This is a genomic window from Hydrogenophaga sp. SL48 (assembly GCF_021729865.1).
GTDB lineage: Bacteria > Pseudomonadota > Gammaproteobacteria > Burkholderiales > Burkholderiaceae_C > Hydrogenophaga.
Window position 1 is genome coordinate 115,067 of record NZ_CP063400.1, and the last position, 451,389, is coordinate 566,455.

The following is a 451,389-nucleotide window of genomic DNA, read 5'->3' on the forward strand; positions in this document are numbered from 1 at the left end:
GGCAGCGGATTCGGACACTGTTGATCACAACGAATGAATCGGTCATGGTGACGCCCTCAGAACGGGATGGTGGTTTTGATCCAGAACTGCGTGCCCTCGCTGCGCGAGCGCACGCTGAACTCCTTGGCCAGTTTGGCGGTGATGAACCAGCCCTTGCCGCTGTCGTATTTCAGGTTGGGGCCGGCGGAGTAGGCGCGGCCCTTGGAGCCGGGGACCGACTGCCCGTGGCTTTTGTCTTCGGACAGTTGCTGGTAGATGTTCCCGCCGACACCGAGCACCCAACCGTTGCCCAGCCCCCAGCCCAGGGCGTAGTCGATGTTCAGCTCGTTGCCCGAACGGTAGCCCGTGTCCTTGTTGGTGCGGTTCAGGTTCAGGCCGATCTTGGCGTCGGCATTCAGCCCGTTCGGATCGATCCACGAGACCAGGTAAGCGGGCTGGATCGACGCGTAGTTGCGCCCCACGTTGACGGGGCGTGCGGCGTGGTAGCGGCCCACCGGCAACACGATGTCCAGCGCCGCCACGCTGTGCAGCTGGGGCGAGTGGTGCCAGGCCACGCCAGCGCCCAGGCTCACGTCGCCCAGACCCGAGCTCGACGATGACTGCCCGGCGGCGCTGACCTTGACCTTGACCAGCGGCAGGATGGCGTGGGCCACCAGCTGCCCGCCCATCACCGGGGTGTTGGTCACCCATGCAATGCGGGTGGCTGCGGCAACGGCGTTGACCTTGAAACCCGGGATGGGCACGGCCTGTCCCTGGCCATCGTTCACGCGATCGGCGCTGTAGACATTGACGTACTCCAGCACATAGACGCCGGGTGGCGGCGCGGCGCCCGCCAGGTGGTTCTCGGCCCCGACGGGGTAGGTCGAGCCGCCCCCTTCGGTGGCGAACGACGCCGAGGCGGCGGTGAGCAGGGCGGCGCCCAGAAAAAGCTTGGTGTGTTTCATGAAGTCTCCTCGTGTGGTTGAACAATTGATGTGTCAGCGCGTCTCTGGGGTCAGTGGCGGCGCCTGTATCCAGACAGGCGCCGCGATCTTCCAAAGCCCGTTGCGCCAGGTGACGGGCAAGCTGGAACGGTTGGGGGCATGGGCCTGCGCCTGCCCGACATGAAAGGGCATGCCCAGAAACGAGAGTTCGGTCGCCGGCATGTCGCGCAAGGCCTGGGCGAAGGTCGCGCGGGTGATGGGCCCCTGGATCTGGCGGGCCACGCGCACGAACACCTGCGCCGAGACGTAGCCGCCTTGCGACAGGGCGCTCAGCGGCAGGCCGCCCTCGCGCATGACGCGCTTCCAGTCCAGCATCGCCAGCGAGGCGCTTTGCCAGGGCTCGAACTCCGCCATCGCGTGCACGCGTGCCTGTGGTGTGCGGATGGCTTTGGCCACCTGGTCGGTGTAGGCCGGTGTGAGAAAGACCCAGTCGATGTTCCCCATGCCCTGTTTCTGCGCCGCGTCGAGCCAGCGCAGCACGGTGGGCTCGTGGCCGGTGAAGATCACGGCGCCGCAGCCCCGGGCCAGGTGGCCACGGATGGCGGCGGCAAAGTCCGCGTCCGGCTGGATGAAGGCCACATCGGCCAGCGCCGACTTCAAGGGCGCCTTGAGGCGGTCCAGCGAACGCCGGTAGCCGGTCGCCATGCCGGGCAGATCAAGAACGGTCAGGCAGACCTGCCGGTGCCTGAGCTGCTCGACCGCAAACGCGACGGCGTTTTCCAGGCCCAGGTAAGGCCCGTTGTTCATGGGCACGATGTGCGACGAGGCGAAGCACTCGGGCGCCACCGAGGCCCCTTGCAGCGAGATCAGACCGGCTGCGGCGTAGGTGGCGGCGTTGACCGCGCAATCAAACAACCCCGAGCCGCCCACCAGCGCGACCACCTCCGGGTCGCCCACCAGTGTTCTGGCGGCGCTGGCTGCGGTCTGCGGGTTGGGGCCTTCGTCCAGCGACACGTAGTCGATGCGGCGCCCTTTCACGCCACCGGCGGCGTTGACGGCATCGAAGTAGCGCCGTGCGGCCCGTGACGATTCCGGGAAACCGGCCTGCATGCCGAGTGCGCTGACCGCGCCCACCCGGATGGCGCGCTCGCTTTGGGCGAGGGCGGTCGCGGCGCACGCAGCGGCCAGCACCGCGCCGGCCACCGCTCGCCATGGGAAACATCCGGGTTGACGCGACAGCATGCCGGTCTCCGCTCAGATGTAGGTCGAGGCCAGCCCGCCGTCCACCGGCAGGTTGATGCCGCTGACCCAGCGCGACGCGTCACTGCACAGGAAAGCGATCACTGGGGCCACCTCGTCGCTGAAGGCCGGGCGCTTCATGCGGTGCGCGTCTTTTTCCACGCGCTCGTTGCCCAGCATCTGCACGAAGTCGCCCAGGATGGGCGTGAACACCGGGCCGGGCGCCACGCAGTTCATGCGCACGCCGCGCTCCAGAAACTGCTTCTGCGACTGGGTGTAGGTCCAGACGATCAGCGCTTCCTTGAAGTACTGGTAGCAGGTCTCCTGCGGCACCGGGTGTTTCGCGAGCCAGGCGGCGCCGGCCTCGAAGCTGGTGGTGGCGCCCAGTTCGCGGTGCAGTTCCAGCCGGGCCGGCCATTCGGCGCCGAGGATGGACGCGATGTTGATCACCGAGCCGCCTTCGCCCATGCGCTCCATAACGCGCTGCGTGAAGTGGCGCAGGCCCAGGTAATTGACCTGGCCCACCAGCTCGGCGGGCGCCGTGCCGGGCACGCCGGCGATGTTGGCCAGTGCGTCGATGTGCGCGGGCAGCTGGGCCATGGCGGCGTCGATGGCGGCGGGGTTGCCCAGGTCGATCTTGACGAAGCCGTCCAGCGTGAGCATGGGGTCGTTGCGGTCCACGCCGATCACGCGCGCGCCCTGCAGTCGGGCGAGTTTGGCGAAGTCCGAACCGATGCCCGAGCCGCAGCCCGTGACGACGATGGTTTTTCCTTGGAGGTTCATGGAGCAGTCCTTTCTTGGGGGGTGGAAACAGAAGAAGAAACGTGGGGCTGGGTCAAGGGCCGCGACAGGTGGGGGCTCAGCGCGCCCCACAGCCCTTGCGGCAGGAACAGCGCGCAGCCGGCGGCGGCCGCGCCCAGGCCGGCGAGGTACCAGGCGCCGAAGTCGCCCATGACTTCTTGCAGCGCAAACAGCAGCAGCGCGCCGATGTAGGGGCCAGGCCCGCTGCGCAGGCCGCCCACCAGCACCATGAACAGCATCAGCACCGACCACTGCACGCCGAAGTTGGTGCGCGGCAGGAAGGTGATGGCGCTGGCCAGCCAGGCCACACCGGCCAGGGCCGCGCCGAAGGCGGCCAGCACGTAGATCGCCTGGCGGGTGCGCAGCACGCGCACGCCCAGCGAGGCGGCGGCCTCGTCGTCGTCACCAATCGCCTTGGCCGCGGTGCCCACGTGGCTGCGCAGCAGCACCGCCATGGCCAGCGCCATGCCGGCCAGCGCGGCCAGCGCGAACCAGTAGCCGATGCTGCGGCGCAGCTCGGGCGCCACCGCATTGAGCGCGATCAACGAGGTGCCGGTCTCGCCCTGGATCAGCGGGTCCAGCATCACGAGGATGCGGATCACCTCGGCCACCACCCAGGTGCCGATGGCGAACTCGCCGTCTTTCAGGCGCAGCACGTAGAACGACATCACCCAGGCCAGCAGCGCCGCGCCCAGCGCACCGACCAGCAGCGCGGGGTAGGCCGGCAGGCCGCCGTCCACCAGGCGCAATGCGAAGTAGCCGCCCAGGCCGAAGAAGGCCTGCTGGCCCACCGACACCAGGCCCGCGTAACCGGCCATCAGGTTCCAGGTGGTGGCCAGCAGCATGTAGATGAAGAGCGTGGTGAGCTTGTCCACCACCGAGGCGCCCGCGAAGGCCGGCACACAGGCCAGCAGCAGCACGGCGGCGACAGCCAGTCCGAAGTGTTTTGAGGTGTTCATGCGCTGGCCACCTTTCGTGCGCGCAGACCGCGCCAGCCGGGTAGCGCGGGGCGGCCCAGCTGGTGGCGGTGGTTGCGCCACAGGCGCGCGCCCAGCACCGCCAGGAACAGCAGGTGCCCGGCGAGCTGGAAGCCCTGCGGCGCCCACAGCGCGCCCAGGCTCTGCGCCACGCCCAGCAGCACACCGCCCAGCAGCGTGCCCCACAGCGAACCGATGCCACCGATGACCACCGCCTCGAAGGCCTGGATCAGCAAGGTCGGCCCGCCATAGGGTTCCACCGTGGCCTGCATGGCCAGCGCCGCGCCGGCCAGGCCGGCCAGCGCCACCGCAATGGCGGCGGCCGCCCGGTGCACACGCCGCGCGTCCACGCCGCACAGGGTCGCGGCCTCGGGGTCGCTGGCGGCGGCGCGGATGGCGCGGCCCAGGGCCGTGTGGCTGAGCAGCAGCTGCAGCGCGCCCAGCACCGCCACCGCGATCACGAAGGTGATCACCGGCAACTGGCCGACGACGATGCCGCCCGGCAGCTCCCAGCTGGCCCAGGCCAGGTCGCCCAGTGCGCTGCCCAGCGAACGGGCCTCGGACCCCATCACGCCATACAGCGCGTTCTGCAGCACCGCGCCCAGGCCGAAGGTGACCAGCAGCGGCAGCAGGATGCCGGCGCGCAGCGTGCGCGCGAACAGCCAGCGCTGCAGCCCGATGCCGATCAGCGCCATCACCGGCAGCACCAGCGCCAGCGCGAGCCAGGGCGAGATGCCGAAACGTTCGGTGAGCGCGATCACGCCGAAGGCGCCGACGATGGCCAGGTCGCCGTGCGCGAGGTTGATGATGCGCATGACGCCGAACATCAGGGACAGGCCGGCCGCGAGGATGGCGTAGAAGCCCCCCAGCAGCAGACCCTGGATCAAGGCTTCGGTCATGGCTGTGTCTCCGTGGGGCGCTCGGCTTCGACGCCGAAGTAGGCCGCCGTGACGGCTTCGCGGGTGAGGGACTCTGCGGGGCCCTGCAGCACGATGCGGCCTTCGCGCAGGCACAGCACGCGGTCGGCGAAGGCCATGGCGCGCGACAGGTCCTGCTCCACCAGCAGCAGGCTGATGCGACCGGCTTCGCGCAGGTGGGCGAGGTTGCGGTAGACCTCTTCCACCGCCAGCGGCGACAGGCCCAGCGAGACTTCGTCGAGCAGCAGCACGTCGGGGTTGGTCATGAGCGCGCGGCCGATAGCTGCGGCCTGGCGTTGTCCGCCGGAGAGTGCGCCGGCCGGCCGGTCGATGATGGGCGGCAGCGCGGGCAGCGCCTCCAGCACCCGGGGCAATGTCCACTCGCCGGGGCGGCCGTGGTCGCCCGCCACGCGCAGGTTTTCGCGCACGCTCATGTCGTCAAACAGGCGCCGGCCCTCGGGCACCATGGCCAGGCCGCGCCGCACGCGCTGGTGGGCCAGCAGCGCGGTGATGTCTTTGCCATCCAGCAACACACGCCCCGCCGCCGTGGGGTGCACGCCCGCCAGGCAGCGCAGCAGCGTGGTCTTGCCCGCGCCGTTGGCGCCGATCAGGGCCACCACCTCGCCGCGTGCGATGGAAAAATTCAGGTCGCGCACGGCGACCAGCTGGCCGTGCGCCGCGCGCAGGCCTTGGACTTGCAGCAGGTCTGCGCTCATGCAGCGACACCCCCAAGGTAGGCGCTCATCACCAGCGGGTTGGCCATCACCTCGTTGGGTGTGCCTTCGGCCAGCACGGCCCCGGCGTCCATGCAGACCAGGCGGTCGATCACGCGCAGCAGCGCGTGCAGCACGTGTTCGATCCAGACGATGGTCAGGCCGTCGTCGCGCAGCGTGCCGATGAGGTTCACGAGCTGGTGCAGCTCCCCTTCGGTGAGCCCGCCGCCGATCTCGTCGAGCAGCAACACGGTGGGCTGCGTGGCCAGGGTGCGGGCGAGCTCCAGGCGCTTGCGATCGAGCAGGCCCAGCGTGGCGGTGGGTCGCGCCGCCAGCGCGCCCAGACCCACGCGGTCCAGCGCGTCTTGCGCCTGCTTCAGCGCCGCCGCACCGCGCAAGGCCGCGCCATGTTGTGCGGCCACCAGCGTGTTCTCGAGCACCGACATGCCCAGGAAGGGGCGCGGCACCTGGTGGGTGCGCGCAATGCCGTGGCGGCAGCGTGTCGCCGCAGGCCAGGCGGTGATGTCCTGCCCTTCAAAAAACACCTGGCCCTCGCTGGCCGGCAGCGTGCCCGCCAGCACACCAAACAGCGTGGTCTTGCCCGCCCCATTGGGCCCCACCACGCCCAGCGCCTCACCGCGCCGGATGCTGATGTCCACCCCGTGCAACACGGCCAGGCTGCCGAAGCGCTTGACGATGCCTTTACCGCTCAAGAGATCCATTTCAGGCCTTGCCCATCGCGTAGGCACTCATCTTTGCCGTCACCGCCACGCGCGGGTGGTCCGCGTTGGACACGATCTCGATGTCGAACTTGGCCTTGGAGCCCGGCTTGGCGCGCACCCACTGCACGCCCACCAGACCGGTGGGGGTGCAGTTGGGCACCGGGCCGGCGCTGAAGTCCACCAGGCCCACGGCGGTCTCGGTTTTCAGCGTGGACAGCGACTTCGCCATCGCAGCGCGGTCCTTGGGGTTGGGGCAGGCGCGCACGGCGGCCAGCGCGGCGTCGAACAGCGAGGCGGTGGCGCCGAGCTGCTGGTTCCAGGCCTTGCCGCTGGCCTTCTCATAGCTGTCGGCGAGCTGCGCGCACGACAGGCCGGTGGCCGACGACTGGAACGGGAAGCTGCGGTGCCAGTAGGCGCCGGCGTGCAGGCCGTGGCCCAGCGTGCCCAGCGCGTCCAGCTCGGCCGCGAACAGACCGGCCTTGGCCATCTGCACGATCTTCACCTGCTGCGCCAGGCCGCGCTGCGCCGCCTGGCGCCAGAACACCGCGAAGTCGGGCGGGAAAGGGAAGGTGTTGAAGATCTCCACGCCTTCCTTCTTGAACAGCGCGATCTGCGCCGAGAAGTCGGCCACGCCGTTCTGGTACGGGCCGGCGTCGACCACCGTGAAGCCGGCCTTCTGCAGCGCCGGGATCAGCAGGCCGCGGATCGCGTTGCCGTCGGCGTCGGCCGGCAGCAGCATGCCCACCTTCTTGTTGGTGGCGACCTGGCTCCACTGGTCGGTGTAGAGCTTGGCGAAGTTGCCCACGCCGAAGGAGAAGTGGTAGGTCCACTTGAACGGCGAAGGCTCGCCGGGCTTGGCGCCGCGACCGAAGTAGAACGCCTCCCACGGCGAGGTGGTGGACAGCGCCGGAATGCCCGCGGCCTCGCAGGCGTCGGCCACCGGGTTCACGGTCTCGGGCGTGGAGGTCGAGAGCACCAGGTCGACCTTGTCGCTGTTGATCAACTCCTTGGCCACCTGCGCGGCGCGCACCGGGTTGGACTGCGTGTCCTTGTGGATGAACTCCACCTTGAGGCGATTGCCGCCGGCGTCGATGCCGCCCGCCACGTTCTTGCGCACCAGCTCCAGCACATGGCCGTCGCCCTCACCAAAAATGCCCAGCGGGCCCGAGGTGGGGCTGACCACGCCGATGCGCAGCGTGTCGCTCTGGGCGCGTGCCAGCATGGGCAGCGCCGCGCCAGCAGCGGTGGCCACACCCGCGCGCAACACCTCGCGGCGGTCGAAGGTCGTTTGTGTTTTGTTCATGTTTGTCTCCTCGTTGTTGGCAAAGATGCGAATCAGGACGACGCCGGAGCGCAGTGCCTGGCCCAGGAACCCGGCGGAACCGGCTTTGCCGGGCCGCAGCGGGTTGCCCCCTGGGGGGTAGCGCGAAGCGCTGCGGGGGGTTTAAAAAGGAAACGGTGGTGGCGCGTCCTTGACGGTGATCCACTGCCACTGCGTGTACTCGTCGATGTCGGCCGGGCCGCCCACGCTGCCGCCGTTGCCACCGATGCCGGGGCCGCCGAAGGGGTTGGTGCACTCGTCGCAAACGGTCTGGTCGTTGATGTGGACCATGCCGGCGCGCAGGCGCTGGCCGATGGCCAGGGCGCGGCCGATCGAGGGGCTGATCACCGCAGCGGCCAGGCCACCCTGGCTGGTGTTGGCCAGTTGCACGGCCTCGTCGTCGGTGCTGAAGGTGACCAGGTTGACCACCGGGCCGAAGGGCTCTTCGTCGAACGAGCGGATGCCGGGCTTCACGCCCGAGAGCACGGTGGGCTTGTAGCAAAGGCCCTCGTAGGTGCCGCCGGCTTCAAGCACGGCACCTTGCTTGATGCTGTCCTGAATCACGTCATCGAAATGCTTCAGTTGCTTGGCGTCGATCATTGGGCCCAGGGCCACCTGACCGCTGGCGCCGTCGCCCACCGGCAGGTGCGTGGCCTTGCCGACCATGCGCGCCTTGAAGCCTTCGGCGATGGACTCGTGCACCAGGATGCGGTTGGCCGCCATGCAGATCTGGCCCTGGTGGAACCAGGCGCCGAACGCGGCGGCACTGGCGGCGGCGTCGAGGTCGGCGTCTTCCAGCACGATCAGGTTGTTGGCACCGCCCAGCTCCAGCGACACCTTCTTCAGGTGTTCACCGGCCAGTGCGCCGATGCGCCGGCCCACGGCGGGCGAGCCGGTGAAGGCGATCATGGGCACGCGTGGGTCGACCACCAGCGCCTCGCCGGCTTCGGCGTCGCCGGGCAGCACCTGCAGCACACCGGCGGGCAGGCCGGCCTCCTCGAACACGCGGGCGATGATGAAACCGCCGCTCACGGGGGTGCGCGTGTCGGGCTTGAGCACCACCGCGTTGCCCAGCGCCAGCGCCGGGGCCACCGCGCGCAGGCTCAGGATCAGCGGGAAGTTGAACGGCGAGATCACACCCACCACGCCGTGCGGCACGCGCCGTGCAAACGACAAGCGGCCGGCCGCGGCGGGCAACACCTGGCCCTGGGCCTGCATGGGCAGGGCTGCGGCGAGGTGGCACAAGGTGATGGACTCGTTCACCTCGTGTTGTCCCTTGGGCAGGATGCCGCCGGTTTCGCGGGCGATGGTCAGTGCCAGCTCCGCGAAGTGCTGCTGAAAGATCGCGGCGGCGCGGTGGAACACGGCCGAGCGTTCGCGCGGACCCATGGCGGCCCAGGCGGGTTGGGCCGCATGCGCACGGCCGATGGCGGCGCGCATGTCGGCCGCGCTGGCGATGCCCACTTGCGAGAGCACCTGGCCCGTGGCCGGTTCCTTCACATCGCGCACGCTGGCGAGTGCGGTGGACCATGTGCCGTCGAAGGCTTTGCCCGACGTGAGGCGGCTGTCGAGCCAGACCGGATTTTCGGAAACACCCATTGTTTTGCTCCTGAGGTTGTTGCTGCACACCAGGCGGTGGCTGCGCTCAGAGTTCGCAACGGCTGTACCAGGCACCGCTGCACGAGGCCGCCGACATCGCAAAAAGGGCGGGTGCTTCAGAGGGAAAGATCCGGACTTTCCCTAGGGCGTAAAACGGCCGCATCACCTAGCCTGAGGTGGGGCATTTATTTATGATGAGTAACTAAATTTGATGTGCCTGTTTTCACCAGACATCAAAAAATTCACCTGAGCGCCATGCCCAAACAACGGATCTCCCTGGCCGATCTGGCCCGCCTCGCGAGCGCCCATCCGGCGGCGTCCGGGCGGCCCCGCGAGCCGTTGCCGCTGGCGGGTTTTGACGCCAGCGCCATCAGCCAGCAGGCCCACCCGACGGTGGCCGACCTGAGCGAGTGCCTGTTCTTCTCGCCGGGCGACGGCCGCATCTGGCTGCAGGACCAACGCATGGTGCTGCTGCATTCCGAGGCGGTGGGCTCGCTGCGGCGGGAATTGATCGAGAGCATTGGCCTGGACAAGGCGCGCGGGCTGCTCACACGGGCGGGCTACGTGAGCGGCGCGCGCGATGCGCAGCTGGTGCGCAAACAGTGGCCCGACGCCGACCCGAGCGCCGCCGCCATGGCCGGCACGCGCCTGCACGCGCTGGAGGGCGTGGTCAAGGTGGAGCTGGTGCACGCCAGCTACGACGCGGCTGCGGGCGCGTACGAGGGCGAGTTTCTCTGGCACAACTCCAGCGAAGACGACGAGCACATCGCCGCCTACGGCGTGGGCGGGTCGCCGGCCTGCTGGATGCAGGTGGGCTACGCCACCGGCTACGTCAGCACCCTGTTCGGCCGCCTGGTCGTGTTTCGCGAGGTGAACTGCCGCTCTTCCGGCGACGCCCACTGCCGCGTGATCGGCAAGTCCGCCGACCTCTGGGACGACGTGCAGCAAGACCTGCGTTACCTGAACGCGCAGTCCTTCGTCGGCGGCACCGCCGCGCCCGAGGACGGCGTGGTGCCGGTGGCCGATCTGGAGGCCTACGCGGCCGCCAACCCCGGCCCGGACCAGACCATGGTCGGCGCCTCGTCCGCGTTCAACGCGGCTTGCCACATGCTCCAGCGCGTGGCGCCCACCACGGCCACGGTGCTGTTCACCGGCGAGTCGGGCGTGGGCAAGGAGATGTTTGCCAGCACCCTGCACCGCATCAGCGCGCGCGCCGCCCAGCCCTTCGTCGCGATCAACTGCGCGGCCATCCCCGAGACCCTGATGGAGTCGGAGCTGTTTGGCGTGGAGCGCGGCGCCTACACCGGCGCGGGCGCTTCACGCGCCGGGCGTTTTGAGCGGGCCCACGGCGGCACGCTGTTTCTTGACGAGGTCGGCACCCTGAGTTTTGTGGCACAGGGCAAGCTGCTGCGAGCGCTGCAGGAAGGGGAGGTGGAGCGCGTGGGCGGCAGCAAGACCATCGGCGTGGACGTGCGCGTGATCGCGGCGACCAACGTGGACCTGCGCCAGGCGGTGCGTGAGGGGCACTTTCGCGAAGACCTCTTTTTCCGACTGAACGTGTTCCCCATTCACCTGCCCCCGCTGCGCGACCGGCGCGACGACATCCCGCTGCTGATGGGCCACTTCCTCGCGCACTACAACAAGCGGCACCGCCGCAGCGTGGCCGGCTTCAGCCAGGCCGCCGTGAAGGCCATGTACAACTACCGCTTCCCGGGCAACATCCGCGAGCTGCAGAACCTGGTGGAGCGCGGCGTGATCCTCGTGGGCGACGGCGAGGCGATCGAGGTGCACCACCTATTCAGCAGCGGCGAGTCGCTGGCGCAGGACGTGTTGTCGCTGGCCTGGCGCGACGGTGGGCCGGCCACGCTGAGCCTGCTGGGCGCCCGCCCGGCTACGCCCGAACCAGACGCGGCGTCGGGCGCGGCACCAGGCGCTTCGCAAGGCGGTCCGCTGGAGCAGGCCGAACTGGCCCTGCTGCGCCAGGCCATCCGGCGCTGCGGCGGCAACTTGTCGGCCGCAGCACGCGAACTCGGGGTCAGCCGCGCGACGGTGGCCTACCGGGCGAAGAAGTTCGGTCTGGCGATTTGACGCGTTCCCCCAGCGGGGGAATGAGAAAGGCACGCTCGCTGGAGGGGTAGTCCGATCCCGTTCCCGCCATTGCCGTGTGGCCGGGCTGAGCAGCGCAGCGGCGTGGGGATCAGAAATTCGCATGTCCGAAGGCCGCGCAGCGGACAAGTTTGCGAATTTCCCCCACGACGCGAGCAGCGCAAGGAACCGCGCAGCGGCCCGGACTTCGGCTCGCCTTTCTTTTGCCTTCTTTTCTTTGGCGAAGCAAAGAAAAGAAGGTCGCCCGCCGGGGCGAGACCCGGCCAAATCAAGCTCCTGGAGATGAAGGAAATTGGCGCGCGTGGCCCCTCACCCCAGCCCTCTCCCCAGAGGGGCGAGGGAGTGAAGCGCCGCCTTCACGATGCTCGCGGCATCGACCTGAAAATACGCCCGCAGCGCCGCCCGTGTATCACTGCGCCCAAAACCGTCGGTCCCCAGCGTGTGAAAGCGCCGGCCCTCAGGCATGAAGGCGCGCACGCTCTCGGGTACGGCGCGCACGTAATCGGTGGCGGCCACGATAGGGCCGGCGCTGCTGACCAGTAGTTGCGTCAGGTAGGCACCGGCCTCCCTCCCCTCCTGCGCCACACCGTCGCGCGCCAGCTCGCTCCAGCTGGTGATGCTGAACACGTCCACACCCACACCCTGTTCGGCCAGTTGCCGCGCGGCTTTGACCACCTCGGTGAAGATGGCGCCCGAGCCGAGCAGGGTGACACGTTGTTCGGCATCCACCGGCCCGTAGTGGCCGAAGCGGTAGCAGCCCTTGAGCACCCCCTCGGCCGCACCCTCGGGCAGATCGGGGTTGGCGTAGTTCTCGTTCATGAGCGTGACGTAATAAAACACGTCCTTCTGCTCCACCAGCATCTCGCGCATGCCGGCGTCCACGATCACGGCCAGCTCGCCCGCAAACGCCGGGTCGTAGGCCTTGCAGTTGGGGATGGTGGCGGCCACCAGGTGGCTGCTGCCGTCCTGGTGCTGCAGGCCTTCGCCGCCGAGCGTGGTGCGGCCCGAGGTGGCGCCGAGCAGGAAGCCGCGCGAGCGCTGGTCGGCCGCGGCCCAGATCGCGTCGCCCACGCGCTGGAAGCCGAACATGGAGTAGTAGATGTAGAAGGGCAGCATGGCCAGGCCGTGCACGCTGTAGCTGGTGGCGGCGGCCGTCCAACTCGCCAGCGCGCCGGCCTCGCTGATGCCTTCTTCCAGGATCTGGCCTTCCAGCGCCTCGCGGTAGCTGAGCACCGAGCCGATGTCTTCCGGCGCGTAGCGCTGGCCCACGCTGCTGTAAATGCCCACCTGCTTGAACAGGTTGGCCATGCCGAAGGTGCGCGCCTCGTCGGCCACGATGGGCACGATGCGCGGCCCAAGCGCCGGGTCTTTCAGCAGGGTGCCGAGCATGCGCACGAAGGCCATGGTGGTGCTCATCTCCTTGCCATCGGCCTTCAGGGCGAACTGCGCGTAGGCGTCGATGGCGGGCACCGGCACCACGGCGCACGCGGTCTCGCGCCGCGGCATCGAGCCGCCCAGCGCCGCGCGGTGCTCGCGCAGGTAGCGCATCTCGGGGCTGTGTTCGGCGGGGTTGAAGAAGGCCAGGCCCTTGGCCTGTTCGTCGGTCAGCGGCAGGTTGAAGCGGTTGCGGAATTGAATCAGGTCGGTCTCGTCGAACTTCTTCTGGCTGTGCGTGGTCATCTTGCCCTGGCCGGCCGCGCCCATGCCGTAGCCTTTCTTGGTCTGCGCCAGGATCACGGTGGGTTGGCCGGTGTGCGCGGCGGCGGCTGCGTAGGCGGCGTGGATCTTCACCAGGTCGTGGCCGCCGCGCTTGAGGCGGTCGATCTGCTCGTCGGTCATGCCCTGGGCCAGCGCCGCCAGCTCGGGGTTCTGGCCGAAAAAGTTGTCGCGGTTGAAGCGGCCGTCTTTCGCGGCGAAGGTCTGCATCTGGCCGTCCACCGTGTTGGCAAAAGCGCGCACCAGGGCGCCGCTGGTGTCGCGCGCGAACAGGCCGTCCCAGTCGCTGCCCCACACCAGCTTGATCACGTTCCAGCCCGCGCCGGCGAAGAGCTTTTCCAGCTCGTCGATGATGCGGCCGTTGCCGCGAACCGGGCCGTCCAGCCGCTGCAGGTTGCAGTTGACCACCCACACCAGGTTGTCCAGCTTCTCGCGCGCGGCCAGCGTGAGCGCGCTCATGCTCTCGGGTTCGTCCATCTCGCCATCGCCGAACACGCCCCACACACGTCGCTTGTCGACGTGTACGCCGTTCTCGTTGCGGCCTTCGCAGTTCAGCAACTGCCGGTGCGTGAGGTAGCGCATGAAGCGCGCGTGGTAGATCGAGCTGATCGGGCCAATGCCCATGGAGCCGGTGGGGAACTGCCAGAAGTCGGGCATCAGCCAGGGGTGCGGGTAGCTGGAGAGCCCGCGCGCGCCGCTGGCCGGCGCGGTGATCTCCTGGCGGTAGTGCATCAGGTCGGCCTCGCTCAGGCGGCCTTCGAGGAAAGCCCGCGCGTACACACCCGGCGCGCTGTGCGGCTGGAAGAACACGAGGTCGCCGCCATGACTTTCACTGCGCGCGTGGAAGAAATGGTTGAACCCGGTCTCAAACAGATCGGCCGCGCTCGCGTAACTGGCAATGTGCCCGCCCAGTTCGCCATACGCCTGGTTGGCCCGCACCACCATGGCCAGCGCGTTCCAGCGCATCAGCGAGGCCAGGCGTTCTTCCACCGCGAGGTCGCCGGGGAAGGCGGGCTGGTCTTCCACCGCGATGGTGTTGATGTAGGGCGTGTTCAGCTCGGGTTGCCAGCCGATGCGCTGGCTGCGCGCCACGCGGGCCAGCTCGTCCAGGATATGGCGCACGCGCGCCGGGCCTTCGCTGGCCGCCAGCGAAAGCAGGGCGTCGCGCCACTCCTGAGTTTCGTCGGGGTTGGTGTCGGCGTTGGCGGTCAGATGCCAGGCGGGGTTCATGTTGTTCATGGCGAAAGTCTCCTGATGGCAGAGGCTGAGAGTCTTTCGTTCATGCCCGCTCACCACGCCAAAACGCACCCACTCGGCGTTGCAAATGCGCGCCATAGCACAAGCTATGGCTGTGCTTTGCGCCTTGATTGGGCACGTTTTGGCGCGTTGCTCGGACACGCCCGAAAAGCTCTCAGCCTCTGTGACTGTAGGCACAAGCGGCGCGCAGTTGGTGTGGATGTGTGGGGTTCCTGGGCCGATGTGGCCCATAAAATGCCGCACACATGAGCATTCAAAGCACAAACCACCTCGATGCGACCGATCTGAGGATTCTGGAAGAGCTCCAGACCGACGCGAGCCTGTCCAACGTGGAGCTCGCCCGGCGCGTGCACCTGTCGCCCTCGCCCTGCCTGGCGCGGGTGCGTGCGCTGGAGGCGCGGGGGCTGATCCGACAGTACGTGGCGCTGCTCGACGCGAAGCAACTGGGCCTGCACCTCAACGTGTTCATCTCCATCAGCCTCAAGCAGCAGAGCCGCGAAACGCTGCAAGCCTTTGAAGAGCGCATCGTCCTGCGCGACGAGGTGATGGAGTGTTACCTCATGACCGGCGACGCCGACTACCTGCTGCGCGTGGCCGTACCCGACATGCCGGCGCTGGAGCGCTTCATCCTGGAACAGATTTCACCGATTGCCCAGGTGGAGAAGATACGGTCCAGTTTTGCGCTGAAGCAGGTTCGGTACAAGACCGCGTTGCCGTTGCATGCGGCGTGAGCCACGCCACGCCCCCCTACCGTTCTGCGGGGGCTGGGGTGGGGCCTGCAACCATCAAAGGTCTGCTTCATGGCGCTGCCTTGTACTCACGCTGCCGGCCAAGAGCAGTCAACGGTCAATTGGTGAAGCGGTCGTACTGATACCCAGCGACCAATTTGGCAGACTTCACGAGCATGCAACGCCTTCGCGCAATGCTTGACCGTTGGATAGATTCGACGTTGATTTGATCTCCCAAAAATCCGCCGAATCGATTGGCGAGATGGCTCCGCACGGAAAATCTGCCTTGGCTCGAGAGCCCACGTGAGCATTTCGAGACGGTGGCGTTAGAGTACTTTTATGGCAAAACGCAGATCAAACGTGCCCACCAACGTCGTAGAGTCTCTCTTGAAAGAGTCTGGTGGAAAGTGCGCGAATCCTGGATGTTCAAATACTCGAACGCAGCTTCATCATATTCAGGAGTGGCATGTATACGAGACGCACGATGCTGCCCACATGATTGCCCTCTGCGCAGCTTGTCACGACCAAGTTCACCGCGGGCGCCTCGCGATCTCCGACGAGACCCTTTATCGCTGGAAGAGGCTAGATCATCCACGAGATCGCCATTGGGCAGCGATCAACGCGGAACCAAAGGTGCAACCAATCCCGCTTAGGTTAGGCCCGTTCAGCATCAACTCAGATGTGGAGGCTGCCGGGCTAATTCAACTCGGCGGCGCAAATTGGCTGACTCTAAGGGTGCTGGAAGGTGGAATCGTACTGGTAGATTCGAAGCTGCTGAACGCTGCAGGAGAAGAGATTCTGCGTGTCACCCGAAGCCAGGTGGTGATGCGGAAGAACCCAGCGGTCAAGTTTGAATCCGCCCCGGGGCGTGTACTGATCACCGTGCCTGTCGAATCGGACTTCATACCACCATGGGTAATGATCAACTTTGCGCGCGTACAAGATTCTTTCGTACGGCACGACGGGAGGGTTGCCGCACTTGATATTGAGGTCATGGAGCCAGGCATTGTCCGTGTAGAGGGCTACTGGCTTTCCCGTTATCACGCTGCTGCTATCACTCCCAAGGCAATTAGCATTGCAAGCTATTCGACTCATGGGCCAATTACTCTCCAGCAGATAGGAGAAGGGGCCCCGCCCATACTCGGAGGGAAATCGCTCCGCGAAGACAAGGGATTTATTTCCCTCGGTGCAAGTTTGGGCCAAGGCTTCGGCAGGTCTATTCGTGAGGCGAATGTTGCAGACAACGCTATCTGCACTCTGGTATTTGAAGACCTTAGCAAGGCGACATTGAGCTACAAGGGGAGGCTACGAGTTGCTGTTTCGCCACCCCTAACTTTCAGTTTTTTCTTCGTTGGTACCCGACGCCACGCATCTACTCTCGCTGATCGGTTCAGAGAAACCGTGGTGAGTGCCACCAAAACACCTGATGGTTGGACGCTGACCTTCCAAGACACTTCTGTGCTGAACTTCCAACGGTAGTGAGCAACGCAACAACAGTAGAAAGCTCTCGGCCCGCGGTGTCGACGGGGTTTTCCACAGACATTGCAGATCAGACAACGAATTTCATTCCTGAACATCGAGTTGCTTGATCAGGTTCATATCTATTGCAGCTTGAATGACCGAAATGTAGTCACCACCGACATATCCGCTCAGGGTCGGCTCGCGATGGTCATGGTCCTCGACCGGTGCATGACCAAGGACTGCTGCCGGGCTTGACCTGGAACTGGCAGTCCCGGCCAAGACCGGCTGTTGGTCAAACGGGGAAGCAGTCGCTCAACGTCGACCATCATGCGCGTGCGTCTTCGCACGTCGCGTGTATGGCCTTGTTGATCTATCCTTACTCGTTATGCATTTACTGGATTGGAGCAAGAACTTCATCGAGATGCTCCTTTAGGTAACGAATTTTCGATGCGTTTTCGATGGCGCCTACATCGAGAACCAAAGTTGGTTTCAGATAGCCTACGCGATCAAGGCGCAACTCCTCGCCGAGAATGGCCTCCACTACAAGCTCACAGAACATTTGCTCGTGCGCGGCTAGAGGCGACGTTGATGAGTCATAGAAAATCTCGATGTCGACAAACTCGCCACTGTTGTATGAAGTAAGACGGTACCGCCACTCATCGGCGCAGACCGAAGAGCCTTCCGCTTCAAAGAATAGAGACAGAAGCTCTTTTGCAGGTTTGGCCGGTTCAAAGAACCAACCAGGAATATCAGGTGCCTGAGCAACTGCAGCCCGAGACGCCGGAAGATTTTCGCGAACTGTTGGCGACAGGACGAACGTATTGTCGGGATGGTGATATGGACCGAATTCCCAGTTCATATCTTCCGCAATTGCCTTCACAAGCGGCGAAAGCTTTCCGTCCAGCCAATCATAATTTTCCGCGTCATATGCAGCCTTAATTTCCTTGGCATTGCTGGAAAAGAAATTCCACAATTCAAAAACCGAATCATTCTTGGTCATTGGTTGCCTAATGCATAACATTGGAGGCAACCAGACCACAACAAATGCGGCGAAGCCGCGACCCGCTGTTGTGGGTCTGTGTTGGCCGACGGGTTAAGGCGCATTGCAATAGGTATCAACATCAATTGTTGCTCCAACCTTTTGTAGAAATGAGATCACTTCATGATCAAAGCCAATCGCAGGCGTAGACTTTGATTCATCGGTGGAAATCCACAAGACAACTTCCAAAACCGCTTCCAGTCCGAGCGCTTGTCTTGTACTTGCGATCTTCTCCGCAAATGGCGCGAGCTGCGCAACAAGGGCAGAAGACATCTCGTATATGTCGATGATGTCACCCTCGATCCGATCGGGCGAAATCTGCCAGAACAAATGCTTTCGCGTTTTCGGTTCGCCCTTCCGCTTGATAGAGGTCGGTTCAATGCCGATGCGGCGCGTGGCTTCTTCGAGGTCGAATTCACTTCCGTAGAGTGCAAAGTAAACCTCTGCTTCGTTCGTCATTGCAGGTTTCGTGCGATTTAACGTGCAAGCTCCAGCGGACGGCGAAGCCGTCCGCTGGAGCGAAGGGTTGGGCGGCATTTTCACGTGAGCCAGCCATCCGTATTTCGATGCTGCCCCAGACCTATGGCATCGAATTCGTCCGCAGCGCCGCCCTTGTCAACGCCGATATAGCGGAGAGCTTCGTTAATGGCTGAGTCAGACACAACCACCGGACCGACCGCTTTGCCTTCCGAATAGAGAGCACGCGCTTGCGTGCCAGCTCCACCGAAGAACTCGGCTTCCACGTAGGCCACTTGGCCCTGAACGCTTAGCCTCTCGCATAGCTCCGCAAGCGTGCTGGGAAGGTCCTGCTGCCCTTCGTCGGTCAGAGGCAGAAAGGGCAGTGCGTATGCCTTCAGCGCGTCCCGGCTAAGCGGGATCAGATCGACTCCACCGAGTAGAGGAACGAGTTTCAACTGGTCGAGCTGTGGCTCCGAAAGGGCTCCGGATCGCGCGAGGATTGCTTGCAACGTGTACGCCATGCCCTATGCAGCCCAACGTAGAAGTGAGCGGCCTGCGCGGCTTTTCGCGCAGGTCCACTCGACTGCCGAGTTGGGCCTAATTGCAGAACGGCGCATAGATTGGTTTTTCAGCACAAATGAGCTTTCTTGCTTCGAGTGGCGTAATTGCGTAGCTACGCTCAATAAGGCGGTTCGCATCCTCCTCGTTACGAGCTAGCAGAGCCTCACGTAGTAGCGGTATGTCTTCGACTACTACGAGATTCATATCCAAGCGATCGAGATGACTCAATACCTCATTGACAGCGTCGTTCTCTGGTTCCCAACTGTGTGTGGCAAAACGAGCCTCGGCCCAGCTGTGAACTTCACTGGCACTCAACTCGTTCGAGCCCCAACGCACTAGAAGAGCATCCATTTCGCGAGCGGTCACCAATTTCGGCATGCGCAGCGTTTCCTTAAGCCCAACGATTAAGGCCAGCGGAGGCCGTAGGCCGTCCGTGCTGGGCCGATTTATTGAACGTCATGCTTCGTCCTCCAAAACCAGAAATGCCGAGACTTCATCGTCCGTTGGCTGCCAGTTTCTGCCGCGAAGTTCGAATAGCTTGAGCAACCCCAACAACGCGAGTGGATCGTCTGCGACTAATCGACAGTTCAGACCTTCAGCTACATAGGCACCGCCGCAATCAGTGCCACGGCTCACCTTATAGCCCAATGCTCGGACTTCGGCCAAGGATGGAGCCATGGTGTTGCCTGCAGCGACGATCGTGGTGATAGCTGGCATGAGGTTTAACGAGGTTGTGCAAAAACCCCAAGTCCAGCCGCAGACTGGCGCAAGGGTTCGGTTTTCTGGATCGCCATTGGTTGAGCCCTCCTGAAGTCGTTTTCGGTTTGATCGACCCATCTGATAAGGCCTCTGGCGCTCATTCTGACACCGAACAAGACCCGTATCCCTCTCGCTATTTCTTCAGCTCGCAGCCAGCCAGTTTCTCGATGTTGTGCACCAGGCAATACAGCCTCCACTGCGTGCCCACCTTCTTGCTCCCGCGCAGCGTGAACCGGTTCAGCCGCTTGTTGTGCCGGATGTTGCCAAACACCGGCTCCACCGTGCCGATGCGCTGGCTGTAGCGCCTTCTGCCCTCGGGACTGTCGATGCGTTGCTTCATCGCCTGGAGCACGTCGTTGGGGCTGCTCTGGCTCTTCTTGAAGATCGCCACCTGCCGCACCGCCGTGCGCTCAGGGTGGCGCAAGCACAGGTGCCTGTGATCGCACGGGCTGCAGCTGCTGTGGCTGCCGGTGTACTTGTGACACTGACGCCCGTTGATCGTGCAGGCGTTGCCGTTGCTGTAGAGCTTGCGGCCAGCCGGGCAGATGCAGTGGCTTTGGTCCTCGCTCACCCGGAAGTCCTCGGGCCGGTAAAGCCCGATCTTCTGCGCTGATCCCGTGGGCTTCTTCTCGTACAGCGGATCACCCTTAGCCTTGTGTTTGCCTTGGTCCTCGAATCGCTCGTCGCGCTGCCTCATCTGGTTGTCTGCAATCAGCGCATCGATGTGCTGCTCGGCCAGCGCCTGCAGGTTCTCGGTGCTGTGGTAGCCCGCATCGGCGGTGATCAAGGTGTCTGGGGTTCTCACGGCTTCACTGGCCTTGACCATGGGCAGCAGCATGGCCTGCTCCGAGCCTGAGCCGGTGACATCGGCCGCCACAATGATCTGGTTTTGACTGTCCACTGCGGCTTGCGCCGCGTAGCCCTGGATCACGCCTTTGCCGGTGGCCATCTTGGCGCTCTCGGGGTCGGTGACGTTGGTCTTGAGTTCCTGGCCTTTGCGGTTGCGCCGCGGAGCGTTGCGGGCGATGAAGTCGCGCGTGGCCTGGGCCTCTTTGTGCAGGGCCTGGATGCGGGCCTGACGCTGTTCGTCTGCGTCCGGCGCAACACCGCTGGCGTCTTGCCGCTGGTGGGCCTCGATGATCTTGCGCGCGGCCTTGTCCAGGCGCTCTGCCCGGTGTGCCAGCTCGGCATGGGTGCCGCTGCGCTCTTTGCTGGCGTTGGCCGGCAGCTTCACGCCGTCGATGGCAAACATCTGCCGCCCGATCAGGCCGAGGCGGTCGCAGGTGAGCAGCACCTGGGTGAACAAGGCCTGGATGTCGTCGCCGAGCTCGCGCACGAACTTGGCAATGAGGGTGTAGCTCGGTTGACTGTCGCCGCTGATGGCGATGAATTGCACGTTGTGCAGGCAGGCCGCTTCGATGCGCCGGCTGCTGATCAGGCCCCGGCTGTACGCCAGCAGAACGATCTTGAGCATGACACGGGGGTCGTAGGCGCTGGCGCCGGTCTCATCGTTGCGAAAGCGCGCGTCCAGGGCGCTGAGATCGAGTTCGTTGTCGATCAGGTGATCGAGCGCAAATTCAAAGCTGCCGGGTTGAATCTGATCGCTCAGCACCACGGGCAAGAGCCGGGGATTGCGGTCGATCGGTTTGTATCTCGCCATGTCCTGCTCTCCTGCTTTGAGCGTTTGGACATGGACTCCTGCGTAGACTATTCGTTCCGACTCGGTGGGGGTTTTTGCACAGCCTCAACGTTTGACATGAGGGGCGGCCGAGGGCGATAGCCCTTGGACGTCCCTCTCGATGGAGGGAGGCGTCACTTGGCCGCGCACTTCACACCAATGACGTTGTTGTAGCGACCTGCAGGCCAGGCGCTCGCTCGCCACCGATATGTGCCGGGGCCAATGAATCGCATTTCCCACTCGCGGTATTCATCCGGGAAGTCTTTTAGCTCCTGGCCGTACTTGATGACAAGAACATTCGGAGCATGGCTGATGATTGTTGCTGAGTACCTTTCGATCTCCTGCCCGTTGTCCATACGCCATTTCCGGTCGTTCTTGAGAACCAGCGTCTTGCGGTCAGCTGAAACCTCGAACTGCTGGTGAACGTTGTCTGGGCGGCACCCATACTTGTTTTCTGAGCTTTCTGCCCACTTGCCTTCTAAAAGCGACCAATCAAAAGTGGTTTGAGCCCGAGCGACCGTTGAACACAGAGCGATTGTGACGGCGACACAGAGGGAGAGTTTCTTTGTAATTCGTGACTCCGCGAAATGAGAAATTGGGTTGTGACGCCTACATGCTGGATATATGTCCCGCTATAAAAATCCTGCGAAACCCCGCACCCCTGTGCTGCAGTCCTTGCGGATTTAGGACCAGTTGAGTAAGCGCATACGGTACATGCACTATAGCTTCAACAATGAGCAGTTGTACGGTTGAAGGACGGTTTTGGGGAGACTGGGGGAATGACCGCAACGGGTCGAGGCTGTGTGAAAACCCTCTCCCTGCCCAAAACCGAACTCGGTAGAGTTCACAGACATATTGAACACAGAGGTCAATATGTCGAGATACATCGAGGGTCAGGACAGGCAGCAAGTCACGTTGCTGCCGGAGTGCCTGGATGACTTCGTAGCTGAGGACAACCCGATACGGGTGGTTGATGCCTTTGTCGGAGAGTTGAACCTGGCAGCGCTGGGGTTCGAAGGCGCAACGCCTGCCGTAACCGGTCGACCTTCGTACAACCCTGCGGTGCTGCTGAAGATCTACATCTACGGCTACCTCAACCGGATCCAGTCCAGTCGGCGTTTGGAGCGCGAGTGCCAACGCAATGTCGAGTTGATGTGGCTAACCGGTCGCCTGTCGCCAGACTTCAAGACGATCGCTGACTTCCGGCGTGACAACGGAGCAGGCATCCGCAACGTATGTCGACGCTTTGTAGTGCTGTGCCGAGAACTCAAGCTGTTCAGCCAGGCGCTGGTGGCCATTGATGGCAGCAAGTTCAAGGCGGTCAACACGCGGGACCGCAACTTCACCACCGGCAAGATCGACAAGCGCCAGCAGCAGATCGAGGAGAGCATTCATCGTTACTTGACTGCGCTGGAGACAGCCGACCGCACCCAGCCAGCAGAGCTGGAAGCAAAGACATCCCGCCTGCAGGACAAGATCGCTCACCTGCGCCAGCAGATGCGTGGGCTCCAAGAGGTCAAGGAGCAGTTGAAGAACGATCCCGAGGGCCAAATCTCGTTGACCGACCCAGATGCGCGCTCCATGGCCACCAGTGGAAAGGGCTCCGGCATGGTCGCCTACAACGTGCAGGTGGCGGTGGACGCCAAGCACCACCTGATCGTTGCCCATGAGGTCACCAACGCCGGCAGCGACAGAGCGCAGCTCAGTCCGATGGCCATCGCCGCGCGTGAAGCCATGGGCAAGAAGAAGCTGCGCGCGATTGCTGACCGTGGGTACTTCAGCGGCCCACAGATCAAGGCCTGTGCGGACGCGGGCATCTCTGCCGTACTGCCCAAGCCAACGACATCCGGCGCGAAGGCCGCAGGACGATTCGACCGGGCCGACTTCATCTACATAAAGGAAGACGACGAATACCAATGCCCGGCAGGGCAGCGCGCCATCTACCGGTTCTCTGGCGAGGAGAAAGGCATGGTGATTCGTCGCTACTGGAGCAGTGCCTGCACGCAGTGTTCGATGAAGTCGCAGTGCACGCCCAGCAAGTACCGACGCATCTCACGTTGGGAACATGACGACGTGCTGGAATCGGTACAGCGCCGCCTGGATCGCTCGCCCAATTCGATGACGATCCGGCGCAGAACGGTAGAGCATGTGTTCGGCACCTTCAAGAGCTGGATGGGGTACACCCACTTCCTCTCCAAAAGGTTGGCCAACGTAGGGACGGAGATGAGCCTGCACGTGCTGGCCTACAACCTGCGGCGTGTACTCGCCATCTTGGGGTTCGAAGGGACCATCAAGGCAATGAGGTTGGCGGGGGCGTGAGCCCACTTCGAGGCTAAATCCGGCCTCCAGGATGCCTCAGGCATGTCATGGGACCATCCACGCGCCTCAAGAATGACATGAAGCCGAGCTACGCGGATTGATCAGCTGGCAGGAGCGCCGTCTCCGATGTTCGGATGCGTTTCCACACAGCCTCGGTCGAGAACACCAGTTCGCAATCGGGGGCAGCGGACGTTCAAGATGAAGTGCCGTCCGGGCAGGCGTGGCCCCTCACCCCAGCCCTCTCCCCAGAGGGGCGAGGGAGTGAGGGCACGGCCCGCGCCTTGAGGTCATGTTGTGCGCGGTCGAGGCTTTCAGTCATTCCTGAACAAAAAACTGTACGCATTGAGCGCCGGCACGCCGCCCAGGTGGGCGTAGAGCGCGCGCGAGCCTTCGGGGAATTCGCTGCCGGTGCCCGTAGTGGGTTGATGCACTTCAGAGGTCGAGCACCAGTCGCGCGCTGCTGGCGCGCGAACAGCAGGGCAGGAACTGGTTGTTCGCCGCGCGCTCTTCGGGCGTGAGGTACTGGTCGCGGTGGTCCGGCGTGCCGGCCTTCACGCCGGTCAGGCAGGTGCCGCACACGCCCTGTTCGCACGACATGGGAATGTCCAGCCCGGCGGCCAGCAGGGCGGCCAGCGCGCTCTGGTCGGCACGCACGGGGATCACGCGGCCGCTGCTGGCGATCTCCAGTTCGAAGCTGCCGTCGTTCGCGTGGTCCACCGGCGCGGCCGCGAAGTACTCGCGGTGCAGGCGCTCCTCGGACCAGCCGGCGGCGCGGCCGGCGGCCAGCACGGCGTCCATGAAGCCGGTCGGGCCGCAGACATAGAGGTGCGTGCCTTGCGGCGCACGGGCCAGGGTGCCGGCGAGGTCCAGCCGCTGCCCCGCGTCGCCGTCGTCGTGGTGGTGGTGCACATGGCGCGCGAACGGCGAGGCCGCGATGCGCGAGACAAACGGTGTGCGCTCGCGCGAGCGGGTGCAGTGGTGCAGCTCGAAGCACTCGCCCTGGCTGGTCAGCCGCTCGGCCATCGCCAGCAGCGGCGTGATGCCGATGCCGCCGGCGAGCAGCAGGTGGTGCGACGCCTCGGTGGCGAGCGGGAAGTGGTTTTTCGGCGCGCTGATGCGCAGGGTCGAACCCTCGGTCACGGCGTCGTGCACCGCCTGCGAGCCGCCGCGCGAGGCGGCGTCGCGCAGCACCGCGATCTGGTAGCGGCCGGTCTCGCCGGGCGGGTTGCACAGCGAGTACTGGCGCACCAGGCCGTTGGGCAGGGCGACGTCGATGTGGGCGCCGGCGCTGAAGGCGGGCAGCGTGTGGCCGGGCTCGGCCACCAGGTCCAGGCTGCAGATGTCCAGCGCTTCGGTGTGCTTGCGCGCCACGCGCACCAGCAGGGGGGTTTGGGGGTCGCTCATGGTGGTGGGTCCGGGGCGGTCAGGCGGTGGCGCCCTGTTCGGCCGCGATCACGCGGTCGATCACCCGGCGCGACTGCACGCCGCCGGTGTCGATGTTGAGCTTGAGCAGGGCGCGCTCGGGGAAGGCGCTGAGGTTCTTCTGCTGGCGTTCCAGCATCTCCAGGTCTTCCGAAAAAATCTTGCCCTGGCCTTCGCGGATCTGCGCCGTCAGCGCCTTGTCGCCCGGGTTGAACTTGCGCGCCATGCCCCAGAAATAGTGCATCGAGGTGTTGGTCTCGGGCGTGATGAAGTCGATCACCTGGCTGTAGACCTTGTGTTCGGCCGGTGCGTCGTAGCCGCCGTGGCCGGCGTGGGCCACGCCCACTTCGATGATCACGTGGCTGGGTGGCGTGAAGCGGCAGATCTGCCAGCGGTCCACCGGCACGTCGTCGGCCAGCCCCTTGGCGCGCAGCGCGGCTTTCCAGAACGGCGGCGCGGGGATGTCGCTCATGAAGCGGCTGGTGATCACCTCGTCGCCGTTGACCGTGGTCTTGCACGGCGCCTCGTCGATTTCCTTCTGGCCGATGCTGGTGGAGTGCACGTAGGTCTCGTGCGTGAGGTCCATCAGGTTGTCGACCATCAGGCGGTAGTCGGCCTTCACGTGGTACAGCCCGCCGCCGTAGGCCCACTCGGGGTTGTTGTGCCACTCCATGTGCGGGATCAGCGCCGGGTCGGCCTTGTCTTTCTCGCCCGGCCAGACCCAGACGAAGCCGTAGCGCTCTTCCACCGGAAAACTGCGGATGGCCGGGAAGCCACCGACGCGCTGGCCGGGCATGGCGACCGTCTTGCCGTCGCAGCCCATCTCCAGCCCGTGGTAGCCGCAGACCAGCTTGCCTTCGCAGACGTAGCCCAGCGAGAGCGGCGCGCCACGGTGCGGGCAGAAGTCCTCCACCGCCGCGACCTTGCCGCCCTGGGCACGGTAGAACGCGATGGCCTGGTTGCAGATGGTGCGACCCAGGGGCTTTTCGTCGATCTCGTCGGCCGTGCAGGCCACGTACCAGGTGTTGATGGGGAACATGGGGTGTCTCCTTGGGATGGTCAATCGGCTTCATTCAGCATACTGAATGAAGCCGATTGTACGGAAGGAGCGGTGGGCGCAAAAGGGGTTCAGACCCCGGGTTTACCCGAATCCGGTGGGGTTGGTGTGGCTTCGTTCAGCTGCACGAACTTGCGCAGCAGCCGCAGGAATTCGGCCTGTTCGGCCGCTTCCATGGGGGCGAGCAGGGCGCGGTACATCGGTTCCACGCGCGGCAGCATGTCGGCCAGCACCGCTTCGCCCTCGGCGGTGAGGCGCAGGCTGCGCTGCCGGCGGGGCAGCAGCTCGCGCACGATCCAGCCCTTGGTTTCGAGGCGGGTGGCGATGTCGGCGGTGGTCGAGGTGTCCAGTGCCACCTTCTCGGCCAGGGTCACCTGGTCGATGCCGGGCGAGGCCTGCAGCGCGCGCAGCAGCGCGTACTGCACGGGTGTGATCTGCCGGCCGTGCGTCTCGTGAAAACTCGACACCGCCAGCTGGTGTGCGCGGCGGATCAGGTGGCCGGGTTCGGCCTGCAGGGAGGTGTCGAAGCTGGGTTCGGTGCTCACGGGTGGGCGGGTGGTGTGGGTGGGGCGGGGTGGCCGAGGGCCTTCGGCCTAGCCGGGTGGGTTGCAGACGCCAGGGGCGCCGGGGGCGCGACGGTGGGCCGGTGGGCCCGGGCGCCTGGGCCAGGCAGGGGCCTTGGCATCACGCCGATTGTGGCCGATGCAGGCGGGCCGGACCGAGTTGCGCGGCGTCCAGGCCCTCGGCCGCGATGTGCGCCGGGATCGGCAGGCCGCGCGCCAGCGCCGCGCAGGCCTCGCCCATCGCGGGCGCGGTCTGGATGCCGTAGCCGCCTTGCGCCGCCACCCAGAAGAAGCCCTCGGCCAACGGGTCGAAGCCGCCCACGAGACCGCCGTCTTCCACGAACGAGCGCAGGCCCGCCCAGGTGCGGATCGGGCGGTTGACCTCCAGCGTGGTCATCTCGCCGATGCGGTGGATCGCCATGGCGATGTCGAGTTCTTCGGGCTGCACGTCCTGCGGCGGCACCGGGTCGGCGTTGGCGGGCGAGCCGAGCAGCACGCCCGCGTCGGGCTTGATGTACCAGTCTTCCGCAGCGCCGAACACCAGCGGCCAGTGGGCCACGTGCTGGTCTTTGGGCGCGTGGAACACAAAGGCCGAACGGCGTTTGGGCACCAGCCCGATGGCGCGCGCGCCGGCCATCTGCCCGACCGCGTCGGCCCAGGCGCCCGCGGCGTTGATCACCACCGGCGCCTGCCAGCGGCGGCCCGCCGCGTCCACCTGCCAAAGCCCGTCCACCCGGTGCAGCGATGTCACCGCGGCATCGCAGACGATCTCGCCGCCGTGCCGGCGAACGCCGCGCAGAAAGCCGCCGTGGATCGCGTGCACGTCCATGTCGGCGGCGTCGGGTTCGTACACCGCGCCGGCCACCTGATCCGGGCGCAGGGCGGGCACGCGCTCGCAGGCCTGGGCGCCCGTGAGGCGCACTGCCTGCGGGTTCAGTGGCGCGAGCATGGCCCAGTGGGCTTCGAGTTCGGGCATCTGTTCTTCGGTGGCGACCATCATCGCGCCGCGTGGCGAGAGCAGGGGGTGTTCGCTGAAACCGGCGGGGGGCGCGTCGAAGAAGGCGAGGCTGGCGCGGGTGAGCGCGCGCACCTGCGCCGAACCGTAGCTGGCCATGTAGAGCGCGGCGGAGCGCCCGGTCGAGTGGTAGCCGGGCTGGGGCTCGCGTTCGAGCACGGTCACACGGCCGTGGGGTGCGAGCCAGTGGGCGACCGATGCGCCGGCAATGCCGGCGCCGATCACGATGAAGTCGGTGGTGTCGGTGGAGGAGGTCATGTCGGGCGTTGAAAAGGGGCGTGGCGGCGGGTGTGGCGAGGGGGTGAAAAAGGCTGTGCGTGGTGGTGTGGGCGTGGCATCATGAACCACGAAGGCCGCACTTTGCGTGCGGGCTCATCACATCACCGGAGGCAACCATCATGCTGAACATTCTCATCCCGGTCGACGGTTCTTCCCATGCGCTGCTGGCGGTGCACCACGCGGTGCGGCTGGTGCATGCGGGCTTGAAGGCGCGGTTCGTGCTGGCGAATGTGCAGGAGACGGCCACACTGTACGAGCTGGTGGTGGCGCACGATCCGGAGGTGCTGGAGCGGGTGAACGAGTCGGCGGGGCTGGACCTGATGCGCCCGGCGATGGCGTTGCTGGAGGCCGCGGGCCTGCAGGTGGTGCAGGAGGTGGCCACCGGGGACCCGGCGCACACGCTGATCGACATCGTGGAGCGGCACGGGTGCGACGCGGTGATCATGGCGGCGGGGTCGGGCGAGGGCGAGCTGGGCTCGGTGCCGCAGCACATGGTGGACCATTCGCCGGTGCCGGTGACGGTGGTTCGGGAGCCTGTGTCTTTGTCAGACTCAGACGACTGAATTTCCTTTTTCTCCGGGGGCGCTTTTAACTCCCCCTCTGCGATCCAGCGCCCGGGTGGCCGACTCCGCTCATGTCCCCCGGGGTTTGCTGCGCAAACCCCTCCTCCTTTACTTCGCTGCGTCGGCCACCCGAACGCTGGATCGCGCTCGCGTGCGGGTGTGCCCACGGTGGCGCGCCCGCTTCTGTTCGCACGGCGGTGCATGGCGCTCTGCGCAGCGAAGTCAAGGAGGAGACGGCCGCAGGCCGTCGGGGGACATGAGCGGAGCAGAGCGCCATGCACCGCCGTGCCAGCGAGGTGCCTGAGCGCGTGTGCAGGCACACCGGAAGCGCACTCCGACAGCAGCTCAACCAGCCGAACAAATCAAGTTCGCAGGTTCCATCAAAATTACGTTTAGAGAAACGTATTTACCAATAAGAAATTATCGGCTACAGTCCTGCCCAGACAACGCCGCCGCTTTTCCGGGCGCCGGCGACAACGACGGAGCACCGCAGGCATGGCCACCTACACCTACCCCACCTTCCCCTACACCGGTCCGCAAGACCTCATGGCGTCCGCCCCGCAGCGCCGGCCGCTGGTGGTCATTGGCGCCGGCCCGGTCGGTCTCGCGGCCGCCATCGACGCTCGGTTGCAGGGCCTCGACGTGCTGCTGTTCGATGAAGAGGACAGCGTGTCGATTGGCTCGCGCGCCGTCTGCTACGCCAAGCGTTCGCTCGAAATCCTCGACCGCCTCGGCGTGGGCGACGTGGTGGTGGACAAGGGCGTGAGCTGGAACGTGGGCCGCACCTTCATGAAGGAAGAAGAGGTCTACCGCTTCAACCTCGTGCCCGACGCCGGCCACAAGCGCCCCGGCATGATCAACCTGCAGCAGTACCACCTCGAAGAAGCGCTGGTGCGCCGCGCCGAAGCGCTCGGCGTGGACCTGCGCTGGAAGTACAAGGTGGCCAGCGTGCTGCCGCTGGACGACGGCGCCCGCGTCAGCGTGGAAACGCCGGACGGCCCGTTCGAGATCGACGCCGACTGGCTGATCGTGGCCGACGGCGCGCGCAGCAACGTGCGGCGCCAGCTCGGCCTGGACATCGAAGGCCACGTGTTCAAGGACCGCTTTCTGATCGCCGACGTGATCATGAAGGCCGACTACCCGGCCGAGCGCTGGTTCTGGTTCGACCCGCCGTTCCACCCCAACCAATCGGTCTTGCTGCACAAGCAGAGCGACAACGTCTGGCGCATCGACTTCCAGCTTGGCTGGGACGCCGACCCGGAAGAAGAGAAGAAGCCCGAGAACATCCTGCCGCGCGTGAAAGCCATGCTCGGTGATCAGCGCGAGTTCACGCTCGAATGGGCCAGCATCTACACCTTCCAGTGCCGGCGCATGAAGCACTTCCGCCACGGCCACCTGCTGTTCGTGGGCGATGCGGCGCACCAGGTTTCGCCCTTCGGTGCACGCGGCGCCAACTCCGGTTTCCAGGACACCGACGACCTGCTGTGGAAGCTGGCCCTGGTGATCAAGGGCCAGGCGCCCGAGGCCCTGCTCGACACCTACGACGCCGACCGCACCTACGCCGCCGACGAGAACATCCGCAACTCCACGCGCTCGACCGACTTCATCACGCCCAAGAGCGCGGTCAGCAAGCTGTTCCGCAACGCGGCGCTGGAGCTGGCGCGCACGCAGCCGTTCGCCCGCAAGCTGGTGAACTCCGGCCGCCTGTCGGTGCCGGCCTTCCTGGTGCACTCGGCGCTGAACACGCCGGACGTGGATGCCTTCGAGGGCGACATGGTGCCGGGCGCTCCGCTGGACGACGCACCGGTGCGTGTGGCCGGGCAGGACGCCTGGCTGCTCGATCAGTTGGGCAACCGTTTCCAGTTGCTGGCCTTTGCCGACAGCCTGGAACAGCTCGACCCGGTGGTGCGCGCGCAGGCTGTGGCGCTGGCGGGTGGCGCCATCCCGGTGGAGGTGGTGCTGGTCACGGCGCACGCCGGTGAGGCCGCGGGCCTGACCGTGCTGCACGACCGCGACGGCCTGCTGGCCCAGCGCATGGACGCGCGCCCCGGCACCTGCTACCTGATCCGTCCCGACCAGCACGTGGCCGCGCGCTGGCGCCGTTTCGATGTGGCCGCCGTGCGCGCCGCGCTGGCGCGCGCGACTGCCCAGACCGCCCCCGAAACCGTGGCCGCCTGACGCAAACCCAGGACAAACCAAGGAGACACAAGATGCCCCTGCAACTCCAGCCCAACCTCGCCGAACCCGGCCAGCGCTACTTCCGCGATTTCACGCCGGGCGACGATTTCTACGAAGCCCTGATCGAGACCCACCGCGACCTCAGCGACGAGCAGAGCCAGCTGCTCAACGCCAAGCTGATCCTGCTGCTGGCCAACCAGGTGGGCGACATCGCTGTGCTCAAACAGGCTCTGGCGATCGCACGCCAGGGCGTCTGACCCCATTCACCCGAAGGAGACCGTCATGAACATCCGCAAGATCCACCACGTCGCCTACCGCTGCAAGGACGCCAAAGAAACCGTCGAGTGGTACCAGAAACACCTGGGCATGAACTTCGTGCTCGCCATCGCCGAGGACCAGGTGCCCTCGACCCACGCACCCGACCCCTACATGCACCTGTTCATGGACGCGGGCGGCGGCAACATCCTGGCCTTCTTCGAGCTGCCCAACGCGCCCGAGATGGGCCGCGACCCGAACACGCCCGACTGGGTGCAGCACATCGCGCTGGAAGTGGACACCGTCGAAGAGCTGGACGCCACCAAGGCCCGCCTGGAGGCCGCCGGCATCCCGGTGATCGGCGTGACGGACCACACCATCTTCAAGTCGATCTACTTCTTCGACCCCAACGGCCACCGCCTGGAGCTGGCCGCCAACACCGCCACGCCCGAGATGATGAAGAAGCTCGACGAGGTGAAGTGGGACATGCTCAATGAGTGGGACAAGACCAAACGCGCGCCCAAACACGCGGCCTGGATGCACCAGAAAGAGTTCGCGGCAGCTTGAATGTGAATTGGGGGGTGAAAACCCCTCAAGTCGGCGTTTAAGTGGTCGAAAACCCTTGGGAACAGCGGTACTGTCTGACGCCGCTGATCCCGTCAGGAAGGGGTTTGTCATGTTGAGCATCAGTTCCAGTTCCAGTGCTTCGGTGAGTTGGCCCACCGCGCCGTCCGCTGCCGTGGCGGCGGTGACCGCCGTGCCCGGTGTCACCGCGGTGCAGGCATCGCCCCGCGAGAGCCAGGCCGAGACCGGCCGCCACGGCCAGGGTGCCCAGGGCGGGCCACCCCCCGGCGTGCCCAGGCCCGCCAGCGACGCCGCGTCCGGCGTGCCCAGCGCACAGGCGGCGCCCTTGTTGCCCCGAGAGCGTTCCGAAAGTGCTGGCCCATCGACCGCCCAGGACAACGAGGCGCGTGCCGAGCAGCGCCAGGAAGACGAGCAGAAGGCGCAGGAGCAGGCGGCCCAGAAACTCCAGCTGCAGGAGGTGCTGAGCAACGTCTGGAAGGCCAGCGCCGCGGTGGTGGACGTCGTGCTGGGTCGCGAGGCGGCCTCGGTGGCGGCGGCGCAGGCGGCGGACGCTGCCCTGCCGCCGCTGGCGAGCGCTTCCTCCGCCAACGACCGGGGGCTCACCACCGGAGAGGTCGCCCAGGTGGCCGAGCTGCAGGCGGCCGTGCGGCGCGACGAGGAACCGCTGATGTACACCGAGCAGGGCACCAGCAGCTGGGCGCCCCTGGAGTCCGGCAGCCTGATCAACCAGCGCGTCTGAGAGGGGCGGGCCTGCGGGCCCGGACCCCCCAGAAAAAAGGCAGGTGATTCACCTGCCTTTTTTCTTGGGGTCGTTCACCGACCCTTGGCCCCGGCGAGGGGCCAGGGGTCAGGCCGCCTGTGGCAACTCGAACTGCTGCAGGGCCTTTTGCGTGAGCGCGGTGTCGCGCAGCAGCTGCGTGCCCAGTTCGGCGTTCACCGGGTCGTCGGTCTGGGTGGCGAGGTGCTCGATCTGTGCCGAGGTTCTCACCAGCGCACGGAAGCCCAGCAACATGGCGGTGCCCTTGAGCTTGTGGGCGTTGTAGCCAATGGCCTGGCGGTCCTGGTCGAGCATCGCCTGCAGCAGCACATGCACCGTGCCCTCGGGCGGCTCGAACACGGTCTTGAGCAGCTCGCCCAGGGAGTCGTCCGGCATCATCGAAAGGATCTCGGCATACGACTCGCCGTCGATCACCGCCGAGGTCGAGAGACCCGTGTCGGTCAGGCGCACCGGCATCTCGTAGGACGACACCGGGAACGGGCTGATGCTGCGGGGTCCCAGCGGGGCCAGGGTCGATGAAAACCCGGGCGGGGGGGGCACTTCGTCGAGCAGTCCACAACGCGCCAGTGCCCGTTGCAGGTCTTCGGCCTGCAGCGGTTTGCTGGCAAATTCGTTGACGCCCACCTCCAGTGCGCGCTTGCGCGTGTCGTTCACCACGTCCGCCGTCACCAGGATCACCTTGACGTCGGCGGCCTGGGACTTGAGCGCGCGGATCGCCTCGGTGGTGGCCAGGCCGTCGAGCACCGGCATGTGGTAGTCCAGCAGCACGACATCGAAGGTCTGCTGTGCCAGCAGCTGCAGCGCTTCCTGCCCGTTCTCGCAGAAGGTGGCCTCGTGCCCCATCTTGTTGAGCAGGATGTTCATGTACTTGAGGTTGATCGGGTGGTCTTCGGCCACCAGCACGCGCAGTCGGCGCGTGCTGCCGTCCGTGCCGGCACCGGCCTGGTCTTCCACCGGTGCCCCGGTCTCGGGCAATTGCAGGTGGACCGTGAACACCGTGCCCACGCCTGGCTGGCTCTGAACCTCGATGTCGCCGCCCATCATGCGCGCCAGGTTGCGCGAGATCTCCAGCCCCAGGCCCGTGCCACCGATGCGGCGGCGCAAGGAGTTGTCGGCCTGGTAGAAGCGGGTGAACAGGCGTTGCACCGTCTCCTCGTCCATGCCCACGCCGGTGTCGCGCACGGTGAGCACCACGCCCGTCTGCCCGTCGGGCGCACGCGTGAGTTCGGCGATCACGCCGCCCTCGTGGGTGAACTTGATGGCGTTGTTGATCAGGTTGAACATGATCTGGCGCAGGCGTGTGGCGTCGGCCATCACCCAGTCGGGCAGGTCGGCCGCGGGGTACATGTCCAGCGTCAGGCCCTTGTCGCGTGCCGCGACCTGCATCAGGCCATCGACCTCGCCGAGCACGCCCGGCAGGTGGACCGGTGCCACCGACAGCTTGAGCGTGCCCGACTCCATGGTCGACACGTCGAGGATGTCGTTGAGCACCCCCAGCAGGTGCAGTGCGGAGTCGCGCGCGGTGCCGAGGTAGTCGCGCTGCTGGCTGGAGAGCGAGGCGTCGTCGAGCAGGTTCAGCATGCCCAGCAGGCCCTGGAAGGGCGTGCGGATCTCATGGCTCATGTTGGCGAGAAAAATGCTCTTGCCGTGGTTTGCCGCATCGGCCTGGTTGCGGGCCACCACCAGCGCTTCACTGAGCTGCTGCAGCTCGGCGTACTGCTTCTGCTGGCGCCGGATCTGGCGCACCAGCAGGCCCACGAAGAGCAGCATGGCCACGATCTGCGCGGCGGCCAGGCCGATGACCAGCACGCCTTGCTGCTGGAGCTGGGCATTGCGTTCGTCCAGAAAGCGGGCCACGGCCCGGTTGGCCTCTCGGGTCAGCTCGCCCAGCAGGGGCTTGAGCGGTTCGGTCGCGGCGTCCAGCCGGTTGAGCTTGTCCGGACTGGCGGCGAGGGCCTGAGGGTCCGCAAACAGCGGATCGGCGAGCGACTTGAAGGCCTGGATCTGGTTCAGGGTCGCGGTGTATTCGAACGAGGTTTCAAGCAGGTCGCGCCGGGGGATCTTGGTCAGCAGGTCGATGCGGCTGAGAAAGACCTCGTAGCGCTCCAGCAGCTCGAAACCGTCCACCGGTGTGGACGCCTTCGCTGCCTCCATGAGCGCATGTTCCAGCCGGCCCATCTCGCGTTCGAGCTGGTAGGCCTGCCACATGATCGAATCGACCTGCTGGGTCGACACCTCCTGCAGCATGCGGTATTGCTTCCACTGGACCCAGCCCAGCGGTGCGAGGGTGGCCGCCAGCAGCAGCGAGAGCACCAGGGCCCATTGCCGGCCTTGCCAGCGGGCAGGGTTCGACCAGACGAGGGTCATCGGATGTCCAGTGCCTTGAGCTGCCAGATGGAGCGCTCGTAGTAGGTCGAGGTGCGCAGCTCGGCGGCGCTGTCAAACGGGTAGACCACGAACAGCGGTCCTTTCTCTCGCACCGGCATGGGTTTGTCGTCCATCAGGCGCGCCACGATCACCTTGTACTTGCTGGTGTCGTTCAGCGGGATGCTGATCTTGTAGTCGTTGATCGCGACGGCGCTCACGGTGCTGCCGCTGGCCTTGACGGCGGCGAGCACATCGGCCAGCAGGGGCCCGGTGAACTTGACCGGCTTGTCGAACCAGGGCGTGCTGGTGGTGAAGCTGTGCTGCGGCAGGGCTTCAATCATCTTCATGTCGAAGCGGGCGCTGTCGCCGGCGTTCTTCTCGGCGATCTTGCCGGTGACCTGGAGGATGGGGCGTTCCTGGGGGGCATCGAGCGCCATGCAGGCGCCCGCGAAGGTCAGGGCGCCGATCAGCAGACCGGCCTGGATGAAACGAGGGGCATTCATGGGAACACTCGGAGGAACAGTGAGGGTGGGGTCGGGGGCTCAGATGCGGTGCCGCACCAGGGCCGGGTTGCTGGCCAGGCGGCTGAGCAGGGCCGGGGCAATCTGTGTCAGGGGCAGGATCTCGTGGGCCGCGCCGCACTGGATCGCCATGCGCGGCATGCCGAAGACGACGCAGCTGGCCTCGTCCTGCACGTAGTTGTAGCTGCCGGCGTCCTTCATCTCGCGCATCGCCTGCGCGCCGTCTGCGCCCATGCCCGTGAGCATGATCCCGATCGCGTTGGGGCCGAGCACTCGGGCGGCCGACTTGAACAGCACCTCGACCGAAGGGCGGTGCCGGTTCACCGGCTCGGTGTCTTCGACCACGGCCACGTAGTTCGAGCCGCTGCGGTCGATGCGCAGGTGGTGCCCACCGGGGGCGATGTAGGCGTGGCCGGGCAGGATGCGCTGGTTGTGGCGCGCCTCTTGCACGCGGATGCGGCAGAGCGAATCGAGCCGCGCAGCGAAGCTGGTGGTGAAGCCCGGCGGCATGTGCTGGGTGATGACGATGGCCGGCGAATCGGCCGGCAAGGGCACCAGCACCTCGCGGATGGCCTCGGTGCCGCCGGTGGAGGCGCCGATGCAGATGATCTTTTCGGTGGACAGGCGGGGCAGCGGCGCGCGCGGGGTGTCGGGCGACGCGGGGCTGGCCGACGGGGGCGGCGTGCCTGCCGCGGGCGCCGGCCCCAGCCGTTTGACATGGGCGCTGGCGGCCACCCGGATCTTGTCCACGATGTCGGTGGCCAGCTCGTTCAGCCCGCTGCTGATGCCGATGCGCGGCTTCGCCACGTAGTCGACCGCGCCCATCTCCAGAGCGCGCAGGGTGATGTCGGCGCCCTGTTCGGTCAGCGTGGACACCATCACCACCGGCATGGGCCGCAGGCGCATGAGGCGCGAGAGGAACTCCAGCCCGTCCATGCGCGGCATTTCCACGTCGAGCGTGATCACGTCGGGGTTGAGCTCGCGGATCATCTCGCGCGCCACCAGCGGATCGGCCGCCGCGCCGACACATTGCATGTCGGGCTGGCGGTTGATGATTTCGGTGAGCAGGCTGCGCACCAGCGCCGAATCGTCCACCACCACCACTTTGATTTTTGCCATTTCAATCCTCTTGTTGGCCTTGCTTGCCTGATCCAGAAACACCGCGCAACCGCCCTTCAACAAGCTCAGGACGGGGCGCTGGTGTTGCCCCCTGGGGGGTGACGACGCGCAGCGTCGGCGCGGGGGGTTAAAACAAATCCACCGAGCCGCCGGCGTTGGATGTGGCCACCAACGCCGCGTTGCCCTTGCGCTCCTGCGTCTCGATGGTTTCGGGGTGCGAGTGCGCCAGGCGTTTCACCATGGCTTTCCCGGTGGCCGGGAAGTAGCAGACCTTGCGCGGGTGGATGTCCAGCACGTCCTTGGAGATCACGGCGATGCGTTCGGTCTGCAGGTAGTCGAGAACAAAGGCGGTGTTGCGTTCGCCCACGTTCATGGTCGTGAAGCTGTGCATCACCTGCCCGCCGCCGAACACCTTGGCCTGCATGCTTTCGCGCCGGGCGCCGAGCTTCATCATCTCGTTGATCAGCAGTTCCATCGCGTAGGAGCCGTAGCGACCCGAGGTGTCGGCACCACCGTCGGGCAGCATGAAGTGGTTCATGCCGCCCACGCGCACCTTGGGGTCCCAGATGCAGGCGGCGATGCACGAACCCAGCACCGTCATGACCATCATGTCGTCGGAGGTCACGAAGTACTCGCCGGGCAGCACCTTCACCGTGTCGGTGTTGAAGTGGTGGTCGCGGTAGAAGAACGAGGCCTCGCCCGGTTTGGGCGCGCGTGACTTGAGGAAGTCCACCCGGCTTCCACGCGCGGTGGCCGCCATCGCGGGCGCGACCATGACGCTGGGCGGGGGCATCACGGGGCGGGCCCGGTGACCGGGCTGGACGGCGTCAAACCCGCTCATAGACTGTCTTTCCGCGCAACACAAACAGGCTGCGCGCGTCGCTGAAATTTTCCGCGTGGCCCACGAACAGCAGGCCGCCGGGCTTCATCACGCGGTGGATGCGCTCCAGCACCTGGCGCTGGGTGGCGGCGTCGAAATAGATCATCACGTTGCGGCAGAACACCGCGTCGAAGGGCTCCCGGAACGGCAGGTCATGGATCAGGTTGACGGTCATGAACTCCAGGTGTTTCTGCAGTTCGGGCTTGACGCGCATGAACCCGGCGTTGGCGCCCTTGCCGCGCATGAAGAAGCGCTGCAGCCGCTCGGGGCTCAGGCCCTTCACGCCGTCGGCCTTGTAGACGCCGCGCGCCGCGGTGGCCAGCACCTTGGTGTCGATGTCGCTGTTGACCAGGCTGAAGCTGCCCGAGGTGCCCAGCGCCTCGGTGGCCGTCATCGCGATCGAGTAAGGCTCTTCGCCCGTGGACGCCGCCGAGCACCAGATGCGCCAGGGGTGGCTGCGCTTGGCGGCCAGCAGGTCGTGCAGGATGCCGAAATGGTGCTGCTCGCGGAAAAACGCCGTGAGGTTGGTGGTCAGGGCGTTGATGAACTCCTGCCACTCGGGGCCGTCGGTCTGCTCCAGCGCGTCGAGGTAGCTCTTGAAGCTGGCGTGGCCGGTCTCGCGCAGGCGGCGCGACACACGGCTGTAGACCATGGCGTGTTTGCCGTCGTGCAGGCTGATGCCAGCCTTCTTGTAGATCAGCGCCTTGATGCGGGTGAAGTCGGCGTCGGACCAGACGAACTCTCGGCCCTGGGTCATCGGCCCGTCGTCCATGGCCGGCAGCTCCAGGTGGGGCGCCGCGACACGGGGTGCGCTCGTTCGGGTCTGCTGCAGCATCGGGTGTTCGTCCTTTGACGGCGGAAGGAAGAGGGGACGGGGCTCAGTGGCGCGAACGGCGCACCAGGCCCGAGGTGTCCAGGATCAGCGCGACCTTGCCGTCGCCGAGGATGGTGGCGCCCGACACGTTGGGCACCTTGCGGTAGTTGGACTCCAGGTTCTTGATCACCACCTGCTGCTGGCCCAGCAGCTCGTCGACCATCAGCGCGACGCGCGAGCCGTCCGACTCCACCACCACCATGATCGGGCTGCCTGCGTTGAACTCGAAGCGCGGCACCTGGAACACCCGCTCCAGCTCGATCACCGGCATGTATTCCTCGCGCACCTTCACCAGCTGCGCGCCTTGCGCCACGGTGTTGATGTCGCCCGGTTTGATCTGGAACGACTCGATCACGCTGGACAGCGGCAGGATGTAGACCTCGTCGCTCACGCGCACCGTCATGCCGTCCATGATGGCCAGCGTGAGCGGCAGGCGCACTTTCACGCTCATGCCGTAGCCCTCGGCGGAGTCGATCTCGACCGTGCCGCCCAGCGAGGCGATGTTCTTCTTGACCACGTCCATGCCGACGCCGCGGCCCGACACGTCGGTCACCACCTCGGCGGTGGAGAAGCCGGGCGCCATGATCAGGTTCCACACCTCGTTGTCGCTCATCGAGTCGGGTGCATCCAGACCCTTTTCGCGGGCCTTGGCGAGCAGCTTCTCGCGCGACAGGCCCTTGCCGTCGTCGCGCACTTCAATCAGGATGCTGCCGCCCTGGTGGCTGGCCGAGAGCGTGATGTTGCCGTGCTCGGTCTTGCCTTTGGCGAGCCGTTCATGGGGCAACTCCAGGCCGTGGTCGCAGCTGTTGCGGATCAGGTGGGTCAGCGGGTCGGTGATCTTCTCGATCAGGCCCTTGTCGAGCTCGGTGGCTTCGCCGTGCGTGATCAGGTCGACCTTCTTGCCCAGCTTGGCGGCCAGGTCGCGCAGCATGCGCGGGAAGCGGTTGAACACGATCGACATGGGGATCATGCGGATCGACATCACCGCTTCCTGCAGATCGCGGGTGTTGCGGTCCAGGTCGGCCAGGCCGGCCAGCAGCGGCTGGTTGGCGGCGCTGTCGAGCTCGCGGCTCTTCTGCGCCAGCATGGCCTGGGTGATCACGAGCTCGCCCACGAGGTTGATCAGCTGATCGACCTTGCTCACCGACACGCGCAGCGTGCTCGAATCGGGGCCGGCCGGGGTGGGCGCGCGGACCTCTGCCTTGGGGGCGGCCTTGACCGGTGCCGCCAGCACCGGCGCAGGTTGCGCGCTGGTGCTCGGCTCGGCGGGAGCGGCGGCCGCCGGCACGCCGGGGGCGTCGTCAAAGAAGCCGAAGTCGGTGCCTTCGCCGGGGAGCGCGGCGGCCGGCGCGGGCGCCGGGCTGACCGCCGGGGCGGCCGCCGAGGTGTCGGTGATGCGGATCTGCTCCTTGCTCACGTGGAAGGTGAACAGGTCCATCAGGTCGGTGTCGCTGGAGGTGGTGAACACCCGGAACCAGCGCTGGTCCGCCTGGTCGCAGGGCAGGGCCTCGATGCGGCCGAGCCCGGTGATGTCGCGGAACAGCTCGACGATGCAGTCGGCCTCCGAGGGGTTGTCCAGCGGGCCGACCACGATCTGCAGTTCGCGCTCACCCTGGGCCAGTGTGGGGGCGGGGGCGGCGGCTGGTGCAGCGGGCGCATGGGCCACCGGCGCGGCCTGCGCCGGTGCTGGCGCAGGCGCCTGGGGGGGCGGGGGCGCACCGTGGGCCAGGTGGCTGATGCGGTCCACCAGCTCGCCGGTGGCGGGCGGCTCGACCCCCTGGCCCTGGTGGCGCGCCAGCAGCAGCTTGAGGGCGTCGGACGATTCGAGCAGCACGTCGACCATGGCCGCCGTGGGCTGCAGCTCGTGGCGGCGCAGCTTGTCCAGCAGCGACTCCATCTGGTGCGTCAGCTCGGCCACGTCGGCGAAGCCGAAGGTCGCGGCGCCGCCCTTGATCGAGTGCGCGCAGCGGAAGATGGCGTTGAGTTCTTCGTCGTCGGCCGCTTCCAGGTCCAGCGCGAGCAGCATCTGCTCCATCTGGTCCAGGTTCTCGCCGGCCTCTTCAAAGAAGATCTGATAGAACTGCGTGAGGTCAAAATTGCCGCCGGCGGCGGACTGGTTCTCGGTCATCGATTCACCCATGAGGGACTCCTTGGCGATGGGGGTGCGTGCTGGACATCAGCGGATGACTTTCTGGATGACCTCGATCAGGCGACCCGGATCAAACGGCTTCACCAGCCACCCGGTGGCGCCCGCGCTGCGACCGGCCTGCTTCATCTGGTCGCTCGACTCGGTGGTCAGGATCAGGATCGGCGTGGTCTTGAATTTGGGGTGGTCACGCAGCTTTTTCGTCAGCCCCAGGCCGTCCAGGCGCGGCATGTTCTGGTCGGTCAGCACGAGGTCGATGTGGTGCGTCTGCGCCTTTTCGAAGGCGTCCTGGCCGTCCACCGCCTCCACCACGTGAAAGCCGGCGCCAGTGAGGGTGAAAGACACCATTTTTCGCATGGAGGCCGAGTCGTCAACGGCAAGAATCGATTGCATGGGGTACTCCGAGGTTCAAACCAATATCGGCAAAAAGGGCGGGCGGCTTTAGAACAGGTCGATGGAGCCGGCGTCCATTTCGCTCTGCGTCACGGGGCTGGGCCGGTCGGCCATGGGGTCGGGCGTCATGGGCAGCTCACCTTCTTCGGCCTCCATGGCCTCGTCGGCGAGCTTCCAGGCGCAGCCCTGCAGCACCTTGCCGGTGTGCACGATGAGCTGGGTCGCCATGTCGTGGAACTGCAGCTCGGTCACGGCCTGGTGCAGGCTGTGGCGGATGCTCAGCAGGTCGTCGCTGTCCTTGCTGGTTGCCAGGTTGCCCAGGGCGTGGTTGGCGGTGCTGAAGCGCTCCAGCAGGTTGCCGGTGGCGTGGTCCAGCAGACCCTCCAGGCGTTTGAGGTCGGTCATCGCCATGAGCAGCGAATCCTGGACATCGGCGACCAGGTTCACGGGCAGGCTGACAGACGGCGGGGTCTGCAACATCATCGGATGGTCCATGGGTTTTGGGGCATAAGGGATGGGCTGGAGACCGGTCTGGGGCTGGCAGGGAAGTACAATTTTCCCGGTCTGTGACCATCTGTATCGGCAGATAACGGCCCAAATTCAACGCCATTTCAGCGCCTGTGCCCTGTGGCGCCGAAGCCCGGTTCACCCCACCCATTGCGAGCGGCATGTCAGAACACTCCGTATCCCGACCGCTGCGCATCCTCCACCTGGAAGACTCCCGGGTCGATCACGCCCTGGTGAAGTTCGCCCTGCAGCGCAGCCAGCTGCCGCACGAAATCCTGCTGGTGGACACCATGGACGACTTCCTGCGCGAGCTCGACTCGGGTGTCCACGACTTCGTGCTGGCCGACTACCACCTGCCCGGGTTCACGGGCCTGGACGCCTGGGAGCTGGTGCGCGAGCGGGGCATCGACATCCCCTTCGTGATCCTGTCGGGCGCCATCGGCGAAACCGCGGCGGTGGACGCCATGCACCGTGGCGTGAGCGACTACCTGCTCAAAGACAGCATGAACCGGCTGGCCCACGTGATCCAGCGCGCGGTGGAAGTGAGCCAGACCCGCAAGGCCAAGGCCGTGGCCGACGCCGAGCTCGCCGATTCACGCCGGCGCCTGGCCGAGCTGGCCGAACACCTGCAGACCAGCATCGATCAGGAGCGCGCCGACATCTCGCGCGAAATCCACGACGACATCGGCGGCGCCCTGGCCGCCGTCAAGCTCGACCTGTCCTGGGTCTCGCGCCGCACGCTGGACGCCGACGTGCGCCACCACATGGACGCCGCGCTGGAGATGCTGCAACATGCACTCGATGCGAGCCAGCGGATCATGATGAACCTGCGCCCCCCCATCCTCGACCAGGGGCTGGTGGCGGCTGTGCAGTGGCTGGCCGCCAGCTTCGAGAAGCGCGCCGGGGTGCGCGTGACCGTGCGACGCTCGTCCGAGCAGATCGACGTGCCGCGCGCGGTGCAGCTGGTGGCCTACCGCACGGCGCAGGAAGCCCTGACCAACGTGGCCAAACACGCGAACGCCACGGCCGTGGAGATCGACCTCAGCGACCTCGAGGGCGTGCTGACGCTGGAAGTGACCGACAACGGCCAGGGGCTGAGCAGCGAGGCGTTGAAGAAGGCCAAGTCCTTCGGCCTGCTCGGGCTCAAGGAGCGCGCGGCCAAGGTGGACGGCTGGCTCGACATCAGCTCCACCCGGCGCGGCACCTCGGTCATTCTGTCGGTGCCGCTGGCGACGCCCTCCAGCGCAGAGGGAGGTGAAGGCGATTTCAACCACGGGGACAAGAACAATGATCAAAGTGATTTTGTGTGACGACCACGCGGTGGTGAGGCGCGGCATCCGCGACACCATCTCCGAGGCGGTCGACATCCAGGTCGTCGGCGAAGCCGGCAGCTACCCCGAGCTGAGAGAGCAGATGCGCAAGGTGGAGTGCGACGTGCTCGTGCTCGACCTCAACATGCCCGGGCGCGGCGGGCTGGAGGTGCTCGCGGCCCTGCGCGACGAAGGCTCGCTGGTCAAGACCCTGGTGGTGTCCATGTACCCCGAAGACCAGTACGCCATCCGCTGCCTGCGCGCCGGCGCGCGCGGCTACGTCAACAAGGCCGGCGAGCCGGCCGAACTCGTGGCCGCCATCCGCACCGTGCAGCAGGGCCGCAAATACGTGACGCCCGAAGTGGCCCAGATGCTGGTGGACAACCTCAACGCCCCCGAGAGCCAGGAACTGCACGCCAGCCTCTCCGAGCGCGAGCTGCAGACCCTGCAGAAGATCGCCTCCGGCAAGAAGCTCTCGGAAATCGCCGAAGAGCTGATGCTCAGCCCCAAGACCGTGAGCGTGTACCGCGCGCGGGTGCTGGAGAAGCTGCACCTGGCGAACAACGCGGAGCTGACGGTTTACGCGATTCGGAACAGTTTGGTCTGAGTGTTGGCTTGCCCCTCTTCGAGCAGGAGTGGGTTTGGCAAAAACAACCGTAGCGCGTTCTCCAAGGCTTTCGGCGAAAGCTTGGCGGACCGTGATATCAATTTCCCCTGACGCAGAACGGACGCTGTTGGCGACCGGGAGCCGCGGGTCGCGCGACATGGTGCATGGATGGCGCGGTTACGGTCGGTAAAACAAATCCGATAGTATTTGCCATCACATACAACGCCGCCAAGCCAAGCGGCGACAGATTCAGCGGAGGAAATATGCACAGAAGGCTACACCCACGTCTATACATCATCTCCCTTTGCATTGCGCTGCTGGCACTGCTCAGCTCAGGCGCGGTTTGGGCGCAGTACGAAACCTACTGTATCCCGGACAAAGAAGATACACCCTTTATCTGTAAACCTGCGGAAGTAACTCCTTGGGTATACAGCGGTGGTAGCTATCCATTTCCGAATGCCTCAGTCAGGGGCCTCTCATCACTAGCTGCAGTGTTGGCTTCATGGGAGAGCTATGTAATTCGAGATTTGAATTGCTGCTCCGTGGGAACTTCGATCGACAAAGAGATCTATCGTGGCCCCAATCGATATGACTATTCGATAAGAACTATAGGAACTTCTAGCCAGCCCTCGTGCAACTCTACAATAGACACTACCTACCCATTCGGTGCTCATGCAAATCGAAGTGTCAGTTGCCCTGCCGGTTCAATGGGTCCCTTCTATAAGAAGGATGTCGAACCATGGGAGCCGTATTGTGTATTCACTCGGGTGGAGCCGATTGATCCTCCTTGCCAAACCTGCCCTTGTCCTGCGCAAGACGGGCAAAAGAAGGGAAACCCTGTTTTACCAGCCACTGCCGAAAAATTCGAAATAGATAGCGACCTCGAAACACCGGGCCCGCACCCGGTCAAATTGACCAGAATTTACAGAAGCGGGCGTGTGGGCGGAGGAACCCCATCGGCTTCAAGCATTTCGGTGTCAGCCGGTTCGGGTGGTGGCTCTTCTTCTGGGTCAAGTGCCGGCAGCTACTACAGTGCTCCCACAGAGCCAATCATTGGCAAAGGGTGGTCGATCAACTTGAGTGCGCGGTTGACGCTGGTCCAGAGTTCAATCGTGGGGCCTTCTCCAGGGAATCTTGGCTGGGCAATCATCAGCTTTGGTGACGGAAGGTATCGATCGTTCAAACCCAATGGTTGGGAGACGTGGAAGCCTTTGGCCACCATCAAGGACAAGTTTTGGGCCGTTCATCCCGATGGCGTAAGAACACTGAACAGTGAGTACATTTACCAGGCCATCGATTCAGGTGATCAGTTCATTTTTAAACTTGCCCCCAATCAGCCTTTTGATCCTGGATACTCGTCGACTGCTTTCTTGACCAAAATCAAGCATCAAAACGGGTGGACCACTCAGATTGAATATGAGTTTGGCTCAATACCGGATGACGCTAGAATAGTTTCAATGGTCAATGAATTTGGCCAAAAAATTGAGTTTTCCTACAATGCGAAGCGCCTCATCGAGGGGGCGAGGCTTGTCACGCCTTTAGGGGCTGTTGTATCAAATGTGATCTACGGATACGACGCCAATGACAACTTGGTCCAAGTGCTGTATTCGGACGGTGCGACCCGACAGCTGCATTATGAAGATCAGAACAATGGGTCTTGGTTGACGGGCTACAGTCTCAATGGTCAGCGTGTTGGCACCTACCGATATGACAGTTCTGGTCGCGCTATTGAAACGACAAAGGTTGCTGGGGCCGGGAGATACCTGCTCGACTACGTCAATACGAACGGAAAAATTCATACAACAGTCAATATCACCGACCCGCTGGGAACAACCCGCCTCTACGGCTACAACGCCACGGAGCATCGCCTCAACGTCTACCACGCAAGCTTGCCCTCAGAAAATCCGAATGCTGCGCCCATCAGAAACCGTTCGATCAACTCGTCTGGATTGGTGGTTTCAGAAAACGTCTTTCGAGGTTATCGGCTTACACACAACACCTATGACGAGGTCCGAGAGCTTCCCACTGTTGTTCAAGAGGGAGTCAGCACCCGCACCCAAACCATCACCTGGCACCCCACCTTCCGCCTGCCTACCCAGATCGACGAAACCGGCGGCAAGCGCACGACCTTTGCCTACGACGACAAAGGCAACCTGCTCCAGAAGACGATCACCGCCACCACCGGCACCCCTGTCAATCAAACCTGGGCCTGGACCTACAACGCCCTTGGCCTGATGGCCACCGAGACCGACCCGCGCGGCGCAACCACCACTTACGCCTACAACAGCTGGGGCCAGCTCATCAGCCAGACCAACGCCCTGGGCCACGTCACCACCTACGCCTACAACGCAGCGGGGCAGGTCTCGCAGATCAACGAGCCCACCGGCCTGGTCCGCTACCTCACCTACACCCCACGCAACTGGCTGGCGACCTCCACGCTCTCGGCCGGCGGCGTCAACCTCGCCACCGCCTACACCTACACGGTGGACGGCCAGGTCAAGAGCGTGGCGCTGCCCAACGGCCACACCATCACCTATTTCTACGACGCCGCCCTGCGCAACACCGGCTGGAGCGACAACCGGGGCCAGAGCGCCAGCCACACGCTCGACCCCGCCGGCAACGCCACCGACGAACAGGTGCGCAACAGCGGCGGTGTGCTGGCCCTGCAGATCAGGCGCACGATCAGCGCGCTCAACCGCGTGCAGAGCGAAACCCGGGGCGCGGGCATCGTCGAGACTTACACACAAGACGCCAACGGTCGCCTGGCCAGCGCCACCGACGCCCTGGGCATGACCACCACCTATGGCCGCGACGGCCTGGAGCGCATCAACCGCGTCACCGACGCCACCAGCCGTGCCGCCACCATCACCTACAACGCGCAAGACGCGGTGACCCAGGTGGTGGACTTCCAATACGTCACGACCAACTACACCCGCGACGTGCAAGGCAACGCCCGCTCCGAGGCCACGCCCGACGCCGGCACCACCGCATCGACCTATGACGCGCTGGGCCTGCCCAGTCGCATCGTCGACGCCCTGGGCCGCGCCAGCAACATCACCCGAGACGCGCTGGGCCGCCCCACGCTCATCACCCACAGCCCGGCCTCCGGCACCTCGGCCACCACCCCCGGTGGCAAGACCCTCACCACCCAGCTGCGCTACGACCTTAGCGGCAGCGCCTGCAACGCCAGCGGCCAAGCCAATGCCAGCCAGGGCCGGCTGTGTGAAGTGATCGACATGGTCGATGGCGTGACCCACGCCACCCCCCAATACCAGTGGGACGCATTCGGTCGCCTCACGGCCCAGGCGCAGACCCTCTCCAGCGCGGTGGCCAACCACAGCAATCTGCAGACCACCGCCTTCACCTACCTCGCCAGCGGCGGCGGCCAAGGCGAGCTGTCCACCATCACCTACCCCAGCGGCTCGGTGTTGACCCACCAATACAACGCCACCGGGCGCCTCACGGGCCTGCTCTGGAACGGTCAGCCGCTGATCGAGAACATCACCTACAACGCGCTGGACCAACCCCTGTCCTGGACCTGGGCCTTCGGCGACGCCAACACCGCCACCAGCCTCAACGCCACGCGCCTGTACAACACCGCGGGCCAGCTCACCGCCAGCGAGTTCGCCACCTTCGCCCCCGAGTCCACAGGCCGCATCGGCTCCGTCTCCCAAAAACTCATGAAGCCCAACGGCGCAGGCGGCTGGGTGGAAGAAGAGGTGCCCTTCAACGCCCTGTACAACGCCCTGGGCCAGCTCACCAGCTTCACCGCCGTGGGCACATCGCCCGAGTTCGAGTGGGGCCACACCTACAGCTACGACAACAACGCCAACCGCACCGGCGGAACCATCACCGCCAACGGGGCGTCGATGAGTTTCACCAGCGGGCTCACCAGCAACCGGCTGACCAACGCCGCGGGCATCACGGTAACCACCAACGCGGCGGGCGACATCACCAGCTTGCTGGGCAAGACGATGGCGTATGACAGCGCCGGGCACCTTGCGGAGGCGACAGCCGTGCCGCCTTGCCCTTCGGGCCAGAACTGCGCGGGCCAGCAGACCACGCTGAGCCGCTTCAACGGCTGGGGCCAGCGCTACCTGCGGGACACGCCGAGCACACAGACGGTGTTCACCTACGGGAGTGACGGCTTCAACCTGCTGTCGGAGACCACGCGCAACCTCGGCACCTCGCAGCTCTCGACGACAGAACACATCTACCTGCCCACGGCGAATGGGTCGATGCCGGTGGCGGTGGTCATCGATGGGGTGCACTTCGCGGTGCACAGCGACCACCTGAACACGCCCCGCAAGCTGAGCGATGCAGCCGGACAGACACAGTGGCAATGGCCGTACAGCGGGTTCGGTGAGATCGGGCCGCAGAGCACGCCTGCCTCAGGCCAGGCCCCGGTGAGCTACAGCTTGCGCTACCCCGGGCAGGTTGACGATGGCAACGGGCTGTTCTACAACTGGCACCGGTTCTATGACCCGAGGGTGGGGCGGTACACCTCTGCGGATCCGATTGGGTTGGGGGGTGGGTGGAACCGGTTTGGGTATGTGGATGGCAATCCGTTGGGGTTGGTGGATCCTGAGGGGCTTGCGGCGGAGCACACCAAGAATGCTCGCCCGAGCACGCAGCAAAAGCATCAGGAAGCAGAGTCTCGAAGAGCGAGAGATGCTGGGGGCGAAAAAGGCGACAAAAATCGTCGCCCTCCGAGTAAGAAGCCACCTGGCTACAAAGGTCCTTGGCCGATACGAGGAATTGTTCCACTGGTATGTCCGTTGTGCGAGGTTTTGGAGCCGCAGCCTTTGCCTGGACCTGAGCGCTGTTGAAATGATGGAAATCTCATGATCAAAAAAGGCATCAAGACCCCCGCCAAACACTTGTACGACTTAGCGCTGAAGGCGGCTAGTCGAAAACACCCTGACTTGGCGCGCGCAAGTGCCTTGCTGGAGGAGGCGCACGACCAAGGGGATCGGCGTGCGACCTATGCAATGGCAACTTGGTATCTGTTTGGGAATGAGGTCTATCCCAAGAATTTGCGTAAGGCCGTCCAACTTCTCAAGTTGGCGGCTATGGCTGATATCGCATCTGCGCACTTTGATTTGGCCGTCAGCTATGAGACAGGGCAGGGTATCAAGAAGAATGAGCAAGCTGCCTATAGGCACTTCCTTGCAGCGGCTCTGAATGGGGATAACGAGTCTTTGACCGAGGTCGGCCGCTGCCTCTACTATGGGATTGGAATTGCACGTGATCGCAAGGCTGCTGAGGTGTGGTTTCGTCGAGCAGAAGCGTTGGGTGTAGACGTTCGATGATCACTCGGTACTGCCGGTTGCTGCAAATCGGGCGGATTCAAGTCTGAAATGCAACATCTGCGACCAGCTCACCTTCGCTGATAGATCCGGCCCCCTGATGTTTGAACACCCCTCACCCCAACCCTCTCCCGCAGGCGGGAGAGGGAGTCAAGACAAAACCGGGCCGGATCAATAGTCCACCGGATCGCAGGCCCTGCGTGGCAAGATGCCTCCCTCTTGAAAGGAACTCCCATGGGCATCGCAAAAATTCTCGGCATCGTCCTCATCGCCGCCGGCGCGCTGGGCCTGCTGTTCGGCGACTTCAGCTTCAACAAGGCCAGCCACGAGCTCAAGCTCGGGCCGCTGGAGCTCTCGGTCACCGAAAAACAGACCGTGCCCGTGCCCACCTGGGCCAGCCTGGTAGCCATCGCTGCGGGCGTGGGGTTGCTGGTGTTTGGGGGCAGCAAGAAGGGGTGAAGCCTTCCTTTGTGTCATCGGATGGGGTGGCCCTGTACAGGGCCACCCAGCGAGATGGCACATGACAGCCCAAGGTGCCGAACATGCCCAACCCCCATCGCCTCCTGCTCACCCTGTCGCTGCTGAGCCTGTCCGCAGCAGCCCTCGCCGAACCCCTGCCACCCGCCGCGAAAGCAGAAGTGACGGCGGTACTGAACCGGCTGGAGGCTTCGGGTTGCGAGTTCAACCGCAACGACCGCTGGTACAGCGCGGCGCAGGCGCGCGCGCACCTGCAGCGCAAGCTGGACTATGTTGAAAGCAAGGCGTCGGCCAAGACCGCCGAGGGCTTCATCAACCTGGCCGCCAGCAAGAGCAGCGTCACCGGTGTGGCCTACCAGGTTCGGTGCAGTGGGCAGGCGCCCGAGGCCAGCGCTGCCTGGTTGCTGAAGCAGCTGGCCGAGCTGCGCCGCGCGAAGCCGGGCGCTTGAGCGCTGGAAGACACACCATGTCCTACCTGAACCGACGCTGCTTCCTTTCGCTGAGCCTGCCCTGCGGTTTGCCGTGGCTCACCGCCTGCAGCAAAGACGACCCGCAGGCCGCGCTCGAAGCCGCCGCGCAGCAGCTGCAGGACCACCTCGAAGCCAAGGACTCGGGCGCGGTGTTCGACATGCTGGACCCGCAGTTCCGCGCGAAAGACGAGTTCGACCGCGACTGGGCGCGCAAGACCATGGCGCTGATGTTCCTGCGCTACGCCAATGTGAAGGTGATCGCGGTCACGCGCAGCAGCCGCATCGACCCGCCGGGTTCGCCCATCGGTGTGACCGAGGCGCAGATCGTGGTCACGGGTGCGCAGGGGCTGATTCCCGAGCGGGCCTCGCCCTACACGGTGCAGCTGCGCTGGCAGCGCGATGGTGACGAATGGAAGCTGCGCGACCTGCAGTGGGAATGAGGCCGCAATACAGCCAGCGGTCCAACCGAGGGCACCGCCGGGCCGCCCTTCGACAGGCTCAGGACGGACGGCAGGTGCGCCTTGCAGGCCGCAGCCTCGCCGGAGGCGAGGCTTCTTCGGGCTGTCCAAGCCTGCGCAGGCAGGCTTGGAGCCGCGGCCCTCAGCCCCCTGGGGGGGCGCGCGCAGCGCGGCGGGGGGAGCTTGTCAGCCTCCGGTGAAGATCTCGGTCGCGAGCTTCATGAGGCCGACGATGGGGCCTTCGAGCAGGGGCAGCGTGACCGCGATGCCGAGCAGGCCGGTGGTGAGTGTGAGCGGGAAGCCGATGGCGAAGGCGTTCATCTGCGGCGCGACGCGCGAGACGAAGCCGAGCACGATGTTGACGAAGAGCAGCATGCCGATCATGGGCAGCGCGATCCACAGCCCGTAGCGGAACACGACAGCGCCCAGCTCGTGCAGGCGCATGCGGTTGATCGACTCGAAGGCGCTGGCGCCGATGGGGAAGGTCTCGAAGCTCGACACCACGGCCTGCAGCACCATGAGGTGGCCGTTGAGGATGACGAAGAGCAGCATGGTGGTGTTGCCGAAGTAGCGCCCCACCGCGCTGGTCTGCTGGTTGGTCGAGGGGTCGAAGAAGCCGGCGTAGTTCAGGCCCATCTGCAGGCCGATCACCTCGCCCGCCAGCTCGACCGAGGCGAACACGATGCGCACCGCCAGCCCGATGGCGATGCCGACCACCACCTGCTGCATCACGACCCCGAAGGCCTGCGAATCACCCAGGCCGATCACCGGCTGCTCAGGCAAGCCCGCCTGCGCACAGATCGCCACCAGCATCGCCAGCGCCACCCGGCTGCGCATCGGCACCGTGCGCGCAGAGAAGATCGGCGCACTCGAAAACACCGCCAGGATCCGCAGAAACGGCCAGAACACCGGCGAGATGATCGCCATGATGTCGGCCTCGGTGAACGAGATCATGAGCGAGCGCTACAGAAGAACGAGCGAACGGATGCCACCGAGCGAGGGGAAGTCAGCCCCAGGGCACCGCCGGGCCGGCTTTGCCGGACGGCCAGTGCCGCCCCCTCGGGGGGGTGACGCGAAGCGGCGCAGGGGGGCATCTCTAAATGGCGTGGTTCGGGATCGACAAAATCGTGCTGCGGATGAAATCCACCAGCGTGTTCATCATCCACGGCCCCGCGATGGCAAACACCGCGATGGCCGCGATCAGCTTGGGCACGAAGGAGAGCGTGGCTTCGTGGATCTGCGTGATGGCCTGGAACAGGCTCACCAGCAGGCCCACCGCCAGCACCGAGCCGAGCACCGGGGCCGAGAGCATGAGCACGGTGTAGAGCGCGTTCTGCGCCATCGTGAGTGCGGCTTGGGAGTCCATGTCAGAAGGTCCTTTTTCTAGGTCGCGAAGGACGCTGCCAGGGAACCCAGCAGCAGGTTCCAGCCGTCGGCCAGAACAAACAGCATCAGCTTGAACGGCAGCGCCACCAGCACCGGCGACAGCATCATCATCCCCAGCGACATCAGCACGCTGGCGACCACCATGTCGATCACCAGGAAGGGGATGAAGATCATGAAACCGATCTGGAACGCGGTCTTGAGCTCGCTGGTGACGAAGGCTGGCACGATCACGCGGAACGGCGCGGTCTCGGCGGTCACGTCCTGCGGCAGCTTGGCGAGGCGGGCGAAGAGCTCGAAGTCGCTCTGGCGCGTCTGCTTGAGCATGAAGGCGCGCATGGGGCTCTGGCCGCGCTCCAGCGCCTGCTCGAAGCTGATCTGGTTGGCGGTGTAGGGCGCGTAGGCCTCGGTGTAGACCTTGTCCAGCGTGGGGCCCATCACGAACAGTGTGAGGAACAGCGAGAGGCCGATGATCACCTGGTTGGGCGGGGCCGACTGGGTGCCCAGCGCCTGGCGCAGCAGCGAGAGCACGATGACGATGCGGGTGAAGCCCGTCATGAGCAGCAGCACCGCCGGCAGGAACGAGAGCGCGGTGAAGAACAGCAGGGTCTGGATCGGCACCGAGTAGCTGTTGCCCCCCGCCCCCTGGCCCACCATGATGGGCAGCGACGGGCCGGGAACGGCCTGTTGTGCCCAGGCGCTGCCGCCGAGAAGCATCAGCGCGATCAGCAGCAGGAGCGGGCGAACCGCCGAAGACATGTCACTGCGTCGCATCGGGGGCTTTCCGGAATTGGGCCAGCCTGGCGGCGAAGCCACCGAGGGGCAGGGCGGGCGCGGCGGGTTCATCGGCGGGTGCCGGCATCGGCAGGCTGTGCAACGGGGTCACGCTGCCGGCCGACACGCCCAGCACCAGGCAGACGCTGCCTTCACCCTGGCCCACCTGCACCGTGACCACGCGTTGCTGCGGCCCCAGCGCGAGCGTGCTGAGCACCTGCAGCGACGGACCGGTCTGCCGGGCGGCGCCCGGCAGGTGGCGGCGGTAGCGTTGCAGCGCCCAGGCGATGCACACCATCAAGATGAGCAGCACCAGGGCGGGAGCGGCGTTTTGCAACATAGAGAAGAACTAAAAAACTAAAGAAAAGAATCAAGAAACCGAAAACAAACCCGAAGCCGGCGAAAGTGCCTCCAACCCAGAGACACCGAGGAACCGGCTCCGCCGGGCCTCTGGTGTCGCCCCCCTGAAGGGGGGTGGCGCCGAAGGCGACGCGGGGGGTTAGCTTTTGGACACGCGTCGCATGCGCTCGGACGGTGTGACGATGTCGGTCAGCCGGATGCCGAATTTGTCGTTCACCACCACCACCTCGCCCTGTGCGATCAGGTAGCCGTTGATGAGCACGTCCATCGGCTCGCCGGCCAGTGCGTCGAGCTCGACGATGGAGCCTTGCGCGAGCTGCAGGATGTACTTGATCGGCACCTTGGTGCGGCCCAGTTCCACCGTCAGCTGCACCGGGATGTCCAGCACCATCTGGATGTCCTGCATGGGGTTGCCGCTGGCCGGGGCCGGGGCCGGCGTCGCGCGGCTGTCGTCGAAAGCCGGCGCGCTGTCGTGCGCGCTGCTGCCGGAACTGGCGACGGCCTGCTCTTCCAGGGCCTGCGCCCAGTCGTCGGTGACGGAATCGTTCATGGTGTCGGGGCTCTCAGTGGACATAGGGGTCTCCTTGCCAGGTCTTCTCGGGGTCGGACAGCTTGCGGTCGATGCGCAGCGCGTACTTGCCCTTGTGCGTGCCGTACTGGCACTCGAACAGCGGCACGCCGTCCACGTGGGCCTTGATGGAGGGCTGGCGGTCCAGTTCAATGAAGTCGCCGACCTGCATCGCCAGCAGCTGTTCCACCGTGGCGTCGGTCTGGGCCAGCTCGGCCACCATCGTGACCTCGGCCGCCTGGATCTCGTGGCTGAGCAGCTTGACCCAGCGGCGGTCGACCTCGATCGCATCGCCCTGCACGCTGGAATAGAGCACGTCGCGGATCGGTTCCAGCGTGGCGTAGGGAATGCAGATGTGCAGCGAGCCGGTGATGTCGCCGATCTCCAGCGTGAAGCTGGTGGAGACCACGATCTCGCTGGGGGTGGCGATGGTGGCGAACTGGGGCTGCATTTCCGATCGCTGGTAGGACAGCTCGATCGGGTACACGCCGCGCCAGGCCTTCTTGTATTCCTCGGCCACCACCTCGACCAGCCGGTCGATGACGCGCTGCTCTGTGGGCGAGAAGTCGCGCCCCTCGATGCGGGTGTGGAACTTGCCGTTGCCACCGTAGAGGCTGTCGATCACGCCGAACAGCAGGGAGGGCTCGCACACCACCAGGCCGTTGCCGCGCAGCGGACGCACCGCCATGATGTTGAAGTTGGTGGGCACCACCAGTTCACGCAGGAAGGCGCTGTATTTCTGCACCTGCACCCCGCCGACCGACACCTCCGGGCTGCGCCGGATGAAGTTGAACAGGCCCAGCCGCAGGTTGCGGGAGAAGCGCTCGTTGATGATCTCCATCGTGGGCATGCGCCCACGCACGATGCGCTCCTGGCTGGACAGGTTGTAGGTGCGAACGCCGTCGGTGGGCGTGTCGTCCTTTTCCAGCTTCTGGCTCTCGCCGGTGACCCCCTCCAGCAGGGCATCGACCTCATCCTGGGACAGAAACGAATCAGCCATGGCGTCGGGCCTCTGGAATCACTGCACGATGAAGCTGGAGAACAGCACGGCCTGCACCGGGTTGGGCGGTGCCTTGCGGCGCGGCTTCTTGCCCTGTGCTGCATCGGCCTCCGGCGCGTCGACCGGGTAGCCCATCTGGCGCGAGATCACGGCAATGATGTCCTTCGCCAGCTTTTCCTTGCCCGTGACCTGCAGGATCTCGTCGGCCGTGAGCTGGGAGATCAGCACCAGCAGGCTGCTGCGGATGCTGGGCAGGTAGACCTTCACTTCCTCACTGGTCTTGTCGTCCTGCAACTGCAGGGTGATGCCCAGCTGGACAAAGCGGGCGCCGCCGGGATCGGCGAGGTTCACCACCATGTTGTCCATGGGCAGGTAGGTCGGTGGCGTGCTTTTGGCGTCGCTGTGCTCCTCGACCACTTCGGTGCCGTCCATGTCTTCTTCGGCCTCCGCGGCGTTCTTCTTCAGCAGGAAGAAGGCGCCGCCCGCAGCGGCCAGCGCGAGCACGACCACGCCGATCAGGATGAACAGCAGCTTCTTGCTTTTGGGTTTCGCCGGGGCCTGGGCATCGGCGGTGGCGGTGGCAGCGGGCATGGGATTTCTCCAGAAAATCGCCGGTGAGGAGGGCGGTGCGCACCGCGGATGGCGGTGGGCTCTGGAGGAATTATTGAGCGCCACCCCCGGGCCTGTAGCCCGGAATAGCGCTGGAAAAGCCGCTTATTCGCGCGCCCCGGAGGCGCGCCGCGCGGTTACACAAACATGTCGAGGGGGCGGCTGCCGTCGCTGCGCGGGCGCAGTGAAACGGCCGCCGGGGCCGGCGTGGCGGTGGCGGTGGTGCTGCCGTTGCGCGGGGCGGTGGCCGGTTGGGGGCGGGGTTCGCCGGGGTCGCCGCGCCCCGGGTGCTGGCCCTGCGCGCCCACCGACACGTCGCCGAGCTGGATGCCGCTGCGCTGCAGCAGGTCGGCCAGCGATTCGCCCGCGTTCTCGCGCAGCTCGGCCCGCGCTTCGGCGTTGTCGGTGCGGAAGGCGACGTTCAGTTCCTGGCCGCTCATCGAGAGCTGGATGTCGATGGCCTCTTCGCCGCCGTCGCCCACGCGCAGGCTGGCCTGGCGCAGGGTGGTGGGGGACGACCAGGCGCCCAGGGCCTCCTCGGCGTCCTGGTCGGTCAGCGCCTCGTCGAAACCGTGGCTGTCGGTCGAGGTGTCGCTGTCGCCGGACAGGGCGGTCTGGTGGTCCTGACCCGCGTCGCCCCCGGTGCCGGGCTGTTCGCCGGCGAAGCCGCCAGCGCCCGACGCGCTGCCCTGGCCGTGGGGGATGAAGCCGGCCGACGGCGTGGGGGTGTCACCCACCGCCGCCTGGTTGAACCGGTCGTCGAGCGTGACGGTGCTGCGCAGCGCCACGGGGTTGAACGTCTCCAGGCGGACCTGCAGCCGCTCGCTCAGGCTGTGGCTCAGGTTCTGGCTCGCGTGCTGCTGTTGCACGCTGGTGGTGGTCGCGCTGGAGACCGTGCTGCGCCAGGCGGTGGGACGGGTGGCGGGCGGGGCGACGGGGGATTCGGTGGTCGCCGGGTGGGGCGGCGTGGCGCGTGCCTCGCCCTCGCCGCGGGCGAGCGCGGCCAGGGTCTGTTCGTCGGGCGCGGCGGGCTGTTCCAGCCGCTGCATGCCCTGCAGATCCACCCCGGTGGGGGCGGCCCCCGGGGCCTCGGCGGCCAGGGGGGGTGTCCCGGTCGGGGGGAGTGCGGTGCCGTTCAGGGCCGCGGCGGGCGCGGAGGCGCTGGACGTCAGGGGCCCGGTGCCCGCTGCCCCGGACCAGCCCAGGAGGTGATCGGTGGGCAGGTCGTGGGCGGACAGCGCCTGGGGATCGGTGTCATCGGCCGCCGTGTCGGGCGGGAGGTCTGGTGGGATGTCGGGGGTCGCGCTCAGCAGCGAGAGCATGGCGGCAAACAGGTCGGGGCTGGCTTCCTGGCCGTGGCCACCGGCACCGGGCTTGCGCGGATTGGCGGCCTGCGCGCGCGCGGCCGCGGTCTGGGCGGAGTGGCTCTGGGTGGTGGAGGTGGTGCTGGTCATGGGAATACCTTCGTGCTGCGCACCGCGGTGCGAGCTGGCGTGGAACGGCCCGGCGCTGAAACAATGGGAGTACCTCCACCCTGCGGGCTGCGGTGCGCGCTGGCTTGGGAACGGCCCGGCGCTGCGCTCATGACCGCAACCCCTGTGCGTGGGCCAGGCTCTGGCGCAGGTGGATGGTGAGGGCCATTTCGTCGGTGGCCTTCTGTTCCTGGCGCAGGGTCCGGTGGTCGATGGCCTGCTGCTTGCGGTCGGCGTACTTGCGCAGACCCGCCACGTCGCGCTCGGCGGCATAGACCTGGGCCTGGGCGCGTTCCACCGAGTCTTCGCGGTTGCGCTGCACGGCCAGCTGGAAGTCCACGGCGTGTTCGATCTTCTGCATGAACTGGCGGTGGTGGTGCAGCAGGGCCGCGTCGACACCGCTGGTGCTGCTGCGCGTGGCCCAGCGCTGGTGGGCCTCGTCGGCGTAGGTCTTGAGCTGGGTCAGCTGCTCCTGCGCCATGTGCAGTTCCCGCTTGGCCTGTCCCAGCACGGTCAGCGCGTCATCGCGCCGCCGCGTCGCCAGTTCCACCACCTTGTGCAAGGTCTGCATGTTGCTCATTTTTGTGGCTCCGAAGTGTGAAAGGTCCCAACCGCGAAACACCGCGGAACCGGCTTTGCCGGGCCGCTGGTGTTGCCCCCTTGAGGGGGGATGCGGCTACGCGCAGCGAGCAAGCAACGGGGGTGGGTCATGCCTCATACGGGTTGTGGAGGGGGCGGGTCTGGCGCTGCTTCGGGTCCTTGCCCCCTTTGTCTTCCTGCAGCGCCGTGGCGAGCTGTTTCAGGCTGGCGTCCATCGTGGCGGCCTCGTGCATGTCCTGCATCAGGAAACGCTGCAGACCGGGGTAGAGCACGATGGCGCGGTCGGTCTCGGGGTCGCTGCCGGCGGCGTAGGCGCCGAGCTGGATCAGGTCGCGGCTCTTCATGTAGCGCGAGTAGTTGTTGCGGAACTTGCGAGCCAGCTCCAGGTGCACGGCACCGGCCACGTTGTGCATCACGCGCGAGGCCGAGGCCTCGACGTCGATGGCGGGGTAGTGGCCCGACTCGGCGAGCGCGCGCGAGAGCACGATGTGGCCGTCGAGAATCGCGCGCGCCGCGTCGGCGATCGGGTCCTGCTGGTCGTCGCCCTCGCTGAGCACGGTGTAGAAGGCGGTGATCGAGCCCTTGCCGTTCAGCCCGTTGCCGCTGCGCTCCACCAGCTGCGGCAGCTTGGCGAAACAGCTCGGCGGGTAGCCCTTGGTGGCGGGCGGCTCGCCGATGGCGAGTGCGATCTCGCGCTGCGCCATGGCGTAGCGCGTGAGCGAGTCCATGAGCAGCAGCACGTGCAGCCCGTCGTCGCGGAAGCGCTCGGCGATCGCGGTGGCGTAGGCCGCGCCCTGCATGCGCACCAGCGGCGGCGAGTCGGCCGGCGCGGCCACGACGACCGAGCGCTTGCGGCCCTCGTCGCCGAGGATGTCTTCGATGAACTCTTTCACCTCACGGCCGCGTTCGCCGATCAGGCCGACCACGATCACGTCGGCCTTGGTGTAGCGCGCCATCATGCCCAGCAGCACCGACTTGCCGACGCCGGAGCCGGCGAACAGGCCGATGCGCTGGCCCCGGCCCACGGTGAGCAGGGCGTTGATCGCGCGCACGCCGGTGTCCAGCGGCTCGCGCACCGGGTCGCGGTCCATCGCATTGAGCGGGGCGCGGTCCATGGGCTCGATGTCCACGTTGGTGATCGGCCCCTGGTGGTCCATCGGGTGGCCATGGGAATCGACCACGCGGCCCAGCAGGCCCCGGCCCAGCGGCAGGCGCAGCAGGCCGCGGTCGCCCGGGGAGGGCGGCTTGTTCACCTGGCCCAGGCGCGGCACCGGGCGGTAGGGCGGCAGCGGCGTCACGCTGGCGCCGCTGGCCAGGCCGTGGGTGTCGCCGGCGGGCATGAGGAAGGCGCGGTCGCTGGAGAAGCCCACGACCTCGGCGAGCACCGGCTCCTTGGCGCCGTTGGCGATCAGGCACTGCGAACCCACCGGCACCCTCAGGCCCACGGCTTCGAGCACCAGCCCGGCCAGGCGCGTGAGCGTGCCGCGCACCTCCATCGGGGTGTGGACGTTGGCGTTGGTGCGCAGGTCGTCCATGAAGTGGTCCCAGCGGCCCTCAGTGCCCAGTGTGCTGTCGGTCATGTCAACGACCTCGCGCACAAGGAACCCGCCGTGTCCGGCGAGCGATGTTCCACCCAGAACGCGGCGGAACCGGCTTCGCCGGGCCGCACCGCGTTGCCCCCTTGAGGGGGTCGCGCGCAGCGCGGCGGGGGTGACTTCTGATCAGACATCGGCGTCTTTCGGTTGCCACTCTGCGCTCATGCCCAGGTTGCCGATCGCGCGCGACCAGCGTTTTTCGATCGTGCCGTCCACGGTGGTGCTGGGCGACTGGATCATGCAGCCCCCCGGTGTGATGGACGTGTCGGCCACGAAGTCGGGTGCGTTCTCGCCCAGGGTCTCCAGCAGGGCGCCCTTCATCAGCGAGAGGTCGTCCGGGTGCATGCGCACCGTGGCGGGCAGCCCGTCTTCGACGATGAGCTCCAGCGATTCGCCGATCACCGCGCGCAGGTGCCCCGTGTTGGCCTGCAGTTCCTGGCGGATCACCTGGCGTGCGATGTCGCAGGCCAGTTCGAGCACCTGGCGTGCGATCTTCTGTTCGCTGGCGATGACCTGGTCGGTCATGCTGTGCAGCAGCTGGCCCATGCGCACCGCGGTCTCTTCGGCGCTGCGGTGCACCGTGGCTTCCAGCGCGTCGCGCGTTTCCTGGCTGCCGGCGTCGTGACCGTGGTTGAAGCCTTCGGCGTAGGCCTGCTGGCGGAGTTCTTGCAGCGCCTGCTCCTGCGCCGGGTCGACCTCCGGCTCTGCCTCCATCGGAGCGGCGACCCGGATCTGGTCGCTGCCGTCCATCGAATTGAAGCGCCAGGCGGAGCAACCGTCGATTTCCTCCCGCGGAATGAAACGGGTGTGCGGGTTGGGTTTAGACGAAGCCTTCATCGTCGCCTCCTCCGATCACGATCTGGCCCTCGTCCGACAGGCGCCGGACGATCTTCAGGATCTCCTTCTGCTGGGTTTCCACTTCGGACAGCCGCACCGGCCCGCGCGATTCGAGGTCGTCGCGCAGGTTCTCGGCAGCGCGTGTGGACATGTTGGAAAGGATCAGTTCGCGCAGGTCCGAGGTCGCGCCCTTGAGGGCAATCACGAGCGACTCGGTCGGCACCTCCTTGAGCACCATCTGGATCGACTTGCCGTCGAGCTTGAGCAGATCCTCGAAGGTGAACATCTTGTCCATGATCTTCTGCGCCAGGTCGGCGTCGAAGACCCGGATCGACTCGATCACGGAATTTTCGATCTGCGTGCCCATCATGTTGATGATGTCGGCCGCGGTCTTCACGCCGCCCATCGAGGTCTTGCGGATCTTGTCGCCGCCGGCCAGCACCTTGAAGAGCACCTCGTTGAGGTCCTTCAGCGCGGTGGGCTGGATGCCTTCGAGCGTGGCGATGCGCAGCATCACCTCGTTGCGGGTGCGTTCGGTGAAGTTCTTCAACACGTCGGCGGTCTGGTCCGATTCGAGGTGCACCATGATCGCCGCGACGATCTGCGGGTGCTCGTTGCGCAGCAGTTCCGCGATGGACAGGGGGTCCATCCACTTCAGGCTTTCAATGCCCGAGACATCGCCGCCCTGCAGGATGCGGTCGATCAGCAGCGAGGCCTTGTCGTCGCCGAGGGCGCGCCTGAGCACCGCGCGCACGTAGTTGTCGGTGTCGGACACCAGCAGGCTCTGCGAGGAGGCCACGGAGGTGAATTTCTGGATCACCTGTTCGACCCGTTCGTGGGACACGGCCCGGGTTTTGGCGATGGCCTCGCCCAGCTTCTGCACTTCCTTGGGGCTCAGGTGCTTGAACACCTCGGCCGCTTCCTCTTCACCCAGTGACATGAGAAAGATCGCGGCGTCCTGGATTCCCTGGTCTTCCATGATCGTGTTTCCTTAGCTGGCGCCGTTCGAGCGGGTGGTCATGGTCATGCCGGGGCTTCCCCGTTGACCCAGCTCTTGACGATGTTGGCCACGGCCATCGGGTTTTCCAGGGCCAGGCGTTTCGCGTCGGCCAGGCGCTGGTTCTCGGCAGGCATCGGCAGGCCCGGGCGCTCGGGTGCCTCGTTGAGCACGGCATTGAGCTGGGGCGGTTTGGCGTTGCTCTCGGGTTTCGGCAGCGCCGGTGCCCGCATCATCTTCAGGCCCGGGCGCACCAGACCCATCAGCACCAGCAGCGCCATGCCCAGCATGCCGACCGGCCAGGCCATGCTGCGCGCCAGCTCCATGTTGTCCGGGTTCTTCCACCAGGCCTGTGGCACCTCTTCGACCGGCTTGGCGATGTTGAACACCGCGTTGACCACGTTGACCGAGTCACCCCGTTCCTTGTTGAAGCCGATGGTCTCGCGCACCAGGGCGGTCATCTGCTCCAGCTGCTCGGGCGGGATCGCGCTGGTGATGGCCTTGCCCGTCTTGTCGGTGATGCTGCGGTGGTTCACCACCACGGCGGCGGTCAGGCGTCGCACCGTGCCGCTGGCCTCGCGCACCACCTTGACCGTCTTGTCGATCTCGTAGTTGATGACCGATTCCTTGCGCGTCGTGCCGCTCTTGTCGCCGTTGCCGGCCACGCCCAGCGGGGCGGCGGCGCCGTTGATGGGCGCGGTGCCGGTGGCGGGCGGCTGGTTGGTGGTGGCGCCGGGCACGCCCGCGGGCTGCGCGACGGCGGGTGAGCCGTCTTCGATCAGCTGCTGGCTGCGCACCGTGCCGGGCTCGGCGCCCTGGTTGGGTTTGTGCTGCTCGGAGGTGGACTCCACCAGCGAAAAGTCGACGTCGGCGCTGACCTGGGCCTTCACGTTGCCCACGCCCACGAGCGGCTCGATCATGTCGAGGATGCGGCGGGTGTAGAGCTGCTCCATCTGCTGCACGTACTGCAGCTTCTGCGTGTCGGCGCCCTGGGCCTGGCCCTCGGGCGTGGCCGACAGCAGGTTGCCGGCGTCGTCCACGATGCTCACGGCCTTGGGGTTCATCTCGGGCACGCTGGACGCCACCAGGTGCACGATGCCGGCGACCTGCGCCTTGTCCAGGGTGCGGCCGGGGTGCAGCGTGAGCAGCACCGAGGCGCTGGGTTTCTGCTGTTCGCGGAAGAAGCCGTTCTGGTTGGGCAGCGCGAGGTGGATGCGCGCGGCCTGCACCGACGAGAGCGACTGGATCGAGCGGGTCAGTTCGCCTTCGAGGCCGCGCTGGAAGGTCAGGCGCTCCTGGAACTGGGTCATGCCGAAGCGGTTGGCTTCCATCAGCTCGAAGCCGTTGACCGAGCCCTTGGGCAGGCCCTGGGAGGCCAGGCGCAGGCGCGTGTCGTGCACCTTGTCGCTGGGCACCATGATCGCGCCGCCACCCTCTGTGTACTTGTAGGGCACGTTCATCGTGGTGAGCTGCGCGATGATGGCGCCGCCGTCCTTGTCGTTCAGGTTGGCGTAGAGCACCTTCCAGTCGGGCTGCTGCCCCATGAAAAACAGCGCGATCGCGATCACCAGCAGGCCGAAGGCACCCAGGCCGAGCTTGATCTTCTGGGCTTTCTCCATGCCCGACAGGCCGGCGCTCAGGGCGTTGCGGCTCACGGGCTGCATGTCCAGTTCGGCGACGGTGTTGCTCATGGCGGGAAAGGGCTCGGTGGTGGTTCGGCAAAGGGGGCATCACCCCCGTTGCGACCGATTATTCGGCCCCGGCCCTTCGCGCATAGCGATGAAAAGGCCGGCGTTTGACCCCTTATTCCCGGTGCGCCGCGGCGGGCGCTTCACTAGCATCAAAGCCTGTACTTTTGTGAAGGAAGCCGCCATGGACCTGCGAATCAATGCCCTGCCCAGCCAGGCCCTGACCGGCGTGGGCCAGACCGCGATGAAACGACCCGCCTCGGGCGCGGTGGGGGGCGTGGGCGGTGGTTTTGCCGACAACTTCAAGAGCGCGCTGGACTCGGTCAGCAAGGCCCAGAACGACGCCTCGCGCCTTCAGAACGAGGTCCAGAAAGGCAATCCCAACGTCAGCCTGGAAGAAACCATGCTCGCGATGCAGAAGTCGCAGATCGGTTTCCAGGCCACCTTGCATGTGCGCAACCGCATGGTTCAGGCTTACACGGACATCATGAACATGTCTGTTTGACTCCCCCCGCGCCGCGCCCAAGGGCGCGTCACCCCCCAGGGGGCGATGCGAGCGGCCCGGCGGAGCCGGTTCCGCCGCATCCTGAGATGAAGACATTTCGCGCCGGAGGGGAAGTTGATCCCAGGGCACCGCGGACCCGGCTTTGCCGGGCCGCCAGTGCCGCCCCCTGGGGGTGACGCCGCAGGCGGCGCGGGGGGAGCATGTCAATGGACTGACTTGGCGTCCATCAATTGCTCTAGATCGCTGAGCCAGGGTTCTGCGAGCACGCGGATCTCGGCGTCGGCGCGCAGGATGCGGTGCATGATGCGGGTCTTTTCCTTGCGCTCGTCGGGGGCCAGCGCCACGCTGCGCGACTTGTGGCGCAGCTGGGCGATGAGCACGGCACAGGTGCCTTCGAGGTGGACGATCTGGTCCCAGTTTTCGGTCTGGGCCGCTTCCAGCATTTTCTGGCTCGCGTTCTCGATGGCTTTGTAGTAGTCCAGCAAACTGTGCTCCATGGTCAGGCTCCCTGGCCCAGGACGGGCTGAAGGTGGGCGGGCCGCTGGCCCTTGATCTGCTTCCAGGAGTCGGCCACGGGCTCGATCAGCCGCGCCACCTCTTCCAGTGCTTTTTCGTCGTTGCGCAGGTTGGCCTGCGTCAGGCGCAGCGTGCTGTAGCTGTAGAGCTGGCGCAGGTTGGCGGCGATGTCCCCGCCTTCACGCAGGTTCAGACCCGCCTTGAGACCTTCTTCCAGGATGCGCACGGCCTTGCCGAGGGACGCGCCCTTGGCCACCGTGTCGCCGCGGCTCATGGCGCCGCGGGCTTCGGCGATCGACTGCAGCAGCGCGTCGTAGAGCAAACCCACCAGGGTGTGGGGGTCGGCGCTTTGCACGCTGGTTTCGACGGCAACGCGTTTGTAGGCGGAGGCGGCGCGGGAGTGGACCGAGGTGAACATGGTGTCAATTCCTTGTTGCTGATGCTTTTTTTTATCGGCATCGGCGCCCGGGACTGTAGTACTTGACGTGTTCATTTGCGTCAGCCTTTGTTCCACATCGAAATCTGCTGGCTGACGAAGGCGCTCAGGCTGTTGAGCTTGCCCACGGAGGCGTCCATGGCGTTGTATTGGGCCAGCAGGCGCTTCTCGGAGCGCGCGGCTTTGTCGTTGACGCGCTCCTGATCCAGGGTGTTGCGTTTGATCGAGGCCTGGAGGGCGTCGGTCTTGTTGGTCACCGTGCCATCGGAGTCGATCAGGCCTTCCGCAAAGGTCTTGATCTTCCATCCGAAGCCGACCGCCGTGGGGTCGCTGCCGGTGGTGGTGAACAGGGCCTTGAGGTCGTCGAGGTTGTCCAGTGCCGCGCCCATCTTCGTCGCGTCGATCTCCAGCTTGCCACCGGATTTCAGCTCGATGCCGACGTCGGACAGGCGGCTGTAGGGCGTGCTGCTGGAAACGGATCGCATCATGCCGCGCAGGGCGTTCTGCAGGCCCACCGTGGTGGAGTCGCCTTGCAGCGGGCCGGCGGTCTTGGTGGCCTCGTCGTAGCGGGTGGCCGTGGCCAGCGTGGTGTTGAGCGTGTTGTACGCGTCGACGAAGGCCTTGACGTTGGCGCTGATGGCCGCGGTGTCGTTGCTGACGTCGATCTCCACCGGTCCCGTGGTTTCCTGGCTGAGCTGCAGCGTCATGCCCGGCAGCGTGTCGCTGAGCGTGTTGCTGGCCGAGCTGATGCTCACGTTGTTGATCGTGGCCAGGGCGTTCTCGGCGTTTTGCGAACGCGACATGCCGTTGGCGTTGCCCACGCTGAAGGCCAGGCGCGAGAGACCGCCAGCGTCCGTGTCCTGGCCGTCGTCGTCGGCGACCGTGATGCGAAAGGCATTTTCTTCGCCGGTCTCTTTCGAGCGCATCAGCAGGCGTTCACCCGAGGCGTCCTTGAGCACCGTGGCGCTCACGCCGGCGCCGGACTCGTTGATCTTGGCCGCGATCTTGGCCAGCGTGTCATCGCCCGCGTCGATGTCGATCGTGACCGGCGTGCCGCTGCCGGCCGCAAAGCTGCTGCCGCTCCATTGGCCGAGTTCGATGGTCATGCTGCCCGTGCCCATGGCGGTGCCGGCGGGCACGGCGGCGGAGGAGGTGGACTGGGCTTTGGCCAGGTTCTGCACCTCCATGGTGATCGAGGTGGCGGGCGCGCCGGCCTTGACCGTCACGCCGATGGCCAAGGGGTTGGACGAGGTGGCCTTGACGGCGTCCCAGCCGGTGTTCTTGGACAGCTTGGCCGTCGCATCGCCCAGCGCCGCCACCTGCGACTTGATGGTGCCCATGGTCGAGAGCCTGGTCTGGAAGGACGTGGCCTGCGACTTGAGCTGGGTCAGGGGCGCCTTCTCCAGCGCGACGAGCTGCGAGACGATGCTCTGGATGTCCAGGCCGCTGGCGATGCCTGGTGAAGAGATGCTGGCCATGGGAGCTCCTTGTCATCCACGACGGGATGTACCCATCGCACGCGGGCTGCATGCGATGGGTACATGCCTCGAAAGACAACGCGGCGGGGCACCGGGGTGCCGCCGCCGCCGTCCCGCCACACCCGGGGGTGTGACGGATCGGTGTTGTGAATCAACGCAGCAGGGACAGCACGCCCTGGGGCAGCTGGTTGGCCTGGGCGATCATCGCCGTGCCGGCCTGTTGCAGGATCTGGCCACGCGACAGGTTCGAGGTTTCCACCGCGAAGTCCGCGTCCATGATCCGGCCGCGGGAAGCCGCGAGGTTCTCGGACGACACCTGCAGGTTGGAGATCACCGAGTCGAAGCGGTTCTGCTTGGCACCGAAGGACGCACGGGCGGTCGTCACTTCGTCGATGGCGGCGTCCAGGTCGTCCATGGCGGCCAGCGCGTTGGTGCGGGTGCCCACGCCACCGGCCACGACGGCCGTGATGCCCGAACCGGCGGTCAGGTTGGTCGTGTTGATCGCGATCTGGTCGGTGGTCACGTTGTCGGCGCCGACCTGGAAGGACAGACCGGCGGAGGCGTTCAGCAGGTTGGTGCCGTTGAACTTGGTGCCTTCCAGCACGCGGGTCACTTCCAGTGCCAGTTCCTGGTATTCCTCGTCGAGGTTGGCGCGGTCGGCATCGGAGTTGGAACCGTTGGCCGACTGCACGGCGAGTTCACGCATGCGCTGCAGCGAGTCACCCACCTTGCCCAGTGCACCTTCAGCGGTCTGCGCCAGGGAGATGCCGTCGTTGGCGTTGCGGATCGCCACGTTCATGCCCTTGACCTGCGCGTTCATGCGCTCGGCAATGGCCAGACCGGCGGCGTCGTCCTTGGCGGTGTTCACACGCAGACCCGAAGACAGGCGCTGCATGGAGGTGGACAGGGAACCGGCCGACTGGGCCAAATTGCGTTGTGCATTCAGAGACTGCACGTTGGTGTTGATGGTGCTCATCGTTAACTCCTAAAAAATTGAACAATTAATCCGGCATTGCTGCCAATCTCAACGCCAGCCTGTCGGCTGGCCGCCATGACCGGATGCTGGTGGCGTGCCGGTTGAGCCCTGGGACCCCTGACCGTCTCGCCGCTTTGCTTTGCCGGACGACGAACCTTTTTAGAAGTTCGTTGAGTTCAATTTCGGTGGTCCCGCCATATTCTTTAGCCCTGCAACACATTGAAATGGTTTGAATAACGTGGGAGGCGCGCCCCAGTTCTTGCCTTAGTCGGCGCGGGACACGAAACCTTGAGGACGCATTTCGCGGGTCGTCGGGCGGGGAGCAGGCCCGCACGGGCGGGACCGGAATGCATACCAACGATGTAAGAAGAAGCCTGACAAGGCGCCGGTGCTCGCCTGACAGGCCAAACAGCCATTCGCCGATTCAAGAAATTTTTACGCTCGACACAATTACACACATCGGTCAGCAGATGTAAGCACCCCGCCCGCATCGATGACCCGGAACCGCAAGGAGCACCCCATGGACAGCGAACAACTTTTGGCCGAAATCCGCGAAGCCAATCTGACCTACCTGATGCTGGCCCAGAACCTGATCCGTCGGGACCGCGCCGAAGCCCTGTACCGCCTGGGTCTCACCGAAGAAGCGGCCGACCTGCTGGGCATGTTGTCCACGGCCCAGCTGCTGAAGATCGCGTCGAGCAACATGTTGCTGTGCCGCTTCCGCGTGGACGACGACCTGGTGTGGAACCTGCTGACCAGCCACAACGTGAAGAAGGTGGACAACACCACCACCACGCAGCTGCACGCGTCCATCCTGATGGCCGGGAAGTTTGCGGAATCCATGAGCACGGCTCACTGATTGACACCCCCCGCGCCGCCTGCGGCGTCACCCCCCGGGGGGCGGCGCTGGTGGCCCGGCGAAGCCGGTTCCTCGGCGCCCTGGGTGAAGGCACTTCTCCCGTTGCAGTTTTTCTCTTTCGTATCGGAGTCAGATCATGGCCACGCAGAAAAGCATCTTGAACGAATCGCGTGACATCGAGCGCGCGGTGGCTTTGATCCAGCTGGGTGCGCGCCTGCAGGTGCTGGAGTACGAAACCAGCCTGTCGTACGAGCGCCTGCTGCGCCTGTACAAGGAAGTGGCGGGCAAGAGCCCGTCCAAAGGCCAGTTGCCTTTCTCCACCGACTGGTTCCTGACCTGGCAGCCGAACATCCATGCCTCGCTGTTCCTGAACATCCACGAGTACCTGTCCAAGACCAGCGACCTCGAAGAGATCGACACGGTGATCAAGGCCTTCCGCCTCTACACCGAGCAGATGCAGGCCAGCGTGATCGAGCCCCTGCTGTCGGTGACGCGTGCCTGGCGCCTGGTGAAGTTCGTGGACACCGGCATGCTCACGCTGACCAAGTGCTCCTGCTGCGGCGGCAACTTCGTGACCGAGCCCTACGAGAACGCCAAGAACTTCGTCTGCGGCCTGTGCGAGCCACCGGCACGCGCCGGCAAGGGCAGTGCCAGCGGCGGCTTGAGGTTGCACTGATCCCCCCATCCCCCCGCGCCGCCTGCGGCGTCACCCCCCAGGGGGCAACGCGAGCGGCCCGGCGAAGCCGGTTCCGCCGCGTTCTGGGCTCGGGCACTTCGCGCCGGGGAGCCCTCTCATCACAACTGTTCTCCCTGTTGTCAAGCTTTGAAAAGGACCCCTCCGTGGGTCCTTTTCGCGTTCATGGGGGGCTTCAATCGCCCCTAAAGTTGACCGATAGATAGATCAGTTTCCAGATGCCTTTCCTGTGGTCGGACGCGGTGGCGCCGCTGGCCAGACCCTCGCGGAACCGGCTTTGCCGGGCCGCAGAGGGCGCCCCTTGAGGGGTGACGCCGAAGGCGGCGCAGGGTGGGCTCATACACAGAGGTCAAGAGCATGTTTGTCATTGTGGGTTTCCTGGTGTCGATGGCCTGCATCTTCGGCGTCTACATCGTGCACGGCGGCAACATCGGCGTGATCCTCAAGGCCTTGCCGTTCGAGCTGATCACCATCCTGGGCGCCGCGATGGGCGCGTTCGTGATGAACAACCAGATGAAGGTGGTCAAGGCGTCGTTCGCGGGCCTGGCCGGCTGCTTCAAGGGCAGCAAGTACACCAAGGCGCGTTACATGGAGCTGCTGGCCCTGCAGTTCGACATCCTGCAGAAAGCCCGCAAGGAAGGCCTGATGGCCATCGAGCAGGACGTGGAAAACCCCGACCAGTCGCCGCTGTTCAAGAAGTACCCGACCGTGGGCAGCGATCACCACGTGACCGAGTTCATCACCGACTACCTGCGCATGATGGTCTCGGGCAACCTCAACGCGCACGAGATCGAGTCGCTCATGGACGCCGAGATCGAGACCCATCATCAGGAGGCGCACGCCCCCGTGGCCGCGATCGCCCGTCTCGCGGGCGGTCTGCCCGCTTTCGGCATCGTGGCCGCCGTGCTCGGCGTGGTGAACACCATGGGCTCGGTGGGCCAGCCGCCGGCGGTGCTCGGCGGCATGATCGGCTCGGCCCTGGTCGGCACCTTCCTCGGCATCCTGCTGGCCTATGGCGTGGTCGAACCCATGGGCGGCCTGATGGAACAGAAGATGGAAGAGAGTGGCAAGGAGTTCCTGTGCATCAAGACCACGCTGCTGGCCTCGATGCAAGGCTACGCACCCAGCACCGCCATCGAGTTCGGCCGCAAGGTGCTGTTCTCCGACGTGCGACCCAGTTTCATTGAACTGGAAGACCACGTGAAAGGCAAAAAGTGAGGAGGACGAGCCACCCCCTGCGCCGCTGCGCGGCTCCCCCCTGGAAGGGGGGCGACAGCTTAGACCGGCAAAGCCGGATCTTCGCTGTCCCTGGGTTGCGCCTCGCTCCGGAGCGCGTGACCTGTTCCAGGGCACCGCGGAACCGGCTTTGCCGGGCCGCCAGTGCCGTCCCCTTGGGGGGAAGCCGCGCAGCGGCGCAGGGGGGAGCCAACCGTGGCTGACGGAAAGAAACTCCAGCCCATCATCATCAAGCGCATCAAGAAGGGCGGCCACGTGGCGCACGGGGGGGCCTGGAAGATCGCCTACGCCGACTTCGTGACGGCCATGATGGCTTTCTTCCTGCTGATGTGGTTGCTCGGTTCCACCGCCAAGGGGGATCTCGAAGGCATCGCGAGTTACTTCAATGCGCCGTTCAAGGTGGCGATGATGGGTGGCGAAGGCTCGGGCAACAGCGACAGCATCCTGACCGGCGGCGGGCGCGACCTCAGCAAGGCGGTGGGTCAGGTGGACGGCGGTGACGCCGCGCGCGCCGAAAAGCTCATCGGCACGCAGATGGCCCGGGCCGAACTGGCCCGCCAGGACACGGCGCGCATCGCCGCCCTGCAGAAAAAAATCACCGACCTGATCGCCAGCAACCCCGCGCTGCAGGAGTTCGGCTCGCAGATCCGCATGGAGCAGACCGGCGACGGTCTGCAGATCCAGATCGTCGATGACCAGAACCGGCCCATGTTCGATGTGGGCAGCGCGCTGGTGAAACCCTACATGCGCGACATCCTGCGCGAGCTCGGTGCGGCCATCGGCACGGTGGAGAACCGCATCACGCTGTCGGGCCACACCGACGCCACGCCCTATGGCAGCGGCGACCGGGGCTACAGCAACTGGGAACTGTCGTCCGACCGGGCCAACGCGTCGCGGCGCGAGCTCGTGCTGGGTGGCCTGCCCGACGAGAAGCTCGCGCGGGTCGAGGGCCTGGCGTCGAGCCGCCTGCTCGACCCCCAGGCACCCGCCGCTGCACAGAACCGGCGCATCAGCATCCTGGTGATGACGCGCGAGGCCGAGCAGCGCATGGAGCCCAAAGGCGACGGATCGTCCGTGCCCCGTCCCCCGGACGCCGCCGGCCCCACCCCCGAGACGCCGCTGCCCACGCCCAGCCCCACGCCGGCCGGGCCGACCCCGCTGCCGGCGGGAACCCCGGCCGCTGCGGTCGAGCTCCCGACCGTCCGCATCCGGCCGCTGGGCCTGCCCGACCTTCAGAAACTCGCCGAAGTGCCGAAACCCCGTGAAGAGGTCGGTGTTCCCCCACCCCGTTGACCGCCCCATCGTTTCCTGCCTGGAGACCCACCATGTCCACCCCGATGAAATTCCTGATCGTTGACGACTTCTCCACCATGCGCCGCATCGTGCGCAACCTGCTCAAGGAAATCGGCCACGCCGATGCCGACGAGGCCGAAGACGGCGTGGCCGCGCTGAACAAGCTGAAGAACGGCACCTTCAACTTCGTGGTCAGCGACATCAACATGCCCAACATGAACGGGTTCCAGTTGCTGGCCGAGATCAAGAAGGACGAGGCGCTCAAGCACCTGCCGGTGCTGATGGTCACGGCCGAGGCCCGCAAGGAAGACATCGTGATGGCGGCGCAGAACGGTGCGGCCGGCTACATCGTCAAGCCTTTCACCAAGGCCACGCTGGAAGAGAAGCTCGCCAACATCTTCAAGAAACTGGGCCTTTGAGCCGCATCGGGAGCACCACACATGACACCGAGCGCACCCAACAGCCCAGGCCATCCCGAAATGTTCCAGCAACTGGGCACCATCACGCGCCAGTTGCACGACGCCCTCAAGGAGCTGGGCTACACCGACAAGCTCAAGGGCTCGGTGGACCAGCTGCCTGACGCACAGAGCCGCCTCTCGTACATCGCGCGCCTGACGGGCGAGGCCGCCGAGAAGGTGCTCAACCACGTCGAGCTCGCCAAGAGCGAGCAGTCGCTCATCGCCGAACGTGGGCGCCAGCTGGCCGCCACCATCGGCGGGGTGCCCGGCCTGGCCAGGGCCATGCCCGAGCTGCTGCAATGGTCACGCGACGTGATCGAGCAGAGCGAACGGAGCGACGCCCGGCTGACCGACATCATGATGGCGCAGGACTTCCACGACCTCACCGGCCAGGTGATCGCGCGCGTGGTGCAGCTCGCCGGCACCATCGAAGAACAGCTGCTCGGTTTGCTGCTGCAGTCCGCTCCGACCGGCCAGCCCGGCCAGGACCGCGCCTACGTGGGGACGGCGCTGGAAGGTCCGGTGGTGGCGCCCGAGGGCCGCGCCGACGTGGTGAGCGACCAGGCGGGGGTGGATGATTTGCTGGCGAGCCTGGGCTTCTAGCCCTGGCCCATCGGCTGTGCCCGGCATCAGCACCTGACAACGCCACGAAGCCGCGCAGGATCGATGCCCGATACGGCCAAGCAGAGGGGGGTACTTTGATGGAGCTTTCCACAGACGACCTGTCTGCCTCGCAGGCCCTGGTGATCGACAGCAACCCGACTTCCCGCTCGATTCTGGTCTCCCAGTTGCGTGATTTCGGGATGGGCACGGTGGTGCAGTGCACGCGACTGGTCGATGCCCGCCGTCAGCTGGAGTACCGCTCGTTTGATGTCGTGTTGTGCGAACACCATTTTTCAGGCGAAGCCTCATCGGGGCAGGACCTGCTGGACGATCTGCGGCGCAACCAGCTGCTGCCCTTTTCGACCGTATTCATCATGGTGACCGGGGAAGCCACCTACGCCAAAGTGGCGGAGGCCGCCGAATCCGCGCTGGACGGGTACCTGCTCAAGCCCCACAAGGCCGCTCAACTGGGCGAACGCCTGCGACAGGCTCGCATACGCAAAATCTCCCTGGGCAACATCTTTGCGGCCATCGAGGCGGAAGACTTCGAAGGCGCGGCCAGCCTGTGCCTGCAACGGTTTGAGGCCCGGGGCCTGTTCTGGCTGTATGCGGCACGCGTGGGGGCCGAGCTGCTGCTGCGCATTGGCAAGGCCGTTGAAGCCCAGGTGCTCTATGAAGCCATCGTGGCGGCCAAAACCCTGCCTTGGGCCAGGCTGGGTGTCGCGAGGTCCCTGCTGGACTCAGGCCAGACTGCGATGGCCGTCAACACACTGGAAAACCTGGTCAGCGAAGACCCCAGCTACGCCGATGCCTATGACGTCATGGGTCGGGCCCAATTCGATCTGGGCAAGTTTGACCAGGCCATGCTCACTTACAGAATGGCCAGCGAACTCACCCCGGCGTCCATCAGCCGCCTGCAGAACCTGGGCATGATGACCTATTACACCGGGGACCGCAAAGAGGCAGAAAAGATTCTGGACCGAACCGCGCGGATCGGTCTGGACTCGAAGATGTTCGACTGCCAGGTCTTGCTGCTGCTGGCCTTCGCCCGGCTCGAGAACGATGACCGCAAAGGGCTGCAACGGTGCCGTGACGATTTCGCGCGCCTGCTGGAGAAGCATCCGGGCAGCCTGCGCCACCGGCGCCTGGCCGCGATCGTGGAAGCCCTTTCGCTGATCCAGCAGCACCAGTTTGCACAGGCACTGGATGCCGTGCGCGCGATGATCAAGACGGTCAGGACCCCCGAATTCGATTTCGAATCGGCCGCCAACCTGATGGCCCTGATGGCTCAACTGGCCAACAAGGCGATTCAGCTGGACGAAGTGGAAGCGGTGGTGGACACGGTGGGCATGCGGTTTTGCACCAGCCGTGCCTTGACCGAGTTGCTGGCGGGGTCTGCGGCCGTGCATGAGCCGTATGCCGAGCGCATACGCTCCGCACAGACCCAGATACTGAAGCTGACCGAGCACGCCATGTCGCTGAGCATCGGGGGGGACCCCAAAGCGGCCGTCAAAAACCTCATCTTCCATGGCAATGCCACGCTCAACGGCAAGCTGATCGAAACCGCCTACCTGGTGCTCAACCGCTACACGGCCAAGATTCCGGATGCCCAGAGCCTGATTGACATGGTGCAGGACTTGCGTGGCCGTTTCGCCACCAGCACCAACAAAGTGTCCCTGGGGGAGCCCAAACGCCAGGCAGGCGGTTTGATGTTGCGCACCGGTGGCGCCGTGACCAAAACCTCCACCGTCGCCACCTGACCCACGGCCCCGTCGAGCGCAAATCGCGGGCCTTGGTGCCCTGGGGTTTCTTCATGTCCCCTGGCCACCCGCCCGGCGCCACCGGTTTGGAGGCCACTTTGCGCCATCCGGTGTTTTTGAATAAGGCGGTGGTTCACCGCCTTATCGCGCTTTAGTTTTTCGACCTGAATTCCACAATCTGACTCAATCCTTTTGAGCCAGATCGATGTCCTCTTCCGCACAAGACAAGAACCTGCCGGCGACCGCGCAGCGCCTGAAGAAGACGCGCGAGCAGGGGCAGATCGCGCGCTCGAAGGACCTGGCCAACCTGTCGGTGCTGGGCGGGGGCGCGGTGCTGCTGATGGTGCTGCTGCCCACGGGGTTCGGCCTGATGCTGGACGCGCTGAACGCGCAGCTGCGCTTTGACCACCGCGCGCTGCTGCAACCCCAGCTCATGATGGAACGCCTGACGGGCGGCTTTGGCCACGGCCTGATGGTCTACCTGCCGCTGGGCGTCGCGACGATCGCGCTGGCCCTGGGCGTGTCCTTCGCTTCCGGCAGCTGGGCGCTGAGCACCCACCCCATCGCCCCCGATCTCACACGGCTCAGCCCGCTGGCCGGTCTGGGTCGCCTGTTTTCCAAGCAGCAGCTGGTCGAGACCGTCAAGCTGGTGTTCATGACCGCCATCGTCGGCACGGTGGGGTGGAATTTCCTGTCGTCGCACATCCAGGCGTTTTCTGGCCTGCTGATGTTGCCGCTCGAGGGTTCGCTGGGGCAGCTCGGGGTCTGGATGAAGACGGGCGTGACCCTCCTGCTGGTCGTGATCACGCTGTTTGCGGTCATCGACTTCCCGGTCCAGAAGTTCCTGCACGCCAACCGCCTGAAGATGTCGATGGAAGAGGTCAAGCGCGAGCACAAGGAAAGCGAAGGCGATCCGCAGATGAAGGGCCAGCGCCGCCGCCGCCAGCGCGAGCTGGCCCAGCGCATCAGCGTGGGTGCGGTGCCACGCGCCGACCTGGTGGTGATGAACCCCACCCACTACGCCGTGGCCATCCGCTACGACGACGCCACCATGAACGCGCCGCGCGTGATCGCCAAGGGCGCCGACCTCATCGCGCTCAAGATCCGCGACGTCGCCAAGGAGCACAAGATCCCGGTGCTGCAGTCGCCCATGCTGGCGCGCGCGCTGTATGCCCACGCCGAGATCGACCACGAAATCCCGTCGGCGCTCTACACCGCCGTGGCCCAGGTGCTGGCCTACGTGTACCAGCTCAAGGCCGCGATGGCCGGCCGCGGCGCCATGCCCGGCGATGTGCCCACGCCCGAGGTGCCGCCCGAACTCGACCCGCACTGGAAGCCCGCTCGTGGAGCCATCTAAATGAACGCCCAACTCAAATTTCTCCAGCAGTTCTTCGGCCGCCACGCCGCCTGGGCCCAGGGCCTGGCCGCGCCGCTGCTGGTGATCACGGTGCTGTCCATGATGGTGCTGCCGCTGGCACCCTGGGTGCTCGACACCTTCTTCACGCTCAACATCGCGATCGCGCTGGTGGTGATGATGGTGGCGGCCTACATGCGCCGCCCGCTGGACTTCTCGGTCTTCCCCACGGTGCTGCTGCTGACCACGCTGCTGCGCCTCTCGCTCAACGTCGCCTCGACCCGCGTGGTGCTGATGGAAGGCCACACCGGCCCGGGCGCGGCCGGCGCCGTGATCGAGGCCTTCGGCCACTTCCTGATCGGCGGCAACTTCGCGGTCGGTTTCATCGTGTTCGCGATCCTGGTGGTGATCAACTTCGTGGTGATCACCAAGGGCTCGGAGCGCATCGCCGAGGTCTCGGCCCGCTTCACCCTGGACGCCATGCCCGGCAAGCAGATGGCGATCGACGCCGACCTGGGCGCGGGCCTGATCGACGAGAAGGAGGCCAAGCGCCGCCGCGCCGAGGTGGGCGAGGAGGCCGAGTTCTTCGGTTCCATGGACGGCGCCTCGAAGTTCGTGCGCGGCGACGCCATCGCCGGCATCCTGATCCTGTTCATCAACATCATCGGCGGCTTCATCATCGGCATGGTGCAGCACGGCCTGAGCGCGGGCGCCGCCGCCGACAGCTACATCCTGCTCGCGGTGGGCGACGCGCTGGTGGCGCAGATCCCCGGCCTGCTGATCTCGGTGGCCGCGGCCATGGTGGTCTCGCGCGTGGGCAAGGACGCCGACCTGGGCGGCCAGATCATGGGCCAGATGTTCATGTCCTCCAAGGTCATGGGCATCACCTCGGCCGTGATGTTCCTGCTGGGCATCGTGCCCGGCATGCCGCACACCGTGTTCCTCGCCTTCGCCATCATGACCGGTGCCATCGCCTGGTGGCGCCTGCAGGAAGAGGGCAAGCCCGCACCGCCGCCCGAAGCCCCCGTGGTCAACAACGACGGCGAGGCCAGCTGGGACGACCTGCAGCCGGTCGACCTGCTGGGCCTGGAGCTGGGCTACCGCCTGATCGCCATGGTCGACAAGACCCGCGCGGGCGACCTGCTGACCCGCATCAAGGGCGTGCGCAAGAAATTCGCGCAGGAGGTGGGCTTCCTGCCGCCGGCCGTGCACGTGCGCGACAACCTCGAACTGCGCCCCAGCGCCTACCGCATCACCCTGCGCGGCGTCGTGGTGGGCGAGGGCGAAGTGTTCCCCGGCATGTACCTGGCCATCGACCCGGGTGGCATCAACACCCCCCTGATCGGCACCCCCACGACCGATCCCGCGTTCGGCCTGCCCGCGCACTGGATCGACGACAAGCAAAGGGAAAACGCGCAAATGGCGGGTTTCACGGTGGTTGATTCCGAGACCGTGCTGGCGACGCATCTTTCACACTTGATGCAAGTCCAGGCAGCCAAGTTGCTGAGCCGGACGGAGACCCAGGAACTGGTCGAACACGTGACCCGCCTGGCCCCGAAACTGATCGAAGAAGTCGTGCCCAAGATGATCTCCATCGCCTCGTTCCAGAAAGTGCTGCAGCTGCTGCTGGAAGAGTCGGTGCATGTGCGCGACATCCGCACCATCATCGAGGCGCTGGCCGAACACGCCCCGCACACCACCGACCCGGTCGAGCTGGCCCGCCGCGTGCGCATGGCGCTCTCGCCGGCCATCGTCCAGCAGATCTACGGCTCGGTCAAAGAGCTCGAAGTGATCGCCATCGAACCCGGCCTGGAGCGGCTGCTGATGCAGGCGCTCTCGGGCGCCGCTGCCGGCGCCCTCGACCCCAACGTGGCCGAGATGCTCAGCAAGTCGGCCACCGACATCGCCAACAAGCAGGAAGAACGGGGCGTGCCCGCCTGCCTGCTGGTCCCCGACGCCATCCGCAACGCCATGGCCCGTCTCCTGCGCCGCGCCGCGCCCCGTCTCCAGGTGCTCGCCCACAGCGAGATCCCTGAAACCCACCTCATCCGCATTGGCCCGATTCTTGGGGAGTTAGCAGCATGAACATCCAGCGATTCACCGCCCCGACCGCCCGCGAGGCCATGGCCCGCGCGCGTCAGGCCTTTGGCGACACCGCCGTCATCCTCTCCAGCCGCGCCACCGACGGTGGCTTCGAGGTGATGGCCGCGGCCGAAGAGAGCCTGGCCAACGTGGCCCCCTCGGTGCCCAAGGCGCCCCCGGCCGAGCGCATGCAGCCCATCCGCACCCGCGCCGCGGCCCAGATGCCGGCGACGATGGACGCCTCGGTCGAGAGCGACACCGAGCAGATGTCGATGAGCACGCTGTCGTTCCAGGAGTACGTGCGCGAGCGCATGCTGCGCAAGCGCCGCGCCGCGATGACCGGTGAAGACCTTGCCGCATCGCCGCAAGCCCAGCCCGCGCCGCGTGCCGCCGCACCGCGCCCGGCCCCGATCCAGGTGCCGCCCCGGGCCCAGCACGCCCTGCCCGTGCCCGTGCAGCGCTTCAACGACGCGCCGGAGCCGCCGCCGATCCGCACCCGCGCCCAGCCCGCGCAGCAGGACCCGGTGCCGCAGCGCCTTGCCGACAACGGCGAAGGCCGCATGGCGGTGGAACTCTCGGCGCTCAAGGACATGATCGAGGAGCGCTTCAACACGCTGGCCTGGCTCGGGTCGTCCAAGCAGAGCCCGATCCAGTCCAACCTGATGCTCAAGCTGATCCGCGCCGGCTACTCGCCCACCATGGCGCGTGCCGTGCTCGAACGCGTGCCCACCGACGCCGGCGCCCCCGCGGCCGTGCGCTGGATGATGGACGTGCTCACCCGCAACCTCAAGGTGGCCACGCCCGGCGCCGGCCTGTGCGACGAGGGCGGCGTGATCTCGCTGATCGGCGCCACCGGGGTGGGCAAGACCACCACCGCCGCCAAGCTGGCCGCCCAGTGCGTGCAACAGTTCGGTGCCGGCAGCGTCGGCCTGATCACGCTCGACACCTACCGCGTCTCGGGCTACGAACAGCTGCGCGCCTACGGCCGCATGCTCGGCGTCGTGGCCCACCTGGCGCACGACCGCGCCGCGCTCCACGACCTGCTGAACCTGCTGGCCAACAAGCGCATGGTCATCGTCGACACCGCCGGCCTGGGCCAGCGCGACCAGCGCATCCAGGACATGCTGGAGGTGCTGGACATGCCCAAGGTCAAGAAGTGCCTGGTGCTCAACGCCGGCGCCCACGGCGACACGATCGACGACGTGCTGACCGCGTTCAAGGCCAGCTCCCTGCACGGGGTGGTGCTCTCCAAGGTCGACGAAGCCGTCAAGCTCGGCCCGTCGCTGGACGCGCTGATCCGCCACCAGGTGGTGCTGCGCGGCGTGGCCAACGGCCAGCGCGTGCCCGAAGACTGGCAGAACCCCGACGCGTCCGCGCTGGTGCGCATGTCGCTGGGCACCGACGGCAAGTCGGCCTACGACCCCCTGTCCACCGACATGGGCTTCTATTACTCGCAGGCCGGCTCCCATGGCCTGCCGCTCGGAGGCGCCCATGTTTGAGGTGGGCTTCGACCAGGCGGCCGGCCTTCGGGCCGACCCGGTGCGCGGCGGCCCGGCCATGATGCCGGTGGCCAGCCCGGCGCAACCGGCGCGCGCCTACGAGATGCTGTGCACCCTGGCGGTCCACCTCAAGGCGCTGGGCCGGGTGCCGGTGATCATCGATGGCACCGCCATCGAAAACACCGAGCGCCACCCCGGAGACGGCAGCCCACCCGGCCTGCTGCACGCGCTGCTCGACCCCTCGATCTCCGGCCTGTGCCGCCCCTCCGAAGGCCATGAGTGGCTGGTGATGCCGGGCGCGCTCGGGCTCAAGGCGCTGCAGCAGACCGCGCGGACCGCGGGCGGCACGGTGGCCCTCTCGCGCCTGCTCGCGCCCTTTGCCGCGGGCGGCCTGGTGCTGCTCTTTGCCCCGCCGCAGGAGCTGTCGCCGCTGTTCAGCGGCCTGGCCGCGCGCGTGCTGGTGCCGGTGCTCTCTCAACCGCAGAGCAGCATCGACGCCTACGGCGCCCTCAAGCTGCTCAGCATGGCCGGCGCCACCCCGGTGCTCGCACCGATGGAGAGCGACGACCCCGAGGCGCCGCTGCAGCAGGTGCTGAACACCGTGGCCGACTGCGCGCAGCGCCACCTCAAGCTGGAGGTGGAGACCTGGACCGAGCCGGTCTGGGGCCAGTGCGTGCTCGAGAGCGCGCTGGGCCGTCCGGTGCGCCTGGACACCTTTCATGGCCTGCGAGACCCCCGTTTCGCCGGCCTGGGTCGCACCCGCCCGGGTGCGCTTCCCACACTCTGGAGTTGACGATGTACACCGCCAAAGGCACCCTGAACCGGGACGACCAGTTGCGCAAATACAGCCCGCTGGTGCGCCGCCTGGCCCACCACATGATCGCCAAGCTGCCGCCCAGCGTCGAGGTGGACGACCTGATCCAGGTCGGCATGATCGGCCTGACCGAAGCCATCGCCCGCTTCGAGCCCTCGCAGGGCGTGCAGTTCGAGACCTTTGCCAGCCAGCGCATCCGTGGCGCCATGATCGACGAACTGCGTGAAGGCGACTGGATGTCGCGCGGCTCGCGCAAGAGCCAGAAAGACATCGAACAGGCCGTGCACCGCCTGCAGCAGAAGCTGCACCGCGCGCCGCTGGAATCCGAGATCGCCAAAGAGCTGGGCATGGAACTGGCCGATTACCAGCACCTGCTGGCCAAGGTGCGCGGCACGCAGCTCGTGTACCTCGAAGACATCAGCGGCCGCGACGACGATGACGAGGGCTTTCTGGACCGCCACATGGGCGACGAAGAAGCCGACCCCTCGGCGCTGCTGCAGGACCACCGCATGCGCATGGCCCTGGTGGCCGCGATCAAGGTCCTGCCCGATCGTGAGCAGCAGATCATGAGCATGTACTACGAGCACGACATGAACCTCAAGGAGATCGCGGCCGTGCTGGGCGTGACCGAGTCGCGCATCTGCCAGCTGCACAGCCAGTCCATCGCGCGGCTGCGCACCAAGTTGCGCGAACACTGAGCCAGGCCTTCCCGGAACCGCTCGCCAGAACGACACAGAGGAATTCCCATGCTTGAAGCCGAGTTCACCCGCGTGACCACCATCGACCGCCTGCTGCGGTCGCAGGCCTACGACGCGCTGGAACAGCTGACCCAGGAACAGATGCCGCTGCAACTGCTCGGCGAGGAGGCGCTCAACGCCGCCCGCCTGATGAATCTGCCGGCCACGGTGATCTACCTCGCCTCGCTGGCGGTCGAGAACCGCCGCCACCTGCGCCAGGCACAGGTCTGGCTCGCCATCTACCAGTCGCTGGCGCGCTCGGCGCCCAGCCCCGAATTCATGGCCATCTCGCCCAAGAACCCGCTGCGCCAGGTCGCTTCGGCCTTGCTGCAGGCGGGCGAGCTGGACCCGGCGGCGTTGAAGAAGTGCGCGAACGGCATGGACGACTGGTTCCACGCGGTGGAGCTGGCGATCGACCACAAGGCCTTTGGCCTGGTCGACCAGATCGTGCGCGAGCTGGTGCGGCGCAAGACCGATGTGGCCGACTGGTTGCGGCTGACCAAGCTGCTGTTCAACCGCCAGTCCTTCATCGGCCAGGCGCAGAACATCGAGCCGCTGGGCCAGGCCTACGCCCGCATCCGCGACCACCTGATCAGCCCCCTGCCGGCCGTGCGCAAGGTGCGCAGCCGCCTGGCCCTGTTCGCGAGCCTGTGCCATTTCGTCTCGGGCCACTACCCGGCGGCGGTCCTGGCCGCGAAGGGCGCCACCGCGCCCGACGACCTCATCCACGCCGCCTTCGACACCGCGCGCGCCCACTGCCACGCCGGCCAGCTGCCCGAGAGCATCGCCTCGCTGGACGAGCTGGTGGCGCTGATGTGCGCGGCCGACACGGCGGCCTCGCTCAACGAAGACATCCACGCCACCCAGGACGCCGTGGCCGAGGTCGAACAACAGCAGCGGGTGTTTGATCCGGGCCAGGCCTCGCAGGCCCTGGTCGATCTGCAGGCCGCGCTGTCGGCGGTGGGCAAACGCGCCTTCCTGGTCTCGGGCACGCTGCTGGGCTACGCCCGGGAAGGCCAGATCCTGGCGCACGACAAGGACATCGACGTCGGCATCGTCGGCTGGGAAGACCAGTTCGAGGTGGCCAACGCGCTGCTGCAGAGCGGGCACTTCGGCATCGACGCGCGGCGCCTGCGCGGTCGCAAGGCCTATCACATCCCGGTGGTGCACCTGACCACCCGCGTGGCGATCGACATCTTCATCTACCACCCCGAAAACGGCATGTGGGTCACCGGCGTGGAGTCCTATTTCGGCTACCTGCAGAAGTTCGCGTTCACGCCCTTCGAGCTGAAGGCGGTGAGCTTCCTGGGCATCGATTTCTACGTGCCCGGCGACGTCGAGAAGAAGCTCGCGGAAAACTTCGGCGACTGGCGCGTGTCCGACCCCGAGTACATCTCGCACCTGCAGTCGCCCTCGACGGTCGATGTGGGCGGGCTGGTCTACCAGATCGTCGGGCGCCTGCGCGCGCTGGAGGCGATCCGGGCGCAGAAATACGAGAAGCTGAGCCGGGTGATCCAGCTCATGGAGCGGCACCAGGACCGGCCGGGCGGCATGCGCGCGGACACGCTGGACCTGCTCAAGGGCGTGCTCGACGCCCACCAACCGGCGGAGGTGGCGTGATGTGTGACTTTGCTTTTGTTCTTCTGGCCGGCGGCAGCGGCTCGCGGCTCGACTCGCCCATTCCCAAGCAGTTCATCCGCGTGGCCGGCAAGACCATCGTGGAGCACAGCTTCGCCTGCCTGCACAGCTTCGCGCCCGACGCGCGCATCGTGATCACCGTGCCGGCCGACGCGCTGGAGCATGCGCGCGACCTGTTCAAGGGCACGCGCGCCGAGGTCATCGTCGGCGGTTCCTCGCGCCAGGCCTCGTCCTACGCGGCGCTGCGGCACCTGCGCGCCGACCCGCCGAAGAACGTGATCCTGCACGACTCGGCCCGGCCCTTCCTGAGCCACCAGATCATCCACGACGTGGTGGAAGCGCTCGCCGCGCACGAGGCGGTGGACGTGGCGATCAAGACCAGCGACACCATCATCGTCGAGCGCGACGGCTTCATCCAGAGCATCCCCAAGCGCGACCACATCTACCGCGGCCAGACGCCGCAGGCCTTCCGCTTCGACGCGCTGATCAGCAGCTACGAAGAACTGGGCCAGGACAAGGTGGGCGAGTTCACCGACGACTGCGGCATCTACATGGCCTGCCACCCGATGGGCCAGGTGCGCATCGTCAAGGGCAGCTCGGAGAACATCAAGATCACCGACTCCATCGACCTGGTGCTGGCCGACGAGCTGTTCCGCATCCGCCAGCAGCACCTCGCCCCCAACCTCAGCGGCCTCGACCTGAAAGGCAAGAACTCGGTGGTGTTCGGCGGCAGCATGGGCATCGGCAAGGCCATCGTGCAGATCCTGGAGGAGGCCGGCAGCACGGTGCACAGCGTGTCGCGCCGCAGCGGCTGCGACATCACCGACCACGCGCAGGTGGCCTCGACCATCGACGGCCTGGTGCGGGAGTGGGGCCACATCGACAACGTGATCAACGCCGCCGGCCTGCTGATCAAGAGCCCGCTGGAGCAGCAGTCGCCCGCCGACGTGGCGCAGCAGGTCTCGGTCAACCTGCTCGGCTCGCTCAACGTGGCGCAATGCAGCCACGCGGCACTCAAGGCCTCGCACGGCATGCTGCTGCAGTTTTCGTCGTCGTCGTTCACGCGCGGTCGTGCCGACTACTCGGCGTATTCGGCCTGCAAGGCCGCCATCGTCAACCTCACCCAGGCGCTGTCCGACGAGTGGAAGGACGACGGCATCCGCGTCAACTGCGTGGTGCCCGGCCGCACCGACACCTCGATGCGCCGCGCCAACTTTTCAGGCGAAGACCAGCGCACCCTGCTCAGCCCCTACGAGGTCGCGCTCGCGTCCGCCAAGCTGCTCAGCTCGTCCGACACCGGCGTCATTGCCCGGGTCTGAGCGTCACACCCACTTTCATCAGGAGAACCCCATGAGCCAATGTCCCGTCTGTGGCGGCGAAGAAGACGTCGTGTCCCACACCTGCCGCGTCAAGCCCTACAAGGACAAGACCCAGCGCGGCCACCAGTGCCGCAGCTGCGGCCTGATCCGCTATCCCGACAACGTGGGTCACTTCGCCAAGGTCATTGCCCGACAGTCCACGGAAGCCACCCTGCGCGAGCTGCGCAACGCCACCGACGAACGCCCGGGCCGCGAGTTCTACATGGCCGAGATGGGCATGGAGATTGTGAGCAAACACAACGCGAGCGTCAGCTTCTTCGGCTCGGGCCTCAACACCGACCACCTGTGGCTCAAGCGCAAGTACCCCGAGATTCAGACCAAACTGGTTGATCTGGAGAACATGCAGGAGGCCGAGAACTTCGAGGCCATCCCCGTGGCGACCCCGTCGGACGTGGTGATCGCCTCCGAGGTGATCGAGCACTTCACCGAGCCGGTCGAGCACTTCAAGTCGTTGCTGCGCCTGGTCAAGGACGATGGCATCCTGATCTGCAGCTCCAACATCTACGACGGCACCGACGTCAGCCTGCACCAGTACCCGTTCGTCCCGGGTCACGTGGCCTACTGGACACCGCTGTCGCTGATCAAGCTGGCCAGCGACATGGGCTGTTTCGTCGATTTCCGCACCCCCGAAGTCGGGCTCTCGCGCGGCGGCCCGCGCAAGAAATACATCATCTTCTACAAGAGCACCCAGAACATGTTCCGCACCAGCCTGTACTTCGGCACGCACATGCACGCGCCGTCCGAGGCCTGAGGCGGCTGAGGCCGCTGGGTCGGCCTCCCCGACAGCAACGAACGGCCCTCGCGGGCCGTTCGGCACGTTGGGCGGTCGCCAACGTCGCTCCAGGCCGCTCGATCAAGATCCCGGGCACCAGAAGAAACGCCGGCGAAGGCCGGCGTGATGACAACGGTGAGGGTGCGGCGCGTGGGTCGCGCGCGGGTCAGGCCGAGAGGAAGGCCCGGCCGGCGCCGCCGGTGGACGAGGCCACGCCGGCCATGCGGCCGTAGGTGCCGGGCGCCTGTTGGGGCAGCAGGCTGTGGACCGCGCGCTGGCTCTGGGCGCTCGCGCGCTGCACCGCCTGGCGCAGCTGGCCGAAGCGCTGGGCGGCGTCCTGCATGTCGCTGCGCAGGGTGCTGCCGGGCACGCCGAATTCGGCGGTCCTGGGCGCTCGCTGCAACACGGACTGCACGCCCGCGCTGGCGCGTTCGACCGCCTCGGGGTCGCCTTGCAGCAGCGCCTGCTCCAGCCCGTCGAGCCCGGCTTTGAGCGAGGCGATCCAGGGGTGGGTGGGCTGTGCCATGGCGGTCCTTGGGGGAAGAGGGATCAGGCGCGGGTGGCGCCCACGCTGCTGCTGAGCATTTCAGCGGCGTTGGACAACATCTTGTCGGCGATGGCTTCGGCGTTCACCTGGAAGCTGCCGTCAGCGATCGCGGCCTTCATGGCCTCGACCTTGCTGGCGTTGAACACGTCGTTGCCACTGCCCGCACCCGACATGGCCTGGGTGGCGGTGGACGAGAGCGTGACGGTGACACCGGCCGGCGCGGGCGTCTGGGCCGCCGCGCCTGCGGCTGCAGCGGCTTCGGGACCGGCGCTGGGCTTCTCGGCCGCCCTTTGCGGGCCACCGGCCACGGAGCCAATGTGGGAGTCCGGGGAAGACGATTCGATTTTCATTTCACTCTCCAAACCCCGGTTTCGGGGCGTTGTGAGTGACTATCGGCCCAAAAAGGGGGGCACTTGAGCCCTTTTTTGTGGAGTTCATCACAAAAACGCCAACCAAAGTGTTCAAAAAGCCTTTACAGGCGCACTTCGACCGTCTGGCTGTCGCGCACCGTGCCCGTGACCACCCGTCCGCCGCCCAGGCGAACCCGCACGCTCTGGCCCGGAATGCCGGCCGTCAGGGCCTCGCCGCTGACCACCACCTGGAAGCCTGCGCCGCTGCTGCTGACCCGCACCTGGGCACCCGGCCCGAAGGCGGGCACCGGTCGCACCATGTTCTGGCGCAAGGCCTGGCCGGGCTGCAGCGCCAGCGCCGCCTGCATGCCGACCCAGCGGTCCGGGTTGGCGAGCACCGCGTAAGGCTGTTCGGCCCAGTCCATTTCGGCCAGTTCGGCGTCTTCTTGAGTCAGCACCGAGCCCGCGGCCACGGGGCGCTTGAGCACCCAGCCCGGGCCCCAGGCCTTGACCGTGACGGGCATGAACACGTTCCAGCGCACCGCGCCTTCGAGGCAGCGCAGGCCGACCCGGCTGCGGCCCCACAGGCGCGTGCCCGGCGGCAGGTAGGGCTCGATGCGGGCGCAGGGCGTGAGCTGCAGGCGCGTGTCCAGCGAACCCATGATCACCTCGGGGCGCAGCGGGCCGCCGCCGTCCGGGCCCATGGCCGAGGCGAGCGCGGGCTCCACCCAGTCGCGCGCCATCTGCTCCAGCTGGGTCTTGTCGCCCGCCGGGGCCTGGGCCTGGGCCATGCCCTGCCACGCGAGCAGGCCGGCGGCCAGCAGCCACGCGGCACGGGAAGGTGAGAAGGGGGTGGGGGGTCGGGTGTTCATGTGGTGAGGGGAGGTGCGGACAGGACCTCAGGGCATCAATGTAGGTGGGGTGCGCCGGGCACTAAGCACCGAAATGCGCACCCATTCCCCGCTTTCTCTGCTCATTGCCCGCCCTCAAGTTTTCCCATACTTGTCTTCATCCCGGTGCGGGCATGCCGCCTGTGCCGTTCCCATCCACCTGTCTGGAGAACCCGATGCTTGAACAGATGACCGCCCGGCTCGACGGCTACGGCCAGTCGCTGATGCTGCGCTCGCAACGCCAACAGGTGATCGCCAGCAACATCGCCAACGCCGACACGCCGGGCTACGTGGCGCGCGACTTCGACTTTGCCGCCGCGCTCAAGCAGGCCAGCGGCGAGAGCGCCGTCTCCAGCCAGCAGCTCGCGACCACGGCCGCCGGCCACATGACGCTCTCGGGCCGCGCCCCTGGCGACCCCAAGCTCGCCTACACGGTCCAGACCCAGCCCTCGCAGGACGGCAACTCGGTCGATCTGGACCGCGAACGCGCCAACTTCGTGGACAACAGCATCCGCTACGAGTCCACGCTGCGGTTCATCAATTCGAACGTGAAAACCATGCTGTCCGCCATCACGGGACAGTGAAGGAGATCCTCATGTCCATGTTCACCATCTTCGGCGTCTCCGGCAGTGCGATCAGCTCGCAGGCACAGCGCCTCAACGTGGTCGCCTCCAACCTCGCCAACGCCGACGCGGTGGCCGGCCCGGACGGCCAGAGCTACAAGGCGCGCCAGGTGATGTTCCAGACCGTGCCCATGGGCCAGCCGGGCTCGGCCGGGGTCAAGGTGCAGGACATCCGGGAAAGCGAGGCCCCGGGGCGCCGCGTGCACAACCCGCACCACCCCAGCGCCGACGCCGAGGGGTATGTGACGCATTCCAACGTCAACCCGGTCGAGGAGATGGTCAACATGATGTCGGCCTCGCGCTCCTACCAGAACAACGTCGAAGTCATGAACACGGCGAAATCGCTGCTGCTCAAAACGCTCCAGATGGGGCAGTGAAAGGGACATGAACCATGATGCAGGCCATTGATCTCGGCAACCTTGAAAACACCGTGGGCAGCACCACGGGCACCAAGGGCAACAACTCGACCGACCCCCAGGCATCGCAAGACCGTTTCCTCAAATTGCTGGTCGCACAGATCAACAACCAGGACCCGCTCAACCCGATGGACAACGCGCAGATGACGACCCAGATGGCGCAGATCAACACGGTCAGCGGCATCCAGGAACTCAACGCGACCCTGAAGGGCATGGCCAGCCAGATGGCCTCGTCGCAGGCCATGCAGGGCACCACGCTGATCGGGCGCGAAGCGCTGATCGAAGGTGATGCGCTGGCCTTCGATGGCACCACCGGCAAGGGCGCCTTCTCGCTCGACAGCGCGGCGAGCTCGGTCACGGTGGACATCATCGGCAAGAACGGCGCGGTGCTCGACACCGTGAACCTGGGTGCCAGGGACGCCGGGCAACACGGCTTTGACTGGAACGCCAAAGCCATCGACCCCGCCACCGTCGCCCGCTTCTCGGTGCGCGCCAGCCAGGGCGGCGAGACCAAGCCCGCCACCCCGCTGCAGCGCGCCCTGGTGGCCTCGGTCGGCCTGTCCAACGGCGCCATGACGGTGCAGCTGCAGAACGGCCGCTCCATCACCTACGACCAGATCCGCGGCTTCATGTAAGCCCGCGTTCCTTCACCCCTTTCCCACACCCCGAGGACACCACCATGGCATTCCAGCAAGGACTCTCCGGCCTGAACGCTTCCAGCCGCAACCTGGACGTGATCGGCCACAACATCGCCAACGCCAACACCGTGGGCATGAAAGCCTCTCGCGCCGAGTTCGGCGAGATCTACGCCAGCTCGATCAACTCGTCCGGCAGCGTCAACGCCGGCATCGGCGTGCAGGTGTCCACCGTGTCGCAGCAGTTCACGCAGGGCAACATCACCGTCACCGGCAACTCCCTCGACGTGGCCATCAACGGCAACGGCTTCTACGAACTGACCATGCCGGATGGCTCCCTGTCGTACACGCGCGCCGGCATGTTCAAGCTCAACCGCGACGGCGAAATCGTCACCAACCTCGGTGGCCAGCTCATGGGTTACCCGACCGACGTCAACGGCGTGCGCCTGGGTTTTGAGTCGGCGCCGCTGACCTTGCCCACGGGAGGGCCGATCCCGGCCAGGTTGACCACGGCCATTGCCGCTGAACTGAACCTCGACGCGCGCGCGCCGATCGCGGCCGCCGCCGTGCCCCCGACGCCGTTTGGCACCTACGGCACCTCCGTCATCGCCTACGACGAACAGGGCCTGGAAATCCCGGTCAGCCTGGTGTTCGAGAAGACCGCCAACAACCAGTGGAACGTCTACACCGGCGTCAACGGTGCCGACCCGGCGCTGTCGGTGCCGTTTGCACTGAACTTCATGCCCGACGGCAGCCTGGACCCCGCCACGGTGATTCCGCAGCTGCAGCTGGCTTCGCCCAACGACCCGGCGCAGACCTTCATGGTCGACCTCGATTTCGGCGACACCACCCAGTTCGGCACGGACTTCGCGGTCAACAACCTCACGCAGGATGGCTACAGCCCTGGCGAACTCACCAGCCTGGGCATCAGCGATGACGGCGTGATCATGGCGAAGTACTCCAACGGCCAGTCGCAGGCCGCCGGCCAGATCGCCCTGGTCAACTTCCGCAACGTGCAGGGCCTCTCGCCCAGCAGCGGCGGCAACTGGAGCCAGACCTTCGCCTCGGGCGAGCCGGTGCGCGGCGCCCCCGGCGAGGGCAACATGGGCCTGCTGCGCTCCGGCGCGCTGGAAGACTCCAACGTCGATCTGACCGCCGAGCTGGTCAACATGATGACCGCGCAGCGCGCCTACCAGGCCAACGCGCAGACCATCAAGACGCAGGACCAGGTCCTTTCCACCTTGCTGAACATGCGTTGAACACGCTGAGCTAGAGACGAGACAAGGAGCCCCGCATGGACCGCATGATCTACACCGCCATGACCGGCGCCAGCGCCGCTGCCCACCGGCAGCAGCTGTTGTCGAACAACCTGGCCAATGCGTCCACGCCGGGTTTCCGCGCCGAGCTGGCCACGTTCCGCGCCGTGCCCGTGCGCGGCGACGGCACGGCCTCGCGCGTGTTCGCGCTCGAAGCCAGCGCCGGCCACCTGGACACCGCCGGCCCGATCAACCCCACCGGCCGCAACCTCGACGTGGCCGCGCGCGGCAACACCTGGTTCGCGGTGCAGGGGCTGGACGGCACCGAGGCCTACACGCGCGGCGGCGCCTTTGAGATCAGCCCCGACGGCAGCCTGGTGAACGCGCAGGGCCTGCCCGTGCTGAGCGACGGCGGCGCGCCCATCACCGTGCCGGCCAACGCCCAGCTCGACATCGGCGCCGACGGCACCGTCGGCGCCCGCGTCGGCGACGCGCCCCCGACCCGCGTGGGCAAGCTCAAGCTCGTCACGCCCGACGACGACAACCGCCTCCAGCGCGGCCAGGACGGCCTGTTCCGCCCGGTGCAGGGCGATGCGCTGAACGCCGACGCCAACGCGCGCGTGCAGAGCGGCGCGCTCGAAGGCAGCAACGTCAACCCCATCGAGGCCATGGTCGGAATGATCGCGGTCTCCCGCCAGTTCGAGATGCAGATGCGCATGTTGCAGAACGGCGAAACCAACGACAAGACCGCATCGCAGCTGTTGAACATGAACGGCTGATTCCCCCTTTCCAGGAGCACACCATGATCAATTCCCTGTGGATTTCCAAGACCGGCATGCAGGCCCAGCAGACGCAGCTGGACGTGATCTCGAACAACATGGCCAACGTGTCCACGAACGGCTTCAAGCGCGCCAGCGCCGTGTTCGAAGACCTCATGTACCAGAACCTGCGCCAGGTCGGCGGCGCCGACACCGAGCAGAACAACCTGCCCACCGGCCTGCAGATCGGCCTGGGTGTGCGCACCGTGGCCACCTCGCGTTCGTTCAGCCAGGGCAGCCTGCAGCAGTCGGGCAACCAGCTCGATCTCGCGGTGAACGGCCAGGGCTTCCTGCAGGTCGCGCTGCCCGACGGCACCACCGGCTACACCCGCGACGGCAGCCTGCAGGTCGATGCGCAGGGCCGCCTCGTCACCTCCAGCGGCCTGGCCCTGGCCGGCGACATCACCATCCCGGCTGAAGCGCAGAGCGTCACCGTGGGCAGCGACGGCGTGGTCACGGTGAAGATGCCGGGCAACGCCACGCCGCAGCAGGTGGGCAACATCGAACTCGCCAGCTTCATCAACCCGGCCGGCCTGGAGCCCAAGGGGCAAAACCTCTACACCGAGACCGTGGCCTCGGGCAACCCGGTCAACGGCGCCCCGGGCACCGCCGGCCTGGGCAACCTGATGCAGGGTTACGTGGAAACCTCCAACGTCAACGTGGTGCAGGAACTGGTGACCATGATCCAGACCCAGCGCGCCTACGAGATGAACTCGAAGGCGATCCAGACGTCCGACCAGATGCTGCAGAGGCTGGCGCAGCTGTGAGCATGGTCATGAAGCACCTCCTGCGCCGCTGCGCGCTCCTGCTCTCTCCCGCGCTGCTCACCGCCTGCATGACCAAGCCGGTCGATGTGGTGCCGGTGCGGCCCATCAACTTCGCCCAGACGGCCGCCCCCGCGCAGACCGGCGGCAGCCTGTTCATGGCGGCGCGCTACCGGCCCGCGTTCGAAGACCCGCGCGCCCGCATGCCCGGCGACAGCCTCACGATCCAGATCACCGAGAAGGTCAGCGCGAGCCAGTCGTCCTCGGCCAACATCAACCGCACCGGCAGCGCCTCCGGGTCGATCTCGGCGATCCCGGGCATCGTCGCCAAGGAGCTGACCCGCGACCGCAACTTCAACCTCGGCGGCGAGTCGGGCAACGAGTTCGCGGGCAAGGGCGACAACGCCAACGCCAACGACTTCTCGGGCGTGATCACCGTCACCGTGCAGGAGGTGCTGCCCAACGGCCACCTGCTCGTGGCGGGCGAAAAACAGATCGGCATCAACAGCAACGTGGACGTGATGCGCTTCTCCGGCACGGTCGACCCGCGGCACATCCGCCCGGGCAACACCATCGCCTCGACCCAGGTCGCCAACGCGCGCATCGAGTCGCGAGGACGAGGCGCCGTGGATGAAGCGCTCTCAATAGGCTGGTTGGGACGGTTCTTTTTGAATGTTTTCCCTTTCTGACGCGGCCTAGCATTCACCCCATGAACCCGCAGCACCAACCCATCCCCCTGCAGACCGGTCTTCGCCGCGCGCGCGCCGTGCGCCGTGACCTGCGGACCCGCTGGCTCCAACGCCTGGTGGTCTGGAGCGGCCTGGCCGTGGGTCTCGTGCTGTGGCTGGGTTTCCCGGTGCAGGCCCACGCGATCCGCATCAAGGAAATCGCGGCGGTGCAGGGCGTGCGCAGCAACCAGCTGACCGGGTTCGGCCTGGTCGTGGGGCTGGACGGCACGGGCGACCAGACCACACAGATGCCCTACACCTCGCAGGGCCTGACCAACTACCTGCAGCAGCTGGGCCTCACGCTGCCCGGCGACGCCAAGGTGCAGCTGAAGAACGTGGCGGCCGTGCTGGTCACCGCGCAGCTGCCCGCCTTCGCCCAGCCGGGGCAGATGATCGACGTCACCGTCTCGTCCATGGGCAACGCCAAGTCGCTGCGCGGCGGCACGCTGATCACCACCCCGCTCAAGGGCGTGGACGGCGAAATCTACGCGCTGGCCCAGGGCAACCTGCTGGTCGGCGGCGCGGGCGCCTCGGGCGGCGGCAGCAAGGTGCAGATCAACCACCTGAGCGCGGGCCGCATCCCCAGCGGCGCGCAGGTCGAGCGCGTGGTGCCCACGGCCTTCGCGCTGGGCGACACCATCGACCTCGGCCTCAATGCCGCCGACTTCCAGACCGCGCGCCGTGTCGCGCAGGCGATCAACGGCCGCATGGGCCCCGGCGTGGCCAGCGCGGTGGACGGCCGGGTGGTGCGCCTGCGCGCACCGGCCAACACCGACGAGCGCGTGAGCTTCCTGGCCGAGATCGAAGAGATCCCGATGGAGGCCTCGATCCCCGCCGCGCGCGTGATCATCAACACGCGCACCGGCTCCATCGTGATGAACCAGTCCGTGACCCTCGGCCCCTGTGCGGTCGCGCACGGCAACCTCTCGGTCAGCATCAGCTCGACCCCGGTGGTGAGCCAGCCCAACCCGCTCTCGCAGGGCCAGACCGTGGTCGCCGAAAAGACCGACATCAAGATCAGCCAGGACGGCGGCGCGCTGGTGAAGATGGACGCCGCCCCGCAGCTGGCCGACCTGGTGCGCATGCTCAACGGCCTGGGCGCCACGCCGCAAGACCTGCTGGCGATCCTGCAGGCGATCAAGGCCGCCGGTGCGATGAACGCCGAACTTGAAGTGATCTGACACCATGTCCTCGTTGCAGCCCACCACCCAAGGCCTCGCCGTCGACCCCGGCGCGCTGAACGCGCTGAAGTTCAGCGCGGGCCAGGAGGGCGAGAGCGGCAAGGCGGCGCTCAAGGGCGCGGCCAAACAGTTCGAGTCGCTGTTCATGCGCGAGCTGATCAAGAGCATGCGCGACGCGACCCAGAAATCCGGCCTGCTGGAAGGGCAGGGCAGCGACCTCGGCACCGACCTGCTCGACCAGCAGCTCTCGGTGCAGCTCTCGGGCCTGCCCGGCGGTCTGAGCGAAGCCATCGAGCGCCAGCTCAGCCGCCAGATGAGCCCCAAGGGCACGGCCGAAGGCGCCACCCCGACCGGCGCCGGCACCAGCACCGGTGGCAGCACCGGCACGGGGAATGAGACACCCGTGGAGTTCAAGCCGCTGAACCGTTCGGGTCTGCGGGCCTTGCTCAAATACGCGCCCCATGCCGTGCCGCACACCGCGCCGCAGGTAGGGTCCGTGCCGGGCGAGACCGGCGCCGAGCCGGCGAAGGCGCTGCGCCGCAGCAGCGCACCCACCCAGGCGGCGTCGGGCCCGCGCCACGTGGGCTTCGTGGCGCAGCACGGCCAGGCCGCCGCCGCCGTGGCGCGCGAGTCGGGCATCCCGGCGAGCTACATGCTCGGCCAGGCCGGCCACGAGACCGGCTGGGGCCGCAGCGAGATCCGCCAGAAAGACGGCACGCCCTCGCACAACCTGTTCGGCATCAAGGCCACCTCCTCGTGGAAGGGCAAGGTCGCCGAGGTCACCACCACCGAATACGTCAACGGCGTGCCGCGCAAGACCGTGGCCAAGTTCCGCGCCTACGACTCCTACGCCGACTCCTTCCGCGACTACGCGCGCCTCATCACCAAGAGCCCGCGCTACGACAAGGCGATGGACCAGATCGGCTCGGTGCAGGGTTTCGCCAGCAGCCTGCAACGCGCGGGCTACGCCACCGACCCGCAATACGCCGCCAAGCTCAGCCGCGCCATCAACATGACACTCAGCGTGCAACGCGCACAGAGCTGAGACCTGAAAGCCCACCATGTCGAGCGCCCTCAACATCGGCTCCCAGGCCCTCAACGCCAACCTGTCGGCGCTGCAGGTCATCGGGCACAACATCGCCAACGTCAACACCGCCGGCTATTCGCGGCAGACGGTGGAGATGCGCAGCTCGGGTTACCAGATGCTGGGCGGCAACTACTACGGCCGGGGCGTGGAGGTCGGCACGGTGGCCCGCGCGCACGACGCCTACCTCACCCGAGAGGCCCAGCTCTCCAGCTCGGTGGCGTCCGCCGACGGCGAGCGCCTGGCGCGCCTGCAACAGCTGGAGAACCTGTTTCCCACCGGCGAGACCGGCCTGGGCGCAGCGATGAACGACCTGCTCAATGCGTGGTCCGACATCGCTTCCTCGCCCACCAACCTGGCCGCGCGCTCGGTGGTGCTTGGCCGCGGCGAAGAGATCGCCTCGCGCCTGCGCGACACGGCCGGCCAGATGGACCTGCTGGCGCGCGGCGCCCGCCAGCAGGTGGGTGACACCGTGGACACGATCAACCGGCTGGCCGGCGAGATCGGTCTCATCAACCAGAAGATCATCGAGAACCAGGGCAGCGCGGGTGAGCCCAACGACCTGCTGGACCAGCGCGACAGCCTGATCGGCGAACTCAGCAAGCTGGTGCAGGTGAGCACCGTGGGCGCCGACGACGGCAGCGTGAGCGTGTTTGTCGCGGGCAGCCAGCCGCTGGTGCTGGGGCGCAACGCCGCCCGCCTGGCCGTGGTGCCCGACAGCACCGACCCCACGCAGCCGCGCATCCACTTCCAGCAAGGCAACGCCTCGATGCCACTGTCCGACAGCGCCCTGGGGGGCGAGCTGGGGGGTGTCATGCGGTTCATCGGTGAAGACCTGAAAGAGGTCACGAACCAGCTCGGCCGCATGGCGCTGGCGCTGAACTCGACGATGAACACCCAGCACCAGCTGGGCGTGGACCTGCGCGGCGGCACCGGCAACAGCTTCTTCGTGCCCGCGGCCGACGCGGCCGGCCTGCCCATGGCCACCAACACCGGCACCGGCGCCCTGCACGCCGAGGTCAGTGACCCCACGGCCCTGAAGCCCTCGGACTACCAGGTGAATTTCACCGGCACCGGCGTGGACATCGTGCGCCTCTCCGACGGCCAGATCAGCTCCTTCGCCGGCCTGCCCGCCGAGCTGGACGGCCTGAGTTTCCAGCTCGACAGCGGTGCCGCCGCCAGCGGCGACAGCTTCCTGGTGAAGCCCTTCGCCGATGCGGCAAAGAACATGCAGATGGCCGTGAGCGCGGCCGACCGCCTGGCCGCCGCCAGCCCGGTGATGGTCACGCCCGGCAGCGCCAACACGGGCGGGCTGACCATCGGCGGCCTCTACGCCTCGGAGCCCTCGGCCAACCTCGGTGACCCGGTGACCCTGACCTTCCTCGCCGACGGCAGCTTCACCGCCACGGGCCTGGGCCCGGGCAACCCGCCGCCCGACAACGTGGGCCCGCCCGCGAGCTACAACTACACACCCGGCCAGCCCCTGCAGTTCAACGGCTGGAGCCTCACGCTGCGTGGCGGTCCCGCCGCGGGCGACACCTTCAGCATCACGCCCGCGACGGCCACCAACAACTCGCAGAACGCGGGCAACGCCGTCGGCATGCTCGCGCTGCGCGACCTCGCCACCTTCGACGGCGCGTCGCTCTCCAACGGCTACAGCTCGGTGCTGTCCGACATGGGCACGCGGGTGCAGGGTGCGCAGTTTGCCGCCAGCTACTCCGGCCAGGTGGCCGCCAGCAACGAGTCCGCGCGCGCGGCCGTGTCGGGCGTGAACCTCGACGAAGAGGCCGCGCGCCTGCTGCAATACCAACAGGCCTACCAGGCCTCCGCCAAATACATGCAGGTCGCCCAGGGCATCTTCGACACCCTGTTGCAGACCATGCGCTGAAGGACAGGAGCCCCGCCATGAGAGTCGCCACCGCCCACGCCTACGACACCACCATCGCCCAGCTCACCCAGCGCCAGGCGGAGCTGGTCGCGCAGCAGGAACGCATTTCCAGCGGCAAACGCGTGGCCCGCGCCAGCGACGACCCGGTGGCGGCCACCATGTCGGAAGCGGTGCAGAACCGCCTTGCGCGCGTGCAGTCCGACCAGCGCGCGCTCGACTCGTCGCGCACCAGCATCCAGCAGGCCGAGAGCGCGCTGGGCGAATCGGGCGAGCTGATCCAGAAGGTGCGCGATCTGATCCTCTCGGGAGGCAACCCCACCTACGGACCGATTGAGCGTGAGTCGATCGCCCAGCAGATCTCGGGTCTGCGTGACCAGCTGTTCTCGCTGACCAACCGCCAGGACGGCACCGGGCGCAGCCTCTTTGGCGGGCTCGGCGGTTCCGCCACACCGTTTGTGCAGACCTTCGGCGGCGGCAGCGCCGAGGTGCGCTTCGAGGGCCGGCGCGGCCAGCAGGCCGCTGGCGACAACCAGCTGCCGCAGGCCATGGACGGCGATGCCATCTGGATGCGCATCCCCGCCGGCAACGGCACCTTCGCGCTCGACCTGCCCGCCAGCAACACCGGCAGCATGCGCAGCGACACCGGCCAGGTCACCAACCTCTCGGCGCTCACCGGCCACGACTACCGCATCGACTTCAGCGGCACCGCCGGGTCCATGCAATACAGCGTGACCGACGTGACCACCGGCACGCCCGTGGCCGGGCAGACCGGCGTGGCCTACAGCGCCGGCGCGCAGATCGCGTTCGACGGCATGTCCTTCAAGGTCGTGGGCGAACCGGTCGCCGGCGATCGCCTCGACCTCACCTCGTCCAGCGCACCCACCGACCTGTTCAAGGTGATGCAGGACGCCATGGACGCGCTGCGCCTGGGCACGGGCGAAGGCACCCAGCGCACCCACGACCTCGGCCGCGCGCTGGCCGAGATCGACGCCGGACACGACCGCGTGCTGCTCGCCCGCGCGCAGGCCGGCGAGTGGCTCAACCGCGCCGACTCGATCGAGGGCTTGCTCGGCGACCGCGAGGTCGACCACGCCACCGAACAGTCCCGGCTCGAAGACCTCGACATGGTCAAGGGCATCTCGCAGTTCCAGAGCCAGCAGATCGGCATGGAAGCCGCGCTCAAGTCGTACGCGCAGGTGCAGCGCCTGTCGCTGTTCCAGTATGTGAGCTGACACCAGGCCCCCGGGATGAGCCACACCGTTCTCGACAGCGTCGCCATGGCCTACCAGCCGGTCTGGAACCGGCGGCGCCTGCTCGCCGCGGTGCGCCTCAGCGTGAGCCCGGTCCACCCCGGCGCCGTCGATGCCGCGCACCTGATGCAGCTCCTGGGCGACGACTGGCCGGTGGCCGCGCCGGTGCTCATCCTCACGCTGCGCTCGCCCGAGCTGCTGCACCAGGCGCTCGGCTGCAAGCCCGTGCCCAACACCTGGCTCGAAGTGCCAGCGAGCCTGTTCAACCAGCCCGAGAGCCTGGCCCTGCTGTCGGTGGCCACGCGCCGGGGCCACCAGCTGCTGCGCCACGCCGCGCTGTCCGACCTGCGCGGCGAAGTCATCGCGCCACTGGACGCGCGCAGCCTGCTCAGCCTCGACGCCGAAGAGGCGTTCGAAGCGCTCCAGGCGCGCCCCACCGAAGGCCAGCCCGTGCCGTCCGCGCGCACGCCCATCCTGCCCGGCCACCTGTACCAGAACGTCTGCAGCCGCAGCCTCGCCGACCATTGCCTCGATGAAGCCGGCGCCTGGGGGCTGCTCGGCTGGCCCGACGACGACGTGTTGCACGCCTGGCGCGCGCGGCCCATGGGCTGCGACGCCGTGGTGATCGCCATGATCCGCCAGGCCATCGACAACGACAGCTCGCTCGACCAGCTGGAGCGCTTCGTGCGGCAGGACCCGGTGCTGTGCTACCGCCTGCTCTCGTACCTCAACTCGGCGGCCTTCGGCGGCCGCCACGAAGTGGGCTCGCTGCGCCACGCGCTGATGATGCTCGGCTTCTCAGCGCTCGACAGCTGGCTTGGCCAGCAGCTCGCCGGCAGCGACAGCGACAGCGCGTTGCACCCCGTGCGCTACGCGCAGGTGATGCGCTCGCGCCTCGCGCAGCACCTGCTCGAATCCGGCTCCGAAGAAGCCCTGCGCGCCGAGGTCTACACCACAGCGCTCTTCGCCCAGCTCGACCGCCTGCTGCACCAGCCGCTCGCCGCGCTGCTCGGCCGCCTGCCGCTGTCCGGCCGAGTCGCGGACGCGCTGGTCCGCCACAGCGGCCCCTATTTCCCGCTGCTCGACATCGCGCGCGCCCAGGGCGACGTGGAACACCTGCACCTGCTGCCCGGCATCTGCGAACAACACGAGATGAGCCTGGAGCAGGCCAACCGCGCGCTGCTGCGCATGCTCTCGACCAGCCGCGACCACGGGCTGGTCCCGGCCAAGCAGCCCAGCCAGGGTTGAGCCCCCAAGCGTCACGGCACCCGGGTGCCGCGCCGGGGCTCCGCCGCTGCGCGGGTCGCTGCCCCCCAGTTGCACCGCTACCATCGGGTCATGGTCACCGCCCAACCCCACCACACCAGCGCCCTTGTCCTGTTTTCAGGCGGGCAAGACTCCACCACCTGCCTCGCCCACGCCCTCGCGCGTTACCCGCGCGTCGAGACGCTGGGCTTCGACTACGGCCAGCGCCACAGCGTCGAGCTTCAGGCGCGCACCGTCGTGCTGCAGAAGCTGCGCGAGCAGTTCCCCGCCTGGGGCGAGCGCCTGGGCGAAGACCACCTGCTCGACCTCGCCGTGCTCGGCAAGGTCAGCGAGACCTCGCTCACCCGCGACATGGCCTTCAAGATGGAAGCCAGCGGCCTGCCCAACACCTTCGTGCCCGGCCGCAACCTGCTCTTCCTCACGCTGGCCGCCGCGCTCGCCTACCGCCGCGACATCCAGGTCATCGTCACCGGCGTCTGCGAGACCGACTACAGCGGCTACCCCGACTGCCGCGACGACACCATGAAAGCCCTGCAGGTCGCTCTCAGCCTCGGCATGGACCACCGCTTCCTGATAGACACCCCGCTCATGTGGATCGACAAGGCCGAAACCTGGCGCATGGCCGAAGCACTGGGCGAATCCGCTGGTGTGGCCGGCGGCGGAAAAGCCTTCGTGGACCTGATCGTGGAACACACCCACACCTGCTACCTCGGCGATCGTGAGCACCGGCAGGAGTGGGGTTATGGGTGTGGGCGTTGCCCGGCGTGTGAGTTGCGGGCTCGGGGGTGGGAGCGGTACCGGGGTGTGTGAGAGCATCCCGTTGACACCCTGCTACAGCACGCGTTTTGCACGACCGCGATGCGCTTCGATCACGTACTCAGACCCTCCGCCCATGAGAATTTGCACAATCTTCAAACTGACACTGATTTTGTTCACGGCTGCTTTGCTGGGTGGGTGTGTCAGCCCCCCGGAGATCAAGACCAGCGCCGCCGCACCGTTGTCGGTTCCAACGGGGTTGAAAAGCAGGACGCTGGGCCTTGGCCCTGTCGTGACACGGATCAACCCGGACGAGTCCAGCGTGGGTGTTCGTTACAGCTGGTTTGGCAGGTCGGCCAGTCTCCCGCGCTTGCCGCCGGACGCTGCCCTGGTCACCCGTGGTGACATGGTGCGCGTGTTCGATGGCGTCCTGGCACCGCTCGGGTACCAGCTCCAGAAGAAGTCTTCATCGGTGTTCGAGCCATCGGCTGTGCCGGATCTGGTCCTGGGGGGCAGCATTTCAAAAGTCGTCGCCGACGCATGGCATCTGCACGCCACCGACCCCAGCTATCGCGGAGGGCTGGCCGACATCATCAAAGGTCACGCAACCCTGGACATCACCTGGGAGGTTTTCGATACCTCGACCGGCCACGTCATTTACACATCCAAAGTCGTGGGCCGCTTTGAGGCCGATGGCAGCGTGCCCGGAGGTGTTTCGAGCCTGATCTTGAATGCCTATGTCGATAGCCTCAAAGGACTGGTTGCGGAACCGGCGTTCCGGGACGCCATTCTGAATTCGAAACCTGCGGTCAAGGACAAGGAATCTGCAGCCTAGGCGCTCAGTCGCTGCCCCCAGGGGGTGTGCCTTTCGTCTTGAACAGCAACATAGAGCGGCTTCGCCGCTGAGGGTTGTGGTCCGGTTCTCTTCGCTTTGAGTCGTCAGCAGCATGCCCGCAAACTCATTTGAGGAAATTCGACAGTTCGTCGCAGCGTTCACCGGCGCTTCGGCCGCGCAGATTGACGGCAGAACCACCCTTCTCGGCGATCTTGGAATCAATGGTGATGATGGGGACGAGCTTCTGGCCTCTTTCGGCGAAAGGTTCAACGTGGATATGTCTGCTTTCGAGCCGAGCAAACATTTCGGATCTGAAGGATTCTTCTGGCCATGGGCGCCGCTCCACTGGCTGTTGCTGCGGCTGCGAAATGGCACCCCAGAGCAGAAGTCAGGTCGCATGGCCATTTCGGTCGCTGATCTCGTTCACGCGGCGGAGAAGGGTGTTTGGCCGTCGTGTATCGGGAGACAACGTCCGTGATGCCCGTGGCGCCCCTGTCCCGCCGTGAACTTCTGCTTGCGGGCGCCTGTGCCCCCTTTCTCACCGCCTGCGCGACCGACCTGGCGCGCTACAGCGGCGAGCCGCTCCTTGCGCTCGCTACCCGGCTCGGCGTGTGCGCGGCGAGCCATGTCTCCCTGCACGCCGGCCGGGCCGGCGCTCCGGTGTGGGTGTCGGGCTGCGCGTCGGCCAGTCCCTGGCCGTCCGATCCCGTGTTCCAGGCGGCGTCGCTCACCAAACCCGTGATCGCTTTCGCAGCCCTGAAGCTGGTGCGCGAGGGGCGGCTGGATCTGCGAGCCCCGGTCTCGCGCTACCTGCCTGAGGGCTATGCCCACCGCCAGAAGCCGTTCAACGGACCGGCCGACAACCCCATCGATCGGGTGCCCGCGAGCACCCTGGCGCGCATCCCGGTGGGGACCTTGCTCAACCACAGCGCCGGTCTGCCCAACTGGACGCGGGGCGCGCTGTCGCCCGGGTTCGAGCCGGGCACGCGCTGGCAATACTCGGGCGAAGGGTATGTGCTGCTGCAGGCCGTGATCAGCGCGGTGGCCGGGCAGGACATCGAATCGTTCATGTCCAGGGCCGTGTTTGAACCGCTCGGCATGCGGTCCACGCGGCTGCGTCTGACGGACGACATCCGCGAGCGGGTGGTGGACGGCAGCTCGTCGCGGGGCGGGCGCGTCCGCTTTGACATCACCGAGCCCAACGCCGCGGCTTCGCTGTACACCACCGCCGAGGACTACGCGAAGTTCATGGCCGCGTGGCTGGCCGACGCGCCGCTGCTGTCGTTGGCGCTCGCCCGTCCCATGCCCGTGGACCTCGCGCTGGGTCTGGCCTGGGGCCAGGGCTGGGGCATCGAAACAGCAGAAGGCGGCCCTTACCTCTGGCAGTGGGGCAACAACCCGGGGTTCCGCGCCTTTGCCATGGTCTCGGTGGTGTCCGGCAACGGGTTCGTGCTGTTGACCAACAGCGAGCGTGGCATGCCGCTGGCCGCGCCGCTGGCCCGCGCCACGGTGCCCGTCGAACATGGTGTTTTCCGCTTTCACATGCTGGGCTGAACACAGCCTTTCCACATCGAGGAGTCACCCATGGCCACCATCCGACCCGGCAATCAATCCGCACTGCTCGTCGTCGACGTGCAGGTGGGCGTCGTCGCCAGCGCCTGGGAAATTGACCGGGTGGTCGGCCGCATCGCCCACGCCGTGCAGCGTGCGCGGGCCGCGGGCGTGCCCGTGGTCTGGGTGCAGCACGACGACGAAGATCTGCCCAAGGGCAGCGCTGAATGGCAATGGGTGCCGGCGCTGGTGCCGCAGGCCCAGGATGTGCGCGTCTACAAGCACCACAACTCCTCGTTCGAGCAGACCACGCTGGAGGCAGAGCTGGCAGCGCGGGGCGTGTCGCACATCGTGCTGGCGGGGGCGGTGAGCAACTGGTGCATCCGCGCGACCGCCTACGCCGCGCTGGAGCGTGGTTACGACCTGACCCTGGTCCGCGACGCGCACACGGCAGACGCCATGCGGCTGGACGACGGCACCGTCATCGAGGCCTCGGGCATCGTGCAGGAGCTCAACGCGGTGGTGTCCCGGCTGGCTTACCCGGGGCGCAGGAGCGGCACCGCCAGCGCCGAGCAAGTGGGCTTCTCCCCCTCGGGCGGCGCGCACTTGCGCTGAGGGAGGTGCTTCCTGAGTCGCGAAGGCGGCCATCGGGCCCGACGACGGACAATGCACCCACCATGCTGACCACCTTCCTCACCATCGCTGTCCTGCACTGGGTCGTTCTCGTGACCCCGGGCGTCAACTTCGTGCTGATCGCGCAGCTGGCCGCGGGCAGCGCGCGCAGCGTCTCGCTCGCTGCCGTGGCCGGCATCACCACGGTCACGCTGACCTGGGCGACGCTGGCGATCCTGGGCATGGGCGCGGTCTTCGCCGCCCACCCGGCGCTGCGCCAGGCGTTCCAGGTCGCTGGCGGCGCCTACCTCTGTTATGTGGCGTTCAAGCTCTGGCGCTCGCCCCCGGTGGACGCGAATGCCGAGGTGAAACCGGTCACGACCAGCCGCCGGGCGGCGTTCCGCATGGGCTTCATCACCAACGTGTTCAACCCCAAGACCGCGCTGTTTTTCGGCAGCGTGTTCGCGACCGCGTTGCCGCCGTCACCGAGCGTGTGGGTGCTGCTCGCGGCGGTGCTGCTGGTCTGGTTCAACGCGGTGGTCTGGCACGTGTTCCTCGCGCTGGCCTTTTCGCAGGGGCGCATCCAGTCGGTCTACCAGCGCTGGCGCGTGGCGCTCAACCGGGGCGCGGCCGGGCTGGTGGGCGCGTTCGGCCTGCGGCTGCTGGCGGTGACGCTGCAGGAATTCCGGGCGCGGGGCTGAAGCAGCACGGAAACACCATGAACCCCAACGCCGACGTTTCCTCGCTGATGCTCTCTGTGTTCTTCGGCGCGCTGGGCGCGGGTTATGTGGTGTACGGGCGCAAGCAGCACGCACTGCCGCCGTTCCTGTGCGGGGTGGCGCTGATCGTCTTTCCGTACCTTGTGACCGGCGGCCTCATGACGCTGCTGTTGGGCGCTGCGATCGCCGTGGTGCCTTATTTCTGGCGCAACTGACAGGGGCTGACCATGTTTTCTCACCTCTTCATCGGCGTGGCCGATTTCCCCCGCGCGCTGGCCTTCTACCGCGCGCTGATGCCGGTGCTGGGTGTGCAGGAGCGTTTCTGTGAGCCCGAGCGGCCGTGGGCGGGCTGGCAGTGTTCGCCCGGGCCGCGCCCGCTGCTGCTGATCGGCACGCCGTTCGACGGCCAGCCCCACGCGCCGGGCAACGGGCAGATGACCGCTTTGCTCGCCAGCAGCCGTGCCATGGTCGATGAGGCCCACGCGGTGGCGCTGGCGCACGGCGGCCGCTGCGAAGGGCCGCCCGGGCTGCGCCCCGAATACCATGCCCATTACTACGGCGCCTACTTTCGCGACACCGAGGGCAACAAGCTCTGTGTGGCCTGCCACACGCCGGCGGAGCTTCCCTGAATCGCCGGTGTGTGGGTCAATGAAAACCGTCGCCGTGCGGATCACGGCATTTTTCTAGAACTGTCACATGAAGCTGTCACTTTCACGTTGTCGCTGGCCCCTGGTGGCCTGTCTGTCTTCGGCGCTGCTGCTGGGCTGCGCCGGTCCCCAGGTGGCGAAGGAGGCCACGGCCGAATCGATCAAAGACCGGGGTGTGGTGGTCGTGTCCGTGACGCACGATGCGGAAACGGGTCGCCGGGCCAGTGCGGTGTTCGTCGTCGACCAGCAAGCCAAGACGATGGAGACGCGTGTGTTGCGTTCGGTGGAACAGGTCATGGGGATTCCGAAGGGCAGCGACTTTGAGGAAGAGCGAGGCCGTGTCTATGTGCTGGACGTTGAACCTGGCGTGCATTCGGTGGACTCGTGGCAATCTGCGGGTGAGTCGGTGCGCATTGCTCCGCGCAACGCGCCCGCGCCGCTGCGCTTCGAGGTCAAGGCGGGCGAGGTGGTCTACATCGGCAACCTGAACCTGAACCACACCACCGGTCGCAACCTGTTCGGCATGTCGGTGATCGCCGGGGCGCTGCCCGAGGTGCGGGATCGCCGCGAGCTCGATCTGGCGATCGCCGAGCGCAAGGTGCCGTCGATCCAGGGCAGGGTGCAGGTCAGGCTGCTGCCCCTGGGCCCGTGGAGCGACGGGGCCGTGGAGCGGCAGGTCGAAGCGGTGCCGCCCGCCATGCTGGTGCGGCCGGTGAAGCCGTGAACGGTTGAGGGTGTTCAGTGCGCGCCGGGCGGCCCCGGCCAGGTGCCGGTGGCGATGAAGATGCTGCCCATCCAGGTGGGGTGCGCTTCAAACCCCTGAAGGCGGGCCGCGAGTTCGCTCCAGGGCTGGGCCAGGCCGTCGAGCGAGCTGACGGAATACAGGGCCGCACCCATGACAAAGAGGTTGACCGGCCAGGCCCACGGCGCCGCCCATTGCAGCCCGGTGGCCACCACGCGGGCGCCGGGTTTGAGGTGCGACAGCACGTTGTCGAGTGCGGCCGGCCGGCGCAGGATGTCGTGGGTGAAGTGAAACAGGGCGGCATCGGCCTGGCCCCGCCAGCGGGCGTCTTCCGCGGGCGCCTGCTCCAGCGCAACGTGTTGCCAGGCCGCTGCGGCGACACGCTCGCGGGCCTTGGCCATCATTTCGGGGCACTGCTCGATGCCCACGATGCGGCCGCCGGGGCCCAGCCGCGCCATCAGCGGCGCGAAGCTCAGGCCGGTGCCGCAGCCCACGTCCAGCACCGTCTCGCCGGGCTGCAGACGCAGGCGCTCAATGGCTTCGAGGCGCAGGGGCTCAAAGGGCTCCAGTTCGCTGTCGTACTGGTGGGCCCGCGCCCGGTACTGCTCCAGCGCCACGTGGCGAGCCGGCTGTGTGGGTGGGGCTGTGGGCCCGTGTTTGACCATGGTGGACCTCCGCGACGGTGGCCCCCAGCGTACGGCGCGGGGGCCCGATCCACAAGCGGCAATTCACCCCAGGTGTGACCAGGCGTTGATCTCGGTCAACCCCCGGAACGGGCGCGACAGGGCCCGCCGCGGGCCCTACGGCGTGATCCGCACCGGCCCCTTGCGCCCCGCCGCCGGGTGCTCGCGCGCGTCGGCCAGCGCCCAGGCAAACACGCCCAGCCCGGCCAGCGCCAGCAGCGCGCCCACCCAGCCGGTGGCCGTCCAGCCCAGGCCGGCCGCGATGGCCAGGCCGCCAAGCCATGCGCCCAGCGCGTTGGCGGTGTTGAAGGCCGAGTGGTTGAGCGCGGCGGCGAGCACCTGCGCTTCGCCGGCCACGTCCATCAGCCGCAGCTGCAGCGCCGGGCCGATAGCCACGGTGGTGCCGATCAGGAAGATGTTGATGGAGCCCAGCACCACGCTTTGGGCCGTGAACACATAGGCCAGCAGCACCACGATGGACCACACCAGCATGCCGCCCACGGTGGGCATGAGGGCGCGGTCGGCCAGGCGCGAGCCCAGCACGTTGCCCACCACCATGCCCAGGCCGAACAGGGCCAGCACCACCGGCACGCCGGCCAGCGGCAGCCCGGCCACCTCGATCATGGTCGGCTTCACGTAGCTGAACACCGAGAACAGGCCACCGAAGCCGATGGCGCCGATGCCCAGCGTGAGCCAGACCTGCTTGTTGCGCAACGCGCCCAGCTCGCGCAGCGGGCTGGCGCCGGCGGGCGCGGGCAGGGCGGGCAGGGTGCGCTGGATCAGGCCGGCCGCCAGCAGGGCGATGGCGCCCACCAGCACGAAGGCCGCGCGCCAGCCGAAGTGCTGGCCCAGCCAGGCCGCGAGCGGCACGCCGAGCAGCGTGGCGAGCGTGAGGCCGCTCATCACCAGGCCGATGGCGCGCGCGCGCTGGCCCGGCGCGGCCAGCGCGGCGGCCACCAGCGCGGCCACGCCGAAATAGGTGCCGTGCGGCATGCCGGCCACGAAACGCAGCGCGTTGAGCGAGGCGTAGCCCGGCGCGGCGGCGCTGGCGAAGTTGCCGAGCGCAAAGGCCAGCATCAGCGCCACCAGCAGCGCGCGGCGCCCCCAGGTGGCCGCCGCCACGGCCAGCACCGGCGCACCGATCACCACACCCAGCGCGTAGGCGCTGATCACGTGGCCGGCCTGCGGGATGGTGACGCCAATGTCGGTCGCCACCTCGGGCAGCAGGCCCATGATGACGAATTCGCCCGTGCCGATGGCAAAGGCGCCGATGCCCAGCGCCCACATGGCGCGGCCGGTGTGGGCGACGGGTTCGGGCAGGGCGGGGGTGGACGAGAGGTCGGTGGCGGAGGGGCTGTGCACGGGGAAACAAGAAAGAGAGGGCGGCCGGCATCGTGACACGGCCGCCCGAACGGCGTGCGAAACCTCAGTAGAAACCCTTAAATTCCAGGCCAAACAGCCCCCTCGCGGGCCGTGCGTGGCCCGCGAGGCTGGTTCACCCGGCCGCCGCGCCCGTCGCGCTCAACCCGCCATCAGCCGGTGGCGGGCGCCGCCACCCTCGCCGGGTTGCAGCGTCCATTGGGTCTGGTGGAACGACGCCACCGTCGGGCGGTGCGCGATCGAGATCAGCGCGCCGTTCTGGGATTGCACCAGCGCCTGCAGCCGCTCGTAGACCGTGCGTTCGGCGGTTTCGTCGAGCGCGCTGGTGGCCTCGTCGGCGAACAGCCAGCGCGGTTGCTTGAGCAGGGCGCGGGCGATGGCCAGGCGTTGCTGTTCGCCGCCCGAGAGCTTCTGGCCCCAGGTGTCTTGGTCGTCCAGGCGCCCGGTCAGGTCGGGCAGCAGCGCGTCGCGCAGCGCCTGCTGCAGCTCGGTGTCGCTGTAGCGGTCGGCGGCTTCGGGGTAGGCCAGCGCCTGGCGCAGCGTGCCGACCGGGAAGTAGGGGCGTTGTGGCAGGAACATCACGCGCTGGTCGAAATCGGCCGGGCGCTGCACCTCGCCCCGGGCCCAGGGCCAGATGCCGGCGAGCGCGCGGAACAGGGTGGACTTGCCGCTGCCCGAGGGGCCTTTGACCAGCAGGGTGTCGCCGGGCTTCACGGCCAGGCCCTGCGCCGACATCAGCGCGACACCGCCGGGCAGGGCGAGATCGAGGCGGTCAATCTGCAGCGTGTCGGTGCGGCCGGTGGTGGCCAGCGTCTCGGCGGCCTGCAGCGACCGGAAGCTTTCTTCGAAGCCGGTCAGGCGGTCGGTGGTGGCGCGCCAGGCGGCCAGGCTGTCGTAGTTGTCGACGAACCACGACAGCGAGTCCTGCACCCGGCCGAAGGCCGATGAAATCTGCATCAGCTCGCCGAGCTGGATGGCGCCGCTGAAGAAGCGGGGGGCGGCGACGATGAAGGGGAACACCACGGCGGCCTGGCCGAAACCGTTGGTGAACCAGATCAGCCGCTTCTGTGCCTTGATGAGCTGCAGGTAGTTGCCGAGCACGGCGCCGAAGCGCTGGCCGAGCTGCTGGCGCTCCACCGGTTCGCCGCGGTCGAGCGCGATCGATTCGCTGTATTCGCGCACGCGCATCAGGTGGTTGCGGAAGTCGGCCTCCACGCGTTGTTGCTGGAAGTTGAGCCGGATCTGCGGGCGCCCGATGTAGTGCGCGAGCACGCTGCCCACGACGCAATAGAGCACGGCCATCCAGACCATGAAGCCGGGGATGGTGTGCGAGCCGCCGTTGAAGTCAAAGGCGAAGCTGCCCGAGAGCGTCCAGAGAATGCCCACGAAGCTCACCAGCGTGACCACCGCGTTGAGCAGGCCCATCGAGAGGCCCAGCGTGGCGCTGGTGAAGAGGTTCAGGTCTTCGGCGATGCGCTGGTCGGGGTTGTCGGGCGGCGTGTCGGCGCCCTGGGCGAAGCGGGTGAGTTCGAGGTGGTAGAAGGCCTGGTTGCCGAGCCAGCGGTCGAGGTAGTGCGCCGTCATCCAGGCGCGCCAGCGCATCTCCAGCAACTGCCGCAGGTAGAAGCGGTAGACCGCGATGATGATGAAGCCGAAGGCGAGGTAGGTGAAGCGCCCGAGCTCGCGCCAGAACGTGACCTGGTCCTTGTTCTGCAGCGCGTCGTAGAACACGCGGTTCCACTCGTTGAGCAGGACCAACATGTACACGCCGGCCAGGTTGAGCGCGATGATGGCCGCGAGCAGGCCGCGCGCCTTCCACTTTTCTTCGGAGTTGAAGTAGGGCAGGGCGAGTGCCACCACCTTGCGTGTGAAGCGGCGGAACTGGGCCCATTTGCCGGGTTCGGACATGCGGTTCTCCGGGTGAAGACGGGTGTTGAGCAGGGGTGGATGCTAGTCGGTCTGCGCTTGGGCGGTGGCGGTGTGCCGGCCGAAGGGCGTGAAGGTGGAGCCGCGGCTGGGCGCGGAGTTCAACGACCCGGCGCCTCAAGGCTGGCCGGCGCGCTCGAGGTCCGTCATGTCAAACGACATCAGCGCCAGGGCCAGGGGCCGTGGGTCCCCGTCGCCGGCCGGCTGGGCGGGGGTGTCGGTCAGCAGCTGCACGGTGGTCCTGGGGGCGGTGAGCAAGTGCTCGAACACCAGTGCCTGAGGGCCTCCGGGCACCAGCCGCGCGCTGGCCACGGTCGTGCCGTCGATGACCACCCGAACGCCGCGCGGCACCAGCGTCCGCAGGCCCAGCGCCACGCGCACCCGCTGTGGCAGCGTGGCGGTCTGGCTCAGGGTCAGCTGTGCGTCGCCGCCCGTCCAGGCCCAGCGCGTCCCGTCCCCGTGTTCCCAGCCGTGAAAACCCTTGCCCAGCAGGGGGGGCAGGCGCGGCGGGGGCGTGGTCGGCGCGCCCGTGGCCTGCAGCGCGTAGAAGGCCAGCGAGCCGTCGTCGCTCGCCAGCGTCAGGTGAAGCCCGTGGGCGCGCCATTCGCGCTCCTGCCCCGCGCCGTGGTCGGGCGTCGCGCGCCGGTCCAGCCAGAGGCCGTTGAAACCGCTGGCCGCCGCCAGCTGCAGCAGCTCGGCCGTGGGTTGTTGCGCCAGCGTGCGGTGCCAGAGGTCGCCTTCGCGCCCACGCGCGCCGCCGTGGCTCCAGCGCAGGCGCTGGCTGTGCAGAAAGCCGCGCAGCTGTGAATAGCTGCCTTCCTTGTGCAAGGGGGGCGCTTCCGGAAACGGCACATAAGGCAGCTGCAGGACGCCCGATCCGGGCGGCAGCGCCTGTTCGATGCGCTGGACGAAGGCGCGGTCGCTGGCGTGCTGCGCGCCGATCCGCTCCGATGAGGGCCGCGGATGGGCGGGCACCTGGTCCCACAGGCCGATCAGCAGCAGCAGCGTGGCCACGCTCACCAGCGCGCCGGGCCGAACCCTCGCGGGCACCGTCTGCACCCCTCGCTGCACCAGCAGCAGCAGCGCCGCGATCGAGAAAAAGGCGATCACCACGCTGATCCGGTTGAGCGCGCGGAACTGCGGCTCGACCACGAGCGCGATCAGGGCGCCGCCGCCGCCGGCGATGGCCAGCAGCAGGGCCACCGCGCTGGCGCGGGCGGCCACGCCGAACGACGGCGGGGTGTGCAGGCTCCGGTGCCCCGACAGCAGGGCCAGCAGCAGGCACAACAACCCGGCGCTGCCCAGCAGGCCCAGCGTCGAGGTCTGGTTTTCGTTGACGAACGTGGCGCCGGCTTCGTAGGCGCGGGTCCAGCCCGCCAGGGTGGGCGAGCGGTGCTGGTTCGAGGGCAGGACCAGCTGCAGCGGGCGCAGCGCATACACCTCGACCTCGTGCATCGACCTGGCCGCGACCTCGGTGTTGCGACCCTCGGTGTGCCGGTGCCACAGCGACGGGGCGAGGTTGATCAGCACCAGGCTGCCCACCAGCGCGCAGACCAGAGCACCACTGACCAGGGGTTTCCAGGCGCGGCGGCGCAGGCTTTCGAGCAGACCCGCCGCGAAGACGAGGCACAGCCCGAAGAAGGCGTAGTAGATGCTGGTGGAGGCCAGCACGGCGCAGGCGAGCCAGACCGTCCAGCGCCCGGCGCCCAGGCGCCCCGCTTCGTGGAACGGCGGGCGCTCGCCCGACACCCGCAGCACCAGCCAGGCGGCGATGGGCACCGCGTAGTAGCTGGCGAGGAACAGGTGTTCGAGCCGGATGAAGTGGAACGGCAGGCAGGTGAACAGCAGCGCGCCCGCCACGGCCAGGGGCCACGACAGGCCGAAGCCCCGTCGCAACACGGCCAGCGCGCTCAGCGCCACGAAGTGGAAGCCCAGGCCGAAGAACAGGTTGTGGACCAACGCGATGTTCTGTGTGAAGAGGCCGGCGAACCGGTAGAAGGCCAGGTGCAGCACCTCGGGTTTGGCGAAGTCCAGGAAGTTGGCCCCGAACGGCGCCCCCAGTTGCGGGTGGCTGGCGTACCAGCCCGTCTGCAACACCGTCTTGATGACGAACAGGCTCCACAGGCCGTCGGCGGTGTAGGTCAGGGGCAGGGCCAGCCAGTCGGTCAGCGGCCGGTACAGCCAGGCCAGCACGGCGGTGCAGATGGCCAGCGTGGCCACCACGGCGAAGGTGGTGCGAACCACCGGCGACCGAATAAGGCCTGAGCTGGTCATGGCGCGAGGTTGACCCGGTCCGCCACGGGCGCGTCGGTGAGTGGCGTTGGCAGCTTGTCGTGGGCCAGGGCGCGCCGGCAGGCCCAGGCACAGCGCAGGCTGCGCAACGCGGCCTTCATGCGCCCCATGGCCGAATAGGCCGAGGTGCCGACCGGGCGAGGCTGGCGCCTGACGGGCACGCCACACCAGCCCGGCGAAAACGCCCGCGCCATCACCACGACCTGGGGGTGTTCGAGGCCGGCGCGGACCATGCGCTCCCGGACCGCCTGGGGCATCACCAGGTAGGTGCCCACGTCCGCCGGCATGCGCAGCAGCCAGCCCAGCACGGTCTTGAACAGGCGCGAGGTCAACATCCGCCCGAGGCCCTGGTACACGCCCTGGCGCCGCGCGAACGCCGTGTGGCCCGTGCGCTGGCAGGCCGCGATCAGCTCGGGCAGCAACTCGGGTGGGTCCTGCAGGTCGGCGTCCATGACCGCGACCCACCGCGCATGGACCTGCGCCATGCCCGCGAGCAGGGCGCGGTGCTGTCCCTGGTTGCTGGCGAGCAGGAGCCCCGCGATGCGCGGGTCTTGCCGGGCCAGTGCCTGCACCACCGGCCACGCATCGTCGGGGCTGGCATCGACCACGAACAGCAACCGGTGGCGCCAGCCGGTCGGCCCCAGGGCCTGCGCGACGCGCTGGGCCAGCTCGGGCAGGGTGGGCGCGTTGCGGTAGACCGGCACCACCACGACCACATCGCAGTCGGGCGCCGGTGGCGTGGCCGGGGTCGGGTACTGCATCACACCGCCTCGGGGCGCTGGTCGTCCGGGTCCGACCAGGCGCTGGGGTGCCGCGCGTGCCACGCGGCGGTCTGGCGCAAGCCGTCCGCCAGGCTGTACCGGGGCACCCAGCCGAGCCGGGCTTGCGCCAGCGAGCGGTCGGCGAAACGGTGCTCGGCGTCGGTGGCGCGGGGCGGGAGTTCGCCGGCCGACCGCCGGACGCTGCGGCCCAGCACCGACTCGACGCACGCGACCAGGGCCTCGTTGCTGGTCTCGACGCCGCTGCCGATGTTGAACACGTCGCCGGGCGCCGCCTTGTCCGCGGCCAGCAACAGCGCTTCGCAGACGTCGTGCACGTGGACCCAGTCGCGGCGGATGCCGCCGGCGGTCATGGGCATGGTGTCGCCCGAGAGCGCCGCGCGGATGGCGGTGGGCGCCAGCCGGTGGGCCGACTCCCAGGGGCCGTAGACATGGAAGAGGCGCAGCACCGACACGGGCGCGCCGCCTTCGGCCGCCGCCTGCCGGTACAGCACGGCCGCGGCGGCCTTGGTGGCGCCGTGCCAGGTCAGCGGGGCGATGGGGGCGGTTTCCTTCAGGGCCGTGTCGGACGGCGCGTATTCCAGCGAACTGCCGGCCACCACCAGCCGTTCCACCGCGTGGCGGCGCACGCAGCCCAGCAAGGCCTGGGCGCCCAGCACGTTCACGCGCAGCATCTCGTCGCGCGCCGCCGCGTCGTGGCCACGCGGCACGGCGAGGTGGAACACGAACTCGGGCCGCACCCGGGCGAACACCTGCTCCAGCGCGTCGGCGTTGCCCACGTCGACGTCGTGCCGGGTGAGCGCCTCGCCCAGCCCGGCCAGCCGCCAGGCCTGGCCGCCCGGGCGGACGGTGGCGTCGACCCGGCCACCGGCCGTGAGCAGGGCCCGGATCAGGTTGGCGCCAATGGCCCCGGCCCCGCCGGTGACCAGCAGCCGCCGGCCCCGGAAGCGCGACGCCAGCGCGTGCAGCGGTTCAGCGTCCATCACCGCCACACACCTCGCGCAGCAGCTGCTCCAGCGCACGGCGGTCGCGGGCCACCTCGGCGGCGCTGCGCTGGTGGCACTGCTGCCAGAACGCCTGAACGTCGTCGACCAGCCGCGCCGCGCCCACGCGCTGCACGTCGCGCCGGAACGAGCGGCGCATGAAGGAAAACTGGCAGTCCAGCCGGGCCATTTCTTCGACCAGCCGCGCGCAGGGCACCGGCGTGCCACCGTCGATCGCGGTCACGCCGCCAAACCCGAAGGTCGTGCCGCCGAAGGCCTCGCGGGCGCGCTCGACCGAGCCGTCGAGCACGGCGCGAAAGATCGAACCGCCGCCCCGGCTGATGGAGAAGTCGTTGAGGCCGAAGTACACGCGGTCCAGCGGCAGCTCGGCCAGGCTGTCCACGCAGGCAAGCGCTTTGACGGTTTCGACCAGGATGCCCACCGGGCAACGCCCGTTCACCGCGCGCAGGAAACGCTCCACCTCGTGCGGTGCGGTGACCATGGGCAGAAAGAGTCCCTGAGCCCCCGCGGCCAGCGCGGTGTCCACCTCGTCGGGCATCTCGGGCCGGTCGCGGTTGATGCGGCACCACGCCGTGGCCCCGGGCAGGCGCGCCACCTCGGCCAGCTCGGCCGTTCCCTGCGGCGCGACCTCGGTGTCGAAACCGTTCTGCCGCTCGACCTTGCCCACGTGCTCCCAGTCGACGATGAACCGCCGCACACCGGAGGCCATCACGGCCTTGGCGCTCGGGGCGTTGGTCTCGAAGAGCATCAGCTCCATATCGGCGTGGACGGCGCTCACCGCGGTGCCTCCGCCCGGGCCCAGACGAAGAGCGACGACCCGAACGGCAGGGACAGCCCGCCCAGCCGGTCCACCTCGAAGCGGTTGACCGCGCCCAGCCAGCGGTCCAGCGTGGGCGAGGGCCGGCGCTCGGTCTGTTGCGCCGAGCGCCCCGGCCAGTGGCGGCTGGCGTACACCAGCGGGAACAGCAGGCACTGGAAGTGGGTGTGGCCCACGGTGCGCCAGCCGTTGCGCGCCAGCTCCAGTTGCATCTGGCGCCAGCGGTAGCGGCAGCGGTGACCGGCCCGCACGTCCATCTCGCTCCACAGCGAGGGAAAGGCGGGCGCGGACAGCAGCAGGTCGGCACCGGGCCGGGCCAGGCGGCGGGCTTCGGCGAGGAAGGCGTCGCCGTCCACGTGTTCGATCACGTCGAACGCGGTCAGCAGGTCGTGGCGGCCGGGGCCGAGCCGGGTGTCGGTCACGTCGCCCTGCACGAGCACCGCCTTGCTGGAGGCGGCCTGGGCCTGCTGAAGCAGGCGGCGGTGGCCGTCGACCGCCGTCACCTCGGTCGCCCGCGCTTCGAGCAGCGGCAGGCTGAGCCCCGCGCCACAACCCAGCTCCAGCGCGAGCTGCCAGGGCGATGTCCGGCGCCGGGCCAGGCGTTGCAGCAGGCGCTCCACCAGGCGGTTGCGTTCGCGCACCCAGAAATGGTCCTGCGTGACGAGGTCGGACAGGCGGTCCGCCGCTTCGGTGTCGAAGCCGTCGGGCGCGCTGTCGTCTTCGGCCAGCCACAGGCGCGGCAGCGGGGACGGTCGCAGCCCGCAGGTGGGGCAGGCCACCCGCCCGCCGCCGGTGCTGCACGGCTGAAGGCAGCGGGGGCAGGGTGGCGCGGCGGCGGCGTTCACGCGGGCAGCTGGGCGCTGAAGAGCTGGAAGGCGTTCGGGAACGGCACCCAGGCCTGCCGGTCCAGCCACCGCTCCACGCGGTCGCCCAGCGGGCGGTTTTTCAGGACCGGTGGAAAGTAGCCGTAGCCCTGTGCGCGGGTCCGGGTGAAGCCGGCCCGCTCCAGCGCCGGCAGGATCTTGCCGGGGCGCATGGACGTGAGCGAGGGTTCACCGGCAAAGCGCATGCCGGGGGTGAAGAAGATCTGGGCGTAGTACAGCGGGTTCCAGGCGACCGGTTCGCAGAACGCGACGGTGGCGCCCGGCTTCAGCACCTTGGCCAGCCCGGCGAACACCGCGTCGAAATCCATGAGGTGGTGCAGCACGAAAAAGCCCATGGCGTGGTCGAAGGGCTCGCTGATGTGGTCGCCGACGGTCGCGATGTCGCAGCACAGCGTTTCGATCTGGTGGTCGGACGCGGTCTCCAGCTGCTCCAGCAGCACCGGCGACAGGTCGTTGGCCACGATGTCCCAGCCCCGCCCGGCCATCAGCAACGTGAACTTGCCCGGGCCGGCCCCCACCTCCAGCACCCGTTGGCCGGGCAACACCGGCAGGGCCGACAGCATGCGCTGCACATGGGCGTTGACGTAGGTCGTGGCGCCCAGGGCCAGCCGGGCCCGCACCACGGTGTCGAAGTAGGTGCGCTGGTACTGGTTGTGTGCGATGCGGTCGGGGGTGTCCATGGGGCTGCGCACTCCTGCGTTGGGGGTCTGTAACAACGGGTTCAGTATAGGGTTCGACGGCTTCGCCGCCGCCCTTTTGGGCCGTGCTATCGGTTGGAAATGCCGCTCGCCACATGACCGGCCGGCACGTGCAGCGAGGCCGACTCGATGTGCCCGGTCTGGTCGTCGAAGAAGAAGTCGGGCTCGAACTCGCGCAGGAACTCGCCCTTGGGCAGGCCGCCGAGGAACATGGCCTCGTCCACCTCGATGTTCCAGTCCATCAGCGTGCGGATGGCGCGCTCGTGCGCCGGGGCGCTGCGTGCGGTGACCAGTGCGGTGCGCACGTGTATGGCGCTCGTGCCCTCAGCCTGCAGGCGGTGCAGCGCTTCGAGCAGCGGCTTGAACGGCCCACCGGCCAGGGGCTGGCCGGCGTGGCTGGCTTCGTGGGCCTGGAACGCCGAGAGGCCTTCGCTCTGGTACACGCGCTCGGCCTCGTCGGAGAACAGCACCGCGTCGCCGTCGAAGGCGATGCGCACCTCGTTCGGGTGCGCGTCGCTCGCGTGCACCGACAACGGGTACACCTGCGCGGCGGGCACACCCGCGTCGAGCGCGGCGCGCACGTCGGCCAGGTGGGTCGAGAGGAAGAGGTTGGCGCGCAGCGGGCGCAGGTAACGCCAGGGCGGCTGGCCGCGCGTGAAGCTGCCGCGCTGGATCGGGAGGCCGTAGTGCTGCGCCGAGCGGAACACGCGCATGCCCGAGACCGGGTCGTTGCGCGAGAGGATCACGACCTCCACCCGCTGCGTGGTGGCGTCGTTGAACGCCAGCAGTTTTTTCACCAGCGAAAACGCCACCCCCGGCATCGCCGGCACCTCCAGCCTGTCCAGCTGCAGCTTCATGTAGGCGCGGTCGTCCCCGGTTTCAAACAGGCGGTTCTCTTCTTCAAAGTCGAACAGCGCCCGCGAAGAAATCGCAACAACAAGCTGGCCATCAAGCGTCACAGGCATGGGGAAGAGTCTCCGCGAACAAACAAGAGAAGCGCGAAGCGTAGCCCAATTGCGAGGCAGCGGAAGGGGAGCAGGGGAGTCCGTCCCACCGGGAACGCGGCGGAACCGGCTTTGCCGGGCCGCTCGTGTTGCCCCCTGGGGGGTGACGCGCCCTTAGGCGCGGCGCGGGGGGGTCACTTCACCAGCTGGTTCAGCTGGATGATCGGCATCAGCACCGCCAGCACGATCAGCATCACCACAGCGCCCATGACCACGATCAGCAGCGGCTCCAGGATGGTGGCCAGGTGCATGGCGCGGCGCTGCACTTCGGCACCGAGCTGGTTGGCCGCGCGCTGCAGCATCACGGGCAGCTGGCCGGTCTGCTCGCCCAGCCGGGCGAACATGGCGACCAGTGGCGGGAAACGCTTCTTGCTCGCGAGCGCCGAGGCCAACGGCGCGCCCTCGCGCACGAGCACCAGCGCGTCCAGCGCGTCGGCGCGCATGGCCTGGTTGCTCAGGGTTTCGGCGGCGGTCTGCAGCGCGCGCAGGATGGGCACGCCGGCCGAGGCCAGCATGGCCAGCGTGGCGGCGAAACGCGCCGCGTTGTAGCCGCGCGCCAGCCGCCCCACCAGCGGCAGGCGCAGCCAGGCCGCGTCCATGCGCTGGCGCAGCGCCGGCTGCTTGCGCGCCATCGCCAGCGCGAAGCCCCCGAGCACCAGCAGGCCCAGCATCAACCAGCCGTAGCTGCGCACGAAGTCGCTGATGGCCAGCATGGCCACGGTGAGGAAGGGCAGGGCGCGCTTGCTGCCCGCGAACACGCCCGCGACCTGCGGCACCACGTAGCTCACGAGGAACACCACGATCACGATGGCGACCAGGGTCACGATGGCCGGGTAGAGCGATGCGCCGATCAGCTTGCTCTTGAGCGCCTCGCGCGTCTCCAGATCGTCGGCCAGGCGCTCCAGCACGCTGCCGAGCTGGCCGCTCTGCTCGCCGGCCGCGATCACGCCGGTGTAGATGGCGGAGAACTCGCGCGGGTGCTGGCCGAGCGCGCGTGCGAACGGCGCGCCGGCGTTGACCTCGGCGCGCAGCGAGGCCACGAGACGGCGTTCTTCGTCTTTTTCCGCTTCTTCGGACAGCGCCGAGAGCGCGCGCTCCAGCGGCAGGCCCGCCGCCACCAGGCCGGCGATCTGGCGCGTCCAGACCGCGAGGCCGGTGGCGTTGAACACGCGGCCGCCCCAGAGCGTGGTGTTCAGCCCCTTGCCCTTGCCGTCGGCACCGACGTTCACCGCCGGCTCCACCGACAGTGGCACCAGCGCACGCGCGCGCAGCAGCCCGCGCGCGGCCTTGGCCGTGTCGGCGTCGATCAGGCCCTTTTGCGTGGCGCCCTGGGCGTCGATGGCTTCGAAGGAATAGGCGGGCATAGAGGTGTCTCAGGCGCGAAGTGGCCCCACCCGGGAGCACCGTGGAACCGGCTTCGCCGGGCCACTGGTGCTGCCCCCTGGGGGGTAGCGGCGAAGCCGATGCGGGGGGGGCATCAATCCCTCGTCACGCTCAGAACTTCCGCTTCCGAGGTGATGCCCTCGGCGATCAACCGCTGCCCGTCCGCGCGCATCGAGCGCAGGCCCTGCGCGGTCGCGGCCGCGATCAGCTCGCTCTCGGCCGCGCGGTTGTGCACCAGGGCGCGGATGGCGTCGTCGGTGACCAGCAACTCGTAGATGCCCGTGCGGCCCTTGTAGCCGGTCTGGTTGCAGTGCGCGCAACCCACGGGTTGCCAGCGGCCTTCGCTGTCCTGGCGCTTGCACAAGGGGCAGAGCTTGCGCACCAGGCGCTGCGCGAGCACGCCCAGCAGCGAGCTGGAGAGCAGGAAGGGCTCGACGCCCATGTCGGTCAGGCGGGTCACGGCGCTGGGCGCGTCGTTGGTGTGCAGGGTGGCGAGCACCAGGTGGCCGGTGAGCGAGGCCTGGATCGCGATCTGCGCGGTTTCAAAATCGCGGATCTCGCCGATCATGATCACGTCCGGGTCCTGGCGCAGGATGGCGCGCAAAGCCTTGGCGAAGTCGAGGTCGATCTTGGCGTTGACCTGGGTCTGGCCGACGCCGGGCAGCTCGTACTCGATCGGGTCTTCGACCGTCATGATGTTCTGCTGGCTCGCGTCCAGGCGCTGCAGCGCGGCGTAGAGCGTGGTCGTCTTGCCCGAGCCGGTGGGGCCGGTCACGAGGATGATGCCGTGCGGCTGGTGCACCAGCTTCTCGAAGCGCCCGAGCACATCGCCCTGCATGCCGACGGCCTCCAGCGTCAGGCGGCTCTCGCTCTTGTCCAGCAGGCGCAGCACGGCGCGTTCGCCGTGGGCGCTGGGCAGGGTGGAGACGCGCACATCGACCGCGCGCGTGCCGATGCGCAGGCTGATGCGGCCGTCCTGCGGCAGGCGTTTTTCGGAGATGTCCAGCTCGGCCATGATCTTCAGGCGCGAGATCAGCGCGGCGTGCAGGGCCCGGTTGGGTTGCACCACCTCGCGCAGCGTGCCGTCCACCCGGAAGCGCACGCTCGAATGCCGCTCGTACGGCTCGATGTGGATGTCGCTCGCGCCGTCGCGCGCGGCCTGCGTGAGCAGGGCGTTGAGCATGCGGATGATGGGCGCGTCGTCGGCGGTTTCCAGCAGGTCTTCGATCGCCGGCAGGTCCTGCATCATGCGGCTCAGGTCGGCGTCGCTCTGCACCTCGCTGACCACGGCGGCGGCGCTCGATTCACCCTGTGCGTAGGCCGCGCTGATGCGCTGGGTCAGCACCTCGCCGGGTTCCCACTGCATGTCGCTCACGTCGTGGCAGCGCAGGATTTCGCTCAGGGCCGAGAGGCGGCGGGTCTGAGCGGCCTCGTCGGCCGCGGCCGTGCTGCTGCCGTGCAGGGTCAGGCGCCCGGCGTCGTCTTCCAGCAGCCAGAGGTGCTCGCGCGCGAAGGCATAGGGCAGCGGGTGCTTCATGGGTGTCGGGTCATTGCGACGGTGCCAGGGGCGCCAGCGGCGTGGCCTGAACGCCTGGGGCCGGGATCTCGGGCGCGCGCTCCGGCGGCATCACCGGTCCGTTGTTGACCCTCAGCGCGCCGCTGGGGTCGGGCTGCGCCTCTTTCTGTATCGAACGCATCAGCTCGTAGCGGTCGAGCGAGAAGTTGCTGGTGGCGCGCGCGTCGCGCAGCACCACCGGGCGCAGGAACACCATGAGGTTGGTTTTCTTGCGGTTGCGGCTTTCGCTCTTGAACAGGTTGCCAAACAAGGGAATGTCGCCCAGGCCCGGGACCTTGGACTGGTTGCCCGCGTACTCATCCTGCAGCAGGCCGCCGAGCACGACGACAGCGCCGTCGTCCACCAGCACGGTCGATTCGATGGTGCGCTTGTTGGTGATCAGGCCGGTGGTCGAGTTCAGCGACGAGGCCTGCACGCTGCTGACCTCCTGGAAGATCACCATCTTGATGGTGCCGTTCTCGCTGATCTGAGGCTTCACGCGCAAGGTCAGGCCCACGTCCTTGCGTTCGATGGTCTGGAACGGATTGACCGAGCCGTTGGCCGAAGATCCGGTGCCGGTGTTGGTGAACTGGCCGGTGACGAAGGGCACGTTCTGGCCGATCACGATCTTGGCCTCTTCGTTGTCCAGCGTCAGCAGGTTGGGGGTGGAGAGGATGTTGCCGTCGCCGTTTTCCTGCAGGAAACGCGCGAGGAAGCCCAGCAGGTACACGCCGTTGCGCCGCGACGCCATGCCCAGGTTGAGGCCGGTGCCCGGCGCGGTGATGTCGGACACGCTGCCCTGCGCGATGGGCAGCAGGTTGGTCAGGATGTTGTTGCCGCCGGTGCCAAAGTTGGTGCCCAGCAGGCCCACCGTGTTCTCGCCGAGGTTGCCCAGCGGGCCTTGCCACTGGATGCCGAACTCCGCCGCCTTGTCGGCGTTGACCTCGGCGATCAGGCTTTCCACGTACACCTGCGCGCGACGCGAGTCGAGCTGGTCGATCACGGCGCGCAGCTGGCGGTACTGCGGCTCGGGCGCGGTGATGATGAGGGCGTTGGTCGCCGGGTCGGCCTGGATCTGGCCGCCGGTCGAAGGTGCGGCGCTGCCGCTCACCGGCGCGGTGGCGGGGTTGGACGTGGTCGTGGTGGTGGCGGCCCCACTGGCGCTGCGCACCGTGGTGCTGCCCGACGATCCGGCGCTCGCGCCACCGCCGCCTTCGCCGGCCATGGCCGCGCGCAGCGTGGTGGCGAGCGCGGTGGCGTCGGCGTTCTTCAGGTAGACGACGTGGATGTTGCCCGCCGCGTTGGTGGCGCTGGGGCGGTCCAGCTGGGCCACGAGCGAACGTGCCAGGGCCAGCCGCGCCGGGTTGGCCGCGCGCAGGATCAGGCTGTTGCTGCGCGGCTCGGCCACCAGCGTGGTCTTGTACGACGGATCGCCGGCCTGGCCGGGGGCGGCGCTCGAGCCCGCCGGTTCGATCAGGCGCAGCACCAGTGGCGCGAGATCGACGGCGATGGCGTGTTGCAGCGGAATGATCTCGACGTCGGTGGCGCCCGAGACGTCCAGCGCCGTGATGATGCGGCCGATGCGCTGCAGGTTGTCGGCGTAGTCGGTGATGACCAGCGAGTTGTTGCCGGGGTTGACGTTGATGGTGTTGTTGGGCCCGATCAGGGGGCGCAGCACCGGCACCAGGTTGTTGGCCGACTCGTGGTTGAGCCGGAAGATCTGGGTCACGATCTGGTTGGACGACGCGAGTTGGCTCACCGGGCCGGCGTTCACCGGGTTGCCCTGGAGCTTGGCGTCGGCCTCGGGCACGATCTTGTAGATGCCGCCGGTGTCCACCAGCGTGAAGCCCTGCAGGCGCAGCGCGGCACCGAACTGGTTGAGCGCGACGGCGGGCGGCACCGGTTTGTCGGTCGCGAGGTTCATGGTGCCCTTGACACGTGGATCGACAACCACGTTGCGCCCGGTGATGGTGGCCATGGTGCGGGCCACGGCTTCGATCTCCGCGCCCACGAAATTGAGCACCACCGGCTCGGCGTTGCGCCGCTGCTGGGCCTGCGTCAGGGGCGCGGCCAGCGGGCCGAGCACGAGGCCCATGGCCAGTGCGAGCGCGGCGGGAGAGAAGGTCGGTTTCATGTTTTGATCCTATCGCGAAGTCCGGCGCGCAAACTTATCCGAACGTAAGCAGCGAGCGCACGCCTTCGCGCCGCCCGATGATGCTGAGCAGGTTGGCCAGCGCGGTCTCGTTGCCGGGCGCGGCCTGCGCGTCGCCGCGAAAGCGCAGCCGGCCACCCACCCACTGGCCGTTGCCTTGAAGTTGCAGGCCGCCGCTGAGCGTGGTGAGCGCGAGGGTGGCCTGGTCGCCTTCGGGTCTGGCCCGCAGTTCGACGCGGTAGCTGCCCAGCGGGCGCAGCGTGGACACGCGGGTGGCGAGGTCGCGCGCTTCGATCACGAGCAGCCCTTTCAGTTGAGGGCGCCCGCTGTGCCAGGCCACCGTGAAGCCGGGCGACTGGAACAGCAACTGGCCGTCCAGGCGCAGGGTGTTCCAGGGTGTGCCCAGCCCGACCAGCAACGCGGCGGGCCAGCGGCTGCTGAAGGCGGAGAACACCAGGTCGGCGTTGCCCAGGCCCGGGCGCACCGTGATGCCGATGGGTTGCTCGGTGCAGCAGGGTGAACTCAGTCGGGCCTTCAAGACCGGCCCTTGTTGCCAGCCCGGCATCAGCGTCCAGCGCACGCCTTGCGGCAGCGCGGTCTGGCCCCGGCTGCCCTCGCCGCCGCTGAGCAGCAGGTCGCCCCGACCGTTCCACACCGTGCCTCGGGCATTGACCAGTTGCACCCGGCCGCCGGTGGCGCTGTCCAGCGTCGTGCCCAGCCAGCGCGCGGGCGCAAAGACCAGCAAAGCGATCAGCAGACCCAGGCCAGCGCCCAGCCAGGCCCAGCGGACGGTGTGGGGGTGTGCCATCAGTTGCCGGTTCCCAGACCGGGGCCGGCCAGCACGATCTGGCCCGTCCAGCCGTCGGGGTTGCCGCCGCGCTGCATCTGCGCCTGCACCGGCAGCAGCCGGGCGTTGACGCGCACCTGGTGGAGCCACTGCGCCAGGGCGCGCGGGGGTGTGCTGCGCAGGGTCACCGTGGCACGGTCGCCCTGCAGCGCCATCTGCGCGCTGGCACCGAGCGCGCGGGTCGCGTCTTCGAGTGCGCGCAAAGCCGCGTCGCGGCCGGGCGGCGGGGTGGCGTTCTGCTTGCGCAGCACCTCGGCGCTGGCGGCCAGGTTTTGCATCTGGCTCAGTGCCTGGTCGAGCTGGGCCTGCTTCGCAGGGGCTTGCTGCAAGGTCTTGAGCGCGGGCGCCAGGCCCACCCACCACAAGAGACCCAGCCCCACGACCCAGGCGGCGATGTGCACCGCGCGTTGCTCGCGGGGCGACATGGCCTGCAGCGTGGTGCCGAGGCGCTGACTGAGGCGGGTCAGGGCGGAGGCTTTCTGGGTTGGATCGGGTGCGGCCATCAGGGGGCTTTCGGTCGGATGCGCAGCGAGCCGCCTTCGACGCTGGCCGCCCAGCCGCGTTCGTTGAGCGCTTGCTGCAGAGACTGGAGTTGGGGCTCGGGGACGTTCCAGGCGCCCAGCCGGGCATCACCGGCGGAGAAGTCGAGTGCGGTGGGCGCGGCGTTGGGCGCGGCCGCCGCGATCGCCGCCAGCATGGCCTCCAGATCGCTGGTGGAGAGGGTGCCGCTGGCCTGCTGCAGGCGGGCGAGCCCGCGCCGCATCTGCAGTGGTGCGTCCATCACCAGGTTTTCACCGGGGAAGGTCTCTCGCAGGGCCTGTGTCATGGCGGCTTGCTTGGCGGCCATGGCACTGCGCTCCATCCAGGCCATGGCGTTGAGGCCGCCCATCAGCGACAGCAGCAGTGCCGCGAGCCCCCAGCGCGCGGGACGCCAGGCCGGGGCGCTGCGGAACTGGCGCAGCGACTGGCGCAGGCGCTGGTTGCGGCGTGCGCCGCTGGAGAGGCTGAGATCGAACTGCGCCAGGTTCCAGTCGGACTGGGCGCAGCGCAGCAACCAGGCCGGCGGGGGCATCAGGTCGAAGCGCTGGTTGCACGCCTGTTCGGCCAGCGCGGTGATCGAGGGGTCGGCCAACCAGCGTGTGGTGGCCGGATCGGAGGCGGTCGGCAGGTGACCGTGGGTGTTGCTGGCCGCGGGTCCGAGGTCCCCGAAGGTTGAATCGCCGAAGGTGCTGGATGGGCCGAACGTGCTGGTGCTGCTTTCACGCAGCGGGACGCTGCGCACGCCCAGCGGGTTGGCCGTGGACAGCCAGACGCCGTCGCCTTCGTCGTGGGCCCAGTGCACGGTTTCGCTGCGGTCGCCGCCTGCCGCCGAGGTGGGCCAGAGGGAGGGCACGATGCGCGACACCGGGCGACCCGCTGCCTCAAGCACCTGCAACCAGGACTTCAGCCAGGCCTTGTGACAGGCCGCCACCCAGAGCGTCTGCCCGGGACGGCTGCCCGGCTCCAGCGCAAAGTGCAGGTCGGACGGGTCGTTCAGCAGCCGGTCCTCCAGCACGCCGTCCAGCGCGGCCCTCAGCCGCGCCGCAGCCACTTTGGGCAGCGTCACACGGTGCCAGGACACGGTGCGCGGCGGCAGCACCAGCACCACATCGTCGTCCGCCGGCAACAGGGCGGCGGCGCAACTCCCGTGGTCGCCCTGCTGCTGGCCGTTGGGCGAGCGGACCCAGTCCAGCACCGAGGTCGGGCTGGCGGCGGCGGTGGTGAATTCGGTCGGGGTGAGGATCAGCACGTCGGGAAGCGGCGGCAGCGCGCGGGGCACGCTGGACAGCCTTTCATTCTAGTGAGATACCACCCGGCGGGCGAATCGCGCCGGGTCAAGGTGCTGCCACCCGTTCGCGCCACTGCACCAGGGTGGTCATGCCGTTGCGCTGGATCAGCGAGTGCTCTTCGATCAGGGTGTCGTCCAGGCGCAGCCGCACACGCGCCTCGAAGAACCGGCTGCGCACGTCGTGATGGGCAACGGTCACCGTTTCGGTGGTGGCGCCCGGGATGCGGGCCACGGCGTCTTCCAGCTTCGTGAACGGGTTGCTGGCGCGGCTGGTGAGCACCTGCTGGGCCATCGCCAGGTCCAGACCCGGCACGCTCGCGCTCAGGGCCTCGGCGCTCGCGGTGTTGAGGTTGAGCCGGGTGCTCTCGGGCAGGACCGTGACGTGTTTCTCCAGGGCCGTGAGGCTGGCCTGGCTCAGGCCCAGCCAGCTCAACTGGGCGTAGCGCTTCGGCACCAGGGGGGAGGAGGACGGTTTGGGATCGTCGAGCGCACGTTCGGTGGTGCGCAGCAGGTTGGCGGCCGCAGCGGTCAGCTCGGCGGGTGGCAGGTCGAGCAGCTCGTACAGCCGGGTGAACGTGGCCACATCCGGCGCCGACAACTCCGCCTTGGCCTGCGGTCCGGTGCCGGTGATCCTGATCAGGTTGCGGAAGTTCAGGCGCGACTGCTGGTCGATCATTTCGCCCGACAGAAAGGCCGGCATCAGTTCTTCGGCGCTGTTGTTCTTGTCGGCCGCCAGAAAGCTGGAGAGGCGGGCTTCTTCCAGGGGCGTCGCCCAGGGTTCGCCCAGGTGGTCGGCTGCGCCGGTGTTCTGGTTGCTGCGCGCGTCTTCACGCAGGATCAGGCGCGCCCAGTCCAGCGCACCGACAAGGATCCAGCTCGCCTGCAGGCGCTGCCGTTCGGCCGCTTCCACCTCGGCCGAACGCCATTGCTGCCACAGCGCCGCCGAGGCCAGCGTGGCCACGAGCGCGACGGTGAGCATGGCGAGGAGGAGGGCTGCGCCCTGTTGACGCCCCCCCGCGCCGCTGCGCGTCGCCCCCCCAGGGGGGCGGCACTGGCCGTCCGGCAAAGCCGGCCCGGCGGTGCCCTGGAGGGCCTTCCCCTCGTTCGTGGGGCCTATGCGCTTGGCGCTCTTTTGGGGGCTCATGCCGCAAACCCCTCGGCGTCAATCGATCCGCAGCGCGCGAAGTTACTCAGCCCAAGGGCACCGCCGGGCCGGCTTTGCCGGACGGCCAGTGCCGTCCCCCTTGAGGGGGGTGACGCGAAGCGGCGCGGGGGGTGCTTCATGTCCTCATGTCCTTCCGGCCTGCAGCGTCGGGCGCACCCAGTCGCGCACCAGGATGCCCGAGAGTCCCTGCCCGGGGGTGAGGGTGAGGACCAGGCGCACGCCATTGGGGATGCTGCCCTCCGAGACGGTCAACACGCCCGCGCTTTCATTGCCGACCGAGGACAGCGAATTGCCCCAGGTTTCACCCCGGTGGTAGAAGAGTTGCCACTGGTCGATGCCCGCGAGCGCCACGGCGCTGTCGCGGCCGTCCGCAGCGCCCGACGCGGCCCACTCGGCCGCCCGTTGCCACGCCTCGGCCAGTTCGTTGCGGCGCTGCACCGGGGCCGATTGCCAGCGCATCCATTGCGCGCCGGGCGCGTCGGCGCGGCCCAGACGGCTCCACGCGACCACGCGCACGCCCGCGCTGTTCAGGCCGTTGTCCCCGCTGTCTCTGCGGGTCATGCGCAGCAGCTTGCCGTCGAATTGCAGGGGATTGAGCTCGTCGGTGTTGACCACCGCGTCGAGGTCCGCGTGCCATTGCCCCAGCGCCGCCTGCAGGCGCAGCAGCTCGTCGGCACGCTGCTGGGTCAGGGTCTGGGTGCGGTTCATGCCATCGATGGAGCGCCAGCTGAGGATGGCCAGCATGGACATCACCGCCAGCGCCACCAGCAATTCGATCAGCGTGAACCCCGCCTGGTGGCGGCAGCGTTGCCAGAAGCCGCGTTTCGCCGTCGGGCAGCCCCAAGGCGAAACAGCCCCCTCGGGGGGCAGTGACCCGCGAAGCGGCGGAGCGTGGGGGCCTCGATCTGCCGTCGGGCCGCCCCAAGGCGAAACAGCCCCCTCGGGGGGCAGTGACCCGCGCAGCGGCGGAGCGTGGGGGCCTCGATCTGCCGTAGGGCCGCCCCAAGGCGAAACAGCCCCCTCGGGGGGCAACGACCCGCGCAGCGGCGGAGCGTGGGGGCCCATCAATACCGCCCCATGATGGTGGATAGGCTCAAGAGCCGCACGTCCACCCCCTCGACCCTCGATTCGACCAGCGCGTCCACGCGGCGGAAATTGGGGTTGGGTGTGGGCACCACGGACAGCGTCACCTGCAAGGTGCGCCCGGCCTGCTGGCACTCGCTGGTGCTGTCGCCAACGCCGGGCAGCTGGCGTGTCAGCCGCAGCCGGATCAGCTCGTTTTCGGCGCACAGCTGGGCCAGCCACTGGTCGCTCTGGCGCGCCGCCGCGCGGGTGAGGGCGCCGGTGGCCTGGGAGCCGGCGGCGAGTGCCACGGCCACCACCGCCAGCGCCACCAGGATTTCAATCAGCGTGAAGCCGCGTGAGCCCGGGCGCTGGGTCATGGCGTGAGGGGCGCCGCGACGACCGCAAAGGGCGCGAGGCCATCGGTGGCGAGGGTCAGTCGCCGGTCGCCTTGAATGAGTTCCAGGCGCTGCGCAGCGATCAAGGGTTCGGGTCCGAGCACCAGCCCGTCGGCGCCGGGCGGCTGGGTCACGCGCGCTCGGGTTTCGGTGTTCAGCCAGGTGCGCGGCCGGGCCAGCGAGTCACGCGCCTCGGCGCGGGTGCTGATGCCCTGAAATTCGAAACCCTCATCGTTGGCGAGCCAGCGCACCGGCACACCGCTGCTGCGCGACTGCGCCCGCCCCGACTCCAGCAGCGCGGCCAGGCGAATCGCCTCGCTCTCCAGCTCCTTGGCGCCGGTGTCCCGCAGCGAAAGGCTCACCCCCGCCGTCGCCAGCGCCACGATGGACACGACCACCAGCAGCTCCAGCAAGGTGAAGCCCTGGTCAGCACGCAAGGGATTCATAACCATTCACGATAACCAGACCAGCCGACGGCGCGACGTCAATCAACCCAGCAGATGCCGACGATCCGGCTTTGCCGGTCAAAGGGCATCGTCCCCCTTGGGGGATGCCGCGCAGCGGCGCAGGGGGGCAGCGCGTCCCCGGTCGAAGGGCGCCGTCCCCCCGGGGGGACGCCGCGCAGCGGCGCAGGGGGGAGCCAGTCACTGCCAGCTGCCCACGTCGGCGTCCTTGCCCTCGCCGCCGGGTTGGCCGTCCGCGCCCAGTGACAGCACATCGACTTCGGCGTGCAGACCCGGGTTCAGGTACTGGTAGGGGCGGCTCCAGGGGTCGGCCGGCAGCTTTTCCAGATAGGGCCGCCAGTTCGGCGGCACCGGTGCCGCCGTGGGCTTGGCCACCAGAGCGGTCAGGCCCTGTTCGCCGCTGGGGTAGCGCTGGTTGTCCAGGCGGTACAGCTTGAGCGCCTGCATCAGGTTGTTGACGTCGGTTCTCGCGGCGGTCACGCGCGCGTCATCGGCGCGGTCCAGCACGTTGGGCACGATCAGCGCGGCCAGCACGCCGATGATCACCAGAACGACCATCAGCTCGATCAGCGTGAAGCCGCGCTGGAGGCGCTGGCGCAAACGGACGGTGGAGGAAGGGTTGGATGCCGTGGTGGCAGTGAGGAGGTTCAAATCGGGCTCCCGGAAACACGTTGGACAGGCCAGGGTGGCACTGTGGTCAGACGGACGGAAGACCTGCGACGCAGGGTGAACCGCCAAGACGGTGGATCATAATGCGCCCATGCTGAAGCAGCCCTTTTCCGCGCGACTGAACAACCGCTTTCCATCCCTGGCGGTGCCGGTGCCGGGGCGCGCGTGGCCCGCGCTGGCCGCGGGGGTGCTCTGGCTGGCGGCGGGGGTGTGCACAGGTTCCTGGTTGTTGCAATTGTGGGGTCGCGGGCCGCTGATTCCGGTGGCCGCGATCGCCGGCAACCCCATCCAGGCGGACGCGGCGTCGGTGGCCCGGGCGCTCGGTGCCCCGCCCGAGGCGCAGGCGGCGGCTGCCGTGGCGCCGCCCGCGTCGTCCCGTTTTCGCCTGATCGGTCTGGTGAGCCAGCCGGGGCAACGAGGCGCGGCGCTGATCGCCGTGGACGGGCAGCCACCACGCCCCATCACGATCGGTTCCGTCGTCGAGGGCGAGCTCGTCCTGTTGTCCGTCGGACGGCGCGTGGCCCGGCTCGGGTCGGCAAGCGGGGGTGCCGAGTCGTTGGAACTGAGCCTGCCCGAAGCGCCGGAATGACCTTGCGGCCAAGGGGCCGTCGCACAGAGGTTCTGCCATGACCGTGTCCCGTTTTTCCGCGAACCCGTCGTCACCGGACGCCCCCCTGAAGCCGTCTGGCAGTCTGTTGGGGCAACTGTGTGACGAATTGCAACGTCACCCTCCCTTTGACGAGATGGACCCGCTGCACGTGCGGGCGTTTGTCGAGGCCTCGCGACAGGCGTACTTCGCCCCGGGCGATGCGCTGGTCAAGCCCGAAGACGGCGTGGCCAGCGAGCTGTTCTACATCCGACGCGGCGCGGTGCTGGGCAAACGGGGCCTCTCGGACGTGTCGGGCGGCGCCTTCCAGTACGAGGCGGGCGACCTGTTTCCGATCAGCGCCGTGCTGGCGCAGCGCGCCACGACCACGTCGTACCACGCCACCGAGGACACCTTTGCGCTGCGCCTGCCGGCCGAGCAGATGCAGGCGCTGGCCGAGCGCAGCCCCGTGTTTGCCGACTTCCTGAACCGCCGCATCCTGCGTTTTCTGGACCTCTCGCGCGCTGCGCTGCAATCGGCCTACGCTTCGCGGGTGTTGTCCGAGCAGTCGATGGAGACGCCGCTGGAGCGGCTGTGCCGCCAAGCGCCCGTGACCTGCGGGCCACAGACGCCGTTGCAGGACGCGCTGGAGCAGATGCACCGCCTGCGCATCGGCTCGATGCTGGTGGTGGACGCTGAGGGGCGTCCGATCGGCATCCTCACGCGTTTCGACATCCTCGGCCGCGTCACCCTGGCGCGCCTGCCACTGGACACGCCCATGTCAGAGGTGATGGTGCAGCCGGTGCACAGCCTGGGCGCCGAGCGCACGGCGCAGGAGGCCGCGTTGCTGATGTCGGCCCAGGGCATCCGCCATGTGCCCGTCACGCGCCAGGGACGTGCCGTGGGCATGGTTTCCGAGCGCGACCTGTACGCCTTGCAGCGCCTGAGCCTCAACCAGGTCAGCGACCACATCCGGCACGCCCCGGACGTGACGGCGCTGCGATCGGCCGCCGACGACATCCGCCGTTTTGCGCGCAGCCTGCTCGGGCAGGGCGTGCAGGCCCACCAGCTGACCCAGCTCATCAGCCACCTCAACGACGTGCTGACCGCGCGCCTGGTGGCCATCAAGGCCACCGAACATGGCCTGGACACGCAGCGGTTCTGCTGGATCGCGCTGGGCTCGGAAGGCCGCAGTGAACAGACCATCGCCACCGACCAGGACAACGCGCTGATCGTGGCCGAGCCGGAAGACGGCCATGCACCCGACCCGCAGCGCCTGCTGGCCTTCGCCCTGGACGTCAACCGGGCGCTGGACGCCTGCGGCTATCCCCTGTGCAAGGGCAACATCATGGCCAGCAACCCCGACTGTTGCCTGAGCCTGTCGCAATGGAAGCGGCGGTTCGCGCAATGGATCGACCACGGCTCGCCCCAGGACCTGCTCAACGCCAGCATCTATTTCGACTTCCGCAGCCTCGCCGGCCGATCGGCGCTGGCCGACGAGCTGCGTGCTTTTGTCGTCGAACGCGCGGCCACCAACCCTCGGTTCGCACGCCAGCTCGCGATCAATGGCCTGGCGCAGTCGCCGCCGCTGAACTGGCGCGGGCAGATCGACACCACCGCCGTCCATGGCCACGCCACGCTGGACCTGAAGCTGCAGGGCACCGCCATCCTGGTGGATGTGGCACGCCTGTACGCGCTGGCGCGCGGCGTTCCCGTCACCAGCACCCGGGAGCGTTTCGAGGCTGTGGGGCCTTTGCTGGGCGTGCCGGAGCATGAACACGCTTCGTGGGTCGCGGGCTTCGAGTTCCTGCAGATGCTGCGCTTGCGGGCGCAGCTGGACGGCAGCACCGTGGGCGACAACCCCAATCGCGTCGCGGTGGATGCGCTCAACGACATCGACCGCCGCATCCTGCGCGAGACATTGCGGGTGGTGCGCAGCCTGCAGCAGCGGGTACAGCTCGATTACCAGCGATGAGCGGCGTGCTGGATCAGGTCAGGTCCTGGTGGGGCGGGCATGGCGCCGCCCCCGCCCAGGGCACCCCGGTGGAGCGCTGGGTGGTCGTGGATGTCGAAACCAGTGGTCTCGATGCGTCCAGCGACCACCTGCTGGCCGTCGCGGCGCTGGGGTTGAGCGTGGACTGGCGGCGTCAGTGCCTGGACATCGTGCTCGGGGACAGCTTCGAGGTGGTGCTGCAGCAGCAGGAGGGTCGCAGCGACCACGACAACATCCTGCTGCACGGCATTGGCGAGCAGCAACAGCGTGACGGCATGGCGCCCGGGCCGGCACTGCAAGCCTTTGCCGATTTCATCCAGTCGGCGCCCTTGCTGGCTTTTCACAGTGCCTTCGACGCCTCGATGCTGGGGCGACTCAGTGAGCAACACCTGGGACGGCGCCTGCCCAATGAATGGGTGGACATCGCGGACCTGTGCGCGGTGACGAACGAAGGGGTGCACGCGCGCTCGCTCGACGAGTGGATGGCACATTTCGGCATCCACTGCCTGGCGCGTCACCAGGCCTCGGCCGACGCGCTCGCAGAGGGCGAACTGCTGTTGCAGATCTGGCCACGCATCGCTCCTCAGTGCGCGCGGTGGCGCGACGTCGTGGCGCTCGCGGGCCACCGGCGCTGGCTGGGCGCCTAGCGTTCGAGCAGGCGCTGGGCGGCGAGCAGCAGCGGCCAGGCGAGCAGGGCGCCCGTGCCTTCGCTGGAGCGCAGCTCCATGTCGAGCAGGGGCTGGGCCTGCAGGTGGATCAGCAGCAGGCGATGTCCCGGCTCGGCCGAACGGTGGGCAAACACCAGATAGTCCGCCACCGCAGGCGCCAGCGCGCGCGCCAGCAGAGCCGCGGCGCTGGCGACAAACCCGTCCACGATCACCACACGCCGTTCGCTGGCCGCCTGGATCATCGCGCCGCAGAGCATGCCGATCTCGAACCCGCCCATGGCCGCGAGCACGTCCAACGGCGCGGTGGCCTTGCGGTGGCGGCTGGCGGCGGCGAACAGGCGCTCCAGCTTGCGCTGTGCCTGGACTTCGTCTTGCGCCTGGTCTTTGCCACAGGCGTCGGCCAGCGGCACGCCACACAGGCGCGAGAGCAGCTGCGCGGCACTGGCGTTGCCGGCCACGCCGATGTTGCTCAGTCCCACCACGTTGCCGGGCAGGTGCCGCACCACGTCCATGCCGGCCTGCAGCGCCGAGCGCGCCTGCGCTGCCGACATCGCCTGGGCCAGCACCATGTTGCGCGTGCCGTAGCCGATCTTGCGCACCAGAAGGGGAACCTGCGATTCGGTGTCCGGTGGCATCACGATGTGCGATGCGACGCCGGCGTCCACCACCGTGAGGTCGACCCCGTGCATCGCGGCAAGCGCGTTGACCGGGCTGTTGCCGGCGAGCATGTTCAACACCCGTTGCCGCGTGGCTTCCTGCGGAAATGCGGAGACCCCTTCATCGGCCACGCCGTGATCGGCCGCGAACACCACGAGCTGGGGGGATTCCAGGCGGAGGCCTTGCAGAACGAGGTGTCCGTCATCCTGGATGCGGGCGAGTTGCATCGCCAGCGATGCCATGCGTCCCAGGGCGTGCTCGGCCTCGTGCGGACTGGTCAGTTGGTGCTGCACCAACAGGTCCATCTGGGCGTTGGCCGTGGCCGCAACCGGCGGCCACAGGGACGCCTCGGCCGCTTCGACGCCAGGTTCGTTGACTGGCAGGGACAGAGGCCTGGATTTCATGGCGTCAGGATGTCAACTTTTGAGAAAGAGGCGGTACACCGGATTGTGGGTTTCTTCCACGAACGGATAGCCCAGCGTGTCGAGGAATTTGACGAAAGCCTTGTCGTCCTTGGGCGGCACCTGCAGGCCCACCAGGATGCGGCCGTAGTCCGCGCCCTGATTGCGGTAGTGAAACAGGCTGATGTTCCAGCCGGGCCGCATCAGGCTGAGGAACTTCAACAGTGCACCCGGACGCTCCGGGAAAACAAAGCGCAGCAGGCGTTCCTCCTGCGCCAGCGGCGAGTGCCCGCCCACCATGTGGCGGATGTGTTCCTTGGCAAGGTCGTCGTGCGTGAGGTCCAGCGCGTCAAAACCCTGGCGCTTGAACAAGCCTGCAATCTTCTTCGACTCGCCCGGGCCTTGTGTGGTCAGGCCCACGAACACATGGGCCACCTGTGCATTGCCAATCCGGTAGTTGAACTCGGTGACGTTGCGCGGCCCGCCCGGCAAACCGCCGATGGTCTCCAGGAAACGCTTGAAACTGCCCCGCTCTTCGGGGATGGTCACGGCGAACAACGCCTCGCGCTCTTCGCCCACTTCCGCGCGTTCGGCCACAAAGCGCAAACGGTCGAAGTTCATGTTGGCGCCGCAGAGGATGGCCGCGTAGGTTTCGCCCTTGGTCTTGTGCGTTGCGACGTACTGTTTGATCGCCGCCACCGCCAGCGCACCGGAGGGCTCCACGATGCTGCGCGTGTCGACGAAGATGTCTTTGATCGCAGCGCAGACCGCGTCGGTGTCCACCACCACGAACTCGTCCACCAGCCCGCTGGCGATGCGGAAGGTTTCTTCGCCCACCAGCTTGACCGCCGTACCGTCGGCGAACAGGCCAACGTCGTTCAGGGTCACGCGCTCGCCCGCCTGGACCGACTGCAGCATGGCATCGGAGTCCACGGTTTGCACGCCGATCACCTTGATCTCGGGGCGCACGGCCTTGATGTAGTTCGCCACGCCAGAGACCAGACCGCCGCCACCGATGGCCACGAACACCGCATCCAGGTGGTCCGATCCCAGGCTTTGCAACTGGCGCAGGATCTCCATCGCGATCGTGCCTTGTCCGGCGATCACGTCCGGGTCGTCAAAGGGGTGAACGAAAGTGAGGCCCTGCTTTTTTTGCAGTCCGGCGGCGTGGGTGTAGGCATCGGAATAGCTGTCGCCATGCAGCACCACGTCACCGCCCAGCGCACGCACGGCATCCACCTTCACTTGCGGTGTGGTGGTCGGCATGACGATGACCGCACGCGCACCCAGCTTGCGGGCGCCGAGGGCCACGCCCTGGGCGTGATTGCCAGCCGAGGCGCAGATGACGCCCTTGTTCAGCTGCTCCTGGGTCAGGTGCGCCATCTTGTTGTACGCGCCGCGCAGCTTGAAGCTGAACACCGGTTGCTGGTCTTCGCGTTTGAGCAGCACCTTGTTGTGCAGCCGCCGGCTGAGGTTTTTGGCGGGCTCCAGCGCGGACTCCACCGCGACGTCGTACACGCGTGCGGTCAGGATCTTCTTGAGGTAGTCGGCCGGGCTCAATGGGGTCGTCCGGGGGGCTTCTTGAGCGAGGGGGGCGGTTTTTGGGGGGCGTGATGTCATGGTTTTTCCTGGCCAATGATCATAGCGAGCCCCTGCGAGGCAAAAAAAACCCGGACTGGCAGAACCGGTCCGGGTTTAAATCCACCCGTGGAGGGCAGAGGAGACAACCTTCAATACAATGCCGCCAGTATACCGATGGGATGCTGCAATGCAACATGTGTTGCAGCGTTTTTGCTACTTTTTAGAGAGCTGAGTCTTCAGCTCGTCAAATTCATCACGCCTGGACACCGACATGGAATGCACAGTGACCTGGACCGGCGGTGCCGGCACCCGCTCCCACATGGGTTTTGTCGCCGAGACCGGCAGCGGCCACGTGCTGACCATGGACGGTGCTCCGGACGCCAGCAAACCTGAGAACGGTGGCGCCAACCTCGCGGCTCGGCCCATGGAAACCGTGCTTGCCGGCACCGGCGGGTGCACCGCCTACGACGTGGTGTTGATTCTCAAGCGTGGACGGCACAAGGTGCAGGGATGCAGCGTCAAGCTCACCACCGAGCGAGCGGACACCGACCCCAAGGTCTTCACCAAGATTCACATGCAGTTCACCGTGACAGGCAAAGGCATTCCACCCGCAGCGGTGGAGCGGGCCATCGCCATGAGCCACGACAAGTACTGCTCAGCCAGCATCATGTTGGGAAAAACCGCCGAGATCACGACCGGGTTCGAGGTGATCGAGGCCTGAGCGCACCCCGTGTCGCTCAGATGCGGTGAGCCACCGTGGTCATCACGCGGGCAGCCAGTTTCATCAGTCCTTTGACGGGTGCGGGCAGTTCGGTTGCGCCGGCATGTTGCGCTTCGCGCGCGTGACGTGCTTCATCGGCTTTCATCTGTGAAACGATGGCTCGGGACGCCAGATCGCCTTTGGGCAACCGATCCATGTGGTTGGCCAAATGGGCCTCCACCTGCCGCTCTGTTTCCACCACAAAACCCAAACTCACGGCCGGGCCGAATCGACCTGCCAACAATCCCATGCCGAAAGCACCGGCGTACCAAAGCGGATTCAGCAGTGAAGGGTGCGAGCCCAATTCACCAAGACGCTCTCTGGTCCAGGCCAGGTGGTCGGATTCCTCTCGGCCAGCGGCTTCGAGCTGTTGCGCCAGTGCTTCCCTGCTTCGCAACGATCCAGCGCGGCGTTGACGGGCGGCCAAAGCCTGGGCCGTGTAGAGCGCCTGTGCACAAACTTCACCGACATGATTCACCCGCATGAGCGCGCCAGACAACTTGCGGTCCTCAGCGGACAGTGGCGTTGTGGCGTGTTCAGGCAATGTGGCACAAACGCGGGAAGCGCGTGGCTGAGCGAAAAGGGTGCGCAGAGCCGAATCTGCGGCGTTCAACAGCGTGTCCATATCGTGTAGGTGCCTTCTTCGTTGGGTTTCGATGAGAGACGTGGGATCGGCATGTCATTGTGCGCCATGCTGCTTTTGTGTACTGGTGTACTTCAGTCGTAGGGGATTGCCCTAGGAGGGCGTTGATTTTGTTGCCCGAGTGCGACAAGGACCCTGGAAAGCTTTGCGCGCTCCGCGACCTTCTGTTGCAATCGTTCAACTTCCAGCAACGGAGGTTGGCTCGGAGGCTTAGACCCCCAGCTTATTTATTAACCTTGGAGATACCCTCAATGAAAAAGACCCTGATTGCTCTGGCTGCCGTGGCCGCCACCGGCGCCGCCTTCGCGCAGTCTTCCGTGACCATCTATGGCAAAGTGAACGTCAGCCTGGAAAAGTCCAGCTTGGGTACTAAGAACAACGAAGCTTCCTTGGACGACATTCACGGCAGCCGTCTGGGTTTCCGCGGTGCAGAAGACCTCGGTGGCGGTCTGCAGGCCAAGTTCCACATTGAGCACCGCTTCCGTCCTGACACCGGTGCAGACGCCACGTTCAACCCTGGTGGCACCAACCCGACGACCGGCGTTGTGACCCCGGCCTCGTCCACGATGTGGAACGGGCTGTCGACCGTTGGTCTGGCTGGTTCTTTCGGTGAAGTTCGCCTGGGCCGTTACTACAGCGCCCTGTTCTTGGGTGCCAACAACAAGCCCGATCCGTTCGGCGGCGACGGCGCTGGCGCTCTGCGTGGCATCGGCATGCAAACCACCACCTTGCCGGGGTACATCCGCACTGCCAACGTCATCCATTACAGCGGCAGCTTCAGCGGCGTGAACGTGGCTTTCTCCACCGGCCTGAAAGAAGGTGCAGCCAAGGCTCAAAACAGCGTTGCTGTTGGTTATGCCAACGGTCCTCTGGACGTGGGTGTTGGTTCCGAAAAGGGCGTTCCTGGCACGCTGACCAACGCCTACGCAACCTATGATCTGGGCGTGGCGAAGCTGGCCTTCGGTCTGGGCAATGCAAAGACCGCAGCTGGTGTGAAGACCGAGGGTCTGCTCTTCGGCGCCACGATCCCTGCTGGTCCTGGCAAGGTGCAAGTCGGCTTGGCCCGTGCCAAGAACAAGAATTCGGGCGTGGTGACCAACCAGAAGCTGGGTCTGGGCTACATCTACCCTCTGAGCAAGCGTACCGCCCTGGAAACCACCTACGGTCGTGACAGCAAGGCCGTCAGCGCCGTCACGGGCAAGAAGCAGTCCGGCTTCGACCTGACCGTTCACCACAACTTCTGATCGTTGGCTGACACCTGTCAGTCAACCGAAGAAAAAAAATCCCGCCAAGGAAACTTGGCGGGATTTTTTTGATCTGTTGTCTTCCGGACTTGCGGGCGCTGTTTTTGATGGTCGTGCGTCTGTTTCCAAAAAAAGACAGACGAGCGCCGCAGAACCATTTTTAAGGGTATTCCCGCACTATTTGCGTGACGCCGCGCTAGCATGAAGGGTCAGTTTCTCAATCGGGCCATGTGGCCCAGCTTTTAAGGATGTTCATATGAAAAAATCTCTGATTGCTCTTGCCGTTCTGGCTTCGGTGGCCGGTGTGGCCCAAGCCCAATCCTCTGTCAGCGTGTACGGTGTCGTTGACGCCGTTCTGCACAAAGACAAGGGCGTTCCCGCCAAGCTGACTTCGGGTGGCGTGAGCGGAAGCCGTCTGGGCTTCAAGGGCACGGAAGATCTGGGTGGCGGCCTGAAGGCCAACTTCCTGTTGGAGCATGGCTTCAACGTGGACACGGGCACCCAGCGCACCGCTGGTTCTTCTTTCGACCGTCAAGCCTACGTGGGCCTCGGTGGTGGTTTCGGTGAAGTGAAGCTGGGCAAGATGTGGTCTGCCTACGACGACATTTCTGGCGCCACCAACCCCGTGTTTGACTCGGTGTTGTCGGTTGAGAACAGCATCTGGGCCAGCACCGGCTACGTGAGCAACCCTTCGAACGGCATCTACTACGCATCGCCCTCTTTCGGTGGTGTGAGCGGCGCGTTGAGCACGAACCTGAAAGAAGGCTCGGGCAACCAGTCCAATGCTTTCCACGTCAAGTACGAAGGCGGCCCGGTTTACGCTGGTGTGGCTTACCAAGTCGACAAGACCGCTGGTGGCGACACCAAGTTCACCCGCGTGAACGGTTCCTACGATCTGGGTGTTGCCAAGCTGCTGGCTGGTTACGGTAACGTCAAGGCCGGTAGCGCCAAGACCACCGACCTGTCCTTCGGTGCCGACATTCCTCTGGGCTCCAGCCTGACGCTGTCGACTGGCTATGCCTCCTCGAAGCTTGACGGTGCTGAGCGCGCTTCCGGCCTGAGCCTGGGCGTTGCTTACTCCCTGTCCAAGCGCACCACCGTGTACGGCGGTTTCCTGGACACGAAGAACGCTGGCCCTGACACCCGTTACGGCTTCGGTCTGAAGCACACGTTCTGATGAAGGCGGCCTTGGCCGCTTGAATCCAGAATTGAAAAAGCCACTTGGCAATGCCAAGTGGCTTTTTTTATGGCGGTGCTGTCCGTTACTGTTTGGGTGTCGGTGCTGCGGCGGGTTTGAGGGATTTCTCCATGGGCGCTGCTGCCTTGGTGGAGACCACTGGTTTGAAGGCCTCACCGTTGACCGTCAGTCCCTCGGAAGACAGTTTGGCTGCACGCTTTTCCCCGATGCCTGGCATGCGCTCGATCAGGTCCGACCAGTCCTTGAACTTGCCCGCTTTGCGCACTTCCAGCAACTTGCTGGAAGTGCCGGGACCAATGCCTTTGACGCTATCGAGGTCGGCCGGACTGGCGGTATTGACATCGACGGCAGCGAATGCCCCGGCAGCGAACACAGCCAACAAAGCAGACAGCAATTTTTTGATCATGAAAGTTCCTCCTGAATTGATGAATTCGGTCATTGCCCTTGAGCGACCGTCTGCGGCAAAGACCATCGCTGCCGCGTGAAAATTCTCCCAAAAGACGGGCTTGATGGCTTCCCCCATTGGAGGGGCGTGTGATGGCAAACCCGCTAGACTGCATCGTTCGCAACAATATGTTGCTGAGAGCACTTGCGGCCTGGTGTTCAGGTGGCAGGCTTGATTCAAGGGCGTCTGGAGCATGAATTTGAGAGTGTGGTTGCTGCTGATCTGTGCGGTGGTGTTGGCTTCTTGCGGCGGATTGATGCCTGCAGAGAGCTCCGGGCACCACACTGCTGATGCGGATCCGAGGGAGGGAGGCCCATATGACAATGCAGCTTGGAAGCTTGCGGTGGAGTCGCTTCTCCAAACGCCACCGGGCGGAGACAGCTGGCAGCCGATGTACCTGCCGGGCAAGCGTTTTGCAGGTTTCGAGAGTACCGAGCGGCAGGGACGGCCTTCCTTGTCGGTGAAGTCGGATCGATCGGTCAGCATCCTGCGACAGCGGTTTGCGCCCTCTCTGACCGAGTTCGGACAACTGGCTTTTTCTTGGAAGGTGGATGCCTTGCCCGAAGGTGCCAATCTGGGCGAGGCCGAGCACGCGGACGCTGCGGTGCGGATCCTCCTGGCCTTCGACGGCGATCGCAGCAAGTGGTCGGCTCGCAATCACCGTCTTTCTGAGATGAGCCGCTTGATGACGGGTGAAGAACTGCCCTACGCGACACTGGCGTATGTGTGGAGCAACCAAGGCGAACCCGGCTCGGTGATCGTCAATCCGCGCACCGACCGGATCCGAAAACTGGTGGTGGAGAGTGGCGCAGGTCAGCTCGGACATTGGCGCGATTACCAGCGCGATGTGCGTGCCGACTTCATCATGGCGTTTGGAGAAGAACCGGGTCCTTTGGTGGCGGTGGCGCTCATGACGGACACCGACAACACACGGAGCAGCCTGCGCGCCTGGTATGGCCCGCTGACGCTGGAGCCTCGATGAGGGTCGCCCCGTGCTAAGGTTGCTATATCGCTGCTGTGTCGCCATTCGCAGCCAGGACAGCGCGGCGTCCTGTGGACGTTGACACAGCCACCACCACACGCCCCAACGATGTTTCCCTTCATTCTCAGGCGCCTGGCCCAGGCTGTGCTGGTCATGATCTGTGTGGCCTTGCTGGCCTTCATGCTGTTTCAGCATGTGGGCGATCCGGTGGTGTTCCTGCTGGGACAAGATGCCACGCCCGACCAGATCCGCGCGCTGCGCGCCGATCTGGGCCTGGATCAGCCGTTTGTGGTCCAGTTCTGGCACTTCCTCGTCAACGCCGCGCAAGGCGAGTTTGGCATCAGCCTGCGCCAGGGTGCCAAGGTGTCTCGCCTGATCGCAGAGCGCCTGCCCGCCACGCTGGAGCTGGCCTTTGTGGCGGCGGCGCTGGCGCTGGCATTGGGCATCCCCATGGGGGTGTACGCGGCCCTCAGGCGCGGCAGCGTGATGAGCCAAATGCTCATGATGCTCTCGCTGCTGGGTGTGTCGCTGCCCACTTTCCTGATCGGCATTCTCTTGATCCTGGTCTTCTCGGTGAACCTGGGCTGGTTTCCCAGCTTTGGCCGTGGTGACGTGGTGCAGGTGGGCTGGTGGAGCACCAGTCTGTTGTCGGCGCAGGGCTGGCATCACATCGTCTTGCCTGCGGCGACCCTGGCGATCTTCCAGCTCACGCTGATCATGCGACTCGTGCGCGCCGAAATGCTGGAGGTGCTTCGCACCGACTACATCAAGTTCGCGCGCGCCCGCGGGTTGAGCAACCGCGCGGTGCATTTCGGCCATGCGCTCAAGAACACCCTGGTGCCGGTGATGACGATCACCGGTCTGCAGCTCGGAGGCCTGATCGCCTTCGCCATCATCACGGAAACGGTGTTCCAGTGGCCCGGCATGGGGCTGCTGTTCATCCAGGCCGTGACGTTTGCCGACATACCCGTGATGGCGGCCTACCTGTGCCTGATCGCCCTGATCTTCGTGGTGATCAACCTGGTCGTGGATCTGCTGTATTTCGTGGTCGATCCCCGCTTGCGCATCGATAAAACCGGGGCTCACGTATGACCCTCATGCCCGCTGCCCGCATCAAGGCCCAAGGCCGCGCCTTCGCGCACATCGCGTCCTTCCACCCTGAACTCACGGCACTGAGGCGGGAACTGCACGCCCATCCAGAGATCGGGTTTGAAGAGCACTACACCTCGCGCAGGGTGGTGGAGTCGCTCAAGGTGTGTGGTGTGGACGAGATCCACACCGGCATCGGCAAGACCGGTGTGGTGGCGCTCATCCACGGGCAGCAGCGCCGCAGCGGCAAGATGATCGGGTTGCGCGCCGACATGGACGCCTTGCCCATGACCGAGCTCAACGACTTTGCCTGGCGGTCAAACAAGCCCGGGATGATGCACGGCTGCGGTCACGACGGACACATTGCCATGCTGGTGGGTGCTGCCCGCTACCTGGCTGCGACGCGCCAGTTCGACGGCACGGCAGCGTTGATCTTCCAGCCCGGCGAAGAGGGGTTTGCCGGCGCCAAGGCGATGATCGAAGACGGCCTCTTCGAACGTTTCCCGGTGCAGTCGGTTTTCGCGATGCACAACTGGCCGCAGATGAAGCCCGGCACGGTGGGCATCAACCCTGGTCCCATGATGGCGGCGGCCGATCGCATCACGATCGAGATCACGGGCAAGGGTGGCCACGGGGCCCATCCCTACATGACGGTGGACCCCGTGCTGGTCGCGGCGCACATCATCACCGCGGTGCAGAGCATCGTCTCGCGCAATGTGCGACCGCTCGACAACGCTGTCATCAGCCTCTGCGCGATGCAGGCCGGGGATCTGGGCGCATTCAGTGTGGTGCCGGGCAAGGCCACGCTGGTGGGCACGGTGCGCACTTTCAGCCCCGAGGTGCAGGCACTGGTCGAGCGCCGCCTGCACGACGTGTGCTCGGGCGTGGCGCTGGGCCTCGGGGCGTCGGCGCATGTGCAGTACGAGCGCATCTATCCCGCGACCATCAATTCACCGGATGAAGCGGTCTTCGCGGGCGACGTGGCCGAGCGCCTGCTGGGCGCGGACCACGTCGACCGGACGCTCGACCCCAGCATGGGCGCTGAAGACTTCTCCTTCATGCTGCAGGTCAAGCCCGGGGCCTACATGCGGTTGGGGCAGGGCGGCGAGGGAGGCTGTTTTCTGCACAACAGCCGTTACGATTTCAACGACGAGGTGCTGCCGCTGGGTGCTGCGCTGCATGCCGGCCTGATCGAGCAAGGCATGCCCTTGGATACCAGCACCCTTTGACATTCTCATTTTCAACCTGTCCAGGAGAGACTTCATGAGCTTCAAACCATCGCTGATCACCGCGCTCGTGCTCACCGGCCTGGCCGGCGCCGCTGCGGCACAAACGGTGCGCATCGGCAACCAGGGGGATGCGTTGTCGATGGACCCGCATTCGCTGAACGAGACGCTGCAACTGAGCGTGACCGGCAACGTCTATGAGCCGCTCGTGACCCGGGACAAAGACCTCCGGCTGGTGCCCGCGCTGGCCACCAGCTGGAAGCAGGTGTCGCCCACGGTCTGGCGTTTCGAGCTGCGCAAAGGCGTGAAATTTCACGATGGCAAGCCCTTCACGGCCGACGACGTGGTGTTCAGCCTGGCCCGCGGAGCGGGTGACGGATCGGACATGCGCTCCTACACCAACGATTTCAAGGAAGTCCGGAAAATCAACGACTTCGCGGTCGAGATCGAGACCAAAGCGCCTTTCCCCATCCTGCCCGATCAGCTCTCGTTCTTCTACATCATGAGCAAGCAGTGGTGCGAAGACAACCAGGCCGTCAAGCCGGTGGACCGGCGCAAGGGCATCGAGAACGCCGCGTCCTTCCGCGCCAACGGCACCGGTCCTTTCCGCCTGCGCGAGCGCCAACCCAACGTCAAAACCAGCTTCGTTCGCAACGGCAGCTACTGGGGCAAGATCGAAGGCAATGTGGTCAACGTGGAATACACCCCCATCGGCAACGACTCCACGCGCGTCGCTGCGCTGCTGTCGGGTCAGGTGGATGTGATCGAACCCGTGCCGGTGCAGGACGTGGCGCGCATCAATGCCAGCGGCAAAGTGAAAGTGTTGCAAGGCCCCGAGTTGCGCTGGGTCTTCCTGGGGCTGGACCAGAAACGCGACGAGCTGCTGTATTCGAGCGTCAAGGGCAAGAACCCGTTCAAGGACAAGCGCGTGCGCCAGGCGTTCTATCAGGCCATCGACATCGTCGGTATCCAGAAGACCGTGATGCGGGGTGCCTCCACGCCGGCCGCCCTGCTCATTGGGCCGGGGGTGAATGGCTTTGATCCCAGCCAGAACACCCGCTTGCCCCACGACCCGGAAGCCTCGAAGAAGTTGCTGGCCGAGGCGGGCTATCCGAACGGGTTCGAGGTCGGCATGAACTGCCCCAACGATCGCTATGTCAACGACGGCAACATCTGTCAGGCCGTCGCGGCCAACCTGGCCAAGGTGGGCGTGAAGGTCAACCTGCAGGTGGAAACCAAGGGCACCTACTTCCCGAAGGTCCTCAAGCGCGACACCAGCTTCTACCTGCTGGGTTGGTCGCCCAGCACCTACGATGCCCACAACGTGCTCAATGCGCTGATGCGCTGCGTGGACGACAAGGGTTCGGGCCAGTTCAACCTGGGGGCCTACTGCAACCCGAAGGTGGATGAGCTGACGCTCAAGGTCCAGTCGGAAACCGACAAGCCCAAACGCGACGCGATGATCAAGGAGGCCTTCAAGCTGCATTCGGACGACGTCGGTCACCTGCCGCTGCACCAGCAGGCACTGGCCTGGGGCATCGGCAGCAATGTGCAGCTGACGCAGCGCGCCGACAACCAGATGCCGTTCCGATACATCTCGGTGAAGTAGTGGAACCCCCCTGCGCCGCCTTCGGCGTCTTCCCCCCAGGGGGACGCCAGCAGCGGCCCGGCGAAGCCGGTTCCGCGCTGGCTCTGGATCGACTCCCCTGCAAACCGGCCAACAGGCTGGTTCATCGACATCGAAAGCGCCTTCGTTGATGGCTTTTGTTCGCCGTTGGCTTGACAGCGACGTCGGCCACAGTTTCCGCTCCTCGCCCACCGCCATGGTGGCGGCGTTGATTGCGTTCATCTGTGTGTTCTGCGCGGTGTTTGCGCCCTGGGTCGCGCCGCACAACCCTTTTGATCTGGCGACCCTGGAGCTGTCGAACGCGCGCCTGCCGCCGGCCTGGATGGAGGGCGGCAGCTCGCAGTTCTGGCTGGGCACGGAAGACCAGGGCCGAGACATCCTCTCGGCGCTGATGTACGGCGCGCGCATCTCGCTGGCCGTGGGGATGTCATCCGTGGTGTTGTCGGTGCTGATTGGCGTGTCGCTGGGCTTGCTGGCGGGCTATCTGGGGGGCTGGACGGACACCGTGCTGATGCGGCTGTGCGACGTGATGCTGTCGTTTCCGCCCATCCTCATCGCTTTGCTGATCGCGGGTGTGGGGCGGGCGCTGTTTCCGGGCGCGCAAGATGCCCTGGCGTTCGGCGTGCTGGTGGTGTCCATCACCCTCACGGGCTGGGTGCAGTACGCGCGCACGGTGCGTGGTTCCACGCTGGTGGAGCGCAGCAAGGAATACGTGCAGGCCGCGCGCGTCACGGGCGTGCCGCCGTTGCGCATCATGCGCCGACATGTGCTGCCCAATGTGATGGGGCCGGTGCTGGTGCTCGCCACGATCCAGGTGGCCACCGCCATCATCACCGAGGCCACGCTGTCGTTCCTGGGCGTTGGCGCGCCGGTGACATCCCCCTCGCTGGGCACGCTCATCCGCAACGGCAACGACTACCTGTTCTCCGGCGAGTGGTGGATCACCATCTTCCCTGGTGCCATGCTGGTGCTGATCGCACTGAGCGTGAACCTGCTGGGCGACTGGCTGCGCGATGCGCTCAACCCCAGATTGCGATGAGTCTGCTTCAAGTCAAAAACCTCGTCGTCGAGTTCCCGCACCGTCGCGGTACCTTGCGCGCGCTGGACGACATCTCTTTCGACATCGCCCCCGGCGAAATCCTCGGCGTGGTGGGCGAATCGGGTGCAGGCAAGTCACTCACAGGCGCGTCCATCATCGGCCTGCTGGAGCCACCGGGGCGCGTGGCGTCGGGCGAGATCCTGCTCGACGGCCGCCGCATCGACAACCTGCCGTTCGCCGAACTGCGCAAGGTGCGTGGCCGCCAGATCGGCGCGATCTTCCAGGACCCGCTGACCTCGCTGAACCCGCTGTATTCGGTGGGGCGCCAACTCATCGAGACCATCACCACCCACCTGCCGGTGAACCCGGCCGAGGCGCGGCAGCGCGCCATCCAGTTGCTGCGCGACACCGGCATCCCGGCGCCCGAGCAGCGCATTCACCATTTCCCGCACCAGTTCAGCGGCGGCATGCGCCAGCGCGTGGTGATCGCGCTCGCGCTGGCGGCCGAGCCCAAGCTCATCGTGGCCGACGAGCCGACCACGGCGCTGGACGTGTCGATCCAGGCGCAGATCATCACCCTGCTCAAGACCATCTGCAAAGAACGCGGCGCGGCGGTGGTGTTGATCACGCACGACATGGGCGTGATCGCCGAGACCTGCGACCGCGTGGCCGTGATGTACGCCGGGCGCATCGCCGAGATCGGCCCGGTGCACGAGGTCATCAACCACCCCGCCCACCCGTACACCAGGGGCCTGATGGCCTGCATCCCCGACATGGGTCAGGACCGCGAGCATCTGCACCAGATCGACGGTGCCATGCCGCGCCTGAACGCGATTCCCCCGGGCTGCGCCTACCACCCGCGTTGTGACCGCGTGATGGACCGCTGCCGCACCCAGCGCCCGGACCTGATGCCGGCGGGTGCCACGCGGGCGGCTTGCTGGCTGCCCGGTGAACCCGGCGAGGGGGCTCCATGAACAACGACCGCCCGGACAACCACCCGCTGGTGCGCGCCACGGACCTGGCCAAGACCTTTGACGTGTCGGCGCCCTGGCTCAATCGCGTGCTGGAGCGCCAGCCGCGCCAGCTGCTGCGCGCGGTGGACGGTGTGTCGTTCGACATCCAGCGCGGCCAGACGCTGGCGCTGGTGGGCGAATCGGGCTGTGGCAAGAGCACGGTCGCGCGCCTGCTGGTGGGCCTGTACGAGCCCACGCGCGGCGGCTTTCAGTTCGATGGGCAAGAGGCACACGCCGCGTTCAAGACGCCGCAAGGCCGCCAGCTGCGCCGTCGCATCCAGATGATTTTTCAGGACCCGTACGCGAGCCTGAACCCGCGCTGGCGGGTGCAGGACATCGTGGCCGAGCCGTTGATCGAACACGGCATCGCGTCCGAGCCCGCTGCCCTGCGTGCGAGGGTCGATGAGCTGCTGCATTCGGTGGGCCTGTCGCCGCAGGACGCCTCGAAGTACCCGCACCAGTTCTCGGGCGGGCAGCGTCAGCGCATCTCGATCGCGCGGGCCCTGGCCACGCAGCCTGAGTTTCTGGTGTGCGACGAGCCCACCAGCGCGCTGGACGTGAGCGTGCAGGCGCAGGTGCTGAACATCATGAAAGACCTGCAGCGCGAGCGGGGCCTGACCTACCTGTTCATCAGCCACAACCTGGCGGTGGTTCGGCACGTGAGCGACCAGGTGGGCGTGATGTACCTGGGGCGGCTGGTGGAGCTGGCGCCGAAGTACACGCTGTTCGACAGCCCACGCCATCCCTACACGCGTATGTTGCTGGACGCGATCCCGAAGATGCACGACACCGGGCGGGCGCGCGTGCCCGTGTCGGGCGAAGTGCCGAACCCGCTGAACCCGCCCACGGGTTGTGCGTTCAATCCTCGGTGCCCGCATGCGAACGAGCGGTGTCGCAACGAGCGGCCCGTTTTGTTGGGTGTTGGGGATGCGCGAGTGGCCTGTCACGCGGTGGAAGAAGGGCGCATCTGACGCTCAGACAGATGGGCGTTGGCGCGGACAACGGGCGCTCCCCTCCGCGAATGTCCCCCGGCCTGCGGCCTCCTCCTTTATTTCGCTGCGGGAAGCACCCGTTGTCCTGAGAAAGTGGAGCGAAGTGTCTTCAAGGCCAGGATGCCGTGGCTTCGGCTGCGCCGAGCCGCAGGCATCGTCCCCCTCTGGGGGAAGACGCGAAGCGGCGCAGGGGGACGCTTGACCTGTGCGCAACGCGCACGGTCAAGCGTATCTTTTACTTCTCAGGTTGTTCTTCATCTCCTTCAGCAGCGGTTGCAGCTTGTTGCCGCCGATGCGCAGCGCGAGACAGGTGGCCACCACGTCGATCACCATCAGGTGCATCAGGCGCGAGGTCATGGGGCTGTAGCGGTCGTAGCCCTCGGGGTGGTCGGCTGAAAGGTGGATGTGGCCGGCGGTCGCGAGCGGTGAACCGCTGGCGGTGATCACGATCACCGTGGCGCCGTGCTTGCGCGCGATGTCGGCGGCGTCCATCAGGTCGCGCGTGCGGCCCGAGTTGGAGACGATCACCAGGCAGTCGCCCGGGCCGAGCAGCGAGGCGCTCATCACCTGCATGTGGCCGTCGCTGTAGGCGATGGCGTTGATGCCGAGGCGGAAGAACTTGTGTTGTGCGTCCTGGGCCACGATGCCCGAGTTGCCAGCGCCGTAGAACTCGATGCGGCCCCGGTTCTTGTAGGTGGCGAGCAGCGCATCGACCGCTTTTTCGATGGAGTGCGTGGACGCGTCGTTGCGGTACTTCAGGAACGCAGCCACCGTGTTGTCGATCACCTTCACCAGCACGTCGCCCACCTTGTCGTCCACGTCCACGCTGCGGTGGATGAAAGGCACACCTTCGCTGACCGTGCCGGCCAGCTTGAGCTTGAAATCCGACAGGCCGTCGTAGCCCATGCTGCGGCAGAAACGCACCACGGTGGGCTTGCTCACGTGGGACCGTTCGGCGAGCTCCGACACGGGCAAACTGGCAAAACTGCGCGGGTCGAGCAACACGAGTTTGCCCACGCGCTGTTCGGCGGGCGCGAGCGAGGGCAGGGAGGCTTTGATGCGGTCGAGCATGGCGTTGTCTCTGAGTTACCGAGTTATCATGAAACCTTATTACACCTGATAATCGCGACATGAACCAGCTTGACGCACTCAAACAACTCACCACCGTGGTCGCTGACACCGGCGACTTCAACCAGATCGCGGCCTTTTCCCCGCGCGATGCGACCACCAACCCGTCGTTGATCCTGAAGGCGGTGCAGAAGCCCGAATACGCCCACCTGCTCAAGGATGCGGTGGCGAAACACGGCAGCCAGGGCCCGGACGAGGTGATGAACCGCCTGCTCGTGGCGTTTGGCTGCGAGATCCTGAAACACATCCCCGGTCGCGTCTCCACCGAGGTGGACGCCCGCCTGAGCTTCGACACCGAAGCCACCGTGACGCGCGCGCGCCGCATCATCGACCTGTACCAGGGCGAGGGGGTGCACATCGACCGTGTGCTGATCAAGATCGCTTCCACCTGGGAAGGCATCCAGGCCGCGGCCCGCCTGGAGCGCGATGGCATCCACACCAACCTGACGCTGCTGTTCTCATTCGCCCAGGCCGTGGCCTGCGGTCAGGCCAAGGTGCAGCTGATCTCGCCCTTCGTGGGCCGCATCTACGACTGGTACAAAAAGAGCGCTGGCGCTGCTTGGGACGAAGCCGCGATGGCGGGCGCCAACGACCCGGGCGTGAAATCGGTGCGCGCGATCTACCACTTCTACAAGAAGCACGGCATCGCCACCGAGGTGATGGGCGCGAGCTTTCGCAACGTGGGCCAGATCACGGCACTGGCCGGCTGCGACCTGCTGACCATCAGCCCGGACCTGCTGGCCCAGCTGGCGGCCAGCGAGGCGGCCTTGCCCCGGGCGCTGGACGCCGAGGCCGCGAAGGCGATGGACATTCCGTTCGTGCAGTACGACGAAGCCGGTTTCCGCTTTGCGATGAACGAGGACGCGATGGCGACCGAGAAGCTGGCCGAAGGCATCCGCGCGTTCGTGGCGGACACGATCAAACTGGAAGGCATGATGCGCTGACCCCGGCGCCTCCTGATGGAACAACGGCACCCGAGGGTGCCGTTTTTTTTGACGTGTCAGCGGCCTTGTGCCGTCATCCACCGCGCCCAGTGCGCCTTGAAGGCAGCTCCCGCATGGATCTGCGGATTGGAAAAACCATCGGTCTTTCTGGCGTCGGTTTCGCGCTGGCGGATCACTGGCACCGCCTGGGCAAAGGCGTCTTCCAGCGAGCGGGTGCGCCGCAAGGCCTCGTCGAACACCGCCCTCCCGAAAAAGGTCAGCTCCGACTTGTTGCCGCAGCCGTAGGAGGTGTGGTCGGCGTCGGCGGCGGTCATCACCAGCGTGCCCTCGCCGCGCAGGGGCGCGACCCAGCCGCCCGAGTAACACGCCGAGATCGCGATGGCCCGGTGGCGGATGCCGGCCTCGTCGAGCCACTGGCGCACCTGCGCGGCCGTCAGGTCGTTGACCTCCAGAGGCCAGTGGGACGATGCGATGCGGTGGTCGGCGCCGCCGTGCGAGGTGATGTAGAGCACCAGCACGTCCTGCTCTCGGCGCATTTTCTGGGCGACCGCCTGGATCGCCTTCTGCAGGTTCCTCGGCGTGGCCCAGGGCGTGGCCTGCGTGGCCGAGGCGTGGTTCAGCAGTTGGACCACCCGGTCTTTCGCGTCCAGCCGCTGCTGCATGACATCGCTGACCATGGCGCTCTCGCGCAGGAAGACGTCTTGCGCGTAGGGCGCGTACACCAGGCCAAAGACCTGGATCTCGGCGGCGCTCTCCCCTGGAACGCCCGCCAGTGCCTGGTCCAGCAGCATCTCCTGGGCCTCGAACACCTCCTGGCTGAGCGTCAGAACGGGACGGTCGACTTCGTCAGACGCAGTGGCTACCCACGAAGAACTGTTCAGCGAGAGGGTTTCGACCACCTGCAAGCCCATCAGGGAGATGACCGCAAAAGCCAGCCAGCCCGGGTGGGGCTGCAAGCGCTGCGTGATGCGCCACACACAGACACCCAGCCAGCCGGTCATCACCCCGAACAAGACCCACGAGGTGTGCTGGTTCATCAGCCACACGGGCAGTTGCTCGTGAACCCACAGGCTCGCCCAGAGGATCGAGACCCCGATCAGTGGCAAAGAGGCGAGGGCGTACAGCAGCACCCAGGCCGCCGTGGGCATGGCATGGCGGGTGGACTGCGAGCGCGCGTGCATCGCCAGCCAGCTCAGCAACACGACAAAGGCCCACGGCACCAGGCCATACAGCCAGCCGGGCAGTGAAAACGCGGCCTCGCCAGGGATCAGGAGGCGTTCCCCGGCGAGCGCCAGCAGCTGGTAGGCCAGCACCGCCAGCAGCAGCGCGGCGGGCCTGACCGTGTGTGGCAGGTCGCCGAGTCGCCGGCCGGTGGCGGCGCGCCAGGCCTGCCGGGCCCACAGACCGGCCTGCGCTTCCGGTGACGGCACGGCGGGCGTGGGACGGGTCTCCCTCGGTGTCGGTAAAGCGTCGGTGGTGGTTGGGTGTTCGTCTGACAAGGCGGGGCTCCTCCTGGATGGCCTGACGAGCCTACCAGCGAAGGAGAAGGGCCACGAACCCGCCGTGTGGGAGCAGCTGCGATCAGGGCGCCATGGCCAGGCCGATCACGCGTTCGGCCACACAGCGGCCCTGCGTCTTGCCGCTTTCAATGCCGCTGCGGAAGTGGATGCCCGCGTAGAGGCGCGAGACCGCGGCCTCGTCCGCCGCCGCGCGGAAGCTGGCAAAGCTGCGCGGCCCCCAGCCCCGGTCGTTGTGGGCGTTGTCGGTGAAGCGGGTGCGAGCGCCGAACTCGTGCTCCAGCACCCCCGCCGCCGCAGACGACAGCACCGAGTGGCCGGAGGGGTATTCGGGGAATGGCGGGGTGTTCATCAGCGTCGGCACCCACTGGCTGTCGATCGTCAGTTGCACGGCGGTGACCGGGCGCATCAGGTTGACCGTGTACTTGGTTTTCCAGGTGGCGATGAAGGCGTCGGCCATCGCCAGGTGCAGGCGCGCGTAGACCCGGGCCGCCCGGGCCAGGCTGGCCTTGTGGTCTTTGAGCAGGTCGGTGGCGATGAAAGACCAGTGGCCGGCCGGCGTGGGCGTTTTCAGCGGATCGTCGGCCCAGTACAGGGAGAACTGCCGCTGCTCTTGCGTGGCCGCACGGCTGATGCGGTGGACCTCTTCGGCCTCCTGCTGAAACGCCGAGCCGGCCTGTTCCGAGTAGGCCGGTGGGGGAGGGGCCGGGCAGGCATCGGCGCGCGGCAGTGCAAACGGGCGCACATCGCCCCACCACGGCAGCAGGGCGGGGGCGAAGTTGGGGGGTGTCGGTGTCCACTGACCGGCACCGCTGGGTGGCACATAGGTCGACTGCTGGCGGCGCAGCGGGCCCCAGGCCTCGTGGCCACCGTCGGTGCGCGCCCAGGTCATGATGGCCATCGCCATCAGCTTGCCAAAGGTTTCTGAGCGGGTGCGCACCTCGGCGCCGATCACCTGTGGATCAAAGTCGCGCGCCAGCTTCTGCGGCAGGCTGCGTTCGAGCAGGTCGATGCGCGTGCGGTTCTCGGCGCTCGCGTGGGGAAACATCATGCGCGTCATGCCCGCCATGGCCGAGTGGGCCACGGTGGGCCAATGCAAGACCTCGTCGGGCTGCGCCCAGGGGAGCGACTGCAGCTCGTTGAGCTGGCCCGCCAGACTGCGGTGGCCCGGCATGCCCGCCACCACCGATTCGTACAGCGTCAGGCTCAGGTAGGCGAGCGCGCGCGAGGCCACCGGTGGGCTCATGCCCGGGGTCTGCTGGGTGAGCTGCTGCGCCAGGGCAAACCACTCGGTGGCCACCTCGGCGCTGTAGGTTTCGGCCGGGAGCGAGGGGTTGGGCGGTGTCTGCGCCATGGCGCGCCCGGCGACGCCGATGGCACACAGCGCGAGCAGCCACGCGGCCAGGGTGCGGCGGATCATGGTGCCCTCCAGAAGGTCAGGCCCGCTGGGCTGGCCGTGTAGAAGCGGTCGGCCTCGACGGGTTGCCAGGCGGTCCAGTCGCCGTGGGGCCACTGCACGCGAACTTGCGCGCGGCCCGCCGCGCCGAGGCCGAAGTGCATCCAGCCCAGGTGGCCGCTGGCGTGGCCGCCGCCCACGGTCAGCTCCTGGCGCTGCACGGTGGCGCTGCCGTCCGTGCCCGAGCGCACCTCGACCCAGGCGCCCACGGCGTCGTGGTTGCCACCGTCCTGCCGCAGCCGCAGCTGCAGCCAGTGCGCCTGTTCGGCGGGGCTGCTGGGCAGCTGGCGCCACAGCTGCGCGCGGTCGCCCCGGTTGACCACCACCACGTCCAGCAGACCGTCGCCGTTGAAGTCCACCACCTGGCCACCGCGCCCGCGCAGCACGCTGGCGAGGCCTGCGGTGTGGCCGGCTTCGACAAACTGGCCGTCGGCGGCCTGCAGCAGCAGGTTGTTCGGGTCGAGTGCCGCAAAGTCCGGCATGGAAGAGACATTGCCCTTCACCACAAACAGGTCGGCCCGGCCGTCGTTGTTGAGGTCGGCGAACTGGGCGTGCCAGGCGGTGGAGGGCCGCACGTCACCTCCCACATACGGTCGGTGCGCAGTGGCGCCGCGCTTGAAGGCGGTGTCGGTGTAGCGCGGCTGTGCCGGCCCGGCCTCCAGGGTCTGCAGCTTGTTGTCGGACATGCTGGTGAGGAACAGCTCGGGGTAACCGTCGCCCGTCAGGTCGTGGCTGGCGATGCCCATGCCCCAGATCTGCAGCGGCTTCCAGCCGTCGGCCGGGCCGTAGCGTTCGGGCGCGCCGCCCGCGGGTATGCGCCAGAGCTGTTCTTCGCCACCCTTGTAGTACTCGCGGTCGTTGCTCACGCGCAGCGACGCGGTGCCCGAACGGTTCCAGTCGGAAAACAGCATCGAGAGCGCGCAGTGCCCGGGCATCAGCGGCGTGGCGGGCAGGTAGCCGCCCTCCGCCCGGGGCCGCATCAGCAGGGCCGGGGTGCAGCTGCCCCAGGGAAAGTCGGGTCTGCTGCGGTCGGTGTAGGTGCCGATGGCCAGCGTCGGCCAGCGCTGGCCGCGTTCCCAGGTGGCCGACATCGCGGTGTGCCAGCCGTTGCCGGTGCGCAGGCCCCAGGCCCCGTTGGCCGGCTCGAAGCGGCACTGGCCCAGCCCCCGGAACACCTGCACCTCGCCCACCCGCAGCACCACCAGGTCGGTGTTGCCATCGCCGTCGATGTCCAGCGGGTAGGCACCGATGGCGTTGGTGGTCTCCAGCCCCGAGCGGTGTTCCTGCAGTTTCAGGGCCTGCCCGCGCAGGCTGCGGTTGCGGTAGAAGCGGGCCTTGCCGACGCCCGCCGTCACATACAGATCGGGCAGCCCGTCGCTGTCGCAGTCGAAGGTCGCGACGCCACCACCCACGACGTATTCGTCGTCGCCCTCGAAGCGGCTTTGCAGACCGGCGCTCTCGGTCTCTTCGGCGAAGCGCGGCACCGCTGGCGGTGGCCCGGCGGCGTCGGACAGCGCCGGCGGTCCCAGGGTCAGGCAGACACAGAGACCGGGCAGGAGTGAGCGGATCGGACGCACGCGGGACCTTTTGAACGGGATGGGTTTCGGTGCATCTTATTAAGTTCAATCAACAAACTATGTCGGGTTTGTCCCAATTGGTGTCCGGGCAGCAGCGGTTGAATAATTAGTTCGTCGTCCGCACTAAGTGGCTTGAGCGAGGGGCCAGCGACACGATGCATCCCACAATCCGTTCAAAAACCATGGCCTGGTGCGCAGGCCGTTCACAGGAGACAAGAATGAAACTGAAGACAACTTTGACCGCCCTGGCGCTGGGTCTGGCCAGCGCCGGCGCGTTTGCCCAGGTCGTGGGCGTGAGCTGGTCCAATTTCCAGGAAGAGCGCTGGAAGACCGACGAGAAGGCGATCAAGGACCAACTCACCAAGCTGGGCGCCAGCTACATCAGCGCCGACGCGGGCGGCTCGCCTGAGAAGCAGCTGTCGGACGTGGACTCGCTGATCGCCAAGGGCGCCAAGGTGCTCATCATCCTGGCCATGGACAAGGACGCGATCCTGCCGGCGGTCAACAAGGCCGGCCAGCAGAAGATCCCGGTGGTGGCCTACGACCGCCTGATCGAAGCGCCCGGCGTGTTCTACATCACCTTCGACAACGTCGAGGTGGGCCGCATGCAGGCGCGCGCCGTGCTCGAAGCCAAGCCCAAGGGCAACTACGTGATGATCAAAGGCTCGCCCACCGACCCGAACGCCAACTTCCTGCGCGGCGGACAGCAAGAGGTGCTGGACGCGGCGATCAAGAAGGGTGACATCAAGATCGTTGGCGAGGAATACACCGACGGCTGGAAGCCCGAAGTGGCGCAGAAGAACATGGAGCAGATCATCACCAAGACCGGCGGCAAGATCGACGCCGTGGTGGCCTCCAACGACGGCACGGCCGGCGGCGTCGTGGCGGCACTGAGCGCCAAGGGCATCAAGGGCATTCCGGTTTCGGGCCAGGACGGCGACCACGCGGCGCTCAACCGCGTCGCCATGGGTTCGCAGACCGTGTCGGTCTGGAAAGACGCACGCGACCTCGGCCGCGATGCCGCCTCCGCTGCGGTGTCCCTGGCCAAGGGCCAGAAGGTGGCCTCGGCGCAGACCTGGAACGGCGGCGAAAAGAAGATAGCCCTGCAGGCCCAGTTCCTCAAGCCGGTGCCGGTCACGGCCAAGAACCTGGACCTCGTGGTCAAGGCCGGCTGGATCAAGAAGGACGACCTGTGCAAGGGTGTGGACGGCGCGAAAGGGCCGGCCGCCTGCAAGTGAGTTGTTTGATCTCCTGATGGATGGAGGCCTTCGGACCGCAGGCTGGTTCAGCCTGCGGTCTTTTTTATCGACGGAGTGCGTTTGTGAGCCCTGATTCCAATGTCCTGAGACAGCTGGCCATCGACTGGCGGCTGGTGCTGATGGGGCTCGTCCTGGTGGCGACCGCCACCGTGTTCAACATCCTCTCGGGCGGCCTGTTTCTCTCGCCCGAGAACCTCTACAACATCGCGCAGCAGACGGCGGTGGTCGGCATCGTGGCCACCGTGGTCGTGCTCGTGATCGTGGCGCGCCACATCGACCTCTCGGTGGGCTCGGTGATGGGTTTTGTCGGCGTGCTGATCGCCACGCTGATGTACACCGCCGGCTGGCATTGGGTCGAGGCCTCGCTGGCCGGGCTGGGGGTGGCGATCGCGGTGTCGGTCTACCAGGGCGCGCTGACGGCGATGCTGGGCGTGCCGTCGTTCGTGGTCACGCTGGGCGGCCTGATGTCGTTCCGCGGCGCGGCCTTCCTGGTGGCCGACGGCAAGACGCAGCCGGTCAACGACCTGTTCTTCCAGCGGCTTGGTGGGGGCTTCGACGGCGCCATCGGCGTGCAGGCCAGCTGGGTGCTGGCCGCCGTGCTGGTGGCGGCGCTGTGCCTGCAGACGGTGCTGCGGCGGCGCGCCAAGGCCTCGTACGACGTGCCCAACCCGCCACTGTGGCTGGACGCGCTGGTCGCGGCGGTGCCGGCGCTGATCGTGGTGGGCTTTGTCGCGACCATGAACGCCTACCAGATCGCCACCAAGGACGCGCCGCAGGGCGTGCCGATCCCGGTGCTGATCTGGGGCGGCGTGGCGCTGGTGCTGTCGTTCATCGTGCACCGCACGCGCTTCGGGCGCTACGTGTTCGCCATGGGCGGCAACCCAGAGGCGGCGGCGCTGGTCGGCATCCCGGTGCGCCGGGTGACGCTGATGCTGTTTGCGCTGATGGGTGTGCTCATCACCATCGCGGCGATGGTGTCGATCGCGCGCCTGAACGCCGGCACCAACTCGCTGGGCACCGGCATGGAGCTGTACGTGATCGCGGCGGCGGTCATCGGCGGCACCTCGCTCGCCGGCGGCAGCGGCTCGATCCTGGGCTCGGTGCTGGGCGCGCTGATCATGCAGAGCATCGACAGCGGCCTGCTGCTGCTGGACATCTCCATCGGCCTGCGCTACGTGATCATCGGCCAGGTGCTGATCGTGGCCGTGGTGTTCGACGTGGTGTACCGCCGCATGACGGGAGACACGGCATGACCGCTCCTTTGGTGGAAATGCGCCAGATCGGCAAGTCGTTCGGTGGCGTGCGTGCGGTGGACGGCGTGTCGATCAACCTGCACCCCGGTGAGGTGGTGGCCTTGCTCGGCCACAACGGCGCGGGCAAATCGACGCTGATGAAGATGCTCGCCGGGGCTTACCCCATCGACAGTGGCGAGGTGCTGATCAACGGCGAGAAGGCCCACATCCGCACGCCGGTCGATGCCCAGCGCTGCGGCATCGAGTCGATCTACCAGACGCTGGCGCTGGCCGACAACCTCGACGCGGTGGCCAACCTGTTCCTCGGGCGCGAGCTGCTCACGCGCTGGAACACGCTGGACGACCACCGCATGGACGCCGAGGCGCGCAAGGTGTTCCATCGTCTGAACAAGAACTTCAAGAACGTCAGCACGCCGGTGCGCCGCCTCTCGGGCGGACAGCGGCAGGTGGTGGCGATCTCGCGCGCCATCTACTTCAACGCGCGCATCCTGATCATGGACGAGCCCACCGCCGCGCTGGGGCCGGAAGAGACGGCGATGGTGGGCAACCTCGTGCGCCAGCTGAAGGCCGAGGGCGTGGGCATCTTTCTGATCACCCACGACATGCCAGACGTGTTCGGCCTGAGCGACCGGCTGGCGGTGATGAAAAACGGCCGACTGGTCGGCACCCACCGGACCACCGAGGTCACCGAGGACGAGGTCCTTGGCATGATCATCGCTGGCAAACAACCCGAGGGAAAAGCGCAGGACCACGGCCTCGGCGGCCCGGTGCTTTCCACGACCACCACATGAAAACCACCGGCGACCAGCAATTGGTCAAACGCATCAACCGCAGCGTGCTGCTGCGCCTGCTGAGGCACCACAGCGGCCTCTCGCGGGCGCAGCTCGCGCAGGAAAGCGGGCTGACCAAATCGACCGTGAGCCAGCTCGTGCGTGAGCTGATCGACGAGGGCTGGATCGCCGAAACCGGCCTCGCCGCCGCCAAGGGCCTGGGCCGCCCCTCGACGCCCTTGCGCATCGACGGCAGCCGCCGCGCGATGATCGGCGTCGAAATCGCGGTCGAGGCGCTGCGGGTGGTGGGCGTGTCGCTCACCGGCGAGGTGCTGTGGTCGATCGAGGAAGCGCTGGTCGATCATGCGCCCGGCCCGGTGTGCCAGCAGGTGGCGCGGCTGGTGGTGCTCGCGCACGCAGCGCTCGCCGCGCGCTCGGTGGTGGTCTCGGGCATCGGCATCGGCCTGCCCGGCGCGTTCGACGAAGCCACGGGCACGGTGCGTTTCGCGCCCAACCTGGGCTGGCGCAACGTGGGCTTTCTGCCGCTGATCACCCGCGCGCTGGCCGAGGCGGGCGCGCCGCCGGTGGCGGTGCACGTGCAGAACGAAGCCGACACCGCCGCGCTCAGCGAATACGAGTTCGCGGAGGGCGATGTGGTGGACTCGCTGATCTTTGTGACCTGCGGCGTCGGCGTCGGTGCCGGCATCGTGCTCAACGACCGCCTGTTCACCGGGCTGCAGGGCATGGCCGGTGAAATCGGCCACAGCATCCTGCAGTTCGACGGACCGGCCTGCTCCTGCGGACGCAAGGGCTGCGCCGAAACCTTTTTCGGCGCCAGGGCGCTGGACCGCCTGCCCGACCCGGCGCAAGGCGGCGTGTTCCTCGGCGTCGTGCTGCAGAACCTCTGGACCACCTTCAACCCCGGGGCCCTGGTGGTCGGCGGGCCGTCGTGCGAGCGCCACCCCGGCATCGTGCGCCAGGCCCGCGACACGCTGGAGGCCTACGCGGCCAGCGCCGGCGTGCCCGCGCCGATGGTGCGGCCCGCGCGCTACGGGCTGCTGGCCTCGGCCGTCGGCGCGGCCGCGTTGGTGCTGCACCACGACCTTCGGCCGATGCACGCGCGCGCCGTGACGGCCGCGCCGGGCGAACCCGAACCCCTTCCCGATTTCACGGCGCACCAAGCCCTTCACTGATTTCCTGTTTTATCTATGTACATCGGCATCGACATTGGCACCTCCGAGGTGAAAGCCCTGCTGCTCGGCCCGGACCACCGCGTCATCGGGTCGGCGGGCTCGGCGCTCACGGTGTCGCGACCCCACCCCGGCCACAGCGAGCAGGACCCGGCCGACTGGTGGACGGCGACGCAGGCGGCGCTGGCGGGCCTGCGCGCGGCGCATCCGCGCGAGTACGCGGCAACCGTGGCCATCGGCCTGTCGGGCCAGATGCACGGCGCCGTGCTGCTCGACGCGCAAGACCAGGTGCTGCGGCCGGCGATCCTGTGGAACGACACGCGCTGTGCCACCGAGTGCGCCGAGATGATGGCCGAGCTGCCGACGCTCAGCGACCTGGGTGGCAGCCTGGCGATGCCCGGCTTCACCGCGCCCAAGCTGCGCTGGGTGGCGCGCCACGAACCCGACATCTTCCAGCGCGTGGCCAAGGTGCTGCTGCCCAAGGACCATGTGCGCCTGATGTTGACCGGCGAACACGTCAGCGACTTCTCGGACGCCAGCGGCACGCTCTGGCTCGACGTGCGGCGGCGGGCCTGGTCCGACGAGCTGCTGGCGCTGACCGGGCTCACGCGCGCTCACATGCCCCGCCTGGTCGAGGGCAGCGAAGCCAGCGGGCGGTTGCGCGCCGACGTGGCGCAGGCGCTGGGTCTTCAGCCCGGCACGGTGGTGGCCGGCGGGGCGGGCGACAACGCCGCCAGCGCGGTCGGCATGGGGGCGGTGCAGCCCGGGCAGGGCTTCCTGTCGCTGGGCACCAGCGGTGTGCTGTTCGTCGTCACCCCCGACTACCAGCCCAACGCCGCGAGCGCCACGCACGCCTTCTGCCACGCGGTGCCGGAACGCTGGCACCAGATGAGCGTGATGCTCTCGGCCGCCAGCGCACTGCAATGGGTTTCGGACCTGCTGGGCGCGGGCAATGCTGGCGAGGTGGCGGCCCGTGCCGCGGCGCTGCCGCTGGACGCGCGCGCGGCCTCACCGCTGTTTCTGCCCTACCTCAGCGGCGAACGCACGCCGCACAACGACGCGCGGGTGCGCGGCAGTTTCAACGGCCTCGATTTCGACACCGACGCCGCGCGCCTCGGTTACGCGGTGATGGAGGGTGTGAGCTTCGGCCTTCAGGACGGCCTGGCCGCGCTGAACGCCGCCGGCAGCTCGGTCGCCCGCCTGTCGCTGGTCGGTGGCGGCGCGCGCAGCGGTTTCTGGGCCCAGATGCTGGCCAGCGCGCTGGACGTTCAGATCGTCACCCACGGCGGCTCGGCGGTCGGTGGCGCGCTGGGGGCGGCCCGCCTGGGCGCCCTGGCGGTCGGTGCGCCGCTGAACGAGGTCTGCCAGGCCCCACCCGTCGACACCGTCTACCGCCCCGATCCCGGCGAGCGCGCGCTGCTGGCGCCCCGCCATGCCCTGTTCCGCAGCCTGTACCGCAGGCCCTGATGCAGTCAACCGACAACCCGAAGAGCAACCACCCATGAGCACCTACTTTTCCGACATCTCCCCCATCGCCTACGCCGGCCCAGCGTCCACCGACCCGCTGGCTTTCAAGTGGTACGACAAAGACCGCCTCGTGCTGGGCAAGCGCATGGAAGACCACCTGCGTTTCGCCGTCTGCTATTGGCACAGCTTCTGCTGGAACGGCTTCGACCCCTTCGGCTACGACGGCACGTTCGAGCGGCCCTGGCAGAAGATGGCCGACCCCATGGCGGCGGCCAAGGCCAAGGCCGATGCGGCCTTCGAGTTCTTCGCCAAGCTGGGCGCGCCTTATTACTGCTTCCACGACCGCGACGTCGCCCCCGAAGGCGCCACGCCGCGCGACAGCGTGAACCACCTGCACGAGATGGTCGACGTGCTGCAGGCCAAGCAGGCGCAGACCGGCATGAAGCTGCTCTGGGGCACGGCCAACCTGTTCAGCCACCGCCGCTTCATGTCGGGCGCCTCGACCAACCCCGATCCCGAGATCTTCGCGCTGGCCGCGTTGCAGGTGAAAGAAGCGATGGACGCCACGCTGAAACTCGGCGGCGAAAATTACGTGCTCTGGGGCGGCCGCGAAGGGTATGAGACCCTGCTCAACACCCGCATGGGCCAGGAACTCGACCAGATGGGCCGTTTCCTGAACATGGTGGTGGACTACAAACACAAGATCGGCTTCAAGGGCACGATCCTGATCGAGCCCAAGCCGCGCGAACCGTCCAAGCACCAGTACGACTTCGACACCGCCACGGTCTACGGTTTCCTGTGCCGTTATGGCCTCGACAAAGAGATCAAGGTCAACATCGAAGGCAACCACGCCACGCTCTCGGGCCACAGCTTTGAACACGAGGTGGCCACCGCGCTGGACCTCGGCATCTTCGGCTCCATCGACATGAACCGCGGCGACATGCAGTGCGGCTGGGACACCGACCAGTTCCCCAACAACATCCCCGAGACCGCACTGGTGATGTACCTGATCCTGCAAGGCGGCGGCTTCACCACCGGCGGCCTGAACTTCGACTCCAAAGTGCGCCGCCAGTCCATCGATCCACAAGACATGTTCCACGGCCACATCGGCGGCATGGACGTGTCGGCCCGCGCCCTGCTGATCGCCGAGAAGATGATCCTCGACGGGCGCCTGGACGCGCAGGTCGATGCCCGCTACGCCGGCTGGCGCGCGCCGTTCGGGCAGCAGATTTTGAGTGGGCAGATGGGGCTCGATCAACTCGCTGCGCAGGTGTTGACACGCAATCAGGACACGGCACCCGTGTCGGGTCGCCAGGAGCAGCTTGAGAACCTGCTGAACAGCTACCTCTGACCCCAGGTCACTGTGCCGTGGCCGACCCCCTGACCCGTCTCGATTGGATTGTTTTGTGATTTCACGCCGTCAATGTCTTGTGTCTGCCATGGCGGTCGGGTGGTTGGGCCACACAACGGTGCGTGCCCAAAGCCAGGTCGATGTGGGCCTCGCCATGCCCACGCTCGCGCTGCAGCGCTGGGTGATCGATGGCCTGGCGCTGGTGCGTTCGTTCAATGGCATGCGCCTGGTCTCCGACCTGCAGTTTGCGAACAACGACGTGCCCACCCAGATCGCCCAGATCGACAACATGCTGGGGAAGGGGACGAAGGTGTTGATCGTGGCGCCCATCGATGGGCCTGCCCTGGCGCCCATCCTGAAGAAGGCAGCGGACCTGAAGGTCAGGGTGATTTCCTATGACCGCCTGATCCGCGATTCGCCCCATGTGGACTACTACGCGACCTTCGACAATTTCGCGGTGGGTGTTCTGCAGGGCACCGAGATCGTCCGTCGTCTCAAGTTGCCCGAGGCCAAAGGGCCTTTCAACATCGAGCTGTTCGGTGGGTCGCCCGACGACAACAACGCCTTCTTTTTCTACAACGGCGCCATGTCGGTGCTCAAACCCTATCTCGACAGCGGGCAGCTCACGGTCGGGTCTGGGCAGATGGGCATGGACGCGGTGTCGACACAGGCTTGGAGCGGCGTCACCGCCCGTTTCCGGTTTGAGAAGATGTTGGAGAAGACCTACGCCAAACAGAGACTCCATGCGGTGCTCTCGCCCAACGATGGCATTGCCATCGAGTTGCTGCAAGCGCTGAAGCTCAAGGGCTATGGCACGGGAGGGGGTCATCCCTGGCCGGTGGTGAGTGGGCAGGACGCCGATGTGCAATCGGTGCGCTCGATCATCCGCAACGAGCAGGCCTTCACCATCTTCAAAGACAACCGCGAACTGGCGCTGGCGGCAGCGTCCATGGCGCAGGCCATCCTGACCAACAAGGCGCCCCTGGTCAACGACGAAAAGACCTACAACAACGGCGTGAAGGCGATGTCATCCCTTCTGCTGAAGCCGGTGACGGTGGATGTCAACAACTGGCGCGAAACCTTGGTGACGTCTGGCTACTACAAGGACCACATGTTCCGTTGAGCCGCAGGGCCGCCAAACGAAGAACGTGAACCGATCACTGAATGGTGCCAATGAACATGAAACCGGTGGTGTGGGGGGTGTTGGGCACGGCCAAGATCGGCATCGAGCAGGTGATCCCGGCCATGCTGTCCAGTCCGCTGGTGGAACTGCGTGCCATCGCCTCGCGGTCGCTGCCGACGGCGCAGGCCGCCGCGCGGTCGGCGGGCATTGCGCGGGCCTATGGCAGCTACGAGGAGCTGCTCGCCGACCCAGCCATCGAGGCCGTTTACAACCCGCTGCCCAACCACCTGCACGTGCCGCTGACCCTTCAAGCCGCAGCGGCCGGCAAGCACGTGCTGTGCGAGAAACCGTTCGCCCTCAGCGCGGCCGAGGCCCAGACCGTGCAGATCGCCGCGTCGCGGGTGCACATCGAAGAGGCCTTCATGGTGCGCCACCACCCGCAGTGGCTGCGTGCCCGCGAGCTGGTGCGGGCCGGGCGCATCGGCACGCCGCGCGCGGTGCAGGTGTTCTTCTCGTACTTCAACGACGACGCGGCCAACATCCGCAACCAGGCCGCGATGGGCGGCGGCGCGCTGTACGACATCGGGTGTTACGCCATCCTGGCCGGGCGCTCCCTCTTCGAGGCCGAGCCGCGGCGCGCGGTCTCGCTGGTGGACCGCGACCCGGTGCTGGGGACCGACCGGCTGAGCAGCGCGCTGCTGGATTTCGGCGCCGGGCGGCAGCTGAGCTTCACGGTCTCCACCCAGAGCGTGCCGTTCCAGCGGGTGCAGGTGATCGGCACCACCGGCCGGATCGAGCTGTTCATTCCCTTCAACGCCGCCCGGAACGGGCAGATGCGGCTGGCGCTGGATGAGGGTGGCCCGCTGGACGGCAGCGGCGTCACCATCGAAACCCTGCCAGCGGCCGACCAGTACCGGCTGGAGGTGGAGGCGTTCTCGCGCCGCGTGCGCGAGGGGGCGTCGCCCGATGCGTCCCGGCTGGGTGACGCCGTGGCCCAGGCCCGCGTGATCGACGCCCTGTGGCAATCGGAGCGCAGCGGGCGCTGGGAGCCGGTGACCCGGGACTGACCTTCGACCCGGGGCGCCGGCTCATGGTCGCGTGCTAGCCTCCGGCGCATGCCCGAGCTGCTCGCACACGCCTCCTTCGTCCGCTTCTGGTGCGCCCGGGTGGCAGCGGTCGCCGGCACCCAGATGCTGATGCTGACCATCGGCTGGCACATGTACGAGCTGACCGCCAGCGCCTGGGACCTCGGGCTGGTGGGGCTGTTCCAGTTCGGTCCCGCGCTGGCGATGACGCTGCCCGCCGGCCACGCCGCCGACCGCCACCACCGCGCCCGCATCGTGGCGCTGTGCCTGTCCGCGCAGGCGGCGGTGGCGCTGCTGCTGGTGGCTGGCACGCTGGCGCACGCGGTGTCGCGCGAGTGGCTGCTGGCGCTGTCGGCGCTGCTGGGGGCGATCCGGCCGTTCCAGATGTCGGCCCAGCAGGCGCTGCTGCCGTCCCTGGTGCCGGCGGCGCTGCTGGCCCGCGCCACCGCGGTCACCTCCACCGGCACCCAGGCGGCCGTCATCGGCGGGCCGGCCCTCGGTGGGCTGATCTTTGCGGTGAACCTGAACGCGGTCTACATCGTCTGCACGCTGTTGTTCCTCGGTGCGGCGCTGGCCTGCCTGTGGGTGCGCTACGAGCGCCAGCCGGTGGCGCGCGAGCCGGTCAGCGCGTCGACGCTGCTGGCCGGTGTGCGCTACGTGTGGGGACATCCGGTGCTGCTGGGTGCGGTGTCGCTGGACCTGTTCGCGGTGCTGCTGGGCGGCGCCACCGCATTGCTGCCGATCTTTGCCAAGGAGATCCTGCACGTCGGACCCGAAGGGCTGGGTGTGTTGCGTTCGGCGCCAGCGGTCGGTGCGCTGGCGGCGGGGCTGGTGCTGTCGCACTGGGCGCTGGAGCGGCGCGTCGGGCGCAAGCTGCTGGTGGCGGTGGCCGTGTTCGGGCTGTGCATGGTGGTGTTCGGCCTGTCCACCTCGTTCTGGCTGTCGCTGCTGGCGCTGGCCGTGTCCGGCGCGGCCGACATGGTCAGCGTAGTGATCCGCCAGACCCTGATGCAGCTGGAAACGCCGGACGCCATGCGGGGCCGCGTGGCGGCGGTCAACACGCTCTTCATCGGCGCCAGCAACCAGCTCGGCGAGTTCGAGTCGGGCGTGACCGCCGCGGCGTTCGGGCCGGTGGGCTCGGTGGTGCTGGGCGGGCTGGGCACCATCGGCGTCAGTCTGGCCTGGTGGCGCCTGTTCCGCCCGCTGGCCGAGCGCGACTCGCTCGCGGGTCCTCCCACGCGCCTCTGAACCCCCGTCTGGCGAACCACAGGCCAGAAGACAACCACCCAGAAAAAAACCCCGCGAATCGCTTCGCGGGGCTTTTTCTTGGAGGTTGGTCAGCGTGCAGTGATGCATTCCGACGCAGCATGAGGCGCCAGGCCAAGGCGCAAGGGCGTAGACAGTGGCAGCGCCACGGCAAGCCCTTGCAACGCCGGCATGGCGTCTCAGGCAAGGAGCACTTACATGCCCATGCCGCCCATGTCGCCCATCCCACCCATGCCGCCACCCATGCCGCCGGCAGGTGCGTCATCCTTCGGGGATTCAGCAACCATGCACTCGGTCGTCAGCATCAGGCTGGACACCGAAGCGGCGTTCTGCAGCGCGGTGCGGGTCACCTTCGTCGGGTCCAGAATGCCCATTTCGATCATGTCGCCGTAGGTGTCGTTGGCGGCGTTGAAGCCGTAGTTGCCCTTGCCGGCCAGGATGGCGTTGACCACCACGCTCGGTTCGCCACCGGCGTTGGCCACGATTTCGCGCAGGGGCGCTTCAATCGCTTTCAACACCAGCTTGATGCCGGCGTCCTGGTCGGCGTTGTCACCCTTGATGACACCAGCGGCCTGACGGGCGCGCAGCAGGGCCACGCCACCACCGGCGACGATGCCTTCTTCCACCGCAGCGCGCGTGGCGTGCAGGGCGTCTTCCACGCGGGCCTTCTTTTCCTTCATCTCGACTTCGGTGGCAGCGCCGACCTTGATCACGGCCACACCGCCGGCCAGCTTGGCCACGCGCTCTTGCAGCTTCTCGCGGTCGTAGTCGCTGGTGGCTTCTTCGATCTGCACGCGCACTTGCTTGACGCGGGCTTCGATGTCAGCGGCAGCGCCGGCGCCGTCGATGATGGTGGTGTTTTCCTTGCCCACTTCGATGCGCTTGGCCTGGCCCAGATCGGCCAGGGTCACTTTTTCCAGCGTCATGCCGACTTCTTCGGCGATCACTTTGCCGCCGGTCAGGATGGCGATGTCTTCCAGCATGGCCTTGCGGCGGTCGCCGAAGCCAGGGGCCTTGACAGCCACGACCTTCAGGATGCCGCGGATGGTGTTGACCACCAGCGTCGCCAGGGCTTCGCCTTCGACGTCTTCGGCAATGATCAGCAGCGGACGGCCGGCCTTGGCGACCTGCTCCAGCGTGGGCAGCAGGTCACGGATGTTGGACACCTTCTTGTCGTACAGCAGCACGAAGGGGTTGTCCAGCAAGGCGGCTTGCTTTTCCGGGTTGTTGATGAAGTAGGGCGACAGGTAGCCGCGGTCGAACTGCATGCCTTCGACGACGTCGAGTTCGTTCTGCAGTGACTTGCCGTCTTCCACGGTGATCACGCCTTCTTTGCCCACTTTGTCCATGGCATTGGCGATGATGTCGCCGATGCTGGAGTCGGAGTTGGCGGAGATGGAGCCGACCTGGGCGATTTCCTTGCTGGTCGTGGTGGCCTTGGAGGCCTTCTTCAGCTCGGCGATCAGGGCTTCCACAGCCTTGTCGATGCCGCGCTTGAGGTCCATCGGGTTCATGCCGGCGGCCACGTACTTCATGCCTTCGCGCACGATGGCCTGGGCCAGCACGGTGGCGGTGGTGGTGCCGTCACCGGCGTTGTCGGAGGTCTTGGAAGCGACTTCCTTGACCATCTGGGCGCCCATGTTCTGGAGCTTGTCCTTGAGTTCGATTTCCTTGGCCACGGACACACCGTCCTTGGTCACGGTGGGGGCGCCGAACGAGCGCTCGAGCACCACGTTGCGGCCTTTCGGGCCCAGGGTCACTTTCACGGCGTTGGCGAGAATGTTCACGCCTTCAACCATACGGGCGCGGGCTTCGCCGCCGAAAATCACGTCTTTTGCTGCCATTTTTCAGGTTCCTTCAGTATTGGTTTGGGATGAGGGACGGAAGATTTACTTCTCGACGACCGCGAACAGGTCGTCTTCCTTCATGACCAGCAGTTCATTGCCGTCGACCTTGACGGTCTGGCCGCTGTACTTGCCAAACAGAACGCGGTCACCGACCTTGACGTTCATGGCCGACAGTTCGCCTTTGTCGTTTTTCTTGCCGGGACCGACGGCCAGGATTTCGCCCTGGTCGGGTTTTTCAGCGGCGGCGTCGGGGATGACGATGCCGGAAGCGGTCTTGGTTTCGCTGTCGATACGTTTGACGATCACGCGATCGGCGAGAGGACGAAGGTTCATTGCATCTCCTGAAATTGAACGAGGAAGGGATTGGGTCAGACGGTTTCAGCCATCCCGGGACGGGTGGGGCCGCTGATCGACTTGGCGTCAAGGTGTTAGCACTCAACGTCAGCGAGTGCTAATGATAAGGGCGACCTGTGTCGTTTTCAAGACGCAGGGGCTTCTTTTTCCCCTCCAGTCGGGGACGGATGTGGGTATTGGCCGGTCTATTTCGGGAAAACCCGTCCATGCCTGTGCGGCAAATCGGCTGTACACCGGCGCGCTGTGTGTCGATTTTTGACAAACGGTGACAATCGGTTCGGTCCTTGGGTCGGGCTCCACTGCCCGGTTGCAGGCCGAGAGGTCAGGGGGTTTGTGATCAACATCAATCTGTGAGGTGCCTGTGGCCCTTGTGCGTTCGCGTTCGTTTGTTGTGTGGTCGGCGGGCCTGTTGTCCGTCGCTTACCTGTTGGCCACCGCGTGGCGCGACCCGCCGCTCACGCTGGCGCTGGCCGGTGCCTCTGTGGTCATGTTCTGGGCCTGCGCCTGGTCGGCGCGGGCGCTGCTCGGCTTCCGGTCGGCGAGTGCTTTGGCCCTGCTGGCGCTGGGTCTGGGCTGGTTTGCCGAGCAGATGGGCTCGTCGCGCGGCTGGTTCTTCGGCCGCTATACCTACACCGATGTGCTGGGCATCCGCCTGGGCGACGTGCCCCTGGCGATCCCGCTGATGTGGTTCGCGCTGTGCCTGGTGGGCTATGTCATGGCCTGCCTGATGCTGTGGCGCGCGCCAGTGCACCCCGGCCCCAGCTTTCGCAGCGGGCTGCTCACCGCCTGGCTGGCGGCCATGGTGGTCACCGCCTTCGACCTCGGCGCCGACCCTTATTTCGTGTTCGTGCTCAAGGCCTGGATCATGCAGAAGACCGACGGCGGCTGGTTCGGCGAGACCCTGCAGGGCTTCGCGGGCTGGATGGTGGTCGGGCTGCTGATCATGTCGCTGTTCCAGGCGCTGGCCGCGCCCCGGCGCGCGCCCACGCTGTCGCGCAAGGTGGCGCTCGCGGCGCTGGTGCCCATTGGCATCTACGCCAGCGGGCTGGTGTTCCAGGTGCTGCTGGGTCACCCGATCGAGATCCGTGCCATCGCCTTCTTCGCCATGGGGCTGCCCACGCTGGTGGCGCTCGTGGCCTGGTGGCACTGGTCGCACCCCGAGCGCCACACATCCCCAAGCCGGACCGCCGATGTGCCGCTGGCGCCCTGGACCCTGGAAGCCGATCCGCTGGCGGACCGGGCGGTGGCGTCCCTGGTCGGTCCCTGGGTCGGCGACACGGGGGCCATGGGCCCGGGCGCGGCGCGCCTGGCCTCCGCCACCCGGCTCATGGCGGGCTGGCCCGCCAATGGCGATCTCGCCGGATGGGACGGCAGCGACACCTCGGCGGACCCGGCGGTGGTGGCCACCCTGCGCGCCTACCTGGACGAAGGCCGGCAACTGCCCGAGTGGGCCGACCGCGCCAAGGTGGAGCGGGCCGAGGCGATCTTCATGGCGCAGGGCCCCTTGTCGTGCACGCTGCTGTTTTGTTCCAGCCTGCCCGAGTGTTATGTGTTGCCCCACCTGGCCGAGGTGCTGCACATCGCGGGCCAGCTGGAGCAGCACACCGAGCACCGCATCCGCCAGACCGCGGCCATGGTGTTCCCCGTGATGATGAAGGGAGGCCTGATGGGCGCCGACGGCGCGGGCGTGGCCCAGGTGCTCAAGGTGCGCCTCATCCACGCCACCATCCGCCACCTGATCCTGCGCGGCGATCCGGAGCGGGTGCGGGGCCGGGTCGCGCCGCAGGCTGGCGATGCCGCCCCCACCGGCATGCACGCCGCGCTCATGGCGCACGGCTGGGACGTGGACCGGCAGGGCCTGCCCTGCAACCAGATCGAGCTGGCCTACACCCTGCTGACCTTCGGTTACTGCTTCCTCAAGGGCATGCGCACCCTGGGCCTCCGGCTGTCGCGCGCGGACGAAGAAGCCTGCCTGCACGCCTGGAACGTGATGGGCCATGTGCTGGGCGTGCGGCGCGAACTGATGGTCGACACCATGGACGAGGCCACCGTGCTGTTCGAGCGCATCCAGGCCAGCGCGGGAGCGCCCACCGGGCCCGTCGACCCGCGCCCGGCCCTCGGTCGGGCCCTGATGCAGACCATGGAGCGCACCATCGGCCTGCCGGTGCTGCGCGGTCTGCCGGTGCCGCTCACGCGCTGGCTGGTCGGGCCCGGCACCGCGCGGCTGATCGGTGTGGATGAAAAGGTGTCGTGGCCCACCCGCCTGGTCTTCACGCTGGGCCGCCTGCTGATCGGGCTGATCGACGGGCTGGTGCGGCTGGTGCTCCCTAGGTTTTCGCTGTCCCGGCTGTTCACGCGGGTCGTGGGCTACCACTTCCTGACCCGCTTCCTGATGGACCAGACCCGGCCCCTGACCTTGCCGGAGCGGGTGCTCAACCCGATGGCCGACACCATTGCGGCCTGGAGCGACGACCCCTGCGCACCCGAATGGATCAATGGCCTGGAGGACCGCATGACCACCACCGGCACCTGGCGGCCCGCTCCCCAGCGCGGCGCCTGAGCCACAGAATGCCGCGCCTGGCCCACTTTCACGTCACATTCGTCATGCACGCCCGACCCACCCTTTACGATGCCGGGATGGTTTTTTTACCGTCCCGACCGGCTCACATGCAGCTCCGGGCCCCACCGCGCCGCCTCGGGGCCTGGTTGTGGGCTTTGGCGCTGTGCCTGTGTCTGTCCGGATGGGCGGCGCCGGCCTGGGCGTCGGACGGCGAGGGCGACATCACCCTGTCGAGTCGCTACTGGATCGATGCCTCGGGCGCCCAGAGTGTGGACGAGGTGGCGGCGCAGCCCGCAGAGACCCTGGTCAAGATGGACGGGTTTCGCTCTTTCAGCCTCGGCAGCTCGGCGCTCTGGATGCGTCTGGACCTGCCTCGGCTGGAACCTTCGCAGCGCTGGTTCTTGCTGCTCAGTGCCGCGGCCTTCACCAACGAGGTCGATCTGTACCAGCGGGGTGCGGACGGAGGTTGGACCAGGCAGCGCGCGGGTGACCACCTGCCTGTGGCGCAGTGGGACCACCCGGACCAGACCCCGGTCTTCGCCATCGACGCCCAGGTTCAGGGCCCGGTGTGGCTGAAGGTGATGAATTCGCCGACCCCGACCAGCCCGCGCCTGCAACTGCTGACAGAGAACAGCCTTCAGACCAAGCGCTACTGGACCTTCCTCATGGTCGGGGGCTACCTGGGTTTCGGGCTGCTGGTGCTGTTCCTGGGCTGGGTGCACGCGCGGCTCTATGGCGACCGGGCGTTTGTTGCCTACTGCTTTTATGTCGCCTTCATGCTGGGGTTCCAGGCCGCGTTCACGGGCATCGGGGGGCTGTTTTTCTGGGACCAGTCGGCACGGTGGAACGACATGGCGCCAGCGGTGTTCATGCTGTGGCTCACGGCCTCGGGCATCTGGTTCGTGCGCGAGGTCTGCGCCGTCTCGCGCCACCACCGGGGTGTGGACCGATTTGTCGTTGCCTGGTCGGTGTTCGGCCTGCTGTACCCGCTGTTGTATGTGAACCTTCAGACCCCGGCAACCTTCGCGGTGCTCAACCTCTACGGATTGCTGTCGGTGTTGCTCAGCGTGGCGCTGTGTCTGTGGACCTGGCGCCTGGGGGAGACCTATTCCGGCTGGATGGCACTGGGCTTCCTGCCGGTGCACCTGGGGTATCCGTTTCCGGCCCTGCGCAGCGCGGGTGTGTTGCCTGACAGCTGGGCGATGCAGTACGCGGTGCTGATCGGTTCGGCGATCGAGATCCCGTTGCTGCTTTACATCCTGCACCGTCGCGCCAAGGATTTCAACGAGAACCGGGCGCGCCTGCGCGCTTTGGAGAGCACCGACCCGCTCACCGGACTCACCATCCCGCTGGTCCTCACGCTGCGCCTGCGCGACGCGCTGCGGCGTTCGCGGCGCTACGGTCACCGCTGCGGCATGGTGCTGGTCGAGCTGGCCAACCACGCCGAGATCGTGGAGCGAGAAGGCCGCGAGGCCGGCGACCGTGCGCTGGTGGTGGCCGCGTCCCGGCTGTCGGAGGTGGTGCGCGATGTGGACACCGTGTGCCGGGTGTCCGACACGCGCTTCGCCATGCTGATCGAGGGGCCACAACGACCTGATCAGCTCAAGCTGCTGGCCCAGCACGTGGTGGCCAGGGGGCTGGAGCGGGTGCCGACCTTGCCCGTCGAGCTCACGCTGCGCTTTCGCCTGGTCTCTGCCACGTTGCCTGACGCGGGTGACAGCAGCGACGCCGCGAACGATGATGAGCGCCTGATGGAGCGGCTGCACCGTGCGCTGGACCGACTGGCCGGCGAGCCGCGCAGGGTGGTGCTGCACCTGCCCGTGCGAATGCCCGCTGGGGTCTGATCCCCGCGCGGCGCCGGAGGGTCAAAAAAGTGACGGCGTTCATGCACCGCCGCTGGCGGTCAAGTGAACCCCTGGGTCTGCTGGAACTGGTTCCTCAGATCGCCAGCTCCGCCATGGCGGACTTGGGAAAGTCGAGGTCGGGCTCCTGCACGTCAAATGGCAGGGTGAAATAAAAAGTGCAGCCCTCGCCTGGCGCGGTTTCGGCCCAGATGCGGCCACCGTGGCGCTCGATGATGCGTTGCGACAGGGCCAAGCCAGTGCCCGTGCCTTCGAAGTCCATGGAATGGTGCTGGCGCTGGAACATGACGAACAGGTTGTGCGCCTTCTCCAGGTCGAAGCCCACCCCGTTGTCGTTCACGTAGAAGGTGCGCCCGCCCACGGGGTTGACCTTCCAGCCCACCTGGATGCGGGCGTGCTCCCGGGTGCGGGTGTACTTGACCGAGTTGCCCAGCAGGTTGCCCAGCGCCTGGGCCAGCAGCATGGCGTCGCCACGCACCACCGGCAGGTCGTCTTCGATCACCCACTCGATGGAGCGGCCCAGGTTTTCCTGTTTCAGGTGGGCCACCACGCCGTCGAGCAGGGTCGCCAAGGGCACCGGCTGCGACTCGATGGCCACCCGGCCCAGACGGGCGTATTCGAGCAGGCCCTCGATCATTTGGCTCATGCGTTTGCTGGCCTTGGCGATCGAGTTCAGGTACTGCAGGGCGAGTGTGTCCTTGGACTCGCCCATCTGCTCCTGAAGCAGGCTCACGAAGCTGCCGATGTGGCGCAGCGGCGCTCGCAGGTCGTGCGAGACCATGTGAGAGAACACGTCGAGGTCCTTGTTCGCGGCGACCAGCTGTTGGGTGCGTTCAGCCACGCGCTTTTCCAGCTCGCGGTTGAGGTCGTTCATCACATCTTCCAGGCTCTTGGCCGCGGTCATGTCGCGGGTGATGCACGAGAGGCCCTGCAGATCGCCCGCTTCGGTGCGCAGCGCGGTCAGCACGGTGTGGGCCCAGAAGCGTGATCCGTCGTCGCGCAGGCGCCATCCTCGGGTTTCCCATTGGCCGTGGGCCTTGGCCAGGCGCAATGCCTGGGCCGGATCGACCTCATCCTCACCCGCGTTGTCCACCGCGAGCAGCTGCAGAAAGGGCTGGCCCAGCATCTGCGAGCGGGTGTGGCCGTGCAGGCGCTGCGCGCTTTCCGTCCATTCGGTCACGGCGCCGTCCGCGTCGACGAAGTAGATGCAGTGGTCCTGGATCGCGTCCACCATCAGCCGGTAGCGCTGCTCGCTCTGGAACAACTCGGCGCTGCGTTCGCGTACCCGTTCTTCGAGGTCGCGGTTGGCCTCCAGCACGAACTCTTCGGTGCGTTTGCGCTCGCTGATGTCGTGCAGTTCGATGAAGATGCCTTCCACCTCGCCGTGCTGGAAGTCGGGGATGTAGTGAATCTCGTAGAAGCTACGTGAACCGTCGTCTTCCAGTCGCTCGGCTTCAAAGGTCTGTGACTGGCCACTCAATGCGTCGGCCACGTGCGGCAGGATCTCGGGCAACTGGTCCTCACTCACCACCTGGCTCAGGTGCGTGCCGACCATCTCGCTGGCGTGTTTGCCGTAGCGGCTGGCGTGCGCCGTGTTGGCGAAGCGGCAGATCAGGTCTTTGTCGTAGTAGGCCAGGTGCGAGGGAATGCGGTCGGTGATGCTGCGCAGGAAGCTGTCGTGAGCGGCCACCCGTTGTTCCACTGCCTTGCGCTCGCTGATGTCCACCACGGTGGTGTTGCTGTACAGAAACAGCCCTTGTTCGTCGGTCACGGCGGTGGACGAGAACAGCGCCATGAAGTGGCTGCCGTCACGGCGGCGGACCTCGATCTCCATCGGATCGGTGTGCCCGGTCTCTGCGAGCGCCTGCATGCGGCTTTGCAACACCGGCCGAGCAGAGGGATCGACCACGGCAAACACGTCCATTTTCCCAATCACCTCGTCACCGGGAAGGTCCAGCCAGCCCAGCAGCGTCTGGTTGACGTTCACGACGCGCAGGTCGGCATCAAGGGACAGGTAGCCGCAAGGCGCCTGGTTGTAGAGTGACTGAGCGCGAGCCAATGCCTGCTCAAGCTCCCGGGTGCGCAAGGCGACGAGGCGCTCGAGTTCGGGGTTGGCGGTGTCGGTCCGTTCAGGGCTGACAGGGGTTTCCATGGTTCTTGGCTCCAGGTCATTGCGTGGCACAGACCACCTAGTCTGTACTGGATTATCGGACGCTGCCCGGAAAAATACAGCCCTCCGTAGGGACAACCCGCCATGCCGGGGCAAAAAAAAGCCCCGCCGCACCGGCGAGGCTTTCGCAGTTGGCAAGTGCTTGCTTACAGTCCTGCAGCAGCACGCAGCGCGGGCGCCTTGTCGGTGCGTTCCCAGGTGAACTCGGGTTCTTCGCGGCCGAAGTGGCCGTAAGCAGCGGTCTTTTCGTAGATCGGGCGCAGCAGGTCGAGCATCTGGATGATGCCTTTGGGGCGCAGGTCGAACACCTCGGCCACGATGGCCGAGAGCTTGTCGTCGCTGATCACGCCCGTGCCTTCGGTGTAGACCGTGATGTTCATCGGCTTGGCCACGCCAATGGCATAGGCCACCTGCACCTGGCACTGCTTGGCCAGGCCGGCGGCGACCACGTTCTTGGCGACGTAACGCGCCGCGTATGCGGCAGAACGGTCCACCTTGGACGGGTCCTTGCCCGAGAACGCACCACCGCCGTGAGGGCAGGCACCGCCGTAGGTGTCGACGATGATCTTGCGGCCGGTCAGACCACAGTCGCCCTGCGGGCCGCCGACGACGAAGCGGCCGGTCGGGTTGATCAGGTACTTGGTGTCGGCGGTCAGGAACTCCTTGGGCAGCACCGGCTTGATGATCTCTTCACGCACGGCCTCGTAGAAGGCGTCGGTCATCTTGTGACCCAGGCTGTACTCGGGCGCGTGCTGGCTGGACAGCACCACGGTGTCGATGCTGTGCGGCTTGCCGTCCACGTAGCGCATCGTGACCTGGCTCTTGGCGTCGGGGCGCAGGAAGGGCAGGCGGCCGTCCTTGCGCAGCTGGGCCTGGCGCTCGACGAGGCGGTGCGCGTAGTAGATCGGCGCGGGCATCAGCTCGGGCGTTTCGTCGCAGGCGTAGCCGAACATCAGGCCCTGGTCGCCTGCGCCCGTGTTCAGGTGGTCGTCGGAGGCGTGATCCACGCCCTGGGCGATGTCGTTGGACTGCTTGTCGTAGCAGACCATCACCGCGCAGCCCTTGTAGTCGATGCCGTACTCGGTGTTGTCGTAGCCGATGCGCTTGATGGTGTCGCGCGCGACCTGGATGTAATCGACGTGGGCGTTGGTGGTGATTTCACCGGCCAGCACCACCAGACCGGTGTTGCACAGGGTCTCGGCGGCCACGCGGCTGCGCGGGTCCTGCTTGAAGATCGCGTCGAGGATCGCGTCCGAAATCTGGTCGGCGACCTTGTCGGGGTGGCCTTCGGAGACGGATTCGGAGGTGAAGAGGAAATCGTTCGCCATATAAACTCCAGAGTTGATGAACCGGCGTTGCCGGTTTTCTGGTTCGGCGAACGCTTTAGCGGAATTTGTGAATCGCCCCGCAATTAGTTCAATAACTCGGCGATGGGCGCCATTTTAAGGTACCAGGGCGCGATGCCGGTGACGGCCATCGCGTCATAAGAGTGTTTTGTGACGGCTTTCTTTCAGCTTCTGTTCCGATTTTTGTCCGTGTTGCCGCTGCCGCTGCTGCACGCGTTTGGCTGGGTACTGGGCTGGCTGACGTTCCTGGCGTCGCCTCGGTACCGGCGCAGGCTGTTTGCCCATGCCCGACTCGCCGGGTACCCGCGCTCGGTCGCGCTCGGATCGGTCGCGGAGTCGGGCAAGCTGGTGGCGGAGTTGCCCCGGCTGTGGCTGGGTCGGCCAGTGCACGTTGACTGGGACGGTGTGGCCCATGTCGAAGAAGCCATGGCGCACGGCGATGGCTTGCTGTACCTCACCCCGCACCTGGGCTGTTTCGAGGTCACCGCCCAGTTGGTGGCCCAGCGGTTCGGCGAGCGCATGCCCATCACGGTGCTGTACCGCCCGGCCCGCCAGCCCTGGTTGCGCGAGCTGATGGAAGCCCGCAACCGGCCCGGGCTTCACACCGCGCCCACCACCCTGGCGGGCGTCAAACAACTGATCAAGGCGCTCAAGCAACACCAGGCGGTGGGCCTGCTGCCGGACCAGGTGCCGCCGTCAGGGCAGGGTGTCTGGGCTCCCTTTTTTGGTCGCGACGCGTACACCATGACGCTCTCCGCGCGCCTGGCCCAGACCGGCGGCGCCCGGGTGGTGCTGATCTGGGGTGAACGCCTGTCCTGGGGGCGGGGCTACCGCGCCCGGGTGCGCCCCTTCATGGCAGACGGCGATGGCCAGCTGTCCAGCGATCCACAGCAAGCGGCCAGGCAGATCAACCAGGCGATGGAGTCCCTGGTGAAGGAGTGCCCGACACAGTACCTCTGGTCTTACGACCGGTACAAGGCGCCGGCGGGTTTGAGCCACGCGGCGCGTCTGGATGCCGAGCGTGCGCAGCGCACTTGATCCCCGAGAACTCACCCCTTCATGTCCCATCCGTCCGCACCGGCCGCTCGCCGTCCTTTCATGAAAAGCGCCCTCAGTCTGGGCGGCCTGGCGCTGATGCGCGTGCTCAAGCACGCGCCCCTGTCCTGGCTGCGGGCGCTGGGCTGGCTGATCGGACACCTGTTGTTCGTGCTGGCGTTGCGCCGCCGCCGCATCGCCGAGGTCAATCTGGCGCTGTGTTTTCCCGAGCGGAGCGAGGCGCAGAGGCGCCAACTGGTGCGCCGTCACTTTGTGCTGTTTGTGCAGGCGTGGCTGGACCGCAGCTGGCTGTGGGAAGGTCGCCCTGAGGTCGTGCGTCGTCGGCTGCGTTTGACAGGCGAGGTGCAGGCGCTCCATGAAACGGTGCCCACCTTGTTGTTCGCTCCACATTTCGTGGGCATGGACGCTGGTTGGATGGCGCTCACGGCCCACGTGCAGCGGCGGTTCTGTGGCCTGTATGCACGGCAACGCAATCCGGTGCTGGACCAGTGGATGGCCGACGGCCGGCGCCGGTTCGGCGAGCCCCACATCGTGGCCAAGAGCGCGGGCCTGAAGGCCCTGGTCACGGCGCTGCGCGCTGGTGAGCCGCTGTACCTGCTGCCCGACATGGACTACGGGCCTCGGGACTCGGTGTTCGTGCCGTTTTACGGTGTGTCCGCCGCCACGGTGCCCTCCTTGTCGCGCTTCGCACGCATGGGTGGCGCTCGCGTCCTGCCTATCGTCAGCCGCCTGACCCCGGACGGCTACGAGGTCACGGTGCTCCCGCCATGGAAGGACTTCCCCACCGACAACGTGGTGGCCGATACCGTGCACATGAACCAGCAACTGCAGCACTGGATCGACGCTGTGCCCGAGCAGTACTACTGGGTGCACAAGCGGTTCAAGACCCGCCCCAACGGCGAGCCTTCCTTTTACCGCTGATCGCGCCTCGGGTCGGTCAGCCCAGCGCCGGCGGCTCTTCTTCGTCGGCGTCAGGCGCGGCGGTGTGGGCCACGGCCGCTGGTGGGGCATTGCGGGTTTCGTGGGTCCAGTCCCACAGCAACTGGGCGACTTCGTCCAGCCCCTGCTTCTTGAGCGCGGAGAACAGCCGCACCTCGCCACCGCCGGTTTGCAGGCGCGCGATGGACAGCGCCTTGGCGGCTTCGGAACGAGTGAGCTTGTCGGCCTTGGTGAGCAGCACCAGGAACTTCAAGCCGGCTTCCACCCGGGGGCGGATCACTTCCAGCAGGATCTCGTCGAGCTCGGTGAGGCCCAGGCGTGGGTCAATCAGCAACACGACCGCGCGGAGGTTTTCCCGCGTGATCAGGTAATTGCCCATGACCCTCTGCCAGCGCAGCTTGGCCTCCCTCGGCACGGCCGCGTAGCCGTATCCGGGCAGGTCGGCGAACACGGCGTCGTGAATCCCCTGTTTGCCCAGCGAGAAGAGGTTGATGCTCTGCGTGCGTCCCGGTGTCTTGGATGCAAAAGCCAGGCGCTTTTGCTGCGTGAGCGTGTTGATGGATGTGGATTTGCCGGCGTTGGACCGCCCGACAAAAGCGATCTCGGGCAAATCCAGCGCGGGCAGGTGTTCCAGCTGGGGCGCCGTGGTCAGGAAGCGGGCGGTGTGCAGCCAGCCGTGAGCGATTTTCGGGTCTGGTCTCGATGCCTTGGCGGCGGGTTTTCCAGCGGTAGGGGAAGGGCCGTCTTGGACCCGGGGGTCTGTCGAAGGAGGGTGTGAGGCAGGGGGGGCTGGAGTGTGGTCTTGGGTCATTTGGGGTTTTCCCGGTGGGACATTGTAAAATCGATGGGCTATTCACCCAAATACCGCGAATTTCCTCAACCTGACGCCGTCGCCCTCGACGACAGCCCCCGACATGAAATTGCCAGCATCACTTCTTTGCGCCGCTGCCGCGGCAGTCCTGTCGTTCAGCGCCCAAGCTCAGACTGCCAAACCCGATCTCGCCAAAGGGGCCGCGCTGTACGGTCAGGTTTGTGTGGCCTGCCATGCTGCGGACGGCAACTCGACCACGCCCGCCAACCCGAAGCTGGCACGTCAGCATCCCGAGTACCTCGTCAAGCAGTTGCAGGAATTCAAGTCGGGCAAGCGCGACAACGCCATCATGAAAGGCTTCGCTGCGGCGCTGTCCGACGACGACATGCGCAACATCTCGTTCTGGCTGGCCGATCAGAAGGCCACCACTGGTTTCGCGAAAGAAAAAGACCTGGTGCGACTCGGTGAACGCATCTACCGCGGCGGCATCGCCGACCGCCAGATCGCGGCTTGCGCAGGCTGCCACGGCCCTGCTGGCTCGGGCATCCCATCGCAGTACCCGCGCCTGTCGGGGCAGCATGCCGATTACACGAGCGCCCAGCTCAATGCCTTCCGTTCGGGCACCCGCGTCAACAACGCGCAGATGACCGGTGTGGCCGCCAAGATGAACGACAAGGAAATCAAGGCCGTGTCCGACTACATCGCCGGGTTGCGCTGATCTCAAGGCCCCGGAGCTTCCGGGGATATAAGCCGACGTTAATGTTTGGCGGCACAATGCGCAAGTCTTGCTTTTGCATTGAACCGCCAGCTCCGAAATAGCTCACATCAGGGTGTGTTCTGGCTTTTCCGGAACCACCCTTTTTGTCGTCCCCACCTGACATGACCGCCACCACCCAAGGCCTGCAACTGCGCACCGGTTCCCGCATTCTCGGCAACGTGGTGGAGTTGCTGTCGTCGATGCGTTTCGCCATCTCGCTGCTGACGGTGATCTGCATCGCCTCGGTGATCGGCACCGTGGTCAAGCAGCGCGAGCCGCTGAACAATTACACCAACCAGTTTGGCCCTTTCTGGGCTGACGTGTTCGGCAGCGCCAGCCTTTTCACGGTTTACAGCGCGTGGTGGTTTCTGCTGATCCTGGCATTTCTGGTGCTCAGCACCAGCCTGTGCATCATCCGCAACACGCCCAAGATCTTCTCCGACTACAAGGCGTTCAAGGAAAACATCCGTGAGCAAAGCCTGAAGTCGTTTCCCAACCGCGCCGAGAACGCACTGGCAGAGATGCCCGAAGCCGCCGCCCACCGCATGGGCCAGACGCTTTTGTCTTCCGGCTGGAAGGTGAAGCTTCAGTCACGTTCCACGCCGCAGGGACAGGGCTGGATGGTGGCTGCCAAAAAAGGGGTGGCCAACAAGATCGGTTACCTCGCGGCCCACAGCGCCATCGTGCTCGTCTGCATCGGCGGTCTGCTGGACGGCGATCTGATGGTACGCGCCCAGATGTGGTTCAACGGCAAGACCTCGTACAACGGTGGTGGTCTGATCGCGGACGTGGCCCCCGAACACCGCTTGTCGCCTCAGAACCCCACCTTTCGAGGCAACCTGCTGGTGACCGAGGGCACCAGCTCGGGCACCGCCATCCTGGCCCAGTCCGACGGCGTGCTGCTGCAGGACCTGCCTTTTTCGGTGGAGCTGAAGAAGTTCATCGTGGAGTACTACGACACGGGCATGCCCCGGTTGTTTGCCAGCGACATCGTGATCCATGACCATGAGACGGGCGAGAAGAAAGAGGCCCGCGTCGAGGTGAACCATCCGGCCAGCCACCGTGGCATCAACATCTACCAGTCCAGCTTTGACGACGGGGGGTCAAAGGTCAAGTTGCAGGCCTTCCCCATGGGAGAGACGGTGGCACCGTTCGAGGTTTCGGGCGTGATCGGTGGCACATCGGCGCTCAGCAACGGCAGCAACAAGCTCACGCTGGAGTACACCGGCCTGCGGGTCATCAACGTCGAGAACTTTGCCAACGAGGGTGCTGGGGCAGGCACCGATGTGCGCACGGTCGACCTCCGCTCGTCGATCGAGAGCCGTCTGGGTGCGGGGCACAAGACGGTGACCGAGAAGAAATTGCGCAACGTCGGACCCAGCATCACCTACAAGCTGCGCGACGCGGCCGGCCAGGCGGTGGAGTTTCACAACTACATGCTTCCCGTGGAGCTGGACGGTGCGCGCATGATCCTGCTGGGCACGCGCGAGTCGCCGGCTGAGCCGATGCGCTACCTGCGCATCCCGGTGGACGACCACGATGGCATCGATGGTTTTGTCCGCCTGCGGTCGGCGCTCGCCGATCCGGCGATGCGCGACGAGGCGGTGCGCCGTTACGCGGCGGGTGCGGTCGAACCGGGCAAGCCCGAGCTGACGCAGGCCCTGGTGGCCTCCGCCCAACGTGCGCTGGGTCTTTTCGCGGGTGCTGAGAAGGCGGAGGTCAAGGCCGACAGTGTCACGCCAGCGCCGGAGATCAAGGGCGGCCTGCAAGCGGTGTCGGCCTTCCTGGAGGCGAATGTTCCCGAGGCCGAGCGAGAGCGTGCCAGCGATGTGTTGGTCCGCATTCTCAATGGCACCCTGTTCGAACTGTTGCAGATCAGCCGGGAGCGCGCCGGGCAGAAGCCGCTGGAGCGCGACGACGCGGCGCAGCAGTTCATGTCGCGGGTCGTGCTCAGCCTGAGCGACAGTTTTTACTACCCTGCGCCGGTGACCTTCCAGCTCAAGGACTTCCAGCACGTGCAGGCCAGCGTGTTCCAGGTGGCGCGGGCCCCCGGGCAGACGATCGTCTATCTGGGCTGCCTCTTTCTGATCCTCGGGGTGTTTGCCATGTTGTACGTGCGCGAGCGGCGGGTGTGGGTTTGGTTGTCTCCCCAGGGTGATGGTGCGAGCCTGGCCAGCATGGCGCTGTCATCGAACCGCAAGACGATGGAATCCGATCAGGAGTTTGAATTGTTGAAGACCCAACTGTTGAAGGCGCAATCATGAACACCGCGACACAGACGTTTGAACTGAAGCCGGGGGGGAAGAGCGCGGGACTGGAGGCGGGCTATTTCGCGCGCCGCAATGTGTGGGACTGGTTGTTCGCCGCGCTGCTGATCTCCGGCGCACTCTGGGCTTTCTCGCGGTACAGCGGCAGCATGGACGTGTACGAAAAGGGCATCCTCGTCGGGGCGGTGCCGGTGATCGCCTGGCTGGGCTGGTTCTGGCGCCCCCTGCGTTCGCTGGTGGTGGTGGTGGCGGCGTTGTCGCTGCTGGCGATCTGGCTGTACCAGACGCCTGCGGGTTCTGCGGACCTGGCCCGTGCCGATCAGGTCTTTCTGCTCAAGTACTTCATCTCCAGTCAGTCGGCCATTCTCTGGATGAGCATGCTGTTCTTCATGAGCACGGGGTTCTACTGGGCCGGCATGTTCACCCGCGCCGGCCAGACCTTTGAGCTGCTGGGTTCGCGGCTGGCCTGGGTGGCGGTGACGCTGGCGCTGGTGGGCACGATGGTGCGCTGGTACGAGAGCCACCAGATTGGGGTGGGCATCGGCCACATCCCGGTGAGCAATCTCTACGAGGTGTTCGTGTTGTTCTGCTGGATGACCGCGGCCTTCTACCTGTATTACGAAGACCAGTACCGGACGCGCAGCATGGGTGCGTTCGTGATGCTGGTGGTCAGTGCCGCGGTGGGTTTTCTGCTGTGGTACACGGTGGTCCGCGAGGCGCACGCCATTCAACCTTTGGTGCCCGCCCTGCAGAGCTGGTGGATGAAATTGCACGTGCCGGCCAACTTCATCGGTTATGGCACCTTTGCCATCGCGGCCATGCTGGCCTTTGCGTACCTGATCAAGCAGAGCGCGAGCGAGTCGCGCTGGTACAAGCTCGCTCCGCTGTGGCTGCTCGGCCTGGTGCTGTGCTTTGAGCCCATCGTGTTCCGCCAGTCGGCGGTTGAAAAAGGCGGGAGCTACTGGTTCGTGTACTTCGGTGTCTCGGCGCTGATCGTGGCCACCATCATGTTCGGCCGTCGCCGCATTGCCGAGCGTCTGCCCAGCTTCGAGGTGCTGGACGACGTGATGTACAAGGCGATCGCCGTGGGCTTCGCCTTTTTCACCATCGCCACGGTGTTGGGCGCCTTCTGGGCAGCCGAGGCCTGGGGGGGCTACTGGAGCTGGGACCCGAAGGAAACCTGGGCGCTGATCGTGTGGCTGAACTACGCAGCCTGGTTGCACATGCGCCTGATGAAAGGCCTGCGTGGCACCGTCGCGGCTTGGTGGGCCCTGGTCGGTCTGGCGGTGACCACGTTCGCCTTCTTGGGCGTGAACATGTTCCTTTCCGGCCTGCACAGCTACGGCGAGCTCTGATCGTCATCGACTCGTCCAGACACCCCGCTTCGGCGGGGTGTTTTGTTTGGGCACGCGGGGCGTGGGGAAACTTTGTAAGACACTGCGGACTTCAAACGACAGCTGTGAAACAAGGAGCCTCACATGATCATCCGTTCCGGCGACTCAGGATTCCAGCACCCCATCCCCAGCGAGATCACGCCACGCAGCGCTTACCTGGACCGCCGGGCGTGGATGCAGCGCATGGCGCTGGGTGCGGGGGGCGCCGCCCTGGCGGGTTGGGCTTCGCGTGACGCACTGGCCCAGGCGGCGGTGGCCCGTCCCGGCCGGCTGTTGCCCCTGCCTTCGGTGCGCTCCGGCGTGCCGGGCGCGCAAACGATCGAAAAGATCACCGAATACAAAGACGCCAGCTCGTACAACAACTTCTACGAGTTCGGTACCGACAAGACCGATCCAGCGGCCTACGCCCACACACTCAAACCACGTCCCTGGACGGTGTCGGTGGAAGGGTTGGTGAACAAGCCGCGCACCTACGGCATCGATGACCTCATGAAGCTGGCCACGATGGAGGAGCGCATCTACCGCCTGCGCTGCGTCGAGGGCTGGTCCATGGTGATTCCGTGGGTCGGCTTTTCGCTGGCCGAACTCATTCGGCAGGTCGAGCCGCAGGGCAGCGCCAAGTACGTGGAATTCGTGACGCTGGCCGATCCCAAGACGATGCCCGGGGTGACATCCAACGTGCTGCTCTGGCCCTATGTCGAGGGCTTGCGCATGGACGAAGCGCGCCATCCGCTCACGATGCTCGCCTTTGGCATGTATGGCGAAGTGCTGCCGAACCAGAACGGTGCGCCGGTGAGGTTGGTGGTGCCGTGGAAATACGGTTTCAAGAGCGGCAAGTCGCTGGTCAAGATCCGTTTTGTGGAGAAGGAGCCGAAGACCGCGTGGAACATTGCCGCAGCGCAGGAATACGGCTTCTACTCCAATGTCAATCCCGATGTGCCGCACCCGCGCTGGAGCCAGGCCACCGAGCGCCGCATTGGAGAGGAGGGCGGTTTGCTGGCGAAGCGCCGCAAGACCGAACGCTTCAATGGCTACGAAACCCAGGTGGGCTCCCTGTACGCTGGCATGGACCTCAAGAAATTCTTTTGATGCGCTGGTTGAGCCACCGGGCGGTCAAACCAGCGGTGTTCGTGCTGTGCCTGTTGCCCTTGGCTTGGTTGGTCTGGGCGGTGGTGGCCGACCGGCTTGGCGCCAACCCCGCAGAGGCTTTGATCCGCTCTCTGGGCGACTGGACACTGCGTGCACTCGTGCTGGTGCTGGCCATCACCCCGGTCCGCGTGGTTCTGGGCGTGCCCGCGTTGGCGCGCTTGCGCCGCATGCTCGGACTGTTCGTGTTTTTTTACGCCAGTCTGCACTGGCTGGCCTATGTCTGGTTTGACCAAGGCTTCGATTGGGCGGCGGTTCTGGCCGACGTGCCCAAGCGCCCGTTCATTCTGGTGGGGACGCTGGCCTGGCTGTTGCTGCTGGCATTGACCGCGACCTCGTTCAACCGCGCCATGCGTGCCATGGGTGCCAAGCGCTGGCAGATGTTGCACCGCGCGGTGTACGCCGTTGCGGCGCTGGCCATCCTGCACTTTTTCTGGATGCGCGCGAGCAAGAACAACTTTGGCGAAGTTGCTGTGTATGCCGCGCTGCTGGCCGTGTTGCTGGGTTGGCGCCTATGGCGTCGTTGGCGTCCCTGAGCGAAATGTCACATGGGGGTGATCGATCACGCTTGCCGAGGCATACCGCTCGAGGATCAGCGCGCCGTCCCGCTGTTGGGAGATTGGGTGGGGTCCACTGCGGACGGTGACGCCAAGGGCGGCACAGCCGGAGTTGCCGTTGGCCGTGGTGCCGCAGCTGAGGCAGGGGGTGGCAGGTACAAAGGACCTTTTTGCCCACATCCCGAAGCCATCAGCGCAGCGGCCAGCAGGACAATGCCACTCCCCACTGTGGGTCGGGAGAACAAGCCACCTAGAATGGGTTTCTTCAACATAGTGATGGCATTGTAATGACCGACACCGAGTATTTGGATCGCGCCGAGGCGCTGCTTCGGGCCATTGAACTGTCTTGCGACCGGATCAACGACGATGGCGATGCGGACATCGACAACCAGCGCGTCGGCGGCATGGTGACGCTGACCTTCGCCAACCGCAGCCAGATCATCATCAACCTCCAGAAGCCCCTGCAAGAGGTTTGGATGGCTGCTCGCGCAGGTGGGTTCCATTACCGATATGACGGCACAACCTGGAGCGACACCAAGGGGCAAGGCGAGTTCTTTGCCCACCTGTCCCGCTGCGCGACCGAGCAGGCGGGTCTCCCGTTGACTTTCAGTTCCTGAACAGGTCCAGGATACTGCGCCGGTCCTCGTGATCAGATGCGGGGTCGGTGCTCTCGCCAAGAGCAGGGGCCGCTGTCTCAGCTTCATTGTTTTGGGCGCCTGGCCAGGGGTCGTTCAGTCCGAGGCCACGCACGCCACGTCCGGGCCCGAATTCTTCGTAGTACCACTCGTTCCCCACATGGATGACCCCTGGCGGTGCGGTGAGCTCTGCCACAGGGACACCCTTGAGTGCTTCGGACATGTAGGCGATCCAGATTGGGAGGCTCAAACCACCACCGGTTTCGCGGCTGCCCAGATTGCGTGGCGTGTCGTATCCCACCCAGGCTGCGGCCACCACTGTGGGCTGGAAACCGACAAACCAGGCATCGACCGAATCATTGGTGGTGCCGGTTTTCCCGTAAAGATCGGGCCGTTTCAGCGTGGCTTGCGCCCGCGCAGCCGTACCCGATCGGGTGATTTCCTGCAACAGACTGCTCATCAGGAAGGCGTTTCGAGCGTCGATGGCGCGCTGTGACTCCGGTGGCTCAGCCGCAGAGTCCTCAAACAACACGCGCCCTTTCTGCTCAACCACCCGCGTGATCAGCGATGGCGTCACACGGTATCCGCCATTGGCGAACACCGCATATCCACTGGCCATTTGCAGGGGTGTGACCGCGCCAGCGCCGAGCGCCATGGTGAGGTAAGGTGGGTGTTTGTCGGCATCAAAACCAAAACGGGTGATCCAGTCTTGCGCACTTTGGGTGCCGACCAACTGCAAAACCCGAATGGAAACCATGTTCTTGGACTTGGCCAAGGCGCGCCGTATCGACATAGGGCCTTCGAACTGGCCGTCGTAGTTCTTGGGTTCCCAAGGCTTTCCTCCGGTTTCAGCGGCGGTGTAGAAGAGAGGCGCGTCGTTGACGACTGTGGTGGGCGTCAAGCCCTTTTCCAGCGCAGCGGAGTAAACAAACGGTTTGAAGCTGGAGCCTGGTTGGCGCCATGCCTGAGTGACATGGTTGAACTTGTTTTTCTGGAAATCAAACCCTCCCACAAGCGCCCGCACCGCACCGTTGCGGGGGTCCATTGCCACAAAAGCCGACTCGACCTCGGGCAGCTGGCTGATGCGCCACGCAGCAGGGCCGGTTTTGATCACGCGGATCACGGCACCACGCCTGATCTTGATGTTGGGCCCCGCTTTTTCGCTCAGCCCGGACATGGCAGGACGCAAGCCTTCACCGGTGATTTCCAGGGGATCACCGTCCTGACGAATGGCGATCACCTTGCGGGGACTGGCCTCCAGAACCACGGCAGCGAAGAGATCGTCATTGTCGGGTCGTTCGGCCAACGCTTCATCGATCGCCTCATCACGTGCTGCTCTGTCCGCCGGCAGGGTGATGAACAGCTCGGGACCTCTGTACACCTGTCGGCGTTCGTAGTCGAGGATGCCATGGCGCAGGGCCCGGTAGGCCGCCTCCTGTTCGTTGGCCCTCAGGCTGGTGGTGACGACCAGTCCTCGCGTGTAAGCCTCATCTCCATACTGGGCCACCATGGATTGGCGGACCATCTCTGCCACATATTCCGCATGCACCTGGGTTGGGGTGTGTGCAGGTCGCAGTTTCAGTTCTTCCCGCTTGGCCTCACCGGCCTGATCTGGTGTGATGAACCCGTTGGCCTCCATGCGCTCAATGATGTAGAGCTGACGCGCCCTGGCACGCTTCGGGTTGCTGATGGGGTTGTAGGCGGACGGCGCTTTGGGCAGCCCTGCCAGCATGGCCGCCTCCGCGATCGTGACGTCCTTCAGCTGTTTTCCAAAGTACGTCTGGGCCGCAGTGGAAAAACCGTAGGCGCGCTGACCCAGAAAAATCTGGTTCATGTAGATCTCAAGAATCTGCTCCTTGCTCAGCAAATGCTCCAGCTTGAACGTGAGGAGCACCTCATAGATCTTTCTGGTGTAGCTTTTCTCGGCCGAGAGGTACACATTGCGCGCCACCTGCATCGTGATCGTGGAAGCGCCTTGGCTTTTTGCCTGGCCAAGGTTCGCCAGCGCGGCACGCATCATCCCGCGATAGTCCACACCACTGTGTTCGAAGAACCGTGCATCCTCGATCGCCAGCACAGCGTTCTTCATCACGTCGGGGATTTCCCGAATGGTCAGAAAGTTGCGACGCTCCTCGCCAAACTCCCCGATGAGCTGACCGTCGTGGGTCAGAACCCGCAAGGGAAGTTTGGGTCTGTAGTCGGCCAGGTCAGCCACATCCGGCAGGTTGGGGTAAGCCACCGCCAGCGCCAGCCCAATCCCCATCAGGATCATCGCCAGGCCAGCCAGAAAAAGACCGGCGACCCCAAGCATCACCTTGGCGGTCCACCCAAGAGCACTGCGGGTTTTTAGAGCGATGCTACCGGCGTTTCTGGGAGCGTCGTCGTCATCTTGGGCCATGCGTTCAGTTCGAGCGAAAGTAGGAGATTATAAAAATGGCCCTGTTGCGTGCACGCCCGGGAACGGTGTCCATATTGTGAGTTGTTGTGTGGTTCTTCCGGGCAGGCATGGCGTGCAAGGCGCCGAGACCAGGTTTTTGCGTATGCTTTTGACAACGCTTCCCTTTGTGCCAGATGTATAAATTCTTTGCTGCACAAGGGGCTTGCTGCTAGCATTCAAGTGAATTCTTAAGTCTGGCGCCCTGCGGCGTAACCATATCTGGGGGTCACCTTGATCTCATTGGGGTCGTTTTTTAGCCGGGATACGGCACCGTTGTTGGGCATCGATGTAAGTTCATCCAGCGTGAAGCTGGTTGAACTCAGTCGCAACCGCACTGGAGATTTGGTGCTCGAACGTTGTGCCATCGAACCACTGGAGCGCGGATGGATCACCGACGGCAACATCGAAAAGTTCGACGAGGTCGCGGAGGCGGTCCGACGCGTGGTTCGCAAGAGCGGCAGCAAGACGAGAAACGTGGCGATGGCGCTGCCCGCATCAGCCGTGATCACCAAGAAGATTGTGCTGCCTGGCGGGTTGACGGACAAAGAGCTGGAAGCTCAGGTGGAGTCCGAAGCCAATCAGTACATCCCGTTTTCCCTGGATGAGGTGAGTCTGGACTTCTGCGTCATTGGCCCTAGCGCGAACTCTGTGGGTGACTCCGAAGTGCTGATCGCAGCCTCTCGCAAGGAGAAAGTCTCCGATCGCCAAGGCCTGGCTGAAGCCGCAGGTTTGAAGCCCGTCATCATGGATGTGGAGCCTTATGCCTCGCGCATGGCTGCCGGTCGCGTGATTGAAACGCTTCCCAATCAGGGCGTGGACTCGCTTGTGGCCTTGTTCGAAGTCGGCGCCGTGACCACCAGCATGCAAGTCATGCGCAACGATGATGTGCTTTATGAGCGTGATCAAGCGTTTGGTGGTGCTCAACTGACCCAGCTGATCGTCAGGCAATATGGTTTCTCTGCTGACGAAGCCGAAGCAAAAAAACGTTCAGGTGACCTGCCGGACGATTACCGGGCTTCCGTACTCGAGCCGTTTATTGAAAGCATGGCCCAAGAGGTGGGCAGGGCACTTCAATTCTTCTTTACCAGCACACCGTACAACAAGGTGGATCACATTTTGCTCGCTGGTGGCAGTGCAGCACTTCCTGGGCTGACGGAGGCGGTGACCCATCAGACGTCATTCGCCTGCATGGTTGTGAATCCGTTTGATGGTATGGAGATGGCGGCCAGTGTGCAAGCACGAAAAATTGCTCGTGAAGCGCCGTCTTATCTCACCTCCACCGGGTTGGCCTTGCGGAGGTTCTACCAATGATTTTGATCAACCTTTTGCCTCACCGCGAGGCTTCCCGAAAGAAGCAGAAAGAGCAGTTCTTCACGCAACTTGGCCTCTCGGCGCTGCTGGGCGGCATCATTTGCGGAGCGGTGTTCACCTGGTACCAAGGACAAATCGCTGAGCAGCAAGAGCGAAATGCGTTCCTGAAGAAAGAAACGGCTCGTTTGGATGCGGAAATCAAGGACATTGCAGGCCTCCAGGCAGAAATTGCTTCGCTGCGTGCACGTCAGACTGCGGTTGAAGATCTTCAGGCGGACCGCAACATGCCCGTGCATCTTCTGGAAGAACTGGTGAGCGAGCTGCCAGATGGCATCTACTTGAGAAGCATGAAGCAGGAGAACCAAAGTGTTTTGCTGACGGGCGTGGCTCAGTCGCAGGAGCGCGTGTCTGATTTGCTCAGAAGTTTGTCTACCAAGACCGAGTGGTTGGTGAAGCCCGAGTTGGTGGAAATCGTTGCGGCCAAAGCGTCTGTCTCCAATCGGGAGCAGCGTCGTGTATCTAACTTCACGATCCGTGCGAACTTGAACCGTCCATCCAGCAGTGCCACCAAACCCACAGGTGCACAGCCTGCGGGTCCAGTTGCGCCAACGGCTCCAGGCAAGGTTTGATTGGAGATTCAGATAAACATGGCCAAGTCTCCAAAAATCAACGTTGATTTTAAGTCGCTTCAGGACAAGATCAAATCGCAGTTCTCCGGATTGGATCCGAATGATCCATCCCAGTGGCCATCATTGCCCCGAAATGCACTCTTTTTGGTCGTTTGCATTGCTGTGATAGCAGGACTCTGGTTCGCATGGCTGAAGAGCGTTGATGAAGAACTGCTCGCCGAGCAAGCGCAAGAGCAACAGCTCAGGGAAGACTATAGAAAAAAACTGGTTCAAGCGGTCAATCTTGATGCCTTGAAAAAGCAGTTGGAGCAGGTTCAGCAGTACGTCAGCCAGCTCGAGAAGCAATTGCCAAGCAAAGCTGAAATGGATGCTCTGTTGTCTGATATCAATCAGGCTGGCCTTGGCAGAAGTTTGCAGTTTGAATTGTTCCGGCCCGGTCAGGTGTCCGTAAAGGAGTACTACGCTGAACTTCCGATCACGGTAAAGGTGACTGGCGGGTACCATGACATCGGTCTTTTTGCTGCAGACATTGCCAATCTGTCTCGCATCGTCACGCTGAACAACCTTGCGATTGTTCCGGTGAAGGACAGGGAAGGATTTTTGACATTGGATTGCACGGCGAAAACATTCAGATACCTGGATCAAGAAGAGATTGTTCAGCAGAAAAAGGCCGTTGCTGGCAAAAAAACCGGTGCTGCAAAATCTCCTGCCGGAGCCGCCAAATGAACGCCTTTTCTCGTACTTTTTTCAGTATCACTGTGCTTTCATTTCTCTTCGGCTGCTCCGGCTCTGAACAACAGGAATTGAGCGCGTGGATGCAGAGTGAGCGCAATTCGATACGACCAGATGTGAAGCCCATTCCTGAGCCTTCCAAGTTTCTGCCGCATTCTTATGCTGGCGAGCGATTTCTTGAGCCCTTTAGCAACGAAAAGCTGGTGAGCATACTGAAAAGCGGGCAGTCACTGTCTGCTGAAAAATCCGCCTTGATTGAACCTGAATTGAACAGGCGAAAGCAACCTCTGGAGGCTTTTCCCCTTGATGCGATGTCGATGGTGGGCATTCTCAATCGAAAAGGTCAGCTGGTTGCTCTGGTGAAGGTGGACTCGCTCCTGTATCAGGTTGTGGCGGGCGGGTACCTTGGGCAGAACTATGGGCGAATTGTCAAGATCGATGAGAACCAAATTGTCTTGCGTGAAATTGTGCAGGATGCTACAGGTGAATGGATAGAACGTCCCGCGGCGTTGCAACTACAAGAGGAAACGTCTAAATGAGTAAAACGCTTCAGGTGAAGGTTCTCAATATGAACTCAAGAAACACCCGCAACTTTTCCATATTCGTGGGACTGGCTCTGGCGAGCTGGCTTGCGCAAGCTCAAAATGCCATCCAGTCGTTGACAGGGAGTGTCCAGTCCGGAGTGGATGTGATCCGGATCGAGATGTCTGAACCGCTTCAAGCCGTTCCTGCAGGGTTCACCATTCAAACACCAGCCCGTATCGCTTTGGACTTTCCTGGCGTGGTGAATGGCATTGGTCGCAGTTCTGTCGAGATTGGACAGGGGAATATTCGTTCAGCGAATGTCGTTCAAGCCGGTGATCGGACGAGGGTGGTCATTAACTTGAGTCAACCTTCTGCCTACCAAGCAAAGCTGGAAGGTAAATCGCTTTTGTTGGTGTTGGAGAACGGGGCTGGCGCTGCGGTCGCCACTCCTGCGACCGGAATGCAAGCTTCCACTTTTTCAACCAGTATTGTGAGCGATACCACGGCATTGAAGGATGTGGATTTCCGGCGAGGCGTGGGGAACTCTGGGCGGGTGGTCGTCGACTTGGCCAACAATCAGACCGGCGTGGACATTCGACAGCAAGGCAAGGACCTGGTCGTTGATTTCCTCAAAACGTCCCTGCCTGAAGGCTTGCGCAGGAGGCTGGACGTGTCTGATTTCGGCACACCAGTGCAGACGGTCGTGACCAGTCAGGTGGGAGATCGTGTGCGCATGTTGGTCACTCCGACCGGCAACTGGGAGCATTCTGCGTATCAGAGCGACAATCAGTTTGTGCTGGAAGTTAGAGAGCAAAAAATTGACGCCTCAAAATTGACCCAAGGTCCTGGCTACAACGGTGAAAAGCTTTCCCTCAATTTTCAGAATATTGAGGTTCGATCCCTGCTGCAGGTGATTGCTGATTTCACCAACTTCAACATTGTTACATCCGACTCTGTGACTGGGGCGGTGACCTTGCGACTGAAAGATGTTCCCTGGGATCAGGCGTTGGACATCATTCTGCAGGCCAAAGGTCTTGGTATGCGCAAGAGCGGCAATGTTCTTTGGATTGCCCCCAAGGATGAGATCGCTGCTCGGGAGAAGCAAGAGCTGGAAGCCAAAGCTTCGGTTGAAAGCCTTGAAACCTTGCGTACCCAGGGCTTTCAGATGAATTACGCCAAGGCCAGTGAAATTGCAGCGCAAATCACAAGCGGTGGATCTGGAGGGGCGGCTCAGAGCGGGAGCAGCGCGAGAATATTGTCGCTCAGAGGAAGCGTGATCGCTGAGCCACGCACCAATCAGCTGTTCGTCACCGATATTCCCTCCAAGTTGGAGCAGGTTCAGCAGTTGATCGCCAAACTCGATATCCCCGTTCGACAGGTACTGATCGAAGCGAGAATCGTTGAGGCCAGTGATTCATTTGGCCGCTCTCTCGGCGCCCGTCTGGGCGGATCTGATTTGCGCGGTGTGCGTGGAGGGGAGGCTGGATACCCTGCGGCAGGGGCAAACCGGGTCGCCATTGGTGGCAGCTACAATGCAGTGTCCAGTACGACAACTGAGTCGGTCAATACAATGGACACGACGAACACCAGTTTTGTGAATTTGCCTTCTTCCGGTGTTGGTGGTTTCCTGCCAGCCGCGTTTGCTGTTTCGTTGTTCAGTTCGGCAGCAAATCGGTTCTTGAATCTGGAAATTTCTGCATTGGAGGCCGACGGCCGAGGGAAAATCGTTTCAAGCCCTCGCGTTGTCACTGCTGATCAGGTGAAAGCGCTGATCGAGCAAGGTACCGAGTTCCCCTACCAAACGGCCACTTCGAGTGGTGCAACGGCTGTTGCATTCCGCAAGGCCAACCTCAAGCTGGAAGTGACCCCTCAAATTACGCCGGAAGGCGGAATCATCCTGGATGTGGACATCAACAAAGACAGTCGAGGTGAGACCACTGCTGCGGGTATTGCCATTGACACCAAACACGTGCAGACCCAGGTGTTGGTCGAAAATGGTGGCACGGTGGTGATCGGTGGTATTTTTTCTGAAGAATCCCGCGATACGGTGACCAAAGTTCCTCTTCTGGGTGATATCCCCATCCTGGGGAATTTGTTCAAGAACAAAAACAATTCAACCAACAAGACTGAATTGTTGATCTTCCTGACACCCCGTTCCATCAGCAGTGGTGACGTGGCCCGTCGTTGAATATTTTGAAGTACAGGAGTGCTGGAATGATTTCCATGGTTGGACGTTCGTTGATTGGATTGGTGTCCGTTTTTGCACTGGCCTCTTGCGGAGGTGGCGGTGACATAGCAGGTGATTCAACTGAGTTCACAGTATCTCCCAAAGAGGTAACGTTGACGGTTGTATCTCCGGTGAAGGGGGATTGCTCGGGTGCGGCCTCCAGCGCTGCGACCGTTTTCACGATCATAGGTGGTCAGGCCCCTTTTCGGATTGTCAACGCATTCCCGGATGGCCTGACTGTTGATAAAACTGAAGTATCTGGTAAAGATCCCAAGTTTTCAGCCAGGCCCAGGGGCGGCTGTGGGGACCCTTTTATCGTTACCGTGCTTGACTATCATTCTCGCATTGTTACTGTTGAATACACGGTTGAGAGCGAGCAGCCAGACGCAGAGGAAGAGGAGCCGGCTCTATAAATTGGGTGCGTTCCGGGGGACGATCATGCTTGGTGGTGATTTGTTTTGCCCCCTTTCGATTGGCGCGCGCTGCTTGAATCTCTCAGGCTTATCGGTTTTTGTTTACTGCTCTTCGTTTGTCTAATATTGCTCTGGTGGGTTTGCCGGGTTCCGGGAAATCGACAGTCGGTCGCCAATTGGCGCGCCGACTGTCTTTTTCGTTTCTGGACTCCGATCAGGTGATCGAGCAGCGACTGGGATGTTCCATACGTGAGTTTTTCGAGCGTGAGGGCGAAGAGCGTTTTCGCGACGTCGAGGAATCCGTGATCGATGAGCTGACTCAAGGTTCCGATTCTGTGTTGTCGACCGGTGGTGGCTCGGTGCTCCGGCCTGCGAATCGACATCATCTGCATGGTCGTTGCCGCGTGGTGTATCTGAGGTCTTCGCCAGAGGAGGTGTTCCGGCGATTGCGGCACGACCGAAATCGACCTTTGTTGCAAGTCGCGGATCCTCTGCAACGTCTGAGGGACTTGTACGCAGCGCGCGATCCTCTTTACAAGGAAGCAGCCCACTATGTGATCGAGACGGGCCGACCTTCGGTGGCCACCTTGGTCAACATGATCGTCATGCAGCTGGAGCTGTCGGGGCATTTGCAGTCATAGAGGTTGAGGGGCGATGCGCATGTTTGAGGCGCCGTTTTCCGGCGCCCGATGAGCGAGGCTCTAAACTTGTCGACATGAACGACCTCTCATCATTGCCGCCGCTCCATCAAGTCCCCATTGCGTTGGCTGACCGTAGCTACCTCATTGACATCGGCCACGGCCTTCTGGACATTCCTCCTGACTACGCGCTTCCGCAGGGATCCTCTGCCCTGGTGGTCAGCAACGAGACGGTTGCGCCCCTGTATCTTGAGCGGTTGAAGAAGTCGCTTGCGCCTCACTACCGGCAGGTGTTCAGTGTGTTGCTTCCTGATGGTGAGGCTCACAAGACCTGGGAGTCGCTGAACCTGATCTTTGACGCGCTGCTGTCACTCGGTTGCGACCGGAAGACCGTGCTGTTTGCGTTGGGTGGCGGCGTGGTGGGCGACATGACCGGATTTGCAGCGGCGTCGTTCATGCGGGGCGTGCCCTTCGTTCAGGTGCCGACGACACTGTTGGCACAGGTGGATTCCTCCGTGGGTGGCAAGACCGCGATCAACCATCCGCTTGGAAAAAACATGATCGGCGCGTTTTACCAGCCGCAGCGGGTGATTTGCGATCTGCAGACACTCGATACCTTGCCTGAGCGGGAGTTGAGTGCGGGGCTGGCCGAGGTCATCAAGTACGGACCGATCGCCGACATGGCATTTCTCGACTGGATCGAGCAAAACATGGATGCCCTCAGGGCGCGCGATTCCGGTGCGCTGGCCCACGCGGTGGGTCGCAGCTGCGAGATCAAGGCGCACGTGGTGGGGCAGGACGAACGTGAATCCGGTTTGCGGGCCATCCTCAACTTCGGTCACACCTTTGGTCATGCCATCGAGGCGGGCATGGGGTACGGCGTGTGGCTGCACGGTGAAGCGGTGGGTTGCGGCATGGTCATGGCAACGCGTTTGTCGATGCGCCTGGGCTTGGTGAACAGCGACTTTCTTCAACGGATCACCACCCTCGTGGAGCGTGCGGGTCTTCCAGTTCAAGCACCCGTCCTGGATGCCTCAGACAACGGGGCGCGCTACCTTTCACTGATGCGGATGGACAAAAAATCCGAATCGGGCGAGATCAAGTTTGTGCTGATCGACGGGCATGGGCAAGCGATGGTGCGCGGGGCGCCAGACACCGTGGTGAGCGAGGTGATTGCAGCGAGTTGCGGTCTGTGACGTCGCGTGATGAACCTCCTGCGGGTGAGGCAGCTCCTGCTTCGATGGCTCCCCTGGCTTCATTCGCGAGCTGGCCCGAACACAGTCGGGGTCGGCGTTTTGCCGAAGCGGACGCACCGACCCGATCGGTGTTCCAGCGCGACCGCGACCGCATCATCCACTCCACCGCGTTTCGGCGACTGGTCTATAAAACCCAGGTGTTCCTGAATCACGAGGGCGACCTGTTTCGCACGCGACTGACCCACTCACTGGAGGTGGCGCAACTCGGAAGAAGCATCGCACGCACACTCTGTCTCAACGAAGACCTGGTGGAGGCAATTGCTCTGGCTCACGACCTCGGGCACACCCCGTTTGGGCACGCGGGTCAGGATGCGCTGAACGCTTCCATGAAGTCTGCGCGCCCTGAATTCACGGAGGACGACGGGCAATGGGGGTTCGAGCACAACCTGCAGAGCCTGCGCGTGGTCGATGCGCTGGAGGAGCGCTACCCCGCTTTTGACGGACTCAACCTCACCTTTGAAACGCGGGAGGGGATTCTGAAGCACTGCTCCCGCGCCAACGCCGAGCGGCTCCTGTCGAGCGATCACAGTGCTGTGGCCGCGCGGTTTGTCCACGGTGGTTCGCCTTCCCTGGAGGCGCAGTTGTGCAACCTGGCTGACGAAATCGCCTACAACGCGCACGACATCGACGACGGCGTGCGCTCGGGGCTGCTGAGCCTGGATCAGGTGGCCGAGGTGCCCCTGTTCGCTCGCTACCTGGATCAGGCGTTGGCGGCCTATCCGCAGCTGCAGGGTCGGCGCTTGTTGTTCGAGTCGATCCGCTTGATGCTCAGCGATCAGGTCTACGATGTGATCGACACCACGCGCGAGTGCATCCGTGTGTCGGGTGTGCACGGCCCGGACGATGTCAGGGCTCTGACGGCACCGCTGGTGGCGTTTTCACCCGACATGAAAGCCCAGTCCCAGGTGCTCAAGTCGTTTTTGCTGCGCAACCTGTACCGCCATCCGCAGGTCATGGAAACGACGGAACGGGCGGCGCGGGTGGTCAGTGAGCTGTTCGCGCTCTATCTGGATCAACCACACGAGTTGCCACCGGGCCAGGGTTCTGGACCCGCTCGCGCCCGGGTCGTGGCCGATTACATCGCGGGCATGACCGACCGGTTCGCCATCCGTGAGCACCAGCGGCTCAGCGGCACCGTGCTGTTTCCTTGAGGGATCGATGACCGTCCAAGACCACGAAGTCCCATCGGCCGTCAATCGCTCCGGCGCGGTGGCGGTGGTGGTGCTGGCCGTCGGGGTCAGCTGTGCGCTGCATGTGGGCAAGCTGCCGGTGGCCATTCCGCTCCTTCAGGTGGAGCTCTCGATGAGCCTGTTGCAGGCAGGCTTCCTGTTGTCGCTGGTGCAACTCGCGGGCATGTCGCTGGGATTGTTGGTGGGCTTGCTGGCGGACCGCATGGGGCCCAGGCGCGTCATGCTGACCGGCCTGCTGGTGCTGGCCGCTGGCAGCGGAGCGGGTGCGTGGGCACCCAGTGTGTCGGTGCTGTTGGTCACGCGGGTGATCGAAGGCATGGGTTTTTTGCTGGCGGTGCTGCCTGCACCGGGCATGCTGCGCCTGCATGTGAAGGACCCGGCCACGCTGGCGCGCGCGCTGGGCTGGTGGGGCACGTACATGCCGTTGGGGACCGCATTGGCGCTGTTGCTGGGTGTGCCCGCGATGTCCTGGATGGGCTGGCGCGCGGTCTGGGTGCTTGTGGCGCTGGTGAGTGTCTGCGCGGCCGGCATGCTCGCCTGGCAAGTGCCTCAGGAGCGGCTGGAGTCGGGCGGGGGCGGCGTGGGGCTGTGGCCCAGGCTGCACCGCACCCTGCGCGCGCCGGGGCCTTGGTTGGTGGCGCTGGGATTTTTTCTGTATTCGGGCCAATGGCTGGCGGTCATTGGTTTTCTGCCCACGGTCTACCGCGACGCCGGTCTCGGTGGTGGCGCCATCGCCGGGCTCAGCGCACTGGCCGCTGCCATCAACATGATCGGCAACGTGGCCGGTGGACGCTGGTTGGCGCGCGGCGCCCCCCCGGGGTGGGTGCTTGCCGTGGCGTATGCGGCGATGGCCCTCGGTGCGCTGGTGGCCTTTGGTGCGCAAGGGCATCCGGTCTGGCAGTACGTGGCGATCCTGGCCTTCTCCGGGCTCGGCGGACTGATTCCGGGCACCCTGTTTGGGGTGGCGGTCGTGATGGCGCCCGGCAGTGACACGGTGTCCACCACCGTGGGCTGGATGCAGCAGTTCTCCGCGCTGGGTCAGTTCACGGGACCACCGGCCGTGGCATGGCTGGTCACGCAGGTGGGTGGTTGGCACGGCACGTGGATGCTGACCGGAGCCAGTTCGTTGCTGGGCATCGCACTGGCTGCGCAATTGCAGCGGGTCTGGAACCGACGCCACCGGCCTGCGTCTACCGCCGGCTGAGCGGCACGGATAAACTGCCCGACGTGCTGCATCGGGCGGCAGGGCAGGACATTCAAGATGCGGGGATCGATTCCATGAGCTTTCTTCACCAGCTCAAGCAACAGGCGCGGGCGCTCCAGTCGGAGCAGGGCGGACAGCAGCAGGGCCTGGAGGCCAACATGGCCGCCACCGAAGCGGCGTGCAAGATCGTCTGGAACTACTTCACCGAGTTGCCCCGGCAGCTCAACGTGATCGAGCCCGCTGCGGTGCAACTGGGGCTGGACAGGAAGTCCCTGTGGCCCGCCATGAAGCAGACCGACTTCCGTTTCGATGCGCGGAAGAAGCGGCTGCGGGACCAGGAGGTTTTTGACTACCTGGCCCTGGGCTGGCGACTCGCCCCCCGGGAGGGTGAACCCCTTCGAGGGCAGGTGAGCGTGAACTTTCCGCCCGATCTCGAGCGGGTTCAGCGCCGCTTGCACGCCGGGCATGTGGTTCACGAGCGGCAGGAGCAGCGCCACCCGGAGTCCAACGCGCTGCTGGCGATCGTTTTTGAGTACGAGATGGCGGCGCGGGCCAGCGTCATGGTGACGCCCGACCACGACAACCTGGTACTCAGATTCCGCCTGGGCTGTGTGGGGGGCATGGAGATCGTCAACACCAGCGTGCCGGTGGCCCAGCTGAACGGAGCGCTGCTGGACGAGCTGGCCCGGCTGATCGTCGGAGAGCCCAGCCGTTTTCTGTGACCGGGTCGTTTTCGACCCCGCCGGGCTCCCGATAATCGGGGACGGAATCAACAGAGGGTGCTCATGGCGCGACTGGCTCGACTGACCCTGGCGGGGCAGGTTCATCACGTGATGCTGCGTGGCAACAACCGCCAACCGGTGGTGCGGGACGACGCCGACCGGCAGACCCTGCTGGACATGTTGGCCGAGCAGGCTTTGCGCCATCGGGTGGCCATGCACGCCTACGTGTTGACCGACAACCAGTTCCAGCTGCTGCTCACCCCGGAGTCTGCGGAGGGGGTGCCCAAGATGATGCAGGCCGTGGGGCGCAGCTATGTGCGGTATTTCAACACCCGCCATGGGCGCAGCGGCACCCTGTGGGAAGGGCGCTACCGCTCGACCCTGATCCAGCCCGAGCGCCATCTGCTGGGCTGCATGACCTGCATGGATCTGGAGCCGGTGAGGGAGCGCCTGGTGGATGACCCCGCCTCTTTCACATGGTCCAGCCATCGCCACCACATCGGGCAGCTTCACGACAAACGCATCGCAACGCACCCCCTGTACTGGCGGCTGGGGAACACCCCCTTTGCGCGCGAGGCCGCGTACGCCGAATTGGTGCGTTCGGGCCTGACCGCGCCGCAGATCGAAGCGATGGCCCGGGCGGTGTGGCACGGCTGGCCCCTGGGCGACGCAACATTCGTGGCCTCGCTCCAGCAACAAACCGATCGTCGCCTGACGCCGGCCAAAGCAGGGCGCCCCGCAAAGACCAGCTCATCCACCTCGGCTTCTTGAGAAAGTTGAATGAAAACAAGGTTGATGTGCTCGATATTGATCTGTCCCTTATTAATTTGTCAAAGTATTTTAAGGTAATTAATAAGAATCTGACCCCAATTAATTGTCTTGGCATTTTTGTTGCATTGCACTATCCTTCGCATCCGCCTTTTTGTGCCCACGAACTTTGAAGGAAGCGCCATGACCACGGCAGCCGAACAGCAGCAACTCCAGCAACAGGGTCTGTACGACCCGGCCCACGAGCACGATGCCTGCGGCGTCGGTTTTGTGGCCCACATCAAGGGCGAGAAGCGCCACGACATCGTGACCCAGGCGCTCAAGATCCTGGAAAACATCGATCACCGCGGCGCCGTGGGGGCCGATGCGCTCATGGGCGATGGTGCCGGCATCCTGATCCAGCTGCCCGACGCGCTGTACCGCGAAGAAATGGCCAAGCAGGGCGTGGCCCTGCCGCCCGCCGGTGAGTACGGCGTGGGCATGATCTTCCTGCCCAAGGAGCACGCGTCCCGCCTGGCCTGCGAACAGGAGATGGAGCGTGCCATCAAGGCCGAAGGCCAGGTGCTGCTGGGCTGGCGCGATGTGCCGGTGAACAAGGACATGCCGATGTCCCCCACCGTGCGCGAGAAAGAGCCCATCATGCGGCAGGTCTTCATCGGCCGCGGCACCGACGTGATCGTGCAGGACGCGCTGGAGCGCAAGCTCTACGTGATCCGCAAGACGGCCAGCGCCCACATCCAGGCGCTCAAGCTCAAGCACAGCAAAGAGTATTACGTGCCCAGCATGAGCAGCCGCACCGTGGTCTACAAGGGCCTGCTGCTGGCCGACCAGGTGGGCACTTACTTCCTGGACCTGCAAGACCCGCGCTGCGTGTCCGCCCTGGGCCTGGTGCACCAGCGCTTCTCCACCAACACCTTCCCCGAATGGCCGCTGGCCCACCCGTACCGCTACGTGGCGCACAACGGTGAAATCAACACCGTCAAGGGCAACTACAACTGGATGAAGGCGCGCGAAGGCGTGATGTCCTCGCCGGTGCTGGGCGCCGACCTGCAGAAGCTCTATCCCATCAGCTTCGCTGGCCAGTCCGACACCGCCACGTTCGACAACTGCCTCGAACTGCTCACCATGGCGGGTTACCCGATCAGCCAGGCCGTGATGATGATGATTCCCGAGCCCTGGGAGCAGCACACCATGATGGACCCGCGTCGCCGCGCCTTCTACGAGTACCACGCCGCGATGCTGGAGCCCTGGGACGGCCCGGCCTCCATCGTGTTCACCGACGGCCGCCAGATCGGCGCCACGCTGGACCGCAACGGCCTGCGTCCTTCGCGCTACTGCATCACCGACGACGACCTCGTCATCATGGGTTCGGAGTCGGGTGTGCTGCCGATCCCCGAGAACAAGATCGTGCGCAAGTGGCGCCTGCAGCCGGGCAAGATGTTCCTGATCGACCTGGAGCAGGGCCGCATGATCGATGACGAGGAGCTGAAAGCCAACCTCGCCAACAGCAAGCCTTACAAGCAGTGGATCGAGAACCTGCGCATTCGCCTGGACGACGTCGAGCATCCCGTGGCCGGTGAAGACGCGGTGGAACTGCCGATCGCGAAGACCGAGCCGCAGTCGCAGGGCACCGAGAACGTCTCGCCTGAGCTGCTGGACCAGCAACAGGCCTTCGGTTTCACGCAGGAAGACCTCAAGTTCCTGCTCAGCCCCATGGCCGCCAACGGCGAAGAGGGCATTGGCTCCATGGGCAACGACAGCCCGCTGGCCGTGCTCTCGGGCAAGAACAAGCCGCTGTACAACTACTTCAAGCAGTTGTTTGCCCAGGTGACCAACCCGCCGATCGACCCGATCCGCGAAGCCATCGTGATGTCGCTGGTGTCCTTCGTCGGCCCCAAGCCCAACCTGCTGGACATCAACCAGGTCAATCCGCCGATGCGCCTGGAGGTGAGCCAGCCGGTGCTGGACGCCGCCGACATGGCCAAGCTGCGCAACATTGAATCGGTGACGCAGGGCAAGTTCAAGAGCCAGACGCTGGACATCACCTACCCCGCCGCGTGGGGCAAGGAAGGTGTGGAGGCCAAGCTGGCCTCGCTGTGCGCCGAAGCCGTGGACGCGATCAAGGGTGGCAAGAACATCCTGATCATCAGCGACCGCGGCGTCAGCCGCACCCAGGTGGCGGTGCCCGCGCTGCTGGCGCTGTCGGCCGTGCACCAGCACCTGGTGCGCGAGGGCCTGCGCACGACCGCCGGCCTCGTGGTCGAGACCGGCACCGCGCGCGAAGTGCACCACTTCGCGGTGCTGGCCGGCTACGGCGCCGAAGCCGTGCACCCCTACCTGGCCATGGAAACGATCCAGGCCATCCACCAGGAATTGCCTGGCGACCTGTCGGCCGACAAGGCGATCTACAACTACGTCAAGGCCATCGGCAAGGGACTGTCGAAGATCATGTCCAAGATGGGCGTGAGCACCTACATGTCGTACTGCGGTGCCCAGCTGTTCGAGGCCATCGGCCTGAACACCGAGACCATCGCCAAGTACTTCACTGGCACCGCCAGCCGTGTGGAGGGCATCGGCGTGTTCGAGATCGCCGAAGAGGCCATCCGCATGCACAAGGCCGCCTTCGGTGACGACCCTGTGCTGGCCAGCATGCTGGAGACCGGCGGCGAATACGCCTGGCGTGCCCGTGGCGAAGAGCACATGTGGACGCCCGATGCCATCGCGAAGTTGCAGCACAGCACGCGCGCCAACAACTGGAACACGTACAAGGAATACGCCCAGATCATCAACGACCAGAGCAAGCGCCACATGACGCTGCGTGGCCTGTTCGAGTTCAAGATCGACCCCAGCAAGGCGATCGCCATCGACGAGGTGGAGCCCGCCAAGGAGATCGTCAAGCGCTTTGCCTCCGGTGCCATGTCGCTGGGCTCGATCTCCACCGAAGCCCACGCGACGCTCGCCGTGGCCATGAACCGCCTCGGCGGCAAGAGCAACACCGGTGAAGGCGGTGAAGACGCGCTGCGCTACCGCAACGAGCTCAAGGGCATCCCGATCAAGCAGGGCCAGACCATGTCCGACCTGCTGGGCAACATCTTCGAGGTGGACTACCCGCTCGAAGCCGGCGACTCGATGCGTTCCAAGATCAAGCAGGTGGCCTCGGGCCGCTTCGGTGTGACCGCCGAGTACCTGAACAGCGCCGACCAGATCCAGATCAAGATGGCGCAGGGCGCCAAGCCCGGCGAGGGCGGCCAGCTGCCCGGCGGCAAGGTGTCGGAGTACATCGGCAAGCTGCGCCACAGCGTGCCGGGCGTGGGCCTGATTTCCCCGCCGCCGCACCACGACATCTATTCGATCGAAGACCTGGCCCAGCTGATCCACGACCTGAAAAACGTGGCGCCGCACAGCTCCATCAGCGTGAAGCTGGTGTCCGAGGTGGGCGTGGGCACCATCGCCGCGGGCGTGGCCAAGTGCAAGGCCGACCACGTGGTGATCGCCGGCCACGACGGCGGCACGGGCGCTTCACCCTGGTCGTCGATCAAGCACGCCGGTTCGCCCTGGGAAATCGGCCTGGCCGAAACCCAGCAGACCCTGGTGCTCAACCGCCTGCGCAGCCGCATCCGCGTGCAGGCCGATGGCCAGATGAAGACCGGCCGCGACGTCATCATCGGTGCGCTGCTGGGCGCCGACGAGTTCGGTTTCGCCACGGCGCCGCTGGTGGTCGAGGGCTGCATCATGATGCGCAAGTGCCACCTGAACACCTGCCCGGTGGGCGTGGCCACGCAAGATCCGGAGCTGCGCAAGAAGTTCTCGGGCCGCCCGGAGCACGTCGTCAACTACTTCTTCTTCATCGCCGAAGAAGTGCGCCAGATCATGGCCCAGCTGGGCATCGCCAAGTTCGATGACCTGATCGGCCGCGCCGACCTGCTGGACATGCGCGAGGGCATCGAGCACTGGAAGGCCCGTGGCCTGGACTTCAGCCGCCTGCTGGCGACGCCGAACGTGCCTGCCGACGTGCCGCGCCTGCACACGCAGAACCAGGACCACGGTCTGGAAAAGTCCCTCGACAACGTCTTGATCGCCAAGAGCAAGGCCGCCATCGAAAAAGGGGAGAAGGTCCAGTTCATGGAGCGCGCGCGCAACGTGAACCGCTCCGTGGGTGCCATGCTGTCGGGCGCAGTGACCAAGGTGCACCCCGAGGGGCTGCCCGACGACACCATCCGCATCCAGCTTGAGGGCACGGGCGGCCAGTCCTTCGGTGCCTTCCTCACCAACGGCATCACGCTGTACCTGATCGGTGACGCCAACGACTACACCGGCAAGGGCCTGTCGGGTGGTCGCGTGGTCGTGCGACCCAGCATCGACTTCCGCGGCGAATCCACCCGCAACATCATCGTGGGCAACACCGTCATGTACGGCGCGACCTCCGGCGAAGCCTTCTTCAGTGGCGTGGCTGGCGAGCGTTTCGCCGTGCGCCTCTCGGGTGCCACTGCGGTGGTCGAAGGCACGGGCGACCACGGTTGTGAGTACATGACCGGTGGCACCGTGCTGGTGCTGGGCAAGACCGGCCGCAACTTCGCGGCCGGCATGAGCGGCGGCATCGCCTACGTCTACGACGAAGACGGCCTGTTCGCCCAGCGCTGCAACACCGCCCAGGTTGCCCTGGACAAGGTGCTGCCGGCCGCCGAGCAGGAAGCCTCGACCGACAAGGCCATCTGGCACCGCGACCAGACCGACGAAGCCCAGCTCAGGAAGCTGCTGGAGGACCACAACCGCTGGACGGGCAGCAAGCGCGCCCGCGAGCTGCTGGACAACTGGGCCGAGGCACGCGCGAAATTCGTGAAGGTCTTCCCGACCGAATACAAGCGCGCGCTGGGCGAGATCAACGCCAAGAAGGTCGCCGCATCCGCCACGGGCAAGGCACAGAGCAGCGCCCAGAAGCAACAGGGCCGGCAGGCTGCCCCCGCCAAGTAAAGCAACATACCCACGCAGGATCACATCATGGGAAAAGTCACCGGCTTCATGGAATTTGAGCGTCTGGAAGAGGGCTACAAGCCCGTTGCCGAACGCCTGAAGCATTACAAGGAATTCGTGGTCGGCCTCGACGAGAGCCAGGCCAAGATCCAGAGCGCGCGCTGCATGGACTGCGGCACGCCGTTCTGCAACAGCGGCTGCCCTGTCAACAACATCATTCCGGACTTCAACGACCTCGTGTACTCGGGTGACTGGCAGAACGCGATCACGGTGCTGCACAGCACCAACAACTTTCCCGAATTCACGGGCCGCATCTGCCCCGCGCCTTGCGAGGCCGCCTGCACCATCAACGTCAACGGCGACGCGGTGGGCATCAAGTCCATCGAACACGCAATCATTGACAAGGCCTGGGCGGAGGGCTGGGTGCAGCCGCAGCCAGCCAAACACAAGACCGGCAAAAAGGTCGCTGTGGTCGGTTCCGGTCCGGCCGGCTTGGCCGCGGCGCAGCAGCTGGCACGCGCCGGCCACGACGTGACGGTGTTCGAGAAGAACAGCCGCATCGGTGGGCTGCTGCGTTACGGCATCCCCGACTTCAAGATGGAGAAGAGTCACATCGACCGCCGCGTGGCGCAGATGGAAGCCGAAGGCGTGGTCTTCAAGACCAGCACCCTGATCGGCGCCATGCCGGAGGGCCTCAAGGTCACGAACGACGCGAAGACGGTGATCAGCGCCGACGACCTCCAGGCCCAGTTCGACGCCGTGCTGCTGACCGGTGGCTCCGAGCAGAGTCGCGACCTGCCGGTGCCTGGCCGAGAACTCGATGGCGTGCACTTCGCCATGGAGTTCCTGCCCATGCAGAACAAGGTCAACGCGGGCGACAAGCTCAAGGGCCAGCTGCGCGCAGACGGCAAGCACGTCATCGTCATCGGCGGTGGCGACACCGGTTCCGACTGCGTGGGCACCAGCACCCGCCACGGTGCCGTCAGTGTGACCCAGTTCGAGGTGATGCCCCAGCCGCCCGAGCAGGAGAACAAGCCTTTGGTGTGGCCCTACTGGCCGCTGAAACTGCGCACCAGTTCCAGCCATGACGAGAGCGCCGAGAAGGGCATCCTCCAGCGCGAGTTCGCCATCTCCACCAAAGAGTTCGTCGGCAAGAACGGCAAGCTCACAGGGCTCAAGACCGTGCACATCGAGATGAAAGACGGCAAGCTGGTGGAAGTGGCCGGCACGGAGAAGGAATACAAGGCCGACCTCGTGCTGCTGGCCATGGGGTTCGTGAACCCGGTCGCCACCGTGCTCGACGCCTTTGGCGTGGACAAGGACGCGCGCGGCAACGCCAAGGCCTCGACGGAATTTACCGGCGGTTACATCACCAACGTGCCCAAGGTGTTTGCGGCCGGTGACATGCGCCGTGGCCAGAGCCTGGTGGTCTGGGCCATCCGGGAAGGCCGCCAGGCCGCGCGCTCGGTGGACGAGTTCCTGATGGGCTGCTCCGACCTGCCGCGCTGAATGAAGCCCACCCCCGCCGCGCTGCGCGCGACCCCCTCAGGGGGCGATGCGAGTGGCCAGGCGGTGCCGGTTCCACCGCATCCTGGGTGTCAGGACACCGCTCCCTGGGGTCGATGAGCGGTGGTCCGGAATGGGATTTACCCTCATGCGACAATGCGCAGTCATTTTTTCTGGCCCCATGAGCGACACCCCATTCATCGACATTGATCATGTGACCTTTGGCTACGACAGCCGGAGAACCATTCTCAACGACATCTCCCTGAAGTTCGCTCGTGGCAAAGTCACCGCGGTGCTGGGCGGCTCCGGCTGCGGCAAGACCACCCTGCTGCGCCTGATCGGTGGGGTGCACGCACCCAACAGCGGCCGTGTGGTCTTTGATGGCGAAGTGGTCAACGCGGGCGACAAGACCCAGCTGTTTCGTCTGCGCCGCCGCCTGGGCATGCTGTTCCAGTTTGGCGCGCTGTTCACCGACCTCTCGGTGTTCGACAACGTGGCCTTCCCCCTGAGGGAAATGACCGACCTGCCCGAGACGCTGATTCGCCACATCGTGCTGATGAAGCTCAATGCGGTGGGGCTGCGTGGCGCGGCCAGCTTGCGCATCAGCGAGGTGTCCGGTGGCATGGCCCGCCGCGTGGCCCTGGCCCGCGCGATCGCGCTCGACCCCGAACTCATCATGTACGACGAGCCCTTCGCCGGCCTGGACCTGGTGTCCATGGGCGTGGCGGCCAAGCTCATCCGCACGCTGACCGATGTCACGGGTGCCACCACGTTGCTGATTTCGCACGATGTGCCCCAGTGCATGGCGATCAGCGACTGGGTGGTGCTGCTGGCCACCGGTGGCCGCGTGGTCGCCGAGGGCACGCCCGCCGAGCTCATGGCCAGCGATGAGCCCGAGGTGCGGCAGTTTGTGCGGGGTGAGCCGGACGGGCCGGTGAAGTTCCACTACCCGGCGCGGTCGGTGGCCGAGGATTTTGGCCCGAGGGCACCGGCATGAACTTCCTGCAAACACTGGGCCAATCCGTGCTCAGCCAACTCGGCCGCTGGGGCCATGGCGCCGTGTTCTTTCTTGAGCTGCTCCGGGCGGTGCCGGCATCGCTGCGACGATTCGGTCTCGTGATGGCCCAGATCAACGCGATCGGCAACCGGTCTCTGGTGATCATCATGGCCTCGGGGCTGTCGGTCGGGTTCGTGCTGGCCCTGCAGATGTACTACGCGTTGACCACCTACGGCGCAGCCGAATCGCTGGGGTTGATCGTCAACCTTTCTCTGGTCCGTGAACTCGGTCCTGTGGTCACGGCCTTGCTGTTTGCCGGGCGTGCGGGCACCTCGCTCACCGCCGAGATCGGCCTCATGAAGGCGGGCGAGCAGATCGCCGCCATGGAGCTGATGGCGATCGACCCCAAGGCCCGTGTGCTGGCGCCGCGGTTCCTCGGCGGCATCATTTCCATGCCCCTGCTGGCCGCGCTGTTTTCCACGGTCGGCATCCTGGGCGCCTATGTGGTCGCGGTGGTGCTGATCGGCATCGATGCCGGCAATTTCTGGTCCATTCAACAAAACGGCGTGGACGTCTGGCGCGACGTCGGTAACGGCGTTGTAAAAAGTTTCGTTTTCGGCGTGATCTGCACTGCGGTGGCGCTGTACCAAGGTTTTGAAACCGAAGCCACGCCAGAGGGCGTGGCTTACGCCACGACCCGAACCGTGGTCACGGCATCGTTGAGTGTGCTGGCCATGGACTTCATCCTGACCGCCCTGATGTTCTCGACACCCTGATTCCGCTACCGGAGAACCCATGAACAAGAAAAGCACAGAGATTTTTGTTGGCCTGTTTGTCGTGCTCGGCTTGCTGGCCTTGCTCTTCCTTGCCCTCAAGGCTGCCAACCTCGGCAGTTTTGCGGGTGGTGGCGACACCTACACCCTGGAGGCCCGTTTCGACAACATCGGTGGCCTGAAGTCCCGCGCGCCGGTGCGTTCTGCGGGTGTGAACGTGGGCCGTGTGACCAGCGTCACCCTGGATGCACAGACCTACCAGGGCGTCGTCAAGATGGAGATCAACAAGGGCGTGAATTTTCCCAAGGATTCGTCCGCCAAGATCCAGACCTCGGGGCTGCTGGGCGACCAGTATGTGGGGCTTGAGCCGGGCGGCGATGAAAAGAACCTGGCGGCCGGCGACGTGATCACCCAGACGCAGTCGGCCGTGGTGCTGGAAAACCTGATCGGGCAGTTCCTGTACAACAAGGCGGCCGACGGCGGTGAGCAGAAGGCTCAGTGAACGGCGACGTCAACCCCGTGCTGCACGGAGTGATTCAGGAGAGGAACAAATGCAACACGTGACCCGACCTTTTCCTTGGCACAGTCGCTGGTTGGTCTTGACGTTGGTGGTCACGCTGACCGCTTGTGCCAGCGGCCCCAATGCCAATCCGCGCGACCCGCTGGAGCCGTTCAACCGCGGTATGACGGACGTGAACGACGCGGTGGACGGCGCGGTGCTCAAGCCGGTGGCCACCGTGTACCGCGACATCACTCCCGATCCGGTGCGCACGGGCGTGAACAACTTCTTCCAGAACCTGGGTGATGTGTGGTCGTTCATCAACGCCACGCTGCAACTGCGGCCTCGCGAAGCGGCGGAAAACTTCCTTCGGTTCAACGTCAACACGGTGTTCGGGGTGGCGGGCCTGTTTGATGTGGCCTCCGAGATGGGTCTGGAGCGCACGCGCCTCGATTTCGGTCAGACCCTGGGTCGTTGGGGTGTGCCGTCAGGCCCCTATCTGGTGTTGCCGCTTTTTGGTCCCTCTTCGATCCGCGATGCTGCGGGGTTCAGCATCGAGTCCCGGGGTGACCTGGTGCAGGGTCTTTCCAACATCCCGATGCGCAATTCGCTCTACGTCCTTCGCGCGGTGGAGACGCGCGCCAACCTGCTCCGTGCCACCAACTTGCTGGAAGGCGCGGCGCTGGACAAATACAGCTTCACACGTGATTTGTACCTGCAGCGCCGCGAAAGCCAGATCGATGACCTGAAAGACAAAGGCATCGGTTTGAAAGACGCTGCCGACTGACAACAAAGCGATACGACAGAATTACACCCCCGAAACAAATGCCGGTGACCGGTGACGTACAGTCCCGGTCTCAAGCGGCACACAAGTTTGGCATCACGCTGAACCGCCGCCACGAAAGGAACTGAAATGATGCAACGCCGCCACTGGATGTCCAGCCTGATCACCGCCGCCGCCATGCTCGCCAGCCCGCTGGCGTTTGCAGAGGTCGAGGCGCCAGACGCATTGGTCAAGCGCATTTCCAGCGATGTGCTGACCTCGGTCAAGGCCGACCCGGCGATCCAGAAGGGCGACATCAACCGCATCGTCGCGTTGGTGGACGCCAAGATCATGCCCAACGTCAACTTCTCCCGCATGACCTCCATGGCCGTGGGCCGTTTCTGGCGCCAGGCCACGCCGGAGCAGCAAAAGCAGCTTCAGGACGAGTTCAAGATCTTGCTTGTGCGCACCTACGCGGGCGCTCTGGGTGAAGTCAAGGACCAGACGCTGAGTTTCCGTCCGATGCGGTCCAAGCCCGAAGACACCGAGGTCGTGGTGCGCACGGAGGTGCGCGGCCGTGGTGAGCCCATCCAGCTCGACTACCGGTTGGAAAAGACGCCCGAAGGCTGGAAGATCTATGACCTGAACGTGCTGGGTGCCTGGCTGGTGGAAAACTACCGCAGCCAGTTTGCGCAGGAGATCGGCACCAAAGGCATCGACGGCCTGATCGCCAATCTGGTCCAGCGCAACAAAGCCGCCAAGGCCAGCTGATCCAGCCATGAGCACGTCCAGCCCCGTCGTTTCCGTTCCGATGCCCGAGCAGCTGACGCTGCAGGGATCTGCCCAGACCCTGCTCAGGCTGAAGCCGTTGCTCGCCCAGCAGGCGGGGCCGACGGTGGCGCTGGACGCCGCGCCGATGCGGGTGTTTGACACTTCGGCGGTGGCGGTGTTGTTGGAATTGCGCAACGGGCTGCTGGCCGAGGGCAAGTCGCTGCAGGTCCTGCGCATGCCTGAGCGCCTGCAGGCGCTGGTGGCGCTGTACGGCGTGGCAGAGCTGTTGCCGGCCTGATCCGGTGGCTTCAGCGCCGTCCGGCGCTGCGGCTTAAAATCGAGGGCTCACCCGCGAGCAGATGTCCTGCCCGTGTCTGGTGCTCTGGTTCCCTCCCTCAATGCCCGCAGTTTCCTTTCAGAATGTCTCCAAGACCTATGCCACCGTCCGCGGTGAGCTGCAGGCCCTCAAACAGGTGTCGTTTGACATCCAGCCGGGTGAGTTTTTCGGCCTGCTCGGTCCCAATGGCGCGGGCAAAACCACGCTGATCAGCGTGCTCGCCGGTCTGGCCCGTGCCACCGGTGGCCAGGTGCTGGTGCACGGCCACAACGTCCAGACCGATTACCAGGCCGCGCGTCGCGCGCTCGGCGTGGTCCCGCAGGAGCTGGTGTTTGACCCGTTTTTCAATGTGCGCGAGGCGCTGCGGTTCCAGTCCGGCTATTTCGGCATCCGCCACAACGACGCCTGGATCGACGAGCTGCTCGCCGGCCTGGGCTTGGCCGACAAGGCGGGCGCCAACATGCGCCAGCTGTCCGGTGGCATGAAGCGCCGCGTGCTGGTGGCGCAGGCGCTGGTGCACAAGCCCCCGGTGATCGTGCTCGATGAGCCCACCGCCGGCGTGGACGTGGAGTTGCGGCAGACGCTGTGGCACTTCATCAGCCAGCTCAACAAGCAGGGCAGCACCGTGCTGCTCACCACGCACTACCTGGAAGAGGCCGAAGCCTTGTGTGGCCGCATCGCCATGCTCAACCGCGGCGAGGTGGTGGCGCTGGACCGCACGTCCGAGCTGCTCAAGCGCGCGGCCTCCAACGTGCTGCGTTTCAAGACCGACGACGCCTTGCCCGACGATCTGGCCGCCTTGGCCCGTGTGACCGGCCGCGTGGTCCAGTTGCCCGCCCACGACGCGCTGGCGGTCGAGCGTGTCCTGGCCCGCGCGCGCGAATCGGGTGTGCGGGTGGAGGACGTTGAAATCCGCAAAGCCGATCTGGAGGATGTGTTCCTCGACATCATCGAAGGCAGCAACGTGGCCCGCCGGGCACAGGAAGAGGTGGCTGCGTGACCGGTTGGCAGATGCTGTTTTACAAAGAGGTATTGCGCTTCTGGAAGGTCGGTTTCCAGACCGTCGCCGCACCGGTGATCACCGCCATCCTCTACATGATGATCTTTGGCCATGTGCTCGAAGGCAGGGTGCAGGTCTATGACACGGTGAACTACACCGCCTTCCTGCTGCCCGGGCTGGTGATGATGAGCGTGCTGCAGAACGCGTTCGCCAACAGCAGCTCCTCACTGATTCAGAGCAAAGTCATGGGCAACCTGGTCTTTCTGCTGCTCACGCCGCTGTCGCACCGCGCCTGGTTCTTGGCCTATGTGGGTTCGTCGGTGGTGCGGGGCCTGGCGGTGGGCGCGGGCGTGATGCTGGCCACCTGGTGGTTTGCCCGGCCCGCGTTGGATGCCCCCTTGTGGATACTGGTCTTTGCTTTCATGGGTGCGGCCTTGCTGGGCGCCTTGGGTCTGATCGCGGGTTTGTGGGCGGAGAAATTCGACCAGATGGCCGCGTTCCAGAACTTTGTCATCGTGCCCATGACCTTCCTGTCGGGCGTGTTCTACTCGATCCATTCCCTGCCCGAGTTCTGGCAGCGTGTGAGCCACCTCAACCCGTTCTTCTACATGATCGACGGCTTCCGCTACGGGTTCTTCGGGGTGAGCGATGTGTCGCCCTGGATCAGCCTGGGGCTGGTGAGCGTCGCGCTGGCGGTGGTCAGCGCCATCGCCCTTCACCTGCTGCGCACCGGGTACAAGATCCGCCATTGACCTCCTCAAGCCCATGACTTCAGACCAACTTCAACAACTCATCGCCGCAGGTCTCGCCTGCGAGCACATCGAGGTCACGGGCGACGGCCGCCACTGGGCCGCCGTGATCGTTTCGCCCGAGTTCGAGGGCAAGCGCCTCATCGCACGCCACCAGCGCGTCTATGCCACGCTGGGTGAGCGCATCAAGACCGACGAGGTGCATGCCCTGTCCATGAAAACCTACACCCCCGCCGAATGGGCGGCCCAACCTTGAAGAGTACCGAACCATGGACAAACTGCGCATCACGGGCGGACGCCCTCTCCATGGCGAAGTGACCATCTCGGGCGCCAAGAACGCGGCCCTGCCCGAGTTGTGTGCCACGTTGCTGACCAACGAACAGGTCGACCTGGCCAATGTGCCGCGCCTTCGCGACGTGGCCACCATGCGCCTCCTGTTGGACAACATGGGCGTGAGGACCGAGACCCATGGCGAACGCGGTGGCATGAGCTTTCAGGCGCCCGACACGCTCAACCCCGAAGCGCCTTACGAGCTCGTCAAGACCATGCGGGCGTCGGTGCTGGTGCTGGGGCCGCTGCTGGCGCGCTTTGGTCGCGCGAAGGTGTCGCTGCCCGGCGGCTGTGCGATCGGCTCGCGGCCAGTGGATCAGCACATCAAGGGCCTGCAGGCCATGGGTGCCGAGATCACGGTGGACCACGGCTACATGATCGCCAGCCTGCCCCAGGGGCGCCAGCGGCTGCATGGCGCTCGCATCACCACCGACATGGTCACGGTGACCGGCACCGAGAACTTCCTCATGGCCGCGGCGCTCGCCGAGGGCGAGACGGTGCTGGAGAACGCGGCTCAGGAGCCCGAGATTCCCGACCTGGCCGAGATGCTGATCGCCATGGGCGCGAAGATCGAAGGCCACGGCACGAGCAAGATCCGCATCCAGGGGGTGGACCGCCTGCATGGTGGTCATCACCAGGTGGTGGCCGACCGCATCGAGGCGGGCACCTTCCTGTGTGCCGTCGCCGCCACGGGGGGCGATGTGATCCTGCGCCATGCGCGTGCCGAGCACCTGGACGCGGTGATCGACAAGTTGCGGGAAGCCGGTGCTCAGATCGAGCCGGGCGACGGCTTCATCCGTGTGCGCGCCTCGGGCCGCATGAAGGCGCAAAGCTTCCGGACCACCGAATACCCGGGCTTCCCCACCGACATGCAGGCGCAGTTCATGGCGCTCAACTGCATCGCCCAGGGTGCCAGCAAAGTCACCGAAACCATTTTTGAGAACCGCTTCATGCACGTCAACGAGATGGTGCGCCTGGGCGCACACATCCAGACCGACGGCAAGGTGGCGGTAATCGAGGGTGTCGACAGGCTGCAGGGGGCCACGGTCATGGCGACCGATTTGCGCGCTTCCGCCAGCCTGGTGATCGCCGGCCTGGTGGCCGAAGGCGAGACCATCGTCGACCGCATCTACCACCTGGACCGGGGTTACGACCAGATGGAAGCCAAGCTGCGCGGCATCGGCGCAGACATCGAGCGCATCAAATGAAATACACCCCCGCCGCGCTTCGCGCGACCCCCTCAAGGGGGCACCTGCGGTCTGGCGAAGCCAGTCCCGCGGTGCTCTGGGTTTGCGGGGTCACGTCTGTTGGAGTGAAGTTTTGATCACCTTAGCCCTGTCCAAAGGCCGCATCTTTGACGAAACCCTGCCGCTGCTCGCGGCCGCCGGCATCGAGGTGCTCGAAGATCCGGAGAAGTCGCGCAAGCTGATCCTGCCGACCAACCAACCCGGCGTGCGCGTGGTGCTGGTGCGGGCCACCGACGTGCCCACCTATGTGGAGCACGGTGGCGCCGACATCGGCGTGACCGGCAAGGACACGCTGATCGAACACGGTGGCCAGGGCCTGTACCAGCCGCTGGACCTGCAGATCGCCAAGTGCCGCATGAGCGTGGCGGTGCGCAACGACTTCGACTACGTCTCGGCCGTGCGCCAGGGCTCGCGCCTGAAGGTGGCCACCAAGTACACGGCGATCGCGCGTGAGTTCTTCGCCAGCAAGGGCGTGCACGTGGACCTGATCAAGCTTTACGGCAGCATGGAACTCGCGCCCCTGACCGGTCTGGCCGACGCCATCGTCGACCTGGTGTCTACCGGCAACACGCTCAAGGCCAACCAGCTGGTCGAGGTCGAACGCATCATGGATATCAGCTCGCGCCTGGTGGTCAACCAGGCCGCGCTCAAGCTCAAGCAGGCAGCCATCCGCCCCATCCTCGACGCCTTCTCCAACGCCATTCAAAAAAGCGCCATTCCGTCATGAGCCTCACCGCCGCGCCCCTCCGTCTGTCCACCATCTCGGCCGATTTCGAGGCGCAGTTTGCGGCCCGGCTGCATTGGTCGGCGGACACGGACAGCGCGATCGAGCAGCGCGTGGTCGACATCCTGTCCGACGTGCAGCAGCGCGGCGATGCGGCGGTGCTGGAGTACACGGCACGGTTTGACGGTTTGAGCGTGGACCACCTGCAGGCGCTGGAGCTGACCCAGGCCGAATTGAAAGCCGCGTTTGACAGCCTTCCCGCCGCCCAGCGCGACGCGCTGGAGTCTGCCGCGCGTCGCGTGCGCAGCTACCACGAGGCGCAGAAACGCGCCAGTGGCGAGAGCTGGAGCTACCGTGACGAAGACGGCACCCTGCTGGGGCAGAAGGTCACGCCGCTGGACCGCGTGGGCATCTACGTGCCCGGTGGCAAGGCGGCGTATCCGTCCAGTGTGCTGATGAACGCGATTCCTGCCCACGTGGCCGGCGTGGCCGAGATCATCATGGTGGTGCCCACACCACGCGGCGAGAAGAACCCATTGGTGCTTGCTGCGGCTTATGTGGCCGGTGTCTCGCGCGCCTTCACCATCGGCGGCGCCCAGGCCGTGGCCGCGCTGGCCTACGGCACGGCCACCGTCCCCAAGGTGGACAAGATCACCGGCCCAGGCAACGCCTACGTGGCCAGCGCCAAGAAGCGAGTCTTCGGCGTGGTTGGCATCGACATGATTGCCGGGCCGAGCGAGATCCTCGTGCTGGCCGATGGCAGCACGCCGGCCGACTGGGTGGCGATGGACTTGTTCAGCCAGGCCGAACACGACGAACTCGCGCAGAGCATCCTGTTGTGCCCGGACGCGGCCTACATCGACGCCGTTCAGGCCGCCATCGATCGACTGCTGCCCACCATGCCTCGCTCGGCCATCATCGCCAAGAGCCTGAGCGACCGCGGTGCGCTGATCCGCACCCGCAACATGGAAGAGGCTTGCGCCATCAGCAACCGCATCGCGCCCGAGCACCTGGAGGTGTCGAGCAGCGAGCCGCACCGCTGGGAGCCGCTGCTCAGGCACGCCGGTGCCATTTTCCTCGGTGCCTACACCAGCGAAAGCCTGGGCGACTACTGTGCCGGTCCCAACCACGTGCTGCCCACCAGCGGCACGGCCCGTTTTTCCTCACCACTGGGTGTCTACGATTTCCAGAAGCGCAGCAGCCTGATCGAGGTCAGCGCCGCGGGCGCCCAGACCCTGGGAACCATCGCCGCCGAACTGGCCTATGGCGAAGGCCTGCAGGCCCACGCCCGTGCGGCCGAGCTGCGCCTCAATGTTGTGCCCCCCATGCGAGCCGCCCAATGAACGCCATGAACACCCCGAACCCGCTGCGCTTCATCCGCCAGGACATCCAGTCCATGCACGCCTACGCCATCCAGGAGTCGACCGGCATGGTCAAGCTCGATGCGATGGAGAACCCGTTTTCACTCTCCCCCGAGCTGCAAACGAAACTCGGTGAACGCCTGGGCGCCGTGGCGATCAACCGCTACCCCGGCGCCCGCATTGACGAGCTGAAGCTGGCGCTGGCCCGTTACGTGGACCTGCCCGAAGGCTGTGGTCTGATGCTGGGCAACGGCTCGGACGAGCTCATATCCCTGCTGGCGATGGCTTGCGATGTGCCCGGTGCGTCCGTTCTGGCGCCCATGCCCGGCTTCGTCATGTACGCCATGGGGGCGCAACTGCAGGGTCTGGCCTTTCACGGCGTGCCGCTCACGGCCGATTTCGAGCTCGACGAGGTCGCCATGTTGGCCGCGCTGCGCGCGCACCAGCCCGCCATCACCTACATCGCCTACCCGAACAATCCCACCGCCAACCTCTGGGACGCGGGCGTGATCCGCCGCCTGATCGTCGAGGCCGCCACGTTCGGTGGTCTGGTGGTGATGGACGAGGCCTACCAGCCGTTCTCCAGCCGCAGCTGGATCGACGAGATCCGCGCTGACCCCGCGGCCAACGCCAACGTGCTGCTCATGCGCACGCTCTCCAAGTTCGGCCTGGCCGGCGTGCGCCTGGGCTACATGCTGGGGGCCCAGACGCTGGTCCACGAGGTGGACAAGCTGCGCCCGCCCTACAACGTGAGCGTGCTCAACGCCGAATGCGCACTGTTTGCGCTGGAGCACGCCGATGTGTTCGCGCAGCAGGCCACGCAGATCCGCGAGCAACGGGCGGTGCTGATCGATGCCCTGGCCAGTATGCCGGGCGTGACAGCGTTCCCCAGCGACGCCAACATGGTGCTGGCGCGTGTGCCCGATGCACAACGCAGCTTCGACGGCCTGAAAGCGCGCGGCATTCTGGTCAAGAATGTTTCTAAAATGCATCCATCGCTGGCCAACTGCCTGCGCCTCACGGTCGGAACACCCGTCGAGACCGCACAACTGATCAGCGCCCTGCAACAAGCCCTATGACCGTCATGTCCTCCGTTTCCCCTGCCGCTGCCGCCCACCGCGTGGCCGACGTCCAGCGCAACACCGCGGAAACGCAGATCAGCGTGCGCATCAACCTCGACGGTTCGGGTGTGGCCAAGCTGTCCACCGGCATCGGTTTTTTTGACCACATGCTCGACCAGATCGCCCGCCATGGGCTGATCGATCTGGACATCAACGCCAAGGGTGACCTGCACATCGACGGCCACCACACGGTGGAAGACGTGGGCATCACGCTCGGCCAGGCCTTTGCCAAGGCTGTGGGCGACAAGAAGGGCATCCGCCGCTACGGCCACGCCTATGTGCCGCTGGACGAAGCCTTGTCGCGCGTGGTGGTCGATTTTTCGGGCCGCCCCGGCCTGCACATGCGCGTGCCGTTCAAGAGCGGCATGGTTGGTGGTTTCGACACGCAGCTGGCCTTCGAGTTTTTCCAGGGGTTCGTCAACCATGCGGGTGTGACGCTGCACATCGACAACCTGCACGGTGAAAATGCCCACCACCAGGCCGAGACCGTGTTCAAGGCCTTTGCCCGTGCGCTGCGCATGGCGCTGGAGCGCGACGCGCGCCTGGGTGACGTGATTCCCTCGACCAAAGGCTCACTCTGAGTTCTTCTGTTTCCTCGCTCCGATGAAAACCAAGACAGTCGCCGTGGTGGACTACGGCAGCGGTAATCTGCGCTCCGTGTCGCAGGCCGTGGTGCATGTGGCTGCGGGCAGCGGTCTGGATGTGCTTGTCACGTCCGATCCCCAGGCGGTCTTCGACGCCGAACGCGTGGTGCTGCCCGGGCAAGGCCACATGGCCGACTGCATGAACGAACTGGCGGCTTCCGGTATGAAAGAGGCCGTGTTGCACGCAGCAGCCAACAAACCGCTCTTTGGTGTCTGCGTGGGCATGCAGATGTTGCTCGACCGCAGCGAAGAAGGTCCGACCGATGGCCTGGGTCTGATTCCGGGTGAAGTGGTGCGCTTCCGCCTCGAAGGCCGCCTGCAGGCCGACGGCAGCCGGTACAAGGTGCCGCAGATGGGCTGGAACCAGGTGTTCCACGAGCTGGGCCGCGGTGCGGCACATCCGCTGTGGACCGGCATCGATGACGGCGCCTATTTTTATTTTGTGCACAGCTACTACGCGCACCCGGCCAGTCTGCAGCATTGTGTGGGCGAGGCCGACTACGGTGGTCGGTTCGCTGCGGCGATTGCCCGTGACAATATCTTTGCAACCCAGTTTCACCCCGAAAAGAGCGCCGATCAGGGGCTGGCGCTCTACCGCAACTTCCTCCACTGGAATCCCTGAGTCCTTCCGCTTGTATTGACACCATCATGTTGCTGATTCCCGCCATTGATCTCAAAGACGGCCAGTGCGTTCGCCTCAAGCAGGGCGACATGGACCAGACCACCGTGTTCGGCGAAGACCCCGCCGCCGTGGCGCGGGGCTGGGTCGACAAGGGTGCACGCCGCGTGCACCTGGTGGACCTCAACGGGGCCTTTGCCGGCAAACCGAAAAACGAACAGGCCATCCGCGCCATCCTCAAGAGCATCGGTTCAGAGGTGGACGTGCAATTGGGCGGCGGCATCCGCGATCTCGACACCATCGAGCGCTACCTTGACGCTGGCCTACGCTACGTGATCATCGGTACTGCTGCGGTGAAGAACCCGGGGTTCCTGCAGGACGCCTGTACCGCCTTCGGCGGACACATCATCGTGGGTCTGGACGCCAAGGACGGCAAGGTCGCCACCGATGGCTGGAGCAAGCTCACCGGCCACGAAGTGGTGGACCTGGGCAAGAAGTTCGAAGACTACGGTGTCGAATCCATCATCTACACCGACATCGGCCGCGACGGCATGCTTTCGGGCATCAACATCGAAGCCACCGTCAAGCTGGCGCAGGCGTTGACCATTCCCGTCATCGCTTCGGGTGGTCTGTCCAACCTGGAAGACATCCGCAAGCTTTGCGGCGTCGAGGACGAGGGCGTCGAGGGCGTGATCTGTGGTCGATCCATTTACAGCGGTGATCTGGACTTCGAAGCCGCGCAGCAGCTGGCCGACGAGCTCAACGGATAGCAGATCAAGATGCTTGCCAAACGCATCATTCCCTGCCTGGACGTGACCGGTGGTCGCGTGGTCAAGGGCGTCAACTTCGTCGAGCTTCGCGACGCCGGCGACCCGGTGGAAATTGCGGCGCGCTACAACGAGCAGGGCGCGGACGAGCTGACCTTTCTGGACATCACAGCCACCAGCGACGGGCGCGACCTGATCCTGCACATCATCGAAGCCGTGGCTTCGCAGGTGTTCATCCCGCTCACGGTGGGCGGCGGCGTGCGCACGGTGGAGGATGTGCGCCGCCTGCTCAACGCGGGCGCGGACAAGACCAGTTTCAACTCGGCGGCGATCGCCAACCCGCAGGTCATCCGAGACGCGTCCGACAAATACGGAGCACAGTGCATCGTGGTGGCCATCGACGCCAAGCGCCGTCACGGCGATGACCTGGTCCTGCGTGGCGAAGGCTGGGACGTCTACAGCCACGGAGGGCGCAAGAACACCGGGCTCGATGCCGTGGCCTGGGCCAGGCAGATGGCCGACTTCGGTGCCGGCGAGATCCTGCTCACCAGCATGGACCGCGACGGCACCAAGTCGGGCTTCGATCTCGCGCTCACCCGTGCTGTGGCCGACGCCGTGGACGTGCCGGTGATTGCTTCGGGTGGGGTGGGCACTCTCGATCACCTGGCCGATGGCGTTCAGCAGGGCGGGGCGGACGCGGTGCTGGCCGCCAGCATCTTCCATTACGGGGAATACACCGTTGCTCAAGCCAAGGCGCGCATGGCCGAGCGTGGCATTCCGGTCCGCATCTAGTTGTGAAGTTTCGATAGCTTGTATCGGGTGGTTCCCCGGATTGGGTCTGAGAGACTGGCCATCGCCTGACCACCAGACCTCAAGGAACTCGACGGGGTGAATGCTATATGCAAGCCCGACGGACCTTCGTTCGTCGAATCGAGGCGGTCAAGCAGATGACCAACAGGGACTGAGCGCTATCGCGGCCGTCGCGTTGCGCAAGGCGTGCGCCTCACCGCGCGCAAATGGATGGCTGGGGCGCTTTCTGGTCGGTGGCACCAGCGCCCTGTGAAACGCCTCCTCGCGCCCACCCGTTCACCACACAGCTTTAAGTCGGCCAAGGCACCGCTCACCGAGGCGCTGCGCCAGGGGCGCATGTGCAATGTGGTGCGTACCTGCGCCAGCTGGGGCGTTGGTCACCTCAGATCTCGGCGCGCACAGAGCTCGGCGGCAACTGACGGTCCAGCCGGTCTTCGATCTCGCCCAGGTTGGCGCTGATTCCATTGCCCGTTTGTTCGATGGTTGTGGCGAGTGCTGCACGCACGCTGTCCATCTTCTGGATCACCTGTTCGGACAACGTGGCGTCTCGTGTTGCCGCGATCTGGAGTTCGGTGCGCAGAAACTCCCGCAACTCTGTAAAGCGTGAGGCCTCGGCTTTGTCGGCCAGGGTGCGTTGCTCGTTGGCTTCGCGGGTGATGCGGCGAACCTCCATGAGGTGGGTCGTCTGGAAGTAGACCAGCGCCAGCAAGAACACAACCAACACAGCCACCAGCATGCCAAGCATCGCCAGACCCAAAGGCGCTTGGACATTGGTCACGCCCAGATAGAGCGTGGTGGGTTGGAGGATGCTCTCGAAGTTGAGGGCCACGAAAGCCGCGATCAGCAGGATGAGGGCAATCAGGAGCAGGGTTCGGAATCGCATGGATGTTCTCTTGTTGGCGCCCCGTTGGGGCAGGTATTCTTGTTGGAGTGTCGGGCTCATCCTACGCCGATGAGCACAGAGTGCCAGTCGAAGGGGCTGCATGGTAGATTCAAGGCATGAATTGGTTGGACGACGTGAAATGGGACGCCCAGGGGCTGGTCCCTGTGATCGCACAGGAGGCTGCCACGGGTGATGTGCTGATGTTTGCCTGGATGAACCGCGAAGCGCTGGAGAAAACGGCCGCCCTCGGGCGCGCGGTGTATTTCAGTCGCTCGCGCAACAAGCTCTGGTTCAAGGGCGAAGAGTCGGGCCATGTGCAGACGGTGCACGACATCCGTCTCGACTGTGACAACGATGTGGTGCTGCTCAAGGTCACGCAACTCGGCCATGAGCCGGGCATCGCCTGCCACACAGGGCGTCACAGCTGCTTCTTCCAGCGTCATGAAAATGGGCAGTGGCATGCGGTCGATCCAGTACTCAAAGACCCTGAATCCATTTACAAGTGACCTCCATGTCTTCCTCTGATGCCCTGGCGCGCCTGGCCGCCGTGATTGAAAGCCGCAAGCCAGCGAATGGCGGTGATCCCGAAAAGAGTTATGTCGCCCGCTTGCTGCACAAAGGCCCGGACGCCTTCCTGAAGAAGATCGGCGAAGAGGCTACCGAAGCCGTGATGGCCGCCAAAGACTGCGACCATGGCGGTGATGGTCAGAAGCTGGTCAATGAAGTGGCCGATCTCTGGTTTCACTGCATGATCGCCTTGGCGCACTATGGCAAGACGCCCACCGATGTGGTGGACGAACTTTCGCGGCGTGAAGGCCTGAGTGGCCTGGAAGAAAAAGCGCTGCGCAAGGCGGTGGCGCGCGAAGCCGAGTCCAAATCCTGAAAGGAAGCGACATGAGCGACGTCATCGACGTGAAAGCCATTGACAGCGAGAAGGCCGAGTCCCTCAAGACTGTGGGCTGGGTCAGCTACCTGTTGCACCTGGTGGTGGCCGTGGCGGCGGTGGTCCCTGGAGCACAGGTTGGTGCGAGCCTGCTGATCGTCGCGTTGATCATTGACCTGGTGAAGAAGGGCGACGCCGAAGGCACCTGGCAGGCCAGCCATTTTGCTTGGCGCATCCGCACCGTGATCTGGGCCGGTGTGCTCTATGTGGTCACCTCTCCGTTGTTCCTGTTGCTGTACCTGCCCGGAGCCATCGCCTGGGCGGTCATTTCGATCTGGTTCCTCTACCGCATCGTCAAAGGCATGGTGCGCATGAACGCCAGCCAAGCCATGCCCGATTGAACACCATCACCAACATGAGCGCACACGATCCCAACTGCATCTTCTGCAAGATCATCGCCGGCCAGATTCCGTCGAAAAAGGTTCACGAAGACGAAGACCTGTACGTCTTTCACGACATCAATCCCTGGGCACCGGTGCACTTTCTCATTGTGCCCAAGCAACACATCACCTCGATGGCCCATCTCACGCCCGAACACGAGCGCCTGATGGGTCGGCTGATGGTGCTTGCGCCGAAACTGGCGCTGGAGCAGGGCTGCAACCCTTACCCCGACGGGGGCTTTCGCATGGTCTGCAACACCGGCGCAGAAGGAGGCCAGGAGGTTCAGCATCTGCACTGGCATGTGATGGGTGGTCCACGTCCCTGGCTGCGCGGTTGAACCATTCACCGGGGCTTAGAATCAGACACTCGGCGCTTCGCGCTGCACATTCTTGTTTCTGGAGATATTCATGGGCTCATTTTCCATTTGGCACTGGCTGATCGTTCTGTTGATCGTGGTGATGGTGTTCGGCACGAAGAAGCTCAAGAACATCGGTTCTGACTTGGGTGGTGCGGTCAAAGGCTTCAAGGATGGCATCAAGGATGGCGGGCAACCCCCTGCCGAATCGGCATCGGCTCCCGCTGGGCAGGTCACGCAAGACGTCCGCAGCGAGAAGAATACGATCGACGTCGAAGCCAAGCAGAAGAGCTGAATGCCTGAGGCCGTTGACCGCTGCTTCTTAGACGTTTTCAGGATCTGTCTCCCGGGTCCTTTCGGTGCGGACAACCCATGATTGATCTTGGTATTTCGAAGCTGGCCCTGATCGGCGCTGTGGCGCTGGTGGTGATTGGCCCAGAGAAGCTGCCGCGGGTGGCGCGAACCGTGGGTGCCTTGCTTGGCAAAGCCCAGCGCTATGTCGCCGACGTCAAGGCAGAGGTCAACCGCTCGATGGATCTCGAAGAACTCAGGAAGATGAAAGATTCGGTCGAGAGCGCCGCCCGGGATGTTGAAACCACGGTAAGCAGTGGCGCCAACGACTTCGAGAAGTCTTGGTCAGAGGCCACCAGCGGCCTGGACGGCGCGCCGTCCTCTGGCTACGACGACTCGCTCGGCAGGCTAGGGGTCGATCTTTACCCAAGCTACAAGCACCCTCGGAAGAACTGGCGGATCAAGCAAAAAGCCATGCCACAGTGGTACAAGGCCCGCGTTGGAGTGCGCACACGCACACAATCAGGCGCGGCTCGCGTGGCCCGTTTCCGGCCCCGTTCCACTTCTGTTTTCCGCTGATGTCCGACACCGACAAATCCACCGACGAGCTCGCCGGTACAGAGCAGCCTTTTGTCCAGCATCTGATGGAGCTGCGTGATCGCTTGCTCTACGGCATGGTGGGGCTGGGCATTTGCATGGCCATCCTTGCGTTCTGGCCCGGCCCGAGCGGACTGATCGACATGATTGCGGTCCCGATCCGTGCCCACATGCCGCCGGACGCGAAATTGATTGCGGTGGGCGTGTTTTCGCCTTTCTTCATTCCGCTGAAGGTGTTGGCCATGGCCGCACTGCTGCTGTCGCTGCCATGGTGGATGTATCAGGTCTGGGCCTTCGTCGCACCAGGTCTCTACAGCCACGAAAAGCGCTTTGCGGTGCCGCTGATCATTCTGGGCAGTCTGCTGGCTTACGTCGGCATCGCATTTGTGCAGTTTTTCGTGCTCGACAAGATGTTCGGGTTCATCCAGCAGTTCACCCCCAAGAGTGTGGCCGCGACGCCGGACATCGCTTCTTATGTGGAAGCGATTTTGTCGCTGTATTTGGCCTTTGGCTTGGCTTTTCAGGTGCCAATTGTGGTGGTCTTGTTGGTGAAGATGAAGATGGTGACGGTCAAGCAGCTCAAGGAATTCCGTGGCTATTTCATCGTGGTGGCTTTCATCGTCGCCGCCGTCGTGACGCCGCCCGACGTGATTTCGCAGCTGGCGTTGGCGGTACCGATGTGTGTGCTGTACGAGCTGGGTATCTGGGGATCGCAGTGGTTCATTCGGAACACCGCTGCACCTGAAGAGCCTGCGAACAACGCCGCAAGTTGATTGCGCTCCCCCGTGGTAAATCAGCGGTTTGCCTGACGTCTCGGCAAGTTCCGTTTGCCGGGGGTGACATCCACACTGAGCTTGGTCTCTTTTCTCACCAGTTCCAGTTTCGCTGGAGCGTCGGGTGTGAGCGCGGCGACCGCTGAGAGCAGTTGAGCGACATTGCCTACGGGCTTGCCCGCCACATGGGTGACCACATCACCGGGTCGAATGCCCGCTTGTGCGGCGGGGCCGTTCTGCAAGACTCCTGTGATGATGACGCCGGTGCCCGGTGTGACGGCGAAGCTCTCGGCCAGTTCCGGGGTCAGGTCCTGTGGTTCAACGCCAATCCATCCCCGTGTCACCTTGCCGTCCCGAACGATGGCGTCCATCACGCTCCGTGCGGTGGAGGTGGGAATGGCGAAGCCGATGCCCATGGATCCGCCTGAGCGCGAGTAGATGGCCGTGTTGATGCCCATGAGGTGGCCGTTGATGTCCACCAGCGCTCCGCCGGAGTTGCCTGGGTTGATGGCGGCATCGGTCTGGATGAAATTCTCGAAGGTGTTGATGCCCAGCTGGGTGCGCCCCAGCGCACTGACGATGCCGCTGGTGACGGTCTGCCCGACGCCGAAAGGGTTGCCGATCGCCAGCACCTGATCGCCGATGGACAGCGCATCCGAGTTGCCGAGCGTGATCACGGGCATGCCGGTCAATTCGACCTTGAGAATGGCGAGATCGGTTTCAGGGTCGGTGCCAATCACCTGTGCCGCACTCTTGCGGCCATCGTTGAGAATGACCTCGATCTGATCGGCTTCCTCAATGACATGGTTGTTGGTCAGGATGTAGCCGGCCGGGCTGACGATCACCCCTGAGCCGAGTCCCGCCTGAGGCTGTCCCTGATTTTGTTCGCCAAAGAAGAAACGGAACCACGGGTCATTGCTCTGGGGGGCGTTCTCAGGGGCCTTGCTGGTGTTGATGCTGACCACTGCAGGAGATGCTGCCTTGGCCGCTTCGCGCAGGCTGTTGACCGCTGGCGCGCTGCTGCCAGGAAGCACTGAGCCGGTCGACTCAATGACCGGAACCAGGGTTGGCAGCACGGAGCTGCGGTTGAGCCATTCGGGCTTGAGCGTGGCCACCACGAACAAGGCCGCCAGCAACACTGTGACGGATTGGGCAAAAAGCAGCCAGATGCGTTTCATGAGAAAGAGGTTTTCGGTTTTGCGTGGACGCCGCGGTGGCAGCGAAACCACTGTGAGTTTGCATTGTCCTGCATATGGTTACGGCTTTTGGGCGTTCAAGCCGATTGACCCACGTCAAAGCGTTTCTGGCGCATCGGCGGTGCAATGGTCGCCTGTTCACCAAGACTGGAGCGCACGATGAAAGCCATCGCCGACCTTTTTTCTACCGATTACGGCTTGTTCAGCATTGCCGGCATCACTTTCATGATCGGGATGGCCATCTGGTTCTACCGCTTCTTCAACCGCAAGATGGAAGAGTCGGAGCGCGCTCAGCGCGCGCAGGGCTGACGGGATATCGCATTCGATCCGGGCTGCAGCGGTGCGCCGCCATCGCGGAGCGGTGACAGAATAGGGCGGTTCCACCGGAAGCACTTCGCGTGCTTTTGTTCAGACCGGCCCCATTGGCTCCCGCTCATGACCATTCCTGCATCCCCGTCGGGCGGCGTTGCCCGCGAAACCCTGCTCACTGCGTTTGACGCGCTGTTGCAACCTGCCCTGTTCAAAGATTTCGGTCCCAACGGCCTGCAGGTCGAAGGACGTCCCAGGGTGCACAAGGTGGTCAGCGGTGTGACCGCCAGCCTGGCCTTGATCGACGCGGCCATTGAGGTGGGTGCCGATGCGCTCTTCGTGCACCATGGGCTGTTCTGGCGTGGCCAAGATGGCAGGGTCACCGGCTGGATGAAACAGCGCCTTGTCCGGTTGCTGACGCACGACATCAACCTCTTCGCCTACCACCTGCCGCTGGATGCGCACGCCTCGCTGGGCAACAACGCGCAGCTCGCACAGCGCCTCGGGGTGACTTTGTTCGATCCAGGAGAGGGGCGGTTTGGCGACCAGTCACTGGGGTTTCTGGGGTGCCGTGCATCTTCGTTGGCGCAACTGGCTGATCATGTGAAGGTGGTGCTGGGGCGGTCTGTGATCCTGATCGGAGAGGGGCATCGGGCTGTGAACCGCATCGCGTTGTGCACGGGTGGCGCGCAGGGGTATTTCGAGGCGGCGATCGCCGCGGGTGCGGATGTCTTCATCACCGGAGAGATTTCCGAGCCACAGGCCCACTATGCCCGGGAAAGTGGTGTGGCCTACATCGCCTGCGGGCACCACGCGTCTGAGCGTTATGGTGCCCCTGCCGTGGCGGCGCATGTGGCCGATCAACTGGACATCGAACATCTTTTCATCGATATCCCCAATCCCGCCTGAGACATGACCAGCAAGCCAGCCGCATCCGGAAGACCGGTGGTCATCACCATGGGTGATCCGGCAGGCATTGGTCCGGAGATCATCGTCCGCGCATTGTGTGAGCGTCCTGAACTCCGCAACCAGGTGCTGGTGGCAGGAGATCTCCCAACCCTTCAGCGCGCCATCGACTTGACCCATGCGCTCGAAGGCATGGCGAATGAGGCCTTGGTGCTGGAGGAGGTTGCTGCGGGGGCGTGGGCCACGGCACCTACGGATCGGTTGCGTGCCGTGCAGGCCTGTGTTTTGTCGGAGCGGGTTCCATTCGGTTGCATCAGTGCGACGGCGGGACGGGCCGCAGCGGATTGCATTGCCTATGCCGCGAACCTTGTTCTTCATGGTGGCGCGCGCGCCATGGTGACGGCGCCGGTCCATAAGGAGGCGCTGTCGGCGGCCGGACTCGCCCATCCCGGACACACCGAGTTTCTTCAGGCCTTGTCAGCAGAGCATGCCGGTGTGACGCTGGCCCAGATGCCCGTGCGAATGATGCTCAGCAGCCCTGGTCTCGCCACCGTGCTCGTGAGCATTCACGTGTCGCTGCGGGAGGCGCTGGAGGCCGTCACGCGGGAACGCGTGGTTGAAACCATTCGCATCACCGCTGCCCATTTTGGGCGATGCGGTATGCCAAACGCCCGGATCGCGGTGGCGGCACTGAACCCTCATGCGGGGGAGGGGGGGCTCTTCGGGCGAGAGGAAATCGACATCATCTCTCCAGCCATACACCATGCGAAAGACATGGGGTTGAACGTGAGCGGGCCGCACGCGCCCGACACGGTGTTCATGAGGGCGCGTCAAGGCGAATTCGATGTGGTGGTCGCGATGTACCACGACCAGGGACTTATTCCAGTGAAGTTGCTTGGGCTGGAGTTCGGGGTGAACACCACATTGGGGTTACCGCTGATCCGCACCAGTCCCGACCATGGCACCGCGTTTGATTTGGCGGGAACAGGACGGGCCAGTGCGTCCAGCCTGCTGGCAGCCATCGATGCGGCCATGCGCATGAGCGCTGGATCTTCCCAATAAAAAAGTCCGTTGCCATCTGGCCATGACAACGGCACCAGATTTGGCGCGTGAGGCGCTGCGTCTTACTTGCGCAGGCTGTCGCGAATCTCCCGGAGCAGCAGCACGTCTTCTGTCGGAGGTGCTGGCGGGGCAGCAGGTGCCTCCTTTTTGAGGCGGTTCACCTGCTTGACCATCATGAAGACGATGAAAGCAAGAATGATGAAATTCAGGGCGATGGTGATGAAGTTGCCATAGGCCAGTACCGCGCCAGCCTTTTTGGCTTCCGCCAGTGGCAGTCCCGCAGCCTGCCCCGCCAGAGCGATGTAGTAGCTGGAAAAGTCCAAGCCACCGAAGAGTTTGCTCACGATGGGCATGATCAGGTCGCCAACGATGGAGTCGACAATCTTGCCGAACGCCCCCCCGATGATCACGCCGACCGCCAGATCCATCACGTTGCCTTTCAGGGCAAACTCCTTGAATTCCTGCATCACTGCCATGTGGTACTCCTGTTATGAGGATCGCATGCCTCCGGGCTGGCTGCATAAGTCAGCAAATTTTCGCACAAGCCATATCAGCATTACGCGCCGCTGACGGGCCCGGTTGACACGTGCCCTGAGGCCTGATTGGCCCAGCGTGCGGCCCTGGAAAGCGGGAGGTACCTTGTAACGCTCCGGTACAATGCAGGGTTGACCCTAGTGATCCTGTCTCGAACCGTCTTTGAAAGATCCCCATGAGTGAAGCAACCGTCGCTGCGACCGTGGACAACAGTCGCCGAACTTGGCTGATCACTTCCTGCGCCATGGGTGGCGTGGGAGCAGCCGCTGTCGCAGTTCCCTTTGTGAGCAGTTTCCAGCCCTCCGAGCGAGCTAAGGCCGCGGGCGCTGCGGTGGAGGTGGACATCTCCACGCTCCAGCCCGGTGAAAAACGTGTGGTCGAATGGCGCGGCAAGCCAGTGTGGATCATGCGCCGCAGCGAACAGCAACTGGCCGATCTGGAGAAGGTTGAGCCTCAACTGGCCGACCCACAATCAGAGCGCAAGGCATTCCCGACTCCCGAATACGCGCAAAACCGTCACCGCTCCATCAAGCCGGATGTCTTCGTCGGTGTGGGCATCTGCACTCACCTTGGGTGCTCGCCGGGAGACAAGTTCACTCCAGGTCCTCAACCTTCTTTGCCGGATGACTGGACGGGTGGCTTCCTCTGCGCTTGTCATGGTTCAACCTTCGACCTTGCCGGCCGTGTGTTCAAGAACAAGCCCGCTCCGGACAACCTTGAAGTGCCGCCGCACTACTACATGTCCGACACCACGTTGCTGATCGGCGAAGACAAAAAAGCCTGACCTGCTTGTTGCAGGCATTCCGACCACAGAGGCATTCCATGGCTGAATTCAAAGAAATATCTCCCGACGCACCGTTGGCTCAGAAGACGCTGAACTGGATCGACAACCGATTCCCGCTCTCCAAGCTCTTCAATGAGCACATGGCCGAGTACTACGCGCCGAAGAACTTCAACTGGTGGTACATCTTCGGTTCGCTGGCCCTGCTGGTGCTGGTGATCCAGATCGTGACCGGCATCTTCCTGGTGATGCACTTCAAACCGGATGCCAACCTCAACGCAGCAGGTGTGCCAGTGGCCTTTGCTTCGGTCGAGTACATCATGAGAGACGTGCCCTGGGGCTGGTTGATCCGTTACATGCACTCCACCGGTGCGTCGGCTTTCTTCGTGGTGGTTTATCTGCACATGTTCCGTGGGCTGATCTATGGTTCTTACCGCAAGCCACGCGAACTGGTCTGGGTGTTCGGTTGCGGCATCTTCCTGGTGTTGATGGCCGAAGCGTTCATGGGCTACCTGTTGCCCTGGGGGCAGATGTCGTACTGGGGCGCTCAGGTGATCGTGAACCTGTTCTCTGCGATTCCTTTCGTGGGCCCGGATCTGGCGCTGCTGATCCGCGGTGACTATGTGGTGGGTGACGCCACGCTGAACCGGTTCTTCAGCTTTCACGTGATTGCCGTGCCCTTGGTGCTGTTGGGTCTGGTGGTGGCGCACATCATTGCCCTGCACGAAGTGGGCTCCAACAACCCCGATGGCGTCGAGATCAAGGCCACGAAAGATGCCAACGGCATTCCTCTTGACGGGGTTCCGTTCCACCCCTATTACAGCGTGCACGACATTTTTGGTGTGTCGCTGTTCTTGATGGTGTTTTCCGCCATCGTCTTTTTCGCTCCCGAATTGGGTGGCTACTTTCTGGAGTACAACAACTTCATTCCTGCAGATCCGCTGGTGACGCCGTTGCACATTGCCCCGGTCTGGTATTTCACGCCGTTCTATTCCATGCTGCGCGCCATCACCAGCGAGATGATGTATGCGTTGATCGCTTGCGTGCTGCTGGCCGCGTTGTATGGCGTGCTGAAAACCAAACTCAACGCCATGTTCAAGGGTGCCTTGTTGGGCGCTGCGGTGGTCGTTGTGGCCTTGATGCTGGCCATCGATGCCAAGTTCTGGGGTGTGGTCGCCATGGGGGGCGCGGTTGTGATCCTGTTCTTCCTTCCTTGGCTGGACTACAGCCCGGTCAAGTCGATCCGCTACCGCCCGAGTTGGAACAAGTGGCTTTACACGGTGTTTGTCATCAACTTCCTGATCTTGGGTTACCTGGGTGTGCAGCCTCCATCGCCGGTGGGTGAGCGCGTTTCGCAGGTCGGTACGCTGTTCTACTTCGGCTTCTTCCTGCTGATGCCTTGGTGGAGTCGCCTGGGTGAGTTCAAGCCGGTACCCAACCGCGTCACCTTCAAGCCCCACTGAGTCCCATCCGGAGAGTCAAACAAATGAAAAAAGTCCTTTTGGGCCTGTTGATGGCCGTGGGGTTGAGTGGCGCCGCACTCGCTGCCGGAGCCGGTTTTCCTCTTGATAAAGCACCTCAGCGCACCAACGACATGGCCGCCTTGCAAAACGGCGCCAAGTTGTTTGTCAACTACTGCCTGAGCTGCCATTCAGCCTCGTTCATGCGCTACAACCGCCTGCGCGACATTGGGTTGAACGACAAACAGATTGCCGAGAACCTGACCTTTGCCACCGACAAGATCGGTGACACCATGAAGGCTTCCATCGATCCGAAACAAGCCAAGGCCTGGTTTGGTGCCAATCCACCCGACCTGACCTTGGTGGCTCGTTCGCGCTCCAGCAGTGCCGGAACTGGCGCCGACTACATCTACACGCTGCTGCGCAATTACTATCGCGATGACACGAAGCCGACGGGTTGGAACAACCTGGTGTTTCCCAACATTGGCATGCCGCATCCCTTGTGGGAGCTGCAAGGTGAGCGCAAGCCCGTGTTCGAGAAGCACGACAGCCACGGTCAAGAAGTCCAGCTGCTGAAGGGCTGGGAGTCGGTCAAAACCGGCACCATGAACCAAGACCAGTACGATCAGAACGTTGGTGATTTGGTGGCCTATCTGCAGTGGATGGCCGAACCGGCCCAGAACAGTCGCGTGCGCATCGGTGTGTGGGTGCTCCTGTTTCTTGCAGCCTTCACATTGGTGGCCTGGCGCATGAATGCTGCGTTCTGGAAAGACATCAAGTAAACCCCCTCTGAAACGCACTGGTTCTGCCGGCGCGTTTTGGAGATTTCACAGTGGTTTGTTGCCCCGCGAATCGGCGGTAGGACAAACCACTGTTTTGTATTGAGGAGACTCCACAATGATGGTCTTGTATTCGGGCACGACTTGCCCCTATTCCCACCGCTGCCGCTTCGTCCTGTTTGAAAAAGGCATGGATTTTGAGATCCGTGATGTGGATCTTTACAACAAGCCTGAAGACATCAGCGTCATGAACCCCTATGGGCAGGTGCCCATACTGGTTGAGCGTGACCTCATCCTGTATGAGTCGAACATCATCAATGAGTACATTGACGAACGCTTCCCTCATCCGCAACTCATGCCTGGTGACCCGGTGGACCGCGCCCGCGTTCGCTTGTTTCTGTTGAACTTCGAAAAAGAACTCTTCACCCATGTCTCGGTGCTGGAGTCTCGCACCAGCAAAGGCAATGACAAGGCGCTCGAAAAAGCGCGTGCGCACATTCGCGACCGGCTGACACAACTCGCCCCGGTGTTCCTGAAGAACAAGTTCATGCTGGGCGACAACTTCTCCATGCTGGATGTGGCGATCGCTCCCTTGCTGTGGCGTCTCGATTTCTATGGCATCGAGCTCAGCAAGAATGCAGCACCACTGCTCAAATACGCTGAGCGCATTTTTTCGCGACCAGCCTATATCGAGGCACTGACACCGTCGGAAAAAGTCATGCGCAAGTAAGGGATTGCGATGATGAATTCCCTTTGGTTTCATCATTGCGCCTGCCTGCCACACAGCGACCATGAGCCTTCCTGATCGGGACACCCCCTCCACCCGCCCTTACCTCATTCGCGCCCTGCACGAATGGTGCATGGACAACGGGTTTGCGCCGCACATCGCGGTGCATGTGGATGCCTCCGTCCAGGTCCCGCAGGAGTTTGTGAAGAACGGTGAGATCGTTCTCAATGTCAGTTTTGATGCCACCAGCTCCTTGCGCTTGGGGAACGACTTTATCGAGTTCAAGGCCCGCTTTGGTGGCGTGGCGAGAGACATTGTGGTTCCCGTGTCGCATGTCGTGGCGATCTATGCTCGGGAAAACGGACAAGGCATGGCGTTCCCTGCGCCAGTGGTTTCCAGCGTGCGATCCGTGATCAGTCCGGCGGCCGAACCCGTCTCTCCGCCGGACATCGCCGTGCGCAGCCCCTTGAGAGCTGTTCCCAGTGAGCTGACGGCCTCTTCTGCGGTGGAGCCCGGGGATGAGCCCCCGCACGATGGTCCCGGCAAGGGTGGTCCGAGGCCTCAACTCAAGCGGGTCAAGTAAAATCTTCTACAGGATTCGCCGCTTTAGCTCAGTTGGTAGAGCACTCGCCTTGTAAGCGATAGGTCGTCTGTTCGAGTCAGACAAGCGGCACCACAAACTGCGGGGAAGCGCTTCAGCGGCCCTGCGTTTGGATTTTCAGGCGAATCGAGGTAACCTGCGCACCGTTTTGCGTCAGCTCCTGCTGCAACGCGGGCAACATCTGTCGCAACTTGGTCGATGCTGCGGCACTGCCCACCAGCAAACACCATTCGCCGTCTTCAATGGGCCCCGCTTGGACCTGTCGCTGCAGGGAGGCAGGAATCAGGTGTCGCACCTGATTTAAACAAAGGGCGGAAGCCCGAATGCGTTCTTGCAATGCCGCCAGACTGGGTGCAGCTCCCACCGCCTGTTCGAGGCTGAACGTGTGGCGGGACGGTCTGTTGGCGGTCATGGCTGGGTCGGCTTCGGGTGTAGCCCATGGCCGTTTCTAAAGGTGAAACTGTGCACATCATTATCACGGATGCTTGGTTGGCCAAAAGCCGCGCGTTGCACCTCAGCGGCATCAAACTGGTTGGTATCGCCGTCCTTACTTCGCTGCTGGTGATGCTCGGGTCCGTTGCAGCGTACCACTGGGTGTTTTTGCAGGGCGTGCGACAGGGGTGGCTCGGTTTTGGACCTGTCGCACGCCTGGTGGCTCAGGGCGAAGTCGATTCCAAAGACCTCTACATGCGGGAGAACCTCAACGCCATGGCGCGAAAGCTCGGGGAGATGCAGGCGCGCATGATGCAGATCGAATCACTGGGTGAGCGAGTGGCTGGTCTGGCCGGGCTCAAGCCGGATGAGTTCAAGTTGAATCCGGCGCCCGGGTCGGGCGGTGCGCTTGTTGCCGGCCGGGACCTCGGCATGACCGAATTGACACAAGCCATGGAGCAGCTCGATCGCGTCAGCGGGTCGGGTGTCGACTGGTTGACCGTGGTCGAGTCTCGGTTGTTCGACCAGAAGATCCAGCGCACGATGGTGCCCACCGAGGAGCCGGTGTCGGGTGGGCGGGTGGGGTCGCCCTTTGGATTCCGCATCGATCCCATCACGGGTCGTTCAGCGCTGCACACCGGTCTGGATTTCCCGGCCGACATTGGCACGCCAATCCTTGCTGCCGCTGGTGGCGTGGTCGTGGTCCAGGAGATTCACCCCGCCTACGGGAACATGGTGGAAGTGGATCACGGCAACGACCTGATCACGCGCTATGCGCACAGCTCGCGCGTTCTGGTCAAGAAGGGGGACATCGTCAAACGGGGTCAGCGAATTGCTGAAGTGGGGTCGACCGGTCGATCAACGGGACCCCATTTGCACTTTGAAGTGTGGGTGAGCGGTGTGCCTCAAGACCCCGCACGCTTCCTGGCAGCAGGTGAAACCTTGGCGGCTGCGCAGCTGGTTCCGGGTGTCCGGCGCAGGCCCTGAAGGTGCGCCCGGGGTGCCGGGTAAAATCGCGACTTTGCTCTTGAATCAGCAGCGTTCGTCGGCACCTTCACTGTGGCCGCCTAACCGCTCAGGCTGGCGGGAGATTAACGAGTTTTTTGCCTGGCCGGACGGTTGTCTGGCGCCGGGCTGCACCTATGGCCACAAACATCCTCACCAAAATATTTGGTAGCCGCAACGACCGGTTGCTCAAGACCTACCGCAAAACGGTGGAGCAGATCAATGGTCTGGAACCCCAGTTCGAAAAGTTCACCGATGAGGAGCTGAAGGCGCAGACCGAGACTTTCAAGCGACGCGTTGCCGAAGGTGCATCGCTGGAGTCGATCCTGCCAGAGGCCTTTGCCGTCGTGCGTGAGGCCAGCAAGCGCGTGATGAAAATGCGCCACTTTGATGTGCAGATGGTGGGTGGACTGGCCCTGCACCATGGCAAGGTGGCGGAGATGCGGACCGGTGAGGGCAAGACCTTGACCGCAACGCTGCCGGTGTACCTCAACGCGTTGACCGGCAAGGGTGTGCACGTCGTGACGGTGAACGACTACCTGGCCAGTCGCGATGCGCAGTGGATGGGACGGCTCTACAACTTCCTGGGGCTCACGGTGGGCATCAACCTGCCGCAAGCCCCACGTGAAGACAAGCAAGCCGCTTACGGCGCAGACATCACCTATGGCACCAACAACGAGTACGGTTTCGATTACCTCCGTGACAACATGGTGTACGAGGCTTCAGACCGCGTGCAGCGCAGCCTCAACTACGCGATCGTGGACGAGGTGGACTCCATCCTGATCGATGAGGCCCGCACGCCGCTGATCATCAGCGGCCAGGCTGAAGACCAGACCCCCGTCTACAACGCCATCAAACAGCTGATCCCGCACCTGACCCGCCAAGTGGGTGAGGCCGATCCGCGCACCGGGGAAGGTGTGATCACCCCCGGCGACTTCACGGTCGACGAGAAGGCGCATTCCATTCACATGACGGAGCAGGGCCACGAAAACGCCGAGCGCCTGCTCAGCCAGGCAGGTCTTTTGCCCGAAGGCGCTTCGTTGTACGACCCAGCCAACATCGCACTGATGCACCACCTGGTGACGTCGCTCAAGGCACACCACCTCTATCACCGTGATCAGCACTATGTGAACCAGGGTGGCGAGATCGTCATCGTTGACGAGTTCACTGGGCGCCTCATGTCGGGTCGTCGCTGGAGTGATGGTTTGCATCAGGCGGTTGAGGCCAAGGAAGGTGTCGCCATCCAGCCTGAAAACCAGACGATGGCGTCGATCACGTTCCAGAACTACTTCCGCCTTTACAGCAAGCTCTCCGGCATGACCGGCACGGCGGACACCGAAGCCTACGAGTTTCAGGAAATCTACGGCCTGGAGACGGTGGTGATTCCGCCCAACCGGGTCAGCAAGCGCGTCGATCAGCTCGACCGCGTGTACAAGACGACCAAAGAAAAGTACTTCGCTGCGATCCAGGACATCCGCGAGTGTCACGAGCGCGGTCAACCGGTGCTGGTGGGCACCTCGTCGATTGAGAACTCAGAAATCATTGCCGAGCTGCTGGTGGCCGAGAAGCTGCCTCACGAAGTGCTGAACGCCAAACAGCACGCTCGTGAAGCGGACATCATCGTGCAGGCGGGTCGCCCGGGAGCGATCACGATCGCCACCAACATGGCCGGGCGCGGCACCGACATCGTGCTGGGCGGCAACCTGGAAAAAATGAGCGCGGCCATCGAATCCGACGAGTCGCTGGATGAAGCGACCAAGGCGTCGCGCATCGACGCCCTTCGCCAGCAGTGGCAGCAGGACCACGACAAGGTGAAGTCGCTCGGTGGCCTTCGCATCATTGCCACGGAACGCCACGAAAGCCGTCGCATCGACAACCAGCTGCGCGGCCGTTCGGGTCGCCAGGGTGACCCGGGGTCGTCGCGCTTTTACCTGAGCCTGGACGATTCGCTGATGCGCATCTTCGCTGGCGACAAGGTGCGGGCCATCATGGACCGCTTGAAGATGCCCGAGGGCGAGGCCATCGAGGCCGGCATTGTCACGCGCAGCATCGAAAGCGCCCAGCGCAAGGTGGAAGCGCGCAACTTTGACATCCGCAAACAGCTGCTGGAATACGACGACGTGTCGAATGACCAGCGCAAGGTCATCTATCAGCAACGCAACGACATTCTCGACGCGCAAAGTTTGCGTGCACAGATCGACTCGCTGCGTGAAGGCTGTTTCACCGATCTGGTTCACCAGTTCGTGCCTGAGGGCAGCGTGGAAGAGCAGTGGGACCTGCCGGGGCTGGAGCGGGTGCTGCGTGAGGAGTGGGCGGTGGACGTTCCAGTGACTTCATGGGTGTCGGATGCGGAGTCCATGGACGTCGATGAAGTGGTGGCGCGCGTGCTGGCGGCATCGAAGCAGGTGTTCGATGACAAGGTGGCGCAGGTGGGTGACGAGAACTTCACCCAGTTCGAGCGCATGGTGCTGCTGCAGACCATTGACAGCCAGTGGCGTGACCACCTGTCGGCGCTGGACTACCTGCGCCAGGGCATTCACCTGCGCGGCTACGCTCAGAAGCAGCCCAAGCAGGAATACAAACGCGAGGCTTTCCAGCTGTTCGGGCAGTTGCTGGACAGCGTGAAGAACGATGTCACGCGGGTGTTGGTGAACGTGCGGGTCCAGTCGGCCGAACAGATCTCCGCCGTGGCTGAGCAGATGGAAGCCCGGGCCGAACAGATCGCCAATGTGACCTACACCGCGCCCACCGAAACGGGAGATGTGGAAAGCATCACCGATCCGAGCACCGTGGTGGCGGACATGCCGCGCGTGGGGCGCAACGATCCCTGCCCCTGTGGCAGTGGCAAAAAATACAAGCATTGCCACGGCGCGTTGACCTGATGGCCATTCGGGGGACCTCGCCGGTGGCCTGGCGAAGCCGTTCCCTGGCGTTCTGAAACCCACTCACCGCGCCCGACGCGGTTTTTTCTGACAGGAACCCGTTGCCATGGCTGTGAATTTCACCGCTCCACTCGCCTCCAACCTGCTGCCGGTCGCTGGTGTGCGCATTGGCGTGGCCGAGGCGGGCATCCGCAAGGCCAACCGCAAAGATCTCACGGTGTTTTTGCTGGACGAAGGCAGTGTGGTGGGAGCCGTGTTCACCCAGAACCGCTATGCGGCCGCACCGGTGCAGGTGTGCCGCGAACACCTGACCGCGGGGCAGAGCATCCGCGCCATGGTGATCAACACCGGGAACGCCAATGCGGGCACGGGTGAGCCGGGCCTTGGTCACGCACGCCAGACCGCCCACGCGCTCGCGTTGGCATTGGGGGTGAAGCACGAACAGGTGCTGCCGTTCTCCACCGGAGTCATCATGGAGCCGCTGCCGGTGGACCGCCTGATCGCGGGCTTGCCAGCAGCGTTGGCCGACGCGGCCAGCGCCGAGGGTGCTTCGGGTGCTCAATGGCTCAAGGCAGCCGAGGGCATCATGACCACAGACACCTTGCCCAAAGCCATCAGCCGCCGTGTGAGCTTGGGTGGCAAGACCGTGTCCATGAGTGGAATGGCCAAGGGCGCAGGCATGATCCGGCCCAACATGGCGACCATGCTGGGCTACGTGGCGACCGACGCGGCCGTTTCTCCCTCGATCATGAACACGCTGGCCAAGCGCCTGGCCGATGTGTCCTTCAACCGCGTGACCGTGGACGGGGACACGTCCACCAACGATTCTTTTGTCGTTGTTGCTACGGGCAAAGCGGGCAACGACCCGGTGACAGACCTGGACAGCGCGGATGGACAGGCGCTGCTACTGGCGCTCACGGAAGTGGCCCAGTTCCTTGCCCACGCCATCGTGCGAGATGGCGAAGGCGCCACCAAGTTCATCACGGTGCGCGTCGAAGGTGGGCAGAACAGCGAGGAATGCCTCAAGGCCGCCTATGCCGTGGCCCACTCCCCGCTGGTGAAGACTGCGTTTTTTGCCAGTGATCCGAACCTCGGCCGTATCCTGGCGGCCGTGGGTTATGCGGGCATCGCCGATCTGGACGCGACGAAGATCGAGTTGCACTTGGGCGATGTGCATGTGGTCCGAAAAGGGGGGCGCCACCCCGACTATCGCGAAGAAGATGGCCAGCGCGTGATGAAGGCGGCGGAGATCCTGGTGCGCATCGGGCTTGGACGGGGCGACATCACCGAGACGGTCTGGACCTGCGACTTCAGCCACGACTACGTGACCATCAACGCCGACTACCGGTCCTGAGCCCAGGCTGGCTGGCCTTCGAGGATGCTGCAGATGAACGAACATGTCGAACGGCTCATTCAGCGGGCCGAACACCTGATTGAACGCATCGAGTCGGTGCTGCCCCAGCCGCTGGGTGCGCCTGACTGGTCTGCATCAATCGCCTTTCGCTATCGCAAACGCAGCAGCGGGCATGGCGCTCTGGAGCCGGTCCGGCACGTGGCGGAGATCAACTTGGCCGACCTCCAGGAGATTGACGGGCAGAAAGACAAGATCCAGCGCAACACGCTGCAGTTTGTGAAGGGCCTGCCCGCCAACAACGTCTTGCTTACCGGTGCACGGGGTACCGGAAAATCGTCGCTGGTCAAGGCTTGCTTGCACGAGTACGCGTCTCAAGGGTTGCGACTGATCGAGGTAGACAAGGGCGATCTGGTTGATTTGCCCGATATTGTCGATGTGGTGGCCGATCGGCCCGAGCGCTTCATCGTGTTTTGCGATGACCTCAGTTTTGAGGACGGCGAGGCGGGCTACAAGGCGCTGAAATCCGTGCTGGATGGTTCGGTGTCCGCCGCCGGGGACAACGTGCTGATCTATGCGACCAGCAACCGCCGTCATCTGCTGCCCGAGTACATGAAGGAAAACCTCAGCTACACGCACACACCCGACGGTGAAGTGCACCCGGGCGAGGTGGTAGAAGAAAAAATCTCGTTGTCCGAACGGTTCGGCCTGTGGGTCAGCTTCTATCCGTTCAGCCAGGACGAGTACCTCGCCATCGTGCGGCAATGGCTGTCGTCATTCGGCGTCCCTGCCGCCGACATCGATGCGGCGCGTCCTCAGGCCCTTGTGTGGGCGCTGGAGCGTGGTTCGCGCAGCGGTCGTGTGGCCTACCAGTTTGCACGTGATTACGCTGGCTCCCATGGCACGGGCACCTGAGCGCGAAACACTGGTGGTGGACGGCGGCGGCGCAGAGCCGGAGGGCGGCCAACGCCCCGTGACCGAGGTGGCGGTGGGCGTGCTCATTGCCCCTGATGGACGTTTTCTGCTCACATCGCGCCCTGAAGGCAAAGCCTACGCGGGTTACTGGGAGTTTCCTGGAGGCAAGCTGGAAGCTGGCGAAACGATCGAGCAGGCGCTGCGGCGCGAGTTGCAAGAGGAAATTGGCGTCACGATCGGACAGCCCCACCTTTGGAAGACCTCCATGGTGGACTACCCTCACGCGCTGGTGCGGTTGCACTTCTGCAAGGTTTTCACCTGGGAAGGTGCGTTGCAGATGCATGAAGGCCAGCGGTACGGTTGGGAACGGCTTCCTGTGAGTTGTGAGCCGGTGTTGCCTGGCACGGTGCCTGTGCTGGCGTGGCTCAGCGATGAAATGGGGGCTGACGAAATCAGCTCTTCTCGAAATCAGGATCGCTGTTGATTTCGTGCTCGGGCAGCGAAAACCGTTCGCTGGCCCATGCGCCGAGGTCCAGGTTTTTGCAGCGATCGCTGCAAAATGGTCGATAGGGGTTGGATGGCGCGTAGACGCTCTGACCGCCGCAGGCGGGGCAGCGGACACGTTTCGGGGGAACGTCCGGCGCGTTCATCCTCGGGTTCAAATGCAGAGCGTCAGCTCGAACGCTGCGTCATCCGGTGCCGGGTGCAGCCGCTCGTCGTCGCCCTGGCGCAGCAGTCGCACCGACAGCATCAGCCGATTGCCACTGATTTCAGGTATCAATCCCAGAAGAGGATCAATGGCCAGACGCAGCAACTGGTAGGTCCGGCCTTGTGGCAGGTTCTGTTGAAACTGTCCGCCGGGCGCAATCACCTTGTGGGGAGAGCCTGAGTCCCGCATCATCTTCATCAACAGGGAGATGGCCTCAGCCAAGGGCACCAATGTCTGGGACCAACGCTGCAGATCGGCCTGGCGGTGTTGCACAGGGCGATGCTGCCAATGGAAATAGGCGGGGAGATCGAACTCACAAGTGCCGCCAGGGATGCCGATGCGACTGCGTATGGCCATCAACCAGTCGTTCTCGGTGAGCGACTGGCCCGTTTTGCCTGCCAGACCGCTGAGTTGAGCGAAGCAGGCATCCAGCTGTCCGATGACCTCATCGAGCACACGCTCCGAAATGGCAGGGTTGCCTCGATAGCTGTTGAGTTGAAGGCGGTGGCGGTCGATGTCTTTCAGAACGTCTGACTTCATGTCTGCACGCGCGGCCACATCCATGACTTCAAAGATGGTTTGGATGGCGAAGTGATGGTCGAGTGGGCTCGATCGGGCCATCAGTTCAGCGAGCCGTGCAAACAGTTGCTCCAGCCGAAGATAGGTCCGAACGCGTTCGTTGAAGGGATATTCGTACAGGATCACGGCGGCGGCGGTTCGCGGAGAAAAGCGTCGTTCATTGGAGGGGCATCATAGCCCCAACCGGGCGGCCATTCGCTGCACCTCATGACGAAGGACCTGCAAGTCCACGCCGTCGTTCCACAGCACCCCATCTGCGGCCGCCAGTCGGTGTTCACGCGCGCTCTGTTGGCGAATGACCGCTTCAACTGCGACTCTTTCCCAGCCGTTGCGCGCTTGTACACGTCGGATTTGCGTTTCTTCAGTGCAGTCGACGATCAGGATGCGGTCCAGTTGATGGCGCCAATGTGGCGACTCCACCAACAGGGGTATGTCGAACACCAGGCACGGTGATTGGGCCAAGTCTGATTGCCGACGGATCTCTTGTTGGACCAGCGGATGAACGATCGCCTCCAGCGCTTGCCGAGCTTCGGGATGGGCAAAAACGTGTTCGCGCATGCGGTTGCGGTCCATGGCGCCCGCAGGTGTCACGAAGTGGGGGCCAAACTGGCGGGCGATGGCTGGCATGGCCGAGCCGTTGGCCAAGGTGCATTGGCGGGAGATGGCATCCGCGTCGATCAGCGCGGCACCCAGGCTCTGCAACTCACGAGCAACGGTGCTTTTCCCGCTGCCAACACCCCCGGTGAGTCCCAAGCGCAGCACTGGACCACTCCGTCAAAGACCGATCACGGCCAGGATGGATTGCGGACCGAACAACAGGGACGTCAGCCCCGCCAACGCCAGAAAGGGACCGAAGGGCAGGTACCCGCCCTCTCGGAGCTGGGCAAACACCTTCATGCCAATGCCGATGACCGCACCAATCAGCGATGCCATGAGAATGATGGGAATCAACGCCTGCCAGCCAAACCAAGCTCCCAGCGCCGCAAACAGTTTGAAGTCGCCATAGCCCATGCCTTCCTTGCCCGTGGCAAGCTTGAAGCCCCAATACACCAGCCACAGTGACAGGTATCCCGCGACAGCACCCCACAGGGCATCAGGGAGGGGTGTCTCTGTGATGCGTGTTGCAGCTGCACACAAACCCGCCCACAGCAATGGCAGTGTGATGTCATCAGGCAGCAGCGTCGTGTCCCAGTCAATCCAAGCCAAGGTCAGGATCGCGGCCGCAAAGCCGCACCATGCCAGCGCCGTCCCGTCCAGTCCCCAGGTCCAGCCACACCAGGCGAAGAAGGCGCCATTGACGAGCTCGATCAAGGGGTAACGTGGGCTGATCGGCGCGCGGCAGTGGGAGCATTTGCCGCCCAACACCAGGTAGCTGGCCACAGGGATGTTCTCGAACCAGCGAATCTGGTGACTGCAATGGGGGCAGCGAGACCTTGGCACCATCAAGTTGAATGGAGTTTTCCCCGCCTCCTCCAGCGGTGCGGTGCCCTGGAGCTCGGCACACTCGGCCGCCCACCGCATCTCCATCATCTTGGGCAGACGGTGGATGACCACGTTCAGGAAGCTTCCAATCAACAGCCCCAACACGCCGAGAACCGACGCGTCGAGCAGGCTCGCAGCGCTGATCAAACCACCTGGCCCAGCTTGAAGATGGGCAGATACATCGAAACCACAATCCCACCGATGATGGTGCCCAGAATCACGATGATGATGGGCTCCATCAGGCTGGAGAGACCGGCCACCATGTCATCGACTTCGGCTTCGTAAAAATCGGCCGCCTTGCCGAGCATGTGATCGATCGAGCCCGACTCTTCACCGATCGCGCACATCTGCAGCACCATGGAGGGAAACAGATTGACGTTGCTCATGGCATTGGTGAGGCTGGTGCCGGTAGAGACCTCTTGCTGAATTCTTTCGGTGGCCTTCGCATACACCGAGTTGCCCGACGCCCCACCCACAGAATCCAGGGCCTCAACCAATGGCACACCAGCGGCAAACATGGTGGAAAGGGTGCGTGTCCACCTGGCGATCACCGACTTTTCCACGAGCGAACCAAAAATCGGCATTCTCAACATCAATCGGTCCATGAACATTTGGACTTTTTCATTCCGCCTCCAGGCTTGCATGAAAAAGTAGATGCCGCCACCCAGGCCACCAAAAATGAGCCACCAGTATTCGGTGAAAAACTCGCTCATTGCGATCACAAACAGCGTGGGTGCCGGCAGATCGGCGCCGAACGAGGTGAACACCTGTTTGAAAGACGGGATCACGAAAATCATGATCACCGCAACGACCACAAAAGCCACGATGATCACAGCCACCGGGTACATGAGCGCCGACTTGATCTTTGACTTGATCGCCTCGGTTTTTTCCATGTAGACAGCGAGCCTGTCCAGCAATTCTTCAAGGATACCGGCGGCTTCCCCTGCTTCCACCAGGTTGCAATAGAGGCTGTCGAAGTACAGCGGATTTTTCCTGAATGCAGCGCTCAGCGAGGTGCCGGTTTCCACGTCGGACCGAATGTCGTTGAGCAGCTTGGACACGCTGGGATTGGGGTTCCCGCGTCCCACGATATCGAATGCCTGCAGAAGCGGGACACCGGCCTTCATCATGGTGGCGAGCTGCCTCGTGAAAATGGCGATGTCCTTGGGCTTGATGCGCTTGCCCGAACTCATGCGACGCTTTTTGACCTTGGTCGCGACAATGCCTTGCCTGCGCAGCGCCGCAGAAACCTGGTTCTCACCCACGGCACGCGTCTCGCCCCGGACCGGTTTGCCGTTGCGGTCCTTGCCTTCCCATACGAAAACGAAGTCCTTGGTGGTTTTGCTAGCTGCGGTTGCCATGTGATCCTCGGGTTCTGGGCCGGATAGGGCTTACTCGTTGGTGACGCTCAGCACTTCTTCCAGCGAAGTCATGCCTTGCCTGACCTTGAGAAGGCCCGACTCACGCAAGGTCCGGACACCTTCCCGCGTGGCCTGTTGCGCGATGTCAAGCGCGCTGCCGCCTTTAAGAATGATTCTTTGAATTTCCTCAGAGATCGGCATCACCTGGTAGATGCCGACCCGGCCCTTGTAGCCATTGTTGCAAGCAGAACATCCCACAGGCTTATAGGGGGTCCAGCTGCCATCCAGCTCTTCGGCCTTGAAACCGGCGTCCAGCAAGGCTTTTCGAGGCACATCCAGCGTCGTTTTGCAGTTCGGGCACAGTCGGCGTGCCAGTCGCTGTGCGGTGATGAGGATCACACTGGAAGCAATGTTGAACGTGGGGATGCCCATGTTCATCATTCGCGTCAACGTGGTGGGGGCGTCATTGGTGTGAAGTGTCGACAGCACCATGTGACCGGTCTGCGCGGCCTTGATGGAAATATCGGCGGTTTCCAAGTCACGAATTTCACCCACCATGATCACATCTGGATCCTGGCGCAAGAAAGCTTTGAGGGCGGCAGCAAACGTCAGCCCAGCCTTTTCATTGACGTTGACCTGGTTGACCCCGGGCAGGTTGATTTCCGAAGGGTCTTCCGCCGTGGAGATGTTGATGCCCGGCTTGTTCAGCAGGTTCAGGCAGGTGTAGAGTGAAACGGTTTTTCCGGAACCGGTGGGTCCCGTCACCAGAACCATGCCATAGGGTCTCGAAATGGCGCTCAGCAACCGTTCTTTCTCTTCGGGCTCATAACCCAGGGCATCAATGCCCACCTTGGCGCTGCTCGGATCCAGGATACGGATCACGATCTTCTCGCCGAACAGCGTCGGCAGCGTGCTGACACGAAAATCGATCACACGCTCAGGCCCCACCTTGAGCTTCATGCGGCCATCCTGTGGCACCCGCTTTTCGGAGATGTCCATACGAGAAATCACCTTGATGCGGGAGGCCAGCTTGTCCTTGATCGCGATCGGCGGAGACGCGATTTCCCTCAGCTCTCCGTCCACGCGAAAGCGCACACGGTAGGTGTGTTCGTAGGGCTCAAAATGAAGGTCGGACGCGCGCATGTTGAACGCATCCAGCAGCATCTTGTGAAGAAACTTGACGACTGGTGCGTCATCAACCTCCGACACCGCATTCTTTTCAGGAGCATCCTGTGCATCAATGGGGATGTCATCGAACTCGAAATCGCCGCCAACGATGTTATCCATCGCTTCATTGGCGGTCGTCGACTGGCTCTCCACCAGCTTGCTCAGCTTGTCGTATTCGGCAATGACCCAGTCAACGCCCAACTGGGTGGCGAACTTGATTTTTTCAGCCGCCTGTTGATCGGCGGGATCCGCTGTTGCAACCATCAAGCGGTTGTTGCGCTTGCTCAGCACAACAATGCGGTAGTCGCTACAAATCTTTGCGTCCAGCAAGCCCTTGGGAAGGCGCTGGACATCAATGGCATCAAGATCCAGCAGCGGAGCGGCAAACGCCGTCGACATCGTGTGGGCGAGGTCTGAAGGTGAGACCGCCCCCGATCCGGTCAACTCTGCAATGAAGCTGGTGCGCCCGCTCTGGGCCTTCCTGTAGAGCTCCTCCGCCGCCTTTTGCCCTAGCTTCCCTGCTGAAACGAGCGCACGACCGAGCCCTGGCAGGGCCATGGCTGGTGTATCTTGAGGGGCTGTATCGACAGATGCCATAACCGCGTAATCTATCGTAAATCAACGACTTGGAAGACACAATTCACGCAATCTGTGCCCAAATTGCGCATTCTGGCAAGGCCAGCGTTGTATCGAAGTGTCGAACGGACCTCGGCGCGGAACTGGGCCGGTCGTCAATGATGATCAATTGGTCGGGGTGAGAGGATTCGAACCTCCGGCCTCTACGTCCCGAACGTAGCGCTCTACCTGGCTAAGCTACACCCCGACAGATCACAGCGGCTCCAGAACAGAGCCGCCAAGCAGGCCTCAGAAGCGTCTCTCCAGCAGGCCAGCCGCCAATTGTAGCAAAGCAGAACTGTATTCATTGACGGGGAGGTGGTGCATTGCCTTGATGGCTCGCTGGGCTTCTGCGGCTGCACTGGCTCGCGCGGCCTCAAGTGCGCCGGTGTCGCGGATGATGTTGACGATGTCGTCCAGATGCGAGGTGTCGCCCGCCTCAATCGCACCCCGGATGAGCGCCTGTTGCCCGGCGTTTGCATTTCGCAGAGCGCAAATGATGGGAAGGGTCACCTTGCCTTCCCGCAAGTCGTCCCCCAGATTTTTGCCAAGAACGTCGGAGCTGCCCTCGTAGTCCAACACGTCGTCGATGACTTGAAACGCTGTGCCAAGTGCCTGGCCATATGTCGCACATGCATCCTCTATGTCGCTGCCGGCTTTGGCCAAAATGGGGGCGAGTCTCGCGCTGGCTTCGAACAGCTTTGCGGTCTTTGAGCGGATGACCCTGAGGTAGGACGCTTCGTCCAGCGACGTGTCATGCATGTTCATGAGTTGCTGCACTTCGCCCTCGGCAATCACGTTGGTGGCGTCGGAAAGAACCTGCATGACGCGCATGTCGTTCACGTCCACCATCATCTGGAATGCGCGTGAGTAAAGGAAATCCCCCACCAAGACGCTGGGTGCGTTCCCAAATCGCTCGTTGGCGGTGGCGCGACCTCTACGCAGCGTGGACTCGTCAACGACATCGTCGTGCAAGAGTGTCGCCGTGTGGATGAACTCGACGACCGCCGCCAGCGTGTGACGGTGTGGGTGAGGGCTTTCAAGGGCGCCGCTGACAAGGAGGAGAAGTGCAGGGCGCAGGCGCTTTCCACCGGCCGAGATGATGTACTGCGCCACCTCGCGCACCAGCGGGACCTCGGTGTCCAGCCTTGCGCCAATGACCAGATCGACTTGTTTCATGTCCTCCTGAATCAGGTCCAGAGGGTGGGCTGTGGAGGGTTCGATGGAAGTCAAGGTACGCGGTGGCGAAGGCCGGTGGTCGGGTTGTTCAGCGCTGGATTATAGGAAGCGCCGTCGGCACCCTCCCCAAGATGATGATGCCCCGTCTTTCGAGGGCGTGCTCAGGGGCAACGCATCGGACTTGATCGCAGAGGTTGGCTCATGCTAAAATCTTTGGCTCGGTAGAAATTCGTCTTCCGAGATTCCATTCGTGGAAATAATTCAAGAGGTTCATATGTACGCGGTCATAAAAACCGGTGGCAAGCAATATCGTGTTGCTGCCGGCGAAAAAATTAAAGTAGAACAGATTGCTGCGGATGTGGGTCAAGAGATCGTGTTTGATCAGGTTCTGGCTGTCGGTAACGGCAGCGAGATCAAGGTAGGCACTCCCTTGGTTTCCGGCGCAACGGTCACGGTCACGGTGTTGGCTCATGGCAGGCACGACAAGGTCAGCATCTTCAAGATGCGCCGTCGCAAGCACTACCAGAAGCGCCAGGGTCACCGTCAAAATTTCACCGAACTGCAGATCTCGTCGATCGCAGCCTGAGGAGTAGGTCAGCATGGCACAGAAAAAAGGCGGCGGCTCAACGCGAAACGGGCGCGATTCCAAGCCCAAGATGCTCGGTGTGAAGGCGTTTGGTGGTGAGTTGGTCAGCGCCGGCTCCATCATCGTGCGTCAGCGCGGCACCAAGTTTCACCCTGGCCTGAATGTGGGTGTTGGCAAAGACCACACTCTGTTTGCCACGGCCGATGGACATGTCAACTTCGCGATCAAAGGCGAGTTGAACCGTCACGTCGTGAGCATCACGCCGGTCTGAGGTCGGTTTGTGCCGTCGCTCCACCCTGATTTAATGAATCAGGGTGGCAAGCGGCACAGGTGATGTCTTGAAGTCAAAAGGCCCGCCGACGCGGGCCTTTTGTGTTGGTTTTTTACAGGTACACAAGTCATGAAATTTGTTGACGAGGCCACGATTGAAGTTGCTGCGGGCGATGGCGGCAATGGTTGCGCCTCGTTCAGGCATGAAAAGTACAAGGAATTTGGCGGTCCAGACGGTGGTGATGGTGGTCGCGGTGGACATGTGTTCGCGGTGGCCGATGCCAGCCTGAATACCTTGGTCGACTTTCGCTACACGCGGCGTTTCGAGGCTGAGCGTGGCGAACATGGCAAGGGCTCTGACATGTTCGGTGTCAAGGGCAATGACATCGTGCTCAAGATGCCGGTGGGCACCATCATTGCGGACGCCGAAACCGATGAAGTGCTCTTCGAATTGCTGCAGCCCGGGGAGCAGATCGTCATTGCCAAGGGCGGCGACGGTGGATTCGGCAACATGCACTACAAGAGTTCGACCAACCGGGCGCCAAGGCAAAAGACCCCTGGCTGGTCGGGTGAAAAGCGTTCGCTCAAGCTCGAACTCAAGGTGCTGGCGGATGTCGGCCTGTTGGGCATGCCCAACGCGGGCAAGTCCACGCTGATCGCCGCCATCTCCAACGCACGGCCGAAGATCGCGGACTACCCGTTCACCACCCTCTACCCGAATCTGGGAGTGGTGCGCGTGGCACCAGAAAAAAGCTTTGTGGTGGCCGACGTGCCGGGGCTCATTGAAGGAGCCTCTGAGGGGGCGGGACTGGGCCATCAGTTCTTGCGTCACCTGCAACGCACCCGGCTTTTGCTGCACATGCTGGACGTGGCGCCTTTTGACGAGGGCGTTGATCCCGTGGCTCAGGCCAAGGCCATCGTGGCCGAGCTCAAGAAATTCGATGCCAAGCTCGCAGAGAAACCGCGTTGGCTGGTGCTCAACAAGCTGGACATGGTCCCCGCCGACCGGCGTGAAGCGCTGGTGAAAGACGTGGTCAAACGGCTCAAGTACAAAGGACCTGTCTTCGAGATTTCCGCCTTGACCCGCGAGGGCTGCGAACGGCTGGTGCAGGCGGTGTACGAGTACCTCGCGCGCGAGTTCCAGTCGCACCAGGCGCCCGTCGATGTGGATCCCCGCTTCGTGGACGATCCCCGCGGCATCTGAACCGCACTCCTTGTCATCCGATTCCTCAGAAGAGCCAAGCACCCCATGGTCGAAGTTGCTGCGAGCGTGAACGAACTGGTTGAACCGTCCAGCGTGCTGAAGACCGCGCGCCGTATTGTGGTCAAGGTGGGATCCAGCCTGGTGACCAACGAGGGGCGGGGGCTGGATGAGCAGGCCATTGGGCAGTGGAGCGAGGAGCTGGCCGTGCTGGTCAAGCAGGGGCGCGAGTTGATCATGGTGAGCAGCGGCGCTGTGGCCGAAGGCATGAAGCGACTGGGATGGACCTCGCGACCAAAAGAAATCAACGAGCTTCAGGCCGCTGCAGCCGTGGGTCAGATGGGCCTGGTGCAGATGTATGAAACCAAGCTGCGCGAATGTGGTGTCGGCAGCGCGCAGGTGCTGCTGACCCACGCCGACCTCGCCGACCGCGAGCGCTACCTCAACGCCCGTTCAACCCTGTTGACGTTGTTGCAGTTGGGGGTGGTGCCCGTCATCAACGAGAACGACACCGTTGTCAACGACGAGATCAAGTTTGGTGACAACGACACCCTGGGCGCGCTGGTGGCCAATCTGGTGGAGGCCGACGCGCTGGTGATCCTGACCGATCAAAAAGGGCTGTACACGGCCGATCCGCGTCGTGATTCTTCGGCCACCTTTGTGCATGTGGCCCGTGCGGGCGACCCTCAGCTGGAAACGATGGCCGGCGGCGCGGGCTCCGGGATCGGCAAGGGCGGCATGATCACCAAGATCCTGGCGGCCAAGCGTGCTGCCGGATCGGGCGCTTCGACCGTCATCGCGTGGGGACGCGAACCGCGCGTGTTGCAGCGCCTGTGCGAGGGCGAGGCCATCGGCACCTGCCTCGTGGCGCAGACCGGCAAGAACCAGGCGCGCAAGCAGTGGATGGCCGACCACCTTCAGATGCGTGGCGCGGTGGTGGTGGATGACGGCGCGGTGGACAAGATCACCGGAGAAGGCAAGAGCCTGCTGCCGATCGGCATGACCGAAGTCAGCGGCGACTTCTCGCGCGGTGACGTGATCGCGGTGCGGGACGCGCGGGGTGCTGAAATCGCCCGCGGGCTCGCCAACTACGCCAGTTCCGAGGCGCGCCTGATTTGTCGCAAGTCTTCGGCTGACTTCGAACGCCTGCTTGGTTATGCAGCCGAACCCGAGATGATCCACCGCGACAACCTGGTGCTGTCGCGGGCCTGAGGGTTCTCCACTTCAGGAGGGCTTGGACCCACTGCTTCGCAGGTCGAACTGTGGATCTGGATCAAACATGCCCCCAGGAGGCAACTCCATGCCTGGCGGACTCTGCGTCATGAGCGGCATCAGGTTGTTGGCATCGTCCTGCGAGCGGGATCGGCCTGCGCCGCGCAAATAGCGGTTCCGGTGCTCGTTTTTGGGCAAGTAGCGGGCAAGTTCGGTCAGCGCCATTTCGTACACGCCACGCTTGAATTCCACCACCACGTCCAGAGGAACCCAGTAGTCGTGCCAGCGCCAGGCATCGAACTCAGGATGGCTGGTGGCGCGCAGGTTCAGATTCCAGTCTTGTGCGACCAAGCGCAACAAGTACCAGATCTGTTTCTGCCCCTTGTAATGACCGCGTGCATCGCGGCGGATGAAGCGGTCCGGCACTTCATAGCGCAACCAGTCCCGCGTGCGGGCAACGATGTTCACGTGTTCGGGCATGAGGCCCACTTCTTCGTGCAGTTCGCGGTACATGGCCTGTTCGGGGGTTTCGCCCCTGTCGATGCCACCTTGCGGAAACTGCCAGGAGTGGGATCGGATCCTCTTCCCCCAAAACACCTGGTTTCTCTGGTTGAGCAGAATGATGCCGACATTGGGCCTGAAGCCTTCTCTGTCAAGCATAATCAACCCCAAATTTTTGAACTGTCTGGATTATGCATCGCCCCTTGCGGCTTGCGAAGCGATGCTCACCCGTTGCGCTGCAATGGCGGGTTTATCCCGATGCCCAGAGGGCATCGAAGACATCATTCGGGCCTCGAGCCCTCCATTTTCCAGACCCACGCAGCCGCCTGTGGCGGCCCTCGCCCATGAAAGCCTCGCAGTTTTTTATTTCCACCCTCAAAGAAGCGCCGGCCGATGCCGAAGTGGTCAGCCATCAGCTCATGACACGTGCCGGCTTGATCAAAAAGCTGGGCGCCGGTATCTACAACTACATGCCGATGGGATTGCGGGTCATCCAGAAAGTGGAGAAGATCGTTCGCGAGGAAATGAACCGGGCCGGAGCGGTGGAGCTGGCCATGCCGGTGGTTCAGCCGGCGGAGTACTGGCAGGAAACAGGTCGCTTCGACAAGATGGGCCCGGAGTTGCTGCGTATCAAGGACCGTCACGGTCGTGACTTCATCGTGCAGCCCACCAGCGAGGAGGTGGTGACCGACATTGCCCGCCAGGAGTTGCGCAGCCACAAACAGCTGCCGAAGAATTTCTACCAGATCCAGACCAAGTTCCGGGACGAGCGCCGTCCGCGTTTTGGCCTGATGCGGGGGCGGGAGTTCATCATGAAGGACGCCTACAGCTTTGATCGCGACGAAGCGGCTGCCAAGGCCAGCTATCAGGTCATGGCCGCCGCCTACCGCCGCATCTTCGACCGCTTCGGTCTGCGCTATCGCGCAGTGGCGGCCGACAGCGGCGCCATCGGTGGTGACCTGAGTGAAGAGTTCCAGGTGATCGCGGCCACGGGTGAAGACGCCATCGTGTACTGCCCGGCCAGTGACTACGCGGCCAACATGGAAAAGGCCGAGGCGCTGGCGCCTGCCGGCCCGCGCGCTGCAGCTTCAAACGCCATGACCAGGACGCCGACACCTGGCAAGAGCACCTGTGCTGACGTGGCCGAGTTCCTGGGTGTGCCGCTGGCCACCACGGTGAAGTCGCTGGTGCTGGCCACCGACGAGCTCAACGACGCGGGCGAGATCGTGAAGAGCCAGGTCTGGCTGCTGTTGCTAAGGGGTGACCACGACATGAACGAGGTCAAGGTCAACAAGCTGCCGGGCCTGAGCGGGGGCTTCCGCTTCGCCACCCAGTCTGAAATCGAGGCGCACTTCGGCTGCAAGCCCGGGTACCTTGGCCCCGTCGGTCTGAAGTTGCCGGTAAAGGTGGTGGTGGACCGCGAAGTGGCGGTGCTGGCCGACTGGATTTGCGGTGCCAACGAGGCGGACTTCCACATGACGGGTGTGAACTGGGGGCGTGACCTCCCCGAGCCAGAAGTGGTGGCCGACATTCGCAACGTGGTCGAAGGTGACGCCTCGCCCGACGGCCAAGGCGTGCTCGCCATCGAACGCGGTATCGAGGTGGGCCACGTGTTCTACCTGGGCACCAAATACAGCAAGGCCATGAACGCCACGTTCCTGGCCGACGACGGCAAACCGCGGCACTTCGAGATGGGGTGTTACGGCATTGGCATCACGCGCCTGCCGGCGGCGGCCATCGAGCAGAACCACGATGAGCGCGGGATCATCTGGCCCGACGCCATTGCCCCCTTCACCGTGGTGGTGTGCCCGGTGGGCGCTGATCGCAGCGAAGCCGTCAAGGCCGCCGCCGATGCCCTGTACCAGGGCCTGCTGGCTGCGGGTATCGACGTGATCCTGGACGATCGGGGTGAGCGCCCGGGTGCGATGTTTGCCGACTGGGAGCTGATCGGCGTGCCGCACAGGGTGACCATCGGCGACCGCGGCCTCAAGGAAGGCGTGGTCGAGTACCAGCACCGCCGCGACCCGGCCGCGACGAAGGTGCCAGTCGCCGAGGCGATCTCTTTCATGCGGGACCAGCTGGGCGCGTGAGATTGCAGCCCTTTGATGTGGTGATGGATGCCGATGTGCCCGGGACCAGTCGCCGTCTCTGGCTGCTGCGCGGCGCAGCCCTCGGTGCGGCCGGCTGGCTGACCGCTGGCCCGGCCCAGGCCGGCCGCCAGGCAGAAGAGCCACTGGCCGATTCGGTTCGCTCGGCGCTCAGTTCCGCCATTGCCAACAGCGCGCCGCCGGTGCCCGAGTTCAGCGACATCAACCAGCGCCTGGCCTACCTGCGTTGGCTGGGCACCATGAGTGAGCGCCTGAAGAAGAAGAAGCCGGACTTCCAGACCCGCATCGAGTTCCTGCAGACTGTCTGGTACGAAACCCGGCGAGCGGGCCTGGACACCACGATGGTGATGGGTTTGATCCAGGTCGAGAGCGCCTTCCGCAAGTTCGCCATTTCACGCGTGGGCGCTCGTGGCTACATGCAGATCATGCCGTTCTGGTCGCGCGTGATCGGTGACGGTGACGCGTCCCGGCTGTTTCACATGCAGACCAACATCCGCTTCGGCTGCGTGATCCTGCGCCACTACCTGGACCGTGAGCGTGGCGACACCTACCTGGCGCTGGGCCGCTACAACGGCAGCCGGGGCAAACCTCAGTACCCCAACGCCGTGTACGCCGCGGCGAAGAACTGGGTTCACCACGACGCTTGAGCCCTCAGCTCATTGCAGGAAGCCGATCCGCGTTTTGCCGGACCCCGCCTTGGGCAGGTCGTCGGCCTCCACGCTGTAGCGGTTGTCCAGCCGCGCATTGCCAAAAGCGGTGACCATGGCGCGGCGCATCTCGCGCGGGGCGAGGATGGCGAGCTGGTCCAGCACGTCGCTGGAGGGTTCCGGGTCGAAGCGCTGCCCCCAGTCGTGTTCGCCAAGGATGCTGCGGTACAGGTGGGCCGCGATCTTGCGTGCTGCATCCGGCGACGGCGGTGCGATCTCGAACACGTTCATGCGGTTGCGGATCGGTGCCGGAATGGCACGCTCGTCGTTCGCGGTGGTGATCCAGATCACCTGGCTGGCGTCGATCGGCACCTCGGCAAATTCGTCCACAAAACTCTGCGCTGTGTCGTGCTCCAGCAGGCTGTAGAGCGCGCCCAGGGGATCGTACTGCGCGTCGGCGCTGGCCTTGTCGATTTCGTCGACCACGATCACCGGGTTGGCGTACTGGCCGTCCACCAGCGCTTCGAACACCTTGCCCGGTTTGGCGCCTTTCCATTGGGATGAAGAGCCCGAGAGCAGCCAGCCCGCGGTCATGGAACTCATGGGCACCAGGCTCATGCTGGTGCCCAGCAGATCGGCGATCTGTTTGGCGAAGTGGGTCTTGCCCACACCGGGCGGGCCGAGCAGCAGGATGGGCGTGACCTCCAGTCCGTCGTGGCTGTCCTGACTCAGGGCGACGTGCCGTTTCACGTCGTCAAGCACCTCACCAAAATTGGGCAGCAGGTCGTAGAGCGGTGCCATGTCGGGCACACCCGAGGGTTTGACCGCGAAGCGTTGCGAACCGCGTTCCAGCATGCGCTGCCAGGTGTTGCGCAGGCCTTCGTACTCGCGTTCGTTGCCGCTGGCCTGCAAGTGGGCGAGCTTGCGCTCGACCTCGCTGGCACTGAACACGCTGCGCATCTGGGCGATGGGCAGTCCGAGGGAGGGTGAAGCGACCAGGCTGCGTGAGCTCATGCGGTTCTCCTTGAAGGGTTCGGCGACACCTTCATTCAAGCACAAGACGTGCCTGGCCTCAATGCGAAATGAACCCTTGAAAGACCACGCATTCCTTCGGATCGGCCTTGGCCGTGCGAAATGCCGCAGCGGACGTGCTCTCCCAAAACAACAAAGCCGCCCGAAGGCGGCTGTGGCACGGGGCTGGCGGTTTCAGGCCTCGCCGTTGATGACTTTTTGCAGTTCACCCGACTCGTACATCTCCATCATGATGTCGGAGCCACCGATGAACTCTCCCTTGACGTAGAGCTGCGGGATGGTGGGCCAACTGCTGTAGGTCTTGATGCCCTGACGGATGCCTTCGTCTTCGAGCACGTTGACGGTTTTCACCGTCTTGGGATCGACACCGCAGGCTTTGATGATCTGGATCGCGCGGCCGGAGAAGCCGCACATCGGAAAGCTGGCATTGCCCTTCATGAAGAGCACGATGTCGTTGGATTTGACCAGTTGGTCGATTTGGGTCTGGGCGTCGCTCATGGCAAAAAACTCCTGATCTGGGCGGGCCGGTCGTGGCCACAGTGGGCCTGATTATCGCTGCTGCGGCCAGATGCCGCCGCTGCAGCGTTCTATGCCCGCCAGATCGGTGCGGCTGCTGACCTGCTCGAACCCTCGCTGCTGCAGCAGGGCGCGCACGGCGGCGGCCTGATCGTGGCCGTGCTCCAGCAGCAGCCAGCCACCGGGGTGCAGAGCGCCCGGCGCCTGCGCCACGATGGTGCGGATGTCGTCGAGGCCGTCTGGTCCTGCCGTGAGCGCGCTGATGGGTTCGTGGGTGAGGGCGACCAGGTGGCGGTCACCCTCGGCGATGTAGGGCGGGTTGCTGGCGATCACGTCGAAGCGCTGGCCAGGCACGGCCTGCAGCCAGGAGCCGTTGAAAAAATCCACCGCCAGACCCAGGCGTTCCGCGTTGTCACGGGCCACGGCCATGGCGCCCGTGCTGGCGTCGGTGGCGGTCACGGCCACGTCGGGTCGCTGCGACTTCACGGCCAGGGCGACGGCACCGCTGCCGGTGCCCAGGTCCAGACACCGCGCGGGGGTGGCGGGCAGGGCGTCCAGTGCCCACTGCACCAGGGTTTCGGTGTCGGGCCGGGGCACCAGCACGCGGGCGTCCACCCGAAGATGCAGGCCAAAGAAGGCCTTTTCTCCCGCCAGGTAGGCGACCGGTTCACCGGCCAGGCGGCGGCGCACCAGGTCGACGAAACGCCCTGCGGCGTCGGTGGGTATCGGATCGGTGTCGTGCGCCATCAGCCAGGCGCGGTGATTCATGTCGCGCCCCAGCGCCAGCAGCAGCAGCATCTGGGCGTCCAGCCGGTCCAGTCCTTGCTGCAAGGCAAGGGCCAGCGACTCACGGATTGAAAGGCCGTTGTTCACAGGCTGTTCTGCTGTTCAAGTTCGGCCAGCAGCTCCGTGCCGCGCGCCACCTGGAGCGCGTGGACCACGTCGCCCAGGTCGCCTTCCATCACCTGCAGCAGCTTGTAGAGCGTGAGGTTGATGCGGTGGTCGGTGAGCCGCCCCTGCGGGAAGTTGTAGGTGCGGATGCGGTCGCTGCGGTCACCGCTGCCCACCAGGCCTTTGCGGGTGGCCGCTTCCTTGGCGGCGCGTTCGCTGCGGTCTTTTTCCTGCAGCCGCGCCTGTAAGACCTGCAGCGCCTTGGCCTTGTTGCTGTGCTGGCTGCGGCCGTCCTGGCACTCGGCGGTGATGCCCGTGGGCAGGTGGGTCACGCGCACGGCCGAGTCGGTCTTGTTGATGTGCTGCCCGCCGGCGCCGCTGGCGCGGTAGGTGTCGATGCGCAGTTCGGCGGGGTTGAGCTTGACCGCTTCGGCTTCATCGGGTTCGGGCATCACGGCGACCGTGGCCGCGCTGGTGTGGATGCGCCCCTGGGTTTCGGTCACAGGCACGCGCTGCACGCGGTGGCCGCCCGATTCAAAGCGCATCTGGCCGTAGACGGCCGCACCCGGGCCGCGCCCGGCCATGCGCAGCACCACCTCTTTGTAGCCGCCGAGCTCGCTGGGCGACTCGCTCACGACTTCGGTGGTCCAGCCCTGGCTGTCGGCATAGCGGGTGTACATGCGCGCCAGGTCGCCCGCGAACAGCGCGGACTCGTCGCCGCCCGTGCCGGCGCGGATTTCGACGAAGGCGGGGCGTTGATCGTCGGGGTCTTTGGGCAGCAGCAGCTGTTGCAGTTCGGTGTCGATCCGTTCCAGGTCGGCCCTGGCGGCGCCGATTTCCTCTTCCGCCATCTCGACCATGTCGGGGTCGCCCAGCATCCCCTGCGCGGCGGCGAGGTCCGCCTCGCGCTGTTCGTGGCGGTTGAACGCCTCGACGATCACCGAAGCGTCGGCGTGCTCGCGGCTCAGTGCGCGAAAGCGCTCCATGTCGCTCACCACGTCGGGGGCCGAGAGCAGGGCGTCCAGCTCGTGCAGGCGGGCGCGCTGGCGCAGGAGGGTGTCGCGGACAAAGGGTTTCATGCGGGGATAAAAAAGGCGACGGCAGCGGGAAGGATGCACGGGGCCGACGGACCGTGCCGGGACGCCTGGCGCCCGAGGCCGCGTCGCTAGGACTTTTCGCGAAGGAACAGGCGCGAGACGGTGTGCGCCGTGGCGGCGCGGGTTTCCGCGTCGCCCGCGTGCAGCTCGGCCAGGGTGCCGTGCAGCATCTTCTGCGTCAATCCCTTGGACAAGGCTTCGAGCACGGCTTCGACCGGCTCGCCCTTGGCCAGCAGCTTTTTGGCCCGGGCGAGTTCGGCCGCGCGCCAGCTGTCGGCCTGGGCGTTGATCTGCTGGATCAGCGGGACCACGCCGCCTTTCTCCGGGTCGCGCTGGTCCAGCCAGTGCATGAAGCTGAGCACGCCCGCGTCGATGATCGCCTCGGCCTGGGCCACGGCGGCCTGCCGGTTGTCCTTCCCGGTCTGGACCACACTGGCCAGGTCGTCCACGGTGTACAGGTACACGTCGCTCAGGCCCTTGACCTCGATCTCGATGTCCCGCGGCACGGCCAGATCGACCATGAACATGGGGCGGTGCCTGCGCTTCTTGAGCGCGCGCTCGACAGCGCCCAGGCCGATGATGGGCAGGGTGCTGGCGGTGCAACTGATCACCGCGTCGTATTCATGGAGGCGATCCGGGATGTCGGCCAGGCGCAGCACCTCGGCGCCGAAGCGGCTGGCCAGCTTCTCGCCACGCTCCAGCGTGCGGTTGGCGATGGCCATGGCCTTGGGGGTCTTGGCCGCGAAGTGGGTGGCGGCGAGTTCGATCATCTCGCCCGCGCCGACGAACAGGACCTTGATGTCCTTCAGGTCTTCGAACAGCTGGCTCGCCAGCCGCACGGCGGCAGCGGTCATGCTGATCGAATGGGCGCCGATCTCCGTGGACGTGCGCACCTGCTTGGCCACTGAGAAGGAACGCTGGAACAACTGGTGCAGCGTGGTGCCCAGGGCGCCGGCCTGGTCGGCGGCGCGCACCGCGTCTTTCATCTGACCGAGGATCTGCGCTTCGCCCAGCACCATGCTGTCCAGGCCACTGGCGACACGGAAGGCGTGGCGCGCCGCTTCGCCTTCGCGCAACACATAGGCGTGTTCCTTGAGCACATGGGTGCTGACGCCGCCGGTCTGGGCCAGCCAGGCCAGGGTGGGTTCCACGGCCGACTGGTCGCCCGCGCCATACAGCTCGGTGCGGTTGCAGGTGGACAGCAGCGTGGCCTCGGGCTGGCGGACCAGGCTCTGGCGGTAACCGTTCAAGGTGGGCTGGATCTGGTCGAGCGCGAACGCAAAACGGCCCCGCAGATCGAGCGGAGCCGTGTGGTGATTGATGCCGAGCGTCCAGACAGACATCGTCCGATTATAAAATTGCGGCTCCCCAAAATGCCCCGGACCACAAAGAATGACTTTTTTCGCCTTGTTGTGGCATCTGGCCGGCTTTCTGGCGCCGGCCCTGGGTCTGGCCGCGGTGTTGTGGACCGTGCCCCGCTTGTGGAAGCGGGCCCGCTCGGCCCGCTGGTCAGCCCGCACCGAGGCGTTGATGCTGTTTGGTTCGGGCGTGGTGGTGTTGCTGGCGGGTCTGATTGTTTTAGGGCGCGACGGCAAGATGCTCACTTACACCGCCCTGGTGCTGGCCCAGGCCTCGGTGGCCTGGTGGAACCGCAGCCGCTGACCGTTGCCGCTCCCCTGCGGGGGGTGATCAGTCCGATGGGAACAGGTCGACCCGGTCGGTGATGATTCCGTCGAGACCCAGGTCCACCAGGCGCTGGGCCGCTGCCGGCTCGTTGACCGTGTAGGCCAGGCAGCGCATGTCGGCCTGCCGCACCTGCGCCACCGTGGTGGCATCCCACAACACCTGATCACAGACCACGGCCTCGCAGCCGAGCCGGATCGCCGTGTCCCGCCAGCCGGTCCACAGCGATTCGAGCAGCAGGCCCCGGCGCACGCCGGGCGCCACCGCCTGCGCACCGGCGAGGGCCTCGGGCTGGAACGAGGTCAGCAGCGGTGCCGGGAGCCCGTCGGGCAGGGTCGGGCTGCCGTTTGGCGGCAGGTTCCAGAGCCGCAGCACCGCCTGGGCCACCGCGCGCCCGGTGGCCAGCTCGGTACCCGTGGTCGGCTTGATCTCGATGTTGAGTGCATGGTGGTTGGCCTGGCAGAACCGCGCCACGGCCTCCAGTGTGGGCAACGGTTCGCCGGCATGGCCGCGCGAATGCCAGCTGCCCGCGTCCAGCTGGCTCAGCGCAACCCAAGGCTGCTCACCTGCGACGCCATGGCCGTTGCTGGTGCGCTCCAGCGTGTCGTCGTGCAGCAGGAAGACCACGCCGTCGGCGCTGAGCTTGGCGTCGCATTCGTACATGCGGTAGCCATGGGCCGCGCCGTGGCGGAAGGCGGCGAGCGTGTTTTCGGGGGCCAGCTTGCCCGCGCCGCGGTGGGCGATCCAGCGCGGGTAGGGCCAGGGTGACCTTGCTGCCGGGTGGCTCCCGTCGGGGGGCAGAGTGTGGGGCGTCGTCATGCCCCGGATTGTCGCTGGCCGGTCTGCGCGTCGAACCAGTGCATGCGGTCTTCGCGAGGCTGGGCGTGAATGGTGCTGCCGATGGCCGGCGCGCCCTGGTCTTCGTGGGTGCGGATGATGAGCATTTCGTCGCCCAGGCGCGCGTGCACCAGGCGCTCGGCCCCCAGCAGTTCGACCGTTTCCACCTGGAGCGCCCAACCGCTGTCGCCGATGTCGATGTGTTCGGGGCGGATGCCGAGCAGGCTGCCGGGGCGTCCGCCCGGCGCGTGCTGGAGCAGGTTCATGGGCGGCGACCCGATGAAGCTGGCCACGAAAGTGGTGGCCGGGCGCGTGTAGACCTCTTCGGGGGTGCCAAACTGTTCCATCCTGCCGGCGTTCATCACGATCATGCGCTGCGCCAGCGTCATGGCTTCGACCTGGTCGTGGGTCACGAAGAGCGAGGTGATGCCGAGCTCGCGGTGCAATTTCTGGATCTCCAGCCGGGTCTGGGCGCGCAGCTTGGCGTCGAGGTTGGACAGCGGTTCGTCGAACAGGAAGACCTGGGGCTGGCGCACGATGGCGCGGCCCATGGCCACGCGCTGGCGCTGACCACCCGAGAGCTCCCGCGGTTTGCGGGTCAGCAGGTGGCCCAGTTCCAGGATGCCGGCGGCCTTGTCGACGCGCTGCTTGATCTCGGCGATGGGCACTTTCTTGATCTTCAGGCCATAGGCCATGTTGTCGAACACGGTCATGTGCGGGTAGAGCGCGTAGTTCTGGAACACCATGGCGATGTCGCGTTCGGCCGGCTCCAGCGTGTTGACCACACGCTCGCCAATGCAGATGTCGCCGCCGCTGATGTCTTCCAGACCGGCCACCATGCGCAGCAGCGTGGATTTGCCGCAGCCCGATGGGCCGACGATGACGATGAACTCGCGGTCGGCGATCTCGGCGTTCACACCGTGGATCACTTGCAGCTCGGTCTTGCCGGTGCGGTAGCGCTTGACCACGTTGCGCAGGGAAATGGATGCCATGGAAATCTCTGTTGTTGTCTCTGTTGTTCTTCGATGACGGGGTGGCTCACTTCTCGGTGTCCACCAGACCCTTGACGAACCAGCGCTGCATGAGCATGACGACCAGCGCGGGCGGGATCATGGCCAGCACGGCGGTGGCCATCACGATGTTCCAGTCGGTGGCGGCGTCGCCGCCGCTGATCATGCGTTTGATGCCGATCACCACCGGGTACATGCTCTCTTCGGTCGTCACCAGCAGCGGCCAGAGGTACTGGTTCCAGCCGTAGATGAACTGGATCACGAACAACGCGGCGATCGAGGTGGTGGACAGCGGCAACAGCACGTCCTTGAAGAAACGCATCGGGCCCGCACCGTCCATGCGCGCGGCCTCCACCAGTTCGTCGGGCACGGTCAGGAAGAATTGCCGGAACAGGAAGGTCGCGGTGGCCGAAGCGATCAGCGGCACGGTGAGGCCGGCATAGGTGTTGAGCATCCCCAGGCTGGCCACCACCGCGTAGGTCGGTCCGATGCGCACCTCCACCGGCAGCATCAGGGTGACGAAGATCGCCCAGAAGAACAGCATGCGGAACGGGAAGCGGAAGTAGACGATGGCAAAGGCCGACAGCAGCGAGATGGCGATCTTGCCGATCGCGATCACCAGCGCGGTGATCAGGCTGACCATCATCATGCGGCCTACAGGCGCGTTGGAGGCGGCGCCCATGCCGGTGCCCTGCAGCGCGGCGGTGTAGTTCTCGATCAGCTGGTTGCCCGGCAGCAGCGACATCGGCGCCTGCACGATGGCTTCTGCCGTCTGGGTGGAGGCGACGAAGGTCAGGTAGAGCGGGAAGCCGACCACCAGCACGCCGAGGATCAGCACGGCGTGGGACAGCACGGTCAGGCCGGGGCGGCGTTCGATCATCAGTATTGGACCTTCTTCTCGACGAAACGGAACTGCACCACGGTGAGTGCAATGACGATCACCATGAGCACCACCGACTGCGCCGCCGAGCCACCGAGGTCCAGCGCCTTGAAGCCGTCGTAGTAGACCTTGTAGACCAGGATCGCGGTGTCCTTGCCCGGGCCTCCCTGGGTGGCCGCGTCCACGATGGCGAAGGTGTCGAAGAAGGCGTAGACCACGTTGATCACGAACAGGAAGAAGGTGGTGGGCGAGAGCAGCGGGAACTGGATGGTCCAGAAGCGCCGCCAGGGGTGCGCGCCATCGATGGCTGCGGCCTCGATCAATGACTTTGGAATGCTCTGTAGGCCCGCCAGGAAGAACAGGAAGTTGTAGGAGATCTGCTTCCAGACCGATGCCAGCACGATCAGCGTCATGGCGTGGGTGCTGTTGAGCAGGCTGTTCCACTCGATGCCGAAGGCGCGCAGCGCGTAGGACACGACGCCGATGGAGGGCGCCAGCATGAACAGCCACAACACACCGGCCACGGCCGGAGCCACCGCGTAGGGCCAGATGAGCAGCGTGCGGTAGATCAGCGTGGCCTTGACCACGCGGTCGGCGAACACCGCCAGCACCAGCGAGATGCCGATGCCCAGCCCCGCGACCAGCACGGAGAACACCGCGGTGGTCTGGAACGAGGCCAGGTAGGTGTCGTCCTTGAGCAGGTTTTCGAAGTTCTGCAGCCCCACCCATTCGGTCGAGATGCCGAAGGCATCGGACTGCTGGAACGACTGCAACAGCGCCTGCGCTGCCGGCCAGAAGAAGAACACCAGGATCACGATCACCTGGGGTGCCAGCAGCACCCAGGGGAGCCAGCCGGAGCGGAACACGACGCGTTTTTCAGAAGCCATGCGGGCCGTGGTGCAGGTGGTTGGGTTGGATCGCCCCGCGCGCTTTCAACGGATGCGCGGGAGTGGGGGCGGCGGTGCAGACCGCCCGCAGGACTCAGTTCTTGTTGGCCGCCTCGAATCGCACCAGCAGCTCGTTGCCGCGTTTGACCGCGCTGTCCAGCGCTTCCTTGGCGGACTTCTTGCCGGCCCAGACCTGCTCCAGCTCCTCGTCCTCGATCGCGCGGATCTGCACGAAGTTGCCCAGACGGATGCCGCGCGACTTCTCGGTGGTCTTGCGGATCATCTGGTTCACGGCCACGTCGGTGCCGGGGTTCTGTTTGTAGAAGCCTGCCTTTTCGGTGGCTTCGAACGAAGCCAGCGTGATCGGCAGGTAGCCGGTGCGCTGGTGGCTCTTGGCCTGGATCTCGGCGTTGGTCAGGTAGTTGAAGAACGCGGCCACGCCCTTGTACTCCGGGGCCTTTTTGCCGGCCATGACCCAGAGCGATGCACCGCCGATCACGGTGTTCTGGGGCGCGCCGGCCACGTCGGGGTAGTAGGGCAGCGGGGCAATGCCGAAGTCGAACTTGGCGTTTTTCTTGATGCTGGCGTAGGTGGACGACGAGGCGGTGGCCATCGCGCACTCGCCCGAGTAGAACGGCGCGTCGGCGGCGTTGCCGCGGCCGCGGTAGACGAACAGGCCCTGCTTGGCCATGTTGGCCAGGTTCTCGATGTGGCGCACGTGCAGCGGGCTGTTGAAGTTCAGGCGCGCGCTGGTGCCGCCAAAGCCGTTGCCCTTGGTGGCGAACTCGGTGTTGTGCCAGGTGGAGAAGCTTTCCAGCTGGGTCCAGCCCTGCCAGCTGGTGGTGAAGGGGCAGCTCACGCCCGAGGCCTTGAGCTTGGCGGCGGCCAGCACCACTTCGGGCCAGGTCTTGGGCGGGCTGTTCGGGTCCAGGCCGGCCTTCTTGAACAGGTCCTTGTTGTAGTTGAAGACGGTGGTCGAGCTGTTGAGCGGGAAGCTCAGCATCTGGCCATTGGGGGCGGTGTAGTAGCCCACCACGGCCGGGATGTAGGCCTTGGGGTCGAACTTGTAGCCGGCATCGGCCAGGACCTTGCCCACCGGAACGATGGCGCCTTTGGCGGCCATCATGGTCGCGGTGCCGACCTCGTAGACCTGCAGGATGTGCGGCGCATTGCCGGCGCGGAAGGCCGCCACGGCGGCCGGCATGGTTTCGTCGTAGGTGCCCTTGTACGTGGGCACGATCTTGTATTCCTTCTGGCTGGCGTTGAAGCCATTGGAGAGGTCCAGCACCCAGTCGTTGAGGCCGCCGGTCATGGAATGCCACCACTGGATTTCGGTCTGCGCGTGGGCTGGGCCGCTCATGAGGGTGGCGAGGGCCAGCAGGCCGGAGAGGGGGATGAATGGCTTGCGCATGAAGTGCTCCTGTTTGGGCGTACGAAAGGCCGCAGGGTATCGGCTCTGTGTGACAAAACCATTGCACATGCGTTTCCAGGGCATGACAACAGGGGTTTCCACGAGGGAGGTGGGTGTATGTTGCGCTGCGGTACCATCTTGGGTTCTGTACTGTCATGCTGGCGACTGCCACACAATGAACGCTCCCACGCCGCTTTCGCTCCTCGTTACCGCCGCCGACGACGCGCCGCGCCTGCGCGAGATTCCATACAACTACACCTCCTTTTCGGACCGGGAGATCGTGCTGCGGTTGTTGGGCGAGCGGGCCTGGGGGCTGCTGGACGGCCTGCGTGGCGAACGCCGCACCGGCCGTTCGGCCCGCATGCTGTACGAGGTCCTGGGTGACATCTGGGTGGTGCAGCGCAACCCCTATCTGCAGGACGACCTGCTCGACAACCCCAAGCGCCGCGCCGCGCTGGTCGAGGCCCTGCACCACCGCCTGGGCGAGGTGCAGAAGCGGCGCACGCCGCAGGACGATGCCGCGCGCGACGCCCTGGTGGCCGAGCTGCTCACCGCCGCCAAGGCCGCGGTCGACGGCTTTGCCCGCTCGTTCGAAGAGATGGCCGCCTTGCGCCAGCGCGCCACCAAGGCGCTGCGCCGGCTGACGGCGAAGGACAACATCAAGTTCGACGGTCTTTCGCGCGTGTCGCACGTGACCGACGCCACCGACTGGCGCGTGGAATACCCGTTCGTGGTGCTCACCCCCGACACCGAGGCCGAGATGGCCGAGCTGGTGCGCGGCTGCTTCGAACTCGGCCTGACCATCGTGCCGCGCGGCGGCGGCACCGGCTACACCGGCGGTGCGATCCCGCTGACCTGGAAGAGCGCGGTGATCAACACCGAAAAGCTCGAAGCCATGACCGAGGTGGAGTTCGTGGCCGTGCCCGGCCACGCCGAGCCGCTGCCCACGATCTGGACCGAAGCCGGCGTGGTGACGCAGCGCGTGGCCGATGCGGCCGAGCGCGCCGGCCATGTGTTCGCGGTGGACCCGACCTCTGCCGAAGCCTCGTGCGTGGGTGGCAACATCGCCATGAACGCCGGTGGCAAGAAGGCCGTGCTCTGGGGCACGGCGCTGGACAACCTGGTGAGCTGGCGCATGGTGACGCCGCAGGCGCAGTGGCTGGAAGTCACGCGCCTGGACCACAACCGCGGCAAGATCCACGACGCCGAGGTCGCCACCTTCGAACTCAAGTACTTTGACGCCAACGGCAAGACGCCCGTCCGCACCGAACAGCTGGTGATCCCCGGCTCGACCTTCCGCAAGGAAGGCCTGGGCAAGGACGTGACCGACAAGTTCCTGGCCGGCCTGCCGGGCATCCAGAAAGAAGGCTGCGACGGCCTGATCACCAGCGCGCGCTGGCTGGTGCACCGCATGCCCGAACACGTGCGCACCGTGTGCCTGGAGTTCTTCGGCAACCCCAAGGACTGCGTGCCGTCCATCGTGGACATCAAGGACTTCATGTTTGCCGAGATGAAGCGCCCTGGCGGCGCCATCCTCGCCGGCCTGGAACATCTGGACGACCGTTACCTCAAGGCCGTGGGCTACGCCACCAAGAGCAAGCGCGGCACCTTGCCGAAGATGGTGCTGGTGGGCGACATCGTTGGCGATGACGCCGACGCCGTGGCCCGCGCCACCAGCGAGGTGATCCGCCTGGCCAACGGCCGCAGCGGCGAAGGTTTCGTGGCCATCAGCGCCGAAGCGCGCAAGAAATTCTGGCTCGACCGCAAGCGCACCGCGGCCATCAGCAAACACACCAACGCCTTCAAGGTGAACGAAGACGTGGTGATCCCGCTGCCGCGCATGGGCGAATACACCGAGGGCATCGAGCGCATCAACATCGAGCTCTCGCTGCGCAACAAGCTCAAGCTCTGCGAGGCGCTGGAAGCCTTCTTCACCCGCGGCCAGCTGCCGCTGGGCAAGACCGACGACGCCAACGACATTCCCAGCGCCGAGCTGCTGGAGGACCGCGTGCAGCAGGCGCTGGCGCTGGTGCGCGAAGTGCGCTCGCTCTGGGCCGGCTGGTTGCGCGATGTGGACACGTTGTTCCCGCAGCTGCAGGACCACCGCCTGCGTGCTAGCTGGAAGGCGCAGATCCGCGCGCCTCTTCAGGGCATCTTCACCGGCGCGGCGTTCGGCCCGATCCTGGCCGAATGCACGGCGATCCACCAACGCGTGCTCAAGGGCCGGGTCTGGGTGGCGCTGCACATGCATGCCGGCGACGGCAACGTGCACACCAACATTCCCGTCAACAGCGACGACTATGAGATGCTGCAGACCGCGCACGAAGCGGTGGGCCGCATCATGGTGCTGGCACGCAGCCTGGACGGCGTGATCTCGGGCGAACACGGCATTGGCATCACCAAGCTGGAATTCCTGACCGACGACGAGTTGCGCCCATTCGCCGAGTACAAGGCCAAGGTGGACCCCGAAGGCCGCTTCAACAAGGGCAAGCTGCTGCGGGCCCTGTCGGGCGTACAAGGGCTCGCCGCAGACACCAGCCTGCGCAGCGCCGACCTCTCCAACGCCTACACGCCCAGCTTCGGGCTGATGGGCCACGAGTCGCTGATCATGCAGCAGAGCGACATCGGCGCCATCGCCGATTCGGTCAAGGACTGCCTGCGCTGCGGCAAGTGCAAGCCGGTCTGCGCCACGCACGTACCGCGCGCCAACCTGCTCTATTCGCCGCGCAACAAGATCCTGGCGACCTCGCTGCTGGTTGAGGCGTTTCTGTACGAAGAGCAGACGCGCCGTGGCATCAGCATCAAGCACTGGGAAGAATTTGAAGACGTGGCCGATCACTGCACGGTCTGCCACAAGTGCCTGTCGCCGTGCCCCGTCAAGATCGACTTCGGCGACGTGACCATGAACATGCGCAACCTGTTGCGCAAGATGGGGCAGAAGAGCTTCCGTCCGGGCAACGCCGCAGCCATGTTCTTCCTGAACGCGACCAACCCCGAGACCATCAAGTTCATGCGCTCGGCCATGGTGGACGTGGGCTTCAAGGCCCAGCGCCTGGCCAACAACGTGCTGAAGCTCGCCGCGCGCAAACAGACCAGCGCACCGCCGGCCACGCTGGGCCCCGCGCCGATCAAAGAGCAGGTGATCCACTTCATCAACAAGAAGATGCCCGGTGGCCTGCCCAAGAAGACGGCGCGCGCGCTGCTGGACATCGAGGACAAGGACTACGTGCCCATCATCCGCAACCCGGTGGGCACGACGGCGGAAACCGAGGCGGTGTTCTATTTCCCCGGCTGCGGCTCGGAGCGACTGTTCAGCCAGGTGGGGCTGGCCACTCAGGCCATGCTCTGGCACGCGGGCGTGCAGACCGTGCTGCCGCCGGGTTATCTGTGCTGCGGCTACCCGCAGCGCGGCTCGGGCCAGTTCGACAAGGCCGAGAAGATCATCACCGACAACCGGGTGCTGTTCCACCGTGTGGCCAACACGCTGAACTACCTGGACATCAAGACCGTGGTGGTGAGCTGCGGCACCTGTTACGACCAGCTCCAGGGCTACGAATTCGACAAGATTTTCCCCGGCTGCCGCATCATCGACATCCACGAATACCTGCTGGAAAAAGGCATCACGCTGCCGGCCGGGCAGGGCGGTTACCTTTACCACGACCCTTGTCACACGCCGATGAAGCTGCAGGACCCGATGAAGACGGTGAAGGCGCTGGTGGGCGACAACGTGGTCGAGAGCAAACGCTGTTGCGGCGAGAGCGGCACGCTGGGCGTGACCCGGCCCGACATCTCGACCCAGATCCGTTTCCGCAAGGAAGAAGAGATCAAGAAGGGCGAGGCGCAGCTGCGCGCCGCCGGCACCGTGGGCGCCCAGGACAACATCAAGATGCTGACCTCGTGCCCGAGCTGTCTGCAAGGTCTGACGCGCTATGGCGACGACCTGAACAACGGTCTGCTCGAAGCCGACTACATCGTGGTCGAGATGGCCAACCAGATCCTGGGCAAGGACTGGCTGCCCGAGTACGTGGCCCAGGCCAACCAGGGCGGCATCGAACGCGTGCTGGTCTGATCACAAGCAACGCAACAGGAGACAGCCATGGCCGGACTCGACAAGAACACCCCGACACCGCAAGACATCACGGTGCACAGCCAGTCGCGTGTGCTTCAGGTGAGCTTCTCGGACGGCAGCGACTTCCGCATCCCGTTCGAACTGATGCGGGTGTATTCGCCATCGGCCGAGGTGCAGGGCCACGGCCCGGGGCAGGAAGTGCTACAGACCGGCAAGCGCGAGGTGGATGTGGTGGCGCTGGAGCCGGTTGGCAACTATGCCGTGCAACCCACCTTCAGCGACGGGCACGACAGCGGCATCTTTTCCTGGGACTACCTGTACTTCCTCGGTGTGAAGCAGGACGAGCTGTGGGCCGACTACCAGGAGCGCCTCCTGCAAGCGGGGGTTGACCGCGACGCCGCCATGCCGGAAAAACCAGGCTCGGCCTGCGGCAGCCACTCTCACTAGGACGGAACCATGGCCTCCACCCATTTCGGATTCAAGACCGTTGACGAACAGGACAAGGCGAAACACGTTCGCAGCGTGTTCGATTCCGTCGCACCCAAGTACGACGTGATGAACGACCTCATGTCGGCAGGCCTGCACCGTGTCTGGAAGCGTTACACGATCACGGTGGCGAATCCCCAGCCGGGCGATCAGGTGCTCGACATCGCCGGGGGAACCGGCGACCTGTCGCTGGCCTTTGCCAGGAAGGTCGGCCCCACCGGGCGCGTGGTGCACACCGACATCAACGAAGCGATGCTCAGCGAGGGACGCAATCGCCTGCTGGACCTCGGCGTGGTGCTGCCCACGGCGGTGTGTGACGCCGAAAAGTTGCCGTTCGCCAGCGGGTCGTTTGACATCATCACGGTGGCTTTCGGTCTGCGCAACATGACCAACAAGGACCACGCGCTGGGCGAGATGCTGCGGTGCCTCAAACCTGGGGGCAAATTGCTGGTGCTGGAGTTTTCCCGGGTGGCCAAGCCGCTGGAAAAAGCCTATGACTGGTATTCGTTCAACATCCTGCCGAAGCTGGGCAAGCTGGTGGCCAACGACGAGGACAGCTACCGCTACCTCGCCGAGTCCATCCGGATGCATCCGGGGCAAGAGGAGTTGAGACAGTTGATGAAGTCCGTGGGTTTTGGCCACGTGGATGTGCACAACCTCAGCGCCGGGGTGGTCGCGCTGCACGTGGGCATCAAGTGTTGAACACAACAAGATTCAAGGGGCAAGGGCAATGAGCAGGTGGTGGTCGTTGATGCTGGTGGGGTTGATGGTGCTGGGCTCGTCGCAGGCGGTGGCCAAACGCCTGGGTGGGGGCGCGTCGGTGGGCCAGCAGTCGGGTCAGGTCACCCAACCTTCCGCGAACCCCGCAGTGTCCCCGGCGGCCACGGCTGCCGGTGGTCCCGCCGCCACTTTGGCTCCCCAGCGCCCCTGGGGTTCGGTGCTCGGTGGTGTAGCCGCGGGGTTGGGCCTGGCCTGGCTGGCGTCTTCGCTGGGCCTGGGTGAGGGGTTTGCCCAGGTGCTTCTCCTGGGGGTGCTGGCGCTGGTGGCGCTGGCGCTGTTCCGTGCCTTGGCTCGCCCCAGCACACCTGCGCTCGCCACGCCGGGTGCACACGCTTCATCTGCAGAGGGTGGCCAGGTTCCCGTTCCGCGTGGCTACAGCCCGAAAAACGTGGGCAATGACGCCTCGGCCCGCCCTTGGGAAAACCAGGCCGTCTCGCCGGCCGATGGCTCGACGATCGGTGCTGCACTGGGGGTGTCTGCCCCATGGGGGGTGCCGGACGGCTTTGACACCGCCGGGTTTCTCCTGGCATCCAAGGCCAACTTCGTGAGTCTGCAGGACGCCTGGGACCGGGCGGACATCCCCAGTCTGCGCGCCATGATGACTGACGGCATGCTGACCGAGATCCGCAGCCAGCTGGTTGAGCGGGAGCGCTCGGGTGCCGGCGACAACAAGACCGAGGTGGTGATGCTGGAGGCGCGGCTTCTGGGCATCGAAGAGCTGGAGGGCGACTACATGGCCAGCGTCGAGTTTTCCGGCCTGATTCGCGAAGACGTCTCATCTGGCCCCAACCCGTTTCGCGAGGTGTGGAACATCACGCGACCGAAGTCGAACACCAGTGGCTGGCTGGTGGCGGGCGTTCAGGCCCTGCAATGAGGTGGTGCGGCGCCTGCGCCGCGCCCGGTTGTTCCTTGGCGCTCTCGCGAGTGGCGGGCGTTATCCGTCAGAATCGGAGGGACCATGAAAAATGAATCCCCCGTTTCCCCCTCCGGGTCCAGCGCCACATCTCCGCTGGGTGTTCTGCAATCCCTGCTGGGCAGCGTTCGTCCCCCTGAATGGGTGGTGGATGAGGTGCAGAACCGTGTCGTGCTGTTCCTCAATCATGTATTGATGCAGGAGCCCCAGGCGCAGGAACGGCTCAAGCGCCAGAAGGGGAAGCCCGTCAAGGTGCAGTGGGGCGACTTTCACCTGACGCTCGCGGCCACGGCTGCGGGCCTGCTGGAGCGCCCCCCGGGGGAGACGCCGCCCGAGCTGAACGTCACCCTGACCCAGACCTCGCCGCTGGACATCGCCCGGCGGGTGCTGTCTGGCGACAAGCCGGGCGTGGACATCCAGGGCGACGTGCAACTGGCCGCCGAAGTGGCCTGGCTGGTGGACAACGTGCGCTGGGACGTCGAGGAAGACCTCTCCCGCTTCCTCGGTGATGCGACCGCGCACACCCTCGCCCGTTTCGCGCGCAGCGCGGCCACGGCGGTCAAGGGGTTTGCCGGGCGCCGGTCTGCTGCGGATGCGTCCGGGCAAGGCGACGGATACAAGGCATGAGCCGCCTGTTTCGTGGTGTCTTCATCGTCTGGGTGGTGTTTCGCTATGGGCTGGACGAGCTGGTGCTCTCCAGCTTCCAGCGGCCGACGCTGCGGCTGATCACGCGCATCGTTTCCATCGGCCGCAACCTGGACGCACCGCGCGGCGAGCGCCTGCGCGAGGCACTGGAGCGCCTGGGGCCCATTTTCGTGAAGTTTGGCCAGGTGCTGTCCACCCGGCGCGACCTGCTGCCCCCCGACATCGCCGACGAACTCGCCCGCCTGCAAGACCGGGTGCCGCCGTTCCCCAGTGCGGTGGCGGTGGCCACCATAGAGCGCGCGTTCGGCAAGCCGCTGGACGCGGTGTTCATCCACTTCGAGCAGGTGCCGGTGGCCAGCGCGTCCATTGCACAGGTGCACTTCGCCACCTTGCGCGACGGTCGCCACGGCGGGCGCGAGGTGGCGGTGAAGGTGCTGCGCCCCCAGATGGGCCCGGTGATCGACAAGGACATCGGCCTCATGCGCATGATGGCCGGCTGGGTCGAAAAGCTCTCTGCGGACGGGAAACGCCTGAAGCCGCTGGAGGTGGTGGCGGAATTCGACAAATACCTGCACGACGAGCTGGACCTGTTGCGCGAGGCGGCCAACGCCGCCCAGCTGCGCCGCAACATGCAGGGGCTGGATCTGGTGCTGATCCCGGAGATGTTCTGGGACTATTGCCACACCGAGGTGATGGTGATGGAGCGCATGCACGGACTGCCCATCAACAAGGTGGATGAGCTGCGCCAGCTGGGCGTCGACATCCCCAAGCTGGCCCGCGACGGCGTCACCATCTTTTTCACCCAGGTGTTCCGCGACGGCTTTTTCCACGCCGACATGCACCCGGGCAACATCCAGGTCAGCGTGAATCCGGCCACCTTCGGGCGCTACATCTCGCTGGATTTCGGCATCGTCGGCACGCTGACCGAGTTCGACAAGGAATACCTGGCGCAGAACTTCACCGCCTTCTTCCGGCGCGACTACAAGCGCGTGGCCGAGCTGCACATCGAGAGCGGCTGGGTGCCAGCGGACACCCGGGTGGACGAGCTGGAGTCGGCGATCCGTGCCGTGTGCGAGCCATATTTCGATCGGCCACTGAAAGAAATTTCGCTCGGCATGGTGCTGATGCGGCTGTTCCAGACCTCGCGCCGCTTCCAGGTCGAGATCCAGCCGCAACTGGTGCTGCTGCAGAAAACGCTGCTCAACATCGAAGGCCTGGGGCGCGACCTGGACCCGGAGCTGGACCTCTGGAACACCGCCAAACCGTTTCTGGAGAAGTGGATGCTGGAGCAGGTCGGGCCCAAAAAGCTGCTGGAACAGCTGAAGGCCGAAGCACCACAATACGCCAAGCTGATCCCCGCGCTGCCCCGTCTGATGCACGATTTCCTTCAGTACCGTCCCCATGCTTTGCGCCAGGAACTGGACGCCCTGCTGGTCGAGCAGCGCCGCACCAACCGGCTGCTGCAAGGCATTGTCTGGGGCGGCGTGGGCTTTCTCCTCGGGTTGCTCCTGATGCAAGTGCTGGTGCGCGTGCGCCTCTGGTGATGCCGCTGCGGTGAGCCATGGTCTGTGGCCCAGAGGCCAAGGCCACAATTTATAATGTCAGGTTTTGTTCGAACGCCCGACTGGCGCCGCCTGTCGGGGCCCGACCGGCCCCGTCGGGCAGCGACAGTCGCCGGGCGCGATACCGGCCCATTCTTCCGGCCCAACTACAGGTTCCGTCATGCCGATTTATGCCTACAAGTGCGCGTCCTGCGGCCATGCCAAGGACGTGTTGCAAAAAATGTCCGACGATCCGCTGACCGTCTGCCCGGCCTGCGGTCAGTCCAGCTTCCAGAAACAGCTCACCGCCGCCGGCTTCCAGCTCAAGGGCTCAGGCTGGTACGTGACCGACTTTCGCGGCGGCAACACCGGCGCGACAGCACCCGCAGTGGCCGGAGGCGAAGCCACGGCCGGCACTGACGGCGCCGCCGCAACGCCGGCCGCACCCGCCGCTGCGCCTGCGGTCGCCGCGCCAGCGGCGGCACCGGCCGCCAGCACCGCCGCCCCGACGTCGTCCACCTGAGTCCACGCTGCATGCTGTCCCTGCGCAAATGGCTGCTCGCCGGCCTGCTGGTCTTGGTGCCCCTGATCATCACCCTGTGGGTGCTGGACTGGGTGGTGGGCACGCTCGACCAGACGCTGCACATCCTGCCGCAGAGCTGGCAACCCGATCAGCTGTTCGGCGTCCACATCCCGGGGCTGGGGGTGATCTTCGCGCTGGTGGTGGTGCTGTCCATCGGGGCGCTGGCATCCAACATCATCGGCAACCGCCTGATCAACTGGTGGCATGCGCTGCTGCACCGCATCCCTGTGGTGCGCTCCATCTACTCGGGCGTCAAACAGATTTCCGACACGCTGTTTTCCGAGAAAGGCAACGCCTTTCGCAAGGCCTTGCTGGTGCAGTGGCCGCACACCGGCATGTGGACCATCGGTTTTCAGACCGGCACACCCAGCGGCGAGGTGCTGCGTCACCTGCAGGCCCAGCCGGGACGGGCCAGTGAGCACGATGAGTTCCTGAGCGTGTTTGTGCCCACCACGCCCAACCCCACGGGTGGCTATTTCGTGGTGGTGCGCCGCAGCGATTGCCTGGAGTTGCAGATGAGCGTGGACGAAGCGCTCACCTACATCGTCTCCATGGGCGTGATCGCTCCCGGTGCGCCGAAAAACGCCCTTCCCAAAGAGGTGGCGCCCGGCGCTGCCTCGACACCGACCTGACGAATCCCCGCCGCAAAACACGGCGAACCTGCTGAAAGAAGAACCGATATGGCCATGCGCTCCCACTATTGCGGTCTGGTGACCGAAGCCCAGCTGGGCCAAACCGTGCAACTTTGCGGCTGGGTCAACCGCCGCCGCGACCACGGTGGCGTGATCTTCATCGATCTGCGCGACCGCGAAGGCTATGTGCAGGTGGTCTGCGATCCGGACCGTGCCGACATGTTCAAGACCGCCGAAGACGTGCGCAACGAGTTCTGCGTGCAGGTCACCGGCCTGGTGCGGGCGCGTCCCGAGGGCACCACCAACGACAACCTGAAGAGCGGCAAGATCGAAATCCTGTGCCACGAGCTCAAGGTGCTCAACGCTTCGGTGACGCCGCCGTTCCAGCTCGACGACGACAACCTGAGCGAAACCACCCGCCTGACGCACCGCGTGCTCGACCTGCGCCGCCCCTACATGCAGAACAACCTGATGCTGCGCTACCGCGTGGCGATGGAAGTGCGCAAGTTCCTCGACGCCAACGGTTTCATCGACATCGAAACGCCGATGCTGACCAAGAGCACGCCCGAAGGCGCGCGCGACTACCTGGTGCCCAGCCGCGTGCACGATGGCCACTTCTTCGCGTTGCCGCAAAGCCCTCAGCTGTTCAAGCAGCTGCTGATGGTGGCCGGCTTTGACCGCTACTACCAGATCACCAAGTGCTTCCGCGACGAAGACCTGCGCGCCGACCGCCAGCCCGAGTTCACGCAGATCGATATCGAGACCTCGTTCCTGACCGAGGAAGACATCCGCGAGATGTTCCAGGGCATGATCAAGACGGTGTTCCAGAACACCCTGGGCGTGGACCTGGGCGAGTTCCCCATCATGGCCTACAGCGAAGCCATGCACCGCTTCGGCTCGGACAAGCCCGACCTGCGCGTGAAGATGGAGTTCACCGAGCTCACCGACGTCATGGCCGACGTGGACTTCAAGGTCTTCAGCGCCCCAGCCCAGATGAAGGGTGGCCGCGTGGTGGCCCTGTGCGTGCGTGGCGGTGCCGAAATGCCGCGCAGCGAGATCGATGCCTACACCGAGTTCGTCAAGATCTACGGCGCCAAGGGCCTGGCCTGGATCAAGGTCAACGAACTGGCCAAGGGCAAGGACGGCCTGCAGTCGCCCATCGTCAAGAACCTGCACGACAAGGCGATTGCCGAGATCCTGGCCCGCACCGGCGCGCAGGACGGTGACATCCTCTTCTTCGGCGCCGACAAGGCCAAGATCGTCAACGATGCCATCGGTGCGCTGCGCCTGAAGATCGGCCACAGCGTCCTGGGCAAGAAGAACGGCCTGTTCGAAGACCGCTGGGCCCCCATGTGGGTGGTCGACTTCCCGATGTTCGAGCACGACGAAGAAGCCGACCGCTGGACCGCCGTGCACCATCCCTTCACCGCGCCGAAGGATGGCCACGAAGACTGGATGGTCACCGCACCCGAGAAGTGCATCGCCAAGGGCTACGACATGGTGCTCAACGGCTGGGAAATCGGTGGCGGCTCCGTCCGCATCCACACCGCGGCTGTGCAGCAGAAGGTGTTCGACGCGCTCAAGATCACGCCCGAAGAAGCCCAGCTCAAGTTCGGCTTCCTGCTCGACGCGCTGCAGTACGGCGCGCCCCCGCACGGCGGCCTGGCCTTCGGCCTGGACCGCATCGTCACGCTGATGACCGGCGCCGAGTCCATCCGCGACGTGATCGCCTTCCCCAAGACCCAGCGCGCCCAGTGTCTGCTGACACAGGCGCCATCGCTGGTGGATGAAAAGCAGCTGCGCGAACTGCACATTCGCCTGCGCAACGTGGATCTGGCCAAGCCGGCCTGATCGCCGAAGGCGGCAGAATGCAAGGGCGCTGGTTCAGCGCCCTTTTTCTTTGTCTGGACCTGCCCGATGAGCTCGAACCGCCGCTTCAAGATCCCGTTGTCCGTGCTGGTGGTGATCCACACCCCGGCGCTGGAGGTGTTGCTGATCGAGCGGGCCGACGCCCCCGGCTTTTGGCAGTCTGTGACCGGCTCCAAAGACCATGTGAACGAGTCGTTCGAAGCCACGGCGGTGCGGGAGGTGTTCGAGGAAACCGGTCTGGACGCCGGCGCACCGCACCATGTGCTGCGCGACTGGGCGCTGGAAAACGTGTACGAGATCTATCCGCAATGGCGCCACCGTTACGCGCCAGGGGTCGTGCACAACACCGAGCACCTGTTTGGCCTCCGTGTGCCGAGCGCACTGCCCGTTCGGCTGAATCCGAGGGAACACCGTGCGCAGGTGTGGTTGCCGTGGAGGGTTGCGGCAGATCGGTGCTTCTCCCCGTCCAATGCAGAAGCCATCCTGAACCTGCCCTTTTTTCAGCACTGACGTGCTTTCGTGGACGGGTGTTCTTGGGAGGCCGGTCGCGAAAGATGTCGAGGTCTGGAAGATGCGGCCTGCGAGGGCAGGGGGCGCAGCCAGGTGGTGTGCGATGCCTTGTCCCGGGGTGCCTCTCGCTGGACGAACCACTGGAGCGACCCCTCGTTGCGATGGCGGACCCCGCGCACCACCCATCGGTGCCGTTCACCCGTGCGATCATTGAGCGCATGAGCATTCTGCGCATCGCGACGTACAACATCCACAAAGGCGTGCAGGGTCTGGGCCTGGCACGCCGGCTGGAGATCCACAACCTGGCCCACGCGGTCGAGCAGTTCGATGCCGACATCGTCTGCCTCCAGGAGGTGCGCCGACACCACCGCAAGCTGGAAAAACACTTCACCCGCTGGCCCGATCTGGACCAGGCCGGCTACCTGTCGCCCGAGGGCTACGAGTCGGTCTACCGCACCAACGCGGTGACGCGCCACGGCGAGCACGGCAACGCCCTGCTGTCGCGCTGGCCGGTGCTGGACACGCGCCATTCCGACGTGTCAGACCACCGCTTCGAGCAGCGTGGTCTGCTGCATGTGCAGCTGCTGGTGGAAGGGAAAGAGGTGCACGTGGTGGTGGTGCATTTCGGCCTGATCCACGCCAGCCGCGAGCGGCAGGTGGAGCGCCTCGGCCGTTACATCGCGAGCGATGTGCCGCCCGGCGCGCCGCTCATCGTGGCGGGTGATTTCAACGACTGGGGTGCCCAGCTGCTCAAGCCCATGGCGGCGCTGGACCTGCGCACCTTCGACGGTATCCGCCTGCCCACCTACCCGTCCCGCCTGCCGCTGTTGCACATGGACCGCATTTACGCGCGTGGGCTCCATCCTGTCAGTGCACACGTGCCGCATGGTCGCGCCTGGGCGCGCATGTCCGACCACCTGCCTCTGATCGCCGAGCTGGAGCTGTGACAACCGCCGCCGATCCCCCTGAGCGCACCGGGCCGGCCATTCCGCGACCGGGTCACCAGCTCCTGCTGCTGGAAGGGGGCACGGCGCTGTTTCCCGCGCTGGTGGAGGCGATGGACGCCGCGCGCCGGGTGATCCATCTCGAGACCTACATTTTCGAGTTCGCCGGTTCGGCGCTCAGCGTGGCCGAGGCCCTGGAGCGTGCGGCCCGGCGGGGCGTGCTGGTGCGGCTGGTGGTCGATGGCGTCGGGACGCCGAAGGTGCCGCTGGAATGGCAGCAGCGATTTGCCCAGGCGGGCGTGCGTTGGCGGGTGTACTCGCCGCTGGGGCGCCTGGGCTTGCTGATCCCGAGTCGCTGGCGCCGGTTGCACCGCAAGCTCTGTGTGGTGGATGGCACCGTCGGTTTCTGTGGCGGCATCAACCTCATCGACGATTGTGACGACGTGGCGCTGGGCCGCCTGAAGGTGCCGCGGCTGGATTTCTCGCTGCGCGTGGCCGGCCCCCTCGTGGACGACATGGTGGAGACCATGGAACAGCTCTGGTGGCGCCTGCAGGCGGTGCGCCGGGCCCGCCAGCGGGAATTCAAGGCGGCCTGGGATGCCTTGCGCGAGACCCTGCCCGTGGGGGACTTCTCGCGCCTGCTCAAGAAGATCGAGGTGTTCACCGCCCTCGCGCCCCGCGCCAAGGGGAACGCCGAGGGCAATGAGGCCGCACCGTTTCCCGACGGGCCGATGGGCGTGAACGACGCGCGTGCCGCGCTGCTGTTGCGCGACAACGTCAGCCACCGGCACGACATCGAGCGCGCCTACCTCAAGGCGCTGGGCGCTGCCCGCCACGACATCGTGATCGCCAACGCCTATTTCGTTCCCGGCCGCCGCCTGCGCCGGGCGCTCACCATGGCCACCGCGCGTGGTGTGCGCGTGCGCCTGCTGCTGCAGGGGCGCTACGAAAACTTCTTCCAGTACCGATCCGCCCGGCCGGTGTACCAGGAGCTGCTGGACGCGGGCATCGACATCCGCGAGTACGCGCCCAGCGCGCTGCACGCGAAGGTGGCGGTGGTGGACCGCACCTGGGCGACGGTGGGCTCGACCAATCTCGATCCGCTCTCGCTGCTGCTGGCCCGCGAGGCCAACGTCATGACCACCGACCGGCGTTTTGCCCAGCTGCTGCACCAGCGGCTGGACGCGTTGGTCGAGCACGCCGGGCACAAGCTCGACGCCGCATCGCTCGGGCTGCGTCCCTGGTACCAGCGGGCACTGGACCGGTTCGCCTTCGGCGTGATGCGGGCCTTGTTGTTTGTGACGGGGCACCGGTATTGACCCCCCCGCCGCGCTGCGCGCGACCCCCCGAGGGGGCAACGCTGGCGGCCCGGCCAAGCCGGTTTCGCGGCGTTCTGGGTTGGGGCACTTCACGCCGGGGAGTGCTTTTCGGCTCGCCACTTCGTGTTGCCAAGACCCCTGGCCGGCGCCTGGTATTCGGGGCTTTGGGGGCCGGTGTTAGCATGCCTGATGCTCATGAAAACCGAACCTGACATGACCCCTGCCACCCCTTCTGACGACGACCAGGGCGTGCCCATGTCCGTCAAGATCCGCGAGCGCGTCCAGGCCGCTCGCCGCCGTTTCCACTCCAACGACAACATCGCCGAGTTCATCCAGCCCGGTGAGCTGGACCAGCTGCTGGAGGAGGTCACGGTCAAGATGCAGGGCGTGCTCGACAGCATGGTGATCGACACGCAGAACGACCACAACACCGGCGACACCGCGCGCCGCGTGGCCAAGATGTACCTGAAAGAGGTGTTCAACGGCCGCTACGTCAAGGGCCCGGCCGTCACCGAGTTCCCCAACGCCGAGCACCTCAACGAGCTGATGATCGTCGGCCCGATCACCGTGCGCAGCGCCTGCAGCCACCACTTCTGCCCGGTCATCGGCAAGATCTGGATCGGCGTCATGCCCAACGAGCACACCAACGTGATCGGCCTCTCGAAGTACGCGCGCCTGGCCGAGTGGATCATGGGCCGCCCGCAGATCCAGGAAGAGGCCGTGGTGCAACTGGCCGACCTGATCCAGGAAAAGACCCAGCCCGACGGCCTGGCCATCGTCATGGAGGCCAGCCACTACTGCATGGCCTGGCGCGGTGTGAAGGACATGGACAGCAAGATGATCAACTCGGTCATGCGCGGCGTGTTCCTCAAGGACCCCAACCTGCGCCGCGAATTCCTCTCCCTCATTCCCCGCAAATCCTGAAGAACACACCATGCTGGTCCGTCTGCTTTACGTCAGCCGAGCGATCGACAAAGATTGCTCCAAGGCCATCGAGTCCATCCTCGAAACCTCCCGCTCGCACAACATGGGCAACGGCATCACCGGCGTGCTGTGTTACGGCGGTGGCGTGTTCCTCCAGGCCATCGAGGGCGGCCGCAACGCGGTCAATACGCTTTACAACCACATCGCGGCCGACCAGCGCCACACCGACGTGGTGCTGCTGCACTACGAAGAAATCACCGAACGCCGTTTCGGTGGCTGGACCATGGGGCAGGTCAATCTCTCCAAGCTCAACACCTCCATCGTGCTGAAATATTCCGAGCGCCCCGAATTCGACCCGTACGGCGTGTCGGGCAAGGTCTCGCTGGCCCTGCTGGAAGAATTGATGGCCACCGCCTCGATCATCGGAAGGGCTTGAGGCTCTCCCCCCTGCGCCGCTGCGCGGCTTCCCCCCTCTCTGGCGCGCCTGCGGCGCTGGGAGGGGGGACGGCACCTGGGGCCGGCAGAGCCGGACCCTCGGTGCCTCCGGATGGGGCCTCGCGCGCTGCGGTATGTCGCTGACCGCGTTCGGTCTCATCGTGCTCGCCGGCCTGATCCACGCGGGCTGGAACATCGTGGCCAAGAAGGCCGGTGGCGACGCGCGTTTCGCTTTCTTCACGGCCTTCATCATGATGGGCCTCTGGGCGCCGCTGGGCTGGTGGTTGGGGCGCGGCGTGGTGGCGAACTGGGGCACGGTCGAGTGGTCGCTGGTGGTGGCCTCCGGCGTGCTGCACGTCTTCTATTACGTGATCCTGCTGCGCGGCTACCGCAAGGCCGACCTGACCGTGGTCTACCCGCTGGCGCGCGGCTCGGGTCCGCTGCTGTCCTCGCTGGTCGCCATCGTGTTCCTGGGCGAGCGCATCTCCGCGCTGGGCGTGGCCGGTATCGCGGGCGTGGTGGGTGGCGTGTTCCTGATCGCGGGCGGCCCCGGCCTGCTGCGCGCGGCACGCGACCCGGCCGCGCGGCGGCGGGTGCACAAAGGCATGGTCTACGGCGTGCTCACTGGCGCCTTCATCGCCGCCTACACGGTGGTCGACGGTTATGCGGTGCGCTGGGTGCTGATGTCGCCCATCCTCTTGGACTACATGGGCAACTTCGTGCGCGTGGCGCTGCTCGCGCCCAGCGTGCTGCGCGACCGGGCCACCGCCTGGCGGCTCTGGCAGCAGCAATGGCGCCACGCGCTGATGGTCGCGGCGTTCAGCCCGGTGGCCTATGTGCTGGTGCTGTACGCGATGCAGGAGGCGCCGCTGTCGCACGTGGCACCCGCGCGCGAGGTGTCGATGCTGTTCGCCGCGTTGCTGGGCGGGCATTTGCTGGGTGAGGGCGAACGCGGCTCGCGCGTGCTGGGGGCGCTGTGCATCGCCGGCGGTGTGGTGGCCCTGGGCCTGGGATGAGCGCAATGACCACCCCACACACCACCCTGCTGGGCTGTGACTTCACGAGCGCACCTTCGCGACGCAAGCCCGTCACACTCGCCGTCGGCCACCACGACCGCGGTCGCGTTCTGCTCGATGCCCTGGAAACCTTCGACACGCTGGACGCCTGGCAGGCGCGGCTGGCGCAGGCCACCGACGGTGGCTGGGTCGGCGGGTTTGACCTGCCCTTCGGCCTGCCGCGCGAGCTGGTGCAGGCGCTCGGCTGGCCCACCGACTGGCTGCCCTGCATGCGGCACTACGCCAGCTTGTCGCGCGAGCAGGTCCGCGACACCTTCGCCGCGTTCTGCGACGCCCGGCCGGTGGGCGGCAAGTTCGCGCACCGCGCCACCGACGGCCCGGCGGGCTCCAGCCCGAGCATGAAGTGGGTCAACCCGCCGGTGGCCTTCATGCTGCACGCGGGCGTGCCCCGCCTGATCGAGGCGGGCGTCACGCTGCCCGGCCTGCACGGCGGTGATCCGCGTCGCGTCGCGCTCGAGGCCTACCCTGGCCTGCTGGCGCGCAGTGTGCTGGGCGCCACCAGCTACAAGAGCGACGACAAGGCCAAGCAGACACCCGAGCGGCTGATCGCCCGCAAGACGCTGGTCAACGCGCTGGAAAACGGGCTGGCGCCGCTGTTGCAGGCGGCCGGCCTGCGCCTCAAGCTCAGCCACGCGCAACGCGACGCCCTGGCCGACGACGCCAGCGGCGACCGCCTCGACGCCGTGCTCTGCCTGCTGCAGGCCGCCTGGGCGCAGTGGGAGCACGAGGCCGGTCACCCCCGCTTCGGCCTGCCCGAATTCGACCCGCTCGAAGGCTGGATCGTGACCGCTTGACGTGACGCACCCCCGCCGCGCTTCGCGCGACCCCCTCCAGGGGGCGGCACTGGCCGTCCGGCAGAGCCGGCCCGGCGGTGCCCTGGGTGGAGCCGTTTCATGCGCAGTGACCAGGGTCTTTCAGCGCCGCAACGGGTATCCTTGCAGCCCATGAAAACGCCCGAATCCCCCGCTTTGCCCGCCGACCTGCGCTTCGCTTTCGTCGAAGCCTCGTGGCACGCCGACATCGTCCACCAGGCGCGCGACGCCTTCTTTGCGCGCATGGCCGAAGGCGGTGTGGCTGCTGAACGCATCGACGTGTTCGACGTGCCCGGCGCGTTCGAAATCCCCTTGCACGCCCAGCGCCTGGCGCGCTCGGGGCGCTACGCCGCCATCGTGGGCAGCGCGCTGGTGGTGGACGACGGCATCTACCGTTTCGACTTCCTCTCGCAGACCGTGCTGCAGGCGCTGATGGACGTGCAGCTCGACACCGGGGTGCCCCTGATCTCGGCCGTGCTCACGCCCCACCATTTCCACGAACATGCCGAACACCGCAAGTACTTCCAGCGCCACTTTGCGGTCAAAGGCACCGAGGCCGCCGAGGCCTGCCTGCAGACCGTGGCCGGGCTGCAGCGACTCGGTTCGACGCTGTCTTCCTGAAGGGCGGGCACACACGATGACATCGACCGTCTTTTGTGTGCTCGGCCTGGCCCTGCTGGTGGGTGGTGCCCGAGCTGCGGACGTCTGTGAGCCGCTGCGGGAGCAGATCGAGTTTCAGATCGCCGGCACCGGTGCCACCGGCTTTGCGGTGATGGTGGTGGACGCCGACGCCGAGGTGGCCGGCAAGGTGGTGGGCACCTGCGCCCAGGGTTCGCGCAAGCTGGTCTATGTGCGGGGGGGCAGCGCGAGCACCCGACCCGTCCGGCCCGTGGCGGCGCCGGTGCCGCCAGCGCGCGGCAACGACGCCCACATCATCACCGAGTGCCGCGACGGCACGGTGGTGCGCGGCAACGCGACCTGTAAACCGTGAACCACCCCCGCCGCGCTTCGCGCGACCCCCTTCAAGGGGGCGGCACTGGCCGTCCGTCCTGAGCTTGTCAAAGGGCGCCCCGGCGGTGCCCTGGGCGGCAGCGGATCAACCCAACGCTTTGAACGACTGCAGCGCCGACAGTGGCGTGAACGCACCGGCGCGTTTTTCCTTCATCGCCGTGATCGACTCGCGCACATGCGCGTTGCTCCAGATCGCGCCCTGCAGCCAGCCCATCTGGCGCAGGCTGTCTTCCACCGAATGGTCGCGCGCGTAGGTCACGGCCTGCTTGGTGCCCCAGATGGCGATCGGTGGTTTGCTGGCGATCTCTTTCGCGCACAACATTGCGGCGGCCAGCATGGCCTCGGGCGTGTCGAACACCTCGTTGACCAGCCCGTAGGCCAGCGCCTTGGCGGCCGGCAGGCGCCGGCCGGTGTAGGCCATCTCCTTCACCACCGCGAAGGGGATCAGCTTGGGCAGGCGCTGCAGCGTGCCCACGTCGGCCACCATGCCGATGTTGATCTCCTGGATGCAGAAGAAGGCATCGGCCGTGGCGTACCGGATGCAGGCGGCCGTGACCATGTCCACCGCGCCGCCGATGCAGCCGCCCTGGATGGCGCAGATCACCGGCATGCGCAGGTTCTCGATCTTTGTGAACGTGGCCTGCATGTCGGTCAGCAGGTCGAAGATGGCGGCGCGGCCTTCCGGGCTCTGGTCGTCCATGGCGATCGCTCCCGCAAAGGTCTCGAGTGCCATGCCGGCGCTGAAGTGTTTGCCGGTGCTGCTGATGACCAGCGCGCGCGCCGTGCCTTCGGTGTGGAGCGTTGTCAGCACCTCGTCCAGCTCGCGCCAGAAGGTGGGGTGCATGGTGTTCAGCGTGTCGGGCCGGTTGAGCACCAGGTGGGCCACATGATCTTCAGTCGAGCTCAGGGAAAAGCAGGTCGGTGTGTTCATCGGTGGCCTTGTCTCTAGCGGTTCGGGTGGAATGGCTTTCACTGTAGCCCGAGGCTTCTTCGCCCTCTGTCCCGGGCTTGACGAGCTTGCCCACGCGCACGCCCAGCAGGCGGATGCGGCGGCCCAGGTCCACGCGCTTCAGGCACAGGCCGGCCTGGCGGCGGATGGTGGCTGCGTCTGAGGTGAAGTGATCGATCGTCACGTCGCGCGTCACGCTCTGGAAGTTGTCGTAGCGCAGCTTGATGCCGATGGTCTTGCCCGCGTAGCCCTTGCGCTGCAGGTCGTCGGCCACCTGCTCGCAGAGTTTTGTGAACACCGCGCCCAGCTCGGCGCGGTCGCGCACCGCGTGCAGGTCGCGCTCGAAGGTGGTCTCGCGGCTCATGCTCACCGGCTCGCTCTCGGTCACCACCGGGCGGTCGTCGCGGCCCCAGCTGACGGCGTGCAGCCAGGCACCGTAGCTCTTGCCAAAGGTCTCGATCAGCCAGACCGGATCGCGCGCCGCCAGGTCGCCGATGGTGTGGATGCCGTGGCCTTGCAGCTTTTGATCGGCCTTGGGCCCCACGCCGTTGACCTTGCGGCAGGGCAGGGGCCAGATCTTTTCCTGAAGGTCGTCGGGCCAGACGATGCTGATGCCGTTGGGCTTGTTGAATTCGCTCGCCATCTTGGCGATGAGCTTGTTGGGCGCCACGCCGATGGAGCAGGTGATGCCGGTGGCCTGGAAGATGCTTTTCTGGATCAGCCGCGCCAGCACGCGCCCGCCCTCGCGCTGCCCGCCGGGCACGTCGGTGAAGTCGATGTAGACCTCGTCCACGCCGCGGTCTTCCATCACCGGCGCGATCTCCAGGATGGTGCTCTTGAACAGGCGCGAGATGCGGCGCACCTCGTCGAAGTCCACCGGCAGCAGGATGGCCTGCGGGCATAGCTTGGCCGCCTTCATGAGCCCCATGGCCGAGCCCACGCCGAACTGGCGCGCCGGGTAGGTGGCGGTGGTGATGACGCCGCGCCCGGTGTAGCCGGAGAGGCGGGGGAAAAATTCGAGCGGGATGCGGCTCAGGTCGCCGTCTGACCAGTCGCGTTCCGGGTAGGCCTCGCGCAGGCGGGCCAGCACATCGTCTTCCCGCCGCCGCCCGCCGCCAATCACCACCGGCAGGCCCTTGAGTTGCGGGTAACGCAGCAGCTCCACCGACGCGAAAAACGCGTCCATGTCCAGGTGCGCGATGCGACGGGGCAGATGGGCTTCGGGGGTCACGGTGGCTGGAGCATAGCGCCGGCTGCGCGCGCGCCAGGGGTCTAAGATGGCTGGCCGCGCGCCACCCTGTCGTGCACCGTTTCACCGGAGCCCCCATGAACACCCTCTCCCGCATCCTCGCCGCCGTGCTGGTCGCCGCCGGCCTCGCCTTGGCCGGCTATGCCGTCAGCCAGGGCCTGGAGCGCTTCCGCATGTCGGACCGCTCGGTCACCGTCAAAGGGCTGGCTGAAAAAGAGGTCGAGAGCGACTTCGCGATCTGGACGCTGGGCTTTCGCCGCGCGGGCGTGGAGTTCGGCGCGGTGCAGCAGGCGCTGTCCGCCGACCGCGACAAGGTGCTCGCGTTCCTCAAGGCCCAGGGCTTCACAGATGCCGAGCTCGAACCCAAACCCCTGCAGGTGCAGGACCTGCTGGCGCGCGAGTACGCGCAGGGCAACGTGCCGTTCCGCTTCAACGGCAGCGGCCAGGTGCTGGTGAAGTCGGCGCGGGTGAAGGATGTGGAAAAGGCCGCGCTGGCGGTGGACCCGCTGATCCAGGCCGGCATGCAGCTCGGCGGCGCCGAGGGCGAGGGCACCAACAGCGGCCCGCGTTACCAGCTGCGCGGCTTCAACGACATCAAGGCCCCGCTGCTGGCCGAGGCCACGCGCAACGCTCGGGAGCAGGCCGCCAAATTCGCCACCGAAGCCGGCGCCAGCCTCGGTCCGCTGAAGAACGCCAACCAGGGCGCGATCCGCATCACCGGCGACGACGGCAACGACTTCGACGACGGCAGCTCACGCACCAAGCGGCTGCGCGTGGTCAGCACCTTCGAGTACGAGTTGAGGTAAGGCTCCCCCCGCAGCGCTTCGCGCTACCCCCAGGGGGCAACCCGATGCGGCCCGGCCAAGCCGGTTCCGCCGGGTTCTCGGTTCAGGCACTGCGCCTGGGCGGTGCCGCTTCATGCGTCGGGTTGTGCCTCTGGTGCCGCTGCATCTTTGTCCATGTCCCCGGGGATGCCCGACCAGCTCTCCCAGCCCGGGCCAAAGGTTTCGATGGGGTGTTGGGTGCGTTCCGAGCCGTTGCCGCAGAGCAGGGCGTTGAAGGCACAGTAGCGGTCGCAACCCCAGCAATTGCGCTCGGGGTGGGGTGGGTTGAGGGGGAAGGGTTTGGCCATGGTCCGGCAACCGTGGCCGACGGACGGCAGCCACACCGCAGAGTGTGTCGGTCTCGCTGCTGGCCCGCCTTGATCTGCTTCAAGACAACGGGGTGCGCCCTGTGGTGCGCACCCGCTTCAGATCAGATCGCCTTGTGCACCAGCGCGCCCTTGAACAGCCAGGGCAGGCGCGGCCCCTGGGCTTCCGGCACACCGCCTTTGGCCTCCACGCTGATGGCCAGCTGGCCGACGCCCGCCAGCGCGGCTTCCTTGGCGGGCAGCTGCAGGGTCTTGTATTTGCTCTCGATCACGCCCAGCGACCGAGGTGGTTTGTCGCCGTCGAGCGCCCAGAGCTGCATGCTGTCTTCCCGGCCCTCTTTCACCTCGTTCAGGCGCTGCAACTGCAGCAAGCCGGTCTGCGGGTCCATGGTCACGAGCATGGCCGGCTGCTGCTGCTCGTCCAGCAGCACCGCGAGGTGGCGGATCTGCGGCACGGCGGCCACCTTCGTCTGCAGGTGGCCGATCTGCGCCTTGAGCTGCTCGACCATGCTGGCACTGGCGGCCCAGCCCAGCAGCAGCACCAGCAACAGAAAAATCGCCAGCGCGCGCCACCAGGGCGAGACCCTGCGGCTGGCTGGCGCGGGGCTGTTGGTATCGGTCTGGGCAGTGTGCGAATCGTTCATGTCCGAAGTATGCCTGCGCGGGGGGCTCGGGGCTCGCCCGAGGGCGGGGGGCGGTACACTGCGCCGATCCCACGTTGGCCGCTGGTGGCGCCAGCATCCGGCGCTGTCGAAGCGGTCGTCAACCTCCCATACCCTGCCCCACCATGCAAGCCTTCGAAGTGGCGATCTGGTCTGCCATGGCGGGTGTCCTGCTGACACTGGCCATCGCGGCCTCGCTGGACCTGGCCACCCGCCCCAGCCTGCCGGCGGCGCGCTCGTGGCTGAGCCTGGTGCTCACCGGCGGGTCCTGCATCCTGATGTCCGGCCTGCCCGAGACCCTGTGGCCCTCCTGGAACCAGATCGACTGGCTGCCACTGAAGGCCACGCTGGGGCCGCTGTGCGGCGCGCTGGCGATGACCTACCTCGGGCACTGGTCGGGCCTGCGCAGTGAAGACCGGCTGGTGCGGCGAATGATGGGGCCGGGCGCGTCGGTGCTCATCGCCGGCACCTTCCTCCTGCTGGGCCTGGTGGTCGTGGGCGTGCCCGCCGACACCGTGCTGTTGCTGACGGCGGCCGTCAACAGCCTGGCGGTGCTGATGGGCGTGCTGATCGCGGTGCGCAGCGTGACGCTGGGCGACCAGCTGTCGCGCTGGATGGTGCTGGCCTGCCTCTGCCTGGCGCAGATGACGGCCGGCCTCTACGCCAAAGGGCTGGGCATGGACATGGGCAATCCCTACTGGGCGCTGACCGCCTGCGCCACCGTCGGCTACTTCACCACCGTGATCGTGCTGGTGCGCATGCGCAACCGCCAGCTGCGCCGTCTGCGGCGCCAGGCCGCGGGACAGATGCCATCGATGGACCCGCTGAACCTGCCCTGCGGTGCCCAGCTGGTGACCCGCGTCGAAGACGCGCTCTGGCGCAGCCAGCGCATGGGCCGCCCCTGCCTGGTGGTCGCGGTGTCGGTGTCCAACCTGTACGCCTACCGTGAGCCGCCGGTCCTGGACCCGGCGGGTGAAATCCTGGTGGCCCTGTCGGCGCGCATCCGCCAGCTGGTGGGCTTCCGGAACGTCGTGGGGCTGTACCACCAGCGCTGCTTCGTGCTGGCCCTCTCGGCGGTGCAGGACCCGCAGCGCGCCGAGCTGGTGACGGAACGGGTGCTGCGCGAGCTGCGGATGTCGGTGAACGTCGGCCCCGATCCGCTCTCGCTGCCGTTCCAGCCGGAGGTGGCGATCGGCGTGGTCGAGATGCCGGCCGGGAACGACGACGCCGTGGCGGTCCGGGTCATCAACCTGGCCGAGCAGCTGGCGCTGCACGCGCACGACGAACCCGAGCGGGCGCTGAGGCGCACCTGGGCGCAGCGCCCGGACACCCCGGTGGCGCTGGCCTCCTGGCTCGCAGACACCCGTCCCGCCAGCCTCTGAGGCCGGCCGGCGCCCGCCGCTGCCGCGTCAAAACCCCTGCGGGCATGACATCCTGCACATCCCGCCCGCGGTCGACCGGCCGATACCGGGGGACAATTTCCCATGCGTTCCATACTGCAGGACCCCGACAGCTCCAGCTGGCCCGACAGCGGCGCCGAGCTGTCGACCCAGGACGTGGGGCGGCTGATCTACGCCAGCATCAGCGCGGTCGACGGCCCGGTGCTCGACGAGATGCGCCGCATCCGCGACCACGCCGTGGTGCACAACGCCGAGCACGGCCTGCGCGTCGCGCTCATGCACAAATGCGGCTGGTTCGTCGAATGGATCGAGGGGCCGATGGCCGGCATCCATGCCCTGGTCGAGCGGGTCGCGCTCGACCCGCGCCACCGCAGCCTCAAGGTCGTGCACGAGAGCGTGGGCCAGCCCCGGCTCTTCAAGCCCTGGATCGGGTCCATCGCCCAGAGCACCGAGAGCGCCGGCGAGTTTGCCCGGCGCGTGATGGCGCTGCACGAGCGGCACGTCCGCGGCAAGGGCTACGAACCCGCCAGCGTGTGGCGCAGCCTGTGTTCGCCGCTGCCGGGGCACGTCGAGGTGGCGGCCGCGCGGGAGGGCACCTACCAGCGCGTGATGATGATGTCGGCCCGCCAGACCGGCGCCTTCGACCTGCTGCGCTGGCTGGCCCATGAAACCCGGGGCCGTGTGGCGCACCGCCGCTTCGCGGGCAGCGTCCACGACGCGCTCGACGTGGAGAGCGACTACCTCGATCTGCCCGACCAGGGGCAGCAGGGGCGCCGGCTGATCGCGAACGCCCGCAAAGGGCTGGCGATGGGCGTGACCCATGCCTTTTTGCCCGACCACGCCGCCGTGGTGCTGCTGCTGGACGCCGATGCCGGGCAGAGCCTGCGCCTCCTGGAGCGGCTGCTGGTGGTGTGCCAGCAGGTCCGCCACCGGCCGGCCATCATCGGCCTCGGGGCGGACGGCTGGTTCGTCCCCGAACTCCAGACAGCGACCGAGACCCGGGGTCTGCCGTGGCTGGAAGCCCGCACCGGCGACGGCGAGCCGAAGCATGCCCGGCTCTGGGGGGCCCTGAAAACGGTGCTCGACCGGCTGGGCTGACGCCGAGGTTCAGGCGCCGGTCGGGAAGGTGCCGGGCAGCAGGATGCCGCGGTCCACGTTCTGGATGTTGGTGTGGCCGCAGAAGGCCATGGTGATGTCCAGCTCCTTGTGGATGATCTGCAGCGCCTTGAGCACGCCTTCTTCACCCATGGCGCCCAGGCCATAGACCATGGCGCGACCGATCATGGTGCCGCGCGCGCCCAGCGCCCAGGCCTTGAGCACGTCCTGCCCGCTGCGGATGCCGCCGTCCATCCACACCTCGATCTGCTCGCCCACCGCCGCCACGATGGCCGGCAGCGCCTCGATGCTGCTCGGCGCGCCGTCGAGCTGGCGGCCGCCGTGGTTGCTCACCACGATGGCGTCGGCGCCGCTCTGCACGGCGAGCTGCGCGTCTTCCACGTCCATGATGCCTTTCAGGATCAGCTTGCCGCCCCACTGCTGCTTCACCCAGGCCACGTCGGCCCAGGACAGCGTCGGGTCGAACTGCTCATTGGTCCACGAGGCCAGCGACTTCATGTTGGTCACCGCCTTCACATGACCCACCAGGTTGCCGAAGCTGTGGCGCTTCGTGCCCGCCATGCCCAGGCACCAGCGCGGCTTGGTCATGAGGTTGATGATGTTGGCGATGGTCGGCTTGGGCGGCGCGGTCAGGCCGTTCTTCAGGTCTTTGTGGCGCTGGCCGATCACCTGCAGGTCCAGCGTCAGCACCAGAGCGCTGCACTTGGCGACCTTGCAGCGGTCGATCATGCGGGCCATGGCCTCGCGGTCGCGCATCATGTAGAGCTGGAACCAGAACGGCGCGGTGGTGTGCTGTGCGATGTCCTCGATCGAGCAGATGCTCATGGTCGAGAGCGTGAACGGGATGCCGAACTTCTCGGCCGCCTTGGCCGCCTTGATCTCGCCGTCGGCGCTCTGCATGCCGGTCAGCCCCACGGGCGCGATGCACACCGGCATCTTCACCGCCTGGCCCACCATCTTCGTGGCCGTCGTGCGGTTCTCCATGTTCACCGCCACGCGCTGGCGCAGCTTGATCTTCTGGAAGTCGTCGCTGTTGGCGCGGTAGGTGCTCTCGGTCCAGGAGCCGGAATCGGCGTAGTCGTAGAACATGCGCGGCACGCGTTTTTCGGCGAGCACGCGCAGGTCTTCGATGGTGGTGATCACGGTCATGGGGCTTGTCTCCAGGGGGCTTGGGGGTGTGACGGCATGTTAGCGAGGCGGGCCGGAAAAGGCTTGTGAAAGCGAGACAGAGGCGTTTGAAATTTCTGATGTCTGCCAAAGGGGGCGAGCCTTGCCCGAGGGGCTAGGACCGTTTGAAAGCCCGGCGTATGATGATTTTCGGGAAACCGACCCGCAGGAGGAAGCACACCATGCCATCTTTTTCGCAGCACGGATTCAAGACCCTCTCGCCTCTGGTGAGCACCATCGCCGCCATGGTGGTGGCCATGACCAGTGGCCAGGTTCGCGCCCAGGCGGCGCCCACCCAGCTCTGGATCGACCTCTCCACCTCCACCATCGCCGGCATGCCCGAGTTCATGCAGGGCGGGGTGGGCGGTGTCATTGGCGGCCTGTTTGGCGGGCGCGGTGGCAGCAGCGGTTCGCAGACCTACGGCTACGCCAGCGGTCGCTTCATCCAGCAGGGCAACACGCCCAGCCTCACCGGCGCCATGCCGCCCAACCGGGTGATCGACGTGGCCTTGTACAACCCGCGCAAGCCGGGCACCGAGGCCTCGCTGGCGATCCCGGCGACCATGCGCATGGGCGAGGCCATGCCCCTGGTGCCGCCGCAGCCCAGCTTCAAGGAAGGTGACGCGGCCCCCGGCGAGATGCCCGACATCAAAGGGCGCCTGCTGATCTACTGGGGCTGTGGTGAAGCCGTGCGCGCCGGCCAGCCCCGGGTGATCAACCTCGCCAGCAACCCCGCCCAGTGGGCCCCGGCGCTCGCCGGCCGCCATGCGCCCGAGCGCTCGGCACGTGTGGGCGCCCAGCACGCGCTCTACCCCAACGAGAAAAACACCGTGAACCCCACGGCCGACACCTCGCTGCAGGGCGAGCACCAGCTGCGCGGCGAGGGCGTGCCCGAGTCCATGCGGTTCTCGCTCGCCGAGCGGCAAGACCTCATGCCCGCCATCGCCATCCAGACTCAGGGCCAGGTTTCTCAAAGCATCCAGGTCAGCTGGCTGCCAGTGGCACGCGCCCACGCCTACCACCTGCACGCCATGGGCATGTCGGGGCAGGACATGGTGCTGTGGTCCAGCGCGGACAACGGCGACGCCGGCCTCGGCCTGTTCGACTACCTGACCGAGGGCACGAGCGCCAAGTGGGTGAAAGACAAGGTCTTGCTGCCAGCCAGCGCCACGCAATGCGCCGTGCCGCAGGGCATCTTCGCCGGCGCCCAGCCGGGCGAGGGCGGCGGCGCGATGCTGCGAATGATCGCCTACGGGCCGGAGAGTTACCTGAGCCATCCGGCCCGGCCGGCCAAGGCTCCGGCCAGCTGGCAGCCCGAGTGGTCGGTGCGCGTGAGAACCAAGAGCCAGACCATGGTCATGCTGGGGGTGGACATGGCGGCGATGGGCGGCGGTGATAGCGAACGTGCTCCGGTCCAGACCGAAGAAAAACCCTCGGGCGGCCTGCCCGGCGCGGCCGGCAGCATCCTGCGCGGCATCTTCGGCCGCTGAACCTCTCCGGCCCAGCGCCGGCGGGGCGCTCAAGGCCTGAGCACCACCGCCCGCTCGTCCACCGTCAGCGGCTCCAGCCAGCCCAGCTGCTGCTCCAGCACCGCCACCGTCGCCTCGGAGGCATCGGCCCCGCGCGCCTGCCGCTCGGCGATGCGCGCGCGCAGCACGGCCACCGGCGCCTCGCAGGCGAGGATGTGAAACGGCACGCCCGCGCCCTGCGCCAGCGCCGCGAAGTCGGCGCGTTCGGCCGCGCGCAGAAAGGCCGCGTCCACCAGCACCGTCCAGCCGTCGGCCAGCAGCAGGCGCGCGCGCGACAGCAGCGAGGCGTAGGTGTCGCCGTGCGCCTGCGGGCTGTAGAGCCCGGCGTTCAGGCCCGAGCCGCTGGCCGCCAGCGCGCTCAGGCCGTGCAGGCGCTTGCGCTCCACGTCGGAGCGCAGGCGGATCGCGCGCCCGCTGGTTTCGGCGGCGAGCCAGCGGCCGGAGGCCCAGGTCTTTCCGCTGCCCGAGAGACCGTGGGTGATGACCAGTTGCGGCGTGGGCGGGTGGGCGATGTCGCGCGCCAGCGCCAGGTAGCGCCGCGTTTCGGCCAGGCTCGCGGCGGCCACGGGCGACACCTCCGCATCCGGACCCGTGCCGCCCAGCTGCCCCAGCCGGATCGCCGCCACCTTGGCGCGCACCCCGGCGCGGTAGCTGGCGAAGAAGGCCCACACCGTGGGCGCCGACACATCGCCGCTGTCGTCGATCCAGGCGCTCAGCAAGCTGTTGGCCAGGCCGGGGCGGCCGTGGCTCAGCAGGTCCATCCAGGCAAAGGCCATGTCGCTGGCCACGTCGATCCAGCGCAGCGCGTCGTTGAACTCGATGGCGTCAAACGGCAGCACCTCGTCCTCGACCAGCACGAGGTTGGCCAGGTGCAGGTCGCCGTGGCCCTCGCGCACGCGGCCCTTCTGGCGCCGCCGCGAGAGCAGCGGCTCGATGGCGTTGAAGCGCTGCTCGGTCCAGTCGCTCAACTCGCGCACCAGGGCGGCGTCGGCGGGGTCGGCCAGGGCCGTGCGCAGGGTGCTGAAGTTGTCGCGCGGCCAGCGCATGGCCGCCGCCGCGTGGCCCCAGGGGTCGCCGTTGCCGGCCACGGCGGCCCGGGCCTGAAACGTCGCCATGCGCCGCGCCAGCCCGGCCATGTGCTCGGGCGTGAGCGCGCCGCGCTCGCACAGGTGGTCCAGCCGGGCGGCCTCGTCGAAGCGGCGCATCTGCACCGCGAACTCGATCGCCTGCCCCGCGTTGGCCGCGCCGGGTTCGCCCCAGCGCGGCTGTTCGGGCGTGCCCACGATGGGCAACACGCCCAGGTAGAGCTGGGTGGCGGGTCGGTCGAGGTTCTGGAAGCGCCGGTTCACCCGGATCTCGGTCTCGCACGACTGGCGGCGCAGGGCCAGGGTGCTGAAGTCCATGAAGGGGAAACGCACCGGCTTCTTGATTTTGTAGGCGAAGTCGCCCGCCAGCAGCACCCAGGCGCCGTGCGTTTCCATCAGCTCCACGCGTTCCACCGGCTGCGCCTGCACGCCGGCGTACCGCGCCGGCTCCAGCAGGGCGGTGATCAGGGGCGGCAGCGCGTGTTTCATGCAGATCAATGTAAGCCAGCTCACCCTCCGGCTGCCTGACGGCCGCCAGTGCCCGCAGTGTTCGCCCTGAAAATGCAGCCCATACGGACCCCGGAGACAAACCCCATGAACCTTGCCCACCTGCTCGAGCGCGCAGCGCTTCAACACCCCGCGCGGCCCGCGATCTTCAGCGGCACCCGGTGCGTGGCCACCCACAGCGACTGGGCGTTGCGTGCCGCGCGAGTGGGCGCTCACCTGCGAGCTGCCGGCCTGGCGCCCGGCGACCGCGTCGTGATCTTCATGCGCAACCACCCGCGCTACCTGGAGCTGATGTTCGGCGCCTGGTGGGCCGGCTTGGTGGTGGTGCCGGTCAACGCCAAGCTGCACCTGAAAGAGGTGCAGTGGATCGTGGAGAACGCGGCCGCGCGCTGGGCTTTCGTGACGTCCGATGTGGCGCCCGACCCGGCCGCACTCACGGGGCTGGACGGCGTGATGGACGCCGACTCCGCCGCCTGCACCGCCTGGCTGGAAGGCGGTGAGGGCCTGCCCGCCATCGAAGAACGCGCCGCCGAAGACACCGCCTGGCTCTTCTACACCAGCGGCACCACCGGCCGGCCCAAGGGCGTGATGCTCACGCACCGCAACTTGATGACCATGGGGCTGACCTATTTCAACGACGTTGACCACGTTGACCCGCAAGACGCCATCGCCTACGCCGCGCCCATGTCGCACGGCGCCGGCATCTACGCCATCCCGCACCTCATGGCCGGCGCGCGCCACGTGGTGCCCGCCTCGGGCGGGTTCGATGCGGCCGAGCTGTTCGACCTAGGCCGCGCGCTCGGGCCGCTCTCCCTGTTCGCCGCGCCCACCATCGTCAAACGCATCGTGGACGAAGCCGAAGCGGCGGGGCTGTCGCCCGAACAGTGCGGCCAAAGCTTCAAGACCATCGTCTACGGCGGCGCCCCCATGTACGCGGCCGACATCCAGCGCGCCCTGCGTGTGATGGGCCCGCGCTTCGTGCAGATCTACGGCCAGGGCGAAAGCCCCATGGTCGGCACCGCGCTCAGCCGCGCGCACCTGGCCGACGCAAGCCACCCGCGCCACGCCGAGCGCCTGGCCTCCGTGGGCGTGGCGCAGACCCCCGTGCGCATCCGCGTCGCGGGGCCGGACGGCGAGCCGCTGCCTGCAGGCGAGGTGGGCGAAGTGCTGATCCAGGGCGACAGCGTCATGGCCGGCTACTGGCGCAACCCCGAAGCCACCGCCGCCGCCCTGCGCGACGGCTGGCTCTGGACCGGCGACATGGGCGCGCTCGACGCCGACGGCTTCTTGACCCTCAAGGACCGCAGCAAGGACCTCATCATCAGCGGCGGCAGCAACATCTACCCGCGCGAGGTGGAGGAGGTGCTGCTCACCGCGCCCGGCGTGGCCGAGGTGGCCGTGGTCGGCGCACCCGACCCGGAGTGGGGCGAAATCGTGGTCGCCTTCGTGGTGCCGCAGCCTGGGGCGGCGCTGGATGCCAAGGTGCTCGACACCTTCTGCCTCGACCAGATCGCCCGCTTCAAGCGGCCCAAACGCTACGAGATCGTGGACGCGCTGCCCAAGAACAACTACGGCAAGGTGTTGAAGACGGTGCTGCGCGAGCGCTTGGCCGTCGACACCTGAACTCCTCTGCCCGATCTCAAGACCCGACCCAGTTCTCCAGCAGCAGACCCGGCACCCGTTCGAACTCGCCGACATTGTTGGTGACCAGGGTCAGGCCTTCGCTGCGGGCGTGTGCCGCGATGTGCAGGTCATTGACGCCGATGGGGCGTCCGGCCTTTTCCAGCTCGGCGCGGAGAGCGCCATAGTGCTGCGAGGCCTTGGCGCCGTATGGCAGCACCTCCAGCAGGCTGGCGAACTCTTCCACCACGGCCAGGTTCTGCGCCACCTTGGCGCTCTTCTCCGCACCGTGGTACAGCTCGCTCAGGGTGATGGCCGAGATCGCCATGCGCCCTGCGTTCTCATTGAACACCCCCATCACCTCCACTGGCCGGCGCTTGATGACGTAGATGACGATGTTGGTGTCGAGCAGGTACTTGAGCATGGCACGGGCTTCAGAACGACTCTCGCTCGGCCTGCGCCTGGACGGCGCGTTCGGCCATGAAATCGTCGGAAGCCATCGGTCCGTTCAGAAAAAACGCATCCCAGGTGTGGCCAACTGGTGAAATGATGCGGTCCATGCCACGCGCCCGGACCTGCACTTTCTTGACCCCCTCAGGCAAGCGCACGTCCGCCGGCAGGCGCACGGCCTGCGAGCGGTTGTTGGTGAAGACGGTGGTGATGCTCATGACGGTCTCCTGGTGGGATATGGCATGAGTATATGGCGTTGAGTGGTGAGATGCCACCCATTCCCCAACACGACTCGCTTGCTCCGACTTTCGGTACGGTCAACTTGCGATGCTGCTGCGAGCGCGTCTGAAGCGGTGGACGCCACCCCCGATCAAGCCGCCTGCGCGCCCAGGTCCTGGATCTGCTTCACCCAGCGCTGCACCTGCTCGGGCTTGGCCTCGCTGGCCGGGCCGAGGTGCGTCAGCCGGGTGGGCTTGAGGCCGACGAACTCCAGGATCTGCCGGCGCAGCTGCCAGATCAGGGCGTTCTTGTAGGCCAGCCGCATGAACCAGCCCGGGGTGTCGGAGGTGATGACCACGCGCGCGCTGCGCCCCGTCAGCATCGGCAACGGCAGGCCGAGCAGGCTCTTCTTGCGGGTGTCGAAGGCCCGGCCCGGCAGCAGCGCCCGGTCAAACAGGCCCTTGAGCTTGGCGGGCAGCCCGCCCCACCACATGGGCGTGGACATCATGAAATGCTCGCTCCACGACAGGTCTTGCAGCAGTTGCTCCAGCGCGGGCTCCAGCGGCTTGGGTTGCTCGAAGTTGCCCCTGCCGAAGTCGGCATCGAAGGCCAGGTCGTGCAGGTGCGTGAGGCGAACCTCGTGCCCGGCCGCGCGCGCCGCGTCGGCATAGGCCTCCACCAGCGTGCGGGACAACGAACGTTCGGCCGGGTGGCCGTTGAGAATGAAGATGCGTTTCACGGGCGTGCTCCTATAAAATTGACCGGAGTCAAATTTATAGGTCAAAAACTGACCAAGGTCAATATAAATTGACTGAGGTCACTTTATGGCCACTCATGCCCCATGAAAAAAGCCGTCCAGCAGCGCACCCTGGAAACCCGCTCCCGACTGACCTCGGTGGCGGATCAACTCGTCGCCGACAAGGGCTTTGAGGCCCTGCGCATCGAAGAAACCGTGCAAGCCGCGGGCGTGGCCAAAGGCACGTTCTTTGCCCATTTCAAGGACAAAGACGAGTTGATGGACCTGCTCATCGGCCAGCGCATCGAAACCCTGCTCGACGGCATGGCCGCCGAACCCGCGCCGCGCGACGCGGACCAGCTCGCCCAGCGCCTGATGCCGCTGGTGGAGCTGATGTCGTCAGAACGCTATGTGTTCGACCTCATCATGCGGCGCTCGGGCGCCATGGCCGTGGAAGAGATCGGCCCCATTGCCAGCACCTTCGGCCGACTGGGCGAGCTCATGGGCCAGTGGCTGGCCCAGGGATCGTTCCGCAAAGACGTGCCTCTCGAGATCCTTGTTGAAGGCGTGGAGGCCTTTCTGGTGCAGACCCTGGCTCTGAACTTCTGCGCCCTGCACAAAGAGAAGTCCATGAAGGCCCGGTTGCAGCCTTATCTACGCGCTTGGTTGGCGCCTGTGGCGGGTTGAGCTGCAAAGACCTGCCGTCGTGTGCCCGACCCTAACTTCGGAGGCTTATGCCCAGCTTGATGTTGATCTCACTTGGGTCCAAGCTGACGGGAGTGCCGAAGGTAAAAAGAAAGGACCCTCACCCGATGTTTTGCTATTGAGGGTTTTCCTGAGTCCATACATAGCCTTCTGAAGGGTTTATGTACTTTCCTTTAATGCTGACGGATCCATCAAATCCTAAATTATCTCGAAAGCGTATGTCGATCCGGGCTAATTCGCTTTCTATTAAGTCTAATATTATTAGATGTGTGTGGGTTTCCCCAGATGCCATAGAGTTTCCATGAGAGAGCAGAAGGCCATCCACTGTGCGGTTGAAAAGTGTGACAGTCACGTCGGTCACGCTGGCACCAGTGTTCATTAAGTCGAATCGTTGCTTCTGATTCTCGATATTGCTCGGCATAACTTTAAACCGAGGTTGTACCGCAAGACGCTGACGCTCAAAAGTTTCTCTATACGCCAAACGTTCAGCGTCAAGTTGCTGCCGAGTCACTTGTACGAGCTCGCGCTGCTGTGTAACTGAGTGATTCAACTCCTGCGCTTGTAGTCGTAGAGCGTCAGTGCTGAGCCGTAGTTCGTCTCCCTGTTGTAGATATCCCAGTACGAGCCACAAAAAGGCCAGCGGGGCAAAGACACCAGCAAAAAAGTCGCCCCACTCGTTGAGATCCATTTCTTGAATGCTGCTTTGCTTCAATAAAACCAATGCTAGAACAACAAGAATCCATACGAGAGAAACCCCAATGCCGATGTTCATCCGATTTCTGGTCGGTGGCGCCTTCTTGGGAGCAGGTAAAAAATGAGCAAATTTTGCCTCATGGGTATCTGCTGTTGAATGGTCGTGGTCATGTTTGGTGTTATTCATACATTCTGTCTTGTTCTGTAAGTCGGTTGATTGCCGATTCAATATCTATTTCATGAAATCATGGCATTCGCTTGCCTTGTTGATGATAGAAAAACCATCAACACCCATTTCTCATTGAACAAACGGCAGCGTCATAAACCGACTGAACGGATCCTCCCGGTAATCCGCAAACGGCCCGCATTCCACAAACCCGAACCGCCGGTACATCGCCATCGCCGGTTCAAACGCCGGCGTGCTGCCGGTTTCCAGGCTCACCCGCGCGTACCCGCGTTGCCGTGCAATCGCAAGCAGTTCGGTGAGGATGGCTTGGGCGGCGCCCTGGCGCAGGTGGCGCGCGCTGGTGCGCATGGACTTGAGTTCGCCGTGCCCTCCCTCGGTGGCGGTGGTGGGCGCCAGTTCCTTGATGGCGCCCATGGCGAGCAGTTCGCCGTCGGCGTCGCCGTGTGAATCAGAAGGCGCGCGGCGCCAGGCGGTCAGGAACGTGATCTCCGGCCGGCGCAGGCCGTCGAGGTCCAGCGCGAACACGCACTCGGGCGGCGACTCGGCGCGCATGCCGGCGAGGTGCTCCTCCAGCAGGGCGATCACCTGCGGGTGCGTGAGTTCGCGGTCGATGCGGATGTGGAACGGGCGCGGCTGTGCGTCGTTCATGTGGCTTCCCTCCCCGGGTGGCGTTGGTGTCAGCTGGTGGCTCTGCGGCCATTGTGTACGTTCTGTTACTGGTGTGGCAAGCGACACGAACGGGCAGGGCGGCAGGACATTTCAAGTTGCCAGCGCCGCGAGCCGATAAAGGCTCAACACCTCTCAAGGATTCACCATGGATGTCTCACCCGCCTTGCTCGTGGACCGCGTGCTTCAGACGCGCAACAGCCAGACCACGCAAGAAGTGCAAATCAACGTGCTGAAAAAAGCCATGGACATGCAGGAGTCGGCGTCGGCGGCGTTGCTGAACGCGGTGGCGGGCAATCTGCCGCTGGCGGGCAGCGGGTCGGTGGGGACGCAGGTCAACACGATGGCGTGAAGCCAGCGCGTCCGCTAGCGCCGCCGCAACATCCGCGCCGCCAGCACGCTGGCCAGCAGCACCAGCGCGCTTCCCGCGAGCGCGGTGAACTGCAACGCGTCGGTGAAGGCGGCGCGGGCCATGAGGGTCAGCGCTTGCGCCGCTTCGGCGGGCAGGCGTTCGGCCACCGCGAGGGCGCCGCCCAGAGTGGCCATGGCTTCCGGAGGCAGGCTTTCGCCGCCGGCCTGCGCGAGCTGCTGGCGGTAGATCAGCGTGCCCGCGCTGCCAAACAGTGCGATGCCCAGCGCGCCACAGAATTCCGAGCTGGTTTCAGCGATGGCCGAGGCGGCGCCCGCGCGTTCGGGAGGGGCCGAGGTGATGATCTGTTCGGTGCCGATGGCGAACACCGGCGCCATGCCCAGGCTGACCACGACCATGCCGGCCACCAGCACCCACAGCGCCCAGGGGCCGTCGGCCCACACCATCATCAGCATGCCTGCCGCCGCCGCCGCAAGGCACCACACCATCACCGGCCCGGGCCCGAAGCGCCGCGCCAGCCAGGGCGCCAGCACCATGGAGCCGAACACGAAGCCGCCCGCCCACGGCACCGTGGCCCAGCCGGCCTGCAGCGGCGAGAGCGCCAGCACCATCTGCAGGTGCTGGGCGATGAAGATGTAGATGCCGAACATCGCCAGGCACGACAGCCCGTAGGCCATGATGGCCGTGCGGAAGCTGGGGATGGCAAACAGCCGCAGTTCGAGCAGCGGGTAGTCAATGCGCTTCTGGCGCCGCACGAACGCCACGCCGAGGGCCAGCCCGGCGACCAGCAACGCCAGCCGCCCCCAGCTCGGCCCGTGTTCGGCCATGGCCTTGACGGCGTAGATCAGGCTGAGCACGGCGGACAGCGATAGCAGCACGCTCGGCGCGTCGATGCGGCCGGCGTTTTCATCGCGGTACTCGGGCAGCAGGCGCGGCCCGAGGACCAGCAGCAGGGCCATCACCGGCACGGCGGGCAGGAACACCGAGCCCCACCAGAAGTGCTCCAGCAGCCAGCCGCCCACCAGCGGGCCGATGGCGCTGCCGACCGAGAAGGCGGTGATCCACACGCCGATGGCGAACTGGCGCTGCGTCTCGTCGTGAAACATGTTGCGAATCAGCGAGAGCGTGGACGGCGCGAGCGTGGCACCGGCGATGCCCAGCAGCGCGCGCAGCACGATCAGCTCGGCGGGCGTGCGCGCGAACGCGGCCATCACCGAGGCCACGGCGAAGAAGGCCGCGCCGATCAGCAGCAGGCGGCGGCGCCCGATGCGGTCGCCCAGCGTGCCCATGGTGATCAGGAAGCCGGCGACGAAGAACCCGTAGATGTCGATGATCCACAGCAGTTGTGAGGCGCTGGGTACCAGCGCCCGGCTGAGCGCGGGCACGGCCAGGTTGAGCACCGTGAGGTCCATGGCGTAGACCAGGCAGGGCAGGGCGATCATGGCCAGGCCCCACCACTCGCGGCGGGTGGCTTTGGCGGGCGTTGCAGAGGGGGAAGGAAGAGAGGAGTTCATGCCATCGCCCGAGGTGGGGTGCTCAGGCCGCTCAGGGTCATTCGATGTTCAGGATGCCGCCGACCGACTGCTCCAGCAGCTCGACCAGCTCGGGGTCCATGTACTTGTACTCGTCGGGGATGTCGAGCACGTGAACCGGCTTGTGGGCCAGCCAGCCGGTGAATTCGGCTGCGAGCCGCGACTTGTGTTTGTGCTCCATCACGAAGATCACGTCGGCCCACTGGATGTCGTCTGCCGAGACGGTGTGGCGGGCGTTGGGGCTGGTGCCGCCCGAGCGCACGTTGAGCCCCGGGTGCCGGCGCCAGACGCGCTCGGCGGTGGGGCTGCGCCACTGGTTGCGGCTGCAGACGAAGAGCACGTTGAGGCGGTCAGAAGGCATGCGCGCACTGTAGGGCATCGCTTCACCGGCCCCTCCGCCAGCGGCCCGGGTGGTCCCTGCCGCAGGGGTGTTGCAGGCGTAGATTGCAGCCCATGAAAACCGCTTACCTCTACCTCGGCGCCGCCATCGTGGCCGAGGTGATCGCCACCAGCCTGCTCAAGTCCTCCGAAGGTTTCACGCGATGGTGGCCGAGCGTGGCGACGGTGGTCGGTTACGCGGTGGCGTTTTACTGCCTGGCGCAGACGCTGGGCACGATCCCGACGGGCGTGGCCTACGCGATCTGGTCGGGCGTGGGCATCGTGCTGATCTCGCTGATCGGCTGGGTGGTGTTCAAGCAGACGCTGGACACGCCGGCCCTGCTGGGCATGGGGCTGATCGTGGCGGGCGTGCTGGTGATCAACCTGTTTTCTCGCTCGGTGGCGCACTGACGTTGGCGCCTACCAGCTCACTTCCCGGTCCGGCGTGGCGCTGATCTTGTGGATGGTCAGGTCGGCGCCGTCGTATTCTTCTTCCGGGCTCAGGCGCAGGCCCATGACCGCCCTGAGCGTGCCGTAGACCACCACGCCACCGAACAGCGCCCAGGCCACGCCCAGGGTGGTGCCCATCAGTTGCGCCGTGAAGCTCACACCGCCCAGACCGCCGAGCGCCTGCTGGCCGAAGAGCCCGGCCGCGAGGCCGCCCCAGGTGCCACACAGACCGTGCAGCGGCCAGACACCCAGCACATCGTCGATCTTCCAGCGGTTCTGCGTCAGCGTGAACATGCCCACGAACAACGCGCCCGCCACCGCACCCACCACCAGCGCGCCCAGCGGGTGCATCAGGTCGGAACCCGCGCACACGGCCACCAGTCCGGCCAGCGGGCCGTTGTGCACGAAGCCGGGGTCGTTCTTGCCGGCGATCAGCGCGGCCAGCGTGCCGCCGACCATGGCCATGAGCGAGTTGACCGCGACCAGGCCGGAGATCTTGTCCAGCGTCTGCGCGCTCATCACGTTGAAGCCGAACCAGCCCACGCAGAGGATCCACGCGCCCAGCGCGAGGAAGGGGATGCTCGATGGCGGGTGGGCCGACACACCGCCGTCCTTGCGGTAGCGGTTGGCGCGGGCGCCCAGGAAGATGACCGCGGGCAGCGCGATCCAGCCCCCCACCGCGTGCACCACCACGGAGCCTGCGAAGTCGTGGAAGGCGAAGCCGGTGGTGGCGGTGATCCAGGCCTGCACGCCGAAGTGGCCGTTCCAGGCGATGCCCTCAAAGAAGGGGTAGACCAGGCCGACGATGACGGCGGTGGCGATCAGCTGCGGCCAGAACTTGGCGCGCTCGGCGATGCCGCCGGAGATGATCGCGGGGATGGCGGCGGCGAAGGTGAGCAGGAAGAAGAACTTGACGAGCTCGTAGCCGTTTTTCTGCGCCAGCGTTTCGGCGCCCACGAAGAACGAGGCGCCGTAGGCCACGCCGTAGCCAACCACGAAGTAGGCGATGGTGGAGACCGAGAAGTCCACCAGGATCTTGACCAGGGCGTTGACCTGGTTCTTCTGGCGAACCGTGCCGAGTTCGAGGAAGGCGAACCCGGCGTGCATGGCCAGGACCATGATGCCGCCGAGCAGGATGAACAAGGCATCGGCGCCCTGTTTGAGTGCGTCCATGAGGGAATCTCCGTGCAGAAAGCTTGTTTTGGTGCGGTTTGAATGCCAAAACAGGGCCTGCATGGCGATTCGCACCAATCCATAGCAAGAACTGCACCAGCATGGATGCACGGGTGCCTTCTGGTGGTGCGATGGCGCGAAGCCGGTGCGGTGTGGGCGGCGTCGCGCGGTGGTCCGGCCGACCCCGAGCCGGGCGGGCTCAGGCCGACACGACAGCGCTGCCGGTGGGGAGCGTCACCGTCGGGATGGTGGTGGCGTCCTTGATCACCTGACGCTGCGGCAGGTAATGCAGCAGCACGTCGGTTTCCTTCTTGACCACGGCGTAGCACTCGCAGCTGAGGGCTTCGAGCTGGGGCCGGTCGAGGACCTTGATCAGACCGCGGGAGTACGAAATCACCCCGAGCTGCTGCAACTTCAGCGCCGCTTGCGTCACGCCCTCGCGGCGAACGCCGAGCATGTTGGCGATGAACTCCTGGGTCATCGTCAGGTGGTTGTTCGACAGGCGGTCCATCGACAGCAACAGCCAGCGGCAGAGTTGCTGGTCGATGGCGTGGTGGCGGTTGCACACGGCGGTCTGGGCAACCTGCGTGATCAGTGCCTGCGTGTAGCGCAGCATCAGCACCAGCAGCTCGCCGTGGCGCTTGAATTCTTCCTTGACCCGCGACCGGGGCAGGCGGTAGGCATGACCGGCGCTCTGCACCACCGAACGGCTGGGCGTGCTCTCGCCGCCCATGAACAGCGTGATGCCCAGCAGGCCTTCATTGCCCACCACGAGGATCGCGGTGGACGCACCGTTTTCCATCACGTACTGCAGCGAGACGATGGCGTCGGTGGGAAAGTAGACGTGGCGCATGGGGCGCCCCGATTCGTACATGAGCGCCCGCAGCGGCAGCGCCACCAGTTCCAGGTAGGGAAACAGCCGGTCTTGCACCTCGGGTGACAAGGCGGCCAGCAGGTGGTTCTGGCGGGGATGAGGCGGGGGCTTGGGGGACATGCGGATGCTCTGGTGGCTGGACTTGGGGTGACAACCCCCCAATGGGCACCCAGCTTACCGCGCCGGCCGCGCAGGGGCTTCGGGGTGGCGTGCCGACGTTGAAGACGATGGGGGCATCACCGTTTGCCGGCGATGCGAGGGGCGTTCAGCTGCAGCTGACGCTGCCGCAGCCACTCATGGTGGCGGGCTTGACGCGGTCCGGGTCGGCCAGGGTTTCGGTGCGGCTGTCGAAGCCCACGTCCTTCATGTGCAGGGCCAGGCCGGCGTCCATGCTGGCGGCGTGCTGCGGGAACCATTCGACGAGGGCCTCGGCCAGGCGGTTGATGATCTCGGTGTCGCCCTGCTGAAAGTGGTCGACCACGGCGTTGAGGGTTTCCAGGATCGTGGCGTGGTGCGAGGCGTGGCAGTTGTCGGCCGAGAAGCCGGTGGCCAGCATCCAGCGCTCTTCCTGCGCGAAGTGCTCGACCGTGTGCGCCACGAACTCGCGGTAGAGCGGCAGTTGCTCAGCAGGCGGCGTGGCCAGCAGCCGGTTGAGCATGTCCACGAACTCTTCGTGGGTGTCGTCCATGCGGTCATCGCCGGTGCGCAGCTGGGGGTTCCAGGTCAGGCCGGTGGCGGCCGAGATCGGGGCTTCTGGGGTGGCGGTGGTGTCCATGGGTCGAGACTGTATCGGTTTCGGGATGGTCGGCGCTTGATGGAGGTCAAGCGGGGGGGGGGCGGCCACCGGGGCTCAGGACTATCATGCCGGCTCAACAACACTGTCTGGAGGACGAGATGAATTTTGTCGACGCGGTCAAGACCTGTTTCAGCAAATACGTGGGCTTCGAGGGGCGCGCCACGCGTTCGGAATACTGGTGGTGGGTGCTGTTTGTGTTTGCGGTGGCCATCGTCATGGGCGTGCTCAGGCTGGGCACGATCGGCAACCTGTTCTCGCTGGCCACGCTGCTGCCCTCGATCGCCGTGGGCGCCCGCCGCCTGCACGACATCGGCAAGAGCGGCTGGTGGCAGCTGATTGCCCTGATCCCGCTGATCGGCTGGCTGGTGCTGATTTACTGGGCCGTGCAGCCCAGCGAAGGCGACAACGCTTTTGGCCCCACGCCCGCCCGGTAAGGGGCAGGCGCACCGGGTTCAGGCCGCCGGTGTGTCCATCATCTTCTGCACCGCGGCCTGAATTTCAGGCGAGGCCAGGGCCTGTTCCAGTCGTGCCAGGGCCGGGTGGGCCAGGGCGGTCCGCAGGTGGTGCGTGTCCACACCGGTGTCCTGCTTCACGTCATAGCCTTCCAGCGTGCCCTGCTGGCTCAGCGCCAGGCGCTCGCCCAACCGGGCGCAGAGGTAGCCGAGCGCCATGCGGGGTGCACGCTCCGGATCGGTGGTCATGTACGACGTCACCAGCTGTTGGCTCACGCAGCTGACGTCGCTGATCAGGCTGGCAGGCAACTCCCAGTTTTTCATCAACAGACAGCCAATTTCGCTCGAGTTCAGGCCCAGCACCTTCTGCTCCAGCCCGGCGCGCACCAGGCGGCCGTGAGACAGCCATGACTTCAGCGCCGAAGCCGGGAACAGCGAGGCGGTGGCAAGTTGTCCCACGAAACTGAGCACCACCTGGGTGGACAGCGCGCCCTGGTCGGGCAGGTTGAGTGCCTTGCTGAGTCGGACACACAGCTCGCTCGCGATGGCGCTGGCGCGCCAGATGGCGTCGAAGCTGCTCTGCGCTTCGGCCTGCTTGGGCTTGAAGGACTCTTCCAGCATGTATTGCAGACAGATGCCGCGCACGGAGTTCATGCCCAGGAAGGTCACCGACTGACCGATGCTGGTGACGGGCGTGCGCAGCCCGTAGAACGGTGCATTGACGGTGGAGAGCACCTTTCCGGCGATCAAGGGCTCGCCCATGACGAGGTCACCCAGTTCGGCGGAGCTGGCGCGCGCGACAAAATCGGGCGACAGCAACTTCTGCATCGAACGAGGAGGGCGGGGGATGTTGCGCACGCTCTCCAGCAAAGCGTCTTTGCGCGCGGGGTCGAGGTCCTGTTCTGTCAGCCATCGAAACCCCGACAACTCGGCGGGAATCGGCTCTGCCTGAACCGTCTCGGTGGACGCAGCGGCGGGTACCGCACTGGCGGATGGAGCAGACGGTGTGCTGGGCCGTCGGACGTTGGCAGGCTTCTCTATGGCAGTTTTCGCGGGTTGCTGACGGAATAGCGAGAGAAAAGCCAAAAGAGACCTCCATTTCAGTTTTTGGACCCACGGGCCATGGATCAACCTGAGATGGAATCGGCGTTTTTCGCCCGGTCTTGAGGACTGTGTGAGGTGTTGACCTGCTCCCAGACGGTGACCAGCACCAGGTGCTTTATGCCAGGCGGGCGCGGTGGCGCGCGATCTGCGTCAGCACCTGGGCCGGCGCGGTGCCACCCAGGGTGTTGCGGGCGTTGAGGCTGCCGCGCAGGCTCAGGCACTCGTAGACGTCTTTCTCAATGCTGGCGTTGAAGCCTTGCAGCACCGTGAGCGGCAGTTCGGACAGGTCGCAGGCGTGGCTGGTGGCGGCCTTCACGGCGTGGGCCACGGTTTCGTGGGCGTCGCGGAAGGGCAGGCCTTTTTTCACCAAGTAGTCGGCCAGGTCGGTGGCGGTGGCGTAGCCCTTCTTGGCGGCCTCTTCCATGGCCACGGCGTTGACGGTGATGCCACCTTCCTTGGCGCCGGTGGCCGGGTTGAGCTGGCCGCCCACCATCTCGGCAAAGATGCGCAGCGTGTCTTTCAAGGTGTCCACGGTGTCGAACAGCGGCTCCTTGTCTTCCTGGTTGTCTTTGTTGTAGGCCAGGGGCTGGCCCTTCATGAGCGTGATCAGGCCCATGAGGTGGCCGACCACGCGGCCGGTCTTGCCACGGGCGAGTTCGGGCACGTCGGGGTTTTTCTTCTGCGGCATGATCGAACTGCCGGTGGTGAAGCGGTCGGCGATTTTCACGAAGCCGAAGTTCTGGCTCATCCACAGAATCAGCTCTTCGCTGAAGCGGCTGATGTGCACCATGCACAACGAGGCGGCGGCGGTGAATTCGATCGCGAAGTCGCGGTCGCTCACGCCGTCCAGGCTGTTCTGGCAGACCTGTGCCACGCCCTGGTCGTCCACCATGCCCAGGCTCACGGCCACGCGCTCGCGGTCCAGCGGGTAGGTGGTGCCGGCGAGGGCTGCGCTGCCCAGCGGCAGGCGGTTGGTGCGGCGGCGCACGTCGGCCAAACGCTCGGCGTCGCGCGCGAACATCTCCACATAGGCCAGCAGGTGGTGGGCAAAGCTCACCGGCTGCGCCACCTGCAGATGGGTGAAGCCCGGCAGGATCACTTCCACGTTCTTTTCGGCCACGTCCACCAGCGCCGTCTGCAGCTCCACCAGCAGATTGGTGATCAGGTCGATCTCGCCGCGCAGCCACAGGCGCACGTCGGTGGCGACCTGGTCGTTGCGGCTGCGGCCGGTGTGCAGGCGCTTGCCGGCGTCGCCCACCAGCTGGGTCAGGCGCGCCTCGATGTTCAGGTGCACGTCTTCGAGGTCGAGCTTCCATTCGAAGCTGCCGGCCTCGATTTCCGAGCGGATCTGCGCCATGCCGCGCTGGATGTCGGCCAGGTCCTGCGCGCCGATGATCTTCTGCGCAGACAGCATCTCGGCGTGGGCCAGGCTGCCGGTGATGTCGGCCAGCCAGAGGCGTTTGTCAAAGAAGACGCTGGCGGTGTAGCGCTTGACCAGGTCGCTCATGGGCTCCGAGAACAGGGCGGACCAGGCTTCGGATTTTTTGTCGAATTGGTTGGTGGACATGATGGTGCCAGCGGCGGGGTGGGGTATCGGAGGGGAGCGCCAGGCGCCGGGCCAGGCGGGCCTGGCTGCTCAAACGGGACGCTGTTGCCCCAAACGGGCGGTCGCGGCCTATAGTGCGAGCGTTATGCGCGACTCCCGAATTTTATCGACCTTCCAGGACCTGAGCTCGGCGACGGGTGCCTTGCCGCTCTCGCAGATGCCCGAGCACCAGCGCGCGGAAGCGCTGATCTTTGACACCTGCCAGGTCGGTGTGGTGTTGCGCGCGGTGATGCTGGTGCAGGCGGTGGCCTGGGTGGCGGCCTTGTATGGCGCACACGGCTGGTGGGAATGGGTGACCCAGGTGGCCCTGTTCACGGCGGCGACCTTGCCCTCGGTGCTGATCTGGCTGCTGGCGGTGTGTGCCCTCAAACGCCCGCTCGCCCGCCTGCCGATGCCGGCGCAATGGACCCTGGGCATCCTGCTGGGCGCTGCGGCGGCGATCTATGGCTGTGGCCTGCTGGCCTGGACCGGGCTGGTGGACCCGGCGCCCTGGCTGGCCAGTGCCGCGTCGGGCGCGCTGGTGGCGGCGGTGCTGGTGGCCGCCCTGATATGGCGCGCCCGGGCGCGGGCCCCGGCCGGCACGACCGCGCGGCTCGCCGAGCTGCAGGCGCGCATACGCCCTCACTTTCTGTTCAACACGCTCAACAGTGCCATCGCGCTGGTGCGCGCCGAGCCGGCCAAGGCCGAGGCGCTGCTCGAAGACCTGAGCGAGCTGTTCCGCCACGCCCTGGCCGACGCGCAGGAGGCGGTGCCGCTGTGGCAGGAGCTGGAGCTGGCCGAGCACTACCTTGCCATCGAGCAGGTGCGTTTTGGGGACCGGCTGCGGCTGGAGTGGAGCCTGGATGAAAAGGCGTCCAAGGCGCTGCTGCCACCGCTGATCCTGCAACCCCTGGTCGAGAATGCGGTGAAGCACGGTGTGGAGCCGAGCCCGACCGGCGCGGTGGTGCGCATCAGCACGCAGCTCCGGGGTTCGACGGTCGTGATCAAGGTGACCAACACCGTGCCCTCGGGCAGTGGTTCGCGCGGCCACGGCCTGGCGCTGGACAATGTGCGCCAGCGGCTGACGCTGTTGCACGATGTCGAAGGCCGGTTCCAGAGTGCGCTGGTGAACGGCGTTTTTCAGGTGCGTCTTGAAATCCCGCTATAAGCCTGTCTGTACGGGCGGCATCAACGGAGCGTGACATGGCATTGAAGGTACTGATCGTTGACGACGAGGCGCTGGCCAGGTCCCGCCTGTGCACGCTGCTGGGCGATTGCACCGACCCCCACGCCGAGGTGGTGGGTGAAGCGGGCAACGCGGTGCAGGCGATGGAGCAGCTCCAGCGCATGCCATGCGATCTGGTCCTGCTCGACATCCACATGCCCGGAGTGGACGGCATTGCGCTGGCGGCCAACATCCAGCAGATGCCCGCGCCACCGAAGGTGGTGTTTGTGACGGCACACGCCGAGCACGCGGTGCATGCCTTCGACCTGGAAGCGGTGGACTACCTGACCAAGCCGGTGCGTCTGGAGCGGTTGCAGCTGGCGTTGCAGAAGGTGCAGCGCCAGCGCAGCGCCGGCGAGGTGGCGGAGGCGGCCGGCGGGGCAGAGAGCCTGCTGATCCAGGAGCGGGGGCGCAGTGAGCGGGTGGCGCTGGCCGATGTGATCTACCTCAAGGCCGAGCTGAAGTACATCACCGTGCGCACGGCCGAGAAGGAGCACATCTTTGATGGCGCGTTGAGCGATCTGGAACAGAAGTTTGCGCACCTCTTTGTGCGTGTGCATCGCAACGCATTGGTGGCCCGGCGGCGGGTACGGGCGGTGGAGAAGCACAACGACCCGGTCGAGGGCGAGGGCTGGACGGTGCGGCTGGATGGGGTGGACGAGCGGCTGGCTGTGTCGCGTCGTCAGCTCGCCGCCGTTCGCGAAGCGCTGGTGAGCTGACGCTTCTTCTTTGTCGTGGCTCTGTAGGCTTTTCTCCGGCTGCTGCGGTCTTCGGCGACCGGGGTGACCGGCTCCGCTCATGTCCCCCGACGGCCTGCGGCCGTCTCCTCCTTGACTTCGCTGCGCCGGTCACCCCGATCACCGAAGACCTCTTGGCGCGCCAGTCGGAGAGCAGACAAACCATGCCCCTGGTTGCTGAGGCCTTGGCGTTCTGCAAAGCGAAGTAAAGGAGGAGACGGCCGAAGGCCGTCGGGGGACATGAGCGGCGCAGAGCGCCAAGGCCTCAGCAGCCCGCGAGGTGCATGAAGGCCATCAGACCTCAGCCGCCTCGATGAGAAACCGGACCCGCCGCTGACCCTGCCACTCATCCGCATCGAGCCGGAAGGCCAGCTTCACCCGCTCAGGCAAAGGCTCGGTGTGGCCGAACCAGATGCCGTCCACCGGGTCACCCTGGTGCTTCATCTTGAGCGCGAGGTGCTTCTCTCCCACCAGCCGCTGCGACACGATTTGCAGCTCCTCGCAGAACACCGGCGGCGCAAACCCCTGACCCCACACCTCGTGGTGCAGCGTGTCCACCAGGTCGGTGCGGCGGTACTGCTTGTCCAGCGCGCCGTCGGCCTCCATGCGGCGCTGCAGCGTGGCGGCGTCCAGCCATTCGTGGGCCACCTGCTGCAGCGCGGCCTCGAAGATGTCCAGGTGCTCTTCGTCGATGGTGCAGCCCGCCGCCATCGCGTGGCCACCGAAGCGCAACAACACGCCCGGGTGGCGCTTCGCCACGAGGTCCAGCGCGTCGCGCAAATGGAACCCGGGAATGGAGCGGCCCGAGCCCTTGAGCTCGTTTTCCTTGCCCTCGGCGCCGCTGGCGGCGAACACGAAGGTGGGGCGGTGCATCTTGTCTTTCAGGCGCGACGCCACGATGCCGACCACGCCTTCGTGGAAATCCGGGTCGAACACGATCAGCGCCGGCGGCGGCTCTTCGGATTCGTCGAACATCTCTTCGGCCAGCAACAGGGCCTGATCGCGCATCTCGCCCTCGATGGCCTTGCGCTCGCGGTTGATGCCGTCGAGCGTGCGCGCGAGCTCGTCGGCGCGCAGGCCGTCGTCGGTGGTCAGGCACTCAATGCCCAGCGTCATGTCGGCCAGGCGGCCGGCGGCGTTCAGGCGCGGGCCGAGGGCGAACCCGAAGTCGAAACTGGTGGCCTTGGCCGGCTGGCGCGATGCGACGTTGAACAGCGCCGTCATGCCCGGCGGCATGGCGCCGGCGCGCACGCGCTTGAGCCCCTGCGCCACGAGGCGGCGGTTGTTGGCGTCGAGCTTGACCACGTCGGCGACCGTGCCCAAGGCGACCAGGGGCAGCAGCGCATCGATCTTCGGCTGTGTCTTGGCATCGAACACACCCCGCTCGCGCAGCTCCGCGCGCAAGGCGAGCAACACATAGAACATCACGCCCACGCCCGCAATCGCCTTGCTCTCGAAGTCGCAGCCCGGCTGGTTGGGGTTGACGATCACGCAGTCGGCGGGCACCACGACCTCGCCGCCCTTCAGCGCCGGCAGGTGGTGGTCGGTCACGATGACCTGCAGGCCCAGCTCGCGCGCGGCACGCACGCCGTCGAGGCTGGCGATGCCGTTGTCCACGGTGACCAGCACATCAGCCCCCTGCGCCTTCACGCGTTTGGCGATGGCGGGTGTGAGGCCGTAGCCGTCGGTCACGCGGTCTGGCACCAGGTAGTTCATGCGGTCAAAGCCCATGGGCGCACCCAGCAGGCGCAGGCCGCGCAGGCCGACCGCGCAGGCGGTGGCGCCGTCGCAGTCGTAGTCGGCCACGATGCAGATGGCTTTTTTCGCGGCCATGGCGTCGGCCAGCGCGCGCGCGGCCTCCGCCGCGCCTTTCATGGAGGCGGGCGGCAACAGCAGCGAGAGCGCGTCGTCGAGCTGCTCCTTGGTGGTGATGCCGCGCGCGGCGAACAGGCGCGCCAGCAGCGGGTGCACGCCGCCTTGCTCCAGCGCCCAGGCGGCACGGGGGGGGACATCGCGGGTGATGATCTTCATAGGTCTTTCAGGGTCTGGCTGGCCGGCGCGCGGCCGAGCAGGTGTTTGAACGGGCGGGTCAGGCGCGCGAAGGCGCTGACGGGCTGGGTGGTCCAGGTGCGGGCGTGGCGCTCGCCGCAAAGCGTGAGGGTGACGCGGTCGCCGCGCTGAGCTGCGGCCAGCAGAGCGGCGATCTCGTTCGCGTCCAGGGCTTGCCAGGCGGCCTGCCAGCCCGCCCAGTCGGCCTGCAGGGCGGCCTGGCGCAGGCCCTCGGGCATGGTGGGTGGTTCGCGCAGCGCGGGCACGCTGTCGAGCGCGCCCGCACCGTGCACCCAGAAACCGTTGACCGGCAGCAGGCCGCGGGCGGTGCGCGCGTCGTGCACCGGGTGGGTGTAGAAGAGCATCTGCGCTTCGCTCTGCAGGCGCTTGAGCAGTTGTGCGCCGGCCGGGTTGGCGGGGCTCTCGGTCATCCAGGCGTCCACCTGGCGCCCGCTCACGCGGTCCAGGCTGGCGCAGGCAACGCCACGCAGTGGTTCGCCGCTGGCGTGCCACTGGGTGGCGCTGTCAAAACGCAGGGTGATGCCGTCCTCGGCGCAGAACGGCGCGAGCGCGTTCAGCAGCGCGCGCGATTCGGCCTCGGGCAGGTCGAGTTGCGAGCCGGGCAGCAGTTGCACCATCTCCATGCCCACCTGAAAGTGGCAGGGGCTGAACCAGGCCTGCGGCACCGTGGGGGCATCGCTCTGCGCCGCCACCCAGGGAATGCGGCCGTCGCCGGCCACCGGCAGGCCCAGCGCCCGCGCCAGGGCCCGCTCGTGCGGCGGGCTCAGGGCCTCGTCTTCGCCCCGGTCGGGCGCCTGTTCGGTCAGCAGGGCCAGCAGTTCGGTCAGCCGGGGCAGCGGCAACCCGGGCAGCAGGGCCTGGCATTCGGGGGCACCGGCGGCGGCAAAGGGAACCAGCAGGTGGCGGGACGACTCGGGAACCAGGGGCGGGGCAGGCATGACGCGATTGTCGGGGATGCCACAATCGCCGCTGGAATCCATTCATGCAAACCCCCTACGAACTCATCCTCGGCTGGCGCTACACCCGCGCCGGCCGCGCCACCCGGCGCAACGGCTTCATCTCCTTCATCTCGGGCGTGTCCATGTTGGGCATCGCGCTTGGCGTGGCCGCGCTCATCGTCGTGTTGTCGGTGATGAACGGTTTCCAGAAAGAGGTGCGCGACCGCATGCTGGGCGTGCTCTCCCACATCGAACTGTTTGAACCCGGAGGCCAGGCGATTCCGAACCTGGAGTCGGTGCTCGCCACCGTGCGCAAGAACCCCGAGGTCGTGGGCGCCGCGCCGTTCGTGGGCGCGCAGGCGCTGCTGGCGCGTGGCGAAGACATGAAGGGCGCGCTGGTGCGCGGCATCGACCCGGCGCTGGAGCCGCAGGTCACCGACCTCGCCAAGGACCTCTCGCAGACCGTGCTGCCGCGCCTGGTGCCCGGCGAGTTCGGGATCATCCTGGGCGGTGAACTCGCGCGCAGCCTGGGTGTGGGCACCGGCGACACCGTGACCCTGATCGCGCCCAGCGGGCAGGTGACCCCGGCCGGTGTGGTGCCGCGCATCCGCCAGATGTCGGTGGTGGGCACCTTTGATTCGGGCCACTACGAGTACGACTCTGCGCTGGCCCTGCTGCACCAGGACGACGCGGCGCGCATCTTCCGCGTGGAAGGGCCGACAGGCGTGCGCATCAAGATCCGCGACCTGCACCAGGCGCGCGAGGTCGCCATCGAGCTGGCCAGCCAGCTCGACCCGGGGCTGCTGGTGCGCGACTGGACGCGCCAGAACCGCACCTGGTTCGCGGCGGTGCAGCTCGAAAAACGCATGATGTTCATCATCCTCACCCTGATCGTGGCGGTGGCGGCGTTCAACCTCGTGTCCACGCTGGTGATGACCGTGACCGACAAGCGCGCCGACATCGCCATCCTGCGCACGCTGGGCGCGAGCCCGAAAAGCATCATGGGCATCTTCATGGTGCAGGGCGCCATGGTGGGCGTGATCGGCACCGGGCTGGGCCTGCTGCTGGGCCTGGGCATCGCCTTCAACATCGACACCATCGTGCCCGCGCTGGAGCGCGCGCTGGGCGCGAGCTTCCTGCCGCAGGACATCTACCTGATCAGCCGCATGCCCAGCGACCCGCAGCGCAGCGACATCATGCCGATCGCGGTGATCTCGCTGGTGCTGGCCTTTCTGGCCACGATCTACCCGAGCTGGCGCGCGAGCCGCGTGAACCCTGCGGAAGCACTGCGCTATGAGTGACATCAATAATCCCGTTCGTCCTGAGCCTGTCGAAGGACTCTCCAACACGGTGGCCAAGGCTTCGACAGGCTCAGCCCGAACGGATGTGGTTTTGAGCGCAAACAGCCTGACCAAACGTTTCACCGAAGGCCGGCTCGACGTGACCGTTCTGAAAGGCGTGGACCTCACCGTGCGCGCGGGCGAGACCATCGCCATCGTCGGCGCCTCGGGCTCGGGCAAGAGCACGCTGCTGCACCTGTTGGGTGGGCTGGACGCGCCCACCTCGGGCAGCGTCACGCTGATGGGCCAGCCCCTGGCCGGCCTGAGCGCCGCGCAGCAGGGCGAGCTCCGTAACAAACACCTGGGCTTTGTTTACCAGTTCCACCATTTGTTGCCCGAGTTCAGCGCGCGCGACAACGTGGCCATGCCGCTGTGGATCCGGCGGCAGCCGCGCGGCGAGGCCGGCGCCCAGGCGGCGAAAGTGCTCGCCAAGGTGGGCCTGTCCGAACGGCTGCAGCACCGGCCCGCCGAGCTGTCGGGCGGCGAGCGCCAGCGCGTGGCGATCGCGCGGGCGCTGGTGGCGAACCCGGCCTGCGTGCTGGCGGACGAACCCACCGGCAACCTCGACCGCGCGACCGCCGACGGCGTGTTCGAGTTGATGCTGCAACTGGCCCGCGATCAGGGCACGGCGTTCATCGTAGTCACCCACGACGAAACCCTGGCCGCGCGCTGCGGCCGGGTGCTGCGGCTCACGGCCGGGGTGCTGACCGGCTGAAGCGCAGCGGCTGGTCCATGCCCTCGACGTGGATCAGCAGCGCGCCGTCTTTCACCTCGTAGCGCTGCGCCTTCTGCAGCGCGCCCAGGTAGCGCGATTCTTGCTCGCTGGATGGTGAAAAACAGACGGTCTCGCTTCTTGACATCGGGCCCAGAATTACTCTGTAGGTTTTGGCGATTTCGCATCGGTCTAAGGCGACAGGTGCTGAAACGCTGCTGCATGGACCTGCTCCCGTCATTCGGCCAGCATCAATCAGTTCAAGCGAAGGTTCCTGATTGGGCGCCGATGCCTCAGTTTGAGAAACAAGTCTTGCACGACCGGTGACACCAGCTTTCGCGGGAACGAAGACAAGCGACAGCTCGGTATTTGCCGACAATGCCTCCACTCCGATGTGTGTTGCACGCCATTGCGTTCCCCACATCACCGTCGGTTCGTGGCAGTGGTCGCCACTTCGGCTGGCGCAACCTGAAATCCACACGCTCAGCGCGCAGACGGCAATCCCCGTCATAGTGCTCATCTGGTTCCGCGCTCTCACTTTCACGGTGTCTTTCTGATGAAGCGCAGCGGCTGGTCCATGCCCTCGACGTGGATCAGCAGCGAGCCGTCTTTCACCTCGTAGCGCTGCGCCTTCTGCAGCGCACCCAGGTAGCGCATTTCCTGCTGGCTGGCGCCGCCCATGCAGGCCATCTTGGTCGCGGCGAGCGGGCCGAAGCGGATGCGGTCGCGGTGAATCTCCACCGTGCCGAAGAAGCGGTTGCACGAGCCGTGACCGGCCGCCTGACCGGGTTGCGGGAAGGCGAGCGTGGCGGCCGGTTGCGCCATGGCCGCCTGGCCGCCCAGTTCGAGCAACCGCCATTCGCTGCCCCAGAGTGGCACCGGTGTGGACGGGGCTGTGCCGCTGGCCGCGCAACCGGCCAGCGCGGCGATCAGCGGAATGCAAAAGGCAAAGCGGAAGCGGGGCAGGTGCAGCGACATGAAACATCCTCCTGAGTGGTGTGCATCCCGCGCCAACAGCGGCACGGGCACAATGAACGAAGGAGTTATACCCCTGATGTGGATCGACACCCATTGCCATCTGGACGCCCCCTCATTCGGCCCCGACCACGAGGGTGCGGTGACCGCGCGTGCGCTGGCTGCCGAGAGGGGTGTCGGGCTCTGCGTCATCCCGGCGGTCGAGCGCAGCAACCTCGACACGGTGCGCCGGCTCGCGCACCGGCTGGGTGACGCCTACGCGCTGGGCATCCACCCGCTGTACGTGCCCCAGGCGGACGATGCCGATCTGACTCATCTCGACGCCGCGCTCACCGAACACCGCGACGATCCCAGGCTGGTGGCGGTGGGCGAGATCGGGCTGGACTTCTTCGTGCCCGCGCTGTGCGAACCCGCGATGCGCGAACGCCAGATCCGCTTCTACCGTGCGCAACTGCGGCTCGCACGCAAGCACGGCTTGCCCGTGATCGTGCACGTGCGGCGCAGCGCCGACGTGCTGCTCAAACACCTTCGCGAGCTGCCCACGGGCGGCGGCATCGCCCACGCCTACAACGGCAGCGCGGCGCAGGCCAAGGCTTTCATCGACCTGGGTTTCAAACTCGGGTTCGGGGGCGCCGCGACCTTCGAGCCGGCGCTGAAGTTGCGTGCCCTGGCGGCCGAGCTGCCGCTGGATGCGCTGGTGCTGGAGACCGACGCGCCCGACATTCCGCCCCACTGGCTCTACGCCACCGCCGCCGAGCGTGCGGCGGGCAAACCACAGGGCGTGAACACGCCGGCCGAGCTGCCGCGCATCGGCGCGGTGATCGCGGGTCTGCGTGGGCTGTCGCCAGAGGCCCTGGCGCAGGCGAGCACCGCCAACGCGATGGCCGCGCTGCCCCGGCTGGCGGCACTGGCGCCCGTGCAGCGATGAGCCGCCTGGAAGGTTTGCCGCCGGTGCTGGACGCGCGCACGCGCCTGCTGGTGCTGGGCAGCTTTCCGGGGGTGGCGTCGTTGCGTGCGCAGCAGTATTACGGCCACCCGCAGAACCAGTTCTGGAAAATCCTGGGGGCCTTGTGGGGCATGGACTTGAAGGTGTTGCCGTATGAGGCGCGCGTCGCGGCTCTGCTGGCGCATGGTCTGGGGGTGTGGGACGTGTACGGGGCTTGCGAGCGCGAGGGCAGCCTGGACGCGGACATCCGCCACGCGGAGCTCAACGATTTCGCGTGGGTGCAGCGGCAGTGCCCGCTGCTGGAGGGCATAGCCCACAACGGGGGTGAGAGCTACCGGCATTCGAAGCACACCTCGTCGCTCGGGGTGCCTGTTTACAAACTGCCTTCGACGAGTCCGGCCAATGCGGGTTGGTCGTTTGAGCGAAAGCTGGCGGCCTGGGCTGAGGTGTTGCGTTTGCACGCTGTTGCTTTGTAGCTTCGCCTGGCATCTGCCTCGCGGGATCGCTGGGGCGGTGCGTTCTGCGCCGCTCGTGTCCCCCGGACCGGGCTTCGCCCGGTCCTCCTCCTTTTACCTCGCTCTGCAGAGCGCACCGCCCCAGCGATCCGGGACAGTGTTGGCGCTCCAAGGTTGGCGCGCCACGACCTTTGCTGGAGGTTGGTGATCGGTCGCCGACGCAGCGAAATAAAGGAGGAGGGCCGGAACGGCCCGGGGGACATTCGCGGAGTCGGCCGCCGGTCGCCAACCTCCCCGCGAGGTGCTAGCCCAAAAACAGCAGCACAAAAGAAAAGCCGCCCGGCGCGAACACACGGCGGCTTCAATTCAAACCGAGCAGGAAGCTCAGCCCACAGTGCGGTGTGCCATCGGCGTCTCAGGCGTCGGGTAGCCAGCCGCCCCAAAGGTCGACACGATGGCCTTGTGGGTGTCGAAGTAGACCTGCCAGTAGTGGTCGGTGTGGGTGTAGGGGCGCACGCACAGCAACGGGCCTTCGGGTGTGAACTGCAGGATCTCGATGTCCGGCGCGGGCGTGTCCTTCACGTTCGGGATCGCGGCGATCACCGGGCGCAGGCGGGCGATGGCGTCCAGCACGTCCACGCTGTTGGCCACCTTCGCCACGCAGTCCACGCGGCGAAACGGCTCGGCGCTGAAGTTCTGCACGTTGTCCGCAAACACCTTGTTGTTGCCCACCACGGTCAGCACGTTGTCGGGCGTCAGCACCGTGGTGGCGAACAGGCCGAGTTCCTTCACCGTGCCCAGCGTGCCGCCGGCGTTGATGAAGTCGCCCACCTTGTAGGGCCGCAGCACCTGCAAAAACAGACCCGCCGCAAAGTTGCCCAGCATGCCGCTCCAGGCCGCACCGATGGCCAGGCCCGCACCGGCCAGCAGGGCGGCAAACGACGTGGTCTTGATGCCGAAAATGTCCAGGATCGCCAACACCAGGACCAGCGTCAGCAGCACCGAAATGATGGACTTCAGGTAGTGCGTGAGCGTGGCGTCGATCTTCTTGCCTTTTTCCAGCGCCCGGCCGATCAGGCGCACGGCGATACCGATCAACCAGCGGCCGATGATCCAGGCGGCGATGGCGCCCACGATCTTGAGCGCGAAGTCCGCACCCTGTGTGGAGAGAAAATTCCAGACAACTTCCATGTTCATAATGATTCCTTTCGCAGAACAAACCGTCCCGATGACATATTCCTTTCCCGCCACCCGCTCAGCTGCTCTGGCTGGCGACGCGTCCACCGTTTGTGTGGTTTTTCTTCCAGCGGTGTTGTTTTCGGGGTCGGGGGTGGGCGCATGAAGGCGGGTGCCAACGCCACGGCACGGGCCCGCAAAGAGACGCAGACCCTGCCCGAGGTCACGCTGTCGGAAGACGGCGAGGTGCGCTTCCTGCACTTGGGTACCGAGTGGATCCAGGGCTCGATGATCATTGCCGACCCATTTGCCATCGAGCTGGACTACGTTCAGCGCATGATGGCCTGGCTGCTGTTCGTGGAGCCCGATTCGGTGGGCAAGCGCAAGGCCATGCAGCTCGGCCTGGGTTCGGCGGCGTTGACCAAGTTTCACTTCAAGAAGCTGCGCATGCACACGACGGCGGTCGAGATCAACCCGCAGGTGCTGGCCGCCTGCCAGGGCTGGTTCAAGCTGCCGCCCGATGGCCCGCGCCTGCGCGTGGTGCTGGCCGACGCGGGGCAGGAAATCCGCCAGGCTGAACACACTGGCACCATCGACGCGCTGCAGGTCGATCTGTACGACCACGAGGCCGCCGCGCCCGTGCTCGACAGCCCGGACTTCTACGCCGACTGCCGCTCGGTGCTGACCGACGACGGCGCCATGACGGTCAACCTGTTCGGCCGTGACGCCAGTTACGAGCGTTCGGTGCAGAGCATCTGCGCGGCCTTTGGCGATGACGCGGTGTGGGCGTTCAAGCCCACGCGCGAAGGCAACTCCATCGTGCTGGCGCAGCGCACGGCCAACCGGCCCACGCGCATGCAGCTGCTCGCGCGCGCCGAAGAGATCCAGTCGCGCTGGGGCCTGCCCGCGGTCAAGTGGTTGCGCATCTTCAAACCGGTCCAGTGAGATTCGAATGAAAACTTCCTCGAAAGCCGCACCGATCCACCCCGCCGACATCGGCCCGCTCGACTGGCGCAACCTGGTGAAGTGGCTGCGCGAGGACGGCGTGATTTCCGCCGACGAGGCCGCCCGCACCGTGGCGCGTTGCGCCTCGGCGCACAGCGCGCAGCACCCGCTGCAGCGGCTCGCGGTGGTGGGCATGGCGCGGGAGAGCGATGGGCATGTGCTCGACATCGAAACGCTGACGCAGTGGCTCGCGGAGCGCAGCGGCCTGGCCTACTTTCGCATCGACCCGCTCAAGGTGGACGTGGGCAAGGTGGCCGACGTGATGAGTGCGGCCTACGCCGAGCGCCACAAGGTGCTGCCGGTGCAGGTCGCGGTGGCCGAGGTGGTGGTGGCCACGGCCGAGCCCTTTGTGCGCGACTGGGTGCCCGAGGTCGAGCGCCAGACACGCAAGAGCGTGCGACTGGTGGTGGCGAGCCCGATGGACGTGGCGCGCTACACGGCCGAGTTCTTTTCGCTCGCCCGGTCGGTGCGCAACGCCAGCAAGCTGGGTGGTCAGGCCGGTTTCGGCAGCTTCGAACAGCTGGTGGAACTGGGCCGGAGCAACAAGCAGCTCGACGCCAACGACCAGGGCGTGGTGCAGGTGGTGGACTGGCTCTGGCAGTACGCTTTCGACCAGCGCGCCAGCGACATCCACCTGGAGCCGCGGCGCGAGCAGGGCGTGATCCGCTTCCGCATCGACGGTGTGCTGCACCCGGTGTACCAGATGCCGATGGGCGTGATGAACGCGATGATCGCGCGCATCAAGCTGCTGGGTCGCATGGACGTGGTGGAGAAGCGCCGACCGCAGGACGGCCGCATCAAGACCGTGCGCCCCGGCCTCGGCGCCACGCGCGGCGACGAGGTGGAGATGCGCCTGTCCACCCTGCCCACCGCCTTCGGCGAAAAGCTGGTGATGCGCATCTTCGACCCCGAGGCGACGGTGAAAGACCTGAGCGCGCTGGGCTTCGCGCCCCACGACGCGTTGCGCTGGGAGGGACTGACCAAACGCCCGCACGGCATCATCCTCGTTACCGGCCCCACCGGCTCGGGCAAGACCACCACGCTCTACGCCACGCTCAAGCGCCTGGCGACCGAAGAGGTGAACGTGAGCACGGTGGAGGACCCGATCGAGATGATCGAACCCGCCTTCAACCAGACCCAGGTGCAGCCGCACCTCGACCTCGACTTCGCTCAGGGTCTGCGCGCGCTGATGCGGCAGGACCCGGACATCATCATGGTGGGCGAGGTGCGCGACCTGAACACCGCCGAGATGGCCGTGCAGGCCGCGCTCACCGGCCACCTGGTGTTCACCACGCTGCACACCAACGACGCGCCCTCGGCCATCATGCGGTTGATGGAGCTGGGCATCCCGCCCTACCTGATCAACGCCACGGTGCTCGGCGTGCTGGCGCAGCGCCTGGTGCGCACCCTGTGCCCGACCTGCCGCATCCGCGAGGACGAGGCCACCGCAGCGACCTCGAGCGAGACGCTGGCGGAGCTGGTGAAGCCCTGGCAGGTGAGCGGCAAATACCGGCCCTACCAGCCGGTGGGCTGCGTGGACTGCCGCATGACCGGCTACCGCGGTCGCATGGGCCTGTATGAGTTGTTGACGGTGACCGAAGCCTTCAAGGACAAGGTCAACCACGAGCCCAAGATGGAGACGCTGCGCCGCCAGGGCGTGGCCGATGGCATGCGGCCGCTGCGGCTGGCCGGCGCGGCCCGGGTGGCCGAAGGCTTGACCACACTGGACGAGGTGCTGGCCTGCACGCCCCCGGTGAACGGATGAAGTGTCGGCACAGAATGCGCGCATGATCCCCATCAAGACCGAATCGGCCTGGCGTGGCACTGCGGATTGCCGCCGCTGCGGCATCCGCGACATGGTGCTGTTTGCCGACCTGCGCGAAGAAGATTTCAACCTGATCCACGCGCCCATCGACGACCTCGAGTACGCCGCCGGCCAGCCGCTGCTGCGCATGGGCGAAACCGCCACCTCGCTCTACACCCTGCGTTCGGGCGTGATCAAGCTGGTGCGCAACACGGTGGACGGGCGCCAGCGCATCGTGCGCGTGCTGCGCAGCGGTGACGTGGTGGGGCTCGAAGCGCTGATGGGTCCGACCTACGACGCCGACGCCATCGCGCTCACGCCGATCAAGGTGTGCCGTCTGCCGCTGCAGGTGATCCAGCGCCTCAACCGCGAAACGCCGCGCCTGCACCAGCGCCTGCTGGAGCAGTGGCACCACAGCCTGAAGGAGGCCGACGACTGGCTGGCCGAACTCAATTTCGGCAATGCACGCCAGCGCGTGGCCGGGCTGATCCTGAAAATGCGGTCCGCGCACGACCCCGAGACCTGCACGCTGTTTTCGCGTGAAGACATGGGCGCCATGCTCGACCTCAAGCTGGAGACGGTGAGCCGCACGCTCAATGCCTTCGTGCGCGAAGGCCTGATCGAACCCATGGACAAGATCGGCCGCGTCTACCGCGTGATGGACGCCGAACGGCTGAAGGCGCCCAAGGGCGTTTGAGCCGCCGACCCTGCGCCTGCGGGGGCGTGAGCGACTGTTGATAATTCACCGGATGTCCGCCACGCCATCCGTTTCCCCTTCGTCCCCTCCGCACCTCGCCTCCGGCCTGCTGCTCGCCAGCGCGGGCTCCATCGCCTTCAGCGGCAAGGCCATCATCGTCAAGCTCGCCTACCGCCACGGCGTGGACGCGGTGACGCTGATCATGTACCGCATGCTGTTTGCGCTGCCCCTGTTCCTGGCGCTGGCCTGGTGGGCCAGCCGTGGCAAACCACCGCTCACCCGTCGAGACTGGCTGGGCATCCTGGGCCTGGGGTTCACCGGCTACTACCTCGCGAGCTTCCTCGACTTCTGGGGCCTGCAGTACATCAGCGCCAGCCTGGAGCGGCTGATCCTCTACCTCAACCCCACGCTGGTGCTGCTGCTCGGCTGGTTCATCTACCAACGCCGCATCAGTGGCCTGCAGGCGCTGGCCATGGCGGTGAGCTATGCGGGCGTGTTGCTGGTGTTCGGCCACGAGGCCGACTTCGCGGGCCCGGGCGCCGCGCTGGGCGCGCTGCTGGTGTTTGGCAGCGCCATCAGCTACGCCATCTACCTCGTGTACAGCGGCGAGCTGGTCAAGCGCCTGGGTTCCATGCGCCTGGTGGGCCTGGCCACCAGCGTGGCCTGCATGCTGTGCCTGCTGCAGTTTGTGCTGCTGCGCCCGCTGGACGCGGCCACCGCGGTGGCGCCCGAGGTGATCTGGCTTTCGGTGCTCAACGCCACGCTGTGCACCTTCGCGCCCGTGATCATGGTGATGATGGGCATCGAGCGCATCGGCGCCGGCCTGGCCGCGCAGACCGGCATGATCGGACCCATGTCCACCATCGCCATGGGCGTGCTGATCCTGGACGAGCCCTTCAACGGCTGGATCATAGCGGGCACGGTGCTGGTGGTGTCGGGGGTGTTTCTGGTGACGCGTTTCGGCTCGGCCGGCGCGGCGAAATGAATTTCTGAACAGGAGAATTGAGATGGACTTGGGCATCAAGGGCAAATGGGCGCTGGTGTGTGGCGCCAGCAAGGGCCTGGGGCTGGGCTGCGCGCAGGCGCTGGCGGGCGAGGGCGTGAACGTGGTCATGGTGGCGCGTGGGCGTGAGGTGCTGGAGGCATCTGCCGCCGCCCTTCGCCTCGCGGCGCCCGGCGTGCAGGTGATCGCGGTGGCGGCCGACATCACCACGCCCGAAGGACGCGCTGCCGCGTTCGCCGCGGCCGGTGGGCCGGGCACGGCCTTCGACATCGTGGTCACCAACGCGGGCGGCCCGCCGCCGGGCGACTTCCGCAGCTGGGACCGCGAGGCCTGGATCAAGGCCGTGGACGCCAACATGCTCACCCCCATCGAACTGATCAAGGCCACGGTGGACGGCATGGCGGCGCGTGGCTTCGGCCGCATCGTCAACATCACCAGCAGCGCGGTGAAGGCGCCCATTGACATCCTGGGCCTGAGCAACGGTGCGCGCAGCGGCCTGACGGGTTTCGTGGCCGGCGTGGCGCGCAGCGGCATCGCGGCGCAGGGTGTGACCATCAACAACCTGCTGCCGGGCAAGTTCGATACCGAGCGCCTGCAGGGCACGCTGGCCGGCGCGGCCAGCAAGACGGGCAAGACCGTGGACGAGGTGCGCGCCGCGCAGATGGCGCAGGTGCCGGCCCGGCGCTTCGGCCACCCCGAGGAGTTCGGCGCGATCTGCGCCTTTCTCTGCAGCCGTCAGGCGGGTTACCTCAACGGCCAGAACATCCTGCCCGACGGTGGGCTGTATCCGGGGACGTACTGATCAGCGCCGCGAGCTGACCAGGATCCCGCCCACGATCAGCACGAACCCCGCAGCGTGGTAGAGCTGCGGCAGCTCACCCAGCAGGGTGGCTGACATCAGTGCGGCGAACAGCGGCGTGAGGTTGTTGAAGAAGCCCGCCACGGTGGGGCCGACGCGCGCCACGCCGATGCCCCAGCTGCGGTAGGCCAGCAGAGAGGGACCGATGGCCACGTAGGCCAGTGCGGCGATCAGCGGCCAGCCCCACTGGAGGTGTCCGGTGGGTGCGACGGGCAGCGCCAGCCATTCACCCGCCGTCATCAGGCCCGACCAGCCCAGGCCAAACGCGATCTGAGCCAGCAGGAACGCGGCCCAGTCGGCCTTGATGTCCGGCGGGTAGCCGCCCTCGGGCGGGCGCACCAGCAGCCAGCTGTACCAGGCCCAGGTGAGCGCGGCCAGCAGCATCCAGCCGTCGCCGGCCACCAGCCGCAGCGCGCCCAGCTGCGCCAGATCGCCGCGCGCGAGCACCACGGCCACACCGGCCAGCGAGAGCGCGGCCCCCACGACCGCGCGGCGCGACACCGGCACGCCGTAGAGCACACGACCGAGGATCAGCATCCAGATCGGGATGCTGGACGCGACCAGGGTCACGTTGATCGGCGTGGAGGTTTTCAGTGCCATGTACTGCAGCGCGTTGTACAGGCCCACACCGAGCAGGCCCAGCAGGGCGAAACGCCGACGCTGGGGCCACAGCCCGCTGCCCGGTCGCAGCACCCAGGCGGCCAGCGGCAGCAGCAGGGCGCCGGCCAGCACCCAGCGCAGGAAGTTGAAGGTGACGGGGGGGATGGCGCCCTGCATCAGCCGCCCCACCACCGCGTTGCCCGCCCACAGGAGCGGCGGGATCAGCAGCAGGGTAATGGTGCCGGGGGTGAGGCGGGTGGAAGCGGTCATGCAGCGACTGTACCCATGCCGCCATGCCCCGGAACGGCACAGGGCATGGCGGTCTGCCCCGCAGGCGGCAAGGGGGTTTCGTGGCAGCATGTGGGCTGTTTCAAAACAAGGAGACCAGCATGACCCAGACCAGCCGCGCCGTGCGCATCCACGCCCATGGTGGCCCCGAACAACTGGTGGTGGACACCGTCGAGGTGGGTGAGCCCGGCCCGGGCGAGGTGCGCATCCGCCACCACGCCATCGGCCTGAACTTCATCGACGTCTACCAGCGCACTGGCCTCTACCCCAACGCCATGCCCCTGGCCCTGGGCATGGAGGGTGCGGGCGTGATCGAGGCGGTGGGCGAGGGCGTGACCCACCTTCAGGCCGGCGACCGCGCGGCCTACGCGGCGGGCAAACCCGGCAGCTATTGCGATGTGCGCGTGATGCCGGCGATGAACGTCTGCCAGCTGCCCGACATGATCAGCTTCGAGACCGGCGCGGCCATGATGCTCAAGGGCCTGACCGCGCAGTACCTGCTCAAGCGCTGCAAGCCGGTCGAGGGCCTGGAGAAGGGCGATTTCGTGCTGTTCCACGCGGCGGCGGGCGGCGTGGGCCTGATCGCCTGCCAGTGGGCCAAGGCGCTGGGACTGCGCCTGATCGGCACGGCGGGATCGGATCAGAAGTGCGCGCTGGCCCGCGAGCACGGCGCCGAGTTCACCATCAACTACCGCAGCGAAGACTTCGCGGCCCGGGTGAAAGAGATCACCGGCGGCCAGGGCGTGAAGGTGGTCTACGACTCGGTGGGCAAGGACACCTTTGACAAATCGCTCGACTGCCTGCGCCCCTTCGGCCTGATGGTCAGCTTCGGCAACGCCAGCGGCCCGGTGGCGCCGTTTGCGCCGGGCATTCTCGGCCCCAAGGGCTCGATCTACGTGACCCGCCAGACCCTGTTCACCCACATCAGCAGCCGCGAGCGCACGCAGGCCATGGCCGACGACCTGTTCGCCGTGGTGGGCAGTGGCGCTGTGAAGATCCGCATCGACCAGCGTTTTGCGCTCACCGACGTGAAGAAGGCACATGAGAGCCTGGAGGCCCGGGCCACCACGGGCTGCACGGTGCTGCTGCCCTGACCCGGTCCGACGCCCTCAAAGAAAAAGGCCACACAGGGTGGCCTTTTTCTTTGGTTGTCGCGCAGCGGCGCGGCAGGGATCAGAACGCCATGCCGGCGCCGACGGTGAAGCCGGTGTACTTCACACCGTTGCCGCTGTAGTAGGACATGTAGTCGCCGCTCACGCTGATCGGGCGGTTGCCGAACGACGACAACCCGGTCTGGGTCTTGAAGCCCAGACCATACGACAGGCTGGCGCCGCTGTCGGTGCCGGTGTAGCCACGAACGCTCGAACCCGTGTGGGCGATGCCCAGGCGGCCGAAGATCTCGGTCGTGCCGCCGATGCGCAGGCGCGGCTTGGCGTAGGCGCCAATCATGGTGCCGGCGCTCACGCTGTAGCCTGCGCCATACACCCCATAGCCCACGCCGTCGGCGCCCCGCAGGCCCAGACCCAGCATGGCTTCGATGGCGAGCATCGGGTCGTATTCGTAGCCGGCCACAGCGCGCAGCATCATGGGGCGGCCGGAGATGCCGTAGCGGGCGATCTTGTAGCTCATCAGGCTCAGGCCCAGTTCGCCGTAGACCTTGTCCGTCAGGCCCTGGGATGCCACGCCCTTGTCGACATAGGTTTCGCCTTTGGCCATGCCCGAGGCGGCCTTCTTCTGCACGGTCTGGGCCGACGCGGCGCAGCTCATCGTTGCGATCACGCCGAGCGCGATCAGCTTCATCATGGATTGCATGGAAAACTCCCTGAAAAAAGAAAAGTGGAATGCTTTCTCCCGCTTCGACGTGCGGTGCACAAGAAAAAAGGAGCCCATCTCTGGGCTCCTTTTCCTGGAGGAAAGCGGGCGAATTATATCTTTGGGCTTACATCCTGAAGCGCGCGCTCCAGGTGCAGAAGGGTGCCCGGCACGTCGTGCCATTTGTCCAGACCGAAAAGGCCGACGCGGAAGCTTCGGAAGTCGGCCGGTTCGTCACATTGCAGCGGCACGCCAGCGGCCGTCTGCAAGCCTGCAGCGAGGAATTTCTTGCTGTTCTGGATGTCGGGATCGGTGGTGTAGCTGACCACCACGCCCGGCGCCTGGAAGCCCGGTGCCGAGACGCTGGGGAAGCCGTGTTGCTCCAGCAGGCCCCGCACGGCGCGGCCGAGCGCGATCTGCTCGTCGCGCACTTTGGCAAAGCCGTAGGCCTCGGTTTCCTGCATGGTGTCGCGCAGTCGCACCAGGGCGTCGGTCGGCAGGGTGGTGTGGTACGCGTGGCCACCACCTTCATAGGTTTCCATGATCTGCAACCACTTCTTCAGGTCCATGGCGAAGGTGGTGCTCTGGGTGGCGTCAATCGCCTGACGGGCGCGTTCGCTCAGCATCACCATGGCGCAGCAGGGCGAGCTGCTCCAGCCCTTTTGCGGCGCCGAGATCAGGATGTCCACGCCGGTTGCCTTCATGTCCACCCACATCGCCCCGGAGGCGATGCAGTCCAGCACCATCAGGCCACCCACGGCGTGCACCGCGTCGGCCACAGCGCTCAGGTAGTCGTCGGGCAGGATCATGCCGGCGGCGGTTTCCACGTGCGGCGCGAACACCAGCGCCGGCTTTTCTGCCGCGATGGCGGCTTTCACTTCCTCGATGGGCGTGGGTGCCCAGGCGGCCTGCGAACCTTCAGCGATGCGGCGGGCCTTCATCACGGTGTGGCTGGCGGGGATGGCCCCCATGTCGAAGATCTGCGTCCAGCGGTAGCTGAACCAGCCGTTGCGGATCACCATGACGTGTTGGCCGTGGGCGAACTGGCGCGCCACCGACTCCATGCCGAAGGTGCCACTGCCCGGCACCAGCACGGCCGAGTGCGCGCCGTAGACGCGCTTGAGCATGGCCGAGATGTCGGTCATCACGCCCTGGAAGCGCTTGGACATGTGGTTGAGCGCGCGGTCGGTGTAGACCACCGAAAACTCCAGCAGGCCATCGGGGTCGATCTGGGGCAGCAATCCGGGCATCGTTTGTCTCCTGTGGGGATATCGAAAAATCAGGTTAGCACAGCCCCCCGGGGTCAGTGGCGGCCGGGCGGTGTCTCCAGGCCTTGCAGTCGGCTCTCCCTCAGGCGGCTGGGTGCGAGCACGCCGGCCGAGTCGAGGATGGGGTAGGCGATCGAGCAGATGTGCGAGTTGATGCGCTTGAGGTCGCTGATCAGGTCGATGTGCAACGAGCTGCTTTCCATGCTCTGCCTCGACTGCTCGGACAGGCGTTCCAGGTGGCTGCTGGCGTATTCACGCTCCATTTCCCGAAAGCGCACCTTCTCTTCCAGCAGGCGCTGCGCGTCGCGCACGTTGCCGTCGAGGAAGACGCTCATGCCCAGGCGCAGGTTGTCGAGCAGGCGCGCGTGCATGGCGCAGATCTCGGTCATGCCGGCTTCCGAGAACTCGCGGCCCTTGCGGATCTTCTTGTCCTCGATGTCCAGCAGCACGCGCTCGACCGTGTCGCCGATCTGCTCCATGTTGATGGTGAAGCTGATGATGTCGGTCCAGCGCCGGCCCTCCATCTCGTTGAGCTGCTGTCGCGAAATCTTGGTCAGGTAGTACTTGATGGCCGAATACAGGCCGTCCACCGTGTCGTCCATCTTGCGCAGGTCCTGCGCGAGCTGCAGGTCGTTGGTCTTGATGACCGTCATGACGCCGCGCAGCATGGTCTCGACCACATCGGCCTGGTGCAGCGCCTCGCGGGCCGCACACGAGATCGCCAGCGACGGTGTGGCGAGGGCGGACGGGTCGAGGTGGTTGGGACGGTTGAGCGCTGCGCCGGCCCCTTGCAGCGGCAGCAGCTTCTCGACCCACCCGGCGACCGGGCGCGTGAGGCCGATGAAAAACAGTCCCACCATGAGGTTGAAGCTCAGGTGGAACAGCACGGTCAGGGCTGCCGGGTCGGGCACGTGGGGCTGCACGAACTGAAGCCAGAACGGAATCAGCCAAGGCGCGATGGCCACGCCCATCAGCTTGAACAGCAGGTTGCCCAGCGGCACCTGGCGCGTGGCCCGGTTGGTGCGCGCGGTGGTGATCATGGCGAGCAGGCCGCTGCCCAGGTTGGCTCCCAGCACCAGGCCCAGCGCCACGTCCACCCCCACCACCTGCAGCGCCAGCGTGGCGGTGAGCAGCACGACGGCGAGGCTGGAGTAGGCCAGCACCGCGAGCGTGGCGCCCACCAGGATTTCCAGCATGCGGTCGCTGGTGAGCGAGGCCAGCATCAGCTGCACCGCCGGGTTGCGCGTGAGCACGGCGGTGGACTGGCTCACCAGCTGCAGCGCCAGCAGCATCAGACCCAGGCCGATCAGCACGCGCCCCACGTCGCCCGTCTGGGACCCCTGGCGCAGGATGAAGAGCGTGACGCCGATGAAAATGCACAGGGGCGAGAGCCAGGAGAGGTCGAAGGAGAACACCACGGCCATCACGCTGGTGCCGATGTCGGCGCCCAGCATCACGGCCAGCGCGGCGGGCAGGGCGATCAGGCCACGGCCCACAAAAGATGCGGTGATGAGCGCGGTGGCGGTGCTCGACTGCACCAGCGCCGTGACGCCCAGACCCGACAGCGCGGCGGTGAAGCGGTTGCCCATGCTCGCGGCGAGCACCTGGCGCAGCTTGCTGCCAAAGACCCGCAGGATGCCCGTGCGCACCAGGTGGGTTCCCCAGACCAGCAGCGCGATCGCCGCCAGCAGATTGAGCAGGTGTGTCATGTCTGGGGAAAACTATACGCCGCTGCGACGCGGAGAGCACCTGGCCCCTCCCCGGTGCGGGGGCAACGACTCGCGCAGCGTTGGCGTGTGGGGGCAACGATCCGGCGCCGGGCCGCCCCAAGCCGGATCAGCCCCCGTGGGGGGCAGCGACCCGCGAAGCGGCGGAGCGTGGGGGTCAACTTCTTTTCACGCGCAGGATCTCGTCCAGGATCAGAGCGATCGCGCCGATGGTGATGCCCGTGTCGGCCACATTGAACGCCGGGAAGTGGCCGCCCGGGAACAGGCCGGACAGGAAGGACCAGTGGAAGTCGAGCATGTCCACCACGTAGCCGTGCAGCACGCGGTCCACCACGTTGCCGATGGCACCGCCCAGGATGCAGGCGAGCGCGAAGGCAAACAGCTTCTGACCAGGGTGGGAACGCAGCATCCAGACGATGAACACCGCCGCCGCGACACCGATGCCGGTGAAAAACCAGCGCTGCCAGCCACCCGCCGAGGCGAGGAAGGAGAAGGCGGCGCCGGTGTTGTGCACCCGGACCACGTTGAAGAAGCTGGTGACATAGGTGCTGTCGCCGAGCCGGTAGTTGCCGAGGATCAGCGTCTTGGTGAACTGGTCCAGCAGCAGGATGGCGGCGGCCAGGCCGAGCCAGGGCCAGAGGGAGCCTTTGGTCTTCGCCATCAGGCCACCTTGCGGGTTTCACCCGCGCCCGTGCCCGCCGCTTCGGCCAGGTTGCTCACGCAACGGCCGCACAGCGTGGGGTGCTCGGCGTGTTGCCCGATGTCGTCGGCGTAGTGCCAGCAGCGATCGCACTTGGCGGCGGTGCTGGGCGTCACGCTCACGGCCAGTTCGGCGCCGTCCACCACGGCCACGGCCGAGGTGATGGTGACGAACTTCAGGTCGGCGCCCAGCGAGCGCAGCAGCGCCGCGTCGTCGGCACCGGCGGTGATGACGAGCGTGGCCTGCAGCGAGGCGCCCACCTGGCCGGCGGTGCGCAGATCTTCGATGGCCTTGTTGGCCGCGTCACGGATGGCGCGGATGCGGCCCCACTTGGCGAGCAGCGCCTCGTTGGCCGACGGCAGGGGAGAGAAGGTTTCGAAGAAGATCGAGCCCTGGTTCTTGTCGCCCGAGAAATGCGTCCAGGCCTCTTCGGCCGTGAAACTCAGGAACGGCGCCATCCAGCGCAGCATGGCGTTCGTGATCTGGTGCAGCGCGGTCTGTGCCGAGCGGCGTGCCAGGCTTTTCGGCGCGGTCGTGTACAGCCGGTCCTTCAGCACGTCCAGGTAGAACGCGCCCAGGTCTTCCGAGCAATACACCTGCAGCTTGCTCACCACCGGATGGAATTCGTAGACGTCGAAGTGCGCCAGGATCTGGGCCTGCAGCTCGCTGGCGCGGGCCAGCGCGTAGCGGTCGATCTCCAGCATCTGCTCCAGCGGCACAGCGTCGGTGGCCGGGTCGAAGTCCGACACGTTGGCCATCAGGAATCGCAGCGTGTTGCGGATGCGGCGGTAGGCGTCGACCACGCGGGCGAGGATCTTGTCGTCACCGGCGATGTCACCCGAATAGTCGGAGGAGGCGACCCACAGGCGGATGATCTCGGCGCCCAACTTCTTGTTGACCTCTTGCGGGTCCAGGCCATTGCCCAGCGACTTGCTCATCTTGCGGCCCTGGCTGTCGATGGTGAAGCCGTGGGTGAGCAGGCCGCGATAGGGCGCGCGGCCGTAGATGGCGCACGCCAACAACAGCGAGCTGTGGAACCAGCCGCGGTGCTGGTCGTGGCCTTCGAGGTAGAGGTTGGCCTCGGGCCCTTCTGCGTGCGCGGCGCCGTTGGGGTAGGCGTGGGCGTGGCTGCCGCGCAGCACGTGCCAGAAAGTGGAGCCCGAGTCGAACCAGACTTCGAGGATGTCGGTGCTCTTGGTGTAGTGCGGCGCATCGGCTGCGCCCAGGATCTCCTCGGCCGTGACGCGGCTCCAGGCCTCGATGCCGCCTTTTTCAATGATGTCGGCCGCCTGATCCAGGATCTCCATCGTGCGAGGGTGCAGCTCGCCCGAATCCTTGTGCAGGAAAAAGGGGATGGGCACGCCCCACGAGCGCTGGCGCGAAATGCACCAGTCGGGCCGGTTGGCGATCATGTCGCGAAGGCGGGCCTGGCCGTTTTCGGGGTAGAAGCTGGTGTGGGCGATGGCGTCGAGCGCGAGCTGGCGCAGGGTCTTGGGCGCCTTGTCTTTCGTGAACACCCCTTCGCCCTCATCCATGCGCACGAACCACTGCGCGGCGGCGCGGTAGATCACCGGCGTCTTGTGGCGCCAGCAGTGCGGGTAGCTGTGGGTGATTTTCACCGTGGCCATCAGGCGCCCGGCGTTCTTCAGCGCGTCCAGGATGACCGGCACGGCCTTCCAGATGTGCAGGCCGCCGAACAACGGGAAGTCGGGCGCGTAGGCGCCGTTGCCTTGCACCGGGTTCAGGATGTCGTCGTAGGCCAGGCCGTTGGCGACACAGGAGTTGAAGTCGTCCACGCCGTAGGCCGGCGCCGAGTGCACGATGCCGGTGCCGTCGCTGTCGCTCACGTAGTCGGCGATGTAGACCGGGGACAGGCGCTGGTAGCCTGCGTCCACGTCGTACAGCGGGTGGCGGAAGTTGAGGCTACCGAGCTGGTCACCCTTCATGGTGGCGAGCACGTTGCCCTGCAGGCCGAATCGCTCCAGGCATTTCTCCACCAGCGTTTCGGCCAGCACCAGGCAGCCCATGGGGGTGTCGACCAGGGCGTAGGTCAGCTCGGGGTGTGCGTTGAGCGCCTGGTTGGCGGGAATGGTCCAGGCGGTGGTGGTCCAGATCACGGCGAAGGCGGTTTTGCCCGCGGGCAGACCGGTCAACCCGAAAGCGGCGGCCAGCTTGACCGCGTCGTCCGTTTCAAAGGCCACGTCCAGCGTGTCGCTCTGCTTGTCGGCGTATTCGATCTCGAACTCGGCCAGCGAGCTGCCGCAGTCGAAACACCAGTACACGGGTTTCAGTCCGCGGTAGACAAAACCGCGCTCGATCACGCGTTTGAAGGCGCGGATTTCGCCCGCTTCGTTGCCCGGGTTCATCGTGAGGTAAGGGCGTTCCCAGTCACCGAGCACGCCCAGGCGCTTGAAGTCTTCGCGTTGCTGATCGATCTGCCCGGTGGCGAAGGCGCGGCTCTTGGCCTGCATGTCGTCGCGGCTGAGGTTGCGGCCGTGCTTCTTCTCGATCGCGTTTTCGATCGGCAGGCCGTGGCAGTCCCAGCCGGGGATGTACTGGGCATCGAAACCAGCGAGCTGTTTCGATTTCACGATCATGTCTTTCAGCACCTTGTTTACCGCATGACCCATGTGGATCTGGCCGTTGGCGTAGGGCGGGCCGTCGTGCAGCACAAACAGTGGGGCACCCTGGCGGGCGTCACGCAGGCGCTTGTAGAGGCCGCTGCCGTTCCAGTCGTTGACCCAGGCTGGCTCGCGCTTGGGCAGGTCGCCGCGCATGGGGAACGGCGTGTCGGGCATGTTCAGCGTGGCGCGGTAGGCGCTGGCTTCGGGCTTGGCCTCGTTCTTCGGGGCGGCGGGTTTTTCAGACATGGTGGTCGGCTTTCGAATTCGGGATCGGCAAAGGCGGGCTCGGTGGTGCGGCGTGGCGCACGGGGGTGGGGCGGGTCGCCCCGAGCCTGTCAGAGGGCGCGCGGCCCGGGGCTCGGCGCCCCGGCAGCGGCGTTAAATTCGGTCGCGGGTGGTCTGGCGGTGCGTCTGGGCGTGCAGCGACGCAAAAAACGCACGAGCGTCGTCGCAGTCCTTGGCGATGCCCCGGGTGAGGGCGTCCAGACCGTCGTACTTCAGTTCGTCGTGCAGTTTGTGCAGCAGTTCCACGCGGATGATTTTACCGTAGGCCTCCCCGCCGGGCAGGCGGGTGGCCAGCTCGGCGGGCCAGTCCAGGCAATGGGTTTCCAGCAACACGCGCCCGCCGTTCACATCGTCCGGGTCCAGCGAGGGGCGCACACCGAGGTTGGCCACGCCGTGCAATGGGTCGTCCCCCAGGCCATGCACACGCACGGCAAAGATGCCGCTGGCGGCCGGCTTCCAGTGCGAAAAGCGCAGGTTCAGCGTGCGGAAACCGTCGCCGGCTCCCGGGCGGCTCTCCGCCAGCTGGCGCCCGAGCTTGCGCCCGTGCACCACGTGGCCGCTGATGCTGAACGGGCGCCCGAGCAGAGCGGCCACGCGCTCCATGTCGCCGGCGGCCAGCGCCTCGCGCACGGCCGAACTGGACACCCGGGTGCCATGCACCTCGTAGCTCTGCATGCGCGCCACGTCAAAGCCGAGCGATGAACCGGCGGCGTCGAGCATGGCGTAGTCGCCCGCCCGCTGGGACCCAAAACGGAAGTCGTCGCCCACCAGGACGTATTTGACCCCCAGCGCCTTGACAAGGATGTCCTGGATGAACGCTTGCGGTTGCTGCGAGGCCAGGCGCGCGTTGAAGGGCAGCACCACGCACTGGTCCACGCCGCAGCGTCGCAGCTCTTCCAGCTTGTCGCGCAGCGTGGCGATGCGCGCCGGTGCCAGGTCGGGCTTGTGGTGCACGGCGGCGAAATAGTCGCGCGGGTGCGGCTCGAAGGTCATGACGCAGCTGGGCACGCCGCGGTGTTTGGCCTCGTTGATCAGCAAGGCCAGCATGGCCTGGTGGCCGCGGTGCACGCCGTCGAAGTTGCCGATGGTGAGGGCACAGCCTGGCGCGTCTTCGCCCGCAGCGGGCTGGTGCAGGCGGTTCCAGAGGCCTCGAATGATTTTCATGCGGTAATTCGGCGCGGTCGTCGAAGCGTCATCAAAGAACGCTATATTGTCACAGCGCCGCCGGTCGCAGCCGGCGGGCGCACCAGCCGCAGGTGACAAGGCGGCTGGCCTCTTCAGTTTGATTTGAAGGAGCCAGGTTTTGAAGGTCTTGAAGCTGTCTGCCCAGGGGTTGCCACAATCGTGGATCAGCCTGGAAGAAGCGGTGCTGCATTACGCCGCGGATGAGGTGCGCTGGGAAATGGGTGCCGAGGTGGCGGTGTTCCATGGCGGGCACAACGCGATCACCGGGCGCCAGTCCATCATCACCGTCAATTCCATCATCGGCACCGAGGGCGTGCCGCGCATCAATCCGTTCGACTTGCGGCCCTCGCTCACCAACAGCAAGCTGTTTGCCCGCGATCGCTGCCTGTGCGGCTACTGCGGCGAACATTTCCACGAAGACGATCTCACCCGCGAGCACATCGTGCCGCTGGGCCAGCGCGGAATGGACATCTGGATGAATGTGGTGACGGCCTGCAAGTCGTGCAACCACCGCAAGGGCAACCGCACGCCCGAGCAGGCGCACATGCCGCTGATTTACGCGCCTTACGTGCCCAGCCTCTGGGAAGACTTCATCCTGCGCAATCGCCGCATCCTGGCGGACCAGATGGAGTTTCTGATGTCCCACCTTCCCAAGAACTCGCGTTTGCACGCCTGACGGTTTCTGGCCTGCTTGGTTTGCGTTGGCCTGAGGGCACTGGGCGGCCGACTCCGCTCATGTCCCCCGACGGCCTGCGGCCGTCTCCTCCTTTACTTCGCTGCGTCAGCCACCCAGTGCCCTCAGGCCACGAACATTTGGGCGGGCCTGCGGTGGTGTGCCTGCTTTTCGCCAGATCGGTGAGGCGGTGTGCCCTGAGCAGCGAAGTAAAGGAGGAGGGCTGGCGCAGCCAGCCCGGGGGACATGAGCGGAGCAGGGCACACCGCCTTACCGATCCCGCAGAAGCCGATGAGCGAAAAAAAGCCCCGCAAAGCGGGGCACCACAAGCGGAGTCGAAAAGAAGAAGACTCAGGCAAACACCCCCGCCGTGTCCTCCATCCGGGCCGACACCTCACCCAGGTGGTGCAGCGTGTCGCCAAAAGTCATCTCCAGCTGGGTGAGCTTCTTGAAGTAGTGGCTGCCGATGTACTCGTCGGTCACGCCGATGCCACCGTGCAGCTGCACCGACTGCTGGCCCACGAAGCGCATCGAGCTACCCAGCTGCACCTTGGCCCGTGCCATCGCGCGGCGGCGCTCGGTGGCCGGGGCGTTGAGCTTCAGGCAGGCGTAGAAGCTCATGGAGCGCGCCAGCTCCAGCTGCATTTTCATGTCGGCCACGCGGTGACGCAGGGCCTGGAACGTCGCGATCGCCACGCCAAACTGTTTGCGCGTGTTCATGTACTCCACGGTCAGCGCCACCGTTTTGTCCATCACGCCCACCGCTTCGGCACAGACCGAGGCGATGCCGATGTCCACCGCGTGTTCCAGCGCGGCCAGGCCGTCGGTGGTGATCAGGCTGGCCGGGGCGTTCTGCAGCGTGAGCTCGGCGGCGCGGCCGCCATCCTGGGTGCCATAGCCCTGCGTGCTCACGCCGCTGGCGCTGCGCTCCACGAGGAACAATGCGATCTTGCCGTTGGCCACGGCGGGCACGAGGAAGGCGTCGGCCAGGTCACCGGCGGGCACCACGCTCTTGGCGCCGCTCACCGTCCAGCCACTGCCGTCCGGGGTGGCGGTGGTCTTGCAGGCATCCAGCCGGTAGCGCGAACCGCGTTCTTGCTGCGCGAGCACCACCAGCGCCTCGCCCGAGGCGATCTTCGGCAACCAGGCGGCCTTGACCTCAGCGCCCGCATAACCCCCGATCACACCACCTGCGATCAGCGTCTGCGCCAGCGGCTCCAGCACGATGCCGCGGCCCAGTTCCTCCATCACCACCATGCCCTCGACCGGGCCCATGCCCAGGCCGCCATCGGCTTCGCTGATGTAGAGGCCCGCCAGGCCGAGTTCGGCCAGTTCGTTGTAGGCCGCGCGTTCAAAGCCTCCGGCTTTCACGATGCCACGGCGGCGCTCGAAGTCGTAGCCCTTGTCGACCCACTTGCGCACCGCGTCGCGAAGCTGTTCCTGATCGTCGGAAAAATCAAAGTCCATGTGAATGCTCCTTAACCGAGGACCGTCTGGGCGACGATGTTGCGCTGCACTTCGTTCGAACCACCGTAGATGGTGGTCTTGCGCATGTTGAAGTAGGTGGAGGCCAGCGGCGCGTTGGCCACCTCGCCACCGGGGAAGTTGCCCTGCCAGCCGGCTTCCATGGCCTCTTCGATGAAGGGCGTGGAAAACGGGCCGGCGGCCAGCATCATCAGCTCGGCGTAACGCTGCTGGATTTCGCTGCCCTTGATCTTGAGCAGGCCCGCGATGTCGAGCGAGTTCTTGCCCGATTTTTCGGCGCTGAGCACGCGCAGCACCAGCATCTCCAGCGCCACCACGTCCACCTCCAGCAGCGCGATCTGGTCGCGGAAGCGCGTGTCGTCCCAGACCCCTTCGGTCTTGGCGATGCGCTTGAGGCGCTCCAGTTCGCGCTTGGCGCGGTTCACGTCGGCGATGTTGGTGCGCTCGTGGCTGAGCAGGTGCTTGGCGTAGGTCCAGCCCTTGTTCTCTTCACCGATCAGGTTCTCGGCCGGCACCTTGACGTTGTCGAAGAAGACCTCGTTGACTTCGCATTCGCCGTCGAGCAGTTTGATCGGCCGCACGCTCACACCGGGCGACGTCATGTCGATCAGCAGGAAGCTGATGCCGGTTTGCGGTTTGCCCTCGGTGCTGGTGCGCACCAGGCAGAAGATCCACTCACCGTACTGGCCCAGCGTGGTCCAGGTTTTCTGACCGTTGACGAGGTAGTGGTCGCCCTGGCGTTCGGCTCGGGTCTTGACCGAGGCCAGGTCCGAGCCCGAGCCGGGTTCGCTGTAGCCCTGGCTCCACCAGACCTCGCCGCTGGCGATGCCGGGCAGGAAGCGTTCCTGTTGTTCCTTGTTGCCGAAGGCCATGATGACCGGCGCCACCATCACCGGGCCGAAGGGTACGATGCGCGGCGCCCCGGCGAGGGCGCATTCCTCTTCGAACAGGTGCTTTTGCACGGCGGTCCAGCCCGGGCCGCCAAACTGTTGGGGCCAGCCGTAGCCCAGCCAGCCTTTTTTGCCGAGGATCTTGGCCCAGCGCTGCAGGTCCTCGCGCGTCAGTCGCAGGGCGTTGTGAACCTTGTGGGCGATCTCGGCAGGCAGGTGGGCCTTGACCCAGCCGCGCACCTCTTCGCGAAACGCCTGCTCTTCCGGCGTGAATGCCAAATCCATGTGTGTCTCCTGGTGGGTGACCCCGGTCCGCAGCGGATTTGGGGCAACGCCAAGCAGTTTCGCACGATCGTTCGTTTTTGTGCTGTCCTCGCTGTGACAAACCGTCGCCAATGCAGCGATGTGGCGACCTGGCGGCCGGGCTGGGCTTTCCGCGCGCGGCTGTGGCTCGGCCGGCGTCAGCCGCCGAGTTGCTGCTGCAGGCTTTGTAGCTGGGTGCGCAGCTGTTCCACCGTCTCTTCCAGCGCCGCCACCCGGCGGGTGAGGGCGATCACGTCTTCCTCGGCCGCGCCGCTGGCCAACGGAGCGGCGGCGGGCGTCGACAGGTCCACCGGGCCGCACAGCAGGTGTGCCCAGCGCTGCTCGCGCGCGCCCGGCGCCCGGGGCAATTTCACGACCAGCGCGCCGCCCTTTCCGTCGACCGGTCCTGCAGCTCCTCAAGGAACGCATCGACCGAGGCGATGTCCAGAAACTTGTACCAGCGCTCGGTGTTGATGCGCAGTTCGCCCGCCGTTTGTGGTCCACGCAGCATCAGCAAGCCCAGCAGCACGGCCGACTGCTCCGGCACACCGACCGCGCGCTGGAAGTTGTGCTCATAGCGCGTGACGCGCGAGCCACTCGACTCGATCACCAGGCTGCACGCCCGCAGTCCGTCGATGGCTTCGCTGATCTCGGCCTCCGAGAGGCTCATGGCCGGTTCGCGCGCGCTTTTCTGGTTGCAGCCGTTCTGCAGGCTGTTGAGCGTGAGCGGGTAGCTGTCGGGCACGGTGCGCGCCTTTTCCATCAGTGTGCCGAGCACGCGGGCCTCGGCGGGCGAGAGGGGGCGGGTGTGAAAGTCGTGGTTCATGGGGCTGGGGTCATTACACTTGGCGGCCCCACCAGGCAGTGCATCGGGCCGTGAACAAAAACATCGTCATTCTCATCTCTGGCAGCGGCTCCAACATGGCCGCCATCGTGAAAGCCTCGCGCAAAGGCCATTGGCCGCAGCGTCTGGGTGCCCAGGTGGTCGCCGTGATCAGCAACAAGGCCGACGCGGCCGGGCTGGTGTTCGCACGGGACCACCAGATCGCCACCGCTGTTTTAAACCACAAGGCCTTTGGATCGCGCGAGGCGTTCGATGCCGCGCTCATGGTGGAGATCGACCGCCACGAGCCTGCCCTGGTCGTGCTCGCTGGCTTCATGCGCATCCTCACCCCCGGGTTCGTGCAGCACTACGAAGACCGGCTGATCAACATCCACCCCAGCCTGCTGCCCGCCTTCACCGGCCTGAACACCCACCAGCGCGCGATCGACATGGGCTGCAAGTTTGCCGGAGCCACGGTGCACCGCGTGACCGCCGAGCTCGACCATGGCGACATCCTCGACCAGGCGGTGGTGCCGGTTCTGCTGGGCGACACGGCACAGGCGCTGGCCGAGCGGGTGCTGACGCAAGAGCACGTCATCTACCCAAGAGCGGTTGAGAGCCTGTTGACACAGATGACCTGAAGGAGTCAGACCCGCTCATCAATGAAGGGTGGTCTGCCGAGAACGCGGCGGAACCGGCTGCGCCGGGCCGCTCGCGTTGCCCCCTTGGGGGGGTGATGCGCCGCAGGCGCGGCGCGGGGGTGGACCCATCTTTTTACATCGTCTTGTGGAACACCAGCCCCGCGTGCTCGCGCATCGCGTGGAACTTGATCTTGGGCCAGTTGGCCTCCACCGCACGCAGCGTGGCCTGGTGGTCCACCAGCAGCGTGGGCGCGTCCACCGCGTCCAGCGCCACCCGGTGGCTGTTGGCATCAATGAACTTTTTGAGCTCCACCTCGCCACCGTCTTCCGGCGCACAGGTCACCCAGCGCGCGACCTGGTAGGGGCTGTTCATGATGCGGGCCTTGACCCCATATTCGTGTTCCAGCCGGTGCGCCACCACCTCGAACTGCAGCTGACCCACGGCGCCCAGCAGCAGCACCGAGCCCGCCACCGGGCGGAACACCTGGATCGCGCCTTCTTCGCCGAGCTGGGTCAGGCCGGCTCGCAACTGCTTGCTGCGCAGCGGATCGGCCACTTCCACGCTGCGGATGATTTCCGGGGCGAAGAAGGGCAGGCCGGTGAACTGCAGGTTCTCACCCTCGGTCAGCGTGTCGCCGAGCTGCAGCACGCCGTGGTTCGGGATGCCGATGATGTCGCCGGCAAACGCCTCGTCCAGCAGCTCGCGGCGCTGGGACAGGAAGCTCACCACGGTGTTGGGCCGCAGGTCCTTGCCAGATCGCACCACCTTGAGCTTCATGCCGCGCTCGAAATGGCCACTGGCCAGGCGCACGAAAGCGATGCGGTCGCGGTGCGCCGGGTCCATGTTGGCCTGGATCTTGAAGACCACGCCGGTGAACTTGGGCTCCTCGGGCTTCACCACCCGCTGGATCGCCGGACGCTCGCCGGGCGGTGGCGCCAGGTCCACCAGCGCGTCCAGCACCTCGCGCACGCCGAAGTTGTTGACCGCAGAGCCGAACAGCATCGGCGTCTGCTTGCCATCCAGGAACTGCGCCTCGTCGAAGGCGGGGGATGCCCCCGCCACCAGTTCCAGCTCATCGCGCGCCTGCTCGAATTCGGCACCGAATCGCTTCACGCTCTCGGGGTTGTCCAGCCCGACCAGCACGTCTTCATCACCTCCGCGGCGGTCTTCGCCGGCGGCAAACACGCGCATCTGGTCGGTGCGGCGGTCGTACACGCCGCGGAACGTCTTGCCCATGCCGACCGGCCAGGTGAAGGGCACGACCGTCATGCCCAGCTCACGCTCGATCTCGTCCATCAGGTCCAGCGGGGCCTGCACCTCGCGGTCCATCTTGTTGACGAAGGTCAGGATGGGTGTGTTGCGCGCACGGCAGACCTGCAGCAGGCGCCGGGTCTGCGGCTCCACGCCATTGCCGGCGTCGATCACCATCAGCGCCGCGTCCACGGCGGTCAGCACGCGGTAGGTGTCTTCGCTGAAGTCCTGGTGGCCCGGGGTGTCTAGCAGGTTGATCACGCAGTCGCGGTACTCCATCTGCATCACGGACGACGCCACGGAAATGCCACGCTGCTTTTCGATTTCCATCCAGTCGGACGTGGCGTGGCGCGCAGCCTTGCGGGCTTTCACCGAGCCGGCGATGTTGATGGCGCCAGAGAACAGCAGCAGCTTCTCGGTCAGGGTCGTTTTACCCGCGTCGGGGTGGGAGATGATGGCGAAGGTGCGGCGACGCTTCACCTGGGTCGAAATTTCGGACATAGCCCATGATTATCGCGGGTGGGACAATAGGGAGATGCACCCCAAAGCCCTTCTGGACGAATGTTCCACCCTGATCGAACAGGTTTTCAAATTTGACCACCCCACCGATGCCGTGGTCGCACGCCATTTCCGTGAGAACAAGTCGCTGGGCCCGCGTGAGCGGGCCACGCTGTCCGACACCGTCTACGCGATCTTGCGCGAACGCCTCAAGTTCGAGTGGCTGGCCCGCTCCGGCAGCGGCTCCAAATGGCGTCGCCTGGCCATTCTGGGTTTTCCCGGTGACCGCGACTTCCTGAAGAGCGCGCTCACCGAGGCGGAAAAGACCTGGTGGGACCACTGCCTGACGGTGACCGACGACCAGCTCATGGCACAGCATCGGCACAACCTGCCCGAGTGGTTGGCGCTCGCGCTGCGCGATCAGGTGGGCGACGAGTTCGAGGCCCTGGTGGCCAGCCTGAACCAGCCCGCGCCGCTGGACCTGCGTGTCAACGTGCTGAAAAAGAAGCGCGAAGCGGTGCTGGGCGATTTGCGCGAGGCGGGTTTGAAATGTGAGCCCACGCCGTATTCCCCCCTGGGGATTCGCCTGCAGGGCAAACCTTCATTGGCCAAGCTGCCCGCGTTTGTGAATGGCGAGGTGGAAGTCCAGGACGAAGGCTCCCAGCTGCTGGCGCTGCTGCTCGACGCCAAGCGCGGCGAGATGGTGGTGGATTTCTGTGCTGGGGCCGGCGGCAAGACGCTGGCCATTGGCGCGGCCATGCGCAACAGCGGTCGACTCTATGCGTTTGACACCTCCGGCCACCGCCTCGATGCGCTCAAACCGCGTCTCGCGCGCAGCGGTTTGTCGAACGTGCACCCCGTGGCGATAGCCCACGAGCGGGACGACCGCATCAAACGCCTCGCGGGCAAGATCGACCGTGTGCTGGTGGATGCACCGTGCTCGGGCCTGGGGACCTTGCGCCGAAGCCCTGACCTGAAATGGCGGCAGAACCCCGATACCGTGGCCGCTCAGGCACAGCTGCAAACGGCGATTCTGGCCAGTGCGGCACGCCTGCTCAAGCCGGGTGGACGCCTGGTTTATGCGACCTGCAGCCTGTTGCCAGCCGAAAATGAGGCGGTGGCGGAGGCCTTTTCACGGGTCCATACCGACTTCGACATGCTGTCGGTCAGCGAACTGCTGGACGCCGCCCATGTGCCGGAGCCGGCGTCGCTCTGCGCAAAAAACCATGGAAAAACACTGCGCTTGTGGCCGCATCGGCACGCCACAGATGGGTTTTTCGCCGCTGCTTGGCAGAAAAAGACGTGATATAGAGTAGTTTTTCCTGCTTTTTCCGTTTTTTGGCGGACATCTGCGCTGGTCATTTGGTGATTTGCACCCCCAGCCTTAAAATCACGGGTTAGCCCGCCACAGGCGCCCGTGAGCGCGGCTTTTGTTTGTACAGACACCCTCGGGCGCTCTTTTAGGAAATCAATGTCTTCTTCCGATTCCGGGACCCTGTCCCTCGCATGGGACGGGCTGGTCGATGTGCTGGCCAATGGCCTGACCCATGCCACCGGTTGGCAAATGCTGCTTATCGCGCTGGTGCTCACCCACATCACCATCGCCAGCGTGACCATTTACCTGCACCGCCATCAGGCGCATCGCTCGATGGATCTGCATCCGATTGCCTCGCATTTCTTCCGCTTCTGGCTCTGGATGACCACCGGCCAGGTGACCAAGGAGTGGGCGGCCATTCACCGCAAACACCACGCCAAATGTGAGCGCGAAGGTGACCCGCACAGCCCTCACGTGTTTGGCATCAAGACCGTGTTCTGGACCGGTGCCGAGCTGTACCGTGCCGAATCCAAGAACCCTGAGACGATGGCCCGATACGGCCACGGCACCCCCGACGACTGGATCGAGCGCAACCTGTACACGCGTTATTCCGCCTTGGGCGTCAGCCTGATGCTGGTCGTTGACGTGTTGCTCTTTGGCATGGCGGGTCTCGCTGTCTGGGCGCTGCAGATGGCCTGGATTCCGATCACGGCTGCCGGCATCATCAATGGCATTGGCCACTGGTGGGGTTACCGCAATTTCGAAGCCACCGACGCCAGCACCAACATTTCGCCCTGGGGCATCATCATTGGTGGCGAAGAACTGCACAACAACCACCACACCTACCCGACCTCGGCCAAGTTGTCCGTCAAGCCCTATGAGTTCGACATCGGCTGGATGTACATCACCATCCTGAAGACCCTGGGCCTGGCATCGGTCAAGAAGGTGCCGCCCAAGATGGCTTTCGGTGATGTCAAGCCGGTGGCCGACGAGAAGACCCTTGAAGCCATTATCGCCAACCGCTACGAAGTCATGGCCAGATACGCACGCGAAATGCGCGCTGCCTGCCAGCGTGAAGTGGAAGGCCTGAAGGCCAAGAGTGCGGATGCGGCTGCCCTGCATGCCGCCCGCCGCTGGCTCCATCGTGATGACGACAAGGTGCCTGCCGAGGTGAAGCCGCAGCTGGCCTTGGCGCGAGCCGAGCATCCGGTGCTCGACAAGATGGTCACCATGCGCGAAGAGCTGCGCGCTCTGTGGTCCAGCACGAACGCCTCGCGCGATCAGCTTGCGGTCGATCTGCAGGCCTGGTGCCGTCGTGCAGAAGAAAGTGGCATTGCCGCGCTGCGCGATTTTTCGATTCGCCTGCGTTCCGCCCACGCTTGAGCTTGTGACCCACCCCCGCGCCGCACCTGCGGCGCGTCACCCCCTCATGGGGGCAACACCAGTGGCCCGGCGGAGCCGGTTCCACGGTGTTCTGGGTTTGAGGCACTTCGCGCCGGACAAGCTTGAGATTGTTTCTCGAGCAACAAAAAAGCCGCTGAAAACAGCGGCTTTTTTGTTGGGTGAAACCGGCTGAATTACTTCAGCTTGATTTCCTTGTAGTCCACGTGCTTGCGAGCTTTGGGATCAAATTTCTTGATCAGCATCTTCTCGGGCGTGGTCTTCTTGTTTTTGGTCGTGGTGTAGAAATGGCCGGTACCCGCAGTGGATTCCAGCTTGATTTTTTCGCGTCCGCCTTTGGTTGCCATGGTGTGTGCTCCTTAAGCCTGGCCGCGTGCACGCAGGTCTGCGAGCACGGCATCGATGCCGTTTTTGTCGATCAGGCGCAGGGCAGCACCCGACACGCGCAGACGAACCCAGCGGTTCTCGCTTTCGACCCAGAAACGGCGGTATTGCAGGTTCGGCAGGAACCGGCGCTTGGTTTTGTTGTTGGCGTGGGAAACATTGTTCCCGACCATGGGCTTCTTGCCCGTTACATCGCAGACGCGTGCCATGAGGACACTCCGATACTTCTTTACAGCTGGTGGCGCGGGATGCGCGAAACGGTGTTCCCGTCGCGCCTCTGGCCACTCAGCCTCACCTCGCCAGGAAAGGGTGGCGGTAACCCATGATTTGTGCGAGGAAATCGCAGCAAAGCCTGTGATTATAGCGTTCCCGGTGACGGTCTTCGAACCGTCAGTCGGCGCGCATGCCCGTCAGCGCTGTCAGGCGGGGTTCTGTTCCAGGAATCGCTGGGCGTCCAGCGCCGCCATGCAGCCCGTGCCGGCACTGGTGATGGCCTGGCGGTAGATGTGGTCCTGCACGTCGCCAGCCGCGAAAATACCCGGCACGCTGGTCATGGTGGCCATGCCGTTGTTGCCCGACCTGGTGACGATGTAGCCGTCCTTCATCTCCAGCTGACCCTTGAAAATGTCGGTGTTGGGGCTGTGACCAATGGCGATGAAACAGCCCTTGACGGCGATGTCTTCGGTGGCGCCCGTCTGCACGTTCTTGACGCGCACACCGGTGACCCCCATCGGGTCGCCCAGCACCTCCTCCAGCGTGCTGTGCAGTTGCAGTGCGATTTTGCCTTCAGCCACCTTCTCATGAAGTTTGTCGATCAAGATGGCCTCGGCCTTGAACGTGTCCCTGCGGTGGATCAAGGTGACCTTGCTGGCGATGTTGGACAGGTAGAGCGCCTCTTCCACGGCCGTGTTGCCGCCGCCCACCACGGACACTTCCTCGCCTCGGTAGAAAAAACCGTCGCAAGTGGCGCAGCCGCTCACACCCTTGCCCATGAAGGCTTCTTCCGAGGGCAGCCCCAGGTACTTGGCCGAAGCGCCGGTGGCGAGGATGAGGGCGTCGCAGCTGTATTCGCCGCTGTCACCTTGGAGCACGAAAGGGCGTTTGGAGAAATCGACGGTGTTGATGTGATCGAAAACGATCTCGGTCTTGAAGCGTTCGGCGTGGGCCAGGAAGCGTTGCATCAGGTCGGGACCCTGCACGCCGTCCACGTCGGCGGGCCAGTTGTCCACATCGGTGGTGGTCATGAGCTGCCCGCCTTGAGCGATGCCGGTGATGAGCAGCGGGCTCAGGTTGGCACGGGCCGCATAGATGGCGGCCGTGTAGCCTGCTGGGCCGGAACCTAGAATAAGTACTTTTGTGTGCTTCATGGTGTTCGTCCTTCCCATTTTGTTGATGGGTTGGTATAGAGTGAATGAGAATGACGCGCAGGCCCTTGTGGCTTCTGATTTCTTGGGCACGGATTCCGGAAGTGGATCGCCTTGTCTGTGATCGAGTTTACAAAAAGAGCGCGGCGCCAGCCGTTCTTCCAGAGGAATAAGCCTATGTCGATACTGTCCAATCTTGATTTGATCCGCCGGGTCCCGCTGTTTTCGACCTTGACCCAGGCACAGGCCGAATCGGTGGCGGACGCTGTGATCAAGCGGCGCTTCAAACGGGGTGAAGTGATTGTGGAGCAGGGCAAAAAGTCCAATTTCCTGGCGATCGTGCTGACCGGTCGCGCACGTGTGGTGACCACGGATACCCGCGGTCGTGAAGTGATCCTGGCCACCATGAACCCAGGTGACTACGTGGGTGAGATGAGCCTGATCGACAACCAGCCGCATTCGGCCACGGTGCGCGCGGAGGTGCAGACCGATGTGCTCATCCTGGGACGCGTGGAGTTCGCCCGCTGCCTCCCCGAAAACACCTCCATGGCCTATGCGGTGATGAAGGGCCTGGTGCTCCGTCTGCGCCATGCGGACCGCAAGATTGAATCGTTGGCGCTCATGGACGTGTATGGGCGTGTGGCGCGTGCCCTGCTGGAGTTTGCACAGCCCGACAAAGACGGTCGGCTGGTGATCCGTGATCGGGTGTCGCGTCAGGACGTGGCCAAGATGATCGGTGCATCGCGCGAAATGGTCAGCCGGGTGATGAAGGATCTGGAAGACCGTGGGTTCATCGAGGTGGATGAAGATGGCAGCACCATCATCAAGGACCGGCTGAACTCGCTCGGCTGAATCGGGTTTTTCTGCATCGCTTCGGCGCGTTGTCGGCGCCTCCCTGACCTCTTGATCGGCCGCCGTGGCCGTGCGTTCGCCGCTGACGCATTGGGGTAAGCTAGCCGCAGGACATCTGCGAGGTCTATGACATATTCACTCAACACCCTCAATGCCGATCGGGCCAATGCGCCGCCGAACGGACTGGCCCGCTTCGCCCATGAGATGGCGCTGGTGGCGGGGGCGGCCGTGCTCGGCTTCTGGCTGCTGGCACTGCTCAGCCATTCCCTGTCTGATCCGGCCTGGAGCACCACGGGGTCGCGAAACGATGTTGGTAACTGGGGAGGTCAGCTCGGCGCCTGGCTGTCCGATGCTAGCTATTACCTGATGGGGTTTTCTGTCTGGTGGCTGATGCTGGCAGGCTGGCGCGTCTGGCTGTCCGTTTTGGCGGTGCGGTTGCGAGGGCAGGCATCTTCCGATGCGCACGACGTCACGGCACTGCCACTGGGGCAACCCCCCTGGGTGCGCTGGAGTGCCTATGCGCTGGCCTTGGTGGTGCTCATGCTGGCCAGCATGGTCCTGGAGTGGAGCCGCCTGTATCGGCTGGAAGCCTTCTTGCCTGGCCACGGTGGTGGGGTGTTTGGTCACCTGTTGGGCCCGTGGGTGGTGCGTTGGTTGGGCTTCACTGGGTCTGCGCTGGTCGCACTGGCCCTCATCGTGATCTGTCTGCCCCGTGTGTTCCAGTTCTCCTGGGGGCATTGGGCGGAGCGCGTGGGTGGTCAACTCGACGAGTGGTTCGAGTCGCGACGGGAGAAACGCGAGGCGGTGGAAGACCAGCGCATCGGTGAGCAGGCCGCCCGCGAGCGCGAGGAAGTGGTCAAGGTCGAGCGGGTCGAGATCGAGGAACATCACCCGACGCCGATGTTGATCGAGCCCACGCTGGTCGATGTGCCCAAGAGCGAACGGGTGGCCAAGGAGCGGCAAAAGCCCTTGTTCACCGAGATGCCGGACAGCAAGCTCCCGCAGGTGGACCTGCTCGACAGCGCACCGGCCCACCAGCAGGGTGTGGACAGCCAGACGCTGGAGATGACCAGCCGCCTGATCGAGAAGAAGCTCAAGGACTTTGGAGTCGAGGTGCGTGTGGTCGCTGCCGCACCGGGCCCGGTGATCACGCGTTACGAGATCGAGCCCGCCACCGGCGTGAAGGGTTCGCAGATCGTCAACCTGGGCCGCGATCTCGCGCGCTCGCTGTCGCTGGTCTCGATCCGCGTGATCGAGACCATTCCCGGCAAGAACCTGATGGCGCTGGAGCTGCCGAACGCGAAACGGCAGATGATCAAGCTCAGCGAGATCCTGGGTTCGTCGGTCTACAACGACGCCAAGTCGATGTTGACCATGGGCCTGGGCAAGGACATCGGTGGTCAGCCGGTGGTGGCCGATCTGGCCAAGATGCCGCACTGCCTGGTGGCCGGCACCACCGGCTCGGGCAAGTCGGTCGGTATCAACGCCATGATCCTGTCGCTCCTCTACAAGGCCGACGCGAAAGACGTGCGCCTGCTGCTGATCGACCCCAAGATGCTGGAGATGAGTGTCTACGAGGGCATTCCGCACCTGCTGGCACCGGTGGTGACCGACATGAAGCACGCGGCCAACGGCCTGAACTGGTGCGTGGGCGAGATGGAAAAACGCTACAAGCTCATGAGCAAGATGGGTGTGCGCAACCTCGCGGGCTACAACGTCAAGATCGAAGAGGCCAAGGCGCGCGGCGAGATCATCGGCAACCCTTTCAGTCTCACGCCCGAACAGCCTGAGCCGCTGGAGCGTCTGCCCTACATCGTGGTGGTGATCGACGAACTGGCCGACCTGATGATGGTGGTGGGCAAGAAGATCGAGGAGCTGATTGCGCGACTCGCGCAAAAGGCGCGTGCCGCCGGCATCCACCTGATCCTGGCCACCCAGCGCCCGAGTGTGGACGTGATCACCGGCCTGATCAAGGCCAACATCCCGACCCGCCTGTCGTTTCAGGTCAGCAGCAAGATCGACAGCCGCACCATCCTCGACCAGATGGGCGCAGAGAGCCTGCTCGGCATGGGCGACATGCTCTACATGCCGTCGGGAACGGGCTTTCCGGTGCGGGTGCACGGCGCTTTCGTGAGCGACGAAGAGGTGCATCGCGTGGTGGCTTACCTGAAAGAGCAGGGCGGCGAGCCCAACTACATCGACGGGGTGCTGGACAGCAGCCTGGGCGATGGTGAGGGCGGCGACATGTTTGGCGAAGGCGGTGGCGAGGGCGGTGAAAAAGACGCGCTCTACGACCAGGCCGTGGCCATCGTGCTGCAGGACCGCAAGGCCAGCATTTCCTATGTGCAGCGCAAGCTCAAGATCGGTTACAACCGCGCCGCCCGCCTGCTCGAAGACATGGAAAAAGCCGGACTGGTCAGTGCGCTGACGTCCAGCGGGCAGCGCGACATCCTGGTCGCGCCGCGTGGCGATTGACGCCAGCATGCAACCTTGTCCGCGTTGGCGGATCACAGTTCACATGATCAAACCACTTCTGCTCGCCACCGCCCTGCTGGCCGCCTCGACGGGTGCTTTCGCCGATGGTCTCAAGGACCTGGAGAATTTCCTTCGAGACGTGGACAGCGCCCAGTCCGGTTTCACCCAGGTGGTGACGTCGCCCAAGCGCGCGGGTGAAACCGTGGCGCGCAGCAAAACGTCCAGCGGGCGCTTTGAATTCCTGCGGCCCAACCGTTTTCGCTTCGAGTACACCAAACCCTTCGAGCAGACCATCGTGGCCGACGGGCAGACGCTCTGGCTGTACGACGTCGATCTGAACCAGGTCACGGCCCGCAAGCAGCAGGAGGTGCTGGGCAGCACGCCGGCGGCGCTGATCGCTGCGGGCACCGACATCAAGGCGTTGACCGAGGTGTTTGATCTCAAGGCCGCGCCCGCCCAGGACGGTCTGGAGTGGCTGGAGGCGAAACCCAAAGCGAAGGACGGTCAGCTGCAGACGGTGCGTGTGGGCTTTCGCCAGGGACAGCTTGCCGCGCTGGACATCGCCGACAGCCTGGGACAACGCTCGGTGCTGACCTTCACGCAATGGCAGGGCAATGCGCCTTTGAAAGCGGAGCGCTTCCGCTTTCAGCCGCCGGCCGGCGCCGACGTGATCCGGCCCTGACCCGTCAGCGCGTGAGTCCACCCGTTTCACACCAACCCCTCGCCGAGCGGCTGCGTCCACGCACCCTGGGTGACGTGATCGGTCAGCAGCACCTGCTCGGCGAGGGCATGGCGTTGCGGCTGGCGTTTGAGTCGGGCCAGCCACACAGCTGCATCCTCTGGGGGCCGCCGGGCGTGGGCAAGACCACCATCGCGCGGCTGATGGCCGACGCCTTTGAGGCGCAGTTCATCACCATCAGCGCTGTGCTGGGTGGCGTGAAAGACATCCGCGAAGCGGTGGAGCAGGCCGAGTCCGCGCGCGACGGCCTGCAACAGGAGCGCACCATCGTTTTCGTGGACGAGGTGCACCGATTCAACAAGAGCCAGCAGGACGCGTTTTTGCCGCACGTGGAGAGCGGCCTGTTCACCTTCATCGGCGCGACCACCGAAAACCCCTCGTTCGAGGTCAACTCCGCCTTGCTCTCGCGTGCGGCGGTCTACGTGCTGCAGCCGCTGGGCGAGGATGATCTGCGCCAGCTCATCGCCCGCGCTCAGGGCATTGGCGCCGTGCCGGCCGTCGAGACCGCCGCCGCCGACCGCCTGATCTCGTACGCGGACGGCGATGCACGCCGCTTGTTGAATACCCTGGAAACGCTGGCGGTGGCGGCCACGCGCGAGAAGCTCGCGGAAGTGACCGACACCTGGTTGATGCGCGTGCTGGGCGAGCGCATGCGCCGCTACGACAAAGGCGGTGACCAGTTCTACGACACCATCAGCGCCCTGCACAAAAGCGTGCGTGGCAGCGATCCGGACGCGGCGCTGTACTGGTTCGTTCGCATGCTCGACGGCGGCGCCGATCCGCGCTACATGGCACGCCGCTTTATCCGCATGGCGACGGAAGACATCGGGCTGGCCGATCCGCGTGCGCTGCGCCTGGCGCTGGACGCGGCCGAGGTGTACGAGCGCCTGGGCTCGCCTGAAGGCGAACTGGCGCTGGCCGAGTGTGTGGTCTACCTGGCGGTGGCGCCGAAGTCCAATGCGGTCTACAAGGCCTTCAATGAAGCCAAGGCCTTCGTCAAAAAGGACGGCACGCGCCCCGTGCCCATGCACCTGCGCAATGCACCAACAAAGCTCATGAAAGAGCTGGATCATGGAAAAGGCTACCGGTATGCCCACGATGAGGCGGGTGGCTTCGCGGCGGGTGAAAACTACCTGCCCGAAGGCATGGTGGCGCCCGGCTTTTACCGCCCGGTGGAGCGCGGACTGGAGATTCGCATTGCAGATAAGCTGCGCGAGCTCAAAAATCTGAACAATCAAAAAAACTAATGAAATCCCAAAGCCGCTGATGCAAGCGGCTGTTACGCCTCGATTTCAGGGTAAACCCGCGCCGAATAAGGGCTTACACGCATCAAGCCTCGGAAACCGCGTGGCTACAATCCGCCCACCAACCCGCAGTCTGTCCTGTTTTTAGGTCGAGCCTGGCGGGTTTTTTGCTAAGTCAAAGCAGGTAGACCGGGCAACCCGCCCGGGGCTGACAAAAAACACGGAGAAGTTTCTATGGACGTTTTGCTGCAACAGATCATCAACGGTCTGGTCCTGGGCAGTATGTATGCGCTGGTGGCGCTGGGGTACACGATGGTGTACGGCATCATCGGCCTGATCAACTTTGCGCACGGTGACGTGCTCATGGTCGGCGCCCTCACCAGTTGGACGCTGATCGGCTGGATGTCCAATGCCTGGGCGTGGATGCCGGGCTGGATGATCCTGCTGGTGGCCACGCTGATCGCCATGGTGGTCTGCGGGGCGCTGAACTACACGATCGAAAAACTGGCCTACCGGCCGTTGCGCAATTCACCGCGGCTCGCACCGCTGATCACGGCCATCGGCATGTCGCTGCTGTTGCAGACCTTTGCCATGATCATCTGGGCGCCCAACCCCAAGTCGTACCCGGCCATGCTGTCGAGCGAGCCGATCGCGCTGGGGGGCGCGGTGATTTCGTTGACGCAGATCACCATTCTGGCCGTCACGGCCATCACCCTGGCCTTCCTGATGTGGCTGGTGAACAAGACCAACCTGGGACGCGCCATGCGCGCCACCGCCGAAAACCCACGTGTGGCCGCCCTCATGGGCATCAAGCCCGACATGGTGATTTCCGCCACGTTCATCATCGGCGCGATGCTGGCCGCCATCGCCGGCGTGATGTGGGCGTCGAACTATGGCACCGTGCAACACGCCATGGGCTTCATGCCAGGGCTGAAAGCCTTTGTGGCCGCCGTGATGGGCGGCATCGGCAACCTGGCCGGTGCGGTGGTGGGCGGCATTGCGCTCGGTCTGATTGAGTCGCTGGGCGCGGGGTACCTTGGCCAGCTGACTGGTGGCGTGCTGGGCAGCCAGTACACCGACATCTTTGCTTTCATCGTGCTCGCCTTGGTGCTGACGCTGCGGCCCTCCGGGTTGCTGGGTGAGCGCGTGGCAGACCGAGCCTGACCGGGAGGACTGAATCATGATGAACTCCAAATCGGGCAAGCTGATTGCCTTTGGCCTCACCGCCATCGCCTTGATGGTGCTTCCGCTGTTGCTCCAGGCCACGGGCAGCAACTCCTGGGTCCGCATCGTTGACATCGCACTGCTCTATGTGCTGCTGGCGCTGGGGCTGAACATCGTGGTGGGGTACGCGGGTCTGCTGGACCTGGGTTACATCGCGTTCTTCGCGGTCGGTGCCTACCTGTACGGTCTGCTGGCTTCACCCCACCTTGCCGACACCTTCCCGGCGATCAAGGCCATCTTCCCCAACGGTCTGCACCTGAACATCTGGCTCGTCATGCTGCTGGCGGCGGCGGTGGCCGGCGTGGTGGGCATGCTGCTGGGTGCACCCACGCTGAAGTTGCGTGGCGACTACCTCGCCATCATCACCTTGGGCTTCGGTGAAATCATCCGCATCTTCCTGCTCAACATGGATCGCCCGGTGAACATCACCAACGGTCCCAAAGGCCTCAGCCAGATCGACGCACTGACCGTTTTCGGTATCAACATGGGACAACGGCAGACCATCAGCCTCGGCGACTGGTCGTACACCTTCCAGCCCGTGACGATGTACTACTACCTGTTCCTGTTCTTCGTGGTGATGTCGATCGTGCTGTCGTACCGCCTGCAGGACTCGCGCATTGGTCGCGCCTGGATGGCGATCCGCGAGGACGAGATCGCGGCCAAGGCCATGGGTCTGAACACCCGCAACCTCAAGCTGCTGGCCTTCGGCATGGGCGCCACCTTTGGCGGCATGTCCGGCGTGCTGTTCGCTTCGTTCCAGCGCTTTGTGTCCCCCGAATCGTTCTCTCTGATGGAGTCGGTGATGGTGGTGGCCATGGTGGTGGTGGGCGGTATCGGTCACATTCCTGGCGTGATCCTGGGCGCGTTGTTGCTGGCCGGATTGCCGGAAGTGCTGCGGCATGTGGCCGGCCCGTTGACCGAATGGACCGGCGGTCGCCTGGGCCCGGAAATCCTGCGCCAGTTGCTGATCGCGCTGGCGATGGTGGTGGTGATGTTGCTGCGCCCCAAGGGCCTGTGGCCATCGCCTGAGCATGGCAAGTCTTTGAGCAAGTGAGCGGTACTGATATGAGCGAAACCATTCTCAAGGTTGCCAACGTGTCCAAGCGCTTCGGCGGCCTGCAGGCCCTGAGCGACGTGGGCATCGAAATCAAACGTGGGCAGGTCTATGGACTGATCGGCCCCAACGGTGCGGGAAAGACCACGTTTTTCAACGTGCTGACGGGTCTGTACACGCCCGACAGCGGTTCGTTTGAGCTGGCCGGCAAGCCCTACACCCCGAGCGCGGTGCACGAGGTGGCCAAGGCCGGCATTGCTCGCACCTTCCAGAACATCCGGCTCTTTGCCGAGATGACGGCGCTGGAGAACGTGATGGTGGGTCGCCATGTGCGCAGCCACTCGGGTCTGATCGGCGCGGTGCTCCGCACGCCAGGGTTCAAGAAGGAAGAGGCCGCCATCACGGCGCGTGCGCGTGAGCTGCTGGAGTACGTGGGCATCGCCAAGTTCGCCGACTACAAGTCGCGCACGCTGAGCTATGGCGATCAGCGCCGCCTGGAGATCGCGCGTGCGCTGGCCACCGACCCGCAGCTGATCGCACTCGACGAACCCGCCGCCGGCATGAACGCGACCGAGAAGGTGCTGCTGCGCGAGCTGATCGATCGCATCCGCAACGACAACCGGACCATCCTGCTGATCGAGCACGACGTGAAGCTGGTGATGGGCCTGTGTGACCGCGTGACCGTGCTCGACTACGGCAAGCAGCTGTCGTCCGGCACGCCGGCCGAGGTGCAGAACGATCCGAAGGTGATCGAGGCCTACCTCGGAACCGGTGGTGCTTGAGGAAAGAACAACATGGCAAACACACTACTCAAAGTCAGCGGCCTGAAGGTCGCGTACGGTGGCATCAAGGCCGTCAAGGGCGTCGATCTGGAAGTGCGCGAGGGCGAGCTGATCTCCCTCATCGGCTCCAACGGTGCCGGCAAGACCACCACCATGAAGGCGATCACCGGATCGCTGGGTTTCGAAGGTGGTGACATCGAATACCTGGGCCAGAGCATCAAGGGGCGCGGCGCCTGGGATCTGGTCCGGCTGGGCCTGGCGATGGTGCCGGAAGGCCGCGGTGTGTTCACCCGCATGACCATCACCGAGAACCTGCAGATGGGGGCCTACATCCGCAGCGACAAGGCGGGCATTGCGAACGACATCGAGCGCATGTTCGGCATCTTCCCTCGCTTGAAGGAGCGCAAGGACCAGCTGGCCGGCACCATGTCGGGGGGGGAGCAGCAGATGCTGGCGATGGCGCGCGCGCTGATGAGCCAGCCCAAGGTGCTGCTGCTCGATGAGCCCTCCATGGGCCTCTCGCCCATCATGGTGGACAAGATTTTCGAGGTGGTGCGTGACGTGTCGGGGCAGGGCGTGACGATTCTGCTGGTCGAGCAGAACGCCCAGCGGGCCCTGCAGATCGCCGACCGCGGCTATGTGATGGACTCGGGTGAGATCACCATGACGGGCAGCGGCAAGGACCTGCTGGTGGACCCGAAAGTGCGCGAGGCCTACCTCGGGCACTGAGCGTTCTCGAAAAACTACAATGACGGGTTGCGCCTTTTTGGGCGCAACCCGTTTTTATTTGCCCCATACCATGACCATCGAAAACGCCCCCGCCACTCCCGCCACCGACCACAACCAGCTGATTGCGGAGCGGCGCGAGAAACTCAAGGCCTTGCGCGAGGTGCAGCAGCGCGGCGAAGGGGTGGCATTTCCGAACGACTTCAAGCCGGCGGACAAGGCCGAGGCGCTGTTCGCCACGCACGGTGACGCCACCAAGGAAGCGCTGGAAGCCACGCCGGTGCGCGCCAGCGTGTCGGGCCGCATGATGCTCAAGCGTGTGATGGGCAAGGCCAGCTTCGCCACCTTGCAGGACGCCTCGTTCGGCCCCAGCGGTGGTCGCATCCAGATCTACCTGAACACCGACAGCGTGGGTGCACCGATGCTGGAGACCTTCAAGCACTGGGATCTGGGTGACATCGTGGCGGCCGAAGGCGTTCTGATGCGCACCCGCACCGGCGAACTCACCATCCACGCCGACAAGATCCGGCTGATCACCAAAAGCCTGCGCCCGCTGCCCGACAAATTCCACGGCATCCACGACCAGGAAATCAAGTACCGCCAGCGTTATGTCGATCTGATGACCGACGAGAGCGCCCGCAAGCGTTTCGTCACCCGCAGCCACGCGCTCTCCAGCATCCGCGACTTCATGGTGAGCCACGGTTTCCTGGAGGTGGAAACGCCGATGCTGCACCCCATCCCCGGTGGCGCCAACGCCAAGCCCTTCAAGACGCACCACAACGCGCTGGACCAGGAAATGTTCCTGCGCATCGCGCCCGAGCTGTACCTGAAGCGCCTGCTGGTCGGTGGTTTCGAGCGCGTGTTCGAGATCAACCGCAACTTCCGCAACGAAGGCATCTCGGTGCGCCACAACCCCGAGTTCACCATGATGGAGTTCTACGCGGCGTACTGGAATTACCACGACCTGATGGACTTCAACGAGCAGCTGATCCGCCACGTGGTGAAGCAGGTGCACGGCGACACGCCGCTCACCTACAACGGCAAGCCGGTGGACGTGTACGCGCCCTTCGAGCGCCTGACCATCCGCGAAGCGATCCTGAAATACACCGAGGCCGGTGAGGGTGTGGACAGCGCTGAGTGGCTGATCCCCGCGCTCAAAAAGCTGGGCATGTCGGAAGCCAAGCACCAGCTGAGCTCGCGCAGCCTGGCCAGCCTGCAGGTGCTGTATTTCGAAGAAACGGTGGAAGAGAAGCTCTGGAACCCGACCTTCATCATGGAGCACCCGACGGAAATTTCACCGCTGGCGCGCGCCAACGACGACCGCCCCGAGGTGACCGAGCGCTTCGAGCTCTACATCACCGGCCGCGAGTTCGGCAACGCCTTCTCCGAACTGAACGACGCCGAAGACCAGGCCGCGCGCTTTCACGCGCAGGTGTCGGCCAAAGACGGCGGTGACGAAGAGGCGATGTACTACGACGCCGACTTCATCCGCGCGCTGGAGTACGGCATGCCCCCGGCCGGTGGCTGCGGCATCGGCATCGACCGCCTGATGATGCTGCTGACCGACTCGCCCAGCATCCGCGACGTGATCCTGTTCCCCGCGCTGCGCCGCGAGGCCTGATCCTCCAATGAGCGCTGCGCCGGGCCGCCCCAAGCAAGCTCGCACCGCAGCCCGCAGGGCGAAGGTCTCTCGGTGACCCGCCTGCACCGGCTCGACCGCTGGGCATGGCGGCTGTTCGTCCTGGGGCTGGTGGCCTCGCTGGCCATCACCGCCTGGGACCACGGTGGGCGCTGGCACACGCCACGCCTGGAGCTGCGCAACTTCGTGATGCTCTGGCTCTACTGGGCGCCTCGGCTGGCGGGCATGCCGCTGCTGGTGGGCCTGTTGACGCAGTTTGTGCTGGACACCCGCTGGCGGCGCTGGCGTTTGGTGGTGTACGCCGCGCTGGTGCTGGTGGGACTCTGGTCTTCGATGGTGGAACCGCAGTGGATCCAGGTGCGGCACACCACCATCCGCGGCATCCCGTCGTCTGCGCAACCCCTGCGACTCGCGGTGGTGGCCGACATCCACTGGGGCCTGTTCTTCCGTGACCACCAGCTGGACGCGCTGGTGAACCAGCTCAATGGCATGGACGTGGACGCGGTGCTCGTGGCCGGTGACTGGACCCACGAGCCCTCACTGAACCTGCGCGACGGGCTGGCCCCGCTGGCGCGCATCCGCCACCCGGTCTGGGGCGTGCTCGGCAACCACGACGTGCAGGCCCCCGGCCCCGATCTCACGCTGCCGCTGCGCGAAGCGCTCCAGGCCCACGGCGTGCGCCTGATCGAAGGCCAGGTCGTGCCCTGGAAGGGCTGGGAGCTGGTCGGCCTGGACGACCAATGGGGCGGGCGTCCTCAGGAGCAGATCCGCAGCCTCTGGCCTGCGGGTGCGTCCGTGGCCTCACCGCGGCTGGTGGTCGTGCACCAGCCGGACACCGTGGCCTTGCTGCCGGTGGACGCCGCCTTCCTTTCCGTGGCCGGCCACACCCACGGCGGCCAGATCTGGATACCCGGCCTCACGCCCTGGTACCTCCGTCACACCAACTCACAGCAATCCTGGTGGAACGGGCTGTACGACACACCGGCGGGGCGGCTGCTCGTGACGCCGGGGGTGGGCACGATCGGTCTGCCGGCGAGGCTGGCCGTGCGGCCGACCATCGATCGTGTGGATCTCTTGCGCTGAATTGAAATACCCCCGCCGCGCTTCGCGCGACCCCCTCAAAGGGGGCGGCGCTGGCCGTCCGGCAGAGCCGGCCCGGCGGTGCCCTGGGCCGCACCGTTTCAAGCGCAAGGGTCGCTCGCCGGGGCCATGGATGTCTGACGCTCGAGTCTAGACATTGAGTGTCTCGATGTTCTTGCGCTTGTCGTGTTGCAGGTCGCGCAGCGCATCCCTGAGCCAGGCCATGTGCACCTGGGTATCGAGCTGCAGCTCGTGCCCGTCGTCGGGCAGCAGGGCGAGCACCACCTTGAACCGCAGCGAGGAACCGGTGGGCAGCTGATCGGACGGACGCAGCCCGCCGGCGACGATGGCGGTCGCGGCCGCCACGGCGTGGGCGGTGCGGACCGGGCCTTCCATGAGCAGGGCGAACAGGTTGTCGTCCACCCGCGCGGCGGTGTCCACGTCGCGCGCCACCGAGCGCAGCAGCGAGCCCGTGAGCACCAGCGCGCGATCGGCCACTTCCCGGCCGTGTTCGGCGTTGAACCACCCGTGGTTGTCCAGGGCGATCAGCAGCACCGCGTTCCTGTGCCGGTAGCGCTGCGCCCGCACGAGGCTGTCGTGCAGCCGCAAGGTGAAGTTGTGGCGGTTGGTCAGTCCGGTCAACGGCTCGGTGACCACCAGTGCCTTGGCGCGGGCTTGCGCCTCGTGTTGCAGGGATGAGCGCTGCAGCAGCCCGTAGATCAGCAGCGGCGCTTCGATCGCCGCCGCGATCACGGTGGCGTACTGCGTCAGGAAGCCCGAAGAAATGAGGCCGAAGTTGCGCAGCACCGGCAGCGACCCAGCGAGCAGCACCGGCAGGATGCCCAGCGCGATCCAGCGCACCCAGCGGTCGCCCGTGCGCCAAGCGGCCCAGAGCATGGCGTAGACCACGATCAGGGTCAGGGTGCCGGCGGCCGTGAGGCTGTTGAAGCTGAGCTGTGTGGGGGCGATCACGTCCCAGGCGGTGACGATCAGGAACACGGCGGCCAGCGTGAGCGAGAGGCGGTCGAGCGAGCGGCCGATGCGGCGCGGCTGCACCACGTGGCGGACGAAGAGCAGGGCGGCCACGGCGGCCAGCGGCAGCAGCACGAACTCGGCCACGCTGTTCCAGCCCGCCGAATGGGGCCACAGGAACTGCCCGCCCACCCCCATCGACGCCGCCAGCGACAGACCCAGCAGCGAGATGTAGATCGCGTAGGCCGCGAAGCTGGTGTCGCGAAACACCAGGGCGTTGGCCACCGCCACCAGCACCAGCAGCAGGGCCATGCCGAAGTAGGCCCCCAGCAGGAACTGCTGCAGGATGCGCAGCTCGCGCAACTGGCTGTGGCTGTGGATCACGAGTTCGCCCGAAAACGGCACCCGCACGTGTTCGATGCGCACCCAGTAGGTCACCGGCGCGTCGGTGCGCGTGTCCAGGCCGAACACCGGGTAGCGGTCCGGGGAGGACCATTCGCTCACCGGCACATGGTCCCCCGCGCGCTGTTCGTGCCAGCTGCCATCCGCCAGGCGGTGGTAGAGGTTCACACGGTCGGTGCCCGAGCGCATCAGCTCCAGTTCCCAGTGCGAGCGGCTGTCGCGCACCCAGGCATCAAAGCGGACCCACAGCACGCCGCGCTCGCCCAGGCGCACCCGGTGTGTGGCGCTGCGCAGGGCGAACGGCACGTCCGCCTGCTGCGCCTCCAGCTCCTGCACCGTCATCGTTCCGGTCGTGTCCACCCAGAACACGCTGTGCTGCGCCAGCGGCACACTGACCATCCGGCCATCCAGCTCGATCGGCTGAAGCGGTGTGCCCGATGCCGGTGGCGCGGCCTGGACGAGTGAGCACCAGACCATGGCCAACGCCCACAGGCCCAGCCGGCGCCAGCAGCGGGCGGTTGGGGTGCATCGGTGGAGTGCTTGTGTGTGGGTCATGACCCACCGATTGTGTCTCCCCGGCACAGGTGGCCGGCTGACACGGCCGGTAGGCCCGGTCGGGTGGGCCGCTTCATCGGTCCTTGCCCTGAATCGCACGCAAAGAAAAAAACCCCGGTCGGCGGGAGCCGGTCCGGGGTCGTGCGTGGGCCGTGCGCGCGGTCAGGCGAATGCGGTGAGCGCCTTGCGCATCTTTTTCATGGCCGCCACCTCGATCTGGCGCACCCGCTCGGCGCTCACGCCGTACTCGGCCGCCAGCTCGTGCAGCGTCATGCCGCCCGAGCCGTCGTCGTTCACCTTGAGCCAACGCTCGGTCACGATGCGGCGCGAGCGCTCGTCGAGCTCGCCCATGGCGCGGGCCACGCCTTCGGTGGCGAGCGCGTCGCGTTCGGCCGATTCGAGCACGGCGGTCGGTTCGTGGGTCGCGTCGGCCAGGTAGGCGATGGGGCCGAAGCTGTCTTCGCCGTCGTCGCCCGGGCTCGGGTCCAGCACCACATCGCCGCCCGAGAGCCGGGTTTCCATCTCGCGCACCTCTTCGGGCTTGACCTTCAGGTCGCGCGCGACCAGATTGACCTCACCGTCGGAAAACGCTTCGCGGTGGGTGTCGCCGTCCAGCGCCTCGGAGCGAAACCCCTGCTTCATTGAGCGCAGGTTGAAGAACAGCTTGCGCTGGGCCTTGGTGGTTGCGACCTTGACCATGCGCCAGTTTTTCAGGATGTACTCGTGGATCTCGGCCTTGATCCAGTGCATGGCGTAGCTCACCAGGCGCACGCCCTGATCGGGGTCGAAGCGCTTCACGGCCTTCATCAGGCCGACGTTGCCTTCCTGGATCAGGTCGCCGTGAGGCAGGCCATAGCCCAGGTACTGGCGGGCGATGGATACCACCAGGCGCAAGTGCGACATCACCAGCTGACCAGCGGCGTCGAGGTCGTTGTGGTCGCGCAGGCGGCGCGCGGCGCTCTGCTCTTCCTCGAACGTCAGCAGCGGCATGCGGTTGACGGCGGAAATGTAGGCGTCGAGGTTGCCCAGCGCGGGCAGCGTCAGCGAACGGCTCGCCCACGGGCTGGCCGTGGCCAGGGTGGCGGACGGCAGCGCAACGGGTGTTATCAGGGATGTGGACATGTAGAAGGACCCTCCTCTGGTTGGTCTTGCACAAATATTAGCACTCTCTGTGAGTGAGTGCTAAAGCAAAGGTTCCATCCCCGTGATGTCCTGGGGATGGACAACCTCTCCGTTTTTCGTTGCTGTTCATAAACACAGTGTCTTGCGGGTCTCACCGGGCGTCGGGGGCATCACCATGGATCCAGGCACACCCGATCGACCGTGGATCTGCAAGGCGTTGATCTGAAAAGAGATTTTTCAGGGCTCCAAGCCTGGAACTCCCGAGTCACGGGGTCAGCACCACCGGCTCCAGCGCGTCCGACGCACCGCAGATGCGGCCGATGGCTGCGGTCTGCGGGTAGCCCGCGGCCTTGAGGGCGCGGATGCAGTCGGCCGCCCGGTCGGCCGGCACGCTCGCCAGCAGGCCGCCGGCCGTCTGCGGGTCGAACAGCAGCGGGTAGCGCGGGTCTTTCACGAAGTCTTCGGCGTTGCGCAGCGCGCGGCGCAGGCGCACATTGGCCGGCTGCAGCGAACTGACGATGCCCGCCTCGACGCATTCCACCGCGCCGTCGAGCAAGGGCAGGGCGCTCAGCTGCAGCTCGGCGTCCACGCCCGAGGGGCGCGTCATTTCCACCAGGTGCCCGAGCAGGCCGAAGCCGGTCAGGTCGGTGCAGGCGGTGGCGCCGTGCTGGCGCAGGATGCGGGCGCCGGCCTGGTTGGACACGACCATCGATTTCAGCGCGGCGTCGATCCAGCGGCCTTTGGCCGCGTGCCGCGCGTGGGCCGCGAACAGCGTGCCGGTGCCGATGGGTTTGCTGAGCAGCAGCACGTCGCCGGGCAACATGCCGCCCTTGCGCATGACGCCGTCCATCTGCTCGTCGATCAGGCCGTTGATGGCGAAGCCCAGCGCCAGCTCGCGCCCCTCGCCGGTGTGGCCCCCGACCAGGGCACACCCCGCGGCGTTGAGCACCTCGACCGCGCCGGTCATCATCTGCAGCAGCAGGTCTTCCACTTTGGCTTCCAGGCCCGGTGGCACGGTGGCGATGGCCGTGGCGGACTGCGGCTCGGCGCCCATGGCGAAGATGTCGCCCAGCGCGTGGTTGGCCGCGACCTGGCCGAACAGGTAAGGGTCGTCGATGAAGCTGCGGAAGAAGTCCACCGTGTGCACCATGGCCTTGCCCGGCGGCACGCGCACCACGGCGGCGTCGTCGGGGGCGTGCAGCCCGATCAGCACGTCGTCGCGCTCGACCGGCTGCAGGCTACCGAGCGCGCGGGTCAGGATGCTGGCGCCCACCTTGGCGCCGCATCCGCCGCAGCGCATGGCGATGGCCGAGATGGCCTGGCGCGATTCTTCGGCGCTGAGCACCAGGCTGCTGGTGGGCGCAGCCGCTGCCGGGCTGGCATCGGCCATGACCGGTAGCTCGGTGAACTTGCGCATGAAGCGGCGGTCGATCCAGTCCTTCCAGGTCCAGACCCAGTTTCCGGCAAAGCCGATGGCGCCGCGCGAGGCCACGGCGCAGCGGTCGCCGGTGGAGATCAGCGCCAGCCAGCGTTGCTGCGGGTTGTAGGCCACCAGGGGCTGGCCGCGCAGGCTCAGGCGCAGGTTTTTCGCCAGCGGCGGGCCCATGCGCACCGCGAACACACCGGCCTTCTCCAGCGGGCGGGCCGTGAACGAGGCCACGTCACCCGCGGCAAAGATCTTCGGGTCGTCCAGCGTCTGCAGTTGTTGATTGACCTGGATGAACCCATGTTCATCGAGCGCCAGGCCGGTGCCTTGCAGCCAGACCGGGCCACCGGCCTGCGTGACCCACAGGGTCTCGTCGGCGTCGAAGGTGCGGCCGTCCTGCGTGTGCAGGCAACCGGGTGAGACCTGGTTCACCTCGGCGCGGGTGTGCACGGCCACGTGGCGTTCTTTGAGCACGCGGGCAAAGCGCGCGCGCACCCCGGGGTTGTGTGTCGGCAGGAGGGTATCGCCCGCCGTGAGCAGGACGAAGCGCAGCAGATCGGGGCTTTTGCCCAGGGTGTGCAGTTCCTGGCGCAGCCGGTACTGCACCGACAGCACCAGCTCCACACCGCCCGCGCCGCCGCCCACCACGGCGATCGTGAATCGGCTGTGCAGCGCGCGCACGCGGTCCAGCAGCTGCAGCCAGCGCTGGTTGAAATGGGCGATGGGCTTGACCGGCACGGTGTGCGCCCGCGCGCCGTCCACCTGGCGCACATTGGGCGTGGAGCCGGTGTTGATGGACAGCAGGTCGTAGGGCACCGAAGGCCGGTCGCGCAGCAGCACGCGCTGGTTGGCCCGGTCCAGGCCGGTCACTTCGCCGTGGATGAAGCGCGCCCCGGCGAACGCCGCCAGGCGGCCCAGGTCGATGTGCACGTCGTCAAAGCTGTAGTGGCCCGAGATGTAGCCGGGCAACATGCCGGAGTAGGGCGTGTCGATGTCGGTGCAGATGAGCGTGATGCGCAGGCCGGGCTCGGGCTGCATGGCGAGCATGCGCAAGACGACCACGTGGCTGTGGCCGCCGCCGACGAGCACCAGGTCGCGCAGGATGGGTTGTTCGGACGCTTGCATGGTCAGAGTCTAGAGGGTGGGGCGATGGGCTGTGTGCCCGGGAGCTTGGGGACGGGCCAGGGTGAGCCATCGGTCGTTTTTCCGCACAGCGGGAATCGATTGCCACGATGGCTGTATTTATGTACAGTGTTCGAATGCAAGCACCCCATCTGTCCATGACCGTCCGGTTCCGTCAGCACTATCACCCGCGCCGATTCCAGATCCCTTCGATCCTGAGCCAGTTCTGGCGCTGGGTGTGAGCCCGGTATCGAGTGGCGGGAAGTTCGGGGCGCTGCGAGGGAGCCGCACAGGCTCCCTCGAGAACCGGGGGGTGAACGGCCTTTGGGCCGGAGCTCCTCTGCCCTGGAATCCGTTGAATGTTTCAGCCCCTCCCTGTCATGAACCGACGCCCATGAACACCTTGCTGTCCGGCGCCACCGATGACCTGTCGGGTGCGCTGGCGTGTCCTTCTCCCCGCCCGGCCTGCGCGCCGCGTGGGTTGCCGCCCGCCGTGGCGGCCGCGCTGTGGCGCGCCGACCAGCTGGGCAGCCCGGTGGCGGCCACCTGGTCCAGCGGCTTCGAGGCGCTGGACGCGGTTTTGCCCGGTGGCGGCTGGCCGGGTCACAGCGTCACCGAACTGTTGAGCGCCCAGAGTGGCACGCTGGAATGGCGGCTGCTCGGGCCGCTGCTGCGCCAGGTGTGCGCCGCCGGGCGCAGCGTGGTGCTGGTCGGGCCACCCCGGCCGCCGCACCCGCCGGGCCTGCGGCTGGACGGCATCGCCGAGCAGCAACTGGTCTGGGTGATGGCCGAAACGCCGGCCGAGCGTCTGTGGGCCACCGAACAGCTGGTCAAAGCCAACGCCTGTGGTGCGCTCATCGCCTGGCTGCCGCAGGTGCGCGCCGAGCAGGTGCGCCGCCTGCAGGTGCTGGCCGCAGGCTGTGCCGGCCCGGTGTTCTTGTGCCGGCCCGCCACGGCGGCCCGCGAATCGTCGGCCGCGCCGCTGCGCCTGCTGGCCCGCGTGGGGGCCGACTGGGAACTGCTGGTCGACGTGTTCAAGCGCAAAGGCCCGCCGCTGGAAACCACGCTGCACCTGCCCTCGGTGCCCGGTGGCCTGCAGGCCATCCTGACGCCGCGGCTGCAGAAGCCCAGCACCCTGGTGCCGCGTGACCCGGCGCCGCAGACCGCCCCGCTCCCTCTTCCCAGTGAGGCCGGCCATGCTCTGGTCAGCACTCCGGCTGCCGGCACCCGACGACACCGCCTCGCCCACTGACGCGGCGCTGCAGGCGCTGGCGATCTGGGCACTTCAATTCACGCCCCGGGTTGCTGTCGCTGACGAAGCCGTGGTCATGGAGCTGGCCGCGAGCGTGCGCCTGTTTGGCGGCTGGCACGCGCTGCGGGAGCGTGTGGTCTCGGACGCTGCCGAGCTGGGGGTGAGCCAGGTCGCCTGGGCGCCCAACAGCCTGGCCGCGCTGGCGCTGGCGCGCGCGGGTGTGGAAAACGGCTTTTGCCAACCGCTGAACGGCTTGCTCGATGCCCTGCCCATGGACACGCTCAGCGCCGTGTGCCCGCACCGGCTCACGCTCGCGCACATCGGCTGCCGAACGCTGGGCGATGTGCGGCGCCTGCCGCGCGGTGGCGTCGGCCGGCGCTTTGACAAGCAGCTGCTCGCCGCGCTCGACCAGGCCTATGGCCGCGCGCCCGAAGTGCACCGCTGGATCGCGCTGCCCGAGCGCTTCGCGCAGCGGCTGGAACTGATGTTCCGCGTGGACGACGCGACGGCCCTGCTGTTCGGCGCGCGCCGCCTGCTGCTGGCGCTGTGTGGCTGGCTCGCCGCGCGCCACAGCGGCACCACCGCCTTCACGTTGCACTGGGCGCACGACGCCATGCGCGCGAAATCGGCGGGCGATGGTGGTTGCCTCACCGTGCGCACGGCCGAGCCCACGCGCCACCTGGAGCACCTCTGCCGCCTGCTCGGCGAGCACCTGGCCCGGGTGGAACTGCTGGCCCCGGTGGGCGATCTGCAACTGGTGGCCGACGAGGTGATGCCGCTGGAAGAAAAGAGCGCCTCCTGGCTGCCCGACGACAACGCGGGCGGCGAGACGCTGCCCCTGGTGCTGGAGCGCATCGCCGCCCGCCTGGGCCCGCAGCGCGTGGTGCGCCCGGTGCTGTGCGAAGACCACCGGCCCGAGTGGATGTGCCGCTGGCAACCGGCGCCCGAACCCCTGCCCCGAAAGCCCGCCACGGTCAGCGAGCTGCCACAGCCCGGCTTCATCCTGAGCGCACCGCTCAAGTTGCTGGTGCGCGCCAACCGGCCGTATTATCAGGGCGAACTGCAATTGCTCGCCGGCCCGCAGCGGGTGGAAGGCGGCTGGTGGGACCGGGATGAAGCCGCCGGGCAGATCCGCAACGTGGTGCGCGACTACTGGGTCGCTCAGTCGGCGCACGCGGGCGTGTTGTGGGTGTTCCAGACGCGGCTGGACGAGTCGCCTGCGTGGTTCTTGCATGGAATATTTGCCTGACCCCCACCGCGCTGCGCGCGACCCCCTTCCAGGGGGCGGCACTGGCCGTCCGGCAAAGCCGGCCCGGCGGTGCCCTGGGTCGCTCCCCCTCTGCCCGGAGCACGTGCCTGACCCCTTCCCCCTCTGGGGGAAGGCAGGGATGGGGGCTGGCCTGCGAGGGAGCTACCCATGACACCACAACTCCCGGGCATCCCCCACTACGCCGAGCTGCGCTGCCTCTCCAACTTCAGCTTCCTGCGCGGCGCCAGCAAGCCCGAAGAGCTGGTGGAGCGCGCCCAGGCGCTGGGTTACACCGCCCTCGCCCTCACCGACGAGTGTTCACTCGCCGGCATCGTGCGCGCCCACGTGGCCGCCAAAGAGCAAGGCCTGAAGCTGCTCGTGGGCAGCCAGTTCCAGGTGCAGAGTGATGCGCCGTTCACCCTGATCGTGCTCGCCATCAACCTCAACGGCTACGGCAACCTCTGCGAGTTCATCACCCGGCTGCGCCGCACGGCATCCAAGGGCACGTATCGCCTCACGCTGAAACCCATCAGCGCCGAGGCGCTGACCGACTGCCTGGTGATCGCCGTGCCGCAGCGCGGCAGCACGCAGGCGCAGATGGACACGGTGGCGCGCTGGCTGCTCCAGCATTTCATGGGCCGCTGCTGGCTGGGCGTGGAACAGCTGCGCCTGATGGACGACGAGATGCGCCTGCACCGGTTGCGCCAGAGCAGCGAGCTCACCGCCGTGCCGCTGGTGGCCGTGGGCGACGTGCACATGCACCTGCGCTCGCGCAAGGCCTTGCAGGACGTGCTCACCGCCACGCGCATCGGCAAACCCTTGACCGAATGCGGCCACGCGCTCGCGCCCAACGCCGAGCAGCGCCTGCGCTCGCGCCTGGCGCTGGCGCAGCGTTACCCCGAAGCCCTGCTGGCCGAGACGCTGAAGGTCGCCGGGCGTTGCAGCTTTTCGCTTGACGAGCTGGCGTACCAGTACCCGAGCGAGGTGGTGCCGCCGGGCGAGACGCCGGCGAGTTACCTGCGCCGCCTGGCCTACGAAGGCATGGGCCGGCGCTGGCCCGCGGGGGCGCCCGCCTCGGTGCAGCAGCAGGTGGAGCACGAGCTGACGCTGATCAGCGAATTGCAGTACGAGCACTACTTCCTCACCGTGTACGACATCGTCGCCTTCGCGCGCTCGCAGCACATCCTCTGCCAGGGCCGCGGCTCGGCGGCCAACAGCGCGGTGTGTTACTGCCTGGGCATCACCGAGGTGGACCCGGCGCGCACGGCGGTGCTGTTCGAGCGCTTCATCTCGAAAGAGCGCAACGAGCCGCCCGACATCGACGTGGACTTTGAACACGAGCGGCGCGAAGAAGTCATCCAGTACCTCTACGCGAAATACGGCCGCGAGCGCGCCGCGCTCACCGCCACCGTCATCAGCTACCGCCCACGCAGCGCCCTGCGCGACGTGGGCAAGGCCCTGGGCTTCGACGAGGCCGCGCTCGACGCGCTGGGCAGCGGCCACCGCTGGTGGAGCGAGGACGGTTTTGCACCCGAGCGCATCCTGGAGGTCGGGCTCGACCCGGACAGCCTGAAGGTGCGCCAGCTCGTGGCGCTCACCGGCCAGCTCATGGGTTTTCCGCGCCACCTCTCGCAGCACACCGGTGGTTTCGTGCTGACCCAGATGCCGCTGTCGCGCATGGTGCCGATCGAAAACGCCGCCATGGCCGACCGCACCGTGATCGAGTGGGACAAGGACGACCTCGACGCCATGGGCCTGCTGAAAGTCGACGTGCTCGCGCTCGGCATGCTCACCGCGATCCGCAAGTCGCTTCATTTCATCGGCCAGCGCAAGGGCTTCGACTTCCAGATGCAGGACATCCCGGCCGAAGACGCCAGCACCTACGACATGATCTGCGCCGCCGACACCGTGGGCGTGTTCCAGATCGAGAGCCGCGCGCAGATGAGCATGCTGCCGCGCCTGCGGCCGCGCGAGTTCTACGACCTGGTGATCGAGGTCGCGCTGGTGCGCCCTGGTCCGATCCAGGGCGGCGCGGTGCACCCCTACCTGAACCGCCGCCAAGGCAAGGAACCCATCGATTACCCCAAGGGCCTGGAGGCCGCACTCAAGCGCACGCTCGGCGTGCCCGTGTTCCAGGAACAGTGCATGCAGATCGCCATCATCGCGGCCGGCTTCACGCCCGGCGAGGCCGACGGCCTGCGCCGCGCCATGGCCGCGTGGAAGCGCAAGGGCGGCCTCGGAAAATACCAGGACCGCTTGCTGAATGGCATGGCCGAACGCGGCTACGAACTGGACTTCGCGCAGCGTGTGGTCGAGCAGGTGAAAGGTTTTTCCAGCTACGGCTTCCCCGAAAGCCACGCCGCCAGCTTCGCGCTGCTGGTCTATGCCAGCTGCTGGATCAAGCGCCACCACCCGGCCGAGTTCCTGGCCGCCATGCTCAACAGCCAGCCGCTGGGCTTCTATTCGCCGAGCCAGCTGGTGCAGGACGCTGTGCGCCACGGCGTCGAAGTGCGCGCGGTGGACGTCATGGAGAGCGACTGGGACTGCACGCTGGAAGAAGTGGCCTCCGCGAGCGAAGTGCCTGACCCTCTCTCCCCTTGGGAGAGGGCTGGAGTGAGGGCGGCCCCCGAGCCCACCCTGCCCGCCGTGCGCCTGGGCCTGCGTCTGGTCAGCGGCCTGTCACGCGACGAAGCGCAACGCATCGTCGCAGCGAGAGGGGGAGCCACCCCAGCACACACCGAGGAACCGGCTTTGCCGGGCCGTTGGTGTGGCCCCCCTGGGGGGGAGACGCGAAGCGGCGCAGGGGGGGGCTTTCTTGACTCAGAAGACCTCGCCCGCCGCGCTGGGTTGGACCAGCAAGCCATGCAACAACTCGCCGCCGCCGACGCGCTGCAGTCCCTGAGCGGCCACCGCCGCCAGCAGGTCTGGGACGCCGCCGCCCTCAAAGCCCCGCCCGCGTTGCTCAAGGAAGCCCCGATCGAAGAAGACACCCTCGACCTGCCAGAAGCCCCCGAAGGCGAAGCCATCGTCTGGGACTATGCGTCACTCGGCCTCACCCTGCGCCGCCACCCGCTGGCCCTGCTGCGCGAGCGCCTGCAGGCGCGCCGCTTCATGACCGCCGAAGCCTTGAAAGACGCGCCCGACGGCCGCCTCGTGCGCGCCTGCGGCATCGTCACCGGGCGCCAGCAGCCCGGCACCTCCAAAGGCGTGGTGTTCGTGACGCTGGAAGACGAAACCGGCGTCGTGCAGGTCATCGTCTGGAAAGCCCTGCGCGAGCGTCAGCGCAGCGCCCTCACCCGCTCACGCCTGATGGCGGTGCACGGCGTGTGGCAACGCGAAGGCGAAGTCTGCAACCTCATCGCCGGCCACCTGGAAGACCTCACGCCGCTGCTGGGCCGGCTGGCGACGGAGAGCCGGGATTTTCATTGAACCCCTGGTCGGGGCTCCGTACCATCTCAACACCCTCACCGCAGGACCCCATCATGTGCCGCAACATCAAGACCCTGTTCAACTTCGAGCCTCCGGCCAGCGAGCTGGAGATCCGCGACGCCTCGCTGCAGTTCGTGCGCAAGCTCAGCGGGTTCAACGTGCCGTCGAAGGCGAACGAGGCAGCCTTCGACCGCGCGGTGGCCGAGGTGGCGGAGTCGGCCCGGCGGCTGATCCAGTCGCTGGTGACCAACGCCGAGCCGAAGAACCGGGAGGTGGAGGCGATGAAGGCGCGCGAACGGTCGGCGCAACGTTTTGCGGGCGGGCCGCGCGGCTGAACGGACCGCGCGCGTCAGCCGCCCAGCAGTCGCTCGGTGATGAAGCGCCAATGCGCCTCGCTCACCGGCGTGATGGATAGCCGGCTGCCGCGCTGCAGCACCACCATCTCGGCCAGCTCGGGCGTGGTGCGCAGTTCGGGCAGGCCGATCAGGCGGGTCTTCTTCAGCGCCTGCACGTCGAGCAGCAGCCAGCGCGGCTGATCGGCTGGCGACTTCGGGTCGAAGTAGGGCGAGGCCGGGTCGAACTGCGTCGGGTCGGGACGGGTGCCCGAGGCGACCCGCGCCAGGCCCACGATGCCCGGCTCGGCGCAGCTGGAGTGGTAGAAGAGCACGCCGTCGCCGATCTGCATGCCGTCGCGCATGAAGTTGCGGGCCTGGTAGTTGCGCACGCCGGTCCAGGGCACGGTGGCGCCGGGCGCGGCCAGCGCGTCGTCGATCGAGCACTCCTCGGGCTCGGACTTCATCAGCCAGTACTGCGCCATGGTGTCAGACCCCGCCGTTCGGGTGCGTCGGGTCCACCCACAGCACCTGCTCGGGTTTCTCCACCGGTTCGATGTCCAGGTTCACGGCCACGGCCTGGCCGTCGCTGCGGCACAGCACGCACTCCAGCACCTCGGTCGCGCTGGCGTTGATCTCCTGGTGCGGCACATACGGCGGCACGTAGATGAAGTCGCCCGGGCCGGCCTCGGCGGTGAACTCCAGGTGCTCGCCCCAGCGCATGCGCGCGCGGCCTTTCACCACGTAGATCACGCTCTCCAGCGGGCCGTGGTGGTGGGCGCCGGTCTTGGCGTCGGGGTGGATGGTCACGGTGCCGGCCCAGAGCTTTTGCGCGCCGACGCGCGCGAAGTTGATCGCGGCCTTGCGGTCCATGCCCGGCGTGCTCGGCACGTTGCCGTCGAGCTGGTTGCCGGGCACCACGCGCACGCCGTCGTGTTTCCAGGGGATGGTGTCGCTGGGGTGATGATCGTGATCGCCGTGGGGGTGCGGGTGATCATGGGGCATGGCGTCTCCTTCGATGGAGCGGCCAGTGTGCCAGCTTGCCATGGCGCCTGTCTCCGGGTGGCGTGTTTCCCGGGTGCTTCTGGGTGACGGCCCCGCCGCCACGGGGGCGGGCGTTTCCGGGTAGCCTACGACCCAATCCCTGCCCGCTCCCCGTCGGGCCCGAACCCGGTTTCTACACCCATGACGTCTTCTCCCCCCAAGGCCGCGCCCCACGGCCTGCTGATCGCCAACCTGCTGTCGCAACTGGCCTTCGGCCTGCTGGCCATGACCATCTGCCTGCCGTCCATGCAGGAATGGGGTGCGATCTTCGGCTCCAGCCAGGCGGCGGTGCAGCTCACTTTCAGCGGTTTTGTGGTGACGTATGGGTCATTGCAGCTGCTTTACGGTCCGTTCTCGGACCGCATCGGGCGCAAGAAGATCCTGATGTTCGGTCTGGCGGTGTCCTTCGTGGGCTCGGTGCTGGCGGCGCTCGCGCCCAGCCTGCCGCTGCTGGTCGCGGCGCGGGTGCTGCAGGGTGCGGGCGCGGCGGCGGGCATGGTGGTGGGGCGCGCGATGGTGCAGGACCTGTTTGACGGCCCGGAGCGCACGCGGGTGATGGCCTATGTGGGCATGGCGATGGGCCTGTGCCCGCCGCTGGCGACCATCATCGGCGGGCAGCTGCACGTGCGCCTGGGCTGGCAGGCCAATTTCGTGCTGATGGCCGGTCTGGCCGCCGTGCTCTTTGTCGCCGCCTGGCGTGGCCTGCCCGACCACCGCAAGGCCACCACGGTGCAGCCGCACTGGCTGCGCGCCATGCTCTCGTCCTACGCGCGGCTGGCGCGCGAGCCCTCGTTCCTGCTGCACGTGCTGCTGCTGGCGATGACCACGGCCACCTTCTACGCTTTCCTGGGCGGTGCGCCCATCGTGCTCGGCAGCTACGGCGTGAAGCCCGACGGCATCGGCTTCTACATCATGGCCATTCCGGGTGCGTACATCGTGGGCAACTACCTGACCTCGCGCTTCGCCCGTCTCACAGGCGAGCGCCGGATCATGCGTTTCGGCCAGGTGCTGACCGTGGGTGGGATCGCGCTGATGCTGTTGCTCGCGCTCGCCGGGCTGAACACGCCGCTGGCGTTTGCCCTGCCGCTGGTGTTGCTGGGCATCGGCCACGGTCTGCTGGTGCCGCCCGCGCTGGCTGGCACGGTGGGCCTGCTGCCGGCGCTCGCAGGCTCGGCTGCCGCAGTGGCGGGGCTGTCGCAGCAGCTGATGGGCGCGGTGGGCGGGTTTGCCGTCGGGCTCTTCCATCATGAGGGCGCGGTCAACCTGGGCTGGCTGATGCTGGGGCTGACCCTGTGTGGTACAGGGGCGCAATGGCTGCTGCACAGGCGGAAGTCACCATGAGTCGCTGGCGCGGTGTGGTCTGGCGCTGTCTGGCCGCCGCGGTGCTGGCCGCCGGCCTGAGCGGGTGCGGCCTGCTGCTGCGCGCGCCCCAGGTGCCGATGGACGCGCTGACCCTGCCACTGTCGCCCACCGCTCGCAGCCAGACGCTGATCGTGCTCATGCCCGGCGCGCAGGAGGTGCCGCAGGACATCGTGCGCGAGGGCTTCGTGGCGCAGGTGCGCGCGCGCGGCATCGACGCCGACGTGGTGGTGGCCGATGCGCACCTGGGCTATTTCCACAACGGCAGCTTCGAGCAGCGGCTGCACGACGATGTGGTCCGTCCGGCCCGCGCGCAGGGCTACCGATCGATCTGGATGGCGGGCATCTCGCTCGGCGGCTTCGGCGCCCTGCGCTACGCCCGCGCACACCCCGAGGAGGTGGCGGGCGTCATTGCGCTGGCGCCGTATGTCGCTCCCCGGCTGGTGTTGCAGGACGTGTGGCACGCGGGCGGCCTGCTGCGCTGGCAACCCGTGGGGCCGATCCGGCCGGCCGACCACGAGCTGCTGCTCTGGCTCAAGGGCTACGCCGACCCGGCGCAGGCGCCGCCGCCGCTGTACATGGGCTACGGCGAAACCGACCGCCTGCAGCCCTTCATGCCGCCGCTGATGGCCGGCATCCTGCCGCCCGAGCGCCTGCTGGCGGCGCCCGGCGGTCACGACTGGGCGCCCTGGAAGGCCATGTGGGCCGATGTGCTGGATCGGGTGCCGCTGCCGCGCGTGCAGCCGTCGGCGGCGGCGCGTTGAGCGCTGGCATTGCTTCACCTTTTTGGAAAGGCGGTTCCCCATGTTCCAGAGCCTGCTTCCCTTCCTGGTGTTCGTCGTCTTCATCGTGGTGGTGGGCGTGGCCCTGTCCCGCTGGACGCAACGCCAGAACCAGCAACGGATTGACGCCTTGCGCGCGGGCGCGGCCGCGCGTGGCTGGTCGTGCGAGACGTCGAAGGACGGCGTGTTTGACCTGACCCGCTGGCAGGGGCAGACCGACGGCGTGCGCTGGACGGCCGAACACCGCCGCCTGCGCCACAAGCGCAAAGGGCAGACGCGGACCCACAACGTTCGGTGGTGGGCCGACGCCTTCGGCGGGCCCACCTCGCCGCTGCTGCTGATGGGCGTGCCCCAGGGGCAGGAGACACCGGCGCTGAAGCTGGCGCAAGGTGAGGGGCTGCTGGCCACCATGGCGCAGAAGGTGGCCGGCTTCGCGCTGGACCAGTCGCTGGACACTTACTTCGGCGTCGAGGCGGGCCAGCAGGTGGAAGCGCGTGCGTTGCGCATGGTCGATGGTGCTGCGTTGCCGGGTTTCATCGCCCTGGCCGTGGACGCGAACTCGGGGGCTTTCTGGCTGAACCAGCCGGGCCATCGGGCCGCGATCGACGCGCAGGTGCGGAATGCGTCGAGCGCCCTGTCCGACGAGGTGGACCGCCCCTGGGTGCTGTTGCTGGGCCCCCGGGTGGGGCTGGCGCGCATGGCGCCGGTGAGTTCGATCGCCGACCTGGAGCGCCTGGTGCGCGCGGGCGTCGCGCTGGTGCAAGCGGCCGGGTGACCTGATCGGGGAAAATCACGCCTTCGTTCCCCGTTTCCGAGGTCTGCCTTGCCATTGCCCACCCCCCAGCCCCGCACCCCCATGCACACGCGCCGCGTCGAGTACCGCGGTTTCCATCGAGAAGACGGCCTGTGGGACATCGAGGGCGAACTGCACGACACCAAGCCCCACGCGTTCGAGATCGAGGGTGAAGGCACGTGGGCGCCGAATGAGGCCATCCACCACATGCTGATCCGCGTCACGCTGGACGATGCCATGGTGATCCGCGACGTCGCGGTCGCCATGGACGCGCACCCGCACGACCCTTGCCCGCAGGCCATGGTGCCGATGCAGCGCCTGATCGGCGAGACGGTGGGGCGCGGCTGGCGCCTGACCATCGAACGTCACCTGGGGGGCATTCAGGGCTGCACCCACCTGCGCGAGCTGCTGTTCAACCTCGCCACCGCCGCGTTCCAGACCCGTTCGGCCTCCTTTGCCCCAACGGCCGACGGCCAGCCGCCGATGCACCTGGGCCAGTGCCTGGCCTGGGACTTCAACGGCCCGGTGGTGGAGAAGGTCTACCCGATGTTTTTCCGCTGGCAGCGGCCGGCGAAGACCGCCGCCTGAGCGGCGCCGGGCTCAGTCCACGAGCGTCGCACAGGCCAGCGTGCGGAACAGCTGCCGGTAGTGGTCGCGCTGGTTGGGCGCCTGCACCATGAGGATGCCGAAAAAGCCTTCGGCAGGGTCGACAAAAAACGTGGTGCCGGCGATGCCGCCCCAGTGGCAGGTGCCGACCGAGCCCGGTATGGTCGCCAGCCCGGTCGCGGTGCGCACCGCAAAACCCAGACCGAAACCGTGTCCGGGCGGCAGCAGCGGGTCGTCGCTCGGGATGCCGCCCAAGTGGTCGGCGGTCATGAACGTCACCGTGTGCGGGCCCAGCAGCCTTGTGCCGTCGAGTTCACCGCCGTTGAGCAGGCACTGCAGGAAGCGCGCGTAGTCGGCGGCGGTGGACATCAGCCCGCCGCCACCGCTTTCCATCGCGGGCGGCTGGCGTGGGTCGAGCACGCGCAGCGGAATGCCGCCATCGGGGTCGTGGGCGAAGGGTTCGGCGATGCGCCGGTGGTCGGCTTGGGGCACCACGAACGCCGTGTCGTGCATGCCCAATGGCCCGAGAATCGCTTCGCGCAGGTGCTGCCCCAGCGGCCGGCCGCTGAGCACTTCCAGCAAACGGCCCAGCACGTCGGTGGCGCGGCTGTAGGCCCAGCGCGTGCCGGGCTGCAGGAACAGGGGCATGGCCGCGAGCGTGTGGCTGAATTCGGCGTTGGAGCGTTCGCGGGACCCGATCTCGGCCTGCGCGTAGAGCCGCTGCACATGCGCCGTGCCGAGAAATTCGTAGGTCAGCCCGGCGGTGTGGCGCAACAGGTCCTGCACCGTGGCCGGTCGCGTCACCGGCTCCAGCCGCACGCCGTCGCCGGTGTCCACCGCGACCTGCTGGCCCTTGAACTCGGGCAGGTGCTTTTCAACAGGGTCGCTGAGCAACAGGCGCCCCTGTTCGACCAGCATCATCACCGCGACCGACACGATGGGTTTGGTCATGGAGTAGATGCGGAACACCGCGTCACGCGGCATCGGCTCGCCGCTGGCCGGGTCGCGCTGGCCGAGGCTCTCGAACAGCGCCACGCGACCGCGCCTGGCGAGCAGCACCACCGCCCCGGGCAGGCGACCGCGATCCACTTCGGCCTGCAGCACCTGCATCAGGCGCCGTGTCCGCTCCGGGCACAGGCCAAGATCGGCCGGTGCGGCCGAGGGCAGGGGGGAGCAGGGGAGGCGGTCGTTCATGGGGTGTCGGCGAGGGCGGGGGATCGGGGCATCTTAGTCATGAAGGTGACCGGTGGCCTGACGCGTCGGCGTCGTGCCGGCACAATCGCCGCATGGCCATTTCCCTCAATTCCGACCTTGTGCTGACCCCGCCCGTCGATGCGGCGACCGTGATGGTGGTGCGCGACGGTGCGCAGGGGCTGGAGGTTCTGCTGGTGCGCCGGCACGGCAATTCCGGCGTGCTCGGCGGCGTGCACGTGTTCCCCGGCGGCAAGCTCGACGCGACCGATTGCGCCGCGCTGCCCGACTGGCTCGACCGCGCGCCCGAGGCCTATGGCGAGGCGCTCGGCGAACCCGGTCTGGCCCCCGTCGTGGCGGTGGGCCTGCATGTCGCGGCGCTGCGTGAGACGCGCGAAGAATGCGGTCTGCGCCTCGCTCCGGCCCAGCTGGTGCCCTGGTCGCGCTGGGTGACACCGCGCCAGCCCTCGGTCACCAACAAGCGGTTCGATACCCGCTTCTTCGTGGCGCCCGCGCCGGCGGGTCAGGAGGCCGTTCACGATGACCACGAAGCCACCGAAGCGGTGTGGACATCGCCGCGTGCCGGGCTGGAGCGCTACTGGGCGGGGGAGATCGATCTCGCGCCACCGCAGATCATGAGCCTGGTCCAGCTGGTGCGGCTGACCGACGTCGGGCACGTGATGTCGGTCGCGCGCGGCCGTGCGCCGGTGTTGATCGAGCCCGAGCCTTTTGACCTGGATGGCGAGCGGGTGATCTGTTACCCCGGGGATCCGTCCCATCCGGTGCGGGAGGCCGTCTGGCAGGGCCCCACCCGGTTGAGCTACCGCAACCGGCGCTTCGAAGCCGAGGGCGGCTTGGCGGCGCTGCTGGGCTGAGCCGTCGCCAGAAACGACAACGCCCACGGGAGGTGGGCGTTGAAGAAGGAATCACCTTGGCGGAGAAAGAGGGATTCGAACCCTCGGTACTGTATAAACAGTACGCCGGATTTCGAATCCGGTGCATTCGACCACTCTGCCATCTCTCCGCGTCGAAGCCCTCGATTCTAGCAGCAGCTTCAGGGGTTTTTCCACGTTCAAAGCGCAGGATGCGCTGCAACAATTCAAGCCCCCATTTCGCCCACCCATGCTCGTCGATACCCAGCCCGCCACCTACCAGCACGTGCCCGCCACCGTGGAAGTGCGCGACCAATGGGTGAATTCGCAACTCATTGGCGTGTTGATGGACGACGTGTTGTCTTCGTTGGCAGCGGCGGTCTTGGCGGTGCCCGTGCTGGTGGTGTTGATGTATTTCGGGCGTGTGCCTGCCATGGCACTGGCGGGCTGGGTGGGTCTGATGGCCACCATCCTGGTGTTGCGCTACCGGATGCTGGGCATCTACCGCCTGCGCTACGACAGCAGCGAAGGCCCTCACCGCCTGGCCTTCGTGAGCCGTTACCAATGGACCTGGGTGGCGGTCGCTGTGCTCTGGGGTTCCGTGGTGGCACTGAGCTACGGGCGATCGGACATGGGGACCCAGTTTGTCTGCGGGGTGGTGGTGCTGGGGCAGGGCCTGCTGGCGCTGGTGGCGGTCAGTGCCTACCAGCCGGTGTTCCGGCGCTACGTCCACAGCCTCGTGCTGTCGGTGGTGTTCGGGGTGCTGTTCAACACCTTCATCCATGGTTATACGAACGAAACCCTTCGCATGGCGGGCGCGGCGCTGGTCCTTTTGATGGTGTTCTGGTGGTTGCTGATGATGGCGGGCAAACGTCTGCATCAGGTGTACCGCGCCGGTTTCGAGTTGCAGTTCTCCAACGAGGAGCTGATCGACTCGCTGACCCAGCAGACCCGTGCTTCACTGCGCGCGGTCGCCACCAAGAACCGTTTTCTGGCGTCGGCAGCGCACGATCTGCGCCAACCGGTGCACGCGCTGAGCCTGTATGCCGACTGGCTGGCCACCGAACCGGAGATGGCGCGCGACATCTCGCCGCGCATCCTGCAGTCCACCCGGGCGATCAACGAGCTGTTTGACTCGCTGTTCGACCTGACGCGCATCGATGCAGGCAACTACAAGGTGCGCCTGCAACATGTGGATGTGGAGCAGCTGTTCGCCGACCTGGCGCTGCAGTTTGAGCCGGTGGCGTCGGGCAAATCGCTCAAGCTCAGGACGCACACCCGGCCGACCACCATCTGGGCCGATCCGGTGGTGATGCGGCGGATTCTGGGCAACCTGCTGTCCAACGCGCTGCGCCACACGACCCACGGGGGGGTGCTGCTCGGGCTGCGTCACCGCGACGACATGATGGTGTTTGAGGTCTGGGACACCGGCGTGGGCATCGCGCGCGAACACCAGCAGGCGATCTTCCAGGAGTTTTTCCGGGTGTCACAGCACCAGGGTACCGAAGACAGCCTGGGCCTGGGACTGACCATTGTGTCCAAGCTGACCACGATGATGGGCTACCAGCTCGCGCTGTCGTCCGTGGCCAACCGGGGCAGTGTGTTTCGGGTGATGTTGCCGGCGTACACCCAGAAACACCTGGTGCCGGACGTGGCCACCTGAGCTGTGCACCGCTGCGAAGGCGGCCGCCTGGCCTCCTGCGCTGTCAGCGAATCAGAGGTCGAGCAGGCCTGCGGTGCGGGCGAGGTGGCTGGCCTGTGAGCGGCTCTTCACATTGAGCCGGCGGAACAGACGCCAAAGGTGCACCTTGACCGTGTGCTCGCTGATCTGCAACTCTTCGGCGATGTCGCGGTTGGACAGGCCCCGGTCGAGCATCACCAGCAGCTGCTTCTGGCGTTTGGACAGTTTTTCCGGAATGGTCGGCGCATTTTCGTCTTCGGGCTCGTCGGCCAGGAACTCACGCAACACCTTGCCGATCTGTGCGGCACCGGCCGATTTTTCGACGTAGGCGTCGGCGCCGGCTTCACGGGCCAGGTCTTCATAGTCGGATGCGGGAGAGGCCGACAGCACGATCAGGGAGGTGTCGGGCAGCATTTGTCGCACTTCGCGCACGCCCGATACCCCGTGGGTGTCGGGCAGTTTCAGGTCGAGGCACACCAGTTCGGGCTCACCGTGTTCGGCGATGGCACGGCTGACGGTCGCCAGCCGCTCCAGTTCGATCACCTGGGTGGAGGTGCGAAGGCGGCGCAGCAGCATGACGACTGCCTCGCGCATCAGCGGATGGTCGTCAATGACAAATATACTCATGGCGGGTGCTGTAAAAGTAGGTGTTCCGGGTTACTAGCATATCGACAACAGGGGGGTTTGGCGATAGCAATTTGCACCGGAATGCAGACCTTGTTTTTAGTTTTGGCGTTCCGGGGCTCTCACCGGGGGAACTCAGGGCTTGTGCGGCGATTGTCGCACCTGGGGTGCACCAGGGTACCCTGTCAATTGTCTCTGGAACGCCATTCTGGCGGCAAATCAGGCGGCACCCTCGGAAAAATGCCGCAGTGCAACGTCCAGATCGGCGCGATCCCCTTGGTGGCTGAGGCGGTCCTGCAGGCTGGCCAAGGCGGCCGGGCCCTGCTGCTGGAGCAATGTGATGGCTTGTGCCGCATCGCGCGGAGAGGCAAACCCAGTGCTCTGCAGCAACAACGTGCCCTGGGCGTCGACCAGCTTGAAATAGAACTGCCCGTCTGTCTCCCGGTACTGCTTGAACCCGGGGGCTGCGGCCTTGGCCGCTTTGGCAGCTGGACCAGCCACCACGCTGTCCAGAGGGCGCAGGCCCACGGCGTGGCGCAACCGGCCGGTGAACGGTGTGGCCACCTCACGGGCCTTCTCGGCGCCGGCTTTCAGTGTCTTTTCGATCTCTGCCGGGTTCTGGATCAACCGGTCGTAGACCTCGCGCAGTGGCGTGATTTCACGGTCCAGGCGTTCGAACAACATCTGCTTGGCGTCACCCCATGCGATGCCGTCGGCATAGGCCTGGGCCAGTGCACGGGTTTCTTCGGCGCTGGCGAAGGCCTGGTACAGCTGGAACAGCGCCGAGCCCTCGGTGTCCTTGGGTTCACCGGGTGCACGCGAGTCGGTGAGGATGCCCATGATCAGCTTCTTCAACTGTTCCCGCGGGACAAACAGCGGGATGGTGTTGTTGTAGCTCTTGCTCATCTTGCGTCCATCGAGGCCCGGCAGCGTGGCCACATGTTCCTCAATCACCGCCTCCGGCAAGGTGAATTGCTCGCCATACAGGTGGTTGAAGCTGGAGGCGATGTCGCGCGCCATCTCGATGTGCTGGATCTGGTCGCGGCCGACCGGCACCTGGTGGGCATTGAACATCAGGATGTCGGCCGCCATCAGCACCGGGTACATGAACAGGCCCGCGGTCACGCCCGCATCGGGCTCTTCACCTGCCGCGTGGTTTTTGTCGACCGAGGCCTTGTAGGCATGGGCGCGGTTGAGCAGGCCCTTGCCCGTGACACAGGTCAGAAACCAGGTCAGCTCTGGAATTTCGGGGATGTCGGACTGGCGGTAGAAGGTGACCTTCTCCGGGTCCAGGCCACAGGCCAGCCAAGTGGCGGCAATCTCCAGTGTGGAGCGCTGCACGCGCGCCGGCTCGCTGCCCTTGATCAGGGCGTGGTAGTCGGCCAGGAAATAGAAACTCTGCACACCCGGTTGCAGGCTCATGCGCACGGAGGGACGGACCGAACCCACGTAGTTGCCGAGGTGGGGGGTGCCGGAGGTGGTGATGCCGGTGAGGACGCGTTGGTTTTTCATGGGGGGCTCAGAACAGCAGGGCGCGCAGCGGGGTCAACAGCAACTCGATCGCGCTTTGGGTGACGCCCATCAGGGGGTACATCCAGAGGCTGCCGACCACGCCGGTGATGACCAGTGCCATGACGATGAAGAAGCCGTAGGGCTCGACGCGCGACACCAGCATGGCCTGCTTCCAGGGCAGCAGGCCCACGAGGATGCGGCCACCGTCGAGTGGTGGCAGCGGAAACAGGTTGAAGGCGAACATCACCAGGTTCACCACCACCCCGGCGCGGGCCATGCCCACAAAGAAGGGTTCCTCCAGGCCGATGGCAGCCCAGACATAGAGAAGCAGGGTCCACAGGATCGCCTGAAACAGGTTGGCACCCGGCCCGGCCAGTGCAACCCAGATCATGTCGCGCTTGGGGTTGCGCAGGCGGCCGAAATTGACCGGTACCGGTTTGGCGTAGCCAAACAGGAATGCGCCCGAGGTGGCGAAGTACAGCAGCAGCGGCATCGCGATCGTGCCGAGCGGGTCGATGTGCTTGATCGGGTTGAGCGAAATACGGCCCAACTGTTGGGCGGTGTTGTCACCAAAATGCAGTGCTGCGTAGCCATGGGCCGCTTCGTGCAGGGTGATGGCAAAGAGCACGGGCAGCGCGTAGAGCGCAACGGTTTGTACGATGTCGGCGAAGTCCATCGCCGTATTGTCCCAGACTGCCCGCTCCCGGGCAGGCCGTGCCTGTCGGGCCTCAAAGACCCAGCGGCTCCAGCGCGCCCCGCCCCTGGCGCACGACCACGGGTTCCCCGCCGGTGCCCATGGGGGTGAGGTCGATCACGGTCGTGGCCTCGAGGGCGCAGGCGCCGGCATCGATCACGCCGGCCAGGTCGTGTTCGAACCGGTCGCGGATCTCGCCGGCTTCGTTGAGCGGGTCGCTCTCGCCCGGCGCGATGAGGGTGGTGGCGAGCAGCGGCGCGTTGTGCAGCTCCAGCAGCGCGAGCAGGGTGGTGTGGTTCGGCACGCGCAGGCCGATGGTCTTGCGCGAGGGGTGGCTCACCCGGCGCGGCACTTCCTTGCTGGCTTCGAGGATGAAGGTGTAAGGCCCGGGGGTGGCCAGCTTCAGCAGCCGGTACTGGCGGTTGTCCACCTTGGCGTAACTGGCGAGTTCGCTCAGGTCGCGGCAGAGCAGGGTGAGGTGGTGTTTGTCGTCGACCTGGCGCATGCGGCGCAGGCGGTCGGCGGCGGCCTTGTCGTCGAGGTGGCACACCAGCGCGTAGCTGGAGTCGGTGGGCACCGCGAGCACGCCGCCGCGCTCCAGCAACTGCACCGCCTGCTTGAGCAGGCGCGGTTGCGGGTTGTCGGGATGGACTTCGAAATACTGCGACATGGCCGTATTGTGCGCGCGACCCGCCCCAAGCTCAGCCCTTGGGCAGCGGCAGCAGGCGCTGGTTTTCCCTCGTGGTGAGCCGGCTCGCCGACAGGCCGCACACCACGATCAGGGCGACACCGGTCAGCTCCAGCCCACCCGGGACGTGGTTGAAGACCAGCCAGCCGCAGAGCATCGCGAAGGCGATCTGGGCGTAGAGGTAGGGGGTGAGCGTGGACGCGGGAGCGCGCGCAAAGGCCAGGATCAGCAGGAAGTGGCCCACCGTGCCCATCAGTCCGACCAGGCTGAGCAGCGCCAGGGTCTTCACGTCGGGCACGGTCTGCCAGACCAGGGGCAGTGCCGCGGTGCTCACCAGGGCGCCCACCCAGCCGGTGTAGAAGTGCAGGGTCATCGGGTCTTCGGTGCGGGCCATCTGGCTGGTGAGGATCTGGAACCAGGCGTAGGTGAACACCATCAGCAGGGGCAGCAGGCTGGCCCAGCCGATCGTGGCGCTGCCCGGTTGCACCACCAGCAAGGCCCCCAGAAAACCACCGCAGACCAGGGTCCAGCGCAGCGCCGACACCTTTTCCTTCAGGAACAGGGCGGCGAACAGGGTGACGACCAGCGGTGTGGTCATCACGAACGCCGTGAACTCGCCGACCGGCATGAACTGCACGCTGAAGAACGACAGCACACTCACCGTCAGCAGGAGCAGGCCGCGCAGCAGCTGGAAACGGGGGTGGCGGGTCCGGAGCAGGTCTCGACCGCGCAAGGGCAGCATGACGGCGGTCACCGCCACCGCCTGGAACACGTAGCGGAACCACACCGCCACCAGGATGGAGACGAACGCCCCCACGTACTTGACGGCCGTGTCCAGCACCGCAAAGCAGGCCATCGCGGTGACCAGAAACGTGATGCCCAGCGTGATGCGGGCACCCTGGCCGGTGGGCCGCATGTTCGTCAATGGGTGCGGGCTTCGAGCAGTTCCCACACGGGCCTGACGCCGCCGGGCAGGCTGGGCAGCAGCCCCAGGTCGGTGTGGCTCTCGTCCGGGCTGTGAAAGTCGCTGCCGCGGGAGGCCAGCAGGTCGAACTCGCGGCAGAACTCCGCGTACTTCACGTAGTCGGCCTGGCCGTGCGCACCGGTGACCACCTCGACGCCCTGGCCCCCGTGCGCCTTGAACTCGGTGAACAGTGCGAACTCTTCGTTGGCGGTGAACTTGTAGCGCCCCGGGTGGGCGACGACGGCGACACCGCCCGCGCCCGTGATCCAGCCCACGGCATCGCCCAGGTTGGCCCAGCGGTGGGGCACAAAACCGGGTTTGCCTTCGGCCAGGTACTTGCGGAACACCGCGTTGGTGTCGGTGCAGAAGCCGGCTTCGACGATGTAACGCGCGAAATGCGAACGCGAGATCAGCTCCGGGTTGCCGACGTACTTCATGGCACCCTCGTAGGCGCCGGGAATACCGACCTTGGCCAGGTCGGCGCCCATGTCGCGTGCCCGCTCCTCGCGCCCGCCGCGCGTCTGTTTCAGGCCCGCAACCAGCGCCGGATCGGTGTGGTCAAAGCCCAGGCCGATGATGTGCACCGTGACGTTGGCAAAGGTGACCGACACCTCCACCCCGGTCAGGTAGGGCAGGCCAGCCTGCCGTGCGGCGGCCATGGCGCGATCCAGGCCACCGATTTCGTCGTGGTCGGTGAGCGCCCACAGCTCGACACCATTGGCCTTGGCGCGTTGCGCCAGGGCCTCGGGGGTGAGGGTGCCGTCGGAGACGACGGAGTGGCAGTGGAGATCGGCGTTGAGGAGGTGGGTCACGAAAGCATTCTAGGTTTGCACAGTGGCCTGTGCTGAACAGCCGAACAAACCCTGCGACAAAAGAAGTGCCTCCCACCCAGAACACCGCGGAACGGGCTCCGCCCGGCCGCAGGTGTTGCCCCCTGGGGGGTGACGCCGCAGGCGGCGCGGGGGGTCAGCCTGTATTGCGCAGCCCCGCCGCAATCCCGTTGATCGAGATGTGGATGCCGCGACGCACCTTTTCGTCACGATCGGCCTGGTTCTCACCGGCGCGGTAACGCCGCACCAGCTCAACCTGCAGGTGGTGCAGCGGGTCGATGTAGGGGAAGCGGTGGCGCATCGAGCGTTGCAGCGACGCGTTGTTCACGAGCCGCTTTTTTTCACCCGTGATCAGCGACAGGGCGTCGGCCGTGCGGTGCCATTCGGCCTCGATGGCGGTGAAGACCTTGGTGCGCAGCTTTTTGTCTTCGACCAGTTCGGCATACCGCGTGGCCAGGGCGAGGTCGCTCTTGGCCATCACCATGTCCATGTTGGAGAGCAGGGTGCTGAAGAACGGCCACTGGTTGACCATCTTCTGCAGCAAGACCTTCTGTTTGGCCACGCCTTTGGGGCCGTCCTTGTGCAGGAAGGTGTGCACCGCCGAGCCGAAGCCGTACCAGCCCGGCAGCGTGAGGCGGCACTGGCCCCAGCTGAAGCCCCAGGGGATGGCGCGCAGGTCTTCGATCTTCTGGGTGGCCTTGCGGGAGGCCGGACGCGAACCGATGTTGAGTTCGGCGATTTCGCGGATCGGGGTGGAGGCGAAAAAATACTCGGCAAAGCGCGGGGTGTCGTACACCAGTGCGCGGTAGGCCGCCATGCTGGCCGCCGACAGCTCGGCCGCGGCTTCCATGAAGGCCTTGGGCGCTTCGCGCGTGGGCTGCAGCAAGGTGGCTTCGAGCGTGGCGGCGACCAGTGTTTCCAGGTTGCGGCGACCGATCTCGGGGTTGGCGTACTTGGAACCGATCACCTCACCCTGCTCGGTCAGGCGGATCTGGCCGCGCACCGTGCCGGGGGGTTGCGCCAGGATGGCCTGGTAGCTCGGGCCACCGCCGCGGCCCACGGTGCCGCCACGGCCATGGAACATCCTGAGCTGGATGGTTTTGTCCTGGTCTTTGTTGAGCGAATCGAACAGCTCCACCAGCGCGATCTCGGCGCGGTACAGCTCCCAGTTGCTGGTGAAGATGCCGCCGTCCTTGTTGCTGTCGGAGTAGCCGAGCATGATGTCCTGCTCGCTGTAGCCATCGGCCGCGCCCCGGTGCACCATGGCCCGCACGCCGGGCAGGGCGTAGTAGTCGCGCATGATGGGCGCGGCGTTGCGCAGGTCTTCGATGGTTTCAAACAGCGGCACCACGATCAGATCGCATTCCGCCGCCTCGCCCAGCAAGCCGCGCATCAGGCCGGTTTCCTTCTGCAGCAGCAACACCTCCAGCAGGTCGCTCACGGTCTCCGTGTGGCTGATGATCGCGTGGCGGATGGCCTGTGCTCCCAGGCGCTGGCGACCAGCCCGCGCCGCCTCGAAGATGGCGAGCTCGCCCAGCGTGTGGTCGGAATAGGCCGCGCCCGGCACGCGCAGCGGCCGCGCGTCGTTGAGCTGGCGCAGCAGCAGCGCGCGTTTGTCTTCTTCGCTGAGTGCGGAATAGTGGTTTTCAATGCGCGCGGTGGCGAGCAGCTCGGCCACGACCTCTTCGTGTTTGTCCGAGCTTTGGCGCATGTCCACGGTCGCGAGGTGAAAGCCGAACACCTCGACGGTGCGGATCAGCGGCTGCAGCCGGGCGCGCGCCAGCGCCGCACCGTGATGCTCCATCAGCGAGGTTTCAATGGTGCGCAGATCGGCCAGCAATTCGTCGGCGCTGGTGTAAGGGTCTTGCGGGGCCACCGCGTGACGCGCGGCATCGCCACCGGTGAGGGCCTTCAGCGTGGCGGCGAGGCGGGCGTACATGCCGGTGAGCGCGCGGCGGTAGGGCTCGTCCTGACGGTGGGCATTGGTGTCGGGTGAGCGCTCTGCCAGGGCCTGCATGGCCGGGCTGACCGACGCGAGCATGGCCGAGACCGACAGTTCGGCACCCAGGTGGTGCAGCTGGGTGAGGTGGTGGCGCAGCACCATGTCGGCCTGGCTGTGCAATGCCAGTTCCAGCGTCTGCGCGGTCACGTTGGGGTTGCCATCGCGGTCGCCACCGATCCACTGGCCCATGCGCAGGAAGGTGGCCACTCCGCGGTCGCCCAGACCGTCCTCCAGGTCACGGTAGATGCGTGGAATCTCCGACAGGAAGGTGGCCTGGTAGTAGCTGAGCGCGTTCTCGATCTCGTCGGCCACCGTGAGCTTGGTGAAGCGCAGCAAGCGGGTTTGCCAGAGCTGGGTCACGCGCGCGCGCAGCTGTCCCTCGTTGTCTTCCAGGTCCCGCGGCAACAGGCCTTCGCGCTCGGCAAGCAGGTGGGCGATGGCGCGTTCTCCATCGAGAATGCTCTTGCGTTGCACTTCGGTCGGGTGCGCGGTGAGTACCGGCGAGATGTGGCTGTGGGCCAGGGTGTCGAGCACCTTGGCGGGCGACACGCCGGCTTTTTTCAGGCGCTGCAACGTCATTGCCAGGCTACCTTCCTGCACGTCACCGGCCCGGTCGTGCACGGCGCGACGGCGGATGTGGTGGCGGTCTTCAGCCAAGTTGGCCAGGTGGCTGAAGTAGGTGAAAGCGCGGATCACGCTCACCGTCTGTTCACCGCTCAGGCCTTTGAGAAGCTTCTTGAGCGCCTTGTCGGCCGAAGCGTCGTCGTGGCGCCGGAAGGCCACCGAGAGCTGGCGGATCTGCTCGATCAATTCAAAAGCGGCCTGGCCTTCCTGCTCACGAATCACGTCGCCCAGAATGCGACCCAGGAGCCGGATGTCGTTGACCAGCGGCTGGTCTTTGTGGGAGCCCGCTTTCGCGGTGGCCGGGAGCGGGCGGGAAACGGCGGTTGCGGGGCTTCGGGCGGGAGGTCGGCTCATGGTGGACACTGCGGAGTTGCTGAAATTTTGGGCAATGGTCATGCTAGCATTCAAAGCCGCCTTTTCCGTTACCAAGCGGGTACGAAAATGAACCGTGCCGCTTGATCTTTTTTTGATTCCCTACCGTGCCCATTTCAAATTCTTCCAGCGGCCTGTCCATCACCATCGCAACCCGCGAAAGCCGTCTCGCGCTGTGGCAGGCCGAACACGTGAAAGCCCTCTTGCAAGCTTTGGGCCATCGCGTCGAATTGCTGGGGATGACCACGCAGGGCGACCAGATCCTGGACCGCAGCCTGTCCAAGGTGGGTGGCAAGGGCCTGTTCGTGAAAGAGCTGGAGGTGGCGCTGGAAGAAGGCCGTGCCGACATCGCCGTGCACTCGCTCAAGGACGTGCCCATGGACCTTCCCGAGGGCTTTGCGCTGGCTTGCGTGATGGAGCGCGAGGACCCTAGGGATGCCTGGGTGTCGCCGGTGTGTGCGTCGCTGGCCGAGTTGCCGCCGGGCGCGGTGGTCGGCACCTCCAGCCTGCGCCGCCTGGTGCTGTTGCGCGAAGCGTTGGACGCCCTCGGTCGCCAGGACGTGCGCATCGAACCCCTGCGCGGCAACCTCGACACGCGTTTGCGCAAGCTCGATGAAGGTCAGTACCAGGCCATCGTGCTGGCGGCAGCCGGGCTCAAGCGCCTGGGGCTGTCACAACGGATCCGCACCATCTTTGAGCCGTCTCAATCCTTGCCCGCCGCCGGACAGGGCGCGCTGGGCATCGAGGTGCGAGCGGGCCGCACCGATCTGGTGGACGCGCTGGCGCCGCTGGTGCACATGCCGACCTGGCTGCGCGTGGCTGCCGAGCGCACCGTCTCGCGAGCCATGGGGGGCAGTTGCTCCATGCCCCTGGCGGCTTTTGCCCAGTGGGACGACCACGATCCGCAGAGTCTGCGTCTGGACGCGGCCTGGGGCGATCCAGAGGGGCACAGCCCCATCGTGCGTGTGGGGCAGCAGACGACGGTGGGCACCCTGGCGCAGGCCGAAGCCCTGGGGCAGCGCGTGGCGCAGGCCTTGCGTGCGGCGGGTGTCCAGCCGCCGGGAGCCTGAGGTCTTGAGTGTGCCGTCCCGCCCGCGACCGGCCCCTGAACGCTGGTCCCGCTTGTTCGTCACGCGGCCCACAGCCGAAGCCGAAGCCTGGGTGGACGCCCTGCTGGCGCGGGGATGGCCAGTGCAGGCCTTGCCACTGATCGACATCGTCGAACCCCGGGACCGACAGACCCTCGAAGCGCTGCATCAGGCGCGTGCTCACTGGCTCGACTGGACCGCATTGATGTTCGTCAGCCCGGCGGCGGTGCACCACTTTTTTGCCCAGGCCGTACCGGTGTCGGCCACGCCCGAGCCGGGCGCCCGATTCTGGGCGCCGGGGCCCGGCACCGCCCGTGTGCTGGCCGAGGCGCTGCAGCAACATGGCGTGAGCCCTGCCTGCATTGACGCCCCGCCGGCCGATGCCGCGCAGTTTGATTCCGAACACCTCTGGCCCGTGGTGGCCTCACAGGTGCGTTCTGGTTCCCGCGTGCTTGTGGTGCGTGGTGCGTCGGTCGCGGCGCCCCTGGACGCGATAAACGGGGCCGCCGGCAGCGGGCGGGACTGGTTGATCCAGCGCTGCCTGGCCCAGGGTGCCACGGTCGACGCCTGTGTCGCCTACGAGCGCCATGCCCCCCGCTGGACCCCCAAGCTGCGCGCCGAGGCCGAAGCGGGCACCGCGGCTGGCGCACTCTGGCTTTTCAGCAGTTCGGAGGCTTTGGCCCATCTGAGCGAGGGGTTGCCCCAGGCAGACTGGTCCCGCGCGACCGCGCTCTGCACCCACGAGCGCATTGCGGCTTCGGCCCGTGCAGCGGGTTTTGCCCATGTCATCGGCAGTCGCCCCGCGCTGTCGGATGTGCTGGGCACCCTAGAATCGGCTTGGAGTCATTCATGAGCACCGACACCCCCGAAATCCCATCCACCCCGCCTGTGACAACACCCGACCCGATCGTGGCGCCGGTGGTGGTGGCACCTGCACGCCGGGCCGGTCCATGGTTGACGGCCTTTGCGATGGTCTTGTCGGTGCTGGCGCTGATGATGGCCGGTCTGTCGTGGCAGAAACTGGGCGATACCCAGAAAGAACTCGCGCGCCGCAGCCAGGACACTGACACGCAGGCCACCGAGACCCGGGCTCTGGCAACGCAGGCAGAGGCCCAGGTGCAGGAACTGCAGGCGCGCCTGGCGGTGGCCGAGGTGAAGTTGTCCGAGGTGAGTCTGCAGCGCAGCCAGCTTGAAGAGTTGATGCTGGCGCTCTCGCGTTCCCGCGATGACAACCTGGTGCAGGACATCGAGTCTGCGCTCCGTCTGGGGCAGCAGCAAACGCAGCTCACGGGCAGCGTGCAGCCTTTGCTGGCCGCTTTGCAGGCCGCCGACGCCCGCATCGCGCGAGCCGCCCAGCCGCGTTTGAATCCCGTGCAGCGTGCGATTGCGCGCGATGTGCAGCGCATCCGGGGCACGGCGGTGGCCGATGTGCCTTCGCTGGTGCAGCGCCTTGACGAGCTGGCACGCCGGGTGGACCAGTGGCCGGTTCCCAACGACATGGGGCCGCGTGGCGTGGCGCGCAAGGTCATGGCGCCGCGCCAGGACACCCCAGCGCCCGCAGGCAGCCGCCCGCCGAAGCCGGTGGTCCATGCGCCAGCTCCCATCGAGCCGGTGGAGCCGTTGCTGACGGGCTGGGACCGTGTGGCGCAGCGATGGACCTTGTTCTGGCGTCAGGTGTGGGAAGACGTCACCCGCAGTGGTCGCGAGCTGGTGAGGGTGAGTCGCATCGACCGGCCTGAAGCCGCGTTGCTGGCGCCCGAGCAGGCGTTCTTCCTGAGGGAAAACATCAAGTTGCGCTTGCTCAACGCGCGGCTCGGCCTGCTGGCCCGGCAGATGGACTCGGTGCAGGATGACCTCAAAGGCATTGACGCGGCGCTCTCGCGTTACTTCGACACCACCGCGCCCGAGGTCACCGCTGCGCAGGCGGCGGTGGCGCAGTTGCGTGCCGAACTGGTGGTGGTCGCGCTGCCTCAGCCCGAAGAGAGCCTGGCCGCGCTCGCGGTGGCGGCCGGGGGGCGCTGATGAACCAGCAACACCGTCAGGCCGGCGCCATGCGCAGCGTGTTCTGGTTGCTCGGGCTGGCTGCGCTGGCGGTCGCACTGGCCTTGCTCGTGGGACACAACCAGGCCATGGTCACATTGTTCTGGCCACCGTACCGGTTCGACGTGTCGTTCAACTTCGTGTTGTTTTGCCTGATCGGTGGCTTTGTGTTGCTGTACCTGGCCATGCGGGCCATCGCCTTGCTCAGGGAGTTGCCTTTGCAGGCCCAGCGCTGGCGCAACCAGCAGCTGGAGCGTGCTGCTGTGGGCTCCGTGATGGACGCGCTGGCGCAGTTGCTGGCCGGCCGTTTTGTGCGGGCCCGGGCCGCCGGCCTGGCTGCGCTGGAGCAGCTCAACGCCCAGCCCTCGGCCCAGTGGCCGCGTCGCCAGCAGCTGCAGTTGCTGGCCCACCTGTTGGTGGCCGAGGCGGCCCAGTCGCTGCAAAACCGCAGCGCGCGCGACGAGCACCTGCAGGCCGCACTCCATCCCAAGCTGGCAAAAGTCTCGCCGGAAGCGCGTGAAGGCGCCTTGTTGCGTGCTGTGCGCTGGGCGGTGGAGGACCGCGACGTGCAGGCCGCCCGCAGTCACCTGGCCGAACTGCCGCAAGGTGCAGGACGGCGCATCCAGGCGCTGCGCCTCAAACTGCGCGTGGCCCGGCTTGGCGGTGACACCAGCGAAGCACTGGAAACGGCGCGCCTGCTGGCCAAACACCGGGCGTTCTCCCCGGACGCCTCACGGAGCATCGTGCGCGGGCTGGCGCTGGACGCGCTGCGCGAGGCGCACGACCTGTCCCAGCTGAAGGCCGTGTGGGAGCGCCTGGACGCCACAGAGCGGGCCATGCCCGAGCTGGCGCTCGCAGCCGCCGAGCGCGCCAACCGCATCGCCGCGACCGACGCCCGCGAGGCGTCCTCACAACAGGCGGTGGGGATGTCCGGTGCCTGGCTGGCACCCGTGTGGCAAGGCTTTTCCACGCTGGACGCCACTCAGCAGCGTCAACTGGTCCAGGCACTTGAGCCTGGTCTGCCCCAGCTGGATGCTGCGTGGCTCGCGCGCCTGGAGCAGAGTCAACGCCAGTGGCCAAACAACGCCTACCTTCAGTACCTGACCGGCCAGGCCTGTGTGCAGCGCCAGCTTTGGGGCAAGGCTGCTCAGCTGCTCGGTCAAGCCAGCCACAGCCTGAGAGAGCCAGCACTGTTGCGGCGCACTTGGTGTTCCCTGGCGACGCTGGCTGAAGAACGGGGCGACGAAGCATCGGCGCAGGCGGCCTGGAAAAAGGCGGCGCTGCTGGCGGACTGATGCATCTCTGGTCTGTGGCCGGGCAGGTGTTCCAGGACCTGTTGAGACCCCCAAAGTAAAAAAGCCGACCCCAAGGTCGGCTTTTTTTGCTCTGCGACCTCGTTCAGCCGCAGGCCTCCGGCATCACCGGCCTTCGAAGGGCAGGGTCACCGTGCTCAGGTCTTTTCTGGTCTCGACCAACACCAGGGCACCTTCGTCAGCCACCACCACCGGCTTGGGTTCGCGTGGCACATGGACGGGCTTGGGTTCGGCCGCGATCGCGGCTTGAACCTCGGCCACCTTGCTGGCGTTGGAGTTGACCCACTCCAGACCGCTCGTCTGCGCGACTTGGTGGAGGTCGTCCATCGACAGCGTGTACGGCGTCACTTTGGGCAGGCCTGCGGTGGGAACGGACGCTGCTGCGGTTGGGGCCTCCATGGGAGCGCGAACGGCGACCGGCTTTGGCACCTCGGCGATCACGGGGGCGACGGCACGGGGTGCCTCGACCTCCACCGCTGCGGCAGGGGCGGGTTCGGCCATCACGGGCGCCAGTGATGCCGGTTCAGCTGCCGCCGGCTGGCTGAAGTAGCTGCGTGTCGGCCTGTCGGCCTCGGCCTCCGGAGCTGAAAATGCCGGCGCTTCCACGGGTGTCTCGACGGTGGTGATGCCTTCAGCGACGTCCCCTTCGCGTGGAGCACGTTCGCGGCGGTCACGGCCATAACGATCACGGCTGCGGCGCTCGCGAGGTGCGCGTTGGGCGTTGTCAGCATCTCCTTCGACAGTCCCCACCACGACGGACGGGTTGTCCTGCACTTCGGGCGATGGGATGTTGGCCGCGTCATGGATCGCGGCGACCTCGTTGCCCTCGACCTCGGATTGACGGCGGCGGTTGTCGCCCCCACGGCCCCGGCGTTCGCGACGCTGGCCTTCGGCCGCTTCGCTGGTCTCCGCCACCGGAGCAGACACGCCCAGCGCTGGCGCATCCACAGCGGGTGCCTCGCGACGGTTGTCGCGACGGTTGCCGTTGCGGCCTTCACCGCGATTCTGACCTTCTGGGCGACCCTGACCTTCGCCCCGGCCATCGATGCGGGCTTCGCCAACCGGTTTTTCGTTGCGACGCTCGCCATTGCGGCCTTCACCACGCACTTCACCGTTGCGGCCTTCGCCGCGTGGGCCACGGCCGCCTTCTCGGCCTTCACGGCCTTCGCCTCGACCTTCACGCGGACCCCGGCCATCGGAGGAACGGCCTCCGCGGGCACCGCGACCGTCGCGACGCGGTTCTCCTCGTGCGTCACGGGTGCCGGTGTCCGCTACGGGTGCCGGTGCGGGCACTGCCGCTGCAGGCGCCGCAGCCGGAGCCGCCGCATCACTGCCACCAAACAGGTCTTTGAGCCAGCCGAAGAATCCCCGTTCGGCCGGCGCGGCCTTGGCGGCGGGCACGGGTGCAGGCGCCGGCGCGACGGCGACGGGTGCCTGAGCGACGGCGACCGGTGCTTCCGGCTTGGGAGCGGCCACAGGTGCCGGACCGTCGGGCAGCACGCCCTTGATCACCGGTTCCTGCTTGTTGGTGCGTTCCTGGCTGCGGCGGGTGAATCCGGTGGCTTCGTCCGGCTCATCGGCGAGCTTGTAGCTGGCGTCCAGGCTGTCCAGGCGCGGGTCGTCGTGCTTCAGGCGTTCGAGCTTGTAGTTCGGCGTGTCCAGCGACTTGTTGGGCACCAGCAGCACGTTGATGCGCTGTTTGAGTTCGATCTTGGTGATCTCGGTGCGCTTCTCGTTCAGCAGGAAACTGGCCACTTCGACCGGCACCTGCACCAGCACGGCGGCCGTGCTGTCCTTGAGCGACTCTTCCTGGATGATGCGCAGGATCTGCAGCGCCGAGCTTTCGGTGTCGCGGATGTGGCCGGAACCACCGCAGCGCGGGCAGGGGATGGACGAGCCTTCGCTCAGCATGGGCTTGAGGCGCTGGCGGCTCATTTCGAGCAGGCCGAACTTGCTGATCGCACCGAACTGCACTCGGGCACGGTCCTGGCGCAGCGCATCGCGCAGGCGGTTTTCCACTTCGCGACGGTTCTTCGACTCTTCCATGTCGATGAAGTCGATCACGATCAGGCCGCCGAGGTCGCGCAGGCGGGCCTGGCGCGCCACTTCGTCAGCGGCTTCCAGGTTGGTGCGGGTGGCGGTCTCTTCGATGTCGCCGCCCTTGATGGCGCGTGCCGAGTTCACGTCCACCGCCACCAGTGCTTCGGTCTGGTCGATCACGATGGCGCCGCCAGAAGGCAGGTTCACCGTGCGGCTGTAGGCGGTTTCAATCTGGTGTTCGATCTGGAAGCGGCTGAACAGCGGCGCGTCGTCACGGTAGCGCTTCACGCGGTGACCGTGTTCCGGCATCACGTGGCTCATGAACTGGTGCGCCTGTTCGTAGATGTCGTCGGTATCGATCAGGATCTCGCCGATGTCGCTGTTGAAGTAGTCGCGGATCGCGCGGATCACCAGGCTGGATTCCTGGTAGATCAGGTAGGCGCCCTTGCCTCCCTTGGCGGCGCCGTCGATGGCGGTCCACAGCTTGAGCAGGTAGTTCAGGTCCCACTGCAGTTCGGGTGCGTCGCGACCGATGCCAGCGGTGCGGGCGATGATGCTCATGCCGTTGGGGTATTCGAGCTGGTCCAGCGCCTGCTTGAGCTCCTGGCGGTCTTCGCCTTCGATGCGGCGGCTCACGCCACCGCCGCGCGGGTTGTTGGGCATCAGCACCACGTAGCGGCCGGCGAGGCTCACGAACGTGGTGAGCGCCGCGCCCTTGTTGCCGCGTTCTTCTTTTTCGACCTGGACCAGCAGCTCCTGGCCTTCCTTGATCACGTCGTTGATGCGGGCCTGCGAAGGCGAGGCATTGCCCTGGAAGTACTGGCGCGAGATCTCCTTGAACGGCAGGAATCCGTGGCGGTCTTCGCCGTAGTCCACGAAGCAGGCTTCGAGCGACGGCTCGACGCGCGTGACGACGGCCTTGTAGATGTTGCCCTTGCGCTGTTCGCGCCCTTCGATTTCGATTTCGTAGTCGAGCAGTTTTTGCCCGTCCACGATCGCCAGGCGGCGCTCTTCGGCCTGCGTGGCGTTGATCAGCATGCGTTTCATGATGCGTTTCCTTCGGTCTGACACTGACATGGTGCTGGGACGAACCCAGGCACCGACCTGCCGTGAACCAGCGGAAAAGCGCGAACGAGGGGGAGGAACTGCCGGAGAGCCACCGACCCGGTGCCCACCCGGCATGGGCCGGGTGTGTGGGGTTGTTCGAGGCGGGGCACGCTGGGTGTGCCGCGTCGAACCGCCGGGTCAGGGCGTAGGCGCGTGGACTTGGGTGAGCAGGGAGGGCTTGATGGCTGTCTGGGACATGGATCGCGCCGGTGAGGTCTCTGGCTTCACTTCATCCTCACCCAGCAGGCTCCTGTGCGTCAATGGCGCTAGGGGGAGCTTGGCTGGGCGATTGGGTTATTCCGTATTCGGGTTCGCAGTTTTCTGATGGTTTCGCCCGATGCTTCCACCTGGTCGAGGTGCGGCTCCAGCCTCATCAAAGAGGGCGTCGGGAGCGGCAGCCAGACTTGGGTGCAGCGGGTGGCAACTTGTTCCAGCCGGGTCCCTGGCATCCGATGCTCGGGGAGTCTGCTGGCGGTGACTGCCTTAAACTCAAGGAAATCAATCACTTACAGCACACGACTGGTGCAGCGCATTATAGTGCGCTCCCCCGGTCGGTGTGGCCGGTATTTCCAGCGGTTTTTCCTTGAATTCCAAGCCCACCATTTCGTCCGCAGCGGCGGTCCAGTTCCTCACGGTCGATGAAGAGTCGGCCGGCCAGCGGCTGGACAACTTCCTCATCCGGGTGCTCAAGGGAGTGCCCAAAACCCACATTTACCGCATCATCCGCTCGGGCGAGGTGCGACGAAACAAAGGTCGTGTGGGGGCGGATGATCGTGTGGTTGCAGGTGATGTATTGCGCATTCCACCGATTCGCCTGTCGGAGCGGGCGGAAGAAAAGGCCGCGCACCCGGCGCCCGCGCGCGAATTTCCGGTGGTGTATGAAGATGAGGCGTTTCTCGCTATCGACAAACCCGCTGGGGTGGCGGTGCATGGTGGCAGCGGCGTCAGTTTCGGCGTGATCGAGCAAATGCGCCAGGCCCGACCGCAGGCCCGCTTGCTCGAATTGGTGCATCGGCTCGACCGCGAAACCAGCGGCATTCTCCTGATTGCCAAAAAGAAGAGCGCGCTCAAGGCGTTGCAGGACCAATTCCGTGAACGGGAAACCGGCAAGACCTATCTGGCGCTGGTCAAAGGCGTCTGGCCCGCCAAACTCAAGGTGCTGGATCAGCCCTTGCACAAATACCTGTTGCCCGACGGCGAGCGCCGCGTTCGGGTCACCAGCAAGGACGATCCGGAAGGGATGAAGTCGGTGACCTTGGTGAAGGTGGTCAAGCAGCTGGATGCGCCAGTTGGGTTATCGGGGGCCTGTTCATTGGGCTTTACGTTGCTGGAAGTCACCATTAAGACCGGGCGAACGCACCAGATCCGAGTACATCTTTCGCATGCAGGGTATCCGATTGCCGGTGACGACAAATACGGTGACTTTGAACTGAACAGGTTATTGGGCAGAGTGGGGCTCAAACGCATGTTCTTGCATGCCTGGCGATTGAGGCTGACGCATCCGATTTCTGGCGAATCACTGGAGTTACATTCTGAATTGCCATCAGAGTTGCAAACTTGGGCGGACAGCTGAATTTGGTATTAGAATTTGGCCCGAGCCTCGACAGGGCGCTCAATCGTTGGAAGTCAACCGAACCTATAAAGGACAACTAATGGCAACATATACCGAACTGATGGCGCAGGCGCAAGCGTTGATGACGCAGGCCGAACAGGCGCGCAAGGATGAATTGTCGACCGCCATCGCCGACATCAAGGCGAAAATGAAGCAATACGGCATCACCGTGGCCGACTTGGGCGGTGCGGCGGGCACCAAGAAGCCTGCCAAGACCAAATCCAAGGCGGCCGCGAAGTACAAGGGCCCGAATGGCGAACTCTGGGCCGGTGGCCCTGGTCGCAAGCCCGAGTGGGTGCGTGCGGCGCTGGCGGCGGGCAAGGACATCGAGAGCTTCCGCATCTGAGTCCCGCCAACGACCGGAAAAAGGCACCTGCGGGTGCCTTTTTTGTTGGGCGCGCCACCGATAATCTGAACACCTTTTCACATCACAACCCATGCGCCCGCGCCAATTCGACCTCATTGCCTTCGACTGGGACGGCACCCTGTTTGACTCCACCGCCATCATCGTGCGCTGCATTCAGGCGGCGGTTCGGGATGTCGGCGGGACCGTGCCCACCAATGAGGCGGCGAGTTACGTGATCGGGCTTGGGTTGATGCAGGCGCTGGCGCACGCCGCACCCGATGTGCCCGCTGATCAATATCCGGTGTTGGGCGAGCGCTATCGGCATCACTATCTGGCCCACCAGAACGACATCAGCCTGTTTGATGGCGTGCTGCCGATGTTGTCGGGACTCAAGTCGCGCCATCACTGGCTGGCCGTGGCGACAGGCAAGAGCCGTCGCGGGTTGGACGAGGCTCTCCACGCCGTGGAGTTGCAGGGGTTGTTCGACGGTTCTCGCACCGCTGACGAGACCGCTGGCAAGCCCAGCCCGTTGATGCTGCAAGAGTTGATGCGCGAGTTCGGCGTGGACCCCCGGCGCACCTTGATGATTGGGGACACCACCCACGACCTGCAGATGGCGCTCAACGCGGGGTGTGTGAGTGTCGGTGTCAGCTATGGCGCGCACGAGCCAGGGGGCTTCGCAGCGCTCGCGCCACGCTTCGTTGCGCATTCGGTTCGCGAACTGCACGAATGGCTGGACCAACACGCTTGACGCCGCACCATGAATCCAACCGAGGGTGATGCCCTGCAGGCCTTGTGCAATGGCCGTGACCTCGTCAGCGGGGGTGTCGCGGTGCCGTTTGATGTGATGTACGCCGGGCAAAGTTGTCGCGCTTTTGCGATCCGTTTTCGAGGGCAAGTCCATGCCTACCTGAACCGGTGCGCGCACGTGGCCATGGAGATGGATTGGCAACCCAACCGCTTTTTTGACGACAGCGGGCAATGGTTGCTGTGCGCCACCCACGGCGCGACGTACGAACCAGCCAGTGGGGCCTGCAGTGGTGGCCCCTGTCGCGGAGGGCTGGTCACGGTGCCACTGGTCGAGCGAGATGGCGTGGTGTTCTGGCAGGCACAATACCCGTTCCAACCCCTGGTTTTTTGAACAGCGTACATATGAACGACGACCCTTTGGATCTTTCTCCCCATTCGCCCGTTGGGCCACGTGGAAATACCGGGTGGGAGCGCGAGACCATTGAAAAGCTGGTGTTCGCCACGCTCAGGGAGCAGCAGGCGGTGCGTCGCTGGAAGCTGTTTTCAAGGCTGTTGTGGCTCGCACTGATCGGCTTTTTTGTCTGGCTGTGGTTCAGTCAAGCGAACATGGGCAATGCCGTGAGCACACCGCACACGGCGGTGATTGACATCAAGGGTGAAATTGCCTCGGGTGCTGAAGCGAGCGCCGAGAACGTCGTGAGTTCTCTGCATTCCGCCTTTGAAGACAGCGGCGCTCAGGCGATCGTGCTGTTGATCGACTCACCTGGCGGCAGTCCGGTGCAGGCTGGCATCATCAACGACGAGATCACCCGACTCAAGGCGTTGCACAATAAAAAGGTGTATGCGGTGGTGGAAGAGACCTGCGCGTCGGCCGCTTACTACATCGCTGCCTCGGCCGATGAAATCTACGTCGACAAGGCCAGCCTTGTGGGCAGCATCGGCGTGCTCATGGACGGTTTTGGATTCACCGGACTGATGGACAAACTGGGTGTGGAGCGGCGTTTGATGACCGCGGGCACCAACAAAGGCATGCTCGATCCGTTCAGCCCCCAGGACGCTACTCAGAATGCCCACATGCAATCCATGTTGAGCGAAATCCACACGCAGTTCATCCAGGTGGTGAAGAAAGGGCGCGGTGAGCGCCTCAAGGAAACCCCGGACACCTTCAGTGGACTCGTCTGGAGCGGTCAGCAGGCGGTGGCTCAGGGCTTGGCCGACGGTCTGGGCAGTCTTGACCATGTGGCCCGTGAAATTGTCAAGGCGGAAGATATCGTGGACTACACCCAGCGGGAAAATGTGGGCATGCGCCTTGCTCGTGAGCTGGGTGTGAGCATGGGTGAGGGCGTTTTCAGGGCCGCTCGAGCGGCCGGTCTGCAACTTAGATAACCGCAGCCGATTCAAGTAACAACAGGGTTGATCAATGAAAATTCAAAAAGCTGTTTTTCCTGTGGGTGGTTTGGGCACGCGCTTCCTGCCCGCCACCAAGGCCATTCCCAAAGAGATGCTGCCGGTGGTCGACAAGCCGCTGATCCAGTACGCGGTCGACGAAGCCTACGCGGCAGGCATACGGGAAATGATCTTCATCACGGGCCGCCACAAGCGCGCCATCGGTGATCATTTTGATGCGGCTTTCGAGCTCGAATACGAACTCGAGCGTGGCAACAAGACCGAGTTGCTCCAGATCGTGCACGACATCAAGCCCGACGACATGGACTGCGTGTTCATTCGCCAGCCTCGCCCGCTGGGCTTGGGCCATGCCGTTCTGTGCGCAGAGCGGGTGGTGGGCAACGACCCGTTTGCGGTTTTGCTGGCCGATGACCTGATGGTGGGCAAGGTCGGGGGGCATTCTGTGCTCCAGCAAATGGTTGCGGCCTATGAAAAGAGCCCGGGCACCGTGCTGGCTGTGCAGGACGTGCCGCGCGAGGACACCCGACGCTATGGTGTGGTGGACGTGCATGGTGTCATCGACACCGTGGCCGAAGTCTTCGGCATGGTGGAAAAGCCTTTGCCCGAGGCCGCACCGTCGACGCTGGCGGTGGCGGGCCGCTACATCCTCACGCCGGCGGTGTTCGAGAGCATCCGTCGCCAGCCTCGCGGCGCGGGTGGCGAGATCCAGCTGACCGATGGCATTGCCGCTCTGATCGGCACCGAAAAGGTGTATGCCTACCGCTACGAAGGCACCCGCTACGACTGCGGCAGCAAAGAGGGCTTCTTGCAGGCCACCATCGACCTGGCCTTGGCCAATCCCGAACTGAGCGACGCGGTTCGCGCGCACATGCGGGCCGCACTGGGCTGATCCGCACTGGGAGGCGTTCAACGCCCAATCAGGAAAACCGCAGGCAGATTCAATGGAAGCTGCGTTCCGAGCCCACGGTTTTTCCATTCGCTGAGGAGCGCGCTGCGCGTGCTTTGCTGGGGCAGGCTCAGCCCGCAACTCACCGCAAGACGGGTGTGTGGGTGCAGGTTTTGCAGCAGGGCCTGAAGGAGGGCGGCGTTCCTGTAAGGCGTTTCAATCAGGATCTGCGTCTGCCCTGTTTTGAGTGCCACCGCCTCCAGTTCACGCAGGCGCTGGCTGCGCTGTGCCGGGTCCTGGGGCACGTAGCCGACGAAAGCGAAATCCTGGCCATTGAGGCCGCTGGCGGCCAAGGCCAGCATCAGCGACATGGGGCCCGCGAGCGGCCGCACCTCCAGGTTCATGGCGTGGGCGGCACGCACGATGGAACTGCCCGGGTCGGCGATCGCGGGCATGCCAGCTTCGCACACGAGGCCCATGTCATGCCCCAACCGTGCGGGCGCCAACAGGGTTCGTGCCTCGGCGTCGCTGGAAGTGGCTGGAGTGTGATCTCCCTTTTTGTGAGCCTGTCGCGGCAGCTCGGCGATGTGTTGCGCTTGAAGTGGCGCGGCCAGGCCGTTCAGCGCCTCCACGCGCTTGAGGAAGGCCCGGGTGCTTTTCGCGTTTTCACTGATCCAGTGCGTGAGCTGGGCGGCGATTGCCAACGTGTCTCCTGGCAGGCACTGCGCAATGGGGGCGGGTATTTCACCATCAGTCAGGCAGCCAAAGTCCAATGGTGTGGGCACCAGATACAGCACGCCAGGCACAACAGAGAGTTGGGTCACAGGATTTGCACTCCTGCCGCGCGCAGCATCTGGCAGGTGCGGATGAGCGGTAGACCCACCAAAGCGCTGGGATCGTCGTTGTCGATGCGCTCCAGCAGCGCGATCCCCAAGCCTTCGCTCTTGGCGCTCCCTGCGCAGTCGTAGGGTCGTTCGGCAAGCAGATAGCGTTCGATCTCGGCGTCCGTCAACGTCCGAAACACCACCCGGACCGGCGCGAGATCGACCTGTTCAAAACCGCTCGCCAGACAAACCACGGCGACCGCCGTCTGAAAAATCACCGTCTGACCGCGCATACGGCGCAACTGGGCGACAGCGCGCTCGTGTGTCCCGGGTTTGCCCAGCGCCATACCGTCGAGATCGGCGACCTGGTCGCTGCCGATCACGACCGCCTCTGGGTACCGTCGCGCCACATCGCGTGCCTTGGCCAAAGCCAGGCGCAGGGCGAGCGCCTGTGGTGCTTCGCCGGGTGTCGGGGTTTCATCCACGCCCGGGCTGGCGGTTTCGAAGGGCACGCGCAGTCGGTCGAGCAACTCACGGCGGTAGCGCGAAGTGGACCCGAGGACCAGTGATCGCTGGGTGGTGTCGTGTCTGGGGGTGGGGGCGTCTGGCATGGGGATATTGTCCCTTGGTTCGAAGGACGGTTCTTTTACACTGCCGGGATGAAAACGAATCTCGGTAAGACTTGGAACCCACGCAGGCTTGATGTTCGCGCGTTTGCCGAAGCGGGCGCCACACTTCAGGCGGAGCTATCTCTCACTTCCTTGAAGCGCCTGCTGGCTGAGATTGTTTCGGATGGTGGCGGTGTGACCATGGTTGCATGGCAGGCACGTGGAGAGATGCGCCCGGGCAACGGAGGAACTCCCGGTGTGTGGATGCATGTGCAGGCGAGTACCGATGTTCCGTTGAGTTGTCAGCGTTGCCTGGCGCCGGTGGTCACCCGGCTGGAGGTGGATCGCTGGTTCCGGTTCGTGGCCGACGAGGCCATGGCAGAGGCTGAAGACGATGAAAGCGAAGAGGATGTCCTGGCGCTGGAGCCGAGACCCGACTTGCTGGACCTGCTGGAAGATGAGCTGTTGATGGCTTTACCCTTGGTGCCCATGCACGAAGCCTGTCCCGCTCCCTTGCCCGCCGTTGCGGATGATTTGGACGTTTCACCAGAAGAGCCCTCTGCACCGCCCCACCCATTTGCGGTACTGGCCCGACTCCGAAAATGAGCGGGCGGTCTGAATTTGGCGGGGTCGCCACCTTCGGGCTATAATCCTTGGCTTTGCGCTGGCATCCAGTTGGCTGGGCCTGATGGCGATGTCCATTCAGGCTGCAAGCGCACCCGTCACCACCACCGAATTCAGGAGCCCACCATGGCCGTCCAGCAAAACAAAAAGTCCCCTTCCAAGCGCGGTATGCACCGTTCGCACAATGCGCTGAATGTGCCGGGCATCGCCGTGGAGCCGACCACTGGCGAAATCCACCTGCGCCACCACATCAGCCCCAATGGCTTCTACCGTGGCCGCCAGGTGCTGAAAAACAAGTCAGAAGCCTGAATTGCCTGCTGGTCAGGGCACTGCCGCGTTCGCGCGTCAGGCGCTAGGGCCGCAGGTCAGGTACAGGCCCGCATGATGCATGCGGGCTTTTTTCATTCTTGGGGCGCCCTGCGTGCCGATATCGGGATGTTGACATGATCACCGTCGCAGTGGATTGCATGGGGGGGGATGTCGGTCCGGCAACCACCTTGCCGGCCTGTGCGGCCTTTTTGAGCAGTCATCCTCAGGCGCAACTCTTGCTGGTGGGTCAGCCGGAGGCTTTCCGCCCTTGGCCGCAAGTGCTCAACAACGTTCGCTGCCGCGTCGTCGCGGCCAGTGAAGTGGTTGCCATGGACGACCCTGTGGAGGTGGCCATGCGCAAGAAAAAAGACTCGTCCATGCGAGTGGCGATTCAGCAGGTGAAGGATGGGGCTGCGCAGGCTGTGGTGTCTGCCGGCAACACCGGCGCCCTGATGGCGATATCCCGTTATCTGCTGAAAACGATCGATGGCATTGACCGTCCGGCCATTGCCAGTCAGATGCCCAACGCACTGGGGGGCGCCACCACTGTGCTGGATCTCGGTGCCAACGTGGACTGCACCGCCGAACACCTGCTTCAGTTTGCGGTGATGGGCTCTGCGCTGGTCGTGGCCATCACCGGCCGTGAGGAGCCGACTGTCGGATTGCTCAATGTGGGTGAGGAGTTGATCAAAGGCAGTGAGGTGATCAAAAAAGCGGGCGTTCTGCTTCGAAATGCGGCCAATACCGGTGATCTCAATTTTTTTGGCAATGTCGAAGGCAATGACATTTTCAAAGGCACGACCGACATCGTGGTCTGCGATGGGTTTGTCGGCAACGTGGCGCTGAAAGCCAGTGAAGGCTTGGCAACGATGATCGGCAGTTTCATCAAGGCTGAGTTCTCTCGCAGCATTTTTACGAAAATTGGTGCCTTGTTTGCATATCCGGTGATATCTGCGTTCAAAAAACGCATGGACTACCGTCGCTACAACGGTGCGGCCCTGCTGGGGTTGCGTGGCTTGGTGTTCAAAAGCCACGGCTCAGCAGACGCGTTCGCGTTTGAGCAGGCGCTGGCCCGGGCTTATGATGCGGCCCAGAATCATTTGCTCGACAAGGTGAAGGAGCGCATTGCCCATGCGGCGCCGCTCATCGCTCCGGAGGGCATTTCAAGCGACCTCAAGAGCATCCCGACGCTGTAACGCCAGTTACCCCTTTCGCATGACACGTTTTGCCCGCATTTCCGGCACAGGCAGTTGCCTACCCCCCTTGCGACTCACCAATGCCGACATGGTGGCGCGGTTGGCCACGGCGGGCGTTGAAACCAGCGACGAATGGATCGTAGAGCGCACTGGCATTCGTGCACGTCATTTCGTTTCTGACGGTGTGTTCGCCAGTGACTTGGCGGCCGAAGCGTGCCGCAAAGCAATGGATGCAGCCGGTGTTTCGGCACAAGACATCGACCTGATCATCGTGGCCACGTCGACGCCTGACATGGTGTTTCCTTCGACCGCCGCCATCCTCCAGCACAAGCTGGGCATCGCTGGCTGCCCGGTGTTTGATGTGCAAGCGGTGTGCAGCGGCTTCATCTATGCGTTGACCGTGGCCGACGCGCTGATCCGCACCGGCAGTGCCAACAAAGCGCTGGTGGTCGGTTCAGAAGTGTTCTCTCGATTGCTCGATTTCAACGATCGCACCACGTGCGTGTTGTTCGGCGATGGATCCGGAGCGGTGGTGGTGGAGGCAAGCGACACGCCTGGCATTCTGGCTACCGATATCCATGCCGATGGAAAGCACGCCGGCATCCTCTGTGTGCCGGGTCATGTCTCCGGTGGCCGCATCCTGGGTGATCCATTGCTCAAAATGGACGGCCAGGCGGTGTTCAAGCTGGCGGTTGGCGTACTTGAAGACACTGCCCGGGCTGTGCTTGCCAAGGCGGGCAGGGTAGAGGCCGACATTGACTGGCTGATTCCACACCAGGCGAACATCCGCATCATGGCCAGCACCGCCCGAAAGCTCAAGTTGCCGATGGACAAGGTTGTGGTCACGGTCGATCAGCACGGCAACACCTCTGCCGCGTCCATTCCTCTGGCCCTTGATCACGCGGTGCGTCAGGGGCAGGTGCAAAAGGGTGACACCCTGATGCTCGAAGGTGTGGGCGGTGGGTTTACCTGGGGCTCGGTCTTGCTGGACTTCTGAGCAAAGTCGCGCGCTGCAGGATGCCTTCCCGTCAGATTCTTCGTTTGTACCGACCATGACTTTATTTGCATTTGTTTTTCCCGGCCAGGGATCCCAGTCCGTTGGCATGCTTGACGCCTGGGCGGACCACCCCGAGGTCGCTGAGACCCTGCGGGAGGCGTCCGATGCGCTGGGTGAGGATGTGGGTCGCTTGATCAAGGAGGGTCCCAAGGAAGCACTGGCCCTGACCACGAACACCCAGCCCGTGATGCTGATCGCAGGCGTGGCGGCATGGCGTGTGTGGCGTTCTGAAGGTGGTGCGCTGCCAGCCGTCGTCGCCGGTCATTCTTTGGGTGAATATTCAGCCTTGGTCGCCTCGGGTGTGTTGACGCTCGCGCAGGCGGCCCCGCTGGTGCGTTTCCGCGCCGCAGCCATGCAAGAGGCCGTGCCGGTAGGGACCGGGGCCATGGCCGCGATTCTCGGCATGTCTTCTGCCCAGGTGATCGCTGGCTGCGCGGAGGTGCAGGCGGCGATGGGAGCCGGGAGCATGGAGGTGGTCGAGGCCGTCAACTTCAATGACCCGATGCAGACGGTCATCGCTGGCAGCAAAGCAGCCGTTGAGAAGGCTTGCGAAGTGCTCAAGGCCACTGGTGCCAAGCGTGCATTGCCGCTGCCGGTGTCGGCACCCTTCCATTCGAGCCTCATGAAACCCGCAGCCGAGAAACTCAAGCTGCGGTTGGCCGACACGGCGTTTGCCGCGCCGCAGATTCCGGTGCTCAACAACATCGATGTGGCGGTGGAAACCAATGCGTTGCGCATACAGGATGCGCTGTATCGGCAGGCGTTCGGCCCGGTTCGCTGGGTGGAGTGTGTGAGCGCCATGAAAGCGCGGGGCGTGTCCACCCTGGTTGAATGTGGTCCTGGCAAGGTGCTCGCCGGCATGGTCAAGCGCATTGACGCCGACATGAGCGGTGTCGCCTTGTTCGATCCGGCCACGCTGGCCGATGTGAAAACCTTGCTGGCCTGATCGAGGGAACGACAATGTCTGAAATCAAATTTGCGGGGCAAGTGGCCTTGGTGACAGGTGCTTCACGCGGGATTGGCGCGGCCATCGCCCTGGAGCTCGCCGCGCGCGGCCTGATCGTGGTCGGTACCGCCACCACCAAAGAGGGCGCTGCCAAAATCAGCTCGGCATTGGCCTCTGTGCCAGGTGTTGCAGCGGGTTCCCAAGGCGCAACACTGAACGTCAATGACGCTGGCGCGGTGGACGCCCTGATCGATGAGATCACCAAGACCCACGGGGGGCTTCAGGTGTTGGTGAACAACGCAGGCATCACCCGCGACATGCTGGCCATGCGGCTGAAGGATGACGATTGGGATGCGGTGCTCGACACCAACCTCAAAGCTGTGTTTCGCCTGAGCCGCGCGGTCATCCGCCCCATGATGAAGCAGCGCTATGGGCGCATCATCAGCATCACGAGCGTGGTGGGGGCGTCCGGCAATGCTGGGCAGGCGAACTATGCCGCTGCGAAGGCCGGGGTGGCGGGCATGACGCGCGCCTTGGCGCGCGAGCTGGGCAGCCGCAACATCACGGTGAACTGCGTGGCGCCCGGCTTCATCGAAACCGACATGACCGCCGCCCTGCCGGAAGAGCAGCAGAAAGCCTTGCTGGGCCAAATTCCGCTCGGGCACCTCGGCAAACCGGCAGACATTGCCCATGCCGTGTCCTACCTGGCCAGCCCGCAGGCAGCCTACGTCACGGGTCAGGAACTGCATGTCAATGGTGGCATGTTCATGTCCTGAAAATCCTTGCTTTTCTTCCGCCGATGAGCCGTCCGGCGGGCCGCCTAGGGGCACCTCTCTAGCCCGGCTAAAATGATGGCCTTGTCATCCAACCACCCTCAGAGGGACTTATGAGCGATATCGAAGCACGTGTAAAAAAAATCATTGCCGAACAACTCGGCGTGGAAGAAGGTCAGGTCACCCCTGAGAAGGCTTTCGTGGCCGACTTGGGCGCAGACTCCCTTGACACGGTGGAACTGGTGATGGCGCTGGAAGACGAGTTCGGCATCGAGATCCCGGACGAAGACGCCGAGAAGATCACCACGGTCAAAAACGCCATCGATTACGCGATGACGCACCAGAAGGCCTGATCCGTCCATGAGCCGTCGTCGCGTTGTCGTGACCGGCCTGGGTTGTATCAGCCCCGTGGGCAACACGGTGGCTGAAGCTTGGGCCAACCTTCTTGCCGGTCAGTCTGGCATCGACCTCATCACCAAGTTTGATGCCTCGGGCTTCAACTGCCATTTCGGGGGTGAGGTCAAAGGGTTCAATGTGGAGTCGTACATGACCTCGAAAGAGGCCCGTGCGATGGACACTTTCATTCATTTTGGTATTGCTGCGGCGGTTCAGGCGGTCGCTGACTCCGGGCTTCGCACTGGCGATGCTTTGGGAGACGAAGAGGCGACCCGAATAGGGTGCAACATCGGTTCCGGTATTGGCGGCTTGCCTTTGATCGAAGCCACGCACGCTGAGTTGGTCAGTCGTGGACCGCGTCGCATTTCCCCATTTTTTGTGCCTGCGTCGATCATCAACATGATTTCAGGTCATGTGTCGATCAAGTTCGGCTTCAAAGGACCCAACATTGCCGTGGTCACGGCGTGTACCACCGGTTTGCATGCCATCGGCCTGTCGGCCCGCATGATTGAGTACGGCGATGCTGACGTGATGGTGGCTGGCGGTTCTGAGTCCACCGTATCGCCTCTTGGACTGGGTGGTTTTGCTGCCGCACGAGCTTTGTCCACGCGCAATGACGATCCCAAGACCGCGTCCCGACCCTGGGACAAGGACAGGGATGGTTTTGTGTTGGGGGAAGGCGCTGGCGTCGTGGTGCTCGAAGAGTACGAACATGCCAAAGCGCGTGGCGCCAAGATCTACGCTGAGTTGGTGGGCTTTGGCATGAGCGCCGATGCGTACCACATGACCGCACCCAATGAAGATGGTCCCCGGCGTTCGATGGTGCAGGCCTTGAAAAATGCTGGCATCAACGCCGATCAGATCGACTACCTGAATGCGCATGGCACGTCCACTCCGCTGGGCGATTTGAACGAGACCAACGCCATCAAGGCAGCGCTGGGTGATCACGCCAAGAAAACGGTGGTGAACTCGACCAAGTCCATGACCGGGCACCTGCTCGGGGGAGCGGGCGGCATCGAGAGTGTTTTCACGGTGATGGCCCTGCACGAACAGAAGAGCCCGCCCACCATCAACATCTTCAACCAGGACCCTGAGTGCGACCTGGACTATTGCGCCAACACCGCGCGAGACATGAAGATCGATGTGGCCATCAAGAACAACTTCGGGTTTGGCGGCACCAACGGCACCCTGGTTTTCAAGCGCATCTGATCCGAAGCGCATCGATTTCCAGCCCGTTTTTCGCAGAGCATGCGCAGCGCCCCATCGGTCATGTACCCGGTGGGGCGTTGTTCCTTTTATGCCGGACTGCTGCTTGCTTCGGGCAGTATGGGCCTCTTGGTGGTGGCTTGGGGTGCGCGCATGGGGCCGTCTTGGAGCGTGGCTTTCGGCGTGTTGCTCTGGATGCTGTGGGGCGCTATCGCAGTCGTGAGTTGGCGTCATTCGCCCGTCGGGCGTTTGCAATGGGACGCGCTGGCGGCACCTGTTGATGACCTTTTGGCGCGTGAAGGGGCCTGGCTGTGGCACAGCACGGCCTACCAGGATGGCGTGGTCTTGCTGCGGGTGGAGCCGGTGCAGGATTTTCAGCGGTGGATGCTGCTCCGGTTGCACAACCCGGAGGGTGCTCGAACCTGGGTCTGGGTGGCGCGGGCGAGCGACCCGCAACGCTGGGACGACCTTCGTCGCGCGGTGGTGGCCCATGGGTGACTCCTTTGCAGTCCGGTGCTTGGGGTATATTCCCGCGGCCCGACCTACCGCTGCATGACCACTCCCGACGACCACACAGCCCCTCCCCCACCGGACAGCGATGTCATGCTGGTGCAGCGCACGCTGGCGGGTGAACAAAAGGCCTTTGAGATGCTGGTGGTCAAGTACCAGCGACGGGTCGAGCGCCTGATCGGGCGCATGGTGCGTGACAGCGACCTGGTACAGGACATTGCTCAGGAGACCTTCATCCGTGCCTATCGCGCGCTGGCCCAGTTCCGTGGTGACGCGCAGTTCTACACGTGGCTCTACCGCATTGCGGTGAACACGGCCAAGAAGCAGTTGATGGAACTCAAACGCGACCCACTGGTGTTTCAGTCGCAGATGAAATCGGCCGATGACGATGAAACTTCTGGGTTCGAACGCGAACTAAACAGCAACGTGGCCGATACCGAGACACCCGAGGCGGTGTTGGCCAGCAAGGAAATCGCCGAGGCCGTGAACGCGGTCATGGACGGGTTGCCCGAAGAGTTGCGCATGGCGATCACTTTGCGAGAAATTGAGGGTTTGAGCTATGAAGAAATTGCACAGACGCTGGACTGCCCGATCGGAACAGTGCGTTCCCGGATCTTCCGGGCGCGCGAGGCCATATCGAACCGAATCAAGCCCATGCTGGACCATCAGTCAGGCAAGCGGTGGTAGTCAAGGCCTTCGCGAACTTTGCTCATCAGATCACCGCACCGGAACGTTTCCATGAACGCAGCACACAACCATCATCAACCGGCGGGGCCCTGCACAGCTTCGGTCCAGGCTCGGGGTTCGATGATGTCCGCCTTTGTCGACAACGAACTTTCGCCCTCCGAGCTGGATGCTTTGCTGGAGGACTACGCAGATGAAGCGGATGCCCGCGCCAACTGGCAGGCTTACCACCTGATCGGTGATGTGTTGCGTGGCTCATCAGGCAGCACGGTGTCCGCGCGACCCGCGCCAGAGTTCGTGGCAGCGGTTTGTGAGCGACTTCGCGCAGAACCGGTTGCCCAAGCGCCGTTGTCGACGCCGTTGCCTCACGTCCGTGGTCAGGCGGCGAACGACAGTGTGTTCCGTTGGAAGCTGGTCGCGGGTGTGGCTTCGTTGGCCGCCGTGGTGGCAGTGAGTTGGACGCTGATCGGTGGCTCAGGGGCACAGCCCACCAGTGCCGGATCACAGCTGGCCTTGACCTCTGGAACTTCGGCTCAGCCTCAGGCCGATGCGGTGGTCGTGCAGACGGCCCAGGGTCAGGTGTTGCGCGACGTTCGACTGGAAGAGTTGCTGGCCGAGCATCGCCAGTATGGCGGCATGTCCGCGCTGCAGATGCCCGCGGGGTTCTTGCGGAATGCCACTTACGATGCTGCACCCCAGCGCTGAAGCCGCCATGTCCATGGTGCTGTCTTGGGGCTCCCTCGGAGGGGTTGGCTGGCGACGGTGGTCTGCCGTGGGCGTGTTGGCGCTTGGCATGTGGCAGCCGGTGCAGGCGCAAACCAGCGTCGTGGCGCCCTCGCGCAGCGTCACTGAATGGCTCACCCGCATGCACGAGGCCTCCAGGCAACGTGCTTACACGGGGACGCTCGTGGTTTCTACGGGCTCGACCATGTCGGCCTCTCGCGTGTGGCACATCTGTGATGGAACGCAGCAAATGGAGCGCGTGGACACCCTGACGGGAGCACCACGCTCGACCATTCGACACAACAGCGATGTCATCACCTTTGTGCCAGAAACCAAAACCGCATGGGTCGACAAACGCGAATCATTGGGGGTGTTTCCCGAGCTGCTGCGCACGCCCAGCAATTCGATCCCTGAGTTCTACAGCGTCCGCGAAAACAGCCCGGAACGTGTGGCAGGTCATCTGGCTGACGTGGTGGATATCGTGCCGCGCGACAACATGCGTTTTGGCTACCGCATCTGGGCCGAGAAGAAGACAGGCCTGGTGGTGAAACTGCAAACCGTGGGAGAGCAGGACGCCGTGCTGGAGCAGGTGGCGTTCACCGAGTTGCAGCTGGATGCCCCTGTTCGGATGGACAAGCTCAAACGGCTCATGGGTGACACCAAAGGGTACGACGTGCACAAGCTGGTCTTGAAGAAGACCACACCGGAGGCCGAGGGCTGGAGACTCAAGGATCCCGTGCCCGGGTTTCAATCCATGAGCTGCCACACCCGTGAAATCGGTGGATCACCCGTGCCAGGGGCCGCTCCCATGCAGTGGGTGTTTTCGGACGGCCTGGCTTCTGTGTCGCTGTTCGTCGAGCCGTTTGACGCCCAGCGCCACGGCGTTGAGAAAACCGCTGTGACGGGCGCCACGCACTCCCTCACCCGCCGCGTCGGTGCGCACTGGTTGACCGCACTGGGTGAGGTGCCTCCCGCGACCCTGAAGCGGTTTGCGATGTCGCTTGAGCGCACTCGCTGAGACGCCCGAAATCGTTTTATCTCCGCGCAGGGGTCGTGGGATCTCTGCGTGAATACTGGCCTTTGAAGAGGATGAACATGAACCCTGCACCCTTGCGGCACCGCCGCGCCCCACAGGCTTTTCTGACTGCGGTGGTCATGGCAGCTTTCGCTGGCACGTTGTCGATGTTGCCGGTGCCTGTAGTGGCCGAGTCGGTGCGAGGGTTGCCAGACTTCACCGAACTGGTGGAGCAGGTGGGGCCGTCTGTGGTCAACATTCGGACACTGGAACGATCGAGTGCTGAAGCGGGCTCGGGCAATGCCGACGAGCAGATGCTGGAGTTTTTCAAGCGCTTCGGCATTCCGGTGCCACCGGGCGTCACACCGCGTGGGCCGCGCCAGGAGCGCAACCCCAACGAAGAGGCCCAGCCCCGGGGCGTGGGGTCGGGTTTCATTCTCAGCACCGATGGCCTGATCATGACGAACGCTCACGTGGTGGACGGAGCCGACGAACTGGTGGTCACCTTGCCCGACAAGCGCGAGTTCAAGGCGCGCGTGGTCGGCGCGGACAAGCGCACCGACGTGGCCGTGGTGAAGATCGAGGCCAATGGACTGAGTGCGGTCAGGATCGGTGACGTGAGTCGCCTGAAGGTGGGCGAATGGGTCATGGCCATCGGCTCCCCGTTCGGTTTGGAGAACACCGTGACCGCCGGCATCGTGAGCGCCAAGAAGCGCGACACCGGTGACTTTCTGCCCTTCATCCAGACCGACGTGGCCATCAATCCGGGCAACTCGGGTGGGCCGTTGATCAACATGCGCGGTGAGGTGGTGGGCATCAACAGCCAGATCTATTCCCGATCGGGTGGGTTCCAGGGCATCTCCTTCGCGATTCCGATCGATGAGGCGGTGCGCGTGTCCGACCAGTTGCGCTCCAGCGGCCGAGTGACGCGCGGGCGCATCGGTGTGCAGATCGACCAGGTCAGCAAAGAGGTTGCCGAGTCGCTCGGTCTCGGTCAACCCAAGGGCGCGTTTGTGCGTGGGGTGGAGCCCAATTCGCCAGCAGCGAAGGCGGGGCTGGAGCCGGGCGACATCATTCTCAAATTCGATGGGCGCGATATCGAAAAGTCGGTGGACCTGCCTCGCCTGGTGGGCAACACGCGCCCAGGCAGCAAGAGTTCGGTGACGGTGTTCCGGCGCGGCAGTCAGCGAGAGCTGTCCATCACCGTGGTGGAGCTGGAGCCCGAGCGCGCCGAGCGCAAGCCAACCGCACCGGAGAAACCACCGGCGGCGTCTGGCGCCGTGCCTTCGTTGGGCCTGACGCTGGCCGATCTCAGTGCCGCTCAGAAGAAGGAGATCAATGTCAAAGGTGGCGTGCGGGTGGAAACCGCTGAAGGCGTGTCTGCGCGCGCGGGCCTTCGAGAAGGCGATGTGATCGTCGCGGTGGCCAACACCGAAGTCGGGAGCGTCAAGGAGCTGGAGGCAGTGCTCGCCCGTCTGGACAAATCGAAGCCGATCAATGTGCTGTTCCGACGGGGAGACTGGGCGCAATACGCCGTGATACGCCCTCAGCGCTGAACATTTCGAAAAGCTCGAAATCACCCCAGCAAGCGTGAATAACCCCTTGTCTTGATTGGGATTGGTGGCTGTTTTTATGTGGTGACTGATTTACCACAGCCTGGCGTCGGAGGCGTTGCCACCGTCCAGCGGCTTAAAAAGTTGGTGAACGCTTACAGCGCATTTCGGGCTGTTGACCGAATTGGATAAAATCTCTTGGTTTTGGATGCTATTGCGGTGGCAAAAGCCCTTCACGGTTCACCATGTGGGAGCTGCTTCGGCTGCCGGGTATCCATCCACAGCTGGTTCACATGTCACCCCGTTTTCCTGTGAATTTGCTGTGGATAAGTTGCGCGTTGCTGCATTGCAACAAGTGACTGCGAGCGGTTCCAGGGTGTGCATCCCGGGCTTTTTGCCTACAATGAAACCCCAACTATCGCAGTTGCCATTGATTGTTGGTTACGGGCGCGTCAACACCTGACGCGCCCTTTTTTATGGTCGCCCACGGGTGGCGCCCTCCTTGTGTTCCCTGGCGTTTTCTTGATGAATCACATCCGCAATTTTTCGATCATTGCCCACATCGATCACGGCAAGTCCACGCTCGCTGATCGCATCATTTCGCGCTGTGGGGGCCTGTCTGACCGTGAGATGAGCGAGCAGGTGCTTGACTCGATGGACATCGAGAAAGAGCGCGGCATCACCATCAAGGCACAGACCGCAGCCCTCAAGTACAAGGCGCGTGATGGGCAGGTCTACAACCTCAACCTGATTGATACACCCGGGCACGTCGACTTCTCGTATGAGGTGAGTCGCTCGCTCTCGGCATGTGAGGGCGCGTTGCTGGTTGTGGATGCCAGCCAGGGCGTCGAAGCGCAGACGGTGGCCAACTGCTACACCGCGCTCGACCTGGGTGTGGAGGTGGTGCCGGTGCTCAACAAGATGGACCTGCCCAATGCCGATCCCGACAATGCCAAGATCGAGATCGAAGACGTGATCGGCATCGACGCCACAGACGCCATCCCCTGCTCGGCCAAGACCGGCATGGGTGTGGAGGACATTCTTGAAGCGGTCGTGGCGCGCATCCCGGCGCCCAAGGGTGATCCCGACGCACCGCTGCGGGCCATGATCGTGGACAGCTGGTACGACGCCTATGTGGGTGTGGTGATGCTGGTGCGAGTGGTCGACGGCCATTTGCGCAAGGGCGAACGCTTCAAGATGATGGCGACCAACACGGTCTACAACGCCGACAACCTCGGAGTGTTCACGCCGGCCAACGAGTCACGCGAATCGCTTGAAGCGGGCGAGGTAGGGTTCATCATCGCCGGCATCAAGGAACTTCAGGCGGCCAAGGTGGGCGACACCATCACGCTGGAAAAGAAGCTGCCCAACAACCTGGGCCCCGCCACCGACGCGTTGCCGGGTTTCAAAGAAGTGCAGCCGCAGGTGTTTGCCGGCCTGTACCCGACCGAGGCGAGCGAATACGACGCCCTGCGTGATGCGCTGGAAAAACTCAAGCTCAACGATGCCGCGCTGCACTACGAACCCGAGGTGTCTCAGGCGCTGGGCTTTGGCTTCCGTTGCGGCTTTCTCGGCTTGCTGCACATGGAGATCGTGCAGGAACGGCTGGAGCGCGAGTTCGACCAGGACCTGATCACCACCGCGCCGAGCGTGGTGTACCAGGTGGTCAAGCCCGATGGCGAGGTGATCATGGTCGAGAACCCGTCCAAGATGCCCGACCAGGGCAGGCTGGAAGAGATCCGCGAGCCCATCGTGACGGTGCACCTCTACATGCCGCAGGAATACGTCGGTGCGGTCATGACGCTGGCCAACCAGAAGCGCGGCATGCAGCTCAACATGGCCTATCACGGCAAGCAGGTCATGCTGACCTACGACATGCCGCTGGGCGAGATCGTGCTCGACTTTTTCGACAAACTCAAATCGGTGAGCCGTGGCTACGCCTCCATGGACTACGAGTTCAAGGAGTACCGCGCGGCCGATGTGGTGAAGGTGGACATCCTGCTCAACGGTGAGAAGGTCGATGCCCTGTCCATCATCGTGCACCGCTCGCAATCGCAATACCGGGGCCGTGCCGTGGTTGCCAAGATGCGCGAGATCATCAGCCGCCAGATGTTCGATGTGGCGATCCAGGCCGCCATTGGTGGCAATGTGATCGCCCGCGAGACCATCAAGGCGCTGCGCAAGAACGTGCTGGCAAAATGCTACGGCGGCGACATCAGCCGCAAACGCAAACTCCTTGAAAAACAGAAAGCGGGCAAGAAGCGCATGAAACAGATCGGTTCGGTTGAAGTGCCTCAAGAGGCCTTTCTTGCCATCTTGCAGGTGGATGACTGATGCAATCCACGATGAGCGCGATCACCGCCGTGGTCCTGGCGGCATTTGCCGCATACGCCGCTGCTTTCTTCTTTGGCTTGGTTGAAGGCAACTTTGCGTTGCTGTTGATGGTGGCCACCGCCATCACAGGGCTGTACTGGCTGGCCGAACGATTTTTCTTCCTGCCGCAGCGGCGTCGCGAAGCGCAGCAACTGCTGGACTCGCAAAGCGAGCGCTCTGCCGCCCTGGCGCGACAAGGCTTCGCACAAGCCGGTGCGCAGGACATCGCGTCGGCCCACCAGAAGTTGTTGATGCAGCCGTGGTGGCTGGACTGGACTGCGGGCCTGTTTCCGGTGATCTTGGCGGTGTTCGTGCTGCGCAGCTTCCTGTTTGAGCCGTTCAAGATCCCGTCGGGCTCCATGATTCCCACCTTGCGGGTGGGCGACCTGATCCTGGTGAACAAGTTCCACTATGGCGTGCGGTTGCCGGTGTTCAACAACAAGGTGCTGGCCAACAACGAGCCCCAACGCGGCGATGTGATGGTGTTTCGTTATCCGCCGCAGCCCAGCCTGGACTACATCAAACGGGTGATTGGTGTGCCGGGTGACGAGGTGGCCTACCTCAACAAGCGCCTGACCATCAACGGGCAGCCGGTGCAGCGCAGCAACCAGCCCGACTTCTTCGACGGCGAGCAGATGCGCTACACCAAGCAGTTTGGTGAACAACTGGAAAACCGGCGCTACAACACCCTGAACGACGACATGCGGTCATCGTTTGTGTCGCCCATCGCGGACTTCCCGTTCCGTGATCAATGCCGGTATCCGGCGGACGGCGTGGTGTGCAAAGTGCCCCCGGGCCACTATTTCATGATGGGCGACAATCGGGATAATTCCCTCGATTCCCGCTTCTGGGGCTTTGTGCCTGAGGCCAACATCGTGGGCAAGGCGTTTTTTGTCTGGATGAACTTTGGCGACCTGGGACGCATTGGTTCGTTTGATTGAACGTGGCAACTTCTGGAGGATGACGGCATGAAATTGAAGCAACAGCAACGCGGCATGACGTTTTTGGGCTTGCTGATCGTGGGCATCTTGCTCGCCTTTGCGGGGGTGACCTTGGCACGCATGGTGCCCACTTACATCGAGTTTCTGGCGGTGCAGAAGGCGGTCCAGAAAGCGTCCGCCGGTACCACGGTGGCCGAAGTCCGAGGATTGTTCGACAAGGCCGCGCAGATCGACGACATCACGAGCATCTCTGGCAAGGACCTGGAAGTGGGCAAGCAGGGCGACCGCGTGGTGGTCTCCTTCAATTACACCCGTGAGATGCCCCTGATGGGACCGGCTTACCTGGTGATGAAATACGCGGGTTCATCGGAGTGAGGCATTCGACGTTGATGGCATTGCGCATGCGGTGCTGCGGCCTTTGAGCCCGGAGTTGTTGGCGCTGCAGAAGCGCCTGGGGCACGAGTTTGCCAATCCGCGATTGCTGGAGCGTGCGCTGACGCACCGCAGTTTTTCGTCCGACCACTATGAGCGCCTGGAGTTTCTGGGTGATTCGGTGCTGAATCTGGCCGTCTCGGGCCTCTTGTTCGAAAAACTCAGCCAGCTGCCCGAGGGCGATCTGTCGCGTGTGCGCGCCAACCTGGTCAAACAGGACACCCTGTTCCAGATCGCGTCTGTCCTGGGTCTGGCGGGCTGTCTGCGCCTGGGCGACGGCGAGAAGCGCTCGGGGGGGCACAAGCGACCGTCGATCCTGGCCGATGCGCTGGAAGCGGTGATCGGCGCCGTGTACCTGGACGCCGGTTTCGACACCGCCAACGCCCTGGTGCGACGTCTGTACAGTGGTCTCGAACTCAATGCCCAGATGAGCGCCATGGGCAAAGACCCCAAGACCGAATTGCAGGAGTGGCTGCAGGCGCGCAAAATGAAGCTGCCGGTCTACCGCGTGGTGGCCACGCTCGGTGAAGCGCACAAGCAGACCTTTGATGTGGAATGCACCGTGACCGAGACGGGCCACAGCGAACGCGGTATCGGTGCCTCGCGCCGGGCGGGCGAGCAAGCTGCCGCCGCCGCCATGTTGCAGCACCTCACCGCTGGTGCCGCCCATGGCCGTGCCACCCCTTCTGCAGCCTGAACCGCTGTCTTCTTCGCCCCGATGTCCCGAACCCATGCCCCGCTCTAAAAAAAATCCGCCCACCGAGACCCTTCCTGCCGCCAATACAGAGCTGGATGCGATGTTGGCGCGAGCCTTGGGCAAAGGCGATGCGCCTCCTGAAACCGGTACCGACGCGGATGACGCTGTTGAAGATGCCGCGCCTGAGCCCGTGGACCTGGCGCAGCAACGTTGCGGTTTTGTCGCCATCGTTGGCAAACCCAACGTGGGCAAGTCGACCCTGCTGAATGCCCTGGTCGGCCAGAAGATCAGCATCACCTCGCGCAAGGCGCAGACCACGCGCCACCGCATCACCGGCTACCGCACCCAGGGTGCCAGTCAGTTCGTGTTTGTGGACACGCCCGGTTTCCAGACCCGCCATGGCAACGCACTCAACCGCTCGCTCAACAAGACCGTGCTGGGTGCGGTGAACGACGTCGATCTGATCCTTTTTGTGGTCGAGGCTGGGCAGTTCAATCAGGCCGATGCCAAGGTGCTGGACCTGTTGCCGGCGAACGTGCCCGCTGTGCTGCTGGCCAACAAGTTCGATCTGGTGCACCGCCGTGGTGACCTGGCGCCGTGGCTGGCTTCCATGCAGGCCAAACACGCGTTCGCCGAGTTCGTGCCGATGTCGGCCAAGAACACACGCGATGTTCAACGCCTGTTTGGCATCTGCGAAAAATACCTGCCGTTGCAGCCCTGGATGCACGATCCGGAAGAGCTCACCGACCGCAGCGAGCGTTTCATGGCCAGCGAGATGGTGCGCGAAAAACTCTTCCGCCTGACGGGTGACGAGTTGCCTTACACCTCGACTGTGATCATCGACAAGTTCGAGCAGGAGGGCCAGCTCAAGCGCATCGCAGCCACCATCGTGGTAGAGCGCGATGGTCACAAAGGCATGGTGATCGGTGACAAGGGCGAGAAGCTCAAGCGCATCGGCACCGAAGCGCGGCAGGAGCTGGAGAAGCTCTGGGATTGCAAGGTGTTCCTGGAGCTGTGGGTGAAGGTGCGCTCGGGCTGGGCCGACGACGATGCGCGCGTGCGCTCGTTTGGCTACGAGTGACACGCCCCTGAGCGAACCATGGCCACGCGCCGGTTTTCTGAAGAGCCCGCATTCGTCCTGCACCGCTACGACTGGAGCGAGTCCAGCCTGATCCTGGAGGTGTTTGCCCGCCACCACGGCCGCATTGCGCTGGTGGCCAAAGGGGTGAAGAGGCCCACCTCCCAGTTCCGCCCGGTTTTGCTGCCGTTGCAGCCGCTGCACCTGAGCTGGGGTGGCGACGCCGAGGTGCGCACGCTCAAGGCGGCGCAGTGGCAAGGGGGTCATGTCATGCCCACCGGCGAGGCGCTGCTGTCGGGCAGCTACTTGAACGAACTGCTGATGCGCCTGCTGGCCCGCGACGATCCGCACGCCAGCCTGTACGACCACTACGCGCTGGCGGTGCAACTGCTGGCCGAGCGGGCCGATGCCCAGCAGCTGATCCTGCGGTCATTTGAGTTGCTGCTGTTGCGCGACATCGGCTTGCTGCCCGACCTGGCAACCGAAGGCAACACGCTGGCCGTCTTGCAGGATGAGCTGCCCTATGTGCTGGGTCCCGAAAGTGGTCTGCGTGCGGCCCATGCCGATGACGGGCATGTGCTGTCGGGCGAGCAGTGGCGGTCGCTGCAGACGGCCATGAACGAGGCCGACCCCTTCATCGCCACGCTGCGCGCCTGCGCGGGCTGCCAGCAGGCCCTGCAGCCTCAGCTGCGCCACCTGCTGCACTACCATTGCGGCGTTCGGGTGTTCAAGACACGCCAGTTGATGCTGGACATGCAGGCCATGAGCCGCCCGCGCGTGGCGCCCGAACCCAGCCCAACCCACCTCCAGGCTTTGTCATGACCATGGCCCCTTCCCGATCCCACCGCACCGCGTTGTCCGTCAACCTCAACAAGGTGGCGCTGGTGCGCAACACGCGGCACCTGGGCATTCCTTCCGTCACGCGCGCGGCCACGCTGTGCCTGCAGGCCGGGGCGCGCGGCATCACCGTGCACCCGCGGCCCGATGAGCGCCACATCCGGCACCACGACGTGCTTGACCTGGCCGAGCTGCTGCAAGCCTGGCCCGACCGCGAATACAACATCGAGGGCAACCCGTTCCACAACCTGATGGACGTGGCCCGAGCGGTCCAGGCGCGTGGTCTGCCGCTGCACCAGCTGACCCTGGTGCCCGACAGCGAAGGCCAGTTCACCAGCGACCACGGATGGAGCTTTCCGCAGGACGCCGATCGCCTGCGCCCGCTGATCGCCGAAGCCCATGCGCTGGGCGTGCGCGTGAGCCTGTTCATGGACGCCGAGCCCGACCAGATGGCCGGCGCCAAGGCCGTGGGCGCCGACCGCGTGGAGCTCTACACCGAGCCCTATGCCGCCGCCTGGCACACACCCCAGCGGGGTGCGCAGCTGGAACGTTTTCGCGCCGCCGCGCAGGCCGCGCTGGACGCGGGCCTGGGCGTGAACGCCGGACACGACCTGAACCGCGACAACCTCACCGCGTTCCTGCGCACCGTGCCCGGTGTGAGCGAGGTGTCGATTGGCCACGCGCTGATCGCCGATGCGCTGGAGCTGGGTTACAGCGCCACCATCGCTGACTACAACCGCTGCATCGCCGACGCGTTCGCCTAGAACCGCCACATGATCTACGGCATCGGCACCGACATCTGCGACATCCGCCGTGTGGAGGCCACCTGGCAGCGCCAGGGCGAACGCTTCGTGCGCAAAGTGCTGACCGATGCCGAATTCGCGGTCTGGCAATCCCGCAGCGCCCGCTGGCCACAGCGCGGTTTGCGCTACCTGGCCACCCGTTTTTCGGCCAAGGAAGCGTTCTCCAAGGCCATCGGGATGGGCATGCGCATGCCCATGACCTGGCGAAGCTGCGAGATCACCAACCTGCCCAGCGGCCAGCCCGTCATCGTGCTGCACGGTGAACTCAAGGACTGGTTCGAAGCGAAGGGCTTGCGCGCACTGGTGACCGTGACCGACGAAACCGACTACGCCGCCAGCTTCGTGGTGGTCGAGAAAGACTGAGCAAACATGCACCCACACGCCCCCCTCATCATCGACGTCGCCGGCCACAGCCTCACCACCGACGAACGCCGACGCCTGGCCCATCCACTGGTGGGGGGGGTGATCCTGTTTGCCCGCAACTGGCAAGACCGCGCCCAGCTGACCCGGCTGTGCCGCCAGATCAAGGCCGTGCGGCCCGATCTGCTGATCTCGGTGGACCACGAGGGCGGTCGCGTGCAGCGCTTCCGCACGGATGGCTTCACCCACCTGCCTCCGATGGCCGCGCTGGGAACCTTGTGGATGCAGGCGCCCCGCAAGGGTGAGATGGAGGGTGCCCCGGCCTTGCGCGCCACCAATGCCGCCGCCGCCGCCGGGTACGTGCTGGGCGCCGAGTTGCGCGCCTGTGGCGTGGACCTGAGCTTCACCCCGGTGCTCGATCTGGATTTCGGTGAAAGCTCGGTGATCGGTGACCGCGCCTTCGCGCGCGATCCGCGCGTGGTCACGCTGCTGGCGCAGGCGCTGATGCTCGGCCTGCAGCAAAGCGGCATGGGCAACTGCGGCAAACACTTCCCCGGCCACGGTTTTGTGAAGGCCGACTCGCACCTGGCGATTCCGGTGGACCGGCGCAGCCTCCAGGCCATCCTCGCCGAAGACGCGGCGCCCTACGGTTGGCTCTCCAGCAGCCTGCGGGCGGTGATGCCGGCGCACGTGATCTACCCCAAGGTGGACCCGCAACCCGCCGGCTTCTCGAAGCGCTGGTTGCAGGACGTGTTGCGCCACCAGCTGGGCTTCACCGGCGCCATCTTCAGCGACGACCTGAGCATGGAGGCGGCGCGCCACATCGACGGGCGCGATGTGAGCTTCGCCGAGGCCGCGCTGGCGGCGCTCAACGCGGGGGGCGACATGGTGGTGTTGTGCAACCAGTCGGTGGTGGAGGGCGGCGCGCCGATCGATGCCGCCATCGAAGACCTCTCCAAAGCCGTGATCGAAGGGCGCTGGCAGCCCCATCCCGCCAGCGAAGAGCGCCGTCTGGCGCTGCTGCCGAGCGCCGCGGGGATGGACTGGGACACGCTGATGGTCAGCGAGCGCTACATGCGGGCGCTGGAGTTGATTCCCTGACCCGTACCTGCGGTGCCTTCCTCCTCAAGGGGGCGCCGCCGCGCCGCAGCGGAGCCCCGGAACGCCAAGAGACCTACCGCTCGACGCCCAGCTTGTCGAGCAGATCCGAGATCAGTTCGAGCCGCAGCAGCGGGTTGTCGAGCGTCATCAGCCGGTGCTTGAGCTCGGCTGGCGCGGGCAGGAACTCGGCCCAGCGGTTGGCGACCCAGCCGCTGTCGTCCCAGTGGTAGGGCGGTTGCAGGGGCAGTTCGTTCATGCCTTCGGGTTCGCGTTCCCTCAGGTTGTTCAGCAGGCGCTGCAGCGCGTCACGGGTGCTCGCCAGATCGACCGGTACCGGCACCACCGGCTCCGCTTCGTCCAGCACCACGTCGCCCACCCACAGGCCGTGGGGCAGCTGGTGGCTGGCGGTCACGTGAAAGCGCTGCAGACCCCGGCAGTGGATCACCATCAACCCTGGCTGTGGCCGTTCCAGCTGCTCGATGCGGGCCAGGGTGCCAGCAGGGAAGAAGGCCTCATGGGCGAATCCGTCGCCACCAGGCGGTGCATCGGGGTCGATGCGGCGCACTTCGCTGCCTTCGTGCAGGCACACCACGCCAAAGGGCGCCCCCGCCTTGTGGCAGCGGCTGATCATGTCCAGGTAACGCACCTCGAAGATGCGCAACGGCATCCAGCCGCCGGGGAACAGGACGGTCTGAAGCGGGAACAGGGGCAACTGGGTCAGCGTGAGGGGCGCCGACGGAACATCGCTCAATCGGCCACCACCGCGTCAGCGCTCTGGCGCTGCAGCATTGCCAGTGTGCTGGCCACGGTGTTGCGCAGCTCGCGCCGGTCGCAGATGAAGTCCACCGCGCCTTTGGTGATCAGGAATTCGGCGCGCTGGAAGCCTTCGGGCAGCTTCACGCGCACGGTGTTCTCGATCACGCGCGGGCCTGCGAAACCGATCAGCGCCTTGGGCTCGGCGATCACCACGTCGCCCACGAAGGCGAATCCAGCCGACACGCCACCCATGGTGGGGTCGGTCAGCACGCTGATGTAGGGCAACCCCTTCTTGGCCAGGCGGGTGAGGGACGCGTTGGTCTTGGCCATCTGCATGAGCGAGAGCAGGCCTTCCTGCATGCGCGCGCCACCGGTGGCGGTGAAGCAGAGGAAAGGCACCTTCTGCGCGATGGCCTCTTCGACACCGCGCACGAAGCGTTCGCCAACCACCGAGCCCATGGAGCCACCCATGAAGTCGAACTCAAAACAGGCGACCACGAGGCTCATGCCTTGCACGGCCCCGCCCATGACGATCAGCGCGTCGGTCTCGCCCGTGTTCTCCAGCGCTTCCTTGAGACGCTCGGGGTACTTGCGGCTGTCCTTGAACTTCAGGGCGTCGACCGGCAGCACCTCTTGCGCGAGCTCGTAACGGCCTTCTGCGTCGAGGAACGCGTTGAGGCGTGCACGCGCGCCGATGCGGTGGTGGTGGCTGCAGTGCGGGCAGACGTTCTGGTTCTTCTCCAGATCGGTCTTGTAGAGCACCGCCTCACAACTGGGGCACTTGATCCACAGGCCCTCGGGCACGCTGCGGCGCTCGGTCGGGTCGGTGTGGGTGATCTTGGGCGGTAACAGTTTTTCGAGCCAGGACATGCGGGTCTCCTAGGAGGGGCCGGGCCTCGGTGGGCCGGCGAAGAAGCAGGATTATGCGTCGAGTGCTTTTCGGATGGTGCGCAGGAAATGGGCCGCGACCGTCACCACCTTTTCGTGCGGCTCGTTCTCGATCAGCTGGATGATCTTGCTGCCGATCACCACCGCGTCGGCCGCCTTGCCGATGGCCTTGGCGGTCTCCGCATCGCGGATGCCAAAGCCCACACCGACCGGCACGTTCACGTGCGCGCGGATGCGTGGCAGCATGGCCTCGACCTGGCCGACGTCCAGCGTGCCCGCGCCTGTCACGCCCTTCAGCGACACGTAGTACACGTAGCCGCTGGCCACCCGCGCCACCTGCGCCATGCGCTCGTCGGTGGAGGTGGGTGCCAGCAGGAAGATCAGGTCCATATGGGCGGCACGCAGAGCGGCGGCGAACTCTTCGCACTCTTCGGGCGGGTAGTCCACCACCAGCACGCCGTCCACACCCGCCGCCGAGGCGTCGCGAACGAAGCTGCCCGTGCCGTGTTTCTGGTCGTAGCGCTCGATCGGGTTGGCGTAGCCCATCAACACCACCGGCGTGGTGGCGTTGCGCTGGCGGAATGTTTTGACCATCTCGATCACCTGGGACAAGCCAATGCCCAGCGCCAGTGCGCGGTCGCCAGCCTTCTGGATCACCGGGCCGTCGGCCGACGGGTCGGAGAATGGCACGCCCAGCTCAATCACGTCGGCGCCAGACTCCACCATGCCGTGCATGAGGTCGGGCGTGATGTCGGCGTAGGGGAAGCCAGCGGTGACGAAGGGGATCAGGGCCTTGCGGCCTTGCGCCTGGAGGTCGGTGAAGGTTTTTTCAATGCGGCTCATTTGGTCACCTTGATGGTGGCGGTCTCCATGCCGCCTTTGACCGACTGCCCACGGCAGCTTGGTCGGCAATAAAAATCGGCATTTGACAGGTCGGCCACGGTGCCGATGTCCTTGTCGCCACGCCCCGAGAGGTTGACCAGAATGGACTGGTCTGGCCGCATGGTTTTGGCCAGCTTCATGGCGTAGGCTACGGCGTGGCTGGACTCGAGCGCGGGAATGATGCCCTCGGTGCGGCACAGGTAGTGGAAGGCCTCCAGTGCCTCGGCGTCGGTGATGCCCACGTACTCGGCGCGGCCGATGTCTTTCAGGAACGCATGTTCCGGCCCGACGCCGGGGTAGTCGAGGCCGGCACTCACGCTGTGGGTCTCGGTAACCTGACCGTTGTCGTCCTGCAGCACGTAGGTGCGGTTGCCGTGCAACACGCCGGGGCTGCCTTTCTGCAGCGAGGCCGAGTGTTTGCCGCTCTCCAGTCCTTCGCCCGCAGCTTCCACGCCGATCAGGCGCGTGGCGGCGTGGTCGATGTACGGGTAGAAGATGCCCATGGCGTTGCTGCCGCCGCCCACGCAGGCGACCACCACGTCGGGCTGCTCGCTGTGGCAGCCAGCGGTCTTGAGCATCTCGGGCATCTGCACCAGGCACTCTTCGCCGATCACGCTCTGGAAATCGCGCACCATCATCGGGTAAGGGTGCGGGCCGGCCACGGTGCCGATGATGTAGAAGGTGTTGTCCACGTTGGCGACCCAGTCGCGCATGGCTTCATTGAGCGCGTCCTTCAGCGTCTTGCTGCCGCTTTCCACCGGCACCACGGTCGCACCCAGCAGCTTCATGCGGTAGACGTTGGGGCTCTGGCGTTTCACGTCCTCGCTGCCCATGTAGACCACGCATTCCAGGCCGTAGCGGGCGCAGATGGTGGCGGTGGCCACACCGTGCTGGCCGGCGCCGGTCTCGGCGATCACGCGTGGTTTGCCCATGCGCTTGGCGAGCATCGCCTGGCCGATGGTGTTGTTGACCTTGTGGGCGCCGGTGTGGTTGAGGTCTTCGCGCTTCAGGAAAATCTGCGCGCCGCCTTGCTCGCGGCTCATGCGCGCGGCGTGGTAGACCGGAGAAGGGCGGCCCACGAAGTGCGCGAGTTCGCTCTTGAATTCGGCGAGGAACTCGGGGTCGTGCTGGTATTTCGCGTAGGCGGTTTTGAGCTCGTTGATGGCGTGCGTGAGCGTCTCGCTCACGAAACTGCCACCATAGATGCCGAAGTGGCCGCGGGCGTCGGGTTGCTGGTAGGTGTCCATGGGTTTCTCGGTGCTATGGCCCGAGCGACCCGGAAACGGGTTCAGCTCGGACGGGATAAGAGGACGTCTGCCGCGCGAACGGCGGCAACGAATGCGTGGATCTTGTCGGCGTCCTTGATGCCTTTCGACACCTCGACGCCGGAACTCACGTCAACGGCCCAGGGCCGTACGCGGCAGATGCCATCGGTCACGTTTGCAGGCGTGAGTCCACCAGACAAAACGAGGCGAGAGCTGGCGTTTAGAAGCGGATGTGACCAAGGGAAAGCGTTCCAGTCGAAGGATTGACCTCCACCGCCAAAACCCTCGACATGGGCGTCGAGCAACACGGCCTGGGCAGCGGCAAAGTCCAGCGCGTATTTTAGGAGATCAAAGCCCGCCCCGGCGGAGCCGGTGGGTATGCGCGCCGCGCGCAGGAACGGGCGGCCCATCGCCGTGCAGTCGGCGGGCGTTTCGTCACCGTGGAACTGCAGCAGGGCGTTGGGTATGGCCTGCGCGCCTTGTGCGATGAATTCCGGGCTGGCGTTCACAAACAGCAGCACCGGCGTGACAAACGCTGGCAGGCCCCTGGCCAGCTCGCCCGCGCGCTCGGGTGACACGAAGCGGGGACTCTGTGGGTAGAGCACAAAGCCGACGGCGTCCGCACCGGCCTGCACGGCCGCGTTCACGTCGGCCTCGCGCGTGAGGCCACAGATCTTGATACGGGTTCGAAGAGGTTTCATCGGCGAAAGTGGCTGGACACCGCGGAACCGGCTCTGCCGCGCCGCCGGGGTCGCCCCCTGCGGGGTGACCCCGGCGGCGCGGGGGGCTAAGGCAACCAGTCGAAAGCGGGGGTGCGGGTGGGCAGGCCAAAGGCCTTATCGTAGACCGGTCCCAGAAAGTACAGGCCATCGGGTGAAAACGTGGGCGCTGCGGCATCGCGGCTTCTGGCGGCGAGCACCTCGGTCATCCAGGTCGCTGGGTACTTGCCGCTGCCGATGGCGACCAGACAGCCCATGATGTTGCGGATCATGTGGTGCAGAAAGGCCGATGCTTCGAACTCGAAACGCCAATAGGCGCCACGCCGGGAAATGTCGATGCGTGACATGCGTTTGACGGGGCTGTGGGCCTGACAGGACGATGCCCGGAACGAAGTGAAATCGTGTTCGCCCAGCAGCACCTGGACCGCCTGTTGCATGGCATCCTGATTCAGCGGGCGAAACACCCAGCCCACACGACCAGCATCGACACTGGGGCGCACCGGGGACTCCAGCAGCACGTAGGCGTAGCGTCTGGACAGGGCGCTGGCCCTCGCGTGGAAGCTTGCCGGCACCTGTCGCGCCCATTGCACCGAAATGTCGGGAGGCAGAAACCGGTTGGTTCCACGGACCCAGGCGTTGTCCGGGCGCTCGACCAGGCTGTCGAAATGCACCACCTGCATCAGGCCATGAACGCCCGAATCGGTCCGACCTGCGCACAGCGTTTGAATCGGGCCCCGCGCCGTGAACTGGGCCAGCGCCTGCTCCAGCCTGTCTTGCACGGTCAGGCCGCTGAGCTGGCTTTGCCAGCCTTCATAGGCGCCACCGTGGTAGCTCACGCCCAACGCGAGGCGCTGGGTGCCCGAAGGGCCGGCGATCTGGGGCGATGACAAGTGATGTGGCCGGCGATCCGGAAGGGTGATCAGGCCAGGTCTGCCAGGAAGCTTCTGGCTTTGGTTTTGAGGGAGCCAGAGGCATCCGCCAACACTTCTTCGGCCAACGAGCGCGCCCCTTCCAGATCCCCGATGGCACGAAATTCTTCGGCCAGCGACAGTTTGGTTTCCAGTGGGCTTTCTGCGCCGAGTTCACCCTCCGATGTGGCCTCTTGAGGCGATTTGGAGTTCAAGTCCAAGCTGAGTTCGCTCAGGTCAAACGACATCAGTTCGGGCGCTGTCGTGGTCGCAGCTTTGGTCGACGAGTTCGGCTCTTCGGGCACGTTCAGTCCAAACTCGGGCAACACCTCGCTGTCATCAAATGTGGGTTGCCCATTCGCACCCTGCGTTGTCGTGAGCGGTGTGAGTGGGATGGGTTCCGAAGGAAAATCCAAGTCAAAGTCCATGGACCTGGAATTGGGCGCGTCGTTGGTCGACGTTGGCAGCGATGTCAGCGCATCGGTCTGAGAAAGGTCGTCCATGCCCGACACCTGGGCGTCCCTCAAATCGGGCACAGCGGACAGGGGAGCGGGCCGAGAGGCTTCCTCCAGCGTGATGTCCAGATCCAGATCGAGGTCGCCCTCTGACATGTCGCCGGGCCTTGTGTTCTGTGACAGGGTGCTGTTGCCAAAAGGCACGGTGTTGAGGCCGATCGGTACAGCCGCTCCAAGCTTGGCGGCCGGACTGCCTCCAGGCTGATACAGGCTGTTGGTCGGGTCCAGCACCTTGCCCAATTCGCAAGCATGCTCCCACTCGGGGCCCTGACCCTGGGTCAGTCCGTATGCTTCGGTCGCAACGACTTCAAAGGCTCTTGCGTCACGGCGTTTGGCGTAAATTTCCAGGAGCTTGTTGTGGATGGCCACACGCGTGGGTGTGCTGCGCATCGCTTCCTTGAGGATCTCTTCGGCTTGAAGATCCCGTCCATAGGCAAGGTAAACATCGGCTTCTGCCACCGGATCCACATCACCTGCCGCGTCGAGCTGGCTCGGCGAGTACACCATGGAGGACCCAGAGGCCGCAGCCTCGTTGGTGTCAATGCGTTGACCTCCGCTGGATCCGAAGAACGAGTCAGGCTGCAACCTGCTTTCGAGGAAGGAGCTGTCGACGCCTGCACCCTTCTTTTTCTGTCTCATGCGGTAGAACGCCAGCCCGCCCAGCAAGGCCAGCAGGGCCCCAGCGCCGGGCAACACCATGGGGTTGCCCAACAATTGGTCGAGGAAGGATGGGTCCGCCGCGGGGACGGGAGCCGCCGCAGGGGGTTTGCGTACCGGTGCGGGTGGCGCCACTGGAGCTGGCACAGGTTCTGGTGCGGGCGCAGTCACCGGTTCTGCTGCGGGTACAGGAGCAGGAGGTGCCACGGCGGCCTCCGGTGCAGCGACGGGTGCTTGTGTTGGGGCGGGGGCAGGAGTGGCCACCACCGCAGGAACGGTGGAGGGAGCAGGGCTGGCCGCCGTAGCAGGTTTTGCAGGACCACTGCCGGTACCGCCAGCTGGGGCAGCAGGGCCCAATTTGGCCAGATCGTCAATGTTGCGCGAGAGTTCTGCCACGCGTGTGGACGACTCGATCGCCTGCCGTTCCTTGGCTATCTGCTCTTCTTTGGCCCCCTGACCTGCCACGGCACCCTTTGAAAGGGTGAGCTTGTCCTGGGTCGTGGGCGCGGGCTTCTTGTCTTCAATCTCGGCCTGGACGCGGCCGGTGGCCTGGCGGTCTGCGGCAGCCACGGCAGCCGCTGGGACGGCCCCGGCAAGGCGGCGGCGGAACTCGTTGAAATCGCGGCTTTGGGCCGACACGATGCGCCGCGCCTCGGTGGCCGACACCTCATTGGCAGCAGTTTCTGCCGGCAGGTCCAGTATGGCCCCCGCCTTGATGCGGTTGATGTTGCCTCCGATGAAGGCGTTCGGGTTGGCGCGCAGCATGGCCACCAGCATCTGATCCAGCGACGCATTGGCGGGACGGTTCGCTGCTGCGATGCGTCCAGCGGTATCGCCGGCCTGAATGCGCACTTGTTTGCCCGAAGTCCCGGTCGAAGTCTCCCGCGCGGGCGCCTCGACGGGTTTGTCCTGTGTGGGGCGGATGGGGGGAGTGGGCGTGGCTCGCTCCGCTGGCGCCGCCGGGAGGGCCACCGGCGCCGCACTGGTGGCCGGTGAAGCACCCCTGGCTGCTGGTGCCGCGGCCGCTGGCTGCGCGGCCACACCTGCGGGCAGAGGCGCAGTGGTGCTCTGCTGCAGTTTGGGTGGGTCCAACAGCAATGTGTAATCCCGAACCATCCTGCCCGACGCCCAATTGGCCTCCAGCACCATGTCCACAAAGGGTTCGTTCACCGGCCTTGAACCCACCAGACTCAGGAAGGAACGACCGTCGGCTCGCTTTTGCAGGTTGACTTGAATACCGTTGAGTGCGGCGTTGTAGTCCATGCCCGCTGCACGGAAGGCATCGATGGAGCCCAGGTTGACGCGCAGGCTGGCCGCTTCTTCCGGTGTGATTTCTAGGACTTCAACCTCTGCACGCAGAGGTTCTCCCAGTGATGACTGAATGGCAATGCGACCCAAGGCCAAGGCTTCCGCCTCGCCGTGATGCAGAAAGGTGACGCACAGCAGAGCCGCAGCCGCAACCGCGTGCAGCTTCACTGGTCCACGCGGAGCGGAGGTGCAAGGAGCGGTCACCGTCCTGAAAATAGGGGTTTGGCAGGTGGGATAGGGCACATGTACCTCGACGTAAAAAACCTAGAATTGACCTTAACATCAACGCATTACGGTGACAAGCTGAGAATCCGCTTGAGTTTCAAGGCCTGCAAAAGCTCGGTGTGTCCGACAGTTTCGCGTTGCGGCCTCACAACGACAAAGCCGGCCTTGGGGCCGGCTTTGTTTGCAAGTCACACCTAAGTATTATCAGGCTTCGAGCAGGATGCGCAGCATGCGGCGCAGCGGCTCGGCAGCGCCCCACAGCAACTGGTCGCCGATGGTGAAGGCGCCGACGTATTCCGGCCCCATCGCCAGCTTGCGAATGCGGCCGACCGGGATGGTCATGGTTCCGGTCACGGCCACGGGCGTGAGGTCCCTGATCGTGGCTTCGCGGGTGTTCGGCACCACTTTGGCCCAGGGGTTGTCGGCGGCGATCATGGCTTCGATATCGGCCACCGGCACGTCCTTCTTCAGCTTGAAGGTCAGGGCTTGGCTGTGGCAGCGCATGGCGCCCACGCGCACGCAGAAACCGTCCACCGGAATGGCGGCCGAGCCGAATCCCTCGCCCATGCCGAGGATCTTGTTGGTTTCGGCCATGCCCTTCCACTCTTCCTTGGACATGCCGTTGCCCAGGTCCTTGTCGATCCAGGGAATCAGCGAGCCGCCCAGTGGCACGCCAAAATTGGCGGTTTCGGCGCTGGTCAGCGCGCGTTGCTTGGCGATCACCTTGCGGTCGATTTCCAGGATGGCGCTTTTGGGGTCGTCCAACAGTGCCTTCACTTCCGCGTTCAGCGTGCCGTACTGCGTGAGCAGTTCGCGCATGTGTTGGGCGCCGCCGCCCGATGCGGCTTGATAGGTCTGGGTGCTCATCCACTCGACCAGACCCGCTTTGTACAACGCACCCACACCCATGAGCATGCAGCTCACGGTGCAGTTGCCACCGACCCAGTTCTTGCCGCCTTTGGTTAAAGCATCCTTGATCACCGGCATGTTGACCGGGTCCAGAACGATGACGGCGTCTTTTTCCATGCGCAAGGTGGAGGCTGCGTCGATCCAGTGGCCGTTCCAGCCCGCAGCCCGCAGCTTGGGAAACACCTCGGCCGTGTAGTCGCCACCCTGGGCTGTGATGATGATGTCGCAGCGCTTGAGCGCGTCGATGTTGTGCGCGTCCTGAAGCGTGGTTTCATTCCTGGCCATCGCGGGGGCTTTGCCGCCGGCGTTGGAGGTGGAGAAGAACAGGGGTTCGATCAGGTCGAAGTCCTTTTCCTCGGCCATGCGATCCATCAACACCGAGCCGACCATGCCGCGCCAGCCAACCAAACCAACCAACTTGCTCATTTCAAACGCCCTTTCAAGTAGATAAAACAGGTCCAGACCAGACCAACTTGCCCGGCTCGTCGGCCGGGGAGGGCGCACGACGAACCAGGCTGGATCAGCCCTTAATGGTCGTGGTTTTGAGGGTGATTGCGCGCACAGCCACACCGGCCAGGGCGGCAGGTGCTGTGTTCAGGTCGAACAGGCGGGCGGCAAACATGGGAAGCGATTGTACGGGACTGAGCCTTGGATGGAACTGACACGCTGCGGCAAAAGAACAGGCAGCCCTTGGGCTGCCTGTTCCAGGGTCTAGGCGAGGGGAGCGATCAGCTCAGCGCCTTGACTACCGCGTCGCCCATTTGCGCGGTGCCCACCTTGGTCGTGCCATCGCTGTAGATGTCGGGCGTGCGCAGGCCTTGGGCGAGGACCTTCTGAACGGCGGCTTCGATGCGTTGCGCAGCAGCTTCCTGGTTCAGGCTGAAGCGCAGCATCATGGCCGCGCTAAGGATCGTGGCCAGCGGGTTGGCCACGCCCTTGCCAGCGATGTCGGGCGCGCTGCCGTGACTGGGTTCGTACAGGCCCTGGTTCTTGCTGTTGAGCGAGGCTGAGGGCAGCATGCCTATGGAGCCGGTGAGCATGGACGCTTCGTCCGACAGGATGTCGCCAAACATGTTGCCGGTGACCACCACGTCAAAGGCCTTTGGCGCCTTGACCAGTTGCATCGCCGCGTTGTCCACATACATGTGCTGCAACTCCACGTCGGGGTACTGGGCGTGCACTTCGGTGACCACGTCTTTCCAGAACTGGAAGGTTTCCAGCACATTGGCCTTGTCGACGCTGGTCACCTTTTTGTTGCGCTTGCGCGCGGCCTGGAAGGCGACGTGCGCAATGCGCTCGATCTCGGGCTTGCTGTAGCGCATGGTGTCAAACGCTTCTTCCGCGCCGGGGAAGTGGCCGTCGGTGGCGACACGACGGCCACGCGGCTGGCCGAAGTAGATGTCGCCGGTGAGCTCACGGATGATCAGTATGTCCAGACCCGCGATCAGCTCCGGCTTGAGGCTGGAGGCGCCGACCAGCTGTTCGTAGCAGATCGCCGGACGGAAGTTGGCGAACAGGCCCAGGTGCTTGCGCAGGCCCAGGATGGCCTGCTCCGGGCGCAGCGGCCGGTCGAGCTTGTCGTACTTCCAGTCGCCGACGGCGCCGAACAGGATGGCGTCTGAAGCCTTGGCCAGGTTGAGTGTGGACTCGGGTAGCGGGTGGCCATGGGCTTCGTACGCCGCGCCGCCGACCAAGGCCGATTCCATCTCGAACTTGAGGTCGAGCGAGTTGAGCACCTTGACCGCTTCGGCGACGATTTCGGTACCGATGCCGTCACCAGGGAGAACTGCGATTTTCATGCTGTGAAGTGTTTCGTTGAAGTGAGTTACATCGTGTGGGCGAGCCACGGCTTCGTGGCGAGGCGCTCGGCCTCGAACGCCTCGATCTTGTCCTTGTGCTGCAGCGTCAGGCCGATGTCGTCCAGCCCGTTGATCAGGCAGTACTTGCGGAACGCGTTGACCTCGAAGGGAATCTCTTCGCCCTGCGGCTTGACGATCACCTGGCGTTCCAGATCGATGGTGAGCTGGTAGCCGGGGAAGGCGTGCACCTCGTTGAACAGCTGGTCCACCTGGGCTTCGTTGAGCACGATGGGCAGCAGGCCGTTCTTGAAACAGTTGTTGAAGAAGATGTCGGCGTAGCTGGGCGCGATGATGGCGCGAAAGCCGTACTGGTCGATGGCCCAGGGCGCGTGTTCGCGGCTGGAGCCGCAGCCAAAGTTGCGGCGCGTGACCAACACAGAGGCCCCTTGGTAACGCGGCTGGTTGAGCACAAAGTCGGGGTTGGGTTGGCGGCTGGCCGGGTCCTGGCCAGGCTCACCCTTGTCAAGGTAGCGCCACTCGTCGAACAGGTTGGGGCCAAAGCCCGTCTTGCGGATGGACTTGAGGAACTGCTTGGGGATGATCGCGTCGGTGTCGACGTTCTCGCGGTCCATCGGTGCCACGAGGCCTTGGTGAACGGTGAATTTCTGCATGGTGTGTCTCGTGGATCAGGCGATGGTGCGGACGTCGATGAAGTGGCCGTGGATCGCGGCAGCGGCGGCCATCGCGGGCGAGACCAGGTGGGTGCGGCCCCCGGCGCCTTGGCGGCCTTCGAAGTTGCGGTTGCTGGTCGAGGCGCAGCGCTCGCCTGGCTCGAGCCGGTCGGCGTTCATGGCCAGGCACATCGAGCAACCGGGCTCGCGCCACTCGAATCCGGCGGCCTTGAAGATCTCGTGCAGGCCTTCGCGCTCGGCCTGGTCTTTCACCAGGCCGGAGCCGGGGACGACCATCGCCAGTTTGATGTTTTTCGCGACCTTCTGGCCCAGCTTCTTGACCACGGCCGCGGCCTCGCGCATGTCTTCGATGCGGCTGTTGGTACAGGAACCGATGAACACCTTGTCCACGAAGATGTCGTTGAGCGGCTTGCCGGGTTCCAGCGCCATGTAGGTCAACGCGCGCTCCATGGCGCCGCGCTTGCTGACGTCTTTTTCTTTCTCGGGATCGGGCACACGGGCATCCACACCCAGCACCATCTCGGGCGAGGTGCCCCAGGTCACCTGCGGCACGATCTGGGTGGCGTCCAGCTCGACCACGGCGTCGAAGGTGGCATCGGCATCGGAGAACAGCGTCTTCCAGTAGGCCACGGCCTGGTCCCATTCCACGCCGGTGGGCGAGAGCGGACGACCCTTGACGTACTCGATGGTCTTGTCGTCCACCGCCACCAGGCCGGCGCGCGCGCCGCCTTCGATGGCCATGTTGCAGACCGTCATGCGGCCTTCCATGCTGAGCGAGCGGATGGCGCTGCCACCGAACTCGATGGTGTAGCCGGTGCCACCGGCGGTGCCGATCTTGCCGATGATGGCCAGCACGATGTCCTTGGCGGTCACGCCCTTGGCGAGCTGACCGTCCACACGCACCAGCATGTTCTTGGCTTTCTTGGCCAGCAGGGTCTGCGTGGCCATGACGTGTTCGACCTCGCTGGTGCCGATGCCGTGGGCCAACGCGCCAAAGGCGCCATGGGTCGACGTGTGCGAGTCACCGCAGACCACGGTCATGCCGGGCAGCGTGGCGCCGTTTTCCGGGCCGATCACGTGCACGATGCCCTGGCGCTTGGACATGAAGGGGAAGAAAGCGGCGGCGCCAAACTCGGCGATGTTGCTGTTGAGCGTGGTGATCTGCTCTTTGCTGATCGGGTCGGTGATGCCGTCGTACCCCTGGTCCCAGCCGGTGGTGGGCGTGTTGTGGTCGGCGGTCGCGACCACCGAGCTGACGCGCCAGACCTTGCGGCCGGCCTGGCGCAGGCCTTCGAAGGCCTGCGGGCTGGTGACTTCGTGCACCAGGTGGCGGTCGATGTAGAGCACGGCGGTGCCGTCTTCTTCGGTGTGGACGACGTGTTCGTCCCAGATCTTGTCGTAGAGCGTGCGTGCCATGGGGTGGGGTTCTCCGGTGGGGCTGAAATTTTAGAGCGGGGTGGTGTGAGCGGTGGCTTGTTCGGACAGGTGGCTCACCAGCAGACGGGCGCTGACGGGCAGGCTGGAGAAATCGCGCGCGACCAGTTCGATGCGGCGGTTGGCCCACTCGTCGCTCAACGCAATGCAGGCGAGTTCGCCGACGCCGTGCATCAGCTCAAAGGCACGCCGGGGCATCAGGCCGACACCCAGGCCGTTGTGGATCATGCGGCACATGGCGTCGAGACCGGTGACCCGGATGCGCAATCGGATGCCGCGACCGGCCTCGGCCGCGGCGGCGTGCATGGCGAGGTAGATGGAGCTGTTGGCGTGCAGGCCCACGTGGTCCCACTCCAGGCTGTCGGCGAACGACAGGATCTTTGCCTCTGCCAGCGGGTGGCGACTCGGCACCACCAGCGCGAGCTGGTCCTGGCGGTAGGGCCTGATCTGCAGCCCGCCCGGCTGGCTGGTGGCGCCGGCGTGGCAGATGCCCAGATCGGCGGCGCCTTCGTGCACGGCGCGCAGCACCTCGGTGGAGAGGTGTTCTTCCAGATCGATCTTGATCGCGTCATGCTGCCGGATGAAGCTGCCCAGGTCCTCGGGCAGGAACTGCACGATCGCCGAGATGTTGGCGTGCACGCGCACGTGGCCCCTTACGCCGTCGGCGTACTCGGACAACTCGCCCTGCATCTTGTCCAGGCTGAACAGCATCGAACGCGCGTGGTGGAGCAGGCTCTGGCCGGCGGGTGTGGGGCTGGCACCCCGGGCGTGGCGGTAAAGCAGCGGGGTGCCCACGGCACTTTCGAGATCGGAGAGGCGTTTGCTCACGGCCGAGGTGGCCATGAATTCTTGCTCCGCCGCCTTGCCGATGCTGCCGCGCTCGCACACCGCCACAAAGAGCTGGAGCGAGGTGAGATCGAGGCGGCGGGTGAAGCTGCGGTCCGGGGCGTTCATGGTTGACTCGTCGTCAATGACGATGAGTCAATGATTTTCGCACCTTGGATTTGGTTTTGTCGTCGTATTTGACGATGGGTGCCCCCGCCAAAACAAAACCCGCCGTGAGCGGGTTTTGTGGATGAGGAGAAGCCGGACCATGGCTTTTTGAAGGGCAGTCCACGCAGGGCACTGCGAAACCGGCTTCGCCGGGCCGCCAGTGCCGCCCCCTTGAGGGGGTGACGCCGCAGGCGGCGCGGGGATGGGTCTCTTACCTCGAAGCCAGCGGTTTCACGTCGCGGCGCTCGGCGCCGGTGAACAGCTGGCGCGGACGGCCGATCTTGTACTCGGGATCGCTGATCATTTCGTTCAACTGGGCGATCCAGCCGACGGTGCGGGCGAGGGCGAAGATGCCGGTGAACAGGTTGACCGGGATGCCGATGGCGCGCTGCACGATGCCGGAGTAGAAGTCCACGTTCGGGTAGAGCTTGCGGCTGACGAAGTACTCGTCTTCCAGCGCGATCTTTTCCAGCTCTTTGGCCAGCTTGAAGAGGGGGTCGTTCTCCAGGCCCAGTTCTTTCAGGACTTCGTCGCAGGTTTCCTGCATGAGCTTGGCGCGCGGGTCGTAGTTTTTGTACACGCGGTGGCCGAAGCCCATGAGCTTGACGCCGGAGTTCTTGTCCTTGACCTTCTCCATGAACTCGCCAACCTTGGCCACGCCGCCCTGGCGCTGGATGTCTTCCAGCATGTTCAGGCAGGCCTCGTTGGCGCCGCCGTGGGCAGGGCCCCAGAGGCAGGCCACGCCGGCTGCGATGGCTGCGAACGGGTTGGTGCCCGACGAACCGCACAGGCGCACGGTGGAGGTGGAGGCATTCTGCTCGTGATCGGCGTGCAGGATGAAGATGCGGTCCAGCGCGCGTTCGAGCACCGGGTTGACCTTGTACTCTTCGCAGGGAGTGCCGAACATCATGCGCAGGAAGTTGCCCGAGTAGCTCAGGTCGTTGCGCGGGTACATGTAGGGCTGGCCGATGCCGTACTTGTAGGCCATGGCCACCAGCGTGGGCATCTTGGCGATCAGGCGGATGGCCGCGATCTCGCGGTGCTTGGGGTTGTTGATGTCGGTGCTGTCGTGATAGAAGGCCGACAGGCCACCCACCAGGCCCGTCAGAACCGCCATGGGGTGGGCGTCACGGCGAAACCCGCGCATGAAGAACTGCATCTGCTCGTTGACCATGGTGTGGTTGATCACGAGCTTGTGGAAATCACTGCGCTGGGTTTCGTTCGGCAGTTCGCCGTTCAGCAGCAGGTAGCAGGTGTCGAGGTAGTCGCAACCGGTGGCGAGTTGCTCGATGGGATAGCCGCGGTACAGCAGCTCGCCCTTGTCGCCGTCGATGTAGGTGATGGCCGACTGGCACGAGGCCGTGGACAGGAAGCCGGGGTCGTAGGTGAACATGCCGGTCTGTGCGTACAGCTTGCGGATGTCGATCACGTCAGGACCGATGCTGCCGGCGTACACCGGAAGGTCGACGCTGGGGCTGCCATTGGAGAACGACAGGGTGGCTTTGTTGTCTACGAGTTTCATGCGGTTTCCTTTTAAGGAGGTCTTCTTAAACGGGTTGCCGGGCGGCGCGCAGCATGCCCAGCACGTGCGTGACGTCATCACGGGCCAATTCGCCTTGGGGTGGCTTTCGGCCGAGCAGCAGATCCAGCAGATCGTTGTCGGACAAATCCATTAGAACCCCGAGAGCTTCGGCCTGCCTGACAGTCAAGTCAGATCCGTGTCTGGCAAAGAAGCTGTCGATGAACAGGTCGTTCTCGAGCAGCCCACGGCGGCAGCGCCAGCGCAGCTTGCTCAACCCACGTTGATCGAGCAGGGCATCGGTGGTGCTGGTTTCCATGGTGGGTCGGGCGGTGCGCTCAGATCGAGCGCATCACCATCATTTCCTTGATCTTGCCGATGGCCTTGGTCGGGTTCAAACCTTTGGGGCAGACGTCGACGCAGTTCATGATGGTGTGGCATCGGAACAGGCGGTAGGGGTCTTCGAGGTTGTCGAGGCGCTCGCTGGTGGCTTCGTCGCGGCTGTCGGCGATGAAGCGGTAGGCCTGGAGCAGGCCTGCGGGGCCAACGAACTTGTCGGGGTTCCACCAGAAGCTGGGGCAGCTGGTGGAGCAGCTGGCGCACAGGATGCACTCGTACAGGCCGTTGAGCTCGTCGCGCTCTTCGGGGCTCTGCAGGCGCTCGGTCTGGGGCGGCGGCGTGTCGTTGATCAGGTAGGGCTTGATGCTGTTGTACTGCTTGAAGAACAGCGTCATGTCCACGATCAAGTCGCGCACCACCGGCAGGCCGGGCAGCGGCTTCAGGGTGATCACGCCAGGCAGCGTGTTCATGTTGGTCAGGCAGGCCAGCCCGTTCTTGCCGTTGATGTTCATCGCGTCTGAGCCGCAGACGCCTTCGCGGCAGGAGCGGCGGAAGGAGATCGTGGGATCAACCTTCTTGAGTTTCATCAGCGCGTCCAGCAACATGCGTTCATGGCCGTCGAGTTCGACCTCGATGGTCTGCATGTAAGGCTTGGCGTCCTTTTCCGGGTCGTAGCGGTAGATCTTGAATGTGCGAAGGGCCATGGTGTTTTTCTCCGGGCGTGTTCTGTGCGGGATGGTGCTTAGAAGGTGCGGACCTTCGGGGGCACGGACTCCACGGTCAGCGGCTTCAGGTTGACCGGCTTGTACGACAGGCTGTTGGTGGCGCTGTCCCACAGCGTGTGCTTCATCCACTCCACGTCGTTGCGGCCCAGCGGGAACTGGGCATCGTCGGCCGGACGCTCGTAGTCGTTCACGGTGTGGGCGCCCCGGCACTCGCGGCGGGCGGCGGCGGAGGTCATGGTGGCCTGCGCGGCCTCCATCAGGTTGTCCACTTCGAGCGCCTCGATGCGCGCGGTGTTGAACACCTTGGACTTGTCGGCCAGCGTGATGCTGGCCACGCGGGAACGCAGTGCGTTGATCTTGGCCACACCCTCGTCCATCGAGGCCTGGGTACGGAACACACCCGCGTGCTGCTGCATGATGGCGCGCATGTCGTTGGCCACGTCCTGGGCGTATTCGCCGCTGGTCGAGTTGTCGAGGCGAGCCAGACGGGCCAGCGTCTTGTCGGCGGCATCGACCGGCAGGGGTTTGTGGGTCTTGTTTTTGTCGTTGAACTCGACGATGTGGTTGCCGGCCGCGCGACCGAACACCAGCAGGTCGAGCAGCGAGTTGGTGCCCAGGCGGTTGGCGCCGTGCACCGACACGCAAGCGCATTCACCGACCGCGTACAGGCCGTTGACCACCTTCTGTGCACCGCTGCCATCGGGTGCGACCACCTGACCGTGGATGTTGGTCGGGATGCCGCCCATCTGGTAGTGGATGGTGGGCACCACGGGGATCGGTTCGCGCGTGATGTCCACGTTGGCAAAGTTGTGACCGATCTCTTCCACCGAGGGCAGGCGCTTGCGGATGGTCTCGGCGCCCAGGTGATCGAGCTTCATCAGCACGTAGTCCTTGTTGGGACCACAGCCACGGCCTTCCTTGATCTCCTGGTCCATGCAGCGCGACACGAAGTCACGCGGGGCCAGGTCCTTCAGGGTGGGGGCGTAGCGCTCCATGAAACGCTCGCCGTTGCTGTTGAGCAGGATGGCGCCTTCACCGCGGCAACCTTCGGTCAGCAGCACGCCCGCGCCGGCCACGCCGGTGGGGTGGAACTGCCAGAACTCCATGTCCTGCAGCGGGACACCGGCACGTGCCGCCATGCCCAGGCCGTCGCCGGTGTTGATGAAGGCGTTGGTCGACGCGGCGAAGATGCGGCCGGCGCCGCCGGTGGCGAGCAGCACGGTCTTGGCCTGGAGCACGTAGGTTTCACCGGTTTCCATCTCCAGTGCGGTCACGCCCACCACGTCGCCGTCGGCGTCGCGGATCAGGTCCAGCGCCATCCACTCGACGAAGAAGGTGGTGCGGGCCTGCACGTTCTGCTGGTACAGCGTGTGCAGCATGGCGTGGCCCGTGCGGTCGGCCGCGGCGCAGGCGCGCTGCACCGGCTTCTCGCCGTAGTTGGCGGTGTGGCCGCCGAAGGGACGCTGGTAGATCGTGCCGTCGGGGTTGCGGTCGAACGGCATGCCGAAGTGCTCAAGCTCATACACGACCTTCGGCGCTTCGCGGCACATGAACTCGATGGCGTCCTGGTCACCCAGCCAGTCGGAACCCTTGATGGTGTCGTAGAAGTGGTAGTGCCAGTTGTCTTCGCTCATGTTGCCGAGCGAGGCGGACACGCCGCCCTGTGCGGCGACGGTGTGCGAGCGCGTCGGGAACACCTTGGAGAGCACGGCGACCTTCAGGCCGGCGCGGGCGAGTTGCAGCGAGGCGCGCATGCCGGAGCCGCCAGCGCCAACGATCACGACATCAAACTGGCGCTTGGGGAGATTTGCGGTAACGGTCATGGCTTCAGAGCCTCCAGAGAACTTGAACAGCCCAGCCCAGGCAGGACAGGAGCCAGACGATGGTGAAGACGTGCAGCACCAGGCGGATGCCGGCGGGCTTGACGTAGTCCATCCAGATGTTGCGCATGCCGACCCACACGTGGTAGGCCAGGGCGACAAAGACAGCGAAGGTGAGTGCCTTCATCCACTGGGCGGAAAAGATGGCGGCCCAGGTTTCGTAGCCGATGGGACCGCTGGTGAAGACGACCTGCAACAGCACGATCAGTGTGAACAGCGCCATGACGGCAGCGGTGATCTGCTGGGCGAGCCAGTCGCGCAGGCCATGGTGGGCGCCGGTGACGACGCGCTTGGAACCGAAATTGACAGACATGGGGTTTCCTTGATCGGGTTCAGTACAGGCCGAACAGTTTGGCGCCGAGCACCAGCGTGAGGCCGATGCTGAGGACCAACGTGACGATGGCCGACGACTTGCCGAACTCTTTGGTGACCGCGTGGAACATGTCCATGTAGAGGTGACGGATGCCGGCCATCAGGTGGTGCAGGTAGGCCCAGATCAGGGCCAGCACCACCAGCTTGAAGAACCAGCCGGGCACAAAGCCGATGCCCGCCGTGAAGGCCGCGCTGAAGCGTTCGAAGGAGATTTCGGAAGACACCGAGGTGTCAAACAGCCACACGATCAGTGGCAACAGGATGAACATCAGGCCACCGCTGGCGCGGTGCAGGATCGATACCCAGCCAGCCAGGGGCAGGCGGTAGGTGGTCAGGTCCTTGAAGGCGTTGATGTTGCGGAATTCGGGCCGCTTCTTGGTCAACTCTGTCATGGTGGGGGCTTTCTTCCGGGGGGGTGGGTTCGGGATGGAAGGGTTTCTTGTAACTCGTTGGTAACTCAGACCACGGGCTTGCAAATTCTATTGCAACGCAGCATACCGGAGGCTGACGGTGGGGCTTGGCCCGGCACGTGCCTCGCAGGTCGCGTCAAGGTTTTCAGCTCAGTTCATTGTGGTAGTGGCGGATTTCAGTGCGGTAGAGCCCTCGGCGCAGCTCCATGGGCACATCGTTGTAGGTGTAGGCGAGCCGCTCGACGCTCAAGAGGGGATGGCCCACCTCCACGTCGAGCAGCGCCGCCGCGTCGGCATCGGCGGCGACGGCTTTGAGTTTTTCCACCGCACGCACCATGCGCACGCCGAACTGGGCCTCGAACAGCGCGTACATCGGCCCCTTGTCGCTGGACAGCGTCTCCAGGGTCAGGCCTTTGAAGGCCGCGCCCGGCAGCCAGATGTCTTCCAGGATTGCCTGCGTACCCGAAAACGCGAGCACGCGTTTGACCTGGAACACGGCGTCGCCGGTGCGCAGCTCCAGCTGACGCGCCACTTCAGCGGGTGCCCGCAAACGACGGCATTCGATGATGCGGCGTTCGGCAGGCCCCTGTGCTTCCAGCGTCCCGGCGTCGGGCAGCAGTCGCAGGAAGCGGTACTGGATGTGCTGTTCGGCGTGGGTCGCGACAAAGGTGCCTTTGCCCTGACGGCGCACCAGCAGGTTGTCGGTGGCGAGTTCGTCGATGGCCTTGCGCACCGTGCCCTGGCTGACACGAAAGCGCGCGGCCAGATCGAACTCGCTGGGAATCATGTCGCCTGGCTTCCATTCGCCTGCCTGGAGGCTGCGCAGGATCAGCGACTTGATCTGTTGGTAGAGCGGGCTGAAAGCCGGGGCGCCGAGCACGGCGTTGCTGGCCACGTCCCCCGCAGGCGACAGTGGGGCGTCAACGCCGATGTGGGCGTCCGGCGCGGTGCTGTCAGTGGGATTGGCGTGCGGGGTGGCCATGGTTTTGGGTCGCGATGAAGTCGCCAGCTCCTGGCAACGAATGTGTCAATCATATCTTATATAAGACATAAGACAAGTTGACGTATCAGGGTTTGCGAGGGTACACTCACGGGCTGAGTCCGACACACGTTTTCCGGGTTTACTCCTCGTCCATGTGGCTGTCATCTCGGAGGTTCGCCCCTTCGTTGTCTTCATTCCCCCAACGTCCCTTTCTGGAGTTTTCACCATGAGCAAGAAGCCCGTTCGCGTTGCCGTCACCGGTGCCGCCGGTCAAATCGGTTATGCCCTGCTGTTCCGCATCGCCTCGGGCGAAATGCTGGGCAAAGACCAGCCCGTGATCCTGCAATTGCTGGAAATCCCCGACGAGAAGGCCCAGAAGGCGCTCAAGGGCGTGATGATGGAAATCGAAGACTGCGCCTTCCCGCTGCTGGCCGGCATGGAAGCCCACAGCGACCCGATGACGGCCTTCAAGGACACCGACTACGCATTGCTGGTCGGCTCGCGTCCGCGCGGCCCCGGCATGGAGCGTGCCGAGCTGCTCGCCATCAACGGCGCCATCTTCACCGCCCAGGGCAAGGCGCTGAACGCCGTGGCCAGCCGCAACGTCAAGGTGCTGGTGGTCGGCAACCCCGCCAACACCAACGCTTACATTGCCATGAAGAGCGCGCCCGATCTGAAGCCGGGCAACTTCACCGCCATGCTGCGCCTCGACCACAATCGCGCCGCCAGCCAGCTGGCCGCCAAGACCGGCAAGGCCGTGTCCTCCATCAAGAAGCTGGCCGTGTGGGGCAACCACTCGCCCACCATGTACGCCGACTACCGCTTCGCCACCATCGACGGCGCTTCGGTCAAGGACATGATCAACGACCAGGTCTGGAACAAGGACGTGTTCCTGCCCACCGTCGGCAAGCGCGGCGCCGCCATCATTGAAGCGCGTGGCCTGAGCTCCGCCGCTTCTGCCGCCAATGCCGCCATCGACCACATGCGCGACTGGGCCCTGGGCACCAACGGCGAGTGGGTCACGATGGGCATCCCGTCCCAAGGCTGGTACGGCATCCCGAAGGACGTGATGTTCGGTTTCCCGGTCACCTGCGCCAACGGCGAATACACCGTGGTCGAAGGCCTGGACATCGACGCCTTCTCGCAGGAGTGCATCAACAAGACCTTGGCCGAGCTGCAGGGCGAGCAGGACGGCGTCAAGCACCTGCTGTAACCCGCTGGTAACCACGGCGTGATCCATCCGCGCGACATTCTTCTGGGTGCCCAGGCCGGCGCGTTCGCGCTGCCGGTCTGCGACCACTACAGCGGGGTGGAAGCGCGGATGAAAAAGAGCCTGCAGCTGCAGGCCGACCTCACGGCCGAGTACGGTACCTGCGTGTTCGACGTCACGCTCGATTGCGAAGACGGCGCTCCGGTCGGGGGTGAGGCCGAACATGCGGCCCTCGTCACCGAACTGGCGCTGGGGGCTTCCGCCGGCGCCCGCGTCGCTGTGAGGGTGCACCCCGTCGACCATGCCCATTTCGATGCCGACGTGTCCATCATCGCGGGCCAGGCCGCCTCGAAGCTGGTGCACCTCATGGTGCCCAAGGTCGAGTCCGTGGCCGATGTGCAGCGTGCTGCCAGCGCGCTCGACGCGGCCGGCGCACCCGACCTCCCTTTGCATGTGCTGATCGAATCGCCCTCTGCCGTGCACCGAGCCTTCGACATCGCTGCGCACCCGCGTGTGCAGTCGCTGAGCTTCGGTCTGATGGACTTTGTGTCCTCGCACGGTGGTGCCATCCCTTCTTCGGGCATGGGCGTGGCAGGGCAGTTCAGCCATCCGCTGGTGCTGCGCGCCAAACTGGAGATTGCCTCGGCCTGCCATGCCCATGGCAAGGTGCCTTCGCACAACGTCGTCACCGAGTTCAAGGACCTGGCTGCGCTGCGGGTTGCTGCGCAAACGGCCGCCCGCGAGCTGGGCTACACCCGCATGTGGAGCATCCACCCGGATCAGATCCGCACCATCGTGGCGGCCTTTGCCCCGGCCGAGGCCGAGGTGCAGACGGCCCTGGCCATCATCGAGCGCGCAGCCTCTGCCCATTGGGCGCCGGTGCAGCACGACGGTCGCCTGCACGACCGCGCGAGCTACCGCTATTTCTGGCAGGTGATCGAACGCGCGCACCAGACCGGGCACCCCTTGCCCGATGCCGTGCGTGGCTGGTTTCCTGCATAGCCCTTTCCCATTCACACCCATCACCCACCCCACCGGAGAACGCCATGTCGACCTTCCTGACCGACTACCGCGCCCACGCCGCCGAACGCGCAGCCCTGGGCATTCCCCCGCTGCCGCTCGATGCCAAGCAGGTCGCCGCCCTGATCGAACTGATCAAGAACCCTCCCGCCGGCGAAGACGCGTTCCTGATGGACCTGCTGACGCACCGCGTGCCCCCGGGCGTGGACGATGCCGCCAAGGTCAAGGCCAGCTTCCTGGCCGCCGTCGCCCACGGCGATGAAAAGGTGGCCCTGATCTCCAAGGCCAAGGCCACCGAGCTGCTGGGCACCATGGTGGGCGGCTACAACGTGCACCCGCTGATCGAACTGCTGGACGACGCCGAGGTGGCGGCCGTGGCCGGCGCGGCGTTGAAAAAGACGCTGTTGATGTTCGATTACTTCAACGACGTGGCCGAGAAGGCCAAGGCCGGCAACGCCGTGGCCAAGGAAGTCATGCAGAGCTGGGCCGACGCCGAGTGGTTCACCAGCCGCCCTGAAGTCGAGAAGAAGATCTCCGTCACCGTGTTCAAGGTGCCCGGAGAAACCAACACCGACGACCTGTCGCCCGCTCCGGACGCCACCACGCGCCCGGACATCCCGATGCACTACCTCGCGATGCTGAAGAACACCCGCCCCGACGCGGCGTTCAAGCCCGAGGAAGACGGCAAGCGTGGCCCGATGCAGTTCATCGAGGACCTGAAGAAAAAGGGCCACCTGGTCGCCTACGTGGGCGACGTGGTCGGCACCGGCTCCAGCCGCAAGTCGGCCACCAACAGCGTGGTGTGGGCCACGGGTCAAGACATCCCCTTCGTGCCCAACAAGCGTTTCGGTGGCGTCACGCTGGGCGGCAAGATCGCCCCCATCTTCTTCAACACGCAGGAAGACTCCGGCTCGCTGCCGATCGAAGTGGACGTGTCCAAGCTGGAAATGGGCGACGTCGTTGACGTGATGCCCTACGACGGCAAGCTGGTCAAGAACGGCGAGACCGTGGCCGAGTTCAAGCTCAAGAGCGACGTGCTGTTCGACGAAGTGCGTGCCGGCGGCCGCATCAACCTCATCATTGGCCGCAGCCTGACCGCCAAAGCGCGCGAGTTCCTGGGCCTGCCCGCGTCCACCCTGTTCCGCCTGCCCAGCGTGCCCACGGCCACCAACGCCGGTTTCACGCTGGCGCAAAAAATGGTCGGCCGCGCCGTCGGCCTGCCGGAAGGCCAGGGCGTGCGCCCGGGCACCTACTGCGAGCCGAAGATGACCACCGTGGGTTCGCAGGACACCACCGGCCCCATGACCCGCGACGAGCTGAAAGACCTGGCCTGCCTGGGCTTCAGCGCCGACCTGGTGATGCAGTCCTTCTGCCACACCGCCGCTTACCCCAAGCCGGTGGACGTGAAGACCCACCGCGAGCTGCCCAAGTTCATCTCCAGCCGCGGCGGCGTGTCCCTGCGCCCGGGCGACGGCGTGATCCACAGCTGGCTCAACCGCCTGCTGCTGCCCGACACGGTGGGCACTGGCGGTGATTCCCACACCCGCTTCCCGATCGGCATTTCGTTCCCCGCCGGTTCCGGCCTCGTGGCTTTTGGTGCCGCCACCGGCGTGATGCCGCTGGACATGCCCGAGTCGGTGCTGGTGCGCTTCAAGGGCGAAATGCAACCTGGCGTGACCCTGCGCGATCTGGTGCACGCCATTCCGCTGTACGCCATCAAGCAAGGTTTGCTGACCGTGGCCAAGGCCGGCAAGATCAACGAATTTTCCGGTCGCATTCTGGAAATCGAAGGTCTTCCCAACCTCAAGGTCGAGCAAGCGTTTGAACTCTCCGATGCGTCTGCCGAGCGCTCCGCCGCCGGCTGCACCATCAAGCTCAACCCTGAGCCGATCAAGGAGTACCTCACCAGCAACATCGTGCTGATGAAGAACATGATCGCCGACGGCTACGAAGACAAGCGCACCCTGCAGCGCCGCATCGAGAAGGTGGAAGCCTGGCTGGCCAATCCCGAACTGCTCGAAGCCGACAAGGACGCCGAATACGCGCACGTCATCGAGATCGACCTGGCCGACATCAAGGAACCCATCCTGTGCTGCCCGAACGATCCGGACGACGCCAAGACGCTGTCCGAAGTGGCCGGCACCAAGATCGATGAAGCCTTCATCGGTTCGTGCATGACCAACATCGGCCACTTCCGCGCCGCGGCCAAGCTGCTCGGCGGCCAGCGCGACATCCCGGTCAAGCTGTGGGTCGCTCCGCCGACCAAGATGGACGAGAGCGAGTTGATCAAGGAAGGTCACTACGCCAGCTTCGGCGCCGCCGGTGCGCGCACCGAGATGCCGGGCTGCTCGCTGTGCATGGGCAACCAGGCGCAGGTGCGCGAAGGCGCGACCGTGGTTTCCACCTCGACCCGCAACTTCCCCAACCGCCTGGGCAAGAACACCTTCGTGTACCTGGCCTCGGCCGAGCTGGCGGCCATTGCGTCCAAGCTGGGCAAGATCCCGACGGTGGCCGAGTACCACGAAGCCATGGGCATCGTGAACAAGGACGGCGCGGCGATCTACAAGTACCTCAACTTCAACCAGATCGAGGAATACGTGGAAAACGCCAAAGGCGTGACGGCCTGATCAGCCCCGTTTCGCGTCTATGGAAAAGCGGCCCTTCGGGGCCGCTTTTTTTCGTCGGGACCCTTGGCATCAAGGGGTGTTCTTGTTTCAACCTGTTTCTTGTAAGGCCAAGATGTTTCAGGCACTCCCCATCCGGAGTAACAGGGGCTGGGGCTCCCTTGTGGGGGGCGTTCAATTCATGGATAGTCGGGACCCCGCTCATGCATGGGGCTGCTGGTCGGAGGAGGGCGTTCCCGTTGACCCCGTAAGGAGAGACAGGATGTTGCGCATCTGGCTGTTTGGTTCTCTCAGCGTGGCTCACGGCGTGGACAGCGAGGGGGTGACGTCGATTTCAGGCCGCTGCGGCAGCCTTCTGGCGTACCTGGCGCTGGGCCGCGGACGCTGTTTCAGCCGGAGCGAGTTGCTCGGCATCCTCTGGCCGGCGCAGGGCAATGCCTCGGTGAACGCGGGTTCGTTCAACACCGCGCTGTGGCGCCTGCGCCGCATCATCGAGTGCGGGCCGGTGCGTTGCGGCGATCTCATCGCCAGCGATCGCCGGGGGGGCATTGGCCTGAGTGGTTCGGCGGACATCTGGCTGGACACCGAGGAGTTCGAGCACAGCATCGCGCCAGGGCTGGCCAAGCCGATCGAGCGCCTGGTCGACGCCGAGATCGACGGTCTGCGCAAGGGCGTGGCCCTGTACAAGTCCGACATCCTGACCGACTTCATCGATGACTGGGCGCTGCGGGAGCGCGAGAAACACCGCAGGCTCTACCTGAATGCCTTGTGGCGGCTGATGCAGGTGGCGACCGTCCGTGGCCAGTTCGGCGAAAGCATCCGCCACGCGCAGAGCATCCTGGACTGTGATGCCCTGCGGGAAGACGTCCACCGTGAGCTGATGCGCCTGTTTGTGCTCAGTGGCCAGCGCGCCCAGGCGCTGCTGCAGTTTGAATCGTGCCGCCAGCTGCTGCGGCGGGAACTGTCGATCGGCCCCATGCGGGAGACCATGGACCTCTACCGCCAGATCGCGGACAACGCGGTGTCGGGCGTGCAGGCGGTGCCCGTGGTGCCGACCGGTGTGACCGGCCAACCGGCACCTTGGCTGCCAACCCTGCCGCCGGACCCGCAAACCCCGCGCCAGCAGCTGGTGGTCGCGGCCCGCCAGTACCTGGCCCTGGCCGACAGCCAGCTCGAGTTGAGCCTGCGACCTCCCCCGGCCTGAACGGCCTGTCCCGCGATCCCGGGTGGGCGCCACCCGAGGCGTCCGCGCTCCAATCCCCTTTGTGTTCACCCCTGGCCTGGCGGCCTCGTTGTTGCGCGCCTGGCGGGGCGCCGTGCGCGACCGTTCGGCGGGCGTCACCGACCCATCACCTTGCGCCGACGAGGGCGTGATGTTGGCGTGATGTTGGTGTGATGGGGGGGTGATGTGCCAGGCGCAGAGTGCATTCATTCCACCGAAAACGCCGAGTTCACCCATGGCATTGCTCGAAGACCGCACCGCTGTTTTCATCGTTCGCATCTGGTGTGAACGCGGCGACCAGCCCAGCAGGGACCCCGAGTGGCGGGGCTCCGTGGAGCATGTGAAAAGTGGCCAGCGGGCGTATTTCCGGCAGCTGGATGCGGTGCTCGACTTCATGAAGCCGCACCTGTCGGAGATTGGCATCGATGCGCAGCAGCGCTTCTGGGAGCGCATTTCGTCGGTCATGGACGACGACCGCGCCAGCGACACCGCCGAGTTCCGGGTCGGCGCACCGGCCCGCGATGCGGCGGGCGATGCCGAGGTTTCTCCAACCTGCAAACACCGCTAGGAGCCGATCATGGCCGTTATCCGTGCAAACCGCGAGTCGATTGATGACCGTTTCAGCGTGCTGGGTTTCACCGTGCGCTCCGAGTTGCCCCTGTTCGAGATCGCCATCGCGACCGATCCGGCACTGCTCAGGCCCGAGCTGCGCGCTCAGCGCACGCCCGGCAACTTCCACACCAGCCGCCTGCTGCGCACGGCGCCGTCGCAACGCGGTGAGGCCGTGTACCTGGTGCCGCCCGAGGTGGTGTCGCGTTTCGTGGGCCAGCAGCGCCTGTATTTCGGTCTCGCGACCTACCGCGAGAGCGACCGCAGCACCCCGGTGTCGATGCGCATGCCGGACCGCGGGACGATGTACGTCAGCCTCTCGGGCCTGACCGAACGGGGCCTGCGCCGCTCGGTCCGCAGCCGCGGCCCCCTGACCCACAACGGCGCGGCGTATGGCGGTGGCGGCGTCGAGCTGGGCTGGGGAGGCGATGCGGCGGGCACCCCGCCGCCGCCGTCGCGCGACGAAGACCGCGCGGCGGCGCCCAAGGCCTCGACGGTCCCGGGCGCCGGGCCCACCACCTACAGCGACGGCTACTCGGACGAGCTCTGGACGCAGCCGGCGCCCGCCGCCGCACCGGCACCCACACCGCCCACCGCGCCGGACCCGACGACCGCGCCGAGCGCCACGGCACAGGGCCTGGCCAGGCGCAATGGGGCCTTGCGCCGTCCGATGGTGAGCGCGCGCTCGCTGCTGATCTCTTCCGACTACCAGCCCGCCAACTTCTGGGACGCGTTGCGCGCGCAGGCGGGCTTCTTTCTCGACAGCGCCATGTGGTACCTGGGCGTGCTCGACACCCGGGTGATGCCGCATGCGGCGGTCTGCCAGATCCGCGTGCCCGACGGGTCCGCCGAGGGCGGGCTGCACGGCTCCGGGTTCTTCATCGGCCCGCGCCTGATCATGACGGCCGCGCACGTGGTGAATGGCCAGAGCGAGCTGATCGTCGTTCGCGGCAAGAACGGCGGCGGCACGGCGGGGGCCAACGAGCCCTTCGGCCGTTTCAAGGTCAAGACCTTCCGCCAGCACGGTTCATACGGCACCCACGGCAGCGACTTCGACATCGCCCTGATCCAGGTGCCGGCGGCCAACGCGGTCGGCGCCGGCCAGTACTTCGACCTGGTCGAAGAGCTGACCCAGAGCCGGCCCGAGGGCGTGGTGGTCAGCGGGTACGCCGCGCGCTGGTACGCCGACGACCTGATCGAGCACTTCGTCAACGAGACCATCGACCCGAACCGCCAGCACCTGATGGGCGGCCACATCCGCGAGCTGCCGACCGACGAGACCTTCAGCTACAACATCCAGACCCTCGGCGGCACCAGCGGGTCGCCGGTGTACTGGATCGAAGACACCGGCGCCGGTCCCCAGGCCCACCTGGTGGGGGTTCACGTGGCCGCCCACGACGCGACCACCAACCTCGGCTGCCGCATCACCGCCAACAAGCTGACCTGGATCCGCCAGGTGGCGGCCGAGTGGGGGCAGACGCTGACCTTCTCGATGGGGCGCTTCGCCCGGGGCCTGTCGGCGGTCGACGAAGACAGCGCGCACGACATCGGCGGGCCGATCCCGGACGACCCCACCAGCACCGCGCAGGGCTGGCACGGCACCCGCGGCCTGAACCTGCCCGCGCCCGAATACCCGATGGCCAGCCGGTTCGAGGCCGCGGCCAGCGGCAACTTCCGCGCCGTCAGCGGCACCCGCAGCATCGACCGGATCGTGATCCACATCACCGACGGTGGCGCCAGCATCAACGGCACCATCAGCTGGTTCAAGAACCCGGCGGCCAAGGTCAGCGCGCATTACGTCATCGGGCAGGACGGCGAGATCGTGCAGATGGTCGCGCACAAGGACGTGGCCTGGCACGCCGGCTCGGCCAACGGCACCAGCATCGGCATCGAGCACGTCGCCAACACCAAGGGGCTGAACCCGACCCCGGCGCAGATGTGTGCGTCGGCCGCGCTGGTCACCTGGCTGTGTGACCAGTTCGGCATCACACCCGACCGCGCGCACATCCTCGGCCACGCCGAGGCCGACGGCAAGACCACCCACCAGGCCTGCCCGAACGCGGTGTGGGACTGGGTCTATTACATGGACATGATCACCACGCGCACCTGCTACGTGCCCGATGCCCTGGTGCCGAGGACGCAGTCGCTGGGGGTGCGCGGCCACGGTCACAGCCACGGCCTCGGCGAGCCGCAGGAGGCGTCGCACGACGGCCTCACCGATCCCGATGCCATGGGCATCGATGGCGACATCCCCGACGGCGACAGCGACGCTGTATCGCAGGCGCAGGCCTGGTACGCCCGCGCCCTGGGTGATCCGGCGCCGGAGTACCCGGGCGCGTTGAAGTTTGCGCCCGCCCATCCCAACAACTACACCCAGGGCCGCAAGGCGGGCACGGCCATCGACCGCATCGTCATCCACATCACCGCCAGCAAGAACGACTACGACAAGACGGTGAAGAACTGGTTCCAGAACCCGAAGCAGATGATGGGCACCAAGCGGGTTCGCGTCAGCGCGCACTACGTGATCGGCCGTGGCGGTGAGGTGGTGCAGGTGGTCGCGCACGGCGACACCGCGCACCACGCCAACGGCGCCAACAGCCGCAGCATCGGCATCGAACACAACGCCACCACCACCCGCGACCACGCCCCCACCGACGCGCAGTACCGCGCCTCGGCCAGGCTGGTTGCGTGGTTGTGTGCGCAGCTGGGACTGCCGGCCGACCGCAGCCACGTGCTCGGTCATTCCGAAGTCGATCCCAGGACGACCCACACGAGCTGCCCGAACTCGGTGTGGGACTGGGACACCTACATGGGCCACCTCGCCGCCGAAGCCGCGGCGTTGTCGGGCGGCGTGGTTGCGCAGGGTCTGGGCCTGCGCCGGGGCTATTCGATGGCGCAGGAAATCATCACGCCGTTCTACGACCCCGCCGATCCGGCCAGCGCGCTCACCTGCCAGGCCGACGCCTTCAGCCAGGCGCGCGAAGAATGGTTCGCCGGCGTGCCCAACACCACCCTCTTTCCGCACTCCGCCATCTGTCTGCTGGAGATGAACGACGGCAGCGGCGGCGTGGCGCGCGGCACCGGCTTCTACATCGGCCGCAACCGCATCCTCACCTGCGCCCATAACCTGCACAACCAGGCCAGCGTGGTCATCATCCCGGGCAAGAACGGCAACGGCGGCGCGTCCACCGAACCCTTCGGCCGCGCCACCGTCACCTCCGCCTCGTGGCGGATTCCGGCCAGCTACGGTGGCAGCAACCCGGCCACCGATCTGGCGGTGATCGACAACGTGCCCATCGATGCGCCCAACGGTCTGTGGTTCGACGAACTCGAAGAACTCAACCAGTCGCGGCCCGAGGGTGTCGTGGTCTGTGGCTATTCCTCGCGGTCGACCAAGGTGCCCGAGCTGACCAAGGCGATCGACGGCTTCAAGCAGCACCTGCACGCCGGCTACATCGCGGCGCTGGCGCCCGACGACAGCACCTTCAGCTACCCCATCCTCACCCTCAAGCGCGCCAGCGGCTCTCCGGTGTACTACCTCAGCGACAAGAGCGGGAGCCTGCGCTCCTACGTGGTCGGTGTGCACACCGGCAGCGACAGCGACGACCTCAACCGGGGTTGCCGCCTGATGCAGAACAAGATCGACTGGATCGAGGGCCGCACCACCAGCCTGTCGCTGGGTGCACCGGGCGCCAAGGGCAGCCGCTCGCTGGGTGCCGACGGGCCGTCCGACCACGCCGTGCACCTGATCCCGCAGCCCAACAAGCACGCCTGCTGGGCGGCCGCCATGGCGATGCTGCTGGCGCACCGGCGCCCGTCATCGCACACGCCGGAGTCCATCGCCCGCGAGGTGGGCGGCAGCCTGACCACGTCCTTCGGCTGGGACCTGATCAAGGCGGTCAAGGCGCGCTACGGCTTCGAGGTGATCGACCAGCCCTCCAACGCGAGCATCTACCACGCACCGAAGCAGTGGGCGGAATGGCTCAACGCGTTCGGCCCGCTGTGGGTGGTCATCGTCGGGGCGCCCCATGCGGTGGTGGTGGCCGGCATCCGCGGCAACCTGGACGATCCCGCGAGCACCGAGGTCAAGATCCTCAACCCCTGGGACACGCGCACCGCGTTCGACAACGACCCGGTCGAGTTCCGTCCCGCGAACGTGGGTTACGAGGCCTGGCTGCCCTTCGACACCTTCGCCGGTGATTTCGGCAACATGGCCGAGGCCGACTACGGCAACTGGCGCATCCTGCATCTGCCGGCGAGCGCGGCGGGTGCCCAGGCCCTGTCGGCCTCCGACGACGCGGGCAGCGAGGCCGTGGACGACCCCGAGCAGATCCACCTGCTGCCGCCGCCCCCGCCGGTGGTGCGCGAGCTGAGCGTGTCGCGGGCGCTCGATGGCGGCGCGACCGTGGCGATCGCCACCACCATCGCCGGCGCCGTCATGGAGCGCCTGGCCAACAACGACGGCGACATCACCTGGGAGCTGGACCAGCTGCGTGGCTACAAGCACCCCAACGACATCGCGCCGTCGCCCCTGCCGCCCGCGAGCGATGCGCGGCCCATCCGCCTGACCGACTGGCCGGCGGTCGACGTGGGCTTCCTGGTCAAGGACCGGATCAGCGCGGGCTTCGAAATCAACTGGCAGTACAACGGCCGGTCGGTGGGCAATGTGCTGATCAGCAACATCGCGACCAACGACGCCATCGGCATGGGCCTGGTCGTGAAGGCCAAGATCATGGACGACAACATCGTCTACCCGCGCAGCAACCCGACCTTCGCGGCACTGCGCGTGCGCTTCGAGTACCGGTTCACCCACTACGTGCGCGGCGACAAGATCGCGATCCGCGACATCCGCCTGTTCGGTGACGGCACCTACAGCGACGACGGGCGTTGGGAACAGACCTGAGGCGGAGCAGCCACCATGTCCGGCCCCACGCGCACCAGCGGTTCGATCTTCCCGGCCCGGCCCGGCCCGGCGCTGTCGCGCGCCCAGGCCGGTGAGACGGTCGCCGCCACGCCGTCGCCGCCCGCCGCCGCGAGCAAGCCGCCCGCCACCGAGACCATCGCGCGCCGGGCCGGCGCGATGGTCAATGAAATCGACTTCCCGGGCTTCGTGTCCCAGCTCGTGCACGGCACCTTCGACGCCATTGTCGATGCCTCGATCCGGCAGATGGAGAGCTACTCCGGCCTGGTGTCGGCGGTGGCGAAGACGGTGGACCAGTTCACCGAAGAGAACGTGACCTTCAACCAGGCGCGCGACTGGCTGGTCTCGCGCTACCCCGGCGACGTGGTGCTCCAGCTGCCGGACGCCACCGGAACCGAACCCCGGCTGTCGCCCCGTGCCGAGGAGCTCAGCCCCGTGTGGCTGGCCGACTACGGCCTGGAAGGGCAGGAGCTGAGCACCGAGCTGCTGGAGCAGCAGGTGTTGCCCCAGGTGCGCAACAAGGTGGGCGCCGAGCGCCAGCAGCTGCTGGCCACCATGGTGCTGCTCGGCCTGAACCGCGTCGCCGTGCGCGACGGCAGCATCAGCGCCAAGGTCATGTTCCGCGCGGCGGCGCGCGACGCCGCCGCCGTGCAATACGCCACCAGCAGCGACCCGCAGGCGATCGCCACCTGGGGCGAGCGCGGCAGCCTCAGCCAGACCTCGCAGAGCACGACCATGGTGTCCACGCTCGCGGTCAACGCCCAGAACGAGTCCACCGTGCGTGCCGACCTGTTCGGCGAGGTCAAGCTCAACTTCGTCAGCGAGACCCTGCCGCTCGACCGCCTGGCCGACGCCGCCAAGATCGCCCTGGTGCAGCAGCACTCGCCGGCCATGCGCCCCGCCGCGCCACCGCCCGCGTTGCCACCCGCCGCGCCGCCGGCCGCCGAAGGGAGGCCGTGATGATGCGCGAGCTCTCCCAGCTGCTGGACGGGCTGCACGACGGCCTGCTGGCCATCGAGGCGCGCGAAGGCCTGCGCCTGTCCCAGGTCGACATGACCCTGCCGATCGACCTGCGGCCGGTGTTCCGCGACGGCGGCTGTGTGCTGCTTGCGGACTTCACCCGCAGCAGCGAGGTCAACGCCTGGAGCGCCACGCCCTCGCGGCTGACGCTGGGCTGGAGCAGTGACGGTGTGGGAGCCGAGCCATGAGCACGCCGCTGCTGCAGGACGCCGGCGTCCCCTTCGACCTGTTCATCTCGTCGCTGACCGAGCAGCTCGACAAGGCGCAGGCCTCGATGGCGATCAAGGCGAGGCTGGGCAAGCTGCCGCTGACCTTCGCGGTCAAGGAGGTGTCGCTGGACCTGCGCGCGTTCGTGCAGATCCTGGACGACGACATCTACCTGCGGCCGGCCGGCCCCGGCGAGACCGAGGCCAGCAGTATCAAGCTGCAGCTGACCACGATCACCAAACCCATGATCGACGAGAACAGCGTCGACTACAGCACCGAAGACCCGAAGTTCTCGCTGCGCGAGGCCCTGGGCGACCAGATCTCCGAGACCGAGCAGCGCCAGCTCGAACGCATCGGCGTGCGCACGGTGCAGCAGCTCAACGAGCTGAAAGAAAAGGCCGGCACCGACGTGATCGCGCGCCTCTCGCGCATGCCGGTCAACCGTCTGCAGCAGGCCTTGCTGCGCGCGGCGGCGCCGCGGGTCACGCGGGTCGAGCCCGGCGCCGGCACCGGCCCGGGCGACACCTCGGGCCGGGTGCACCTGAGCGCGCCCGGCCTGCGCCCCGGGCGTCTGCCGCGCGTGCGCGCGGCCGGGGAGAGCGTGGCCGTGGTCGGCGCCGAGGACGGCCGCATCGTGCTCGCGCCGATGGCGTCGCAGCTCGGGTGCGAGGCCGAGGTCGATTTCGGCGACGGGCAGGTGGCGCGTGTCGAACTGAGCGACGGCCGGCTCGGGCAATGGAGGCCGGCATGAACACCTCTCACACCGTGCGCGGCCGCCTGTTGCTCACGCTCAAACTGGGCGAGATGCCCGAGCACGTGCCGGGCTGGCGCGCCTGCACCCACCACGGCGCCGACATGGCCGAGCACATCGACGGTGGCGTGATCGACCGCCTGCTGCGCCACCACGGCGGCGCGCTGCGCGCGGTGCGCCTGCACAGCGCGCGCCAGCCGCGCAGCGCGCGCGCCGTGCCCGGCGCCTACCGCTTCGACGAGGTCGAGCAGATCAGCGGCGTGGCCCGGGTGCTGCGGGTGCAGGTGCGCGACCCGGCCGGCATGCCGGCGCTGCTGCAGGCGCTGGCGGAAGTGCCCATGGTCGAGCGGGTCACGGCCAACCACCTCAGCCACGCGCCGTTTGCCGACGCGCCCGGGGCAGGGATCGCGGCAGACGTCCGGACCCTGGACCACGCCTGGGTGCGGCAGTGCGCGCGCATCGACGAGGCCCTGCGCTACGAAGGCGGTGACCCGGCGGTGGTGCTCGGCCTGGCCGACACCGGCGTGTCGCTGTCGCACGTCGAGCTGGCGTCGCGGCTGCGCGCGGGTTTCGACAGCGTGGACCTCGACCCCGAGACCGTGGGCGGCGTCACCCTGGTCGGCGACTACCGCCGCGCCGGCGAACGCCCGCAGGACGAGGTCGGCCACGGCAGCGGCTGCGCCGGCATCATGGCGGCCCTCGGCAAGGGCATGCCCCCGGGGGCCGCGGGCGCCTGCGGGCTCACGCCGGTGCGGGTGCTGGGCGCCGCGCTCGGCCCCGGCGACAAGCGCGTGGGCGTGGGCGCGCTCGACAACATCGACGCCGGCATGAAGCGGCTGATCGACCTGGGCGTGAAGGTCATCAACATGAGTTTCGGCACGCCCGAGTCCATGCTCGACGCCGATGCGCCGAGGCCCCATGAAGAAATCGTGCGCTACGCGCTGGCGCGGGGCGTGATCCTGGTGGCGGCGAGCGGCAACTCGGGCCTGAGCGAGCGCTACTTCCCGGCGGCGCTGCCCGGGGTCATCGCGGTCGGCGCGATCGAGCGCGGCCTGGGCCCCGCGTCCTTTTCCACCCGGGGCGGGCATGTGGCCCTGTGTGCGCCTGGCCGCGACATCCGCACCTGCGGCATCAGCGGCTACCAGCTGGCCAGCGGCACCAGCTTTGCCGCCCCGCACGTGGCCGCGGTCTGTGCGCTGCTGGCGTCGCGCGCCCAGCGGCGTGCCCAGCCGCTGGACAGCGTCGAGGCGCGGGACATCCTGATCGCCAGCGCGAGGCCGTTTGCGGTGGCCGGCGTGACCGGTTGCGGTGCGGGCGTGCTCGATGCGCTGGCCGCGCTGCGGCGGCTCGACGCGGACATCGACCGCCGGCTGCGAGAAGAAGACGGCCCTGCCGATGAACCCGACGCTCTGGCGGTTGCCTGAGCCCCCAGGCCACCACCGATGACACCCGGCAAACAAGGAGAGAGCCATGGTCACCCGAAGTAAACCCACCCCCTCGCGCGCTGCCCCGGGCGCCGCGGCCTCCTCGCGCCGCGCCGCGGCCACCACCGCTGGCACCCGCCGGTCTTCCACCACCACTTCCGGCCTGCGGGCCCCAACCACCGAAGGACATACCATGAACCGCATCCTCCTGGTCGACCTCGGCGAGCGCGAACTGAAAGAACGGCAGGCGTTGCGCGCTCGGCGGCAGGTCCTTGAAACCATCCAGAACACCGCCGACACCAGCGGTGGCCTCAGCGCCCGCCAGCTGGAGGAACTCGCCGGCATCGTCGAGAAACTGGCCAGCGACGTGGTCGCTGACCCCTTCTACCGCAAGGTGGCGGCGACCTACGCGCAGAAGCCCTGGGACGAGCTGGCCGACGCCGACGACAGCGAGTTTGTCCACAAATACGGCCTGATCGGCACCCAGCGCGTGCCGTCCAACTTCCTCGATGCACTGCAAGCCAGCGAACGCGAGATCGTCGGCATCTGCGGCCTGCTGCAGATCGAAGGCACCACCGACGACGGCCGCCGTGGTTTCGTGCAGAAGGTCAGCGCCGCCCAGGGCGAGTACCGCGAATGCCGCGCGCTGTTCGACGCAGCGTTCGAGCTGCTGAGCAAGAAATACCTGGTCACCCTGCGTTCGCAGATCCAGTCCCGGCTGATCGACGAAGACATCTATGGCTGCATCGAACCCGGCGGCGACCCGCAGGACCGCAAGACGGTCAAGGAGATGCAGCCCAACGCGACCGACAAGGTCTGCGTGCTCAGCGGGCGCAACCTGGCCGCGGTCGTGCGCAAGCTCGCGGCCGACGGCGTCAGCGCCAACGACCCCTGGCTCACCAGCCGCATCGAGAACACCTACGAGATGCAGAGCGGCGTGGTCGGTGGCGCCTCGCCGTCCTCGTTCGACATCCCGCTGCCCGACCTCGAAGAGGCCACCGACGGCGAGATCGTGCGCGAAAACCTCGACGCCGCCCAGGCCATCTACTTCTCCTACCAGCTGGAAGAGGCGCGCATGCCCCAGGTGGTCGAGCGCATCGTCGAGCTGTTCCGCGCCGGCCTGCTGCCGCTGAGCTACGGCAAGACCGGCGACTACCTCTACGGCTACTACAAGAAGGCCTCGGAGCGCATCACCGAGGGCGAGCGCCGCGACCTCTACATGCGCGCCTTCGGCGCCCCCGGCGGCGACCCGAGCACCAACCAGCCCAACCGCGAATTCAACGACCTGTGGTGGCGCTTCGTGTCGTCGGTGTCCTCGTTCGGCCGCCAGCTCACCGTCGACCGCATGTTCCGCAGCCAGATCCCGCTGTCGGTGTCGCAGGAACAGGTGCGCAAGGCCGCGCGCGACCTCGCCGCCAGCCTGTCGCGCAACTGCTATGGCATCGCCTACCAGTTCTCCAAGGAGCTCAAGACCCTGATCATCGAGTACCGCGACCTGCTCAGCGACCAGGAGATCCGCACCTCGTTCGGCGCCCGCGACATGTGGCAGGTGATGGACCAGGTCAATGCCAACTACCTCGGTGGCACGCGCAACAGCCACCGTTACCGCACCCAGGCCAAGTGCGGTGCCATCGTCATCGCCTGGCTTGCACGCAACCACCAGCGCCTGACCAACCGCCTGGGCGAGGTGATCTCGACCAACGCGCTGACCAACCCGCAGCTGCGCGGCAGCGACCGGCCGATGGAAGACCCCACCGACTGGGACCTGCTGCAGGCCTGCGAGCAGCTGATCGCGGTGGGTGGCATCGGGGACCAGCGGGTCGAAGACTTTTCGCAGCCGGTCGAGTCGCCCACCATCACCAGCAAGCCCATCGAGATGCCGCAGATGGCGCGCGATGCGCTGGATTCGGCGGGCATCAGCCTGCCGGGCTTCTGACGGTTCGCTGGTCGCCACGCACCCCCACGCTTCAGGAGAACCGCCATGTCCTACCCAGGCCCCCGAGCCCACCCGATGAAGAACCTGGTGACGCGTTCGCTGAACTCCGCCTCGCAGGCGCTGGGCACCCGCGACCCCATGCCCTACGTCGGCGACCTGATCGAACGCACCTTCTACCTGCCGGACGACGACATTTCCTACGCCAACAACCGCCTCACGCCGGGCGCGGTGCCCTACGAGCCCTCGTTCTCGGAGTCCGAGCCCCACACCCTGCGCTTCACCATCGAGCCCCTGGGGCCGAACGCCTCGCCGGTGGCGCGCCGCGACGAGGCCACGCGCGAGATGCGCCGCCTGATCCAGCCCGTGTTCGGCCGCGACGCGCTGCGCTGGTTCGACAGCCGCAGCGAAGAGTGGCGCGGTTTCGGGGGCATGAGCTGGATGAACTTCGGGGCCTGGTTCGGCAGCGCCTTCGACGAAGACGGGCTGTACGCCGCCAAGATCTACTACGAGCTGCTGCCCTCGCAGATCGACGCGCTGTCGCCGACGCTCGCCGACCTCACGCGCCGGGTGATGGCCGAGATGCCGACCCTGATGCCCATCTTCACCTCCATCGGCTGCAAGCGCGACAGCGGCAGCCAGCGCGTCACCTTCTTGCACCGGGGGGCCCTGGCGGTCAGCGCGCTCGGCCCGCTCATGAACCGACTGGGCATCGGCCACCAGCTGCCCAGCCTGATGCGCATCGTGGGCGTGGCGCTGGGCGGGCGCTTCGAGCTGCCGGCGGGTGGCGTGCTGATCGGCATCCGCGAGACGCCCGACGGCGTGGAGCTGAAGCTGGAGATCCTGCTGGCCGCGATCCCCGACCTGCCGTCCCGCTTCCTGGACCTGATCAAGCTGGGCCTGGCCGAACGGCCGCGGCAGCTGCTGGCGCTCTCGCGCTGGCTCGAAGCCTTCGGTGTCGACGACGTGGGCCAGCAGGGGCACTTCTCGGTGCTCAGCCTGCGCGTCACGCCCACCACGCAGGCCCGCATCAGCCTGTACGTGCGACCGATCGAGTTCGAGATGCGGGAGGCGATCGAGGAAGCCCAGAGCCGGCAATGACCCTGTGGGCGGGCCCGCCCGCCGCAGCCCCGACGAACCACCGGCCGTGCCCTGCACGGCCACAGACCCGGAGCGACCCGCCATGTCCGCCATTTTTCCGCCCCGAACCCAGGCCGCTGCCCGGCCTGCGCCGCCGCCCGCCAGCCGGGAAACGCTGGCCGTGGCCCGCCAGCAGGTGCGCCGGCTGCTGGAAAGCAGCGACGCGTTCAACCAGCTTGCGCCGGACAAGCGCGAGAGCCTGGCCAAAGGCATGGTCCAGATCGCGAGCTACCTCGCCGAACCGGACGGCGTGCGCCTGAAGCCCGAGCAGCAGAGCCCGCAGGTGCGGGCGCTGGCGGGCGAGAACTTCGCCCTGAAGAAGTCCGCCGGCAACAACACCGACGAAGAGGGCAAGTTCACCGCGCAGAGCGCGCGCGAGGGCGCGGCGGTCGCCGGCGCGCTGCTGGAAGCGGTGAACTTCCCGGACTTCTGCGCCGGGCTCATCGACGGCGTGTTCCATTCCATCGTCAAGAGCTCGATCGAGCAGATGGAGGCCTACGCCAAGCTCGTCGCCGACGTGTCCAAGAGCCTCAACCAGTTCCGCGACGACAACACCACCCAGAACCAGGGCCGCGACCACCTGATCGAGCAGTTCCCGGACGTGTTCCAGCTGAGCATGGACACCGGCGAATTCGCTTTCGGCGACGAACCGGCGGCCGGGCCAAGGGTGACGGTGCGCGAGGGCGTCAACGAGAAGGCTGCGGTCGCGAAGATCAACCAGTCGCTGCCGCTGGACAAGCCGATCGAACGGCTGGACGACGAACTGGTCGAGGCGCTGCTGGTGCCGGCCGCGCGCACCCAGCTCGCGACCAGCCGGCAGCAGCTGCTGGCGACCATGGTGATGCTGGGCATCAACCGCATCGTGGTCACCGACGGCAAGATCTCGGCCAAGGTCATGTACGACTTCAAGGCGCGCGACAACATGCAGTTCCGCCGCAGCGCGCAGAAGTTCGACTACGACAAGAAGCTCCAGAGCACCACCAGCGAAGGCACCAACGAGCAGAGCAGCAACGAATCGAACCGCGGTTTCACCCGCTCCGCCGACGGCGCCTACGACACCGGCGGCCGCGACGCCAGCTTCTACACCAAGGGCACCTACAAGACCACGGCGCAGCCGGTGTTGAA

431 protein-coding genes, 3 tRNA genes and 1 pseudogene (2 of these 435 only partly in view) are annotated in these 451,389 nt (G+C 65.7%); 253 read left to right on the forward strand and 182 right to left on the reverse strand.

Annotation, left to right across the window (positions count from 1 at the left end):
• The 10 genes from IM738_RS00495 to IM738_RS00540 form a co-directional block, all read right to left on the reverse strand.
• Positions 1–46, reverse strand: the start of a protein-coding gene (locus IM738_RS00495; protein WP_236963952.1) for an alpha/beta fold hydrolase. The gene continues 779 nt to the left of window position 1, outside the view; the window shows 46 of its 825 coding nt (coding positions 1–46); its start codon is at positions 44–46; its stop codon lies off the left edge, out of view.
• A 10-nt stretch (positions 47–56) separates the two neighbouring features.
• Positions 57–944 carry a SphA family protein gene (locus IM738_RS00500; protein ID WP_236963953.1) on the reverse strand — a complete coding sequence of 296 codons (888 nt, stop codon included), beginning with the start codon at positions 942–944 and terminating at the stop codon, positions 57–59.
• A 33-nt stretch (positions 945–977) separates the two neighbouring features.
• Positions 978–2,165 carry an ABC transporter substrate-binding protein gene (locus IM738_RS00505; protein ID WP_236963954.1) on the reverse strand — a complete coding sequence of 396 codons (1,188 nt, stop codon included), beginning with the start codon at positions 2,163–2,165 and terminating at the stop codon, positions 978–980.
• A 12-nt stretch (positions 2,166–2,177) separates the two neighbouring features.
• Positions 2,178–2,945 carry a coniferyl-alcohol dehydrogenase gene (locus IM738_RS00510; RefSeq protein WP_236963955.1) on the reverse strand — a complete coding sequence of 256 codons (768 nt, stop codon included), beginning with the start codon at positions 2,943–2,945 and terminating at the stop codon, positions 2,178–2,180.
• The gene (locus tag IM738_RS00515; protein ID WP_236963956.1) at positions 2,942–3,922 is read right to left on the reverse strand and encodes a branched-chain amino acid ABC transporter permease; all 981 of its coding nucleotides are present in this window, start codon (positions 3,920–3,922) and stop codon (positions 2,942–2,944) included. Before IM738_RS00515 ends, IM738_RS00510 begins: the two co-directional genes overlap by 4 nt.
• Entirely contained in the window at positions 3,919–4,839 is a 921-nt protein-coding gene (locus tag IM738_RS00520; RefSeq protein ID WP_236963957.1) for a branched-chain amino acid ABC transporter permease, read from the reverse strand. Before IM738_RS00520 ends, IM738_RS00515 begins: the two co-directional genes overlap by 4 nt.
• The gene (locus IM738_RS00525) at positions 4,836–5,573 is read right to left on the reverse strand and encodes an ABC transporter ATP-binding protein (RefSeq protein WP_236963958.1); all 738 of its coding nucleotides are present in this window, start codon (positions 5,571–5,573) and stop codon (positions 4,836–4,838) included. Before IM738_RS00525 ends, IM738_RS00520 begins: the two co-directional genes overlap by 4 nt.
• On the reverse strand, positions 5,570–6,292 hold the full coding sequence (locus IM738_RS00530; protein ID WP_236963959.1) for an ABC transporter ATP-binding protein: 723 nt from the start codon (positions 6,290–6,292) through the stop codon (positions 5,570–5,572). The genes IM738_RS00525 and IM738_RS00530 overlap by 4 nt, the downstream gene beginning before the upstream one ends.
• Position 6,293: 1 nt before the next feature.
• The gene (locus tag IM738_RS00535; RefSeq protein WP_236963960.1) at positions 6,294–7,595 is read right to left on the reverse strand and encodes an ABC transporter substrate-binding protein; all 1,302 of its coding nucleotides are present in this window, start codon (positions 7,593–7,595) and stop codon (positions 6,294–6,296) included.
• Between the two features lie 141 nt (positions 7,596–7,736).
• Entirely contained in the window at positions 7,737–9,212 is a 1,476-nt protein-coding gene (locus IM738_RS00540) for a benzaldehyde dehydrogenase (RefSeq protein ID WP_236963961.1), read from the reverse strand.
• A gap of 255 nt (positions 9,213–9,467) precedes the next feature.
• Here IM738_RS00540 and IM738_RS00545 point away from each other — a divergent pair, with 255 nt between their 5' ends.
• Complete coding sequence (locus tag IM738_RS00545) at positions 9,468–11,300, forward strand: sigma-54-dependent Fis family transcriptional regulator (protein ID WP_236963962.1); 1,833 nt, start codon at positions 9,468–9,470, stop codon at positions 11,298–11,300.
• Positions 11,301–11,627: 327 nt separating this feature from the next.
• Here IM738_RS00545 and mdeB read toward each other — a convergent pair whose 3' ends face one another.
• On the reverse strand, positions 11,628–14,273 hold the full coding sequence (mdeB, locus tag IM738_RS00550; protein ID WP_236963963.1) for an alpha-ketoglutarate dehydrogenase: 2,646 nt from the start codon (positions 14,271–14,273) through the stop codon (positions 11,628–11,630).
• 263 nt (positions 14,274–14,536) lie between these two features.
• Here mdeB and IM738_RS00555 point away from each other — a divergent pair, with 263 nt between their 5' ends.
• Positions 14,537–15,022, forward strand: coding sequence for an Lrp/AsnC family transcriptional regulator (locus IM738_RS00555; RefSeq protein ID WP_236963964.1), 486 nt, complete (start codon positions 14,537–14,539; stop codon positions 15,020–15,022).
• Positions 15,023–15,514: 492 nt separating this feature from the next.
• A complete protein-coding gene (locus tag IM738_RS00560) occupies positions 15,515–16,498 on the forward strand; it encodes a hypothetical protein (protein ID WP_236963965.1) in 984 nt (327 codons plus the stop codon).
• A 373-nt stretch (positions 16,499–16,871) separates the two neighbouring features.
• Here IM738_RS00560 and IM738_RS00565 read toward each other — a convergent pair whose 3' ends face one another.
• The 7 genes from IM738_RS00565 to IM738_RS00595 all read right to left on the reverse strand — a co-directional run bounded on the left by IM738_RS00565 (position 16,872) and on the right by IM738_RS00595 (position 21,332).
• Positions 16,872–17,480 carry a hypothetical protein gene (locus IM738_RS00565; RefSeq protein WP_236963966.1) on the reverse strand — a complete coding sequence of 203 codons (609 nt, stop codon included), beginning with the start codon at positions 17,478–17,480 and terminating at the stop codon, positions 16,872–16,874.
• A 93-nt stretch (positions 17,481–17,573) separates the two neighbouring features.
• A complete protein-coding gene (locus IM738_RS00570) occupies positions 17,574–17,978 on the reverse strand; it encodes a DUF4279 domain-containing protein (RefSeq protein WP_236963967.1) in 405 nt (134 codons plus the stop codon).
• Between the two features lie 80 nt (positions 17,979–18,058).
• A complete protein-coding gene (locus tag IM738_RS00575; protein ID WP_236963968.1) occupies positions 18,059–18,499 on the reverse strand; it encodes a hypothetical protein in 441 nt (146 codons plus the stop codon).
• A gap of 76 nt (positions 18,500–18,575) precedes the next feature.
• Positions 18,576–18,917, reverse strand: a complete 342-nt coding sequence (locus IM738_RS00580; protein WP_236963969.1) for a hypothetical protein — start codon at positions 18,915–18,917, stop codon at positions 18,576–18,578.
• A 78-nt stretch (positions 18,918–18,995) separates the two neighbouring features.
• Positions 18,996–19,256 carry a hypothetical protein gene (locus tag IM738_RS00585; RefSeq protein WP_236963970.1) on the reverse strand — a complete coding sequence of 87 codons (261 nt, stop codon included), beginning with the start codon at positions 19,254–19,256 and terminating at the stop codon, positions 18,996–18,998.
• Between the two features lie 175 nt (positions 19,257–19,431).
• Positions 19,432–20,958: an IS1182 family transposase gene (locus tag IM738_RS00590; RefSeq protein ID WP_236963587.1), complete on the reverse strand. Its 1,527-nt coding sequence runs from the start codon at positions 20,956–20,958 to the stop codon at positions 19,432–19,434.
• 152 nt (positions 20,959–21,110) lie between these two features.
• Positions 21,111–21,332, reverse strand: coding sequence for a hypothetical protein (locus IM738_RS00595; RefSeq protein ID WP_236963971.1), 222 nt, complete (start codon positions 21,330–21,332; stop codon positions 21,111–21,113).
• A 517-nt stretch (positions 21,333–21,849) separates the two neighbouring features.
• Between IM738_RS00595 and IM738_RS00600 the strand changes: the two genes are divergently transcribed.
• Complete coding sequence (locus IM738_RS00600; RefSeq protein ID WP_236963972.1) at positions 21,850–23,295, forward strand: IS1182 family transposase; 1,446 nt, start codon at positions 21,850–21,852, stop codon at positions 23,293–23,295.
• Positions 23,296–23,727: 432 nt separating this feature from the next.
• On the opposite strand, the gene IM738_RS00605 is transcribed toward IM738_RS00600, so the two are convergent.
• The 4 genes from IM738_RS00605 to IM738_RS00620 form a co-directional block, all read right to left on the reverse strand.
• Positions 23,728–24,699 carry a PDR/VanB family oxidoreductase gene (locus tag IM738_RS00605; protein WP_236963973.1) on the reverse strand — a complete coding sequence of 324 codons (972 nt, stop codon included), beginning with the start codon at positions 24,697–24,699 and terminating at the stop codon, positions 23,728–23,730.
• A 19-nt stretch (positions 24,700–24,718) separates the two neighbouring features.
• The gene (locus IM738_RS00610) at positions 24,719–25,756 is read right to left on the reverse strand and encodes an aromatic ring-hydroxylating oxygenase subunit alpha (protein WP_236963974.1); all 1,038 of its coding nucleotides are present in this window, start codon (positions 25,754–25,756) and stop codon (positions 24,719–24,721) included.
• A gap of 89 nt (positions 25,757–25,845) precedes the next feature.
• Positions 25,846–26,319 carry a MarR family winged helix-turn-helix transcriptional regulator gene (locus IM738_RS00615; RefSeq protein ID WP_236963975.1) on the reverse strand — a complete coding sequence of 158 codons (474 nt, stop codon included), beginning with the start codon at positions 26,317–26,319 and terminating at the stop codon, positions 25,846–25,848.
• Positions 26,320–26,458: 139 nt separating this feature from the next.
• Positions 26,459–27,610, reverse strand: a complete 1,152-nt coding sequence (locus tag IM738_RS00620; RefSeq protein ID WP_236963976.1) for an NAD(P)/FAD-dependent oxidoreductase — start codon at positions 27,608–27,610, stop codon at positions 26,459–26,461.
• Positions 27,611–27,750: 140 nt separating this feature from the next.
• Between IM738_RS00620 and IM738_RS00625 the strand changes: the two genes are divergently transcribed.
• From IM738_RS00625 to IM738_RS00645, 5 genes are all read left to right on the forward strand, one after another.
• On the forward strand, positions 27,751–28,194 hold the full coding sequence (locus tag IM738_RS00625) for a universal stress protein (RefSeq protein WP_236963977.1): 444 nt from the start codon (positions 27,751–27,753) through the stop codon (positions 28,192–28,194).
• A gap of 495 nt (positions 28,195–28,689) precedes the next feature.
• Complete coding sequence (locus IM738_RS00630) at positions 28,690–30,372, forward strand: FAD-dependent oxidoreductase (RefSeq protein WP_272907746.1); 1,683 nt, start codon at positions 28,690–28,692, stop codon at positions 30,370–30,372.
• 32 nt (positions 30,373–30,404) lie between these two features.
• Positions 30,405–30,629 carry a DUF2783 domain-containing protein gene (locus tag IM738_RS00635; RefSeq protein WP_236963978.1) on the forward strand — a complete coding sequence of 75 codons (225 nt, stop codon included), beginning with the start codon at positions 30,405–30,407 and terminating at the stop codon, positions 30,627–30,629.
• A 25-nt stretch (positions 30,630–30,654) separates the two neighbouring features.
• Positions 30,655–31,194, forward strand: a complete 540-nt coding sequence (locus IM738_RS00640; protein ID WP_236963979.1) for a VOC family protein — start codon at positions 30,655–30,657, stop codon at positions 31,192–31,194.
• A 109-nt stretch (positions 31,195–31,303) separates the two neighbouring features.
• Positions 31,304–31,951 carry a hypothetical protein gene (locus IM738_RS00645; RefSeq protein WP_236963980.1) on the forward strand — a complete coding sequence of 216 codons (648 nt, stop codon included), beginning with the start codon at positions 31,304–31,306 and terminating at the stop codon, positions 31,949–31,951.
• A gap of 108 nt (positions 31,952–32,059) precedes the next feature.
• Here the strand turns inward: IM738_RS00645 and IM738_RS00650 are convergent, their stop codons facing one another.
• The 8 genes from IM738_RS00650 to IM738_RS00685 form a co-directional block, all read right to left on the reverse strand.
• Positions 32,060–34,357 (reverse strand): ATP-binding protein, encoded by a 2,298-nt coding sequence (locus IM738_RS00650; protein WP_236963981.1) that lies wholly within the window; start codon positions 34,355–34,357, stop codon positions 32,060–32,062.
• A complete protein-coding gene (locus IM738_RS00655; RefSeq protein WP_236963982.1) occupies positions 34,354–34,860 on the reverse strand; it encodes a molybdopterin-dependent oxidoreductase in 507 nt (168 codons plus the stop codon). Before IM738_RS00655 ends, IM738_RS00650 begins: the two co-directional genes overlap by 4 nt.
• Before the next feature lie 39 nt (positions 34,861–34,899).
• Positions 34,900–35,997, reverse strand: a complete 1,098-nt coding sequence (locus tag IM738_RS00660; protein WP_236963983.1) for a protein-glutamate methylesterase/protein-glutamine glutaminase — start codon at positions 35,995–35,997, stop codon at positions 34,900–34,902.
• Positions 35,998–36,124: 127 nt separating this feature from the next.
• Positions 36,125–36,772, reverse strand: a complete 648-nt coding sequence (gene cheD / locus IM738_RS00665) for a chemoreceptor glutamine deamidase CheD (protein ID WP_236966421.1) — start codon at positions 36,770–36,772, stop codon at positions 36,125–36,127.
• 52 nt (positions 36,773–36,824) lie between these two features.
• Positions 36,825–37,649: a CheR family methyltransferase gene (locus IM738_RS00670; RefSeq protein WP_236966422.1), complete on the reverse strand. Its 825-nt coding sequence runs from the start codon at positions 37,647–37,649 to the stop codon at positions 36,825–36,827.
• Positions 37,650–37,755: 106 nt separating this feature from the next.
• Entirely contained in the window at positions 37,756–39,891 is a 2,136-nt protein-coding gene (locus tag IM738_RS00675) for a chemotaxis protein CheA (RefSeq protein WP_442908476.1), read from the reverse strand.
• Between the two features lie 36 nt (positions 39,892–39,927).
• Complete coding sequence (locus tag IM738_RS00680) at positions 39,928–40,290, reverse strand: response regulator (RefSeq protein WP_236963984.1); 363 nt, start codon at positions 40,288–40,290, stop codon at positions 39,928–39,930.
• A gap of 48 nt (positions 40,291–40,338) precedes the next feature.
• Positions 40,339–40,770 (reverse strand): hypothetical protein, encoded by a 432-nt coding sequence (locus IM738_RS00685; protein WP_236963985.1) that lies wholly within the window; start codon positions 40,768–40,770, stop codon positions 40,339–40,341.
• A gap of 188 nt (positions 40,771–40,958) precedes the next feature.
• On the opposite strand from IM738_RS00685, the gene IM738_RS00690 reads away from it, so the two are divergent.
• The 7 genes from IM738_RS00690 to IM738_RS00720 all read left to right on the forward strand — a co-directional run bounded on the left by IM738_RS00690 (position 40,959) and on the right by IM738_RS00720 (position 49,410).
• Positions 40,959–42,107, forward strand: a complete 1,149-nt coding sequence (locus tag IM738_RS00690; protein ID WP_236963986.1) for a hybrid sensor histidine kinase/response regulator — start codon at positions 40,959–40,961, stop codon at positions 42,105–42,107.
• The gene (locus tag IM738_RS00695; RefSeq protein ID WP_236963987.1) at positions 42,085–42,714 is read left to right on the forward strand and encodes a response regulator; all 630 of its coding nucleotides are present in this window, start codon (positions 42,085–42,087) and stop codon (positions 42,712–42,714) included. The genes IM738_RS00690 and IM738_RS00695 overlap by 23 nt, the downstream gene beginning before the upstream one ends.
• Positions 42,715–44,666: 1,952 nt before the next feature.
• On the forward strand, positions 44,667–47,543 hold the full coding sequence (locus IM738_RS00700; protein WP_236966424.1) for an RHS repeat-associated core domain-containing protein: 2,877 nt from the start codon (positions 44,667–44,669) through the stop codon (positions 47,541–47,543).
• Between the two features lie 15 nt (positions 47,544–47,558).
• On the forward strand, positions 47,559–48,026 hold the full coding sequence (locus IM738_RS00705; protein ID WP_236963988.1) for a tetratricopeptide repeat protein: 468 nt from the start codon (positions 47,559–47,561) through the stop codon (positions 48,024–48,026).
• A 231-nt stretch (positions 48,027–48,257) separates the two neighbouring features.
• On the forward strand, positions 48,258–48,482 hold the full coding sequence (locus IM738_RS00710; RefSeq protein ID WP_236963989.1) for a hypothetical protein: 225 nt from the start codon (positions 48,258–48,260) through the stop codon (positions 48,480–48,482).
• Positions 48,483–48,565: 83 nt separating this feature from the next.
• Positions 48,566–48,949: a DUF5329 domain-containing protein gene (locus tag IM738_RS00715; protein WP_236963990.1), complete on the forward strand. Its 384-nt coding sequence runs from the start codon at positions 48,566–48,568 to the stop codon at positions 48,947–48,949.
• Between the two features lie 17 nt (positions 48,950–48,966).
• Positions 48,967–49,410, forward strand: a complete 444-nt coding sequence (locus IM738_RS00720; RefSeq protein ID WP_236963991.1) for a hypothetical protein — start codon at positions 48,967–48,969, stop codon at positions 49,408–49,410.
• 204 nt (positions 49,411–49,614) lie between these two features.
• On the opposite strand, the gene fliR is transcribed toward IM738_RS00720, so the two are convergent.
• The 13 genes from fliR to fliF all read right to left on the reverse strand — a co-directional run bounded on the left by fliR (position 49,615) and on the right by fliF (position 61,314).
• Entirely contained in the window at positions 49,615–50,382 is a 768-nt protein-coding gene (fliR, locus tag IM738_RS00725) for a flagellar biosynthetic protein FliR (RefSeq protein ID WP_236963992.1), read from the reverse strand.
• A gap of 142 nt (positions 50,383–50,524) precedes the next feature.
• Positions 50,525–50,794 carry a flagellar biosynthesis protein FliQ gene (gene fliQ / locus IM738_RS00730; RefSeq protein ID WP_236963993.1) on the reverse strand — a complete coding sequence of 90 codons (270 nt, stop codon included), beginning with the start codon at positions 50,792–50,794 and terminating at the stop codon, positions 50,525–50,527.
• 17 nt (positions 50,795–50,811) lie between these two features.
• Entirely contained in the window at positions 50,812–51,570 is a 759-nt protein-coding gene (fliP, locus tag IM738_RS00735; protein ID WP_077331687.1) for a flagellar type III secretion system pore protein FliP, read from the reverse strand.
• Between the two features lies 1 nt (position 51,571).
• Complete coding sequence (locus IM738_RS00740; protein ID WP_236963994.1) at positions 51,572–51,925, reverse strand: FliO/MopB family protein; 354 nt, start codon at positions 51,923–51,925, stop codon at positions 51,572–51,574.
• 159 nt (positions 51,926–52,084) lie between these two features.
• A complete protein-coding gene (gene fliN / locus IM738_RS00745) occupies positions 52,085–52,519 on the reverse strand; it encodes a flagellar motor switch protein FliN (RefSeq protein ID WP_236963995.1) in 435 nt (144 codons plus the stop codon).
• The gene (gene fliM / locus IM738_RS00750) at positions 52,509–53,513 is read right to left on the reverse strand and encodes a flagellar motor switch protein FliM (RefSeq protein ID WP_236963996.1); all 1,005 of its coding nucleotides are present in this window, start codon (positions 53,511–53,513) and stop codon (positions 52,509–52,511) included. The genes fliN and fliM overlap by 11 nt, the downstream gene beginning before the upstream one ends.
• Positions 53,514–53,531: 18 nt before the next feature.
• A complete protein-coding gene (locus IM738_RS00755) occupies positions 53,532–54,104 on the reverse strand; it encodes a flagellar basal body-associated FliL family protein (protein WP_236963997.1) in 573 nt (190 codons plus the stop codon).
• A gap of 155 nt (positions 54,105–54,259) precedes the next feature.
• On the reverse strand, positions 54,260–55,576 hold the full coding sequence (locus IM738_RS00760; protein ID WP_236963998.1) for a flagellar hook-length control protein FliK: 1,317 nt from the start codon (positions 55,574–55,576) through the stop codon (positions 54,260–54,262).
• A 127-nt stretch (positions 55,577–55,703) separates the two neighbouring features.
• The gene (gene fliJ, locus IM738_RS00765) at positions 55,704–56,174 is read right to left on the reverse strand and encodes a flagellar export protein FliJ (protein ID WP_236963999.1); all 471 of its coding nucleotides are present in this window, start codon (positions 56,172–56,174) and stop codon (positions 55,704–55,706) included.
• A 127-nt stretch (positions 56,175–56,301) separates the two neighbouring features.
• Positions 56,302–57,774, reverse strand: a complete 1,473-nt coding sequence (fliI, locus tag IM738_RS00770) for a flagellar protein export ATPase FliI (protein ID WP_442908477.1) — start codon at positions 57,772–57,774, stop codon at positions 56,302–56,304.
• A 141-nt stretch (positions 57,775–57,915) separates the two neighbouring features.
• Entirely contained in the window at positions 57,916–58,626 is a 711-nt protein-coding gene (locus IM738_RS00775) for a FliH/SctL family protein (RefSeq protein ID WP_236964000.1), read from the reverse strand.
• Positions 58,610–59,605: a flagellar motor switch protein FliG gene (gene fliG, locus IM738_RS00780; RefSeq protein ID WP_236964001.1), complete on the reverse strand. Its 996-nt coding sequence runs from the start codon at positions 59,603–59,605 to the stop codon at positions 58,610–58,612. Before fliG ends, IM738_RS00775 begins: the two co-directional genes overlap by 17 nt.
• 44 nt (positions 59,606–59,649) lie before the next feature.
• Complete coding sequence (gene fliF, locus IM738_RS00785; protein WP_236964002.1) at positions 59,650–61,314, reverse strand: flagellar basal-body MS-ring/collar protein FliF; 1,665 nt, start codon at positions 61,312–61,314, stop codon at positions 59,650–59,652.
• Positions 61,315–61,495: 181 nt separating this feature from the next.
• Here fliF and fliE point away from each other — a divergent pair, with 181 nt between their 5' ends.
• Positions 61,496–61,816: a flagellar hook-basal body complex protein FliE gene (fliE, locus tag IM738_RS00790; RefSeq protein ID WP_236964003.1), complete on the forward strand. Its 321-nt coding sequence runs from the start codon at positions 61,496–61,498 to the stop codon at positions 61,814–61,816.
• Between the two features lie 203 nt (positions 61,817–62,019).
• On the opposite strand, the gene IM738_RS00795 is transcribed toward fliE, so the two are convergent.
• The 4 genes from IM738_RS00795 to IM738_RS00810 all read right to left on the reverse strand — a co-directional run bounded on the left by IM738_RS00795 (position 62,020) and on the right by IM738_RS00810 (position 65,222).
• Complete coding sequence (locus IM738_RS00795) at positions 62,020–62,313, reverse strand: flagellar protein FliT (protein WP_236964004.1); 294 nt, start codon at positions 62,311–62,313, stop codon at positions 62,020–62,022.
• Positions 62,314–62,315: 2 nt separating this feature from the next.
• Complete coding sequence (fliS, locus tag IM738_RS00800) at positions 62,316–62,750, reverse strand: flagellar export chaperone FliS (RefSeq protein ID WP_236964005.1); 435 nt, start codon at positions 62,748–62,750, stop codon at positions 62,316–62,318.
• Positions 62,751–62,830: 80 nt separating this feature from the next.
• The gene (gene fliD / locus IM738_RS00805; protein ID WP_236964006.1) at positions 62,831–64,246 is read right to left on the reverse strand and encodes a flagellar filament capping protein FliD; all 1,416 of its coding nucleotides are present in this window, start codon (positions 64,244–64,246) and stop codon (positions 62,831–62,833) included.
• Positions 64,247–64,397: 151 nt separating this feature from the next.
• Positions 64,398–65,222, reverse strand: a complete 825-nt coding sequence (locus tag IM738_RS00810; protein WP_236964007.1) for a flagellin N-terminal helical domain-containing protein — start codon at positions 65,220–65,222, stop codon at positions 64,398–64,400.
• A 520-nt stretch (positions 65,223–65,742) separates the two neighbouring features.
• Between IM738_RS00810 and flhD the strand changes: the two genes are divergently transcribed.
• From flhD to IM738_RS00885, 15 genes are all read left to right on the forward strand, one after another.
• Complete coding sequence (flhD, locus tag IM738_RS00815; RefSeq protein ID WP_236964008.1) at positions 65,743–66,081, forward strand: flagellar transcriptional regulator FlhD; 339 nt, start codon at positions 65,743–65,745, stop codon at positions 66,079–66,081.
• A 136-nt stretch (positions 66,082–66,217) separates the two neighbouring features.
• A complete protein-coding gene (gene flhC, locus IM738_RS00820; protein ID WP_236964009.1) occupies positions 66,218–66,757 on the forward strand; it encodes a flagellar transcriptional regulator FlhC in 540 nt (179 codons plus the stop codon).
• A gap of 375 nt (positions 66,758–67,132) precedes the next feature.
• The gene (motA, locus tag IM738_RS00825; protein ID WP_236964010.1) at positions 67,133–67,993 is read left to right on the forward strand and encodes a flagellar motor stator protein MotA; all 861 of its coding nucleotides are present in this window, start codon (positions 67,133–67,135) and stop codon (positions 67,991–67,993) included.
• A 213-nt stretch (positions 67,994–68,206) separates the two neighbouring features.
• Entirely contained in the window at positions 68,207–69,304 is a 1,098-nt protein-coding gene (gene motB / locus IM738_RS00830) for a flagellar motor protein MotB (protein ID WP_236964011.1), read from the forward strand.
• 32 nt (positions 69,305–69,336) lie between these two features.
• A complete protein-coding gene (gene cheY / locus IM738_RS00835; RefSeq protein ID WP_236964012.1) occupies positions 69,337–69,723 on the forward strand; it encodes a chemotaxis response regulator CheY in 387 nt (128 codons plus the stop codon).
• A gap of 21 nt (positions 69,724–69,744) precedes the next feature.
• On the forward strand, positions 69,745–70,365 hold the full coding sequence (locus IM738_RS00840; RefSeq protein ID WP_236964013.1) for a protein phosphatase CheZ: 621 nt from the start codon (positions 69,745–69,747) through the stop codon (positions 70,363–70,365).
• A 98-nt stretch (positions 70,366–70,463) separates the two neighbouring features.
• Positions 70,464–72,125 (forward strand): response regulator, encoded by a 1,662-nt coding sequence (locus IM738_RS00845; RefSeq protein WP_236964014.1) that lies wholly within the window; start codon positions 70,464–70,466, stop codon positions 72,123–72,125.
• 205 nt (positions 72,126–72,330) lie between these two features.
• Positions 72,331–73,482, forward strand: a complete 1,152-nt coding sequence (locus IM738_RS00850) for an EscU/YscU/HrcU family type III secretion system export apparatus switch protein (protein ID WP_236964015.1) — start codon at positions 72,331–72,333, stop codon at positions 73,480–73,482.
• Positions 73,483–75,564, forward strand: coding sequence for a flagellar biosynthesis protein FlhA (gene flhA / locus IM738_RS00855; RefSeq protein WP_236964016.1), 2,082 nt, complete (start codon positions 73,483–73,485; stop codon positions 75,562–75,564).
• Positions 75,561–77,060 (forward strand): flagellar biosynthesis protein FlhF, encoded by a 1,500-nt coding sequence (gene flhF / locus IM738_RS00860; RefSeq protein ID WP_236964017.1) that lies wholly within the window; start codon positions 75,561–75,563, stop codon positions 77,058–77,060. Before flhA ends, flhF begins: the two co-directional genes overlap by 4 nt.
• On the forward strand, positions 77,053–77,853 hold the full coding sequence (locus tag IM738_RS00865) for a hypothetical protein (protein ID WP_236964018.1): 801 nt from the start codon (positions 77,053–77,055) through the stop codon (positions 77,851–77,853). The genes flhF and IM738_RS00865 overlap by 8 nt, the downstream gene beginning before the upstream one ends.
• A 2-nt stretch (positions 77,854–77,855) precedes the next feature.
• The gene (locus tag IM738_RS00870) at positions 77,856–78,572 is read left to right on the forward strand and encodes an RNA polymerase sigma factor FliA (RefSeq protein ID WP_236964019.1); all 717 of its coding nucleotides are present in this window, start codon (positions 77,856–77,858) and stop codon (positions 78,570–78,572) included.
• A gap of 48 nt (positions 78,573–78,620) precedes the next feature.
• Positions 78,621–80,231 carry a hypothetical protein gene (locus IM738_RS00875; RefSeq protein ID WP_236964020.1) on the forward strand — a complete coding sequence of 537 codons (1,611 nt, stop codon included), beginning with the start codon at positions 78,621–78,623 and terminating at the stop codon, positions 80,229–80,231.
• Entirely contained in the window at positions 80,231–81,568 is a 1,338-nt protein-coding gene (locus IM738_RS00880) for a bifunctional cytidylyltransferase/SDR family oxidoreductase (protein ID WP_236964021.1), read from the forward strand. The genes IM738_RS00875 and IM738_RS00880 overlap by 1 nt, the downstream gene beginning before the upstream one ends.
• Before the next feature lie 31 nt (positions 81,569–81,599).
• On the forward strand, positions 81,600–82,379 hold the full coding sequence (locus IM738_RS00885; RefSeq protein WP_236964022.1) for a class I SAM-dependent methyltransferase: 780 nt from the start codon (positions 81,600–81,602) through the stop codon (positions 82,377–82,379).
• Positions 82,380–82,566: 187 nt separating this feature from the next.
• Here IM738_RS00885 and IM738_RS00890 read toward each other — a convergent pair whose 3' ends face one another.
• From IM738_RS00890 to flgA, 3 genes are all read right to left on the reverse strand, one after another.
• Entirely contained in the window at positions 82,567–82,926 is a 360-nt protein-coding gene (locus IM738_RS00890; RefSeq protein WP_236964023.1) for a hypothetical protein, read from the reverse strand.
• Positions 82,927–82,949: 23 nt separating this feature from the next.
• Positions 82,950–83,297, reverse strand: a complete 348-nt coding sequence (gene flgM / locus IM738_RS00895; protein ID WP_236964025.1) for a flagellar biosynthesis anti-sigma factor FlgM — start codon at positions 83,295–83,297, stop codon at positions 82,950–82,952.
• Between the two features lie 122 nt (positions 83,298–83,419).
• Positions 83,420–84,169 (reverse strand): flagellar basal body P-ring formation chaperone FlgA, encoded by a 750-nt coding sequence (gene flgA / locus IM738_RS00900; protein WP_236964026.1) that lies wholly within the window; start codon positions 84,167–84,169, stop codon positions 83,420–83,422.
• Positions 84,170–84,363: 194 nt separating this feature from the next.
• Between flgA and flgB the strand changes: the two genes are divergently transcribed.
• The 21 genes from flgB to IM738_RS01005 all read left to right on the forward strand — a co-directional run bounded on the left by flgB (position 84,364) and on the right by IM738_RS01005 (position 101,940).
• Complete coding sequence (gene flgB, locus IM738_RS00905) at positions 84,364–84,771, forward strand: flagellar basal body rod protein FlgB (RefSeq protein WP_077331720.1); 408 nt, start codon at positions 84,364–84,366, stop codon at positions 84,769–84,771.
• Between the two features lie 11 nt (positions 84,772–84,782).
• Positions 84,783–85,187 carry a flagellar basal body rod protein FlgC gene (gene flgC, locus IM738_RS00910; RefSeq protein WP_236964027.1) on the forward strand — a complete coding sequence of 135 codons (405 nt, stop codon included), beginning with the start codon at positions 84,783–84,785 and terminating at the stop codon, positions 85,185–85,187.
• A gap of 14 nt (positions 85,188–85,201) precedes the next feature.
• Positions 85,202–85,861 (forward strand): flagellar hook assembly protein FlgD, encoded by a 660-nt coding sequence (locus IM738_RS00915; protein ID WP_236964028.1) that lies wholly within the window; start codon positions 85,202–85,204, stop codon positions 85,859–85,861.
• Between the two features lie 44 nt (positions 85,862–85,905).
• Positions 85,906–87,120, forward strand: a complete 1,215-nt coding sequence (gene flgE, locus IM738_RS00920; protein WP_236964030.1) for a flagellar hook protein FlgE — start codon at positions 85,906–85,908, stop codon at positions 87,118–87,120.
• Between the two features lie 35 nt (positions 87,121–87,155).
• Complete coding sequence (flgF, locus tag IM738_RS00925; protein ID WP_236964031.1) at positions 87,156–87,896, forward strand: flagellar basal-body rod protein FlgF; 741 nt, start codon at positions 87,156–87,158, stop codon at positions 87,894–87,896.
• A gap of 23 nt (positions 87,897–87,919) precedes the next feature.
• Entirely contained in the window at positions 87,920–88,702 is a 783-nt protein-coding gene (flgG, locus tag IM738_RS00930; protein WP_077331724.1) for a flagellar basal-body rod protein FlgG, read from the forward strand.
• An 8-nt stretch (positions 88,703–88,710) separates the two neighbouring features.
• Entirely contained in the window at positions 88,711–89,388 is a 678-nt protein-coding gene (locus IM738_RS00935; protein ID WP_236964033.1) for a flagellar basal body L-ring protein FlgH, read from the forward strand.
• A gap of 20 nt (positions 89,389–89,408) precedes the next feature.
• Positions 89,409–90,608, forward strand: a complete 1,200-nt coding sequence (locus IM738_RS00940) for a flagellar basal body P-ring protein FlgI (RefSeq protein ID WP_236964034.1) — start codon at positions 89,409–89,411, stop codon at positions 90,606–90,608.
• Between the two features lie 4 nt (positions 90,609–90,612).
• Positions 90,613–91,653, forward strand: coding sequence for a flagellar assembly peptidoglycan hydrolase FlgJ (gene flgJ, locus IM738_RS00945; RefSeq protein ID WP_236964036.1), 1,041 nt, complete (start codon positions 90,613–90,615; stop codon positions 91,651–91,653).
• A 16-nt stretch (positions 91,654–91,669) separates the two neighbouring features.
• Entirely contained in the window at positions 91,670–93,580 is a 1,911-nt protein-coding gene (flgK, locus tag IM738_RS00950; RefSeq protein WP_236964038.1) for a flagellar hook-associated protein FlgK, read from the forward strand.
• A gap of 17 nt (positions 93,581–93,597) precedes the next feature.
• Positions 93,598–94,812, forward strand: coding sequence for a flagellar hook-associated protein FlgL (gene flgL, locus IM738_RS00955; protein WP_236964040.1), 1,215 nt, complete (start codon positions 93,598–93,600; stop codon positions 94,810–94,812).
• A gap of 15 nt (positions 94,813–94,827) precedes the next feature.
• A complete protein-coding gene (locus IM738_RS00960; protein WP_236964041.1) occupies positions 94,828–96,078 on the forward strand; it encodes an HDOD domain-containing protein in 1,251 nt (416 codons plus the stop codon).
• A 90-nt stretch (positions 96,079–96,168) separates the two neighbouring features.
• Positions 96,169–96,906: a 7-cyano-7-deazaguanine synthase QueC gene (gene queC / locus IM738_RS00965; RefSeq protein WP_236964043.1), complete on the forward strand. Its 738-nt coding sequence runs from the start codon at positions 96,169–96,171 to the stop codon at positions 96,904–96,906.
• An 82-nt stretch (positions 96,907–96,988) separates the two neighbouring features.
• Positions 96,989–97,687 (forward strand): hypothetical protein, encoded by a 699-nt coding sequence (locus IM738_RS00970; RefSeq protein WP_236964045.1) that lies wholly within the window; start codon positions 96,989–96,991, stop codon positions 97,685–97,687.
• 112 nt (positions 97,688–97,799) lie between these two features.
• Positions 97,800–98,165, forward strand: a complete 366-nt coding sequence (locus tag IM738_RS00975) for a DUF1493 family protein (protein ID WP_236964046.1) — start codon at positions 97,800–97,802, stop codon at positions 98,163–98,165.
• Positions 98,165–99,241 (forward strand): serine hydrolase domain-containing protein, encoded by a 1,077-nt coding sequence (locus tag IM738_RS00980; RefSeq protein WP_236964047.1) that lies wholly within the window; start codon positions 98,165–98,167, stop codon positions 99,239–99,241. Before IM738_RS00975 ends, IM738_RS00980 begins: the two co-directional genes overlap by 1 nt.
• Before the next feature lie 30 nt (positions 99,242–99,271).
• Positions 99,272–99,853: an isochorismatase family protein gene (locus tag IM738_RS00985; RefSeq protein ID WP_236964049.1), complete on the forward strand. Its 582-nt coding sequence runs from the start codon at positions 99,272–99,274 to the stop codon at positions 99,851–99,853.
• Positions 99,854–99,915: 62 nt separating this feature from the next.
• Positions 99,916–100,551, forward strand: coding sequence for a LysE family translocator (locus IM738_RS00990; RefSeq protein ID WP_236964050.1), 636 nt, complete (start codon positions 99,916–99,918; stop codon positions 100,549–100,551).
• A gap of 17 nt (positions 100,552–100,568) precedes the next feature.
• Positions 100,569–100,784 (forward strand): hypothetical protein, encoded by a 216-nt coding sequence (locus tag IM738_RS00995; RefSeq protein ID WP_236964051.1) that lies wholly within the window; start codon positions 100,569–100,571, stop codon positions 100,782–100,784.
• 12 nt (positions 100,785–100,796) lie between these two features.
• Complete coding sequence (locus IM738_RS01000) at positions 100,797–101,198, forward strand: VOC family protein (protein ID WP_236964052.1); 402 nt, start codon at positions 100,797–100,799, stop codon at positions 101,196–101,198.
• Between the two features lie 67 nt (positions 101,199–101,265).
• Positions 101,266–101,940: a hypothetical protein gene (locus IM738_RS01005; protein ID WP_236964053.1), complete on the forward strand. Its 675-nt coding sequence runs from the start codon at positions 101,266–101,268 to the stop codon at positions 101,938–101,940.
• 14 nt (positions 101,941–101,954) lie between these two features.
• Here IM738_RS01005 and IM738_RS01010 read toward each other — a convergent pair whose 3' ends face one another.
• From IM738_RS01010 to gspG, 21 genes are all read right to left on the reverse strand, one after another.
• Complete coding sequence (locus IM738_RS01010; RefSeq protein WP_236964054.1) at positions 101,955–102,623, reverse strand: class I SAM-dependent methyltransferase; 669 nt, start codon at positions 102,621–102,623, stop codon at positions 101,955–101,957.
• Positions 102,624–102,758: 135 nt separating this feature from the next.
• The gene (locus IM738_RS01015) at positions 102,759–103,928 is read right to left on the reverse strand and encodes an MFS transporter (protein ID WP_442908536.1); all 1,170 of its coding nucleotides are present in this window, start codon (positions 103,926–103,928) and stop codon (positions 102,759–102,761) included.
• Positions 103,929–104,162: 234 nt separating this feature from the next.
• Positions 104,163–105,929 carry an ABC transporter ATP-binding protein/permease gene (locus IM738_RS01020; RefSeq protein ID WP_236964055.1) on the reverse strand — a complete coding sequence of 589 codons (1,767 nt, stop codon included), beginning with the start codon at positions 105,927–105,929 and terminating at the stop codon, positions 104,163–104,165.
• 135 nt (positions 105,930–106,064) lie between these two features.
• A complete protein-coding gene (locus IM738_RS01025) occupies positions 106,065–108,221 on the reverse strand; it encodes a hypothetical protein (protein ID WP_236964056.1) in 2,157 nt (718 codons plus the stop codon).
• Positions 108,218–109,000 carry a glycosyltransferase gene (locus IM738_RS01030; RefSeq protein ID WP_236964057.1) on the reverse strand — a complete coding sequence of 261 codons (783 nt, stop codon included), beginning with the start codon at positions 108,998–109,000 and terminating at the stop codon, positions 108,218–108,220. Before IM738_RS01030 ends, IM738_RS01025 begins: the two co-directional genes overlap by 4 nt.
• The gene (locus IM738_RS01035; protein ID WP_236964058.1) at positions 109,000–110,001 is read right to left on the reverse strand and encodes an NAD-dependent epimerase/dehydratase family protein; all 1,002 of its coding nucleotides are present in this window, start codon (positions 109,999–110,001) and stop codon (positions 109,000–109,002) included. Before IM738_RS01035 ends, IM738_RS01030 begins: the two co-directional genes overlap by 1 nt.
• Positions 109,991–110,800, reverse strand: a complete 810-nt coding sequence (locus IM738_RS01040) for a hypothetical protein (RefSeq protein ID WP_236964059.1) — start codon at positions 110,798–110,800, stop codon at positions 109,991–109,993. Before IM738_RS01040 ends, IM738_RS01035 begins: the two co-directional genes overlap by 11 nt.
• Positions 110,797–111,684, reverse strand: coding sequence for a class I SAM-dependent methyltransferase (locus tag IM738_RS01045; RefSeq protein ID WP_236964060.1), 888 nt, complete (start codon positions 111,682–111,684; stop codon positions 110,797–110,799). Before IM738_RS01045 ends, IM738_RS01040 begins: the two co-directional genes overlap by 4 nt.
• On the reverse strand, positions 111,681–112,403 hold the full coding sequence (locus tag IM738_RS01050) for a class I SAM-dependent methyltransferase (RefSeq protein WP_236964061.1): 723 nt from the start codon (positions 112,401–112,403) through the stop codon (positions 111,681–111,683). Before IM738_RS01050 ends, IM738_RS01045 begins: the two co-directional genes overlap by 4 nt.
• A gap of 86 nt (positions 112,404–112,489) precedes the next feature.
• A complete protein-coding gene (locus IM738_RS01055; protein WP_236964062.1) occupies positions 112,490–113,386 on the reverse strand; it encodes a 5'-nucleotidase in 897 nt (298 codons plus the stop codon).
• A 173-nt stretch (positions 113,387–113,559) separates the two neighbouring features.
• Positions 113,560–114,789, reverse strand: a complete 1,230-nt coding sequence (gene gspF / locus IM738_RS01060) for a type II secretion system inner membrane protein GspF (protein ID WP_236964063.1) — start codon at positions 114,787–114,789, stop codon at positions 113,560–113,562.
• A gap of 113 nt (positions 114,790–114,902) precedes the next feature.
• Entirely contained in the window at positions 114,903–116,345 is a 1,443-nt protein-coding gene (gene gspE / locus IM738_RS01065; protein ID WP_236964064.1) for a type II secretion system ATPase GspE, read from the reverse strand.
• A gap of 10 nt (positions 116,346–116,355) precedes the next feature.
• Positions 116,356–118,497 carry a type II secretion system secretin GspD gene (gene gspD / locus IM738_RS01070; RefSeq protein WP_442908478.1) on the reverse strand — a complete coding sequence of 714 codons (2,142 nt, stop codon included), beginning with the start codon at positions 118,495–118,497 and terminating at the stop codon, positions 116,356–116,358.
• Between the two features lie 34 nt (positions 118,498–118,531).
• Positions 118,532–119,323, reverse strand: coding sequence for a type II secretion system protein N (gene gspN / locus IM738_RS01075; RefSeq protein WP_236964065.1), 792 nt, complete (start codon positions 119,321–119,323; stop codon positions 118,532–118,534).
• Positions 119,323–119,865, reverse strand: a complete 543-nt coding sequence (gene gspM, locus IM738_RS01080; RefSeq protein WP_236964066.1) for a type II secretion system protein GspM — start codon at positions 119,863–119,865, stop codon at positions 119,323–119,325. Before gspM ends, gspN begins: the two co-directional genes overlap by 1 nt.
• A complete protein-coding gene (gene gspL / locus IM738_RS01085; protein WP_236964067.1) occupies positions 119,865–121,181 on the reverse strand; it encodes a type II secretion system protein GspL in 1,317 nt (438 codons plus the stop codon). The genes gspM and gspL overlap by 1 nt, the downstream gene beginning before the upstream one ends.
• 55 nt (positions 121,182–121,236) lie before the next feature.
• Positions 121,237–122,256: a type II secretion system minor pseudopilin GspK gene (gene gspK, locus IM738_RS01090; protein WP_272907881.1), complete on the reverse strand. Its 1,020-nt coding sequence runs from the start codon at positions 122,254–122,256 to the stop codon at positions 121,237–121,239.
• A 222-nt stretch (positions 122,257–122,478) separates the two neighbouring features.
• Entirely contained in the window at positions 122,479–123,420 is a 942-nt protein-coding gene (locus tag IM738_RS01095) for a PulJ/GspJ family protein (protein WP_272907751.1), read from the reverse strand.
• Positions 123,420–123,797 (reverse strand): type II secretion system minor pseudopilin GspI, encoded by a 378-nt coding sequence (gene gspI, locus IM738_RS01100; protein WP_236964070.1) that lies wholly within the window; start codon positions 123,795–123,797, stop codon positions 123,420–123,422. Before gspI ends, IM738_RS01095 begins: the two co-directional genes overlap by 1 nt.
• A complete protein-coding gene (locus IM738_RS01105) occupies positions 123,794–124,261 on the reverse strand; it encodes a prepilin-type N-terminal cleavage/methylation domain-containing protein (protein ID WP_236964071.1) in 468 nt (155 codons plus the stop codon). The genes gspI and IM738_RS01105 overlap by 4 nt, the downstream gene beginning before the upstream one ends.
• Positions 124,262–124,459: 198 nt before the next feature.
• Positions 124,460–124,930 (reverse strand): type II secretion system major pseudopilin GspG, encoded by a 471-nt coding sequence (gspG, locus tag IM738_RS01110; protein ID WP_442908479.1) that lies wholly within the window; start codon positions 124,928–124,930, stop codon positions 124,460–124,462.
• Between the two features lie 109 nt (positions 124,931–125,039).
• Between gspG and IM738_RS01115 the strand changes: the two genes are divergently transcribed.
• The 3 genes from IM738_RS01115 to IM738_RS01125 all read left to right on the forward strand — a co-directional run bounded on the left by IM738_RS01115 (position 125,040) and on the right by IM738_RS01125 (position 128,174).
• A complete protein-coding gene (locus IM738_RS01115) occupies positions 125,040–125,537 on the forward strand; it encodes a general secretion pathway protein C (RefSeq protein WP_236964072.1) in 498 nt (165 codons plus the stop codon).
• A gap of 127 nt (positions 125,538–125,664) precedes the next feature.
• Positions 125,665–127,509: a DUF294 nucleotidyltransferase-like domain-containing protein gene (locus IM738_RS01120; RefSeq protein ID WP_236964073.1), complete on the forward strand. Its 1,845-nt coding sequence runs from the start codon at positions 125,665–125,667 to the stop codon at positions 127,507–127,509.
• Positions 127,506–128,174, forward strand: coding sequence for a 3'-5' exonuclease (locus IM738_RS01125; protein WP_236964074.1), 669 nt, complete (start codon positions 127,506–127,508; stop codon positions 128,172–128,174). Before IM738_RS01120 ends, IM738_RS01125 begins: the two co-directional genes overlap by 4 nt.
• Here IM738_RS01125 and IM738_RS01130 read toward each other — a convergent pair.
• Both IM738_RS01130 and ilvA read right to left on the reverse strand, forming a co-directional pair.
• Positions 128,171–129,256: a nicotinate-nucleotide--dimethylbenzimidazole phosphoribosyltransferase gene (locus tag IM738_RS01130; RefSeq protein ID WP_236964075.1), complete on the reverse strand. Its 1,086-nt coding sequence runs from the start codon at positions 129,254–129,256 to the stop codon at positions 128,171–128,173. The two genes, IM738_RS01125 and IM738_RS01130, sit on opposite strands and share 4 nt — an antisense overlap.
• A gap of 12 nt (positions 129,257–129,268) precedes the next feature.
• Positions 129,269–130,873: a threonine ammonia-lyase, biosynthetic gene (ilvA, locus tag IM738_RS01135; RefSeq protein ID WP_236964076.1), complete on the reverse strand. Its 1,605-nt coding sequence runs from the start codon at positions 130,871–130,873 to the stop codon at positions 129,269–129,271.
• Between the two features lie 232 nt (positions 130,874–131,105).
• On the opposite strand from ilvA, the gene IM738_RS01140 reads away from it, so the two are divergent.
• Complete coding sequence (locus IM738_RS01140; RefSeq protein WP_236964077.1) at positions 131,106–131,555, forward strand: OsmC family protein; 450 nt, start codon at positions 131,106–131,108, stop codon at positions 131,553–131,555.
• Positions 131,556–131,571: 16 nt separating this feature from the next.
• On the opposite strand, the gene coq7 is transcribed toward IM738_RS01140, so the two are convergent.
• A complete protein-coding gene (gene coq7, locus IM738_RS01145) occupies positions 131,572–132,219 on the reverse strand; it encodes a 2-polyprenyl-3-methyl-6-methoxy-1,4-benzoquinone monooxygenase (RefSeq protein WP_236964078.1) in 648 nt (215 codons plus the stop codon).
• 269 nt (positions 132,220–132,488) lie between these two features.
• Between coq7 and IM738_RS01150 the strand changes: the two genes are divergently transcribed.
• Positions 132,489–133,481, forward strand: a complete 993-nt coding sequence (locus IM738_RS01150) for a porin (RefSeq protein ID WP_236964079.1) — start codon at positions 132,489–132,491, stop codon at positions 133,479–133,481.
• A 256-nt stretch (positions 133,482–133,737) separates the two neighbouring features.
• Positions 133,738–134,658 (forward strand): porin, encoded by a 921-nt coding sequence (locus IM738_RS01155; RefSeq protein WP_236964080.1) that lies wholly within the window; start codon positions 133,738–133,740, stop codon positions 134,656–134,658.
• Positions 134,659–134,743: 85 nt separating this feature from the next.
• Here the strand turns inward: IM738_RS01155 and IM738_RS01160 are convergent, their stop codons facing one another.
• Entirely contained in the window at positions 134,744–135,202 is a 459-nt protein-coding gene (locus IM738_RS01160) for a ComEA family DNA-binding protein (protein ID WP_236964081.1), read from the reverse strand.
• A gap of 115 nt (positions 135,203–135,317) precedes the next feature.
• Here IM738_RS01160 and IM738_RS01165 point away from each other — a divergent pair, with 115 nt between their 5' ends.
• The 7 genes from IM738_RS01165 (at position 135,318) to IM738_RS01195 (ending at position 143,071) form a co-directional block, all read left to right on the forward strand.
• Positions 135,318–136,106, forward strand: a complete 789-nt coding sequence (locus tag IM738_RS01165) for a DUF3047 domain-containing protein (RefSeq protein WP_236964082.1) — start codon at positions 135,318–135,320, stop codon at positions 136,104–136,106.
• Positions 136,107–136,214: 108 nt separating this feature from the next.
• Positions 136,215–137,198, forward strand: a complete 984-nt coding sequence (locus IM738_RS01170) for an ABC transporter permease (RefSeq protein ID WP_236964083.1) — start codon at positions 136,215–136,217, stop codon at positions 137,196–137,198.
• 5 nt (positions 137,199–137,203) lie between these two features.
• On the forward strand, positions 137,204–138,424 hold the full coding sequence (locus IM738_RS01175) for a M20 aminoacylase family protein (RefSeq protein WP_236966429.1): 1,221 nt from the start codon (positions 137,204–137,206) through the stop codon (positions 138,422–138,424).
• Between the two features lie 34 nt (positions 138,425–138,458).
• Positions 138,459–140,030: an ABC transporter substrate-binding protein gene (locus IM738_RS01180; RefSeq protein WP_236964084.1), complete on the forward strand. Its 1,572-nt coding sequence runs from the start codon at positions 138,459–138,461 to the stop codon at positions 140,028–140,030.
• 148 nt (positions 140,031–140,178) lie between these two features.
• On the forward strand, positions 140,179–141,087 hold the full coding sequence (locus IM738_RS01185) for an ABC transporter permease (protein WP_236964085.1): 909 nt from the start codon (positions 140,179–140,181) through the stop codon (positions 141,085–141,087).
• A complete protein-coding gene (locus tag IM738_RS01190) occupies positions 141,084–142,061 on the forward strand; it encodes an ABC transporter ATP-binding protein (protein WP_236964086.1) in 978 nt (325 codons plus the stop codon). Before IM738_RS01185 ends, IM738_RS01190 begins: the two co-directional genes overlap by 4 nt.
• Positions 142,058–143,071: an ABC transporter ATP-binding protein gene (locus IM738_RS01195; RefSeq protein WP_236964087.1), complete on the forward strand. Its 1,014-nt coding sequence runs from the start codon at positions 142,058–142,060 to the stop codon at positions 143,069–143,071. Before IM738_RS01190 ends, IM738_RS01195 begins: the two co-directional genes overlap by 4 nt.
• A gap of 243 nt (positions 143,072–143,314) precedes the next feature.
• Here the strand turns inward: IM738_RS01195 and IM738_RS01200 are convergent, their stop codons facing one another.
• Positions 143,315–144,163, reverse strand: a complete 849-nt coding sequence (locus tag IM738_RS01200; RefSeq protein WP_236964088.1) for a MurR/RpiR family transcriptional regulator — start codon at positions 144,161–144,163, stop codon at positions 143,315–143,317.
• Between the two features lie 59 nt (positions 144,164–144,222).
• On the opposite strand from IM738_RS01200, the gene tal reads away from it, so the two are divergent.
• Complete coding sequence (gene tal, locus IM738_RS01205; RefSeq protein ID WP_236964089.1) at positions 144,223–145,164, forward strand: transaldolase; 942 nt, start codon at positions 144,223–144,225, stop codon at positions 145,162–145,164.
• A 56-nt stretch (positions 145,165–145,220) separates the two neighbouring features.
• On the opposite strand, the gene IM738_RS01210 is transcribed toward tal, so the two are convergent.
• The 3 genes from IM738_RS01210 to IM738_RS01220 all read right to left on the reverse strand — a co-directional run bounded on the left by IM738_RS01210 (position 145,221) and on the right by IM738_RS01220 (position 149,714).
• Positions 145,221–146,663 carry a C13 family peptidase gene (locus IM738_RS01210; RefSeq protein ID WP_236964090.1) on the reverse strand — a complete coding sequence of 481 codons (1,443 nt, stop codon included), beginning with the start codon at positions 146,661–146,663 and terminating at the stop codon, positions 145,221–145,223.
• 82 nt (positions 146,664–146,745) lie between these two features.
• Positions 146,746–148,101 (reverse strand): vanadium-dependent haloperoxidase, encoded by a 1,356-nt coding sequence (locus tag IM738_RS01215; RefSeq protein ID WP_236964091.1) that lies wholly within the window; start codon positions 148,099–148,101, stop codon positions 146,746–146,748.
• Positions 148,098–149,714 carry a CRTAC1 family protein gene (locus IM738_RS01220; protein WP_236964092.1) on the reverse strand — a complete coding sequence of 539 codons (1,617 nt, stop codon included), beginning with the start codon at positions 149,712–149,714 and terminating at the stop codon, positions 148,098–148,100. Before IM738_RS01220 ends, IM738_RS01215 begins: the two co-directional genes overlap by 4 nt.
• Positions 149,715–149,932: 218 nt before the next feature.
• Between IM738_RS01220 and xylF the strand changes: the two genes are divergently transcribed.
• The 9 genes from xylF to IM738_RS01265 all read left to right on the forward strand — a co-directional run bounded on the left by xylF (position 149,933) and on the right by IM738_RS01265 (position 160,460).
• Positions 149,933–150,952, forward strand: coding sequence for a D-xylose ABC transporter substrate-binding protein (xylF, locus tag IM738_RS01225; protein ID WP_236964093.1), 1,020 nt, complete (start codon positions 149,933–149,935; stop codon positions 150,950–150,952).
• Positions 150,953–151,092: 140 nt separating this feature from the next.
• Entirely contained in the window at positions 151,093–152,226 is a 1,134-nt protein-coding gene (locus IM738_RS01230; RefSeq protein WP_336886570.1) for a sugar ABC transporter permease, read from the forward strand.
• Positions 152,223–153,017 (forward strand): ATP-binding cassette domain-containing protein, encoded by a 795-nt coding sequence (locus tag IM738_RS01235; RefSeq protein ID WP_236964095.1) that lies wholly within the window; start codon positions 152,223–152,225, stop codon positions 153,015–153,017. Before IM738_RS01230 ends, IM738_RS01235 begins: the two co-directional genes overlap by 4 nt.
• Complete coding sequence (locus IM738_RS01240; RefSeq protein WP_236964096.1) at positions 153,014–154,189, forward strand: ROK family transcriptional regulator; 1,176 nt, start codon at positions 153,014–153,016, stop codon at positions 154,187–154,189. Before IM738_RS01235 ends, IM738_RS01240 begins: the two co-directional genes overlap by 4 nt.
• A gap of 15 nt (positions 154,190–154,204) precedes the next feature.
• Positions 154,205–155,653, forward strand: coding sequence for a xylulokinase (xylB, locus tag IM738_RS01245; RefSeq protein WP_236964097.1), 1,449 nt, complete (start codon positions 154,205–154,207; stop codon positions 155,651–155,653).
• 34 nt (positions 155,654–155,687) lie between these two features.
• Complete coding sequence (gene xylA, locus IM738_RS01250; RefSeq protein WP_236964098.1) at positions 155,688–157,004, forward strand: xylose isomerase; 1,317 nt, start codon at positions 155,688–155,690, stop codon at positions 157,002–157,004.
• A gap of 118 nt (positions 157,005–157,122) precedes the next feature.
• Positions 157,123–158,127 (forward strand): sugar-binding protein, encoded by a 1,005-nt coding sequence (locus IM738_RS01255; RefSeq protein ID WP_336886543.1) that lies wholly within the window; start codon positions 157,123–157,125, stop codon positions 158,125–158,127.
• Positions 158,128–158,177: 50 nt separating this feature from the next.
• Complete coding sequence (locus IM738_RS01260; protein ID WP_336886544.1) at positions 158,178–159,194, forward strand: Gfo/Idh/MocA family protein; 1,017 nt, start codon at positions 158,178–158,180, stop codon at positions 159,192–159,194.
• Positions 159,195–159,242: 48 nt separating this feature from the next.
• Positions 159,243–160,460: an MFS transporter gene (locus IM738_RS01265; protein WP_236964099.1), complete on the forward strand. Its 1,218-nt coding sequence runs from the start codon at positions 159,243–159,245 to the stop codon at positions 160,458–160,460.
• A 212-nt stretch (positions 160,461–160,672) separates the two neighbouring features.
• Here the strand turns inward: IM738_RS01265 and groL are convergent, their stop codons facing one another.
• Both groL and IM738_RS01275 read right to left on the reverse strand, forming a co-directional pair.
• Positions 160,673–162,322: a chaperonin GroEL gene (gene groL, locus IM738_RS01270; RefSeq protein ID WP_236964100.1), complete on the reverse strand. Its 1,650-nt coding sequence runs from the start codon at positions 162,320–162,322 to the stop codon at positions 160,673–160,675.
• Between the two features lie 45 nt (positions 162,323–162,367).
• Complete coding sequence (locus IM738_RS01275; protein WP_068174446.1) at positions 162,368–162,658, reverse strand: co-chaperone GroES; 291 nt, start codon at positions 162,656–162,658, stop codon at positions 162,368–162,370.
• A 376-nt stretch (positions 162,659–163,034) separates the two neighbouring features.
• Between IM738_RS01275 and IM738_RS01280 the strand changes: the two genes are divergently transcribed.
• Positions 163,035–165,239: a carotenoid biosynthesis protein gene (locus IM738_RS01280; RefSeq protein WP_236964101.1), complete on the forward strand. Its 2,205-nt coding sequence runs from the start codon at positions 163,035–163,037 to the stop codon at positions 165,237–165,239.
• 107 nt (positions 165,240–165,346) lie between these two features.
• Positions 165,347–167,083 (forward strand): sensor domain-containing diguanylate cyclase, encoded by a 1,737-nt coding sequence (locus IM738_RS01285; protein WP_236964102.1) that lies wholly within the window; start codon positions 165,347–165,349, stop codon positions 167,081–167,083.
• A 94-nt stretch (positions 167,084–167,177) separates the two neighbouring features.
• Here IM738_RS01285 and IM738_RS01290 read toward each other — a convergent pair whose 3' ends face one another.
• Positions 167,178–169,253 (reverse strand): PAS domain-containing sensor histidine kinase, encoded by a 2,076-nt coding sequence (locus IM738_RS01290; RefSeq protein WP_236964103.1) that lies wholly within the window; start codon positions 169,251–169,253, stop codon positions 167,178–167,180.
• A gap of 164 nt (positions 169,254–169,417) precedes the next feature.
• Complete coding sequence (gene metK / locus IM738_RS01295) at positions 169,418–170,599, reverse strand: methionine adenosyltransferase (protein WP_236964104.1); 1,182 nt, start codon at positions 170,597–170,599, stop codon at positions 169,418–169,420.
• Between the two features lie 168 nt (positions 170,600–170,767).
• Here metK and IM738_RS01300 point away from each other — a divergent pair, with 168 nt between their 5' ends.
• Complete coding sequence (locus tag IM738_RS01300; RefSeq protein WP_272907753.1) at positions 170,768–171,655, forward strand: lysophospholipid acyltransferase family protein; 888 nt, start codon at positions 170,768–170,770, stop codon at positions 171,653–171,655.
• Between the two features lie 60 nt (positions 171,656–171,715).
• Entirely contained in the window at positions 171,716–172,594 is an 879-nt protein-coding gene (locus tag IM738_RS01305) for a lysophospholipid acyltransferase family protein (RefSeq protein ID WP_236964106.1), read from the forward strand.
• A 16-nt stretch (positions 172,595–172,610) separates the two neighbouring features.
• Here IM738_RS01305 and yihA read toward each other — a convergent pair whose 3' ends face one another.
• Positions 172,611–173,423 carry a ribosome biogenesis GTP-binding protein YihA/YsxC gene (gene yihA, locus IM738_RS01310; protein WP_236964107.1) on the reverse strand — a complete coding sequence of 271 codons (813 nt, stop codon included), beginning with the start codon at positions 173,421–173,423 and terminating at the stop codon, positions 172,611–172,613.
• A gap of 103 nt (positions 173,424–173,526) precedes the next feature.
• On the opposite strand from yihA, the gene IM738_RS01315 reads away from it, so the two are divergent.
• From IM738_RS01315 to IM738_RS01335, 5 genes are all read left to right on the forward strand, one after another.
• The gene (locus IM738_RS01315) at positions 173,527–174,141 is read left to right on the forward strand and encodes a c-type cytochrome (protein WP_236964108.1); all 615 of its coding nucleotides are present in this window, start codon (positions 173,527–173,529) and stop codon (positions 174,139–174,141) included.
• A 161-nt stretch (positions 174,142–174,302) separates the two neighbouring features.
• Positions 174,303–176,444 (forward strand): cytochrome c biogenesis protein ResB, encoded by a 2,142-nt coding sequence (locus IM738_RS01320; protein WP_236964109.1) that lies wholly within the window; start codon positions 174,303–174,305, stop codon positions 176,442–176,444.
• A complete protein-coding gene (gene ccsB / locus IM738_RS01325; RefSeq protein WP_236964110.1) occupies positions 176,441–177,802 on the forward strand; it encodes a c-type cytochrome biogenesis protein CcsB in 1,362 nt (453 codons plus the stop codon). Before IM738_RS01320 ends, ccsB begins: the two co-directional genes overlap by 4 nt.
• Before the next feature lie 123 nt (positions 177,803–177,925).
• Positions 177,926–178,930, forward strand: coding sequence for a protein-methionine-sulfoxide reductase catalytic subunit MsrP (msrP, locus tag IM738_RS01330; RefSeq protein ID WP_236964111.1), 1,005 nt, complete (start codon positions 177,926–177,928; stop codon positions 178,928–178,930).
• Complete coding sequence (locus IM738_RS01335) at positions 178,930–179,523, forward strand: sulfite oxidase heme-binding subunit YedZ (RefSeq protein ID WP_236964112.1); 594 nt, start codon at positions 178,930–178,932, stop codon at positions 179,521–179,523. The genes msrP and IM738_RS01335 overlap by 1 nt, the downstream gene beginning before the upstream one ends.
• 56 nt (positions 179,524–179,579) lie before the next feature.
• Here the strand turns inward: IM738_RS01335 and lptM are convergent, their stop codons facing one another.
• Complete coding sequence (gene lptM, locus IM738_RS01340; protein ID WP_272907755.1) at positions 179,580–179,816, reverse strand: LPS translocon maturation chaperone LptM; 237 nt, start codon at positions 179,814–179,816, stop codon at positions 179,580–179,582.
• A gap of 15 nt (positions 179,817–179,831) precedes the next feature.
• Between lptM and cyaY the strand changes: the two genes are divergently transcribed.
• Positions 179,832–180,161, forward strand: a complete 330-nt coding sequence (cyaY, locus tag IM738_RS01345) for an iron donor protein CyaY (RefSeq protein ID WP_236964113.1) — start codon at positions 179,832–179,834, stop codon at positions 180,159–180,161.
• On the opposite strand, the gene IM738_RS01350 is transcribed toward cyaY, so the two are convergent.
• The gene (locus IM738_RS01350) at positions 180,151–182,577 is read right to left on the reverse strand and encodes a penicillin-binding protein 1A (protein ID WP_442908480.1); all 2,427 of its coding nucleotides are present in this window, start codon (positions 182,575–182,577) and stop codon (positions 180,151–180,153) included. The two genes, cyaY and IM738_RS01350, sit on opposite strands and share 11 nt — an antisense overlap.
• Before the next feature lie 270 nt (positions 182,578–182,847).
• Between IM738_RS01350 and IM738_RS01355 the strand changes: the two genes are divergently transcribed.
• From IM738_RS01355 to hisF, 31 genes are all read left to right on the forward strand, one after another.
• Positions 182,848–183,927, forward strand: a complete 1,080-nt coding sequence (locus IM738_RS01355) for a pilus assembly protein PilM (RefSeq protein ID WP_236964114.1) — start codon at positions 182,848–182,850, stop codon at positions 183,925–183,927.
• Positions 183,924–184,556 (forward strand): PilN domain-containing protein, encoded by a 633-nt coding sequence (locus IM738_RS01360; RefSeq protein WP_236964115.1) that lies wholly within the window; start codon positions 183,924–183,926, stop codon positions 184,554–184,556. Before IM738_RS01355 ends, IM738_RS01360 begins: the two co-directional genes overlap by 4 nt.
• 18 nt (positions 184,557–184,574) lie before the next feature.
• Positions 184,575–185,282 (forward strand): type 4a pilus biogenesis protein PilO, encoded by a 708-nt coding sequence (locus tag IM738_RS01365; RefSeq protein WP_236964116.1) that lies wholly within the window; start codon positions 184,575–184,577, stop codon positions 185,280–185,282.
• On the forward strand, positions 185,279–185,827 hold the full coding sequence (locus IM738_RS01370; RefSeq protein WP_236964117.1) for a pilus assembly protein PilP: 549 nt from the start codon (positions 185,279–185,281) through the stop codon (positions 185,825–185,827). Before IM738_RS01365 ends, IM738_RS01370 begins: the two co-directional genes overlap by 4 nt.
• Positions 185,824–188,001, forward strand: a complete 2,178-nt coding sequence (pilQ, locus tag IM738_RS01375) for a type IV pilus secretin PilQ (protein ID WP_442908481.1) — start codon at positions 185,824–185,826, stop codon at positions 187,999–188,001. The genes IM738_RS01370 and pilQ overlap by 4 nt, the downstream gene beginning before the upstream one ends.
• 26 nt (positions 188,002–188,027) lie before the next feature.
• Entirely contained in the window at positions 188,028–188,453 is a 426-nt protein-coding gene (locus IM738_RS01380; protein WP_236964118.1) for a hypothetical protein, read from the forward strand.
• 134 nt (positions 188,454–188,587) lie between these two features.
• Positions 188,588–189,094, forward strand: a complete 507-nt coding sequence (locus IM738_RS01385) for a shikimate kinase (RefSeq protein WP_236964119.1) — start codon at positions 188,588–188,590, stop codon at positions 189,092–189,094.
• Positions 189,095–189,168: 74 nt separating this feature from the next.
• Positions 189,169–190,287, forward strand: a complete 1,119-nt coding sequence (gene aroB, locus IM738_RS01390; protein ID WP_236964120.1) for a 3-dehydroquinate synthase — start codon at positions 189,169–189,171, stop codon at positions 190,285–190,287.
• A gap of 44 nt (positions 190,288–190,331) precedes the next feature.
• Positions 190,332–191,498, forward strand: a complete 1,167-nt coding sequence (locus tag IM738_RS01395; protein WP_236964121.1) for a deoxyguanosinetriphosphate triphosphohydrolase — start codon at positions 190,332–190,334, stop codon at positions 191,496–191,498.
• Between the two features lie 7 nt (positions 191,499–191,505).
• Positions 191,506–192,741: an MFS transporter gene (locus tag IM738_RS01400; protein WP_236964122.1), complete on the forward strand. Its 1,236-nt coding sequence runs from the start codon at positions 191,506–191,508 to the stop codon at positions 192,739–192,741.
• 74 nt (positions 192,742–192,815) lie between these two features.
• Positions 192,816–193,463 (forward strand): hypothetical protein, encoded by a 648-nt coding sequence (locus IM738_RS01405; protein ID WP_236964123.1) that lies wholly within the window; start codon positions 192,816–192,818, stop codon positions 193,461–193,463.
• A gap of 63 nt (positions 193,464–193,526) precedes the next feature.
• Complete coding sequence (locus IM738_RS01410) at positions 193,527–194,234, forward strand: transposase (RefSeq protein WP_236964124.1); 708 nt, start codon at positions 193,527–193,529, stop codon at positions 194,232–194,234.
• A 180-nt stretch (positions 194,235–194,414) separates the two neighbouring features.
• Complete coding sequence (locus IM738_RS01415; protein WP_236964125.1) at positions 194,415–199,202, forward strand: glutamate synthase-related protein; 4,788 nt, start codon at positions 194,415–194,417, stop codon at positions 199,200–199,202.
• 27 nt (positions 199,203–199,229) lie between these two features.
• Positions 199,230–200,711, forward strand: coding sequence for a glutamate synthase subunit beta (locus tag IM738_RS01420; protein WP_236964126.1), 1,482 nt, complete (start codon positions 199,230–199,232; stop codon positions 200,709–200,711).
• A 178-nt stretch (positions 200,712–200,889) separates the two neighbouring features.
• On the forward strand, positions 200,890–201,705 hold the full coding sequence (locus tag IM738_RS01425) for an ABC transporter ATP-binding protein (RefSeq protein WP_236964127.1): 816 nt from the start codon (positions 200,890–200,892) through the stop codon (positions 201,703–201,705).
• Positions 201,702–202,481 (forward strand): lipid asymmetry maintenance ABC transporter permease subunit MlaE, encoded by a 780-nt coding sequence (gene mlaE / locus IM738_RS01430; protein ID WP_236964128.1) that lies wholly within the window; start codon positions 201,702–201,704, stop codon positions 202,479–202,481. The genes IM738_RS01425 and mlaE overlap by 4 nt, the downstream gene beginning before the upstream one ends.
• Positions 202,482–202,500: 19 nt before the next feature.
• Positions 202,501–202,980, forward strand: coding sequence for an outer membrane lipid asymmetry maintenance protein MlaD (gene mlaD / locus IM738_RS01435; protein WP_236964129.1), 480 nt, complete (start codon positions 202,501–202,503; stop codon positions 202,978–202,980).
• A 49-nt stretch (positions 202,981–203,029) separates the two neighbouring features.
• Entirely contained in the window at positions 203,030–203,764 is a 735-nt protein-coding gene (locus IM738_RS01440; RefSeq protein WP_236964130.1) for an MlaA family lipoprotein, read from the forward strand.
• Positions 203,765–203,893: 129 nt separating this feature from the next.
• Positions 203,894–204,511: an MlaC/ttg2D family ABC transporter substrate-binding protein gene (locus IM738_RS01445; RefSeq protein ID WP_236964131.1), complete on the forward strand. Its 618-nt coding sequence runs from the start codon at positions 203,894–203,896 to the stop codon at positions 204,509–204,511.
• 7 nt (positions 204,512–204,518) lie between these two features.
• Positions 204,519–204,809, forward strand: coding sequence for an STAS domain-containing protein (locus tag IM738_RS01450; RefSeq protein ID WP_236964132.1), 291 nt, complete (start codon positions 204,519–204,521; stop codon positions 204,807–204,809).
• Positions 204,810–204,909: 100 nt separating this feature from the next.
• The gene (locus IM738_RS01455) at positions 204,910–205,848 is read left to right on the forward strand and encodes an ABC transporter ATP-binding protein (RefSeq protein ID WP_236964133.1); all 939 of its coding nucleotides are present in this window, start codon (positions 204,910–204,912) and stop codon (positions 205,846–205,848) included.
• On the forward strand, positions 205,845–206,600 hold the full coding sequence (locus IM738_RS01460) for an ABC transporter permease (protein WP_236964134.1): 756 nt from the start codon (positions 205,845–205,847) through the stop codon (positions 206,598–206,600). Before IM738_RS01455 ends, IM738_RS01460 begins: the two co-directional genes overlap by 4 nt.
• 13 nt (positions 206,601–206,613) lie before the next feature.
• Positions 206,614–206,853 carry a BolA family protein gene (locus tag IM738_RS01465; RefSeq protein ID WP_236964135.1) on the forward strand — a complete coding sequence of 80 codons (240 nt, stop codon included), beginning with the start codon at positions 206,614–206,616 and terminating at the stop codon, positions 206,851–206,853.
• 13 nt (positions 206,854–206,866) lie between these two features.
• Complete coding sequence (gene murA, locus IM738_RS01470) at positions 206,867–208,135, forward strand: UDP-N-acetylglucosamine 1-carboxyvinyltransferase (protein WP_236964136.1); 1,269 nt, start codon at positions 206,867–206,869, stop codon at positions 208,133–208,135.
• A gap of 112 nt (positions 208,136–208,247) precedes the next feature.
• Positions 208,248–208,901, forward strand: coding sequence for an ATP phosphoribosyltransferase (gene hisG, locus IM738_RS01475; protein ID WP_236964137.1), 654 nt, complete (start codon positions 208,248–208,250; stop codon positions 208,899–208,901).
• Positions 208,898–210,241 carry a histidinol dehydrogenase gene (gene hisD / locus IM738_RS01480; RefSeq protein ID WP_236964138.1) on the forward strand — a complete coding sequence of 448 codons (1,344 nt, stop codon included), beginning with the start codon at positions 208,898–208,900 and terminating at the stop codon, positions 210,239–210,241. Before hisG ends, hisD begins: the two co-directional genes overlap by 4 nt.
• Complete coding sequence (gene hisC, locus IM738_RS01485) at positions 210,238–211,338, forward strand: histidinol-phosphate transaminase (protein ID WP_236964139.1); 1,101 nt, start codon at positions 210,238–210,240, stop codon at positions 211,336–211,338. Before hisD ends, hisC begins: the two co-directional genes overlap by 4 nt.
• A gap of 5 nt (positions 211,339–211,343) precedes the next feature.
• Complete coding sequence (hisB, locus tag IM738_RS01490; RefSeq protein ID WP_236964140.1) at positions 211,344–211,961, forward strand: imidazoleglycerol-phosphate dehydratase HisB; 618 nt, start codon at positions 211,344–211,346, stop codon at positions 211,959–211,961.
• Between the two features lie 22 nt (positions 211,962–211,983).
• On the forward strand, positions 211,984–212,646 hold the full coding sequence (hisH, locus tag IM738_RS01495; RefSeq protein WP_236964141.1) for an imidazole glycerol phosphate synthase subunit HisH: 663 nt from the start codon (positions 211,984–211,986) through the stop codon (positions 212,644–212,646).
• 26 nt (positions 212,647–212,672) lie between these two features.
• The gene (hisA, locus tag IM738_RS01500; protein ID WP_236964142.1) at positions 212,673–213,413 is read left to right on the forward strand and encodes a 1-(5-phosphoribosyl)-5-[(5-phosphoribosylamino)methylideneamino]imidazole-4-carboxamide isomerase; all 741 of its coding nucleotides are present in this window, start codon (positions 212,673–212,675) and stop codon (positions 213,411–213,413) included.
• Between the two features lie 9 nt (positions 213,414–213,422).
• Positions 213,423–214,202: an imidazole glycerol phosphate synthase subunit HisF gene (gene hisF, locus IM738_RS01505; RefSeq protein ID WP_236964143.1), complete on the forward strand. Its 780-nt coding sequence runs from the start codon at positions 213,423–213,425 to the stop codon at positions 214,200–214,202.
• 400 nt (positions 214,203–214,602) lie between these two features.
• On the opposite strand, the gene IM738_RS01510 is transcribed toward hisF, so the two are convergent.
• Positions 214,603–215,103 (reverse strand): LapA family protein, encoded by a 501-nt coding sequence (locus tag IM738_RS01510; RefSeq protein ID WP_236964144.1) that lies wholly within the window; start codon positions 215,101–215,103, stop codon positions 214,603–214,605.
• Between the two features lie 107 nt (positions 215,104–215,210).
• On the opposite strand from IM738_RS01510, the gene hisI reads away from it, so the two are divergent.
• The 7 genes from hisI to tatC all read left to right on the forward strand — a co-directional run bounded on the left by hisI (position 215,211) and on the right by tatC (position 218,443).
• On the forward strand, positions 215,211–215,609 hold the full coding sequence (gene hisI, locus IM738_RS01515; RefSeq protein WP_236966435.1) for a phosphoribosyl-AMP cyclohydrolase: 399 nt from the start codon (positions 215,211–215,213) through the stop codon (positions 215,607–215,609).
• A 5-nt stretch (positions 215,610–215,614) separates the two neighbouring features.
• Positions 215,615–215,986, forward strand: coding sequence for a phosphoribosyl-ATP diphosphatase (locus tag IM738_RS01520; protein ID WP_236964145.1), 372 nt, complete (start codon positions 215,615–215,617; stop codon positions 215,984–215,986).
• Positions 215,987–215,997: 11 nt separating this feature from the next.
• Positions 215,998–216,387, forward strand: coding sequence for a DUF4870 family protein (locus IM738_RS01525; protein ID WP_236964146.1), 390 nt, complete (start codon positions 215,998–216,000; stop codon positions 216,385–216,387).
• A gap of 14 nt (positions 216,388–216,401) precedes the next feature.
• A complete protein-coding gene (locus tag IM738_RS01530; protein WP_236964147.1) occupies positions 216,402–216,764 on the forward strand; it encodes a histidine triad nucleotide-binding protein in 363 nt (120 codons plus the stop codon).
• 70 nt (positions 216,765–216,834) lie between these two features.
• Positions 216,835–217,077 (forward strand): Sec-independent protein translocase subunit TatA, encoded by a 243-nt coding sequence (tatA, locus tag IM738_RS01535; RefSeq protein WP_236964148.1) that lies wholly within the window; start codon positions 216,835–216,837, stop codon positions 217,075–217,077.
• Positions 217,078–217,154: 77 nt separating this feature from the next.
• On the forward strand, positions 217,155–217,652 hold the full coding sequence (locus tag IM738_RS01540) for a Sec-independent protein translocase subunit TatA/TatB (protein WP_236964149.1): 498 nt from the start codon (positions 217,155–217,157) through the stop codon (positions 217,650–217,652).
• The gene (gene tatC, locus IM738_RS01545) at positions 217,652–218,443 is read left to right on the forward strand and encodes a twin-arginine translocase subunit TatC (protein ID WP_236964150.1); all 792 of its coding nucleotides are present in this window, start codon (positions 217,652–217,654) and stop codon (positions 218,441–218,443) included. The genes IM738_RS01540 and tatC overlap by 1 nt, the downstream gene beginning before the upstream one ends.
• Positions 218,444–218,463: 20 nt before the next feature.
• Here tatC and IM738_RS01550 read toward each other — a convergent pair whose 3' ends face one another.
• Entirely contained in the window at positions 218,464–219,621 is a 1,158-nt protein-coding gene (locus IM738_RS01550) for a trypsin-like peptidase domain-containing protein (RefSeq protein ID WP_236964151.1), read from the reverse strand.
• Positions 219,622–219,798: 177 nt separating this feature from the next.
• On the opposite strand from IM738_RS01550, the gene IM738_RS01555 reads away from it, so the two are divergent.
• The 3 genes from IM738_RS01555 to pdxA all read left to right on the forward strand — a co-directional run bounded on the left by IM738_RS01555 (position 219,799) and on the right by pdxA (position 221,916).
• Entirely contained in the window at positions 219,799–219,948 is a 150-nt protein-coding gene (locus IM738_RS01555; RefSeq protein WP_236964152.1) for a DUF3149 domain-containing protein, read from the forward strand.
• A 126-nt stretch (positions 219,949–220,074) separates the two neighbouring features.
• Complete coding sequence (locus IM738_RS01560; RefSeq protein ID WP_236964153.1) at positions 220,075–220,857, forward strand: Nif3-like dinuclear metal center hexameric protein; 783 nt, start codon at positions 220,075–220,077, stop codon at positions 220,855–220,857.
• 3 nt (positions 220,858–220,860) lie between these two features.
• Entirely contained in the window at positions 220,861–221,916 is a 1,056-nt protein-coding gene (gene pdxA, locus IM738_RS01565; RefSeq protein ID WP_236964154.1) for a 4-hydroxythreonine-4-phosphate dehydrogenase PdxA, read from the forward strand.
• Positions 221,917–221,978: 62 nt separating this feature from the next.
• Here the strand turns inward: pdxA and mscL are convergent, their stop codons facing one another.
• On the reverse strand, positions 221,979–222,392 hold the full coding sequence (gene mscL / locus IM738_RS01570; RefSeq protein WP_236964155.1) for a large conductance mechanosensitive channel protein MscL: 414 nt from the start codon (positions 222,390–222,392) through the stop codon (positions 221,979–221,981).
• Between the two features lie 233 nt (positions 222,393–222,625).
• Between mscL and petA the strand changes: the two genes are divergently transcribed.
• The 6 genes from petA (at position 222,626) to IM738_RS01600 (ending at position 226,873) form a co-directional block, all read left to right on the forward strand.
• Positions 222,626–223,234 (forward strand): ubiquinol-cytochrome c reductase iron-sulfur subunit, encoded by a 609-nt coding sequence (petA, locus tag IM738_RS01575; protein ID WP_236964156.1) that lies wholly within the window; start codon positions 222,626–222,628, stop codon positions 223,232–223,234.
• 38 nt (positions 223,235–223,272) lie between these two features.
• Positions 223,273–224,694, forward strand: coding sequence for a cytochrome b (locus IM738_RS01580; RefSeq protein WP_236964157.1), 1,422 nt, complete (start codon positions 223,273–223,275; stop codon positions 224,692–224,694).
• Between the two features lie 23 nt (positions 224,695–224,717).
• Positions 224,718–225,473 carry a cytochrome c1 gene (locus tag IM738_RS01585; protein WP_236964158.1) on the forward strand — a complete coding sequence of 252 codons (756 nt, stop codon included), beginning with the start codon at positions 224,718–224,720 and terminating at the stop codon, positions 225,471–225,473.
• 115 nt (positions 225,474–225,588) lie between these two features.
• Positions 225,589–226,200 (forward strand): glutathione S-transferase N-terminal domain-containing protein, encoded by a 612-nt coding sequence (locus IM738_RS01590; protein ID WP_077327661.1) that lies wholly within the window; start codon positions 225,589–225,591, stop codon positions 226,198–226,200.
• Positions 226,201–226,261: 61 nt separating this feature from the next.
• On the forward strand, positions 226,262–226,780 hold the full coding sequence (locus IM738_RS01595) for a ClpXP protease specificity-enhancing factor (protein WP_236964159.1): 519 nt from the start codon (positions 226,262–226,264) through the stop codon (positions 226,778–226,780).
• Positions 226,781–226,797: 17 nt separating this feature from the next.
• A tRNA-Thr gene (locus IM738_RS01600) sits at positions 226,798–226,873 on the forward strand.
• Positions 226,874–226,892: 19 nt separating this feature from the next.
• Here the strand turns inward: IM738_RS01600 and IM738_RS01605 are convergent.
• A complete protein-coding gene (locus IM738_RS01605) occupies positions 226,893–227,210 on the reverse strand; it encodes a DciA family protein (protein WP_236964160.1) in 318 nt (105 codons plus the stop codon).
• 26 nt (positions 227,211–227,236) lie between these two features.
• On the opposite strand from IM738_RS01605, the gene IM738_RS01610 reads away from it, so the two are divergent.
• The 5 genes from IM738_RS01610 (at position 227,237) to IM738_RS01630 (ending at position 233,867) form a co-directional block, all read left to right on the forward strand.
• Entirely contained in the window at positions 227,237–228,217 is a 981-nt protein-coding gene (locus tag IM738_RS01610; RefSeq protein ID WP_236964161.1) for a M23 family metallopeptidase, read from the forward strand.
• 155 nt (positions 228,218–228,372) lie between these two features.
• Entirely contained in the window at positions 228,373–231,117 is a 2,745-nt protein-coding gene (secA, locus tag IM738_RS01615) for a preprotein translocase subunit SecA (protein ID WP_236964162.1), read from the forward strand.
• Between the two features lie 106 nt (positions 231,118–231,223).
• Positions 231,224–232,471: a bifunctional glutamate N-acetyltransferase/amino-acid acetyltransferase ArgJ gene (argJ, locus tag IM738_RS01620; RefSeq protein WP_236964163.1), complete on the forward strand. Its 1,248-nt coding sequence runs from the start codon at positions 231,224–231,226 to the stop codon at positions 232,469–232,471.
• 33 nt (positions 232,472–232,504) lie between these two features.
• Positions 232,505–233,383, forward strand: a complete 879-nt coding sequence (locus IM738_RS01625; RefSeq protein ID WP_236964164.1) for an ATP-binding protein — start codon at positions 232,505–232,507, stop codon at positions 233,381–233,383.
• Positions 233,367–233,867, forward strand: a complete 501-nt coding sequence (locus tag IM738_RS01630) for an NUDIX domain-containing protein (RefSeq protein ID WP_236964165.1) — start codon at positions 233,367–233,369, stop codon at positions 233,865–233,867. Before IM738_RS01625 ends, IM738_RS01630 begins: the two co-directional genes overlap by 17 nt.
• On the opposite strand, the gene IM738_RS01635 is transcribed toward IM738_RS01630, so the two are convergent.
• The 8 genes from IM738_RS01635 to IM738_RS01670 form a co-directional block, all read right to left on the reverse strand.
• Positions 233,836–234,033 carry a DNA gyrase inhibitor YacG gene (locus IM738_RS01635; protein WP_236964166.1) on the reverse strand — a complete coding sequence of 66 codons (198 nt, stop codon included), beginning with the start codon at positions 234,031–234,033 and terminating at the stop codon, positions 233,836–233,838. The genes IM738_RS01630 and IM738_RS01635 overlap by 32 nt on opposite strands.
• 8 nt (positions 234,034–234,041) lie before the next feature.
• Positions 234,042–234,797, reverse strand: a complete 756-nt coding sequence (zapD, locus tag IM738_RS01640; protein ID WP_236964167.1) for a cell division protein ZapD — start codon at positions 234,795–234,797, stop codon at positions 234,042–234,044.
• 45 nt (positions 234,798–234,842) lie between these two features.
• The gene (gene coaE / locus IM738_RS01645) at positions 234,843–235,433 is read right to left on the reverse strand and encodes a dephospho-CoA kinase (protein WP_236964168.1); all 591 of its coding nucleotides are present in this window, start codon (positions 235,431–235,433) and stop codon (positions 234,843–234,845) included.
• Between the two features lie 12 nt (positions 235,434–235,445).
• The gene (locus IM738_RS01650; protein ID WP_236966436.1) at positions 235,446–236,297 is read right to left on the reverse strand and encodes a prepilin peptidase; all 852 of its coding nucleotides are present in this window, start codon (positions 236,295–236,297) and stop codon (positions 235,446–235,448) included.
• Positions 236,297–237,514: a type II secretion system F family protein gene (locus IM738_RS01655; protein ID WP_236964169.1), complete on the reverse strand. Its 1,218-nt coding sequence runs from the start codon at positions 237,512–237,514 to the stop codon at positions 236,297–236,299. The genes IM738_RS01650 and IM738_RS01655 overlap by 1 nt, the downstream gene beginning before the upstream one ends.
• A gap of 30 nt (positions 237,515–237,544) precedes the next feature.
• Positions 237,545–239,278 (reverse strand): type IV-A pilus assembly ATPase PilB, encoded by a 1,734-nt coding sequence (gene pilB / locus IM738_RS01660; protein WP_236964170.1) that lies wholly within the window; start codon positions 239,276–239,278, stop codon positions 237,545–237,547.
• 149 nt (positions 239,279–239,427) lie between these two features.
• Positions 239,428–239,504: transfer RNA gene (locus tag IM738_RS01665), tRNA-Pro, on the reverse strand.
• A 41-nt stretch (positions 239,505–239,545) separates the two neighbouring features.
• The gene (locus IM738_RS01670) at positions 239,546–240,475 is read right to left on the reverse strand and encodes a polyprenyl synthetase family protein (protein WP_236964171.1); all 930 of its coding nucleotides are present in this window, start codon (positions 240,473–240,475) and stop codon (positions 239,546–239,548) included.
• 274 nt (positions 240,476–240,749) lie between these two features.
• Here IM738_RS01670 and rplU point away from each other — a divergent pair, with 274 nt between their 5' ends.
• The 4 genes from rplU (at position 240,750) to proB (ending at position 243,744) form a co-directional block, all read left to right on the forward strand.
• Positions 240,750–241,061, forward strand: a complete 312-nt coding sequence (rplU, locus tag IM738_RS01675) for a 50S ribosomal protein L21 (protein WP_077328645.1) — start codon at positions 240,750–240,752, stop codon at positions 241,059–241,061.
• Between the two features lie 13 nt (positions 241,062–241,074).
• The gene (rpmA, locus tag IM738_RS01680; RefSeq protein ID WP_077328647.1) at positions 241,075–241,332 is read left to right on the forward strand and encodes a 50S ribosomal protein L27; all 258 of its coding nucleotides are present in this window, start codon (positions 241,075–241,077) and stop codon (positions 241,330–241,332) included.
• 129 nt (positions 241,333–241,461) lie between these two features.
• Positions 241,462–242,535 carry an Obg family GTPase CgtA gene (cgtA, locus tag IM738_RS01685; RefSeq protein WP_236964172.1) on the forward strand — a complete coding sequence of 358 codons (1,074 nt, stop codon included), beginning with the start codon at positions 241,462–241,464 and terminating at the stop codon, positions 242,533–242,535.
• Between the two features lie 45 nt (positions 242,536–242,580).
• Entirely contained in the window at positions 242,581–243,744 is a 1,164-nt protein-coding gene (proB, locus tag IM738_RS01690) for a glutamate 5-kinase (protein ID WP_236964173.1), read from the forward strand.
• A 12-nt stretch (positions 243,745–243,756) separates the two neighbouring features.
• Here proB and IM738_RS01695 read toward each other — a convergent pair whose 3' ends face one another.
• Positions 243,757–244,404, reverse strand: a complete 648-nt coding sequence (locus IM738_RS01695) for an RNA pyrophosphohydrolase (protein ID WP_236964174.1) — start codon at positions 244,402–244,404, stop codon at positions 243,757–243,759.
• Positions 244,405–244,589: 185 nt separating this feature from the next.
• Between IM738_RS01695 and IM738_RS01700 the strand changes: the two genes are divergently transcribed.
• Together IM738_RS01700 and IM738_RS01705 are read left to right on the forward strand one after the other, a co-directional pair.
• Positions 244,590–246,335 carry a proline--tRNA ligase gene (locus IM738_RS01700; RefSeq protein WP_236964175.1) on the forward strand — a complete coding sequence of 582 codons (1,746 nt, stop codon included), beginning with the start codon at positions 244,590–244,592 and terminating at the stop codon, positions 246,333–246,335.
• Positions 246,336–246,358: 23 nt separating this feature from the next.
• Entirely contained in the window at positions 246,359–247,000 is a 642-nt protein-coding gene (locus IM738_RS01705) for a lytic transglycosylase domain-containing protein (RefSeq protein ID WP_236966437.1), read from the forward strand.
• 9 nt (positions 247,001–247,009) lie between these two features.
• Here IM738_RS01705 and IM738_RS01710 read toward each other — a convergent pair whose 3' ends face one another.
• The 5 genes from IM738_RS01710 to hemA all read right to left on the reverse strand — a co-directional run bounded on the left by IM738_RS01710 (position 247,010) and on the right by hemA (position 251,879).
• A complete protein-coding gene (locus tag IM738_RS01710) occupies positions 247,010–248,014 on the reverse strand; it encodes an AAA family ATPase (protein ID WP_236964176.1) in 1,005 nt (334 codons plus the stop codon).
• A 192-nt stretch (positions 248,015–248,206) separates the two neighbouring features.
• Entirely contained in the window at positions 248,207–248,530 is a 324-nt protein-coding gene (gene grxD / locus IM738_RS01715; RefSeq protein WP_236964177.1) for a Grx4 family monothiol glutaredoxin, read from the reverse strand.
• A gap of 51 nt (positions 248,531–248,581) precedes the next feature.
• Positions 248,582–249,421, reverse strand: coding sequence for a peptide chain release factor N(5)-glutamine methyltransferase (prmC, locus tag IM738_RS01720; RefSeq protein ID WP_236964178.1), 840 nt, complete (start codon positions 249,419–249,421; stop codon positions 248,582–248,584).
• Entirely contained in the window at positions 249,418–250,518 is a 1,101-nt protein-coding gene (gene prfA, locus IM738_RS01725) for a peptide chain release factor 1 (RefSeq protein WP_236964179.1), read from the reverse strand. The genes prmC and prfA overlap by 4 nt, the downstream gene beginning before the upstream one ends.
• A gap of 86 nt (positions 250,519–250,604) precedes the next feature.
• Complete coding sequence (gene hemA / locus IM738_RS01730; protein WP_236964180.1) at positions 250,605–251,879, reverse strand: glutamyl-tRNA reductase; 1,275 nt, start codon at positions 251,877–251,879, stop codon at positions 250,605–250,607.
• Between the two features lie 49 nt (positions 251,880–251,928).
• Here hemA and IM738_RS01735 point away from each other — a divergent pair, with 49 nt between their 5' ends.
• The gene (locus IM738_RS01735) at positions 251,929–252,198 is read left to right on the forward strand and encodes a hypothetical protein (RefSeq protein ID WP_236964181.1); all 270 of its coding nucleotides are present in this window, start codon (positions 251,929–251,931) and stop codon (positions 252,196–252,198) included.
• A gap of 27 nt (positions 252,199–252,225) precedes the next feature.
• On the opposite strand, the gene ugpQ is transcribed toward IM738_RS01735, so the two are convergent.
• From ugpQ to ugpB, 5 genes are all read right to left on the reverse strand, one after another.
• The gene (ugpQ, locus tag IM738_RS01740) at positions 252,226–253,038 is read right to left on the reverse strand and encodes a glycerophosphodiester phosphodiesterase (RefSeq protein WP_236964182.1); all 813 of its coding nucleotides are present in this window, start codon (positions 253,036–253,038) and stop codon (positions 252,226–252,228) included.
• Entirely contained in the window at positions 253,035–254,048 is a 1,014-nt protein-coding gene (ugpC, locus tag IM738_RS01745; RefSeq protein ID WP_236964183.1) for a sn-glycerol-3-phosphate ABC transporter ATP-binding protein UgpC, read from the reverse strand. The genes ugpQ and ugpC overlap by 4 nt, the downstream gene beginning before the upstream one ends.
• A 46-nt stretch (positions 254,049–254,094) precedes the next feature.
• Positions 254,095–254,946 carry a sn-glycerol-3-phosphate ABC transporter permease UgpE gene (gene ugpE / locus IM738_RS01750; RefSeq protein ID WP_236964184.1) on the reverse strand — a complete coding sequence of 284 codons (852 nt, stop codon included), beginning with the start codon at positions 254,944–254,946 and terminating at the stop codon, positions 254,095–254,097.
• On the reverse strand, positions 254,946–255,833 hold the full coding sequence (ugpA, locus tag IM738_RS01755) for a sn-glycerol-3-phosphate ABC transporter permease UgpA (protein ID WP_236964185.1): 888 nt from the start codon (positions 255,831–255,833) through the stop codon (positions 254,946–254,948). Before ugpA ends, ugpE begins: the two co-directional genes overlap by 1 nt.
• 94 nt (positions 255,834–255,927) lie before the next feature.
• The gene (ugpB, locus tag IM738_RS01760; RefSeq protein WP_236964186.1) at positions 255,928–257,244 is read right to left on the reverse strand and encodes a sn-glycerol-3-phosphate ABC transporter substrate-binding protein UgpB; all 1,317 of its coding nucleotides are present in this window, start codon (positions 257,242–257,244) and stop codon (positions 255,928–255,930) included.
• Positions 257,245–257,419: 175 nt separating this feature from the next.
• Between ugpB and IM738_RS01765 the strand changes: the two genes are divergently transcribed.
• From IM738_RS01765 to IM738_RS01850, 18 genes are all read left to right on the forward strand, one after another.
• A complete protein-coding gene (locus tag IM738_RS01765) occupies positions 257,420–261,313 on the forward strand; it encodes a DUF3683 domain-containing protein (RefSeq protein ID WP_236964187.1) in 3,894 nt (1,297 codons plus the stop codon).
• 27 nt (positions 261,314–261,340) lie between these two features.
• A complete protein-coding gene (locus tag IM738_RS01770; protein ID WP_236964188.1) occupies positions 261,341–261,760 on the forward strand; it encodes a gamma-butyrobetaine hydroxylase-like domain-containing protein in 420 nt (139 codons plus the stop codon).
• Positions 261,761–261,769: 9 nt separating this feature from the next.
• Positions 261,770–262,501, forward strand: coding sequence for a bifunctional demethylmenaquinone methyltransferase/2-methoxy-6-polyprenyl-1,4-benzoquinol methylase UbiE (ubiE, locus tag IM738_RS01775; protein ID WP_236964189.1), 732 nt, complete (start codon positions 261,770–261,772; stop codon positions 262,499–262,501).
• 28 nt (positions 262,502–262,529) lie between these two features.
• Positions 262,530–263,453, forward strand: coding sequence for a Tim44 domain-containing protein (locus tag IM738_RS01780; protein ID WP_236964190.1), 924 nt, complete (start codon positions 262,530–262,532; stop codon positions 263,451–263,453).
• An 84-nt stretch (positions 263,454–263,537) separates the two neighbouring features.
• Positions 263,538–264,119, forward strand: coding sequence for a ubiquinone biosynthesis accessory factor UbiJ (locus IM738_RS01785; RefSeq protein WP_236964191.1), 582 nt, complete (start codon positions 263,538–263,540; stop codon positions 264,117–264,119).
• Positions 264,116–265,681 (forward strand): ubiquinone biosynthesis regulatory protein kinase UbiB, encoded by a 1,566-nt coding sequence (gene ubiB, locus IM738_RS01790; protein ID WP_236964192.1) that lies wholly within the window; start codon positions 264,116–264,118, stop codon positions 265,679–265,681. The genes IM738_RS01785 and ubiB overlap by 4 nt, the downstream gene beginning before the upstream one ends.
• 178 nt (positions 265,682–265,859) lie before the next feature.
• Positions 265,860–266,201, forward strand: coding sequence for an FmdB family zinc ribbon protein (locus tag IM738_RS01795; RefSeq protein WP_236964193.1), 342 nt, complete (start codon positions 265,860–265,862; stop codon positions 266,199–266,201).
• A gap of 11 nt (positions 266,202–266,212) precedes the next feature.
• Positions 266,213–266,893, forward strand: coding sequence for a DUF502 domain-containing protein (locus IM738_RS01800; protein ID WP_236964194.1), 681 nt, complete (start codon positions 266,213–266,215; stop codon positions 266,891–266,893).
• 48 nt (positions 266,894–266,941) lie between these two features.
• Positions 266,942–268,744: an aspartate--tRNA ligase gene (aspS, locus tag IM738_RS01805; RefSeq protein ID WP_236964195.1), complete on the forward strand. Its 1,803-nt coding sequence runs from the start codon at positions 266,942–266,944 to the stop codon at positions 268,742–268,744.
• 66 nt (positions 268,745–268,810) lie between these two features.
• Positions 268,811–269,272: a dihydroneopterin triphosphate diphosphatase gene (gene nudB, locus IM738_RS01810; RefSeq protein ID WP_236964196.1), complete on the forward strand. Its 462-nt coding sequence runs from the start codon at positions 268,811–268,813 to the stop codon at positions 269,270–269,272.
• A 218-nt stretch (positions 269,273–269,490) separates the two neighbouring features.
• Positions 269,491–270,219, forward strand: coding sequence for an endonuclease/exonuclease/phosphatase family protein (locus IM738_RS01815; protein WP_236964197.1), 729 nt, complete (start codon positions 269,491–269,493; stop codon positions 270,217–270,219).
• The gene (gene clsB, locus IM738_RS01820) at positions 270,216–271,535 is read left to right on the forward strand and encodes a cardiolipin synthase ClsB (RefSeq protein ID WP_236964198.1); all 1,320 of its coding nucleotides are present in this window, start codon (positions 270,216–270,218) and stop codon (positions 271,533–271,535) included. Before IM738_RS01815 ends, clsB begins: the two co-directional genes overlap by 4 nt.
• Positions 271,536–271,724: 189 nt before the next feature.
• The gene (gene folE, locus IM738_RS01825; RefSeq protein WP_236964199.1) at positions 271,725–272,459 is read left to right on the forward strand and encodes a GTP cyclohydrolase I; all 735 of its coding nucleotides are present in this window, start codon (positions 271,725–271,727) and stop codon (positions 272,457–272,459) included.
• Between the two features lie 10 nt (positions 272,460–272,469).
• Complete coding sequence (locus tag IM738_RS01830) at positions 272,470–272,895, forward strand: BLUF domain-containing protein (RefSeq protein WP_236964200.1); 426 nt, start codon at positions 272,470–272,472, stop codon at positions 272,893–272,895.
• A 133-nt stretch (positions 272,896–273,028) separates the two neighbouring features.
• Entirely contained in the window at positions 273,029–273,910 is an 882-nt protein-coding gene (locus IM738_RS01835) for an EamA family transporter (RefSeq protein ID WP_236964201.1), read from the forward strand.
• Complete coding sequence (locus tag IM738_RS01840; RefSeq protein ID WP_236964202.1) at positions 273,907–274,764, forward strand: DUF429 domain-containing protein; 858 nt, start codon at positions 273,907–273,909, stop codon at positions 274,762–274,764. The genes IM738_RS01835 and IM738_RS01840 overlap by 4 nt, the downstream gene beginning before the upstream one ends.
• 150 nt (positions 274,765–274,914) lie before the next feature.
• The gene (locus tag IM738_RS01845; protein WP_236964203.1) at positions 274,915–275,403 is read left to right on the forward strand and encodes a 6,7-dimethyl-8-ribityllumazine synthase; all 489 of its coding nucleotides are present in this window, start codon (positions 274,915–274,917) and stop codon (positions 275,401–275,403) included.
• A gap of 16 nt (positions 275,404–275,419) precedes the next feature.
• Entirely contained in the window at positions 275,420–275,773 is a 354-nt protein-coding gene (locus tag IM738_RS01850; RefSeq protein ID WP_236964204.1) for a DUF1161 domain-containing protein, read from the forward strand.
• A gap of 105 nt (positions 275,774–275,878) precedes the next feature.
• On the opposite strand, the gene IM738_RS01855 is transcribed toward IM738_RS01850, so the two are convergent.
• Both IM738_RS01855 and IM738_RS01860 read right to left on the reverse strand, forming a co-directional pair.
• Entirely contained in the window at positions 275,879–276,724 is an 846-nt protein-coding gene (locus tag IM738_RS01855; RefSeq protein ID WP_236964205.1) for an enoyl-CoA hydratase-related protein, read from the reverse strand.
• Entirely contained in the window at positions 276,687–277,928 is a 1,242-nt protein-coding gene (locus IM738_RS01860; protein ID WP_236966438.1) for a Y-family DNA polymerase, read from the reverse strand. Before IM738_RS01860 ends, IM738_RS01855 begins: the two co-directional genes overlap by 38 nt.
• Before the next feature lie 140 nt (positions 277,929–278,068).
• Here IM738_RS01860 and IM738_RS01865 point away from each other — a divergent pair, with 140 nt between their 5' ends.
• On the forward strand, positions 278,069–278,797 hold the full coding sequence (locus IM738_RS01865; protein ID WP_236964206.1) for an SIMPL domain-containing protein: 729 nt from the start codon (positions 278,069–278,071) through the stop codon (positions 278,795–278,797).
• Between the two features lie 110 nt (positions 278,798–278,907).
• Here IM738_RS01865 and IM738_RS01870 read toward each other — a convergent pair whose 3' ends face one another.
• Positions 278,908–279,123 carry a DUF3079 domain-containing protein gene (locus IM738_RS01870; RefSeq protein ID WP_236964207.1) on the reverse strand — a complete coding sequence of 72 codons (216 nt, stop codon included), beginning with the start codon at positions 279,121–279,123 and terminating at the stop codon, positions 278,908–278,910.
• 122 nt (positions 279,124–279,245) lie between these two features.
• On the reverse strand, positions 279,246–279,785 hold the full coding sequence (locus IM738_RS01875; RefSeq protein WP_236964208.1) for an anti-sigma factor domain-containing protein: 540 nt from the start codon (positions 279,783–279,785) through the stop codon (positions 279,246–279,248).
• A gap of 143 nt (positions 279,786–279,928) precedes the next feature.
• Here IM738_RS01875 and IM738_RS01880 point away from each other — a divergent pair, with 143 nt between their 5' ends.
• Both IM738_RS01880 and IM738_RS01885 read left to right on the forward strand, forming a co-directional pair.
• Positions 279,929–281,185, forward strand: a complete 1,257-nt coding sequence (locus IM738_RS01880; protein WP_236964209.1) for a hypothetical protein — start codon at positions 279,929–279,931, stop codon at positions 281,183–281,185.
• Positions 281,186–281,287: 102 nt separating this feature from the next.
• A complete protein-coding gene (locus tag IM738_RS01885; protein WP_236964210.1) occupies positions 281,288–282,301 on the forward strand; it encodes a BLUF domain-containing protein in 1,014 nt (337 codons plus the stop codon).
• Positions 282,302–282,310: 9 nt separating this feature from the next.
• Here IM738_RS01885 and IM738_RS01890 read toward each other — a convergent pair whose 3' ends face one another.
• Complete coding sequence (locus tag IM738_RS01890) at positions 282,311–283,468, reverse strand: alpha-hydroxy acid oxidase (protein WP_236964211.1); 1,158 nt, start codon at positions 283,466–283,468, stop codon at positions 282,311–282,313.
• A 200-nt stretch (positions 283,469–283,668) separates the two neighbouring features.
• Between IM738_RS01890 and IM738_RS01895 the strand changes: the two genes are divergently transcribed.
• On the forward strand, positions 283,669–284,976 hold the full coding sequence (locus tag IM738_RS01895; protein ID WP_236964212.1) for a hypothetical protein: 1,308 nt from the start codon (positions 283,669–283,671) through the stop codon (positions 284,974–284,976).
• Between the two features lie 29 nt (positions 284,977–285,005).
• On the opposite strand, the gene IM738_RS01900 is transcribed toward IM738_RS01895, so the two are convergent.
• Positions 285,006–286,589 (reverse strand): bifunctional aminoglycoside phosphotransferase/ATP-binding protein, encoded by a 1,584-nt coding sequence (locus IM738_RS01900; protein WP_236964213.1) that lies wholly within the window; start codon positions 286,587–286,589, stop codon positions 285,006–285,008.
• A gap of 105 nt (positions 286,590–286,694) precedes the next feature.
• Here IM738_RS01900 and IM738_RS01905 point away from each other — a divergent pair, with 105 nt between their 5' ends.
• Positions 286,695–288,230 carry an AMP-binding protein gene (locus IM738_RS01905; RefSeq protein ID WP_236964214.1) on the forward strand — a complete coding sequence of 512 codons (1,536 nt, stop codon included), beginning with the start codon at positions 286,695–286,697 and terminating at the stop codon, positions 288,228–288,230.
• A 16-nt stretch (positions 288,231–288,246) separates the two neighbouring features.
• Here the strand turns inward: IM738_RS01905 and vapC are convergent, their stop codons facing one another.
• From vapC to IM738_RS01920, 3 genes are all read right to left on the reverse strand, one after another.
• Positions 288,247–288,651, reverse strand: a complete 405-nt coding sequence (gene vapC / locus IM738_RS01910; RefSeq protein WP_236964215.1) for a type II toxin-antitoxin system tRNA(fMet)-specific endonuclease VapC — start codon at positions 288,649–288,651, stop codon at positions 288,247–288,249.
• A 10-nt stretch (positions 288,652–288,661) separates the two neighbouring features.
• Positions 288,662–288,895 carry a type II toxin-antitoxin system VapB family antitoxin gene (vapB, locus tag IM738_RS01915; protein ID WP_236964216.1) on the reverse strand — a complete coding sequence of 78 codons (234 nt, stop codon included), beginning with the start codon at positions 288,893–288,895 and terminating at the stop codon, positions 288,662–288,664.
• A 152-nt stretch (positions 288,896–289,047) separates the two neighbouring features.
• Positions 289,048–289,635: an NAD(P)H-dependent oxidoreductase gene (locus tag IM738_RS01920; RefSeq protein WP_236964217.1), complete on the reverse strand. Its 588-nt coding sequence runs from the start codon at positions 289,633–289,635 to the stop codon at positions 289,048–289,050.
• A 102-nt stretch (positions 289,636–289,737) separates the two neighbouring features.
• Here IM738_RS01920 and IM738_RS01925 point away from each other — a divergent pair, with 102 nt between their 5' ends.
• Complete coding sequence (locus IM738_RS01925; protein WP_236964218.1) at positions 289,738–290,319, forward strand: TetR/AcrR family transcriptional regulator; 582 nt, start codon at positions 289,738–289,740, stop codon at positions 290,317–290,319.
• A 133-nt stretch (positions 290,320–290,452) separates the two neighbouring features.
• Here the strand turns inward: IM738_RS01925 and IM738_RS01930 are convergent, their stop codons facing one another.
• Together IM738_RS01930 and IM738_RS01935 are read right to left on the reverse strand one after the other, a co-directional pair.
• Positions 290,453–291,217: a hypothetical protein gene (locus IM738_RS01930; RefSeq protein WP_236964219.1), complete on the reverse strand. Its 765-nt coding sequence runs from the start codon at positions 291,215–291,217 to the stop codon at positions 290,453–290,455.
• 111 nt (positions 291,218–291,328) lie between these two features.
• Positions 291,329–291,865, reverse strand: coding sequence for a GNAT family N-acetyltransferase (locus tag IM738_RS01935; protein WP_236964220.1), 537 nt, complete (start codon positions 291,863–291,865; stop codon positions 291,329–291,331).
• Positions 291,866–292,031: 166 nt separating this feature from the next.
• Between IM738_RS01935 and IM738_RS01940 the strand changes: the two genes are divergently transcribed.
• Entirely contained in the window at positions 292,032–292,235 is a 204-nt protein-coding gene (locus tag IM738_RS01940; protein WP_236964221.1) for a putative motility protein, read from the forward strand.
• 14 nt (positions 292,236–292,249) lie between these two features.
• Here IM738_RS01940 and IM738_RS01945 read toward each other — a convergent pair whose 3' ends face one another.
• Together IM738_RS01945 and IM738_RS01950 are read right to left on the reverse strand one after the other, a co-directional pair.
• Entirely contained in the window at positions 292,250–293,767 is a 1,518-nt protein-coding gene (locus IM738_RS01945) for an MFS transporter (protein WP_236964222.1), read from the reverse strand.
• Positions 293,768–293,804: 37 nt separating this feature from the next.
• On the reverse strand, positions 293,805–294,146 hold the full coding sequence (locus IM738_RS01950; protein ID WP_236964223.1) for a low molecular weight protein tyrosine phosphatase family protein: 342 nt from the start codon (positions 294,144–294,146) through the stop codon (positions 293,805–293,807).
• 92 nt (positions 294,147–294,238) lie between these two features.
• On the opposite strand from IM738_RS01950, the gene IM738_RS01955 reads away from it, so the two are divergent.
• Positions 294,239–294,574 (forward strand): EmrE family multidrug efflux SMR transporter, encoded by a 336-nt coding sequence (locus tag IM738_RS01955; RefSeq protein WP_236964224.1) that lies wholly within the window; start codon positions 294,239–294,241, stop codon positions 294,572–294,574.
• A gap of 9 nt (positions 294,575–294,583) precedes the next feature.
• Here IM738_RS01955 and IM738_RS01960 read toward each other — a convergent pair whose 3' ends face one another.
• From IM738_RS01960 to IM738_RS01970, 3 genes are all read right to left on the reverse strand, one after another.
• Complete coding sequence (locus IM738_RS01960) at positions 294,584–295,786, reverse strand: ammonium transporter (RefSeq protein ID WP_236964225.1); 1,203 nt, start codon at positions 295,784–295,786, stop codon at positions 294,584–294,586.
• Between the two features lie 199 nt (positions 295,787–295,985).
• Positions 295,986–296,780 carry a Crp/Fnr family transcriptional regulator gene (locus IM738_RS01965; RefSeq protein ID WP_236964226.1) on the reverse strand — a complete coding sequence of 265 codons (795 nt, stop codon included), beginning with the start codon at positions 296,778–296,780 and terminating at the stop codon, positions 295,986–295,988.
• 145 nt (positions 296,781–296,925) lie between these two features.
• Complete coding sequence (locus IM738_RS01970) at positions 296,926–297,435, reverse strand: bacteriohemerythrin (RefSeq protein ID WP_236964227.1); 510 nt, start codon at positions 297,433–297,435, stop codon at positions 296,926–296,928.
• A 119-nt stretch (positions 297,436–297,554) separates the two neighbouring features.
• Here IM738_RS01970 and IM738_RS01975 point away from each other — a divergent pair, with 119 nt between their 5' ends.
• On the forward strand, positions 297,555–297,890 hold the full coding sequence (locus IM738_RS01975) for a DUF805 domain-containing protein (protein WP_236964228.1): 336 nt from the start codon (positions 297,555–297,557) through the stop codon (positions 297,888–297,890).
• Positions 297,891–297,908: 18 nt separating this feature from the next.
• On the opposite strand, the gene IM738_RS01980 is transcribed toward IM738_RS01975, so the two are convergent.
• Positions 297,909–298,766: an HDOD domain-containing protein gene (locus IM738_RS01980; RefSeq protein WP_236964229.1), complete on the reverse strand. Its 858-nt coding sequence runs from the start codon at positions 298,764–298,766 to the stop codon at positions 297,909–297,911.
• Between the two features lie 361 nt (positions 298,767–299,127).
• Positions 299,128–300,579, reverse strand: a complete 1,452-nt coding sequence (gene argH, locus IM738_RS01985) for an argininosuccinate lyase (RefSeq protein WP_236964230.1) — start codon at positions 300,577–300,579, stop codon at positions 299,128–299,130.
• A 124-nt stretch (positions 300,580–300,703) separates the two neighbouring features.
• Here argH and IM738_RS01990 point away from each other — a divergent pair, with 124 nt between their 5' ends.
• Positions 300,704–301,765, forward strand: a complete 1,062-nt coding sequence (locus tag IM738_RS01990; RefSeq protein ID WP_236964231.1) for a sensor histidine kinase — start codon at positions 300,704–300,706, stop codon at positions 301,763–301,765.
• A gap of 35 nt (positions 301,766–301,800) precedes the next feature.
• Positions 301,801–302,541, forward strand: a complete 741-nt coding sequence (locus IM738_RS01995; RefSeq protein ID WP_236964232.1) for a LytR/AlgR family response regulator transcription factor — start codon at positions 301,801–301,803, stop codon at positions 302,539–302,541.
• Between the two features lie 312 nt (positions 302,542–302,853).
• Here the strand turns inward: IM738_RS01995 and recJ are convergent, their stop codons facing one another.
• Both recJ and IM738_RS02005 read right to left on the reverse strand, forming a co-directional pair.
• The gene (gene recJ, locus IM738_RS02000) at positions 302,854–304,590 is read right to left on the reverse strand and encodes a single-stranded-DNA-specific exonuclease RecJ (protein WP_236964233.1); all 1,737 of its coding nucleotides are present in this window, start codon (positions 304,588–304,590) and stop codon (positions 302,854–302,856) included.
• A complete protein-coding gene (locus IM738_RS02005) occupies positions 304,587–305,567 on the reverse strand; it encodes a phosphoglycerate mutase (RefSeq protein ID WP_236964234.1) in 981 nt (326 codons plus the stop codon). The genes recJ and IM738_RS02005 overlap by 4 nt, the downstream gene beginning before the upstream one ends.
• A gap of 44 nt (positions 305,568–305,611) precedes the next feature.
• On the opposite strand from IM738_RS02005, the gene IM738_RS02010 reads away from it, so the two are divergent.
• Entirely contained in the window at positions 305,612–306,868 is a 1,257-nt protein-coding gene (locus tag IM738_RS02010) for a lipoprotein-releasing ABC transporter permease subunit (RefSeq protein ID WP_236964235.1), read from the forward strand.
• Positions 306,861–307,622, forward strand: coding sequence for a lipoprotein-releasing ABC transporter ATP-binding protein LolD (gene lolD / locus IM738_RS02015; RefSeq protein ID WP_236964236.1), 762 nt, complete (start codon positions 306,861–306,863; stop codon positions 307,620–307,622). The genes IM738_RS02010 and lolD overlap by 8 nt, the downstream gene beginning before the upstream one ends.
• Here lolD and IM738_RS02020 read toward each other — a convergent pair.
• Both IM738_RS02020 and IM738_RS02025 read right to left on the reverse strand, forming a co-directional pair.
• Positions 307,597–308,139, reverse strand: a complete 543-nt coding sequence (locus tag IM738_RS02020) for an META domain-containing protein (RefSeq protein ID WP_236964237.1) — start codon at positions 308,137–308,139, stop codon at positions 307,597–307,599. The two genes, lolD and IM738_RS02020, sit on opposite strands and share 26 nt — an antisense overlap.
• A 20-nt stretch (positions 308,140–308,159) precedes the next feature.
• Positions 308,160–308,597: an META domain-containing protein gene (locus tag IM738_RS02025; RefSeq protein ID WP_236964238.1), complete on the reverse strand. Its 438-nt coding sequence runs from the start codon at positions 308,595–308,597 to the stop codon at positions 308,160–308,162.
• A 76-nt stretch (positions 308,598–308,673) separates the two neighbouring features.
• Between IM738_RS02025 and IM738_RS02030 the strand changes: the two genes are divergently transcribed.
• Together IM738_RS02030 and IM738_RS02035 are read left to right on the forward strand one after the other, a co-directional pair.
• Positions 308,674–309,522 carry a TatD family hydrolase gene (locus IM738_RS02030; RefSeq protein WP_236966439.1) on the forward strand — a complete coding sequence of 283 codons (849 nt, stop codon included), beginning with the start codon at positions 308,674–308,676 and terminating at the stop codon, positions 309,520–309,522.
• Positions 309,519–310,016, forward strand: coding sequence for a DNA-deoxyinosine glycosylase (locus IM738_RS02035; RefSeq protein WP_236964239.1), 498 nt, complete (start codon positions 309,519–309,521; stop codon positions 310,014–310,016). Before IM738_RS02030 ends, IM738_RS02035 begins: the two co-directional genes overlap by 4 nt.
• 363 nt (positions 310,017–310,379) lie before the next feature.
• Here IM738_RS02035 and IM738_RS02040 read toward each other — a convergent pair whose 3' ends face one another.
• Positions 310,380–311,192 carry a mechanosensitive ion channel family protein gene (locus IM738_RS02040; protein ID WP_236964240.1) on the reverse strand — a complete coding sequence of 271 codons (813 nt, stop codon included), beginning with the start codon at positions 311,190–311,192 and terminating at the stop codon, positions 310,380–310,382.
• A 141-nt stretch (positions 311,193–311,333) separates the two neighbouring features.
• Between IM738_RS02040 and IM738_RS02045 the strand changes: the two genes are divergently transcribed.
• Genes IM738_RS02045 through IM738_RS02065 form a run of 5 tightly spaced genes read left to right on the forward strand, consistent with a single transcriptional unit; the run spans position 311,334 to position 316,482 of the window.
• On the forward strand, positions 311,334–312,116 hold the full coding sequence (locus tag IM738_RS02045; RefSeq protein ID WP_236964241.1) for a spermidine synthase: 783 nt from the start codon (positions 311,334–311,336) through the stop codon (positions 312,114–312,116).
• A 7-nt stretch (positions 312,117–312,123) separates the two neighbouring features.
• Positions 312,124–313,941 (forward strand): GspE/PulE family protein, encoded by a 1,818-nt coding sequence (locus IM738_RS02050; RefSeq protein ID WP_236964242.1) that lies wholly within the window; start codon positions 312,124–312,126, stop codon positions 313,939–313,941.
• A gap of 22 nt (positions 313,942–313,963) precedes the next feature.
• Positions 313,964–314,677 carry a Crp/Fnr family transcriptional regulator gene (locus tag IM738_RS02055; RefSeq protein ID WP_236964243.1) on the forward strand — a complete coding sequence of 238 codons (714 nt, stop codon included), beginning with the start codon at positions 313,964–313,966 and terminating at the stop codon, positions 314,675–314,677.
• Positions 314,678–314,729: 52 nt separating this feature from the next.
• The gene (locus IM738_RS02060) at positions 314,730–315,662 is read left to right on the forward strand and encodes a DMT family transporter (protein ID WP_236964244.1); all 933 of its coding nucleotides are present in this window, start codon (positions 314,730–314,732) and stop codon (positions 315,660–315,662) included.
• A gap of 22 nt (positions 315,663–315,684) precedes the next feature.
• A complete protein-coding gene (locus IM738_RS02065) occupies positions 315,685–316,482 on the forward strand; it encodes an SDR family oxidoreductase (protein ID WP_236964245.1) in 798 nt (265 codons plus the stop codon).
• Here the strand turns inward: IM738_RS02065 and IM738_RS02070 are convergent, their stop codons facing one another.
• Entirely contained in the window at positions 316,483–317,409 is a 927-nt protein-coding gene (locus IM738_RS02070) for a DMT family transporter (RefSeq protein ID WP_236964246.1), read from the reverse strand.
• A gap of 119 nt (positions 317,410–317,528) precedes the next feature.
• Between IM738_RS02070 and IM738_RS02075 the strand changes: the two genes are divergently transcribed.
• The gene (locus IM738_RS02075; protein WP_236964247.1) at positions 317,529–318,521 is read left to right on the forward strand and encodes a quinone oxidoreductase family protein; all 993 of its coding nucleotides are present in this window, start codon (positions 317,529–317,531) and stop codon (positions 318,519–318,521) included.
• A 79-nt stretch (positions 318,522–318,600) separates the two neighbouring features.
• Here the strand turns inward: IM738_RS02075 and IM738_RS02080 are convergent, their stop codons facing one another.
• The 6 genes from IM738_RS02080 to IM738_RS02105 form a co-directional block, all read right to left on the reverse strand.
• Positions 318,601–319,239: a porin family protein gene (locus tag IM738_RS02080; RefSeq protein WP_236964248.1), complete on the reverse strand. Its 639-nt coding sequence runs from the start codon at positions 319,237–319,239 to the stop codon at positions 318,601–318,603.
• Between the two features lie 113 nt (positions 319,240–319,352).
• Positions 319,353–320,489 carry an aminotransferase class V-fold PLP-dependent enzyme gene (locus IM738_RS02085; protein WP_236964249.1) on the reverse strand — a complete coding sequence of 379 codons (1,137 nt, stop codon included), beginning with the start codon at positions 320,487–320,489 and terminating at the stop codon, positions 319,353–319,355.
• A 53-nt stretch (positions 320,490–320,542) separates the two neighbouring features.
• Positions 320,543–322,216, reverse strand: a complete 1,674-nt coding sequence (locus IM738_RS02090; protein WP_236964250.1) for a Na/Pi cotransporter family protein — start codon at positions 322,214–322,216, stop codon at positions 320,543–320,545.
• 175 nt (positions 322,217–322,391) lie between these two features.
• Positions 322,392–322,895, reverse strand: coding sequence for a signal peptidase II (gene lspA, locus IM738_RS02095; RefSeq protein ID WP_236964251.1), 504 nt, complete (start codon positions 322,893–322,895; stop codon positions 322,392–322,394).
• Positions 322,895–325,804 (reverse strand): isoleucine--tRNA ligase, encoded by a 2,910-nt coding sequence (gene ileS, locus IM738_RS02100; RefSeq protein ID WP_236964252.1) that lies wholly within the window; start codon positions 325,802–325,804, stop codon positions 322,895–322,897. The genes lspA and ileS overlap by 1 nt, the downstream gene beginning before the upstream one ends.
• Positions 325,805–325,936: 132 nt before the next feature.
• Entirely contained in the window at positions 325,937–327,007 is a 1,071-nt protein-coding gene (locus tag IM738_RS02105) for a bifunctional riboflavin kinase/FAD synthetase (RefSeq protein WP_236964253.1), read from the reverse strand.
• Positions 327,008–327,146: 139 nt separating this feature from the next.
• On the opposite strand from IM738_RS02105, the gene IM738_RS02110 reads away from it, so the two are divergent.
• Complete coding sequence (locus IM738_RS02110; RefSeq protein ID WP_236964254.1) at positions 327,147–327,704, forward strand: HNH endonuclease; 558 nt, start codon at positions 327,147–327,149, stop codon at positions 327,702–327,704.
• A gap of 348 nt (positions 327,705–328,052) precedes the next feature.
• Here the strand turns inward: IM738_RS02110 and IM738_RS02115 are convergent, their stop codons facing one another.
• The 3 genes and pseudogenes from IM738_RS02115 to IM738_RS02125 all read right to left on the reverse strand — a co-directional run bounded on the left by IM738_RS02115 (position 328,053) and on the right by IM738_RS02125 (position 331,205).
• Positions 328,053–329,168, reverse strand: a complete 1,116-nt coding sequence (locus IM738_RS02115; RefSeq protein ID WP_236964255.1) for an acyl-CoA dehydrogenase family protein — start codon at positions 329,166–329,168, stop codon at positions 328,053–328,055.
• Positions 329,169–329,179: 11 nt separating this feature from the next.
• Positions 329,180–330,361 carry an acyl-CoA dehydrogenase family protein gene (locus tag IM738_RS02120; RefSeq protein ID WP_236964256.1) on the reverse strand — a complete coding sequence of 394 codons (1,182 nt, stop codon included), beginning with the start codon at positions 330,359–330,361 and terminating at the stop codon, positions 329,180–329,182.
• A gap of 176 nt (positions 330,362–330,537) precedes the next feature.
• Positions 330,538–331,205: pseudogene (locus IM738_RS02125) on the reverse strand (YceH family protein).
• Positions 331,206–331,255: 50 nt separating this feature from the next.
• Here IM738_RS02125 and purN point away from each other — a divergent pair.
• Positions 331,256–331,843 (forward strand): phosphoribosylglycinamide formyltransferase, encoded by a 588-nt coding sequence (purN, locus tag IM738_RS02130; protein ID WP_272907760.1) that lies wholly within the window; start codon positions 331,256–331,258, stop codon positions 331,841–331,843.
• A 133-nt stretch (positions 331,844–331,976) separates the two neighbouring features.
• On the opposite strand, the gene IM738_RS02135 is transcribed toward purN, so the two are convergent.
• Positions 331,977–333,596 (reverse strand): peptide chain release factor 3, encoded by a 1,620-nt coding sequence (locus tag IM738_RS02135; RefSeq protein WP_236964257.1) that lies wholly within the window; start codon positions 333,594–333,596, stop codon positions 331,977–331,979.
• 34 nt (positions 333,597–333,630) lie between these two features.
• Here IM738_RS02135 and IM738_RS02140 point away from each other — a divergent pair, with 34 nt between their 5' ends.
• Together IM738_RS02140 and IM738_RS02145 are read left to right on the forward strand one after the other, a co-directional pair.
• Positions 333,631–334,899: an RsmB/NOP family class I SAM-dependent RNA methyltransferase gene (locus tag IM738_RS02140; RefSeq protein ID WP_236964258.1), complete on the forward strand. Its 1,269-nt coding sequence runs from the start codon at positions 333,631–333,633 to the stop codon at positions 334,897–334,899.
• A gap of 165 nt (positions 334,900–335,064) precedes the next feature.
• Positions 335,065–336,291 (forward strand): DesA family fatty acid desaturase, encoded by a 1,227-nt coding sequence (locus IM738_RS02145; RefSeq protein ID WP_236966441.1) that lies wholly within the window; start codon positions 335,065–335,067, stop codon positions 336,289–336,291.
• A gap of 194 nt (positions 336,292–336,485) precedes the next feature.
• On the opposite strand, the gene rpmG is transcribed toward IM738_RS02145, so the two are convergent.
• The 3 genes from rpmG to trxB all read right to left on the reverse strand — a co-directional run bounded on the left by rpmG (position 336,486) and on the right by trxB (position 338,060).
• Positions 336,486–336,656: a 50S ribosomal protein L33 gene (gene rpmG / locus IM738_RS02150; protein ID WP_068173845.1), complete on the reverse strand. Its 171-nt coding sequence runs from the start codon at positions 336,654–336,656 to the stop codon at positions 336,486–336,488.
• Positions 336,657–336,668: 12 nt separating this feature from the next.
• Positions 336,669–336,902 (reverse strand): 50S ribosomal protein L28, encoded by a 234-nt coding sequence (rpmB, locus tag IM738_RS02155; RefSeq protein ID WP_056269541.1) that lies wholly within the window; start codon positions 336,900–336,902, stop codon positions 336,669–336,671.
• 210 nt (positions 336,903–337,112) lie between these two features.
• Positions 337,113–338,060 carry a thioredoxin-disulfide reductase gene (gene trxB / locus IM738_RS02160; RefSeq protein WP_236964259.1) on the reverse strand — a complete coding sequence of 316 codons (948 nt, stop codon included), beginning with the start codon at positions 338,058–338,060 and terminating at the stop codon, positions 337,113–337,115.
• A 174-nt stretch (positions 338,061–338,234) separates the two neighbouring features.
• On the opposite strand from trxB, the gene IM738_RS02165 reads away from it, so the two are divergent.
• The 10 genes from IM738_RS02165 to IM738_RS02210 all read left to right on the forward strand — a co-directional run bounded on the left by IM738_RS02165 (position 338,235) and on the right by IM738_RS02210 (position 349,875).
• Entirely contained in the window at positions 338,235–338,909 is a 675-nt protein-coding gene (locus IM738_RS02165; RefSeq protein WP_236964260.1) for a Crp/Fnr family transcriptional regulator, read from the forward strand.
• 126 nt (positions 338,910–339,035) lie between these two features.
• Entirely contained in the window at positions 339,036–341,384 is a 2,349-nt protein-coding gene (locus IM738_RS02170) for a DNA translocase FtsK (protein WP_236964261.1), read from the forward strand.
• Between the two features lie 43 nt (positions 341,385–341,427).
• The gene (gene lolA / locus IM738_RS02175; protein WP_236964262.1) at positions 341,428–342,066 is read left to right on the forward strand and encodes an outer membrane lipoprotein chaperone LolA; all 639 of its coding nucleotides are present in this window, start codon (positions 341,428–341,430) and stop codon (positions 342,064–342,066) included.
• 11 nt (positions 342,067–342,077) lie between these two features.
• Entirely contained in the window at positions 342,078–343,370 is a 1,293-nt protein-coding gene (locus IM738_RS02180; protein ID WP_236964263.1) for a replication-associated recombination protein A, read from the forward strand.
• Positions 343,371–343,601: 231 nt separating this feature from the next.
• Complete coding sequence (locus IM738_RS02185) at positions 343,602–344,531, forward strand: branched-chain amino acid ABC transporter permease (RefSeq protein WP_236964264.1); 930 nt, start codon at positions 343,602–343,604, stop codon at positions 344,529–344,531.
• A gap of 16 nt (positions 344,532–344,547) precedes the next feature.
• Entirely contained in the window at positions 344,548–345,645 is a 1,098-nt protein-coding gene (locus IM738_RS02190; protein ID WP_236964265.1) for a branched-chain amino acid ABC transporter permease, read from the forward strand.
• A gap of 11 nt (positions 345,646–345,656) precedes the next feature.
• Positions 345,657–346,427, forward strand: coding sequence for an ABC transporter ATP-binding protein (locus tag IM738_RS02195; RefSeq protein ID WP_236964266.1), 771 nt, complete (start codon positions 345,657–345,659; stop codon positions 346,425–346,427).
• 12 nt (positions 346,428–346,439) lie between these two features.
• The gene (locus IM738_RS02200) at positions 346,440–347,156 is read left to right on the forward strand and encodes an ABC transporter ATP-binding protein (RefSeq protein ID WP_236964267.1); all 717 of its coding nucleotides are present in this window, start codon (positions 346,440–346,442) and stop codon (positions 347,154–347,156) included.
• Between the two features lie 70 nt (positions 347,157–347,226).
• Positions 347,227–348,774 (forward strand): lysine--tRNA ligase, encoded by a 1,548-nt coding sequence (gene lysS, locus IM738_RS02205; RefSeq protein ID WP_236964268.1) that lies wholly within the window; start codon positions 347,227–347,229, stop codon positions 348,772–348,774.
• A 72-nt stretch (positions 348,775–348,846) separates the two neighbouring features.
• Complete coding sequence (locus tag IM738_RS02210; protein WP_236964269.1) at positions 348,847–349,875, forward strand: metallophosphoesterase; 1,029 nt, start codon at positions 348,847–348,849, stop codon at positions 349,873–349,875.
• 147 nt (positions 349,876–350,022) lie between these two features.
• Here IM738_RS02210 and IM738_RS02215 read toward each other — a convergent pair whose 3' ends face one another.
• The 3 genes from IM738_RS02215 to selD form a co-directional block, all read right to left on the reverse strand.
• Positions 350,023–351,801: a sensor domain-containing diguanylate cyclase gene (locus IM738_RS02215; RefSeq protein WP_236964270.1), complete on the reverse strand. Its 1,779-nt coding sequence runs from the start codon at positions 351,799–351,801 to the stop codon at positions 350,023–350,025.
• Between the two features lie 162 nt (positions 351,802–351,963).
• Complete coding sequence (gene rpoH, locus IM738_RS02220; protein WP_236964271.1) at positions 351,964–352,923, reverse strand: RNA polymerase sigma factor RpoH; 960 nt, start codon at positions 352,921–352,923, stop codon at positions 351,964–351,966.
• 265 nt (positions 352,924–353,188) lie between these two features.
• On the reverse strand, positions 353,189–355,474 hold the full coding sequence (gene selD, locus IM738_RS02225; RefSeq protein WP_236964272.1) for a selenide, water dikinase SelD: 2,286 nt from the start codon (positions 355,472–355,474) through the stop codon (positions 353,189–353,191).
• Positions 355,475–355,865: 391 nt separating this feature from the next.
• Between selD and imuA the strand changes: the two genes are divergently transcribed.
• The 4 genes from imuA (at position 355,866) to IM738_RS02245 (ending at position 361,736) form a co-directional block, all read left to right on the forward strand.
• Entirely contained in the window at positions 355,866–356,723 is an 858-nt protein-coding gene (gene imuA / locus IM738_RS02230) for a translesion DNA synthesis-associated protein ImuA (RefSeq protein ID WP_236964273.1), read from the forward strand.
• The gene (locus IM738_RS02235) at positions 356,668–357,972 is read left to right on the forward strand and encodes a Y-family DNA polymerase (protein ID WP_236964274.1); all 1,305 of its coding nucleotides are present in this window, start codon (positions 356,668–356,670) and stop codon (positions 357,970–357,972) included. Before imuA ends, IM738_RS02235 begins: the two co-directional genes overlap by 56 nt.
• A gap of 168 nt (positions 357,973–358,140) precedes the next feature.
• Positions 358,141–361,401: an error-prone DNA polymerase gene (locus IM738_RS02240; RefSeq protein WP_236964275.1), complete on the forward strand. Its 3,261-nt coding sequence runs from the start codon at positions 358,141–358,143 to the stop codon at positions 361,399–361,401.
• Between the two features lie 53 nt (positions 361,402–361,454).
• Positions 361,455–361,736 (forward strand): DUF2277 domain-containing protein, encoded by a 282-nt coding sequence (locus IM738_RS02245; protein ID WP_236964276.1) that lies wholly within the window; start codon positions 361,455–361,457, stop codon positions 361,734–361,736.
• Between the two features lie 14 nt (positions 361,737–361,750).
• Here IM738_RS02245 and IM738_RS02250 read toward each other — a convergent pair whose 3' ends face one another.
• Both IM738_RS02250 and IM738_RS02255 read right to left on the reverse strand, forming a co-directional pair.
• Positions 361,751–362,218, reverse strand: a complete 468-nt coding sequence (locus IM738_RS02250) for an EVE domain-containing protein (protein WP_236964277.1) — start codon at positions 362,216–362,218, stop codon at positions 361,751–361,753.
• A gap of 4 nt (positions 362,219–362,222) precedes the next feature.
• Positions 362,223–362,738: a cupin domain-containing protein gene (locus IM738_RS02255; RefSeq protein ID WP_236964278.1), complete on the reverse strand. Its 516-nt coding sequence runs from the start codon at positions 362,736–362,738 to the stop codon at positions 362,223–362,225.
• 180 nt (positions 362,739–362,918) lie between these two features.
• Between IM738_RS02255 and IM738_RS02260 the strand changes: the two genes are divergently transcribed.
• The 4 genes from IM738_RS02260 (at position 362,919) to IM738_RS02275 (ending at position 366,299) form a co-directional block, all read left to right on the forward strand.
• A complete protein-coding gene (locus IM738_RS02260; protein WP_236964279.1) occupies positions 362,919–364,118 on the forward strand; it encodes a multidrug effflux MFS transporter in 1,200 nt (399 codons plus the stop codon).
• Positions 364,115–364,900, forward strand: coding sequence for an alpha/beta fold hydrolase (locus tag IM738_RS02265; protein ID WP_236964280.1), 786 nt, complete (start codon positions 364,115–364,117; stop codon positions 364,898–364,900). The genes IM738_RS02260 and IM738_RS02265 overlap by 4 nt, the downstream gene beginning before the upstream one ends.
• A gap of 40 nt (positions 364,901–364,940) precedes the next feature.
• Positions 364,941–365,693 carry a hypothetical protein gene (locus IM738_RS02270; RefSeq protein WP_236964281.1) on the forward strand — a complete coding sequence of 251 codons (753 nt, stop codon included), beginning with the start codon at positions 364,941–364,943 and terminating at the stop codon, positions 365,691–365,693.
• Positions 365,694–365,774: 81 nt separating this feature from the next.
• Entirely contained in the window at positions 365,775–366,299 is a 525-nt protein-coding gene (locus IM738_RS02275; RefSeq protein WP_236964282.1) for a DUF2889 domain-containing protein, read from the forward strand.
• A 12-nt stretch (positions 366,300–366,311) separates the two neighbouring features.
• Here the strand turns inward: IM738_RS02275 and IM738_RS02280 are convergent, their stop codons facing one another.
• The gene (locus tag IM738_RS02280) at positions 366,312–367,511 is read right to left on the reverse strand and encodes a serine hydrolase domain-containing protein (protein WP_236964283.1); all 1,200 of its coding nucleotides are present in this window, start codon (positions 367,509–367,511) and stop codon (positions 366,312–366,314) included.
• A 92-nt stretch (positions 367,512–367,603) separates the two neighbouring features.
• On the opposite strand from IM738_RS02280, the gene IM738_RS02285 reads away from it, so the two are divergent.
• Positions 367,604–368,383, forward strand: coding sequence for an NUDIX hydrolase (locus tag IM738_RS02285; RefSeq protein WP_236964284.1), 780 nt, complete (start codon positions 367,604–367,606; stop codon positions 368,381–368,383).
• A 57-nt stretch (positions 368,384–368,440) separates the two neighbouring features.
• On the opposite strand, the gene IM738_RS02290 is transcribed toward IM738_RS02285, so the two are convergent.
• A tRNA-Ser gene (locus IM738_RS02290) sits at positions 368,441–368,532 on the reverse strand.
• A gap of 98 nt (positions 368,533–368,630) precedes the next feature.
• Here IM738_RS02290 and IM738_RS02295 point away from each other — a divergent pair.
• A complete protein-coding gene (locus tag IM738_RS02295; protein ID WP_236964285.1) occupies positions 368,631–370,043 on the forward strand; it encodes a sensor histidine kinase in 1,413 nt (470 codons plus the stop codon).
• Positions 370,044–370,094: 51 nt separating this feature from the next.
• Here the strand turns inward: IM738_RS02295 and IM738_RS02300 are convergent, their stop codons facing one another.
• The 7 genes from IM738_RS02300 to ppc all read right to left on the reverse strand — a co-directional run bounded on the left by IM738_RS02300 (position 370,095) and on the right by ppc (position 378,395).
• Positions 370,095–370,688: a LuxR C-terminal-related transcriptional regulator gene (locus IM738_RS02300; protein ID WP_236964286.1), complete on the reverse strand. Its 594-nt coding sequence runs from the start codon at positions 370,686–370,688 to the stop codon at positions 370,095–370,097.
• 216 nt (positions 370,689–370,904) lie between these two features.
• Complete coding sequence (locus tag IM738_RS02305; protein ID WP_236964287.1) at positions 370,905–372,197, reverse strand: tryptophan--tRNA ligase; 1,293 nt, start codon at positions 372,195–372,197, stop codon at positions 370,905–370,907.
• Between the two features lie 7 nt (positions 372,198–372,204).
• Entirely contained in the window at positions 372,205–372,873 is a 669-nt protein-coding gene (locus IM738_RS02310; RefSeq protein WP_236964288.1) for a site-2 protease family protein, read from the reverse strand.
• Between the two features lie 52 nt (positions 372,874–372,925).
• A complete protein-coding gene (locus IM738_RS02315; RefSeq protein ID WP_236964289.1) occupies positions 372,926–373,561 on the reverse strand; it encodes an L-threonylcarbamoyladenylate synthase in 636 nt (211 codons plus the stop codon).
• Between the two features lie 31 nt (positions 373,562–373,592).
• Positions 373,593–374,495 carry a DMT family transporter gene (locus IM738_RS02320; protein ID WP_236964290.1) on the reverse strand — a complete coding sequence of 301 codons (903 nt, stop codon included), beginning with the start codon at positions 374,493–374,495 and terminating at the stop codon, positions 373,593–373,595.
• A gap of 5 nt (positions 374,496–374,500) precedes the next feature.
• A complete protein-coding gene (locus tag IM738_RS02325; RefSeq protein WP_236964291.1) occupies positions 374,501–375,355 on the reverse strand; it encodes a 3',5'-nucleoside bisphosphate phosphatase in 855 nt (284 codons plus the stop codon).
• A gap of 154 nt (positions 375,356–375,509) precedes the next feature.
• Entirely contained in the window at positions 375,510–378,395 is a 2,886-nt protein-coding gene (gene ppc / locus IM738_RS02330; protein WP_236964292.1) for a phosphoenolpyruvate carboxylase, read from the reverse strand.
• 89 nt (positions 378,396–378,484) lie between these two features.
• Between ppc and hemC the strand changes: the two genes are divergently transcribed.
• The 4 genes from hemC to IM738_RS02350 all read left to right on the forward strand — a co-directional run bounded on the left by hemC (position 378,485) and on the right by IM738_RS02350 (position 382,794).
• Positions 378,485–379,441: a hydroxymethylbilane synthase gene (gene hemC / locus IM738_RS02335; RefSeq protein ID WP_236966442.1), complete on the forward strand. Its 957-nt coding sequence runs from the start codon at positions 378,485–378,487 to the stop codon at positions 379,439–379,441.
• Positions 379,442–379,532: 91 nt separating this feature from the next.
• On the forward strand, positions 379,533–380,312 hold the full coding sequence (locus IM738_RS02340; RefSeq protein WP_336886546.1) for a uroporphyrinogen-III synthase: 780 nt from the start codon (positions 379,533–379,535) through the stop codon (positions 380,310–380,312).
• A complete protein-coding gene (locus IM738_RS02345) occupies positions 380,309–381,481 on the forward strand; it encodes a uroporphyrinogen-III C-methyltransferase (RefSeq protein ID WP_236964294.1) in 1,173 nt (390 codons plus the stop codon). Before IM738_RS02340 ends, IM738_RS02345 begins: the two co-directional genes overlap by 4 nt.
• Before the next feature lie 29 nt (positions 381,482–381,510).
• Complete coding sequence (locus IM738_RS02350) at positions 381,511–382,794, forward strand: heme biosynthesis HemY N-terminal domain-containing protein (protein WP_236966443.1); 1,284 nt, start codon at positions 381,511–381,513, stop codon at positions 382,792–382,794.
• A 123-nt stretch (positions 382,795–382,917) separates the two neighbouring features.
• Here the strand turns inward: IM738_RS02350 and IM738_RS02355 are convergent, their stop codons facing one another.
• On the reverse strand, positions 382,918–385,899 hold the full coding sequence (locus IM738_RS02355; protein ID WP_236964295.1) for an Rne/Rng family ribonuclease: 2,982 nt from the start codon (positions 385,897–385,899) through the stop codon (positions 382,918–382,920).
• Positions 385,900–386,542: 643 nt separating this feature from the next.
• On the opposite strand from IM738_RS02355, the gene IM738_RS02360 reads away from it, so the two are divergent.
• From IM738_RS02360 to galU, 6 genes are all read left to right on the forward strand, one after another.
• Positions 386,543–387,532 carry an RluA family pseudouridine synthase gene (locus IM738_RS02360; RefSeq protein WP_236964296.1) on the forward strand — a complete coding sequence of 330 codons (990 nt, stop codon included), beginning with the start codon at positions 386,543–386,545 and terminating at the stop codon, positions 387,530–387,532.
• 79 nt (positions 387,533–387,611) lie between these two features.
• Positions 387,612–387,917, forward strand: a complete 306-nt coding sequence (locus IM738_RS02365; protein ID WP_236964297.1) for an H-NS histone family protein — start codon at positions 387,612–387,614, stop codon at positions 387,915–387,917.
• Positions 387,918–388,008: 91 nt separating this feature from the next.
• The gene (locus tag IM738_RS02370; RefSeq protein ID WP_236964298.1) at positions 388,009–388,668 is read left to right on the forward strand and encodes an HAD family hydrolase; all 660 of its coding nucleotides are present in this window, start codon (positions 388,009–388,011) and stop codon (positions 388,666–388,668) included.
• Positions 388,669–388,677: 9 nt separating this feature from the next.
• Positions 388,678–389,058, forward strand: a complete 381-nt coding sequence (locus tag IM738_RS02375; protein ID WP_236964299.1) for a Rieske (2Fe-2S) protein — start codon at positions 388,678–388,680, stop codon at positions 389,056–389,058.
• Between the two features lie 11 nt (positions 389,059–389,069).
• Positions 389,070–390,053, forward strand: a complete 984-nt coding sequence (locus tag IM738_RS02380; protein ID WP_236964300.1) for a S49 family peptidase — start codon at positions 389,070–389,072, stop codon at positions 390,051–390,053.
• A gap of 34 nt (positions 390,054–390,087) precedes the next feature.
• Positions 390,088–390,963 (forward strand): UTP--glucose-1-phosphate uridylyltransferase GalU, encoded by an 876-nt coding sequence (galU, locus tag IM738_RS02385; protein WP_236964301.1) that lies wholly within the window; start codon positions 390,088–390,090, stop codon positions 390,961–390,963.
• Between the two features lie 17 nt (positions 390,964–390,980).
• Here galU and IM738_RS02390 read toward each other — a convergent pair whose 3' ends face one another.
• Together IM738_RS02390 and IM738_RS02395 are read right to left on the reverse strand one after the other, a co-directional pair.
• Positions 390,981–391,784, reverse strand: coding sequence for an SAM-dependent methyltransferase (locus IM738_RS02390; protein ID WP_236964302.1), 804 nt, complete (start codon positions 391,782–391,784; stop codon positions 390,981–390,983).
• Positions 391,781–392,395, reverse strand: coding sequence for a Maf family nucleotide pyrophosphatase (locus IM738_RS02395; RefSeq protein ID WP_236964303.1), 615 nt, complete (start codon positions 392,393–392,395; stop codon positions 391,781–391,783). Before IM738_RS02395 ends, IM738_RS02390 begins: the two co-directional genes overlap by 4 nt.
• A gap of 48 nt (positions 392,396–392,443) precedes the next feature.
• On the opposite strand from IM738_RS02395, the gene IM738_RS02400 reads away from it, so the two are divergent.
• From IM738_RS02400 to nagZ, 22 genes are all read left to right on the forward strand, one after another.
• The gene (locus IM738_RS02400; protein ID WP_236964304.1) at positions 392,444–392,998 is read left to right on the forward strand and encodes a YceD family protein; all 555 of its coding nucleotides are present in this window, start codon (positions 392,444–392,446) and stop codon (positions 392,996–392,998) included.
• 144 nt (positions 392,999–393,142) lie between these two features.
• On the forward strand, positions 393,143–393,325 hold the full coding sequence (gene rpmF, locus IM738_RS02405; protein WP_019575026.1) for a 50S ribosomal protein L32: 183 nt from the start codon (positions 393,143–393,145) through the stop codon (positions 393,323–393,325).
• 134 nt (positions 393,326–393,459) lie between these two features.
• Positions 393,460–394,521 (forward strand): phosphate acyltransferase PlsX, encoded by a 1,062-nt coding sequence (plsX, locus tag IM738_RS02410; protein ID WP_236964305.1) that lies wholly within the window; start codon positions 393,460–393,462, stop codon positions 394,519–394,521.
• 19 nt (positions 394,522–394,540) lie between these two features.
• Positions 394,541–395,518, forward strand: a complete 978-nt coding sequence (locus IM738_RS02415; RefSeq protein ID WP_236964306.1) for a beta-ketoacyl-ACP synthase III — start codon at positions 394,541–394,543, stop codon at positions 395,516–395,518.
• Positions 395,519–395,573: 55 nt separating this feature from the next.
• Positions 395,574–396,524, forward strand: a complete 951-nt coding sequence (gene fabD, locus IM738_RS02420; protein WP_236966444.1) for an ACP S-malonyltransferase — start codon at positions 395,574–395,576, stop codon at positions 396,522–396,524.
• A gap of 14 nt (positions 396,525–396,538) precedes the next feature.
• Positions 396,539–397,300 (forward strand): 3-oxoacyl-ACP reductase FabG, encoded by a 762-nt coding sequence (gene fabG / locus IM738_RS02425; protein ID WP_236964307.1) that lies wholly within the window; start codon positions 396,539–396,541, stop codon positions 397,298–397,300.
• Positions 397,301–397,410: 110 nt separating this feature from the next.
• Complete coding sequence (acpP, locus tag IM738_RS02430) at positions 397,411–397,650, forward strand: acyl carrier protein (protein ID WP_236964308.1); 240 nt, start codon at positions 397,411–397,413, stop codon at positions 397,648–397,650.
• Between the two features lie 7 nt (positions 397,651–397,657).
• Complete coding sequence (gene fabF, locus IM738_RS02435; RefSeq protein WP_236964309.1) at positions 397,658–398,902, forward strand: beta-ketoacyl-ACP synthase II; 1,245 nt, start codon at positions 397,658–397,660, stop codon at positions 398,900–398,902.
• 39 nt (positions 398,903–398,941) lie between these two features.
• Positions 398,942–399,397 carry a hypothetical protein gene (locus IM738_RS02440; protein ID WP_236964310.1) on the forward strand — a complete coding sequence of 152 codons (456 nt, stop codon included), beginning with the start codon at positions 398,942–398,944 and terminating at the stop codon, positions 399,395–399,397.
• A 54-nt stretch (positions 399,398–399,451) separates the two neighbouring features.
• A complete protein-coding gene (gene rpoE / locus IM738_RS02445) occupies positions 399,452–400,096 on the forward strand; it encodes an RNA polymerase sigma factor RpoE (RefSeq protein ID WP_236964311.1) in 645 nt (214 codons plus the stop codon).
• A 51-nt stretch (positions 400,097–400,147) separates the two neighbouring features.
• Positions 400,148–400,798 (forward strand): sigma-E factor negative regulatory protein, encoded by a 651-nt coding sequence (locus IM738_RS02450; RefSeq protein WP_236964312.1) that lies wholly within the window; start codon positions 400,148–400,150, stop codon positions 400,796–400,798.
• Positions 400,799–400,805: 7 nt separating this feature from the next.
• A complete protein-coding gene (locus IM738_RS02455) occupies positions 400,806–401,834 on the forward strand; it encodes a MucB/RseB C-terminal domain-containing protein (RefSeq protein WP_236964313.1) in 1,029 nt (342 codons plus the stop codon).
• A 137-nt stretch (positions 401,835–401,971) separates the two neighbouring features.
• The gene (locus IM738_RS02460) at positions 401,972–403,387 is read left to right on the forward strand and encodes a Do family serine endopeptidase (RefSeq protein ID WP_236964314.1); all 1,416 of its coding nucleotides are present in this window, start codon (positions 401,972–401,974) and stop codon (positions 403,385–403,387) included.
• Between the two features lie 522 nt (positions 403,388–403,909).
• A complete protein-coding gene (lepA, locus tag IM738_RS02465) occupies positions 403,910–405,718 on the forward strand; it encodes a translation elongation factor 4 (RefSeq protein WP_236964315.1) in 1,809 nt (602 codons plus the stop codon).
• An 11-nt stretch (positions 405,719–405,729) separates the two neighbouring features.
• Entirely contained in the window at positions 405,730–406,698 is a 969-nt protein-coding gene (gene lepB, locus IM738_RS02470; RefSeq protein WP_236966445.1) for a signal peptidase I, read from the forward strand.
• Between the two features lie 27 nt (positions 406,699–406,725).
• Complete coding sequence (locus IM738_RS02475) at positions 406,726–407,073, forward strand: DUF4845 domain-containing protein (protein WP_236964316.1); 348 nt, start codon at positions 406,726–406,728, stop codon at positions 407,071–407,073.
• Between the two features lie 43 nt (positions 407,074–407,116).
• Positions 407,117–407,827: a ribonuclease III gene (gene rnc / locus IM738_RS02480; protein WP_236964317.1), complete on the forward strand. Its 711-nt coding sequence runs from the start codon at positions 407,117–407,119 to the stop codon at positions 407,825–407,827.
• 34 nt (positions 407,828–407,861) lie between these two features.
• Positions 407,862–408,908, forward strand: a complete 1,047-nt coding sequence (era, locus tag IM738_RS02485) for a GTPase Era (protein ID WP_236964318.1) — start codon at positions 407,862–407,864, stop codon at positions 408,906–408,908.
• Between the two features lie 18 nt (positions 408,909–408,926).
• Positions 408,927–409,727: a DNA repair protein RecO gene (gene recO / locus IM738_RS02490; protein WP_236964319.1), complete on the forward strand. Its 801-nt coding sequence runs from the start codon at positions 408,927–408,929 to the stop codon at positions 409,725–409,727.
• A complete protein-coding gene (locus IM738_RS02495; protein WP_442908482.1) occupies positions 409,724–410,506 on the forward strand; it encodes a pyridoxine 5'-phosphate synthase in 783 nt (260 codons plus the stop codon). The genes recO and IM738_RS02495 overlap by 4 nt, the downstream gene beginning before the upstream one ends.
• A 9-nt stretch (positions 410,507–410,515) precedes the next feature.
• The gene (gene acpS / locus IM738_RS02500; RefSeq protein ID WP_236964320.1) at positions 410,516–410,908 is read left to right on the forward strand and encodes a holo-ACP synthase; all 393 of its coding nucleotides are present in this window, start codon (positions 410,516–410,518) and stop codon (positions 410,906–410,908) included.
• A 6-nt stretch (positions 410,909–410,914) separates the two neighbouring features.
• Complete coding sequence (nagZ, locus tag IM738_RS02505; protein ID WP_236964321.1) at positions 410,915–412,006, forward strand: beta-N-acetylhexosaminidase; 1,092 nt, start codon at positions 410,915–410,917, stop codon at positions 412,004–412,006.
• Between the two features lie 73 nt (positions 412,007–412,079).
• Here the strand turns inward: nagZ and IM738_RS02510 are convergent, their stop codons facing one another.
• From IM738_RS02510 to IM738_RS02600, 19 genes are all read right to left on the reverse strand, one after another.
• Positions 412,080–412,757: an LON peptidase substrate-binding domain-containing protein gene (locus IM738_RS02510; protein WP_236964322.1), complete on the reverse strand. Its 678-nt coding sequence runs from the start codon at positions 412,755–412,757 to the stop codon at positions 412,080–412,082.
• On the reverse strand, positions 412,754–413,632 hold the full coding sequence (gene accD, locus IM738_RS02515; RefSeq protein WP_236964323.1) for an acetyl-CoA carboxylase, carboxyltransferase subunit beta: 879 nt from the start codon (positions 413,630–413,632) through the stop codon (positions 412,754–412,756). The genes IM738_RS02510 and accD overlap by 4 nt, the downstream gene beginning before the upstream one ends.
• A gap of 51 nt (positions 413,633–413,683) precedes the next feature.
• Positions 413,684–414,493, reverse strand: a complete 810-nt coding sequence (trpA, locus tag IM738_RS02520; protein WP_236964324.1) for a tryptophan synthase subunit alpha — start codon at positions 414,491–414,493, stop codon at positions 413,684–413,686.
• The gene (trpB, locus tag IM738_RS02525) at positions 414,490–415,779 is read right to left on the reverse strand and encodes a tryptophan synthase subunit beta (protein ID WP_236964325.1); all 1,290 of its coding nucleotides are present in this window, start codon (positions 415,777–415,779) and stop codon (positions 414,490–414,492) included. Before trpB ends, trpA begins: the two co-directional genes overlap by 4 nt.
• A 41-nt stretch (positions 415,780–415,820) precedes the next feature.
• Complete coding sequence (locus IM738_RS02530) at positions 415,821–416,498, reverse strand: phosphoribosylanthranilate isomerase (protein ID WP_236964326.1); 678 nt, start codon at positions 416,496–416,498, stop codon at positions 415,821–415,823.
• 86 nt (positions 416,499–416,584) lie between these two features.
• Positions 416,585–417,406 (reverse strand): tRNA pseudouridine(38-40) synthase TruA, encoded by an 822-nt coding sequence (gene truA, locus IM738_RS02535; RefSeq protein WP_236964327.1) that lies wholly within the window; start codon positions 417,404–417,406, stop codon positions 416,585–416,587.
• Positions 417,407–417,435: 29 nt separating this feature from the next.
• A complete protein-coding gene (locus tag IM738_RS02540) occupies positions 417,436–419,994 on the reverse strand; it encodes a FimV/HubP family polar landmark protein (protein ID WP_236964328.1) in 2,559 nt (852 codons plus the stop codon).
• Positions 419,995–420,333: 339 nt separating this feature from the next.
• Positions 420,334–421,464 (reverse strand): aspartate-semialdehyde dehydrogenase, encoded by a 1,131-nt coding sequence (gene asd / locus IM738_RS02545; protein WP_236964329.1) that lies wholly within the window; start codon positions 421,462–421,464, stop codon positions 420,334–420,336.
• Positions 421,465–421,766: 302 nt separating this feature from the next.
• Entirely contained in the window at positions 421,767–422,837 is a 1,071-nt protein-coding gene (gene leuB, locus IM738_RS02550; protein WP_236964330.1) for a 3-isopropylmalate dehydrogenase, read from the reverse strand.
• 26 nt (positions 422,838–422,863) lie between these two features.
• On the reverse strand, positions 422,864–423,508 hold the full coding sequence (gene leuD, locus IM738_RS02555) for a 3-isopropylmalate dehydratase small subunit (RefSeq protein ID WP_236964331.1): 645 nt from the start codon (positions 423,506–423,508) through the stop codon (positions 422,864–422,866).
• Between the two features lie 15 nt (positions 423,509–423,523).
• Positions 423,524–424,945, reverse strand: coding sequence for a 3-isopropylmalate dehydratase large subunit (gene leuC, locus IM738_RS02560; RefSeq protein WP_236964332.1), 1,422 nt, complete (start codon positions 424,943–424,945; stop codon positions 423,524–423,526).
• Between the two features lie 30 nt (positions 424,946–424,975).
• The gene (locus IM738_RS02565; protein ID WP_236964333.1) at positions 424,976–425,917 is read right to left on the reverse strand and encodes a LysR substrate-binding domain-containing protein; all 942 of its coding nucleotides are present in this window, start codon (positions 425,915–425,917) and stop codon (positions 424,976–424,978) included.
• A 250-nt stretch (positions 425,918–426,167) separates the two neighbouring features.
• Positions 426,168–427,478 carry a citrate synthase gene (locus IM738_RS02570; RefSeq protein ID WP_236964334.1) on the reverse strand — a complete coding sequence of 437 codons (1,311 nt, stop codon included), beginning with the start codon at positions 427,476–427,478 and terminating at the stop codon, positions 426,168–426,170.
• Between the two features lie 25 nt (positions 427,479–427,503).
• Positions 427,504–427,794, reverse strand: coding sequence for an FAD assembly factor SdhE (locus tag IM738_RS02575; RefSeq protein WP_236964335.1), 291 nt, complete (start codon positions 427,792–427,794; stop codon positions 427,504–427,506).
• A gap of 19 nt (positions 427,795–427,813) precedes the next feature.
• On the reverse strand, positions 427,814–428,518 hold the full coding sequence (locus tag IM738_RS02580; protein WP_236964336.1) for a succinate dehydrogenase iron-sulfur subunit: 705 nt from the start codon (positions 428,516–428,518) through the stop codon (positions 427,814–427,816).
• A gap of 38 nt (positions 428,519–428,556) precedes the next feature.
• Positions 428,557–430,362 (reverse strand): succinate dehydrogenase flavoprotein subunit, encoded by a 1,806-nt coding sequence (gene sdhA / locus IM738_RS02585; RefSeq protein ID WP_236964337.1) that lies wholly within the window; start codon positions 430,360–430,362, stop codon positions 428,557–428,559.
• Positions 430,363–430,366: 4 nt separating this feature from the next.
• Positions 430,367–430,732: a succinate dehydrogenase, hydrophobic membrane anchor protein gene (sdhD, locus tag IM738_RS02590; protein WP_236964338.1), complete on the reverse strand. Its 366-nt coding sequence runs from the start codon at positions 430,730–430,732 to the stop codon at positions 430,367–430,369.
• A gap of 19 nt (positions 430,733–430,751) precedes the next feature.
• A complete protein-coding gene (gene sdhC, locus IM738_RS02595) occupies positions 430,752–431,183 on the reverse strand; it encodes a succinate dehydrogenase, cytochrome b556 subunit (protein ID WP_236964339.1) in 432 nt (143 codons plus the stop codon).
• A gap of 163 nt (positions 431,184–431,346) precedes the next feature.
• Positions 431,347–432,183: a GntR family transcriptional regulator gene (locus IM738_RS02600; RefSeq protein WP_236964340.1), complete on the reverse strand. Its 837-nt coding sequence runs from the start codon at positions 432,181–432,183 to the stop codon at positions 431,347–431,349.
• A gap of 226 nt (positions 432,184–432,409) precedes the next feature.
• On the opposite strand from IM738_RS02600, the gene IM738_RS02605 reads away from it, so the two are divergent.
• The 13 genes from IM738_RS02605 to IM738_RS02665 form a co-directional block, all read left to right on the forward strand.
• Positions 432,410–433,396 (forward strand): malate dehydrogenase, encoded by a 987-nt coding sequence (locus tag IM738_RS02605; protein WP_236964341.1) that lies wholly within the window; start codon positions 432,410–432,412, stop codon positions 433,394–433,396.
• An 18-nt stretch (positions 433,397–433,414) separates the two neighbouring features.
• Entirely contained in the window at positions 433,415–434,395 is a 981-nt protein-coding gene (locus IM738_RS02610) for an HpcH/HpaI aldolase/citrate lyase family protein (protein WP_236964342.1), read from the forward strand.
• 44 nt (positions 434,396–434,439) lie between these two features.
• A complete protein-coding gene (acnB, locus tag IM738_RS02615) occupies positions 434,440–437,040 on the forward strand; it encodes a bifunctional aconitate hydratase 2/2-methylisocitrate dehydratase (protein ID WP_236964343.1) in 2,601 nt (866 codons plus the stop codon).
• Positions 437,041–437,299: 259 nt separating this feature from the next.
• The gene (locus IM738_RS02620; RefSeq protein WP_236964344.1) at positions 437,300–438,241 is read left to right on the forward strand and encodes an AfsR/SARP family transcriptional regulator; all 942 of its coding nucleotides are present in this window, start codon (positions 437,300–437,302) and stop codon (positions 438,239–438,241) included.
• A 253-nt stretch (positions 438,242–438,494) separates the two neighbouring features.
• On the forward strand, positions 438,495–438,827 hold the full coding sequence (locus tag IM738_RS02625) for a hypothetical protein (protein ID WP_236964345.1): 333 nt from the start codon (positions 438,495–438,497) through the stop codon (positions 438,825–438,827).
• Positions 438,828–438,836: 9 nt separating this feature from the next.
• Positions 438,837–443,771 (forward strand): N-acetylmuramoyl-L-alanine amidase, encoded by a 4,935-nt coding sequence (locus IM738_RS02630; protein WP_236964346.1) that lies wholly within the window; start codon positions 438,837–438,839, stop codon positions 443,769–443,771.
• Between the two features lie 15 nt (positions 443,772–443,786).
• Positions 443,787–444,749, forward strand: coding sequence for a hypothetical protein (locus tag IM738_RS02635; protein WP_236964347.1), 963 nt, complete (start codon positions 443,787–443,789; stop codon positions 444,747–444,749).
• Between the two features lie 2 nt (positions 444,750–444,751).
• Positions 444,752–444,997: a hypothetical protein gene (locus IM738_RS02640; RefSeq protein ID WP_236964348.1), complete on the forward strand. Its 246-nt coding sequence runs from the start codon at positions 444,752–444,754 to the stop codon at positions 444,995–444,997.
• Positions 444,994–445,767: a hypothetical protein gene (locus IM738_RS02645; protein ID WP_236964349.1), complete on the forward strand. Its 774-nt coding sequence runs from the start codon at positions 444,994–444,996 to the stop codon at positions 445,765–445,767. Before IM738_RS02640 ends, IM738_RS02645 begins: the two co-directional genes overlap by 4 nt.
• Positions 445,764–447,191 (forward strand): S8 family peptidase, encoded by a 1,428-nt coding sequence (locus IM738_RS02650; protein ID WP_236964350.1) that lies wholly within the window; start codon positions 445,764–445,766, stop codon positions 447,189–447,191. Before IM738_RS02645 ends, IM738_RS02650 begins: the two co-directional genes overlap by 4 nt.
• Positions 447,192–447,384: 193 nt before the next feature.
• Complete coding sequence (locus IM738_RS02655) at positions 447,385–449,127, forward strand: hypothetical protein (protein ID WP_236964351.1); 1,743 nt, start codon at positions 447,385–447,387, stop codon at positions 449,125–449,127.
• A gap of 45 nt (positions 449,128–449,172) precedes the next feature.
• Entirely contained in the window at positions 449,173–450,225 is a 1,053-nt protein-coding gene (locus IM738_RS02660) for a hypothetical protein (protein ID WP_236964352.1), read from the forward strand.
• Between the two features lie 82 nt (positions 450,226–450,307).
• Positions 450,308–451,389, forward strand: the 5' portion of a protein-coding gene (locus IM738_RS02665; protein WP_236964353.1) for a hypothetical protein. 238 nt of this gene lie beyond the right edge of the window; the window shows 1,082 of its 1,320 coding nt (coding positions 1–1,082); it begins with the start codon at positions 450,308–450,310; its stop codon lies off the right edge, out of view.

Excerpts from the sequence above, each read along its gene's own strand:
- IM738_RS00500 (WP_236963953.1), bottom strand. The coding sequence starts at position 944 with ATGAAACACACCAAGCTTTTTCTGGGCGCCGCCCTGCTCACCGCCGCC.
- IM738_RS00505 (WP_236963954.1), bottom strand. The coding sequence starts at position 2,165 with ATGCTGTCGCGTCAACCCGGATGTTTCCCATGGCGAGCGGTGGCCGGC.
- IM738_RS00510 (WP_236963955.1), bottom strand. The coding sequence starts at position 2,945 with ATGAACCTCCAAGGAAAAACCATCGTCGTCACGGGCTGCGGCTCGGGC.
- IM738_RS00515 (WP_236963956.1), bottom strand. The coding sequence starts at position 3,922 with ATGAACACCTCAAAACACTTCGGACTGGCTGTCGCCGCCGTGCTGCTG.
- IM738_RS00520 (WP_236963957.1), bottom strand. The coding sequence starts at position 4,839 with ATGACCGAAGCCTTGATCCAGGGTCTGCTGCTGGGGGGCTTCTACGCC.
- IM738_RS00525 (WP_236963958.1), bottom strand. The coding sequence starts at position 5,573 with ATGAGCGCAGACCTGCTGCAAGTCCAAGGCCTGCGCGCGGCGCACGGC.
- IM738_RS00530 (WP_236963959.1), bottom strand. The coding sequence starts at position 6,292 with ATGGATCTCTTGAGCGGTAAAGGCATCGTCAAGCGCTTCGGCAGCCTG.
- IM738_RS00535 (WP_236963960.1), bottom strand. The coding sequence starts at position 7,595 with ATGAACAAAACACAAACGACCTTCGACCGCCGCGAGGTGTTGCGCGCG.
- IM738_RS00540 (WP_236963961.1), bottom strand. The coding sequence starts at position 9,212 with ATGGGTGTTTCCGAAAATCCGGTCTGGCTCGACAGCCGCCTCACGTCG.
- IM738_RS00545 (WP_236963962.1), top strand. The coding sequence starts at position 9,468 with ATGCCCAAACAACGGATCTCCCTGGCCGATCTGGCCCGCCTCGCGAGC.
- mdeB (WP_236963963.1), bottom strand. The coding sequence starts at position 14,273 with ATGAACAACATGAACCCCGCCTGGCATCTGACCGCCAACGCCGACACC.
- IM738_RS00555 (WP_236963964.1), top strand. The coding sequence starts at position 14,537 with ATGAGCATTCAAAGCACAAACCACCTCGATGCGACCGATCTGAGGATT.
- IM738_RS00560 (WP_236963965.1), top strand. The coding sequence starts at position 15,515 with ATGATTGCCCTCTGCGCAGCTTGTCACGACCAAGTTCACCGCGGGCGC.
- IM738_RS00565 (WP_236963966.1), bottom strand. The coding sequence starts at position 17,480 with ATGACCAAGAATGATTCGGTTTTTGAATTGTGGAATTTCTTTTCCAGC.
- IM738_RS00570 (WP_236963967.1), bottom strand. The coding sequence starts at position 17,978 with ATGACGAACGAAGCAGAGGTTTACTTTGCACTCTACGGAAGTGAATTC.
- IM738_RS00575 (WP_236963968.1), bottom strand. The coding sequence starts at position 18,499 with ATGGCGTACACGTTGCAAGCAATCCTCGCGCGATCCGGAGCCCTTTCG.
- IM738_RS00580 (WP_236963969.1), bottom strand. The coding sequence starts at position 18,917 with ATGCCGAAATTGGTGACCGCTCGCGAAATGGATGCTCTTCTAGTGCGT.
- IM738_RS00585 (WP_236963970.1), bottom strand. The coding sequence starts at position 19,256 with ATGCCAGCTATCACCACGATCGTCGCTGCAGGCAACACCATGGCTCCA.
- IM738_RS00590 (WP_236963587.1), bottom strand. The coding sequence starts at position 20,958 with ATGGCGAGATACAAACCGATCGACCGCAATCCCCGGCTCTTGCCCGTG.
- IM738_RS00595 (WP_236963971.1), bottom strand. The coding sequence starts at position 21,332 with ATGGACAACGGGCAGGAGATCGAAAGGTACTCAGCAACAATCATCAGC.
- IM738_RS00600 (WP_236963972.1), top strand. The coding sequence starts at position 21,850 with ATGTCGAGATACATCGAGGGTCAGGACAGGCAGCAAGTCACGTTGCTG.
- IM738_RS00605 (WP_236963973.1), bottom strand. The coding sequence starts at position 24,699 with ATGAGCGACCCCCAAACCCCCCTGCTGGTGCGCGTGGCGCGCAAGCAC.
- IM738_RS00610 (WP_236963974.1), bottom strand. The coding sequence starts at position 25,756 with ATGTTCCCCATCAACACCTGGTACGTGGCCTGCACGGCCGACGAGATC.
- IM738_RS00620 (WP_236963976.1), bottom strand. The coding sequence starts at position 27,610 with ATGACCTCCTCCACCGACACCACCGACTTCATCGTGATCGGCGCCGGC.
- IM738_RS00625 (WP_236963977.1), top strand. The coding sequence starts at position 27,751 with ATGCTGAACATTCTCATCCCGGTCGACGGTTCTTCCCATGCGCTGCTG.
- IM738_RS00630 (WP_272907746.1), top strand. The coding sequence starts at position 28,690 with ATGGCCACCTACACCTACCCCACCTTCCCCTACACCGGTCCGCAAGAC.
- IM738_RS00635 (WP_236963978.1), top strand. The coding sequence starts at position 30,405 with ATGCCCCTGCAACTCCAGCCCAACCTCGCCGAACCCGGCCAGCGCTAC.
- IM738_RS00640 (WP_236963979.1), top strand. The coding sequence starts at position 30,655 with ATGAACATCCGCAAGATCCACCACGTCGCCTACCGCTGCAAGGACGCC.
- IM738_RS00645 (WP_236963980.1), top strand. The coding sequence starts at position 31,304 with ATGTTGAGCATCAGTTCCAGTTCCAGTGCTTCGGTGAGTTGGCCCACC.
- IM738_RS00650 (WP_236963981.1), bottom strand. The coding sequence starts at position 34,357 with ATGACCCTCGTCTGGTCGAACCCTGCCCGCTGGCAAGGCCGGCAATGG.
- IM738_RS00655 (WP_236963982.1), bottom strand. The coding sequence starts at position 34,860 with ATGAATGCCCCTCGTTTCATCCAGGCCGGTCTGCTGATCGGCGCCCTG.
- IM738_RS00660 (WP_236963983.1), bottom strand. The coding sequence starts at position 35,997 with ATGGCAAAAATCAAAGTGGTGGTGGTGGACGATTCGGCGCTGGTGCGC.
- cheD (WP_236966421.1), bottom strand. The coding sequence starts at position 36,772 with ATGGTCGCGCCCGCGATGGCGGCCACCGCGCGTGGAAGCCGGGTGGAC.
- IM738_RS00670 (WP_236966422.1), bottom strand. The coding sequence starts at position 37,649 with ATGGACGACGGGCCGATGACCCAGGGCCGAGAGTTCGTCTGGTCCGAC.
- IM738_RS00675 (WP_442908476.1), bottom strand. The coding sequence starts at position 39,891 with ATGGGTGAATCGATGACCGAGAACCAGTCCGCCGCCGGCGGCAATTTT.
- IM738_RS00680 (WP_236963984.1), bottom strand. The coding sequence starts at position 40,290 with ATGCAATCGATTCTTGCCGTTGACGACTCGGCCTCCATGCGAAAAATG.
- IM738_RS00685 (WP_236963985.1), bottom strand. The coding sequence starts at position 40,770 with ATGTTGCAGACCCCGCCGTCTGTCAGCCTGCCCGTGAACCTGGTCGCC.
- IM738_RS00690 (WP_236963986.1), top strand. The coding sequence starts at position 40,959 with ATGTCAGAACACTCCGTATCCCGACCGCTGCGCATCCTCCACCTGGAA.
- IM738_RS00695 (WP_236963987.1), top strand. The coding sequence starts at position 42,085 with ATGATCAAAGTGATTTTGTGTGACGACCACGCGGTGGTGAGGCGCGGC.
- IM738_RS00705 (WP_236963988.1), top strand. The coding sequence starts at position 47,559 with ATGATCAAAAAAGGCATCAAGACCCCCGCCAAACACTTGTACGACTTA.
- IM738_RS00710 (WP_236963989.1), top strand. The coding sequence starts at position 48,258 with ATGGGCATCGCAAAAATTCTCGGCATCGTCCTCATCGCCGCCGGCGCG.
- IM738_RS00715 (WP_236963990.1), top strand. The coding sequence starts at position 48,566 with ATGCCCAACCCCCATCGCCTCCTGCTCACCCTGTCGCTGCTGAGCCTG.
- IM738_RS00720 (WP_236963991.1), top strand. The coding sequence starts at position 48,967 with ATGTCCTACCTGAACCGACGCTGCTTCCTTTCGCTGAGCCTGCCCTGC.
- fliR (WP_236963992.1), bottom strand. The coding sequence starts at position 50,382 with ATGATCTCGTTCACCGAGGCCGACATCATGGCGATCATCTCGCCGGTG.
- fliQ (WP_236963993.1), bottom strand. The coding sequence starts at position 50,794 with ATGGACTCCCAAGCCGCACTCACGATGGCGCAGAACGCGCTCTACACC.
- fliP (WP_077331687.1), bottom strand. The coding sequence starts at position 51,570 with ATGTCTTCGGCGGTTCGCCCGCTCCTGCTGCTGATCGCGCTGATGCTT.
- IM738_RS00740 (WP_236963994.1), bottom strand. The coding sequence starts at position 51,925 with ATGTTGCAAAACGCCGCTCCCGCCCTGGTGCTGCTCATCTTGATGGTG.
- fliN (WP_236963995.1), bottom strand. The coding sequence starts at position 52,519 with ATGTCCACTGAGAGCCCCGACACCATGAACGATTCCGTCACCGACGAC.
- fliM (WP_236963996.1), bottom strand. The coding sequence starts at position 53,513 with ATGGCTGATTCGTTTCTGTCCCAGGATGAGGTCGATGCCCTGCTGGAG.
- IM738_RS00755 (WP_236963997.1), bottom strand. The coding sequence starts at position 54,104 with ATGCCCGCTGCCACCGCCACCGCCGATGCCCAGGCCCCGGCGAAACCC.
- IM738_RS00760 (WP_236963998.1), bottom strand. The coding sequence starts at position 55,576 with ATGACCAGCACCACCTCCACCACCCAGAGCCACTCCGCCCAGACCGCG.
- fliJ (WP_236963999.1), bottom strand. The coding sequence starts at position 56,174 with ATGAGCAACATGCAGACCTTGCACAAGGTGGTGGAACTGGCGACGCGG.
- fliI (WP_442908477.1), bottom strand. The coding sequence starts at position 57,774 with ATGACCGACAGCACACTGGGCACTGAGGGCCGCTGGGACCACTTCATG.
- IM738_RS00775 (WP_236964000.1), bottom strand. The coding sequence starts at position 58,626 with ATGAAGGCTTCGTCTAAACCCAACCCGCACACCCGTTTCATTCCGCGG.
- fliG (WP_236964001.1), bottom strand. The coding sequence starts at position 59,605 with ATGGAAGACCAGGGAATCCAGGACGCCGCGATCTTTCTCATGTCACTG.
- fliF (WP_236964002.1), bottom strand. The coding sequence starts at position 61,314 with ATGAGCAACACCGTCGCCGAACTGGACATGCAGCCCGTGAGCCGCAAC.
- fliE (WP_236964003.1), top strand. The coding sequence starts at position 61,496 with ATGGACCTGCGAATCAATGCCCTGCCCAGCCAGGCCCTGACCGGCGTG.
- IM738_RS00795 (WP_236964004.1), bottom strand. The coding sequence starts at position 62,313 with ATGGAGCACAGTTTGCTGGACTACTACAAAGCCATCGAGAACGCGAGC.
- fliS (WP_236964005.1), bottom strand. The coding sequence starts at position 62,750 with ATGTTCACCTCGGTCCACTCCCGCGCCGCCTCCGCCTACAAACGCGTT.
- fliD (WP_236964006.1), bottom strand. The coding sequence starts at position 64,246 with ATGGCCAGCATCTCTTCACCAGGCATCGCCAGCGGCCTGGACATCCAG.
- IM738_RS00810 (WP_236964007.1), bottom strand. The coding sequence starts at position 65,222 with ATGAGCACCATCAACACCAACGTGCAGTCTCTGAATGCACAACGCAAT.
- flhD (WP_236964008.1), top strand. The coding sequence starts at position 65,743 with ATGGACAGCGAACAACTTTTGGCCGAAATCCGCGAAGCCAATCTGACC.
- flhC (WP_236964009.1), top strand. The coding sequence starts at position 66,218 with ATGGCCACGCAGAAAAGCATCTTGAACGAATCGCGTGACATCGAGCGC.
- motA (WP_236964010.1), top strand. The coding sequence starts at position 67,133 with ATGTTTGTCATTGTGGGTTTCCTGGTGTCGATGGCCTGCATCTTCGGC.
- cheY (WP_236964012.1), top strand. The coding sequence starts at position 69,337 with ATGTCCACCCCGATGAAATTCCTGATCGTTGACGACTTCTCCACCATG.
- IM738_RS00840 (WP_236964013.1), top strand. The coding sequence starts at position 69,745 with ATGACACCGAGCGCACCCAACAGCCCAGGCCATCCCGAAATGTTCCAG.
- IM738_RS00845 (WP_236964014.1), top strand. The coding sequence starts at position 70,464 with ATGGAGCTTTCCACAGACGACCTGTCTGCCTCGCAGGCCCTGGTGATC.
- IM738_RS00850 (WP_236964015.1), top strand. The coding sequence starts at position 72,331 with ATGTCCTCTTCCGCACAAGACAAGAACCTGCCGGCGACCGCGCAGCGC.
- flhA (WP_236964016.1), top strand. The coding sequence starts at position 73,483 with ATGAACGCCCAACTCAAATTTCTCCAGCAGTTCTTCGGCCGCCACGCC.
- flhF (WP_236964017.1), top strand. The coding sequence starts at position 75,561 with ATGAACATCCAGCGATTCACCGCCCCGACCGCCCGCGAGGCCATGGCC.
- IM738_RS00865 (WP_236964018.1), top strand. The coding sequence starts at position 77,053 with ATGTTTGAGGTGGGCTTCGACCAGGCGGCCGGCCTTCGGGCCGACCCG.
- IM738_RS00870 (WP_236964019.1), top strand. The coding sequence starts at position 77,856 with ATGTACACCGCCAAAGGCACCCTGAACCGGGACGACCAGTTGCGCAAA.
- IM738_RS00875 (WP_236964020.1), top strand. The coding sequence starts at position 78,621 with ATGCTTGAAGCCGAGTTCACCCGCGTGACCACCATCGACCGCCTGCTG.
- IM738_RS00880 (WP_236964021.1), top strand. The coding sequence starts at position 80,231 with ATGTGTGACTTTGCTTTTGTTCTTCTGGCCGGCGGCAGCGGCTCGCGG.
- IM738_RS00885 (WP_236964022.1), top strand. The coding sequence starts at position 81,600 with ATGAGCCAATGTCCCGTCTGTGGCGGCGAAGAAGACGTCGTGTCCCAC.
- IM738_RS00890 (WP_236964023.1), bottom strand. The coding sequence starts at position 82,926 with ATGGCACAGCCCACCCACCCCTGGATCGCCTCGCTCAAAGCCGGGCTC.
- flgM (WP_236964025.1), bottom strand. The coding sequence starts at position 83,297 with ATGAAAATCGAATCGTCTTCCCCGGACTCCCACATTGGCTCCGTGGCC.
- flgA (WP_236964026.1), bottom strand. The coding sequence starts at position 84,169 with ATGAACACCCGACCCCCCACCCCCTTCTCACCTTCCCGTGCCGCGTGG.
- flgB (WP_077331720.1), top strand. The coding sequence starts at position 84,364 with ATGCTTGAACAGATGACCGCCCGGCTCGACGGCTACGGCCAGTCGCTG.
- flgC (WP_236964027.1), top strand. The coding sequence starts at position 84,783 with ATGTCCATGTTCACCATCTTCGGCGTCTCCGGCAGTGCGATCAGCTCG.
- IM738_RS00915 (WP_236964028.1), top strand. The coding sequence starts at position 85,202 with ATGATGCAGGCCATTGATCTCGGCAACCTTGAAAACACCGTGGGCAGC.
- flgE (WP_236964030.1), top strand. The coding sequence starts at position 85,906 with ATGGCATTCCAGCAAGGACTCTCCGGCCTGAACGCTTCCAGCCGCAAC.
- flgF (WP_236964031.1), top strand. The coding sequence starts at position 87,156 with ATGGACCGCATGATCTACACCGCCATGACCGGCGCCAGCGCCGCTGCC.
- flgG (WP_077331724.1), top strand. The coding sequence starts at position 87,920 with ATGATCAATTCCCTGTGGATTTCCAAGACCGGCATGCAGGCCCAGCAG.
- IM738_RS00935 (WP_236964033.1), top strand. The coding sequence starts at position 88,711 with ATGAAGCACCTCCTGCGCCGCTGCGCGCTCCTGCTCTCTCCCGCGCTG.
- IM738_RS00940 (WP_236964034.1), top strand. The coding sequence starts at position 89,409 with ATGAACCCGCAGCACCAACCCATCCCCCTGCAGACCGGTCTTCGCCGC.
- flgJ (WP_236964036.1), top strand. The coding sequence starts at position 90,613 with ATGTCCTCGTTGCAGCCCACCACCCAAGGCCTCGCCGTCGACCCCGGC.
- flgK (WP_236964038.1), top strand. The coding sequence starts at position 91,670 with ATGTCGAGCGCCCTCAACATCGGCTCCCAGGCCCTCAACGCCAACCTG.
- flgL (WP_236964040.1), top strand. The coding sequence starts at position 93,598 with ATGAGAGTCGCCACCGCCCACGCCTACGACACCACCATCGCCCAGCTC.
- IM738_RS00960 (WP_236964041.1), top strand. The coding sequence starts at position 94,828 with ATGAGCCACACCGTTCTCGACAGCGTCGCCATGGCCTACCAGCCGGTC.
- queC (WP_236964043.1), top strand. The coding sequence starts at position 96,169 with ATGGTCACCGCCCAACCCCACCACACCAGCGCCCTTGTCCTGTTTTCA.
- IM738_RS00970 (WP_236964045.1), top strand. The coding sequence starts at position 96,989 with ATGAGAATTTGCACAATCTTCAAACTGACACTGATTTTGTTCACGGCT.
- IM738_RS00975 (WP_236964046.1), top strand. The coding sequence starts at position 97,800 with ATGCCCGCAAACTCATTTGAGGAAATTCGACAGTTCGTCGCAGCGTTC.
- IM738_RS00980 (WP_236964047.1), top strand. The coding sequence starts at position 98,165 with ATGCCCGTGGCGCCCCTGTCCCGCCGTGAACTTCTGCTTGCGGGCGCC.
- IM738_RS00985 (WP_236964049.1), top strand. The coding sequence starts at position 99,272 with ATGGCCACCATCCGACCCGGCAATCAATCCGCACTGCTCGTCGTCGAC.
- IM738_RS00990 (WP_236964050.1), top strand. The coding sequence starts at position 99,916 with ATGCTGACCACCTTCCTCACCATCGCTGTCCTGCACTGGGTCGTTCTC.
- IM738_RS00995 (WP_236964051.1), top strand. The coding sequence starts at position 100,569 with ATGAACCCCAACGCCGACGTTTCCTCGCTGATGCTCTCTGTGTTCTTC.
- IM738_RS01000 (WP_236964052.1), top strand. The coding sequence starts at position 100,797 with ATGTTTTCTCACCTCTTCATCGGCGTGGCCGATTTCCCCCGCGCGCTG.
- IM738_RS01005 (WP_236964053.1), top strand. The coding sequence starts at position 101,266 with ATGAAGCTGTCACTTTCACGTTGTCGCTGGCCCCTGGTGGCCTGTCTG.
- IM738_RS01010 (WP_236964054.1), bottom strand. The coding sequence starts at position 102,623 with ATGGTCAAACACGGGCCCACAGCCCCACCCACACAGCCGGCTCGCCAC.
- IM738_RS01015 (WP_442908536.1), bottom strand. The coding sequence starts at position 103,928 with ATGTGGGCGCTGGGCATCGGCGCCTTTGCCATCGGCACGGGCGAATTC.
- IM738_RS01020 (WP_236964055.1), bottom strand. The coding sequence starts at position 105,929 with ATGTCCGAACCCGGCAAATGGGCCCAGTTCCGCCGCTTCACACGCAAG.
- IM738_RS01025 (WP_236964056.1), bottom strand. The coding sequence starts at position 108,221 with ATGACCAGCTCAGGCCTTATTCGGTCGCCGGTGGTTCGCACCACCTTC.
- IM738_RS01030 (WP_236964057.1), bottom strand. The coding sequence starts at position 109,000 with ATGCAGTACCCGACCCCGGCCACGCCACCGGCGCCCGACTGCGATGTG.
- IM738_RS01035 (WP_236964058.1), bottom strand. The coding sequence starts at position 110,001 with ATGGACGCTGAACCGCTGCACGCGCTGGCGTCGCGCTTCCGGGGCCGG.
- IM738_RS01050 (WP_236964061.1), bottom strand. The coding sequence starts at position 112,403 with ATGGACACCCCCGACCGCATCGCACACAACCAGTACCAGCGCACCTAC.
- IM738_RS01055 (WP_236964062.1), bottom strand. The coding sequence starts at position 113,386 with ATGCCTGTGACGCTTGATGGCCAGCTTGTTGTTGCGATTTCTTCGCGG.
- gspF (WP_236964063.1), bottom strand. The coding sequence starts at position 114,789 with ATGCCCGCCTATTCCTTCGAAGCCATCGACGCCCAGGGCGCCACGCAA.
- gspE (WP_236964064.1), bottom strand. The coding sequence starts at position 116,345 with ATGAAGCACCCGCTGCCCTATGCCTTCGCGCGCGAGCACCTCTGGCTG.
- gspD (WP_442908478.1), bottom strand. The coding sequence starts at position 118,497 with ATGAAACCGACCTTCTCTCCCGCCGCGCTCGCACTGGCCATGGGCCTC.
- gspN (WP_236964065.1), bottom strand. The coding sequence starts at position 119,323 with ATGGCACACCCCCACACCGTCCGCTGGGCCTGGCTGGGCGCTGGCCTG.
- gspM (WP_236964066.1), bottom strand. The coding sequence starts at position 119,865 with ATGGCCGCACCCGATCCAACCCAGAAAGCCTCCGCCCTGACCCGCCTC.
- IM738_RS01095 (WP_272907751.1), bottom strand. The coding sequence starts at position 123,420 with ATGGGCCCCCACGCTCCGCCGCTGCGCGGGTCGTTGCCCCCCGAGGGG.
- gspI (WP_236964070.1), bottom strand. The coding sequence starts at position 123,797 with ATGACCCAGCGCCCGGGCTCACGCGGCTTCACGCTGATTGAAATCCTG.
- IM738_RS01105 (WP_236964071.1), bottom strand. The coding sequence starts at position 124,261 with ATGAATCCCTTGCGTGCTGACCAGGGCTTCACCTTGCTGGAGCTGCTG.
- IM738_RS01115 (WP_236964072.1), top strand. The coding sequence starts at position 125,040 with ATGCTGAAGCAGCCCTTTTCCGCGCGACTGAACAACCGCTTTCCATCC.
- IM738_RS01125 (WP_236964074.1), top strand. The coding sequence starts at position 127,506 with ATGAGCGGCGTGCTGGATCAGGTCAGGTCCTGGTGGGGCGGGCATGGC.
- IM738_RS01130 (WP_236964075.1), bottom strand. The coding sequence starts at position 129,256 with ATGAAATCCAGGCCTCTGTCCCTGCCAGTCAACGAACCTGGCGTCGAA.
- ilvA (WP_236964076.1), bottom strand. The coding sequence starts at position 130,873 with ATGACATCACGCCCCCCAAAAACCGCCCCCCTCGCTCAAGAAGCCCCC.
- IM738_RS01140 (WP_236964077.1), top strand. The coding sequence starts at position 131,106 with ATGGAATGCACAGTGACCTGGACCGGCGGTGCCGGCACCCGCTCCCAC.
- coq7 (WP_236964078.1), bottom strand. The coding sequence starts at position 132,219 with ATGGACACGCTGTTGAACGCCGCAGATTCGGCTCTGCGCACCCTTTTC.
- IM738_RS01150 (WP_236964079.1), top strand. The coding sequence starts at position 132,489 with ATGAAAAAGACCCTGATTGCTCTGGCTGCCGTGGCCGCCACCGGCGCC.
- IM738_RS01155 (WP_236964080.1), top strand. The coding sequence starts at position 133,738 with ATGAAAAAATCTCTGATTGCTCTTGCCGTTCTGGCTTCGGTGGCCGGT.
- IM738_RS01160 (WP_236964081.1), bottom strand. The coding sequence starts at position 135,202 with ATGGGGGAAGCCATCAAGCCCGTCTTTTGGGAGAATTTTCACGCGGCA.
- IM738_RS01165 (WP_236964082.1), top strand. The coding sequence starts at position 135,318 with ATGAATTTGAGAGTGTGGTTGCTGCTGATCTGTGCGGTGGTGTTGGCT.
- IM738_RS01170 (WP_236964083.1), top strand. The coding sequence starts at position 136,215 with ATGTTTCCCTTCATTCTCAGGCGCCTGGCCCAGGCTGTGCTGGTCATG.
- IM738_RS01175 (WP_236966429.1), top strand. The coding sequence starts at position 137,204 with ATGCCCGCTGCCCGCATCAAGGCCCAAGGCCGCGCCTTCGCGCACATC.
- IM738_RS01180 (WP_236964084.1), top strand. The coding sequence starts at position 138,459 with ATGAGCTTCAAACCATCGCTGATCACCGCGCTCGTGCTCACCGGCCTG.
- IM738_RS01185 (WP_236964085.1), top strand. The coding sequence starts at position 140,179 with ATGGCTTTTGTTCGCCGTTGGCTTGACAGCGACGTCGGCCACAGTTTC.
- IM738_RS01190 (WP_236964086.1), top strand. The coding sequence starts at position 141,084 with ATGAGTCTGCTTCAAGTCAAAAACCTCGTCGTCGAGTTCCCGCACCGT.
- IM738_RS01195 (WP_236964087.1), top strand. The coding sequence starts at position 142,058 with ATGAACAACGACCGCCCGGACAACCACCCGCTGGTGCGCGCCACGGAC.
- IM738_RS01200 (WP_236964088.1), bottom strand. The coding sequence starts at position 144,163 with ATGCTCGACCGCATCAAAGCCTCCCTGCCCTCGCTCGCGCCCGCCGAA.
- tal (WP_236964089.1), top strand. The coding sequence starts at position 144,223 with ATGAACCAGCTTGACGCACTCAAACAACTCACCACCGTGGTCGCTGAC.
- IM738_RS01215 (WP_236964091.1), bottom strand. The coding sequence starts at position 148,101 with ATGATCCGCCGCACCCTGGCCGCGTGGCTGCTCGCGCTGTGTGCCATC.
- xylF (WP_236964093.1), top strand. The coding sequence starts at position 149,933 with ATGAAACTGAAGACAACTTTGACCGCCCTGGCGCTGGGTCTGGCCAGC.
- IM738_RS01230 (WP_336886570.1), top strand. The coding sequence starts at position 151,093 with ATGGGGCTCGTCCTGGTGGCGACCGCCACCGTGTTCAACATCCTCTCG.
- IM738_RS01235 (WP_236964095.1), top strand. The coding sequence starts at position 152,223 with ATGACCGCTCCTTTGGTGGAAATGCGCCAGATCGGCAAGTCGTTCGGT.
- IM738_RS01240 (WP_236964096.1), top strand. The coding sequence starts at position 153,014 with ATGAAAACCACCGGCGACCAGCAATTGGTCAAACGCATCAACCGCAGC.
- xylB (WP_236964097.1), top strand. The coding sequence starts at position 154,205 with ATGTACATCGGCATCGACATTGGCACCTCCGAGGTGAAAGCCCTGCTG.
- xylA (WP_236964098.1), top strand. The coding sequence starts at position 155,688 with ATGAGCACCTACTTTTCCGACATCTCCCCCATCGCCTACGCCGGCCCA.
- IM738_RS01260 (WP_336886544.1), top strand. The coding sequence starts at position 158,178 with ATGAACATGAAACCGGTGGTGTGGGGGGTGTTGGGCACGGCCAAGATC.
- IM738_RS01265 (WP_236964099.1), top strand. The coding sequence starts at position 159,243 with ATGCCCGAGCTGCTCGCACACGCCTCCTTCGTCCGCTTCTGGTGCGCC.
- groL (WP_236964100.1), bottom strand. The coding sequence starts at position 162,322 with ATGGCAGCAAAAGACGTGATTTTCGGCGGCGAAGCCCGCGCCCGTATG.
- IM738_RS01275 (WP_068174446.1), bottom strand. The coding sequence starts at position 162,658 with ATGAACCTTCGTCCTCTCGCCGATCGCGTGATCGTCAAACGTATCGAC.
- IM738_RS01285 (WP_236964102.1), top strand. The coding sequence starts at position 165,347 with ATGCAGCTCCGGGCCCCACCGCGCCGCCTCGGGGCCTGGTTGTGGGCT.
- IM738_RS01290 (WP_236964103.1), bottom strand. The coding sequence starts at position 169,253 with ATGGAAACCCCTGTCAGCCCTGAACGGACCGACACCGCCAACCCCGAA.
- metK (WP_236964104.1), bottom strand. The coding sequence starts at position 170,599 with ATGGCGAACGATTTCCTCTTCACCTCCGAATCCGTCTCCGAAGGCCAC.
- IM738_RS01305 (WP_236964106.1), top strand. The coding sequence starts at position 171,716 with ATGAAAAGCGCCCTCAGTCTGGGCGGCCTGGCGCTGATGCGCGTGCTC.
- yihA (WP_236964107.1), bottom strand. The coding sequence starts at position 173,423 with ATGACCCAAGACCACACTCCAGCCCCCCCTGCCTCACACCCTCCTTCG.
- IM738_RS01315 (WP_236964108.1), top strand. The coding sequence starts at position 173,527 with ATGAAATTGCCAGCATCACTTCTTTGCGCCGCTGCCGCGGCAGTCCTG.
- IM738_RS01320 (WP_236964109.1), top strand. The coding sequence starts at position 174,303 with ATGACCGCCACCACCCAAGGCCTGCAACTGCGCACCGGTTCCCGCATT.
- ccsB (WP_236964110.1), top strand. The coding sequence starts at position 176,441 with ATGAACACCGCGACACAGACGTTTGAACTGAAGCCGGGGGGGAAGAGC.
- msrP (WP_236964111.1), top strand. The coding sequence starts at position 177,926 with ATGATCATCCGTTCCGGCGACTCAGGATTCCAGCACCCCATCCCCAGC.
- IM738_RS01335 (WP_236964112.1), top strand. The coding sequence starts at position 178,930 with ATGCGCTGGTTGAGCCACCGGGCGGTCAAACCAGCGGTGTTCGTGCTG.
- lptM (WP_272907755.1), bottom strand. The coding sequence starts at position 179,816 with ATGTTGAAGAAACCCATTCTAGGTGGCTTGTTCTCCCGACCCACAGTG.
- cyaY (WP_236964113.1), top strand. The coding sequence starts at position 179,832 with ATGACCGACACCGAGTATTTGGATCGCGCCGAGGCGCTGCTTCGGGCC.
- IM738_RS01350 (WP_442908480.1), bottom strand. The coding sequence starts at position 182,577 with ATGGCCCAAGATGACGACGACGCTCCCAGAAACGCCGGTAGCATCGCT.
- IM738_RS01360 (WP_236964115.1), top strand. The coding sequence starts at position 183,924 with ATGATTTTGATCAACCTTTTGCCTCACCGCGAGGCTTCCCGAAAGAAG.
- IM738_RS01365 (WP_236964116.1), top strand. The coding sequence starts at position 184,575 with ATGGCCAAGTCTCCAAAAATCAACGTTGATTTTAAGTCGCTTCAGGAC.
- IM738_RS01370 (WP_236964117.1), top strand. The coding sequence starts at position 185,279 with ATGAACGCCTTTTCTCGTACTTTTTTCAGTATCACTGTGCTTTCATTT.
- pilQ (WP_442908481.1), top strand. The coding sequence starts at position 185,824 with ATGAGTAAAACGCTTCAGGTGAAGGTTCTCAATATGAACTCAAGAAAC.
- IM738_RS01380 (WP_236964118.1), top strand. The coding sequence starts at position 188,028 with ATGATTTCCATGGTTGGACGTTCGTTGATTGGATTGGTGTCCGTTTTT.
- aroB (WP_236964120.1), top strand. The coding sequence starts at position 189,169 with ATGAACGACCTCTCATCATTGCCGCCGCTCCATCAAGTCCCCATTGCG.
- IM738_RS01395 (WP_236964121.1), top strand. The coding sequence starts at position 190,332 with ATGGCTCCCCTGGCTTCATTCGCGAGCTGGCCCGAACACAGTCGGGGT.
- IM738_RS01400 (WP_236964122.1), top strand. The coding sequence starts at position 191,506 with ATGACCGTCCAAGACCACGAAGTCCCATCGGCCGTCAATCGCTCCGGC.
- IM738_RS01405 (WP_236964123.1), top strand. The coding sequence starts at position 192,816 with ATGAGCTTTCTTCACCAGCTCAAGCAACAGGCGCGGGCGCTCCAGTCG.
- IM738_RS01410 (WP_236964124.1), top strand. The coding sequence starts at position 193,527 with ATGGCGCGACTGGCTCGACTGACCCTGGCGGGGCAGGTTCATCACGTG.
- IM738_RS01415 (WP_236964125.1), top strand. The coding sequence starts at position 194,415 with ATGACCACGGCAGCCGAACAGCAGCAACTCCAGCAACAGGGTCTGTAC.
- IM738_RS01420 (WP_236964126.1), top strand. The coding sequence starts at position 199,230 with ATGGGAAAAGTCACCGGCTTCATGGAATTTGAGCGTCTGGAAGAGGGC.
- IM738_RS01425 (WP_236964127.1), top strand. The coding sequence starts at position 200,890 with ATGAGCGACACCCCATTCATCGACATTGATCATGTGACCTTTGGCTAC.
- mlaE (WP_236964128.1), top strand. The coding sequence starts at position 201,702 with ATGAACTTCCTGCAAACACTGGGCCAATCCGTGCTCAGCCAACTCGGC.
- mlaD (WP_236964129.1), top strand. The coding sequence starts at position 202,501 with ATGAACAAGAAAAGCACAGAGATTTTTGTTGGCCTGTTTGTCGTGCTC.
- IM738_RS01440 (WP_236964130.1), top strand. The coding sequence starts at position 203,030 with ATGCAACACGTGACCCGACCTTTTCCTTGGCACAGTCGCTGGTTGGTC.
- IM738_RS01445 (WP_236964131.1), top strand. The coding sequence starts at position 203,894 with ATGCAACGCCGCCACTGGATGTCCAGCCTGATCACCGCCGCCGCCATG.
- IM738_RS01450 (WP_236964132.1), top strand. The coding sequence starts at position 204,519 with ATGAGCACGTCCAGCCCCGTCGTTTCCGTTCCGATGCCCGAGCAGCTG.
- IM738_RS01455 (WP_236964133.1), top strand. The coding sequence starts at position 204,910 with ATGCCCGCAGTTTCCTTTCAGAATGTCTCCAAGACCTATGCCACCGTC.
- IM738_RS01465 (WP_236964135.1), top strand. The coding sequence starts at position 206,614 with ATGACTTCAGACCAACTTCAACAACTCATCGCCGCAGGTCTCGCCTGC.
- murA (WP_236964136.1), top strand. The coding sequence starts at position 206,867 with ATGGACAAACTGCGCATCACGGGCGGACGCCCTCTCCATGGCGAAGTG.
- hisD (WP_236964138.1), top strand. The coding sequence starts at position 208,898 with ATGAGCCTCACCGCCGCGCCCCTCCGTCTGTCCACCATCTCGGCCGAT.
- hisC (WP_236964139.1), top strand. The coding sequence starts at position 210,238 with ATGAACGCCATGAACACCCCGAACCCGCTGCGCTTCATCCGCCAGGAC.
- hisB (WP_236964140.1), top strand. The coding sequence starts at position 211,344 with ATGTCCTCCGTTTCCCCTGCCGCTGCCGCCCACCGCGTGGCCGACGTC.
- hisH (WP_236964141.1), top strand. The coding sequence starts at position 211,984 with ATGAAAACCAAGACAGTCGCCGTGGTGGACTACGGCAGCGGTAATCTG.
- hisA (WP_236964142.1), top strand. The coding sequence starts at position 212,673 with ATGTTGCTGATTCCCGCCATTGATCTCAAAGACGGCCAGTGCGTTCGC.
- hisF (WP_236964143.1), top strand. The coding sequence starts at position 213,423 with ATGCTTGCCAAACGCATCATTCCCTGCCTGGACGTGACCGGTGGTCGC.
- IM738_RS01510 (WP_236964144.1), bottom strand. The coding sequence starts at position 215,103 with ATGCGATTCCGAACCCTGCTCCTGATTGCCCTCATCCTGCTGATCGCG.
- IM738_RS01520 (WP_236964145.1), top strand. The coding sequence starts at position 215,615 with ATGTCTTCCTCTGATGCCCTGGCGCGCCTGGCCGCCGTGATTGAAAGC.
- IM738_RS01525 (WP_236964146.1), top strand. The coding sequence starts at position 215,998 with ATGAGCGACGTCATCGACGTGAAAGCCATTGACAGCGAGAAGGCCGAG.
- IM738_RS01530 (WP_236964147.1), top strand. The coding sequence starts at position 216,402 with ATGAGCGCACACGATCCCAACTGCATCTTCTGCAAGATCATCGCCGGC.
- tatA (WP_236964148.1), top strand. The coding sequence starts at position 216,835 with ATGGGCTCATTTTCCATTTGGCACTGGCTGATCGTTCTGTTGATCGTG.
- IM738_RS01540 (WP_236964149.1), top strand. The coding sequence starts at position 217,155 with ATGATTGATCTTGGTATTTCGAAGCTGGCCCTGATCGGCGCTGTGGCG.
- tatC (WP_236964150.1), top strand. The coding sequence starts at position 217,652 with ATGTCCGACACCGACAAATCCACCGACGAGCTCGCCGGTACAGAGCAG.
- IM738_RS01550 (WP_236964151.1), bottom strand. The coding sequence starts at position 219,621 with ATGAAACGCATCTGGCTGCTTTTTGCCCAATCCGTCACAGTGTTGCTG.
- IM738_RS01555 (WP_236964152.1), top strand. The coding sequence starts at position 219,799 with ATGAAAGCCATCGCCGACCTTTTTTCTACCGATTACGGCTTGTTCAGC.
- IM738_RS01560 (WP_236964153.1), top strand. The coding sequence starts at position 220,075 with ATGACCATTCCTGCATCCCCGTCGGGCGGCGTTGCCCGCGAAACCCTG.
- pdxA (WP_236964154.1), top strand. The coding sequence starts at position 220,861 with ATGACCAGCAAGCCAGCCGCATCCGGAAGACCGGTGGTCATCACCATG.
- mscL (WP_236964155.1), bottom strand. The coding sequence starts at position 222,392 with ATGGCAGTGATGCAGGAATTCAAGGAGTTTGCCCTGAAAGGCAACGTG.
- petA (WP_236964156.1), top strand. The coding sequence starts at position 222,626 with ATGAGTGAAGCAACCGTCGCTGCGACCGTGGACAACAGTCGCCGAACT.
- IM738_RS01580 (WP_236964157.1), top strand. The coding sequence starts at position 223,273 with ATGGCTGAATTCAAAGAAATATCTCCCGACGCACCGTTGGCTCAGAAG.
- IM738_RS01585 (WP_236964158.1), top strand. The coding sequence starts at position 224,718 with ATGAAAAAAGTCCTTTTGGGCCTGTTGATGGCCGTGGGGTTGAGTGGC.
- IM738_RS01590 (WP_077327661.1), top strand. The coding sequence starts at position 225,589 with ATGATGGTCTTGTATTCGGGCACGACTTGCCCCTATTCCCACCGCTGC.
- IM738_RS01595 (WP_236964159.1), top strand. The coding sequence starts at position 226,262 with ATGAGCCTTCCTGATCGGGACACCCCCTCCACCCGCCCTTACCTCATT.
- IM738_RS01605 (WP_236964160.1), bottom strand. The coding sequence starts at position 227,210 with ATGACCGCCAACAGACCGTCCCGCCACACGTTCAGCCTCGAACAGGCG.
- IM738_RS01610 (WP_236964161.1), top strand. The coding sequence starts at position 227,237 with ATGGCCGTTTCTAAAGGTGAAACTGTGCACATCATTATCACGGATGCT.
- secA (WP_236964162.1), top strand. The coding sequence starts at position 228,373 with ATGGCCACAAACATCCTCACCAAAATATTTGGTAGCCGCAACGACCGG.
- argJ (WP_236964163.1), top strand. The coding sequence starts at position 231,224 with ATGGCTGTGAATTTCACCGCTCCACTCGCCTCCAACCTGCTGCCGGTC.
- IM738_RS01625 (WP_236964164.1), top strand. The coding sequence starts at position 232,505 with ATGAACGAACATGTCGAACGGCTCATTCAGCGGGCCGAACACCTGATT.
- IM738_RS01630 (WP_236964165.1), top strand. The coding sequence starts at position 233,367 with ATGGCACGGGCACCTGAGCGCGAAACACTGGTGGTGGACGGCGGCGGC.
- IM738_RS01635 (WP_236964166.1), bottom strand. The coding sequence starts at position 234,033 with ATGAACGCGCCGGACGTTCCCCCGAAACGTGTCCGCTGCCCCGCCTGC.
- IM738_RS01655 (WP_236964169.1), bottom strand. The coding sequence starts at position 237,514 with ATGGCAACCGCAGCTAGCAAAACCACCAAGGACTTCGTTTTCGTATGG.
- pilB (WP_236964170.1), bottom strand. The coding sequence starts at position 239,278 with ATGGCATCTGTCGATACAGCCCCTCAAGATACACCAGCCATGGCCCTG.
- IM738_RS01670 (WP_236964171.1), bottom strand. The coding sequence starts at position 240,475 with ATGAAACAAGTCGATCTGGTCATTGGCGCAAGGCTGGACACCGAGGTC.
- rplU (WP_077328645.1), top strand. The coding sequence starts at position 240,750 with ATGTACGCGGTCATAAAAACCGGTGGCAAGCAATATCGTGTTGCTGCC.
- rpmA (WP_077328647.1), top strand. The coding sequence starts at position 241,075 with ATGGCACAGAAAAAAGGCGGCGGCTCAACGCGAAACGGGCGCGATTCC.
- cgtA (WP_236964172.1), top strand. The coding sequence starts at position 241,462 with ATGAAATTTGTTGACGAGGCCACGATTGAAGTTGCTGCGGGCGATGGC.
- proB (WP_236964173.1), top strand. The coding sequence starts at position 242,581 with ATGGTCGAAGTTGCTGCGAGCGTGAACGAACTGGTTGAACCGTCCAGC.
- IM738_RS01695 (WP_236964174.1), bottom strand. The coding sequence starts at position 244,404 with ATGCTTGACAGAGAAGGCTTCAGGCCCAATGTCGGCATCATTCTGCTC.
- IM738_RS01700 (WP_236964175.1), top strand. The coding sequence starts at position 244,590 with ATGAAAGCCTCGCAGTTTTTTATTTCCACCCTCAAAGAAGCGCCGGCC.
- IM738_RS01705 (WP_236966437.1), top strand. The coding sequence starts at position 246,359 with ATGGATGCCGATGTGCCCGGGACCAGTCGCCGTCTCTGGCTGCTGCGC.
- IM738_RS01710 (WP_236964176.1), bottom strand. The coding sequence starts at position 248,014 with ATGAGCTCACGCAGCCTGGTCGCTTCACCCTCCCTCGGACTGCCCATC.
- grxD (WP_236964177.1), bottom strand. The coding sequence starts at position 248,530 with ATGAGCGACGCCCAGACCCAAATCGACCAACTGGTCAAATCCAACGAC.
- prfA (WP_236964179.1), bottom strand. The coding sequence starts at position 250,518 with ATGAAACCCTTTGTCCGCGACACCCTCCTGCGCCAGCGCGCCCGCCTG.
- hemA (WP_236964180.1), bottom strand. The coding sequence starts at position 251,879 with ATGTCTGTCTGGACGCTCGGCATCAATCACCACACGGCTCCGCTCGAT.
- IM738_RS01735 (WP_236964181.1), top strand. The coding sequence starts at position 251,929 with ATGACTTTTTTCGCCTTGTTGTGGCATCTGGCCGGCTTTCTGGCGCCG.
- ugpQ (WP_236964182.1), bottom strand. The coding sequence starts at position 253,038 with ATGACGACGCCCCACACTCTGCCCCCCGACGGGAGCCACCCGGCAGCA.
- ugpC (WP_236964183.1), bottom strand. The coding sequence starts at position 254,048 with ATGGCATCCATTTCCCTGCGCAACGTGGTCAAGCGCTACCGCACCGGC.
- ugpE (WP_236964184.1), bottom strand. The coding sequence starts at position 254,946 with ATGATCGAACGCCGCCCCGGCCTGACCGTGCTGTCCCACGCCGTGCTG.
- ugpA (WP_236964185.1), bottom strand. The coding sequence starts at position 255,833 with ATGGCTTCTGAAAAACGCGTCGTGTTCCGCTCCGGCTGGCTCCCCTGG.
- ugpB (WP_236964186.1), bottom strand. The coding sequence starts at position 257,244 with ATGCGCAAGCCATTCATCCCCCTCTCCGGCCTGCTGGCCCTCGCCACC.
- IM738_RS01765 (WP_236964187.1), top strand. The coding sequence starts at position 257,420 with ATGAACGCTCCCACGCCGCTTTCGCTCCTCGTTACCGCCGCCGACGAC.
- IM738_RS01770 (WP_236964188.1), top strand. The coding sequence starts at position 261,341 with ATGGCCGGACTCGACAAGAACACCCCGACACCGCAAGACATCACGGTG.
- ubiE (WP_236964189.1), top strand. The coding sequence starts at position 261,770 with ATGGCCTCCACCCATTTCGGATTCAAGACCGTTGACGAACAGGACAAG.
- IM738_RS01780 (WP_236964190.1), top strand. The coding sequence starts at position 262,530 with ATGAGCAGGTGGTGGTCGTTGATGCTGGTGGGGTTGATGGTGCTGGGC.
- IM738_RS01785 (WP_236964191.1), top strand. The coding sequence starts at position 263,538 with ATGAAAAATGAATCCCCCGTTTCCCCCTCCGGGTCCAGCGCCACATCT.
- ubiB (WP_236964192.1), top strand. The coding sequence starts at position 264,116 with ATGAGCCGCCTGTTTCGTGGTGTCTTCATCGTCTGGGTGGTGTTTCGC.
- IM738_RS01795 (WP_236964193.1), top strand. The coding sequence starts at position 265,860 with ATGCCGATTTATGCCTACAAGTGCGCGTCCTGCGGCCATGCCAAGGAC.
- IM738_RS01800 (WP_236964194.1), top strand. The coding sequence starts at position 266,213 with ATGCTGTCCCTGCGCAAATGGCTGCTCGCCGGCCTGCTGGTCTTGGTG.
- aspS (WP_236964195.1), top strand. The coding sequence starts at position 266,942 with ATGGCCATGCGCTCCCACTATTGCGGTCTGGTGACCGAAGCCCAGCTG.
- nudB (WP_236964196.1), top strand. The coding sequence starts at position 268,811 with ATGAGCTCGAACCGCCGCTTCAAGATCCCGTTGTCCGTGCTGGTGGTG.
- IM738_RS01815 (WP_236964197.1), top strand. The coding sequence starts at position 269,491 with ATGAGCATTCTGCGCATCGCGACGTACAACATCCACAAAGGCGTGCAG.
- folE (WP_236964199.1), top strand. The coding sequence starts at position 271,725 with ATGCTCATGAAAACCGAACCTGACATGACCCCTGCCACCCCTTCTGAC.
- IM738_RS01830 (WP_236964200.1), top strand. The coding sequence starts at position 272,470 with ATGCTGGTCCGTCTGCTTTACGTCAGCCGAGCGATCGACAAAGATTGC.
- IM738_RS01835 (WP_236964201.1), top strand. The coding sequence starts at position 273,029 with ATGTCGCTGACCGCGTTCGGTCTCATCGTGCTCGCCGGCCTGATCCAC.
- IM738_RS01840 (WP_236964202.1), top strand. The coding sequence starts at position 273,907 with ATGAGCGCAATGACCACCCCACACACCACCCTGCTGGGCTGTGACTTC.
- IM738_RS01845 (WP_236964203.1), top strand. The coding sequence starts at position 274,915 with ATGAAAACGCCCGAATCCCCCGCTTTGCCCGCCGACCTGCGCTTCGCT.
- IM738_RS01850 (WP_236964204.1), top strand. The coding sequence starts at position 275,420 with ATGACATCGACCGTCTTTTGTGTGCTCGGCCTGGCCCTGCTGGTGGGT.
- IM738_RS01855 (WP_236964205.1), bottom strand. The coding sequence starts at position 276,724 with ATGAACACACCGACCTGCTTTTCCCTGAGCTCGACTGAAGATCATGTG.
- IM738_RS01860 (WP_236966438.1), bottom strand. The coding sequence starts at position 277,928 with ATGGACGCGTTTTTCGCGTCGGTGGAGCTGCTGCGTTACCCGCAACTC.
- IM738_RS01865 (WP_236964206.1), top strand. The coding sequence starts at position 278,069 with ATGAACACCCTCTCCCGCATCCTCGCCGCCGTGCTGGTCGCCGCCGGC.
- IM738_RS01870 (WP_236964207.1), bottom strand. The coding sequence starts at position 279,123 with ATGGCCAAACCCTTCCCCCTCAACCCACCCCACCCCGAGCGCAATTGC.
- IM738_RS01875 (WP_236964208.1), bottom strand. The coding sequence starts at position 279,785 with ATGAACGATTCGCACACTGCCCAGACCGATACCAACAGCCCCGCGCCA.
- IM738_RS01880 (WP_236964209.1), top strand. The coding sequence starts at position 279,929 with ATGCAAGCCTTCGAAGTGGCGATCTGGTCTGCCATGGCGGGTGTCCTG.
- IM738_RS01885 (WP_236964210.1), top strand. The coding sequence starts at position 281,288 with ATGCGTTCCATACTGCAGGACCCCGACAGCTCCAGCTGGCCCGACAGC.
- IM738_RS01890 (WP_236964211.1), bottom strand. The coding sequence starts at position 283,468 with ATGACCGTGATCACCACCATCGAAGACCTGCGCGTGCTCGCCGAAAAA.
- IM738_RS01895 (WP_236964212.1), top strand. The coding sequence starts at position 283,669 with ATGCCATCTTTTTCGCAGCACGGATTCAAGACCCTCTCGCCTCTGGTG.
- IM738_RS01900 (WP_236964213.1), bottom strand. The coding sequence starts at position 286,589 with ATGAAACACGCGCTGCCGCCCCTGATCACCGCCCTGCTGGAGCCGGCG.
- IM738_RS01905 (WP_236964214.1), top strand. The coding sequence starts at position 286,695 with ATGAACCTTGCCCACCTGCTCGAGCGCGCAGCGCTTCAACACCCCGCG.
- vapC (WP_236964215.1), bottom strand. The coding sequence starts at position 288,651 with ATGCTCAAGTACCTGCTCGACACCAACATCGTCATCTACGTCATCAAG.
- vapB (WP_236964216.1), bottom strand. The coding sequence starts at position 288,895 with ATGAGCATCACCACCGTCTTCACCAACAACCGCTCGCAGGCCGTGCGC.
- IM738_RS01925 (WP_236964218.1), top strand. The coding sequence starts at position 289,738 with ATGAAAAAAGCCGTCCAGCAGCGCACCCTGGAAACCCGCTCCCGACTG.
- IM738_RS01930 (WP_236964219.1), bottom strand. The coding sequence starts at position 291,217 with ATGAATAACACCAAACATGACCACGACCATTCAACAGCAGATACCCAT.
- IM738_RS01935 (WP_236964220.1), bottom strand. The coding sequence starts at position 291,865 with ATGAACGACGCACAGCCGCGCCCGTTCCACATCCGCATCGACCGCGAA.
- IM738_RS01940 (WP_236964221.1), top strand. The coding sequence starts at position 292,032 with ATGGATGTCTCACCCGCCTTGCTCGTGGACCGCGTGCTTCAGACGCGC.
- IM738_RS01945 (WP_236964222.1), bottom strand. The coding sequence starts at position 293,767 with ATGAACTCCTCTCTTCCTTCCCCCTCTGCAACGCCCGCCAAAGCCACC.
- IM738_RS01950 (WP_236964223.1), bottom strand. The coding sequence starts at position 294,146 with ATGCCTTCTGACCGCCTCAACGTGCTCTTCGTCTGCAGCCGCAACCAG.
- IM738_RS01955 (WP_236964224.1), top strand. The coding sequence starts at position 294,239 with ATGAAAACCGCTTACCTCTACCTCGGCGCCGCCATCGTGGCCGAGGTG.
- IM738_RS01960 (WP_236964225.1), bottom strand. The coding sequence starts at position 295,786 with ATGGACGCACTCAAACAGGGCGCCGATGCCTTGTTCATCCTGCTCGGC.
- IM738_RS01965 (WP_236964226.1), bottom strand. The coding sequence starts at position 296,780 with ATGTCCCCCAAGCCCCCGCCTCATCCCCGCCAGAACCACCTGCTGGCC.
- IM738_RS01970 (WP_236964227.1), bottom strand. The coding sequence starts at position 297,435 with ATGGACACCACCGCCACCCCAGAAGCCCCGATCTCGGCCGCCACCGGC.
- IM738_RS01975 (WP_236964228.1), top strand. The coding sequence starts at position 297,555 with ATGAATTTTGTCGACGCGGTCAAGACCTGTTTCAGCAAATACGTGGGC.
- argH (WP_236964230.1), bottom strand. The coding sequence starts at position 300,579 with ATGTCCACCAACCAATTCGACAAAAAATCCGAAGCCTGGTCCGCCCTG.
- IM738_RS01990 (WP_236964231.1), top strand. The coding sequence starts at position 300,704 with ATGCGCGACTCCCGAATTTTATCGACCTTCCAGGACCTGAGCTCGGCG.
- IM738_RS01995 (WP_236964232.1), top strand. The coding sequence starts at position 301,801 with ATGGCATTGAAGGTACTGATCGTTGACGACGAGGCGCTGGCCAGGTCC.
- recJ (WP_236964233.1), bottom strand. The coding sequence starts at position 304,590 with ATGAAGATCATCACCCGCGATGTCCCCCCCCGTGCCGCCTGGGCGCTG.
- IM738_RS02005 (WP_236964234.1), bottom strand. The coding sequence starts at position 305,567 with ATGCCTGCCCCGCCCCTGGTTCCCGAGTCGTCCCGCCACCTGCTGGTT.
- IM738_RS02010 (WP_236964235.1), top strand. The coding sequence starts at position 305,612 with ATGCAAACCCCCTACGAACTCATCCTCGGCTGGCGCTACACCCGCGCC.
- lolD (WP_236964236.1), top strand. The coding sequence starts at position 306,861 with ATGAGTGACATCAATAATCCCGTTCGTCCTGAGCCTGTCGAAGGACTC.
- IM738_RS02020 (WP_236964237.1), bottom strand. The coding sequence starts at position 308,139 with ATGAGCACTATGACGGGGATTGCCGTCTGCGCGCTGAGCGTGTGGATT.
- IM738_RS02025 (WP_236964238.1), bottom strand. The coding sequence starts at position 308,597 with ATGTCGCTGCACCTGCCCCGCTTCCGCTTTGCCTTTTGCATTCCGCTG.
- IM738_RS02030 (WP_236966439.1), top strand. The coding sequence starts at position 308,674 with ATGTGGATCGACACCCATTGCCATCTGGACGCCCCCTCATTCGGCCCC.
- IM738_RS02035 (WP_236964239.1), top strand. The coding sequence starts at position 309,519 with ATGAGCCGCCTGGAAGGTTTGCCGCCGGTGCTGGACGCGCGCACGCGC.
- IM738_RS02040 (WP_236964240.1), bottom strand. The coding sequence starts at position 311,192 with ATGAACATGGAAGTTGTCTGGAATTTTCTCTCCACACAGGGTGCGGAC.
- IM738_RS02045 (WP_236964241.1), top strand. The coding sequence starts at position 311,334 with ATGAAGGCGGGTGCCAACGCCACGGCACGGGCCCGCAAAGAGACGCAG.
- IM738_RS02050 (WP_236964242.1), top strand. The coding sequence starts at position 312,124 with ATGAAAACTTCCTCGAAAGCCGCACCGATCCACCCCGCCGACATCGGC.
- IM738_RS02055 (WP_236964243.1), top strand. The coding sequence starts at position 313,964 with ATGATCCCCATCAAGACCGAATCGGCCTGGCGTGGCACTGCGGATTGC.
- IM738_RS02060 (WP_236964244.1), top strand. The coding sequence starts at position 314,730 with ATGTCCGCCACGCCATCCGTTTCCCCTTCGTCCCCTCCGCACCTCGCC.
- IM738_RS02065 (WP_236964245.1), top strand. The coding sequence starts at position 315,685 with ATGGACTTGGGCATCAAGGGCAAATGGGCGCTGGTGTGTGGCGCCAGC.
- IM738_RS02070 (WP_236964246.1), bottom strand. The coding sequence starts at position 317,409 with ATGACCGCTTCCACCCGCCTCACCCCCGGCACCATTACCCTGCTGCTG.
- IM738_RS02075 (WP_236964247.1), top strand. The coding sequence starts at position 317,529 with ATGACCCAGACCAGCCGCGCCGTGCGCATCCACGCCCATGGTGGCCCC.
- IM738_RS02080 (WP_236964248.1), bottom strand. The coding sequence starts at position 319,239 with ATGCAATCCATGATGAAGCTGATCGCGCTCGGCGTGATCGCAACGATG.
- IM738_RS02085 (WP_236964249.1), bottom strand. The coding sequence starts at position 320,489 with ATGCCCGGATTGCTGCCCCAGATCGACCCCGATGGCCTGCTGGAGTTT.
- IM738_RS02090 (WP_236964250.1), bottom strand. The coding sequence starts at position 322,216 with ATGACACACCTGCTCAATCTGCTGGCGGCGATCGCGCTGCTGGTCTGG.
- lspA (WP_236964251.1), bottom strand. The coding sequence starts at position 322,895 with ATGGCGAAGACCAAAGGCTCCCTCTGGCCCTGGCTCGGCCTGGCCGCC.
- ileS (WP_236964252.1), bottom strand. The coding sequence starts at position 325,804 with ATGTCTGAAAAACCCGCCGCCCCGAAGAACGAGGCCAAGCCCGAAGCC.
- IM738_RS02105 (WP_236964253.1), bottom strand. The coding sequence starts at position 327,007 with ATGAAAATCATTCGAGGCCTCTGGAACCGCCTGCACCAGCCCGCTGCG.
- IM738_RS02115 (WP_236964255.1), bottom strand. The coding sequence starts at position 329,168 with ATGGACTTTGATTTTTCCGACGATCAGGAACAGCTTCGCGACGCGGTG.
- IM738_RS02120 (WP_236964256.1), bottom strand. The coding sequence starts at position 330,361 with ATGGATTTGGCATTCACGCCGGAAGAGCAGGCGTTTCGCGAAGAGGTG.
- IM738_RS02135 (WP_236964257.1), bottom strand. The coding sequence starts at position 333,596 with ATGTCCGAAATTTCGACCCAGGTGAAGCGTCGCCGCACCTTCGCCATC.
- IM738_RS02140 (WP_236964258.1), top strand. The coding sequence starts at position 333,631 with ATGCACCCCAAAGCCCTTCTGGACGAATGTTCCACCCTGATCGAACAG.
- IM738_RS02145 (WP_236966441.1), top strand. The coding sequence starts at position 335,065 with ATGTCTTCTTCCGATTCCGGGACCCTGTCCCTCGCATGGGACGGGCTG.
- rpmG (WP_068173845.1), bottom strand. The coding sequence starts at position 336,656 with ATGGCAACCAAAGGCGGACGCGAAAAAATCAAGCTGGAATCCACTGCG.
- rpmB (WP_056269541.1), bottom strand. The coding sequence starts at position 336,902 with ATGGCACGCGTCTGCGATGTAACGGGCAAGAAGCCCATGGTCGGGAAC.
- trxB (WP_236964259.1), bottom strand. The coding sequence starts at position 338,060 with ATGAAGCACACAAAAGTACTTATTCTAGGTTCCGGCCCAGCAGGCTAC.
- IM738_RS02165 (WP_236964260.1), top strand. The coding sequence starts at position 338,235 with ATGTCGATACTGTCCAATCTTGATTTGATCCGCCGGGTCCCGCTGTTT.
- IM738_RS02170 (WP_236964261.1), top strand. The coding sequence starts at position 339,036 with ATGACATATTCACTCAACACCCTCAATGCCGATCGGGCCAATGCGCCG.
- lolA (WP_236964262.1), top strand. The coding sequence starts at position 341,428 with ATGATCAAACCACTTCTGCTCGCCACCGCCCTGCTGGCCGCCTCGACG.
- IM738_RS02185 (WP_236964264.1), top strand. The coding sequence starts at position 343,602 with ATGGACGTTTTGCTGCAACAGATCATCAACGGTCTGGTCCTGGGCAGT.
- IM738_RS02190 (WP_236964265.1), top strand. The coding sequence starts at position 344,548 with ATGATGAACTCCAAATCGGGCAAGCTGATTGCCTTTGGCCTCACCGCC.
- IM738_RS02195 (WP_236964266.1), top strand. The coding sequence starts at position 345,657 with ATGAGCGAAACCATTCTCAAGGTTGCCAACGTGTCCAAGCGCTTCGGC.
- IM738_RS02200 (WP_236964267.1), top strand. The coding sequence starts at position 346,440 with ATGGCAAACACACTACTCAAAGTCAGCGGCCTGAAGGTCGCGTACGGT.
- lysS (WP_236964268.1), top strand. The coding sequence starts at position 347,227 with ATGACCATCGAAAACGCCCCCGCCACTCCCGCCACCGACCACAACCAG.
- IM738_RS02215 (WP_236964270.1), bottom strand. The coding sequence starts at position 351,801 with ATGACCCACACACAAGCACTCCACCGATGCACCCCAACCGCCCGCTGC.
- rpoH (WP_236964271.1), bottom strand. The coding sequence starts at position 352,923 with ATGTCCACATCCCTGATAACACCCGTTGCGCTGCCGTCCGCCACCCTG.
- selD (WP_236964272.1), bottom strand. The coding sequence starts at position 355,474 with ATGCAAGCGTCCGAACAACCCATCCTGCGCGACCTGGTGCTCGTCGGC.
- imuA (WP_236964273.1), top strand. The coding sequence starts at position 355,866 with ATGAACACCTTGCTGTCCGGCGCCACCGATGACCTGTCGGGTGCGCTG.
- IM738_RS02235 (WP_236964274.1), top strand. The coding sequence starts at position 356,668 with ATGCTCTGGTCAGCACTCCGGCTGCCGGCACCCGACGACACCGCCTCG.
- IM738_RS02240 (WP_236964275.1), top strand. The coding sequence starts at position 358,141 with ATGACACCACAACTCCCGGGCATCCCCCACTACGCCGAGCTGCGCTGC.
- IM738_RS02245 (WP_236964276.1), top strand. The coding sequence starts at position 361,455 with ATGTGCCGCAACATCAAGACCCTGTTCAACTTCGAGCCTCCGGCCAGC.
- IM738_RS02250 (WP_236964277.1), bottom strand. The coding sequence starts at position 362,218 with ATGGCGCAGTACTGGCTGATGAAGTCCGAGCCCGAGGAGTGCTCGATC.
- IM738_RS02255 (WP_236964278.1), bottom strand. The coding sequence starts at position 362,738 with ATGCCCCATGATCACCCGCACCCCCACGGCGATCACGATCATCACCCC.
- IM738_RS02260 (WP_236964279.1), top strand. The coding sequence starts at position 362,919 with ATGACGTCTTCTCCCCCCAAGGCCGCGCCCCACGGCCTGCTGATCGCC.
- IM738_RS02265 (WP_236964280.1), top strand. The coding sequence starts at position 364,115 with ATGAGTCGCTGGCGCGGTGTGGTCTGGCGCTGTCTGGCCGCCGCGGTG.
- IM738_RS02270 (WP_236964281.1), top strand. The coding sequence starts at position 364,941 with ATGTTCCAGAGCCTGCTTCCCTTCCTGGTGTTCGTCGTCTTCATCGTG.
- IM738_RS02275 (WP_236964282.1), top strand. The coding sequence starts at position 365,775 with ATGCACACGCGCCGCGTCGAGTACCGCGGTTTCCATCGAGAAGACGGC.
- IM738_RS02280 (WP_236964283.1), bottom strand. The coding sequence starts at position 367,511 with ATGAACGACCGCCTCCCCTGCTCCCCCCTGCCCTCGGCCGCACCGGCC.
- IM738_RS02285 (WP_236964284.1), top strand. The coding sequence starts at position 367,604 with ATGGCCATTTCCCTCAATTCCGACCTTGTGCTGACCCCGCCCGTCGAT.
- IM738_RS02295 (WP_236964285.1), top strand. The coding sequence starts at position 368,631 with ATGCTCGTCGATACCCAGCCCGCCACCTACCAGCACGTGCCCGCCACC.
- IM738_RS02300 (WP_236964286.1), bottom strand. The coding sequence starts at position 370,688 with ATGAGTATATTTGTCATTGACGACCATCCGCTGATGCGCGAGGCAGTC.
- IM738_RS02305 (WP_236964287.1), bottom strand. The coding sequence starts at position 372,197 with ATGAAAAACCAACGCGTCCTCACCGGCATCACCACCTCCGGCACCCCC.
- IM738_RS02310 (WP_236964288.1), bottom strand. The coding sequence starts at position 372,873 with ATGGACTTCGCCGACATCGTACAAACCGTTGCGCTCTACGCGCTGCCC.
- IM738_RS02315 (WP_236964289.1), bottom strand. The coding sequence starts at position 373,561 with ATGTCGCAGTATTTCGAAGTCCATCCCGACAACCCGCAACCGCGCCTG.
- IM738_RS02320 (WP_236964290.1), bottom strand. The coding sequence starts at position 374,495 with ATGCGGCCCACCGGCCAGGGTGCCCGCATCACGCTGGGCATCACGTTT.
- ppc (WP_236964292.1), bottom strand. The coding sequence starts at position 378,395 with ATGACCATTGCCCAAAATTTCAGCAACTCCGCAGTGTCCACCATGAGC.
- IM738_RS02345 (WP_236964294.1), top strand. The coding sequence starts at position 380,309 with ATGAGCACCGACACCCCCGAAATCCCATCCACCCCGCCTGTGACAACA.
- IM738_RS02350 (WP_236966443.1), top strand. The coding sequence starts at position 381,511 with ATGCGCAGCGTGTTCTGGTTGCTCGGGCTGGCTGCGCTGGCGGTCGCA.
- IM738_RS02355 (WP_236964295.1), bottom strand. The coding sequence starts at position 385,899 with ATGAAACGCATGCTGATCAACGCCACGCAGGCCGAAGAGCGCCGCCTG.
- IM738_RS02365 (WP_236964297.1), top strand. The coding sequence starts at position 387,612 with ATGGCAACATATACCGAACTGATGGCGCAGGCGCAAGCGTTGATGACG.
- IM738_RS02370 (WP_236964298.1), top strand. The coding sequence starts at position 388,009 with ATGCGCCCGCGCCAATTCGACCTCATTGCCTTCGACTGGGACGGCACC.
- IM738_RS02375 (WP_236964299.1), top strand. The coding sequence starts at position 388,678 with ATGAATCCAACCGAGGGTGATGCCCTGCAGGCCTTGTGCAATGGCCGT.
- IM738_RS02380 (WP_236964300.1), top strand. The coding sequence starts at position 389,070 with ATGAACGACGACCCTTTGGATCTTTCTCCCCATTCGCCCGTTGGGCCA.
- galU (WP_236964301.1), top strand. The coding sequence starts at position 390,088 with ATGAAAATTCAAAAAGCTGTTTTTCCTGTGGGTGGTTTGGGCACGCGC.
- IM738_RS02395 (WP_236964303.1), bottom strand. The coding sequence starts at position 392,395 with ATGCCAGACGCCCCCACCCCCAGACACGACACCACCCAGCGATCACTG.
- IM738_RS02400 (WP_236964304.1), top strand. The coding sequence starts at position 392,444 with ATGAAAACGAATCTCGGTAAGACTTGGAACCCACGCAGGCTTGATGTT.
- rpmF (WP_019575026.1), top strand. The coding sequence starts at position 393,143 with ATGGCCGTCCAGCAAAACAAAAAGTCCCCTTCCAAGCGCGGTATGCAC.
- plsX (WP_236964305.1), top strand. The coding sequence starts at position 393,460 with ATGATCACCGTCGCAGTGGATTGCATGGGGGGGGATGTCGGTCCGGCA.
- IM738_RS02415 (WP_236964306.1), top strand. The coding sequence starts at position 394,541 with ATGACACGTTTTGCCCGCATTTCCGGCACAGGCAGTTGCCTACCCCCC.
- fabD (WP_236966444.1), top strand. The coding sequence starts at position 395,574 with ATGACTTTATTTGCATTTGTTTTTCCCGGCCAGGGATCCCAGTCCGTT.
- fabG (WP_236964307.1), top strand. The coding sequence starts at position 396,539 with ATGTCTGAAATCAAATTTGCGGGGCAAGTGGCCTTGGTGACAGGTGCT.
- acpP (WP_236964308.1), top strand. The coding sequence starts at position 397,411 with ATGAGCGATATCGAAGCACGTGTAAAAAAAATCATTGCCGAACAACTC.
- fabF (WP_236964309.1), top strand. The coding sequence starts at position 397,658 with ATGAGCCGTCGTCGCGTTGTCGTGACCGGCCTGGGTTGTATCAGCCCC.
- IM738_RS02440 (WP_236964310.1), top strand. The coding sequence starts at position 398,942 with ATGCGCAGCGCCCCATCGGTCATGTACCCGGTGGGGCGTTGTTCCTTT.
- rpoE (WP_236964311.1), top strand. The coding sequence starts at position 399,452 with ATGACCACTCCCGACGACCACACAGCCCCTCCCCCACCGGACAGCGAT.
- IM738_RS02450 (WP_236964312.1), top strand. The coding sequence starts at position 400,148 with ATGAACGCAGCACACAACCATCATCAACCGGCGGGGCCCTGCACAGCT.
- IM738_RS02455 (WP_236964313.1), top strand. The coding sequence starts at position 400,806 with ATGTCCATGGTGCTGTCTTGGGGCTCCCTCGGAGGGGTTGGCTGGCGA.
- IM738_RS02460 (WP_236964314.1), top strand. The coding sequence starts at position 401,972 with ATGGCAGCTTTCGCTGGCACGTTGTCGATGTTGCCGGTGCCTGTAGTG.
- lepA (WP_236964315.1), top strand. The coding sequence starts at position 403,910 with ATGAATCACATCCGCAATTTTTCGATCATTGCCCACATCGATCACGGC.
- lepB (WP_236966445.1), top strand. The coding sequence starts at position 405,730 with ATGAGCGCGATCACCGCCGTGGTCCTGGCGGCATTTGCCGCATACGCC.
- IM738_RS02475 (WP_236964316.1), top strand. The coding sequence starts at position 406,726 with ATGAAATTGAAGCAACAGCAACGCGGCATGACGTTTTTGGGCTTGCTG.
- era (WP_236964318.1), top strand. The coding sequence starts at position 407,862 with ATGCCCCGCTCTAAAAAAAATCCGCCCACCGAGACCCTTCCTGCCGCC.
- recO (WP_236964319.1), top strand. The coding sequence starts at position 408,927 with ATGGCCACGCGCCGGTTTTCTGAAGAGCCCGCATTCGTCCTGCACCGC.
- IM738_RS02495 (WP_442908482.1), top strand. The coding sequence starts at position 409,724 with ATGACCATGGCCCCTTCCCGATCCCACCGCACCGCGTTGTCCGTCAAC.
- acpS (WP_236964320.1), top strand. The coding sequence starts at position 410,516 with ATGATCTACGGCATCGGCACCGACATCTGCGACATCCGCCGTGTGGAG.
- nagZ (WP_236964321.1), top strand. The coding sequence starts at position 410,915 with ATGCACCCACACGCCCCCCTCATCATCGACGTCGCCGGCCACAGCCTC.
- accD (WP_236964323.1), bottom strand. The coding sequence starts at position 413,632 with ATGTCCTGGCTCGAAAAACTGTTACCGCCCAAGATCACCCACACCGAC.
- trpA (WP_236964324.1), bottom strand. The coding sequence starts at position 414,493 with ATGAGCCGCATTGAAAAAACCTTCACCGACCTCCAGGCGCAAGGCCGC.
- trpB (WP_236964325.1), bottom strand. The coding sequence starts at position 415,779 with ATGGACACCTACCAGCAACCCGACGCCCGCGGCCACTTCGGCATCTAT.
- IM738_RS02530 (WP_236964326.1), bottom strand. The coding sequence starts at position 416,498 with ATGAAACCTCTTCGAACCCGTATCAAGATCTGTGGCCTCACGCGCGAG.
- asd (WP_236964329.1), bottom strand. The coding sequence starts at position 421,464 with ATGAGCAAGTTGGTTGGTTTGGTTGGCTGGCGCGGCATGGTCGGCTCG.
- leuB (WP_236964330.1), bottom strand. The coding sequence starts at position 422,837 with ATGAAAATCGCAGTTCTCCCTGGTGACGGCATCGGTACCGAAATCGTC.
- leuD (WP_236964331.1), bottom strand. The coding sequence starts at position 423,508 with ATGCAGAAATTCACCGTTCACCAAGGCCTCGTGGCACCGATGGACCGC.
- leuC (WP_236964332.1), bottom strand. The coding sequence starts at position 424,945 with ATGGCACGCACGCTCTACGACAAGATCTGGGACGAACACGTCGTCCAC.
- IM738_RS02565 (WP_236964333.1), bottom strand. The coding sequence starts at position 425,917 with ATGAACGCCCCGGACCGCAGCTTCACCCGCCGCCTCGATCTCACCTCG.
- IM738_RS02570 (WP_236964334.1), bottom strand. The coding sequence starts at position 427,478 with ATGAAACTCGTAGACAACAAAGCCACCCTGTCGTTCTCCAATGGCAGC.
- IM738_RS02575 (WP_236964335.1), bottom strand. The coding sequence starts at position 427,794 with ATGGAAACCAGCACCACCGATGCCCTGCTCGATCAACGTGGGTTGAGC.
- IM738_RS02580 (WP_236964336.1), bottom strand. The coding sequence starts at position 428,518 with ATGGCCCTTCGCACATTCAAGATCTACCGCTACGACCCGGAAAAGGAC.
- sdhA (WP_236964337.1), bottom strand. The coding sequence starts at position 430,362 with ATGACCGTTACCGCAAATCTCCCCAAGCGCCAGTTTGATGTCGTGATC.
- sdhD (WP_236964338.1), bottom strand. The coding sequence starts at position 430,732 with ATGTCTGTCAATTTCGGTTCCAAGCGCGTCGTCACCGGCGCCCACCAT.
- sdhC (WP_236964339.1), bottom strand. The coding sequence starts at position 431,183 with ATGACAGAGTTGACCAAGAAGCGGCCCGAATTCCGCAACATCAACGCC.
- IM738_RS02600 (WP_236964340.1), bottom strand. The coding sequence starts at position 432,183 with ATGGCCACCCCGCACGCCAATCCCACTGACAGCACCGCGCCGGACGCC.
- IM738_RS02605 (WP_236964341.1), top strand. The coding sequence starts at position 432,410 with ATGAGCAAGAAGCCCGTTCGCGTTGCCGTCACCGGTGCCGCCGGTCAA.
- acnB (WP_236964343.1), top strand. The coding sequence starts at position 434,440 with ATGTCGACCTTCCTGACCGACTACCGCGCCCACGCCGCCGAACGCGCA.
- IM738_RS02620 (WP_236964344.1), top strand. The coding sequence starts at position 437,300 with ATGTTGCGCATCTGGCTGTTTGGTTCTCTCAGCGTGGCTCACGGCGTG.
- IM738_RS02625 (WP_236964345.1), top strand. The coding sequence starts at position 438,495 with ATGGCATTGCTCGAAGACCGCACCGCTGTTTTCATCGTTCGCATCTGG.
- IM738_RS02630 (WP_236964346.1), top strand. The coding sequence starts at position 438,837 with ATGGCCGTTATCCGTGCAAACCGCGAGTCGATTGATGACCGTTTCAGC.
- IM738_RS02635 (WP_236964347.1), top strand. The coding sequence starts at position 443,787 with ATGTCCGGCCCCACGCGCACCAGCGGTTCGATCTTCCCGGCCCGGCCC.
- IM738_RS02640 (WP_236964348.1), top strand. The coding sequence starts at position 444,752 with ATGCGCGAGCTCTCCCAGCTGCTGGACGGGCTGCACGACGGCCTGCTG.
- IM738_RS02645 (WP_236964349.1), top strand. The coding sequence starts at position 444,994 with ATGAGCACGCCGCTGCTGCAGGACGCCGGCGTCCCCTTCGACCTGTTC.
- IM738_RS02650 (WP_236964350.1), top strand. The coding sequence starts at position 445,764 with ATGAACACCTCTCACACCGTGCGCGGCCGCCTGTTGCTCACGCTCAAA.
- IM738_RS02655 (WP_236964351.1), top strand. The coding sequence starts at position 447,385 with ATGAACCGCATCCTCCTGGTCGACCTCGGCGAGCGCGAACTGAAAGAA.
- IM738_RS02660 (WP_236964352.1), top strand. The coding sequence starts at position 449,173 with ATGTCCTACCCAGGCCCCCGAGCCCACCCGATGAAGAACCTGGTGACG.